280 protein-coding genes, 5 tRNA genes, 2 riboswitches and 1 other annotated feature (1 of these 288 running past the window's edge) are annotated in these 337,933 nt (G+C 44.3%); of the genes, 125 read left to right on the top strand and 160 right to left on the bottom strand.

The features are described 5' to 3' along the window. Position 1: 1 nt before the first annotated feature. From MSG38_RS13980 to uvrY, 4 genes are all read right to left on the bottom strand, one after another. Positions 2-75: transfer RNA gene (locus MSG38_RS13980), tRNA-Cys, on the bottom strand. 266 nt (positions 76-341) lie between these two features. Further along, positions 342-899, bottom strand: a complete 558-nt coding sequence (pgsA, locus tag MSG38_RS13975; protein WP_017061490.1) for a CDP-diacylglycerol--glycerol-3-phosphate 3-phosphatidyltransferase — start codon at positions 897-899, stop codon at positions 342-344. A gap of 46 nt (positions 900-945) precedes the next feature. Then, complete coding sequence (uvrC, locus tag MSG38_RS13970; protein WP_248402017.1) at positions 946-2,778, bottom strand: excinuclease ABC subunit UvrC; 1,833 nt, start codon at positions 2,776-2,778, stop codon at positions 946-948. A 15-nt stretch (positions 2,779-2,793) separates the two neighbouring features. Further along, positions 2,794-3,438 (bottom strand): UvrY/SirA/GacA family response regulator transcription factor, encoded by a 645-nt coding sequence (uvrY, locus tag MSG38_RS13965; RefSeq protein ID WP_004729778.1) that lies wholly within the window; start codon positions 3,436-3,438, stop codon positions 2,794-2,796. A 426-nt stretch (positions 3,439-3,864) separates the two neighbouring features. Between uvrY and MSG38_RS13960 the strand changes: the two genes are divergently transcribed. Further along, entirely contained in the window at positions 3,865-6,228 is a 2,364-nt protein-coding gene (locus MSG38_RS13960) for a DNA polymerase II (protein WP_248402016.1), read from the top strand. 92 nt (positions 6,229-6,320) lie between these two features. On the opposite strand, the gene MSG38_RS13955 is transcribed toward MSG38_RS13960, so the two are convergent. Next, positions 6,321-7,088: a nucleotidyltransferase gene (locus MSG38_RS13955; protein ID WP_052879069.1), complete on the bottom strand. Its 768-nt coding sequence runs from the start codon at positions 7,086-7,088 to the stop codon at positions 6,321-6,323. A 137-nt stretch (positions 7,089-7,225) separates the two neighbouring features. On the opposite strand from MSG38_RS13955, the gene yeiP reads away from it, so the two are divergent. The 3 genes from yeiP to MSG38_RS13940 all read left to right on the top strand — a co-directional run bounded on the left by yeiP (position 7,226) and on the right by MSG38_RS13940 (position 8,765). Further along, the gene (yeiP, locus tag MSG38_RS13950) at positions 7,226-7,795 is read left to right on the top strand and encodes an elongation factor P-like protein YeiP (RefSeq protein ID WP_050651475.1); all 570 of its coding nucleotides are present in this window, start codon (positions 7,226-7,228) and stop codon (positions 7,793-7,795) included. A gap of 10 nt (positions 7,796-7,805) precedes the next feature. Continuing rightward, on the top strand, positions 7,806-8,135 hold the full coding sequence (locus tag MSG38_RS13945; RefSeq protein WP_004741258.1) for an HI1450 family dsDNA-mimic protein: 330 nt from the start codon (positions 7,806-7,808) through the stop codon (positions 8,133-8,135). Between the two features lie 147 nt (positions 8,136-8,282). Further along, complete coding sequence (locus tag MSG38_RS13940; protein ID WP_017061495.1) at positions 8,283-8,765, top strand: RNA methyltransferase; 483 nt, start codon at positions 8,283-8,285, stop codon at positions 8,763-8,765. A gap of 219 nt (positions 8,766-8,984) precedes the next feature. Here the strand turns inward: MSG38_RS13940 and rluB are convergent, their stop codons facing one another. From rluB to MSG38_RS13925, 3 genes are all read right to left on the bottom strand, one after another. Next, positions 8,985-10,019, bottom strand: a complete 1,035-nt coding sequence (gene rluB, locus MSG38_RS13935; protein ID WP_017055112.1) for a 23S rRNA pseudouridine(2605) synthase RluB — start codon at positions 10,017-10,019, stop codon at positions 8,985-8,987. Positions 10,020-10,178: 159 nt separating this feature from the next. After that, the gene (locus MSG38_RS13930; RefSeq protein WP_009848751.1) at positions 10,179-10,799 is read right to left on the bottom strand and encodes an L-threonylcarbamoyladenylate synthase; all 621 of its coding nucleotides are present in this window, start codon (positions 10,797-10,799) and stop codon (positions 10,179-10,181) included. A gap of 62 nt (positions 10,800-10,861) precedes the next feature. Next, entirely contained in the window at positions 10,862-11,716 is an 855-nt protein-coding gene (locus MSG38_RS13925; RefSeq protein WP_248402015.1) for a PHP domain-containing protein, read from the bottom strand. Positions 11,717-11,836: 120 nt separating this feature from the next. Here MSG38_RS13925 and MSG38_RS13920 point away from each other — a divergent pair, with 120 nt between their 5' ends. From MSG38_RS13920 to trpA, 7 genes are all read left to right on the top strand, one after another. After that, positions 11,837-11,962 (top strand): trp operon leader peptide, encoded by a 126-nt coding sequence (locus tag MSG38_RS13920; protein WP_009848753.1) that lies wholly within the window; start codon positions 11,837-11,839, stop codon positions 11,960-11,962. Next, positions 11,909-12,023, top strand: a sequence feature (Trp leader region). (Overlaps the previous gene by 54 nt.) Before the next feature lie 125 nt (positions 12,024-12,148). Next, positions 12,149-13,738 carry an anthranilate synthase component 1 gene (locus MSG38_RS13915; RefSeq protein WP_061038901.1) on the top strand — a complete coding sequence of 530 codons (1,590 nt, stop codon included), beginning with the start codon at positions 12,149-12,151 and terminating at the stop codon, positions 13,736-13,738. A 2-nt stretch (positions 13,739-13,740) separates the two neighbouring features. Next, positions 13,741-14,331, top strand: a complete 591-nt coding sequence (locus MSG38_RS13910) for an aminodeoxychorismate/anthranilate synthase component II (RefSeq protein WP_010438041.1) — start codon at positions 13,741-13,743, stop codon at positions 14,329-14,331. A 9-nt stretch (positions 14,332-14,340) separates the two neighbouring features. Then, entirely contained in the window at positions 14,341-15,336 is a 996-nt protein-coding gene (trpD, locus tag MSG38_RS13905; protein ID WP_048607239.1) for an anthranilate phosphoribosyltransferase, read from the top strand. A 25-nt stretch (positions 15,337-15,361) separates the two neighbouring features. Continuing rightward, on the top strand, positions 15,362-16,813 hold the full coding sequence (gene trpCF / locus MSG38_RS13900; RefSeq protein ID WP_248402014.1) for a bifunctional indole-3-glycerol-phosphate synthase TrpC/phosphoribosylanthranilate isomerase TrpF: 1,452 nt from the start codon (positions 15,362-15,364) through the stop codon (positions 16,811-16,813). Positions 16,814-16,944: 131 nt separating this feature from the next. After that, positions 16,945-18,135 carry a tryptophan synthase subunit beta gene (gene trpB, locus MSG38_RS13895; protein ID WP_048613233.1) on the top strand — a complete coding sequence of 397 codons (1,191 nt, stop codon included), beginning with the start codon at positions 16,945-16,947 and terminating at the stop codon, positions 18,133-18,135. Further along, positions 18,135-18,941, top strand: a complete 807-nt coding sequence (gene trpA / locus MSG38_RS13890) for a tryptophan synthase subunit alpha (RefSeq protein WP_052879066.1) — start codon at positions 18,135-18,137, stop codon at positions 18,939-18,941. The genes trpB and trpA overlap by 1 nt, the downstream gene beginning before the upstream one ends. A gap of 88 nt (positions 18,942-19,029) precedes the next feature. On the opposite strand, the gene MSG38_RS13885 is transcribed toward trpA, so the two are convergent. Next, complete coding sequence (locus MSG38_RS13885) at positions 19,030-19,827, bottom strand: slipin family protein (RefSeq protein WP_048613235.1); 798 nt, start codon at positions 19,825-19,827, stop codon at positions 19,030-19,032. A 73-nt stretch (positions 19,828-19,900) separates the two neighbouring features. Further along, the gene (locus MSG38_RS13880; protein WP_248402013.1) at positions 19,901-21,307 is read right to left on the bottom strand and encodes a nodulation protein NfeD; all 1,407 of its coding nucleotides are present in this window, start codon (positions 21,305-21,307) and stop codon (positions 19,901-19,903) included. Between the two features lie 408 nt (positions 21,308-21,715). Between MSG38_RS13880 and MSG38_RS13875 the strand changes: the two genes are divergently transcribed. Next, complete coding sequence (locus MSG38_RS13875; protein WP_321163247.1) at positions 21,716-23,035, top strand: dicarboxylate/amino acid:cation symporter; 1,320 nt, start codon at positions 21,716-21,718, stop codon at positions 23,033-23,035. A gap of 121 nt (positions 23,036-23,156) precedes the next feature. Here MSG38_RS13875 and MSG38_RS13870 read toward each other — a convergent pair whose 3' ends face one another. Next, entirely contained in the window at positions 23,157-23,930 is a 774-nt protein-coding gene (locus MSG38_RS13870; RefSeq protein ID WP_029235360.1) for an ABC transporter substrate-binding protein, read from the bottom strand. 10 nt (positions 23,931-23,940) lie between these two features. Further along, entirely contained in the window at positions 23,941-25,083 is a 1,143-nt protein-coding gene (hisC, locus tag MSG38_RS13865) for a histidinol-phosphate transaminase (RefSeq protein WP_061038894.1), read from the bottom strand. 181 nt (positions 25,084-25,264) lie between these two features. Here hisC and MSG38_RS13860 point away from each other — a divergent pair, with 181 nt between their 5' ends. The 6 genes from MSG38_RS13860 (at position 25,265) to MSG38_RS13835 (ending at position 28,882) form a co-directional block, all read left to right on the top strand. After that, positions 25,265-26,152 carry a LysR substrate-binding domain-containing protein gene (locus MSG38_RS13860; RefSeq protein ID WP_050635137.1) on the top strand — a complete coding sequence of 296 codons (888 nt, stop codon included), beginning with the start codon at positions 25,265-25,267 and terminating at the stop codon, positions 26,150-26,152. A 287-nt stretch (positions 26,153-26,439) separates the two neighbouring features. Continuing rightward, complete coding sequence (locus tag MSG38_RS13855; protein WP_017069991.1) at positions 26,440-26,688, top strand: hypothetical protein; 249 nt, start codon at positions 26,440-26,442, stop codon at positions 26,686-26,688. 133 nt (positions 26,689-26,821) lie between these two features. Further along, entirely contained in the window at positions 26,822-27,406 is a 585-nt protein-coding gene (locus tag MSG38_RS13850) for a septation protein A (protein WP_248402012.1), read from the top strand. Positions 27,407-27,594: 188 nt separating this feature from the next. Continuing rightward, a complete protein-coding gene (gene yciA, locus MSG38_RS13845; RefSeq protein WP_017061510.1) occupies positions 27,595-27,993 on the top strand; it encodes an acyl-CoA thioester hydrolase YciA in 399 nt (132 codons plus the stop codon). 195 nt (positions 27,994-28,188) lie between these two features. Continuing rightward, on the top strand, positions 28,189-28,485 hold the full coding sequence (locus MSG38_RS13840; protein WP_004741234.1) for a YciI family protein: 297 nt from the start codon (positions 28,189-28,191) through the stop codon (positions 28,483-28,485). Between the two features lies 1 nt (position 28,486). Continuing rightward, a complete protein-coding gene (locus MSG38_RS13835; RefSeq protein WP_017062026.1) occupies positions 28,487-28,882 on the top strand; it encodes a GspS/AspS pilotin family protein in 396 nt (131 codons plus the stop codon). Positions 28,883-28,974: 92 nt separating this feature from the next. Here the strand turns inward: MSG38_RS13835 and metE are convergent, their stop codons facing one another. After that, positions 28,975-31,320, bottom strand: coding sequence for a 5-methyltetrahydropteroyltriglutamate--homocysteine S-methyltransferase (gene metE / locus MSG38_RS13830; protein WP_248402011.1), 2,346 nt, complete (start codon positions 31,318-31,320; stop codon positions 28,975-28,977). Positions 31,321-31,865: 545 nt separating this feature from the next. Between metE and MSG38_RS13825 the strand changes: the two genes are divergently transcribed. Next, a complete protein-coding gene (locus MSG38_RS13825) occupies positions 31,866-32,777 on the top strand; it encodes a LysR substrate-binding domain-containing protein (protein WP_050621806.1) in 912 nt (303 codons plus the stop codon). 139 nt (positions 32,778-32,916) lie between these two features. Here MSG38_RS13825 and MSG38_RS13820 read toward each other — a convergent pair whose 3' ends face one another. Together MSG38_RS13820 and MSG38_RS13815 are read right to left on the bottom strand one after the other, a co-directional pair. Continuing rightward, entirely contained in the window at positions 32,917-33,117 is a 201-nt protein-coding gene (locus tag MSG38_RS13820; protein ID WP_004736508.1) for a DUF4250 domain-containing protein, read from the bottom strand. Positions 33,118-33,249: 132 nt separating this feature from the next. Beyond that, positions 33,250-33,930 (bottom strand): hypothetical protein, encoded by a 681-nt coding sequence (locus tag MSG38_RS13815; RefSeq protein ID WP_017069996.1) that lies wholly within the window; start codon positions 33,928-33,930, stop codon positions 33,250-33,252. Between the two features lie 237 nt (positions 33,931-34,167). On the opposite strand from MSG38_RS13815, the gene MSG38_RS13810 reads away from it, so the two are divergent. Continuing rightward, positions 34,168-36,543, top strand: a complete 2,376-nt coding sequence (locus tag MSG38_RS13810; RefSeq protein ID WP_082242931.1) for a YgiQ family radical SAM protein — start codon at positions 34,168-34,170, stop codon at positions 36,541-36,543. An 85-nt stretch (positions 36,544-36,628) separates the two neighbouring features. Here the strand turns inward: MSG38_RS13810 and MSG38_RS13805 are convergent, their stop codons facing one another. From MSG38_RS13805 to MSG38_RS13795, 3 genes are read right to left on the bottom strand one after another with little or no spacing between them, the layout of a single operon-like run. Continuing rightward, positions 36,629-37,093, bottom strand: a complete 465-nt coding sequence (locus tag MSG38_RS13805; RefSeq protein ID WP_050621808.1) for a GtrA family protein — start codon at positions 37,091-37,093, stop codon at positions 36,629-36,631. Then, on the bottom strand, positions 37,080-38,567 hold the full coding sequence (locus tag MSG38_RS13800; protein ID WP_107898541.1) for a glycosyltransferase family 39 protein: 1,488 nt from the start codon (positions 38,565-38,567) through the stop codon (positions 37,080-37,082). Before MSG38_RS13800 ends, MSG38_RS13805 begins: the two co-directional genes overlap by 14 nt. After that, on the bottom strand, positions 38,564-39,583 hold the full coding sequence (locus MSG38_RS13795) for a glycosyltransferase family 2 protein (protein WP_086969524.1): 1,020 nt from the start codon (positions 39,581-39,583) through the stop codon (positions 38,564-38,566). Before MSG38_RS13795 ends, MSG38_RS13800 begins: the two co-directional genes overlap by 4 nt. Positions 39,584-39,708: 125 nt before the next feature. Between MSG38_RS13795 and MSG38_RS13790 the strand changes: the two genes are divergently transcribed. The 5 genes from MSG38_RS13790 (at position 39,709) to MSG38_RS13770 (ending at position 44,772) form a co-directional block, all read left to right on the top strand. Beyond that, on the top strand, positions 39,709-40,386 hold the full coding sequence (locus MSG38_RS13790) for a response regulator transcription factor (protein ID WP_248402010.1): 678 nt from the start codon (positions 39,709-39,711) through the stop codon (positions 40,384-40,386). Further along, positions 40,383-41,681 (top strand): HAMP domain-containing sensor histidine kinase, encoded by a 1,299-nt coding sequence (locus tag MSG38_RS13785; protein WP_248402009.1) that lies wholly within the window; start codon positions 40,383-40,385, stop codon positions 41,679-41,681. Before MSG38_RS13790 ends, MSG38_RS13785 begins: the two co-directional genes overlap by 4 nt. Before the next feature lie 127 nt (positions 41,682-41,808). After that, the gene (locus tag MSG38_RS13780) at positions 41,809-42,738 is read left to right on the top strand and encodes a pyridoxal-phosphate dependent enzyme (RefSeq protein ID WP_086969520.1); all 930 of its coding nucleotides are present in this window, start codon (positions 41,809-41,811) and stop codon (positions 42,736-42,738) included. Positions 42,739-42,954: 216 nt separating this feature from the next. Further along, positions 42,955-43,692, top strand: a complete 738-nt coding sequence (locus tag MSG38_RS13775) for a dienelactone hydrolase family protein (protein WP_086969518.1) — start codon at positions 42,955-42,957, stop codon at positions 43,690-43,692. A gap of 174 nt (positions 43,693-43,866) precedes the next feature. Then, positions 43,867-44,772 carry a MalM family protein gene (locus MSG38_RS13770; protein ID WP_050634920.1) on the top strand — a complete coding sequence of 302 codons (906 nt, stop codon included), beginning with the start codon at positions 43,867-43,869 and terminating at the stop codon, positions 44,770-44,772. An 89-nt stretch (positions 44,773-44,861) separates the two neighbouring features. Here the strand turns inward: MSG38_RS13770 and MSG38_RS13765 are convergent, their stop codons facing one another. Next, entirely contained in the window at positions 44,862-47,675 is a 2,814-nt protein-coding gene (locus MSG38_RS13765) for a glycoside hydrolase family 3 protein (RefSeq protein WP_248402008.1), read from the bottom strand. Positions 47,676-47,817: 142 nt separating this feature from the next. Between MSG38_RS13765 and MSG38_RS13760 the strand changes: the two genes are divergently transcribed. Next, positions 47,818-48,696, top strand: coding sequence for a helix-turn-helix domain-containing protein (locus tag MSG38_RS13760; protein WP_136984984.1), 879 nt, complete (start codon positions 47,818-47,820; stop codon positions 48,694-48,696). A gap of 280 nt (positions 48,697-48,976) precedes the next feature. Here MSG38_RS13760 and MSG38_RS13755 read toward each other — a convergent pair whose 3' ends face one another. Both MSG38_RS13755 and MSG38_RS13750 read right to left on the bottom strand, forming a co-directional pair. Next, positions 48,977-50,308: a carbohydrate porin gene (locus tag MSG38_RS13755; RefSeq protein ID WP_102432912.1), complete on the bottom strand. Its 1,332-nt coding sequence runs from the start codon at positions 50,306-50,308 to the stop codon at positions 48,977-48,979. Between the two features lie 456 nt (positions 50,309-50,764). Beyond that, the gene (locus tag MSG38_RS13750) at positions 50,765-52,363 is read right to left on the bottom strand and encodes a glycoside hydrolase family 16 protein (RefSeq protein ID WP_248402007.1); all 1,599 of its coding nucleotides are present in this window, start codon (positions 52,361-52,363) and stop codon (positions 50,765-50,767) included. Between the two features lie 547 nt (positions 52,364-52,910). Here MSG38_RS13750 and MSG38_RS13745 point away from each other — a divergent pair. Then, positions 52,911-53,906 (top strand): LacI family DNA-binding transcriptional regulator, encoded by a 996-nt coding sequence (locus MSG38_RS13745; protein ID WP_019821076.1) that lies wholly within the window; start codon positions 52,911-52,913, stop codon positions 53,904-53,906. A 90-nt stretch (positions 53,907-53,996) separates the two neighbouring features. Here the strand turns inward: MSG38_RS13745 and MSG38_RS13740 are convergent, their stop codons facing one another. From MSG38_RS13740 to MSG38_RS13715, 6 genes are all read right to left on the bottom strand, one after another. After that, on the bottom strand, positions 53,997-57,440 hold the full coding sequence (locus MSG38_RS13740; RefSeq protein WP_248402006.1) for a hypothetical protein: 3,444 nt from the start codon (positions 57,438-57,440) through the stop codon (positions 53,997-53,999). A gap of 74 nt (positions 57,441-57,514) precedes the next feature. Then, positions 57,515-58,504 carry an ABC transporter ATP-binding protein gene (locus tag MSG38_RS13735; RefSeq protein ID WP_017071889.1) on the bottom strand — a complete coding sequence of 330 codons (990 nt, stop codon included), beginning with the start codon at positions 58,502-58,504 and terminating at the stop codon, positions 57,515-57,517. Positions 58,505-58,514: 10 nt separating this feature from the next. Then, positions 58,515-59,468 (bottom strand): ABC transporter ATP-binding protein, encoded by a 954-nt coding sequence (locus MSG38_RS13730; protein ID WP_048659634.1) that lies wholly within the window; start codon positions 59,466-59,468, stop codon positions 58,515-58,517. Next, on the bottom strand, positions 59,468-60,457 hold the full coding sequence (locus MSG38_RS13725; RefSeq protein WP_029405342.1) for an ABC transporter permease: 990 nt from the start codon (positions 60,455-60,457) through the stop codon (positions 59,468-59,470). Before MSG38_RS13725 ends, MSG38_RS13730 begins: the two co-directional genes overlap by 1 nt. An 8-nt stretch (positions 60,458-60,465) precedes the next feature. Continuing rightward, on the bottom strand, positions 60,466-61,440 hold the full coding sequence (locus MSG38_RS13720) for an ABC transporter permease (RefSeq protein WP_017071753.1): 975 nt from the start codon (positions 61,438-61,440) through the stop codon (positions 60,466-60,468). A gap of 55 nt (positions 61,441-61,495) precedes the next feature. Further along, on the bottom strand, positions 61,496-63,130 hold the full coding sequence (locus tag MSG38_RS13715) for an ABC transporter substrate-binding protein (protein ID WP_017071752.1): 1,635 nt from the start codon (positions 63,128-63,130) through the stop codon (positions 61,496-61,498). Positions 63,131-63,629: 499 nt separating this feature from the next. On the opposite strand from MSG38_RS13715, the gene MSG38_RS13710 reads away from it, so the two are divergent. Further along, entirely contained in the window at positions 63,630-64,409 is a 780-nt protein-coding gene (locus MSG38_RS13710; RefSeq protein ID WP_248402005.1) for a transporter substrate-binding domain-containing protein, read from the top strand. 117 nt (positions 64,410-64,526) lie between these two features. Here the strand turns inward: MSG38_RS13710 and MSG38_RS13705 are convergent, their stop codons facing one another. Continuing rightward, positions 64,527-65,780, bottom strand: coding sequence for a D-amino acid dehydrogenase (locus tag MSG38_RS13705; RefSeq protein WP_248402004.1), 1,254 nt, complete (start codon positions 65,778-65,780; stop codon positions 64,527-64,529). A 225-nt stretch (positions 65,781-66,005) separates the two neighbouring features. Then, a complete protein-coding gene (locus MSG38_RS13700; protein ID WP_248402003.1) occupies positions 66,006-66,932 on the bottom strand; it encodes a LysR family transcriptional regulator in 927 nt (308 codons plus the stop codon). A 356-nt stretch (positions 66,933-67,288) separates the two neighbouring features. Between MSG38_RS13700 and MSG38_RS13695 the strand changes: the two genes are divergently transcribed. Then, the gene (locus tag MSG38_RS13695) at positions 67,289-68,701 is read left to right on the top strand and encodes a hypothetical protein (protein ID WP_248402002.1); all 1,413 of its coding nucleotides are present in this window, start codon (positions 67,289-67,291) and stop codon (positions 68,699-68,701) included. 114 nt (positions 68,702-68,815) lie between these two features. On the opposite strand, the gene MSG38_RS13690 is transcribed toward MSG38_RS13695, so the two are convergent. The 4 genes from MSG38_RS13690 to MSG38_RS13675 form a co-directional block, all read right to left on the bottom strand. Next, complete coding sequence (locus MSG38_RS13690; RefSeq protein ID WP_248368944.1) at positions 68,816-69,601, bottom strand: HAD-IIB family hydrolase; 786 nt, start codon at positions 69,599-69,601, stop codon at positions 68,816-68,818. 35 nt (positions 69,602-69,636) lie between these two features. Next, positions 69,637-70,920, bottom strand: coding sequence for a TRAP transporter large permease (locus MSG38_RS13685; protein ID WP_048612770.1), 1,284 nt, complete (start codon positions 70,918-70,920; stop codon positions 69,637-69,639). 9 nt (positions 70,921-70,929) lie between these two features. Then, entirely contained in the window at positions 70,930-71,394 is a 465-nt protein-coding gene (locus MSG38_RS13680; RefSeq protein WP_050651502.1) for a TRAP transporter small permease, read from the bottom strand. Positions 71,395-71,497: 103 nt separating this feature from the next. Beyond that, complete coding sequence (locus tag MSG38_RS13675; RefSeq protein ID WP_248402001.1) at positions 71,498-72,511, bottom strand: C4-dicarboxylate TRAP transporter substrate-binding protein; 1,014 nt, start codon at positions 72,509-72,511, stop codon at positions 71,498-71,500. Between the two features lie 273 nt (positions 72,512-72,784). Here MSG38_RS13675 and MSG38_RS13670 point away from each other — a divergent pair, with 273 nt between their 5' ends. Both MSG38_RS13670 and MSG38_RS13665 read left to right on the top strand, forming a co-directional pair. After that, complete coding sequence (locus MSG38_RS13670) at positions 72,785-73,489, top strand: glycerophosphoryl diester phosphodiesterase (RefSeq protein ID WP_050651504.1); 705 nt, start codon at positions 72,785-72,787, stop codon at positions 73,487-73,489. A 9-nt stretch (positions 73,490-73,498) separates the two neighbouring features. Beyond that, positions 73,499-74,251, top strand: coding sequence for a DeoR/GlpR family DNA-binding transcription regulator (locus MSG38_RS13665; RefSeq protein WP_050651505.1), 753 nt, complete (start codon positions 73,499-73,501; stop codon positions 74,249-74,251). Between the two features lie 50 nt (positions 74,252-74,301). Here MSG38_RS13665 and MSG38_RS13660 read toward each other — a convergent pair whose 3' ends face one another. The 13 genes from MSG38_RS13660 to MSG38_RS13600 form a co-directional block, all read right to left on the bottom strand. Further along, complete coding sequence (locus tag MSG38_RS13660) at positions 74,302-75,279, bottom strand: DHH family phosphoesterase (protein WP_050651506.1); 978 nt, start codon at positions 75,277-75,279, stop codon at positions 74,302-74,304. A 58-nt stretch (positions 75,280-75,337) separates the two neighbouring features. Next, positions 75,338-76,147, bottom strand: a complete 810-nt coding sequence (locus tag MSG38_RS13655; protein WP_082242649.1) for an ETEC_3214 domain-containing protein — start codon at positions 76,145-76,147, stop codon at positions 75,338-75,340. Beyond that, positions 76,147-76,317 carry a hypothetical protein gene (locus MSG38_RS13650; RefSeq protein WP_086713668.1) on the bottom strand — a complete coding sequence of 57 codons (171 nt, stop codon included), beginning with the start codon at positions 76,315-76,317 and terminating at the stop codon, positions 76,147-76,149. Before MSG38_RS13650 ends, MSG38_RS13655 begins: the two co-directional genes overlap by 1 nt. 64 nt (positions 76,318-76,381) lie before the next feature. Continuing rightward, entirely contained in the window at positions 76,382-77,845 is a 1,464-nt protein-coding gene (locus MSG38_RS13645) for a transglycosylase SLT domain-containing protein (protein WP_248402000.1), read from the bottom strand. 79 nt (positions 77,846-77,924) lie between these two features. Then, the gene (locus MSG38_RS13640; RefSeq protein ID WP_050651508.1) at positions 77,925-78,536 is read right to left on the bottom strand and encodes an LPP20 family lipoprotein; all 612 of its coding nucleotides are present in this window, start codon (positions 78,534-78,536) and stop codon (positions 77,925-77,927) included. Between the two features lie 203 nt (positions 78,537-78,739). After that, the gene (locus MSG38_RS13635) at positions 78,740-80,140 is read right to left on the bottom strand and encodes a hypothetical protein (protein WP_248401999.1); all 1,401 of its coding nucleotides are present in this window, start codon (positions 80,138-80,140) and stop codon (positions 78,740-78,742) included. Continuing rightward, a complete protein-coding gene (locus MSG38_RS13630; protein WP_050651510.1) occupies positions 80,122-81,300 on the bottom strand; it encodes a hypothetical protein in 1,179 nt (392 codons plus the stop codon). Before MSG38_RS13630 ends, MSG38_RS13635 begins: the two co-directional genes overlap by 19 nt. Next, a complete protein-coding gene (locus tag MSG38_RS13625) occupies positions 81,300-82,016 on the bottom strand; it encodes a hypothetical protein (protein WP_050651511.1) in 717 nt (238 codons plus the stop codon). The genes MSG38_RS13630 and MSG38_RS13625 overlap by 1 nt, the downstream gene beginning before the upstream one ends. 11 nt (positions 82,017-82,027) lie before the next feature. Beyond that, on the bottom strand, positions 82,028-82,972 hold the full coding sequence (locus MSG38_RS13620; RefSeq protein ID WP_050651512.1) for a hypothetical protein: 945 nt from the start codon (positions 82,970-82,972) through the stop codon (positions 82,028-82,030). 1,100 nt (positions 82,973-84,072) lie between these two features. Further along, on the bottom strand, positions 84,073-85,287 hold the full coding sequence (gene gltS, locus MSG38_RS13615; protein WP_248401998.1) for a sodium/glutamate symporter: 1,215 nt from the start codon (positions 85,285-85,287) through the stop codon (positions 84,073-84,075). Between the two features lie 254 nt (positions 85,288-85,541). Further along, positions 85,542-85,632, bottom strand: a tRNA-Ser gene (locus tag MSG38_RS13610). 180 nt (positions 85,633-85,812) lie between these two features. After that, a complete protein-coding gene (locus MSG38_RS13605) occupies positions 85,813-86,262 on the bottom strand; it encodes an L-alanine exporter AlaE (RefSeq protein WP_048616306.1) in 450 nt (149 codons plus the stop codon). Positions 86,263-86,510: 248 nt separating this feature from the next. Further along, a complete protein-coding gene (locus MSG38_RS13600) occupies positions 86,511-88,964 on the bottom strand; it encodes a hybrid sensor histidine kinase/response regulator (protein ID WP_248401997.1) in 2,454 nt (817 codons plus the stop codon). A gap of 171 nt (positions 88,965-89,135) precedes the next feature. On the opposite strand from MSG38_RS13600, the gene MSG38_RS13595 reads away from it, so the two are divergent. Beyond that, positions 89,136-89,705, top strand: coding sequence for a UPF0149 family protein (locus MSG38_RS13595; RefSeq protein ID WP_017062064.1), 570 nt, complete (start codon positions 89,136-89,138; stop codon positions 89,703-89,705). A gap of 77 nt (positions 89,706-89,782) precedes the next feature. On the opposite strand, the gene MSG38_RS13590 is transcribed toward MSG38_RS13595, so the two are convergent. The 18 genes from MSG38_RS13590 to aspS form a co-directional block, all read right to left on the bottom strand. After that, positions 89,783-90,814 carry a potassium channel family protein gene (locus MSG38_RS13590; RefSeq protein ID WP_248401996.1) on the bottom strand — a complete coding sequence of 344 codons (1,032 nt, stop codon included), beginning with the start codon at positions 90,812-90,814 and terminating at the stop codon, positions 89,783-89,785. A gap of 174 nt (positions 90,815-90,988) precedes the next feature. Further along, positions 90,989-92,050: a quinolinate synthase NadA gene (nadA, locus tag MSG38_RS13585; RefSeq protein WP_017062067.1), complete on the bottom strand. Its 1,062-nt coding sequence runs from the start codon at positions 92,048-92,050 to the stop codon at positions 90,989-90,991. Positions 92,051-92,260: 210 nt separating this feature from the next. Next, positions 92,261-93,043, bottom strand: a complete 783-nt coding sequence (gene ybgF / locus MSG38_RS13580) for a tol-pal system protein YbgF (RefSeq protein ID WP_048612755.1) — start codon at positions 93,041-93,043, stop codon at positions 92,261-92,263. A gap of 33 nt (positions 93,044-93,076) precedes the next feature. After that, positions 93,077-93,619, bottom strand: a complete 543-nt coding sequence (gene pal, locus MSG38_RS13575; RefSeq protein WP_017062069.1) for a peptidoglycan-associated lipoprotein Pal — start codon at positions 93,617-93,619, stop codon at positions 93,077-93,079. Between the two features lie 113 nt (positions 93,620-93,732). Next, positions 93,733-95,085, bottom strand: a complete 1,353-nt coding sequence (gene tolB, locus MSG38_RS13570; protein ID WP_122081757.1) for a Tol-Pal system beta propeller repeat protein TolB — start codon at positions 95,083-95,085, stop codon at positions 93,733-93,735. A 12-nt stretch (positions 95,086-95,097) separates the two neighbouring features. Next, the gene (gene tolA, locus MSG38_RS13565; RefSeq protein ID WP_048612753.1) at positions 95,098-96,165 is read right to left on the bottom strand and encodes a cell envelope integrity protein TolA; all 1,068 of its coding nucleotides are present in this window, start codon (positions 96,163-96,165) and stop codon (positions 95,098-95,100) included. 13 nt (positions 96,166-96,178) lie between these two features. After that, complete coding sequence (tolR, locus tag MSG38_RS13560) at positions 96,179-96,622, bottom strand: protein TolR (protein WP_017062072.1); 444 nt, start codon at positions 96,620-96,622, stop codon at positions 96,179-96,181. A gap of 3 nt (positions 96,623-96,625) precedes the next feature. Then, the gene (gene tolQ / locus MSG38_RS13555) at positions 96,626-97,309 is read right to left on the bottom strand and encodes a protein TolQ (protein WP_017062073.1); all 684 of its coding nucleotides are present in this window, start codon (positions 97,307-97,309) and stop codon (positions 96,626-96,628) included. Next, positions 97,299-97,736 carry a tol-pal system-associated acyl-CoA thioesterase gene (gene ybgC / locus MSG38_RS13550; protein ID WP_017067533.1) on the bottom strand — a complete coding sequence of 146 codons (438 nt, stop codon included), beginning with the start codon at positions 97,734-97,736 and terminating at the stop codon, positions 97,299-97,301. The genes tolQ and ybgC overlap by 11 nt, the downstream gene beginning before the upstream one ends. A 172-nt stretch (positions 97,737-97,908) precedes the next feature. Continuing rightward, positions 97,909-98,211 (bottom strand): cyd operon protein YbgE, encoded by a 303-nt coding sequence (gene ybgE / locus MSG38_RS13545; RefSeq protein WP_017055065.1) that lies wholly within the window; start codon positions 98,209-98,211, stop codon positions 97,909-97,911. Beyond that, positions 98,204-98,311 carry a cytochrome bd-I oxidase subunit CydX gene (gene cydX, locus MSG38_RS13540; protein ID WP_000270284.1) on the bottom strand — a complete coding sequence of 36 codons (108 nt, stop codon included), beginning with the start codon at positions 98,309-98,311 and terminating at the stop codon, positions 98,204-98,206. The genes ybgE and cydX overlap by 8 nt, the downstream gene beginning before the upstream one ends. A gap of 31 nt (positions 98,312-98,342) precedes the next feature. After that, entirely contained in the window at positions 98,343-99,479 is a 1,137-nt protein-coding gene (gene cydB, locus MSG38_RS13535) for a cytochrome d ubiquinol oxidase subunit II (protein WP_248401995.1), read from the bottom strand. A gap of 13 nt (positions 99,480-99,492) precedes the next feature. Next, the gene (gene cydA, locus MSG38_RS13530) at positions 99,493-101,079 is read right to left on the bottom strand and encodes a cytochrome ubiquinol oxidase subunit I (protein ID WP_017062077.1); all 1,587 of its coding nucleotides are present in this window, start codon (positions 101,077-101,079) and stop codon (positions 99,493-99,495) included. A gap of 552 nt (positions 101,080-101,631) precedes the next feature. Further along, a complete protein-coding gene (ruvB, locus tag MSG38_RS13525) occupies positions 101,632-102,648 on the bottom strand; it encodes a Holliday junction branch migration DNA helicase RuvB (protein WP_017062078.1) in 1,017 nt (338 codons plus the stop codon). Positions 102,649-102,751: 103 nt separating this feature from the next. Continuing rightward, positions 102,752-103,363 carry a Holliday junction branch migration protein RuvA gene (gene ruvA, locus MSG38_RS13520; protein WP_017062079.1) on the bottom strand — a complete coding sequence of 204 codons (612 nt, stop codon included), beginning with the start codon at positions 103,361-103,363 and terminating at the stop codon, positions 102,752-102,754. A gap of 92 nt (positions 103,364-103,455) precedes the next feature. Next, the gene (locus tag MSG38_RS13515; protein WP_248401994.1) at positions 103,456-104,916 is read right to left on the bottom strand and encodes a methyl-accepting chemotaxis protein; all 1,461 of its coding nucleotides are present in this window, start codon (positions 104,914-104,916) and stop codon (positions 103,456-103,458) included. 196 nt (positions 104,917-105,112) lie between these two features. After that, positions 105,113-105,634, bottom strand: coding sequence for a crossover junction endodeoxyribonuclease RuvC (ruvC, locus tag MSG38_RS13510; RefSeq protein WP_004736470.1), 522 nt, complete (start codon positions 105,632-105,634; stop codon positions 105,113-105,115). 170 nt (positions 105,635-105,804) lie between these two features. Continuing rightward, a complete protein-coding gene (aspS, locus tag MSG38_RS13505) occupies positions 105,805-107,583 on the bottom strand; it encodes an aspartate--tRNA ligase (RefSeq protein WP_048607301.1) in 1,779 nt (592 codons plus the stop codon). Positions 107,584-107,884: 301 nt separating this feature from the next. On the opposite strand from aspS, the gene MSG38_RS13500 reads away from it, so the two are divergent. The 6 genes from MSG38_RS13500 to MSG38_RS13475 all read left to right on the top strand — a co-directional run bounded on the left by MSG38_RS13500 (position 107,885) and on the right by MSG38_RS13475 (position 114,356). After that, complete coding sequence (locus MSG38_RS13500) at positions 107,885-108,769, top strand: DUF72 domain-containing protein (RefSeq protein WP_248401993.1); 885 nt, start codon at positions 107,885-107,887, stop codon at positions 108,767-108,769. Positions 108,770-108,908: 139 nt separating this feature from the next. After that, positions 108,909-109,637 (top strand): carboxy-S-adenosyl-L-methionine synthase CmoA, encoded by a 729-nt coding sequence (gene cmoA / locus MSG38_RS13495; RefSeq protein ID WP_017062083.1) that lies wholly within the window; start codon positions 108,909-108,911, stop codon positions 109,635-109,637. A gap of 186 nt (positions 109,638-109,823) precedes the next feature. Next, complete coding sequence (gene cmoB, locus MSG38_RS13490; RefSeq protein ID WP_050621825.1) at positions 109,824-110,795, top strand: tRNA 5-methoxyuridine(34)/uridine 5-oxyacetic acid(34) synthase CmoB; 972 nt, start codon at positions 109,824-109,826, stop codon at positions 110,793-110,795. A 313-nt stretch (positions 110,796-111,108) separates the two neighbouring features. Further along, positions 111,109-111,849, top strand: coding sequence for an ATP-dependent zinc protease (locus MSG38_RS13485; RefSeq protein ID WP_048607309.1), 741 nt, complete (start codon positions 111,109-111,111; stop codon positions 111,847-111,849). Positions 111,850-111,866: 17 nt separating this feature from the next. Next, positions 111,867-113,372 (top strand): inactive transglutaminase family protein, encoded by a 1,506-nt coding sequence (locus tag MSG38_RS13480; RefSeq protein WP_029235905.1) that lies wholly within the window; start codon positions 111,867-111,869, stop codon positions 113,370-113,372. 3 nt (positions 113,373-113,375) lie between these two features. After that, positions 113,376-114,356 (top strand): alpha-L-glutamate ligase-like protein, encoded by a 981-nt coding sequence (locus MSG38_RS13475; RefSeq protein ID WP_029235462.1) that lies wholly within the window; start codon positions 113,376-113,378, stop codon positions 114,354-114,356. Positions 114,357-114,486: 130 nt separating this feature from the next. Here the strand turns inward: MSG38_RS13475 and fdhF are convergent, their stop codons facing one another. From fdhF to cmoM, 5 genes are all read right to left on the bottom strand, one after another. Then, a complete protein-coding gene (fdhF, locus tag MSG38_RS13470; protein WP_248401992.1) occupies positions 114,487-118,716 on the bottom strand; it encodes a formate dehydrogenase subunit alpha in 4,230 nt (1,409 codons plus the stop codon). A gap of 327 nt (positions 118,717-119,043) precedes the next feature. Beyond that, a complete protein-coding gene (mukB, locus tag MSG38_RS13465) occupies positions 119,044-123,504 on the bottom strand; it encodes a chromosome partition protein MukB (protein WP_086969482.1) in 4,461 nt (1,486 codons plus the stop codon). Continuing rightward, positions 123,501-124,307 (bottom strand): chromosome partition protein MukE, encoded by an 807-nt coding sequence (mukE, locus tag MSG38_RS13460; RefSeq protein WP_086969480.1) that lies wholly within the window; start codon positions 124,305-124,307, stop codon positions 123,501-123,503. Before mukE ends, mukB begins: the two co-directional genes overlap by 4 nt. Then, on the bottom strand, positions 124,288-125,625 hold the full coding sequence (gene mukF / locus MSG38_RS13455) for a chromosome partition protein MukF (RefSeq protein ID WP_017055049.1): 1,338 nt from the start codon (positions 125,623-125,625) through the stop codon (positions 124,288-124,290). The genes mukE and mukF overlap by 20 nt, the downstream gene beginning before the upstream one ends. 125 nt (positions 125,626-125,750) lie before the next feature. Beyond that, on the bottom strand, positions 125,751-126,536 hold the full coding sequence (gene cmoM, locus MSG38_RS13450) for a tRNA uridine 5-oxyacetic acid(34) methyltransferase CmoM (RefSeq protein WP_017063509.1): 786 nt from the start codon (positions 126,534-126,536) through the stop codon (positions 125,751-125,753). A gap of 115 nt (positions 126,537-126,651) precedes the next feature. Here cmoM and elyC point away from each other — a divergent pair, with 115 nt between their 5' ends. Further along, positions 126,652-127,503 carry an envelope biogenesis factor ElyC gene (elyC, locus tag MSG38_RS13445; RefSeq protein WP_086969478.1) on the top strand — a complete coding sequence of 284 codons (852 nt, stop codon included), beginning with the start codon at positions 126,652-126,654 and terminating at the stop codon, positions 127,501-127,503. Positions 127,504-127,669: 166 nt separating this feature from the next. Here the strand turns inward: elyC and torR are convergent, their stop codons facing one another. After that, positions 127,670-128,383: a two-component system response regulator TorR gene (gene torR, locus MSG38_RS13440; RefSeq protein WP_017067841.1), complete on the bottom strand. Its 714-nt coding sequence runs from the start codon at positions 128,381-128,383 to the stop codon at positions 127,670-127,672. A gap of 285 nt (positions 128,384-128,668) precedes the next feature. Here torR and torD point away from each other — a divergent pair, with 285 nt between their 5' ends. The 3 genes from torD (at position 128,669) to MSG38_RS13425 (ending at position 131,610) form a co-directional block, all read left to right on the top strand. Further along, entirely contained in the window at positions 128,669-129,316 is a 648-nt protein-coding gene (gene torD, locus MSG38_RS13435) for a molecular chaperone TorD (RefSeq protein WP_086969476.1), read from the top strand. A gap of 315 nt (positions 129,317-129,631) precedes the next feature. Next, on the top strand, positions 129,632-130,636 hold the full coding sequence (gene purR, locus MSG38_RS13430; RefSeq protein ID WP_017062096.1) for an HTH-type transcriptional repressor PurR: 1,005 nt from the start codon (positions 129,632-129,634) through the stop codon (positions 130,634-130,636). A gap of 170 nt (positions 130,637-130,806) precedes the next feature. Next, positions 130,807-130,892: riboswitch (cyclic di-GMP riboswitch) on the top strand. 127 nt (positions 130,893-131,019) lie between these two features. Beyond that, positions 131,020-131,610, top strand: coding sequence for a TfoX/Sxy family DNA transformation protein (locus tag MSG38_RS13425; protein WP_019820997.1), 591 nt, complete (start codon positions 131,020-131,022; stop codon positions 131,608-131,610). A gap of 97 nt (positions 131,611-131,707) precedes the next feature. On the opposite strand, the gene MSG38_RS13420 is transcribed toward MSG38_RS13425, so the two are convergent. Continuing rightward, entirely contained in the window at positions 131,708-132,067 is a 360-nt protein-coding gene (locus MSG38_RS13420) for a DUF3316 domain-containing protein (RefSeq protein WP_017067843.1), read from the bottom strand. A 379-nt stretch (positions 132,068-132,446) separates the two neighbouring features. Here MSG38_RS13420 and MSG38_RS13415 point away from each other — a divergent pair, with 379 nt between their 5' ends. Together MSG38_RS13415 and MSG38_RS13410 are read left to right on the top strand one after the other, a co-directional pair. Next, positions 132,447-133,127, top strand: a complete 681-nt coding sequence (locus MSG38_RS13415) for a TVP38/TMEM64 family protein (RefSeq protein ID WP_017072239.1) — start codon at positions 132,447-132,449, stop codon at positions 133,125-133,127. 47 nt (positions 133,128-133,174) lie between these two features. Then, a complete protein-coding gene (locus MSG38_RS13410) occupies positions 133,175-133,492 on the top strand; it encodes a DUF2007 domain-containing protein (RefSeq protein ID WP_017062099.1) in 318 nt (105 codons plus the stop codon). Positions 133,493-133,623: 131 nt separating this feature from the next. Here the strand turns inward: MSG38_RS13410 and MSG38_RS13405 are convergent, their stop codons facing one another. The 4 genes from MSG38_RS13405 to topA all read right to left on the bottom strand — a co-directional run bounded on the left by MSG38_RS13405 (position 133,624) and on the right by topA (position 140,536). Continuing rightward, positions 133,624-134,421, bottom strand: a complete 798-nt coding sequence (locus tag MSG38_RS13405; RefSeq protein WP_017062100.1) for an alpha/beta hydrolase — start codon at positions 134,419-134,421, stop codon at positions 133,624-133,626. Positions 134,422-134,706: 285 nt separating this feature from the next. Then, a complete protein-coding gene (gene glgA / locus MSG38_RS13400) occupies positions 134,707-136,161 on the bottom strand; it encodes a glycogen synthase GlgA (protein WP_086969474.1) in 1,455 nt (484 codons plus the stop codon). After that, a complete protein-coding gene (gene glgC / locus MSG38_RS13395; RefSeq protein WP_080582251.1) occupies positions 136,151-137,380 on the bottom strand; it encodes a glucose-1-phosphate adenylyltransferase in 1,230 nt (409 codons plus the stop codon). Before glgC ends, glgA begins: the two co-directional genes overlap by 11 nt. 525 nt (positions 137,381-137,905) lie before the next feature. Continuing rightward, positions 137,906-140,536: a type I DNA topoisomerase gene (gene topA, locus MSG38_RS13390; protein WP_048612738.1), complete on the bottom strand. Its 2,631-nt coding sequence runs from the start codon at positions 140,534-140,536 to the stop codon at positions 137,906-137,908. Between the two features lie 439 nt (positions 140,537-140,975). Between topA and MSG38_RS13385 the strand changes: the two genes are divergently transcribed. Then, positions 140,976-141,221 (top strand): YciN family protein, encoded by a 246-nt coding sequence (locus MSG38_RS13385; protein WP_017062104.1) that lies wholly within the window; start codon positions 140,976-140,978, stop codon positions 141,219-141,221. A gap of 45 nt (positions 141,222-141,266) precedes the next feature. On the opposite strand, the gene aroA is transcribed toward MSG38_RS13385, so the two are convergent. Together aroA and MSG38_RS13375 are read right to left on the bottom strand one after the other, a co-directional pair. Then, positions 141,267-142,547 (bottom strand): 3-phosphoshikimate 1-carboxyvinyltransferase, encoded by a 1,281-nt coding sequence (gene aroA, locus MSG38_RS13380; protein WP_086969472.1) that lies wholly within the window; start codon positions 142,545-142,547, stop codon positions 141,267-141,269. Between the two features lie 162 nt (positions 142,548-142,709). Then, positions 142,710-143,165, bottom strand: coding sequence for a glycine zipper 2TM domain-containing protein (locus tag MSG38_RS13375; protein ID WP_048659671.1), 456 nt, complete (start codon positions 143,163-143,165; stop codon positions 142,710-142,712). A gap of 53 nt (positions 143,166-143,218) precedes the next feature. Between MSG38_RS13375 and aat the strand changes: the two genes are divergently transcribed. The 3 genes from aat (at position 143,219) to infA (ending at position 144,927) form a co-directional block, all read left to right on the top strand. After that, complete coding sequence (gene aat, locus MSG38_RS13370) at positions 143,219-143,929, top strand: leucyl/phenylalanyl-tRNA--protein transferase (RefSeq protein WP_086969470.1); 711 nt, start codon at positions 143,219-143,221, stop codon at positions 143,927-143,929. Beyond that, on the top strand, positions 143,929-144,627 hold the full coding sequence (locus MSG38_RS13365; RefSeq protein WP_086969468.1) for an arginyltransferase: 699 nt from the start codon (positions 143,929-143,931) through the stop codon (positions 144,625-144,627). Before aat ends, MSG38_RS13365 begins: the two co-directional genes overlap by 1 nt. A gap of 81 nt (positions 144,628-144,708) precedes the next feature. Next, positions 144,709-144,927 (top strand): translation initiation factor IF-1, encoded by a 219-nt coding sequence (gene infA / locus MSG38_RS13360; RefSeq protein WP_001040192.1) that lies wholly within the window; start codon positions 144,709-144,711, stop codon positions 144,925-144,927. 187 nt (positions 144,928-145,114) lie between these two features. On the opposite strand, the gene clpA is transcribed toward infA, so the two are convergent. After that, the gene (gene clpA, locus MSG38_RS13355) at positions 145,115-147,388 is read right to left on the bottom strand and encodes an ATP-dependent Clp protease ATP-binding subunit ClpA (RefSeq protein ID WP_048607331.1); all 2,274 of its coding nucleotides are present in this window, start codon (positions 147,386-147,388) and stop codon (positions 145,115-145,117) included. A 39-nt stretch (positions 147,389-147,427) separates the two neighbouring features. Further along, entirely contained in the window at positions 147,428-147,748 is a 321-nt protein-coding gene (gene clpS / locus MSG38_RS13350) for an ATP-dependent Clp protease adapter ClpS (RefSeq protein WP_004737430.1), read from the bottom strand. A 585-nt stretch (positions 147,749-148,333) separates the two neighbouring features. Between clpS and cspD the strand changes: the two genes are divergently transcribed. Continuing rightward, positions 148,334-148,555, top strand: coding sequence for a cold shock domain-containing protein CspD (cspD, locus tag MSG38_RS13345; protein WP_004736548.1), 222 nt, complete (start codon positions 148,334-148,336; stop codon positions 148,553-148,555). Between the two features lie 330 nt (positions 148,556-148,885). Here the strand turns inward: cspD and MSG38_RS13340 are convergent, their stop codons facing one another. After that, positions 148,886-151,111, bottom strand: coding sequence for an NADP-dependent isocitrate dehydrogenase (locus tag MSG38_RS13340; protein WP_050648555.1), 2,226 nt, complete (start codon positions 151,109-151,111; stop codon positions 148,886-148,888). A gap of 321 nt (positions 151,112-151,432) precedes the next feature. Here MSG38_RS13340 and MSG38_RS13335 point away from each other — a divergent pair, with 321 nt between their 5' ends. Beyond that, a complete protein-coding gene (locus tag MSG38_RS13335; protein ID WP_086971786.1) occupies positions 151,433-152,161 on the top strand; it encodes a pseudouridine synthase in 729 nt (242 codons plus the stop codon). A gap of 73 nt (positions 152,162-152,234) precedes the next feature. Here MSG38_RS13335 and MSG38_RS13330 read toward each other — a convergent pair whose 3' ends face one another. Both MSG38_RS13330 and MSG38_RS13325 read right to left on the bottom strand, forming a co-directional pair. After that, positions 152,235-152,882 carry a DUF2057 family protein gene (locus MSG38_RS13330; RefSeq protein ID WP_050651531.1) on the bottom strand — a complete coding sequence of 216 codons (648 nt, stop codon included), beginning with the start codon at positions 152,880-152,882 and terminating at the stop codon, positions 152,235-152,237. A 74-nt stretch (positions 152,883-152,956) separates the two neighbouring features. Further along, positions 152,957-153,976, bottom strand: a complete 1,020-nt coding sequence (locus tag MSG38_RS13325) for a porin (RefSeq protein ID WP_050651532.1) — start codon at positions 153,974-153,976, stop codon at positions 152,957-152,959. 513 nt (positions 153,977-154,489) lie between these two features. On the opposite strand from MSG38_RS13325, the gene dinG reads away from it, so the two are divergent. The 5 genes from dinG to MSG38_RS13300 all read left to right on the top strand — a co-directional run bounded on the left by dinG (position 154,490) and on the right by MSG38_RS13300 (position 159,416). Then, complete coding sequence (gene dinG, locus MSG38_RS13320; protein ID WP_017066711.1) at positions 154,490-156,565, top strand: ATP-dependent DNA helicase DinG; 2,076 nt, start codon at positions 154,490-154,492, stop codon at positions 156,563-156,565. Positions 156,566-156,693: 128 nt separating this feature from the next. Then, the gene (locus tag MSG38_RS13315) at positions 156,694-157,473 is read left to right on the top strand and encodes a TSUP family transporter (protein ID WP_017062114.1); all 780 of its coding nucleotides are present in this window, start codon (positions 156,694-156,696) and stop codon (positions 157,471-157,473) included. Positions 157,474-157,495: 22 nt separating this feature from the next. Next, on the top strand, positions 157,496-158,044 hold the full coding sequence (locus MSG38_RS13310; protein WP_248369032.1) for a primosomal replication protein: 549 nt from the start codon (positions 157,496-157,498) through the stop codon (positions 158,042-158,044). After that, complete coding sequence (rsmS, locus tag MSG38_RS13305; RefSeq protein ID WP_017055021.1) at positions 158,034-158,204, top strand: pleiotropic regulatory protein RsmS; 171 nt, start codon at positions 158,034-158,036, stop codon at positions 158,202-158,204. Before MSG38_RS13310 ends, rsmS begins: the two co-directional genes overlap by 11 nt. A 78-nt stretch (positions 158,205-158,282) precedes the next feature. Further along, positions 158,283-159,416 carry a cupin domain-containing protein gene (locus tag MSG38_RS13300; RefSeq protein WP_086971790.1) on the top strand — a complete coding sequence of 378 codons (1,134 nt, stop codon included), beginning with the start codon at positions 158,283-158,285 and terminating at the stop codon, positions 159,414-159,416. 112 nt (positions 159,417-159,528) lie between these two features. On the opposite strand, the gene MSG38_RS13295 is transcribed toward MSG38_RS13300, so the two are convergent. After that, complete coding sequence (locus MSG38_RS13295; RefSeq protein ID WP_086971792.1) at positions 159,529-161,646, bottom strand: methyl-accepting chemotaxis protein; 2,118 nt, start codon at positions 161,644-161,646, stop codon at positions 159,529-159,531. A gap of 499 nt (positions 161,647-162,145) precedes the next feature. Between MSG38_RS13295 and emrD the strand changes: the two genes are divergently transcribed. The 3 genes from emrD (at position 162,146) to xthA (ending at position 166,751) form a co-directional block, all read left to right on the top strand. Then, complete coding sequence (gene emrD, locus MSG38_RS13290) at positions 162,146-163,351, top strand: multidrug efflux MFS transporter EmrD (protein ID WP_086971794.1); 1,206 nt, start codon at positions 162,146-162,148, stop codon at positions 163,349-163,351. Between the two features lie 333 nt (positions 163,352-163,684). Then, positions 163,685-165,775, top strand: a complete 2,091-nt coding sequence (locus MSG38_RS13285; RefSeq protein ID WP_170930226.1) for a S9 family peptidase — start codon at positions 163,685-163,687, stop codon at positions 165,773-165,775. Between the two features lie 169 nt (positions 165,776-165,944). After that, positions 165,945-166,751 carry an exodeoxyribonuclease III gene (xthA, locus tag MSG38_RS13280; RefSeq protein ID WP_048607429.1) on the top strand — a complete coding sequence of 269 codons (807 nt, stop codon included), beginning with the start codon at positions 165,945-165,947 and terminating at the stop codon, positions 166,749-166,751. A gap of 75 nt (positions 166,752-166,826) precedes the next feature. On the opposite strand, the gene MSG38_RS13275 is transcribed toward xthA, so the two are convergent. From MSG38_RS13275 to MSG38_RS13260, 4 genes are all read right to left on the bottom strand, one after another. Then, positions 166,827-167,504, bottom strand: coding sequence for an ABC transporter permease (locus MSG38_RS13275; protein ID WP_017062123.1), 678 nt, complete (start codon positions 167,502-167,504; stop codon positions 166,827-166,829). Between the two features lie 2 nt (positions 167,505-167,506). Beyond that, positions 167,507-168,247: an ABC transporter permease gene (locus MSG38_RS13270; RefSeq protein WP_017066929.1), complete on the bottom strand. Its 741-nt coding sequence runs from the start codon at positions 168,245-168,247 to the stop codon at positions 167,507-167,509. 79 nt (positions 168,248-168,326) lie between these two features. Continuing rightward, positions 168,327-169,097, bottom strand: a complete 771-nt coding sequence (locus MSG38_RS13265) for an ABC transporter substrate-binding protein (RefSeq protein ID WP_017066930.1) — start codon at positions 169,095-169,097, stop codon at positions 168,327-168,329. 136 nt (positions 169,098-169,233) lie between these two features. Beyond that, positions 169,234-170,004 carry an ABC transporter ATP-binding protein gene (locus MSG38_RS13260; protein ID WP_004736532.1) on the bottom strand — a complete coding sequence of 257 codons (771 nt, stop codon included), beginning with the start codon at positions 170,002-170,004 and terminating at the stop codon, positions 169,234-169,236. Between the two features lie 791 nt (positions 170,005-170,795). On the opposite strand from MSG38_RS13260, the gene MSG38_RS13255 reads away from it, so the two are divergent. From MSG38_RS13255 to MSG38_RS13235, 5 genes are all read left to right on the top strand, one after another. Beyond that, positions 170,796-172,337, top strand: a complete 1,542-nt coding sequence (locus tag MSG38_RS13255; protein ID WP_019820901.1) for a DUF3360 family protein — start codon at positions 170,796-170,798, stop codon at positions 172,335-172,337. Between the two features lie 307 nt (positions 172,338-172,644). Further along, positions 172,645-174,921 (top strand): formate C-acetyltransferase, encoded by a 2,277-nt coding sequence (gene pflB, locus MSG38_RS13250; RefSeq protein WP_050621844.1) that lies wholly within the window; start codon positions 172,645-172,647, stop codon positions 174,919-174,921. 200 nt (positions 174,922-175,121) lie between these two features. Further along, positions 175,122-176,111 carry a lipid A deacylase LpxR family protein gene (locus MSG38_RS13245; RefSeq protein WP_248401991.1) on the top strand — a complete coding sequence of 330 codons (990 nt, stop codon included), beginning with the start codon at positions 175,122-175,124 and terminating at the stop codon, positions 176,109-176,111. 164 nt (positions 176,112-176,275) lie between these two features. Then, a complete protein-coding gene (gene pflA / locus MSG38_RS13240; RefSeq protein ID WP_010437353.1) occupies positions 176,276-177,016 on the top strand; it encodes a pyruvate formate lyase 1-activating protein in 741 nt (246 codons plus the stop codon). A 220-nt stretch (positions 177,017-177,236) separates the two neighbouring features. Then, positions 177,237-177,737: a YfbU family protein gene (locus MSG38_RS13235; RefSeq protein WP_017066932.1), complete on the top strand. Its 501-nt coding sequence runs from the start codon at positions 177,237-177,239 to the stop codon at positions 177,735-177,737. 108 nt (positions 177,738-177,845) lie between these two features. Here the strand turns inward: MSG38_RS13235 and MSG38_RS13230 are convergent, their stop codons facing one another. Continuing rightward, a complete protein-coding gene (locus MSG38_RS13230) occupies positions 177,846-178,601 on the bottom strand; it encodes a MipA/OmpV family protein (protein ID WP_248401990.1) in 756 nt (251 codons plus the stop codon). Positions 178,602-178,955: 354 nt separating this feature from the next. Here MSG38_RS13230 and MSG38_RS13225 point away from each other — a divergent pair, with 354 nt between their 5' ends. The 3 genes from MSG38_RS13225 to MSG38_RS13215 all read left to right on the top strand — a co-directional run bounded on the left by MSG38_RS13225 (position 178,956) and on the right by MSG38_RS13215 (position 183,862). Further along, complete coding sequence (locus MSG38_RS13225) at positions 178,956-180,890, top strand: PrkA family serine protein kinase (protein ID WP_029405329.1); 1,935 nt, start codon at positions 178,956-178,958, stop codon at positions 180,888-180,890. Positions 180,891-181,016: 126 nt separating this feature from the next. Next, positions 181,017-182,288 carry a YeaH/YhbH family protein gene (locus MSG38_RS13220; RefSeq protein ID WP_017062133.1) on the top strand — a complete coding sequence of 424 codons (1,272 nt, stop codon included), beginning with the start codon at positions 181,017-181,019 and terminating at the stop codon, positions 182,286-182,288. Between the two features lie 11 nt (positions 182,289-182,299). After that, positions 182,300-183,862, top strand: a complete 1,563-nt coding sequence (locus tag MSG38_RS13215) for a SpoVR family protein (RefSeq protein ID WP_248401989.1) — start codon at positions 182,300-182,302, stop codon at positions 183,860-183,862. Between the two features lie 185 nt (positions 183,863-184,047). On the opposite strand, the gene sohB is transcribed toward MSG38_RS13215, so the two are convergent. Continuing rightward, complete coding sequence (gene sohB / locus MSG38_RS13210; protein ID WP_012603584.1) at positions 184,048-185,115, bottom strand: protease SohB; 1,068 nt, start codon at positions 185,113-185,115, stop codon at positions 184,048-184,050. A gap of 137 nt (positions 185,116-185,252) precedes the next feature. On the opposite strand from sohB, the gene MSG38_RS13205 reads away from it, so the two are divergent. The 4 genes from MSG38_RS13205 (at position 185,253) to MSG38_RS13190 (ending at position 191,657) form a co-directional block, all read left to right on the top strand. Next, the gene (locus MSG38_RS13205; RefSeq protein WP_017629695.1) at positions 185,253-185,993 is read left to right on the top strand and encodes a YciK family oxidoreductase; all 741 of its coding nucleotides are present in this window, start codon (positions 185,253-185,255) and stop codon (positions 185,991-185,993) included. Positions 185,994-186,310: 317 nt separating this feature from the next. Further along, on the top strand, positions 186,311-187,018 hold the full coding sequence (imuA, locus tag MSG38_RS13200) for a translesion DNA synthesis-associated protein ImuA (RefSeq protein ID WP_086971798.1): 708 nt from the start codon (positions 186,311-186,313) through the stop codon (positions 187,016-187,018). Positions 187,019-187,021: 3 nt separating this feature from the next. Continuing rightward, positions 187,022-188,491: a DNA polymerase Y family protein gene (locus MSG38_RS13195; RefSeq protein WP_248401988.1), complete on the top strand. Its 1,470-nt coding sequence runs from the start codon at positions 187,022-187,024 to the stop codon at positions 188,489-188,491. A gap of 73 nt (positions 188,492-188,564) precedes the next feature. After that, positions 188,565-191,657: an error-prone DNA polymerase gene (locus MSG38_RS13190; protein WP_248401987.1), complete on the top strand. Its 3,093-nt coding sequence runs from the start codon at positions 188,565-188,567 to the stop codon at positions 191,655-191,657. Between the two features lie 333 nt (positions 191,658-191,990). Here MSG38_RS13190 and MSG38_RS13185 read toward each other — a convergent pair whose 3' ends face one another. After that, positions 191,991-192,932 (bottom strand): chemotaxis protein CheV, encoded by a 942-nt coding sequence (locus tag MSG38_RS13185; protein ID WP_048659704.1) that lies wholly within the window; start codon positions 192,930-192,932, stop codon positions 191,991-191,993. 168 nt (positions 192,933-193,100) lie between these two features. Further along, a complete protein-coding gene (locus tag MSG38_RS13180) occupies positions 193,101-194,318 on the bottom strand; it encodes an ROK family protein (protein ID WP_019820875.1) in 1,218 nt (405 codons plus the stop codon). A 319-nt stretch (positions 194,319-194,637) separates the two neighbouring features. On the opposite strand from MSG38_RS13180, the gene pyk reads away from it, so the two are divergent. Then, entirely contained in the window at positions 194,638-196,086 is a 1,449-nt protein-coding gene (pyk, locus tag MSG38_RS13175; protein WP_017062141.1) for a pyruvate kinase, read from the top strand. A 159-nt stretch (positions 196,087-196,245) separates the two neighbouring features. Here the strand turns inward: pyk and MSG38_RS13170 are convergent, their stop codons facing one another. Together MSG38_RS13170 and MSG38_RS13165 are read right to left on the bottom strand one after the other, a co-directional pair. Next, on the bottom strand, positions 196,246-197,460 hold the full coding sequence (locus tag MSG38_RS13170) for a DUF6363 domain-containing protein (RefSeq protein WP_048610594.1): 1,215 nt from the start codon (positions 197,458-197,460) through the stop codon (positions 196,246-196,248). A 41-nt stretch (positions 197,461-197,501) separates the two neighbouring features. After that, a complete protein-coding gene (locus MSG38_RS13165; RefSeq protein WP_100214626.1) occupies positions 197,502-197,591 on the bottom strand; it encodes a YnhF family membrane protein in 90 nt (29 codons plus the stop codon). A 145-nt stretch (positions 197,592-197,736) separates the two neighbouring features. Here MSG38_RS13165 and MSG38_RS13160 point away from each other — a divergent pair, with 145 nt between their 5' ends. Further along, positions 197,737-198,330: an outer membrane beta-barrel protein gene (locus tag MSG38_RS13160; protein WP_017067207.1), complete on the top strand. Its 594-nt coding sequence runs from the start codon at positions 197,737-197,739 to the stop codon at positions 198,328-198,330. 92 nt (positions 198,331-198,422) lie between these two features. Here the strand turns inward: MSG38_RS13160 and MSG38_RS13155 are convergent, their stop codons facing one another. From MSG38_RS13155 to yceD, 15 genes are all read right to left on the bottom strand, one after another. Then, positions 198,423-198,827 (bottom strand): hypothetical protein, encoded by a 405-nt coding sequence (locus MSG38_RS13155; RefSeq protein ID WP_048610592.1) that lies wholly within the window; start codon positions 198,825-198,827, stop codon positions 198,423-198,425. A gap of 230 nt (positions 198,828-199,057) precedes the next feature. After that, the gene (ptsG, locus tag MSG38_RS13150; RefSeq protein WP_048610590.1) at positions 199,058-200,488 is read right to left on the bottom strand and encodes a PTS glucose transporter subunit IIBC; all 1,431 of its coding nucleotides are present in this window, start codon (positions 200,486-200,488) and stop codon (positions 199,058-199,060) included. 445 nt (positions 200,489-200,933) lie between these two features. Continuing rightward, complete coding sequence (locus MSG38_RS13145; RefSeq protein ID WP_050651549.1) at positions 200,934-201,701, bottom strand: YchF/TatD family DNA exonuclease; 768 nt, start codon at positions 201,699-201,701, stop codon at positions 200,934-200,936. After that, entirely contained in the window at positions 201,692-202,657 is a 966-nt protein-coding gene (locus MSG38_RS13140; RefSeq protein WP_048617894.1) for a DNA polymerase III subunit delta', read from the bottom strand. The genes MSG38_RS13145 and MSG38_RS13140 overlap by 10 nt, the downstream gene beginning before the upstream one ends. A 6-nt stretch (positions 202,658-202,663) precedes the next feature. Then, complete coding sequence (gene tmk, locus MSG38_RS13135; RefSeq protein ID WP_019821240.1) at positions 202,664-203,296, bottom strand: dTMP kinase; 633 nt, start codon at positions 203,294-203,296, stop codon at positions 202,664-202,666. Between the two features lie 10 nt (positions 203,297-203,306). Further along, complete coding sequence (mltG, locus tag MSG38_RS13130; RefSeq protein WP_017062149.1) at positions 203,307-204,323, bottom strand: endolytic transglycosylase MltG; 1,017 nt, start codon at positions 204,321-204,323, stop codon at positions 203,307-203,309. Further along, the gene (gene pabC, locus MSG38_RS13125; protein ID WP_248401986.1) at positions 204,320-205,198 is read right to left on the bottom strand and encodes an aminodeoxychorismate lyase; all 879 of its coding nucleotides are present in this window, start codon (positions 205,196-205,198) and stop codon (positions 204,320-204,322) included. Before pabC ends, mltG begins: the two co-directional genes overlap by 4 nt. A 104-nt stretch (positions 205,199-205,302) precedes the next feature. Then, positions 205,303-206,547 carry a beta-ketoacyl-ACP synthase II gene (gene fabF, locus MSG38_RS13120; RefSeq protein WP_019821243.1) on the bottom strand — a complete coding sequence of 415 codons (1,245 nt, stop codon included), beginning with the start codon at positions 206,545-206,547 and terminating at the stop codon, positions 205,303-205,305. Positions 206,548-206,640: 93 nt separating this feature from the next. Then, positions 206,641-206,874 (bottom strand): acyl carrier protein, encoded by a 234-nt coding sequence (gene acpP, locus MSG38_RS13115; protein WP_004737381.1) that lies wholly within the window; start codon positions 206,872-206,874, stop codon positions 206,641-206,643. 166 nt (positions 206,875-207,040) lie between these two features. Next, positions 207,041-207,775: a 3-oxoacyl-ACP reductase FabG gene (gene fabG / locus MSG38_RS13110; RefSeq protein ID WP_029235138.1), complete on the bottom strand. Its 735-nt coding sequence runs from the start codon at positions 207,773-207,775 to the stop codon at positions 207,041-207,043. Between the two features lie 25 nt (positions 207,776-207,800). Next, entirely contained in the window at positions 207,801-208,724 is a 924-nt protein-coding gene (gene fabD / locus MSG38_RS13105) for an ACP S-malonyltransferase (RefSeq protein WP_086971807.1), read from the bottom strand. A gap of 80 nt (positions 208,725-208,804) precedes the next feature. Continuing rightward, on the bottom strand, positions 208,805-209,755 hold the full coding sequence (locus tag MSG38_RS13100) for a beta-ketoacyl-ACP synthase III (RefSeq protein ID WP_017054985.1): 951 nt from the start codon (positions 209,753-209,755) through the stop codon (positions 208,805-208,807). A gap of 5 nt (positions 209,756-209,760) precedes the next feature. Beyond that, positions 209,761-210,786, bottom strand: a complete 1,026-nt coding sequence (gene plsX / locus MSG38_RS13095; protein ID WP_017062152.1) for a phosphate acyltransferase PlsX — start codon at positions 210,784-210,786, stop codon at positions 209,761-209,763. A 9-nt stretch (positions 210,787-210,795) separates the two neighbouring features. Then, entirely contained in the window at positions 210,796-210,966 is a 171-nt protein-coding gene (gene rpmF / locus MSG38_RS13090) for a 50S ribosomal protein L32 (protein ID WP_004737376.1), read from the bottom strand. Positions 210,967-211,001: 35 nt separating this feature from the next. Then, positions 211,002-211,529, bottom strand: a complete 528-nt coding sequence (gene yceD, locus MSG38_RS13085) for a 23S rRNA accumulation protein YceD (protein ID WP_017062153.1) — start codon at positions 211,527-211,529, stop codon at positions 211,002-211,004. A 149-nt stretch (positions 211,530-211,678) separates the two neighbouring features. On the opposite strand from yceD, the gene MSG38_RS13080 reads away from it, so the two are divergent. After that, positions 211,679-212,260 (top strand): nucleoside triphosphate pyrophosphatase, encoded by a 582-nt coding sequence (locus MSG38_RS13080; RefSeq protein WP_248401985.1) that lies wholly within the window; start codon positions 211,679-211,681, stop codon positions 212,258-212,260. Between the two features lie 414 nt (positions 212,261-212,674). On the opposite strand, the gene rluC is transcribed toward MSG38_RS13080, so the two are convergent. After that, entirely contained in the window at positions 212,675-213,619 is a 945-nt protein-coding gene (gene rluC, locus MSG38_RS13075) for a 23S rRNA pseudouridine(955/2504/2580) synthase RluC (protein ID WP_017054981.1), read from the bottom strand. Between the two features lie 618 nt (positions 213,620-214,237). Between rluC and rne the strand changes: the two genes are divergently transcribed. Together rne and MSG38_RS13065 are read left to right on the top strand one after the other, a co-directional pair. Continuing rightward, positions 214,238-217,387 (top strand): ribonuclease E, encoded by a 3,150-nt coding sequence (gene rne, locus MSG38_RS13070; protein WP_248401984.1) that lies wholly within the window; start codon positions 214,238-214,240, stop codon positions 217,385-217,387. A gap of 258 nt (positions 217,388-217,645) precedes the next feature. Next, positions 217,646-219,193 (top strand): SulP family inorganic anion transporter, encoded by a 1,548-nt coding sequence (locus tag MSG38_RS13065; RefSeq protein WP_019823563.1) that lies wholly within the window; start codon positions 217,646-217,648, stop codon positions 219,191-219,193. Between the two features lie 114 nt (positions 219,194-219,307). Here MSG38_RS13065 and MSG38_RS13060 read toward each other — a convergent pair whose 3' ends face one another. Further along, positions 219,308-219,757 (bottom strand): low molecular weight protein-tyrosine-phosphatase, encoded by a 450-nt coding sequence (locus MSG38_RS13060; RefSeq protein ID WP_050647441.1) that lies wholly within the window; start codon positions 219,755-219,757, stop codon positions 219,308-219,310. An 84-nt stretch (positions 219,758-219,841) separates the two neighbouring features. On the opposite strand from MSG38_RS13060, the gene cobO reads away from it, so the two are divergent. Beyond that, positions 219,842-220,447 (top strand): cob(I)yrinic acid a,c-diamide adenosyltransferase, encoded by a 606-nt coding sequence (gene cobO, locus MSG38_RS13055; RefSeq protein WP_048610567.1) that lies wholly within the window; start codon positions 219,842-219,844, stop codon positions 220,445-220,447. A 220-nt stretch (positions 220,448-220,667) separates the two neighbouring features. On the opposite strand, the gene MSG38_RS13050 is transcribed toward cobO, so the two are convergent. The 3 genes from MSG38_RS13050 to apbC form a co-directional block, all read right to left on the bottom strand. After that, positions 220,668-222,794 carry an AsmA family protein gene (locus tag MSG38_RS13050; protein WP_248401983.1) on the bottom strand — a complete coding sequence of 709 codons (2,127 nt, stop codon included), beginning with the start codon at positions 222,792-222,794 and terminating at the stop codon, positions 220,668-220,670. A 106-nt stretch (positions 222,795-222,900) separates the two neighbouring features. Beyond that, positions 222,901-223,542 (bottom strand): uridine kinase, encoded by a 642-nt coding sequence (gene udk, locus MSG38_RS13045; RefSeq protein ID WP_004734002.1) that lies wholly within the window; start codon positions 223,540-223,542, stop codon positions 222,901-222,903. Positions 223,543-223,799: 257 nt separating this feature from the next. Further along, on the bottom strand, positions 223,800-224,876 hold the full coding sequence (apbC, locus tag MSG38_RS13040; RefSeq protein WP_050633754.1) for an iron-sulfur cluster carrier protein ApbC: 1,077 nt from the start codon (positions 224,874-224,876) through the stop codon (positions 223,800-223,802). Positions 224,877-225,033: 157 nt separating this feature from the next. On the opposite strand from apbC, the gene metG reads away from it, so the two are divergent. Further along, positions 225,034-227,094: a methionine--tRNA ligase gene (gene metG / locus MSG38_RS13035; RefSeq protein WP_017062160.1), complete on the top strand. Its 2,061-nt coding sequence runs from the start codon at positions 225,034-225,036 to the stop codon at positions 227,092-227,094. Positions 227,095-227,315: 221 nt separating this feature from the next. Continuing rightward, on the top strand, positions 227,316-227,795 hold the full coding sequence (locus MSG38_RS13030; protein WP_010437231.1) for a DUF1456 family protein: 480 nt from the start codon (positions 227,316-227,318) through the stop codon (positions 227,793-227,795). 194 nt (positions 227,796-227,989) lie between these two features. Here MSG38_RS13030 and fadR read toward each other — a convergent pair whose 3' ends face one another. Continuing rightward, positions 227,990-228,829 carry a fatty acid metabolism transcriptional regulator FadR gene (gene fadR / locus MSG38_RS13025; RefSeq protein WP_017062161.1) on the bottom strand — a complete coding sequence of 280 codons (840 nt, stop codon included), beginning with the start codon at positions 228,827-228,829 and terminating at the stop codon, positions 227,990-227,992. A 640-nt stretch (positions 228,830-229,469) separates the two neighbouring features. On the opposite strand from fadR, the gene nhaB reads away from it, so the two are divergent. After that, positions 229,470-231,062 carry a Na(+)/H(+) antiporter NhaB gene (gene nhaB, locus MSG38_RS13020; protein WP_048613194.1) on the top strand — a complete coding sequence of 531 codons (1,593 nt, stop codon included), beginning with the start codon at positions 229,470-229,472 and terminating at the stop codon, positions 231,060-231,062. Between the two features lie 146 nt (positions 231,063-231,208). Continuing rightward, complete coding sequence (dsbB, locus tag MSG38_RS13015; RefSeq protein ID WP_048617897.1) at positions 231,209-231,718, top strand: disulfide bond formation protein DsbB; 510 nt, start codon at positions 231,209-231,211, stop codon at positions 231,716-231,718. Positions 231,719-231,843: 125 nt separating this feature from the next. On the opposite strand, the gene MSG38_RS13010 is transcribed toward dsbB, so the two are convergent. Beyond that, positions 231,844-232,464 carry an SEC-C metal-binding domain-containing protein gene (locus MSG38_RS13010; RefSeq protein ID WP_048613192.1) on the bottom strand — a complete coding sequence of 207 codons (621 nt, stop codon included), beginning with the start codon at positions 232,462-232,464 and terminating at the stop codon, positions 231,844-231,846. A gap of 175 nt (positions 232,465-232,639) precedes the next feature. On the opposite strand from MSG38_RS13010, the gene dusC reads away from it, so the two are divergent. Further along, a complete protein-coding gene (dusC, locus tag MSG38_RS13005; RefSeq protein WP_017069187.1) occupies positions 232,640-233,596 on the top strand; it encodes a tRNA dihydrouridine(16) synthase DusC in 957 nt (318 codons plus the stop codon). Positions 233,597-233,716: 120 nt separating this feature from the next. On the opposite strand, the gene MSG38_RS13000 is transcribed toward dusC, so the two are convergent. The 4 genes from MSG38_RS13000 to yfbV all read right to left on the bottom strand — a co-directional run bounded on the left by MSG38_RS13000 (position 233,717) and on the right by yfbV (position 239,133). Continuing rightward, entirely contained in the window at positions 233,717-235,183 is a 1,467-nt protein-coding gene (locus MSG38_RS13000; RefSeq protein WP_059020260.1) for a sensor domain-containing diguanylate cyclase, read from the bottom strand. A gap of 191 nt (positions 235,184-235,374) precedes the next feature. Next, positions 235,375-237,222: a maltodextrin glucosidase gene (gene malZ, locus MSG38_RS12995; protein WP_248401982.1), complete on the bottom strand. Its 1,848-nt coding sequence runs from the start codon at positions 237,220-237,222 to the stop codon at positions 235,375-235,377. A gap of 190 nt (positions 237,223-237,412) precedes the next feature. Next, the gene (locus MSG38_RS12990; RefSeq protein ID WP_248401981.1) at positions 237,413-238,378 is read right to left on the bottom strand and encodes an ABC transporter substrate-binding protein; all 966 of its coding nucleotides are present in this window, start codon (positions 238,376-238,378) and stop codon (positions 237,413-237,415) included. Positions 238,379-238,680: 302 nt separating this feature from the next. Further along, entirely contained in the window at positions 238,681-239,133 is a 453-nt protein-coding gene (yfbV, locus tag MSG38_RS12985) for a terminus macrodomain insulation protein YfbV (protein WP_017062168.1), read from the bottom strand. Positions 239,134-239,474: 341 nt separating this feature from the next. On the opposite strand from yfbV, the gene MSG38_RS12980 reads away from it, so the two are divergent. Both MSG38_RS12980 and pta read left to right on the top strand, forming a co-directional pair. Next, entirely contained in the window at positions 239,475-240,671 is a 1,197-nt protein-coding gene (locus MSG38_RS12980) for an acetate kinase (RefSeq protein WP_017107306.1), read from the top strand. Between the two features lie 147 nt (positions 240,672-240,818). Continuing rightward, positions 240,819-242,984 carry a phosphate acetyltransferase gene (pta, locus tag MSG38_RS12975; protein ID WP_017069189.1) on the top strand — a complete coding sequence of 722 codons (2,166 nt, stop codon included), beginning with the start codon at positions 240,819-240,821 and terminating at the stop codon, positions 242,982-242,984. 82 nt (positions 242,985-243,066) lie between these two features. Here pta and MSG38_RS12970 read toward each other — a convergent pair whose 3' ends face one another. The 11 genes from MSG38_RS12970 to moaA form a co-directional block, all read right to left on the bottom strand. After that, positions 243,067-244,005, bottom strand: coding sequence for a glutathione S-transferase family protein (locus MSG38_RS12970; RefSeq protein ID WP_248401980.1), 939 nt, complete (start codon positions 244,003-244,005; stop codon positions 243,067-243,069). Positions 244,006-244,187: 182 nt separating this feature from the next. Next, positions 244,188-245,174, bottom strand: coding sequence for a murein tripeptide/oligopeptide ABC transporter ATP binding protein OppF (gene oppF / locus MSG38_RS12965; protein ID WP_009848634.1), 987 nt, complete (start codon positions 245,172-245,174; stop codon positions 244,188-244,190). Then, positions 245,171-246,142 (bottom strand): ABC transporter ATP-binding protein, encoded by a 972-nt coding sequence (locus tag MSG38_RS12960; protein ID WP_012603544.1) that lies wholly within the window; start codon positions 246,140-246,142, stop codon positions 245,171-245,173. The genes oppF and MSG38_RS12960 overlap by 4 nt, the downstream gene beginning before the upstream one ends. 42 nt (positions 246,143-246,184) lie before the next feature. Next, entirely contained in the window at positions 246,185-247,087 is a 903-nt protein-coding gene (gene oppC, locus MSG38_RS12955) for an oligopeptide ABC transporter permease OppC (RefSeq protein ID WP_065676819.1), read from the bottom strand. A gap of 15 nt (positions 247,088-247,102) precedes the next feature. Next, entirely contained in the window at positions 247,103-248,023 is a 921-nt protein-coding gene (oppB, locus tag MSG38_RS12950) for an oligopeptide ABC transporter permease OppB (protein WP_017062174.1), read from the bottom strand. A gap of 114 nt (positions 248,024-248,137) precedes the next feature. Next, positions 248,138-249,769: an ABC transporter substrate-binding protein gene (locus MSG38_RS12945; protein ID WP_248401979.1), complete on the bottom strand. Its 1,632-nt coding sequence runs from the start codon at positions 249,767-249,769 to the stop codon at positions 248,138-248,140. 650 nt (positions 249,770-250,419) lie between these two features. Then, positions 250,420-250,875, bottom strand: a complete 456-nt coding sequence (gene moaE / locus MSG38_RS12940) for a molybdopterin synthase catalytic subunit MoaE (protein ID WP_017062176.1) — start codon at positions 250,873-250,875, stop codon at positions 250,420-250,422. Positions 250,876-250,877: 2 nt separating this feature from the next. Further along, positions 250,878-251,123 (bottom strand): molybdopterin synthase sulfur carrier subunit, encoded by a 246-nt coding sequence (moaD, locus tag MSG38_RS12935; RefSeq protein WP_048617867.1) that lies wholly within the window; start codon positions 251,121-251,123, stop codon positions 250,878-250,880. Further along, on the bottom strand, positions 251,120-251,599 hold the full coding sequence (moaC, locus tag MSG38_RS12930; protein ID WP_004734026.1) for a cyclic pyranopterin monophosphate synthase MoaC: 480 nt from the start codon (positions 251,597-251,599) through the stop codon (positions 251,120-251,122). The genes moaD and moaC overlap by 4 nt, the downstream gene beginning before the upstream one ends. 12 nt (positions 251,600-251,611) lie before the next feature. Beyond that, entirely contained in the window at positions 251,612-252,124 is a 513-nt protein-coding gene (gene moaB, locus MSG38_RS12925; protein ID WP_004734027.1) for a molybdenum cofactor biosynthesis protein B, read from the bottom strand. Between the two features lie 85 nt (positions 252,125-252,209). After that, positions 252,210-253,199: a GTP 3',8-cyclase MoaA gene (moaA, locus tag MSG38_RS12920; RefSeq protein WP_009848642.1), complete on the bottom strand. Its 990-nt coding sequence runs from the start codon at positions 253,197-253,199 to the stop codon at positions 252,210-252,212. Beyond that, positions 253,188-253,340, bottom strand: a riboswitch (molybdenum cofactor riboswitch). (Overlaps the previous gene by 12 nt.) Positions 253,341-253,534: 194 nt before the next feature. Between moaA and MSG38_RS12915 the strand changes: the two genes are divergently transcribed. Next, complete coding sequence (locus MSG38_RS12915; protein ID WP_048611585.1) at positions 253,535-254,422, top strand: YvcK family protein; 888 nt, start codon at positions 253,535-253,537, stop codon at positions 254,420-254,422. Between the two features lie 75 nt (positions 254,423-254,497). Here MSG38_RS12915 and luxU read toward each other — a convergent pair whose 3' ends face one another. From luxU to uvrB, 3 genes are all read right to left on the bottom strand, one after another. Further along, positions 254,498-254,842, bottom strand: a complete 345-nt coding sequence (luxU, locus tag MSG38_RS12910; protein ID WP_017066591.1) for a quorum-sensing phosphorelay protein LuxU — start codon at positions 254,840-254,842, stop codon at positions 254,498-254,500. A gap of 24 nt (positions 254,843-254,866) precedes the next feature. Next, positions 254,867-256,255: a quorum-sensing sigma-54 dependent transcriptional regulator LuxO gene (gene luxO, locus MSG38_RS12905; RefSeq protein ID WP_004734031.1), complete on the bottom strand. Its 1,389-nt coding sequence runs from the start codon at positions 256,253-256,255 to the stop codon at positions 254,867-254,869. Positions 256,256-256,556: 301 nt separating this feature from the next. Next, a complete protein-coding gene (uvrB, locus tag MSG38_RS12900; protein WP_050652938.1) occupies positions 256,557-258,587 on the bottom strand; it encodes an excinuclease ABC subunit UvrB in 2,031 nt (676 codons plus the stop codon). A gap of 509 nt (positions 258,588-259,096) precedes the next feature. Between uvrB and MSG38_RS12895 the strand changes: the two genes are divergently transcribed. Beyond that, positions 259,097-259,172: transfer RNA gene (locus MSG38_RS12895), tRNA-Asn, on the top strand. Between the two features lie 290 nt (positions 259,173-259,462). Here the strand turns inward: MSG38_RS12895 and melB are convergent. Beyond that, positions 259,463-260,836 carry a melibiose:sodium transporter MelB gene (gene melB / locus MSG38_RS12890; RefSeq protein WP_048611582.1) on the bottom strand — a complete coding sequence of 458 codons (1,374 nt, stop codon included), beginning with the start codon at positions 260,834-260,836 and terminating at the stop codon, positions 259,463-259,465. Positions 260,837-261,311: 475 nt separating this feature from the next. Further along, positions 261,312-263,429 (bottom strand): alpha-galactosidase, encoded by a 2,118-nt coding sequence (locus tag MSG38_RS12885; RefSeq protein ID WP_248401978.1) that lies wholly within the window; start codon positions 263,427-263,429, stop codon positions 261,312-261,314. 847 nt (positions 263,430-264,276) lie between these two features. On the opposite strand from MSG38_RS12885, the gene MSG38_RS12880 reads away from it, so the two are divergent. The 11 genes from MSG38_RS12880 to nth all read left to right on the top strand — a co-directional run bounded on the left by MSG38_RS12880 (position 264,277) and on the right by nth (position 278,458). Further along, the gene (locus tag MSG38_RS12880; RefSeq protein ID WP_172379815.1) at positions 264,277-265,521 is read left to right on the top strand and encodes a carbohydrate porin; all 1,245 of its coding nucleotides are present in this window, start codon (positions 264,277-264,279) and stop codon (positions 265,519-265,521) included. A 107-nt stretch (positions 265,522-265,628) separates the two neighbouring features. After that, the gene (locus tag MSG38_RS12875) at positions 265,629-266,531 is read left to right on the top strand and encodes a MalM family protein (protein ID WP_248401977.1); all 903 of its coding nucleotides are present in this window, start codon (positions 265,629-265,631) and stop codon (positions 266,529-266,531) included. 129 nt (positions 266,532-266,660) lie between these two features. After that, positions 266,661-269,762, top strand: a complete 3,102-nt coding sequence (locus MSG38_RS12870) for a beta-galactosidase (protein ID WP_248401976.1) — start codon at positions 266,661-266,663, stop codon at positions 269,760-269,762. A 314-nt stretch (positions 269,763-270,076) separates the two neighbouring features. Next, the gene (locus MSG38_RS12865) at positions 270,077-271,081 is read left to right on the top strand and encodes a substrate-binding domain-containing protein (RefSeq protein ID WP_048611573.1); all 1,005 of its coding nucleotides are present in this window, start codon (positions 270,077-270,079) and stop codon (positions 271,079-271,081) included. A gap of 269 nt (positions 271,082-271,350) precedes the next feature. After that, a complete protein-coding gene (rsxA, locus tag MSG38_RS12860) occupies positions 271,351-271,929 on the top strand; it encodes an electron transport complex subunit RsxA (protein ID WP_004734039.1) in 579 nt (192 codons plus the stop codon). A gap of 2 nt (positions 271,930-271,931) precedes the next feature. After that, positions 271,932-272,525 (top strand): electron transport complex subunit RsxB, encoded by a 594-nt coding sequence (gene rsxB, locus MSG38_RS12855; protein WP_004734040.1) that lies wholly within the window; start codon positions 271,932-271,934, stop codon positions 272,523-272,525. Between the two features lie 7 nt (positions 272,526-272,532). Continuing rightward, on the top strand, positions 272,533-275,277 hold the full coding sequence (gene rsxC / locus MSG38_RS12850) for an electron transport complex subunit RsxC (RefSeq protein WP_248401975.1): 2,745 nt from the start codon (positions 272,533-272,535) through the stop codon (positions 275,275-275,277). Continuing rightward, positions 275,277-276,323, top strand: coding sequence for an electron transport complex subunit RsxD (gene rsxD, locus MSG38_RS12845; protein WP_248401974.1), 1,047 nt, complete (start codon positions 275,277-275,279; stop codon positions 276,321-276,323). Before rsxC ends, rsxD begins: the two co-directional genes overlap by 1 nt. Before the next feature lie 13 nt (positions 276,324-276,336). Beyond that, positions 276,337-276,966: an electron transport complex subunit RsxG gene (rsxG, locus tag MSG38_RS12840; RefSeq protein WP_248401973.1), complete on the top strand. Its 630-nt coding sequence runs from the start codon at positions 276,337-276,339 to the stop codon at positions 276,964-276,966. Continuing rightward, the gene (locus MSG38_RS12835) at positions 276,966-277,658 is read left to right on the top strand and encodes an electron transport complex subunit E (protein ID WP_248401972.1); all 693 of its coding nucleotides are present in this window, start codon (positions 276,966-276,968) and stop codon (positions 277,656-277,658) included. Before rsxG ends, MSG38_RS12835 begins: the two co-directional genes overlap by 1 nt. Before the next feature lie 164 nt (positions 277,659-277,822). After that, positions 277,823-278,458 carry an endonuclease III gene (gene nth, locus MSG38_RS12830; protein WP_248401971.1) on the top strand — a complete coding sequence of 212 codons (636 nt, stop codon included), beginning with the start codon at positions 277,823-277,825 and terminating at the stop codon, positions 278,456-278,458. A gap of 181 nt (positions 278,459-278,639) precedes the next feature. Here the strand turns inward: nth and MSG38_RS12825 are convergent, their stop codons facing one another. Beyond that, positions 278,640-281,393 (bottom strand): cation-transporting P-type ATPase, encoded by a 2,754-nt coding sequence (locus tag MSG38_RS12825; protein ID WP_248401970.1) that lies wholly within the window; start codon positions 281,391-281,393, stop codon positions 278,640-278,642. Positions 281,394-282,159: 766 nt separating this feature from the next. On the opposite strand from MSG38_RS12825, the gene gloA reads away from it, so the two are divergent. Then, positions 282,160-282,576 (top strand): lactoylglutathione lyase, encoded by a 417-nt coding sequence (gene gloA, locus MSG38_RS12820; protein ID WP_004734046.1) that lies wholly within the window; start codon positions 282,160-282,162, stop codon positions 282,574-282,576. Between the two features lie 199 nt (positions 282,577-282,775). Next, entirely contained in the window at positions 282,776-283,210 is a 435-nt protein-coding gene (locus MSG38_RS12815; protein ID WP_004734047.1) for a DUF2753 domain-containing protein, read from the top strand. Positions 283,211-283,305: 95 nt separating this feature from the next. On the opposite strand, the gene MSG38_RS12810 is transcribed toward MSG38_RS12815, so the two are convergent. Continuing rightward, the gene (locus MSG38_RS12810) at positions 283,306-284,187 is read right to left on the bottom strand and encodes an OmpA family protein (protein WP_248401969.1); all 882 of its coding nucleotides are present in this window, start codon (positions 284,185-284,187) and stop codon (positions 283,306-283,308) included. A gap of 188 nt (positions 284,188-284,375) precedes the next feature. On the opposite strand from MSG38_RS12810, the gene rnt reads away from it, so the two are divergent. Further along, positions 284,376-285,020, top strand: coding sequence for a ribonuclease T (rnt, locus tag MSG38_RS12805; RefSeq protein WP_029222960.1), 645 nt, complete (start codon positions 284,376-284,378; stop codon positions 285,018-285,020). Positions 285,021-285,084: 64 nt separating this feature from the next. Continuing rightward, the gene (locus tag MSG38_RS12800) at positions 285,085-286,410 is read left to right on the top strand and encodes a Na+/H+ antiporter family protein (RefSeq protein WP_065103208.1); all 1,326 of its coding nucleotides are present in this window, start codon (positions 285,085-285,087) and stop codon (positions 286,408-286,410) included. A 193-nt stretch (positions 286,411-286,603) separates the two neighbouring features. On the opposite strand, the gene MSG38_RS12795 is transcribed toward MSG38_RS12800, so the two are convergent. Further along, positions 286,604-287,233 (bottom strand): DsbA family protein, encoded by a 630-nt coding sequence (locus MSG38_RS12795; protein ID WP_048610518.1) that lies wholly within the window; start codon positions 287,231-287,233, stop codon positions 286,604-286,606. A gap of 98 nt (positions 287,234-287,331) precedes the next feature. Further along, positions 287,332-287,670: a Grx4 family monothiol glutaredoxin gene (locus MSG38_RS12790; RefSeq protein WP_004741702.1), complete on the bottom strand. Its 339-nt coding sequence runs from the start codon at positions 287,668-287,670 to the stop codon at positions 287,332-287,334. 269 nt (positions 287,671-287,939) lie between these two features. On the opposite strand from MSG38_RS12790, the gene sodB reads away from it, so the two are divergent. The 3 genes from sodB (at position 287,940) to MSG38_RS12775 (ending at position 290,237) form a co-directional block, all read left to right on the top strand. Next, positions 287,940-288,524 (top strand): superoxide dismutase [Fe], encoded by a 585-nt coding sequence (gene sodB, locus MSG38_RS12785; protein ID WP_004734050.1) that lies wholly within the window; start codon positions 287,940-287,942, stop codon positions 288,522-288,524. Positions 288,525-288,771: 247 nt separating this feature from the next. Beyond that, positions 288,772-289,275, top strand: coding sequence for a VC2046/SO_2500 family protein (locus MSG38_RS12780; RefSeq protein ID WP_282450424.1), 504 nt, complete (start codon positions 288,772-288,774; stop codon positions 289,273-289,275). Positions 289,276-289,553: 278 nt separating this feature from the next. Then, positions 289,554-290,237: an SDR family oxidoreductase gene (locus MSG38_RS12775; RefSeq protein ID WP_048611559.1), complete on the top strand. Its 684-nt coding sequence runs from the start codon at positions 289,554-289,556 to the stop codon at positions 290,235-290,237. A gap of 186 nt (positions 290,238-290,423) precedes the next feature. Here MSG38_RS12775 and adhE read toward each other — a convergent pair whose 3' ends face one another. Beyond that, positions 290,424-293,129, bottom strand: a complete 2,706-nt coding sequence (gene adhE, locus MSG38_RS12770; protein ID WP_017056490.1) for a bifunctional acetaldehyde-CoA/alcohol dehydrogenase — start codon at positions 293,127-293,129, stop codon at positions 290,424-290,426. 639 nt (positions 293,130-293,768) lie between these two features. Between adhE and MSG38_RS12765 the strand changes: the two genes are divergently transcribed. Together MSG38_RS12765 and MSG38_RS12760 are read left to right on the top strand one after the other, a co-directional pair. Then, complete coding sequence (locus MSG38_RS12765) at positions 293,769-294,407, top strand: YchE family NAAT transporter (RefSeq protein WP_004734056.1); 639 nt, start codon at positions 293,769-293,771, stop codon at positions 294,405-294,407. Between the two features lie 149 nt (positions 294,408-294,556). Beyond that, positions 294,557-295,402 carry an ion transporter gene (locus MSG38_RS12760; RefSeq protein ID WP_050620964.1) on the top strand — a complete coding sequence of 282 codons (846 nt, stop codon included), beginning with the start codon at positions 294,557-294,559 and terminating at the stop codon, positions 295,400-295,402. 60 nt (positions 295,403-295,462) lie between these two features. Here MSG38_RS12760 and MSG38_RS12755 read toward each other — a convergent pair whose 3' ends face one another. Beyond that, positions 295,463-295,984: a prepilin-type N-terminal cleavage/methylation domain-containing protein gene (locus MSG38_RS12755; RefSeq protein ID WP_248401967.1), complete on the bottom strand. Its 522-nt coding sequence runs from the start codon at positions 295,982-295,984 to the stop codon at positions 295,463-295,465. A 120-nt stretch (positions 295,985-296,104) separates the two neighbouring features. Next, positions 296,105-297,223, bottom strand: a complete 1,119-nt coding sequence (gene asd, locus MSG38_RS12750) for an aspartate-semialdehyde dehydrogenase (protein WP_017629874.1) — start codon at positions 297,221-297,223, stop codon at positions 296,105-296,107. 500 nt (positions 297,224-297,723) lie between these two features. Here asd and nhaC point away from each other — a divergent pair, with 500 nt between their 5' ends. Next, a complete protein-coding gene (nhaC, locus tag MSG38_RS12745; RefSeq protein WP_017063453.1) occupies positions 297,724-299,160 on the top strand; it encodes a Na+/H+ antiporter NhaC in 1,437 nt (478 codons plus the stop codon). 117 nt (positions 299,161-299,277) lie between these two features. Here the strand turns inward: nhaC and MSG38_RS12740 are convergent, their stop codons facing one another. From MSG38_RS12740 to yejK, 3 genes are all read right to left on the bottom strand, one after another. Next, a complete protein-coding gene (locus MSG38_RS12740; RefSeq protein ID WP_248401966.1) occupies positions 299,278-300,456 on the bottom strand; it encodes a chemotaxis protein in 1,179 nt (392 codons plus the stop codon). A 76-nt stretch (positions 300,457-300,532) separates the two neighbouring features. Beyond that, a complete protein-coding gene (locus tag MSG38_RS12735; RefSeq protein WP_086971149.1) occupies positions 300,533-301,933 on the bottom strand; it encodes an Hpt domain-containing protein in 1,401 nt (466 codons plus the stop codon). A 105-nt stretch (positions 301,934-302,038) separates the two neighbouring features. Beyond that, complete coding sequence (gene yejK / locus MSG38_RS12730) at positions 302,039-303,043, bottom strand: nucleoid-associated protein YejK (protein ID WP_017061190.1); 1,005 nt, start codon at positions 303,041-303,043, stop codon at positions 302,039-302,041. Positions 303,044-303,127: 84 nt separating this feature from the next. On the opposite strand from yejK, the gene MSG38_RS12725 reads away from it, so the two are divergent. The 4 genes from MSG38_RS12725 (at position 303,128) to MSG38_RS12710 (ending at position 305,931) form a co-directional block, all read left to right on the top strand. Next, positions 303,128-303,355 carry a YejL family protein gene (locus tag MSG38_RS12725; protein ID WP_017068253.1) on the top strand — a complete coding sequence of 76 codons (228 nt, stop codon included), beginning with the start codon at positions 303,128-303,130 and terminating at the stop codon, positions 303,353-303,355. 28 nt (positions 303,356-303,383) lie between these two features. After that, positions 303,384-305,192 carry a DUF3413 domain-containing protein gene (locus MSG38_RS12720; RefSeq protein ID WP_048611550.1) on the top strand — a complete coding sequence of 603 codons (1,809 nt, stop codon included), beginning with the start codon at positions 303,384-303,386 and terminating at the stop codon, positions 305,190-305,192. Between the two features lie 138 nt (positions 305,193-305,330). Further along, positions 305,331-305,421, top strand: a tRNA-Ser gene (locus MSG38_RS12715). A 419-nt stretch (positions 305,422-305,840) separates the two neighbouring features. Next, a tRNA-Ser gene (locus MSG38_RS12710) sits at positions 305,841-305,931 on the top strand. Positions 305,932-306,006: 75 nt separating this feature from the next. Here the strand turns inward: MSG38_RS12710 and MSG38_RS12705 are convergent. Continuing rightward, positions 306,007-308,133: a methyl-accepting chemotaxis protein gene (locus tag MSG38_RS12705; RefSeq protein ID WP_248401965.1), complete on the bottom strand. Its 2,127-nt coding sequence runs from the start codon at positions 308,131-308,133 to the stop codon at positions 306,007-306,009. Between the two features lie 193 nt (positions 308,134-308,326). Then, positions 308,327-309,247, bottom strand: a complete 921-nt coding sequence (locus MSG38_RS12700) for a histone deacetylase (RefSeq protein ID WP_248401964.1) — start codon at positions 309,245-309,247, stop codon at positions 308,327-308,329. Positions 309,248-309,352: 105 nt separating this feature from the next. Between MSG38_RS12700 and MSG38_RS23990 the strand changes: the two genes are divergently transcribed. Genes MSG38_RS23990 through MSG38_RS12690 form a run of 3 tightly spaced genes read left to right on the top strand, consistent with a single transcriptional unit; the run spans position 309,353 to position 311,196 of the window. Beyond that, positions 309,353-309,478, top strand: coding sequence for a hypothetical protein (locus MSG38_RS23990; protein ID WP_017063447.1), 126 nt, complete (start codon positions 309,353-309,355; stop codon positions 309,476-309,478). Positions 309,479-309,503: 25 nt separating this feature from the next. Further along, complete coding sequence (locus MSG38_RS12695) at positions 309,504-310,187, top strand: SDR family oxidoreductase (RefSeq protein ID WP_248401963.1); 684 nt, start codon at positions 309,504-309,506, stop codon at positions 310,185-310,187. A 7-nt stretch (positions 310,188-310,194) separates the two neighbouring features. Continuing rightward, on the top strand, positions 310,195-311,196 hold the full coding sequence (locus MSG38_RS12690) for a DUF3080 domain-containing protein (protein WP_248401962.1): 1,002 nt from the start codon (positions 310,195-310,197) through the stop codon (positions 311,194-311,196). A gap of 18 nt (positions 311,197-311,214) precedes the next feature. On the opposite strand, the gene MSG38_RS12685 is transcribed toward MSG38_RS12690, so the two are convergent. From MSG38_RS12685 to MSG38_RS12675, 3 genes are all read right to left on the bottom strand, one after another. Next, on the bottom strand, positions 311,215-313,209 hold the full coding sequence (locus MSG38_RS12685; RefSeq protein WP_108207988.1) for a DNA topoisomerase III: 1,995 nt from the start codon (positions 313,207-313,209) through the stop codon (positions 311,215-311,217). Between the two features lie 115 nt (positions 313,210-313,324). Then, positions 313,325-313,873, bottom strand: coding sequence for an NAD(P)H nitroreductase (locus tag MSG38_RS12680; protein WP_017059376.1), 549 nt, complete (start codon positions 313,871-313,873; stop codon positions 313,325-313,327). 207 nt (positions 313,874-314,080) lie between these two features. Then, positions 314,081-316,090: an NADPH-dependent 2,4-dienoyl-CoA reductase gene (locus tag MSG38_RS12675; protein ID WP_059020197.1), complete on the bottom strand. Its 2,010-nt coding sequence runs from the start codon at positions 316,088-316,090 to the stop codon at positions 314,081-314,083. 279 nt (positions 316,091-316,369) lie between these two features. On the opposite strand from MSG38_RS12675, the gene sppA reads away from it, so the two are divergent. Both sppA and ansA read left to right on the top strand, forming a co-directional pair. Then, entirely contained in the window at positions 316,370-318,220 is a 1,851-nt protein-coding gene (gene sppA / locus MSG38_RS12670) for a signal peptide peptidase SppA (protein WP_048611534.1), read from the top strand. 118 nt (positions 318,221-318,338) lie between these two features. Continuing rightward, on the top strand, positions 318,339-319,355 hold the full coding sequence (gene ansA / locus MSG38_RS12665) for an asparaginase (RefSeq protein WP_019823767.1): 1,017 nt from the start codon (positions 318,339-318,341) through the stop codon (positions 319,353-319,355). A 143-nt stretch (positions 319,356-319,498) separates the two neighbouring features. On the opposite strand, the gene MSG38_RS12660 is transcribed toward ansA, so the two are convergent. Further along, a complete protein-coding gene (locus MSG38_RS12660) occupies positions 319,499-319,780 on the bottom strand; it encodes a DUF1315 family protein (protein WP_010437067.1) in 282 nt (93 codons plus the stop codon). Positions 319,781-319,893: 113 nt separating this feature from the next. Here MSG38_RS12660 and MSG38_RS12655 point away from each other — a divergent pair, with 113 nt between their 5' ends. Continuing rightward, on the top strand, positions 319,894-320,700 hold the full coding sequence (locus tag MSG38_RS12655; protein ID WP_048610482.1) for a DUF2989 domain-containing protein: 807 nt from the start codon (positions 319,894-319,896) through the stop codon (positions 320,698-320,700). A 175-nt stretch (positions 320,701-320,875) separates the two neighbouring features. Here the strand turns inward: MSG38_RS12655 and msrB are convergent, their stop codons facing one another. Then, positions 320,876-321,313 carry a peptide-methionine (R)-S-oxide reductase MsrB gene (msrB, locus tag MSG38_RS12650; protein ID WP_019823761.1) on the bottom strand — a complete coding sequence of 146 codons (438 nt, stop codon included), beginning with the start codon at positions 321,311-321,313 and terminating at the stop codon, positions 320,876-320,878. Between the two features lie 319 nt (positions 321,314-321,632). Here msrB and gap point away from each other — a divergent pair, with 319 nt between their 5' ends. The 7 genes from gap to MSG38_RS12615 all read left to right on the top strand — a co-directional run bounded on the left by gap (position 321,633) and on the right by MSG38_RS12615 (position 330,771). Next, entirely contained in the window at positions 321,633-322,628 is a 996-nt protein-coding gene (gene gap / locus MSG38_RS12645) for a type I glyceraldehyde-3-phosphate dehydrogenase (protein ID WP_017059382.1), read from the top strand. Between the two features lie 242 nt (positions 322,629-322,870). Beyond that, on the top strand, positions 322,871-323,755 hold the full coding sequence (locus MSG38_RS12640) for a D-hexose-6-phosphate mutarotase (protein WP_248401961.1): 885 nt from the start codon (positions 322,871-322,873) through the stop codon (positions 323,753-323,755). Positions 323,756-324,054: 299 nt separating this feature from the next. Beyond that, positions 324,055-326,091 (top strand): methyl-accepting chemotaxis protein, encoded by a 2,037-nt coding sequence (locus MSG38_RS12635; RefSeq protein ID WP_048610479.1) that lies wholly within the window; start codon positions 324,055-324,057, stop codon positions 326,089-326,091. A gap of 192 nt (positions 326,092-326,283) precedes the next feature. Beyond that, entirely contained in the window at positions 326,284-327,099 is an 816-nt protein-coding gene (rlmA, locus tag MSG38_RS12630) for a 23S rRNA (guanine(745)-N(1))-methyltransferase (protein ID WP_248366469.1), read from the top strand. A 75-nt stretch (positions 327,100-327,174) separates the two neighbouring features. Further along, complete coding sequence (locus MSG38_RS12625) at positions 327,175-328,128, top strand: ChaN family lipoprotein (protein ID WP_050633715.1); 954 nt, start codon at positions 327,175-327,177, stop codon at positions 328,126-328,128. Between the two features lie 274 nt (positions 328,129-328,402). After that, entirely contained in the window at positions 328,403-328,756 is a 354-nt protein-coding gene (locus MSG38_RS12620) for a hypothetical protein (protein ID WP_048610474.1), read from the top strand. A gap of 128 nt (positions 328,757-328,884) precedes the next feature. Then, a complete protein-coding gene (locus MSG38_RS12615) occupies positions 328,885-330,771 on the top strand; it encodes a BCCT family transporter (RefSeq protein ID WP_017063436.1) in 1,887 nt (628 codons plus the stop codon). A gap of 105 nt (positions 330,772-330,876) precedes the next feature. Here MSG38_RS12615 and MSG38_RS12610 read toward each other — a convergent pair whose 3' ends face one another. Then, entirely contained in the window at positions 330,877-331,314 is a 438-nt protein-coding gene (locus MSG38_RS12610; protein WP_248401960.1) for a YcgN family cysteine cluster protein, read from the bottom strand. A 159-nt stretch (positions 331,315-331,473) separates the two neighbouring features. Between MSG38_RS12610 and MSG38_RS12605 the strand changes: the two genes are divergently transcribed. Together MSG38_RS12605 and aqpZ are read left to right on the top strand one after the other, a co-directional pair. Then, positions 331,474-331,722, top strand: a complete 249-nt coding sequence (locus MSG38_RS12605) for a YkgJ family cysteine cluster protein (RefSeq protein ID WP_004734153.1) — start codon at positions 331,474-331,476, stop codon at positions 331,720-331,722. A 100-nt stretch (positions 331,723-331,822) separates the two neighbouring features. Continuing rightward, the gene (gene aqpZ / locus MSG38_RS12600) at positions 331,823-332,512 is read left to right on the top strand and encodes an aquaporin Z (RefSeq protein WP_248401959.1); all 690 of its coding nucleotides are present in this window, start codon (positions 331,823-331,825) and stop codon (positions 332,510-332,512) included. Between the two features lie 66 nt (positions 332,513-332,578). Here the strand turns inward: aqpZ and recR are convergent, their stop codons facing one another. The 7 genes from recR to MSG38_RS12565 form a co-directional block, all read right to left on the bottom strand. Then, positions 332,579-333,178 (bottom strand): recombination mediator RecR, encoded by a 600-nt coding sequence (gene recR, locus MSG38_RS12595; RefSeq protein ID WP_019823189.1) that lies wholly within the window; start codon positions 333,176-333,178, stop codon positions 332,579-332,581. A gap of 78 nt (positions 333,179-333,256) precedes the next feature. Next, complete coding sequence (locus MSG38_RS12590; RefSeq protein ID WP_017062338.1) at positions 333,257-333,586, bottom strand: YbaB/EbfC family nucleoid-associated protein; 330 nt, start codon at positions 333,584-333,586, stop codon at positions 333,257-333,259. 152 nt (positions 333,587-333,738) lie between these two features. After that, entirely contained in the window at positions 333,739-335,967 is a 2,229-nt protein-coding gene (gene dnaX, locus MSG38_RS12585) for a DNA polymerase III subunit gamma/tau (RefSeq protein WP_248401958.1), read from the bottom strand. Positions 335,968-335,985: 18 nt separating this feature from the next. Beyond that, positions 335,986-336,531, bottom strand: a complete 546-nt coding sequence (apt, locus tag MSG38_RS12580; RefSeq protein WP_248401957.1) for an adenine phosphoribosyltransferase — start codon at positions 336,529-336,531, stop codon at positions 335,986-335,988. A 161-nt stretch (positions 336,532-336,692) separates the two neighbouring features. Next, positions 336,693-337,064 (bottom strand): YbaN family protein, encoded by a 372-nt coding sequence (locus MSG38_RS12575; RefSeq protein WP_086971119.1) that lies wholly within the window; start codon positions 337,062-337,064, stop codon positions 336,693-336,695. Between the two features lie 74 nt (positions 337,065-337,138). Further along, positions 337,139-337,276 carry a hypothetical protein gene (locus MSG38_RS12570; RefSeq protein WP_017067606.1) on the bottom strand — a complete coding sequence of 46 codons (138 nt, stop codon included), beginning with the start codon at positions 337,274-337,276 and terminating at the stop codon, positions 337,139-337,141. A gap of 148 nt (positions 337,277-337,424) precedes the next feature. Then, positions 337,425-337,933: the final stretch of a response regulator gene (locus MSG38_RS12565; RefSeq protein WP_048610462.1), read on the bottom strand. It continues 595 nt past the right edge of the window; the window shows 509 of its 1,104 coding nt (coding positions 596-1,104); its start codon lies off the right edge, out of view — the gene reads right to left on this strand; its stop codon occupies positions 337,425-337,427.

Here is a 337,933-nt window from a genome sequence, read left to right as displayed (position 1 = left end):
ATGGAGGCGCCTCCCGGAGTCGAACCGAGGTCCACGGATTTGCAATCCGCTGCATAGCCACTCTGCCAAGGCGCCTTAGTAACTCCAATCGAATCGCTCATTGCCATCCTCTTGGGTACGGGATGCATTCTACGGATTCAGACGATTGAGTCAATATTATTTTTGTATTTTTAATTCGTTTGAATAGATTTCATACGAAACAGGCCAAATAGCTGACTTTATGTTCAAAACACACTGTGAGCGGGTTATTCAAAGGAGATCTATATCACATTAGATATCCACTATTGATAACTTAACCTTAGGTTAAAGATCAAAAAAGCGAGCCTCGGCTCGCTTCTTCATCAATGATGTTTTTCGTCTAACAAATCGTCTTTGGCGGCCATCAAGTATTGTGCCATTGACCAGTAAGTAAGTACGGTTGCGACATAGAGCGCAATGTATCCGACCCATACCATCCAATCGTCGTAGCGCCAGATAAGTACCCAAAGGGCGAACATCTGAGAAACCGTTTTTACTTTACCAACCCAAGATACCGCAACACTTGCACGTTTACCGATTTCAGCCATCCATTCACGAAGCGCTGAGATGATGATCTCACGAGCAATCATGGTCACCGCTGGGATAGTTATCCAAATCGAGTGGTAATGCTCAGTAATCAGGATAAGAGCCGTAGCGACCAACACTTTGTCAGCCACAGGGTCAATGAAGGCACCAAAGCGAGACGTTTGCCCTAACTTACGAGCTAGCATGCCATCTAGCCAGTCAGTGAAACCTGCTACCCAAAACACCATCGCAGCAGCGAAAGGAGCCCATTGATAAGGTAGATAGAAAACGACAACGAATACTGGGATCAAAAATAGTCTCAGTAAGGACAAAATGTTAGGTATATTCAAACGCATATTATTGGGCTCTTATTAATTGCGCTTTAATGGTGCGGGATTTTTACTATTGTTTCAATGCTTGATAAATGTTTTCTGCCAAAGAATGACTAATGCCCGGCACTTTGGTTATTTCTTCGACAGTTGCACGCTTAAGTTCTTGTAAGCCACCCATATATTTCAGCAAAGCTTGACGACGTTTAGGCCCTACCCCTTCAATTCCTTCCAAAGCACTGGTTCTGCGCGTTTTACCACGTTTCGCCCTGTGTCCTGCAATCGCATGATTATGGCTTTCATCACGAATGTGTTGGATAAGGTGCAGTGCTGGCGCATCGCTAGGCAAATTAAACTCTTCACCTTCAAGGGTTACTAAGGTTTCTAAACCCGGTTTACGCGTTACCCCTTTCGCTATACCCATCATTCTTGGTCTAAACGGCCAATCTCCCCAATATTTAGAAATGATCTCATGAGCGCGGTTTAGCTGACCTTTACCACCATCGATAAAGATGATGTCTGGGATCTTGTCGACATCGAGTTGCTTCGAATAACGTCTCTCAAGCGCCTGAGCCATCGCTGCGTAATCATCGCCGCCTGTAATACCTGTGATGTTGTAACGACGGTACTCCGGTTTCACCGGACCTTCTTGATTGAATACCACACACGACGCAATCGTGCTTTCACCCATGGTATGACTGATATCGAAACATTCCATACGCTTGATAGCATCCATCGACAGCACTTCTTGAAGCTCTTTGAAGCGCTGATTAATCGTCATCTTGTGATTAATCTTGGTGGTAATAGCCGTCAATGCATTGGTATTCGACAATTTAAGGTAACGACCTCGAGTACCAGAGGGGTTGGTATTGAAGTGAATATTACGACCCGCCACTTCACACAAGGCTTCTTGAATCGGTGTAACATCTTCCATCAAATCGGCATTGAGAATCAAACGAGTTGGGATGGTTCTTGCTTCATTATGCGCAAGATAGTATTGGCTTAAAAAGCTCGAAAAGACCTCTTCTCGCACCGTATTGTTTGGAATCTTAGGAAAGTGGCTTCGGCTACCTAAGACTTTGCCTTGGCGAATCATCAAGATATGAATACACGCTACGCCATTCTCTTGAGCAAAGCCCAACACGTCCATATCTTCCATTGAATCGTCAGATACATACTGTTGTTCTTGCACACGTCGAATCGCTTGGATTTGGTCACGGAAAGCGGCAGCTTGTTCAAAGCGAAGCTCTCGGCTTGCTGTGTCCATCTTTTCGATGAGCGTCTCAAGGACTAATTTGTCCTTCCCTTGCAGGAATAGACGAACGTAGTCGATAAGTTCACTGTACTCTTCATCAGAGATGATTGAGCTGACACAAGGCGCAGCACAACGACCAATCTGATACATCAAGCACGGGCGCGTTCTGTTGGCATAAACGGTGTCTTCACACTGGCGGGCAGGGAAAATCTTTTGGATTAGGTGTAGCGTCTCACGCACAGCACCGGAATCAGGGTAAGGACCAAAGTATTCGCCCTTTTTCTTCTTAGCACCACGGTGCATCGACAAACGAGGATGCTTGTGACCGCTAATAAAAATATAAGGGTACGACTTATCATCACGCAAAAGTACGTTGTATTTAGGCAAGTACTGCTTGATGTAGTTGTGCTCAAGAATGAGCGCTTCTGTTTCCGTGTGCGTTACAGTGACATCGATCTTGTCAATATTACTGACTAGAGCGCGTGTTTTTTCACTGTCGACTTTTTTACGGAAATAACTGGAAAGGCGTTTTTTGAGGTTCTTAGCTTTACCGACGTAAATAACGACAGCCTCGGCGTTATACATTCGATAAACGCCGGGCTGCTCTGTTACTGTCTTGAGGAATGAGACTGAGTCAAACAAGTTGGTCACTATACGATCTCAGTGTTAAAGGGTCTCAGTGTCTAACATTCCATGTCTAATCGCTAAATGCGTCAGCTCTACATCGCCACTGATATCCAGCTTACTGAACAAGCGGTAGCGGTAACTGTTGACTGTTTTAGGACTTAGATTGAGTTGTTCTGAAATATCCGTCACTTTCTGACCTTTAGTAATCATCATCATGATTTGAAGTTCACGTTCAGATAAGTCTGCGAATGGATTTTCAGACGCAGGCGAGAATTGGCTCAAAGCCATCTGCTGCGCAATTTCTGGTGAAATGTATCGTTGGCCACTATTAACCACTCGAATTGCATTTACCATTTCGTCCGGACCTGCCCCTTTAGTAAGGTAACCAGCAGCTCCAGCTTGCATCACTTTAGTTGGAAACGGATTTTCCGTATGAACAGTTAAAACGATGATTTTAACATCAGGGTTGAAACGCAAGATTTTCTTGGTTGCTTCTAAGCCACCAATACCAGGCATATTCATATCCATCAAAATAACGTCAGTATTGTTAGTACGACACCATTTTGCAGCATCTTCACCGCTTTCAGCTTCCCCTGCTACGTTCATTCCACGGACGTCTTCAATAATACGTCGTATCCCTGTGCGAACCAGCTCGTGATCATCTACAAGGAAAACATTTATCAAACTTGTATCTCCACACTATTAATTGGCTCTGCAACCACTGTGTCATTTCATCTGTTTGAAACAATTGAACAAAGGAACAGTGGATCGCAGCATTGAGTACATCTTAACTTAATTACTAAAAAAAAGCTCTGTTGAATATGTGCTGAAACACGAACTTTAGCAAGTACTTATTAACAAATAAGCTAACTAAAACAACAAGCTTTTTCTAAAAATCAACCAGTTAAAACAACACCCAATAAAATTACATAAGATAAAGATATTTTCAATACCATTGAATAACCATTCGCGACAATTTCACTTATTTGCTTATAGAGTCCCGTTATTCGCCTCTACTAACTAGAATTTAGTTAGTATTTTTACTGCCTATTGTGCGCTGAGGGTCGCTAGATGGTAGTATTCGATTCCCCATTTCAATAGGTTACTACATTGGATATTCAGCAAGGCTTTGTACTCACAAGACAAGCAAGAGATTTTTCAGGGCGCACACAAATCGACTTGTGGTTAAGCACCCCTCAAGGCCCTACTCTGCTGACGATTCAAAATGAAAAACCGGTATTTTTTGTTGCTCAATCTGACGTTGAAGCATGTCAGGTAATCGCAGCGAAAGAGTCGATCGATTGCCAATTTAAGCCTCTAGAATTAGCCACATTCGAGCAAACACCTCTCGCCGCGTGTTACACCTCACTGTCGAGAAGTAACTTTGGTTTAGCGCAAGCCTTTCACAACGAAGAAATCCAAACCTTTGAAAGCGATATTCGACTCGCCGATCGATTCTTGATGGAACGTTTTATCAAGGGAAGTATTGAGTTCACTGGGTCTGCAACGCAAAAAAATCAGCATCGCCGAGTCTCAAACGCAAAATGCCGAGCAGGTGGTTACTTACCCAGTCTATCTGTGGTCTCGCTTGATATTGAGTGTTCGGAAAAAGGCGTGCTTTATTCAATTGGCCTAGACAGTCCGATGGACAGCCGAGTGATCATGGTCGGCGAAGCACAACAAGCTGAAACCAATATCCAATGGGTTGCCAACGAGAAAGCGCTACTTGAAGCCATGATAGCTTGGTTCTCTGAATTTGATCCTGACATCATCATTGGTTGGAACGTTATCGACTTCGATTTTAGGCTACTGCACAAACGTTCAGAATGGAACGAAGTGAAGCTCAACATCGGCAGAGACAACCAACCGAGCTTTTTTCGCAGTTCTGCGCAAAATCAGCAAGGTTTTATCACGATTCCTGGGCGCGTTGTCTTGGATGGTATTGATATGCTCAAGACAGCGACCTACCACTTCCGTTCTTGGTCGCTTGAGTCGGTATCGCAAGAGCTGCTTGGTGAAGGCAAAGACATCCATAACGTTCACGACCGTATGGATGAGATAAACCGAATGTTTAAGTTTGATAAACCTTCGCTCGCCAAGTACAACCTTCAAGACTGCGTGCTAGTAAACCGTATCTTCGAACACACTCACCTACTCGACTTCGCGATTGAGCGCTCTCGATTAACCGGTGTAGAGCTGGATCGCGTTGGTGGGTCTGTTGCGGCCTTTACTAACTTATATCTGCCTCAAATCCACAGAGCGGGTTATGTCGCACCGAACTTAGAGCCAGAGAATTGGATTGCGAGCCCCGGTGGTTATGTGATGGATTCGATTCCTAATCTGTACGACTCGGTTTTGGTACTCGATTTTAAGAGCCTGTATCCATCGATCATTCGCTCGTTTCTAATTGACCCTATGGGGCTTATTGAAGGGTTGAAGCTAGAACTAGGCCCAGCAGAAGACCAAGCCGTTGATGGCTTTCGAGGCGGTCAATTCCATCGCTCTAAGCACTTTCTGCCTGAGATGATCGAGAACTTGTGGGCTGCTCGTGATGTTGCAAAGAAGAACAACGAAAAGGCATTCTCTCAAGCCATTAAAATCATCATGAACTCGTTTTATGGTGTGTTAGGTTCATCTGGTTGTCGCTTCTTTGATACTCGCCTGGCCTCATCGATCACCATGCGGGGGCATGAGATCATGAAGCAGACCAAAGTGCTTATCGAGGACAAAGGCTATCAAGTTATCTACGGCGATACCGATTCAACCTTCGTGTCTCTGAATGGCAGTTATGATCAGCAAAAAGCCGACGAGATCGGGAATGAACTGGTCGCTTACATAAACGATTGGTGGATGAATCATCTCAAAGAGACCCATAACCTAACCTCGATACTTGAATTGGAATACGAGACTCACTATCGCAAGTTCCTGATGCCAACCATTCGAGGTTCAGAAACTGGCTCGAAGAAGCGCTATGCCGGTTTAATCAATCAAGGCGACCAAGAGAAAATAATCTTCAAAGGGCTTGAGAGTGCGCGAACAGACTGGACGCCGTTAGCACAACAGTTCCAACAAACCCTGTATGAGATGGTGTTTCACGACCAAGACCCTACTGACTATGTCAGACAGTTTGTTGATGAAACCTCTGCTGGCAAGCATGATGATTTATTGGTGTATCAAAAGCGCTTACGCCGCAAATTACATGAATACCAAAAGAATATTCCGCCGCAGGTTCGCGCAGCTCGAATGGCCGATGAGATCAATGCTCAGTTAGGACGCCCTCTTCAATACCAAAACAAAGGACGTATTGAGTATTTGATTACTCTGAGTGGCCCTGAGCCAAAGGAGTACTTGAAGAGTGGTATCGACTATCAGCACTATATCGACAAGCAGATTAAACCGGTCGCAGAGGCAATCCTGCCCTTCATCGGTTTAGATTTTGAAAGAGTCAGTGGGCAGCAGTTGGGGTTGTTCTAGCACTATTTTAATATGCCCTTTAAACGAAAAAAGCAGAGACATGCTCTTCAGCACGATCTGCTTTTTAGTATCAATTAACCAGTTATAAACCTCTATCCAATTCTGAATTCGGTTTTCTGATACTGCTTAATCAACCACTCACCAAAGCCATCAAGAATACCGATAACCGAACGTTTCGGAATCGCTCTTCCAGAAAGTAAGATGCCCAGTCGTTGAATTTCAACTTCCCTATCAGGGTGATACTTCAAGAACTGTTGACCACATTCGACAGGATCATCAAACCAATACTTATCGCGGTACATCACCAAAGAGTAGCTCGCTCTTAGCAGCTTCTTGGCAATGATTACTTGCGCGGCCACTTGTTGTTCTGGCGTCGTTGCTCGTGCGATCTTGTTGCGATACACCGCTAACCAGTTTTCAGCATCCATATTCCAGTGCTTAGCAATTTCCCAACTCGTTTCAAAATCACCATAGCAATCCGATAAATCTTCACCATGCACACACACGGCCAAATGCTTGAGCATAAAGCCCCATGTGAAGATGTTGTCGAAATCGACTATCTCACTCACTAAGGTGGTTTTGATTGCAACTTGAGTGACCTGCGGGAAGCTCTTTTGGAAACGCCATTTGATGGTGTTCAACAAAGTGGTTCGTTGGTCAGGAAACGGTCGATGGGTCACCACAACCACATCTAGATTGGAGCGACCGACAACGGCTTGCTTGCGTGCCACACTGCCATAGATATAAATACTGTGCAGATTAGATCCTAATCCACCTTTTAGAAAGGTAATCAGATCGTTAACCACAGGTTGAAATTCAGGTTGAAAAGGCTGTGTTGGGTCAATAACAGGTAGCTGCATAGGTCGTTTCGGTAAATAAAATAATGATTTAACTATAACTCTATGATCGCCTAGGTGACTTTATGATTCAAGCTATTCCTATTTATAGCATCTCCGAGATATAATCAGCGGATAGACCCACTAAGGACAAACACAAAATGCCTAGAGCAAGTGAAATTAAAAAAGGTTTTGCGATCGACGTTGATGGTAAAACAGTACTAGTTAAAGATATCGAAGTAACAACACCGGGTGGCCGTGGCGGTCAAAAGATTTACCGCTTCCGTGGTAGCGATGTAGCAACTGGCGTTAAAACTGAAGTTCGCCACAAGGCTGACGAAATCGTTGAAACTATCGACGTAACTAAGCGTGCAGTAATGTTCTCTTACGTTGACGGCAACGAGTACATCTTCATGGATAACGAAGATTACACACAATTCATCTTCAACGGTGAAACAATCGAAGACGAACTACTGTTCATCAACGAAGAAACTCAAGGCATGTACGCGATTCTTATCGACGGCAATGCAGCAACACTTGAGCTACCGACTTCAGTTGAGCTTGTTATCGAAGAAACTGACCCTTCAATCAAAGGTGCATCAGCGTCTGCTCGTACTAAGCCAGCTCGTCTGTCTACAGGCCTTACTGTTCAAGTTCCTGAGTACATCGCAACTGGCGACAAAGTTGTTGTGAACACAGCTGAACGTAAATACATGAACCGCGCAAGCTAAGATACTTATTATGACCGAAGCTAACGACCTAATGTCTTACGACGATGCAATTGATACTGCATACGACATCTTTCTTGAGATGGCACCTGATAATCTTGAACCTGCAGACGTGATTCTATTCACAGCTCAGTTTGAAGATCGTGGTGCTGCAGAACTTGTTGAAACTGGCGATGATTGGGTTGAACATGTTGGCTTTGAAGTCGACAAAGAAATCTACGCTGAAGTGCGCATTGGTCTTGTGAATGAAGCTGATGACGTTCTAGACGACGTATTTGCTCGCATGCTAATCAGCCGTGACCCAGAACATAAGTTCTGTCACATGCTGTGGAAACGCGACTAATACCGCTGTTGACGCTCATCTGCATGAGTAAACAAGTATTCATGTAAACGAGTTAAAAGTTAGCCGAGCCGATTGCTCGGCTATTTTTATCACGCCATTTCTCATCATGATTACTCACTTTCATCATCAACTTTAGATTCACTGATTATGACCAAAGCAAAAACAGACACACAATCAAAAGGCTATGCCTGCATTGGCCTAGTTAACCCAAAGACGCCTGAAAACGTTGGCTCAGTAATGCGAGCTGCTGGCTGCTACGGCGCCAACTCTGTATTTTACACTGGCACACGCTACGACCATGCGCGAAAATTCCATACCGACACCAAAGAAAAGCACCTAGCCCTGCCTTTGATTGGTGTTGAAGAGCTGAAAGATATTATTCCAGTAGGCTGCGTGCCGGTTGCCGTTGATCTGATTGAAGGTGCTAAGCCTCTACCTGATTACAAGCACCCACCACGTGCGTTTTACATTTTTGGCCCAGAAGATGGCACGCTAAAGAAAGAGATCACAGATTTCTGTCGTGAGACGATTTACGTTCCGACCAACGGCTGTATGAATCTAGCGGCATCAGTGAATGTAGTGCTTTACGACCGACTGGCGAAAGGCGATAACTTCTCGAATCATAAGTAAATAGAACGATATACGAAAAAATTTATAGATACGCGTAAACGAGATAAGAGATACGAAGAGCACGGTTACTGCCGGTTATGGCAGTATGTTTTCGATACTCGGTTACTCGTATCTCGCATCTTTTATTTCTTCTAGACGTAAAAAAACCTGCTCAATGAGCAGGTTTTTTAGTATTCAGTGCTTTTAGCTAATGAAGCGTTAAGTTAAGAACTCGCGTAATTACTGACGCGTTCTTGGCTTAGCTGGTTTAGCCGGGCGACCGTTGTTCAGTTTAGGCTTACTCTTGTTAGCCTGAGGCTTGCCTTTGTTTGCAGCTGGAGCGCTACGACCTGAATCAGGTGTTGTAGTACCGCGAGTTGCAGGCTTCTTGCGCTTAGTTTGGTTGCTACGGCCTTTTGGTGCGTTTGCACGCTCTTCGTGACGCTTAACAGCGCGACGAATTTTTTGGCTACGAGAACGCTCACGCTTACGAGAAGTGTTTGAAGGATCAAGATCCAACAGTGTCTCTTTCTCAGGCTTAAGCTCAACAAGCTCACGCAGGTAGTTAACTTCTTGAAGATCTAGCTCTTTCCAACCGCCACGAGGCAATTTCTTATCAAGGTAGATATCACCGTAACGTACACGTTTCAGGCGGCTTACTGTTGTTTCTTGTGATTCCCAAAGACGACGAACCTCACGGTTACGACCTTCGTTAATCGCTACGTAGAAAGTATGGTTCATACCTTCACCACCAGCGTAAACCACATCTTCAAAACGAGCCATGCCGTCTTCTAGTTGTACGCCACGAGTAACGTTTTTAACTTTTTGCTCGGTCACTTCACCGAATACACGTACTAGGTACTCACGTTCAACCTGACGGCTTGGGTGCATTAGACGGTTTGCAAGCTCACCATCAGTAGTGAAAAGCAAAAGGCCTGATGTGTTTGCATCAAGACGACCAACTGAAATCCAACGAGAACCACGAATCTTAGGTAGACGATCGAAAACAGTACGGCGGCCTTCAGGATCGTGACGAGTACAAAGCTCACCTTCAGGTTTGTAGTAAGCAAGTACACGACAAACCACTTCTTCAGAAGCCTTGCCTGAAACAGTATGGCCATCGATACGGATCACTGAGTTCTCGTCTTCAAGACGCTCGCCCAGTTTCGCAACTTGACCGTTAACACTTACACGACCAGATTTGATTAAACCTTCTAGTTCACGACGAGAACCGTGACCAGCTCGCGCTAAAACCTTCTGTAATTTTTCGCTCATTTACTCTTTTCTACCTAATTGTCGTCTTCACAGACGTCGAATGAATTTTTCGCGACCAAATCGCGGTCGCGTATTATCGCAAATAACCTGCCAAAAAGCACTTGTTATTTACTGTGGCAGGTTTGCTGTATCGTTACAGACTGTTAATCAGTAAAGCGACTATTCAAACGGTGCAGGATCGCCAGCACCACGACGTAGAACCACGGCATCATCGTCACTGAAGTCAATAACCGTCGTCGGTTGCTCACCTAAGTAACCGCCATTCAAAATCACATCAACCGCATGCTCTAGGCTGTCACGAATTTCTTCTGGATCCGACTCCGTAGTCTCGTTACCCGGCAGAATCAAAGACGTCGACATCAATGGTTCACCCATCGCTTCCAACAGGTCGAGTGCAATCTTGTTGTCTGGGACACGAATACCAATAGTCTTACGCTTGGCGTTCATCAAACGCTTTGGCACTTCTTTGGTTGCTTTAAAGATAAACGTGTAAGCACCTGGTGTATGTGCTTTCAGTAGACGGAAAGCCACGTTATCGACGCGTGCATACAGTGATAATTCAGAAAGATCACGACATAACAAGGTGAAGTTATGCTTGTCATCGATGCGACGAATTTTACAGATACGTTCAAGTGCTTGTTTGTTTTCAAGCTGACAGCCCAGCGCATAACCGGAATCTGTTGGATAAACCACAACGCCGCCATTGCGAATAATCGCAACCGCTTGAGTAATTAAGCGTGCTTGTGGGTTATCTGGGTGTACATAAAAAAACTGGCTCATTGTTGATCCTCGTTATCGAATCTCTCGACTCTATCATCAGAAGGAGCTGGCTCACCTAAAGACTATTCAGATAGTGAAACCGTTTGAAACTCCCAATCTTTCCATACTTCTTCGACCCCAGAAGGTAGCCAGAGATTGCGTCCAAGTTCCATCCACGGAGATGGGTAATGGAAATCACTGCCTTGGGAGGCTAATAGTTTGTATTGTATAGCATAATCCGCGAGTGTGCGTCTTTCTTGTTGCGCTTGCTGAGGTTGAGCGACTTCCATCGCATCCCCTTTCGCTTCAACAAATGCGGCTAGCAGGCGCTTAACCCACTTGGCTGTAAGGCCATATCGCCCAGGGTGAGCGAGTACGGCTTGCCCACCAGCAGCGTGAATAGCCGTAACAGCATCACTCATTGAACACCATGTTGGCGGCACATAACCTGGGTTATTGCGAGTAAGAAACTTTTTAAACACCTGCTGCATGGTTTTTGCGTAGCCGTTATCGACTAACCACTTAGCAAAGTGAGCGCGAGTGATAGGCGCATCACCCGCAATCAATTTAACTTCTTCTAGCACCCCTTCACGAGTCGCTTTCTCAAGACGTTGAGCAATCATCTCTGCACGTCCAATACGGTGTTGCTTCTGTTGCTCAATGAGCGCTTTAAGCTCTGGTGACTCAGGATCAACGTTTAACCCAACAATATGGATATCTTTGTTTTGCCAAACAGTCGAAATCTCAATGCCGTTGATCAGCTGAATAGGAAGGTTGTTCTCAGCAATATAGTTGCGTGCTTCAGCAAGCCCATCAGTCGTGTCATGATCTGTAATCGCTAGCGCTTCGATGTTAAAGCCAAGCGCTCGGTCAATTAGCTCAGGTGGAGTAAGTCGGCCATCTGAGGCTGTTGTATGACTATGTAGATCAATTCTCATATATTCTTTTTCATTGTTTTCAATTTTTATCGTTATATTTGTGTCAACACACTTGACCCGCAAGCGGAAAACTAGTTAACTAGTACACAAATACGAAGTATCACATTTGATAGGTTCACCATGTTACAAGAATTTAACCAAAACCATAAAGATAAAGTTTTAGAACTTTCTTCAGTAGAAGCAAGTTCAGAGCTTAATTGGTGGCGCACTTGGACAAGTTCTTGGTGGGCTAACGTGTACTTCTAGTTAAACAGTTTGTTTATAAAAAAGTTATCACTAAGCCCGCTTTAATAGCGGGCTTTTTAATTTGTCGAACATCTCACATTCAACTGACTAACAAATCATCGAATTGACCATATTCTAGATTGGGTGAAAGGTATCTTTATGCGACTATGTACGGCAGGAAATTTAAAGAATCATAAAGGAGGTCTTGTGAACAAGGCCATTGAAATCAAAAAGCTGGGAACCATTGAGGTCATCAATTCTTCAGTTCCTTACTCGCAAGATCCAACCAGCGTTTTCCATACTTTGTGTGAAAACAAAACTGATAGTCTTTTGTTGGAATCTGCCGAGATTGAATCTAAACAGAACCTGACAAGCCTACTCCTTATCGACTCTGCTGTTCGCATCGTATGTCGCGGACATGAAGTAACCTTTCAAGCATTGACTGAAAACGGTCAAGCGCTTATCGAACATCTCACTCAAAACGTGAAAGCAGAAATTAAATCTGACCTTACTGATAACGTTTTGACGCTGACTTTTATCGAGCCAAGCAACGAATTAGATGAAGACTCACGTTTAAGAGAAGCCTCTTCATTCGATGCACTGCGTTTGGTTCAGCACAGCTTTAAGCAAGACGCAGATAACAAACACGCGCTATTCATGGCGGGTCTATTCGCTTACGACATCGTGGCAAACTTTGAGCCACTCGGTGATGCTGAAGCAACCAACAATTGTCCTGACTTTGTTTTCTACGTAGCTGAAACACTATTGCGTTTCGATCACCAAGAGAACGAAGGCCTACTTCACGCGAGCTTATTTGCTCAAGATGACAGCATCAAAGCGCAATTGACTGACCGTCTAGCCGACATTCAAACTCAGTGTCAGTCACTGAAAGCCATCACAGAAGTAACGCCACTCGACAACGTTGAAGCAGTACCAAGCGTTTCTGATGAAGACTTCTGCCAAACGGTTCGTGATTTAAAAGAGTACGTAGTTAAAGGCGATGTGTTCCAAGTGGTACCTTCACGCCGCTTTACTCTACCTTGCCCTGCTCCACTGGCGGCTTATAAAGAACTCAAACAAAGTAACCCAAGCCCTTACATGTTCTACATGCAAGACGAGCTGTTTACGCTGTTCGGAGCTTCTCCAGAAAGTGCTCTGAAATACGAGACAGAAACCAACCAAATCGAGATTTACCCAATTGCTGGTACTCGTCGTCGTGGTAAGCGCCCAGACGGTCAAATCGATTTCGACCTAGACAGCCGTATCGAACTTGAATTGCGTACCGATAAGAAAGAAAACGCCGAGCACATGATGCTAGTCGACCTAGCACGAAACGATGTTGCGCGTATTGCCGAAGCTGGCACTCGCCACGTAGCAGACTTGCTAAAAGTTGACCGCTACAGCCATGTAATGCACTTAGTTTCTCGTGTTGTTGGTCAGCTCCGTGAAGACTTAGATGCTCTACACGCTTACCAAGCTTGTATGAACATGGGTACGCTAACGGGCGCACCAAAAATCCGCGCAATGCAGCTTATCCGTGACGTAGAAAAAACACGTCGTGGTAGCTACGGTGGTGCAGTCGGTTATCTAACCGGTGAAGGGACTCTAGATACTTGTATCGTAATTCGTTCTGCTTACGTTGAAGATGGCGTGGCACAAGTACAAGCTGGCGCTGGTGTGGTATTCGATTCAGACCCACAAGCAGAAGCCGATGAAACTCGCGGCAAGGCACAAGCGGTTATCTCTGCGATTCAAGCTGCACATACTAAAAACCTAACAAATAAGAAGGAGTCGTAATCATGGCTGATATTGTATTCATCGATAACTTCGACTCATTCACATACAACCTTGTAGACCAATTTCGTTCATTAGGTCACAGCGTAAAGATTTACCGTAACAACATTCCGGCAAAGGTTGTTGAAGCGGCGATCAACGAACTAGACAACCCTGTTGCACTGCTTTCGCCAGGCCCTGGCGCTCCAGCAGATGCGGGCTGTATGCCAGAGCTGATTCAGCTTCTAAAAGGTAAAGTGCCAATGATTGGTATTTGCTTAGGCCACCAAGCAATTGTTGAAGCCTATGGCGGCACCGTTGCAGGCGCTGGCGAAATCATTCATGGTAAGGTGTCGATGATGGAACACCAAAACCATGCGACTTACCAAGGCTTACCTTCGCCACTGGCTATCGCTCGCTACCACTCTTTAGTGGCAACGCATGTATCTGATAGCTTAACGGTGACAGCTGAAGTCGATGATTTGGTGATGTCAGTGGTTCAAGAACAAGACAAGGTGTGTGGATTCCAATTCCACCCTGAATCAATTATGACGACCTACGGTGCAACGCTTCTAGCAAATGCTATCGAATGGGCTCTTGAGAAAAAGACGATATAGGAAACGATCATGGAACAGATTAATAAACTTTACGAACAGCAGTCTCTTACTCAAGAAGAAAGCCAACAGTTATTTGATGTGATCATCAAGGGTGAACTAGACCCAATCTTGATGGCTTCAGCGCTGACTGCACTAAAGATCAAAGGCGAGACGCCCGATGAGATCGCAGGAGCAGCAAAAGCACTACTTGCGAATGCAAACCCGTTCCCGCGCCCTGATTACGATTTCGCAGACATCGTAGGTACAGGTGGCGACGGTCACAACACCATCAATATCTCGACGACTTCTGCATTTGTTGCAGCAGCGTGTGGCTTAAAAGTCGCGAAGCACGGTAACCGCAGCGTATCGAGCAAATCAGGCTCTTCTGACCTACTGGATTCGTTCGGTATCAACCTAGCGATGACAGCAGAAGATACACGTACGGCTGTTGATGAACTTGGCGTAGCATTCCTATTTGCTCCGCAGTATCACGTTGGTGTACGTCACGCGATGCCGGTTCGTCAAACAATGAAAACGCGCACTATCTTCAATATTCTTGGCCCACTGATTAACCCAGCTCGCCCTAACATCGAGCTAATGGGTGTTTACAGCAAAGAGCTGGTACGCCCTATCGCAGAAACCATGCTGCAAATGGGTATGAAGCGTGCTGCGGTTGTTCACGGTAGCGGCTTAGATGAAGTGGCGATTCACGGCGAGACCATCGTTGCTGAAATTAAAGATGGCGAGATTCACGAGTACACAGTGACACCGGCTGACTTTGGTTTGAACACTCACCCTCTTGAAGCGATTAAGGGCGGCGAGCCAGAAGAGAACAAAGCCATCACAACTGATATCCTGACGGGTAAAGGCACTGATGCTCAAGTTGGCGCAGTGGCAGTCAACGTAGCTCTGCTGATGCGTCTATTTGGTCACGAAGACCTAAAAGCCAACGCACAGCAAGCGATTGACGCAATGAACTCAGGCAAAGCTTACGAGCTTGTACAAAAGCTTGCTGCACACGCCTAACGAACGACGAATTGAGACAAAGAACATGACACAGACTACCGATAAACTGTCGACCCACGTTTCAGTCAAAGAAGCTGAAATGGCGGAAGTATTAGCAAAAATCGTTCGTGATAAATACCAATGGGTTGAAGCACGTAAGCAGACTCAACCATTAGACGAGTTTAAAGCGTCACTAACTGCAACAGACCGCAGCTTTTATGATGCTCTGAGCGGCGAGCAAACGGTTTTCATCACTGAATGTAAAAAGGCATCTCCGTCAAAAGGTCTAATCCGTGACGAGTTTGACCTGGACTACATTGCGTCGGTTTACAACAACCACGCAAACGCGATTTCTGTGCTGACAGACGAGAAGTACTTCCAAGGTGACTTTGAGTTTTTACCTAAGGTTCGCAGCATTGCTAAGCAGCCTATCCTGTGTAAAGACTTCATGGTTGATACCTACCAAGTTTACTTAGCTCGTCATTACTCAGCTGATGCTATCTTGTTGATGCTATCGGTATTGGATGACGAAGAGTACAAAGCGCTGGCAGAAGTCGCTTACTCACTCAACATGGGTGTGTTAACCGAAGTCAGCAACGAAGAAGAACTTCACCGCGCAGTCGCACTAAACGCGAAAGTAATCGGCATTAACAACCGTAACCTTCGTGACCTTTCGACTGATTTGAACCGTACTAAAGAGTTGGCGCCGCTAATTCGCGAACTGGCTCCAAACGCAGTCGTGATTTCAGAGTCTGGCATCTACACACATCAACAAGTTCGTGACCTTTCAACGTTTGCAGATGGCTTCCTAATCGGTAGCTCTCTAATGGCAGAAAAGAACCTTGAACTTGCTGTGCGTAAAGTAACACTGGGTGAAAACAAGGTGTGCGGTTTAACTCACTCTGATGATGCAGCGAAAGCGTATCAAGCTGGTGCGGTATTCGGTGGTCTGATTTTCGTTGAAGCGTCTAAGCGTCATGTGGATATCGAAGCAGCTCGTTTGACTATGAGCGGCGCACCTTTGAACTACGTGGGTGTGTTCCAAAACCATAGCGTTACTGACGTTGCGAAAACGGTTTCTGAGCTAGGCCTGTTCGCTGTGCAATTGCACGGTGATGAATCTCAAGCGTTTGTCGATGAGTTAAAACAGTCACTGCCTGAAAGCGTTGAGATTTGGAAAGCTTACGGTGTTGCTTCTGGTGCTGAAAACGGTGCTGAGAGCTCGCTACCAGAATTACTGGAAAGCAACGTGACTCGTCACCTGCTAGATACTAAAGTGGGTTCTCAAACAGGTGGTACAGGCCAAGTGTTCGATTGGAGCCTAATCAACAACCAAAGCGCAATCATGTTGGCGGGTGGCCTAAACCCAGAAAATGCTAACCAAGCGGCTAAGTTGGGCTGTTTAGGATTAGACCTAAACTCTGGCGTTGAATCCGCTCCAGGTAAAAAAGACGCAGAAAAGCTGCAGCGTGCTTTTGCTGCGATTCGTAATTACTAGTCCAAGCTCGGCGCTAGAAATTAGAAAGCAAAAACTAAAAACATTTTTGTGAGCTTTGCCTTTTGCGAAGCTCAAACAAGATTAAATGACTTGGTGTGAATACACATCAGTAGAATTGAAGGAATAACACAATGGCTAAACTCGATGCCTACTTTGGTGAATACGGTGGTCAATACGTACCGCAGATCCTCGTGCCAGCACTAGACCAACTTGAACAAGCATTTATCGATGCACAAGCCGATCCTGAGTTCCGTAGCGAATTCATGACGCTTCTTCAAGAGTACGCTGGTCGTCCAACGGCGCTAACGCTAGCACGCAACCTAACAAAAGGTACAAAAACAAAACTGTACCTAAAGCGTGAAGATCTACTTCACGGCGGTGCTCACAAGACAAACCAAGTACTTGGTCAAGCATTGCTAGCAAAACGTATGGGCAAGCAGGAAATCATCGCTGAAACTGGCGCAGGCCAACACGGTGTGGCAACAGCTCTAGCTTGTGCTCTATTAGGTCTTAAGTGTCGTGTATACATGGGTGCAAAAGACGTTGAACGTCAAAGCCCGAACGTGTTCCGTATGAAGCTAATGGGCGCAGAGGTTATCCCTGTTCATTCTGGCTCTTCAACGCTAAAAGATGCGTGTAACGAAGCACTTCGTGACTGGTCTGCAACTTATGAAGACGCGCACTACCTACTGGGTACTGCAGCGGGTCCTCACCCATTCCCAACGATTGTTCGTGATTTCCAACGCATGATTGGTGAAGAAACGAAGAACCAGATTCTAGCTCGTGAAGGTCGCCTTCCTGATGCGGTTATCGCTTGTGTCGGCGGTGGTTCAAACGCTATCGGTATGTTCGCTGATTTCATTGAAGAAGAGTCTGTACGCCTAATCGGTGTAGAGCCAGCGGGTAAAGGTATTGATACCGACCAACACGGCGCGCCGCTTAAACACGGTAAAACCGGTATCTTCTTCGGCATGAAAGCGCCACTGATGCAAGATGAGAACGGCCAAGTAGAAGAGTCTTACTCTGTATCTGCAGGTCTAGATTTCCCATCAGTTGGTCCTCAACACGCACACCTAAATGCTATTGGCCGTGCTGAATACGACAACGTGACCGATGACGAAGCACTAGAAGCTTTCCAAGCTATCGCACGTAACGAAGGTATTATCGCAGCGCTAGAGTCGTCTCATGCTTTGGCTCATGCAATCAAAATGGCTCACGACGATCCAGAGAAAGAACAGCTATTAGTCGTTAACTTATCTGGCCGTGGTGACAAAGACATTTTCTCTGTACACGACATTCTTAAAGAGAAAGGAGCATTATAATGGATCGCTATCAATCACTCTTCACTCGCTTAGCTGAAAAGAATCAGGGCGCATTCGTACCATTCGTAACGGTTGGCGATCCTAACCCTGAGCAATCACTTAAGATCATGGAAACTTTGGTTGAAGCGGGTGCAGACGCACTTGAGCTTGGTATCCCATTCTCTGATCCTCTTGCAGATGGCCCAACAATCCAAGGCGCAAATATTCGCGCATTAGATTCAAAAGTAACGCCAGATGTGTGTTTTGACCTAATTGCTCAAATCCGCGCTAAATACCCAGAGCTGCCAATCGGCCTACTGATGTACGCAAACTTGGTGTACGCACGTGGTATCGAGAACTTCTACGAGCGTTGTGCTAATGCAGGTATCGATTCAGTATTGATTGCTGATGTACCAACCAACGAGAGTGGCGAGTTTGTTGCTGCAGCTAAGAAGTTTGGCGTTCACCCAATCTTTATTGCTCCACCAACAGCAAGCGATGAGACGCTTCAATCGGTTTCTGAGCTAGGTGGTGGTTACACTTACCTACTTTCTCGTGCTGGCGTTACGGGTGCAGAAACCAAAGCAAACATGCCTGTGACTGCCCTACTTGATCGTTTGAACAAGTTTGATGCGCCACCAGCACTGCTTGGTTTCGGTATCTCGGCTCCTGAACAAGTGAAAGAAGCAATTGTAGCTGGCGCTGCAGGTGCTATCTCTGGCTCAGCAGTTGTGAAAATCATTGAAAACAACGTTGAACAACCAGAAGCAATGCTTAAAGCACTTGCTGAGTTTGTTACGCCAATGAAAGCGGCTACGCAAAAGTAATCTGCGGTCAATAAATCGAACCAGCGATTCAAATATTAAAAGGCTCCACAACTGTGGAGCCTTTTTTATTGCTTTTCATTTAAGCCAATCACTCATCGGCTTTCATCGCTTTCTTAATCGCTGCCTCATTGAGCGTCGCTTTGATCGGATCGGTTATCTTCTCCACTAAATCGATGGGCATTGGGAAAATGATGGTGGAGGTTCTTTCATTAGCCACCTCGGTTAGCGTTTGCATATATCGCAATTGAATGGCGTTAGGCGCTTGGTTCAGCACTTCGGCCGCTTCGCGTAATTTGGTCGATGCTTCTAACTCACCCGTCGCATGTATCACCTTGGCTCGACGAGAACGTTCCGCCTCGGCTTGTTTAGCAAGCGCTCGCACCATACTGTCATCAAGGTCGACATGTTTAATCTCAACATTAGCAATCTTAATCCCCCAGTTATCGGTGTGTTGATCCAGTATCGATTGCAAATCTCTATTGAGCTCTTCTCGCTCAGACAACAGCTCGTCCAACTCATGTTGACCTAGAACAGAACGTAACGTTGTTTGTGAAAGTTGGCTGGTGGCCTCAAGATAATTCTCAACGTTGTTGATCGCCATCTTCGGATCGAGCACTCGAAAATAGACCACAGCATTGACCTTCACAGACACATTATCTCTGGTGATCAAATCTTGTGTTGGCACATCCAAAACGATAGTTCGTAGATCCACTCGCACAATTTGTTGAATGAAAGGAATGATGATAATCAACCCCGGTCCTTTAACGCCATAAAAGCGCCCAAGGAAGAACACCACTGCCCGCTCATACTCGCGCAGAACTCTGAACATGCTGGCTATCAACAAGATAACGAGCACGATGACAATACCTATAGTGTGTATAAACATAACCGCCCCCTAATGGTAACGATGGTTAAGCAATAATTAATTCAATCAATCAAGTTTGTCCTAACACTCCGCGCTAACTGGGCCTCGGTGGTATCTCATCGGGTAGTGCCTCGACATCCAATAGCAACCCAGTCAGTTTGATCACTCTGATAAGCTGCCCCGCTTGCAGTTCACTGGCGCATCGAGCTTGCCAAATCTCACCTTCAACTAGCACTCGGCCAGCACCCGGGAAACCACTGACAACTTTACCTGTCTCACCAACCACCGCTTCCATCCCTGTAGTCACAGGCTTGTTTCTCACTCGGACTAACATAGAGATAGTTACGACAATAAAGGCAACAGAGAACAAACTGATCCCGATAATTAACGGCAATGCGATTTGATAACCCGGCACTTCGGTGTCCATCAACATGATTGAACCGAGCGTAAACGCAGCAACGCCACCCAAACCGAAAATACCAAAGCTCGGGCTAAAGGCCTCTGCGACCATTAAGGCTATTCCCAATAGAATTAAGGCAAGGCCCGCGTAGCTCACAGGCAACATTTGTAAGGAGTACATCGCTAACAACAAACAGATACCGCCCAATACACCCGGAAAGCCGACTCCAGGGTTATAGAACTCCAGCAACAAACCGTAGATACCAATGAGCATGAGGATGTAAGCGACGTTGGGATTAGTAATCACCGAAAGCAAACTAAAGCGCCAGTCTTGTTCACGCTCAACAAACGCCACATCACTAAGTTGAACTTCCTGATTGATACCGTTGATGGTGATGGTGCGTCCGTTGCTCAGCTCAACCAATTGCTGAAGGTCGCTGGCAATAAAATCGATCACATTAAGTGTGAGTGCGTTCTCTGAGTCCAAACTCGCCGCTTCTCTTACCGCCTTTTCAGCCCACTCTTCATTGCGATTGTGTAGCTTAGCCAAACTGACAATGTAGGCTGCAGCATCGTTGATGACTTTCTTCTCTATCGCAGTGCTGGCTTTTACTTGGTCTGAATTCTCTTGTTTTGTTTCGTCTTGCTCGCTCACTGACGTGTTGTCATCTTTATTAGCATCGTCTTGAGGAGATAATGGATTAGTCGGTGCTTTACCACCACCGAGAGACACAGGTGTGGCTGCGCCCAAATTGGTTCCGGGCGCCATAGAGGCAATGTGGCTAGCAAGTAGAATGTAGGTTCCCGCACTCGCCGCACGTGAGCCAGCAGGCCCAACCCAAGTTGCTATCGGGATCGGTGATGTGGTGATCGATCGGATAATGTCGCGCATCGACGTATCTAACCCGCCGGGCGTGTTCATTTTCAAAATAATGAGCTTTGCTTGCTCATCGTGAGCTTGTTCTATTTCTCTAGTGAGGTAATCACTGGTCGCAGGACCTATTCCTCCATTCACCTCAATCACCCAGACATCATCGGCCTGAGCAAACACAGAGCTGAACAACAGAAGAAACGCAAACAAGTACTTTAATATAAAAGTCATAGCCCCTCTCCTTACAACTGAGATGCTAGATAGACGTTTTATTTAAAGCGCAGAGGTAACATCTTGGTAATAAATAGATACCTTAAGCATAGTTCAGGCTAAATTTCACACAACACGCGTCTTTGAATTAGCTCAAATATCAAGACCAAAAAACACCCGAAAATGAAAACCAAATGTTAACAACGCAAGTAAAATACCAACGCCTCAAATCATTCACGAAACACCCAACAAAAAGGCTTTTATAAACCCTGAAAATATCAGAGCAATAAAAAACAAAAGCAAACGATTGCATCGGTATAGAAAAACAACAAATGACATAAAACCACCTACTTTTCGAGGGCTTTCATCTCTGCTCATATTGATAAATGTAAAGGATACGTGTAAAACTTCTCGCGAAATATTAATCCAATGGTACATCGTACATTGGTGAGTAGTTCTGGGATTTTTATATTTAGTAGCACAGAGGTTATGGAAGTGTTAAAAGAAAAGAGTTTACTAAGCAACATCGGCGTTCAAGTCGTTATTGCAATGATCATCGGTACCCTAGTCGGTGCGATGATGGGTGACAGCGCAACTATGTTCGCTCCACTGGGTGCTATCTTCATCAATTTGATCAAGATGCTGGTTATCCCTCTAGTCGCGGTTGCCCTAATTTCAGGTGCTGCTGGTCTAGGCAACAGCTCATCAGCAGGTAAAGTGGGCGTGACCACTCTAGGTTACTTTGCACTAACGTCTGCACTTGCTGTAGCACTAGCGCTAGTAATGGGTGAAATATTCGAACCAGGTCGTGGTATCGATGTTTCTGGCGTTGAAGGCATGTTCTCTTCTGAATACGCTGCCAAAGGCGAACTTCCAACGTTCTGGGCAACCATAACGGGTATGATCCCAACCAACGTTTTCCAATCACTGAATGAAGCAAACATTCTTCAAATTCTAGTTTTCTGCTTATTCTTCGGTATTGCGATTTCTAAACAAGCGAAAGAGAAACGTGACCCTATCATCAATGGCGTAAACGCGATTGTTGACGCAATGGTTTGGATGATCAACAAGGTTATGATCATTGCACCACTTGGTGTATTCGGCCTAATGGCAGAAGCTGTGGGTACATTCGGTTTTGGCGCACTTATGGTTGTGTTCAAGCTGTTCGTTGTTTACATCGCTGCGATTCTGATCTTCGGCTTTGTTGCTTACCCGCTAATGATTCAAATCTTCACTAAGACTTCTGCTAAGAAGTTCCTAGTGGCAATGAAGAAGCCTCAAGCGGTTGCACTATCAACAGCATCTTCAATGGCGACACTGCCAGTAACAATGGAAACGGTAGAGAAAGAACTTGGCGTTCGTAACTCTACGGCTTCATTCGTTCTGCCTCTTGGTGCGACGATCAACATGTCTGGTAACGCAATTTACTACGGCCTAGTTGCTATCTTCTTCGCACAGCTGTTCAACATCGACCTGTCTATGGGTGCTTACGTTGCTATCATCGTAACGTCGACTCTAGGCGCAGTTGGTCAAGCAGGTGTTCCTGGTCCTTCTTTCCTAGTGGTTGCGGTTCTTCTAGCGGCTGGTATCCCTATCGAAGGTCTACCTCTGTTATTCGCTCTAGACCGTATCTTCGACATGATCCGTACTGCTCTGAACATCACTGGTGATGCAGCATGTGCAGTTATCGTTGACTCTCTAATTGAAGACGAAGCGAAAGAAGCTGAGCTACAAAAACAGCAAGCGTAATATTAAGCGCTAAGTTGGTGGTGACTTGAATTGACACCACCAGCATAAACTAGAAAATCCGAGAGCCTTACAGCCCTCGGATTTTTGTTTTTGGTGTTCTAATTTTTAGGCGTTAGACGAATTACAAATCAGCGCCATAGATATCAAACGTAAAGTACTTAGCAGCAATCTTGTCGTAAGTACCGTTTGCTCTGATCTCTTCAATCGCGGCATTGAATTGTTTCGCCAGTTTTGAATCCTGCTTTCTGAGTGCTAACGCCGTACCCTCACCGATGTAGGCTTTGTCGGTTACTGCTTTGCCTTTGAATTCAAAACCCTCACCTTCTTTCTTATCTAAGAAAGCCAATGAAAGTTGATCTGAGTTGCCGAAGGTTAGATCTAAACGACCATTTTGCAGATCCAGATACACTTCATCTTGCCCTGTGTAACGCTTAATGTTGGCAACACTGCCAAACTTGTCGGTTACGTAGCGATCGTGAATCGTACCTTGCTGAACACCGATGGTTTTGCCCGCTAAGCCTGCCTCATCAACGCTGAATTCTGCGCTTTTAGCAGCAACAAATACGGCTGGTGTTTGGTAGTACTTATCAGTAAACAAGATCTTACGCTTACGCTCTTCGGTGATACGCATTGACGCCATGATCACATCTGACTTTCTTGCCAACAAACTTGGAATTAGCGAATCCCAGCTTTGTGAAACCCAAGTACAATCGAGTTTAGCTTGCTCACACAAGGCATCAGCTATCTCAATATCAAACCCGACAGGCACACCGTCACTGTTTTTATAGTTGAATGGCGGATACGTAAAGTCCGACGCCAAACGGATTTCTTTCGCCTGTACCGTTGTACCAAGTAAAGCGGCCGCACAAGCGAGTCCTAGTATTATCTTTTTCATCATTGCCATCCTAGATATGATCTTTATCGAGTTGAGATTGAGTTTCTTTATGTTGAGCTTGTTGAATTTGTTTGCCTTGGTGACTCTGTTCTAATTCGGTTTGGTAACGTGTTAGTGACGTTATCACTTCTAACATGCTCTCTTGGCTGCCAATACTGATTCGAACACAGTTACGCAAAGCAGGTTCATGGTTTTGATTCCTTGTCACAATGCCATCCTTCGCCAAGACACTGAACACTTGGTGCCCAGCTTTTTGACGCAGCAAAATGAAGTTTGTCGATGAAGGGTAAACAGACTCGATGAAATCAAACTGCGTTAACTCACAAGCAAACCAATTACGTAGCTCAACCAGCTTTTGCGTCGCGTCTTGCATCACTGAGACTCGTTCATCGGACAAAGCGTCTAGCACGATTTGCGATGAGCAATCTGGCATCGGATACGGTGGAATCAGCTTCGCGACATACTGCATCACATTTTGACTCGCTAGAATAAAACCACAGCGAACCGCAGCCAATCCAAATGCCTTAGACAAGGTGCGAATCACAACCAAGTGCGGATAACGCTCAATAAGGCTAACGGCTGACGTTTGTGGTTCAAATTCGATATACGCTTCATCGACGACCACTAGCGACTTCCCAATCGTGCCTTCCAGTACCTGAATCAAATCCGATTTAGGAATCACATTACCCGTTGGGTTGTTTGGTGAGCAAAGAAACACGATATTCGCCAGTTCTGCCTTATTCACGATATCAGCGACATCAAGACTGAAATCTTCCTGCAACGGAGAGTCCAAGGTATCGATCGCCAATGCATCAGCGCAAAACTCATACATCGCATACGTTGGAGAGCAGATAAGTATGTTGTCGCTCGCCGGTTTACAGAATGTTCTGATCAGCAAATCAATCGCTTCATCTGCACCACGAACAGCAACAGTCGAGGCATCAGTGCCACAGTAATCTTGATAAGCCTTAGCAATATCTTGTGGTAAGAAGTCTGGGTATCGGTTGTGGCTTGCTTCTCCTAGAAACAGCGAGCTTTCCAATTCATTGGCGTTTAACCAGACACGTCCATCACCACCAATTCTTCTTGCCGATTGATAAGGTATTAATTTTTTTACAGCCTGAGGCACTAAGCTATCAATAAAAGATGTCAAGAAGCTATCCCTTTCACAAAATCACAATGTCTTCATCATTGCCTTCATATTCAAAAAATGTGACTTATACACATATTGAATCACAAATGATGATTAAGTATTTACATTCAAACAGAACACTATTGATAAATGAATCGAAATAATCACATAATAGCCATGATAAAAAGTCATAGGTAAAGATATGAATCGCACACTTCCTTCTACCAAAACCTTACTCGCGTTCTTGTCGACGGCAAGGCACCTCAACTTTACACGCGCGGCACATGAGCTCAATGTTACGCAAGGTGCAGTGAGTCGTCAGGTATTGTCGTTTGAAGAAAGCCTTGGCTGTGATCTCTTCTATCGCCATGCTCGTGGGTTGTCTTTAACGCCGAAAGGAGAAGAACTGGTTCCCCTGATACAAGGAACGATTCATCAGCTGCAATCGGCTCTCAATCAAGTAGCGAGTTCTCCCTCCAAGATCAAACTCAACGCACCAAGCTGTATTACCTCTTGGCTACTACCTAAGCTGATGTCTTTTCAGCAAGCCTATCCTGAAATTGATGTCGAACTCACGTCGACCATCAAGCACGTCTTCGAACCAAGCTTTGACCCGTTTGACGCCGTAATTACCTATGGCAAGAAGCCAAACCAACAATCGATTATCAGCCAGTTATTGTTTAACGAGCAGCTAGCGCCCGTTTGCCAAGCGCAAAGCATTACGCAGAGCCATCTTGTCAACGACGCGTCGACCATCATCAAGCCACACAAGCTTGCCCAATACACTTGGCTACATGCCAACAATGAGCAAAGTGACTGGCGACTATGGTTAGAACACATAGGCAGCCATGACCTTTCAAGCAAGAACAACCAACAATTCGCGACACTCGACCAAGCGATGAATGCCGCGATTCAGGGCTTTGGTATAGCAATCGGTGACATCACGCTTGCTAAGCAAGATATTGATTTGGGCAGATTGGTGAAAGTGAGTGAAGGCAGTGTGTTTTCGGGAAATGGATACTTCCTATTACAACCCAAGAACCGTCAGAATGCCTCGCTATCAACCTTAGTCGATTGGCTAGTCGATTAACGGTTATCAAATTGCCAATTCAGGAGCCTTAAAGCTTCCGTAGATCGTCATAATGAGAATTTTACCATTCTCAAAATAAAACTATTTTTCGTCAGCTCCGTATTGGTGTTTAGAGAATAGAACGTACGTTCCTTTAACTAATTGAAAAGAAATTCAATTCTATTTGGTCGGGAATTTGTTCTGTTCAGTTGGAGAAAATGGCATTCGAATTGCTTTGTCATAGATAACCCAACCAATATACAGCAGGTTGCACCAGTTTCATTGCAGCTTGTCACGGAGGATAGGCTATGACCTTACAAAGACATACGTATTACGGCTTGATTCACCATGGAATTAAAACCCTATTAATGGACAGAATTGGCCACTTCACAGAGCGTGAATATCACGAGTATCTCGACTTAACGACCGGTAAATCGACGTGTTTTGCCATGAGCGAACAAGAACTCGAAAACACATTAGACAGTTTGAAAAGCGAAGGTTATCTTGAAGACATCAAGAAGTTGATACCTCGCTACCAAACCTCGTCAATGCGATAACCGGCTTCAACTCTTTAAACACGTTGAGTGGTTAGATTGAATTAATTGGCACCCAATTGTCTCGAGCTATTTAGCATCGAGACAGTTTTCGTTAGACTGTCAACAACTCAACTAACTGGATAGTCAGTGTCTCATGAAACAAATTCTTGATTTCATTCCTCTCATTATTTTCTTTGCGCTTTATAAGATGTACGACATCTATACCGCGACCGGTGCTTTGATCGTTGCCTCTGCAATTCAAATTATTTTGACGTACTTCATCTACAAGAAAGTCGAAAAAATGCAGGTCATCACCTTTCTGATGGTTGCCGTATTTGGCGGCATGACCATCTTCTTGCACGACGACAACTTCATTAAATGGAAAGTCACCATCGTTTACGCACTGTTTGCGATTGGCCTGACGGTCAGTCACATCATGGGCAAATCAGCGATTAAAGGTATGTTAGGCAAAGAGATCACACTGCCTGATTCGGTATGGGGCAAGATCAACTGGGCATGGACGCTGTTCTTTACTCTATGTGCCGTTCTCAACGTTTACGTTGCTTTCAGCCTGCCGTTGGATGTTTGGGTGAACTTCAAAGTGTTTGGTCTGCTCATCGCCACCTTGCTCTTCACCTTGCTCACTGGTGTTTATATTTATAAGCATTTACCAAAAGACCAGCATCTACAAAAAGATCAGCAGAAAGAGTTAACGGATAAAAATACCGACGAGAAGTAACCCTTAGGGATGAGTCCTCATACCCTATTTGATACAATTATTATCAATATGCGATTGGCCAATGATACTCGTGATCATTGGCCGCTGATTATTTGTGTTCGGTGAAGACGTTAAAAATTAGACCACCACGAGTCTCGTAAACACATCTATTTTTATATAAAACAATCAATACCATTAAGAGTACGACAATGACTATTCAATCAACTTTGAACCCGATTGGTTCTTTACTTCTTCGCACATTAGCGATGCCTTCTGATACAAATGCAGCGGGCCAGATTTTCGGTGGTTGGATAATGTCTCAGCTTGACCTTGCTGGCGGCATACTGGCAAAAGAGATCTCTAACGGCAAGATAGTCACGGTTTCAGTATCGAGTATCGAGTTCAAACAACCGGTTTCTGTGGGTGATGTTGTGTGCGTTTATGGTGACTGCACTAAGATTGGTCGCAGCTCGATGAATATCGACCTAGAAGTATGGGTTAAGCCTGTACTTGACCACGGTATTGGTGACCGCTATAAGGTATGTGGCGCGACATTCAACTACGTTGCGGTTGATGAAAGTGGTAAACCTCGTCCAATCAATAAATAACACCTTTTATTAAGCGTGTGGCATCGATGGTCTTTAGTTTATATAAATGAAATTGCTAAAGACCATACAACTCTCTCGCACCAATTCACAATTTCTTATCATTAGCCCTTCCAAAACCAATTAGTTCGCGTAAATTAGCAAGATAGCGAATTTAAACGCCCCAAATTTAGTGAAGTAAAATAAGGATATCTCAATATGTGGTACGTGATTTTTTCTCAAGACGTCGAAAATTCATTAGAAAAACGCCTAAGTGTTCGCCCACAACATCTAGAACGCCTACAAACACTTCACGATGAAGGCCGACTGTTAACAGCAGGCCCAATGCCAGCTATTGATTCAGACAACCCTGGCGAAGCGGGATTCACAGGTTCAACTGTAATTGCCGAATTTAACTCTTTGGAAGACGCTCAAGCATGGGCAGACGCTGACCCGTACATTGATGCTGGCGTTTACCAAAATGTGATTGTAAAACCATTCAAGAAAGTATTTTAACGTGAAAAAATGGATTATTGGCTCACTGGCTTTAGCTCTGCTTGCAGGCTGTGCTTCAAGTGAGCAAGACGAACAAAGACAGCTAGAGATGATGGCGCAGCACCGAGCTGGCGTTTTATCTGCAGGCCTGCCGATTGAATATGGTCCACTGTCGGTCATGCGCGTGCTAGCAAAAAACACGGTTATCGAAATCATGATGATCTACAACCAAGATGCAAAAGGTGCTAAGCCTTTAAACCAAGTTGTAGACATGAGTGTGAATAGCTACTGCACCAACTCTGAAGTGAGAGCAAACCTCGATATGGGCTTGGCTTACAACATCAAGATTCGCAACACTCGCGGACAACTGATGGTTGAGAAGTTGATCAGCAAAGAGACGTGTCAGAGCAGCAGCTAGTTTCTAGCTCGAGATTCGAACAAGTATAAAACCAGAAGGCCTCGCATTTGCGAGGCCTTTGTTTTATGAAGCAATCAAAATCCTAGACTGAATTATGCCTCGGCTGATCCCCACTCTTTACGCAGTGCCTTAGTTGCCGAAACTAAGTTAGTCAGCGCCGCTTCCGTCTCTGCCCAATTACGCGTCTTCAGCCCACAATCAGGGTTTGCCCACAAACGTTCTGCTGGAATTTTCTCTGCCGCTTTCTTAAGTAAATCAACAATCCACTCTTCTGAAGGAATATTTGGTGAGTGAATATCGTAAACACCAGGTCCAATCGCATTCGGGTAGTTAAACTCTTCAAATGCTTTCAGCAGTTCCATGTTTGAGCGAGAAGTCTCAATGGTAATCACATCGGCATCTAGCGCGGCTACTGAATCAATGATCTCATTGAACTCGCTGTAACACATATGGGTATGGATCTGAGTTTCAGGTTTCGCACTCGCCGCTGAAATCTTAAAGGCATCGACCGCCCACTCTAGGTATTCTGCGTGGTCACGCTTTTTCAGTGGCAAACCTTCACGAATGGCAGGTTCATCGATTTGAATAATGTTGATGCCAGCGTCTTGCAAATCAGACACTTCATCACGTAGAGCAAACGCCAGCTGATTAGTGATCTCTTTACGTGAGATGTCTTCACGTGGGAATGTCCAACATAAGATAGTGACAGGGCCTGTCAGCATTCCTTTCATCTGTTTCGAGGTCAGAGATTGGGCATAGGTCGACCATTCCACCGTCATTGGTTTTTCTCGTTCAATATCCGCGACCACAATCGCCGGTTTCACGCAGCGTGAGCCATAGCTTTGTACCCAACCAAACTTAGTGGTTTGAAAGCCTGCTAGGTTTTCTGCAAAGTACTCCACCATATCGTTACGCTCGGCTTCACCATGAACAAGTACATCCAAATCTAAAGCTTCTTGGCGCCTAACAGCATCCGCAATATGGCCCTTCAATGCGGTTGTGTATTCCGCTTCACTCATTTTACCAGTGCGGTAAGCGCTACGTTGAACACGGATCTCGCCTGTCTGTGGGAACGAACCAATGGTTGTAGTTGGCAGTAACGGTAAACCCAACACCTCCGACTGATGCGCGGCACGTTCTGCGTATGGAGCAGTGCGCTCTGCTAGCGCTTTGGTAATCGTGCTAAGACGAGCTTGAACTTGCGGCTTGTTCACATGAGTCGCGCTCTTGCGAGCAACAATCGGTTGGCTGTAAGTCTCACACGCTAAAATGGCATTTTGGTCGCCGTCTAACGCCGCACCCAATAAGCTCACCTCTGTCACTTTCTGTTTTGCAAAGGCAAACCAACTCTTCACTTCTTCACTAAGCGTCTCTTCTAACTCAAGGTCAACCGGGCTATGTAGCAGTGAACATGAACTTGCGACCCAAAGTTTATCGCCTAGCTTGTCTTTCACAGGTTGCAGCAACTCAAGCTGCGCGGCTAAGTCAGCTCGCCAAACATTGCGTCCATTGATTGCACCCGCAGAAAGCACCCAATCTTCAGGTAGCTTATTCACCACTTCATCGAGTTGCTTCGGTGCGGCAACCAAGTCGATGTGCAAGCCGTTGACGGGCAGTTCTACAATTTTGTCTAACGTATCAGTCACAGAATCAAAGTACGTAGTAAGGAGTAGCTTCACATCGCCTTGAATCACTTGATAAGCCAATTTGAATGAATCAGCCCACTTAGTTTCAAGCTCCAGAGAAAGGATAGGTTCATCGATTTGAACCCACTCAACACCCAACTTGGCCAGTTTTGCCAGAATCGCTTGGTACGCTGTAAGCAAACGTGGAAGCAAGGTTAAACGGTCAAAGCCCTCTTCCACTTCTTTGCCGAGATATAAGTAAGACAGTGGGCCGAGAAGAACTGGCTTCACTTTATGCCCCGCTTTAATCGCTTCACTCACTTCATCGAACAGTTGTGGCCAGCTCACCTCAAACGAATCGTCTTTGCTGAACTCAGGAACAATGTAGTGATAGTTAGTGTTGAACCACTTAGTCATATCTGATGCTGCTGCACCATCTTTAGCGCTTTCAGAGCCGTGTTTACCGCCACAACAAGTGGATTGTGTTTGAGATTGACCGCGACCAACGCGGAACAAGGTATCTAAGTCTGGGAAGGCTTTTTCGTCTTCACTACCACCAGCGTGTCGCTTAGGTACATGACCTAGAAGTAACGTCGTTGTTAGAACATGGTCGTACCATGCGAAGTCACCCGCAGTTGCAAAGCTTAGATTCGCCTCAGCTTGTACATTCCAGTTACGATTTCTTAATTCGCTGCCGAGCTGCTTGAGCTCAGATTGACCAATCTCACCGCGCCAGTACTTCTCTAGTGTGAATTTAAGTTCGCGTTTTTCGCCGATACGTGGGTAGCCAAGAATATGCGTTGTTGTCGTCATGAACCAGTTCCTTATTCAATAGTTATAGGGCGTGTTGACCTTTCGCGGTTAAATTTTGTTCGAGATAAAAGCGTTTTAATCGCGGCGAGGGGAAGTAGCCTAGTCATTCTAAGCAAATCTCCCTCAACAAAGAGTAAAACGCTTTTAGCCGAACCCTTCGGGCAGCGTTTGCTGGTCATTTCTACCGCGTTATCGGCTTCTCATGTAGGCTAACTACACATCAAAGCCTCTGCCTTGTAGGAACACCCAGCAACTCGCTGCAAAAATCAGCTCGAAAGATCAACACGCCCTCGTTTCTGTTCAGACTGCCTGTCATGGTTTTTACTTCCACAAAAAGGCGTCTGGATGGCTAAACTATCCACCTAATCTGAACGATGAACAACGTCCAAATATTCATCTTGTTTATTAAAAATATTCATCTTGAACGGACCTAAGATGAACAAACCAAATCCATCTGGACATCTAGACGTTTACAAATGATAAAAAACCCCGTAGGGTGATTATTAAGAAATATTGAATTGGCTTAGGGAATATGAGGAATACTCATGATAGAGCTTAAACACCTTCGAACATTGACTACCTTAAGAGACAGCGGCTCACTGACAGCGACTGCAACCTCTCTTCACCTGACTCAGTCGGCACTGTCTCACCAGTTGAAAGACCTAGAGGCACGTATTGGTGGTCAGCTTTTCCTGCGTAAAACTAGGCCAGTGAAGTTCACCTCTGAGGGTGAGATCTTGCTTAAGCTCGCAGATGAGATACAGCCAAGAATCGCTAAAGCAGAGAATGAGTTAGCGAGCCTGAAAGAGGATGTGAATGGTCGATTGCACATGGCGATTGAGTGTCACTCATGCTTCCAATGGCTAATGCCCGCTTTGAAGGAATATCAAGTTGCATGGCCAAGCGTGACCCTAGATTTCTCGTCAGGTTTTGGTTTTGAGCCGCTGCCGGCATTAATGGCTGGTGAATTAGACTTGGTGATCACCTCTGATATACAGCCTCGTTCTGAAGTTCACTACGAACCGCTGTTCGATTTTGAGATGCGCCTTATCACCGCGATCAACTCGCCTTTGGCCGATAAAGCGAGCATTGATCCGCAAGATCTTAGCGATCTCACCATGCTCTCATATCCAGTTCAAAAACAGCGTTTAGACGTCGTGAAACACTTTTTGCAACCAGCAGGTGTGGAACCAAAGAAATGGAAACAAGCAGACAACACCTTGATGTTGGTGCAAATGGTATCAGCAGGTTTAGGTGTGGCGGCATTGCCAAACTGGGCGATCAGTGAGTTCTCAAGACAAGGTTTGATAGCCAGCAAGCCGTTAGGTAAAGGGCTTTCAAGAAGACTGTTTGCCGCAGTAAGAAACTCAGAAAAAGACAAACGTTACCTACAGGCTTTCTTTAGCACAGCAAGACAGCAGAGTAAGAGTCACTTAGATGGTATCGAGGTCGTTTAAGAGGTTCATTATTGGACTAGCTTAAGCCTGTATTAAATCGGATAGGCAAACGCCAGAAACAAAAAAAGTCACAGATAATCTGTGACTTTTTAGTTTCAGTACCGATGATTTTCGATATCTGTTAATTCGCGAAAATAGACTATCTTGGATAAGACTTAAACTGGTTAGTCAATGGGTCGTATTGATAGCCAAGCATATCCAGCTTACCCACGACACTTTCTATATCCATTTCATACATACTGATCAGCTCTTCAAAGCTATCGCACTCTAGGCGAAGTTTTTCATTCACGATTCCCAGCAAGATAATGCTATCGAAACCTTTGACATTGCTTAAATCCATCTCGTACTCCTTACGAACACACCGACTAGAATTAAGTTTAGAACGCTTACCAACGCCATGCTAAAAAACTGATCACACTTCTTAAAGAGAATACGTGATTAATGAGCGTACGTAATTAATGAAAGTGCGCGATTAAAGTGCCCACACTGGCGTTAAACCCACAGCTGCCGCCAATAACATCAGTAACGAAATTGTCAGTTGCAGTTTTTCCGGGGTTTTAACGAACAATAAATGCCAACACCAAACCACGATAGCGGAGATTAACAAAGCAAAGCTGAACAGTAGCGTTGAAATCACAGGCTCTAATTGAGCTTCAGAAAGAGAATAAACACTCACGACTGTCGCCAAAACCACTAACATACCCGTCAGCACACCAACAACGGGCAGAACTCGGTGAAATGCCTGTAAGCGTGTTCTTGCAATCGTCAGCAATAAATGGCCAAACGCTGAGCCTAACAGTGCCACTAGCAATACAGTAGTGATAATGCCAACAGTAGTTGCTTGTTCCGTCGCTTGAATAGCCACGTAAGACAATGCCAAACCACAAGCTAAGTACATCACCCAAATAGGGCCAGAATCGCGTGTCTTCTTGGTTTGGACTTGAGAATAGAAGTAAAAGATCGCAAACACGACCAGAAAGGCTTCAATTTTTACTGAAGCGACGGCAAGCCACAGCACGCCAATCGCAGGTAACATCTTGTGGATACGGCCACGCTGCCCTGGACAAATATCCCCTTTCACCAAGATGAGGGTTAAGATTAGTTGGGCTCCTAAAAGCATCGGAGCAAATTGTACTAGTAACGTTTCGACCATTGTGGATCTACTTCTTCAGACTTATTTTCGCGAATAATATCAAAAACTGCTGCGAACACTAATCAAAATCACAAATTAGCGACGTTATTCAAGGCTTCAACTATGCTGTTGTATAGCTCTTTTGTCGCCATTTACCGTAAAAAGACGAAAGACACCAGAACTAACAGGGGCATGTTCTACTGGCTAGTCTAGGCTCATGCCGCTATAATTCCCGCCTCAAAAATCAGAGGTTGAAATATGTACAGCGATATCACTCCTATTCACGAACACAAAAAATACTGGGCCGAGTGCTACGGAACAGCACCCTTTTTGCCTACCAGTAGAAAGGAGATGGATGCTCTTGGATGGGATAGCTGTGACATTATTATTGTAACTGGTGACGCGTATGTCGATCACCCGAGCTTTGGTATGGCTATCATCGGCCGTCTGCTTGAAGCTCAAGGTTTCCGCGTGGGCATTATTGCTCAACCAAAGTGGGACAATAAAGATGCCTTCATGAAGCTAGGTAAACCTAACTTATTCTTCGGCATCACAGCGGGTAACATGGACTCCATGATCAACCGCTACACCTCTGATCGCAAATTACGTCACGATGATGCTTACACACCGAACAATGAAGGTGGCAAGCGTCCTGACCGTGCAACTCTGGTTTACTCTCAACGCTGTCGTGAAGCTTACAAAGGCACTCCAATCGTGCTTGGTGGTATTGAAGCGAGCTTACGTCGTGTGGCTCACTACGATTACTGGTCAGATAAAGTTCGTCGCTCTGTATTGTTTGATGCAAAAGCAGACATTCTTCTTTTTGGTAACGCTGAGCGTGCACTGGTTGAAGTGGCACACCGCATTGCCGATGGCGAAGACATGTCTACGCTGACCAATATCCGCGGTACTGCTATCAATCTTCCTGCGGCCCCTGAAGGTTTCAAGATCATTGACTCTTCTCGTATCGAAAAGCCGAACAAAGCGTACGTTCCGGTTAACCCGTACGAAGTTGAAACCCAGTGTGATACCAAGAAAGACGAAAAAGAAGAAGTAAAAGCGCAACCTATTACTGTTCGCCCTTCTCGTCACGATGCAAAAACTACAGCGGTTCGTATCCCAGGTTACGAAAAGCTAAACAATGACCGTATTCTTTACGCTCACGCTAGCCGTATTCTGCACCTTGAGACAAACCCGTACTCAGGTCGTGCTCTGATTCAACGTCACGGTGACCGCGAGCTATGGGTTAACCAAGCGCCAATTCCATTGACTACAGAAGAGATGGACTACGTGTTTGGCCTTGCTTACAAGCGTGTTCCGCACCCGATGTACGGCAAAGCGAAAATCCCTGCATACGACATGATCAAAACCTCGGTTAACATCATGCGTGGTTGTTTTGGTGGTTGTTCTTTCTGTTCAATCACAGAGCACGAAGGTCGTATCATTCAGAACCGTTCGAAAGAATCTATCTTGGATGAAATCGAAGACATTAAAGATAAAGTACCGGGCTTCACAGGTACTATTTCAGATTTGGGTGGCCCAACGGCGAACATGTACCGTTTAGGTTGTTCCGATCCAAAAGCTGAAATTAACTGTCGTCGTCCATCATGTGTGTTCCCGAAAATCTGTGAAAAGCTAAACACAGACCATCAACACACCATCGACCTGTACCGCTCTGCGAGAAAAGTACCGGGCGTTAAGAAGATCATGATCGCTTCTGGTGTTCGTTACGACTTAGCGATTGAATCTCCAGAATACGTTCGTGAGCTTGTGACTCACCACGTTGGTGGTTACTTGAAGATTGCTCCAGAGCATACTGAAAAAGGCCCACTGGATCTGATGATGAAGCCGGGCATGGGCACTTACGATCGTTTCAAAGAGATGTTCGAAAAGTACAGCGCTGAAGCCGGTAAGAAACAGTACCTAATTCCTTACTTCATCTCTGCTCACCCGGGCACAGAAGATGAAGACATGCTTAACCTTGCAATGTGGCTGAAAAAGCACAACTACGAGTGTGACCAAGTACAGAACTTCTACCCATCGCCAATGTGTAATGCAACGTCGATGTACTACTCAGAGACAAACCCTCTGAAACGCGTGAAATATAAGAAGCGTGAAGATGTTCCTGTACCGAAAGGTGATCGCCAACGTCGTCTGCATAAAGCACTGCTTCGTTACCACGATCCTGAAAACTGGAAAATCATCCGTGAAGCGCTAATAAGCATGGGTAAACAGCACCTAATTGGTGACAAAGCAAACTGCCTAGTACCAGCAGAAGACTTTGATGCGCAAACACCGGCACAACGTCGTAAATCTGGTCGTCACGGTTCACAACGCTTTGCGACTAAGCACAGTAAGTCTCAACCAGGTCTTGGTGGCGAAAGCCCACGTAACCACTCTGGTAAGAAACCGGGTGGCAAGAAGCCGACTGGTAACGGCAACGGTAGCCAAGGTAATGCTAACCAAGGCGGCGGTAATGGCAACGGTCGTAAACCAGCGACTGGCTTCATTAAGAAAGGTCCTGGTGGTCAATCACAAGGCAATGGCAGCGGAAACCGCAACAAAGCAGGTAATGGTCAAGGTGGCAAACCTGCTGGCAACGGCAAGAACCGCCAGCGCGCAGCACAACGCTAATATCGCGAGCCAATTTACTTCGCTATCGTAAAAACACAAAGCGCAGCTATTTAGCTGCGCTTTTTTGTGTCTGCTACTAGGGAGCTTAACGGGTGAAGACCCAATACTGACTAAACAAATAGTTCGTGACCATGCCCACCAAGATACCAACCGCCATTGCGATAAACACAGCCCCAGTAAATGCAGGCAGCAATTCAGTCATCAACTTAAAGCACAGCAAATTAGGAATCGCCGATATCGATGCTGAAAACATGAACTTTTGCCACTGAATCAGCTTTTCGGACCAACTCCCCTGACCTTTGAACTCAAAGGTCAGCACTCGATTACCAAACCAGGTTGTCGTTGCAGCAACGATGAAAGAGCCAATTCGAGCACTCATCAACGGCAGTCCAATAACGTAATGCAGCAACGCAAACACAGAGCAATCAACAACAAATCCCCCAACGCCGACCACCGCAAATCGAACCATCTTGTGGTGAGACTGTAACCTCTGATTGTGTGTTTGAAGCTTATTATTGAACATTCTTAGCCTTGAGTTAACGCTGGACATCACTTTCACTTCGAATATGACTCAACGATAAATTTGGTTTAATGTTTTGGCTATGACAACTGAATAAAGCACGCTTTATTTTCACCGTCGGCTCTAAAATACAGGTTAACGCGTTGTCTTTAATCTTGGTTTCCACTTCAGATCTTTTACCAATCAGATAGAACTTATCAATGCCCTCTATCTGCTCGATATCGAGAAGTCTTTTCGCTTGACCATGACTGTAAAATTGCCCAGAGAATGGTCGTTTACCCACGTAAAAGCTTGGCGCAGAATCCGTAATCTGTTCGAAAATAATACGGTCACTTTTCTCGTTCGCCTTGCCGAGATTCAGGTAGACCATCGCAATCATTAGCAACACAGGCAGAACCAAAGCCACGCTCGAGAACCACTTCTTATCTTTTTCCACTACGAGTATAGCAATCAACAAGCCAAGAGCCGGAATACCTGGTAGGACGTAAGCTGGGAGAATATTGCCCGCCATAGTGAAAAGAATCAGAGGTGAAATCAACCAACACACAAGAAATGAAAACAGCCCACTATTCTCATTGTTAATTTCTGCAATTTTCTTACGGCGAACAAATGCCAATATAGGCAAAACAATTGACCAAGGCGCAGCGGCTTGAATCCAGAACACCCAGATCATACCTCGTGCTTGGTCATGAGCAGAACCGTACAGATCACCTTCCCAGCCACTCACAACAAAACGCTTAAAGTGTTCGCCAACAATAAAGTAGTCGATGAAGCCCGGCGTTGCCATTTCAGCCATGATGTACCAAGGTAGAGCAATCGCTAACATCACACCTAAACCAGACAACAATGGGAAACGTTGCCAAAGCGCTTTGAAAGCACCAAAGAAGCCGTGTTGTAATACCAACCAAGGGAAAACTGCGATACCCATGATGACAATCGCTACCGGCCCTTTTGCCAGCAAGCCTAGTGCTAAACCAATGAAACCAACGTAACCCCAAGATCGATTAGTCTTCGCACTCCCTTCACCCTTCCCCGCTTCTCCTCCTAGCCAACATAGGTAGAAACCCAGCATGGCAATGGTCATCGCTAAGGTTAACGCGATGTCTGTCATCACAGCACCTGCCGCAATAGAGAAAATACCACATGTCGCCAACACTACCGCGGCAACCAACGCACTTTGCCCTGTTCGTTTCGCCATGTAAGCGGTCAACAAAATCGTTGCTACACCCGCTAACCAATGTGGTGCGCGAACGGCAAACTCACTCAGGCCGAACAACTCAATACCGGCAGCGCTCATCCATGTAAACAACGGTGGCTTACCCCAGAAAGGAATACCGTAATCAAACTGAGGCGTTAACCAATTCCCAGTTTCCACCATCAGACGTGCCATTTCGCCATAGCGCGCTTCTGTGGTATCCATTAATGGATAGGTTGCCAAAGATAAAAGCCTTAAAACCAATGCAAAAGCCAACAAGTACCATAGGTGCGTTCGGTTCAGGTTCATGCTGACTCCTCTAATTTAAAATGTGTTTTTAATGCTGGGGTATCGACCACCGATTGGATCAGATACAAAGGGCGGTTCTTGGTTTCGATGAAAATACGACCTATGTATTCCCCCATTAAACCAATACTCAGAAGTTGAATACCGCCAAGGGCAAGTTGGACCACCATCATGGATGGGTAGCCAGTAATAGGCTCACCAAACATCATTGTTTTGAACACGATGAAGACGCCATAAACGAAAGCGGTAAGTGCCACTAAGCCTCCGACGGCCGTCGCAATACGCAGTGGGCGGATAGAGAACGATGTGATGCCATCCATCGCCAATCCGATTAACTTGAGGTAGTTCCACTTGGTCTCGCCACAGAAGCGAGCATCGCGCTTAAATTGGAGCGTCGCTTGTCGGAAACCTGGCCATGAAAAGATGCCTTTCATGTAACGGTTACGTTCAGGCAGTTGGTTGATATGGTCGACAACCTCTCGGCTTAACAGTCGAAAATCACCCACATTTTCTGGAACATCGATCTTCGCCGCCACGTTCATGACTTTGTAAAAGCTTGCTGCTGAAAACTTCTTAAACCACGTTTCACCATCACGTTGGCTACGCTGCATATTGACGACGTCATAACCTTCGCGCCATTTGGCAATCATTTGAGGAATCAGCTCGGGTGGATCTTGTAGATCGGCATCGAGCAAGATCACGGCTTGTCCTCGGCAGTGTTCGAGGCCTGCACTCATCGCTGACTCTTTACCAAAGTTACGGCTTAAACCGATCACAGAAATTGAGCTATTGATTGAAGTGAATGAACTCACCAAATCCAAGCTGTTGTCTTTACTGCCATCATCGACATAAACGATTTCACTGGTGATGGGTAAGCTATCCAGCACCTTGGTTAAGCGAGAATGAAACTCTTCTAACACCTCTTGTTCATCGTAAAACGGCACAATGATCGATAGTGAAACGGCAGGGTTGATCCGTGATGTGGAGACTTTAGGTCGGCTAATATGAAGTTCAGACATAATACGTTCTTCTATTTTTTAATCTGAATCCAATCTACCCCCTCATAAGTGAAAGTTATGTTATTGACATATTTTTCACGCTCACTCAGGATAATGTTACCGTCTATTTCTGTATGAGAATCAAAATGAAACGAGTTCTATTAGTCGAAGATAACCGCGAAATTGCAGGCGTATTGTTTGATTATTTTGAGTGCATTGGGATGGAGCTCGATTACGCGGACAACGGTGAGCTTGGCTTGCAACTCGCGATGGATAACTCTTTTGATATCATCATATTAGACCTGATGCTGCCGAGAATGGACGGCCTAACGGTTTGTAACAAGCTAAGAGACCAAGGCAATACAATTCCGATCCTGATGCTTACCGCGCTTGATAGCCGTGAAGACATGTTGAAAGGGTTTGAACACGGTGCCGATGATTACCTAACCAAGCCTTTCGATTTGGATATTTTAGAAGCGAGAATGAACGCACTGGTTCGTCGTTACCGAGGAAAAGTGGCGTCTTCTAAATTGCAGTTTGATGAACTCACCATCGACCAAAAAACGCGTAAAGCCTACCGTCAAGATAAGCTGCTCGCACTCAACCCAACCACTTACACCATCCTTGAGATGTTGTGCCAAAAAGCACCAGAAGTGGTTACTCGCGAAGATATTTCCTACAAACTCTGGGAAGAAGACGAACCCAACAATGACGTGTTGCGCAGCCACATCTATCAATTACGTAACCAACTCGACAAGCCGTTTGATACTCAGATGTTGATTACCGTCCCTAAAGTTGGATTCCGTCTGGAGTCATCGAATTGATTTTAAATGTTCTCACGAGCACCAAAACCCTAACCGGCCGCTTAGCGGTTTTCTTTGGGTTAATGGCCGTGATTGTATCGGCCTTTGTCTATTTAGTCTTTGTTGCCGCACTCTACATGTCAGAAGATCGCGTCGGTGAAAGACGCATCCTGATTGACCGTAACTATGCGGTTGGTTTATTCCAAGCAGGCGAAAGCGGTGAGTTAAGAATTGATGACCTGACAATCGCCTACAACGATCTTTCATTGATACCTGCCGAATACCTCAAGTACATTAAAGGCAAAGAAAGCTTTGTTGGCGAGGTGGGTGAAGAGCCTAACTCTCGCATGGTGTATGTAGGTGAGTATTCTGATAAAGGTCAAACCCACCCAATCGTTCTGCTTTCCGAGATCGACCGCGTCGAGTTTGAGATTTACGAACTGGTTTATGCGACCACCTTTGTACTAACGTTACTCTCTATTCTAATTTTTAGCTTTGGTGCTCTGCTCTATCGGTTATCTAAACGACTGATTGAACCCTTTAACTCTATTTCCGAACAATTGGAATCCAATAAGCTTAACCTCAATGAAGAATTTAGTGTCAATGACGATGCAGCGGTTGAATTTCGTCAGCTCACAGATCAACTCAATCAGTACCGAAGAGAAATCAATTCCTTACTCAAACGTGAACAAGCGTTTGCTCGTTACTCAAGTCACGAATTAAGAACACCGTTAACGGTCGCTCGTGGCGCAAATAAATTACTGCTAAGAAGTGAAACCACCGAATTTCAATCTCGCCAAATTGAGCGCATTGACGAAGCCATTGTTCAGATGTCGGAGATGGTCGATGCCCTACTCGGCCTGGTGCGTTACGAAAGAAACAGTGACGATGCACCACTGCGATTGTTTAGCCAACAAGAGTTAGAGGCTATCGTCTCCAAAAACTCAGCACAGGCGGATGAGAAAGACGTCGAAATTTCCATGCACGTTCAATCCGAACCCACCATTCAAGCCACCAGCGCGATAATGAATATGTTGGTCGGAAACTTGTTGAGAAATGCCATTGCAGCGACCAATAGTGGCACCGTAACGGTCACTCTGTCCCAAGAGAGTGTTGTGATTGAAGACCAAGGCGAAGGCCTCCAAGAACAGTACAATCCAAATGGGCATGGGTTAGGTTTATTGATTGTCGAGGACTTATGCCAACGCTTCCAATGGGGCTTTGAATTGGTCAATCGCAGCTGTGGTGGATGTACCGCTAAAATAACCTTTCAAACCGATCGATCCGCATCCATCTCAGAGCAAATAAATTCGTAGTTCGAGGCTCAATATCGAACGAAAACTTGATTTAGTTGGTTTACAGCGGTCCCTAGCTACTAGATACTCGCTAGTCCTATTTGAACTATAAATGCTGGCTCTTGAGTCAGCATTTTGTCTAAGTGCGATGAAACTAAATAATAGCCCTGTAACTCAGCATCAATTTAACGACCACACCTTTTTCTTAAAGCGTGACGATCAACTTCACTCACACTTTTGCGGTAACAAAGCCCGCAAGTTCATGAAGCTGCTGGAAGACGAGCACCCAGAGACCACAACCTTGATCAGCTATGGTTCTGCGCAGGCTAACTCTCTGTTCTCACTCGCGGCACTGGCAAAGATCAAAGGTTGGACGCTTGAGTTCTACGTCGATCATCTTCCCGAGTGGCTACTAGAACGCCCAATAGGTAATTACCGTGGTGCAGTAGACCTTGGCGCTAAGGTGATTTCAGTCAAAGAGACAGGCTCTGAGCTTCATCCTAAAGAGTATATTGAGCAAGTAAGACAACCTGACTCACACTGCATTGTGTTACCCGAGGGTGGTCGCTCTCAGCTTGCTGAGTATGGTGTTAAGCAATTGGCAATGGAAATACTGAGCTGGACTCGCTTCGAAAACCAACACGATTTTGTGGTCGCACTCCCCGCAGGGACAGGTAGCACAGCTCTCTATCTTCATAAGCATTTAAAGCTGCACAACATCCCGGTATTAACGTGTGCTTGTGTTGGTGGCAGCGACTATTTAACGCAGCAATTTAATGAGCTAGGTGAAACCGAACATCCACAGATCTTATCGCTCGAAACCAAACACCACTTTGGAAAATTGTATCAACAGGATTATCAAACTTGGTTGGATCTACAAGAGCAAACCGACATCGAGTTTGACCTGCTTTACGACCCATTGATGTGGCAATGCTTAGAACAATGGCAAGAAGATAACCCAACTAAAACCATTATCTACATTCACCAAGGCGGTATCTTAGGTAACGAATCGATGCTGCCACGCTATCAGCGAAAATATCCAGATATGTGCCGTAGCACGACTAACGCTTCCTGGTAATTGCCCCGTCACACCGAGCTCTGGATATTCGAATTTCCGTAATCTGAGAACACCGTCATACAGCCATCACACTTGATCGTGATGGCTGTTTTAGCGTTTCACTTTCATATTTTACCTCTACTCTTACACTTCAAATTAAAGACAGAAATCTGGCGAGAATCATCGCGTTATCTATACTGTCGATTGGAACGTCATTGTCTTCTGAAGGAATAACGCATGCGAAAACTCACTACACTCGGCCTGTTTTCAATCTTACTACCCTTTTCAGCTATTTCTGGAGAAAACGTCACTTACCAAGTCGACGGGATGGACTACGAAGGTTATTGGAGTGAAGCCAGTGACCAAGCGCCTTTGGTACTGCTAATTCACGATTGGGATGGCTTAACCGATTACGAAAAGAAGCGTTCTGAGATGCTCAACGAACTCGGTTACAACGTGTTCGCTATCGACCTGTTTGGTAAAGGCATTCGCCCAACCGAAGTGAAAGACAAAAAACAACACACAGGCGAACTGTACAAAGACAGAGAGAAAATGCGTGCGCTACTCAACGCAGGAGCCATGGAAGCGAAAAGACTTGGCGGTAACTTAGATAACAACGTAATGATGGGATACTGCTTTGGCGGCGCTGCCGTTTTAGAAGCGGCTCGTGCAGGTATCCCTTCGAAAGCTTATGTTACCTTCCACGGTGGTTTATCGACACCGAAAGGACAAGATTACTCGCAAACCAAAGCCCCAGTTGTCGTGTTCCATGGCACAGCAGACGCCATGATCTCAATGCACGACTTTGGAAGCCTCGCCGCTCAACTTGAATCAACCAAAGTTCCGCATGAGATGATCACTTATAGTGGTGCACCACACGCCTTCACAGTATTCGGATCGAATAACTATCAACATGAAGCTGACCAAAAATCGTGGGAACGCTTTACTCAGTTGCTAAGTTCGGTATCTCGTTAACTTTCAATCTAGGTAACAGCCCAACGGCAGCCTGTTACCTAATTCGTACTAATTATTAACGAGTATTTCTTTAAATTTGGTGTTCGTCACTCAAAAAGAAAGCGCTTTCTTGTAGTGTGTCTATTATCAATCAGGCACTCTGAATCAGATATGCTTTTTTAACTGTGAGAAATTATGAAATATTTAGCAATACTACCAGCGGTATTCGCACTAAGCGCCTGTTCAACAGTGACAGAGTCACCGGTTAGCTACCACAAAACTTCTCCGGGGCTAGAGTCACTACAGAACAACGAAAACTGCTGTGAAAACCTGAGTACAATTCAATATCAAAGCGTTACGAACCCAGAAGAAACATCTGTTTCGATCACCACAGCAAGCCCTAAGATCGAGTTCAAATCGGGCCGATCCTTTGCTGGAGGGCTAAAGCTTCCTACAACACTAGATGCTATTCGTTTTTCAGTGACTTCAAATGCTAGTTATTCAGCATTCGTTCCGTCACTTTTAGTCTTAGACAAAAATTACCAGCCGCTAGATGTCATTGGCAATGAAAGTATTAAGTACCAACCACTTAGCCTGCTTGATGGTGCACAATATGGCGCGCAAATCGAACTGCAAGAACGTTACTTAAACGGCGAGGCTCCTGCTTACTTGGTCGTATTCACAACCAGCGAAGCACTCGCGGAAACAACTCCTGTCGAAAAACCAAGTGATATGGCGATACGTTCTGGTGATATCCAGGCAAACATCGCTCATAACACGGACTACGCCATCCCTCATTCTGCAATCGGGAAAGTCTCCTTTGATTTTAAATTCACAGCGGTAACCACCGTTGTTGAAGAACAAAACCGTCAAAAGCGAGTTCAACAAATTATTCCAGAATCAACCGTAGCCCAATCAGATTTATTAACGGAAAATACACTGAATAAGAAAGAGGTTTATCAAACTCTTATAGAAAACTCGGTTTCATCTGGAGATTTTAGTGCAGCACTGACTTACGTTGAAGAATCTGAGCGATTAGGAATCGAAGGGATGCGAAACTCCTTTGTTGACGCGATGAAGCAATATCAAAAAGCACAATAACTCAGCCTCAAAGTAGTCGTTTATTTTCTCTCACTTTACCTCTTTTTTGAGCAAACGAGAGTTAAATAAACGACTGTTATCCCTCAGCCCTATTCAGGCATAAACGAAAATTCTAATTGCTCCAATTCTAAGCCTAATTTGATGAATTCAATATCCAAAGAATAAAAGCCTTTATCAAGCTTAACGGAGAGCCCCTCAACTGAAACTGTCTCGCCATTAGTACCATTCACTGATAGAGACATCGCGTACACGTTATTGAGACTTAAACTACACGCAGATTGAGCCAAAGTACCACTATCGTAGTTAACAATACCTGCACATCGATACACACCAGCCTGTTTAACTTCCAAAACAATGCTACGGTTTTCTCTGATATTAAGTGGTAATACTATTGCATGTTGCTCTGCCATCAGAGAGCAAAACTCTCCATCAGTTTTACTCTGTTGTTTATTAAGATTTTGGGTCGCCTCAAAGCTCTTAACTGGATCAAAAGCGACTAATGGGCGACCCATTGCTGGAGAGTCCATAATAAAACGACAAATATTCATCGCGCTTCGTTGCAACTCCCCTAAGCTCAACGTTCCGTTTTCAAGCGTCTGTAACGTATCGTCATTCGACACGTTATTTTCAGCACCATCATGCTCAACAACCATATACAGATCATTTTGAGAGCGAAGCATAAAGGATGTGTAGCTTCGACTTTCAGAACCACCTTTGATTGGGTCATTCATTTTTGCCCACCAATCCGTCATCACTATCCCCTTATAACCCCACTCCCCACGAAGAATCGTGGTATTGAGGTCGTAATTGGACGCAGCCCAGTGACCATTAATAGGATTGTAGGAGGTCATAACACTCGAAGCTCCTCCTTGTTTTACCGCTATTTCAAAAGGCTTCAGATGAATCTCACGAAGCGCTCTCTGAGATACAACACTATCAACATCAAACCGTGACGTTTCTTGATCATTCGCCACCAAATGCTTGATTGTGCCAGATACTCCTGCAGCTTTAAGACCAAGAGTTTGAGATGCTGCCATTACCCCTGAGAGAAATGGATCTTCTGAGAAATACTCAAAATTTCGACCATTCAAAGGGTGGCGGTGGATGTTAATCCCAGGACCAAGCAACGTATCAATATGATTGGCTTGCATCTCTTTCCCCACTAAATGAAATAGTTTCTCATTCAGTTCCGGGTTCCATGTACAGCCTAATAATGTACCAATTGGGACTTGAGATGCTTTATGTCCGCTGTCCATTCGGATACCAGACGGACCATCAGCAGCTGCAACGACAGGGATGCCTAAATCAAACAGGCTCGGCGAAACACCACCAAAAGCAGCAGCAGTACCTGGCGTCACCCTAGGGCTACACATACCTTCCCCACGAACAATTGTCGCTAACTGCTTTACGGTCATTTGCGAGATAAATTCGTCAATGTTCGCTCGCCCCTGCTTAACATCCAGTAAACGAATGCCCGTATCTTCACCAAGAGGAATAGAGCTTGGAAGCTCACTCAGAATACGTTTACTCAAATCAATAGTTCGCAGCGGCACAGATTCGTAATCGCAACTGTAAACACCATTTTCCTCGTTGCCTTTTGGGATCAACCTACTAAATCCGGTGACAGGAGCAAGTGCTTCCGTTAATTGCTCAACAACTATTAGCTCATCCACTTTTATGCTTTCGTCAACTAGCCTTGCTTGTCGAACGCTGCCTCCTAAATAAAACTGATATTCCCCAGCTTCAAGCACATAGCTATTTGGGTAACCTGTCTTACCACTATCATCAAATGAAGCTAACGAAGATAGAAGAAATGAAACCTTCACACGTGCTGTTTCGTTTGGATCCAAAGTGGGTGTTTTTGCAAAGCCTGTAAGTGCTCTAGATGGCTTACCCAGTTGACCTTGAGGTGATTCAACATACAGTTGAACAACATCCTTACCACTGTATTTCTCGCCTATGTTTTTAACTTCAATATCGAAGACCAACTCTTGTTCAGAGCCGGAACCAAGAATCGTCAATGCATTTAATTTATTGGAAAAGCGGGTGTAGGACAGCCCAAAACCAAATTCAAATTGAACAGCTTTAGGATTGAAAGTTTCAAAATACCGATACCCGACATAGATATCTTCTTGATATAAATTCCGGTCTTTGCTTCCAAAATTCGAGCTCGAAGGGTAATCAGATAAAGAGTGCGCAATCGTGTCGGTCAAACGTCCACTTGGGCTAACATCACCAGATAAGACATCCGCAAGAGCATGCCCACCTTCCATACCTGCAGCCCAGTTATATAAAATCGCCTTGAGCGAACTTGTATCTTTTAGTGAGCTTACCCATGACATATCAATAATGTTGGTCACGTTCAGTATCACAATGACATCATCAAAATGTTCGGTCACTTTCTCCAACATTTGCATTTCGAGCACGGTTAAATTGTAACTGCCTTGCTGCTGTGCATTATCTTGATCCTCACCCGCCGTTCGACCGATAAAGATAATGGCTTTGTTAGATTTGGCGGCGGCATCCATCGCAACAGAAGTTGAAAGAGGCATTTCATCTTGAAACCAAGGTTCAGCTGCCCAACCACCACCGCCGTCATTGAACGGGTTGTCCTTGATCCAACGTTGGTATACCTCCACCAAACTGAGATTAAGATTGATGTTTGGATTTTCATACAAGCCCTGTAATGCATTTACGGAATAAGGGACATTCACCGCTCCACCAGATCCAGTGCCACTTCGGTAGGTATCAATCTGACAACGACCAAAAAGAGACACCGTATCATTAGCCTGCAATGGCAATATTGAATCACTATTTTTTAGTAGCACAATGCCCTCAGCAGCCGCTTGTCGACTTATGGTTGCAAGCTGCTTCTGTGCTTCGAGAATTTCCACAGTATTCATTTTGAGTCCTACTATTTTTTTACTTAGAGCAAAAGTTTTACCTCTCGCTCTAAAAGTTAATATTGTCTTGGTTCAAAAAATAGTAATCTTAACTACGGCGTGTAACTACCAAATAAGCGACAGAAGTAGGTAAAATAGCGACATGAAAACCAAGTTTAGACTCCAAAGTCATCAGAGATATCCTCAGATAAAATTTGCCTATGTCGATGGTCATCACGATTTCGACTTTGACGTACATAGCCATGACTTTTCTGAACTTTTCTTAGTTGTGAGCGGTAGTGGAAAGCATACGGTAGCTAGCCACACCTACCCTTTAAGTACAGGAGATGTATTTGTTATTAATGGGGATATTGAACATGGATTTTGCGAAGTAAATAAACTGAAGATTGTAAACTTGATGTTTGATACGGCATTGCCTTTTTTTGAGGTCCCTTCAATGCGTCAAATGCCAGGCTATCAAGCGCTTTTCAAGGTAGAACCAATTGCTCGACAAGCATCTGAATATCAAGCAAAGCTTACGTTATCACTTTCTCAGTTGAAACGAATTAATGGACTTCTACAACAAATCAAATCGGAATACGACAACGCAGAACAGGGGTTTGAAATCATATTGACGAGCACAATGCAGCAACTTGCGATAGAACTTTCTCGGCGATATCAAGAACAGACCCATAGCTTACCAAAAACAACCTTGGCATTGAGCCGTGCTCTCGCACATATAGACCGTCATTACAAAGACGTGGGATTGGATACAGAAACCATTGCGCAAGCGGCGTATATCAGCAAGCGGCAACTAGAAAGGTTATTCAGGCAGTTTTTAAATACATCCCCAAACCAATACGTCAAAGACCTTCAAATTCGACACTCGGCAACCTTATTATTAAACGACAACAAAAGCATCCAACACATTGCTGAGTCTTGCGGCTTTTCTGACAGCAACTATTTCTCCAAGTGTTTTAAGGCCAAAAATGGATGCAGCCCTCGCGAATTTAGAAAGCAACATGCTTCCCATAATTCATAATCCTTTCCCCCTTAAGCCTTAAAAAGATTAGATATGTCACACATAAAAAAACCGCTTCTTTCGAAGCGGTCGATGAGTATCTTTGGCAAGAACACACTTGAAACGACATTCAAATATGGAAGACTCATAGCAATAAAAATGAAACTCTTTGTGCTGCTAGGAAAGAGCTCAACTATTGCAATAAATAGGGATATCGAGAGCCTTGCCCGCCCTAAAGGCAAGGCCGTCATACCACTCCCCCGGTATGCTCGATATCACTTAAGACCCGAAGGTAAAAATTCTACCACCACATGTCAGCTTGAATACCTACAACAAAGTCACCCTCTTTACCCGTGCCGTCTTGCATTTCACCATCAAGGTAAGATGCCATGAAGCGAATTTCTGGAGATGGACCGAAGCCAGAGTGCACAACTAGAGTCGGTGCTACTGTTAGCTTGTAATCATAAGAATTCTTTGACTCACCATTACGGTCTTCGTAGTTGTACATATAACCAGCTTCGGTAGCGATAAAGAAGTTTTCTGAAATTGGGAACGTTGGTCGCACCATTGCTGATACCCAGCCGTCTGTGTCACCATTGTCAAAATCGTTGTACTGGGTTTGAAGAGAGTGGAAAATATTCACACCATTTTCAAAAAAGTACCCACCCCATGCTAAAGCACGTAGTGATACATCGTTTTCATCAACAGCCTTCAAACAAGACGTACCACAACCCGTGCCTGTCGTTAACCAACTTTGATAGTCACTACCAGGCTTGTACGTGTTGTAAGTCGTAAGAGTACCGCCTAAAAGGTTACCCGAACCTAAGCCTTTACCAGCCTGCGCGATGTATTTTGTAAAACCTTTATCTGACAACCCAAAGACAGACTCAGTGTGAACAATTGCCGTCATTTCATAGCCATTCTCAGCGAATGCTTCTGGGCCATTACCAAAACCTAAATCGACCATATTGTCTGGCATATACTTAGCCATAGCGTGAAGCTCAACACTGCCAAAGTTCACGCCAGCATGAAGTGCATGCATGATGTTGTTGCTGTCACCCCAGAAACTTGTATCGCCAGAGTCATCGCTTGCAATATAAGCAAAGTCCCACTTATTGCCACCTAGCTCAACACCTTCAATACCAACACCAGTACCTGACATATCCGTGTAGAAAAAGTCGGTCATAAAGATGTAATTATCTTTACCATAAAAGCGCTTACCACCCCATACAACACCGGTTTCAGATACACCTTCAAACTCGACAAAAGTTTCTGCCATACCAATTTCGCTGTTGGTTGCATCGGCATTGGCACCAAGTTGGTTAGTTGCATATTCCGCATTATTGGCTGCAGCTCGTGTTTTGATTCGAATTTTCTGACCACCGTCATTCTCAAAATTTTTCTGCAGTGCTACTTCAAAGTGGCTATCCGACTCAACACCCAATCGACCTAAACGCTCTTTAGATGCTGGGAACTTTGCACGTTTAAAATCGTCATTTTCACTGAATAGAACACCAGCACGGAAATAGCCGTGAAATTCAAATCCATCCGATTTTTCGGCATATGCAGCAGGTACAGTAGACAAGCCAGCAGTAGCGACTAAACAAGCAAGGGTAAGCTTAGAAAGTTTCATAATAACTCCATGTTCCAAATTATACTTTCAAAAAGAAAGCGCTTTCTTTATTTTTCTTAAAAAAACCAATCGAACAGATTTAAAGAAGATCAAATCTAAGCCCACATTCACTATGCACTCTTAACCTTATTGGCTTTAACCGCTCAGTTGGTATGGAAAGAGTATAAATGGATCTTGTGAATATAAACCGTGATCAACCCCACCAAAGAAAGCGCTTTCTTATGCATAAGTCACAAAAATAGAGATGTTAAGTATTTTGTTTGAACAATCATGGAACCAAGTAAAATATCACTGTTCACATATTAAGGACGAATTACTCCGTTCAATCACTCAGAACCTGTTTCGGAATACATCGTCGATTATCTTCCTGGAATGCTCGTCGAAATAAAAAAGGGAACATACATCGTATGTTCCCTTTATATTCAGAATTTTATTCAAACTCTTTTGTTAAAAAGCTTACTTTTCAAATCGAATATTGTCTAATTTAAAACTCATTTCTCCTTGAGGCTCAAACACTAAAAGGTTAGTGATCGTTGTTGGATCAGCTTGATTTCCACCAGCAAAACGGTTGTCTCTCTTTAAAATGTCAGCGATTGGAATACGTACCGTCTTCCATTCATTGATTGCTGATAGCGGCACGGTATAGTCACTTGTTTTCGGCCAGCCACTGTCCATCTTAACCAATAGTTCAACCCCGTCGGCCATGCTCTCAACTTTCAAATCAAAGACCAGTTCACCCGTTTCTTGCCAATGTGTCACATCTGTTACAGGAGAACGAAAATAGATATTTCCTGATCCTTGATTCTTATTCACTTGTAGCACTGTTCCACGATCTGGTTCGGTCACTTCTTGATAGTCAACAATATCCAATGGGTCATAACTTGCATAAGCCAAGCTTGCGTTAAGAGTTTCGGTAAAAATCTCCAACGTTGGTCCATCAGCATAACTATCATCGGTTGCTAAGATCTCTGGAGCTTCGTGCCCTATCACTTGTATTGCATGTTCAGAACGACTTGCACACCCTTTTCCTTTCCAACGATCAACCTTACAACGGTAAACCTTTACTGAATCAACTAGCATTGTTTTCGGAAACAAACCTTCGTCGATGCCTTTATCATTTGCGTTTGCTGACCACGCCCCACCGACGGCCAAGTTCAATAACAAATGAAACTTTTCATCAAACGGAGCTGCTCCACTCGCATTAATGAGTTTCCCTTCTTCCGCTTCATATTGGCTGTACCAGCCCTCTTGAGTTTGAGTCGCGTAATGAATATTGTCTACATACCAACGAATTTCACCTTCTTCCCACTCAATCGCGTATGTATGGAAGCCCTCAGTAGGGTTCACACCATTTGGCAATGTCGCGGCTTGCCCTTTATAAACATTGTCTGGCCAATTTCGTCCGTAATGTAACGTCCCGTAGACCCGGCTCTCTAGAGCATCATTTTTCGCTCTCGCCGCATCTGAAAGTGTGTTTAGGTTAACCGCTTCCATAATATCGATTTCGCCAGAAGCAGCCCATGTACCATATTTATTGTCGGTTGGCAGCATCCAAATCGCGGGCCATGAACCTTGTCCACCGGGTAACTTTGCTCTGATTTCATAACGGCCATATTTGGTGTCACGCTTGTCTCTTGTACTTAGCCTCGCAGAAGTATAAGGGAGTGTTTTAGTTGCTCCGCCAATCGTACCTTCGGCATTGTCAGGCCCAGTATGACTTTGCTTCAGCGCGACAATGTGTAAAAAGCCATCTTTAACAAATGCGTTATTAGGATCATCCGTGTAGCACTGTTGTTCATTGTTCCCTCCTCCCCAACAGTTCACTTCTAATGACCAATTACGTTTATTTATTTGCTCGCCTTCAAACTGGTCTTCCCACACCAATTGCCAGTCTGAACTTAAAGTAACTGGAGCATGGGATAGCACAATCGCTTTTTCAGTTTGAGCTAAGTCAGCACTTTCGGATACCGGCAGCTCTATCGCCGTGCAGCCAGACATCAAAGCGGCAGAAATAAAAGACGTTAATATCTTTACCTGATTGGTTAGATCTTGCATTACAACTCCTTGTATCACGACTTTCTAAGCAGGCGACACGTAATATCGGAGCCCATAACAGAAAGTCGATAAATGAATAAGTCCGCGAGCATGGACCCAATATGCCATGCACGACTGTTTCAAAATGAGTATATAAAAGTGCATAGTTCAAAAAAGAGACAACGCTCACCTTAAGAAAGCGCTTTCTTGTTGGGTTTCACATTTTGCTAAAATTCGTTGTGGTTTGTGTAGATTCTCAAGAATTTTTTGACCTGATTATCTGCATAACACCCTAGAATCTCTTTTATTCTCAGGCTTCTATTTTTTCTAGCTTACAACGAAGCTCAGAAAAACAGATTCACTTTTATCACAATACAAAGAAAGCGCTTGCTTGATATTTGAACGAGTATATGGAAATATTCGTGACCTTACTTTGTATGCTTAACCTTCAAATTTAGCGTTAAGCAGTTCAGAGTTTTTAAATATTAATCATTGGATTGCTAGGCTCTTATTGATCACGAAGGTAATATAGCTTAGTTCACTCCTTGTAGAGATAAGGCCACTACCATTGATCACCATTAAAGAAGTATCTGAACTTGCTCAAGTTTCTCAATCAACTGTCTCACGAGCATTAAATGGTCACCCTACGGTAAAGGAAGCCAATCGCGAAAAAGTATTCAAAGCTATTGAGCAACTGGGCTACAAGCCTAATGCGTTTGCACAAGCTCTAGCCTCCAGTCGTTCAAATAGCATTGGCATGCTAGTTGGTTCGCTTGATGGGCCTTTCTATGGACCATTAATGCATACAGCCGAAGATACCGTTCGCCAAAATAATATTCACTTAATCGTTACAAGTGGCCAGGAATCACGAACCAAAGAGCTCGATTCTATCCAGTTTTTGCAATCTAAACTTGTGGATGGCCTCATTGTTCACTCAGACAAGCTCAGTGATGACGAACTGATCAAAATAGCGAAAGACAGTGAAACAATGATTGTTCTCAACCGTTTTATTCCTGAGATTTCTGATCGCTGTATTTACATTGATAATGAGCTTGGTGGCTACCTTGCAACGAAGCACTTACTTGAGAACGGCCATAAAAAAGTCGCTTGTATCACAGGCCAGTTGAGTAAAGTTGATAGTAGAGATCGCTTTCAAGGGTATCGAAATGCCTTGTTAGAGTTCGGTATCGAATACGACGCAGGGCTGTTTGTAGAGGGACGCTTTGATCATCAAGGCAACCACGAAGCTGCGCGACGCTTGTTAGACCGAGACCCTGAGATCACCGCGATTTTCTGTCAAAATGACAATATCGCGCTTGCTGTATATGACGTAGCAGCAGAGCGAAACCTCATTATTGGGCGAGACCTTTCAGTCGTAGGCTTCGATAACGATACTCATAGCCAGCATATTCGTCCTCGCTTATCGACGGTCGACTTTCCAGTTCATGAGATGGGAGAAGAAGCTGCAAAAGGTGTTTTATCGTTAATTAATAAACGCGACTACCCATTGAAGCACAAACTAACCCCGACATTGATTGTAAGAGAGTCCGTGGCTAAGCTTTGATTTTTGTATATCAAGCACCCCATTTTTTACACTTAAAAGAAAGGCTCTAAGTATTCACTTAGAGCCTTTTTATTTCACTTTAAATTAGAGTTAGAGTAACTGGTGCTTTGACAACACGACAACGACTTTCTCAATAAGACCACTACGAGAAAAGAGCTGTGAAGCCATTTCATGGTTTAGCGTTAACGATGCAAATGCCTCACTTGTTCCGTCTTTAAACTGAACTTCAATACCCTGTGTTGGCTCATCATTGAGTTGGTAAATAAACGGTACCTGGCAGTAAGTAAAAGCCAGTTGCCCAGCCTGAACAATAAAGCTCTGCATTTGTCCTTCAATATTTTGGCAGTCAAAAGTCGCCGCTTTTTGTAAGAACTCTTTAGGACTAAGAAGTGAAGGGTTAATTACAATTGTGCCATCAACGACCTCTAGACCTAGCTCTCCAAAACGAGTAATTACTTCTTCCTTAACTTGCCCTGTCATCCCTGGCTGCTGTGCTCCAGAGTGCTTTGGCGTATGAGAATACGGATCCGTCGGAAACGCACCGTAGTTTTCCGGCGTTTTGTTGAAACCAATACCAGCTCTCACTTTGTAATAGTAATCCGCTAATCTAAGAGTTTCCTGGCTATTAGAGTCCATACTCCAAGCATGCTGATAGTTTTCTTGCACAGCTAGCAGCAACTTAGAAACCATATGCCAATAGATACAACCTAAACCTTCATAACCAAACATGGTTCCCGAACGCCCAGTAAAGGCTTTATGGTTGAATACACGCTCATACAAATTAGATACATGACAAAATTCATCATCACTAATTGACGGGTAATCGGCTTTAATTTCATCAATCGCAGCCTGAAGGAAACCTTTGTTTTCAAAGCTTGAATTGAAGTGGTAAGAACCTTTGCTGTCTTGGTTTACTAATCGGTTATCTTTGGCAACAACCATCATGCTTAACAATTTGCTCTGGTCAATGTCTTTAGCGTCTAAACAGTTTTTGTCCATAAAAGAAGCCAGCTCACGGTCAGGGTAAAGCATGAAGCTATTTTGATCAGCACGATACATGTCACTGGCAAACAATTTATCCAACAACTCAACCGTTTGTTTAGGTGATAATAGACCCGAGCTCAATACTGCAACTTGCCCTTCTAGCATCGGGTAAAGCTCTTCAACCATTAAGCTCTCACCAGAACAACTCAAGATGTTATACGCATTGTACAAACCGTCTTCACGCAAGTTGTTTGCAATCGTAGAATCTAGGACTTTTAAGCTCGCGCCCATCAATTGAACAATCGCTTCTTTCTCAACTTTCGTTTTCCCTGAGAATCCATTTACTCGGTACACGCGCTCACGATAATTAGCAGCGGATTTAGCCAGCTTAGTCAGCATTGCTTTACGAGTTTGACGAGTGACCGTATCTTGACGAATCTCTGTATTTGCCTCTGAAACGATCTGTGTAACAGAAGACATCCACTCAAACACTTCTTTGGAAATACTGTATGACGATGGTGACTTCTCTAACAGGCGCTGCATAAAGGCAACATAGCGACGCATGTAGTACAAGGTTACCATTGAGAGGCCGTTGCCAACGATAGCGTTGTTTGCATCATTCCATTCTGGACGTTGTGTATTGAGCCAAATACCACCATCAAGCACTAAGTTACTCAATTTCGCCAACAAAGGGACGAGTATCTTCTCCATTAAGTTGACCATATAAACTTCTTGGTCACCCGTCATCAACAAGCGACCGTCACTGCCTAAGCTCTTTACACGTTGCTCTGTCAATTCCTGCAAGTCTTGGTTGAACTCTACGGTATCTTTAGGGTTATCAAAGAGGCCTTGAACTCCACAAAGCTCGTAAGGCACGTTGGCATAACTAAAAATGTCACTCTCTAGTAATTCGATAAGATCGCTTTGCTCAAATTTGTCTGCCAACTCAAGGAATTTTAATAGATAAATGATTTGATGATCGCCCCAGTAACCAATGTTACTCCAAGGATCATCCGCCTCTAACAGCTCCCAATCTACACCATCTTTAGTAATTCGATACGGATTGTAACCATCCACCGTTGAAGCATTAACAAACTTAGAGATGAATGATTTGATGAACCCTGGATAACTAAGAGCCATCGCTTCCCAGTTTTGGAAAATATCACGCCAGTTGCCTTGATAAGAAAGTAAGCGTTCGCCATTTTCATCTTTGAGCTTAATCTCATAGTGGTTCCAAGGGCGACTAGGGTCACCATGACGACGTCCAAAAGTAAGCGGTAGATACTCGTAGCTCAATCGAACTAATTGAGAATCCCCTGTCGCTTTAGCGCGCGAAACTAATTCAGAATGGCTGAAAACATCCCCTAACTGATCAAAAAAGTCTTGATGGCGGCCAGCTACCTGAGAGTTGGCCTTTTCCATAGTTTTAACTACGTCAACCTTTTCTAACATATAGCCGTTTTCAAACACGCCACCACGCATGTTATTGAACAACACATTGGCATAATGGTGAACGCTGGTATTTTCTTCAGCTGTTATTTGCCACGCATCCGCGCCAGACATTAATGTGATCAATTCATCTTGATTATCTGCAACGCTCTTTTCTAAAGCTAGTGCTAGGTTAGCAGGAACAGAGAGCTCAGATTGAAGCTGACAGATATCGGAATGAGTCTTGTCTATATCAGCGACAATCGACCAAACTTTGGTTTGATGTGCTCGCAGCGTCAGAGACTTATGAACTAAATAGCTCCCTCTAACCCCTTTCGTTAAAGGTTCACTTTTAACCGCTCGACCTTTTCTGAACGCATTAACTTGAGCACTCGTCAATAAAATTTGGCTGCTTTCCGTTTCTAAGCTGAAGACTGTCGTCGCTAGCAAAGATTCAGCAGGGTCGGCTCTATCGCTCAATTTCGCGTACATGCTGAACAGAGCTAATGAACTACCATCAACTTGTTCATTCCACTTGTACGCATCAACTAATGCACTTCTTGTTTGAAGAGCTGATAACGGAGCGCCTGAAGGAAGTATATTTTGTAAGCCATCTAGTGCTTCGACTTTACGCTCAAAGCTCGCGAGGTTGGTCAGTTTTGAACGACGAATAAAGCCGTATTTTTCACTCGTATTCCAGCTGTATTGGAACTGTAGTTGCAAAGTATGGTTTATCTCTTCAAATACAATCTTGTCTCCAATCGTATTTTTATAAAGATTGCGTTCAACATCAAAAATACCATCATGGAATGTATTAAACGGTTCCCAAAGTACAACCTTGTCGCCATGTTCAATACGGAAGATGGATTTTGAGCCGGTGTTTTCCGCATTTTCATGAATATGGTCAACAGACTTGTAAGGAAAAAGCGCATTTTCCGGACGAATGCGTCCAGCTGAAAGGCTGCCTGTTGATGAAATAAATAACCAGTGATCGCTCGACGATACAACGCTAATAAAGAATGGCGTCATTTGGTCAACATTAGAGATTTGGTAGTAACGCTCACCATCTAAATCAACGAACTTGCCATCGACCTCTGGTGTTGAGTTGTAGTCTTGTTTCATATCAAAATTCCAAAAAATTCTTACACTTAAACTTTGAAAGCGCTTTCTTTTGCGTTTCAAAAAGGATTTAAAGTTTACAAATGATGACAACGAGCAAAATGCTCTTCTGCAATTTGAGTCGGTTCTGGTATTGATTGCGTGCAAAGTTTATCGGCTTTCATACAACGGCTTGCGAACGGGCAACCTACGCTACTTGGCTTCCAAGAAGGGATATCGCCTTTTTTCACGTTCATGTCACGCTTGCCCGATTTACCGACTTCTGGCACTGCTGACAACAACAACTGAGAATACGGATGTTGTGGGTTCTGAGTGACGTTGTCGCTATTGCCCCATTCGACCATATGTCCTACATACATCACCGCCGTTTTCTCAGCAAAATAACGCGCTGTCGCAATGTCATGAGTGATGTACATGAACGAAATACCATGCTTATCCTTCAAGTCAGCCATTAGGTTTAAGATTCCTAACCGCACAGACACATCAAGCATAGAGATAGGTTCATCAGCTAGGATAACTTCAGGGCTAACAGCAATTGCGCGTGCAATTGCGACACGCTGTCGTTGTCCACCACTTAGTTCATGGGGGTACTTCTCTGCGGTCTCTTTAACTGGTGTAAGCCCAACCATTTCAAGCAATTCATAAACGAGGTTCGGAATCGCTTCTTTTTCTGCTCGTTTATGGATAAGTAATGGTCGCGCAATATGGTGGTAAATCGTATGTACAGGATTCAACGAGCCAAACGGGTCTTGAAAAATCATTTGCACTTGGCGTGCATATTCAAGCTCACCATATTTTTCAATATAGTCAGACAGAGGCTCACCTTTGAATTCGATATCTCCAGCCGTCTTATCGTAAATTCGGGTAAGAATTCGAGCTCCTGTGCTTTTCCCTGAGCCAGATTCGCCAACAATCGCTAATGCTTCTCCTTTACGAAGATCAAATGAAACATCATTTACGGCTCGCATCATATTGCTTTTGACTGACTGGCCAAGTGGGAAATCTTTTACCAAATTCTTAACTGATAAGATAACTTCGCTTTTATCAACGTTCTTTAAAGTATTCATAATCTTTCGCTCAAACTAGGTGACAAGATACGTGATGCCCAGTCGCAATAGCGCCCAAACGAGGCTCACTTTTAATGCACATTGAAATGCATTCGCCACATCGCTCTTGGAAGTTGCATCCTTGAGGTGTATCCAAAAGGTTGACAGGATTCCCAGGGATCCCGTAGAGACGTTCCTTTGGCCCATGAATAGTCGGGAATGAAGAGATAAGCCCTTTTGTATAAGGATGCTTAGGTTCACTAAATACCGTTTTCGCATCACCTAATTCAATAAGGTTACCCGCATACATCACGCCAATTCGATCAGCAATTTCGCCCATGAGGCTCAAGTCGTGACTAATAAACAGAATAGAGAAGCCAAACTTACTCTTAAGCTCATACAGTTCATTCAAGATTTCACGTTCAACCACTACATCAAGTGCCGTTGTTGGCTCGTCCATGATGATCAGTTTAGGTTCCAGCGCCAAAGCAATCGCAATAACAACTCGCTGACGCATACCTCCACTCAGTTGATGGGGAAAGCTCGACATTCTGTCGCCATGAATCCCAACCGTTCCTAACAGCTCGACCGCACGATCGTGAGCCTGTTTATAAGGTATTTTTCTGTGCGCTAGAATAACGTCCGTTAGCTGCTCACCGATGGTAATGACAGGGTTAAGTGAGTTCATTGCGCTTTGAAAAACAATAGAAACGTCATTCCAACGGAAGTCACGTAACTGCTTGTTATTCATCTTTAAAACATCCTGCCCTTTGTAGAGTATTTCACCCTCAGAGATAAGCGCTGGTGCTTTGTGTAGGCGTGATATAGCAAAAGCCAATGTACTTTTACCGCAACCAGACTCACCGGCAATACCGAGCGTTTCACCGGGCGCAATGGAAATACTAACGTCATTAACGGCTCTTGCTACGCCATTAGGAGAAACGTAATCAACACACAGGTTATTAATTTCTAATAGATTGCTCATTATAGGCCTCGGCGTTTATCTGCTTCTTTTTTAAGTTTGTGCCACAGTTTGATGTGTGGGCCCGTACGTAATTTAGGGTTGCTCACTTGGTCAATGGACATGTTAATCAATGCGAGTCCACCACCAGTAATCGCTAACGCCAATGCAGGAACCAGCATTTCCCACCACGCACCGGTATATAACGATGAAGAGGTCTGTGCCCAATACAGCATAGAGCCCCAACTCACTTCTGTTGCATCACCTAAACCTAAAATACCTAGACCAGCTTCAGAGCCCATTGCGTAGATAACCGTGCCTAGGAAGCCGCCAAAAACAATCGAAACTAAGTTTGGTAAGATCTCTACTAAAATAATACGGATTTTTGATTCACCCATAACTTCTGCAGAAATGATGAATTCTTTGCTTCTAATTGCCATGGTCTGTGCACGAATCACCCTAGCCCCCCAAGGCCAGGAGGTTATCCCTAACAACACGGTAATAACCAGCGAACCGACCTGCCCTAAGAATGCGGCGAGAACAATCAGCAAGGGTAATTGTGGAAACACAAGAAATACGTTAGTAATGAAGTTCAAGCGTTCATCGACTTTTCCACCAAAGTAACCAGATGAAACCCCAACTAGCACTGCTATTGTCATGGCTATTACGCCCGCAGAGATCGCAACAGTAAGCGACTTTCTTGCTCCAAATAGAACCTGGCTATATACATCACGTCCGCTACGAGTCGTGCCCATAATATGCTCAGAGCTTGGTGCAACATGTGGACGTGCTACGCGCTTTTCTGGGTTATGAGTCGATAATACAGGTGCAAATAACGCCCCGGCTAAGACAATCGTAAGTAAAAAAGTACCTATAATGGCCGGGGGGTTACCGTAGAAAAATGCGTAAGCTTTACCGAGAGTTTTCTTTACGTTTTTCCACGACCATTTTGGCTCACGTACTGGCATATTCGGCTGGTTAGCGGTTTTTTGAGTGTCCATTAAATTATCCATCATGCGCCTCAATTCGAGATTCTAGGGTCAAGCCAGACATATAGGAGGTCGGCAATAAAGTTAGCGGTAAGTACCGCTGTCACCAAGATAAGAAGAATGGCTTGGATAAGTGGGTAATCACGAGCAACGATGCCTTTAAGAAGGATGTTCCCCAAGCCTTGGTAGTTAAAAACCACTTCGGTCATGATTGAACCTGCGAATGAGAATCCGATTGCCATTGCAATAGCGGTCGCAACAGGAAGGATGGCATTTCGACCAGCATAGCGAGACATAACACGATAACTACTCAAGCCTTTGGCCTCTGCCATCGTTACGTAATCCTCACCCAACACGTTGATCATCGCATTACGCATATTGAAGACCCATGTTGCGATACCAACCAAGACCATTGAGCCCATAGGCAACACAGCGTGTTTGGCCACACTAGAAATAAACTCCCATGTAAAACCTGGCTCTAACGATGGGTCATAGGTGTATGCCAAAGGCAATAGTTCAAGTTTTAAACCAAAGAAATAGAACAACAGTAACGCGGTCACGATGTACGGGAAATTACTAATAAATGCCAAAACTGGCGGAACAATTTGTCCAAATAGCCCTTCACGTCGATACGATGCATACGTACCAATACTGACACCAATGATGAGAGCGACAATCAACGAACCAAGCGCGAGAAACATAGTCCACGGCAGTGCCATAGCAAGGACATCTGAGACACTTACAGGAAACATAAGTACTGATGGCCCCAAATCCAGAGTAAATACGCTTTTCATATAAGCGAAGTACTGTTCGAAAACATTGCCATCAACAAAACCGTACATTTCTCGAACAGCATCCATTTGAGCAGGATCCATTCGACCTTGAGCTGCAGCGAAAAGAGCATCAACAGGATCTCCTGGCATTAGGCGAGGCAACATGAAATTAAACGAGATAGCGATTAAGAAAGCGGTAAAATAGAAGCCAAATCGGCGAATTAAAAACGACATAAAAATCTTTTAACCTAGGGGCTACAACCTAAGCTGTAGCCCTCTCAAAAATAACTTACTTAAGGTGTAGATTGTTGAGAATTATTACTCTCTTACCACCGTCGTACCATACTGGCTGTACGTATGGGTCTTTTTCACTTGGCCAACCAACAATATGTTTAGTACTGTATTGGAACCAAGTTGGGTTAGAAAATAGAGGGATAAAGGGAAGGTTTTCAGCCGTAAATTCCTGAAGTTCACTCAACACTTTCTCTTGCTGCTCTGCATCACCAATTTTGCCGAAGCTGTCGATCAATGCGTCGATTTCTGGTGAATTAACACCGTGACCAGCATGCCAAGTTTTTCCGATTCGAGACGTTGAGAAGTACTCTTGGTAAGCCAAGATTGGATTTGTCGCGACCATTGACCAGTTAATTGACATGGTATATTTGCTTTCTTTCAAATTGCTGTCATATACCGCCCAATCCACAGTCTTAACGTTTGCTTTCACACCCACTTCTTCAAAGTATTCAGATACCATCTGAACCACTTGGATCCAGTCGGTCCAACCGTTTACAACCTCGATATCAAACTCAACCGTTTCCCCGTTTGCTTTGTCGCGGAATCCATCACCGTTTTTGTCAACTAAGCCCGCTTCATCTAGTAAAGCGTTTGCTCTTTCAACATCGTACTTAGTTAGATAACCATATTTCTTAGATACATTTTTATCAATGTGCGTTTCGTATAGCTCACCGATGCCACCAGCATTGAAGTTTGCGGTCGGATAACCGTAAGCAGCAATATCAACGATGGTTTCACGATCAAGAGCCATAGAAAGTGCTTGTCGTACTCTTAGGTCATCAAATGGCGCTTCTTTGGTATTTACGTAAAGGTGGATAGCATCATTCGCTGGATACCAAAAATGGTTATTTTCTTTATCCATATCGACAAATGTTGACTCAACGTCAGCAATAAAATTTGAACCCCAATCGATCTCACCTTTGATTAAGGCAGGTTGGATCTGAGAGTTGTCATTGTAAGAACGGAAGTTGATGCAATCTAAATAAGGTCTATTTTCTAAATAGTAATTTGGGTTTCGGCACAGCTCCATCTGTTGCGGTTTAATGTATTTAACCGTCGTCATTGGGCCACTACCTACCGGGTTAAGGTTGGTAAACGTTGTCAGCTCTTCAACTTTCGACCAAATATGCTTTGGTACAATATGGTAACGCTCTAAGTTCCAAGCAAATGTAGAATCCGCTTCCGTCAGCTCAAACACGACGGTTCGCGCGTCAATAGATTTGATTTCTTTTAAATTACCTGAAGACCAAATACCTTTCTGGTCAAAAGCTGGTGCCTCTTTAGTCAACATAAAGCTAAAAACAACGTCGTCTGCAGTTAACTTTGAACCATCAGACCACTTCAAATTCTCTCGTAACTTAAGCGTCAATGTTTTCAGGTCAGTTGAATACTCAACCGACTCAGCCAGGCGATAATCAACATCACCTGTCATGTTGTTGAATACGACCAATGGCTCAAACATTACCCCATGCAGCAAGTCTTTAGTTGTATAAGGGTTAAAGTTTTCAACAAAGCCAGTATTGATAATTGGCACCGTTAGTGTGCCACCCTGCTTAACTTCATCTGCTTGTACAGAGGCTCCGAATAAAGCTCCAATGGCGAGCGAAGCAATCAATGTCTTTTTGTGCATCACGTTGTCCTTTTAATGATAATAACCAGAAAGAAAGCGCTTTCTTTTAACTTTAAAAAAAGGGGGTGTTTTCGTATTCACTATCGGCAACTCGCATCGAGAAACCGCTTTCTTTAGGTGGATAATAAGCCGATAGAATGATTCTTCAACTTACATTTCGGTGAAACGAACCATAGATCACAAATTTAGAATAGATTGAGAATAGAAATACACAACAGTGCCATTCGTCACATTAATTGTTTACTAACACGAAAAATAAATTAAAAACAATAAGTTAAAATCTACCAATGGTACTCCATCGTCTTCCCTAATCATCGAATCTCTCACCCATCAATAAACTTATGTGCTTTATTTAAAATAGCCTTTCCATCACGATTCTCAACATTCATAAACTGTATCTATATATGGTTCTCTCAAAAACAAAAGAAAGCGCTTTCTTGAGTGCCAAACCTATGTCAGCATACCAGTCATGAAATGTAAGTTACCCCTTAGGACAACTATGTTTAACTTTTGGAATGGCAATAAATCAGGTAAAAGACAGCACTATGAGTTGGAGCTAATTCATAGCTTGTTGAATTGGGATCCGAACGAACCTATTGTCGTTCACAGCGATAATACTGACTTTCCAAGGGCTGAGGATGAAGGAAATATATTCCGCAAGAATTATGATGTACTCGTCACGGTGGCGGGAAACCGTAAATTTGCGGATAAGCCTACAATCAAACTCAACTCTCCAATTTGTAAAGGCTTACTAGGGCACCGTATCCTAATAATTAGGGAACAAGATCAACCCACATTCCATAATATCAACAGCAATAAACTGAAATCACTTATCGCTGGAATTCCTGCCACATGGGCTGATGCTGAGCTGTTTAGAGCAAATGAATATCGAGTACTAGAGCAAGGAACGTTACCAGAGACTCTTAAACTTCTCTCAGATAAAAAATGTGATTATGTGTCACTCGGTGCCAATGAAGTAGAAAGCATATACCAAGAACACACCAATTCTCTGAATGGGTTAGTCATAGAAAAAAGTATTGTGCTTTATTACCCTCTTCCACTGGTCTTCTATGTCCACCCAGACAAAGCACAACTAGCTCAATTACTGGATGACAAACTGCAAGAACACATGCTCAGCGGTAAGTTTGATTCACTATTTAACCAACATTTTGGGGACGTAGTGAGATCCATTGGATTAGAACATCGTAAAGCTATTAACCTCGTAAATAAGGAGCTACCGCCAGAGCTAAGGTCATTTAAGTCTCAATTCATCTCGTGATTATAAATAGAAGAAACTTAAAACCATGCACCTAGATTTACAACATTAGGAGTATCCTATTTATGCTCCTAATGTCGCTATCATCAAGCCATAGGCAAGATAGCTAACGGCTTGCTTTTACATATAGCGATGGATACTTAAGTCATCAGTTTTAATATCACTGACAGAGCCACTGACCACGCTTGCCAAGATCTTTCCTGAGCCACATGCCATTGTCCAACCTAATGTTCCATGGCCTGTATTGGTAAATAGATTCTTGATAGGCGTCTCGCCGATTATAGGCGTACCATCCGGCGTCATTGGCCTTAATCCAGTCCAGTATTCTGCCTTAGAGAAATCCCCCGCCTGTGGGAAAAGATCTTTTATCACCATATCAATCGTGGCTTTACGTTTTTCAGGAATAAGATAATCGAAGCCAGCAAGCTCTGCCGTACCAGCAATGCGAATACGATCATCAAATCGCGTCATCGCTACCTTGTAGGTTTCATCCATAACAGTCGAGGTTGGTGACTTATCTGCATTCACGATCGGTAGTGTTAGTGAATAACCTTTAACTGGATAAACCGGGATCGACAAGTCGACTTGTCTCAACAGACCTCGAGAATAACTGCCTGATGCAACTACGTAAGCGTCCGCTTTGAATACACCTTGAGTCGTTGTAATACTCTCGATGTTTTGATTCTGATGATTCAAACTTACCACTTCAGTATCAAACACGAACCTAACACCAAGTTGCTTGGCCTTCTCAGTCAGCGCTAAACAGAACTGATGACAATCACCGGTTTCATCATGAGGTAAATATAAGCCGCCCACCAGTTTGTCTTTAACGTCCGCTAAACCCGACTCCACTGATAGACACTGTTCAACATCAAACAGCGAGTGTTTGATTCCACTCTCTGTTAATAGCTTCATATCCTGCTGAATCGCATCGAGTTGCTTCTCGCTTCGGAATACTTGCAAGGTGCCTTTCTTCCTGCCCTCATAAGCCAAATCTTCACTGGTTCTTAGATGAGTGAGACACTCTCGACTGAAGTTTGCCACTCTTAACATGCGTGACTTATTCACGGCGTACTTGGCTTCATTGCAGTTGGCCAGCATCTTAGTCGCCCAAGTAACTAATTCCGGAGAAAGTGACGGTTTCACTTTTAAAGGAGCGTGCTCTTGGGTAAGCCATTTCATTGCTTTCAACGGAATCCCAGGCGCCGCCCATGGTGAAGAATAGCCGTAAGAAATCTGCCCTGCATTCGCAAAGCTGGTTTCCTTGCCACTACTATCTTGACGATCAATAACCGTCACCGAGTGGCCCTCTTTCGCCAGATACCAAGCACTGGTCAAGCCAATAACACCGCTGCCAATCACAATTACTTCCATTCTCTTCCCCTAATGTCCGACAAGGCCAAAATCTGTCGAACACAGCTGTCAGTCTAAAACTCATTTCGTTAATGATTTGTAACTTATTCCGCACATGTTGACTTAACAATAGAGATGGTGTTGATAAAATATCAATTCTACTTAAAAACTAATTCGGCAGTTTGAAACTGTGATATTGGCGGTATTTGGGAGCTTGGGAGGCGTAGCTAAATAAATCGATTAAGCCTAGATATTGTAAGCGTCATGACTCAAGAAAGTAGCATTTTCAAGTAAGAAATCTAACAAGGTTTCGGCCTGTAGCGTGAGAGCGCGACCTTTCAAAGATTGAACTTTCACCGTCGCCTTCGATAGCATCTCCAACTCGGTCGCAACCACTTCAATCTGTCCTGACTTGATCTCATCGATCACAGTGAGCTTAGGCATAAAAGTTACGCCTAATCCAGCTGAAACAAAGTTAGTCAGTGCGGTCACCGAATTGGTTTGAAGTTTAGGTTGCAAAGTGAGATGAGAGTTTTGTTCGGCTTGCTTTACGAGCCTCCCCATACCTGTCGAGTTGTCGATCAAAGCAATAGAAGCCTCTCTAATGTCTTGCAGTGCCACCGGTGCTTGTTGGGTCGTCAGTACGTGCCCTTTTGGAGCGATAAGCTCTAAAGGGTGGCTACGCTCGACGTGTGAATGCAGTTTAGGGTGAGGAGCAGACGCATAGGTAATCGCGAAATCGATCTGCTGATCTTCCAACATCTTGACTGCATCCAATGCCCCTGCAATCTCAATAGAAAGATTGATATCAGGGTAACGAGTCATGAAAGTTTGCATCGGCTTTGACACCAAGTTGGTAATAAATCCTTCACCGATGGCAATGCTGACATTACCTCCTTTGAGGTTTTTAAGCTTGGTTAGTCGAGCAAGTACAGCGGCCTCTCCACGAACAATGGAACGGTAGTAATTCAACAGTTCATTACCCGCTTCGGTTAACAGTGATTGGCGGTTGTTACGCTCCCATACTTTCATTTCCGCTTGCGCTTCTAACTGTGTCAGCATTCTACTCATCGCGGCAGGATCAACGTTCATCATCTTAGATGCCTTACGTAACGACCCATATTTTGACAACGCGTTTAAGTACTCGAGAGCGCGGATATTAAAGTGGTGCATTCAACTTCCTTGTGATTCGACTGACACAACACAAGCGTCTCATAGTTTTAGCAAGACATGTATCCCAATATATTCATACCATGCTTCCACCTCCTAGCTTGTGCGCTAAATCACTTAAAAGCCAAAGGAATTAAGCCCTTTGACTTGAGCTTGATAAAGCAAATATCGCCACTTTAATTTCTTTTTTATAAAGATTTGTGAAAACCCCCAAATGGTATTCTGTTAATACATAATTCAAATAAGGGAATACCGTGAATACAACTAAATTTTTGTTGGTTATATCTGGAGCTGTGATAATTACGGCATGTGGTGGTAGTGAAAGTTCGTCATTAGATAGTCCCCATCAGGCCATAACCATGTCGGGAAAAGCAATCGATGGGTATATTCAGGGTGCAACCGCCTTTCTAGACATTAATGCCAACGGTATCCTAGATAAAGGTGAGCCATCCGACACAACAGATGAACAGGGGCAATACGATTTCAACCTTTCCAATGAACAAGCGGAGTGCCAACAGTATGCCGCTACTGTGATCGATGTGCCTATTGGAGCAATTGACAGTGACTACCCAGATAACCCTATCACCGAGCCCTATCAACTTACCTACCCGCCTTCTATAGCAACCACGAGCGATAGCGATATTCTGGCCGTTACGCCTCTATCAACCATTGTGTGGGTTGGGATTCAGCGTGATTTAACTGCCGAAGATAAATCACCGACTTGCACCGCATTACTTCATAACGAGGAACTACGTGGTGACATAATCAACCGCGTCGAAGAGCAAGAATTACGGGTTGCGTACCGCTACAACATTACTGTAGATGAACTTTACAGTGATTATGTTGAGACTAATAATGAAGAGTTACACTTACTCGCGCAAAATCTAGTCCCAGGCCTTCAAAAGAGCTATGACGAAACAAGTGATATTTCAAAAGAAGGCTACGACTATGCATACGTTGAGTATTTCCTTGCAAGCCCTGATTGGCCAACGGATGCTTACGAGAACTCAGAAGCAACAACGTGGTACCGCCTCGAGTTTATTCAATCTGAAGAAGGAAACTGGGAAGAAACGACATGGCTGTATTCGTATGATCTAGAAGAACAACTAGGTCTCGTAGATTATAAAGAAGCCGCAGAGCAGAAGGAGGAGGGCTTAATCAAAACCAACTTCCTAGCGATGTCACGCAACATGTTTTCAGCTCCAGAACAAGGTATTCAGAAGTGGGAACCTGGTAACGAAAACTTTTACTGCAGCATCGCAAATGAGGCTTTACAAGCAAAAGATGACGCGCGCGGATATTCAGTTGCTGCATTCATATACAATACGACAAGCATTGAAGATTGTCGTGAGCAAGTCCAAAACAGAGCTAACGAACTTAATGAAAGTGTTATTGCCAAGACCATAAACAACGAAGAAAATACGATGCAGGAGTCAATTTATCGAAGCGAACAAGGTACGGTGTTGCACCCTACCTTATTTGCAGGAAAAATTGATTCTGACAGTCTCGATACACTGACCTACTACAGCTCTGATTTTGATACAAACGACCTAAATAGTGCCTTCGAAGTTTGGAAATCTCACCAAGATTACAACACTTATGGTGACATCGTTCAGACAAGTAAGTTTCGAAGCTTTAATAAAACCTCATTAGACCTAAATTTAACCTCACCGACCAAAGTAACCGAGCACTATGCGGATGGAACGAACTCGTCATACTGCCATGTTAATAATGTTGTAGTAGATGATTGCGAACAAAGCTACGAGAACTAGTATTTAATAACTTAATTGCTAGTTATTTCAAGCCTAAAGAGGAGTCGCCACTCCTCTTTAATTTAAGCCTTAACCTTACAAACTTCATCTACCCACTAGAAAAAGTGAAGCTACTTATTTTAAAGCAAGTAGCTTATCGACAAACTCTGAGAAACCGTATCCTCCGGGTTCGCTCATCACCACTGATGGGTGATGCTCTAGTCGATCCCAGTAATGCTGAATATTTGCCACCCCAACACTATTAGGCAAGATTTCAAACATGTATTGATCGTTCATCGAGTCACCGACATAACAACTACGCTCGACTATTTCTTGGTCAGACAGCCCCTTCTCTTTGAGAAAAGCGGTCGATGTCGCTTTCTTAGAGTGCTCACCATACCAAGCATTAATGTGAATGGAGCTTGCTGTGGCGTGTGCACCTAACGCGTGAATCTTAGAGACTATCTCTTCAATAATCGCATCATCAACTTTCGGACGGTTTTGACCGATATCGATTGCTACCTCACACAGGCGGTAAGACTGATCCAGCGTTAAACTGAGATCTGGGTAATCGCTTAAAATAGATAATACTTGTTCTTTCAGCTTACTTTGATTGGCACTAATTTCGGGCAAAGGAACATCAGAACGCAATGTCAGATAGCCATTTTTCTTTTCCATAATAAACGCGCCGTTCTCGCCGAGAACCGCATCAACAGGCCACAACTGAGCAATATGATCACACCAACCTGCACAAGCGCCCGTTACCGCAACCACTTTTTTCCCCGAATCACGAAGCTTGCTTAACGCGATCAAGGTTTCAGGCGGCAGTTGACCTTGCCACGTTAAGGTGTCATCCACATCGGTTAACACCCAATCTATTTTTTTCCAATTTTGGTTCAATTCATTCGATACCGAATTCATTTCTACACCTCTAAATAATCAATCACTAAACAGTGTTAAAGCAAATTCGGTAAAAACATCACTAAGCTTTCAGAGAAAGTCAGCAACATCAGAACCGTGAGTAGTGCTAGCAACAAAGGAGCCACTTCTTTCACGAAGTCGACCATACGAACTTTTAAAATCGAGCAAACCGTAAACATCATCGAGCCAAATGGCGGAGTCACACCACCAATCATGATATTCACAATCACGATAATGCCGAAGTGAACTGGGTTAACGCCTAGATTAAGTACAGCAGGAAGCAGCAATGGCGTGAGTATGATCATTGCAGCGCCGCCTTCGATGAACATGCCGACCACTAACAGCAGTACGTTAATCAACAACAGCAAGACTAACTTGTTGTCGGTAAGCTCAATCAAAGCAGAAGCAACATTGTGTGGGATCTGCTCTAGCGTCATGTAGTAACCGAAGACCATGGCACCAATAATGATGAACATAACGCTACTTGTGCCCTGCACGGTTTCACGCATGATGAGCGGGATATGACGTAAACCCAGTTGACGATAAACGAAGATGCCAATAATCGCGCAAAGCAATACGGCGATAGCCCCCGCTTCGGTAGGCGTAAACAAGCCAAAACGCATGCCTAGGATAATGCCGAACGGGATCAGCAGTGCCGGAATCGCTTTCAGGAAATAGTGAAAACGCTCTTTGGCAGACGCAGGCTCCGAACGAGAAGGTTTGTAACGACGTTTACGCGCGATAAACGCAATAGTGACCATCAGCGACAGCGCCATCAAAAATGCAGGAACGTAGCCCGCAATAAACATTTGATGAACCGACACGTTCGCTAACAACGCAAAAATGATTAAGTTAATACCCGGTGGAATCACAGGGCTGATACTTGAAGACGCAGCTGTCACAGCGGCCGTGAATGGCAAATCATAACCACGCTTGGTCATTTCAGGGGCAAGAATCTTAGATTGCATCGCCGCATCCGCATTTGCAGAACCAGAGATACCGCCCATCAGAGTACTCAACGCGACATTCACTTGAGCAAGACCACCAGTTTTATGGCCAATCATTGAATCAGCAAAGGCAAGCAAGCTCTTACTGATCCCCGCATAGTTCATCACCGAACCCACCATGATAAAGAACGGAATGGCCAACAACGGAAAAGACTCAGCAGAGCTAATAAAGCGCTGCATGACTAAGCTCACGGGAATAGAATCATTGATAAAAAGAAAGTAAACCATCGCTGATGCGATCAGAGAAAACGCGATGGGTATATTCAATAGAAATAGAACAAACAGAATAAGGATTGGAAGATAGCTTTCCATGAATCGTACCTACTTAGAAGAGCGCTTTAGAGAAGCGACATCGTTCGCGATGAATCGAACGGTGTGGATCGCCATCAATGAGAAACAAAGCAACAGCACGCCATTGATAACAAAATATGACACGCCCATTACTGGCGTTACCTTGTTAGATAGCATGAGATACTGATAACTCAGAACAGCCATTAAGATGTTCAGAGCCAGTAGGAAAACGGAAACACATAGCCTAAATGGGATTTTTGCTTTTTCTGGCAACATGGCAACCACCACATCGACGCCCATGTGAAGCTTGTGTTTGTAACAGGAGCTAATTCCTAAGTAGACAGCCCAGATAAAGCAAATAACCGACAGCTCTTCACTCCACGGGACAACAAAGCCAAATCCATAACGCAAGACGACGTTAACGATAACAACCAAAACGGTGATCGAAATAGCGATAGAAGCGAGGATTTCTTCAATATTTTTCAATAAAAACAAAAGACTTCTCCAGCGAAATACCTAATACAACGTGGGTATTTCAGGAATAAAACGGCCTAAGAATATTTAGGCCGTAATCATTAACTAATTAATTTATGCAGAACTACTGTGCCGCTCGGATCGTTTCTAGCTCTTTCATGATCGTCGCGTGTATACCTTCGCTCCATGTTGGGAATTGGTTGTATACGTCCGCAGTCAGTTGGTTGAACTCATCAGAATTAACTTCGTTGAAGGTAACGCCTAGCTCTTCAAGTTTCTGAGTGTATTCAACATCCAGTTTAACTAGCTCAGCAGTGTTAGATTCAGCGCCCGCTTCTAACTCTTCGTTAATGATCTGCTGTTGTTCTGGTGTAAATTTGTCCCAAAGCGTTGGTGAAATGTAGATACCCACAGTGCCTAGGAAGTGCTTAGTCAAAGACATGTTCTTCGCCACTTCATAGATCTTGGTTGAGTACATCGTCAAGATAGAACCTTCAAGACCGTCAACAACACCTTGTTGAACGCCTGCATAGGTTTCAGGGAATGGAAGAGAAGCTGGAGCTGCGCCCATTGCTGAAAGCGTGCTAATGAACAGCTGACTTTGTGGAACACGAATACGCATGCCTTTCATGTCTTCAGAGTTCACGATCTCTTTATTAGTGATCATGTGACGGAAGCCAAACATGTAATCGGCATTCAGTACTTTGATGCCTTTCTCTTCGGCTTTAGCCTTAAGGCCAGCGACGAAATCAGTGTCCATCATCGCTAAGTATTCATCGTAAGTGTTGTACAACATTGGGCCAGCAAGGGCTGCGAAATCAGGTACGTAATCACCTAGGTAAGTCAAATCCTCTACTGCGATCCAGTTTGCGCCGTTAACCACTTGTTCCAAGTTATCTTTATAAACAGGTAATTGACCGCCTGGGAAAACTTTAATGTTGACCGAACCATCGGTTCTTTCTCTAATTTTGTCGGTCGCTTTAATGAGCTCTTGCGTTAACAGCTCATTTTGAGTGAACACTAGGCTCATGTTGATATTGATCGGCTCATCTTTAGCTTCAGAACCAGCCTTGTCAGCTTCACCACAACCAACAAGCAGCGTTGCCGCCATAATTACTGTACCTAATAGCTTTTTCATTTCTAATCACCTTTTCTTGGCTATCGTTTTCTAAATATAGAGGGTGTTATTAAGTTTTCGTAGAGTATGTAAGTGAATTATTACATTCATATGAACATTAATCTTAGCGATTTGAACATTGCGAGCATAAGGTCTCACTAGTGTATAAAATCTATACAACACCTTTAAGCTAGCTCTCATTTAAAGTAAGCAGATATGGCGGGTAGATAATAAATCTGTAATAAAGTAGAGATACTGTTTCCTGAATTTTCAAATGAACATCGAGATTGAATTATGATCACAGGCCACCGCGGTGCCGCTTCTTTAGCACCAGAAAATACATTAGTGAGTATTGAACAAGCAGCGAAAGCTGGTGCTAAATGGATTGAAATTGATACCCAGTTAAGCGCTGATGGCACCCCTATGGTTTTTCATGATAAGACGGTAAATCGTTGTACTAACGGAACGGGCAATATCGCCGACTTAGATTTAACTGCACTCAAGGCGTTAGATGCTGGCAGTTGGTTTGGTAGCGAGTTCGCGGGGACAACTATTCCTACGTTGAGTGAAGCGCTCGACAAGTGCCTAGAGCTCGATGTGACTTTGAACCTTGAAATCAAAATTTACGACGATAAAGCTATCAAACCTTTAGTTGAGAAAGTCGCGGCACTGATTGAACAAAAGCAGTTCCCTACTGAAAAGCTACTCATCTCAAGCTTCAAAAAAGAGGCACTAAGCCTTTGCCAACAGATGATGCCAGAGGTTAAACGTGGCTTTATCTGCGAAGTGTGGAATGATTACAGCTTGGAATCACTCAAATCACTCGACCTTTACAGCATTCATATCGACCACCGAATTCTTGATGAGAAAACGGCGAAGGCGATCAAAGCTTCAGGCGCGGTTCTGAAAATATGGACTTTGAACGATCCACAATTGGCGGCTAAATATTTTAACCTTGGCGTCGATAACATCATCACCGACGTACCAAACCAATTTTAGTGAGCTTCTATGGAACTGAACCATCGTCAGAAAGAAATACTCGCAACGCTTAAGGCTAATCAAGACATACAGATCGACCATTTAGCCGAGTTATTTTCTGTCACCACTCAAACCATTCGTCGTGATGTAAACCACCTGTGTGAGCAAGGCCTAGCACGCAGAGTACACGGAGGCGTGAGCTTACCCACTACGCTCACTAATACTAGCTATCGATTCCGCGCTGGCGTTGAGTCAAAAACAAAAGACAGTATTGCTATCGCAGTTGCCGATGCGATACCTGAAGGCTCAACGGTTATGATGGGCATTGGTACCACCGTAACTCGAATCGCACAGTACTTATTGGCAAAGCCAGCGCTAAGAGTGATCACTAATAACCTTCAGGTGGCTCGCATCCTTGAGGCAAATGAGCAGATTGAAGTGTATTTGGCGGGTGGTTTGTTCAGACGAGAGCATCAAGATATGGTTGGCAGTAGCGTGGTCCACTTCTTCTCTGACTTTGAAGCAGACATCGGCATTTGTGGTTGTGGTTCAGTCACAGACAGTCACTTCGCCATGGAGCATGAACAAGTTGAAGCTGACCTATCCAAGTCCATCATAAAGAACAGCCGTGAAAGTTGGCTAGTCGCAGATGCTAGCAAGTGGGGCCGCTTTGCTGCTCTGAAGGTAGCATCACTGAGTGATTTTGATCGTATATACACTAATAACAGCCAGTTACCTTCGGAGCTAAACATACTCTTAGTAGAGGACGATACTCATGCTTAGATACAAAGTGCTAACTATTTCAAAATGCCGAGCAATCTAAACAAGTAAATTTAAGCGTCAAGTACTAGGCTTGGTCGAATTAAATCATAAACACAAGCAAGTTCACGACTGAATTCAAAATGTTTGTTGATGATGCCGCCAGCCATATGAGGATGCCCGCCGCCAAAACCAACCCCTTTTTCATTAAGAGCGCTTCTAACTATCTTCGCGACATTGTTTTTTGAACACTCAGAACGGAGAGAGATAAAGGTCTTCTCTCTATTTCTAGCAGTGAGAACAACAATATCGAGCTCATCAACGCTCAGCAAGAAATCACCTAACACGCCAAGCATATTTTTAGGGCAACCTTCAGGAAGCACAGCAAATGCTGCATTTTTTTCACGACGTAAGCTATCGAGCATGGAATAGAATAGTTTTAATTCATGGAACTCTACTTGATTACGACAAATTTTGTTAACCATATCATTATTGGCCTTCGCTTGAAGATACAACAATGCTTTTAGATCTGCCGTCCCTACCCCTCGGGTAAAGTTTGCGGTATCAAAACTCAAACCAACCAATAGTGCTGTCGCAATATTTTGGGGCATCTGCAGAGAAAAATAACGATAATACTCAACCATTATGGTTGCTGTTGAACCATAGTTTGAACGTATATCGGAATACCATACAAAATCAGGTGCTTTCACTTGGTGGTGGTCGATCACTCCTACCTCAAGCCCCGGAAAGTCGATGACATTTTTCTCACCAATACAGCCATCAACAACAATAATCTTGTCATCCGGTTGTAGTTTCAAATCTTTTGGCTGATAGATTGGAATATCTAGCCAATCTATTAAGTTCCTGAGTGACACTCGATCTATATAACCATGAAACGTAATATATGGGCGCAACCCTTTACTTTTCAATAAGTATGCTAAGGCGTATGCAGAAGAAATCGCATCATGATCAGGGAAGTCATGAGCTTGAATAATGATTCTGTCATCACCCTTAAGCCGTTCTAGAAAGCTTTCGAACTTTAAATTTGCCATAATCCCACTGCTAATAAAGTTCTAGCTTGATAGAAAGCTAGAACTGATTTGTTAATGGTTAACTCTTATGAATTAAACGATATTCGGTGTTAGACAAAATAGCTTCTTCTAAAGCCCCCACACCTAACGTACTGTAACCATAGAAATTAGGTTTCGCATTCAAACGTAAAGACTGTACGCTCTTTACGGTGTGCTCATCCATAGTCAGCGAGTCAACAACGTCAGAAAGCAATTTCCGGTTGTTTTTTGTCATAGGTGCAATGAACTCACTAGCTCCGCTGATTGAAGAATATAAGTAGCCAAACTCACCGCCATTATTTTCTTCAATGTAATAATTGCCAGTTCTAGAGAACGACGCTCGAATTTCATTGACACTTTCAATAGCGTTAAAAGGTTGATTGAAAAACTCCGAACCACCTGCATGTTCTAATGTTTCAGGGGCAAAGCCTTCATCTGGAAATACAAGATAAGCAACAATGGCATTATCTCTGGTAATCGATGAGAGTATAAAGTTATCGTCTTTGTAGTATTTGATAACGTCATCGGCACTTGAACGCTTAATATAAACGGGGGCACCAAATGTCAGATCTAATATTTCAGCTGATGAGCGGATATACACTTTTTCAAGCTTTTTGTGTGATGGAATATCAGTCATTTGTGAAAGACCAAAATCCACCATCTTTTCGATCGCATCAAAACTATCGTTAAAACCACCCAAAGCAATTGAGACGACTGACAACAAACCAATAGTGCGCGCTAAGTTTCCTTTACTTTGGGCTTCTAACAACGATTCTTGATTATCTTGGAGCTCTTTCAGTTCATCTTGAATTTCTTTTGGAACGTCATTTTGTTGTTCTGCAGACATCATCAACCTTTAATATCGTCTATTGTATCCATCAATGCCTCTTTGCCGTCTTCAGCTCGTTCTTGTACTCGCTCAAAAGCATCTGTATCCATTATATTTTTAATTTCATCGTCGTAATTAAGGCCTAGGTAAATACCAATGGCGATGAAAAATAAAGCAAAAATCTTAAACATTGTTACTCTCAAGAATTCTATAAGAAATTAAAGCACACGCCTTCCCATGTGCTTACTACAAGTATTATTTATATAGTGCGATACGGCTGCTTACTTTCTTCAAGTAGTTCTTTGTTTCATCGTATGGCAACTTAGCAACCAATTGGTTATACACTTGTTCCGGGGTCATCTGATTGATCACTTTAGATGCTTTACCAATGCTAGTTGAGCGGTCTTTATTAAACGCACGAGCAACGTTTCCTGCACCAGTGTTGTAAGCCGCAATCATGCAATACAAACGACTTTGATCATTCTCGATCTTACGTAAATATTTGCTATTCAAGATATCTAAGTAAGCAGTACCAGTTTCAACGTTAATAACGGGTTGATATAGATCTGAAGCTTTCATTGGCGCATCTATATTTCGAACTTGTTTGTTAACATCATGCCCCGCACTGGTTGGAACCACTTGCATAAGACCAAATGCCGGTACGTGAGATTTAGCGTCAGGGCGGAAAGCAGACTCAGAGTGCATGATCGCCATAATCAATGCCGCATCTATTTCCCAGTTCTTGCTTTCTTTCTCTGCGAGAGGTGTATATTTACTCGCACGAGATTTCAAACTGTTCTCTGGCAGCTTAACTTTATAACTGACCACTTTTTTGGGCTTAGTTGAGGTAGAAACAGCTTCGGTAGCTGGTTTTTTCTTCACCACTTGAGCTTTAGGTACCACATTCACCACTTTTTCAACTACTGTTGGAGATACTTTTGCTGGTGTTGACTCTGTACTTGCAACTTCTTGCACTTTTTTATCTATAACTTCTGGTTGCTCAATCGAAATTCCATGTTTAGCTCGCATTTCACTATAAAGCTTAGTTTGAGCGGCAATACGCTCTTGTGCTTTAGTAAGCAGTGCCAGTTTTTTATTGTGAGCTCGCTGGTAGATAAATGAATCTGGGATACCTGTGTCTGATTGAATCAATCGCTCCGCTTGAACATCAAGTTCATTCATTTGACTCTGCGTTTGTTCAATAACAAAGTTCTTCTCTTCTTGTTCTTTATCTAGAGAATACAAAACCACATGGTCTTCCGCTGTCAGATTGGCTAGATCAACCGTTTTCCCCTCAACTTCAACAGGGACTTTTCTTACAAGCGCTTCAATCTCTTCGGGGCTACTGTCTTCATCAAGTAAAACAGAAACCGTAGCGGTATTACTTTCATAATCCACTGCGGTCTTAACTTGATCGTTTTGTGAATAATCGACCTGTTTTGTTTGAGAAGATACCTCTCCTTCACCCCAAGTTTTAATAAGGTCTGTTCGGCGCTCATCAAGTTTATTTGTATATTCGTCACGCCATTGTTCGTACTCATCCAAGTATGCATTTACATAAGCATGAAATTCTTTAAGTTTTTCTTCTTGGGATTGACTTGTTTTTACGACCGCATTATTAAGTTGTTGCTTTTGGCTATCTGACACTGCGTGTGTTGGTAAGCTAACAGCTGCTGAAATTGCAATAGCCAGCCCTGTCTTGGTGATCGTTTTATACATAACTAACTCCGAAAGTGTATAGAAACAAAGGCCACTCTATAGGTGGCCTTTTTCACTTTAACTAATCGTCAAACAACGATTACTTTTTCAAAGAATCGAATACGGCAGCAAGATCTTCGGCGGCCTTTTCGTCGTTGAATTGATTCCAAAGAGCAGAATCTTCACCACCTACTTCGTCGATAATTTTATTCATATTTGCATTGTAAGCTGCTTGGTCCATACCAACTAATACATAAAGACCACCAGCAGGGCTTGCTTGACTTACCAATATTCGGCTATTTGTAAGCCTTTTACTCACTACCGATTTAGTAATGTTTTCAAAAGCCTCTTGAACATTCTCAGTGACTAGCGTTACACCTTCCCCAGCAGATGTTGAGACAGCACCGTCGGTAGCAGATTGAAACAGATTACTCACATCTGCTTCAAAAGCCGAAGCAAGGTTTACACGAGCATCGCTCATCGCGATTTTACGCATGACGCTCATACCTGCTGCGCTTTTCTTGGCATAACCTGTTGCACCAATAGCTACATCTTTAGGAACCACATCACAGATCCAACCAGGGGCTTCGACAGTCGGCGCATCTGGGAACGTACATGACGCAAAATTTTGAGCTTGCTCTAGTGTATTGTTGTTGCTTTGGCAGCCAACTAGAGCTGTAACTAGTGACGTTGCAATAATTAGTTTTTTCATATATTAAAAGCTATCCATAACGTTTTTTGTGTATCATTTTCAATTAGCAAATGATCATTTGATATTTGATGCGTCAATCTTACCTGTGATGCATTTCTCTACTTTTTGTAATATTCTGAATCAATCACAACCCAGCAGAAATTCTAAAAAATCAGTTAACCTGTTATGTTTAATAAACATCACAGGTCCTATCAGAGGAACTCTTAAAGCACTCTGATTTGGTATTCATTAAGTACATCAACTTTCGAGCGATAGTTTGGTTGGTGGATACGTAATATAGGTTCAATGTCTTGGACTAAATCGCTCGCATCGCTAAGCGACCTTAACCGAATAATAATATTGCCACCCTGTTGGCTTGATTTAATATCCGAGACGCCATTTATATCACCAATCAAACGGTAAAGTTGTCCCTGTTTACCTGCGGCTTTCTGTGAAAAAATTAGTTCTCGAATAGGCCCGCCTCGGCTTGCCATTATTTGCACCGACGATTGAAGTTCGCGCTTTAGGGCAATTTGATTACCTTCAACAGCTAAGTGAACTGCTGCTAGTTCATTAAGCATGCCTACTTTATTCGGTAACGTCATGAAAGTCGGGTCGTTGTGCCAACTACCATAACGGTTGCCAGCACGATCGATCACAATAGCCGATAGATCAAGCTGAAGACCAGAAGACGTCACTTTTTTGGTTTCTTGAACATCAAGAATGACACTAGACTGCGCCGGGTTAGAAGCAAGATCAAAGCCCATCTCTGCGAGTGCATTTGAAAATGTATTTTTTACGGCTGGGAGATCTGCATCAACATAGATTGAAGGTTGGCCAAGGCTTTTTATCAATCTTGTTATTTTATCTTCCATCTTCTGTCGCTCAACAAACACATCAAGCGTAACGGTTACAGAACCGTTAGGGTTTTCCTGATAAGAAATTTCATTCCAACTGGAAATCATGCCTTGATATTCCATCGACAGTGATTGCGTTGCGATTTCTTGTAAGTCGAAACCGTCACTGCTTTCTGTTCCCGACAGGGTAGCGTAAGACTGCTGCATGTGACCAGAATTGACCATAGCACCAAACACTTGGCTAACGGCACGTTTGAAGGCATCTTGCTCCGCAGCTTGTCTCGCACTCAATGCGAGTTCATTGCTTTGGCGGCCTTCACCGATAACCACGATAGACATGATCGGAGAGTCATCCCACTCAATATCATCATCAGTATTCGCAAAACCCGCGTTGGATACAGGTGTCATACGCACCATTACACAGGTATCATCGCCTTGAATTTCAGGAGCACTGAAATCGGCATGGCTATCGCCAGTAGAAATAGCTGCAAGCAATAAATCTCTATTTTGTTGATCAAACTGCTCATCAACTAACGCGCTATCTTCAGTTGAAAAAGCAACCGAGACTTTACCTTGCAAAAACAAACGAAGATTATTTAAACCATCAGATTTTGCTGACTCAATAGCCATTGCCCCTCGACCATATGCACAGCCTTGTTCAATAAGAGCCAACGTTGGCTGACTCTTATCTAATTCCAATGCAGGAGCGGACATACATACAAATAAGGTACTAATGGCAAAGCTTTTACTTAGCCTTTTGCCGCCCATGTACTGCGCTCCCTCATAAACTCCATTGGTACACCAACACTTACAGCGAAAACACGACGTTGGCGATCAGGACGGTAAGTCCCGTCCTCAGCAATATCTTTCACTTCATCTGCTATATTGCTATCTTTCCAGCGAACAATTTTCCCTTGGGCACTTTGTTGGCTTGGATTAACAATGGCAACACCAATTGGCTCAACAAAACCTTCACTGTATTCAAATACAACCATGGTCTCATTAGGTAATACGCCCGCATTTTGGCCACGGTCTAATTGAATTTGGTCGCCTCTAATACCCGTAACCTTCGCGGTAGCCGGCATTTCTTTGAGTAAACGCGTTAACATAATATCGAAGCCACGTGATGACATTTCATTAAGAACCGCATCAACATCTTTACCACTTGTGTAGTTAAAACCGCGATAATAATCGCCATTTGCAATCACGGTGGTGTAACTGTCTTTATCACGGACATCAAAGTTAGAAACACGGATCTTACCGATATTCGGGTAGCTCAATTTCTCGCGTGTATATGGGTCAATCACACCTGTCGTCATTTCCATTGATGTTTGGAATAAAGACTGTGTTGAACCAAACAACATGTCAGCGGTTTTAAGTACATCAACCTTCATAATGTAATCGGTAGATAACTTGCCACGACTGCCTGCTTTTTTTGCTACATTTACCGCGCCTTCGTCTGCCAGAATTTCTTCCATCGCAGCGTTAACTGAATCGGTATCGCGAGTCAAAATACGGAAGCGGTTAACGCCCGCAAACTGGTTTTCTAAAGTATTTTCTAACGCTTTGGTTTGGAATTTACTGATGCTTGAGTGCATAGAATTGAAAACATCAGCAGATTTGCCCTCAAGGTTTTCATTCACATCCGTTTTCACATCACCAAAATACAAACGAATTGTTTTTTTTGCGAGTGGGCAGCGAGCATCTTCGTTATTTACATCGTAAGTGCAATTATCAAGACCCTGAGTACTGAAATACGCTGGTACTTCAATATCTTCATTGCTAAATTCGTACGCCGATTTGCCGATAACCAGCGATGAATTTCCCGCATTACTTTCTACTGAATACGTTTGGCTACCTTGATTACTCTGGCAACCAACTAACGTAATTGCAGCAGTCACTAAACCGGCAATTCGAGACAATTTCATTATGATTTCACTTTATCCGCAACAACTTTGTCTAGATTTTCAAGCTGTTCTATAGTGTTTTTATCCATTGAAATAAGTGAGTTGGCATCTAATGCAAGTATCGAGCGAGCTTCCATCTCATGGTAAGCTTCAACAACGGGTACTGTTTCTTCTTCGCTTGCTTCACCTTCTTTCTCACTTGAAACAGCTGCAAAAAAGCTATCCATTGCGCCACCAGCAGAATCATGCGCAAGCGCCGATGCATGTTGAGATGCAATGTAAGTTAGTTCAGCCGCTTGAACTGCGATATCTGCCGCCAATTTTAAGTTTTTCTGAAATATTTCGTCAGATGCTTTTTTGTAAGCTTCTACTTGAGGTGTAATCTTTTTATTATCAGATTTACCTTCATCGAACTCGTTCATTGCAACACGAAGTTCTTCATCAGATTTATCTGCGTTTACCGCAAGGAAACCAGCAACATCCCCATGTTTAGATGCAAGTGTACGGTAGTCATTGAACACTGAACATTGGCGCTCCTGTAGTGACACCATCACCTTTGATGCTTTATCAACGGCGAATGATACAGGTGTGAACTCTGTTCCTAGTTCTTTACAGTTCTGAGTAAGTTCCTTGCTTGTAGCTTCACGGTCTACTGTAGCTGATTCCATACCCGGAATTGATGAACAACCAGCCATAACTGATACTACTAAACCTGCAAGGATTGTTTTCTTAAGCATTTTCAAAGCCTTTAATTCAAGAGTGTATAAATTGAGTTTTCATTAAGTGTTGCTGTTATTTTTCTATGAGCATCATCAAGTGCAAGCTCTTTACTAATCGGAGACTCTCCTATCTCTGATAAAATGTTCTGACTAACCACCACATTGGGATTTTTAGCTTCAAAGACTTGCAGTATTAGGTTTTGCTTGGCTTTGTAAGTGTTACTTTTTTTACCTTGTCTTACATTACCTTTGATATAAACAATGATGTCGCCTTGTGAAGTCGTTGCTACATTTCTGGCTAGTATTGATTTTGTTTTCGAGGAGTACATATCAGAAGCAGAACGTATAGAAATGCTGATATTTTTAAAACGATCAATCGTACTACGCTCGAGTATTAATTGTGGTCCATAGAATTTTTTCGCAACATCATGATCTAACGATGACAACACTAATAGTGATTCTTTATTACTCTTCAATAATGTATGAGCTTTGTTAGTGAACACTGCACCTTTCCAGTCGCTTTCTTGGGAAGCTAAATATTGTTGAGCTAACTGGTGGTTCTTATCGATATCAATTGACAACTGTTCTACCCACACATCAACATTAACTCTAAATAGGTAGTTACACCCAGAAGCATCACATTGTGATGTTATTACTTCCATATTTGAAATTCTGATAGGTACCGAAGTTATTTCAGATGTAGCACCGAAAACACTGTCTACTTTACCGCGAGTTCCAATCTCCTCTCCGTTTTTTGTTTCTATCGTAGATTGGGAAACTTGGGAATTAAACGTAGATGCCTTCACTGTACTGTTTACCCGAAAAGCTAGATTTTCTTTCGCATCGATCGTTGCTTCTGATTTGTTTTTACCAATACCTTCTACTTCCCAATAAGATTGAGCGAAAGCTGGGTTCAATAAGCAAAAGAAGCAACAAGTCATTAACAGTTTTAATGTAATATTATTTGTGTTCACGTGACATCCACCAAAGTTTGTTGTCGCATGTTACAAAATTAGTTTTTTTCAATCAATAAGATATACATATGGTTGAAGTGAAGATATGTGCGTCATACTCATCATTTCAGACAAAGAAAATGTGACATCAGTTCCAAGTGTCAACATTTCGACTGCTATATACCCCAATGCTTGAAGGGCTATTACTGATGGTGATTCTTGATTGGAAGTCAAAATTATGACACCGTCAATTTACGGAAAATATATAGGTTATATTGAGTTTTAATATTTATCATAATTGTGATCTAATACCCGTTTTAAAGCCTTTCCGTATTATTTCAATTATCTATAGGCAGAGAAAAAAATGGGTTTAGAATCTAATTTATTTAATCACCCCCATATATATTGCATAATATTTAGACTCCAACGCTGACTTCTAACCTTGAACTTTTCCAGTCATCAAGAAAAATAAGTTCGATAATTATACAAAAAAATAGAGTTCCCTTTGACGAGTTAAACTAAAAAAAACACTATATTGACAATGATATCAATATAGAAAAAGCGGGGGTTTCTGTACTAATAAAATAATAGGTTAATATTTAACCTTATATACAATAAATATGACTTTAATAAGGAGGTAATAAACCGTTAATATTTTAATCATTAAATACAATCTGATGTTTTTGACATCATAGAACGAGCATTAAAGCTACAAGTCGAAGTTTGGATTCATTAACAGGAATTAAAATCGACATACACCCTGTCAGTGCTTAGGTATATCATTTTAGGGTTGATGAGAAGCTCAGGGAAGGAAGGAAGGAAGGAAGAAATATTCTAAGGTGCTACAAATGATCAGTGAAAATATTTAAATTCAATGAATATTACCATGGCCGTTCACGTCTAAAACAGCAATGGCGAGATGCAATGGAAGAATTTGGCCAACTCGCTTCGAAACTCACAGCACTCAGGTAAGTAGATTGCTCATCAAAGCCACAAAAATAATAGAGTTATGTAGACCTAGCATTATCAACAAAAGTGGTGGATTACAAAATTAAATCACTAGTAGCTTGCTCTTTTGAACAAGCTACTAATCATAAAGTTATGCGAAGCACTAGCTTCATTTACGTACCAACAAAGAAACTGATCACAAACGCGTTGATCAAATCAACAAAGAAACCACACACTAATGGCACCACAATGAACGCTTGTGGGCTTGCGCCATAGCGGTGAGTTACTGTGGTCATGTTCACAATTGCTGTTGCTGTCGAGCCTAGAGTGATACCACCGAAGCCTGAACATATCACCACAGAATCGTAGTTTCTTCCCATCAAGTAATAAACGACAAACACAGTAAACAACAGCGAAAGCAAGATCTGAATACTCATGACCACAGAGATGTAGCCAAACAACCCATCAAGATCCCAGATGCGAAGTCCCATCAATGCCATGGTTAAGAACATGCCTAAGCAGATATCAGAGATCATCGCTAAGCCTTTTCGGCCTTGAGCGATTTTCTCTTGCGTGCGACGCTTCTTAAACAATGCGCGACCGACGTTTCCGATTAGGATACCTGCGATTAAACAGCTAACGAATAACGGCAGTTTTAGGCCCATCGAGTCGATAACTTCACTCAAGCTGTAACCCAGCATTAGTGTTAAGTTAAGAATCAACCACGCCCACAGAACGCCGTAGTGGCTAAGCTCTGTTTTTGTTTCACTCTCTTGGAATGCACCAACCGTAACCTCTTCTTCATTAGAAGGGCTTACTTTGTGTTTATTGAGCAGGTAGTTGGCAATCGGGCCACCAATCACACACGCTGCAATTAAACCAACCGTGTTTGAAGCGACACCAAGTTCGAGGGCGTTAGCAATACCAAACTCTTCCACAAACATTGGCGCCCACGCTAACGTTGTGCCTACGCCGCCTATCAAGCTGACAGACCCAGATAGCAAGCCAGCTTTCGCATCCATTCCAAAGCCAGAAGCGACTGCCATTCCGACTACGTTTTGCAACACGATAAAAATGGCAGCAAGACACAATAGGATGAACAACGGTCGCCCGCCTTTAATCAGTGTTTTAATATCCGCTTGGAGCCCGATGCCAGCAAAAAAGTAGAGAAGCAAAAAGTCTCTGACATCTAGGCTAAAAGTGATTTGGATTTCAAAAATATAGTAAAGCGCCGCTACGGTCGCTGCGCAGACAAAGCCACCAATCACAGGCTCTGGCAGTGAATACTTTCTTAATACTTCAGATCGCTCAATCAAACCTTTACCGATAAACAGTAACGAAATCGCGATCGTAAAAGAGAGCATTGGAGAAACTAGGGTTTCTGTCATGAGGTTATGGATTCCTAATAGTTAGATTATTCATAATATTGCGTACTATTAATAATCTAGGTTCATGCAAAAAAATCAAGCGATTATCGATGATAAAAACACCTAATATGGTTAATTCTGCGACGGTATTAATAGAGGTAATAACTATAAAGAAATGATCAAACGAACGGATACTAGGGAGATATACAGATGAGGTGGAATATAGGGGCTCTAAAACGAGAAAACCCCAGCATTTCTGCTAGGGTTTTGAATAGTGGTGGAAGGATGGGGATTTGAACCCCAGATACGCTATAAACGTATACTCGCTTTCCAGGCGAGCGCCTTAAGCCACTCAGCCATCCTTCCACAAATTGTGTGTTGAGCATGTCACTCAACGAGGCGCTACTTTATTGATTCTGCTTGCTTTGGTCAAGGGGCATTCTCAAAAAAAGTGCCTTTTTCGGTTTGTTCGATTACAAATTAACTCATTAGATCAAAAACAAACCAAATTTCATTCTTTCGCTGCACTTACGCTTGTTGCTTTTCTTAAGCTTGTTGATAGTAGCCAGGAACTCGAAACCATTTACGACACATATCGAGGAAGTAGCCGTAAAGTACGCCCATACCGCACGAGATAACTGCATTACTGGTGACAGCCGTAACGATCTGGTCGCCTGAAGCACCCACTGCCAACAAAATACCCGCATACACAGGAGACTGGAATAACACGTATGCCATCAAGTCAGACAAGTTTTTCATCAATGAGCTTTGTGAAAGTTTTGCACCATTGCGCAAGAACCAATCACGAAAAACGCCATAAGGCCAAGCGATAGCAATGTTTACAGGAATAGATAACGTTCGAGAAGCAAGAGATTGCTCAAACGTCATACCAGAAATAAACACTTCTACGATCATGCCAGAAATAAAACAGAAAACGACCATAGCAAATGTATCCGCAGCTGCGTTTCGAATACAAAATGGACCACGAGACTTCATTGACGACAAACCTAAAATATATCACTGCTTAATTAGTGATTTAGTAACATATAACCAAGGCACATTTGCACCTCACCAGATAATGTCGCTATTAAATCACAAGATTAGTAGTCATACATTCCAAATTAAAAATCAAGTTGTAAATTAACAACCAAAAACCACTTTAAAAGCAGTCACTTTCACCAAAAAATCCAACCGAGGTCAAATATTGGACAATTCGTCATTTACCTACCGTAATTAAACAACATTTAAGCCATCGGTAGATTTACAGTAATGATATTAATGACATCTTGTGTTGGTGGTGCTCCTAAAGCAACCTGCTCTAACGCTTTATCGACTTGTTCAGTAAGTTCCGCGTTGTTCATAGGTTCAACATGGACACGTAGGCTCTCTAGTGCAAATTGAATCAGTTCTAGGTTGTTGTCTTCTAGCGCCACATATAGCGTCACTAACAGCTCTTCAGTGTTATCTTTGTTTCGAAGATCAGGTTTAGGCAGTGACTCGCTTTTACTTTTCGAATCGTGTTGTTTCGCGTCTTGGCTTTCGAGCTCATCCGCTTTTACTTCATGAAATTGGTAAAGCTTATTTGAATAGCGGAACAAGGCATCATCCAGTTCACGCTCATCAATCGGCTTAGCGATAATATAATCCACACCCGCCCCCAGCATACGCTCGCGAGTCTCTTTAAAGACATCAGCCGTACAACCAAACACCAGTACCGATGACACATCGCCTATCAAAGCACGAATCGCAGTGGTTGATTCAACGCCATCCATCACAGGCATATGGTTATCCATGAGTACCAAATCAAAGCGCTCAGCAACGACGGCTTGTATTGCAAGTTCACCGTTTTCGACGCTCTTACAGGTAAAGCCTTTACTGCTCATGAAGGTTTCAATGATCACCGTGTTAGTTCGGTTGTCCTCAACGATCAGTACCTTTAAGCCAGAGTAGTCCAACTTCTTATGTGGCAAACTCTCGATTTCGCCTGGCTGACATGGCTGAATCTTCAAGCGAACATCAAAGCTCGTGCCTATCCCTTCTTCACTGGTGACGGTAATACTGCCATCCATCAACTGGGCAATTTTCTTCACAATCGCGAGGCCAAGGCCAGTACCGCCAAAACGCCTTGTGGTCGAAGACTCCGCTTGTTCAAACGGTTTAAAAATACGCTTTTGAGCTTCTTTAGAGATACCAATTCCGGTATCACGAACTCGAATACTCAGATAGGTGTCACTCCCCTCTACGACTTCTTTCAGGTACACCTCAACAAAGCCTCTGGAAGTGAACTTCACCGCGTTGTTCAATAGATTAAACAAGATTTGTCTTAGACGTGCTTTATCTGAGAAGTACCAACGACCCGAAGGCACCTCAGAGTACACTTTGAATTGAAGTCCTTTCTCGGAAGACAATGTGTAGTAAACACTGTTAATACTGCCGATGATCGAATCAAGCGGGAAACGCGTTTCATCAAGATCCAACCTGCCCTGCTCGATCTTCGAGAAGTCTAAGATCTCGTTGAGCAAGGTCATCATGTGATCGCCGGACTCATACAAGCTCTTAAGGTGCTTCTCTTGTTCAGAATTTAAAGGCGTTTTTAATAGGATCTGAGCGGTACCCAATACCCCATTCATAGGAGTGCGAATTTCATGTGACAGGGTCGCAAGGAAAGCGGTTTTTGCATTGGTGGATGCCTGAGCTTTAACCTTTTCCGCTTCAAGATAAATGGTCTTTTCGTTGAACGTTTTAATCAAGTGACCAATTTCGTCTTCACTTGAGTAGTCAACATCTATGATTTCGCCGGCTTTCGAGCTATCAACCTGTGCGGCAATCCTTGTAATTGGACTAATCAAATAACGGTTCAATAAGTAATAGCCCGCCATCACACAAAGTAGCAATAGCGGAACAATACCGCCCTCAATACTCATCACCTGACGAAATACTTCGTCTGCTACACGTGACTTAGAATTAACTACATCCACTTGCCAACCGAAATCACCAAATTGATTGCTACTGATGTAGATCCCTTCAACGAGATTGAAGTTATGCGAAACTAACACTTGATTAAGTTTATCTCTGAGCATAATGCCAAGATTGTATTCTTCGGCGTGGTTCTTAATAAAACCAAGCAGCTCTTCGAGCGAGAGATCCACCGTCGCAACACCGGCAAAAGTACCGTCGTAATAATAAGGGGAAGACGCCGTAATCATTCGAACGTGTGTGTATGGATCGATATACACATCGCTCCAAGAGATCGTGCCTTGTTTTTGGTTGACGACAGAGGTGTACCAATACTCTTCTTGATAAGGGGCATTTTTGGGGTTGTTGTAAGAATATATCTGGTCGATTATTCCATCGTCGGCTTTATTAAAAAAGTAACTGTTGAGAAGCTTTTTAGAATCAAGCGCATAAGGTTCGGGCCAAATACCGGCACTGACAATCGTATCGTCGCTCGCCGCCAACATGGACTTAAAGAGCGGAATAACATCATCACCGTTACGATGCGCTTGAGCAAACCCAACGAGACTGTCTACGAAGCCTCGAGAACTACTGAGTGGCTCTGTAATCAATGCGGATAACAGTTGCGTACGCAAGTCGAGGTTTTGTTGTAATTTGGCGCGCACAGGGGATTCTACGACGTAATACGTCACACTACCGACAATGGCAATAAACATCGCAAGGTATAATCCAAGCGCTACCATGCTTTTTTTCTTTAAAGACGACCGTATCTGCATAATTCTTTTATTGTTTTCTTTTCTGTTAAACCTAGTGTTTATCATCCATGACATCAAGCCTTTTTAGATTGAAGCTTGATTGGCACAAGTTCATTGGTACTATAAGCGCAAATATGTTCCCTTTTACGGTACCTCACTTTGACTTTACAAGATATTCTTGCGCTTCCAGAGTTGGAAGGAAAGCTAATCACAGAACACAAAACAATGGGCTTTGTCACTGCAATGGCAGCGGCACCGAATGTGTTAACCCCGCATGAGTGGCTACCGTTCTTATGGGGTGGCGAAGAAGTCGCACCTTTTACGGATGGTGAACAGCTAGAAAGCTACATTGAAGTTATCATCGAGCTTTGGAATAAAACCCGCCCAGAACTGATTGAAGGGACTTGGGTTTGGCCTGAAGCTTGTCAATTAGACGACGAAGAAGTGGTGAACACTGCCGCTCGTGATTTTTGTGAAGGCTTGCTTCAAGGCTGGCAGATTGCTCGCGACGACTGGGAAACACTAATGCCTGAAGAGAGCGAAGATAACGCACTCGTTGGCGGTGTCCTGCTGTCACTGAGCATGCTTTACGATCCAGAAACTTCAATTGCTACGCTTGCAGAGCAAGGCATCGAAGGCCTAGAGCAGTTCGAAGAGATCTTTAACGCTGTACCTGTAATGCTTTGTGGTCTAACTCAGCGCGGAATTGCATTGGCTGAAGCTCAATAAAGGTTAGCTTTATACACGCCAAAAAGGCCTCATTATGAGGCCTTTTTTAGTTTTCTGACGAAGTGAAAATAGTGGCTTTAGAAGCCTTTCCAATCGAAGTCATCAATGCGCTCATCAGCAATATAAAACAGCTTAGTGCCACTGCTGACCACTTGGTCTAACTCTGGGTTGAGTTCAATACCATTCCCCGTATCAATGGCGATCAGCGTTGCTTGATACTTCTCTTTAAACACAGAGAAAATAGGCGCGACGGTGACAGGCTCAGCGTCTTCAGGGAAATACGTTGAATACTGTGTCATGCCTCTTGTTGAACTCAATAACTCTTGATGAAGCGCACTTGATCCTGGGTCTACTGCAGCCTTTGCTAGCATCTCTGCACCCACCGCTGGAATACATTCTGAGTTAGGGCAATGCTTGTGCAGCAAATCGCTCAGCGCTTCATCTTTAAAGTAAACAAGAAGGTGTGCCTTAGTGTTTCGGTTGGCACAGTAAAGTGCCGCAGATAGGGTAATGTCGTCTTCTGGATTATCAATCAGGATGCAACTTGCAGACTCAATGCCCGTTTTCTCCATCTCTTTACCATCGGTGTAGCTGTTTACTTTAACGAAATTGATTTCACCAGGTAACGGGTTCTCGATATCTGAACGCGTACATAACACGATTGGTCGCTTACCCGTCTCTTCATGTTGTAGCATGCGGATGAGATGAATGGTTCTTTGCTCATTCCACCCCAACATCAAAATGTGGTTGTCCACTCTAACTCTCCTTTTTCCTAGCAAGCCCGCTCGCCAATATTCAACACCTTCTGTTGCCACTTTACCGAGTAACGCGGCGAAAAGGCTCAACCCGCCTGGAATCACAAATAGAATAACGATCCACTGCCCCGCGACCGTGGTCGGTGATAAATCACCATAACCAACTGTAGAAGCCGTCACCACCAAATAGTAAGCGAATACGGTAACCGAACTGGTTAAATCTGTTTCACCCGCCAAATACAGCATCGACCACGATAAAGCGATGTAGCCAAGAAAAGTGAACAGTAAGTTTTTGCCGTTCAAAACAAAGATGTTTGCTTTGATCCAGCGTTTGAGTTGTAACCAGATTATCATTCGAGCCTCAAATCCTTCGATCTTACTTACATGCTAGAAAAAATACCTGATATCAACAAGATGTATCATCAGGAAAAGATACATGACTACAAGATAGATATTAGTAGCCTATATTTAGATACAAAAAAACCAGCACTATTGGCTGGTTTTTCGTTGGTTAGATAAAAGAACGGCTTACGCGTTACCTTTTACCTGCACGTTTAACTGCTCTGCAAAGTCTAGCATGCGGTTCAGTGGGATAAGAGACTTCACACGTAGTTCGTCAGAAACGAAGATCTCGTGTTGCTCACCACCATTCTCAAGCGCGTTTTCAATCGCTTCAAGGCCGTTCATTGCCATCCAAGGGCAGTGTGCGCAGCTACGACACGTTGCACCAGCACCCGCTGTCGGCGCTTCAATCAGCTCTTTTTCAGGAACCAATTGCTGCATCTTGAAGAAGATGCCTTTGTCTGTCGCAACAATCATCTGTGGATGAGGCAGCTCTTTTGCTTTCTTGATCAGTTGGCTTGTTGAGCCTACAGCATCAGCCAGTTCAACCACGCTTGCTGGTGATTCTGGGTGAACCAAGATAGCCGCTTCTGGGTATACCGATTTCATTTTCTTCAAAGCATCAGCTGAGAACTCGTCATGAACGATACACTCACCTTGCCAAAGTAACATGTCAGCGCCAGTTTGATTTGCGATGTAAGAACCTAGGTGACGGTCTGGACCCCAAATAATGGGTTTGCCTTCAGCGTCTAGGCTTTCAACGATTTCTAAAGCGATGCTCGACGTAACAACCCAGTCTGCACGAGCTTTCACAGCTGCAGAGGTGTTCGCGTATACAACCACGGTGTGGTCAGGGTGAGCATCACAAAATTCTGTAAATTTGTCAGCTGGACAGCCAAGATCAAGCGAACATTCAGCTTCAAGTGTTGGCATTAGAATGCGTTTTTCAGGAGTAAGAATCTTTGCAGACTCACCCATGAAACGAACACCAGCGATGATCAAAGTGCTTGCTGAGTGACGGTTACCGAATTTAGCCATTTCTAATGAATCGCCAACGAAACCACCAGTTTCTTCTGCCAGAGCCTGAATTTCAGGATCGGTGTAGTAGTGTGCAATTAGAACTGCATCTTTTTCTTGAAGTAGTTTTTTGATGTTTGCGATGTGGGCCTGTTTCTGAGCGTCGCTCAATGGAACTGGCTTAGGCGGAAACGGGTAAACTGTATCGATTTTATCTAGTATATGACTCATTGCTCTTGCTCTACGCAACTTCTTCCGAGAATCCGAGTATTCTACACAGGACAGCGATTGGGATCAAAAAGGATTGGTTGCAAGCGGTGGCTAGCTAATGCTTAAAACGCATAAACAAGGCGACGTGTTGGCATCACAAAGAAGATAAGTAAACACTAAACGGAAGTAATCAGGTATAAAAAAGAGGCGCCTAAGCACCCCTATTTTGTTTTATAAGTGGGTTTTCGCCACTTTTGCCGAAGCACTATTTGGGTACTCGGTCACGACTTGTTGGTAATATTTCTTAGCTTGCGTCGCGTTGTTGTTGCGCGCAGCTATGTCACCAAGCTTAACCAGTGCATCTGCTCGCTTGTTTGAGTCTTTGTACGACACAACAGCGGCAAAGCTCTTCACGGCTTCTTTATCTTGTTTCTTAGCGAAATAAAGCTGACCTAACCAGTAATGTGAGTTAGGTGTGAAGGTAGAATCTGGGAAGTCTTTTTGAAACTTTTGGAATGCAGCGATAGCACCCGTGTAGTCTCGTTGCTTTAGAATCATATCTACAGCATTTTGATAAGCAGTTTGCTCATCCACATCAGTACTGAACGTACCAGAAGCGTCTTTAGAGCCTTCGCTCGCCGCCACTGCTACCGTTGCTGTTCCTGCTGCTTTCACCTCGCCTCTTACGCGATCCAGTTCAATGAACAGTTCACGCTGACGCTCTAGCATTTGCTTCATATCGTAGCTGTTTCGTTCCAACTCACCACGAAGTTCACTGATCTCCAGTGCCATGTCGTCGATTTGCTGTTGCATTTGAAGCTGAACGAGATTGCGATTTTGAAGCAGGCGCTCTAAACGCTCAATATCTGATTCGTTAGATGCTGATCGAGAAGAAGATGATGAATTGGTTGCGGTGCTATTGAGATCGGATACTGGAGCTGGTGCAGCGAACGCGGTGTTCGCTGCACTTGCCAGTAACGAAAGCAAAATGACTCGCTTTGTGTTACTGAACATGAGGCAATTCCTCAATTATATAATCTACTAAAATTAGTAAACTAGTACTGCGCGACGGTTTTTAGCGTACACATCTTCAGATTGACCTAGAAGAAGTGGCTTCTCTTCACCGTAGCTTACGATAGAGATTTGGTCAGCTTGCACACCTAGAGCTTGTAGGTATTTCGCTACAGCTTGTGCACGACGCTCGCCAAGTGCGATGTTGTACTCAGGAGTACCGCGCTCATCAGCGTGACCTTCGATAGTAACGTTCATGTCAACGTTCTTAACTAGGTATGCTGCGTGAGCTGCTAGCATTTCTTCGTAATCGCCAGCGATAGTAGAGTTATCGAATGCGAAGTAGATTGTTTGAGTTTCACGTAGCGCTTGCTCTTTAAGCTCTTGCTCAGACAGTTGACCGTTAGCGTCAATTGGCGTTACAACAGTTGTGTCTACGTTGCCTTCTGAACCTGAAGTTGTTTGGTTGCTTTCAGTACCAGATGTTGCAGATGTTGCTTCATCAGTTGAGCTACATGCCGTTACTGCCATCACTGGTAGTGCAATCATCAAGCCTTTAAGAACTTTGTTAAGTTGCATCTTTTTTTCCTTACGTTATCAAACTTAGTTTCTACAGCGACTAAGAGTGCTATAGATAGTTAAATGCCACAATAGTTAACACTATCAATAGCTAAAAGAATATGTAATTTTTCCTAGAGAAACGGTGACCACGCCGGAGCTCTTACACGTCCGTTGGTTGCCGGTAATCTAGCTTTAAAACGGCCATCGATAGAAACCATCGATAGTACATTTGTTTTGTTGTAAATAGAGCTATAGATAACCATACCTCCATTGGGTGCAATACTTGGAGACTCATCTAACAATGTTTTTGTTAGTACCTGAACCGCACCAGTTTCCAAATCCTGTTTCGCCAAGTTAAAACCTGAGTTACTGCGATTCACCATGATCATGAATCGACCATCAGGGGTGATCTGGCCACCTAAGTTTTGGCTACCTTGCCAAGTAATACGAGAAGTCGAATTATTGGACAAATTTACATTATAAATCTGTGGTTTACCACCACGATCCGATGTGAAAATAAGAGACTTGCCATCTGGGTGCCAGAATGGTTCAGTATTATTAGAACGGCCGCGGGTAATTTGAGTCAGCTTACGGCTAGCAAGGTCAAGAGTGTACACCTGAAGGCTGCCTGTTTTCGACAATACCAATGCCAATGTTTTTCCATCTGGCGAGAATCTTGGCGCACCATTATGACGAGGGTATGACGTCACCTTCTCACGTTCACCAGTGTAAATATTCATGATGAATATTTCCGCTTGGCCATTTTGGAAACTCACATAAGCAAGCTTTTTACCGTCTGGTGACCATGCAGGTGACATGAGAGGTTGCTTAGAACGAAGGACTAAACGCTCGTTAAAGCCATCGTAGTCAGCAACACGAAGTTGGTATGGGTATTGGTCTTTGTCGTTCACAACTACGTAAGAGATACGAGTTAAGAACGCGCCTTTCTCACCGGTTAGCTCTTCATAAACTAAGTCAGAGATACGGTGTGCATACTCTCTCAAGCGTTTACCAGGCACTGTCGCTTTCTTGTTGAACAACACGTGATCTTTAGAAAGTACCAATTGGCCTTCATCGCTTAGTGCGCGGCTTTGTCCTTTAGTCAGTTGACCACGAACAATGTCGATCAGTTGGTAGTTCACCACATACTGCCCTTCGGCATTTTTAGTGATGCTACCTGTTAGCAACGAATCAACGCCTAGGTTAGTCCAAGCATCAAAATTCACCTCACCTTCGCTGTAAGGCGTTTGAGGCATTTTGTTTGTTGCAACTGGGCTGAATTTACCACTGCGTTGCAAGTCAGAAGCGATAACCGCTGATACATCGTGTGGCAATGGCTCTGAGCCTTCCCAACGGAAAGGTACAATAGCGATAGGTCTTGCAGAGTTAATACCGTCTGTAATAACCAGCTCCAGCGCTGCATGTGCAAACTGGCTGCTTGTAGCTATTAAGAAAACAAAACTCAGTAATAGTTTCTTTAACACAAGTTCGTCCTTTTACTCTGGTGATACAGTTAAGTTAATGTCTTTCAGTGAGTTCACAATGTCTGGGTCTTTAGGCAACGGGTAAGATTGCACTTGTGCCACCGCACGCTTGGTTGCTGCACACAAACGGCTATCGCCATCTAAGATACTCAAACTACCCAATATCGCATTAGAGCCCGTTGGAATCAGCTTAAGGTTCACTCGACATGAGCGTCCTCGATAGCTGTCTTCTAACAACAGGTTCTGTTGAATCAGTTGGGTATAGATAGCACCGTAACGTTGCGCTTCATCACTAATAAATTGTTGTCTTGCTGAAGAATTTTGAGTCGCTTCAGTTTCAAGGCCAGCAAAGATATCGTTCAATGCTGCTTCTTGTTGTTTACGCTCTTTTTCTGCTTTTGCTGCAGCTTCTTTAGCCTTACGGGCTTTCTCTGCCGCGGCTGCCGCTTCTTTCTCTTTCGCTATGCGTTGCTTTTCAGCGCGTTCAGCGGCTTCTTTCTCTTTACGAGCTTTGTCTGCTGCCTCTTTCGCGGCTTTTTCTTTTGCCACGCGTTCTTGTTCAGCTTTTGCGATTGCCGCTTCTTTGGCTTTACGCTCGTTCTCGGCTTTCACTAACGCAGCTTCTTTTAGCTTACGGTCAGCTTCTGCTTTAGCGGCTTTCTTTTGCTCTTGCTGTAAACGCGCTTCTTCAGCTTTGCGTTGTTTCTCTTTCTCAACTCGGCGCTTTTCAGCTTCACGAGTCGCTTTAGCCTCTTTCGCTTGCTGTTCTTTTAGCTTGCGAATATTTTCTTCTTCAGCTTTACGATTCTTTTCAAGTCGTTCGCTTTCACGTCTCAGTTTGTCTAGACGCTCTTGCTCTTTCTTGCTTGCCGCTTCTCTTTGTTGACGAATCTGTTGAGCTTGCTGGCGAACCAACTGAGGATCAATCACCACTGCTTGAACCATCTGCCCTGTAGGCTTTGGCTCTGACATCGTGAAATCCGCTCCCCAAATGAGCGCAACGAATAGAATGACGTGCAGCCCAAGAGAAATAAGAAGCGGTGATCTGAAATTATTGGATTTTTTATTATTCGCTTTCATGAATGCTACGGAGCTATTCCCTTATATCCGTTAAAAGGCCAACCTTTGGCACACCTGCACGGCTTAATTCATCAAGTAATAAAACCACTTCAGCGTATGGCGTTGCGGCATCACCACCAACCGCCACTGGAGAGTTTGGCTTCAGAGACAACTCGGCTTTCACACGGACGATAATATCTTCCATAGATAAGCCACGCTGTACTTCTTCATCATTAACGCTCAAACCAAGTTCACCGTCTTTGTTCACTTCAACGATGATGAAACTCGCATTGTCGTCACCCAGTAGGTCTTGTGCCGATTTGGCCGTTGAAGCCTGAGGCAATTCAACGTCAACGCCTTGAGTAACAAACGGCGAAGTCACCATAAAAATGATCAGCAAAACAAGCATAACGTCGATGTAAGGTACAACGTTAATCTCTGCTGTCATTTTGCGTTTTTTAGGTTGGTATCCAGCCATCTATTATTCCCTGCCAGCCATCGCTTGACGGTGAAGAATACTGTGAAACTCTTCAGAGAAAGTCGCGTAGTTGTGCTCTAGCTTGCCTACTCGGCTGCTGAAGCGGTTGTACGCCATTACTGCTGGAATCGCAGCGAATAGACCCATTGCTGTTGCGATCAGTGCTTCTGCAATACCAGGAGCAACCATTGCGAGCGTCGCTTGCTTCACTTCACCTAATGCGATGAATGAGTGCATGATGCCCCAAACCGTACCAAATAGGCCGATGTATGGGCTGATAGAGCCAACAGTCGCCAAGAAAGGTAAGTTAGTTTCTAGTTCATCAACTTCACGAGCAACGGCAACGCGCATCGCACGGCCAGTGCCTTCCATAATGAAGTCAGGTGATGTTGCATTCGATTTACGAAGGCGAGCGAACTCAGTAAAGCCTGCGTAGAAAATTTCTTCAGTACCAGAAAGCTCGTCTTTGCGTTTGTTGCTCTCTTGGTACAGTTTTGCAAGATCAACGCCTGACCAAAATTTGTCTTCAAACACTTCTGTTTGTTTAGAAGCTTGAGATAACACTTTACTTCTTTTTATGATCATCGCCCAAGAAACAACAGACATGCCCATAAGAGTCAGCATGACCATCTTAACTAGTAAACTAGCTTCTAAAATTAGGCCTAAGATTGAGATTTCAGCAGTCACTATTCGTTAGCTCCGTAAGAATAAATGTTGGCATTGCCTTTGGTTTCATTTTTTGATTGTCGATACATGCTACCTTAACCATTGCTTTACACAATGCTTTGCCATCAGGATTTACGATCTCTTGACAGAAGACCAAGGTAGCTCGCTTCAACTCGTAAATATTTGTAATGACTTGTAAAGAATCATCAAGACGCGCGCCTTGAATAAAATCGATGTCCATATGTCGGACTACAAAACCGATGTTTTGTTCTAACAATACTTGCTGAGAAACGCCAATTGAGCGCAACATCTCAGTTCGAGCGCGTTCGAAAAACTTAAGATAGTTTGAATGGTATACAACGCCACCCGCATCGGTGTCTTCGTAATACACTGTCACTGGCCACGTAAATGGCTTAGATAATCCCTGCAATTTGATACCACAATCCAAAACGATAAAGATCTCACTATAACCTAACTCCTTATCATTAATAGTATATCGCTGTGAATTTTTTGATTTGAGAGACGAAAAAAAAGGCCATCTGTATAAGATGACCTCTTTTTGGCTAAAAACCCAACAAGTATAAAGGTTCACGTTGTTATGAACCTAAATCCTTTGCCTTTTATAGAAGGCGCAGCACCGTTAGGTAGAGCAAAATTGTGAGTGAAACATATGGGCTAAACAGTAGCTGCCACATCCAAGCTCTTGGCTTAAATCCGATACCGTAAACCATGCTTGAGCATACTGCCCAAATGAACATTGGTCCGATGATCGCGTTAAAGCCACCGATGCTTGTCGCATACGCTTCAGGATCCCACATCACTAAACCCACATGCATGAAACCCAATACTAGGGATAAGGCTCTAAGCAGAGTCTTATCCATTGGTTGATGCAGCTTAGCGATTTGCTCTGCGAGATTACTCACTGTCTTTGTCCATCATTTCTGAATGCTCTAGCCATAGAGCATTGATGATGCCGAATGCACATGCTAGAAGTACACCCAAAATCCATGCGAAATACCACATAAAATTTCTCCTAAGTTATTTAACTTCTAGCTTAGTAAGCTGAAACGTCGTTATCTTCGATGTGTTTCTTATCTAGACGACCGAACATTTTGTAGTATGTCCAAGTTGTGTAGCCAAGAATCACAGGAACCATTACCGCCGCAACGACAGTCATAAGACCAAGCGTTAGCTCACTCGCTGTTGAATCCCACATAGTCAAGCTTTGGTTAGGGTTCAGGCTTGATGGCATTACGAATGGGAACATTGCAAAACCAGCCGTTAAAATAACACCAGCGTTCGATAGGCTTGAGAACAAGAATGCGAAACCACCACGCTCAAAGCGAGATGCAATCACAGCAAGCAGTGGCATCGCTACACCAAGGATCGGCGCAGCCCACATTGCTGGATATGTTTCGAAGTTTGTCATCCAAGCACCCACTTGAAGTGATACTTCTTTGTTTAATGGGTTTGAGTCAGCAAACGTATCGATAGTGCTCGTAATTACATAGCCTTCGATAGATTGAACCCAGAAACCACCAATAACGAATAGAGCAATAGCAATTAGGCCAGTGATCTGAGCAACGTTACGAGCACGAGCGTGCAGCTCTTCTGTTGTCTTCATTTGAAGCCATGTTGCACCTTGCATCACGAACAACATCAGAGCCAACACACCACAAAGCAATGCAAATGGGTTAAGCAGAGCGAAGAACGTACCATGGTACTTAGACATCATAAATTCGTTCAGTTCAAATGGAACACCTTGTAGTAGGTTACCAAATGCCACACCGAAAATGATTGGTGGTACTGCGCCACTAAAGCAAAGTGCATAGTCCCAAGCTTTGCGCCATTTTGGATCTTCGATCTTAGAGCGGTAGTCAAGTGCAAGTGGACGTAACCAAAGCGCTGCTAACGTCGCGTACATTGCGAAGTAGAAGCCAGAAAACGACGTTGCGTAAACCAGTGGCCATGCAGCAAACAATGCACCACCCGCAGTGATAAGCCAAACTTGGTTACCATCCCAGTGAGGGGCAATCGTGTTTAGCATAATACGACGTTCAGTGTCGCTCTTACCGATAACAGGTGACAGAGCGGCAACACCCATATCAAAGCCATCAGTTACGGCGAAACCAACCAGTAGAACACCGATCAATACCCACCAAATAAGTCGTAAGCTTTCGTAATCAAACATAATATTCCCTCACTTATACTTCAACTGAACGGCTAACTTTGTCTTCAACAGAGTTATCGTTTTGTTCGAAGTGGTAACGGCCTGTCTTCAAGCTACTTGGACCTTTACGTGCGAATTTCAGCATTAGGTAAACTTCAGCAATCAAGAACACTGTGTAAAGTGCCAGGATAGCGAATAGAGAAGTCCAAAGCTGTTCAATAGTCAGTGCTGATGCAGCAACGTTAACCGGTAGGATTTCACCAACCGCCCATGGTTGACGACCGAACTCAGCAACGAACCAACCTGCTTCAATCGCAATCCAAGGAAGTGGGATTGAGAATAGCGCAGCTTTAAGTACCCATGGTTTCTGTTCGATTTTCTGACGACACGTTTGAACAAACGCAGCACCGAATACAAACAGCATGATGAAGCCACAAGCAACCATCAGACGGAATGACCAGAATAGAGGCCAAACTGTTGGGATAGAATCATCCGCAGCCATTTGGATTTGGTCTTCTGTTGCATCAACAACGTCGTCTGTGTAGCGCTTAAGAAGCAAGCCGTAACCTAGGTCACCTTTCACTTCGTCGAACGCAGCCATGTTTTCTTCAGACTTATCGCCTGCACGTAGCTTTTCAAGCAGCTCGTACGCGTACATACCAGTACGGATACGATCAACGTGGTCATCACGTAGGTCACGTAGGCCAGTTACTTCAGTATCAAGCGAACGCGTTGCGATGATACCCATTACGTAAGGAATTTTAATTGCGTAGTCAGTATTCATTGTCTCTTGGTTTGGAATACCAAAAACAGTAAATGCTGCTGGTGCTTCTTCAGTGTGCCATTCCGCTTCTACAGCAGCGAGCTTCACTTTTTGAACTTCACCAAGCTCGTACCCAGATTCATCACCTAGTACGATTACTGACAAGATCGCCGCCATACCGAAAGACGCTGCAATCGCGAAAGAGCGACGAGCAAAGGCAAGGTCACGACCTTTAAGAATGTAGTATGAGCTGATACCAAGGATGAACATTGCACCCGTTGTGTAACCAGACGCTACTGTGTGTACGAATTTAACTTGTGCTACTGGGTTTAGTACAACTTCAGCGAAGCTCACCATTTCCATACGCATAGTTTCAAAGTTAAATTCCGCACCCACTGGGTTTTGCATCCAGCCGTTTGCTACCAAGATCCAAAGCGCAGAGAAGTTAGAGCCAAGTGCTACTAACCAAGTTACCGCTAAGTGCTGACGCTTTGACAGTCTGTCCCAACCGAAGAAGAATAGGCCAACAAAAGTAGACTCTAGGAAGAATGCAACAAGCGCTTCGATAGCTAGCGGAGCACCAAAAATGTCGCCAACATAGTGAGAATAGTAAGACCAGTTAGTACCGAACTGGAACTCCATGGTTAAGCCTGTCGCTACACCAAGAGCAAAGTTAATACCAAACAATTTACCCCAGAACTTAGTCATGTCCTTGTAAATTTGCTTGCCAGTCATTACATAAACTGACTCCATAATGGCAAGTAGAAATGCCATACCTAGTGTCAGTGGAACAAATAGGAAGTGATACATCGCTGTAAATGCAAACTGCAATCGCGACAGATCAACAACATCAATCATGGTAACTCCTTTGTGTCGGCTGAATGACACTTGTGTGATTAATCACCGCAAAAATCCATGTTAAAACAATTTGTGTAATTGTTATTACAAATTGAAATTTGTAGCAAAAACGTACCGTTATAGTTAGATTATTGTTAAGCATGAGCTAATATAGCTGGCGCTAATATTACTGGTAAAATCAGTATGTTTCAAAAGGTTTATAGGAGAACCTTGCGTTGATTTGTATCAATTTTATTCGAGCAAATTAGAGTTATTTTTGAACAATCATGATTAAAATCACACCAATTTAGCCTCAGTTAATAACAGTGCATGATATCTGTGACAAAAGCTCAGCACCGCCTCAACATACGAATTACAACTACCTATAAAGTATTAACAAAAAATATGACAACTTATTTCATTTTTTGTTAGCCAAATCAAACCTGCAATCAAAGTTTTCATTTTTGATGACCGCTATTCAGTCTTTTTATCGACTCGCTCAAAGAGTTGTTATTCAGTAAAAAGCAAAAAATCCCAGCGCTTATGCAACTGGGATCTTTAAAAATGAATAATTTAACGATTAGACGGCTTATCTATTCCGAAGTGTAAATACGCCCTATCGGTCGCGATTCGACCTCTTGGCGTTCTTTGTAGGTAACCTTGTTGAATCAAGTAAGGTTCTAACACATCTTCAATGGTATCTCTCTCTTCACCAATCGCGGCAGCCATGTTGTCGATACCAACCGGACCACCACCAAACTTCTCCATAATCGCCAGCAGAAGCTTTCTATCCATGTAGTCGAAACCTTTAGCATCGACATCCAACATGTTTAGCGCTTTGTCAGCAACCTCTGGACAAATATGTCCGTCCCCTTTTACTTCCGCATAATCACGAACACGGCGCAGTAGACGGTTAGCAATACGTGGCGTACCACGAGCTCGGCGAGCAACTTCTAGCGCCCCTTCGGACTCCATAGAAAGACCAAGGCAATCTGCACTGCGCTGCACGATATTTTGTAGGTCTTCAACCTTGTAGTACTCAAGACGCTGAGTAATACCGAAACGGTCACGTAACGGCGATGTCAGTGAGCCAGCACGAGTGGTTGCGCCAATCAAAGTAAAAGGAGGAAGGTCAATCTTGATAGAGCGTGCCGCTGGGCCTTCACCAATCATGATATCTAATTGGTAGTCTTCCATTGCTGGGTACAACACCTCTTCAACCACAGGGCTTAAACGGTGAATCTCATCAATGAACAGGACATCATTTTCTTCAAGATTGGTCAGCAGCGCCGCTAGGTCACCCGCTTTTTCTAGAACAGGGCCTGAAGTCGTACGAATGTTGACATCCATCTCATTGGCAACAATGTTCGCCAACGTGGTTTTACCCAAGCCAGGAGGACCAAATATCAACAGGTGGTCGAGCGCCTCGTTACGCAGTTGTGCCGCTTTGATGAAAATCTCCATCTGGCCACGAACGTGATCCTGACCTTGATAGTCAGCAAGTGCTTTCGGGCGTATTGCACGATCAATGACATCTTCATCTTTGAATACTGGGTTGTCCGGTGCAATAAGGCGATCGGCTTCAATCATAAATTCTGCTATTCCTAACTATGCTCTTGTTGACTCTGCGCTTCTTGACTCTGTGTAAAGGCAAAGTGAATGAGTCTATTTTGTCGAACAAGTATATTGGGTATTAAACCATCGATTTCAGAGCTTCGCGAATCAACTGTTCGCTGGTCATGCCATCTTTAGCCACTTGAGAAACCACCTTAGAAGCTTGAGTCGGCTTGTAGCCTAATGCAAGTAGTGCACTTACCGCTTCTTCTTCAGCGTCATGAACGGTTGGCATAGAATCAATCGGAGCTGCATCCGTCGCTGGAGTAAACAGGTCACCTGCGCCCCACCCTTTTAGGCGGTCTTTCATTTCAACAACCAGACGTTCAGCTGTTTTCTTACCCACACCCGGAAGTTTAACCAGCGTCGAGATGTCTTCACGTTCAACACTCTGAACAAACTGGCTAGCCGTCATACCTGAAAGGATGCCAAGGCCTAACTTAGGGCCCACACCGTTCGCTTTGATTACTTCACGGAACAGCGCGCGTTCTTTTACTGTGTTGAAGCCGTAAAGCAGTTGTGCATCTTCACGAACAACAAAGTGAGTGTAGATAATTGCCTCTTCGCCCACGTTTGGTAATTCATAAAAACAGCTCATTGGCATTTGAACTTCATAGCCAACGCCACTCACTTCAATTAATAACTCTGGTGGCTGTTTTTCTATTAATGTACCGCGTAGACGTCCGATCACAATTCACTCTCTTGATGGAATATAATTTGAGGGACAGAATATAAAAGAACTGGATGCTTATCCAGTTCTTTGTGTTTATTAGGATGATTTATTTAAGCTTGCTTAGCTTGGGAAACCACGCTGTTTAAGCTTTCGACCAGTTCTTTTACTGAGGTGACATGCCCGGTCAGTTCAGAACCATAATTAGCGACTAAACCTGACACGGATTTGGTTTCTGCAACGCTCTGTGCCACTTCTGAACTGGCAAGGTCGAGCTCTTTCAATGAGCTCATCTGCATCGCCATAATATTAGTCAGTTGGTTAACGTCGGTCGAGATGGTTTGAACCTCGGAGATAATGCCGTTCATTTCATTGGCCGTGGTTTCAATGATGGCTCTGCCATGCTCCACTTCTTCTTTACTTCGGTCTAATAAGGTTCGAATTTCTATCGCGGAGTGGCTGCTTTTCGCCGACAGCTCTCTCACTTGGTCAGCGACGACAGCAAAGCCTCGTCCTTGCTCCCCGGCGCGTGCTGCTTCTATTGCTGCATTGAGTGCTAATAGGTTGGTTTGCTCGGCAACCGAGGTAATCAAGTCCGCGACTTTCATGATTTCTTGATTACTTTGAATTATCTGGCTGATTGCACTGGTTGAGGCTTCTAGTGATTCTGAGCTCTTCTGCGCTTTGGTTCCGACCGCTTCACTGCGCTCTTTTAACTCACCCACGAATGAATTGGATTCTTCGATGCCTTGAGTCATTTGATGCAGTTGTTGGCTCATCTGTTCTGCTGCACTCGCCTGAGATTCGCAATTGATGTTCAACACTTCAACTTGAGCATGTAGGTCTTGAGACTGCTGGTCTAAATGGACAGATACGCCCTGTAAGCTTTCAGAGTTTGAGTTGGCTTGGTCAAGGACAATGGAAAGTCGACCTTCGCTTTGCGTCGCTTGATTGGCAATCTGTTGGCTTTCCGAAATCGCACCTTCTGCCATTTCAATCGCCACCTCTTTTTGCTTAGCGGTAAAGGCTTGAGCAATGCAAATCACCACCAGCGGCATGATTACACCAGACCACGTCTCAACCACTAACGCTTCCGGAGTAAGTACTAACTGCGGAAATTCAAAGCCATCAAGATGAGCTGAAGTCATCACCAATGAAACGCCAATCACTAACCCACTCCATACAAGGGCGACAATTCGAGTTCCTGACAGGAAAAAAGCAACCACTAACAACGGCACCCAATAAGCCTGGGTAGACTCAACCACGCCACCGCTTTGGTAAATGATATTCAGGGCGTGCACCGCCATGCCGACAAAGCCAAAGTTCAATGCCAAGCTAGGCTTTCGGGTAATGCGTAATAAAAGCGCTGAAACTAATTCAAAGACGATAAGAAATACGGAAGTGGCAACCAGCAGTTGCTCTTCATGCTTAGTCCACTTGATGAGGCTGTAGACACCCACGAAGAATGCGATAAAAGTGAAGAGTAATAAGATATCCGCTTGTCTGACTTCGTTGCTATTCCATCCGTTACTTTTGGGTAGAAACAGCGCGCGCCACAGCTTGATTGGGTTCATCAGTGATCATCCTTGATTAACTTGTAAGACCTCCGACCAATGTTAATAACATGTTAAATGATACGCAATGTTATTATCTGGGTTCTGTTCGAAAGATCTCATTTCATCAAGGATTTAGGTGCGTATTGTTTTGATATGAGCCAAACGAGGTGTCAGGCTCATGTAATGCAAGCTTTTAGAAAATAGAGGGGTGGGATTAACGGTAGCGCCCTTTTCTCGCGCCTGTCGCTTTACCAGCAAGAGCTACCAAGGTTTTATTGGTGTTGGCGTGAGTGATCGCTACGCCTAGAGCATCGGCGGCATCGGCCTGTGGTTTAGCCGGTAACTTGAGCATGCTCATCACCATGTTCTGAACCATCGACTTATCAGCACCACCATTGCCTGTCACCGCTTGTTTGATCAAACGAGCCGCATATTCATGTACAGGCAAATCAGCATTCACTGCTGCTACAATCGCACTTCCACGAGCTTGTCCCAGCTTAAGTGCAGAATCTGCATTCTTTGCCATGAAGACCTGCTCTATCGCAAACACATCCGGCTGAAACTGAGTGATGATTTCGCTCACACCGGCGTAGATTTGTTTAAGTCGGCCCGGCAGTTCTTTTTCAGAGGTGCGAATACAACCGCTACCTAAGTAATATAGATGGCGACCATTTTGACGAATCACGCCATAGCCGGTAATACGCGAACCAGGGTCAATCCCTAAGATAATAGACATAACTTCAATACTGATTATTTATACATGCTTTATGAGCTTAGTATATCGAACGCAAAAAAAAATGCCCGTCAAATTAACGGGCATTTTCTAATTTACTGGCAAGTCTCGGCTAATTAATTAAGAGCTCTCTATCAAGTAGGAGCTCTTCATCAACAAAAAAGATAACAGGCTTACGCTTGCTCTTTTTTCTCTGCCAATTTAACTGCGATTGCTAGCTCTTCCAGTGATGCTGGGTTCGCTAGGCTTGGCGCGTCTGTTAGTAGACATGCTGCAGCTGTTGTTTTCGGGAATGCGATAACGTCACGGATGTTCTCAGTACCACAAAGCAGCATTGCTAAACGGTCAAGACCGAATGCTAGACCTGCGTGAGGTGGCGTACCGTACTTAAGTGCTTCAAGTAGGAAGCCGAACTTCTCTTGTTGCTCTTGTGCTTCGATACCTAGGATACCGAATACCGCCGTTTGCATTTCTGCGTTGTGAATACGTACAGAACCGCCGCCTACTTCGTAGCCGTTGATTACCATGTCGTATGCATCAGAATTTGCTGCTGCTGGGTTCGCTTTAAGCTCTTCCGCGTTCACACCTAATGGTGATGTGAATGGGTGGTGCATTGCGTGTAGGTTACCTTCGCCGTCTTCTTCGAACATTGGGAAGTCAACAACCCATAGTGGAGCCCATACGGATGTGTCTGTTAGCTCTAGATCAGTACCTAGTTTAAGACGAAGTGCGCCCATTGCTTCAGCAACGATGCCCGCTTTGTCTGCGCCGAACAGAATGATATCGCCAGATTCAGCTTGAGTGCGATCTAGAATACCGTTGATTACGTCTTCGCTTAGGAATTTAGCAACTGGAGATTGAATACCTTCCATGCCTGCAGCACGGTCGTTAACCTTCATCCAAGCTAGGCCTTTCGCGCCGTAGATGTTTACGTGTTCAGCGTAACCGTCGATTTGCTTACGAGTTAGCTTAGCACCACCTGGAACACGGATAACCGCTACGCGACCTTTTTCGTCGTTAGCTGGGCCAGAGAATACTTTGAACTCAACGTCTTTAACCAAGTCAGCAACGTCAACTAGCTCTAGTGGGTTACGTAGATCTGGCTTATCAGAACCGAAACGACGAATCGCTTCAGAGAAAGGCATTACTGGGAATTGACCTAGTTCAACATCTAGAAGTTCTTTCCACATATCGTGAACAAGCTTCTCAGTCACGTTACGTACTTCTTGAGAAGTCATGAAAGATGTTTCGATATCGATTTGAGTAAATTCAGGCTGACGGTCAGCACGTAAATCTTCATCACGGAAACATTTAACGATTTGGTAGTAACGGTCAAAACCAGACATCATCAGCAGTTGCTTGAACAGCTGAGGAGATTGAGGAAGTGCGTAGAAGCTACCTTTGTGAACACGGCTTGGTACTAGGTAGTCACGAGCACCTTCTGGTGTCGCTTTCGTTAGTACTGGCGTTTCGATGTCTAGGAATAGGTTCTCATCTAGGAAACGACGAACGAAGCTAGAAGCGCGTGCACGAAGCTTGATACGGTCGCTCATTTCTGGACGACGAAGATCGATGTAACGGTACTTAAGACGCTGCTCTTCAGAGTTCGTTTGGTTGAAGTCTAATGGAAGCGCTTCTGAACGGTTGATGATCTCTAGACCCGTCGCGTAAAGTTCTACTTCACCAGTAGCCATGTCTTTATTTACTTGGCTGTCAGGACGAACACGTACTTCACCAGTAAATTTGATACAGAATTCATTACGCAGTTGGTTAGCGATCGGGAAGATATCTTTCATATCTGGATCGACAACAACCTGAACGATGCCTTCACGATCACGCATATCAATAAAGATAAGACCGCCTAAATCACGGCGACGGTTTACCCAGCCGCACAATTCTACAGTTTGTCCCGCCAGGGACTTGTTCAGGTTACCACAGTAATGGGTACGCATAATGAATTTCCCAATCTCTTAATTATTTACTAATTTCCAAGCTGTCAGTGGTCATTCCACACAACAGAGCAAAGAAACATTTATACGCGGAAACTCGCTTAAAATCGACCTTCCACATTCGAATTTATTGTGTTTTATCTGGCTTTGCTGCTTTTTAGCCCACCAAGTGCGCAAAGATTCATCAAAACCGAAAAAATTGCGATAATTATATCTCGAAAGTACCTTAATCAGCAAAACTCTCGTACAGTTGATTTTCATTTCGATTAAAAGCAGTAATGTGATGACTAATGGTGCAAAAACAATGGACACTTTACCTTTAAGACTTGGATTAACCATGTGGTCTCACTCTGAGTGGCAAAGTCAGTTCTATGGTAAGGGAACAAAGCCTGCGGAACGCCTAGAAAAATACACCCAAGTTTTTCATACCGTTGAAGGCAACACGACCTTTTACGCGACGCCAAGTATGTCTACCGTTCATAATTGGAAAGCCGCCAGTCACGATGATTTCAAGTTCACCTTCAAATTGCCCAAATTCATCACCCACCAGCAGCAACTCAGACACTGCCAAGCAGAGCTCAAAGAGTTCTTGATGACCATGTCGCCACTGCACGACCGCATTGGCCAATGGACGATTCAGCTGCCGCACAGTTTTGAGCCCAGCATGCTGCCTGCCCTACAAAAGTTTTGCACCTTGTTCCCAAAAGATATGAAGCTTGGCGTCGAAGTTCGACACTTGGGTTTCTTTGATAAGGGCGATGCGGAAAAACGCTTCAACCAATGGTTGGTTGAAGAAGGCATCAATCGCATCATTATGGACAGCCGCCCCGTTTTCTCTGCGCCACCCACCACAGAAGCGGTGATCGATGCGCATCAGAAAAAACCGCGTGTTCCTGTTCATGCAATTGCGACCGCCAATAACCCAATGATTCGATTTATTGGCCACCCAGACCAAGAACCTAACATTGAGTTTTTTAAGCCTTGGTTTGCCAAAATTCCAAACTGGCTTAATGAAGGCAAGCAGCCCTATTTAATGATCCACACCCCAGACAATAACCATGCACCTGAACTTGCGATTGCTATTTATAAGAGGCTACAAAAGCAAGTGTCTGAAAATACATCATTATTACTGCCCGATCTGGCTCAGTTTCCGGCTCAAAAAGGCAACCATCAAATCTCGATGTTTTAACCCATCATCTATGAGTAACATCGAACCTTGAGCTAAATCTCAGTTTTCGTGACAGTGGCGCTTTTTTTACGTAAAATACGTCCCCTTTTATTTGGTACGAATTTTGTGCCAATTACGCTGACTGTCGAGAGAAAATGCCATGAGCAACACAGACAATATCTTTTCCGCTCCTATTGATAAAATTGGAGACTTCACCTTTGATGCAAGGGTTGCTGAAGTATTTCCGGATATGATTCAACGTTCGGTGCCTGGCTATAGCAATATCATCTCTGCAATCGGCATGCTGGCTGAGCGCTTTGTAAAGCCACACTCAAATATTTACGACCTTGGCTGCTCGCTTGGTGCTGCAACACTTTCTATGCGTCGTCACATTCAGCAAGAAGGCTGCACGATTTTCGCTATCGATAATTCAGAAGCCATGGTTGAGCGCTGCAAATTGCACGTTAATGCTTACCGCAGTGACACACCGGTAGAAGTGATTGAAGCCGACATCCGTGAAGTCGAAATCAAAGACGCTTCTGTTGTGGTACTTAACTTTACGCTGCAATTTCTTTCTCCGGACGACCGATACGCTCTGCTTGAGAAAATTCATGCTGGCTTGCGCCCAGGCGGGATCTTAATACTGTCAGAAAAATACGTATTCGAAGATGAAAGCTCAAATGAACTGCTTATCGACCTGCACCATGATTTCAAACGTGCTAACGGCTACAGCGAGCTAGAAGTAAGTCAGAAACGCAGCGCAATTGAAAACGTTATGCGCCCAGATTCGATCCCTGTTCACAGAGAGCGATTTGATAAGATTGGCTTCTCAAGCAGCGAAGTCTGGTTCCAATGTTTCAACTTTGGTTCAATGTTCGCGATAAAGTAAACACTTTAGATTACGTAACCGTCGCGACACCGTTAGCACGTACTAAAATGTCATCCTCAAGAGCGAGGAACGAGCGAGTTGGGGATCTCTTATCAAATACGATAAACGAGATTCCCTAGCATGTTTGTCCACACTCTTAATCGAGTGACAAATTTAATTTCCACACCACCAACTCAGTGAAAACCTATGTTTAATTTTGCCAATTTTTATCAACTTATTGCCCAAGATACTCGCCTTCAGCCGTGGCTAAATGTCCTGCCACAGCAACTGACCGATTGGCAAAATGCAGAGCACGGTGACTTTGACCGCTGGCTACGTGCACTAAACAAGATTCCACAAGGTGTGCCAGACCAAGTTGACCTGAAAAACTCAGTAACGATTGGTAGCTCAACACCGTTTCACACTGGCGAGCTTAAAAAGTTAGAAAGCCTATTAAAGACGTTCCACCCATGGAGAAAGGGCCCTTACACGGTTCACGATATTCATATCGATACTGAATGGCGCAGTGACTGGAAATGGGATCGTGTGCTTCCACATATCTCTCCATTAAAAAACCGTTCGGTTCTCGATGTAGGTTGTGGCAATGGTTACCACATGTGGCGCATGCTGGGTGAAGGTGCTCGCTTAACGGTTGGTATCGATCCTTCTCACCTATTCTTGGTTCAGTTTGAAGCGATTCGTAAGTTGATGGGTGATGACCAACGAGCTCACCTTTTACCTCTAGGTATCGAGCAGCTGCCAAAACTAGAAGCCTACGACACGGTATTCAGCATGGGCGTGCTTTACCATCGTCGTTCACCACTGGACCACTTGATTCAACTAAAAGACCAATTGCTGTCTGGCGGTGAACTGGTTCTTGAAACCTTGGTTATCGAAGGCGACGAAAATGCGGTACTGGTTCCTGTTGACCGTTACGCGCAAATGAGAAACGTCTACTTCTTCCCTTCAGCTCGCGCACTGAAACGCTGGCTAGAACAAGTTGGTTTTGAAGACGTACGAATCGTTGACGAAAATGTCACGACAATTGGTGAACAACGCACCACAGAATGGATGACACACAACTCTCTTCCAGATTACCTCGATCCGAACGATCCAAGTAAAACGGTTGAAGGTCACCCTGCACCGAGACGTGCGATTCTGGTAGCAACAAAACCATAGATTTACTGCCCACAAAGCAGTGGCATATTGAGTAAATAAAGCACAAGCCTATTAAGGCAGCACAACAATTGCTTGCATGGTCAAAAAGCCACCGTTAATTTCGCGGTGAACTTTGCTTCCTGAGCTCACGAATTGAACAAAAATTGACTTATGTTTAATAAGTGAGCTATTTCAAATAGCAATAATTGGCGTAGCGCTCACATTGCGATTCAATATGACCAGACTCTTACAATAGGATGCTTCACGCATCCTTTTTTGTGGGCTAAACTTTTAAATAGTCTGAACTATTCTCTAATTCTCAAAGGTTTTTTTTATGTTTAAGCGATTATCGCCTATTGTGGCGGTTGGTTTGCTCTCTGGTTGTACCCTCACGAACGGTGCTACCTACCACCAAGAAACTCTCGACGCTATTTCCCGCTCAGAGACAAACATCGCAAATAAGGTTCAAAATCTTGAACTGCAACTAAGCAATCAAAGTGACTATATTGAAAGCTTAGAAGACGAAATCACTACCCTTTCTAATCAATTAGATACCCATCTAACGAGCATGGAACACAAGGTTATCGAAGAGCTAGAGGAAGAAGAACCTGTCGCTGTTGCCGTTGCTCCTATCGCTCCTATATCACAACCGACTATCCTTGGCGGCATCGAAAAAGTGTCTATCGACTCTATCAAGCAAAGCTTTGATGCACGTGTAGATACTGGCGCAACCACCTCTTCTTTAAACGCTGTCGATATCAAAGAATTCGAACGTAACGGCAAGAACTGGGTTAAATTTCACCTAGACGACAAAGCCCAAGCTGAAGAAGACCAGAAATGGATTGAAGCGCCTGTTGTACGTTATGTAAAAATCCGTCAATCAACCAATGATCAAGCAGAACGTCGAGCTGTGATCGAATTATGGGTGAAAGTTGGAAAAATCCATGAAAAAGCGCAATTTACATTGGCGGATCGCTCTCAAATGAGTCACCCTGTATTACTAGGGCGCGAATTTATCAAAGACATAGCGCTAGTAGATGTAAGTAAAAAGTACGTACAAACGGAAGTTAAATAACAATAGTAGGGTAAGCTATGACGTCAAGAATTCCATTTTATATCTCTATATTCCTGCTTATCGTGGCAGGTATAACACTGAGTATGTTCAGACATACGACCTACGGTGTACCTTGGACCCCAGGGGAAACCAGACAGGTTTGGGACGTTGAAGCTCGCATCGAGTTCAACGCAGTAGGCAAAGAAGCAAAAGTTTCCTTAGCAGCTCCTCATACTCAGTCTAACTACACACTTATCGGCGAATCGGCTTCATCGCCAGGTTACGGTATCTCTTACTTGAATACTGAATCAGGTCGCCGCGCAGAGTGGTCTATTCGATACGCAGATGGCCCTCAAACCATCTACTACAAAACACAATTCCTAGTCGACAACCAAGCAAAAGTTGATGCTATCGCACCAGAAGGTGAAGTCTCTCAACCAAGCTTCGACGGCCCTGAAGAAGCGGCTTCTCTTGCATTGATTGATAGAGCGACAAAACGTTCTGCAGACAATATCACTTTTACCCGTGAGCTCATCAAAACACTTAATGATCCAGACAGCCAAAACTCAGCGCTGATTCTGAACAACATGACCAAAGTGGAAGCGACACACAAGCTACTTTCAGCGGCGAAAATACACAACAAAGTGGTTGGTGTTATCGAGCTAGAAGATGGTCGTCGTCGTCAGTCGATTCAAAACATGATTCAGATCTGGGATAACGACGAGTGGGTTCTATTCTCTCCTGAATCAAGCGAACAACAAGTTCAACCAAACCTGCTGATTTGGGATGAATCAAACGTTTCTCTACTGGATGTTGTTGGCGGTCAGAACAGTAAAGTTCACTTCTCTATGATTGCTCAAGAGGTTTCACCAACGGAAGCAACCAATAGTAAAGTCTCAGCTGATCAACTGTTAAACCTTTCAATTCACAGCCTACCGTTAGAAGAGCAAGCGATGTTTAAAACCATCATGCTGATTCCTATCGGTGCTCTAATTGTTGTGTTCCTACGTGTCATTATCGGTCTGAAAACGTCTGGTACGTTCATGCCAGTACTGATTGCGGTAGCCTTTGTACAAACACAACTGGTAACGGGTATTGTTGGCTTCCTACTTATTGTAGGTACAGGTCTGATTATTCGAAGTTACTTGTCCAAACTCAACTTGCTCTTGGTAGCCAGGATATCCGCCGTAATCATCACGGTAATCATGATTATCTCTGTGTTTACTGTGGTCGCGTTCAAAGTGGGTCTGACTGAAGGTCTATCTATTACGTTCTTCCCAATGATTATCCTGTCTTGGACTATCGAACGTATGTCTATCCTATGGGAAGAAGAAGGCGCGAAAGAAGTAATGCTACAAGGTGGTGGTTCTCTATTCACTGCGGTTCTTGTTTACTTAGGCATGACTAACCCGTTCATTCAGCACTTAACGTTTAACTTTATTGGTTTACAACTTGTTATTCTAGCGACCATCTTGCTACTAGGTAACTACACAGGATACCGTCTAACCGAGCTTCGTCGCTTTAAACCGCTAGCGGAGGACTAAGTTATGTTTGATCAGTTTACTTCACCGTTTAGGTTGAAAGACAAAGGCATAATGGGAATGAACAAGCGTAACCATAGTTATATTGGTCGCTACAATGATCGTTCCAAGTATCCACTCGTTGATGACAAGCTTAAGACGAAGATCATTGCTGAACAGGCTGGTGCTACTGTACCAAAACTGATTGGCGTGATTGGTCATCAAGCTGAAGTAAAAACAATCCATAAGATGGTAAAAGAGTGGCCGGGTTTCGTAATCAAGCCTGCTCAAGGCAGTGGTGGTAAAGGTATCCTTGTTGTGACTTCTCACAAGGACGGCGTTTACACCAAGCCATCAGGTTCGACTATCAATGAAGAAGACGTAGAGCGTCACATCAGTAACGCTCTCGCGGGGCTTTTCTCACTCGGTGGTAAGAACGATGTCGCTGTAGTTGAGAACCTCATCAAGTTTGACGAGTGTTTTGACGGCTTCAGTTACGAGGGTGTGCCAGATGTACGAATCATTGTATTCAAGGGATACCCTGTAATGGCGATGATGCGTCTATCGACTTCAGCTTCTGATGGTAAAGCTAACTTGCACCAAGGTGCTGTGGGCGTAGGTATTTGTATCGCTACGGGTAAAGCTGTTCGTGCGGTTCAATTCGACCACCCAGTGACCCACCACCCAGATACGGGTAAAGAGTTGGCGCTACTACAAGTACCCCATTGGGAAAAGCTGCTAACTCTTGCATCAAGTGCTTGGGAAATGACAGGCCTTGGTTACATGGGTACGGACATGGTTTTAGACCAAGAAGAAGGCCCAATGGTACTGGAGCTAAACGCTCGTCCTGGATTAGCAATACAGATTGCAAACGGCGCAGGTTTATTACCTCGCTTGCATCATATTGAAAACCTGGGCACACCCGCTGAATATCCAAAACCAGCCGAGCGCGTTGCCTACGCTGCTAAGCAATTTGGTGTTCACGGCAGCGAAATTGTTCCAAACTAAGCTCATCTATATTAAAAGCGAAACGACTCAGTAAGTAATTCATACTGAATCTAGCTCGATAAAAAAGCCGCATAACTCTGAGAGTTACGCGGTTTTTTAATGTCTGCCGTCTTTTACCTAGTTAATATGACTAAGCCTCTGTTACTTCATTTTCAGGCTCACGAATAGGATCAATACGCACAGCCGCCACCTTAAATTCAGGGATCTTCGCGTGTGGATCGGTCGCTGTGGTGGTCAAGCGGTTAACCGGTGATTCAACGAAATGGAATGGAATAAATACCACGCCCTTTTGCATTCGTTTAGTCACAAACGCCGCGATTTCTATTTCACCACGACGCGTTGATACTTTAAGCATCTGACCATTTGAGATACCTAACGCTTCAGCATCATGAACACTCACCATAGCACGCGGCCCTGCTAAGTTATCCAACCCTTTGGTTTTACGTGTCATGGTTCCGGTGTGGAACTGTTCTAGAATGCGGCCTGTCGTTAATACTAACGGGTATTCCGCATCCGGTAGCTCAGCAGCGTATCTAAACGGAATCGCCTCCATTTGACCACGCCCACGCGTAAATTGGGTCTGGTGCATGATACGTGTGCCATCAGGGTTGTTCTTATTACTTGGCCATTGCACGCCGTTGGCCGTAATGTTCTCCCAACGTAAACCACCATACTGTGGCGTGACACGTGCTATCTCATTGGTGATATCAGCAACCGAGCCATATTCCCAATTACCGCCCATTGCGTTGGCCAACATTTGGATAATCACCCAATCTTCTTTCGCTTCACCTGGAGGCAATACCGCAGGATTAATACGCTGAACACGACGCTCAGTATTAGTAAAGTGACCAGACTTCTCAGCAAACGAGCAAGACGGCAGCACCACATCGGCATATTGAGCGGTTTCGGTTAAGAAAATATCTTGAACCACTAGGAAATCTAACGCTTCAAGACCTTCAATCACATGCGCTTGGTTCGGGTCACTGAGCACTGGGTTCTCGCCCATTACGTACAGACCACGAACATCTCGATGACACGCCCCATCAATAATTTCGGTCAACGTTAAGCCGGTTTCAGCCGGTAGGTCAGAAACGCCCCACTCCATCGCGAATTTTTGACGAACCATTGGGTTATACACTTTCTGATAACCCGGGAGGTTGTTTGGCAATGCACCCATGTCACACGCACCCTGAACATTGGATTGACCACGTAATGGGTTGATACCGCCGCCTTCAATTCCGATGTTGCCACACAAGAGCTGTAGGTTAGCGATAGAGCGAACATTATCGTGACCAGTAGTGTGTTGCGTAATTCCCATCGAGTAGTACACCGCTGTTCGTTCTGCAGTACCAATCAATCGCGCCATCGCAAAAATATCTTCGGCTTTAACGCCAGTTACCAGCTCCACTTTGTCTAGCGAATAACTTGGTGACATGACCTCTTGAAGCAAGGTATCAAAGCCATCCACACGGTCTTCGATATATTCTTGGTCATACCAACCGTGTTTGATGATTTGCTGCATCACACCATTGATCAACATTACATCAGTACCCGGTCGGTGCGCTAAATAAAGTTCAGCATGGTCAGCAATATCGATTCGTTTTGGATCGGCAACGATCAATCTCGCTCCACCATGTCTCACAGCTTGCTTGATATGCGAGCCAATAATTGGGTGTGCTGACGTGGTGTCGGAGCCAATAATAAAGATCACATCTGAGTGCTTGATGCTTGGAATATCATTGGTCATCGCCCCGCTACCTAGCGAAGCCTCTAAACCAGTAACAGTAGATGCGTGACAAAGGCGCGCACAGTGATCGACGTTATTGGTACCGAGTTCACGACGTATGAATTTTTGGAAGGCATAGTTATCTTCATTGGTGGTTTTCGCCGACGAGAACCCCGCTAAAGCGTTACTGCCAAAGCCCTGCTTAATCGCAGTAAACTTCTCGGCAATAAGCTTAACTGCCTCATCCCAACTTGCAGGTTGCAACCAGCCATCTTTACGAATTAATGGTGTGGTTAAACGCGCATCGCTGCCCACAAAATCGAAGCCAAATCGTCCCTTAACACACAACATGCCTTCATTAACCGGAGAGTCTCCGCCTTCGATATAGCGGATTTTGTTTTTCTGCTCATCGATATGCATGGTTAGCTTACAGCCGACACCGCAATAAGTGCAGATGGTATCGACTTTCTTGAGTACGTCTGTGTCTCCCTGCTTTCTATCACGAGCATCGACCATTGCACCCGTTGGACACGCCTGAATACACGATCCACATTGAACGCAGTTTGAGTCGCCCATTAAGGTCTTATCTGCCCCAAAGTTAGGACGACATTCAGGTCTTGATGCAGGCTTGCCATCTGATTGATTCATGAAGCTTAGAACGCCATGAACATTCTGTTCTCGACACGCTTGGATACACTGGCCACAACTGATACAGCGGTTGGCGTCAAAGATAATGAACTCAGAACTGTCATCGACCGAAAATTTTTGTCTTGTTAACCCGACCTTCGCTTCTTCAGCACGAATCGCCTGCCAACTCTCATTCGAAGCCACATCGATTTTGTATTCTGGATGGGTTTGCGTTGCTTGGTATTCGGTCGAGTAGTCTCGTAGGTCGCAATCGGTATTGGCTTGGCAGCCACACTCTAAACATCTTGCAGCTTCAGCAATGGCATCTGCATTATCAAACCCTGTTTCTACTTCATCGAAGCTTTGTTCACGCTGCTCGGGCGTTAGTTCAGGCATGATCTTACGAGCCATGCGTTGTATCGACTGATATTGCTCAGGATCCACCGCTTTGAGCTGTTTGTGCTTTCTTGAGTTAAACGGTTTAGCCGGAATATTGTCCATATCACCATGGAAGAAGCGATCGATCGCTTGTGCAGCAATACGCCCATCACCCACCGCTTCGACTGCAGTTGCAGGGCCGCGTCGGAAATCACCAATACTGAAAATATTTCCGGTTCCGGTATGCATGGTTTGTGGATCAGCATCTGCGGTATTCCAACGAGTAAGAGGAATATCAATCGCTTCATTGTCCATAAAGCTCAGATCAGGCTTTTGCGACACGGCAGCAATAACCGTATCAAACGCTTCAACAAAGAACTCGCCAGTTGGTTTAGGGCTGCGGCGGCCTGAAGCATCAGCAGGACCCAAAGCCATTCGTTCTAATCGTATTTCTGATACATGACCATTTTCATCGGCTATGTTTTCTGCAGGGTTGGTTAAGAAGTGGAACTTCACACCCTCATGTTCAGCTTCTTCGATTTCGTAATCTTCTGCTGGCATCTCATCTCGAGTACGACGATAAATCAGCGTAGTATCCGCGCCATCACGAACTGCGGTTCGAGCACAGTCAATCGCTGTATTACCGCCACCGATCACGGCAACCTTTTTACCAGTGACGTACTGCTGGTCGGTCACGTAATCTTTCAGATAATCGACACCCAAATAACAACCTCCGAGTTCGCTACCCGGGTAATTCATCTCGACCGCTTGCGATGCACCAACGGCTAAACAAACCGCATCAAAATCGTTACTTAAATCAGACAGTGTAAAATCAACACCGAGTTTTTTACCGCACTCAACCACCATTCCGTTGCGACACATCAACTCGATTTCTTTATCTAGAATCGACTTAGGTAAGCGATATTCAGGGATACCGTAACGCAGCCAACCACCCGCTTGCGGCATCGACTCATAGACACTGACATCATAGCCTTCGTTAGATAGGTAATAACCCGCGGTAAGCCCACCGGGGCCACTACCGACAATTGCAATACTCTTGCCTTTATTCGGTTTCTTAGCTGGCATGTAGCTCTCTTGAGCCGCTAAATCCGCGTCGGCAGCGTGTCGTTTGAGTTGGCGAATCGCGATGGATTCATCAACCAAGTTACGACGACATTCGGTTTCACAGAAAGCAGGACACACACGACCAATTGAAAGCGGCATTGGTAATGTCTTTTTGATCACTTCAATCGCTTTGATGTGATCATTTTGAGCAATATGGTGCAGGTAAGATTGGATGTCGACCCCAGCAGGACAGGCTGTTTGGCATGGCGCCTCACAGTCAGCGTAGTGATCGGTCATAATGCGATTCAACGCTTCTTGTCGATGGTTCGTTAGCTGTTTTGACTGAGTGGTAATATTCAGCCCATTAGATACTTCAAGCTCACAAGAGCGAGTAACACCAACGCCATCAACTTCAACGACACACAAATCACACGGCACTTTATCCGCTGTTTTATTCAAACCACATAAAGATGGGATTTCCAAACCACATGTTTTTGCCGCTTCAAGAACGGTTTGTCCTTGCTCGACGATTCGATATTTCCCATCAATAACGATTTGAATCATACCTAAGTCCTACCTTTACCTTTCGCACACGCGATTTATCAATAATTAAAATTTAAGTAATACAATATTATTAATATTATTAAATCTATGTCATTACCATACATTATTTGTGGTTTTGTGCGTGTGACCTCAAACAAGTTCCATTGATAATAACCATAAGGTATGAGTGGTCTTATCAGTATCGAAGAGAGGATTAAGCGGGAGAGGTTCTGCTGTAGAAGTAAGAAATAAGGAATTAGATTCAAGGTACAAAAAAGCCCCTATTGATTAGGGGCTTTGAACAAATATCATTGAGTCGCTTTCGAGCTTATAGCTCAGCTATCAAGGTTATTGCTCAGCTTCTTCAATAAGCTCTTGAACTGGAGATGCCGGTTTGTTTTGAGCAAAACCGCGCAGGCCAACAACATGCACGTGTTCGTGATCTTTAAAGACCTTACGAACCAGTTTGTAAGTTGTGCCTTTCTCTGGGCTGATGTTCTCTGGTGCTGCAATCAGAAGTTGCATACCTAAACGGTCACACAGTTCGAACAAGGTAGAGATAGATTTCGCATCCAGACGTGCGGCTTCATCAAGGAACAACAAACGACATGGGACAATGTCTTTACTACGAAGTCGACGAGATTCCTCTTCCCAGCTTTGAACAACCATCAGTAGGATAGACTGACCGGTACCGATCGCTTCACCCGTAGACAGTGCGCCAGACTCTGCTTGTAACCAACCGTCTGAACCACGGTTAACTTCAACACTTAGCTCTAGGTAGTTACGGTAATCGAGTAGCTCTTCACCCAGAACTTGCGGAGAACGTTGACCCATGTCGATATGCGGGTTCACACGTTGGAACAACTTCGCCATCGCTTCTGAGAAGGTAAAGCGCGTTGATTCAAACAAGTCTTTGTGCTGCTCTTGCTGAGTCGCTAGACCTGATAGCAAGATCTCGTGACTTTCACGAATCTTAACGTTCAGACGTACGCCCTTAACCTGACCAAAGTAGATGTTAGACAGCCCTTGGTTCAGCATTCGAATACGGTTCTGCTCGCGCTGAATCGTTTTCTTGATGATGCTTGCTACCGACTCAGAGCTGATCGCCAAGCGGTTTTCACGTTGAGTCAATTCTTCAGTTAGACGAGCTAGCTCAACTTCCATCTCTTCGATTGCTTCAACCGGATCATCCGTATGAATGATGTCTTGGCGAATACGCTCACGAAGGTGTTGGTAAACCGCAATGTAGAACAGAACCTTACGCTCTGGATGTGCGTTGTCTTCCGATAGACGCAGCGAGTCACGTAGGTCGTCATTGTCAGCCACAGCCAGGCGTAGCGCACCCAGTGATTTATCCGACATAGAGCGAAGCTCGCCCGCCGTTAGGTAAGCCAGTTCACGCTTGTGCAGACGACGTTCAACATCATTTTCACGAGCTAAGCGAAGTACTGAACACCAGCCTGCTTTTGCTGCAACAACGAAAGTACGAAGCTCGGTGTACTCTTTTTGAACTTTCTTAAGACGCTTAGCTAGGGCTTTCATCTCAAGTTCTGTTGACGTAATCGTACGCTCGTATTCACTCTTACGGCTGCGAGATGTATGTAGACGCTCTTGAAGCTCGTCACGACGACGTACAGCACGCTCTTCAGCGCCTTCGTCAGCATTTACGCCAAACTCTTGTAGCTCTTGTTTGAACTCTTGAACCGTTTCTTGCTTCGCTTGATGTGAGCTCTTCAGTGCCGCCAATACTTGGTTGTATTGGTTCATCTGTTCGCGAGCTTGCTTCAAACCATCGCGGCCTTTGGTTCTTGCTTGTTCAGCTTGAACCAGTTTCGCTTTTAATTGCTCGCTCAGTTCACTGCTCTTGTTAAGCAAATCAACAGAATCCGCGTAAGCAAAGTAGTGACGACGCTCAATCAGATCAGACAGTGCGAACACTTTGCCTTTTAGCGTTTGTAGAGCGCTGTCGGCTTGACGATACTCGGCCTCCAAAGCTTCGAACTGCTCTGGGTCAGCGTCTAGGGCAGATACGATTTGCTCTAGAGAAGTAAGCGATTTGCCGTGCGTATTCAAGTAAGACTTAGCTTCACTTAAACGCTCTAGTTGCGCTTCTAATTCAGCTAAGCGCTCAGCCAATGTTTCGTCTTCTAAAATACGAACCATAGGTGCTAATTTATCTAGCGCACCGAGTGCCTGCTTGCTTTGTAGAAGCTGGCTACGTTGCTGCTGCTCTTTAGAGTTAAGCTCAGCCAGAGAACGAACAATTTGATTACGCTTATCACGAATCGCAACAAGTGCTTGTTCTGGGTCTGCGTTAAACGCAACGTGCAGGTGCTTCGCAACAAAGCTGTTGAATGCTTGATATAGGCGATTCAGCTTTTGAGAGTCAAACGCTGCTTTCGCGTGGTTCTCAACAACAACGTCACGCTCTTCGCGCAATTTCTCTAGACGTTGTTCACGAGCCGCACGGCCAAACAGTGGGATCTCAGGGAAACGAGAGTAACGCATTTGGCGATCGTTCAGCTGAACACATACTGCGCCTTCAAGCTCATCGGCATTGAATGAACTGTCATCAAACGCGTCGACATCGCCTTCTAGGATGTAAAGGTCTTCTGGACAATCATCAAGATCCACCAGCTTCTCTTTAATACCATCAAGATCAGAAACCACAATTGCGTGACGAGCTGGGCCGTACATCGCACTGAAGTACGGCGCATCACCAATCGTGATGTCATCGTAGATCTCAGAAAGCAACACGCCACCAAGCGTATCCGCCAGACCTTTCAAACGAGGATCGTTAGAGCCACCTGGCGAAGCTAAACGCTCAATCTCTTGCTCAAGTTCAGCTCGGCGCGTTGCCAACTGATCTTTTGCTACCGCTTGAGATTTCTCATCTTCAAGCACTTGCTGCATTTGAGTCATTACTGCTTGGCTATCTTCTAGCTCAGCGTCGGTTTGATCTCTTAGTGCTTCAAGCGCATCGTTTGCCGTGATCCACGCAGGAGCAATGGACTCAAGTTTTTGAATCTCTTGATCGTGGTTTTGTTCTACACGACGTTGCTCACTCTTCGCTTCACGCAGCTCTTCTTGAGCGTACTCAAGAGACTCGATCTGCATAGCGTGACGTTCACGTTCTTCATCGAAAACCGCTTCGTCAGTCAGTGAGATGTTGTGTTGCTTTTGGTATTCAGTCGCAAGCTCTTTTGCTTGACGCTGCTGAGCCACATCACGAGCCATATCACGGTGCTGAGCACGCCACTGCTGTTCATTTTCAACAACGTGTTTTGCGTTACGACCTTTCTCTAACGCTTGTTTAGCGCTGCTAGACGCTTCTTTACGTTCAACGTCACCCACAATACTTTTAACAAGAGCGAGTGCTTTGTCGAACTGTGCAGAAGCAGCAGAAGACATGTCTAGTTTATGCTTCGTCGACAGTAGCGTTTGAGTGCTTGATTCTTCTTGTGCTTTTAGCTCTGAAACCAGAGTTAGTGCGCTTTCTGCCGTAATAGATTCATCACCAAGCAACTGCTTAGTTTTCTCTAATGCTTGAACCGCTTGCTGGTATTGAAGTGCACGAGTCTGCTGAACATCCAACGCTTGTTGGTAATCAGCAAGCTGAGTTTTCAGGCTATCCACTTCTTCTTCAGTGATGGTTGCCTGCTCTTCAGCAAGAAGTACTCGTTCTTGAGCTTCTTCAACCACCATAATCTGCTCTTCTAGACGCTCATTCAGCTCTTCTAGATCTTCGCTGTAGCGAGCAATTTTCTCTTGCTGACGAAGTGCCGTTTGAACTAATTGAAGATGATCCGAAGCTGCTTGATAATCTTGCTCTAGAGCCGATTCTTGATCAACAAGTAGTTCTAGTTCTTCTTGAACGCGATTCAACAAATTGTTTTGATCAAGCAAGGTTTCACGAGAACCAAACAGCTCACCACGGAACTTCATGGTTTGATCTAACTTGTTACGACGATCGTTTGCATGGCGCATATAATCTGCTGCCACGTAGTTCGTAGACTCAGTGATCAAGTGCTTGAACAAGTCACGATCCGACTGAGTCGTCTTGATTGCTTCTAGCGTCATGCGGTTTTCGCGTAGTGCTGATTCCATGTCTTGGAATGCTTTCTTCACACCGCCATTTTGCGGTAGAAGGTAATCACGCAGAGAGCGCGTAATCGCACTAGAGATACCACCGTAAAGCGATGCTTCGATCAGACGGTAGAACTTAGAACGGTCGCTGCTGTTACGCAGTTTCTTCGGTACCACACCGTATTCAAACATCTGCGAGTGGTAATCAACAATCGAAGAGAAGGCTTTGAAATGTGCGCCTTCGTATTGCGCTACCGCCGCTTTCACGTCATTCAACTGACATACACGTGCGTGGCTGTCTGAAACATTCTGAATCAATACATCCGTTGGTTTCACATGGCTTGGAAGGCCTTGGATAACGAACGGTTTGATGTCGACTTTCTTATCACGACCCGCGACTTGCTGCAGTTTTACTGCAAACAATAGGCGTTGGTTACGAGAGTTCACAACATCTAGCGCGGCATAACATGCGCCTGGCTGAAGCTTACCGTAAAGGCCTTTATCACGAGATGACTGCGAGCTACCCGCTTCCGTTGTGTTACGGAAATGCAGAAGGCTTTGGTCAGGGATCAGTGCTGTGATGAATGCCGCCATTGTGGTCGACTTACCTGCACCGTTACCGCCAGAAAGTGTTGTAACCAATCCATCAATATCAAAAGTACGCGCAAAGAAGCCGTTCCAGTTGACCATGGTTAATGATTGATACTTACCTCTTTCAATCATGCTTCACCTTCTACTTTTGTTTGTTTGCCATCGTTTGACTCAAGGTCAAAGTCAGCTTGATCGTTAAAAATGTCTTGTTGACCGTTTTCGTCTACGTCTGAAACGACTTCTGATACAGCTTCCGCTTGTTCTTCATTCAACAAGCTACCTTGGTTAGGCTCTTGGGTATGAACCACAGCTTCACCATCACGGATAAGACGTAATTGCGCTTCTTTCATATCGTCGCCAACACGAACGTCGGCGCCAAAACGGAATACCGCTTCGCTGATACGGAACTTGCCAGTTTCACCAATCGCAATCAACATGCCGATACGGCGTAAACGACGTAAAGAAGTGCGTACTTTTTCGAAGAGCTTTTCTTTATCTAAATCAGAACCAGACGCACGGTTGGTTGCTAGCTTCATGAGTTTTTTCTCATCCGCTAACGACATCAATTCATCAAACAGTTCTTGATTGGTGAAGATACCTTCATGAGCCAGACGTTCTGGGCTTAGGTATAAGAAACACAACACCTTACCAACCAACATGTCGAGCTCAGACAACACACTACGACCAATCAGAGACGTAGAACGCGGACGCAAGTAAAAGAAACCTTCCGGCGCTTTTACCAGTTCCGTATTGTAGCGTTGATAGAAATGCTGAAGCTCAACTTCAAAATCAGACAGCAACGCGTGGTTATCTAAATCTTCTGTTGAAACATGCTTACCTGAACGCAGCATGCTATCTAGCGCAGGGAACAGTGGGTTCGCTATCGCTTTTACCAGTTTCTCTGGCATGTAATCATCAGTACTTGTTAATGACATTTGCTTGTACCTTTGCACCGAAATCGTTGATTGCCTGCCAATCTGGCTGAATAGCCTGATAGTCAGACTCTGAGTAACCTAAGCGTACGGCTTGGTCGACAACAATTCTGGCTAAATCAAAATGGTGTGTGCGAGGGTGTGCAGCGAGGTAATCGCGTAACACAAGGCCAAGATCAATTGGCGCGCCTTGCTGTTTGTGAGCTTTTAACATCTCTGCAATTCGATCTGAAAGCAGGTCATTCACTTGCTCAAATTCTTCGTACTCTACGTCGATTGGTGCTTGTCCCATCACTTCGTCATCACGAAGCACGAGCGCTTCATCACGAAGATCCGTCAGCTTCTCAGCATCTGCGTAGGTCAAAAGCCAAGGCGCATCAAAGTAGTCGGTAACCGACTGACGCAAGCGTTGGCTAAAGGCACGGTTTTTATCCATATCAATCGCGGTACGAATAAACTTGTGAACATGGCGGTCGTAGCCGATCCATAAATCGATGGCTTGTTGGCCCCAACTGGTGATTCGGTCTAGCTTCATCTGCAAGCCGAACAGGGTTTCGCCAACGAACTCGAGTTCATCGTCACCGTAAACAATTTCTTGAATATCGAGGATCTGTGTTTGCAGTTCATCACCCGCCGCTTGCAAGGTGTCTTGCAATTCTTTCAGCGTGGAAGAGGTTTCTGAAAGCAAGGTTTCACAGTTGTTAATCGCCTCTCGCCAATCCTTGTTTAAAAGGTCGGCAATTTGCTGTTTAACGGTTTGCTGCTGCTCATCCATAACACGTTGGTTAAGATCAATCTGATCGAAAATTTCACCAACAGAATACTTGAGCACGCCGTAAACATTCTTTCTCCAATGCCCTGGAGTTCCGCCTTTTTGTGCAGCTTCAATGGCTTTTGCCATCTCGTCCGCAACCATAGAAAGCTGGATAGACAGTTTCAACTTAGAGAACTGACGGTGGCGTAAATAATAATCTGAAATACCAATCGCCAATGGTGATAAGCGATAAATACTCGCACCATCGGTGATTTCGCTGGTAAAGCGGCTAATCAACTTCTGTTTAACTAACTCGTTGATGGCATTGTTGGCACGAAACGCAGACGCTTCGCCAGTATCTTCAAACAGTCGAGTGACGATGGTAAATGCATCGTGCAGTTCACCCTCGCCCAACTCTTCATCGAACCTTTCATTGCTTAGTACTGCGATAGCAATCAAAAATGCTAAGCGCTCTGGTGGCAAGTTTAATGAAAAATCATGCTGCTTGACCCAGCCCACCAACTCATCAATTGGCTGCTCTTCGGCAGTTTGAGTCATTTCACTCATTGTGGTTCCTGTTACTGTTCTTCGTCATATCGAATGTAATAGATATGACGCCTATTTCTTTATGACGCGGGCTTGTTACGATTGCATAGCGCATGTTGTGGCTTCTTTTACCACATTCACCGCTGTTATTGCGCAGGTTTTTGAGCCCAAACGTGAATATAACGGCCTAGTGACAGATATGGCTCTTGGCGACATAGCTGTTTTTCCAGTTCCAATACATCTTCAAATTGGTAATCGCCCATGTACTCCATATTACCTATGTAGTCACTGAACGAGCGAATGCCTGATTTACCACAGATTTCTAGACCAGCGTCTTCTATCCATTGATAAACCTCTTCCGGCTTCAAGCCTTTTTGTGGTTGCAGCTTAAACCGTTTTCGATGTGGCATCCCATTCAATACATGAGGAATGTTGCCACAAATCACATTTTTCAGGACTAATCCGTGGTGGTTATAAAACATTATCGAGGCAACGCCACCCGGTTTAACTTGTTCAAGCAATAAATCAAGCGCCTCTTTAGGATCGGCTAACCATTCCATTACGGCATGAAACATCACAAAATCGACTTTCTCATCGAGATGTTCTGCGACTTTTTGTACCGGTGAATGAATAAATCGATATTGCTCTAGCAAACCCGCTTCGCTGATACTTTCTTCTGCGAGCTTCAGCATTTCAGAAGAGAGATCACACAGAGAAACGTTATGCCCAAGCGACGCAATTTTTTGCGACATCTGCGCAAGGCCGCCTCCAGCATCAAGCACATGCAGTGGCGAAGCTGATTGCTCAAACTTGCTCAAAGCTTGTTCTAAATCTTCCCATACGATGATCTGACGGATCTCTCCTTTGTCAGAGCCGTAAATATTTTTTGCAAATTTGTGGGCAATATCGTCGAAATTACGGTCTTCAGTCACGGCTACTTGAGTTATTATGTCCTATCGTGCCTGCTATTCTGTCACAGGAATTTCAGGAATAAAGAGGCGATGTCTCTTTTTACTACTAAGTGATGTTTTTTCGGACTATTCGGATATGTTTGAGCTGAAAAAAGTAGTGTCTTCGCTATTGATGCCACTGCCAGCAATGTTAATTCTCGCTTTTCTGGGTTTAGCCCTAGTGATGTTTACTACCAAAAGGAAGACTGGTTGCCTAATCACCCTTTCAGCCCTATGTGGTATTTTCCTAATCGCTTTCCAACCAGTTTCTAGTCAACTTCTAATGCCAATGGAAAGGCAACACACCGCATTTTTACCTGTCGATGAAACCGTCGATTACGTGATGGTTCTCGGAAGTGGTCACGTCGTAGACGACCAAATTCCACCGACATCAGAGCTTAGCCGCACCGGCCTGATGCGTTTAAGTGAAGGAATTCGTATTCTACGCCTTTACCCTGGTGCAAAACTGATATTGTCTGGCTATGGCGCAGGCACTGAAGTAAGTAACGCAAGAATGATGGCTAAAGTGGCATTAGCACTTGGCGTAGCAAAGCCCGACATCATTCTGCTTGAAACCGCAAAAGACACTTGGGAAGAAGCCCGCCAAGCAGCTGCGTTCGTTAAGAATAAAAAAATGGTACTGGTCACTTCAGCGAGCCATATGACTCGCGCACTGAACGAATTCAATGCTGCAGGAATGAAACCACTGCCGGCACCAACTAACTACCTTGCACAAGAAGGTATTGTTGAGCCTTGGAATAAGTACATGCCAAAAGCTCTTTACCTTGAGCAGACTGAGCGTTACTGGCACGAAACCATGGGATTGGTTTGGCAAAGCCTGCGTGATTGGTTAGATACAAGCAATGACATTGTTGAAGAGCCGGTTATTCCAGAAGCTTCCAGCTTAGTTGAAGATGACGGTGAAGTTTCTGCGGCTCAGCCTCAGTAAGCCCATTGAATCTTTAAACTCATACTGAGCAGACTGAGTCGGCAAGTAATTTTAGGTTCTCTGTTCGTTAACAATGAACGCTAAGCAATAAAAAAGCCGAGACATCAATGATGTCTCGGCTTTTTACGTTTAAATGTCGTTGTTAATTAATCACTCCCGAAGGAAATCAATCACCAGCGAACATGTAACCTTCACCGTGAACCGTCACAAAGATTTGTGGGTTCTTAGGATCGAACTCCATTTTTGCACGCATACGACGAATCAGCACGTCGATAGTACGGTCATTAGGCGCGTCCACTCGGTGACTGATCATATTCAGAATACGTTCGCGGCTTAATACTTGGTTAGGGTAAGAAGACAACGCCACTAGCAGTTCGTATTCTGCTTTGGTCAGTTTCACCGGTTCGCCGTTTTTGCTTAACGCACGACGAGGGATATCAAATGTCCACTCACCAAAACGAACCACAGACTCATCTGATGTTTCTTCTACAGCGCCCGCTGCTGTTTTACGAGCAGCAGAGATACGCCAAAGTAGGTTTTTAACTCGAACTAATAACTCGCGAAGTTCGAAGGGTTTAGTAACGTAATCGTCAGCGCCCATTTCAAGGCCAACGATCTTGTCGATGCTATCCGTGCGTCCAGTAACTAAAATAATTCCAATGTCTGATTGACTGCGTAATTCGCGAGTTAGCATCAATCCATCTTCGCCTGGTAAGTTGATGTCCAGCATAATGAGGTCAACGTTGTTTTCTTCTAACACGTTTCTCATTTGAGCGCCGCTTTCTGCTTCGCTCACTGTATAACCCTCGTTCTGGAAGTATCCAACCAGTTTACTGCGGGTTACCACATCATCTTCTACGACTAATACGTGATAGCTCATCTACACCACTTTTCTTATTTAATAGTTTCAGTGACTATTCTATTCATAACTAGTAACAATTCTAGTGGTACAGAAGATAAAAGCCAGAAACATGGATTTTTTTTGATACAAGACAATCTTAAACCTTGCTATTTATCGTCCATCGCAATTCAATATAGGCATTACTACTAACGAGTAACTTTGCGTTTCGCAAATAACCTTGTTATTCAGCCTTGGTGTGCTTATGCCCAAGTGACTTCAAGATGCATATAAGCAACATCACAAGACTAAGTCAGGATCTAACAAATGAAAGATACGAAAGCGTTCAACGAGCAAAGAGCAGAAATATACTGGTGGCTATCAAGCTTATTTGCCAAAGAGCTCACTCAAGAAGAACTCGATCACTACCACTCTGTTGAAATTCGTTCTTTCCTAACTGGTTTAGGCGAAAATGAGAAACTAAAGCCAGCGATTGATAAGTTAGTGGATGCGCTGAACCGTCTACAAACACGTGAAGATGCTCAGCTAGAACTGTCTGCAGACTTTTGCGACCTTTTCTTAAAGACAGATAAGCACGGTGCTCTTCCTTACGCTTCTATGTATATCGGCGAAACTGGCCTCTTGAATGATAAGCCAGCAAAAGATATGGAAGAGATCATGGCTAAGCACAACTTAGTTGTGAACCAAGATCTAAAAGAGCCTGCAGACCACATTGCTATTGAACTCGACTTCCTTGGTAACTTGATCATTCGTTCAAACGAAACAGATATTGAAGAAGAGCTAGAGAATTCATTTGCCGTTCAACAGCAGTTTATCGAACAACAATTGCTGACTTGGGTACCAAAGTTCAACGTGAAATGTCATGACGTTGATGAATTCGGTTTCTACGCTAGTGTCTCATCTTTGCTACTCGCATTCTGTCAATTAGACACTCAATATTTAGCTGGTGAATAGCTTATTGGATGACTAGGTAAATAAATTCAGTAGAATGTGACAATTCACCCGGATTTCTGGGTGAATTTTATTGCGAGTAATTTCTAGTCAGTCTAAAATTGTGACCGCAAACGATAAAATATGAAACATTCACGAAATGCTATGCTTATTAAAGTTCAGAGCATTTCGGTGTTAAGACAAGCCGCTCAATAGCGGTTTTTTGTTTTTTAGCACTTTAGTACCCAAAGAGCCCTACAAATTTAAGCTCTTAGTTAGGTAGCTTAACGGCTACTTTATTCCGTACTTTGGGAAAGTAGCTTCTAATAGGATAAAACCATGGCCACTATAAAAGATGTCGCTCGCTTAGCCGGCGTATCAACAACAACCGTTTCTCACGTAATCAATAAAACTCGCTTTGTTGCAGAAGCAACTCAAGAAAAAGTAAACAAAGCCGTAGATGAACTGAACTATGCACCAAGTGCTGTTGCTCGTAGTTTGAAGTGTAATACAACACGTACTATCGGCATGCTAGTGACTCAATCAACTAACCTATTCTTCTCTGAAGTTATCGATGGTGTTGAAAGCTACTGCTACCGTCAAGGTTACACTTTGATCCTGTGTAATACGGGCGGTATCTATGAGAAGCAACGTGACTATATTCGAATGCTTGCAGAGAAACGTGTAGATGGCATCTTAGTTATGTGTTCTGACCTAACTGAAGAACTAAGAGAGATGTTAGACCGTCACGCTGACATCCCTAAAGTTATCATGGACTGGGGCCCAGAGAGCTCTCAGGCTGATAAGATCATCGATAACTCTGAAGAAGGTGGCTACCTAGCGACCAAATACCTTATTGAACGCGGTCACTCTAAGATTGCATGTTTAAGTGGCCACTTAGACAAAGCAGCATGTGTTGAACGTATTGCCGGTTACAAGCGCGCACTTAACGAAGCAAAGATTTCTGCTGATGAAAATATGATCATCGAAGGCAACTTCGAGTGCGATACGGCAGTTCTTGCTGCAGAACAAATCGTTGAGATGGAAGATCGTCCAACAGCGGTATTCTGCTTTAACGACACAATGGCACTCGGCTTAATGAGCCGCCTGCAAGAAAAAGGTATTCGCATTCCAGAAGATATCTCAGTGATCGGTTACGACAATATCGAACTGGCAGAATACTTCTCTCCGCCGCTAACGACCGTTCACCAACCAAAACGTCGTGTTGGTAAAAATGCATTCGAAATTCTATTAGAGCGCATCAAAGACAAAGACCACGAAAAACGCGTCTTCGAAATGCACCCTGAAATAGTTGAACGAAGTACAGTTAAAACGTTAAATTAATTGATAATTCGAGTTTAATTTCATCAAGCGCACCTTTAGGTGCGCTTTTTTTATCAGCAACTATAATGAACCCAGATGCACAACAGAAAGATCATTAATTGAAGCAATATCACATTTTGAAATATCAGCTGTGAGCTTCATTCAACAAAAACTTTATTCTATTCAATCAGTCACGCACAGGGCAAACCACTCGAAAGAGTGAGACGCAAAGCTTCCGGCCTAAACCACTCGTTGGTATGGTAGCGGGGTTACCGATGGCAAAATGCAGTAACTACTAATAATTTGGTAATTTACGGCTTATTGACAATTTAATTGCAACATTTTGCTAATCTCTCGGACCTGCTTATTTGGTGGCGTAGTTCAAATACACCGAGATAAATAACATGGATAAACCGATACTAAAGGACTCGATGAAGTTATTTGAGTCCCTAGGAAAAATAAAATCACGCTCAATGTTTGGTGGCTTCGGTCTTTTTGCTGATGACACTATGTTTGCTCTGGTTGTAAATGACCAGTTGCACATACGCGCAGACAAAGGCACAACGAAACAATTCGAACAACAAGGGTTTCAACCGTACGTCTACAAAAAACGTGGTTTCCCTGTTGTTACTAAATATTTCGCTTTACCTGAAGGCCTCTGGCAAGATCAAGAGAAAATCTTGCAGCTTGCAACCACGTCTCTAGGTTTTGCTAAAGAAGAAAAAGCTGAGCAGTCTTCTGCTAAGCCGACCCGACTCAAAGATCTGCCTAATCTTCGACTCGCTACCGAGCGTATGTTGAAAAAGGCAGGGATCGATTCTGTAGAACGTTTATATGAATCTGGCTCTGTAAACGCATTTAACGCCATCAAAGAATCGCATGCGTCTTCTGTCAGTATTGAACTACTTTGGGCGCTAGAAGGCGCGATCAATGGTACACATTGGTCTGTTATACCGCAGCAGCGTCGCGAAGAGCTTATCAATCGCGTCAATTAACATTGTCAGTGCAATCTATATACATAACTAAGCCGCATTTACTGCGGCTTTTTTTATGTCGACAAGACTAGTCTTATGTATAGCTGGACCACTGTGATCAAAAAGATGGACGGTAATAGTATTTGTAATCCACTTTAACCATCGGAATGAAGTTAATTTCTCCAGAGGAATCCATTATTTCTTTTACTTTGATGGTACCGTTTTTGATTTCAAACGAGCGTACATCTACTTTTTCAGAGGCTTGCGGTAAGATTTTGCTCAATTCATATGAGCGCTTACTGTTTATATCCATCCAGATTTTTTTTCCAGATTCGTAAGCCTGTGATTGGCTCGCCACTACATCGCCTTTAAATACTTTAGACTCAACAGCCGCACGGTGATAGACGCCCGATCCCATGGCTTGGAAAGAGAATAGGCCCGTTGTAGCAATAACCGTAATCATTGATAATAATTTCATAGCTAGCTCCTTAGTTGTCTGCCTGAATAATTATCTAAAACAATCTTCATGCCACGATTGTTACGTATATAGAACGAGCCAAGACCAAAACTCTTTCAAATTTTTGTCACTTTTTACGTGGTACAAATTATCGCTATTAAAATAATGCATACAAAACAAGTCGCTAGCAGAGAGTCACAACCTTCTAATCAACGAATCTTTTTCCACCTCTATTTCGCCAATACTTGTCGGCAAGATAAGATTAAGCAATTAGGCTAGCTGTTTACCCCAAATCCATCGTCTAGAATAAATAGTTTTTTATTAACTGGTGAAAGTTAATCTATGTTTTGCCTGTCTATCTATACTATCGGTATGCATTGAAAATTTAGAGGAAGTATCAATGAGTAAGAAAATGATATTGGGTATTGTGTTGGTCGTGACCATCGTGTTGTTAGGCATCAATTTCGGCCAATACTTAACGCTTGAAAATGCTAAGGCCCAACAAGCTGTGTTAAATGACTACATTGACAGCAACTTTATTGCGGCTGCCGCTATCTATTTTGTCGCGTATGTCATGATTACGGCTTTCTCCATTCCTGGTGCCGCGGTTGTGACCCTATTAGGGGCCGCGCTATTTGGCTTCTGGAATAGCTTGCTGCTGGTATCTTTCGCAAGTGCGATCGGTGCGACCTTAGCCTTCTTAAGTAGCCGTTACCTGTTGCGTGACTGGATTCAAACCAAATTTGGTGACAAATTGGCGACGATTAACAAGGGGGTTGAAAAAGACGGCGCGTTTTACCTGTTTTCTCTGCGTCTGATTCCTGTATTCCCATTTTTCCTTATCAACCTATTGATGGGTCTGACACCGATGTCAGTGAGTCGTTACTACATTACGAGTCAAATTGGGATGTTACCGGGGACGGCTGTTTTTTTGAATGCTGGTACTCAGCTCGCAGAAATTGATTCCCTTTCGGGCATCGTCTCCCCTTCAGTACTATTGTCATTTGCGTTATTGGGGATATTCCCAATAGTGGCTAAATGGTTGATGGGTAAGTTTCGCTCAGCGCCCGTAGCTGAATAATTTATAATAGCTAAGTAACTCAGATAGCCGAATAAGGTTCTATTTCAATGAAAATCTTCAGTGCATCGAATCCGACAGAAGCTCATATCATCTGTGGATTGTTAGAAAGCGAGAATATTGCCTGTGAAGTCCGTGGTGAGGGATTGTTTGGATTGAAAGGGGAAATCCCATTCACTGAAGAAACTGACCCTTACGTATGGTTATATGAGCCAGAATTGGCCAGTAAAGCTCGCATGCTCGTAAATGACTACCAAAAGCAGCAAGATTCGATCATCTATGAAGAGTGGCGTTGTGGTGAGTGTCATGAAGTCAACGAAGCGCAATTCGGCTCTTGCTGGCAGTGCGGTGCTGCCTCACCTGAATAGCAAGGTTTCAGTGATCTGATAGAACGATTCGGTCAGATACCTCCTCCAAATAAAAACGGGAAGCTAAAGTTAGCTTCCCGTTTTTATTTCAATTCGATTAAATCATCATCTTTGATTTCACGCCTAGAAAATCACTGAATTTGTTTTTGAATAAACGCAATCGAACGCTGATTAAACTCTTCAGGGTTTTCCACGTTACATACGTGTCCACAATTCGGGATTTCTACTAGCTCGCTCGACTCATGCGCTGCGACCATTTCTTTTACAGGCTTAATAAACATGTAGTCACGTTCACCCATCAAATAAAGAGTCGGTATTGGTAGCTCTCTATCTTTAAAATATTTCATCAAGGGGTTTACATCAGCCGTTAAGATAAACCAGCGCTTAAACTCTTTTTGACACAGCTTTTTAGCTTCGCGGATAAACAGGTGACGCGATTCTTTCTGACTCTTTTGTGGCATCACAACATAAGCAAAAAGGCTGTATAACCACATGTAAGGAATGATGTGCTTGCTGAGGTTACCCAACTTGATTAACACTTGAGAGCGAGTGTTTAGCTTGGTGACAGCTCCACCCAGTACCATTGAACGTACACGGCCAGCCGCTAGTTCCGCAACGTTACGCACTATAATCGTGCCCAAAGACATGCCAACGAAATGTGCAGAACGGATTTTAAGATGGTCTAACACTTTAAGAATATCAAGCGTCACCGATTTGAACGTATAGCGATTCGAAATCAGCCCTTTAAGTATATTGTCTGATTTACCGTGCCCTCTCAGATCAATGAGAAGTAAGTTGAAATGCTGTTTATACGCTTTGATCTGCTTGAACCAGATGGAGGAACTGCCTCCTGCGCCATGCACAAATACAACCCACTCATCGCTCGTAGGGTGAGTAAATGTTTTATGAAATAGTAAACTCTCAGACATACCTATCGCTTTAATTATTGGAATGGAGCTATGCCTCATCACGAGGCGATGACTAAAGATATCACGCTATTAAGAACTTTAAGTGATAATAGTGTCAAACCTATCATTAGTCATGTGAATACCTACCTCACCTTTTCTACCTGACTAAAATGAGTTTGCAAGCTTTGTCTTCGTAAACGTGATGTGCTCTGACCAGGAAACAAAAAGGCACTCTACAATTAGAGCGCCTTCATTTATTACGAGCGGTTGTTGCTCGCCAGCTAATTTCAAAGCTAAATCAACAGGTTAAAATGCTGAATGGTACATAGCTAGGTATTCTTTAGCCGCATCTTCCCAACTAAAATCTTGCTGCATCGCATAAAGCTGAACACGCTTAATTTCAGATGGGTTTTGTGCGTAAAGCAGTAATGAACGATGTAACACAGCCAATAACGCTTGCGGTGTTGGCTCTTCAAAAGCAAACCCAGTCGCGACTTCAGGATCCTGATCGTAATCATTCACACTGTCTTTTAAACCTCCCACAGAACGAACAATCGGCAAAGTACCGTAAGCCATGCTGTAGATTTGGTTTAAGCCACACGGTTCAAATTCCGAAGGCATCAAGAAGAAATCAGAGCCCGCTTCAACCAAGTGCGCAAGTTCATTATTGTACGCTTCCACGAACGAGAACTTATCTGAGTGAAGGGCTGATAGCTCTTTCAATTGACTCGCCAAAACCGGATCGCCAGTACCGACAATCACGATCTGAAGATCATTTTTCAAAAACTGTTCGATGATAGGCAGTAAGTAATGAACACCTTTTTGATTCGTCAAGCGACAAACCATGCCATAAACCGCGCAATCGGCAACGGGTAAACCTACGTCTTGTTGCAGTTTTTGCTTACAAGCTGATTTTCCGCGAGCCATGCTGTGCTTGGTCGCTTTGTATTTACGAGGTAGGAAAGCATCAGTTTCCGGATTCCAAGCCCCGTAATCACACCCATTCAAAATGCCGAACAGATCAGCCGATCTGTGTTGGAATTCTGCAGCCATACCGTGGCTACCTAATTCCGTTTTCAACTCTTCTGCATAGGTAGGACTTACTGCGTTCACTTTATCCGCACACATAACTCCAGCTCTTAGCATAGTGACATGAGTGTCACTCACTGAAGCTTCAGGCGCATGGTAACTGTGCATCTCTGGCAGGAATTGAAGTTCATCGTATGCGAACACACCTTTGAAAACCGCATTGTGAATCGAGATAACACTGCGCGTATTTTCAAAGAAATCGTGTTGTTGATAACGCGATTTAAGCAAGAAAGGAACGAAACCAGTATGCCAGTCATTTGCATGAATGATATCCGGTTGAAAACCAAGCTTAGGAAGCATATCAAGACAGGCTGCACTAAAGAACGAGAAGCGCTCTCCGTTATCAGCATAAGCTTGATTGTTTTCTGCGTACATTTCCGGGCGGTCGAAATACTTGGCACATTCAATACCAAAAACTGGAACGCCTTCTACGCTCAGTTTTTTAACTTGATAAGCCGTGTGAGGCCAATGATCGAGTTCAGTCGATAAAATAACTTCTGCTGAATCAATGTTTGGAATGTTTCTATATGCGGGGATAGTCACTCGAACGTCCTGTTCGAGTGTTTGCAACGCTTTCGGCAGTGCCTTGGCTACATCAGCCAAGCCACCACTTTTAATCAAGCCTTCAACTTCAGACGCTACAAAAAGTACCGAGAGAGTCTTAGTAACCAACTCGTGCTCCTTTAGAAATCACTACAACACCATCGTCAGATACGTGGTAATGCTTTTTGTCTTCTGTCAGATTCACACCAATCTGTGTACCCGGTGCGATGTCTGCATCTTTATCAATGATAACGCGGCGCAAGATACAACCCTCACCCACTTTTACGTCACCGAGTAAGATACTTTCGCTAATATCACACGCTGATGCGATATTGCTGCGGAAGCCCAATACACTTTTTTCAATACGCGAACCACGTACATAACTACCGCTACACACAAGGCTATCAATGATCTGAATTCGACCATTTGCCGAATCAGTAAACGTAGCTGGTGGTAGTGGCGGGTAATAAGTGTGTAGAGGCCATTTACGGTTATATAGCGAGAATGGCGCATCTTTCTTTAGAAGGTCCATGTGCGCTTGCCAGTACGCGTCAATCGTACCTACATCGCGCCAGTAAACTTCTTCTTTCTCACCAGTAATACGGTTGGTGCTGAAATCATAAACAAACACATCACCACGTGGGAACATGTTTGGAATAATGTCTTTGCCGAAATCGTGTGTCGAACCTTCTCTATCAGCATCTTCCGTTAGTTCAGCAAAAAGCTCTTTCGCTTCGAACACGTAGTTGCCCATTGAAACAAGCGCTGATTCTGGATCGCCCGGGATCGACTTCGGATTTGCAGGTTTCTCTTCAAAGCCAATCATACGGCCGTCAGCATCAACCTCAATAACACCGAATTCTGATGCTTCAGCAAGCGGCATGCGCAATGCTGATACTGTTAGAGCCGCTTTCTTCTCTTTATGGAAATCAAGCATCTGTTTGATGTCCATCTTATAGATATGGTCTGAACCAAAAATACATACTTGATCAGGTTCTTCCAACTCCATAAAGCCCATGTTTTGGTAGATAGCATCTGCTGTGCCTTCATACCAACGCTTTCCTTTACGCATTTGCGCAGGAATTGGGTCGATAAAACGGTCTGTTATGCCACTGATATTCCAGCCTTTTTTCATATGGTGGAACAGTGACTGTGACTTAAATTGTGTTAATACGTAGATCTTCATTAGATCAGCATTAACGAAGTTGTTCAAAGCGAAATCAATTAAGCGGTAACTACCACCGAAAGGAACCGAGGGTTTGCTGCGAGATTCAGTTAAAGGTCTTAAGCGAGAGCCTTCACCACCAGCAAGAATCATTCCCAATACACCAGCCATTTTATTCTCCATATATCTATAGCTTGTCGATGTTAGTACTCGTAGAGGTATCTTCCTCTGGGGGATGAGCACCAACACTTATTTCGGTATTTAGCGAATATCCATTCACATATAGTGACAATATCCTAAGCCAAACGTTGTTATGTGTGCACTATTCTTTGCACTTGGTTTTATATACGTTATCGACTTTTCGGCCGAATTCAATTTTTAATACGCCATTCTGTGGTACGTAAGCTGATTGCTTTCCTAAGACTTAAAGCAGCTCACACTACACCGTCCAGACGAAACATTACATTAACACCCGACACACATCAGGTATACAACTAAACGCTGATCTGTGAGTTACAATATTTTAATTAAGTTACATTCTCGTTAAAGTTGCATAAGAGGATATGATTAATTGCCGCCATTAATTTCGCGGTGTGAATTTAATAAATTCCCGCCGACGAAACACTAAGTCAACAAGTTGCATGATTAGTCATATTGAGATCAAAAAAAAAGCAGCCATTAGGCTGCTTTTTCATCAATAACGTTCAGTTACTTCTCTTTAGGCTTTTTACGCTTATCCGTAACTTCCCACTTACCATCGATGTACAACGCAGTCCAACCGGACGGTTTTCCATCTACTTCAGTACGAACGTAGTTTTCTTTAGTCTTACGACTAAAACGAACCACTGTCGGCTTACCATCAGGGTCAGCAACTGGCGCTGATGCTAGGTATTGGAACTTAGGTGAGATACGGTCTTTAAAACGAACCAACTCTTCCACTAATGGTGCACGTGTTTCACGTGATTTAGGGAAGTTGCTCGCAGCCATAAATAGACCAGAAGCACCATCACGAAGAACAAAGTACGCGTCTGAATTTTCACATGGAAGTTCAGGGAAATGTACCGGGTCTTCTTTCGGTGGCGCAACTTCGCCATTTTTCAGAATCTTACGAGTGTTCTTACAATCGTCATTGGTACAATCCATGTATTTACCAAAACGACCGTTTTTCAGAACCATGTCAGAGCCACATTTGTCACACTCAACAAGTGGACCATCGTAGCCTTTCACTTTAAATTCGCCGTGCTCAACCACATAACCTTCACAGTTCGGGTTGTTACCACATACGTGCATCTTACGCTTATCATCGATTAGATAAGCATCCATTGCCGTTTCACAAATAGGACAACGCTTTTTAGCTCGAAGTGCCGCTGTTTCAACGTCTTCTTCAAGCACGTTGATAATGCCTTCTTCATCACCAAGGTTGATTGTTGTCTTACAACGCTCTTTTGGTGGAAGTGCATAGCCAGAACAACCAAGGAATACGCCTGTCGAAGCAGTACGAATACCCATTTTACGGCTACAAGTCGGACACTCAATATCGGTTTCCACGATATGATTTGGCTTCATGCCACCAGCGTCTTCGTCTAAATCTGCTTTTTCCAAATCGCCAGTAAAGTCTTCGAAGAAGTTATCTAGCACGCCTTTCCAGCTTGCTTCGCCTTCTGCGATTTGGTCCAACTTCTGCTCCATACGAGCAGTGAAGTCGTAGTTCATTAGGTCGTTGAAACTGCCGTCTAGACGGTCAGTAACAATTTCACCCATCTTCTCAGCATAGAAACGACGCTGTTCAACTTTTACATAACCACGATCTTGAATCGTCGAGATGATTGATGCGTATGTTGAAGGACGACCAATACCACGCTTCTCAAGCTCTTTAACTAGCGCCGCTTCAGTGAAACGAGCCGGTGGCTTAGTGAAGTGCTGTTTAGGGTCTAGCGCGATCAGATCAAGCTTATCGCCGATCTGTACTGCTGGAAGGATCGTATCTTCGTTCTTACCCATTGGACGCTGAACACGAGTCCAACCATCAAATTTAAGGATACGACCTTTCGCTTTTAACGTGTACTCATCTGCTTTAACGCTTACTGTCGTTGAATCGTATTGAGCTGGCGTCATTTGACACGCTACGAATTGATTCCAAATTAGCGAGTAAAGCTTGTGTGCGTCTGCGTCTACGCCGTTTAGGTCTTCCGACTTAACATCTACACTTGAAGGACGAATCGCTTCGTGGGCCTCTTGAGCGCCCTCTTTGCTGCCGTATACAAGTGCTTTAGGTGGAAGATATTGCGCGCCGTACTCAGAACCAATGTATTCACGAGCGGCTTCTACAGCTTCTGAACTCAAGTTAGTAGAGTCAGTACGCATATAAGTAATGTAACCCGCTTCATACAAGCGTTGAGCCAGCATCATGGTTTTCTTTACGCCATAACCAAGACGGGTACTCGCAGCTTGTTGCAGCGTCGACGTGATGTAAGGTGCAGACGGCTTACTCTTGGTTGGGCGGTCTTCACGTTTACATACTTCGTATTGCGCTTTTTCTAAAACGCTAACAGCAGCTTGTGTTTGCGCTTCATTTTCAGGTTTAAACGCAACACCGTCTTTCTGCGCTACTTGCAGTCTAAAATCGGTTTTCTCTGCTGTTTTAGTATCAGCATGCACATCCCAGAACTCTTCAGGGATAAAGGCGTTGATCTCGCGCTCACGCTCTACCAGTAGTTTTACCGCTACTGATTGAACACGGCCAGCGGATAGGCCTCGTGCTACTTTTTTCCAAAGCAGAGGTGACACCATAAAGCCAACAACACGGTCCATAAAACGTCGTGCTTGTTGAGCGTTTACGCCATCGATGTTTAGCTCGCCTGGTGTTTCGAAAGCTTGTTGAATAGCATTCTTGGTGATTTCGTTAAAAACCACTCGCTTGTATCGCGTTTCATCGCCGCCGATGATCTCACGAAGGTGCCATGCGATAGCTTCTCCTTCGCGGTCCAAATCGGTTGCGAGATAAACATGGTCTGCGTTCTCAGCAAGTTTTTGCAATTCAGCAACGACTTTTTCTTTACCAGGTAGGATTTGGTAGTTCGCTTCCCACTCTTTATACGGGTTAATACCCATCTTTTTGATAAGAGCTTTGCGATCTTTTTCTTTTTTGATACGAGCTTTATCTTCTGGGCTCATACCCTTGGTTGAAACTGCAGCAGCCTTTTGACCAGTACTTTGACCCGCCGTTGGTAAATCACGAACGTGACCTACACTCGACTTAACGACAAAGTCTTTGCCAAGATATTTATTGATAGTTTTAGCCTTGGCTGGCGACTCCACTATAACGAGCGATTTACCCATATTGACTCTAACGTCCTTAATCACGATGCTTCAGCACCAACAATTTAGCTTGTGGGCTTTTACGCATGATATTCTAAATTCATTGCTTCTTTTTTTACTATTGTGCGAGATTACTAGAAGATCAACCGCTTTTTTCAAAATTGGATCTGATCGCTCGACAATTCGACGACTCACAGATAAAAGGGTCACAATATAAAGAAGCTATAAAGTACTCACTAAGAATACTTGCAAGAGCCTATTCATCAGGCATTACGTCTAAACGGGCTCATACTAAGCTTGTCCGCGAATCTAACGCGAGCCCCATTCAATTATTTTTGCCGTAAATCACAAAATAAATTGTGGATGTTTGAAAAGACTCTCTTAATCGGTTGTGAAATCATTGAATTTCTAGTTCGACACCATAAACTCAACGTTATATTCAGTTATCAGAGATAAACTCATGACAAAGAAAGTAATAGCAGAATTTGATTTACTGCTTATCGCAAACCAAATTATCCAATCACATGATGACTACATTGAAGGCATGCGCGCAAACAGCGTAGTAGAAAAAGACGATGTACTCGTCTTCAAAGGTGAATACTTCTTAGATAGCAATGGAATGCCGACCGAGAATACAACCGCGGTATTTAACATGTTTAAATACTTAGCGCACCACCTTTCGAAAGAATTTACAATTCAGCAATAATTAAAAAGCTTGCCATTTAGGCAAGCTTTTTTAGTTCCTGAACCTTTACTGGCTCAGCATTTTCAACTTATCGAAGTAATCAGGGAATGTCTTTGACGTACAACCTGGATCATTAATCGTCACAGGCGTATCGCTCAAAGCAACCAGCGAGAAACACATAGCCATACGGTGATCATCGTAAGTATCAATCGCCGCGTGATTCAGTTCAGCCACAGGGTTAACAATGATGTAATCTTCACCCTCTTCAACCTCGGCTCCTACTTTACGTAGCTCTGTTGCCATTGCCGCCAAGCGATCTGTCTCTTTCACACGCCAGTTGTAGACATTACGGATTGCCGTTGTGCCTTTCGCAAACAATGCGGTTGTCGCAATAGTCATCGCAGCATCTGGAATATGGTTATAGTCCATATCAATGCCTTTCAGCTCGCCACAACGAGAAATAACATAGTCGTCACCCCATTCGATTTCCGCACCCATTTTCTCAAGCGCATCAGCGAATTGGATATCACCCTGGATACTGTTTTTACCAATACCAGTGACCTTAATCTCACCACCTTTGATAGCAGCAGCTGCAAGGAAATATGACGCAGATGATGCATCACCTTCTACTAAGAAGTCGCCCGGAGCTGTGTAAGATTGCCCCGTCGGAATCACGAACTCTTGGTAGTCATTATTGATCACGTCCACACCAAATTGTTTCATAATGTGTAGCGTGATATCGATGTAAGGTTTAGAAACTAATTCACCGTCAATTTTGATGGTCACTTCGCCTTCCGCCAGAGGTGCAGCCATCAAAAATGCCGTCAAAAACTGGCTAGAGATAGAACCATCGATTGAAACCGTACCACTCTTCAGGCCTGTACCTGTGATCTTCAATGGTGGATAGTTTTCGTTGTCTAAGTATTCAACGTCGGCACCGGCTTCTCTCAGTGCCGTTACTAAGTGGCCAATTGGGCGCTCTTTCATGCGCGGCTCACCAGTCAGAACGTATTCACCGCGACCTAAACATAGTGCAGCCGCCAGCGGACGCATCGCCGTACCCGCGTTACCTAAGAAAAGCTCTAGAGCTTTATCACTTGAGAATGCACCACCAACACCTGTCACTTCACAAACAGTTTTGTCTGCAGACAACTGGTAATCAACACCTAGCTGCGTCAATGCATTCAACATATGACGAATATCATCACTGTCTAGTAAGTTTGTTAGGCGAGTGGTTCCCGTAGAAAGTGCAGCCAAAAGAAGTGCACGGTTGGAAACACTTTTTGAACCAGGTAGGTTAACTTCCCCGTTCACTTTTTGAATTGGTTGTAACGTAAGGCTTTCCATTAAATCTTATAGTCCTTGTACCACCCGAAGTCACTGGCGCGTATTTATTTTCGGGTGATGAATAATTCTTCGTACTTGCAGACTAACGAACTTTTCCAACGAACTCCAGAGCTAATCCCGCTCAAACCGATGATTAATCAGCCAATCAATTGCATTTACATACTAGTACACGATATCAACTCGAACACCATCTGAAAAATAGAGAATTCGTACATCATCGCCTCGGTTGAACAACATCGAGTTATCGACATCTTGGATGATGTTGACCAACTTGTCGTCTTTGGTTTTGACCAGTAACTCAACCAGTTTGTACTCAACTTTATACTGTGTGTTACCTCGGTTACGAGCAATACCCGCACCTGCTACTGCACCGACAGCTGTCGCCACTTCTTTACCGGTGCCGCCGCCAAACTGATTACCAATCAAGCCACCAATCGCCGCACCTAATAAGGTTTCCCAACCATTCGCTTTCGATTCAACGATCTCTTGTTGAGTGATGTATCTAACCGTATCGATCTCACCATAAACTACTTCGTTCACTGGTCGAGCTTCGTTTCTGTTGTAAGCTGCATTTGCCAACATAGGCAAAACAAGTAAAATCCAAAGCAACTTCTTCATGGTAAAACTCCTAAAGACCTCTTGGTCAGTGATTAATCTGTAATGCGGTACTTATGACTATATACCTAACCGAACTTGATACTACTAGTATAGAGTTTCCTTCGCCCTTCGACGCGCTTGATGAACCCAACGGTCTGCTCGCCTTCGGTGGTGATTTATCACCAATGCGAATTTTAAACGCTTATAGCCAAGGGATATTTCCATGGTATGGCCCAGGTGAGCCTATACTTTGGTGGAGCCCTGCACCGCGAGCGGTATTTAATCCTAAGACATTCGAACCGTCAAAAAGTCTTAAAAAGTTTCAAAGAAAACACAATTATCGTGTCAGCATCAACCAAGCGACGGACAGAGTAATTGGTTATTGCTCTTCACTAAGACCCGAAGAAGAAACTTGGTTAAACAGCGACATGCAGTTAGCCTATCGCAAGCTCGCTTCATTAGGTTTCTGCCACTCGGTTGAGGTTTGGCAAGACGATGAACTGATCGGCGGGCTTTATGGCTTACAAAGAGGCCAAGTCTTTTGCGGTGAATCGATGTTCAGCCTAAAGACCAATGCCTCTAAAATTGCGCTGTGGTACTTTTGTAAGCACTTTACACAATTCGGCGGACAACTGATTGATTGCCAAGTCATGAACCCTCACTTGGAATCCTTAGGCGCTATCGAGGTTGATAGGGATGAATTCCTAGGCTCTCTGCAATTACTCAAAGAGTTCTCCGTTGACGATGCATGCTTTAAAACCCAATGGCTAAAGGAAATGCCTTAATGAATCCAGATTTACAACAAATCAGAATTGGATTAACAGACAATCACGCTTGCAGCTACTTACCTCACCTCGAAGAAAGAGTGGCGGTCACGCTTGACGAACACATGCACACCTCAGATAACTATGAAGTTCTGCTTGCGAATGGATTTCGCCGCAGTGGTTCAACCATTTATAAGCCACATTGCGATAATTGCTCAGCATGCCAAGCAATTCGCCTTTCAATTCCTGAGGTAAAGCTTTCCAAAAGCCAACGACGGCTCCTGAACAAGGGAAAATCACTGCGTTGGGAGCTGAAAGATGAGATGGATGGTAACTGGTTTGACTTATACAGTCGCTATATCACCGCTCGTCACCGTTCGGGAACCATGTACCCACCTAAGAAAGAAGAGTTTCTACAATTCTCTAAAAATGAGTGGCTTACTACAAAGTTCATGCACATCTATGATGAGAACAAGTTGGTTGGTATCGCCGTAACCGACATCATGGCTCACTGTACGAGCGCGTTTTATACCTTCTTCGATCCTGATATAGACATTTCGATGGGAACACTTGGCGTTCTATTTCAGATCCAACATGCCCAGAAAGAACAAAAACAATGGTTATATTTGGGTTATCAAATCGATGAATGCCCTGCGATGAACTATAAAGTACGATTTCAACGTCATCAAAGGCTAGTAAATCAGCGGTGGCAAGGGTAGAATACGCGACAACTTTACATATTTTGATTTTAACGGCACAATCAAGCCGTTGAAAACCGCCAAATTTCGAAAGAGGATTAGATGGCTAAAGAAGACGTAATCGAGATGCAAGGCACTGTCCTTGATACTCTACCAAACACAATGTTCCGTGTTGAGCTTGAAAACGGTCACGTAGTGACAGCACACATCTCTGGTAAAATGCGTAAGAACTACATCCGTATTCTTACTGGTGATAAAGTAACTGTTGAGATGACTCCATACGACCTTTCTAAAGGCCGCATCGTCTTCCGTGCTCGTTAATTTTTAATTAGCGAATACAATAAGAAGCGGAGCTTAAGGCTCCGTTTTTTATTGCCTGAACGTTTTACTACACAAGCACATCAATCTCGCATCTCGCATCTCGCATCTCGCATCTCGCAAGCATAAAAAAACGCACAACCGAAGTCATGCGTTTTAAATTTAAGCCCTTGAATTATCAATCACTTCATTAGTGCATAACCTCTTCTTTAGCACCAACATAGATGAAATCCAATTCGTCTTTTTTCAGGGATACTTTAACCGTACCGCCATCAACCAAGCTACCAAACAGTAACTCGTTAGCAAGTGGCTTCTTAAGCTTCTCTTGAATCACACGCCCCATTGGACGAGCACCCATGGTCTTGTCATAGCCTTTATCAGCTAACCAGTGACGAGCATCCTCAGAAACCTCTAAAGACACACCACGAGCGTCCAGTTGAACCTGAAGCTCAACAATGAACTTATCAACGACTTGGCTAATCACACTTGGATCAAGGCTGTTGAACCAAATGATATTATCAAGACGGTTACGGAACTCAGGAGTAAATACCTTCTTGATTTCGCCCATCGCATCTGGTGCATGATCTTGTTGGATCAGGCCGATCGATTTCTTCTCGGTTTCAGCCACACCTGCGTTGGTCGTCATCACTAGAATCACGTTGCGGAAGTCCGCTTTGCGACCATTGTTATCAGTTAGCGTGCCGTTATCCATTACCTGCAGTAGCAAGTTAAAGATATCTGGGTGAGCTTTCTCGATTTCATCCAGTAACACAACAGAGTGCGGGTTCTTGATTACGGCATCAGTTAGCAAACCACCTTGATCGTAACCAACATAACCAGGAGGAGCACCGATCAAGCGGCTCACAGAGTGACGCTCACCGTACTCAGACATATCAAAGCGTAGAAGCTCAATACCCATCAACTTAGACAGTTGAACCGTCACCTCTGTTTTACCTACACCAGTAGGACCAGCAAATAAGAATGAACCAACAGGTTTATTGTCTGCACCCAATCCAGCACGGGTCAGCTTAATCGCTTCACTCAATACATCGATTGCAGGGTCTTGTCCGAATACCAACATTTTCATGCGGTCATCCAGTTTCTGCAGTGTATCTTTGTCTGAAGACGATACTGACTTCTCAGGAATACGCGCCATTTTCGCAACCATTGACTCAATATCAGCCACGCTTACCGTTTTCTTACGACGGCTTGCAGGTGCCAAACGGCTACGAGCGCCCGCTTCATCGATTACGTCAATGGCCTTATCTGGAAGGTGACGTTCATTAATGTATTTAGCTGACAGTTCCACAGCGGCACGCAACGCTTTGTTGGTGTAGCGCACTTCGTGGTGAGCTTCGTATTTTGGCTTCAAGCCAATCAGGATCTTGGTCGTATCGTCTAGCGATGGCTCGATAATATCGATTTTCTGGAAGCGACGAGCTAAAGCACGCTCCTTCTCAAAAATACTGCTGTACTCTTGGTACGTTGTTGAACCGATGCAACGTAATTTACCACTGCTTAGTAGTGGTTTAATTAAGTTTGCCGCATCAACCTGACCCCCCGATGCAGCACCCGCACCAATAATGGTGTGGATCTCATCGATGAACAGAATCGCGTCTTCTTCTTTCTCCAGTTGCTTAAGAATCGCTTTAAAACGTTTCTCAAAGTCACCACGATACTTGGTTCCTGCTAGCAGTGAGCCAATATCTAAAGAATAAATCACGCTACTCTGAATGATTTCAGGCACTTGTCCTTCAACGATGCGCCATGCAAGACCTTCCGCGATGGCAGTTTTACCTACACCCGCTTCACCCACTAACAGAGGGTTGTTCTTACGACGACGACATAGAACTTGGATAGTACGTTCTAGCTCTTTGTCGCGACCGATTAATGGGTCAATATTGCCCTGTTTTGCGACTTCGTTAAGGTTAGTAGCAAAGTTTTCTAAACGATCTTCTGAATTAGCTTCTTCAGCATTTTCTGCACCACCAAATGAATCAGATGATGAAGGGCTGTCGCCTTCGTTGCTGGCTTTAGTAATACCGTGTGAGATGAAGTTAACAATATCTAAGCGACTAATGTCGTTTTTCTTAAGAAGATATGCCGCGTGAGATTCTTGCTCACTAAAAATAGCCACAAGTACGTTAGCACCTGTTACTTCGCTGCGACCTGAAGATTGAACATGAAAAACAGCGCGTTGAAGTACTCGTTGGAAGCTCAACGTTGGCTGAGTTTCGCGAGTTTCGTCGCTTTCAGGGATAAGTGGGGTCGTTTGATCGATAAAAATATCGAGCTCATTGCGAAGAGCATCGAGATCAGCCTGACAAGCTTGGAGCGCTTCCTTGGCCGCATCATTTTCTAATAATGCTAGTAGGAGGTGTTCGACAGTCATGAATTCATGTCGCTTGTCTCGCGCACGAGCAAATGCGCCATTTAAACTCGTCTCTAATTCTTTATTTAGCATAAGTACCTCCTAAGGGAACAACAGTGTTGTTCGAGCAATTTATACTTGCTCCATTGTACATAGTAGCGGATGCTCATTTTCCTTTGAGTACATCGTGACCTGCGCTACCTTTGTTTCCGCTATTTCAGCACTGTATGTGCCGCATATAGCTTTACCTTCATAATGAACCTTGAGCATCACTTCCGTTGCTTTTTCGATATCTAGTGAGAAGAATCGCTCTAGGATCTCGATTACAAAGTCCATGGGCGTGTAGTCATCGTTATTCAATACAACGTTATACATCGCCGGTGGCTTTACTTTTGTTGCTTCTTTCTCCAGTAAATCTGAGCCTGGAGATGCCCATTCAAAGTTTCTGCTCATATCGCTTTGCTAAGGGTTATTTTTCGGAAGTCGTGAGTGTTTACCTAACTCAAATTTACCACATTCACGCTTTACGGTGTACTAAGAAACTGCACCGAGAAACAGTACCAAAAAATATTCCTCTATACTGAGCCTAATCCACCATTTCCATCGCTGCAAATAAAAGATCTCGATTAACAGGATTAACATATGTGATTGATTAAAAAGACACCACAACTATTGATGCTAACGATAAGATTACCGCTAAGTTACTATTTAGTTAATAGTTTGCAGTTAATCTCGAATGTGATTTGTTATTAAAATTGATCACTTTTATACCAATTTACTATTGACTGTGCTCAATCATTAGCTACATTGGAGCTAAAAGGTTTTTTAATACATTTTTGCAACATGAATTGAAATCAGTAACACGCTTCAAAAATTAACAATAAGGAATAATTACGCAGGGTAGCGTTAATTTCCGTAAGCAATGTACGAGATTCAAGCTATTAGCTGAAATTCTTTAGCTGGTAGGAATGATATCAATCGCACTTACAACAATTGATATAACAACGTTTGTAACAAAATGCATGAGGGATGTATAGCATGGCTACAGGTACAGTAAAATGGTTTAACAATGCCAAAGGGTTTGGCTTTATTTGTCCAGAAGGTGAAGACGGCGATATTTTCGCGCACTACTCCACAATACAAATGGAAGGTTATCGAACCTTAAAGGCTGGTCAGCAGGTCGACTATGAAGTAGAAAGTGGACCTAAAGGCTCGCATGCTAGCTCCGTTGTTCCTGTAGAAGGCAGCGCCGCAAAATAGGCGAATGACAACTCATGTTAACCTCAGTCAGTCGTCATTAACGGCTGACAGGTAAACAGAATATTGAAACCGCTCATTTAATACCTGTAACACAGGCTTACGTGAGCGGTTTTTTCGTTTTGAGGGCTATGAAGTTGCTCACTAGACCACTAGTTCGCGGATGTATTCTTATTGAGCTAGGTTTTGGGGGGATTAAAAAAGAACAAAAAAAGACGCTTTAACGTTATCGTTAAAGCGTCTCTCGTTTTGACTTTATCTATGACTTAGCTTTCAAACTAAGCAACTCGTTAGCAAATCACGTTCATGACTGACTAACGATAAGTCCAATCACTATGCATCAATAAATGCGTTTAGCGTTGAGCTTGGGCGCATTAGTGTTGAAACCAATGCATCGTCAAGTAGGTAGTAACCACCTAAGTCGCCAGCGACACCTTGAGCGTTGTTCAGTTCTGCAACAATCGCTTCTTCACTTTCAGCCAGTTGACTTGCCACACCTGCAAACTCAGCAGCAAGATCAGCGTCAGCCGTTTGCTCAGCAAGCGCCTTAGCCCAGTATGCCGCTAGGTAGTAGTGGCTACCACGGTTATCAAGCTCACCCACTCGACGTGAAGGAGACTTGTTGTTATCAAGGAACTCACCCGTTGCTTTATCAAGCGCATCAGCAAGAACTTGTGCTTTAGCGTTACCTGTTACTACGCTCAGGTGCTCTAGAGACGCAGCCAATGCCAAGAATTCGCCTAGGGAATCCCAACGCAGGTGGTTTTCTTTCTCTACTTGTTGAACGTGCTTAGGAGCAGAACCGCCAGCACCTGTTTCAAACAGACCACCACCGTTCATTAGTGGAACAATCGATAGCATCTTAGCTGATGTACCAAGCTCTAGAATCGGGAACAAGTCAGTTAGGTAATCACGTAATACGTTACCTGTAACCGAAATAGTATCTAGGCCTTCTTTGATACGAACCAGTGAGTATTGAGTCGCTTCAAGTGGAGCGAGGATCTTAATTTCAAGACCATCGGTATCGTATTCAGGAAGGTACGCTTCAACTTTCTTGATAAGCTGAGCATCATGCGCGCGTGACGCATCTAGCCAAAATACCGCAGGAACACCCGATGCACGAGCACGAGTTACCGCAAGCTTAACCCAGTCTTGGATGGGTGCATCTTTAACCTGACACATACGGAAGATATCGCCTTCCTCTACGTCTTGCTCTAGAAGCACAGCGCCTGAAGCGTCAACAACTTGAACCTGACCGGCAGCTTCAAGGATGAAAGTCTTATCGTGAGAACCGTACTCTTCCGCTTTTTGAGCCATCAAGCCAACGTTTGGTACGCTACCCATCGTTGTAGGGTCGAAAGCGCCGTTCTCTTTACAGAAATCAATAACCGCTTGGTAGATGCTCGCGTAACTACGATCTGGGATCATTGCTTTAGTATCTTTTTGCTTACCTTCTGGATCCCACATTTGACCAGAAGAACGCAACATTGCAGGCATAGATGCATCCACAATGATATCGCTTGGTACGTGTAGGTTAGTAATTCCACGGTCCGAATCAACCATCGCTAGTGGTGGTTGAGTCTCGTATACCGCTTGCAGGTCAGCTTCGATTGCTTCTTTCTGCTCTTGAGGAAGCGCAGCGATCTTCGCGTAGACATCACCGATGCCGTTATTTACATCAACGCCTAGCTCTTCAAACAGTTGACCATGCTTAGCAAATACGTCTTTGTAGTAAACCTTAACCGCGTGACCAAAGATCACTGGGTCAGATACTTTCATCATCGTCGCTTTCATGTGAAGAGAAAGCAATACACCTTGCTCTTTAGCCGATGCGATTTCTTTTTCGAAGAACGCAACCAAAGCGGCCTTGTTCATCACTGACGCATCAATGATCTCTTTATCTTGCAGTGCAAAAGCTGGCTTCAATGTTTTCTTCGCGCCATCTTTACCAACGAATTCAATGCTAACTTCTGTAGCACCTTCAATGGTTACTGACTTTTCGCTACCGAAGAAGTCTTTGTCGTCCATACTTGAAACGTGCGACTTCGAATCTGCAGACCAAGCACCCATTGAGTGTGGGTTCTTCTTCGCGTAGTTTTTAACTGAAAGTGGAGCGCGGCGATCCGAGTTACCTTCACGTAAAACAGGGTTTACTGCACTGCCTTTGATTTTGTCATAAGTCGCTTTAACAGCTTTCTCTTCGTCAGTGTTTGCTTCTTCTGGGTAGTTAGGAAGTGCGTAACCTTTTGATTGTAGCTCTTTGATAGTTGCTTGAAGCTGAGGTACAGATGCAGAGATGTTTGGAAGCTTGATAATGTTTGCTTCTGGTGTCTTAGCCAATTCACCTAGTTCTGCTAATGCATCACCAATACGTTGCTCTTCGTTCAAGTAGTCAGGGAAGTTGGCAATAATGCGCCCTGCAAGTGAAATGTCGCGAGTATCAACGTTAATACCAGAAGAAGCTGTAAAAGATTGAATGATTGGCAGCAAAGAGTAAGTTGCTAGCGCCGGAGCTTCGTCTGTAATGGTATAGATGATCGTTGGTTTTTCAGTAGGCATGAAATTTCCCTATAGTTCTTACAAGCTCATTTAAAGTAGTGAGCATGTTATAAATTGACCAGTAAGCCACTCTAAGAGTGAAAACTGCTTACTCGATAGTCGTACTCTATCTTATTTTTCATGCAATCTTGATGACAGCATGAACCAAATCCGTGAGTGCGTTGTTATAATAAAACACGAAGGTATAATTAAACAAATCAGGCTTAAGAGTCCATCAACTTGTTCTATTTTGTGTCTTTTAGGCGCGCAAATGATAGCTCAATTCCGTTTCAGTGAAAACTTTTCAGCACACTTCGTTTACATTTTTGCAAGGTAGTTAACATGTCTACTCGCTCACGCAGCGCATCTCGTTCAGACAAACCGGCTCGTTCTGGTGCAACATTAAAACAAAGCGGTAATAGACAAAGCCGAAGCAGTGATAGGAATAACACTGGCAATTCGCACAACAAATCTCACTCAAGCAAGCACCGATATAAAGGCAAACCTACCAACGCAAAACCTAAGGTAGCGCTCGAAGATCGCAAAGTAATTCTGTTCAACAAGCCTTTCGATACTCTAAGCCAATTTACAGATGGAGAAGGGAGAAAAACGCTAGCGGACTTTATTCCAGTGAAAGACGTTTATGCTGCAGGTCGTCTTGACCGCGACAGCGAAGGGTTAATGGTCTTAACCAACGATGGGATATTTCAAGCTAAGTTAACTCAACCAAACTCAAAATCCCCAAAGACATACTGGGTACAGGTTGAAGGCGCCCCTTCTGAGGAAGATTTAGATAAATTGAGAAAAGGTGTCGAGCTAAAAGACGGCATGACATTACCGGCTAAAGTAGAAGTGATGCAAGAACCTGAAGTGTGGGATAGAAATCCTCCAGTCCGCTTCAGAGCCGCGATACCGACAACATGGTTAGCTGTCACAATCATTGAAGGACGTAACCGTCAGGTAAGACGAATGACAGCCAATATCGGCTTCCCTACCCTACGTCTTATCCGTTATTCAATGGGCAACATGAATGTGGGGCAGCTGCTGCCTGGTGAGTGGAAAGAAATCTAGTCAACATAGTAGAAATGAAAAAGCGAGGTATCTGTCATAGACAAGAACACCTCGCTTTAAAAACTTTTTGGTCTTACTTTTGGTCAATCAACCATTTTTGAAATGCTTTACGCTCTTCCTCACTAGCTCTTGAATACCAAAGCTTAAGTTGAAGTGTATTTTCAGACTCTTGCACAGTACTGTCGGCAGCTACCGTCGCTCCAACTACTGCACCAGTTTGTACTGCTGCTAGTTCTTCTTTCAACGAACGAATCTTTCCTGAATCAAAAACTAAGCCTCTTTCTTGGTTGTAGTCTTTAACCAACTGAGGGATATCACTGTAAGGCAGTGCACCTTGAGATGGAGGCAAAACTTCTTGCACGACTTCTGCATCATCACCGTTTACAGAGATACTGAATATAGGAAGTTCTCTGTCGACATTTTTTTCGATTTTAGCGTACTTTCTACTTAGAAGATCAATATCAACATCAGCATTTTCGGGAACATTAACTACCATAATGTAAGGAACTGTACTGATAAACTCGCGTTTGCCTTTATCGCTCAAATACCCTGTGTAATCTAAAACGAGTTGGTTTTCACCTGAGGTGAATACAGCGTCTTCCACACTTTCAACAACCTCACCGTTCAAAGTATTTAGCGAAATACCAGAAGCCAAATCAAGAGCAGCCGTTGCGTATGGTGCAGAGAATAGACAGACAAAACTCAAATACCACTTGTTCATGTACGATTCCTTAATCAATAAATGTAAAAAAGCCAGCTAATAGCTGGCTTTTGTATAGCATAGTTAACTACAGATTAGAATGTGTAGTAAACACCAGCGATAACGCCGTCAGCATCTAGAGTTTGTGATGCGTATTCGAAATCAGCAGTTTGGTATTCAGCTAGGAATAGGATGTTGTCACGGAATGCGTAATCAACACCAACAACTAGGTTAGTAGAGTCGATATCAGAGATCTTAGAAGTACCCGCTGCTGTAGCGATTTCGTCAGTTGTTGCTACAGAGTATGTAGTGTATAGACGAACAGCGTCGATTTGGTAAGCAGCTGCGATACCCATAGTTTCACCGTTGCCGTAAGAATTAGCAGCGATGTCAGATAGGTCCCAGTAACCGTAACCTTGGTTGCCTTCAAATTGTGCGTATGTAACAGCTAGGTATAGGCCACCAAACTCAGCAGAAGCAGAAGCACCAGCAAGAGAGTAATCTACGTCTTTAGCAGCGTCACCAGTGATGTAAGAAGCACCGATAGAGAAGTTGCTGAATGCGTAATCTGCAGAGATACCGTAAGTGTTGTCAACGTCTTCAGTAGAATCAGTGTTAACGTCAGCTACGATTGTGAAACCTTCAACGAATTGACCTTTGAATACAGCGCCGTGGCCAGAAGACTCGCGGTGGTGACCACCAGTAGAGCCCATGTAGTTACCTTCGTTTGTGATATCGTCTTTCTGGATAGCGTCAGCAGATTCTGCTAGGTCGCCAGTTTCACCGAAAGCCATACCCCAAGTGTCAGTTTTAAAACCAGCTAGAACGTCATCGAACTTAGCGTTGCTGCCGTCAGTTTCGATTTCGAAAGATGCGAATGCTGTGAACTGATCGTTAAGCTTCTGCTCAGCGTCAAGTTGGATTTTAGCCCAAGTAGAAACGTCAGCTTCGTTCTTAGTTGTTTCAGTTAGGTTTTTGTCTACTTCAGATTGAGATAGGTAGATATCTACCTCGCCTTTTAGGCCAACTTTAGTATCGTCGTTAGAGTAAATTTCTGCTGCGTTTACAGAAGTTGCTGTAGCTGCGATAGCTAGCGCTAATAGAGTCTTTTTCATAATAAATCCACTGCCTTTTCTAAGAATGGGAGATCCTTGCCCGGTTCCCTTTTATTTTTATGACTGGTCATTACCACTCTTTGTTGGTTAATCACCGTCACTAAATTTCGAGGTCTAGATTGCAAAAGATTATCCTGCGTGTCAAATAAACTAAAAACAAACCTAAAAAAAACACAAAGCAATCAAAATCAACCACTTACATTTTTTTTCATTGTTTTACGAGCAGCTTATCCTTAGTTTTATCAGGAAATATAATAATCCAAAAAAAGAACAAAACAGCATTTAACACCAAAAATAGCTCACAACAACACCACACTTCAGGATTTAACACCTACAAGCCAGTCTTTTTTAATATTTATATTTCGCAACATAAATAAAATAGTTAAGTTCCTGATGGTTCAGTTTTTTTTTGTGAACAAGATCTACCTTTGATTCAAAAGCAAGCTATTTCACCGTAAATGTACCGACTAGTGATATGTGCTACTATCCTCGCTCCGTTACGTAGGTCACAGTATGCTAACTACTAAAATTCAAAAATCTATTCGCACCAGTTATCAAAACCTCCAAGATCAGTTGGACAACTTTGTACCTCGTCGTGCTCAAAATTACCTTGTTGCAGAAATAGCGAAGACACTTTGTGGTCAATACCACAAAAGTAATCGCATGATTGTTGCAGAAGCAGGAACGGGGATCGGGAAATCACTGGCTTATTTAATGGCTACTATTCCTGTCGCTGTGCTCAATAATCGAAAAATAGTCATATCGACAGCGACGGTTGCGCTACAAGAACAGCTCGTCAATAAGGATCTCCCTCTATATAGAAGACTGACTGATCGAGAGTTTTCTTTCATATTAGCGAAGGGTAGACAGCGTTATTGTTGTTCCGAAAAGCTAGCCGCTGCCTGCGGGGTTGATGGCGGACAAATGGCAATGTTCGAATCTAAGCCGAAGAAGAAGGATATCGACCAACTTCAAACCATGTACCGCAGCCTAACCCAAGGTAAATGGGATGGTGACCGTGATTCGTGGCCAAAACCCATCGACAATATGATTTGGCAGATGATTGTCAGTGATAAGCATAGCTGTAACAACAGTATGCCTACGCATAGAGACTGCCCTTTCCAGAAAGCTCGCTCAGAGTTAGATAAAGCAGACGTGATTATCGCCAATCACAGTTTAGTGATGGCTGATGCAGACTTAGGCGGCGGCGTGATACTTCCTGAACCAGAAAATAGCATCTATATATTCGATGAAGCTCACCATTTACCGCATGTAGCCAGAGATCACTCTTCTGCGGCTGCGAGCTTAAAAGGCGCGGCGTCATGGTTGGAGCGTTTGAATCAATCAATCACTAAGCTTTCAGGTCTTGCAGACGAGAAACGTGTCCACCGATTTAGAAATGAGCTGCAAGACTCAGTGCAACAGCTAATCCCGACACTGACTCAAATGAGCAAACAGTTTGACGCTAACCACTTTGAAGACGGCTTGTATCGCTTCGAACATGGCGACTTACCTGAGTGGCTAGAGAATGAATCTAAAGATCTCAAGCAACTCACACAAAAGGCGAGCCAAGCCGTTGCGAAGATTGCAGACCTAATTGCAGAACGAGTTAAAGACGGCGAGCTTTCAGCAAAACTTGCAGAGCCCGCACTGGCAGAAATTGGCTTCTATATACAAAGAACAGAGAACCTTGCCCAAGTTTGGCGCTTAATGGCAGAACCGAAGAGAGAAAAAGGCGCTCCTTTGGCTCGTTGGCTCGAACTGAACAAAGAAAGCGAAGGCGATTTCGTTGTGAATGTTTCACCACTAGAGGTGGGGTGGCAACTGGATCAGCAAATCTGGAGCCGCTGTGTTGGTGCCGTATTAGTATCTGCGACCATGAGGGCGCTCAACTCTTTCAGCTTTTTCTGTCATCAAGCAGGTATCAGCCAAAAAGCAGAAGATGGCGTACAATTTTTGGCTTTGGCATCACCGTTTGATTACCAGAATCAAGCTGAGTTGATCGTTCCGGCAATGAAGTACGAACCACAAGCACCTCAGTTTACTGAATATCTTATTGAAATTTTGCCTAAGGTAATAGAAGACAAAAAAGCCAATCTCGTTCTATTCTCTTCTTACTGGCAAATGAACAAAGTTGCAGAGGCGTTAGCAACAGATTTCGTTAAAAAGTCGTGGGCATTGCAGGTTCAAGGTGATACTTCACGAACTGAAATCCTAAAAAAACATAAAAAGCTAATAGACCAAGGTAAAACCAGCGTTCTTTTTGGAACTGGCAGCTTTTCTGAAGGTCTTGATCTACCGGGTGAGCTTCTTGAAAACCTGGTGATTACCAAGATTCCTTTTGGTGTTCCTACCTCTCCTGTAGAGCAAGCACATTCAGAATATATTGAATCACGCGGTGGCAACCCTTTTATGCAGATTACTGTTCCAGATGCGAGTAAAAAGCTTATTCAATCTGTGGGTAGACTACTGCGTAAGGAAAGAGATTCTGGTAAAGTCACGATCCTTGATAGACGCATAGTAACGAAGCGATACGGAAAGTCCCTACTCGATTCACTACCGCCTTTTAAAAGAACAATAAAATACTAATATCCCCTGCCCTCGAGGTAGTTATGGGCCTTCATCGCTAGGCCCTTGCATTCACAACCCAACATGACTAATCCGTAGATTTTTCATGTGGCTGCCCTATCAGCCGATAACGAGAACACTAGCTATTTATGGAAATGATTGAGCCAACCATGTTGGTCATACTTGCTCTGGTTGCATTTGCAGCGGGCTTTATTGATGCTGTCGCAGGTGGCGGAGGGATGTTAACCGTTCCAGCTTTGCTATCGCTTGGTTTACCGCCACACATTGCACTCGGAACTAATAAGCTGGCCGCAACGTTTGCTTCATCTACAGCTGCATTCACTTACTACCGTAAAAAGCTGTTCAAGCCTGAGTGTTGGGTCAATGCATTCATATCTACTTTAATAGGTGCGACAATCGGCACGCTCACTGTTGATGCCATTAGCACTGAGTGGTTAGAGAAGGTATTGCCGTTAGTCATTCTTGCCGCTGCTGTCTATACCATTTTTCATAAGACTCCAGATGTGAGCCATAATGTGTCTCCTAAGCCTTGCCCTGTGCTTAAGAGAAAACAAAAGTACCAAGGATTCATTCTTGGTTTTTATGATGGGGTTGCAGGCCCAGGAACTGGCGCGTTTTGGACGGTAAGCTCTATGGCGCTTTACCGCTTAAACATCTTACTTGCCTCTGGTCTATCCAAAGCCATGAACTTTACCAGTAACTTTACCTCTTTGGTGACCTTCGCGATTCTTGGTCATATTGATTGGGTTCTAGGTTTAACCATGGGTCTTTGTTTGATGGCTGGAGCATTCGTTGGCGCTCACTCTGCTATTCGTTTCGGTGCTACATTTATACGACCTGTGTTTGTTACCGTAGTAAGCGTACTTGCAATTAAACTGGCATACGAAGCTTGGTTTGTGAACTTATAGGCAGTAGCCAACGGGAAGTGAAATGAATCAATTTTCAAAGCTAAAAAGTGTCATTGATACCTTGATTGGCCATTGCTCGCAGGTTGATAAATCTCGAGGGGCTTATCATCAAGCCTTATTTGACCGAGCCTTATTTAAATGTGGCGCCTCTGTTTTGCTTCCCTATGCACTTGAAACTCAGGCAACGTACCGCACCATTGTACGTGAACAAACCTCAAATCAACTGACCGCGTCCAGAGCCAACTACCTGACAGAAAAACTGACCAATCAGATTGCAGCAATCCAAAGAGAGTTAGCCAACCACGATTTACGCTTGGACCGAAAAAGTAAGTCAGGGAAAACCCTTAACGATCTATACAACGAACTCGCTCAGCACCAAGACTGGCAAAAGCGATTGGTCGATTTAGTGCGAGTACGGAAATTAGCTTTTGATTCTGCGCCTCGCCACGGTAAGAAAAAAGCGGAAGAGGCTTGGCAGTTAGCCAAAGAGCGATTAGAACGCTGTGAAGACTCAATGAAAAATATTGAGAGACTGATTAACTTAGAGAACCCTAAGCGAAATGAACACTGATAACACACCATCACCACTGGATAACGCACCAGAAGAAGTTAAGTTAGCTGTCGACCTGATCTATCTGCTCGAAAGCAACGAAATCGATCCAAAAGTCGCGTTAGAAGCAATCAAAATTGTCCAGCAAGATTTACAAGCCAAACTAGCGTCTAGCATCTAGCATCTAGCATCTAGCATCTAGCATCTAGCATCTAGCATCTAGCATCTAGCATCTAGCATAAAAATATACAGGATTCACATGTACCAACTCAGCTTTTCTATGCCCGAGTTTCTTGAAAACTACTGGCATAAAAAACCAACCATCTTAAAGGGTGGCTTCCAAAACTTCGTCGACCCAATTTCGCCGGAAGAACTTGCTGGTTTATCGATGGAAGAAGAAGTGGATTCTCGCTTTGTCTCTAACCTCGACAATCAGTGGACTGCAGAACACGGCCCATTCTCTGAAGAAAAATTTGGCGAATTAACCGAAAGTCATTGGCAACTGATCGTTCAAGCTGCGAACCACTGGCACCAAGGCGCAAATCAGCTAACTGAGGCATTCCAAGCGTTACCAAACTGGTTATTCGACGATCTCATGATCTGTTACTCAGCACCTGAAGGCGGCGTAGGCCCACATATTGATCAATACGATGTCTTCATCATTCAAGGTCAAGGTAAACGTCAATGGAAGGTTGGCGCTAAAGATGTTGGCCAATACAAAGAGACTGTTCAAGCGTCTGCACTTCGTCAAATTGAAGGTTTTGACCCGATCATTGATGAAACTTTAGAGCCGGGCGATATCCTTTATATCCCACCGGGTTTCCCACATGAAGGGAACACGTTAGAGCCGTCAATGAGCTACTCTATTGGCTACCGCTCCCCTAAAGAACAAGAGCTGATCAGCAACTTTGCCGATTTTGTGCTTGCTCATGATATGGGTGACGTACACCTGCACGATCCAGAATTCAAAACGCAAGAAGGCTACGGAAAAATTCGTTCATCGGATTTAAGCAATCTCACAGACATGTTGAAATCTGCACTAGAGCAACCTGAAACCATCAGTGAATTCATGGGCTGTCTGCTAAGCCAATCACGCCACCAACTTGATATCGTTGCTCCTGAGCCACTATGGACTCAAGAAGAGATCGCTCAACACTTAGAGTCTGAAGGTGAGATTCACCGAGTATCAGGCTTAAAAGCGCTCTACCACGAAAATGAAAGCAACACAGCTTACATTAATGGTGAGGTGGTTAAGGTTGATGAAGCGGATTCTTCGTTACTCAACATACTTTGCGATGAGACCATGATTACCTCGGCTACTGCCCTATCTCCTTCGGGCATAACTGTCGTGACTGAATTGGTCAACAAAGGCTACTGGTTTATCGAAGAGTAAGCAGCGTCAACCGCTGGTTATTGACCAGCTTCTAAAGAAACAATTAAAAAAAGGACAAATGGAATCTTCATTTGTCCTTTTTTCTATTTAAGAATTGGTTAAGGCTTAATGCTTATACCTTGAACTGATTGACCAATTTCTGTTGTTGTTGAGACAGCTGGTCAATTTCATTACCCACTTGCTCAGAAGCCGCGGCTTGCTCCAAGATCTTCGCACTCAAATCGCGAATATTAACCACGCTTTGGTTTACTTCACCGGAAACCGATTGTTGCTCTTCGGCTGCTCGAACGATCTGACTGTTCATATCACTGATCGCCTCAATAGAAGTAAAGATCGAACCCAGATCTTCAACTGCATTTTGAACATGCAGCGCCGTATCATTGGCGAGAATATTGCCTTCTTGTATCGCTTCAACGACATCTTGAGTTCCAGCATGAACCTTGTCGATCACTGCTCTTATCTCACCAACCGATGACTGTGTGCGACTTGCGAGGTTTCTTACCTCATCCGCAACAACAGCAAAACCTCGACCTTGTTCGCCAGCACGAGCCGCTTCAATCGCCGCATTCAATGCCAGTAAGTTAGTTTGCTCAGAGATCCCTTCAATAACACTTAAGATCTCGGTGATATTTCCGTTATTTTTGGCCAACTCTTCAACAATAGGAACAGCACTCGACATACGCTCCACCAGCTTTCTCATTTCACCGGCTGAAAGTTCGATGACTTGTTGCCCTTGTTGAGCAGAACGATTCGCTTCACAAGCGGCATCAACGGCCACTTCTGCGTTTTGTACCACCAAGCCCGCAGTTTGAGTCATCTCTTCTGCCGCTGTTGCCACAAGATCGACTTCTTTAAATTGAGATTCACTGCTTTCTCGAGTGCTTGATGCCGATGCTTTAGCCTGGCTTGTCGTGCTCGCCACTTGCTCAGTGGTGTGAATCACTTCTTTGATCGTGTGTTGTAACTTGTCTAAGAATAAGTTGAACCCTTTAGATAGCTGACCAATTTCGTCTTGAGACTTTACTTCTAAACGCTGTGTCAAATCACCTTCACCAGAAGCAATATCATTAAGTCGCTCAACCACTTGTCGAATAGGCTTCACAATTGAAAGTGAAGCAAATGCGATAATGGCTAAACCGAACAAAATGAACACAGTACCTGCAATTACTTCCGTCTTAATACCTTCACTTAGCTTAGTACTAATGATGGAATCCAATTTGTTGGCATCAGCGACAACACTCTCTCTTGGGATCTCGAACAACACACCCCAAGTTTGGTTAGCCGCAACAACAGGTGCAAAGGCAAGTAACCACTCACCGTTCTCGCTCCATTGCGTTGTCACTTCACCACCAAAGATAAAGTCGGTCATTAAATCACTGTTTGTATTGTCACTTTGGAAGGTTGAACCGACTGCAATGCTTGAATCATCAGAAGCGATGACTGAACCATCTAGACTAACCACGTAAGCTTTGCCCGCACCGTTAAACAAGCTCTGATCAGATTGAGTAATCACACTGGTTAAACCATCGAGTCTTAGATCAATACCAAGAAAACCAATCGCGACATCGTCGACTAAGATGGGTACCGAAATAGAGGACGTAAGTAGTGCTACACCACCGCTGCTAACCACTCTAGGCGTACTAATACATGTTTGCCCTGAAGACAAAGGACAGTAAAAACGTTCGCTATTGCTGTCATCATTCAAGATAGATTCTGAAAGAACGTTCGCTAGAACATTTTCACCGTTATCTGCCACCTTCCAGTAAGGAGCAAAACGACCTTTTTCGTTAGAACCAACATAATCAGCATCGACATAATTCGCATCTTCGCTATCGAGTAAATCAGGCTTGAAAACTAGATACGCACCTTGAATAGAGTCGAAATTTAGAACCGAGCGACGAACCATTTCATCCAAGGCGGTACGAAGCTCTTCACTTGGCGTAAAGTTTTCGTCTGCATTGTTCTTTAGAAACTGAGCACTGGCCGCAAGCATCTCTGCGCGGTAAATAGCTTCGTCTACATAACGTTGAGTTTCTTGAGCATTAAGCTGAGAAACAGACGCCAACAACTGCTGAGTTTTATTGATAACTGATTCTGAACTTTGAGATTTGATGACTTGTTGATTGCTCGTTGCGTTGTAGATCGAGAAACCAATAAGAGACAGTGACGTAATGATTAAACAACAACCTGCTAAGAGGGTTATTTTCCACTGTACCGATAGAGAGCGCATTTAATATCCTTATTTAAGCCAAAAGACTTCCATAACCATAACTATCACATCGACAACGAATTGCTGTACACAATGTAAATGAGTTAGACGAATAGCTTAGCGGATAATTACAGCACAAATTGCTTACATATAAAACGAAAGTTTACACAAATGTTAATAGAGCGTGTTTTCTTCCTTTTTTCTGTAATTTCAAATGATGTACTCATATAATCATTGGCTATGTTGCTTAGGTTTTAGCGCTTTGGATATAGCCAAAACATCGATATTTAAAGGAAGCCCACTCCACCCTCTCCCTCTTTAAAATGCAGCAATTTCGGATTAGTTTTTATAATCCAAGTTATAGATTTTTATCTTGCTCAACTTCACACTTTTTGATTGCTAAGCCCGCAATCAAGCTCTAATATCTCGCGCCTAGATTCCCTGATCACTTTATTCATTTGGCTCTCCTTTAATGGAGCGCTAAGGCTTTTTACGTCTTAATTTTTGGAGAGATACGCAAATGTCCGCCTCGTTTCCATTAGCGAAACTTACCTTTTTAATCGCTATTCTGACTGCCGTAGGTCAAATGACTCAAACGATGTACGTGCCTTCTATCGGTCATATGGCAGGTGAGTTCTTAGTTTCGGCATCTTCACTGCAAGCGGTGATGGCGTGTTACTTGATCCCTTATGGTCTGTCGCAATTTGTCTACGGCCCACTTTCTGATCGCCTAGGTCGTAAACCGATCATCGTGATTGGTTTGATCATCTACATCATCGGTACTTTGGTAGCATTGTTCGCTCACGAATATGAATGGTTCTTAGCGGGCAGCTTTATCCAAGGTTTGGGCATCGGTTGTGGTGGTGCGATGTCTCGTACATTGACTCGCGACTGTTTTGAAGGCGCAGAACTGCACCGTGCAAACAGCTTGATTAGCATGTGTGTGATTTTCTCACCATTGATAGCTCCTGTACTGGGTGGTTACCTAACCGAAGTTTTCGGTTGGCGTTCTAGCTACTTATTCCTTGCGCTGTTTGGTATTGCTGTTGTGATCACTATGATGACGAGCATGATGGAAACACTGCCGAAAGAACGACGCAAGCATGAATCGGTTGCCAACAGCTACAAGTTCGTTCTGTCTGATAAACGTTTCCAAGGTTTCTTATTGGTATTGGTCGCAACATTTGCTGGCGTAGCCGTATTTGAAGCAGCGGCAGGTGTGTTGCTTGGTGGCGTGCTTGGCTTACCGGCAACGACAGTAAGCTTGTTGTTTGTCTTGCCTATTCCGGGTTACTTAGTCGGTGCTGGCTTATCTAGTTACATCGCACAACGTCGCTCTGAGCGCCGCGCACTGAATGTTGGTCTAATAGCTATCTTGGTAGGCTCAACAGTGGTATTGATACCGGGTCTGTTTGGTCATACAACAGCATTAACCTTAATTGGCGGTGCAACCATTTACTTCTTGGGCGCTGGCATATTATTCCCAGCAGCGACAACAGGGGCACTTTCGCCATTCCCGTACCACGCTGGTACCGGAGGTGCGATTTTAGGTGGCATGCAAAACCTAGGTGCTGGCATCGCGACACTATTGGCATCGTTCTTCCCAGCTCAAGACCAATTGCCACTCGGTTGCTTGATGATTGCAATGTCATTCATCGCTATGCTTGGTTTACGTTGGGTTAATCGTAAACCTGACCACTCAAACGAAATGCCATTGGCTATTTAACGTAAAGCTCAAATCCGGCCAAACAAAAGAAAGGGACATACTGAAAAGTGTGTCCCTTTTTTGTTGCACCTTATTCCTTCCACTCTCACGTATCAGTAATTTCATTTAACATTGCTTTGATTTTTTGAAAACAATAACAGACACTTACGATAAAGGTGCATATCCTGAATCCAATTACAAATAATATCACTGGAAGATACCCAACCAACAAAGGATGCTGGCATCAAAAAGAGTAAGGTGCACACTAAGGATATATAGATGCGTATCGCTTTAACCACATTAGTCGTATCAATAGCGCTTGTCGCCGGATGCAGCAATCAAGGAATCTCAACCATGAACCACTACTCTCAATCACAACTCGTCGCTCAGCAAACCCAAGCACCCGTTGCTAAGAAAGTCCCTCACGCAATGACGATTCATGGTGACAGCCGAATCGATGATTACTACTGGATGCGCGATGATGCACGCCAAGATCCAGAGATCTTGCAACAACTTGAACAAGAGAATCAGTACGCAGATACAGTGCTGAAACATACAGAAGCAGCACAAAAACAATTATTTGAAGAGATCAAAGGCCGAATCGCCAAAGACGACAATTCGGTACCGGTTCGCAAAGGCAGTTACTACTACTCGAATAAAGTCACAGGCGACAACGAATACCCAGTTCACCTGCGTGAAAAAAACTTTTTAGGCACAGACAAGCAAGTCATCTTAGATGTTAACGAGCTAGCAAAAGAACATGATTTTTTCAGTATTGGTGGCTTAACGATCAGCCCAGACGAAAATTTGTTGGCCTATGGCGAAGATACGCTGAGCCGCCGAATTTACACCATCAAGATCAAAGACCTCACAACAGGTGAATACCTAAAAGATGAAATTGAAGGTGCTTCAAGTGCTATCGCATGGCAAAACGACAACCAAGCCTTCTACTACATCAAAAAAGATCCACAAACATTGCTGGGTTATCAAGTTTACCGCCACGTGTTAGGCACCGCTCAGGCAAGCGATGAGTTAATCTACGAAGAAACCGATAGCGCTTACTACACCTCTTTGAGTAAAAGCAAAGATGGTGAACAGGTCTACATTTGGCACTCGAGCACAGAAACCAGCGGTGTTTCAGTCATCGATGCCAACAACCCAAAGGCTACAGCTGAGGCTTTCTACCCAAAAGAGACAGGCATAGAGTACAGCATCGCTAAGCTAGGTGATTGGTATTACATCTACACCAACTACCAAGCGGTCAACTTCCGTTTAATGAAAGTCACCGCCGAAGAGATGCATGACCGCTCAAAATGGGTCGATGTCATCCCAGCGGACGATAATACTCAGCTTGTTGATTTCGAGTTGTTTGATGACCATCTTGTTTACGAGCAACGCGCGGATGGCTTGTCTACAGTGAAAGTTCGCCAACTCTCAACAGGCCACGAGTTCCCACTTGAATTTAACGACACCGCATTTGCCGCTTACCTAACGAGTAACTATGAATTAGATAACTCAAAAGTTCGTATCTATTACAGCAGCTTAACCACGCCAGGTACTTATTATGATTTCGACCTAAGTACAGGTGAATCCGAGCTCATGAAGCAAACACCCGTATTAGGTGATTTCGAAGCGGATAACTACCAATCAGAGCGAATCATGGTTACGGCCCGCGATGGTAAGCAAGTTCCTGTGTCTTTGGTTTATCGTAAAGACTTATTTAAGAAAGACGGCACTAATCCAATCTACCAATACGGCTACGGTTCTTACGGCTCTACGATTGAACCTACCTTCAGCTCAACTCGCCTAAGCCTACTGGATAGAGGTTTTGTTTATGCCATCGCACATGTCCGCGGTTCAGAAATGCTTGGTCGCCCTTGGTATGAAGATGGCAAGAAACTGACCAAACAAAACACGTTCAACGACTTTATTGATGTAACCAAAGAGCTTGTTGAAGAAGGCTATGGCGCAAAAGATAAAGTGTTCGCCGTTGGTGGCTCTGCTGGCGGTCTATTGATGGGAGCAATCATCAACCAAGCACCAGAACTGTACCGTGGTATTGGTGCACATGTTCCGTTTGTAGACATTGTGACAACCATGCTTGATGAATCGATTCCTCTAACCACCAACGAGTATGACGAATGGGGTAACCCGAACGATAAAGCCTACTACGATTACATGCTGGGGTACTCACCGTACGACAACATTAAGGTACAAAACTACCCGAACATGTTGGTAACGACAGGCCTGCATGACTCACAGGTGCAATACTTTGAGCCAATGAAATGGGTCGCGAAGCTGCGGGAGATGAAAACAGACAACAACGTGTTGCTATTCAAAACAGATATGGAAGCTGGTCACGGTGGCGCTTCTGGTCGATTTAAACGACTAAAAGAAGACGCACTCGAATACGCATTCTTTTTGGATTTACTAAAGACTCAATAGATTCTGCGTAACTGTAAGTATTCACATCATTTAATGTCGCCATTTTGTCTCTACAAAGTGGCGACAGAAATTATCAAGCATGGTTAAATACGATGAACCATGAAATCCACCAAATCAAAAGCCTTTAAAGACAAGCAGTGACAAAGGTTTACGAGAGGTATAAAAACAAATGAAAGTAATTAGCTTCAACATCAACGGCCTTAGAGCCCGCCTTCACCAACTGCAAGCTATTATCGACAAACACCAACCCGACGTGATTGGTCTGCAAGAGATAAAAGTACACGATGAAGCCTTCCCAATTGCTGATGTTGAAGCAATGGGCTACAAGGTTTACTTCCACGGTCAAAAAGCCCACTACGGTGTGGCAATGTTGTGTAAGCAAGAGCCTATCTCTGTGCAGAAGGGTTTCCCAACAGATAATGAAGATCATCAAAAACGCATGATCATGGCGACGTTTGAAGATGAAAATGGTGAAAAGGTTACCGTGCTAAATGGCTACTTCCCTCAAGGGGATAACATCAAGCATGAAACCAAATACCCGTACAAGCGTGAGTTCTACAAAGACTTGATGACTTACCTAAACGATTACCACAATAAAGATGAACAAGTAATCGTAATGGGCGACATTAATATCAGCCCAATTGATGCTGACATCGGCATTGGTGAACCTAATGCTAAACGTTGGCTAAAAACCGGTAAGTGTTCTTTCCAACCAGAAGAGCGTGAATGGCTAAAAACTCTGATGGATTGGGGTTTTGTGGATAGCTTCCGCCTACTGCACCCGGAAGTAAACGATCAATACTCGTGGTTTGATTACCGCTCGAAAGGTTTCGTGGATAACCGCGGCCTGCGTATTGATGTAGTCCTTGCGACTCAAAAGCTTGCTGACAAGTGTACTGAAGCTGGCATCGATTACGAGCTACGCGGCATTGAAAAACCGTCAGATCACGCTCCGATTTGGTCAACGTTTAAGTAACGAGTTAAACAGACACCTTCAATAAGAACGGCGCTCAATGAGCGCCGTTTTGTTAACTGTATGGATACCGTGCGGTTAGCTAAGGGGTCTTAGGTAAGCAAGGAAACGCTTCTCTGCGAATTTAAAAATCGCGATGATGATGAACGTTAACGCCATGTAGAACAGACCTGCCGTTAGGAAAGACTCGAATGGAGCGTAGTAACGTGAGTTAACCAAACGAGCAGCACCGGTTAGATCCATAATGGTTACGATACCGGCTACCGCAGAACCGTGAAGCATGAAGATAACTTCGTTACTGTAAGCCGGTAATGCGCGACGTAGAGCACTTGGCAAAATGATGCGGCGGTAAGTCTTTGGTGTGCTCATGCCGTACGCTTTTGCTGCTTCAACTTCACCTTTAGGTAAGCCATTAATAGCACCGCGAATGATCTCTGCTGTATATGCTGATGTGTTAAGAATGAATGCTACCAGAGCACAGAACCAAGCGTTTTCCCATAGCGTGTCTTTTACTGGGAAGAATTGGTCCATACCGTAGTAAATCAGGTACAGCTGAACCAGTAATGGCGTACCACGGAAGAAATATATGAATGACCAAGCCGGAGCATTAATCAGCATATTTGGGCTGTTACGAGCAATCGCTAAGGGTATGGCTACGAATAAGCCAATGATCAAAGCGACACAAACCATCCAAGCCGTTGTCCATAAACCACCAAGGTAAATCGGTAGGCTTTCAATTATCAATGAAAAGTCCATAACTACCTCGCGTGGATACTGAATTTACGTTCAACCAGCTTAAGTAAGCCCGTCGAAACACTGGTGAAGAATAAGAAGATAATCGCCACTGTCATATAGAAGGTAAATGGCATTTTGGTTGAGCCTGCCGCCAGTGCGCTAACACGTACCATATCTTCTAGGCCAATAATGGAAACCAACGCGGTAGTTTTAAGTAAAACCAACCAGTTGTTACCAAAACCCGGCAGTGCGTGACGAATCATTTGCGGTAATAGAATACGACGGAACGCTAGAACAGGTCCCATGCCATAGGCCTTTGCTGCTTCCATTTCACCGCTATCAACCGCCATGATCGCACCACGGAAGGTTTCAGCCATGTAAGCGCCAAAGATGAAGCCAATGGTTAAGACACCAGCAACAAATGGACTGACATCAATATAATCAGGTAAGTAAGCGGTCCATTCGTGGTTAGGATCACTTGATGTGAACCACTCATTGAGCCACTCATTGATGGAATACAAACTGTTGTTTAAAAGGATTTGTCCACCAAAGAAAATCAGCATCATCAAGACGAGATCAGGAATGCCTCGAATAACGGTTGTGTAGAGGGTTGCGATAGCACGAGCCCAGCGATAAGGCGCTAGTTTTGCTAAGGCACCTAGCATACCAAGAACCATAGCTAAAATTAGCGACAGCAAGGCAACTTCGATTGTGAGCACCGCCCCTTTCAGGATCGACGCTTCATATCCTTGTAAATCAAACATAATGAATTCCAACAGAACTGCGAAAAAGTTGGTAAGACAGGGAGAGGAGAACCTCTCCCTTAAGAAGTGATGCTAGAGATTACTCACCGTATACGTCGTAGTTGAAGTATTTAGCAGCGATCTCTTGGTAGATGCCTTTTTCACGTAATGAAAGGATTGCTGCATCTAATTGCTTAGTCAGATCTTTGTCTTGCTTACGTAGAGCAATACCAAAACCTTCACCGAACCACTTAGGATCGGTTAGTGATGGACCAACAAACTCGTAGTCTTCACCACCAGCTTTGTTTAGTACGCCTTCTTCTAGAGCAGATGCATCACCCAGTACCGCAGCAACACGACCGTTAGCTAGATCAAGGTAAGCTTCATCGAATGAACCGTAACGAACGATTTCTACAGTGTCACCGTAGTTGTCTGTTAGGTACTTATCGTGCGTTGTTGCACGTTGAACGGCGATCTTTTTACCACTTAGATCATCAAAGTTAAGGTCGGCACCTTTCTTAGCGATGAAATTGTTTGGGATAAGTGCGTATTTACCAGTGAAGTCGATCTTTTTCTTACGCTCTTCCGTGATAGACATTGCCGCGATGATCGCATCATATTTACGAGCAAGTAGAGAAGGAATAATACCATCCCAATCTTGTGCAACGATCTTACACTGCACCTGCATTTCAGTACAAAGCGCGTTAGCCATATCGACATCGAAGCCTTTCAGTGAACCGTCAGCTTCTGTCCAGCTAAATGGAGGGTAAGCACCTTCAATACCGAAACGTACTGTTTTCCATTCTTTTGCTTGAGCTACGCCCGTTGCAGCAGTTGCAGCAAGTGCCGCGACTAATAACCACTTTTTCATATCCCTACTCCTGTGATTTAGGTTTTTATGTTTTGCTAGTTTTAATATTGTGTTTGTTGTTACTTATTAACTTACTTGTTGTGTTTTATTGTTCACACCGTCACAGTGTACCTTGGCAACGGCATTTCAATTCTGATTAGTAAATCGATGAGATAAATTGTTGTAAACGCTCAGATTCAGGTTCCGTAAACAGTTTAGCTGGATCGCCCTGTTCTTCCACTAGACCTTGATGCAAGAACATCACATGGTTAGATACGTCACGAGCAAAAGCCATTTCGTGCGTTACCACAAGCATGGTTCTTCCCTCTTCTGCTAGATCGCGCATTACACCAAGCACTTCGCCTACTAACTCAGGGTCTAATGCCGATGTAGGTTCATCAAACAGCATAACTTCAGGATCAACCGCTAGCGCTCGCGCAATCGCAGCACGTTGTTGTTGGCCGCCAGACAAATGGCCCGGATAGTAATCTTTACGCTCATACAGCCCTACTTTCTTCAGTAGTAACTCTGCATTTTCAATCGCTTGTGCTTTAGGTACGCCCAAGACGTGAACAGGCGCTTCGATAACATTTTCGAGAACGGTCAGGTGAGACCACAGATTGAAACCCTGAAAAACCATCGCCAGACGAGAACGGATTCGCTGTACTTGTTTTTCATTGGCAGGAACAGAAACACCTTGGCGGTTGTTTTTCATTTGAATTAATTCGCCATTAACCCAAATCTCGCCTGCGGTAGGTGTCTCTAAAAGGTTGATACATCTAAGGAAAGTACTTTTACCCGACCCTGAAGATCCGATAATCGATACTACATCGCCTTTATGCGCAGAAAGTGAAATTCCCTTTAAAACTTCATTTTGACCAAACGTTTTGTGTAGATCCTTTATGTCCAGCGCTGGTACATCTTTCATGCGCTTTCTCTCCCAAGTTTGTGAAAATGCAAGGTACTCCGACCTTTTCATGCGATACAAACTAGCACCACACGGAATAACATGCAACAAATTATTAACCTAATAATTTGGAATAAATAGCGATTCACTCTGACTTATTATGCAAAAGGTAGCGTTTTCGCCTCAATTTAATGAATGGGTTCTATCAATAAGCTGTAATTACACCCCTTACATTGTTTAAATAAAGTTAATCAAAATGAGATTCTCGTAGCTGGATGTCTCACAAGAAAAACACGTTTTGTGAACTTATAAACATTACTGTCGACAAAATATAGCGCACGCATTCAGCACACCAACCTCACCATAAGGCACAATTATTTTAAGGTTATTACATTGTAAGTATTTTACTCAGAGCGTGGGACAAGCGAGTAATAGTGAGATAACTCAGTAAACATAAAGCATTTAGCTAATGCCATAGCGGTAAAGGCTCTGAGAAGATAAGAAAACGACAGTTTGTGAAAACTAATTACACAATTCATCAATGGGAAGTTAATGAATCGCTGCGTTTTGTAGCTTTCTTTCACATACACTCATAAAGTGATCAAGATCAATCACCCTAAAGGGTAAGCTTGTTAGACTCCTCAGCAAAGAATAAGGCATTAAAAATGCCAAACATTTCTTTTAACTTAGCTGCATAAAGCACATCAAAACCGTGCAACATAATGTTAATGAGTTATAACTAAGAAATAACGCAATTACGCGAACTTATAGAATTCAATTTTAGAATTACTAACATAAAATATGAGGAATCTATGTCAGACGTTGTGAACAATGCGAACTCTGAAGTAGAAGAGAAAAGCTATAAAGAGCTACACCGCCCTGCTTCTGAATTTGAGAGCCGCTCAGATTATCTAGATCACGAGCTTCAAATCATGAAGCCTCGCCGCTTCGGTCTAAACCTTCCAGGTCGTGACTTCCGCTTTGAACTTGAAGACCTTGTTCCTGCACTTGCTGGTACCATTGGTATCATCGCGATGTACTCTGCAGTAATGATGTCTTGGGCTGATGGCCTAACTCAAGCTTGGGATCACGTAAACCTTGGTAAAGAGTTTGCGATTGAAGTCGCTCGTGTAGAAATGCTTATCCCTGCACTGCTGTTCTGTATCCTTGCTTCTGGTTTCTTTAACCCTAAAGCAAACCTTGCCGGTAACCACGGCCCAATGATTCCTCTTATCGGTACCATCGCTCTGGCTGGTGCTCACCCTCTTGCATTGGCAATCCTTATCGGTGTCTTCGGTCTAATCCTAAGTTTCCTAAAAGGCGGCTCCAAGTTGGTTAACCTTACTTCGGAAGGTACTGCTGGTGGCTTGCTCATCTTCTTAGGCCTAACGGGTACCATGAGCCAAATCAACTCGATTCAAGAATGGGCGGTTGGTCTTCAATCTTCTACTGTTGAAGCGGGCAGCATGGGTTACGTTGGTTTAATCGTTCTTGCTATTACTATTGCTATCTACGCTTTCCTAGCAAAAGTGAACAAGCGTTGGTTAGCTATTCCAGTGTGTGCATTCACTGGCCTTGCTATTGCGTTAGTATTAGGTGCTGGCTTCGACATCGTATTCGAAACTGAAATGGGCATTCCAAACCTAAACCCAGTTTACTGGTGGGGTTCTACTTCTGAAGGTTGGATGCTTGGCTTGCCAAACGTTGAACACTTCATTGCATCTCTACCATTTGCAATCCTTGCTGTAGCAATGTGGTCACCTGACTTCCTAGGTCACCGTATCTTCCAAGAACTTAACTACCCTAAACGTTCTGAAAAAGTACTAATGGACGTAGATGACACAATGACTATGTGTTCAGTTCGTCAAATGGTGGGTACTGCAGTTGGTGGTGGTAACATCACATCTTCATGGGGTACATACATGATCCCAGCAGCAATCGCGAAACGTCCAATTCCTGGCGGCGCAATCTTGCTTGGTTCTCTATGTATTATTGTTGCGATTCTTGGTTTCCCAATGGACGTTGCAGTATGGCCACCAGTGATGCGTGTTGCGCTACTTGTAGGTGTATCTCTACCTCTACTTGAAGCGGGTATGCAAATGGTTAAGGATTCTAAAGATTCTCAAGCGGCTGGTATCTGTATCTTCGGTTCAGCGGTTGTTAACCCAGTATTAGCATGGGCATTGACTATGCTTCTAGATAATAACGGTCTAATTGGTGATAAAGAGCGTGCGAAGCGTCTATCATTTGTAGATAAGATTGTTATCCCAGTTGGCGTTTTAGTTATCTGTCTAGTAGCAATGCTTGCAGTTGGTATGCTAGAAAGTCAATATGGCCTAAAAGCTTGGCTATAATGGTCCTTACTACACAAAAGTAGTAATAGGATTAAAAAAAAGTTTGGGTGGCAACCCCTGTCACTCAAATTTTTTCAACTTTTTTTGGTATTTATTGATTTAGTTTAAGGTTTGCAGAAATTTTTTAGCGTAGTCTTGAATACATAGAGTAAAGACAACATATAAAAGGTAGTGACAATATATATAACCATATGACGCTTATATGCTCATATATATTGTTATTAATAAGAGTGTACTACCCTTACGAGGGGCGCTGGCTCAACAGTGTTAATGTACGTATTTTTTCTACTAAAAAGGTAGGTATGTCATGGCAGAGCAATTTGCTAAAGCTTGGGAAGATTTTGCTGCAGGTGAGTGGCAAAGCGAAGTAAACGTTCGTGATTTCATTCAAAAGAACTACACGCCGTATGAAGGCGACGAGTCTTTCCTAGTTTCTGAGGGTACTGAAGCAACTAACAAGCTTTGGTCTTCGGTAATGGAAGGTATCAAACAGGAAAACGCAACTAAAGCACCTGTAGATTTCGATACTTCTGTTATCTCTACCATTACTGCTCACGATGCAGGTTACATTGAGAAAGATCTTGAGACTATCGTTGGTCTACAAACTGAGAAGCCACTAAAACGTGCAATCATCCCTAACGGTGGTGTACGTATGGTTGAAGGTTCTTGTAAAGCATACGGTGAAACTCTTGACCCAATGGTTTCAAAAATCTACTCAGAATACCGCAAAACACACAATGCTGGCGTTTTCGATATCTACACTCCTGATATCCTAAAATGTCGTAAGTCTGGTGTTCTGACTGGTCTTCCTGATGCTTACGGCCGTGGTCGTATCATTGGTGACTACCGTCGTGTTGCACTTTACGGTATTGATTTCCTAATGAAAGACAAAGCTGCTCAATTCGCTTCTCTACAAGAGCGTTTCGAGAACGGCGAAGATCTTTCTGCTACAATGCAATTGCGTGAAGAGATCTCTGAGCAACATCGTGCTCTAGGTCAAATCAAGCAAATGGCTGAGAAATACGGTTTCGATATCTCTGAGCCAGCTCAAACTGCTCAAGAAGCTATCCAGTGGACTTACTTCGGCTACCTAGCTGCTGTTAAATCTCAAAACGGTGCTGCAATGTCTCTAGGTCGTACTTCGACTTTCCTAGACATCTACATCGAGCGTGATATCGCTGCTGGCAAAATCACAGAAGACCAAGCACAAGAAATGATCGACCACTTCGTAATGAAGCTGCGTATGGTTCGTTTCCTACGTACTCCTGAGTACGATGAGCTATTCTCTGGCGACCCAATCTGGGCAACAGAGTCTATGGGTGGTATGGGTATCGACGGTCGTACGCTAGTAACGCGTTCGAACTTCCGTTTCCTAAACTCTCTATACACTATGGGTCCTTCTCCAGAGCCAAACATCACTGTTCTTTGGTCTGAGCAACTACCTGACGGCTTCAAACGTTTCTGTGCGAAGGTATCTATCGATACTTCTTCTATCCAGTACGAAAATGATGACCTAATGCGTCCTGACCTTGAGTCTGATGATTACGCTATCGCTTGTTGTGTATCTCCAATGATCGTTGGTAAGCAAATGCAGTTCTTCGGTGCTCGTGCTAACCTTGCGAAAACAATGCTTTACGCAATCAACGGCGGTGTGGACGAAAAACTTAAGATGCAAGTTGGTCCTAAAGAAGCTCCAATGACTGACGCTGTTCTTGATTACGATAAAGTAATGGACCGTCTAGATCACTTCATGGACTGGCTAGCTAAGCAATACGTGACTGCACTAAACAGCATTCACTACATGCACGACAAGTACAGCTACGAAGCGTCTCTAATGGCTCTTCATGACCGTGACGTTCGTCGTACAATGGCTTGTGGTATTGCTGGTCTATCTGTTGCAGCTGACTCACTATCTGCAATCAAGTTCGCGACTGTTAAACCAATCCGCGACGAAGATGGCATTGCAACTGACTTCGAAATCGAAGGCGATTACCCTAAATACGGTAACAACGACTCTCGTGTAGATGATATTGCTTGTGAACTAGTTTCTACGTTCATGAACAAGATCCGTAAGCTTAAGACTTACCGTAACTCTATCCCTACACAGTCAGTTCTTACTATCACGTCTAACGTGGTTTACGGTAAGAAAACAGGTAACACTCCAGACGGTCGTCGTGCTGGCGCTCCTTTCGCTCCTGGTGCAAACCCAATGCACGGTCGTGATGAGAAAGGCGCTGTAGCTTCACTAACGTCTGTAGGTAAACTACCGTTTGCTGACGCACAAGATGGTATCTCTTACACGTTCTCTATCGTGCCAAACGCACTAGGCAAAGAACAAGACAGCCAACGTGCTAACCTTGCAGGCCTAATGGATGGTTACTTCCACCACGAAGCTGGCATTGAAGGTGGTCAACACCTTAACGTTAACGTTCTTAACCGCGAAACTCTTGAAGACGCAGTTAAGCACCCTGAGAAATACCCTCAGCTAACAATCCGTGTATCTGGTTACGCTGTTCGCTTTAACTCTCTAACTGCAGAGCAACAAGCTGACGTAATCGCACGTACATTTACTGAGTCTCTATAAGCTCACGCTCAATAGACAGTAAATAATATTAGCCTCGCCAATGTGCGGGGCTTTTTTATATCTGAAATAAATCGCACTACACTCACCTATCCCGCGAAATGTTAGGTTGAGCAAAAAAGCACCCTGCCATTCACTTTTTTTCCACAAATTCTGTCAAATTACGGTAATATCGCGGTTCATAATTTAAGAGTAACTGCTCCATGAAATACCTGCGTTGTTTACCCCTGATTCTTCTCTCTTTCTCATCTTTAGCCTCTGAGCGTTCTACGCTGACTTTTGCTTTAGATAATGATGGTATTTTTGGTGTCGACCAAGACTATACCAACGGCTTATTTCTGGGTTACACATCATCAAGTATTACGCCATACAACTGGGCAAAACCACTGAGCCTTTCTTACTGGGGCGCAAGCTCTCTAGATAAGTGGGAAATCACCATTGGCCACAAGATGTATACGCCTTCTGACATTGAGTTAGAAACGCCATCGGCTAATGATCGCCCATACGCAGGTTACCTACACACTGAATTCAACTACATCAGCTTAAACCCACAGCAAGCCCAGCGTTTTAATATCACGTTTGGTACCACGGGCGAGCGCGCGCTTTCAGAAGACGCTCAGAAGCTGGTTCACTCGATCACTAAATCGGATGAGCCTATGGGTTGGGAATATCAAGTTGATGATGAGTGGGCGGGAAGCGTTGGTTACCTAAGCCATTTCAACCTAATGCGTAATCAAGCTCTTGCGAATACTGACTACGAAATCTCTAACGTTTCAGAAATCAACGTGGGTAACTTTAGAAGTGATATCTCGACTGGTTTTATGTTCCGTTGGGGTACGGACTTGGGCGGTAACTTTGGTGCAGCCAACATCACCACAGAAAACCCATTCAAACCTGGCATGATCGGCGCATCAAACGCTGGTTGGTTTACCTATGCTGGCCTTGAAGGTCGTTACCGATTCAACGATCTGACTATCGAAGGCGATCGCTCTGAAATCGAAGATAATTGGCCGAACCCAGAACAATACGATGTCACTTTAGAGAACATTCAAGCAACAGCTGTACTGGGTGTGGCTTGGTATAACCAATACGTTGGTGCCTCTTTTGCGCTAACAGCAAAAACACCGGATTACGAAGAAGCGAAAGAGGCAGTGTACACCACTGGCGGTATCACAATGTTTGCTTTCTTCTAGCCACTAGTAAGGGCTTTCGTCCTTTACTTTTCAAGTTTAATAAAGGCAATCATCTTCACAGGTGATTGCCTTTATTTTTAAAGGTCTCGTTACCATTTGACCCTATTTTATGTACCGTTTTTGTAATAAAATAAACGGTATAAATTCCTCTACGAGAATAGCTCATGTCTACAACTGGTCGCATTCACTCATTCGAATCTTGTGGTACTGTCGATGGCCCTGGTATCCGCTTTATTGTGTTTCTTCAAGGCTGCTTAATGCGTTGTATGTACTGTCATAACCGTGATACATGGGATCTTCATGACGGAAAGGAAGTAACGGTCGAAGAGATCATCAACGAAGCAAAATCATACCGTCATTTCATGAAAGCGTCGGGCGGTGGTATCACCTGTTCTGGTGGTGAAGCGATGCTACAACCTGAGTTTGTTCGTGACTTTTTCCGCGCAGCTCAAGCTGAAGGTATCCACACTTGCCTTGATACTAATGGCTACATTCGTAAGCACACTGAAGTGGTTGACGAAGTACTAGAAGCCTCTGATCTAGTGATGCTCGATCTTAAGCACATGCGAGATGAGATTCACCACGATTTCATTGGTGTATCAAACAGACGCACTCTGGATTTTGCGCGCTACTTGCACAAAATTGGTAAGAAAACTTGGATTCGTTATGTGATTGTCCCTGGCTACACAGATACGCCTGAAGATGCTCACCTGCTAGGTGAATTCATCAAAGACATGGACAACATCGAGAAAGTAGAACTTCTTCCATACCATAAGCTGGGTGCACATAAGTGGGAAGCACTTGGTTTTGACTACCCTCTTGAAGGTACAAATCCGCCAAGCAAAGAGAAAATGGACGAGATTGTTGCTGTTCTTAGCCAGTACCATTCAAACGTAAAATACTAATCTAGACTTACGTTCATAGTGTTTTCAAACGCCTCAATTTCGATTGGGGCGTTTTCTTTTCGAGCCAAACAATCCTTTCACTTTTCTTTACAACTTTTGTTTATCAATTCAAAAAATCATATTAAATCCGTGTTGAGATCATGTTTCCACTCGTAGGAATGCTGTTACTCTTACTGCAACAAAAGAATACAACATTTAGTTTTTTAATGAGGCTCCTCCCATGGAAATGACCAATGCTCAGCGTCTAATTCTATCAAATCAATACTACCTAATGTCTCAAATGGATCCTGAGAACTCCGCTAAATACCAACGTCTACAAACGATTGTAGAACGTGGTTACGAACTCCAAATGCGTGAGCTTAACAAAGAGTTTGGTTGTTTGACTGAAGCAGAATGTCGCGAAATTATCGACATCATGGAGATGTACCATGCAATGCAAGAATCGAACAAAATGCTTGCAGAACAAGAACGTGCTGAAGTAGACCAACGTCGCCTGCAGTTCTTAGGTTTTGATATCGCTTCTGAAGCGCAGATCGTACATTACGTGCGTTTCCTTGTTGATTCTGAAGGTCTTTACCCTCAATTCGACAAAGCAGATCACCACTTCAATAGCCAAATGCCAATGCTAGAGAAGTACCGTCGCATGCTAACAACATGGCGCAACTGTCCTCGTCAGTACCACCTATGTGCGACAGAGCTATCTCAAATCTTTAGCGCTTAATACGTTAATAGATCAGCGATAACTTTTTAAAAAGTTTCAAGAAAAAGGGTTACTCATCATGAGTAACCCTTTTTTAATGTTCGCACACACAGAGAAAAAACAAAGCAACTAGAAAACGTAAGCAACACCAACGTTTGCGGCCATGTTGATGCCACTTTCAAGTATTGGGCTATTCTCAATATCGCCTTCAAGGTTGGTATAACGAACGCCACCAGTTACTCGGACATTTGGCGTCACATGCAGATAGCCACCTAAACCAATAAAGTACTGACCATCCCAGTCTGCGTCGAATTCATTTAAGTTAGTTCTTGCCGCTTCAGCTGAACTCACACCATATAAATGATTGTTCAAACGCTCGCTGTTGTAGGCGTAACCAATAGATGGGGTAATCGCCCAGCCATTACGACGAATAGGTAGACGCCACGCCGCTTCCGCATAGATGCCGTTGTGCTTAAAGCCTAAATCCGAACCCGCAGTCGCTTCAAACATGCCCACCAAAGTGATCACTTGATAGCTGATACCGCCCAATATCGAGGCATCACGTTCATCCAACTTTTGAATATCGACGTTATCGGAATCACCCGGCTTTAATGTTCTTGAATCATAAACCGCTCGAAATACGATGTTTTGCGGTGAGCCTGCTGGTAATAAACGATAACCAGCGCTGAAACCACGCATAAAGAAGTGCTCGCCTTCATAACCAACCATAGGGATCACGGCACGGTTTGACGGTGTATCTTTATAAACAGCAGGAGAATAAGAGGCGGCAACACCTAATGACCACTGCGAGATTCTTGCATGTGCTGTTGTTGAAGCCAGTAACGCAGCACTGATAGCCACTATTTTGAACCCATTATTCTTCACTACATCTACCTATTTATTGAGCAATTTTTGATAACGTCGCGCATTATATGGTACTTCATTCCAAAAAATCAATAGAGCCCAGTTATACATCTAATGCACATAAATCCATTGTGAGTATTATTAAGCGACCTAAAATCTCAAAACAAACGGCCAGATCCCCTCGAATGTAAAATAATTTGATTCTACGCGCCTCAAGTTGCCTATTGCGCTCGCCACGTTTTTCACACGCAAAATTGTAAATAAATACATAATTGTTAAGCAAAATTGTGGAAGCGGGTCTAACCTTAAAATGTAGGGAGAGCCTATTTTTCAATCGCTCGTCAGTTTTGACTGGTTAACAAGGGGAATGTGACTATGAGTATTTTTGACCACTATCAATCACGTTATGAAGCAGCCAAGGAAGAAGAGCTGACATTGCAAGAGTTCTTAGGGCTGTGTAAAGACGATAAAAGTGCTTACGCTAATGCTGCCGAGCGCTTATTACTAGCCATTGGCGAACCGGAGGTCATTGACACCGCTCAAGACCCTCATCTGAGTCGTATTTTCTCGAACCGTGTCATCTCACGCTACAGCGAATTTAAAGATTTCTACGGTATGGAAGATGCGATTGAACAGATTGTTTCTTACTTAAAACATGCTGCGCAAGGTTTAGAAGAACGTAAACAAATCCTTTACCTACTTGGCCCTGTGGGCGGTGGTAAATCTTCTCTCGCTGAAAAACTCAAAGCCCTGATGCAGAAACTGCCAATCTATGTATTGTCTGCTGACGGTGAACGAAGCCCAGTAAACGATCACCCATTCTGTCTATTCGATGTTAACGAAGACGGCGACTTATTGAAGAATGAATATGGCATTGAGAAACGCTATCTTCGCTCAATTATGTCTCCGTGGGCAGCAAAACGTCTGCACGATTTTGGCGGTGATATTTCCAAATTCAAAGTCATCAAATTGCGCCCTTCTATTCTCGATCAAGTTGCGATCGCGAAAACAGAGCCAGGTGATGAAAACAACCAAGATATCTCGTCTCTGGTTGGTAAAGTTGATATTCGTAAACTTGAACACTTCTCTCAAGATGATCCTGATGCTTACAGCTACTCTGGTGCGCTATGTAAAGCCAACCAAGGTGTGATGGAATTCGTGGAGATGTTCAAAGCGCCAATCAAGGTATTGCACCCTCTACTAACGGCAACACAAGAAGGTAACTTCAATGGTACCGAAGGGCTTTCTGCACTGCCATTTGACGGTATGATTCTGGCTCACTCTAACGAATCTGAGTGGCAGACCTTCCGTAACAACAAAAACAACGAAGCCTTCCTCGACCGTGTGTACATTGTAAAAGTCCCTTACTGTCTGCGCGTCTCTGAAGAAGTTAAGATCTACCAGAAACTGCTTGAACACAGTGAGCTGTCCAAAGCCCCTTGTTCCCCGAGCACACTCGATCTGCTATCGCAATTCAGCATCCTATCGAGACTGAAAGAGCCTGAGAACTCATCTCTGTTCTCAAAAATGCGTGTTTACGATGGTGAGACTCTAAAAGACACCGATCCAAAAGCGAAGAGCTACCAAGAGTACCGAGATTATGCTGGCGTTGATGAAGGCATGTCTGGGCTATCAACGCGTTTCGCCTTTAAGATCCTGTCTCGTGTCTTTAACTTCGACCAAGCCGAAGTGGCCGCGAACCCAGTGCACCTGTTCTACGTTATTGAGCAGCAAATCGAACGTGAGCAATTCCCTCAAGAGACCGCTGAGAAGTATCTAGAGTTCTTGAAAGGATACCTAGTGCCACGCTACGTAGAGTTCATCGGTAAAGAGATTCAAACCGCTTACCTAGAGTCTTACTCTGAGTACGGTCAGAATATCTTCGACCGCTATGTCACCTACGCAGACTTCTGGATTCAAGACCAAGAGTACCGCGATCCAGAAACAGGCCAACTATTTGACCGTGCTTCTCTGAATGGTGAACTAGAGAAAATCGAGAAAACCGCCGGTATCAGTAACCCTAAAGACTTCCGAAATGAGATTGTGAACTTTGTGCTTCGTGCCAAAGCCAACAATAACGGTCAAAACCCAGTGTGGACGAGCTACGAGAAACTGCGCACTGTGATTGAGAAGAAAATGTTCTCTAACACAGAAGAGCTACTTCCTGTTATTTCGTTCAATGCTAAGACCTCAACGGATGATCAGAAAAAACATGACGACTTCGTTGCTCGTATGATGGAAAAAGGCTACACCGAGAAACAAGTGAGACTGCTATCTGAGTGGTACCTAAGAGTTCGTAAATCCTCATAACTAAACGGTATTGAGCTGCTCAACTGAGCAGCTCGTATAAAACAATAACTTTTATACCCAATAAAACAATTACTCTTATACCCGAATAAAAAGTAGGATCGCGACATCAGCTGAGAGGGAGTTCTTATGGCACAATTTATCGATCGGAGGCTCAATGGCAAAAATAAGAGTGCTGTGAATAGACAGCGTTTCTTACGACGCCATAAAGAGCAAATCAAAGAATCTGTGGCCGATGCAGTTAACCGACGCTCAATCACCAATACAGAAACGGGTGAAGACGTCACTATTCCCCATAAAGACATCAAAGAGCCGAACTTTCACCAAGGTCAAGGCGGCGTAAGAGAGCGCGTTCACCCAGGTAATGATCAGTTCATCACTGGCGATAAAATCGAACGCCCTAAAGGTGGTGGTCAAGGTGGTGGATCAGGCCAAGGCGACGCAAGCCCTGATGGCGAAGGCCAAGATGAATTTACCTTCCAAATTTCAAAAGATGAGTATCTTGATATTCTCTTTGAAGATTTAGCTCTACCTAATCTAGAGAAAAATCAGGTCAACAAAATCACCGAATGGAAAACTCACCGCTCTGGTTACCAAAGCGCGGGGATTCCATCCAACATCGCTATCGTTCGTTCACTGCAGCAATCTCTGGCTCGTAGAACCGCGATGACAGCAGGTAAAAAGCGTGAGCTTAACCTACTGATGGAGCAGCTTGACCAAGTTAAAATGACGGAGCCGGCGCAACCTTTTGAAGAGGGTCGCCTCAAAGAAGAGATTGCCGAGTTACGTAAAAAGATTGAAAGCGTGCCGTTCATTGACACCTTCGACTTACGTTTTAAAAACTATGAGAAGCGCCCTATTCCATCTAGCCAAGCCGTGATGTTCTGTTTAATGGATGTGTCCGGCTCAATGGATCAGGCCACGAAAGATATTGCGAAGCGCTTTTATGTCCTTCTGTATCTGTTCCTAAACCGCACCTACGAAAACGTCGATGTTGTGTTTATTCGTCACCATACTCAGGCAAAAGAAGTCGACGAGCATGAATTCTTCTACTCACAAGAAACCGGTGGCACCATTGTTTCGAGTGCATTGAAATTGATGAAGGAAATCGTCGCAGACCGCTACCCTGCGAATGAGTGGAACATCTATGCAGCACAAGCCTCTGATGGCGATAACTGGGCTGATGACTCTCCTCGTTGTAAAGAGTTACTGGTCAATACGCTTCTGCCAACTTGCCAATATTACTCTTACATCGAAATAACACGCCGCTCTCATCAAACGCTTTGGCACGAATACGAAAAACTCGAGAGTAGCTTTGACAACTTCGCGATGAAAAACATTAAAACGGTGGATGATATTTTTCCTGTGTTTAGAGAACTGTTCCAGAAAGAGACAGCGTAAGGGAGTTTGCCATGACAGCGAAATCAAACATTGCAGAGAAAGACAAAGCTGCAAAGAAGAAAAACGACAAGATGCTGCCTGATGGTCCAGATTGGACATTCAACCTCTTGGAGAAATACCACGTAGAAATTAAGCGTGTGGCGCAGCATTACCGTTTAGACACTTACCCAAACCAGATTGAAGTGATTACTTCAGAACAGATGATGGATGCCTACTCGAGCATTGGTATGCCTATCAATTACAACCACTGGTCATTTGGTAAGAAATTCATTCAAACCGAACAAAACTACAAGCATGGTCAGATGGGCTTGGCGTACGAAATCGTGATCAACTCCGATCCTTGTATCGCTTATCTGATGGAAGAGAACACGGTCACAATGCAGGCGCTGGTAATGGCTCACGCTTGTTATGGCCACAACTCTTTCTTTAAAGGCAACTACCTGTTCCAAACATGGACCGATGCCAGTTCCATCATCGATTACCTGTTGTTCGCTAAGAAGTACATTAGTGGTTGTGAAGAGAAATATGGCGTCGCTGAGGTCGAGCAGCTCCTTGACTCTTGCCATGCACTGATGAATTACGGCGTAGACCGATACAAACGTCCTGAGAAGATTTCCATTGCAGAAGAGACAGCAAGACAAGAAGAACGCGAAGCTTATCTGCAATCTCAAGTGAATGAGCTGTGGCGAACCGTTCCTCAAAATAAAAGTAAGGAAGAAGAGACCAAGATCCGCTTCCCTAGCGAGCCTCAAGAGAACATTCTCTACTTTATCGAGAAGAACGCACCACTGCTTGAACCTTGGCAGCGTGAGTGTGTTCGTATTGTTCGTAAGGTGAGCCAATACTTCTACCCTCAGAAGCAAACTCAAGTGATGAACGAAGGCTGGGCAACCTTCTGGCACTACACCATTCTTAATCATCTTTACGACGAAGGCTTGGTGAGTGATAAGTTCATCTTAGAATTCCTGCACAGCCACACCAGTGTCGTCGCACAACCTGCCTACAACAGTCCTTATTTCAGCGGAATAAACCCTTATGCGCTTGGCTTTGCGATGTTTAGAGACATCCGACGCATCTGTGAAGAACCAACCGATGAAGACCGAGAATGGTTCCCAGATCTAGCAGGAAGTGATTGGTTAGAAGCGGTGCACTTTGCGATGCACAATTTCAAAGATGAAAGCTTTATCAGCCAATACCTTTCTCCAAAAATCATTCGAGACTTTAAGCTGTTCTCTGTACTCGACGATGACCGTAAAAATACCATTGAGGTAAGTGCCATTCATGATGATCCGGGCTATCGCCTGATTCGTGAGAAGCTTGCGGCACAATACAACCTAAGTAACCTTGAACCGAATATTCAGGTATTTAACGTCGATGTTCGTGGTGACCGCTCAATGACACTGCAATATGTGCCTCATGACCGTATCCCGCTTGATAAAGGCTACGACGAAGTAATGAAGCATCTTTATCGCTTGTGGGGCTTTGATGTGATTTTGGAAGAGCTCAAAGATACGGGTCATAGAGAGATTCTGACTACTTGTCCAAAACGTAATGATTATGGAGCCAAGATTTAATATCAATCACAGTAAGTCAGTGATTGGTATAAAACTCCGCTCCCCCTACAACATAGTGGTCACCCGCTCGGAAGTGGAGCAATAAAAAAGCGCATAAGTCTGATGACTTATGCGCTTTCTTTTTAAGGCTCAAACGTCTGTAAATGAACGTAAGGCACTAAGCCTAAAACTAGAACTCAATAAGCTTAAACAATCGGCTTTTGACCGCGTTCAATCAGCTTCATCAGCACGCTGTCTGCTGATTTACCTGCCACGCCCGCTAGTTTGTCTGAAAGCTTTTTCTTCTGTACGTAGTGAATCGCTAGAACTGTTTTGTCCTTACATGCCGCTACGACTAAATCATCAGAAGTGCTGATCTCATCCACCAGCCCAAGTTCATGTGCTTGTGTACCAAACCAGTGTTCACCCGTTGCTACTTTTTCAAGATCTAACGCAGGACGATGGTCACGGATGAAGTCTTTGAACAGGCCATGTGTCTCTTCTAGCTCTTCTTTAAACTTCTCGCGTGCTTTATCGCTGTTCTCACCAAACATAGTTAATGTACGTTTGTACTCACCCGCCGTTAACTGTTCGAACTCAATATCGTGCTTTTTAAGCAGTTTGTTGAAGTTTGGCAGTTGAGCGATAACACCAATAGAGCCAACAATAGCAAACGGTGCAGATACAATTTTGTCTGCGATACATGCCATCATGTAACCGCCACTTGCTGCGACTTTGTCTACCGAGATAGTCAGAGGCAAACCTGCTGCTTTGATGCGATCAAGTTGAGAAGATGCCAAGCCATAGCCGTGAACCATGCCACCGCCAGACTCAAGTTTAAGCAATACTTCATCGCCTTCACGAGCCACAGCTAGAACCGCCGTTACCTCTTCACGTAATGAAGCCACTTCTTTCGCATCAATGCTGCCGTTAAAATCAAGAACGAATAGATGTGGTTCACGCTTGCTATCAAGCTCACCCTCTTTCGCTGCTTTCTTCACTTCTTTACCGCGTGATTTTACTTTCTCTTTTTCCGCTTTCTTTTCTGCTTTATCACGGGCTTTGATGAAAGCATCATCGTGTAGATGGTGCTCTAATTGTTCAATCGTCTGTTTGTGGTGTTCAGATAGGTTCGTGATTTCCAGCTCACCTTTAATCGCGCTTGATTTCCCACCCACAGATTTAGCAATCACTAAAATTGCGATGATGGCGATTACAACGGTCGCAATCTTGGCTAAAAACAAGCCGTAGTCCAACAAAAATTCCAATGTCATATCCCCTATTGTATGAATTAGTGTATTGTAACCATCTTGTCACGATTACCAAGAATTTCTCATCATTCCTGCGGTTATCTGTGTGATTAAACATCAATGGAATGACGAACATAATAAAAGAAAGAAGGATAAGCACAGTGGATTACCCAATCTCTACAGATGCCCTCAAAGATAAAGTAATTTTGGTTACAGGTGCCGGTGCTGGCATTGGTCGCCAAGCAGCACTAAGCTTCGCTCAACATGGCGCAACTGTCATTCTGTTAGGCCGCAATGTTAAAAACCTTGAATTCATTTACGATGAAATCGAAAGCGCTGGTTACCCACAACCTGCGATTATCCCATTGGATTTAAAAGGTGCGACAAAGCAGAACTACATTGATATGGCTGAAACCATTGAATCACAGTTCGGTCGTTTAGATGGCCTACTTCATAACGCAGGTGTTCTCGGCACTCTGAGTCCATTTGAGCAGATTGATGAAGAAACCTTTGATGATGTTATGCAGATCAATGTGAAGTCTGAGTTCTTGATGACTCAAGCATTACTGCCTGCACTTAAGAAAGCAGAAGCAGGTCGCATCGTATTTACCTCTTCAACGGTTGGTCACTCTGGCCGTGCATTCTGGGGCACTTACGCAATTTCTAAGTTTGCTACCGAAGGTATGATGCAAATCCTAGCGGACGAGCTTGAAGACACAAACATCCGTGTTAACGCAATCAACCCGGGCGGCACTCAAACACGCATGCGTGCAAAAGCGTACCCAGGAGAAGATGCGAATAAGCTAAAAACGCCACTCGACATCATCCCACTGTACCTACACTTAATGAACCCAAGTGTGACAGACATTAATGGCCAATGTATCGATGCTCAACCTAAGTAACTGATATCATTAACCAACAGTAAAAAGTCGCTTCCATAGCGGCTTTTTTTGTATCTAAATCAACCATCTAACACTGATACCAATCGTAGTAAATAACTGGTCATCCTAGCTTGTTAAAACACTCGATAACGGCGTTAGAAATTTTGATTGTAGAATAACTACTTATCGAAAATTTCTGCCTTGTTCTCAAGCATTTTTCCTGCGCTATTTATGATCACTTACTTACTGTGATTGGTATTATTCCCCTAATTTTCATCATTTTGCTTTGCATCTTTTTCATTGTTAAATATACTGTATAAATATACAGGTATTTAATTATGCATGAACTAATAAAAAACTTACAAGACCGCCAGCTAATCTGGAAAGGGTTACAATCAACAACGCAAGGAAGTACCACTTCAACAGGTTATCCTCAACTGGATAAACAGCTTGATGGCGGCTTCCCGACGCACGGCGTTATTGAGGTTGAATCACAACAAGGGATCGGCGAGCTTCGTCTCCTTACGCCCTATTTATCTCAACAAAACTCGCAAAAACTGGCCATATTCATTAACCCGCCAGGGAAGATCTGTGCCGAGTTTTTTAACAGCCAAGGCATTGAATTAGAGAACATTCTCGTTATCCAGCCCCAACGCGATCTCGATGCACTGTGGGCGGCTGAGCAGTGCCTCAAAAGCGGCGCTTGTCACTCTGTATTGCTATGGGGAGCCGATCTAGAAATACACCAAACCAAGCGCTTACAAGCAGCCAGTGAAACCGGTAAGTGCCTGCAATTTCATTTTAAAGCCACCAGCCATAATCAACTATCCCTACCCGTTTCTTTAAGCATGAAACTGTCTTCTCACGCCCAAGGATTGAAGGTAGAGGTAACAAAAAGAAAAGGCAGTTGGTCGTATGGTAGCTTTATTCTCGACATGACTCACAATTGGCCGTTACTTACAGAAAAAGTCATCAGCATCGACAGTTCACATCACAATTTGTCAGATAACACTGTGCTGGCTTTTCCTATTGCGAAGCAAGGCTAGCCTATGTTGTGGCTTTATCTGCACTTTCCATCTCTGCAGTTGGATACCTTGTTTAACTCTAATGAATTGGGTTCGAGCGAAGACTCCCTCGAACAACCTATTATCATCGTGGATGAAAAAGATCACCGTGTACTGCAAGCGAACCCAACTGCGCTGCAATCGGGAATTTCACTTGGTATGGGCTTAGGGTCTGCGGCGGCGCTGTCCCACAACTTACACGTCCACCCTTACAGTATTGAACTGGAGAAAAGTAAGCTCAAAGAGATCGCTCAATGGGCGTATCTAGTCACTTCCGACATGGCGTTATTGCCACCTAATGGTTTGCTGATTAAAGCCTCTAACATGCTGTCACTTTACGACGGGTTAGATAACTACTGGCATGAACTCAAAAGCCACTTAGAAACGCTCAATATCCAGTTCAGCTTCGCTACGGGTTATTCGCCGCTTGCTGCGATCCTTTTGGGTAAGCAAGCTATCAACCAAGTAACAAACAATGTTGAGCAGATGAAAGTTTGGGTCAATCAACAAGCATTGAATTCCAGTGAGCTACCGACCAAGCAAGTAGAACGCCTGAACCGTGTCGGTATCAATATCGTTGAAGACCTATTAAAGCTGCCTTTGCAAGAGGTCGCACGCCGCTTTGATATCGACTTGGTGAATTATGTCGGTCGCCTTAACGGCCAGTTCAAGCACCCGATTGATTTCTATCACCCACCAGAGAATTTCCAGCAATATTTGGAGCTGTTATTTGATATTGAAAACATCCTATTTATCGAAAAGCCGTTGCTGAAATTATTGAATCAACTCGAATGTTTTTTGAAGCTACGCGATCGAGTGGCTTTCGAGTTAACGTTGACTTTGCACCTCAGAGATAAAGACGATCACCCTGTCTCTTTTTATTCGGCACAAGGTGATTACCTTTCTGAAAAATGGGCGAACCTGACTCATCTCACCTTAGAGTCACTAAAACTAACAGCACCGGTTCAAGGGCTGACCCTCAGCTTGGTTCGTCATGGAGAACCACAAATGGCCTACCATGATCTTTTTGATGGTAATACTGGAACACTTGCCGCGTTAGATTTGCTCTCACTACTGCAAGCAAAGCTTGGACAAGCCTGCATTCAAACACCGAAAATACAGCACGATCCAAGGCCAGAAAAGGCCAATCAGTATTCGCTCCCAACGCTGAGTAAGTCTGTGGCAAAAAGGCAAACGCCCCCAGAGAGCGAGCAACAAACCATAGTTCTCAGCGTCCATCAACAACGACTCCGGCCCAGTATTTTACTGCCAGAGCCCGAAGTCTTAACCGAAAGCGTCACCTTATCTCAAGGCCCAGAGCGCATTGTGTCTGGCTGGTGGGACGGAGAGAAGATCATTCGTGACTACTTTATTGCTCACAGTGAAAACGGTCGATGGCTATGGGTCTTTAGAACGCCCGATAAGCAGTGGTTTTTGCACGGCTTATTTAGCTAGTCTGTTCTACTTATTCAATTTCAGCGTCCCTTTTCAATCATGTTCACTAGCAATGGTTAAGTGAGATTACGTTATGTCTCAGCAATATTCAGAGCTCTTCTGTCAAAGTAATTACTCCTTCCTTGAGGGGGCCTCACACGCAGAGGAACTTGTTTTACAGGCCGACTTCTTACGTTACAAAGCACTCGCGGTTACTGATGAGTGCTCAGTCGCGGGCATCGTTAAGGTTCACTCTGCAATCAAGCAACATAAACTGTCGCTCAAGCAAATTGTCGGGAGCATGTTTTGGTTAAATGAAGAGTGCCAAGTGATCTTGATATGCCCAAACAGACAAGCCTACGCCGAGCTGTGCCGTATAATTACCAACGCGAGACGTCGTAGCAGCAAGGGACATTATCAGCTCTCTGAGTGGGATATCATGTCGGCTAAGCACTGCTTTATTCTTTGGCTTCCTCAAGAGAAAAATGAAGACGCGCACTGGGGGCAATGGCTATCCCAGCACCATTCAGGTCGGCTTTGGATCGGCTTACAACGACACCTAAAGCAAACCGACCAGCAGTACACAGATTACTGCGTTGAGCTGTCACAGCATCATCAACTGCCGATAACAGCTTGTGGTGGCGTGCTGATGCACAACGCGAATCGCTTACCCTTGCAGCACTCACTCACTGCGATAAAGTACCAAAAGCCCATTACCGAAGTGGGCAGTCACTTACTTGCTAATGCAGAACGTTGTTTACGGAGTATCAATAAACTCTCTCATATTTTCAAAGTGGAGTGGCTAGAAGAGAGCAACCGAATCTCCGAGTTGTGTGAATTTGATTTAGATAGCTTGCGATACGAATATCCCAGTGAGCTGATTCCTCAAGGTGAGACACCCATGAGTTATCTGCGCATGTTGGTCGAAAAGGGAAAACGAGCTCTCTTCCCACAAGGTGTACCTAGTGACATCCAACAAATCATAGATAAAGAATTGGGATTAATTGACGAGCTTGACTACCCTTTCTTTTTTCTCACCATTCACGACATCGTGATGTTTGCCAAAGGCCAAGGCATTCTTTACCAAGGCCGTGGTTCAGCGGCTAATTCCGTGGTCTGTTACTGCTTAGAGATCACCTCTGTCGACCCAAGGCAGATCTCGGTGCTGTTTGAGCGTTTCATCAGTAAAGAGCGCGATGAGCCGCCTGATATTGATGTCGATTTTGAACACGAACGCCGTGAAGAAGTTATTCAATACATCTATAAAAAATACGGTAGAGAACGGGCCGCGCTTGCCGCAACGGTCATTTCTTATCGCTTTAAAAGTGCGGTTAGAGATGTCGGTAAAGCATTGGGGCTACAAGAAACTCAGCTCGACTACTTCATTAAGAACACCAATCGCAGGGACAAAAGCCTAGGTTGGCAGGCTCAACTCACTCAATTGGGGCTACAGCCTGATTCTTTGAAGGGGCAACAGTTTATCCATTTGGTTAATGAGATCATCGGCTTTCCACGTCACTTATCTCAACACGTTGGTGGCTTTGTCATATCTTCAGGGCCTTTGTATGAACTGGTTCCCGTCGAGAATGCCGCGATGCACGACCGAACCATTATTCAATGGGATAAGGATGACCTTGAAACCTTAGGCTTGCTGAAAGTTGATGTGCTCGCGTTAGGTATGCTCTCTGCGATTCGTAAATGTTTCGACCTGATCAAACGCATTCACGGGAGATCACTGACCATTGCTGAGATCACTCGCCTTAAGGACGATCCTCAGGTTTACGGCATGATTCAACGAGCAGACACAGTCGGGATATTCCAAATTGAGTCACGCGCACAAATGAGCATGCTGCCAAGGCTTAAACCGAGGACTTATTACGACTTGGTGATTCAAATCGCTATCGTTCGTCCAGGTCCTATTCAGGGCGATATGGTGCATCCGTTTCTCAAGCGTCGAGATGGCATTGAGCCAATCAGTTATCCATCTAAAGACGTGGAATCAGTACTGTCGCGCACCTTAGGTGTACCTATCTTCCAAGAGCAAGTGATTAAACTTGCGATGGTGGCCGCAGGCTTCACAGGCGGAGAAGCGGATCAACTCAGACGCGCGATGGCCGCTTGGAAGAAAAATGGCAACGTCTTTAAGTTTAAAAACAAGCTCATCGAGGGGATGCAAAAGCGCGGCTATGAGACAGAGTTTGCCGAGCAGATCTTTAAACAGATATGCGGTTTTGGCGAGTACGGTTTTCCTGAAAGCCACTCCGCTTCGTTTGCGGTGTTAGCGTATTGCTCAGCTTGGTTGAAGTGCTACTACCCTGAATGTTTCTACGCTTCTCTGTTAAATAGCCAACCGATGGGGTTTTATAGCCCTTCACAGTTGGTACAAGACGCACAACGACACAATGTGGTGATACTTCCGGTATGTGTGAACGCTTCTCAAAACGACCACACGGTTGTCTCTCATCAGAATGGTCTAGCGATTCGCTTAGGGCTGCGACAAATCAAAGGACTCAGCGAGCATGGAATTCAAAGCGTGCTTGCCAATCGCCCACAATCCGGTTATCGCCACCCTAGTCAGGTGAAACAGTTATCGATGAATAAGAAAGATATCGAGCTACTTGCATCGGCCAATGCGCTACATAACGTTTCTGGAGACCGCTTCCAGACTCGCTGGGCGATCATGGACTCAGCGTCTGATTTACCTCTGTTTAGCCAGGCCTATGACGATACTGAGGATGAGCATGGCGAACACACACTGCACAAGCCCAACGAAATGCAAGATCTACTCGAAGACTTCACCAGTGTCGGAGTTTCATTGAACAAGCACCCAATCACTTTGCTCGAAGAAGCGGGACGATTAGGCCGATTCACACACATGAAAGATTTAATACAACAAAGACACAAATCTATGGTCACCGTTGTCGGATTAGTCACAGGAAAACAATCCCCCGGCACCGCGGCAGGTGTCACCTTTGTCACTCTGGAGGATAGCACTGGCAATATTAATGTCGTGGTATGGGGAGCAACCGCGCGCGCTCAACAGCAAGCCTACCTCACAGCCAAGGCGTTAAAAGTACAAGGGATATTAGAAAAAGAAGGAGAAGTCGTGCATGTTATCGCGGGGAAACTTATCGATATTACCGATGAAATTGTTGGCTTGAAAACCAAATCTCGGGATTTTCATTAGCGAAGTACCAACTGTTCTCAATAAGTCACTGGCTAAAGGAACGAGAGAAAGAGCAACGAAAAAGGGAAGCATCCGCTTCCCTTCAATTCCAATTGTTGAGTTACACCTCAACGTCAGCTTCCGTACGTCTTTTCTTAAATTCCCTATATAGTAATAAGCTCAAAGTCATAACGACTTTAGACGTTAACCATATCATTAAAAGGAACTACCTTAGATTGTGTGTGAAAAGTTACGTGAGTAATTGAGCATATTTTGTTACGAGAAATATGCCGCATCAATAATAGCAAACGTTTTCTATAAGGTCACTCAAAACAAACTGCATGTCGGTATAAATTACAGGATCTGACGCATACGCTCTTGAGTTACCTCAACCAGCAAATCTGGTTGGAACTTAGAAATAAAGCGGTTACACCCTACTTTCTCCACCATCGCCTCATTAAAACTTCCACTTAATGAAGTATTTAGCGTAATGAACAGATCATGCATTCTAGGGTCAGTACGTACTTCGTGTGTCAGTTTATAGCCGTCCATTTCAGGCATTTCAGCATCGGTGATCATCAACAATATTTCTTGATTAATGTCTTTGCCTTCATCACACCAGCCCTTAAGTAAGGTCAGTGCTTCTAAGCCATCACAACACTCAATAATATTCAACCCAAGCTGCGACAAGGTGCCTTTGATTTGATTACGCGCTGTTGAAGAGTCATCAACGATAAGCACGTTACGTCCTATCATTTCCTGAGCTAACTGCTGATCTAACACACCTTCAGATATCGATACATCGTAATCAATGATCTCAGCCAACACTTTCTCAACATCGATGATCTCGACGATCTTGTGCTGCTCATCTTCTTGAATATGCGTGATAGCGGTTAGGTAGTTTGCGCGGCCTGTTGTCTTTGGCGGCGGTTGGATTTCTGTCCATGTCGTGTTCACGATATTACGAACTTGCCCAACCAAGAAACCTTGTACGGTTCGGTTGTATTCCGTAATGATCAGGTTGCTCTCTTGAGATTCCGCACGAGATGGCGGAAAGCCAATGGCACTGCGTAAATCGATAACAGGCACCGATTCACCACGTAAAGACGCAACACCCGTAATATGATGATGAGAGCCCGGTAAGCGAGTGAGTACTGGCACTTTGAGGACTTCTTTCACTTTAAATACGTTAATCGCAAATAGTTGACGACTATTTAAGCTGAATAACAAGAGTTCCAGACGGTTTTCACCGACCAGTTTGGTTCTCTGATCAACCGAATTTAAAACGCCAGACATACAACACCTTAGTGACAAATAATAACTGTGGCTACAATAGCCTACTTCAATAGGTTAAAGCAAAGCGCCAATGCACAGAATGCTTAAACTAAGTACAACAAATGATGTTATACAAAGCTTAAGTACATGGAAAGATTCAGGGTAAGGCTACAAGACGAGAAAAAGGGATTAACCTTCAATAACTTTCATTAACAGTTGGCCATCGTATAAGGCCTGCTTGATGAGCGCAGCACCTGGCATGGTTGCCTGCTTATAAAAACGAGATTCCACCAACTCTAAGTCTTTATGGTAAACCGATAGACTCTGCTCTTCGATGCACTTTTGAATCGCTGGGTATAACACGCTCTTCGCCTGATTGATAACACCACCCACCAAGATTTTCTCTGGGTTGAACAGGTTAATCACAATCGCAATCGCAGAGCCTAGATAACGGCCTAACTGTTCAATCACTTCGACAGCCAGCGGATCCCCATTAGCAGCGGCAGCACAGATCTGTTCAATAGTGACGTCTTCAAACACCGTTAGCGTTGATTCTTCACCATTTGCCAATCGCTCTTTAACTTGCTCACGGATTGCCTGAGAACTCGCCACCGTTTCTAAACAGCCTCGATTTCCACAGTGGCAAAGCTTGCCTTCCTTATCGATCTGGATATGCCCCAACTCACCGATGTTACCGTGACGTCCTTGCAGAACGCGACCATCGAGAATGATCCCGGCACCTAAACCGTGGTGAATAGAGATAAGAACAGAGTTGTCGTTATCTTGTGAGTTACCAAACAGCTTCTCTGCTAATGCCCATGCTCGGGTATCATTGGCAATAAAAACTGGCAGACCGGTTTCTTTGTAGATCTCCGGCCCTAACGCTAAATTTTCAACGTTGTAGTGCGGCATTTGCAACACAATACCCTGCTCTGAATTCACAAGGCCTGGCAGTGTGATAGCGATACTCGTCACCCTGTCGAGTTGCTCAGCATAGGTTTGGAAGAACTCATCGATTTCATGAAGAAGACGCGCCAGCACATCATCTTGATCACGTTCGTGGATATCAATTTTGGTATCGATAAGCACGTCGCCGCCCAATTCATGGAGCGCGATCGTCAAGTATCCGCGACCAAGACGCATCGACAAAAATTGCCAACCTTCGTTATTGGTTTGTAGACCGACAGCAGGACGTCCACGAGTCGTGGCTTCTTGAACCGTGGTTTCGTGAATAAGGTGAGCTTCAATGAGTTCACGGGTAATTTTAGTAATACTCGCCGGAGCCAACTCACTTTGCTTGGACAGATCGATACGAGAAATAGGACCTTTAAGGTCAATTAGTTTATATACACGACCAGCATTGACCTGTTTGATATGATCAATATGGCCCGGTTGAGCCATGTACATTTTACGCTCCAGAAATCATCAACGAGGTAATTTTTTTACTTTGCGAAGTAATTGTGAAGTCACTTGGTATATCGCCGTGACCAGTATCACGTATATACATGAATCTTTGTGTATCGAGTCAAATTGTTCGAGGAAAATTAACACCCACATCGATAAATCGAGACTTAATTTTCATAAAAAAACATCGCGCTTGAGTGCTAAATACAATAAATATCAGTAAATACAGAAATATCTTCCTAGCTCCCAATAAATTATCAATTAATGCATATACTTAATTCAGTCTTGTAAAAGATTACTTGGTCTCACTCTAGGAGTATTCATGACAGCCGAATTAAGAAAAACGAAAATCGTCACAACGCTAGGCCCTTCAACAGATAAAGGTAACGTGCTTGAAGAAATCATCAAAGCAGGTGCCAATATCGTCCGTATGAACTTCTCTCACGGCACCAGCGACGACCATATACAACGCGCAGAAAAAGTCAGAGCAATAGCAAAAAGACACGGCACTCAAATCGCCATTCTCGGAGACTTACAAGGTCCCAAGATTCGTGTGTCGACATTCAAAGATGGCAAAATCCAACTTGCCGTAGGCGACCTGTTCACTCTCGATAGCAGCCTAGGTTTAGGCGAAGGCAATCAAGAAGCCGTTGGCCTTGATTACAAAGAACTGCCTAACGACGTATCCGCCGGCGATATCTTGTTGCTTGACGATGGTCGTGTTCAACTCAAAGTAACCAAGGTCGAAGGTTGCCGTGTTCACACCGAAGTTATCATTGGCGGCCCACTCTCAAATAACAAAGGCATCAACAAAAAAGGCGGCGGCCTTTCCGCAGAAGCGCTAACAGAAAAAGACAAACGCGACATCGTCACCGCCGCACAAATCAAAGTGGATTACCTAGCGGTGTCTTTCCCTCGTAATGGTGAAGACATGCACTACGCTCGTCAGCTTGCACGAGAAGCCGGCTTAGAAGCTCACCTCGTCGCAAAAGTGGAGCGAGCAGAGACAGTCGCCACTGTTGAGAACATGGATGACATCATAATGGCCTCAGATGTCGTCATGGTGGCTCGTGGTGACCTCGGAGTAGAAATTGGCGACCCTGAGTTAGTCGGAGTACAAAAACAGCTTATACGCCGTGCCAGAGCGCTTAACCGAACAGTCATCACCGCAACTCAAATGATGGAATCAATGATTTCTGCGCCAATGCCAACCCGTGCCGAAGTCATGGACGTTGCCAACGCCGTACTCGATGGAACAGATGCTGTGATGCTGTCTGGTGAAACTGCAGCTGGTGACTACCCAGTCGAGACCGTAAAATCGATGGCAGAAGTCTGTATTGGTGCGGAGAAAATGGCAGGCATTAACAACCAATCCAATTACCGTATTGATCGCACCTTTGTAACCGCCGAAGAAACCGTTTCGATGGCGACCATCTACTCTGCGAACCATATGGAAGGCATTAAAGGCGTTGTCACTCTCACCGAGTCAGGCCGCACTGCACTGATGATGTCTCGCCTAAGTGCTGACATGCCTATCTACGCGCTGTCTCGTAACGAAGGAACGCTTAATCGCTGTACCTTGTACCGAGGTGTGACACCTATCTACTTCGAGACAGAAGCCGAAGACAGCTTTGACATTGCACTATCTACACTCACTTGCCTGAAAGAGAAAGGACACCTTAAGTTTGGCGACCTAGTGATCGTCACTCAAGGCGACATTATGGATGTAGCAGGGTCAACCAACTGTATGAGAATCTTGCCTGTCACCTAATATTTGACCTTAAGGCGAAACGATTCGCCTAATCTCAAAAACTTAAAAGGGTTATCGAACCAAGTTCAATAACCCTTTTTCATTTCAGAACACGACTCACTACAATCTGCTTAAACAGCATAACGAGCTCACAGCATGCTAGCTCATCAACTTCGAGAATTACTTGCCAGCAGCAATGGTGGCTAACTGTGGCATATGAGAATTGCGAGCGTTTTCCGTTGAGGTGTAGGTTTCTACAAATCGGTAACCGGCTTCTAAGCCCATTTCGTAATCGTGCAACAGGTCTTCTTTGTCGCTCATTAATGAACTCGATTTTAGCGGCTGACTTGGCGCTATCTGTACCACAAACGCGTCGTCTGGTGGCGAATTCAAAAAATCCTGAGTTAATGAGTAGGTCTGATAATGCACCATCAGCATGTCAGCCAAGCCTGAATCAAACTTATCCCCGATTAAATGACTTAAGCGATAAATATCATCTGCACCAAATAGCCAGCGACCACCATTTAGCAGATCTAAATGCCCACGGTCACGCTTCTGCTCTTTTGAGCGCATAATTTGTTGTTGGAAGAAAGAGGTCCAGTCGGTTTTCCACTGTTCCACTTTCTGTTGCCAATGACCTTGAACACTATCGAAAGATTCGCGGAACCACTCCAGTTCTTCGGCAGAGATTGGTTTAGGCGCTTTGACTGAAGATCCCTTAACTGGTGCTTCAACCAAATGGGTATTACCTTCCTCCACCACTGGCTCAGTACGAATCACCACAATAGAACGGGCTTGTCTTCGCCACGCTTCCTGAACCGGGATACACGCCGATACACCACCGTCCACATAAGCACTGTCACCAATAAAGACTTCATCATTGTACAAGCGAGGAATGGCGCAGGTCGCAATCATCACCTTGTACCAATCTTCGCCCAATAATGGGAAGTAGTGGTCTCGTAAGTCTTTGGAATCCGTTACAGCCGCATAGAAGTGGCGATCGCCTAGCGTTTGTCGCCCTAAATCCAGATCGAGCTTATATGGGTAAGCCATAATTTGTTCTAGCGCCCATTCTAATCCTAGGTTCTTTCTGTGTCGTATATAGGAAAAGAGATTGAAGAACTCTGGTGAGGTTGTGAGGTCGAGAACAAAAGAACGTCCAAGGCCTTTATCACGGCACAGATAAGCACATAAGTTGAGAGCACCTGCTGAGGTACCAAAAAATTCGTCGAAGGGGTCAAAATTTGAGAGAAGAAAGGCATCCAGCACTCCAGAAGTAAAAATACTTCTCTGTCCGCCACCTTGAGCGACCAGTGCTGTTTTTCCAGCAATAAACTTAGCGTAATAATCCAAGTCTATTGCTGTATCAATATTGGTTATAATCCCACTATTCATTATTCCCTGAGTATCAAAACTCAGCCTCGCAATAGATGGTATTAACTACCAATCGCAATAAAGCCAAATGAAAGAATGATCATGTAGATAAACACGGTAATTTGTAGGGCATTTTTCAGATTATGGTCCATAGACACCTCTGGCTTATTATTAATTTGTCGAGTCTCTATTTAAGTACTATCAGGTGTGTGAAGTATCTTCAAGAATCGTCGAAATTAGTCGCACAATATTGATGTAACCATCACAATTAGTAAGTGTATGGATAAGGATATACTCATGAATAACAAAGCAAATATGATGGCACTGATTACGCTTCTCTCCGTTTCAAGCGCGTATGCTTCGCCGGAAATCATCATTACACCTATGGTAGGTTATACCGGCGGTGGCAGTGTCGAAGACCAGGACGGTAAAACCTATGACATGAAAGGCTCTGAAAATTACACCTTTGCCATTGAAACGCCACTTGAAAAAGGACGCATCGGCTTCTTCTACTCCAATCAGAGCTCGGAATTAGAAACACTCAACCTAAGCTCCTCCATCCAATACCTGCACCTTCAAAGCAGCATCTACTACCCTGCTTCGCCTGTGTTGTCGGGTTATCTAGGGCTAGGCCTGGGTGCTTCTTACGTCGATGTAGACTGGGCAAAAGATAAGTATGGATTCTCAACGTCTATCTTTGGTGGCTTAGAGTACAAATTTAGTGACCGACTAGCGTTGAACACACAAGTACGTTGGTTAGGCACGGTTGTCGACAACGATACCTCCGGTGTTTGTAATATCCCAAATAACGGGCAAGAGTGCATCATTCGCTTTGATACCGACTGGATGAACCAATTCCAAGCCAATGTCGGACTGAGTTTTACTTTCTAAGCGGCTCAATGAAGCAAAAATATAAGATCGGCCCAAACGAAAAAACCAGCTAAATGCTGGTTTTTTCATTATTAAAACGGTTTTAGTTCAGATTAGAACTTATAGGTAACACCTAAAGCGCCGCCTATTTGCAACTCAACACCTTTATACATATCGAGTTCAGGGTGAACTTGAGCGTAAGCATTCCAACCTTCGTAGAAATTCACTTTCACGCCTAATGGCAATCGTAAGCCAAAGTCGTCATTCCATTCAGCCCAAGCACCAGCACCGACGTACCAGCTCAGCGGAGCTTCCGTTTCGAACTGACCACGCTTCAAAATGTAATCAAATGCAGCGCCGTCATTGCCAATCGTAGCACGGTATTTCTGATCAAATTCCACAACGACACTCAGGTCTTGGTCAATGGCGAGTCCAACTTCCAAAGCTGGAGCTTCAGAAGCTTGAGCAAACGAGGCTCCGCTGCAGCACATAAGGCCGATCAAGTAACGATGTTTCATAATATTCTCAGACTGTATTTAAAAAACGAAAGTCTACTGGAATCTCAGCAAAAGGTGTCATCGCTGGGTAAAAGATAAACGACACGAAAAATTTGGGAACGACCATCAAAGGATCGAGTTGAATGGTAACTCTCTGAGTTAGAGAGGATTAGACGCGGAAAGATCTTTCATAGAGCAGAAAACAAAAAAGGAGGCCTTTCGGCCTCCTTTCAATTTATTGAATCAGTGAATTAACCGTTGTTACGGATCCACTCATCCATGTCTGTCTTAAGGTTGTCAGACTTAGTACCGAAGATAGCTTGTACGCCACCAGCAACTACAACAACACCTGCAGCGCCTAGTTTCTTCAGTTTGTCTTGGTCAACAACTGCTGTATCAGCAACTGCAACACGTAGACGAGTAATACAAGCGTCAAGACCAGTGATGTTCGCTTTGCCACCGAATGCAGCAACTAGCTCACCAGCAAGTTCAGAACCAGTCGCAACTGACTCTTCTTCAGTCTCGTCTTCACGGCCTGGAGTTTTAAGGTCAAGTGCTTTAATCACAGTACGGAATACGATGTAGTAAATTGCAGCGTAAGCAATACCACATACAACCATTAGGCCCATCTTAGACGCGTTGCCAGATAGAACTAGGAAGTCGATTAGACCGTGTGAGAAAGATGTACCGTGTACAAAACCTAGAGTGTTCGCAAGAACGTATGCAGAACCAGCTAGTAGAGCGTGGATTGCGTACAGTACTGGAGCAACGAATAGGAAAGAGAATTCGATTGGTTCAGTGATACCCGTTAGGAATGAAGTCAACGCAGCAGAAGCCATGATGCCCATTACTTTAGCGCGGTTTTCAGGCTTAGCTGAGTGTGCAATCGCGATTGCAGCAGCAGGTAGACCGAACATCTTGAACATGTAACCACCAGCTAGCTGACCGAAGCCATTGCCCGCTGCACGAGATGCGTCATCAGCAACTAGGTAACAAGTAAGAACACCGTTTTGAGTTTCGCCAGCAGCGTTTACACAAGTACCAGCTTCAAAGAAGAAAGGTACGTTCCAAACGTGGTGAAGACCAAATGGAATTAGAGAACGCTCAACGATACCGTAGATACCAAACGCCACTTGTGGGTTTTGGTGAGCAGCCCAATCAGAGAACGCAGAGATAGCGCCGCCAACTGGTGGCCATACTACAGATAGTAGGATTGCTAGACCAATCGCAGAGAAACCTGTGATGATTGGCACAGCACGCTTACCAGCGAAGAAGCCAAGGTACTCTGGTAGTTGAATACGGAAGAAACGGTTGAATGCCCAAGCAGCAACACCACCGACTAGGATACCACCTAGTACACCAGTATCGATTTTATCAACGCCCATTACACCAGCCATTACGCCAAGTGTAGCAGTCATGATGCCGTAACCAACGATAGCAGCTAGACCCGCTACACCATCGTTGTTAGTAAAGCCAAGTGCAACACCTACTGCGAACAGTAGTGCCATTTGACCGAATACTGAACCACCAGCTTGTTCCATTAAGTTTGAAACGATTTCTGGAATGAAAGGAAGATCTGCTGCACCGACACCTAGCAAAATACCCGCAACTGGTAAAACTGATACTGGAAGCATCAGAGACTTACCAACTTTCTGCAGGCTAGCAAAAAGGTTCTTAAACATGTTTATGCTCCTGATAAAGATAAAATAATTATATTGGGTTCTAACGGCACACCCCCGTAGCCTATATGTTAGCACCCTGCGAAAATGTAACCATGTATTGCATTATATTTTCTGCCGCTAAATATATATTGATGGGGAACTAACTTTCTAGTCACTTACAAAATTTAGTTTCAAAACACGTCTTGGATCACATGTCAAATCTAGAGATGCAATGCTTTACAAGCGTTTAATGCATTGAAATATATAAGTATTTTTCAAGAGCCCTATTATTTTACTGGGTAAATAAAATAGGAGCGAATGTTATTTTTAGTAACAAAATTACAAATGTTATAATTAGCGCTCTCAAGTTCAACATAATTCGTAAACATTAAAAAAAAACGTATTTTTGGTGATCAAAAACACAAAAAGGGAGCTTTCGCTCCCTTTTATTTGTTTACTTAGATTTTTATCGCAAAAAAAGTTTTTGGTAATTTTTGGTCGTTTGTTCGGCAACCTCTTTCATCGACACACCTTTTAATTGCGCAATGTAGGCCGCAACTTCAACGACATATGCAGGCTGATTCTGCTTTCCACGATATGGAATTGGTGCCAAGTATGGAGAATCCGTCTCGATCAGCAACCTGTCTAGCGGTAGGTTTTTAACAACTTCTTTAAGTTCTGTAGCCTGCTTAAAGGTCACAATACCTGAAATTGAGATATAGAAACCTAGTTCCATTGCTGCTTCTGCGAACGCTTGATCTTCGGTAAAGCAGTGAATCACACCACCACACTTCTCAGCTCCGCCATCACGTAAAATAGCTAATGTATCTTCACGTGCGTTACGAGTGTGAATGATCAAAGGTTTATTCAGTTCAACGGCCAACTCAACATGCTGCTTAAATCGTAGCTGCTGCAGCTCCGCCGTCTTTGGTTGGTAGTGATAATCCAAACCTGTCTCACCAATCGCCACAACCTTAGGGTTGCTCGCGTATTCACGCATTGTCTCTAAGCTGAAATCACTTTCAACATCGAGAGGGTGAACGCCACAAGAAGCTTTAACGTTATCAAACGGCGAGATCATCTCGAGCATGTTTTCAAACGAATCGAGTGTCACACCGACAGAAAGCAGTTGGTCTACGTTAGCAGCCTTCGCCTTGTTAACCACATCTTCTACGCTGGTGTGTAAATCTTGGTAATCCAGTTTGTCTAAATGACAGTGGGAATCTACGAACATGTTTCCTCGCAAGTGGCTATCAGCCAATTCATTATGAGTAGCTCCGTATTGAGCCCAGGGTGTTGCTTTAACTGCTCAATCAATATCAGCAGTTTATTCGATGCTGCATAAGCACTTTGATAAGACATCACCTCACACAGTGCTTTCGCACTCGGAGTGAAAGCCTGATTCGCCAAACCAAAATGCAGCTTCTGTACATCTGACAATAGATGCCAAAGCCAGCCAAGTTGAATCAAAGGGTCTTTGCTAAGCTCTGTAGAGAACTTTAGCATGTCAGGTTGAGTGCCTTTTATCACATTCACAAAACCATCGAGCGCTTTTGTTGAGGCTTCAACGCCACCTTGCTCAAACATCGCTTTTGCTTTTAAAGGTGCGTTGTCATTGAGTGCTAAAATATACTGCGGTACCGCTTTGCCCACTTCCCCATCTAACCACGCCGATGCTGTCTCCAACTGCGGGCTAACCACATTGAATTGCTGACAACGGCTAATAATCGTTGGCATTAAGCGATTGCTGTTGCGAGTAGACAGAATGAAGATGCACTTGCTTGATGGCTCTTCCAGAGTTTTCAATAGTGCGTTGGAAGCCGATTCGTTCATTGCTTCAGCAGGATTAAGCAAAATAACGCGCAAACCACCTAACTGAGAAGACTCTTGAGCCCAGCGGTTACTGGCACGCACTTGATCAACCGTGATCGACTTACCTTCTTTCTCTGGAGAGATCACATGAAAGTCAGGATGACTGCCCGACTTCATTAATTCGCAGCTGTGGCAAAACCCGCACGACTCGCTTTCATAGTTCGTGCACATCAATGCGTCGGTAAGTTGGCTAATCAACGCATCAACGCCGAGCCCTTCCGGTGCATTAACAATCACAGAGTTAGGAAAACGCTCCGCATCGAGACTTTTTTTCCACTCACTCCATACCGGTGTGAGCCAAGAATACACTTCAGCCATGACTACCTACTGTTTGTCGAGCCAAGCAGTTAGCGCGACTTTAATATCAGCGGCTACTTGCTCAATTTCTTGCTGCGCGTTAATCACAAGTACAGAATCATCTTGTTCTGCAATTTCTAGATAGCGCTCACGCGTGCGGTCGAAAAATGAGATGTCCATCTTTTCAATTCTATCAAGCTCACCACGACCTCTAGCACGCTCTAGCCCTACTCTAGGGTCTAGGTCCAAATATAGCGTTAGATCGGGTTTAAAGCCGCCTAGCGTGGTTGATTTCAGTGATTCCATAGTCGTGCGTGCGATCTGACGACCACCACCTTGGTATGCCTGTGAAGACATATCATGACGATCACCCAATACCCATTGACCATTGTCGAGTGCCGGCTTGATGACGTTTTCGACTAATTGAACACGTGCTGCATACATCAGCAGCAATTCAGTCATGTCTTGAAGCTTCTCGCCTTCGTGCTCTTCTTTAACCAATGAACGCATCTTTTCAGCTAAGACAGTACCGCCCGGCTCACGAGTATTAACAATATCCTCAACACCCGATGCTTTTAATGTCTCAACGATGGCATTGATTGCTGTGCTTTTGCCAGCGCCTTCAAGGCCTTCAACCACGATAAATTTCGACTGATTCATAATTATTTCTTTATCTGTTTTTTCTTAATTGCTTTAAGTAAGCTCGCACTGCACGGTTATGCTCAGTCAAACTCTTTGAAAATACGTGACCGCCTGTTCCACTCGCAACGAAATACAAATAGTTGCTCTTTTCTGGATTCAACGCCGCGTTGATAGACGCTTTGCCTGCCATAGCGATAGGGGTCGGTGGCAAGCCACTCATTGTATAGGTGTTGTAAGGCGTTGGCGTGCGTAAGTCTTTCTTACGGATGTTGCCATCGTAGCTGTCACCCATGCCATAGATAACGGTTGGATCAGTTTGCAAACGCATACGCTTGTTTAGACGGTTAACAAACACAGAAGAGACACGCTCACGTTCTGACGCAACAGCGGTCTCTTTCTCAATGATAGACGCAAGAATTAACGCTTCGTATGGCGATTTAAGAGGAAGTTTATCCGCTCGATTTTCCCACTCTTCATTCACCACGCTCATTAGGTCTCGATGCGCGCGTTTCAGTAAATCTAAATCAGTGGTGCCGTAGGTGTAGTGATACGTTTCTGCTAAAAAGAGACCTTCTAGCTTTTCGTTTTCAATACCCAACTTTTCAGCGATCTCTTTTTCAGAAACGCCATCCAATGTCTGTTGAATGAATTCGTTGTCTTTTAGCTGAACAAGCCATTCGTCAAAACGACTGCCTTCTACAAAGGTAATGGTAAACTGGTGTTCTTTCCCTTCTACAAGCACCTGTAGCGCTTGCTCTAAGGTTAAACCCGGTTCAAGCAGGAAAGTACCGGCTTTTACGTCTACAAGCTCAGGATGTAACTTACGGATTAATTTCTCGTAAGGAGAAGCCTCAAAAAGCCCCTCGTTAATCAACTGGGCTAGAACGCGGTTAAAGCTGCTACCTGAAGCAACAGTCACGACTTGTGGTTTTTCTAATTGAATAACTTGTTTCAGGTTATCTTGCGCTTGGTTGTAAACATAAAAACCAGCAGCACCGGCTGCGATTAAGCACAAGATAATAAAAATAAATAACTTTTTGATCACGAGTTTAGTTGTCCTTGAAGGCTACGAGTAACGGTTCCAATGTTAAATTGGGTATCACTAATACGGGTAACTGGGGCAACCCCTAAGATGGAGTTGGTCATGAAAACCTCATCAGCTTGCATGAGTTGAGATAAGCAGTAGTCACTAATTGTAACGGAAAGTTCAGCTTGATTCAGCGCGGTTAACACTTGCTTACGCATAACCCCCGCTACACCACTTTGAGTGAGTTGAGGTGTGTATATCGCCTGACCTTTACGCCAAAACAGATTGGCCATGGTGGTTTCAATCACATTGCCCGATATATCAAGAACCACGCCATCCACTTCATTAGCCTGATCCATTTCATCTTTCATCAAAATCTGCTCAAGACGATTATTGTGCTTATGGCCAGCAAGTAGTGGGCTCAAACCTAACGCTTGATGACAGATACCGAGTTCAACACCGGAGTCTTGCCACGCTGAATAATGACTTGGGTAATCAAAAGTACTGATGGTGATTGTCGGCTTAGCGATATTCTTAGTACTGTAGCCACGCCCACCAGCGCCCCGGCTAACGTGCAGCTTGATCCCTGCTTTTTGATTATGAGGTTTGTTTGCGTTATCGAGCTTGCCTGAACCACCAAGGCTCTTTGTGTCATGAAGAGCGTTATCTTGGATGTGTTGAAGCGCAGTATCGAGCCAAAGGCTAACAACATCCCAATCAAGAGCAGAAATGCGTAGCGCTTTAAGGCACTCTTCGACACGGTGCTGATGATCGTGAAAATGTTGTATCTCACCATCACTCACGAGCATTGTCGTAAAACAGCCGTCTCCGTACTGAAACGAGCGGTCCAAAATATCGACAGTTTGCTGGCTTTCTCCATCAACCCAAAACATGTTTTTCCCCATAAAAAGAAACGGCTCAATGCTAAAGCATCAAGCCGTTTAAAAACAAGTCTAATTGTGACTATCTACGAGTGTTTACGTCTTTAATAAGATGATTAAATCTTTTTGAAGATCAAACAGCCGTTTGTACCACCGAAACCGAATGAGTTACATGCAGCATATTCCATGTTGCTAACTTCACGCGCAGTGTGAGGTACTAAGTCAATATCTAAGCCTTCTTCAGGATCATCTAGGTTGATTGTCGGTGGAACAATTTGGTCAACCAGAGACATTGCCGTGATGATAGCTTCAGCAGAACCAGCAGCACCTAGAAGGTGGCCTGTCATTGATTTCGTAGAAGAAACCAATACTTGCTTGCTGCCTGCTTCGCCAAGAGCACGCTTAATGCCCTTAACTTCCGCTACGTCACCTGCTGGAGTCGAAGTACCGTGTGCGTTTACATAACCGATTTGTTCACCAGTAATGCCAGCATCACGCATAGCCGCTTCCATTGCTAGTGCGCCACCAGAGCCATCTTCACTTGGAGATGTCATGTGGTAAGCGTCACCCGACATACCGAAGCCAACTAGCTCACAGTAAATCTTAGCGCCACGAGCTTTCGCATGTTCGTACTCTTCAAGAACCATCATGCCTGCACCGTCGCCAAGAACGAAGCCATCACGGCCTTTGTCCCATGGACGAGAAGCTTTTTGAGGCTCATCGTTACGAGTAGAAAGTGCTTTAGCCGCACCAAAACCGCCCATACCTAGTGGAGTTGATGCTTTTTCAGCACCACCCGCTAGCATTGCGTCAGCATCGCCGTATGCAATCATACGAGCCGCGTGACCAATGTTATGTAGGCCAGTCGTACATGCAGTAGAAATCGCGATGTTTGGACCGCGTAGGCCTCGCATGATAGACATGTGACCAGCAATCATATTCACGATCGTCGACGGTACGAAGAACGGGCTGATCTTACGAGGGCCTTTTTCAGTTAGAGCTTGGTGACCGGCTTCGATCAAACCAAGACCACCAATACCAGAACCGATAGCAACACCCACACGTGGAGCGTTTTCTTCAGTAATAGTTAGGGCTGAATCATCTAAAGCTTGAATACCTGCTGCGACGCCGTACTGGATGAACAAGTCCATCTTACGAGCATCTTTTTTAGTCATATACTCTTCGCAGTTAAAGTCTTTAACTAGACCTGCAAAACGAGTTGAGAAATTGGTTGCATCAAAGTGCTCGATATTAACGATACCACTTTGACCAGCTAGCAGGGCTTTCCAAGAAGATTCTACAGTGTTGCCTACCGGTGACAACATACCCATGCCAGTGACAACTACACGACGCTTGGACACGATTTTACACTCCGGGGATTGAGGTGATTTAAGATGAGGATAGATGAGTTAGATAAAACACAGGCGGTCGAGGTGACCGCCTGGGAGAGATTATTACTGAGCGCTAGTTACGTAATCGATAGCTGCTTGAACAGTAGTAATTTTCTCAGCTTCTTCATCTGGGATTTCAGTGTCGAATTCTTCTTCTAGAGCCATTACTAGCTCTACTGTGTCTAGAGAATCTGCACCTAGGTCATCAACGAAAGAAGCTTCGTTTTTAACTTCAGCTTCGTCTACACCTAGCTGTTCAACAATGATTTTCTTTACGCGTTCTTCGAGGTTGCTCATTTTTTCTTTTCCTTTACAGAGTTCGCTTTATGCGATGTTTTCCGTAGTTTATTCAATCTATTGAAAGTTGCAAGGTCAACTTTTCTGGTCAAACCACAATTTTCACGATTTTAACCGAAATTACGTATGATCTTGACTTAAATCATGCACAAATGTTGCACATAATTTACACCATGTACATACCGCCATTGACGTGAAGTGTTTCACCTGTGATATAAGCTGCCGCAGGTGACGCCAAAAATACCACAGCTTCAGCGATTTCGCGAGGGTCACCTAGTCGACCTGCTGGTACATTCGCCAAAGTTGCTGCACGTTGGTCATCATTTAGCGCTTTAGTCATGTCAGTTTCGATGAAACCAGGAGCTACAGTGTTCACTGTAACGCCACGAGACGCAACTTCACGAGCCATTGATTTAGTAAAACCAATTACGCCTGCTTTTGCAGCTGCGTAGTTAGCTTGACCAGCGTTACCCATAGTACCTACTACAGAACCAACGTTTACGATACGGCCTTGACGCTTCTTCATCATGCCACGCAATACAGCTTTAGACATGCGGAAGATAGGCGTTAGGTTAGTATCAATGATGTCATTCCATTCGTCGTCTTTCATACGCATCAGTAGGTTATCACGAGTGATACCTGCGTTGTTAACTAGAATGTCAATCGCACCGAATTCATCGTTGATGGTTTTCAGTGTAGCAGCAATTGAGTCAGTATCCGTTACATTAAGAGCAAGACCTTTACCGTTCTCACCAAGGTACTCGCTGATTGCAGCTGCGCCGCCTTCAGATGTCGCAGTACCGATAACTTTAGCACCACGCTCAACTAAAAGTTCAGCGATTGCACGACCGATGCCACGGCTTGCGCCTGTAACTAGTGCAACTTTGCCTTCTAAATTCATCATAACTTCTCTATTAAGTGGTTATTTACTTAGCAGCTTCTAGTGATGCAGTATCATTAACTGCAGCAGCTGTCATAGTTTTTACGATTCGTTTTGTTAGACCAGTAAGAACTTTACCAGGGCCTAATTCAAGTAGCTTCTCAACGCCTTGCTCATTCATCGCTTGTACACCTTCAGTCCAACGAACTGGGCTATATAGCTGACGAACAAGTGCATCTTTAATTTTTGCAGGGTCTGTTTCAGCAATAACATCAACGTTATTGATAACAGGCAATGCTGGCGTGTTGAACTCTAGAGCTTCTAGAGCCACCGCTAGCTTGTCTGCTGCTGGCTTCATCAGTGCACAGTGAGACGGCACAGAAACAGGTAACGGAAGTGCACGCTTAGCGCCCGCTTCTTTACAAAGTACACCAGCACGCTCTACTGCCGCTTTGTTACCCGCGATAACAACTTGGCCAGGAGAGTTAAAGTTAACTGGAGACACAACTTCGTCTTGCGCAGCTTCTTCACACGCTTTAGCAATCGCTTCATCGTCTAGACCAATGATTGCGTACATTGCGCCAACGCCTGCAGGAACTGCTTCTTGCATCAATTGACCACGTAGTTCAACCAGCTTGATCGCTTCTTTAAAGTCGATAACGCCAGCACATACAAGTGCAGAGTATTCACCTAGGCTGTGACCTGCTAGATTTACAGGTTGCTCTAGGCCAAGCTCTTGCCATACACGCCAAATTGCAACAGACGCTGTTAGTAGAGCCGGTTGAGTGCGAAAAGTTTCATTTAGATTTTCTACTGGACCATCTTGAACCAATGCCCATAGATCGTAACCAAGTGCTTCTGAAGCTTCAGCAAATGTCTGTTTTACAACATCATACTGTTCGCCTAGGTCAGCAAGCATACCGATAGCTTGAGAGCCTTGGCCTGGGAATACGATAGCAAACTTGCTCATTGTAATTTTCCTTTAAGCAAAGCAAAAAATTGAATAAGGCACATAAGTTATGTGCCTTGTTTGTTGATTATCGCTTGGGGTTAGAATTTAACTAACGCAGAACCCCAAGTGAAGCCGCCGCCAAATGCTTCAAGTAGAAGCGTTTGACCACGTTTAATTCGCCCGTCGCGAACAGCCTCATCTAGGGCCGTTGGTACGGTAGCTGCTGACGTGTTGCCGTGCTTATCAAGAGTAATCACTACTTGATCAAGCGACATCGTTAGCTTTTTAGCGGTTGCTGAGATAATACGGTAGTTCGCTTGGTGTGGAACTAACCAATCAAGCTCTGACTTATCCATATTGTTCGCCGCTAATGTGTCTTTAACTAGCTTAGAAAGCTGAGTTACCGCCACTTTAAATACTTCGTTGCCCGCCATGTGCAGCCATTTGTCTGCATCACCGCCACGCTCTGGTACTTCTAGGCTTAGAAGTTCACCGTATTTACCGTCAGAGTAAATATGAGTAGACAAAATACCTGGCTCTTCGCTTGCGCCTACAACCACCGCGCCTGCTGCATCACCAAATAGGATGATAGTAGAGCGGTCAGTCGGATCACAGGTTTTTGACAGTGCATCAGCACCAATTACCAAAACGTTCTTACACATGCCAGTCTTGATGTGTTGATCAGCAACAGACAGTGCGTAGACAAAACCAGAACACGCCGCAGCCAAATCAAACGCAGGGCAGCCTTTGATACCAAGCTTGCCTTGTACCTGACATGCCGAAGACGGGAATGTGTGGCTACTGCTGGTTGTCGCAACGATGATTAAATCAATCTCTTCTTTGTCGATACCTGCCATTTCAATGGCATTTTCAGCAGCGTAAAACGCCATATCAGCAACGGTCTCGTTTTCCGCTGAAATACGACGCTCTTTAATACCAGTTCTAGCAACGATCCACTCATCGCTAGTCTCTACCATTTTCTCTAAGTCTGCGTTAGTACGCACCTGAGATGGCAAGTAGCTGCCAGTACCTAAAATTTTGCTATACATGAAGACTAATAATGCCTCTCGAGTAAAACCGCTTCCAAACGATCGCTAATGCGGCTGGGGACTTGTCGTTTGACCTCGTGTACTGCTTCACCAATCGCGTTGACGACTGCAGACACATCAGCACTTCCATGACTTTTAATGACAATGCCGCGCAATCCTAACAAACTTGCGCCGTTATACTGGTCGGGGTTCAAGGTTTTTAATTCAGTAAATAGCTCAGAAAACAGCATTCTGGCTATCCAACCCTTTATTGTTGAAGCCATCATGCGCGTTTTTAGCTTATCAATAAAGAGCTGAGCCGTACCTTCGCACGTTTTTAAGCAGACATTGCCCACAAAACCATCACATACGACGACATCAGCAGCATCTTGAAGTAATTGATTACCTTCAATATAGCCTATGAAGTTCACAGACTGAGTATTAGACAACATTTCAGCGCATCGTTTTACAAGGTCATTGCCTTTAATTTCTTCTGCACCGATATTCAAGATAGCGACACGTGGTGCGCGACCTAAATGTTGTTCTGCTAATGCACTGCCCATGACAGCAAACTGAAAGAGTGAATCTGCATCACTAGAAACGTTCGCCCCTAAATCAAGCATCCATGTGCGATTTCCGGATGCAGTAGGCAAAGCTGAAACCAATGCAGGCCTATCAATACCGGGAAGAAGCTTGAGTCTGAAACGGGATAAAGCCATCAGTGCACCAGTGTTACCACCACTCACACAAGCATCAGCCTGTGATTCGGCAACCAGATCGATAGCGGCACGCATAGAGCTACCCTGACTATTACGTAAGGCTAGTGAAGGTTTTTCAGAATTGGAAATGACTCGATCACAATGCTGGATACTCAAACGAGAATCAGGCATTCGACCTAATGAAGATAATTGAGATGTGATCGCGTTTCGATCACCTATTAGAATGACTTTTAGCTCTGGGAAATACGACAGTGCCTGCACGGCGGCAGGCACTGTTACACGAGGACCGAAGTCCCCGCCCATTGCATCAAGCGCAACGGTTAGATTTTGCAAAGGTCAACCTTACTTGTTGATAACCTTTTTGCCGCGGTAGAAACCTTCGGCAGTCACGTTGTGACGTAGGTGAGTTTCACCTGAAGTTGCGTCTACAGAAAGTGCAGCTGTAGTTAGCGCATCGTGTGAACGACGCATGCCACGCATTGAACGTGATTTCTTGCTCTTTTGTACGGCCATTGACCCTACTCCTATGTAAATTCTTAAAGAAGCAATTACTTCTTTAAGCTTTTTAAAACATCAAATGGATTCGGCTTTTTGTCTTCCTCAATTTCTTCAGGAAGTTCACCAAACACCAAGTTATTTGAGTTAACGCTACATTTCGCATCGTCGTGCATTGCTATTTGTGGCAATCCAAGGATGAACTCGTCTTCAACTAATTGAATCAGGTCTAACTCACCGTACTCGTTCAGATCTACCAAATCGTACTCTTCCGGTGCTTCCTCTTCACTTTTCTCACTGTAAACAGGAGTATAAGTAAATTGGACATCGCACTCATGTGCGAAAACCTCATTACAACGTTGACACTCTAAATCGACTTCGACGTTAGCTTTACCAGAGATAACGACTAATCGTTGTTCATCAAGCCCAAATGACATTGAGACTTGCGCGTCACGTTTTACGCCTTCAGTTGCTTCAGTTAAACGCTTCAAAAGACTGACCTGAATGATACCATCCATATCGAGTCGTTTTTGAGCCGTTCTTGCCGGATCAACTGTACGCGGTATTTTTTCCTTTTGCATAGGGCGCGAATCTTATCTTCCAAATCGTGTTTAGTCAAAGGAAATGGCAAAAAAAATGTACTTTCCTGCCTTTCCTATTCAGAGCATTATGAATAGCAGGACAAGTTACGTTATCCTGAGATAAATGCTTCCTTGAATTGTAAATTAAAATGAGAAATTACCAACTAGTTTTAGCCTCTACATCACCATTTAGGCAAGAGATCCTCAAAAAACTACAGTTAAGCTTCATTACAGCCAAGCCAGACTGCGATGAAACGCCGCTTCCAGAAGAGACACCTCAACAGCTGGTAATGCGCCTTGCTGAGACCAAAGCTAAGTCTTGTGCAGTGGAGCAACCTAGCTTAGTCATCGGTTCTGATCAGGTTTGTGTGATTGATGGAGAGATCATAGGTAAACCTCATACTCGAGAAAAAGCGATCGAGCAGTTATCTCGTCAAAGCGGCAAGAGCATTACTTTTTATACTGGGCTTTCGGTTTGGAACAACGAAACCAATCAAGCTGACACGCGTCTCGACACCTTTGTTGTGCATTTCCGCGATTTAACCGAGCAGCAAATCATTAGTTATGTCGAGAAAGAACAGCCTTATTACTGCGCAGGCAGTTTTATGTGTGAAGGGTTAGGCATCGCGTTGTTTAAACAGATGGAAGGTAAAGACCCGAATACTTTGATCGGCTTACCGCTGATCGATCTCGTCGATATGTTAGAAGCACAAGGAATGAGTGTGCTGTAACGGATACGCTCTTTGTTAGAGATTCCCTACTCCTTCCTTCGTCAGTCTAGGGAATGACGAAGATCGCTACATTATCCAATAGCTAAAGAAATTAGTGATAGCAGTAAAAAGCTATCCTTTGCATATTTAGCCCTTAGTTCCCTTACCTTCATTGGCAAGTGCTCATAATACTGACTCGCTTCGCTCATAGAGAAAAATCAAGTTTGGCGATAAACAAGCTAATTGATTAGCTCCATGACAACACAGACTGACTCTACTAACGAAAAAAAGTCGTCATCCTCAAGAGCGAGGAACGAGCGAGTTGGGGATCTCTACAATAGATAAAAACAAAAAAAGGTTGACGATATTCGTCAACCTTTTCCATTTGATGCGTCTGATACTCAATTCACGAAAAATATCGTATCTCGTATCTTCTTAAAGCTTACGTAAACCCGTTAGGGCTTTCTCTAGCCTTCTTTCCATTGGCGCCGAGATATCCATCTTCTCTTCACTACCTGGGTGTGTGAACTTGATGTTTGCTGCATGTAGGAACAGACGATCAAGACCAACCTTACCCGTGTAAGCATCAAAACGACGATCACCGTAGCGATCATCCCAAGCGATTGGGTGACCAGTATACTGAGCGTGCACACGAATTTGGTGTGTACGACCTGTAATTGGGCTAGCTTGAATCAACGTCGCCTCTTGGAACTTCTCTAAAACCTTAAAGCGGGTTTCAGAAGCTTTACCATTCGGGTTCACTCGAACAATGCTATTCACTTCATTTTTTAACAAAGGTGCGTTGACGACTTTGCAGCTGTTCTTCCATTCGCCCATCACTAAAGCGAAGTAGTATTTTTGAACCGTTTTTTCACGGAACTGTGCTTGAAGGTGTCTTAGCGCCGAGCGCTTCTTAGCAACAAGCAAAATGCCAGACGTATCTCTATCGATACGGTGCACTAATTCAAGAAAACGAGCATCAGGGCGAAGCGCACGTAATGCTTCAATCGCGCCAAACTTTAATCCGCTACCACCATGAACAGCAGTGCCAGACGGTTTGTTAAGAATTAGCATGTGATCATCTTCATAAATGATGCACTGTTCTAATTCTGAAACCTTGTTGAGTTTCGTGCTCGGCACGTTCTCTTCTGTTTTCTCTTCAATAGTAACCGGAGGGATACGAACTAAATCGCCAGCTTTTAGTTTGTATTCAGCCTTGATGCGCTTTTTATTTACGCGGACTTCGCCTTTACGCACGATTCGGTAAATCATGCTTTTCGGGATGTTTTTTAATTGGTTGCGTAAGAAGTTATCAATACGCTGACCAGCCATATCTTCGTCAATGTCGACGAATTGGACTTGGGTTCTAATTTCGCTCATTGCGCTATTGTATCACTGTCACTTTTGATAATTGAGATTTTCTTAGCCCTATTCCGAACTTATTTATCCCTAATCCTTACCGATCTATCACAAAATGGTCGTCGAAGTTCTATATTTCTTTGATTCTTCGAACAAAAAAGCATCAAGATTCCTGCAAACTAAAATATCAAAAGATAAATTATTTATAGACAGTGAGTTAGAGCTATCAAAACCCAAACAAAAACTGTTTTTTTTACAGCATTCCGACAAAGCAGATTGCTGTGTTTACCGACCACTGCTATAGTTCACAGCTGCTATCAGTGGTTTGACTATTATTTAAACAGCTAACCATTCATAAGCAAGTAAATGAGTAGATAACTCAGATTAGACAGTGCTGCAATCGGCGTAAGACACGGTCAACTGAGTTCCTTATCGCTCTACTCACGTACACTCATGTTGAGTATTCACCGCCACATCGCGGATCATAGGCTAACTCCCTATGATGACTGACGTGCCCCAGAGCATCCCTCTCCAGCCGGGAGGCTGCACCGATAAAGCCATGGGATCTGGCACCATGAGAAACGAAATAAAGCGATAAGAACAATGATGAAAATAAGAAAAGACAATGAGAATTTCTAAATGAAAAGAATGTTAATTAACGCAACTCAAAAAGAAGAGTTGCGTGTCGCTTTGGTTGATGGCCAACGACTGTTCGATCTAGATATCGAAAGTCCAGGTCACGAGTCAAAGAAAGCGAATATCTACAAAGGACGTATTACCCGTATTGAACCAAGCCTAGAAGCGGCATTCGTTGATTACGGCGCAGAACGTCACGGTTTCCTCCCTCTTAAAGAAATTGCCCGCGAATACTTCCCTGAAGGTTATACATACCAAGGCCGTCCTAGCATTAAAGAAGTGCTAAAAGAAGGCCAAGAAGTAATCGTACAAGTAGAGAAAGAAGAACGTGGTAGCAAAGGTGCTGCACTGACAACTTTCATCTCTTTGGCTGGTAGTTACTTAGTTCTTATGCCTAATAACCCTCGTGCTGGCGGTATTTCTCGTCGTATCGAAGGTGATGAACGCACTCAACTGAAAGCAGCATTAAGCACTCTTGAGCTTCCTCAAGGTATGGGCTTAATCGTGCGTACAGCGGGTGTTGGCAAAAGTGCAGAAGAGCTAGAGTGGGACCTGAATGTTCTATTGAACCATTGGGGCGCTATCAAGCAAGCTTCTGATTCAAATGCAGCTCCTTTCCTAATTCACCAAGAGAGTAACGTTATTGTTCGCGCAATTCGTGACTACCTACGTCGTGATATTGGCGAGATTCTAATCGACAGCAATACTATTTTTGAACGTGCACAAGCGCACATTCAATTAATACGCCCAGATTTCATGAATCGCGTTAAGAAATACGATGGTGAAGTGCCACTATTCAGCCATTACCAGATTGAAAGCCAGATCGAATCTGCTTTCCAACGTGAAGTTCGTCTTCCATCTGGTGGTTCTATCGTAATCGACCCAACAGAAGCACTGACTTCTATCGATATCAACTCTGCTCGTGCAACAAAGGGCGGCGATATTGAAGAAACAGCACTTAACACTAACCTAGAAGCTGCCGATGAAATTGCACGTCAATTACGTCTACGTGACCTAGGTGGTCTTGTTGTAATCGACTTTATCGATATGACTCCGGTTCGCCACCAACGCGAAGTAGAAAGCCGTCTACGTGATGCCGTTCGTTTAGATCGCGCACGTGTTCAGATTGGTCGTATTTCTCGCTTTGGTCTTCTAGAGATGTCTCGTCAACGTTTGAGCCCATCACTAGCAGAAGCAAGCCACCACATTTGTCCTCGTTGTACAGGTACTGGTGTTGTTCGTGATAACGAATCTCTAGCACTTTCTGTTCTACGTTTGATTGAAGAAGAAGCTCTAAAAGACAACACAGCACAAGTACTTGCTGTTGTGCCTGTTCCAATCGCTTCTTATCTTCTGAACGAAAAACGTCGCTCAGTAAACCACATCGAGAAAAACCAAGAAGTTAAGATCACTGTTGTTCCTAACTCAGACATGGAAACGCCGCACTTTGAGGTTATCCGTGTTCGTGAAGGTGAAGAGTTCGATCTACTGTCTTACTTGCTGCCTAACAAGCTAGAAGCTCTAAAAGAAGCGGAAAGCAAAGAGCCTGCTGAACAGACTATTCGTCCTAAGAAGATCGAAGAACCTGCTCTGAAAGGTTTCGCAGCTCCTGCTCAATCAGCACCGACTCCTGCTCCAGCACCTAAAGCTGTAGAAGAGAAGAAAGCTGAACCAGCAGCGACTCAAGAACCAGGCCTAATTGGTCGTTTCTTCAAAGCTATCGGTAGCTTCTTATTTGGCTCTTCAACTCAAGAAGAGAAAAAAGAAGAAGAGAAGAAAGAAGAAGAGAAACCTAAAAACAATCGCAACAACGGCAACCGTCAACGCCGTGATCGTAACGATAACCGTCGTCGTAACCAACGTGGTGAGCGTGGCGAACAGCGTAACGACCGTGGTGAACGTGGCGACAATCGTAACGAAAACCGTGACAACAAACGCCGTCGTAAGCCAGCTCGTGATGAGAAGCCTGAAGAGCAAAAAGAAGCAGCTCCACAGCAAACTCGTCAGCCTCGCAAGCCTAAGCAAGACCGTCGCAACAAGCCACGTGATGAGCAGAAGCAACGCGAAGAGCAAGCACCATCTAAATTAGCAGAAGAAGGTCTACAGCTAGCAGCAGAAGCACAAGCTGGTAAACCGGAAGCGCCTAAGGCTAAACCTGAAGCGAAAGCAGCTAAGATTAAAGAGCGTCGTCAGCGTCGTAAACTGAACAAGCAAGTTCGTGTTAAAGACCAACAAGCTCAAGCTGAAGATAATGCTTCAAAAGAGCAGGTTATTGCTAAAGAACAATCAGTAGCTCAAGAGCAAAAAGTTGCGGAACAAGTAGAAGCAACTCAAGCGAATGCAGAGCAAACTGAACAGGAAGAGCCGAAACAACGTCGTAACCGTCGTTCTCCACGTCACCTACGTGCAAGTGGCCAACGTCGTCGTCGCGGTCGTGATCGTCGCCCTAACCCATTCCGCCTACGTAAAGGTGGTGTAGCTTCTCCAGAGATGGCTATGGGTAAAGTGATGCCTCGCTTTATTCCAAAACCTCACCACAAGCAGGCAAAACCTGAAGTGGCTGAAGTTCAAGTAGCAGCTGAAGCTCAAACATCTGTTCAAGAGCAGAATGCTGCTCTAGAGACAGCACCACAAAGCAACGTAGCAATGGCTGGCGGCTTCGCATGTCCTGAACTAGCTATGGGCAAAGTGATTATCCGTCGCGAAGAAGCTGCTGTTGAAGCTCAAGTAGCTGAGACTCCTGCTGTAGTTGAAGCTCCTGCAGTCGTTGAAGAAGCACCAGTGGTTGTTGAAACTGCGAAAGTTGAAGCTCCAGTGATTGCAGAAGCGACGAAAGTTGAAGCGCCTGTTGTAGCAGAAGCTGTGCAAGCAGAAGCAACACCAGTTGTTGAAGCTGAAGCGCCTAAAGCTGAAAGTGCAAAAGTTGAAGAAGCACCTGTTGTAAAAACAGAAGCTCCTAAAGCGGCACCAAAGGCAGCTGTTGCTAAGAAGCAAGCTGGTTCACCAATGACTAAAGCTCCTGGTCCTCAAGAGATCAAAGAGATTGAAGTGATTGCAGCTCCGTTCCGCACTGAACGTTTTGTATCGAAAGGTGCAGGCAGTCAGGCAGCGTCGAACAAAGCTGGCGCGGCGATGACTAAGCCAAACTACTAGCGATTACTGATAGATAATCGCAAGTAAATAGAATCAAAGGCTGCTTATTAAAGCAGCCTTTTTCATATCTACTAATCGAATAAAAATTAACAGATATATTACTCAAAGTTAGGTTCAACCTTGAACTTAATCACATTTTTGGGTAGCATTCGCGCACTTATCTTTTCGACACTTCGCTATTGCCGCTCTTTTCCATCACTGTTTGGCTACGCAATACACCCGTGTCGGTAAATCCATCTTAAGCATAGCTGAGCAAACATGTTCGAATTCCCACAATTTTCAAAGCACTCTGTAAAGAATGACGTGCTTTCAGGTCTTACAGTAGCCCTAGCTCTGGTACCTGAAGCTGTAGCATTCGCCTTTGTTGCTGGCGTTGACCCAATGGTTGGTCTTTACGCAGCATTCATCGTAGGTTTAATCACTTCTGTCTTTGGCGGCCGTCCAGGTATGATTTCTGGTGCAACTGGCGCAATGGCAGTTGTAATGGTGAGCCTAGTGGCAACCCATGGTGTTCAATACCTATTCGCAGCCGTTATGCTGGCTGGCCTTCTGCAAATCGCAGCAGGTGTATTTAAACTAGGTAAATTTATCCGTATCGTTCCACACCCAGTAATGATTGGTTTCGTGAACGGTTTGGCCATTGTTATCTTCCTAGCTCAGCTTGGTCAATTTAAAGCACCAGACGTAACAGGTGCGTTGACTTGGTTACCAAGCGGTCAAATGACACTAATGCTAGGTCTAGTAGCCCTTACAATGGCTATCATCCACTTCCTACCTAAGCTAACAACAGCAGTACCATCTTCATTGGTTGCTATTGTTACAGTAACAGCTTTGGTTGTGGGTCTTGACCTTGAAACTCGCACTGTTGTCGACTTCCTACGTACAATGTCTGGTGACGAAGCTGCAACGCTAGCGGGCTCTCTACCAACATTCTCAATTCCTGCTGTTCCGTTTTCTTTAGAGACACTACAGATCATCCTGCCTTACGCAATTATCCTTGCGGCTATCGGCCTGATTGAATCTCTGCTGACACTGACAGTACTAGACGAAATGACAAACACTCGTGGTCAATCTAACCGTGAATGTGTTGGTCAAGGTATGGCTAACGTAACGTGTTCTGTATTCGGTGCGATGGGTGGTTGTGCGATGATCGGTCAATCGATGATCAACGTAAACTCAGGTGGTCGTGGTCGTCTTTCAGGTATCGTAGCCGCAGTTGCACTACTGATGTTCATCCTGTTCGGTTCTGCACTGATTGAAATGATTCCTCTAGCAGCACTTGTGGGCGTAATGTTCATGGTTGTTATCGGCACATTTGAATGGGCAACCTTCAAGCTTGCGCGTCGCGTTCCTAAGCAAGACTTCTTCGTTATCGTTCTTGTTACCGTAGTAACCGTACTGACTGACCTTGCTGTAGCGGTAGGTGTTGGTGTTGTAGCTTCAGCGCTAATGTTTGCTTGGCAACATGCTAAACACATCTACGCAGATACATCAGTAAACGCTGAAGGCTCAAAAGAGTACAAAGTTAACGGTCCAATCTTCTTTGGTTCGACAGCTAACTTCCTAGAGTTGTTTGACGCTTACAACGATCCACAAGATGTGATCGTTGATTTCGCAAACTCACGCGTTACTGACCACTCTGCAATTGAAGCGATCGATACAATTGCTGACCGTTACGCGGCGCTAGGTAAAACACTTCACCTTCGCCACCTAAGCCAAGACTGTGTTGCTATGCTGCACAAAGCGGGTAGCTTAGTTGAAGCGAACGTTGCAGAAGACCCAATCTACAAAGTAATGTCTAAGTAATCTTAGCTGTAGCTTTAAGTTAGATTTAGAGAGGCCGACATTCAATGTCGGCCTTTTTTATACCTATCGGTCAGCCCTTACGCTGATCACCAAACGACGTACATTGCTTCCACACTACATTGAACGCAGTATCGCTTCGCTAGACTCTTCGATTAAATCCAACACCAATTCAAAGCCATTTCCCTCACCATAATACGGATCGGGGATCTCTTGATATTGTGACTCTCCAAAGCTTAAAAATAACGCAAGCTTGTATTGGAGATGAGCGGGGCATTGGCTCATTAAGTCATCTAAATTCGCCCTATCGGCCGCGAGTATCAGGTCAAATTCTTCGAAGTCATTATCTACCACTTTACGAGAAGTAATCCCCTTAAAGCTGTAACCTCGCTTCTCTCCTGCAGATTTCGAACGCGAGTCTGGCGGGTTGCCTTGATGAAAACCAATCGTTCCCGCAGAGTCGACCACAACGTCAATATCCAGCTGTTGCGCTTTCTTTCTTAGCACCGCTTCACCTGTTGGCGAACGGCAAATATTTCCCATACAAACTACGAGTATCTTTTTCATCCCTAATCACCTGTTCTTCCGATGGTTTTTGCTATCGTTAAGTTAGGCTATGATAGGCGCAATCACAACTTAAAAGGATTTGTTATGTCGACTGAAGACAACAAAGAACAACGCCACAAAGCAAGACAACAGAAAGTAAAAGAACAAGTCGATGCTCGTGTCGCTGCAGCACAAGAAGTTAAAGGCCTATTGCTGGTTATCACTGGTAACGGCAAAGGTAAATCAACATCCGGTTTTGGTACGATTACACGTGCCGTTGGTCATGGTAAGAAGTGTGCCGTTGCTCAGTTTGTAAAAGGAACTTGGGATAACGGTGAAAAGAACGTTCTTCAAAAGCTCGATGTAGAGTTCCAAGTGATGGGCACTGGCTTTACTTGGGAAACTCAAAACAAGGCTCAAGATATCGAAGCCGCACAGCGCGTGTGGAAAGAGTGTCAGCGTATGCTAGCCGATGAGTCGATTGATGTAATTCTGTTTGATGAGCTGACTTACATGGTGAGTTACGGCTACATTGAACTGGATGAAGTGGTAGAAGCTCTAAACAACCGTCCGAAAATGCAATCCGTGATCATTACTGGCCGTGGCGCGCACCGCACTTTAACGGACATGGCCGATACCGTGTCTGAAGTTCGTAACGTTAAACACGCTTTCGAATCTGGTGTAAAAGCGCTTCAAGGCGTGGATTGGTAATCGGATTCAACCAGAGATCCCCGACCCGGTCATTCTTCCCTCTTTAGGATGACGACCACTAAACTGTCACGCCCTTGAACAAAGGACGAGACCTGTCGTCATCCCCTAGAACGAGTGACGCGTGTCATAGGGAATCTCTCGAAAGTATTATAAGCACCCAAACAAAAGCGCCATTCCTACAGTAGGAATGGCGCTTCTTTTATATACGAGTCAAAAACGTTTAGTTAAAGAAACCTTTCAATAAACCATCTACCGCTTCTTTGGTTTTCTCGTCTTTGATCTTGTCCGTTAGCTTGTTCACACCACGGTCAATTTCTTTCTGTGCTTTCTGTTTCAATACATCATCAAAAACAAGTGCAAATTTCGGGGCTGCCCACTGACCAGTTACCTTAATTGGGATAGTCACATCTTTCAGGTCGTCGATACTCTTACCACCCTGACCTTCAAGTGAACCCACAATTGATGTACGTACAAGGAAATCGACCGTTTCATTGATGAAGTTTGCTTTACCTTGACCAGTAACGCGCAGTAGTGGTGATTGTGCCGACAAGTCGTTCGTTGAAACCCAACCTTTATCCACTTTCAGTGTCGCTTTCATTGCACTGAAGTCCGTTTTTTGAGCTTCATTTGTGCTTTCAACTTTCTCGCCCTTGATCTTAGCGTAGTTTTCTCGAATCAGTTGAGCTACGTTGATGCCGTTAACCGCACCATCTTCAAAGTTAATCGCGATAGTACCGACAAGGTTCTTCTTGATTCCTGTTGGAGTTAAGCTCTTACCTTTCACGTTAACATCGATATTACCGGTACCTTCCAGCATATCGTTATCTGCAACATCAACCAGTAACGGTTGTACTTTCACGCCTTTGATTTTCTTCTTAGCCGTGTAAGTCGCTGGTGTTTTACGAGCGTCTAGCTTAGCCGTAGCTGAAATAGAACCTTGGTAAAGATTCGAGGTGAATGAAGTTAGCTCTGCGATACCACGGTTAACCGAAAATGCCGTTTTAACATTCTGCATCTTCGCGTTGTTCGCCTTGAACTTATCAATCGTGATGTCACCTTTCACGTCTAACGTTTTCAGAGCCGACAGATCAGGTTCCACTTCTTTAGCAGGAGCTGAACTACCTGAGTTTGACGTTGAGCCACCAGCAGAACCAGAAGGAGCAGTGCTCGCTGTTTCTGTTGTATTGCCTAAGCCTAGGAACTCGTCCAAATCGATATTCGGGCTATGAAGAGAGAAACGAACCTTTGGTATTTCAGATAGGGTTACATCTGCTTTACCGTCTAATGCAATAGCGTTAGCTTGTAGCTTCTCTAACACAAAGCTCAGGTGGCTCTTGTTAAGATCGAAGCTTAAGTCAGACAACATGTCGACTTTCATTGGAGACTGAGGAAGCGTGTCGCCTTTGAATGTTGAGTCTAACGTTAATTTGTTCAGCGTTACTTTTGAAATCGCGCTATCAACAGTAAGTTCACCGCCACCTTTAAGATCAAGGTCAAGGCCAGCCGCGTTACCGATTACAGCGTAAGTCAGTTGGTTTTCCTTATCGAACTCAAACGTATTCAAGCCAATTTTTGCTGACTCAATCGACGTCGCTGGATCATTGAACTTAGCGTTTAAGTCGATATTACGAAGTGCGTAACTTACGAAGCCTTCAGCTAACTTGAACTCTGCGCTACCTTCCGCAGAGAATTTCTGTTGATTGTTCTCACCAGAAGCCGCAAACGTCGCGGTTGTCCATGTATCAACGGCAAACTCAGAAAGATTCAAAGACACATCGTATAGCTTAGTGAATGAACCCGCTTGCTTGTCGTCCATTTCAAACAATGCGTTTGATACAGTTACGCCTGCAAGGTTGATCGTCCAACCCGATGCGTCTGTGGTAGTTTGCTCTTGAGGGGCAGGCGCTGATTCAGAACTTGTGTCTACTGCTGGCTCAGATTCTTGAGGCGCTGACGCTTGCGTTAGTGCATCAATGTTCTTGCGACCATCTTTAAGCGTTTCTAAATAGAATTCTGCACCATCTAGAGTAATGTTACCTATCTCTAGTTGGTTGCTAAATAGCGGAGTAACAGAAACATCAACGCCAACCGTATCAACCTTAAATAGGTTTGGTTGGGTGAACCCTTCAGGGTTACGTAATTCAGTTTGACCAAGTTCAAAGCCAATGGATGGGAAGAATTGCCAGCTGATATCACCCTCGATCACGAGCTCTAGGCCTGTGTGTTTTTGGGCTTGTTCGACAATTAATGGCTTAAATTGGTTGGGATTCACTAACAGCACTAGTGCCAGAATTGCTGCAACGACAACAAACACTGGTACAGCTATGAAAATGAGTAGTTTCTTCATCCGCATATTCCTTGCTTAGATTCCAAAAGAAAGTGGCACTATAAAAGTGCCACTGATTCGGTAAAAAATAAAGCTAAGTGAGTCACTTAGGCAAAATTTTATTCGATTAAGACTTCAACAACTTCGCAATGTGCGCTTTTAGCACATCAATCGCAATACGGTTTTTACCACCACGAGGAACGATGATGTCGGCATGTTGTTTTGAAGGCTCGATAAACTGCATGAACATTGGACGTACTGTTTCTTGGTATTGCTTAAGTACAGTGTCCATTGTACGACCACGCTCTTCTACATCACGCTTAACACGGCGTAGTAGACAGATGTCTAATGGTGTATCCATAAACACACTTGCGTGCATTAGTTTACGAAGACGCGGGTCTGTTAGAAGCAGAATACCCTCTAAAATGATCACTTTCTTTGGAGTAAGTGTAGTCGTTTCAGAAGTACGTGTGTGCTCTGTGTAACTGTATTCAGGAACTTCTACGGCGTTGCCACTCATTAGCTGCTGTAGATGTTCACATAAAAGATCATGATCTAGTGCATTTGGGTGATCGTAGTTAGTTTTAACACGCTCTTCCATACTCAAGTGGCTTTGGTCGCTGTAATAGCAATCTTCCGTGATAACACCAATTTGATGGTCGCCTACTTTTTCGCGCAATTCATTATAAATTGTACTAGCAATCAGACTTTTTCCTGAAGCTGAAGCGCCAGCGATACCTACGATGACACATTGATTATTATCAGACATTAATTTTGCACCCGATATGGTTTGGTGGTGGGAAGAGATAAACCGCCTGATTATAGGGGCTAAAGCACATAGATTCTAGTCGCCATTTTAGCTAATTGCAGTCAAATTGATGATATCAATGCATTTAATGAATACAATCGTTTGCTTTCAAATAACTTGCCTACAACTATTTGCACAACCCCAATGGCTATCAGCCTAAATCCAAGCGTTGTTTATCTAATCCAACATGATTAACACAACTTTTTGATTATCTTTCGCTATTCAACCAAAGAAAAGTTAATCGCCTCTGGTCTCGCCTTACCGGTCCAGAACATCTTCGCAGCCACATTCTCAGCAAGCTCTAAATAGTGACGTGTATGTTCACTGTCTGGACGACGAATCACCGTCGGACAACCTGCATCGATGTCTTCACGCACATCAATATGAAGAGGGATCTGTGCCAAAATATCGAGGTAAAATTCTTCTGACATAGCTTCTGCACCACCAGCACCAAAGATATGCTCTTTCTCACCACAGTGACTACAAATATGATAGCTCATGTTTTCAACTAAGCCTGCCACTGGCACGCTTACCTTATCGAACATCGCTACGCCTTTACGTGCATCCGCTAGTGCCAAATCTTGAGGAGTGGTCACCACTACTGCGCCCGTCACTGGGATCTGTTGCGACAACGTCAGTTGAATATCACCGGTGCCCGGTGGCATGTCGATCACAAGGTAATCCAACTCTGGCCATACAGTTTCATTAACTAGCTGCCCCAAAGCCTTTGCTGCCATAGGGCCACGCCAGATTGCCGCATCGTCTTTCGACACAAGATAGCCAATAGAGTGAGTGAAAATGCCATGTGCCTCGATTGGCATCATCCATTTGTTGTTCTGTACTTCTGGTTTCGCGTCTAGTTGGCCGAGCATCATAGGCACTGATGGACCGTAGATATCCGCATCCAACAAACCCACTTTTGAACCTGACTTAGATAACGCGAGCGCAAGGTTTACTGAAGTCGTTGATTTACCCACCCCACCCTTTGCTGACGTCACAGCGATAATATTCTTAACACCCTTCAATGGCGTCGCGACAGTGGTTTCCAGCGCAGATGGCTTCACGTTTACTTCAAACTGAAAAGCACTAACAAGCTGTTGTTCAATCTGAGAGTGGATCCACTGTTCCAATTCAACTGCAAGCTGATTAGCAGCAAAAGGCAAGGTGATAACAAATGATCCACGCGGATCAACCGACACAATATTTTGGTGTAGCGCCCACTCTGGGATGAGGATTGGTGACTCGAACTCATTCAACCATGAACAGAAATCTTGCTTAGAAGTAAAGTTACGCATTGGGGCTCCTTTTTTTATTTATGCTATCACCCACGAGATGAAGACTGAACCCCTAAAAAACTAGGGGAATCCTTTGTCTGATACCTTGGCGTATCACACGTTATAAAGTAGTATTACCTCTCAAATTTATACCTATCAAAAAAGCGAATTATTAAGTATGGCAACTGATCCAAGACAACTTTTGGTAACTTGTGCGCTTCCGTACGCTAACGGCTCTATTCACCTTGGTCATATGCTTGAGCATATCCAAGCTGATATCTGGGTTCGATACCAGCGTCTACGTGGCAACACTGTAAACTTCATCTGTGCTGACGATGCTCACGGCACGCCAATTATGCTTAAAGCTCAACAGATGGGTATCACGCCAGAAGAGATGATCGCTGCTGTTAGTGAAGAGCACCAAAAAGACTTCGCTGGCTTTGATATCAGCTTTGATAACTACCACAGCACACATAGCGAAGAGAACCGCGAACTGGCTTCTCACATCTACCTAGAACTTAAAAAGAACGGCTTCATTTCTAGCCGTACTATTTCTCAGCTTTTCGATCCTGAGAAAGAGATGTTCCTACCAGACCGCTTCGTAAAAGGTACTTGCCCTAAGTGTAAGTCAGAAGACCAGTATGGTGATAACTGTGATAACTGTGGTGAGACATACAGCCCAACTGAGCTAATTAACCCTAAATCAGCGGTTTCTGGCGCAACTCCAGTAATGAAAGACTCTGAGCACTTCTTCTTCGACCTACCTCAGTTCGAAAGCATGCTTAAAGAGTGGACTCGTTCTGGCTCTCTACAGAATGAAACTGCAAACAAAATGCAGGAATGGTTTGAGTCTGGTCTGCAACAGTGGGATATCTCACGTGATGCACCTTACTTTGGCTTTGAGATCCCAGGCGAAAAAGACAAGTTCTTCTACGTATGGCTAGACGCACCTGTTGGCTACATGGCTTCTTTCAAGAACCTATGTGACAAGCGTGACGATCTAAACTTCGATGAATACTGGAAGAAAGACAGCACAACTGAGCTTTACCACTTCATCGGTAAAGACATCGTTTACTTCCACAGCCTATTCTGGCCAGCAATGCTAGACGGCGCAGGCTTCCGTAAGCCAAACAACGTATTCGTACACGGCTACGTAACAGTGAACGGCGCGAAGATGTCTAAGTCGAAAGGCACATTCATCAAAGCAAGCACGTACCTAAACCACCTAGACCCTGAGTGTCTACGTTACTACTACGCTGCGAAACTAAACAGCCGCATCGATGACTTAGACCTTAACCTTGAAGACTTCACTCAACGTGTAAACGCTGACGTAGTAAACAAGATTGTTAACCTAGCTTCTCGTAACGCTGGCTTCATTACTAAGCGTTTTGAAGGCAAGCTAGCTGCTGAATTTGCAGAGCCTGAGCTATACAACGAATTCGTTGCTGCTGCTGAGCGTATCGGTGAGCTATACGAAACTCGTGAATTCAGCCGTGCTATCCGTGAAATCACTGCACTAGCGGATAAAGCTAACCAGTACATCGACGAAAAAGCACCTTGGGTTCTTGCAAAAGAAGAAGGCAAAGAAGCTGAGCTTCAACAAGTATCTTCTGTAGGTATTAACCTATTCCGCGTACTGATGGCTTACCTGAAACCAGTGATGCCAGAGCTTGCAGCTCGCACTGAAGCTTTCCTAAACGAAGAGCTAACGTGGGAAGCGATTGCGACTCCGCTAACTGATCACGAGATCACTAAGTTCAAAGCGCTATTCAACCGTATTGATCCTAAGAAAGTGGAAGCAATGGTTGAGTCTTCTAAAGAAGATGCAGCCGCTGAAGCAGCAGCGAAAGAAAAAGCAGAAGCTGAAAAAGAACAAGCAAGCCAAACTGAGCTAGACAAAGAGCCAATCGCAGACGAGATTGAGTTCGATGCCTTTGCAGCAGTAGACATGCGTATTGCTCGTATCATCTCTTGTGAAGAAGTACCAAAAGCGAACAAACTACTGAAGTTCCAACTGGACATCGGTGGTGAGACTCGCCAAGTATTCTCTGGTATCAAATCAGCATACAAACCTGAAGAGCTAGAAGGCAAGCTAACTGTAATGGTAGCAAACCTAAAGCCTCGTAAGATGAAGTTTGGTATGTCAGAAGGCATGATCCTCGCAGCGGGCCCTGGCGGCAGCGACCTATGGATCCTTGAGCCACACGAAGGTGCTCAACCTGGTATGCGTGTAATGTAATTCTGACTCCAGTCAGATAACAAGCACTCATCACTAAATCCCTAATGCATTTTTGACTTGAAAGAGTGAATCAGCATTGGGGATTTTTTATATCTACCGAAAATTAGCGTTCTCTGTTAGAGTCGCCGTCAACTATGCTATGTAGAGTAGAAATTGGTTCGTCGACAAAAATAGGCGAAACCAACACCTCTTTACTCTAAAACCCTTTTTAGGAATTCCCAGTGACTAACAACGAAATCTTGCGTCGTATTCAACACGCACTAAACCTTAAAAATGCACAAATCATCAAAGCTATCGAACAAGCTGATGTGACCGTTGCTCATGACCAAGTGATTAACTGGCTAAAAGACGACAACGACAAGTCATGCTCTAAGATGAAAGATAAAGAGTTAGCGGTATTCCTAAATGGTTTCATCAACCTTAAGCGTGGCAAAAAAGAAGGCGAGCAACCTAAACCTGAAGTTGCACTGACGAACAACATGATTTTCATGAAGCTTCGTATCGCATTAAACATGAAGGCAGAAGATGTTTTGGACGTACTAGAAGTGGTTGGCATTAGCTTGAGCAAGTACGAAATCGGCGCTTACTTCCGCAAGCCAGAAAACAAAAACTACAAAGTGTGTGAAGACCAGCTACTTTGCGATTTTCTAAACGGCGTGCAATTTACCAACCGCCCAGACTCAGAAGAGTTTGCGGGTTAAGTTGCTACTCCTAGATAAATTTTAAGTTGCTGCACATAGATAAATTACTCGTCATAGGTAAGTAACTGACCCACCGATAATTTTCTAGTAACGACAGATAAATAAAAAGCGGCGAGATAATTGAATTATCTCGCCGCTTTTTCGTTTTCTTTACGTCACTGACTAAACAGGAACAACAATAGTAAATCGATGGCTTAGCTATCGTCTTCAGTGAAGTTCGTTGGTAATGTCGTTTTCATTTCATTCCAAACTTGTGCACTTGCGATACCGTAGTTACGAATCACTAATGGCAAAGTTTCGCGCTCACCACTTTCACAGATAATGAACAACTCTTTATAAAAGTCCATCGCTAAACGTCGTGCTTCTGGGTTAGAGAAGTAGTAGCTACCGATACGGTCATACAGTTTACGCACACCGTTAAAGATCAGGCCGTAAATCTGGTTGCCTGAGTGGAATGCCAAACGTTGGAAAAGCATGTAATCATAGAAGTTGAAAGTCTTCGCGATTAAGATCGTCTGACGTTTCGCTTCATCTTTTTCTGAATCTTCTTTTACCGCTTGTTTGATCTTGTCAGCGTATGGCGACGATTCTAGGAACTCATCCCAAGTTGGTGCCGCAAGTAGTGCTTCACAAGATTCAATTACGTTACTGATAGTACGCTCTGAAGCTTCTTTATTTGCTTTGAATGCATAACGCATAAAGATAGGGCTGATATTAGTACGAGCAGCAAGCAGGTCTTCTACCATTTTGCTTGCGTTATCAACGTCCAACGTCATTAGCGTATCAAGGATATGAAGACCTGAGGTTTCCATAAACTGGTTAACTTTAGTGGGTTTGCCATGTTGGATTGTCAACCAACCATCACGAGCAAGACGTTGTAGTACTTCACGAAGCGTAGTACGTGTAACACCAATCAGCTCAGAAAGCTCACGCTCTGCGGGCAAGATAGAACCTGGAGGGAAACGGCCATTCCAAATACTCTCAATGATATACTTCTCTGCAAATCCTGCCGGGCTCTTCGCCTTAATGACCATCTACACTTCAATCCAATTTAATTATTCTGTTCTAATTTACTCATCATACCACTAGTTCACACCTAGCGGAAACACCCTCAAAAATTTTACTCACCCTAAACACAGTTAGAGTTATAACTCTAAAGTTCAGCACACGTTTGCACCTCAGGTTTGTAAAGCAAGCGACTCTAAACCACCATTTCAACAAACCGTTAACACAATAAATTTTCTTTAAAATCAATGAGATTGGTCATATTTTTAAAGCTATTAATTTGCAATATTAAGTTGTAATAATCATATATAAGTCGTCGTTATTCTGTAATTTTCAATCATTTCGCTGAAATATTGATTCTAGTCGGTTTTTATCACATTTTAAGTGGTATGCTTGCGCTACTTTGATCGCGTTTCTCAACAAAAAAGAGGTATTTTTAGTGCTACAGGGCTTTTCCTGTTGACTAAATGTTATCTAAGAGTAGAGTTGCGCTCAAAAATAAGCAGTGCTTGAGTTTCTAAGGGAGTGACTTGGCAAGACCACAGAACATTACATGGAATGTAGTTTTTCTAAGTCACTGTTAGTTATAGTTTTTAACAATTTCTATAGCTCGATTCTCAAAATGTTGTATTGCTTGTCTATTCATAATCAACATAAAAGAGTATTAACATGCCGATGTCTCTCGGAAACGCTTTTATCAAGAACTTCCTTGGTAAAGCTCCTGATTGGTATAAACTTGCCATCATTTCCTTTTTAATCATCAACCCGTTTGTTTTCTTCCTAGTTGACCCATTTGTTGCGGGCTGGCTATTGGTGGTTGAGTTTATTTTCACTCTAGCTATGGCTCTCAAATGCTACCCGCTTCAACCGGGTGGTCTATTAGCTATTCAAGCAGTCGCCATTGGCATGACCAAACCAGAAATGGTTTATCACGAGCTGCAAGCAAACCTTCCTGTATTACTCTTGCTCGTATTCATGGTTGCTGGCATTTACTTCATGAAAGAACTGCTTTTGTTCATTTTCACGAAGATCTTGCTTGGCATCCAATCTAAAATTTTACTCTCTGTTGCCTTCTGTGTTGCTGCCGCTTTCTTATCAGCATTCCTAGATGCACTGACAGTAATCGCCGTAGTTATTAGCGTTGCGGTCGGCTTCTACTCTATCTACCACAAGGTTGCATCAGGCAAGGGCACAACGTCTTCGCACGATCATACTCATGATGAAGAGATCTCAGAGCTAACTCGTGATGACCTAGAAAACTACCGTGCTTTCCTACGTTCACTGCTAATGCACGCTGGTGTGGGTACAGCACTGGGTGGTGTAATGACCATGGTAGGTGAACCACAAAACTTAGTCATTGCTAAGCAAGCAGGTTGGGAGTTCGGTGAATTTATCATCCGTATGCTGCCAGTAACACTGCCTGTTTTCTTCTGCGGTATTTTAACTTGTGCACTTGTCGAGAAATTCAAAGTGTTTGGTTACGGTGCTGAGCTGCCAATGAATGTTCGCCAAATCTTGGTTGAGTTTGACAACAAAGAACGTGCAAACCGTACCAAGCAAGACGTAGCAAAACTATGGGTTCAAAGTGCAATCGCAGTTTGGCTGATTGTTGGCCTTGCGCTTCATGTCGCTGAAGTAGGTTTGATTGGCCTTTCAGTGATCATCTTGGCAACGGCATTTACTGGTGTAATTGAAGAGCACTCGATGGGTAAAGCCTTTGAAGAAGCACTGCCATTTACTGCACTTCTTGCTGTCTTTTTCGCTGTCGTTGCGGTAATCATTGATCAAGGGCTATTTAAGCCAGTGATCGATGCAGTACTTCACGTTGAAGATAAAGGCGCACAGCTCGCACTATTCTATGTAGCCAACGGTATTCTATCGATGGTTTCAGATAACGTGTTCGTCGGTACGGTTTACATCAATGAAGTGAAAACTGCACTGGTTGAAGGCATCATCACTCGTGACCAGTTCGACCTACTTGCTGTTGCTATCAACACAGGTACTAACCTACCTTCTGTTGCAACGCCAAACGGGCAGGCTGCATTCCTATTCTTATTAACATCAGCACTTGCTCCGTTAATTAGATTGTCTTACGGCCGCATGGTTATCATGGCGTTGCCATACACCATCGTATTGGCACTTGTTGGCCTAGCAGGCATTGTGTTCTTCGTAGAGCCAATGACAGCATGGTTCTATGATGCAGGTTGGATCATTCAACGCACTGGTGAAGTCGTTGCTCCAGTTGTCTCCGGTGGTCACTAATCCAGCTTTGTGTTGTAAAGCACATTAAGTATAACTAACTAATCAAAAATATTAGTTGATTAGGAAACTTATCCAAGATAAAAAGCTCTGAGTAATCAGGGCTTTTTCATTTTATAGACGGGATTAAATTCGTGAACTTTTTTGCAATGCTTAAAGACTTCTCTAAGGGACGTTTATCTTGGCTTTTACTGCTGGCTTTTATTGTCTTTTTTGAAGCGTGCGCTCTCTTCTTCCAACACGTGATGATGCTTGGCCCTTGCGTAATGTGCATCTATGAGCGCGTTGCTATGCTTGCTATCGGTGTTGCTGCAATCATTGGTGCTATTGCCCCTCATAACCCAATATCACGTTGGTTAGGCCTTGCTGGCTGGGGATTTGGCGCATATAAAGGTTTAACGCTGGCTTTAGAACACGTTGACTACCAGTTTAATCCGTCTCCTTTTGCTACTTGTGATCTGTTCGTGACCTTCCCAAGCTGGGCTCCTTTAAATCAATGGGCTCCGTGGATGTTTGAGGCTTACGGCGACTGCAGCAAAGTTGTGTGGCAGTTCTTAGAGCTTTCGATGCCACAGTGGCTGGTGATTATCTTCGCAGGCAACTTAGTTGCTTTCGGTTTTGTAGTGATTTCTCAATTTGTAAAATCAAAGAATGACTAACAATTAGCTCATCATGTTCAGAAACGAAAAAGTCGACCCTAAGGTCGACTTTTTATTGCTTAAACTTTTTATCACTTAAAGAAAGTCTGTTACTCACTCAAGCTAAGTTGTTCAACAATCCGTGATTAGCTGTTTTTACCGCAGCATTGTTTAAACTTCTTGCCGCTTTCACAAGGGCAAAGGTCGTTTCGACCAATATCTTTAAACGGGTTCACGCTCTGCGATTTATTACCTAGCATCGCCTCATCAGCCGCCATTGCCACTTCTGAGATCATCAGATCGACTTGACCCACTAAATCGGCAAGCGATGGTGGATTGGTAAGCCCTGCAGCGATCATTTGTTGTTGAGTTTGCTCTTCATCAATCGCAAGCATCAAGGTTGTTAGGAGCGCTTGCAACATGCGTAGAGTACCATCCGCGACTGTCACGCTCTGCCACTGCTCTTCGACTGTTGGCCAAACCATCATGAAGCCTTCAGAAAAATCGGCGAACTGTTCGTTAAAGTCACCTTCAGCCAGTACGTCTGTTAATAGGTATTCATTACGCTGAATCAGGTTGTGCTGACGGTTAATCTGTTCTGTCACCGTTGTTACCAGCTCTTTACCCGCTTCAGGCGCAACGATAGCAAGCCACTCTTCTGGATCGAGTGGTTTGGTCGCTAAGTTAGAGGCAAGGATTGCACCTTCCATAAACTGCGGAGTAATGTCAGTGATTGATTCTGGTAGGCTTAATAATTGATATGTCATGAAAGCTCTGGATATTGGGCATTTTCGATATTATAACGCTATCCTCCCAAAGATGTCGCTATTAAGAGACGAAACCATCATTAAGACATACACCACACTCATAGTGACAATTCTGTAAGCACACCGTACAATCACGCCTCGAATTTTTCGGTTCACTCAGTTTTGGTAAAGCAACATGCGCGTAATACTTGGCCCTATGGAGGGCGTTCTAGACCACCTAATGCGTGAAATTCTCACAGAGATCAATGATTACGATCTCTGTGTGACAGAGTTTGTGCGCGTCGTGGATCAACTTCTTCCCCCGCATGTATTCCACCGAATTTGCCCTGAGCTACATCAAGGCTCTCAGACCATGGCTGGTGTGCCAATCCATCTCCAGCTTTTAGGTCAACACCCAAATTGGATGGCCGAGAATGCTTTTCAAGCTGCTAGCTTAGGCGCGAAAGGGATCGATCTTAATTTTGGTTGCCCAGCAAAGGCGGTAAACAAAAGTAATGGTGGTGCGTCACTGCTAAAAGAGCCAGAACTCATTTATCAAGTGGTAAACGCCTGTCGAGAAGCAGTACCTGCACACATACCTGTGTCCGCAAAGATTCGATTAGGTTGGGAGCATCCGGAAGAGTGCTTTGAAATCGTCGATGCCATCGAACAAGCCAAAGCTGACGAACTCACCGTGCATGCAAGAACCAAAGTTGGCGGCTATAAAGCCAGCGAAATCAAATGGGATTTCATCAATCAAATAAGAGAAAAAACGTCTCTGCCGTTGATTGCTAATGGGGAAATCTGGAACTATCAAGATGGTCAAGATTGCATAGAAGCAACAGGCGTCGATTCATTGATGGTCTGCCGTGGTGCTTTCAATATTCCAAACCTTGGTAACGTCGTTAAGCACAACCACCAGAAAATGCCGTGGGATAAAGTCATTGAACTTTTGCTGCGCTATTCAGAGTTTCAAATTAAAGGGGACAAAGGCATGTACTACCCCAATAGAGTGAAGCAGTGGTTTGTTTATCTAAGTAAAGGCTATCCTGAAGCGAACGAACTGTTTAAAGAAATTCGTACTTTCAAAAAGGCGCCACCGATTGTAGAACGCCTTCAGCGTTATCAAGAAGAACGCCGCCAACCTGTTTAAGATTGTGTTTAGGGTTAAATACCCAACGCTACAAACGTGTTTACCGGTACAAATAAGCTTCGCTTGGTAGACACGTTCGCTCTTCCCTCTTTCATACTAAGCATCGATTCAATAACGTGGTTAAAATTCAAGACGGTCTTTACCCGTCGTCTTGGCTACGTACAGCTTTTCATCGGCGTACTTAAATATCTCATCGAAGTTAAGTTTACTTTGCTCAGTTTCAACAATGCAGACACCACCAGATACCGTAAACCCATTTGGAATAATGTCGGCTGAAGTGGAACAAATCGCATTCTTCACTCGCTCTAATGTTCTCATCAGAGTTTCACGATCTTCGCCTTTCATGTAAACGACAAACTCTTCACCGCCAAACCGAGCTGCAACATCACTGCTTCGAATACTGTTACTGATCTGACGCGACATATAACGAATCACATCATCACCCTTATCGTGGCCGTAGGTGTCGTTAATTGACTTAAAATCATCGATATCGAAGACGGTTAAGGCAAACAGTTGATCGTGCTCTACGCTGCGCCAGAACGCTTCTAAGCCACGACGATTCAATAACCCTGTCATAGGGTCTTTGGCTGCGAGATCTTTGAAGTAACCACGTTCAATATTGGAATTGACGTAGAAGAAGATGGTTACAGAGAACAGATACACAATGATGGCAACAATAAGGCTGTCTTTCTCGTAGACGAAAAAGTGCTCAACCTCTTTCGTGATGTCTAATTCGTAATACATCGCATGGTGAGACGCGACACCATCCAGTTTGATCTCGTGATAAAAAGCCGCAGAATCTACCGGGGTCGCTAAAGTGGTATCAATGATATCGATCCGACCTGCAAGATGCTCATTCGAGTTTGCAAGCAGCTTGTCAGCGTCAATATCAACCGAAAGCATCCCTTGATGCACACCTTGGTGGAACACTGGGATCGTCATACTGATCATTCGGTCTAGAGACTCAAATCGATAAGCAGGGCCTGTTAGTGTTAACTTTTCTGGATTGTTGGCCGTTTTTTGCCAATAGGGACGACTTTTTATGGTTGAAAGTAATTCCTTACTCAGTTTCTTAGCAAACCCTTCAGGCGACGAGATCACATAACCACGCTTATCAATAAAGTGCACACCGCTATGGAACTCATCAAGTTGGGATAAGAATGAAAGAATTGGCGCAAGAGCAATCTTCTTAGACGCACTTTTGTAGCTGTCACTGGTTTCGGAACAAAGGGATTCTTCACCGACCAACATATAGTCGATATCGACAGACGGGATGTCTGAGGTTTTACCATCAGCGAGAAGTAACACGTCAATCGGCCAAATTTGGCAAAGGCCATCCACAACTTGTTTGTTGTGATCAAGAAAGAGAGGATTTCCTGATTTGTAGTAGTTGGAGAAGCTGTAGTCTAGGGCAGTCACTACCTTTGTGGTTCGTTTGAACACCTCTTCAATACGTTGGAATTCGCTGCTGATGTCTTTCTTGACCAAATCAAAATGATTCTTTCCTATTAGGCCAAGTAACATTGCGGCGATCACAGCGGGAAACCCGAAGACAAAGGTTAGGCTAAAGTGCCTATTTACTTTCATATAATGTGCTCTTAGCGTTCAGCTATTTTCATTTACCCCATTAATATTATTACATTAATTGCCATTTTCCTCGAGGTAAAAGAGTGTAAATTGATATGAATCGAGCCTAAGTATTGAACAGACAATTCCTTTTATAAAACTAACCCTGCATGAAGCAGGGTTAGATGAGATTGTTTAAGTCATTTTAAAATTCAACGATTTACCACATCAAAAATCTTCGCTTGCATCGCTGGAACAAGAATATCAACGGCACCGTTAGCAATCGGCACGCTCTTCTCCTTGCCTTGCAAATTAACCAGCTCTCCTTGCTCTTGTCCAAGCATCCACACAGGCAAAGACAACGCCTTTTCATTTTGGGATAGGTTGAGCACAACCAGTGTTTTTTCACCGTTGAGGCTGCGGGCGAACACTAACGTCTCAGCGTCACAATACAACTCGAGGTACGCACCACTTTGTAAGCTGCGACGTTCTGTTCTCAGTTTTATCAAGGCTTGATGGAATGGGAACCAAGACGAAGACTCTTCCTCTCCCCATGGGAAACATCTGCGGTTATCTGGGTCTTGCCCCCCTTCTAAACCGACTTCTGTTCCGTAGTATAAACACGGAGTTCCAACATAGGTAAACAGTAACGTCAAAGCCAGTTTTTGCTTAGCTTGGTTGCCCCCTAGCAGCGTCAGTAGGCGAGCCGTATCATGGCTGTCCAATTGATTCAGCTGCGATAATTGGTTCAACCAAGGAACCTTCGCTCTCGCTTCAGCTAACCAATCAGAGAAAGCGAACATATCAATGTCAATCGGCTCGTACGCGATGTCTTGTTTCGCCAATAACGCACGAACTGGGTGAGCGAAACCATAATAGTTCATAGACCCATCTTCTTGTGGGCCCTGTAGCCATGATGTGGCTTCAAAGAAATGCTCTCCCAAGATGTAGGCCTCAGGGTTCTCTGCTTTCGCTGAATTCCGAAATGCCTCTACATAATGCGCATTGTTATAAGCGCCCTCACCCTCGCCTAACATGTGAATCACATCGAAGCGCCAACCATCGACATTATAAGGTGCTTTCAACCAATGCTTTATCACAGAGTCTTGCGACTCATATATGTAATCTCGCACGGAAGCATTAGAAAAGTTTAAGACTGGAAGCGAACTGATCCCTTTCCAGCCGACATATTGCTGAGGGTTGTCAGGGTCGAAAAAGTAGTAGTCGTGAAATGCCGAGCCTGGGTGGTCATAGGCACCCGAACCTGTCACTTTCAGCTTATCGAACCAAGGGTGCTCGACAGAGGTGTGGTTAAACACAGCATCCAGAACGACTCTCATATCACGCTTGTGGATGTCCTCTGAAAGTGCAGCGAACTCATCATTGTTTCCAAAATACGAGTCGATGTTGTAGTAATCCGTTGTGTCGTATTTATGATTACTAGGCGACTGAAAAATTGGATTGAGATACAGCGCGGTGATGCCTAGATCTTGTAGATAATCTAACTTGCTATGAATGCCTGCGAGGTCACCACCGAAGAACTCTGCAGCCCCCGTTCCATTGTGTCCTTCTACAGAGTCACCCCACTCTTTCACCACAACATCTAAGGTGTTTTCTTTTAGGCGATATTCCCCAGCTTTGACACTAATGCTCGGGTTTCCGTTACAAAAACGTTCTGGGAAGATTTGATAGAAGACTTGCTCTGACACCCACGCTGGTGGCTGATGTTGGCTATTAAATTTAAAGTGAAATTCGCGACTCGAAACACGGCTGTGAACGCCTTTCGCATCCAGCCAGTATTGTCCCTTTGAATCGACAAGCTTGAACGCATAGTGCGTAACACTTCTATCTGTATTAACAGGAAAAGAGACCTGCCAAAGCGTCAACCGACCTTGTGCACCCACCTTTGTCATATCGAGCAGATACTCTTCGTTATCTGGCTCGTGCCTCAACTGAACCTTATTCCATTCATTGCGTTCAGACAATAATGTTACGGTTAATACGCCATCGTTTTCGTGGAAGTAATCAGAAGTTTGAGCATGAAAGATAAATGGTTTCATAGCGGTTCTCGAGCAATGTTCAATTTGCTTAAGATATGAAAAATTTCATTGACCACAATGAGAAAAATAACATCCGTTAAAGTAGATCACGTTTTGTAGATCCACTTTGTTTACAGTAAGTCGATTTCTCTCAAAATGATCAATTGAGTCACCCATTTGAGAAAGGGATATCAAATTTGGAATAGCGCCATCAGCGGCTAATGACCGCACGATCAATCACAGACTGAGGCACTGTCACGCCAAGCTCACGTGCAGCATCTAGGTTGACCACCAGCTGAGAACTTTGCGCAGTTTTGACACTCAGCTTCCCCGGCTTCTGTCCTTCCAGAATGGCTGCGACATAATCCGCAGTCTGAACCCCAACATCATAATAATCTAGACCTAAACCAGCAATCGCTCCCTTCCCGACATAAGACGTTGCTCCTGCAACCACAGGTGTGCCAGCTTGGTTTGCAGCGTCTATCAGCCCCTCCATGCCGCTTGCAACCGTGTTATCGGTCAAGGCATAGATAACATCAGACTTCTTAGCAATGGATTCTGCTTTTGCTTCGACATCGTCAACAGTCAGCGCTTTTTCGGTGTGAAGTGTATAACCGAAATCTCGGGTCGCCTTTCTCAATAACCCAACTAACGCAACGGCATTCGCTTCGGCAGGGTTATAAACCACACCGATTGAACTTGCCTTAGGAAGAAGCTCTTTGATCAAAGAGACATGTTGAATAATTGGAGAGAGATCAGAAAGACCCGTGACATTCCGGCCCGGCTTTTCTAGCTGTTTGACCAGCCTAGCACCGATAGGATCCGTAACCGCGGTAAACACAATCGGTATCGAACGGGTTGCCGAAACCAAAGCTTGTGAAGTCGGTGTCGCGATGCCAACGAGTACATGAGGATTTTCACTGACGAGCTCTCTGGCTATCTTGGCTGCCTGAGCCGGGTTACCATTCGCCATTTCATAGGAGAATTCTAAGTTCTTACCGGGTTCATAGCCCTTGGCTCTCAATCCTTCAAGAAGCCCTAGACGTGTCGCATTCAGATCTGGATGATCTACGACTTGTGACACTGATACCTTGGCAATATTTGCTGTTACATTGCCAGTCCATAGCAACATCCAGCAACTTAAAACCGCTGCCAATACCTTTCTTACAGAACTCATTATCGCTCCCTGAATCAAGCTCTACCCGTCATTACTCGCTCAAAGAGAACAACATCAAAATCACTATTGATATTATTACCAGTAACCATTGATAACTTGAAGTGATATTTAACAAAAATACAACAAGGCTCGAGTTATGTGAGAAAGGTTATATTGACTTCGGAGGAAGGTAAGAAACCAAGTGAATAAGGACAGGTAAGCTAAACGGAAAGTAAGCGAGGTAACAAAGAGAGGAGCAAATCTGAGAACAAGCTATAGAAGATGAATAGTTGTTCTCAGACAAGAGGGAGAGCTGGGATTCTTTAGAACCAACGCTCCATTGAGGACTTATCTAACTGACGAAACGCACGATTTAAAATGATTGCCAATTCTTTATAGCGAGGTCGCGGCTTCATAGGCTCTAACGCAAAACCCGTTTCAGTGATCTTTTCATGCAGTTCGCGGTACCACGATACTAGCGCTGGCGGAAGTTGTGTATTTGAGCGATTGCCCAACCACCACATACCTTGAAGCGGCAAGCTGATCGCAAACAAAGCCATAACCACAGCCTGTGGCATCGCTTGGTAATTATTAAAGACCATTTGTGTAAGAACACTGATAGCGGCAATCGCAGGCATCACTTTCACGCCAAAACGGGTCGCTTTAATAATGCGCTGTTCTGGGAAGATCGCGTTTAACTCTTTTCGGACGGGCCAGAGATCCATGTACTTTTGGCCATCTTTTAAACTACTAGCTAAACCAACTCTATTGCTCATATGAGTCTCCCATTAAAAAAAAGTTGAAATCATCAACTAAAAACACAAAAATTTGACGAAAAATAATATTCTTTCAAATTTTTTTGTTATATTTGCACAATATCGCTATTATTTGCAGACCTCAATCTCATTGTTGCCCTTATTTACAATTTAAGCAACTTTGAGAAGACTTCTGCAAGGAATGCACAAGCCTCTTTTTGATAAAGAGCGCTTTCACTTTATACGGAAATTAACGTTTTTTTGACCAAGGTTAGTACGCAAGCCTATGTGCTTCGACTATTCTTGAGATTAATTTTCATCCTTAACTGATTTCGATCAGAAAAATAAACAGGTAGTCATTAATGTCTAAGCTAGTTTTAGTTTTAAACTGTGGTAGTTCTTCTCTTAAATTCGCTGTTGTTGATGCAGAAACAGGTGCAGAGCACCTAACTGGTCTTGCTGAGTGTCTAGGTCTTCCAGAAGCTCGTATGAAGTGGAAACTTGATGGCAAGCATGAAGCACAACTAGGCGCGGGCGCAGCTCACGTAGAAGCACTATCTTTCATGGTAGAAACTATTCTTGCTTCTAAGCCTGAGCTTAAAGCTAACCTTGGCGCTATCGGTCACCGTATCGTACACGGTGGCGAGCAGTTCACTTCTTCTGCACTTATCACTGATGAAGTTCTTAAGGGTATTCAAGACGCTGCGACTTTCGCACCTCTTCACAACCCAGCTCACCTTATCGGTATCGAAGCGGCTCAACAGAACTTCCCTGGTCTACAAAACGTTGCTGTATTTGACACTGCGTTCCACCAAACAATGCCTTCTGAGTCTTACCTATACGCTCTACCGTACAACCTGTACAAAGAGCACGGCATCCGTCGTTACGGCATGCACGGTACTTCTCACCTATTCATCACTCGTGAAGTTGCAGGCCTACTAAACAAGCCAGTTGAAGAAGTTAACATCATCAACTGTCACCTAGGTAACGGCGCTTCTGTATGTGCAATCAAGAACGGTCAATCTGTAGATACTTCTATGGGTCTGACTCCTCTTGAAGGTCTTGTTATGGGTACTCGTTGTGGTGACCTAGATCCTGCGATCATCTTCCACCTACACGACGCTCTTGGTTACTCTGTTGAAGAAATCAACAACATGCTAACTAAAGAGTCTGGTCTTGCTGGTCTAACTGAAGTGACTTCTGACTGTCGTTTCGTTGAAGACAACTACGGTGAGAAAGAAGAAGCAACTCGTGCAATGGACGTGTTCTGTCACCGTCTAGCTAAGTACGTTGCTGGTTACACTGCAACTCTAGAAGGTCGTCTAGACGCAATCACTTTCACTGGCGGCATCGGCGAGAACTCTGGCCCAATCCGTGAAATGGTTCTTAACCGCCTAGGCATCTTCGGCATCGAAGTTGACGGTGAAGCTAACCTTAAAGCTCGTTTCGGCGGCGAAGGTACTATCACTACAGCTAACAGCCGTATCCCTGCAATGGTTATCTCTACTAACGAAGAGCTAGTAATTGCTGAAGACACTGCGAAACTAGCAGGTCTTTAATTGATTTTCCTGACTAGCTTCACTCGAAGCTAGTCAGTTTTTCATATCAAGAAAATGGGGCTCAACTTCTATTCCTACCCCAATTTAAATATCGGTGGGAATAGCAGTTGAGCTTTTTTTATTTCCAATAGTCAAAGGTGTTCGTCAATGTCACGTACTATTATGCTTATCCCTACAAGCGCTGGTGTTGGTCTTACTAGTGTTAGCATGGGTGTTCTTCGCGCTATGGAGCGTAAGGGCGTAAGTGTTTCTTTCTACAAGCCAATCGCTCAGCCTCGCAGCGGTGGTAACCAACCAGATCTAACGTCTACTATCATCAGCGCAAACAGCGACATTAAGATTGGTGAGCCAATCGCAATGACTAAAGCTGAAGCTTTGATCGGTAGCGAAAAAATGGACGAGCTTCTTGAGTCTGTTGTTGAGCAATACAACAAGATCAACAAAGACGCAGAAGTTACGCTAATCGAAGGTCTAGTACCTACTCGTAAGCACCCATTTGCTAACCAAGTGAACGCGGAAATCGCAAAAACACTTGGCGCGGAGATCGTATTTGTTGCGACTCCTGGTACTGACAACCCTACGCAACTTAAAGAGCGTATCGAAGTAGCATGTTCTAACTTCGGCGGTACTAAGAACAAAAACATCAAAGGCGTAATCATCAACAAGCTTAACGCTCCTGTTGATGAAGCTGGCCGAACTCGCCCTGACCTTTCTGAAATCTTCGATGATGCAGACAGCGCTCAGCAAGCGAACCTTGAAGTAATGCAAATCTTCAACTCTAGCCCTATCCGTGTTCTTGGCTGTGTGCCATGGAGCATCGATCTAATCGCAACTCGTGCGGTTGATATGGCTAAGCACCTTAACGCAGAAATCGTTAACGAAGGTGAAATCTCAACTCGTCGTATTAAGAGCATCACTTTCTGTGCACGTTCTCTACCGCACATGATTGAGCACTTCAAACCAGGTTCACTGCTAGTAACTTCTGCAGACCGTCCTGACGTTATCGTTGCTGCGGCTCTTGCTGCGAAAAACGGTGTTGAGATTGGCGCAATCCTGCTAACTGGCGGTTACGACATTCCAGAAAGCATTGCTAACCTTTGTGCACCAGCATTCGCTTCAGGTCTACCGATCTTCAAGGCTCAAGGTAACACTTGGCAGACGTCTCTAAACCTACAGAGCTTCAACCTAGAAGTTCCTGCAGACGATAAAGAGCGTATCGAGTTCGTTAACGATCACGTTGCAAGCCACATTGATGGCCCTTGGATTGATTCTCTATCTGAAGGTACTCAAGGCATCCGTCGTCTAAGCCCACCAGCATTCCGTTACCAGCTAACTGAATTTGCTCGTAAAGCGGCTAAGCGCATCGTTCTTCCTGAAGGTGATGAGCCACGTACAGTTAAAGCTGCGGCTATCTGTGCTGAGCGCGGTATCGCAACGTGTGTACTTCTAGGTAACCCTGAAGAAATCCGTCGCGTTGCAGCGCAGCAAGGTGTTGAGCTTGGCGCTGGCGTTGAGATCATCGATTCTGCATCAGTTCGCGAAAACTACGTAGCTCGTCTAGTAGAACTTCGTGGCGCTAAAGGTATGACTGAAGTTGTTGCTCGTGAGAAGCTAGAAGATTCAGTATTCCTAGGTACTATGATGCTTGAAGCTGGCGAAGTTGACGGCTTAGTTTCTGGTGCTGTTCACACAACGGCGAACACAATCGTTCCTCCGTTCCAGATCATCAAGACTGCTCCTGATGCTTCTATCGTATCTTCAATCTTCTTCATGCTTCTGCCTGATCAAGTTCTTGTATACGGTGACTGTGCGATCAACCCAGATCCAACAGCTGAACAGCTTGCTGAAATCGCTATCCAATCTGCAGATTCTGCTGCGGCATTCGGTATCGACCCACGCGTTGCTATGATCTCTTACTCTACTGGTGAATCTGGTAAGGGTGCAGACGTAGATAAAGTACGTGAAGCAACGAAACTTGCTCAAGAGAAACGTCCTGATCTAGTGATCGACGGTCCTCTACAGTACGATGCAGCAATCATGGAAAACGTAGCCGCTTCTAAAGCGCCTAACTCTCCAGTTGCAGGTAAAGCGACAGTATTCGTATTCCCAGATCTAAATACGGGTAACACGACTTACAAAGCTGTACAGCGTTCAGCAGACCTAGTGTCTATCGGTCCAATGCTTCAAGGTATGCGCAAGCCAGTAAATGACTTGTCTCGTGGTGCTCTAGTAGACGATATCGTTTACACAGTAGCTCTAACGGCTATCCAAGCAGACCAAGCTGCACAAGCTGAAGAAAAAGTAATTAACTAATTTTTCTTTTGTAGAAAGCAAAAACCCTAGATGTTTATCTAGGGTTTTTTTATGTCTGGAGTAAAGGAACTACTTGGTAAGCCTAGCCTCGACCGTGGGGCGATTCTAAATCCAGACCTGGCCCTTTAGGTACCACTTGAGTTGGGTTAATACCGGTATGGCTGTAGTAGTAGTGACGCTTGATATGATAGAAATCGGTCGTCTCTTTAATACCCTCTATTTGGTACAACTCTTTTAAGTACCCTTGAATATGTGGGTAGTCAGCAATTCGCTGCTTGTTACACTTGAAGTGACCCACATACACCGCATCAAATCGAACCAGAGTAGTGAACAAGCGCCAATCCGCTTCTGTAATCTCGTTACCCGCCAAATAGCGATGTTCGCTAAGGTGAGCGTCTACTTTGTCTAAGGCTTCAAACAAGGCGTCATACGCTTCTTCATAGGCTTCTTGTGTTGTCGCAAAGCCGGTTCGGTATACGCCGTTGTTGATGGTTGGGTAGATATAATCATTCCACTCATCAATCTTCTTGGATAACTCCCACGGGTAGTAATCATCGGTGTTGCCTGTTAACTCATTAAATTCGGAGTTAAACATACGGATAATCTCAGACGACTCGTTACTCACAATGGTGTTGGTTTTCTTATCCCACAGCACAGGTACCGTTACTCTGCCCGAGTAATCCCGTTTGGCTTGAGTGTAGATTTGATGCATGCGGGTATGACCAAACAGAGGCTCAGGCAAGCCCATTTGCCACCCTTCACTCATCATGTCGGGGCAAACTACTGTCACATCGATGTGATCGGTCAGGTCTTTCAGCTCACGGAAGATCAGAGTGCGGTGCGCCCAAGGACAAGCTAACGATACGTATAAGTGATAACGGCCGCTTTCCGGCTGAAACTGCGCGCCCGGTTTGTTCTCTACCCAGTGACGAAAGCCCGCATCTTCACGAACGAACTTACCACCGCTTTCTTTGGTGTCGTACCACACGTCGTGCCAAACACCTTCAACTAACTTACCCATATCCAAACCTCTGTCATCCAAGCTTTTCCCTAGTATAAAAAAAGCCAACTTTTTCAAAACTAGAAGAAGTTGGCCTAGTTGTTCGAATTATTTGAAGGAGGCTTGTTCTGACACAAAAAAAGCGCAACTCATAAACAAGTTGCGCTTAAGCCTGTCACAGGCTGAACCGGTTTAAATAGGCTCTAGACTTGTACGTGCAAGCAAGATACTGCGTGTACGTCATCGCCTTGAATGGTTGGCTTAGTTTGCGCACACGCCTCTGTTGCTTGTGGGCAACGCGTACGGAACACACAACCTGATGGTGGATTGATTGGCGATGGTAAATCACCCTCCAACATCTGAATCGTTTTGTTGCGCTCTAGACGAGGGTCTGGAATCGGAACTGCAGACATCAACGCTTTGGTGTACGGGTGTTTAGGGTCAGAGAATAAGGCATCTGATTCACCAAGCTCTACCGCGTTACCTAGGTACATCACCAAGACACGGTCAGAGATGTGTTTAACCACTGACAAGTCGTGCGCGATGAATACCAAAGACAAACCAAGTTCTTTCTGTAGCTCTTTCAGAAGGTTAACTACTTGAGCTTGGATAGATACATCCAATGCAGAAACAGGTTCATCACAGATGATCATCTTAGGTTTCAAGATAAGCGCACGTGCAATACCAATACGCTGACACTGACCACCAGAGAATTCATGTGGGTAACGGTTGATTACGTTTGGTAGTAGACCAACCTTTGCCATCATTTCTTTAACTCTGTCCTTCACTTCTTGTTTAGAAAGTTCAGGGAAGAAAGTCTCTAGAGGCTCAGCAATGATATCGCCTACTGACATACGTGGGTTAAGCGACGCTAGCGGGTCTTGGAAGATCATCTGAATCTCTTTACGAGTCTCACGACGCTTCACTTCCTGCATCTTAGTTAGGTCTTGACCTAACCACATCACTTGCCCTTCAGTCGCTTCAACCAAGCCGATAATCGCACGGGCAAAAGTTGACTTACCACAACCAGACTCACCTACTACGCCTAGTGTTTCGCCTTCGTAAAGGTGAACATCAACCCCATCAACCGCTTTAAGGTTTGATGGTTTTGCCCAAGGCCAAGCAGACTTCGCTGCAATGCTAAAGTGAACTTTCAGGTCTTTAATATCTAATAGTAATTCTTTACTCATTTTGTCCAAGTCTCCCAATCTGAAAAACAAGCACGCTGACGGTCTTTAGCAAATGGCTGCAAAATCGGTGCTTCTTGCTTACAACGGTCCATTACACGGTGACAACGGTCTTGGTAAGGACAACCTGTTGGTAGGCGAAGTAAGTTAGGTGGGTTACCTGGAATCGTCGGTAGAATTTCACCTTCGGTATCCAAACGAGGGATCGCTTTAAGCAGGCCTTCCGCATATGGGTGGCTTGGCTCGTAGAAGATTTCATCAACCGTGCCGTATTCCATTGTACGACCCGCGTACATCACAAGTACTTTGTCACATGAGCCAGCAACAACACCCAAATCGTGGGTGATCATAATGATTGCTGTATTGAACTCATCTTTTAGTTCGTTCAGCAATTCCATGATTTGCGCTTGAATGGTTACATCCAGTGCCGTTGTTGGTTCATCAGCGATAAGTAATTTAGGACGACACAGCAGTGCCATTGCGATCATCACACGCTGACGCATACCGCCCGAAAACTCGTGCGGGTACATAGTGATACGCTTGCGTGCTTCAGGGATTTTCACCGCTTCAAGCATGCGTACTGATTCTTCAAACGCTTCTGCTTTACCCATGCCTTTATGCAGCATAAGTACTTCCATCAACTGATCACTTACTTTCATGTAAGGGTTCAGTGAGGTCATTGGATCTTGGAAGATCATCGCGATCTGTTCAGCACGAACTTTGTTCAGTGCTTTCTCAGGTAGATTGAGAATCTCATTACCTTCAAACTTTGCACTGCCTGAGATGATGCCGTTCTTAGCCAGCAGTCCCATTAGTGCAAATACCGTTTGAGATTTACCCGAACCCGACTCACCAACAATACCCAGCGTTTCGCCTTGATTGAGTGAGAAGTTCAGGTCGTTTACTGCGGTTACGATACCATCTTGCGTGGTAAATTCGACGCGCAGATCTTTGACATCTAATAAGCTCATTATTGCTTCCTTAATCTTTTATAGCTTTTAATTGCTATTTCTTTATCTGTCTTTTGGATCAAGCGCGTCGCGCAGACCATCACCTACGTAGTTAAAGCAGAACAGCGTAACTACCATGAATGCCGCAGGGAATGTTAATTGCCAGATTGCAACTTCCATTGTTTGCGAACCTTCTTGAAGCAATGCGCCCCAGCTTGTCATAGGCTCTTGAACACCAAGACCAAGGAAAGATAAGAATGACTCTGTAAGGATCATGCTTGGAATAAGCAGCGTAGAGTAAACCGCTACGATACCCAGTACATTCGGTACGATGTGGCGTGTAATGATCTTCCATTTGCTTACACCACATACGTGTGCAGCTTCAATGAACTCTTTACTACGTAGGCTCAACGTTTGACCACGTACAATACGCGCCATATCTAGCCAAGCAATCGCACCAATAGCAACGAAGATCAGGATGATGTTACGACCAAAGAACGTTACCAGTACGATAACTAGGAACATGAATGGTACTGCGTACAAAATCTCTAGGATACGCATCATCACTCGGTCAGTACGACCACCGATGAAGCCAGAAGCGGCACCGTAAAGCGTACCAATCAGTACCGCTACGAATGCACCCATCACACCAACCATCAATGAGATGCGGCCACCGACAAGAGTACGAACGTACAAATCACGACCTAAGCTATCTGTACCAAACCAGTGATCCGCATTCGGACCAACGTGCATTGCGTACCAGTCAGTATCATCATAAGTGTACTGAGCCAGCATCGGTAAGAAGATAACTGCCAGTACCATAAGCGTAAGAATGAACAGGCTCACCATTGCTGCTTTGTTTCGCATGAAACGAATGCGCGCGTCCTGCCACAAACTACGACCTTCAATCTCTAAGCTCTCAGAGAACTTTTCGATCGCTTCTAAATTTTCTTTTTTCTTCAACATAACCATGCGTCCCTGTTAGTAGCGAATTTTCGGGTCAATCAGCGCTAGCAAAATATCAACGATTGCGTTGAACAAGATGAATAGGAAACCAATCAAGATGGTTACACCCATTACTAGCGAGTAGTCACGGTTAAACGCGGCGTTAACAAACAGCTTACCGATACCTGGTAGGCCGAAGATGGTTTCAACAACAACTGAACCTGTGATGATACCTACGAACGCAGGTCCCATGTAAGAAACAACAGGCAGCATTGCTGGCTTAAGTGCATGTTTTAGAATGATATAACGGTAGCTTAGACCTTTTGCACGAGCAGTTCGGATAAAGTTACTGTTTAGCGTTTCAATCATGCTACCGCGAGTAATACGAGCAAAGGTTGCTACGTAAAGAAGAGACATCGCGATAACAGGCAGCACGATGTACATAAATGTACCGCCATGCCAACCACCTGCTGGGAATATGTTCCAATGCAGGGAGAAAAGGTAAATAAGCGCCGGTGCCAACACGAAGGATGGCATCACCACCCCGAGCATGGCGGTCGACATTATGGTGTAGTCGACCCAGGTATTGTGCTTCAAGGCGGCAATCGTCCCGACGGTGACCCCCATCAATAGTGTGAAGATAAAGGCAACGAAACCTACCTTCGCAGATACTGGAAGTGCAACCGCGATCAGCTCATTTACTGTATAATCTTGGTATTTAAAAGAGGGACCGAAGTCACCTTGTAAGATATTTGTCAAATACGTGGTGTATTGTTCAAATACTGGTTTATCCAAGCCGTATTTAGCTTCGATGTTAGCCATAACTTCTGGCGGTAATGGACGCTCGCTTGAAAACGGGTTACCCGGTGCGAAACGCATGAGAAAGAAAGATATAGTGATCAACACCAACATGGTTGGAATCGCTTCAAATATCCTTTTCATAATGAATTTAAGCATAAACTCACTCTTTCAGTCTGTGACAATTAAAATTAGAAAGACGCTACACGCGCGCCCTGCGCATGTAGTGTCTGTATCGTTATAGTTATATTAACTTTTTAGAATCGAAGCTTATTATTGAGCTTTGATGTATAGGTCTTTCGAGAAGATCTTGTCTTCCGCGTTGTTGATTGGGAAACCACCAACATGCGGGTTAAGTAGACGTGATTTCACGTATTGGTAGATAGGAGCGATTGGCATGTCGTTTGCCATTAGCGCCTCAGCTTCTAGGTAAAGTGCTTTGCGCTCTTCTTCTGAAGTTGAGTTAAGTGCTTTATCGATGATTTTATCGTAAGCCGCGCTGTCGTAGTGAACACCACCGGTAGTGTTGTTACTCTTCATTAGCGTTAGGAACGAAGACGCTTCGTTGTAGTCACCACACCAACCAGCACGTGCTACTTCGAAGTCACCAGAATCTTTAGAAGATAGGTACGTTTTCCACTCTTGGTTCTCAAGTGTTACAGAAAGACCCAGTGTTTTCTTCCACATAGAACCTAGCGCTACAGCAATCTTCTTGTGGTTCTCTGAAGTGTTGTAAAGTAGGTTGAATTTAAGTGGGTTATCTTTACCGTAACCTGCTTCTTCAAGAAGACGTTCTGCTTCTGCGTTACGCTCTTTTTGAGACATCTTACCGTAAGCTGGTAGCTCAGGATCGAAGCCAGCTGTGATTTCAGGCGTTAGGAAGTACGCAGGTTTTTGACCTTGCGCTAGGATAGCACCTGTTACGATATCACGGTCGATTGCGTAAGAGATTGCTTGGCGAACACGAACATCATCAAATGGTGCTTTCTTCGTGTTGAAGATGTAGTAGTAAGTACATAGGTTACCCGCTACAGATACATCTTCCGCGTACTCTTTTTGAAGACGCTTGAAGTGCTCAGTTGGAAGTTCGTTTGTGAAATCGATTTCGCCAGATAGGAAGCGGTTCATTTCCGCTACTTGGTTTTCGATTGGTAGGAAGGTTACTTTATTTAGAACCGTCTTATCGTTGTTCCAGTATTGGTCGTTACGCTTTAGAACTAAACGCTCGTTAACAACCCATTTATCAACAGAGAATGCACCGTTACCAACGAAGTGGTCAGGCTTAGTCCATTGATCACCGAATTCTTCAACAGTTGCCTTGTGTACTGGCTTCATTGTTGTGTGGCCCATCATCATTACGAAGTATGGTACCGCTGTTTCTAATTCAACAACAAGCGTGTTTGCATCTACAGCTTTAACGCCTAGCTCACTCTTGTCTTTCTTACCCGCTACGATGTCCTTCGCATTCGCCATCTTGGTATATTCCATGTACCAAGCGTATGGAGAAGCAGTGGCAGGATCAACTGCACGTTGCCAGCTGTAAACGAAATCTTCAGCTGTTACAGGATCGCCGTTAGACCATTTTGCGTCTTTACGTAGGTGGAAAGTGAATGTTTTGTTGTCTGTCGTTTCCCAGCTTTCAGCAACGCCAGGGATAGTATTACCGTCGCCGTCTTGGTTCACTAGACCTTCTAGAAGATCACGAATTACGTGAGATTCTGGTACACCTTGAGATTTGTGTGGGTCGATAGTCGCAACTTCAGTACCGTTACCGCGAACAAGTTCCTGAACTTTTGCTAGTTCTGTACCTGCTGGAACTTCAGCAGCGATAGAAAGAGTAGAAGTGGCAGCCACTGCCAAACCAGCACCTAGAAGAAGGGCCTGAGTGATTTTATTCTTGTACATTTAATAAACTCCAAGTTTTTCGTATTGCATCCATGACTTCTTTGCTTGGTTCACTGAACGGCAGTGATTTAGATTTATTTAGCTCAAATTTTAAGCATAAAAATCTAAAACCTTACAAAGATTGAGGCACACACTATCAACCATTGAAGTAATTTGCCATAAACAAGTCGCAAAAAATCGGATAATTCTCCGAATTACTTAAGGTAATAGTGTAAATCTCTAATAAAAACCTAATGAATAGTGAGTTACACATAGGGATTAATTAAAAAACAGCCTTTAGTGTTGATGTATCTGTATTGATACTTTTTTTTAGCATCTTATGCTAGAACACAGACGGCAAATTAACATTAATGCCACATGAAATCTAATTGCACATCACATATCCCCTAAATAGACTCCACTATTTGTGAGGATTATCACTTTATACAAAACAGCATAAAGCACTGCACCAAAACAGATTTAGAAACGCACCAAGACAGACAAAATCACGCACCGAATTTATATGCAACTTGAATGATTAACCATTTATTAATACAGCGCTTATTTATAAATGACTTTGTAGCACGCACAAAAAAACCGACGTTCAACGTCGGCTTTTTACTGTCTCAATCAACAGAGCGAATTTTTGGAGCAACATCATATTGCGAGAATTATTTCTCCCAACGCTCCGCAGCTTTTGTATCTGAATCGCGAGAATCAACCCAGCGAGTTGTTTCAGTGGTACGTTCTTTTTTCCAAAACGGCGCTTTAGTTTTCAGAAAGTCCATAACAAACTCACACGCTTCGAAGGCAGCACCACGATGCGCACTGGATACACCAACGTAAACAATCTGGTCGCCGATATCTAGGTCACCAACACGATGGATAACTCGCATCTTCTGAATAGGCCAGCGTGCCTCAGCTTGATCACAGATCTCGCTCAGCGACTTCTCTGTCATACCCGGATAATGCTCTAGAGACAAACCAATCACGTTGTCGCCAAGATTCATGTCGCGAACTTTACCAACGAACGTCACAATCGCTCCGGCAGCTGTACCTTGAGCCAAGTAGTCGTATTCGTCGCCTACAGAGAAGTCCTCTGCTGTCACTAATACTCTTGGATCCATGCTTAGCCTCCGGTCACTGGTGGGAAGAAAGCGACTTCATCGCCGTCTTTCACTTCAGTCGTCAAAGGTACGATTGATTGGTTAAGCGCAGCCAGAAGCTTGCCCTCTTCCAATGCGATATCCCATTTGCCTTCCTGTTCTACAAGGTGGCTGCGAATCGCTTCAATTGTCTTGAACTGTGCATCAACTTCAAGGCTGTCCACACCAACAAGTTCACGAGTTTGAGCAAAGAAAAGTACAGTAATCATGATTCCACCTTGAAGTGTCCTGATTTACCACCCGTCTTCTCTAACAGGCGTACGTTCTCGATAACAATGTCTTTCTGAACAGCTTTACACATATCGTAAATCGTCAGCGCAGCAACAGAAGCAGCCGTTAGCGCTTCCATTTCTACGCCTGTCTTACCCGCAAGCTTACATACCGACTCGATACGTACCTTATTTTCAGACTCGATCGCTTCAAGCTGCACTTCTACTTTGGTTAATAGCAGAGGGTGACACAGTGGAATCAGATCCCACGTCTTCTTCGCCGCTTGGATACCCGCAATGCGTGCCGTTGCGAAAACATCACCTTTATGGTGGCTACCAGAAACAATCAGCTCTAGCGTTTCTGCCGACATTTGAACGAATGCTTCCGCTCTCGCTTCACGTACTGTCTCAGCTTTAGCCGATACGTCGACCATGTTTGCTTCGCCAGACGCGTTAATGTGTGTAAATTGGCTCATACTCAAACCGCCTTATACAGAAAGGTGTGGCATGAAGTTACAAGGACGGTGGCTAGCATCCATCTGTTGCTTAATGATCTTAGTCCAGCCAGTGCGACAAGCACCTGTAGAACCTGGCATCGCAAAGATTACTGTGTGGTTAGCAAAGCCCGCAATCGCACGAGATTGAATTGTCGATGTACCGATCTCTTCGTAAGACACTTGACGGAATAGCTCACCAAAGCCTTCTACTTCTTTGTCGAACAGTGGCTTAAGCGCTTCAGGCGTGCTGTCACGAGAAGTGAAGCCCGTACCGCCAGTGATCATGATCGCTTGTACGCTTTCATCAGCGATCCACTTAGATACGATCGCACGGATCTTGTACATGTCGTCAATAACGATTTGCTTATCAACCACGTTGTGACCCGCTTCTTTAGCATGCTCTGCTAGGTAGCCGCCTGACGTATCGTTTTCTTCTGTACGAGTATCTGAAACAGTTAGAACTGCGATGTTTGCTGCTTGAAATTTGCTTTCTGCGTGACCCATTTGTTCACCTATATAAATTTTTATTAGACTGATTCGCCCAGCCTAAAGAAGCTGAGCGATAAAATGCTTTAGAGTGTGTAGCGGGTTAACCGCCGATTGACGCCAAGTTTGGAGTCATGCCGCTGTTGCCATCGTGTAAGAAGTGGCTAACGGACTTGGTTTGAAGCTGAGCCTGAATTCGATCAATGAGCTCTTGCTCTTGTTGATCTTCTTGAATCAGATCTCTCAGTTCAACACCATGGTCGCCAAACAGACAAAGGTGAAGTTTACCGGTCGCAGAAACGCGCAGACGGTTACAACTCTCACAAAAGTCTTTCTCGTAAGGCATGATCAAACCAATTTCACCCTTGTAGTCTGGGTGGACAAACACTTGCGCCGGGCCATCGTTAACGGCTTTGACTTTTAACAGCCAACCATTAGCAATAAGCTGGTTGCGAATCGCAACGCCAGACACATGATGTTTATCGAACAACTCGTCCATCTCGCCGGTTTTCATCAGCTCAATAAAACGTAATTGAATGGGTTTGTCTTTGATCCAATTAAGGAAGGCTGGTAATTCCTGACTATTGAGGTCTTTCATTAATACGACGTTGACTTTGACTTGTTCAAAGCCAACCTCAAACGCTTTATCAATGCCTCGCATAACCTCAGTAAACTTATTCTCACCAGTGATCTGATGGAACATGCGCGAATCTAAACTATCCACGCTCACGTTTATATGGGTTAAACCAGCATCACGCCATTGCCCTACTTGTTTCTCCATGCGGTAGCCATTCGTTGTGGTAGCCACTTTTTCGATGCCTGGAGTAGAAGCAACGGTATGTATGATTTCAGGAAAGTCTTTACGCAGACTCGGCTCTCCGCCTGTAATGCGGATCTTTGAGGTACCACAATCTGCAAACGCTTTAACAACGCGTTTGATCTCGGGAACACTTAAAAAAGACGAGTTTTTTTGCCCTGACGGTTTGTAACCATCTGGCAAGCAGTAAGTACATTTAAAGTTACAGACGTCTGTAACCGACAAGCGCAAGTAATAAAACTTGCGATGGAATCTATCTTCGAATTGTTGCGCCACGGAACACCTTTCCAAACACGGGAGGCATAATCATTTCCAATTAAGCCCTTGTGACAACATGTCACTGGCTCTTGATGCGTATCGGTACAGCAAATACCACTGTGCGACTTAGCATGCGAGAGCTCGGAGTTATGGCAACTGAGCGTTATATTCACACGCGCAGTAGCTGAGTAATAAAATACTTAATATTTGTACGTGAATCTAGCTCTGATGGTAAAAAACGGGTCACATCGGCAAAAAAAACGTATCAAACGCTCAAAATAACTCTTGTTGAGTATATAGCGAGAAGCATTTAACCTAAATTATAGTTGGTAATAACCTAACAAGAACAATAAATGAATATTTACTCTTCAAAGAAAGTCGTAGCAATCGGCGGTGGCCATGGCTTAGGTCGCATGTTAGCTGCATTAAAAGACTTTGGTAACAATGCAACTGGCATTGTTGCAACGACAGATAACGGCGGTTCCACCGGACGTATTCGAGATTGCCAAGGTGGCATCGCATGGGGAGATACACGCAACTGTATCAACCAATTAATCACAGAACCTTCAATCAGTTCGATGATGTTCGAATACCGCTTTCGCGGCCAAGGTGAGCTAGATGGTCATAACTTGGGTAACCTAATGCTAACGGCGTTAGACAACCTTTCCGTTCGCCCATTGGAAGCGATTAACCTGATTCGAAATATGCTCAAGGTCGATGTCAATATCGTCCCGATGACAGAGCATCCTTCAGACCTCACAGCTCTATCAATGGACGGCCGCTGGGTAACCGGCGAAACCAACGTTGATGACATGACAGAAAAGCTGCGCATGATGGACTTGTCTCCAGAAGTGCCTGCAACCAAAGAAGCGGTTGCTGCCGTTGAACAAGCAGACTGCATTGTCCTTGGCCCAGGAAGCTTTTTAACCAGTGTGATGCCCCCTCTTCTCCTTCCAGAGATTGGCAAAGCCATAGCTGAGAACACCAAGGCAAAAGTTATCTTCGTTGAAAACCTGTCTCCAGAGCACGGTCCCGCAGGGAAAATGACGCTTCAAGAGCAATTGGAGTGGTGTGAACGTACCTGTAAGGCAAGGAAAATAGACATTGTACTGGGCAATGAACCACACCCTGAATTAGAAGGGCAATGGAATTGTGTGACCACAGATCTTGCATCAGCCAACCGAGATTGGCGACACGACCGTGTGAAGCTTCAACAAGCCATTGAAGCTCAGTTGGCTTAAGCCATAGGTTCAAGCGACAGACAACAAAAAAGGAGCATCATGCTCCTTTTTTAATCTCAGTAATAACTCGCCGTTTTAAAGATCCGTCATCAACTGCTGATATTCAGTGTACGTCGATAACAGGAGGTCTTGCATATCTTGAAAATCAACCTCTGTCACCGGCAACGCTTGCTTCACTTTTGCGTCTAAGCTAATCGCAAAACTACACAAAGAATCCGCACCAAAGCTTGCTGCGCTGCTCTTAAGTGCATGACTGATATCAGCCAAGTACTTAGAGGTATCCGACTCTTTATTTATCTCTAAGTGCTCGTAGTAGCCTTTCAACTCACCTAAAAAGATTTCCAGTAAAACCGGAACATTCTCTTGCCCAATTTCGCCGGCAAGCTCATCAACTTTTTGCTGATTTAATACTTTCGTCATTATTATTTTCTTATTGTTTGTTGATTACTGCTTCGCATTCCACGTTTGCAACTTACGGTATATCGTCGATGGACTGACATCTAAGAAACCTGCCGCACGGGGGATGTTGCCATCACACGCTTTAATGGCTTGTTCGATAGCCGTTTTCTCAGTGATCCACAATGGGAAAATATCTTTTACCGTGATGTCTTCATTCTGCTTCTCTTTCAATCGCAGACTGTTTTCAATCGGTTGGTTCAACGGTGGTGGAAGCATGTTGAGAGTAATCTCTTTGCCGTTATTCAAAACCACAACGTTTCGCAACACGTTTTGTAGCTGACGAACGTTACCCGGCCACTCATATTGATTAAAGCGATCAAGTACTTCCTGAGCAAAACGTACAAACGCCTTCCCCTCCTCGACCGACATGTAACCAAGCAGCGAATACGCAATTTCGATGACATCTTCACCACGCTCGCGCAATGGCGGCAAGTGCAGTGGAATCACGTATAAACGATAGTATAAATCTTCTCTAAAGCGACCTTCTTGTACTTCTTTCCAAGGGTCACGGTTGGTCGCACACACAAAACGAACATCCACACTCTTCATCTTCGAAGAGCCCACTTTTTGGAAGGTACCGGTTTGGATAAAGCGCAGCAGCTTAGTTTGCAGCTCTAAGTCCATTTCGCACAACTCATCAAGGAACAGTGTTCCACCATCAGCAAGCTCAGCAGCACCTTGGCGATCGGTCGCAGCACCGGTAAAGGCACCTTTAACGTGGCCAAACAGCTCACTTTCAATCAGATCTTTAGGGATAGCGGCACAGTTAATCGCGATGAAAGGCTTATCGCCACGCTTACTCGCCGCATGAATGGCTTCTGCACATACCTCTTTACCGGTACCACTTTCACCAGTAATGAAAATGCTCGCCTTACTCGATGCAGCAGAATCGATAGTTCGGTAAACCTGCTGCATGGTTTGGCTGCTGCCGATAAAGCCTTGGTAGTTCTGGTTTCCCGGGTGTTCCGAGCTGTTTTTAAGCTTGGTGGCTTTGCGGATCGCGTTGTTCACCGTAATACGGAGTCGGTCGGCTTCACACGGTTTGATAAGGAAATCTTGAGAACCATGACGCATCGCTTCTACAGCAGTATCGATAGAGCCGTGAGCCGTCATGAAGATAACCGGAACTTCAGGGTATTTTTGTTTTACAGCAAATAGCACGTCCATACCCGTCATATCAGGCAGACGTAGATCTAATAAAATAAGGTCTGGGATTCGATGATTCAAACTCTCGATTGCATCGCGGCCAGTGCCAACAATGTTGATATCAATTTCGAGCGGTGTAAGATACGAGCGATATAAAGCTGCTACCGAAGCGGTATCCTCTACCATCAACAAATACTTCGATTTGTTATCTAGCGTTTTTGATTGCATATCCTAGCCATTTATAATTTGCATTTCTTATTATAGTCGCATTCCGCTTTGCATTATGCAAATTAGCCACAATATTTGTAGTGTGTTTTTTTACTTACTTCAAACAATCAATGTTTTATCTATCTGGCACGAACGATGCAACAGTACAAATGACCTTCGGGTCACCTAGCCAACTGACGTTGTTAGTGGACCGAGTGTTCACAAACGTAAGCCAGTAGAACATTTACTACTGGCTGTTTTTTTGTCTGAAACACTCTCAATTCTTGTCTTGAGGGGATCACTTCTCGAGTGAAAAGTGAGATTAGCTGTTGGTAATAAACTGCTTTCTTAACTGCTCAATTTCATCACGCTTCTGTGCGGCCAATTCAAATTCCAGATTCTGAGCATGCTGATACATCGCAGCTTCTAGCTTGCTGATCTCTTTATCAAGCTGTTGCGGCGTAAGTACTGCATAACTTTCAGAAGGCTCTGCCACCTTAGATAGAGGAACTTGTTTCGATTGGCGCTGCTGCTTCGACTTGGTTAGATCACCCAGTTCCATAATGTCTTTGATATTGCGTTTCAACGCTTGCGGCGTGATGCCTTGCTCTTCGTTGTAGGCTTGCTGTTTCTCGCGACGACGATCGGTTTCATCAATCGCTTTTCTCATCGACTTAGTAATCGAATCACCATAAAGGATCGCTCGACCTTCCAAGTTACGCGCAGCACGACCAATGGTTTGGATCAGAGAACGCTCAGAACGCAAGAAGCCCTCTTTGTCTGCATCAAGAATCGCCACCAGCGACACTTCAGGCATATCCAAACCTTCACGAAGTAAGTTAATACCCACTAACACGTCGAACTCGCCCAAACGTAGGTCTCGGATGATCTCCACACGCTCAACCGTATCGATATCCGAGTGCAAGTAACGCACTTTAACGCCGTGCTCACTTAGGTATTCGGTTAAGTCTTCCGCCATTCTCTTCGTTAGTGTTGTGACCAACACGCGCTCTTCTTTCGCTGAACGGATTCTGATTTCAGACAGCAAGTCATCCACCTGCGTCGCGACAGGTCTTACTTCGATGATTGGGTCTAACAGGCCAGTAGGACGCACCACTTGATCAGCAATCTCGCCATCTGATTTCTCAATCTCGTAATTACCCGGCGTTGCCGACACAAAAATCGTTTGTGGGGCTATAGACTCGAATTCTTCAAACTTCATTGGGCGGTTATCCAATGCAGAAGGCAGTCTAAAACCAAACTCGACCAAGGTTTCTTTACGAGAACGGTCACCTTTATACATCGCACCAATTTGCGGCACAGTCACGTGTGACTCATCGATGATCAGCAAACCATCATCAGGCAGGTAATCAAATAACGTTGGCGGCGCTTCCCCTTCCGCACGGCCGCTCAAGTATCGTGAATAGTTTTCGATACCGGAACAGAAGCCAAGCTCAGTCATCATCTCAATATCAAACTGAGTTCTTTGAGAGATACGCTGCTCTTCCAAAAGCTTATTGTTGTCTTTTAAGTATTGAGCACGATCGCGCAGTTCATCCTTGATGTTCTCAATCGCCTCAAGGATCTTCTCTCTTGGGGTTACGTAGTGAGTTTTTGGATAAACCGTAAAGCGCGGCAAGTCTCTTTGCTTAACCGCACCAGTCAGTGGATCAAAGATACTAATGCAGTCCACTTCGTCATCGAACATTTCAATTCGAACCGCATCTTGGTCAGATTCAGCCGGGAAGATATCGATCACCTCACCACGAACTCGGAACTGACCACGTTCAAAGGCGACATCGTTTCTTGAATATTGCAGCTCAGCCAAGCGGCGTAGGATGTCTCGCTGATCCATCACCTCACCACGACTCAAATGAAGCATCATCTTCAAATAAGACTTAGGATCACCAAGACCGTAGATAGCCGACACAGAAGCCACAATGATGGCGTCTTTTCGTTCTAATAAGGCTTTGGTTGCCGAAAGCCTCATTTGTTCGATATGAGCGTTCACAGACGCATCTTTCTCGATGAACGTGTCCGTGGTTGGAACGTAGGCTTCAGGTTGGTAGTAATCGTAGTAAGAAACAAAATACTCAACGGCATTGTTTGGAAAGAAAGATTTCATCTCACCGTAAAGTTGAGCCGCCAATGTCTTGTTAGGCGCTAACAGGATCGCAGGTCTTTGAGATTGGGAAATGACGTTGGCAAGGGTAAAGGTTTTACCTGAGCCCGTTACCCCTAGAAGAGTTTGATGTGCCAAACCAGAATCTAATCCGTCTAGTAATTTGGTTATCGCTGTCGGCTGATCACCGGACGGGCTGTAGTCCGATACCAAGTCAAAGAGTTTACTCATAGGTCGCCATTTCCATACTGTTTTTTTAATCAGGTCATTGTCACTCTAGGAGGAGTGTCGTTGCAACAATTATCTAGAGAAATGCATCTTAAGATCAGAGATCAGTTATAGCTTTTATTTTTAGAACTTGGTATTATCCGTGCCCCTGCAAAGTTTCCCCAGCTAAATTACTCGAATTTTAATCCACTACTTTTCCCCAAAAAACCTAAAAATACCGCTTGTTTTACTGTTCGTTTTATAATCTACAAAAGTTATACAATTGCGACATTTTGCTATAAATCTTTTAAATACATTACGTTAGATAAGATTTTTACATTTTTCGATTTATCCCGATTATTGTTGTTAAAGTTTCACACACACACTTATCCACAATTTTAGTGGATAACTAAAGCCAAGCTAAATCCTATAAGGCGTTCAAGAAAGTAAAGTTTTTTATCTTACTTTTTTCTGATATTTTTTATTGACAGAAATCCGGACAATTATTAGAATTCGCGTCGCTAACAAGCAATTCCCCTTTAGTTCAGTTGGTAGAACGGCGGACTGTTAATCCGTATGTCGCAAGTTCAAGTCTTGCAAGGGGAGCCAAATTCAGAAAAAAGCTCAATCGAAAGATTGGGCTTTTTTCGTATATAACTGCGACTAACTTGTTCCAAGTTAATGTCACAAACCTAGCCGCCCGCGTTCAAGTCTCGACAAGGGGGTCAAATTTAAAGAAGCCGCATCATTCGATGCGGCTTTTTGCGTTTTAGTCGAAACAAAAGCCCTACAGGCACAGCTTTGATTAACTCACATCCATAAAAAAACGCCTCACAAGGAGGCGTTTGGGCTTAGTGACTAAACTGAGCTTTATTCTAGATTAGACGTCGTTTTAACGGTTATGCTTCTGCTGTAACAACATTCGTCTGAGTCTCTTTACCGGCTTGGTCTTGATCAAATCCTTCATGCAGGTGGTAGTAGCGCTTATAAACAAGTGCACTTACCGTCATTAGAATCGCTGGTAAACCTACCATCATAAACTGCAGTCCCATGATAGTGCTGTCAGACTGTTCCACGTTTGGTACATAACCCACCACAGACAAGCCCATACCAACAATAAAACCACCAGCCGCGCCTGCAAACTTAACAAGCATCGTTTGAACAGAGAAGATAACACTCTCACTGCGACGACCTGTTTTATGTTCACCGTAATCAACAACATCTGCCAGCATTACAGTTTGCAGTGCGTTAGCGATACCCACACCAAACTTGATTGCAGCTCCTGCGATACCGATTAGAATCGCGTTACCTGGAGCGATAAAGCCCATGATAAGTAGAGTGATACAAGACAGCACTGGGAAGCCACAAGCAATAATCCATAGGTGCTTGCGTGGTAACACTGATGCAATACGAGGGAACAAGAATACACCTGCAACTTCAGCGATACCTGCCACCATCATATAAACGGGGAACAAGTCAGCGTTGCCTAAAGCGTAAGAGAAGTAGTAAATCGCAAAACCACCCACCAGCAAGTTTGCTATTTGGAACGACAATACGGTACCAATAAGTGCTTTTAGTTGGTCATTCTTACCAATGATAACCATTACATCTTTAAAGCTGAAACGCTCAGCTGGTTTAGCATTTGCTGGTGCAGATTTTTCTTTTACGTTGCGAGCAATCAAGAATGCACTCATCACGAACAGCACAGCAATCAACATAGCAACGTTGAAGAAACCTTGTCCTTGGTCGCCATCACCCAGTTTACCGACAATGTGTAGCCCGTAAGTACCCGTAATAAACCACGCCAAGCTAGCAAACAATCGTGGCCAAACAACCAGCTTTTCACGTTCTTGACGAGAGCTCGATAGTGCAGGAATCAAAGACCAGTATGGAATATCCATAATAGTGTAGGTAAGGCCCCACAGAATATAAGCAGCCGCTGCATAAATGTATAACGTAGTGCCTTCAAACATATGCGTACTAAAAAGGCCAACAAGCACTACAGCATTTAACAGAGTTCCAATCACTATCCAAGGACGGAATTTACCAAACTTAGAGCGCGTGTTATCAACGATAACGCCCATCATTGGGTCGGTCACCGCGTCGACAATGCGCGCGGCCAAAAAGATAGTACCCACAAATGCCGCTGACAGCCCAGCAACATCAGTGAAGTAAAACATTAAAAAGATGTAGATTGGTGCACAGGCAAAGTCTTTACCTAAAGCCCCAAGTCCATACGATAATTTGGTTTGTAGAGTAATTTGATCAGACATAGTATTTCCTTCAGGCGCGTAACTTCATCTCCTAACAGACGTTGAAACGCTTACCTTTTATTTATAATAATTTATCCACTCAAGTTCTGTTTTAGAGCCACTCTGTGGTCGCTTCTTAAAACACTCAAGTATCAAGTCCGACGCTAATGTAACCATTCCAACGCACAGATACTGTGATCAACAACCACTCAATGGAAACGTTTTCAGTCAAATATCCAAAGTGAGAGATCGAACAATAAAACCCTCGAATTGATAGAGAATATCGCTAATTAAAGTGCTCAAAACAGTTCGTAGTGTGAAGTAACGCATGAGAACGATTACATAAGTGCAGTATCACGCTGGGAATACCTACAGTTCTCCAATCTCTAAGGGCACATCAAATTGATTAGACAGCTCATGACGGCTTATTAAAGGCAATAAAAAACCGCGTAATTTCACCTACGCGGTTCGTTAAATATAAGGTCTATGTTAAAACTTACTCGATACGTTCAAACTTAATCAGCATCGCTGTTTCTGCGTCAAGTATTGGCATCGTCAGCCCCACCTCGGCACACCAAGCACCTGATAATTCACAGCCAGACTCTGTCCATGGCGGTTGATAATTCACAATATCATCGTAGTTTGACGGTTTATCAATCACAGAAACCTTGTATAGGCTTTGTGGATCTAACCCAGGTATACGCAAATGACCACTCAACGAATTGGTTGGCATCGCCAGCTGTGCAATCATCACCACCGCTTCTGACACATCTTCGGAGACGACCGCATGGATCTGATGGGCACTATCGTCCGTTGGAACTCGCCAAGTTCTCCCGCTATGCAGTAACGGACGCAGCATCTTGTGTAGCTTAATATAGTGTTCAAAGCCCTGCTTCTCTTCTTGAACTTCTTTCACAGGGTCTAATTCAATCCCCATATGACCAAACAGTGCTGTTAGGCCACGAAACTCAATACTATGACGACGACGAGTGCTGTGGCAGTGGCTCGCGCCAATATGGCTTCCCATTACCTCAGGAGGGAAGAAGTAACTCATCCCGCGCTGAATCGTTTGTCTTTCTAAGGCATCGTTATTATCTGAAGCCCAAAAACGTTGCGTACGCTTAAGAACCTCAAAATCGATACGGCCACCACCAGCCGCACACGATTCAATATCAACCATAGGGTGCTTCTCTCGGACTTTATCGACCAACTCATAATAACGAGCGGTTTGTTGATGAGCCGCAGCCCTGCCTAGATGCGCTGGTTGTACAACTTCTCGGTTCATATCCCACTTAATGTAAGCAATGTTGTACTGACTTAAGAAGTGATCAAGGCGCTCAAACAGAAAGTCGAATGCTTGTTGATTCTGAAGATCGATAACATATTGATTGCGACCCGTTGGTTGATCATAGCCGTCAACCGCAAGCAACCAGTCTGGATGGGCTCGGTATAAGTCAGAATCCTTATTGATCATCTCAGGTTCGAACCACAATCCAAACTCCATACCCAACTGATTAACGTGTTCAACTATCGGCTCTAAACCATTTGGGTACTTTTCTTCATCTAAGAACCAATCCCCTAGCGCAGCCTTGTCTCCGCAGCGCCCTTTGAACCAACCATCGTCAATGATAAAGCGCTCTACTCCCATATCAGCGGCTTGGCTAGCCATCGACATAATATAATCAGGATCATGGTCAAAATAGATGCCTTCCCATGTATTAAGATGGATAGGTCGAGGCTTTTGTGCGAAAGACTCCGGCAAGATGGAACCACGCACATGGGAGTGGAACTGATGGCTCATTCCATTTAAGCCTTCCGAACTGAAACTGGCATACAACCAAGGTGTGGTTAAGCTTTCACCTTCATCCAATGCAATCTCGCCCGGTTGATAAATAACTTCCGCTTGCACGTAACGACGACCGTCTGCTTTTACATCCGCGCGCAGTCTGTGGTTACCACTCCAAGCGAAGTGAATGCCCCACACATCACCTGCCATTTCATTGAAGTTAGCGGTACCAACAACCATCGCTGGATAATGTTCATGAGACGTTCGTCCGCGGCGATTTTCTTGTTGATAGCCCCCTTGCTGTAAGGGTTGGCGCACCGTTTGGAACTCATGTACCCAACGGCCGTAGTACGTCATCAACTCATTAGCTCTTGCTGGTAATGGCAAAGTATTAGCGAGACGGTTCACCTGATAAAGGCCGGCTTTAACGTTGGTTAAGGTGTGACGAGATTTCACAACGTCATGTTTATCGAGGCATAACTCGGTTGTTAAACGTAAGCCTGCACGCGCATCTTCACTCTCAATGATTAGGCTAGATGGTGTTTGTTGAATATCCGTAATAGAAAAAACAGGCGCCCAGTCCAATCCGTCTCGGTGCCCTTCTAATGCCGGACTGCTGAAAACACCGCGTCCGAGCTCTGGGCTCAGCGACATAGCGACATCATTATCAAGGCGACCGTAAGGAACTGGCCTTTGAAGAGAAACACGAAAGTTCGTTAGATCGCCACGAACTGGTACTCCCCAATGCAGAATTTCGGCGAAATCACCAAGTTCAACGATCAGCTGCGAGTCTTTACCCGTGATTTCTACTAGGGATTTATTCGTCATTTTATTTAACCTTAACGCGTTTAATTACCCCGTATCATAATTATTGAGCTGAGAGTTTCTGTGATCAAACCCAAAATCATGAAAACGTTTCCATTAAATATTTTGAGATTAATAGATTCAAATAATGCCCCCTAATTCAAAGATTTATGCCAACCACCATCTCAACGCATATGCTCCTAATCCCCAAAAATAGGGGTATTCCACATTAAATAAAGCGCTATAACGTTAAAATAAACAGGAGTTTAACAACAATTTATTCCTTAAAATTCAACGCTTTATGACGATTCTTTAATTTGAAAATTGGCTCAAACACATTTCCTCTTGAACTCACCACACCACACTCGTATTCTTAACCTTTAGAGTACAACTATGAAGTGTCTCCCTGGGTCCTAACTTTTACATTCCAGTTTGACGGTATAGAACGCAATGCCTGTAGCCTAGCTCCGACATTGAATTTGATACTTGCTTCCTTGTCTCACATGCCCAGTTATCATTGACTGGGCTGCTTTTCCCCTCAAAAATAACCCTAATCCCTTACTACCTCTAGCCTTACATCACTATTACCTATGTTCGAACACAACGAGCAACTTCAGCTTTAGCGCACGATCAACCCCCTCACCCCCTGAAATAGAAAACGATTCCATTAAAAACCCACAGAAACCTCTATAAAACTGCCACCACAAGCCCAATAACCAGATCAAAATCACACAAAATAATCACAAACCCATCAATAGCGTAAAAATGCCAACCTCATCATGAAAACGTTTCCATTGTTTATTTACACTCTCGCTCGAGTTAGGACTCAAACATAAAAATATCCATAAATAAAAAATAATGGAGACACTTCATGAAACAAAAAATGCTAGTTAAAGCATTAGGATTCACTCTGGCCCTCACCCCATTAATCAGCTTCGCTGCAGTGGAAAACGTAACGTATTTTGGTTATGCGAAATGGGGCAACATCTACACCGACAATGACCAACATAACGATGGCAAAGGAGAACGCAACGACGTTATTCGAGCAGGTCAAGGTTACGGTAACTACCGTTTAGGTAATGAACTGAATTGGTGGGAAGCCGGTGTTAAAGCGGATGTATGGCGCGACAATGACGCCTATTTCGATACCACGATTTATCTAGGCAGTGGTGATAGCTGGGGGGATGTCAGTACGATCCAACTTTGGTCGGCAGGTCATGGCCTTATCGAAGGACAACCTAACGCGAAAGTATGGGCCGGAGAACGTTTTTATCGTCGCCATGAAGTCCACATGATTGATGTTAAGTACTGGGATACATCCAGTACGGGTTTAGGTATTGAAGATTGGGATCTAGGGTTTGCGGATGCACATTTGGCCTGGATGGCGCCAAACTCGTCAAGTGACGATGGGCGTAGTCTTCACAATATTGATGCTCGCTTAAGCGGTATTGAATTGAGTGACACAGCGGATCTTACTCTTGGTTTGAACTACGTGACCACGCAAAACTCGAGCTACGACGATAAAGACATTACTACTTCTGGCGCAATGCTCTCTGCTCTTTACCGTCAAGCTTGGAACTACGGTTCAAACACCTTGGCCTTCCAATACGGTACTGATGCCTTAGCTGGCGGATTAATGAGTGCTGAAGGTGGTTCAGACAAAAAGTACAGCACTGGCGTCGAACATGATGGCTACAGCTGGCGTCTATTTAACCATGGTGATTTAAATATCAGTGAAGATGTTCAAGTCATGTACTCCATCGCTTATCAAGATAACAACCTAGATAACAACGATGGTGAGAAATGGTTCAGTGTCGGTGCTCGTCCTCAATATGCTTGGACCGATTATATGTCGACAGCACTTGAAGTCGGTTACGAAACGGTAGAAGCACAAAACGGCTCAGGCACCAATGATATGTACAAAGTGACGGTCGCTCAAATGTTCCAAGCTGGCAAAGGCGTATGGGCTCGCCCATCTATCCGTATCTTTGCAACTTACTCTGAATCCAACAACGAATGGGATCGTGGTAACGAGACTTATGGAACGGCAACAAGCATCAATGCCGAGACTGTTGACGAGATTACCTTTGGTTTCAACGTAGAAACTTGGTGGTAAACCACCACACCCGAGCGTCTGTTCAATCAACGAATTGACGCTCAACACTGGAATAGCAATTTAACGGGGAAAGCCGATGTTTTCCCCTTTACTAAGGTAGCAATCAGATGAAATTAAAATCATTGATGACCATTGTCGCGGCACTCACCGTTAGCGCATGCAGCGGAATACCTGAAAAGGAACTTAAGACTGATTTCAATGACAGTGCATGCTGTTCTCAGCTAAGTGCGCTGCCAATGACGCAATTGTCTGTTCCATTCCACCAACAAGTGATTATGGACGGTCATTTACCGACCCTTTCCTCTTCATTGTTAAATGACAATACACAAGCGGATAGCCAACGCTTTCCGACCATCGCGTACCAAATCAGTGACACGACAGAATCGCTGTCCTTACTCATTCGTTCATACATTAAAAATGATGCGCTTTTCGCTCCGTCTATTTATGTCTTCGACAAACAATGGCGACTGCTTGGTCAATACAACACTAACGACTTCACTTACTACCCGACAGCGATGCAAGGGTTAGAAAGAATTGAAGCATCAATTGCACTCGAACCTCAACGAGACAACGCGCAATTTATTGTGGTCAGCGCCGATAGCACTAGGCTAGATAGCGCCATCAATCGAATTCACCCTGAAGATCTGTATTCAGAATCACAGCAGATTATTGGCAATAAGCAACTGCCGTTGACTGCCACGTTCAGCAGAGTAGGTGTCATTGATGTTACGGCGAGCCAATCAACAAACAGTACGATTTTGACTCTATTGGCTGAGCTTGGCGTTTCATCCAACAATGAGCCCGAAACCATAGGTTCAACGCAAGTTTCTCAACCATCAACTCAGGCAGTTGAAACCAATCAAAAGGCGCAATGGCTGAATATCCAAAAAGACATTGACCAAGCCCTAAACAACAATGACATCAAACAAGCCGCATTTATTGCTAATCAAGCGGCCGAACAGGGCATGCCCGAAGCAAAAGATTATTTATTAAAACAGCTCGCTGAATAGCTGAATAGCTGAATAAGCCAACAGAACAATACGCAAAACCAACGATTTGATAACGGTCATCACTGCTTAAAAATCCGATGACTTAATAGAATTATTACCAATATTGAACACTTTAAGAGTAGGAATACCATGAAGGCATTTTCAAACATCATCCAAAGACGCGATTGGGAAAACCCACAGTCTGTGAATATCCACTGCCTTAATGCGCACAGCCCATTATCAAGCTACCGCAACCTTAAGCACGCTCGAGACGGCATTGAATCACAACGTAAATCTCTTAATGGACAATGGAAGTTCAAATACTTTGATGCACCTGAACAAGTTGACGGTGAATTTATCGAAACAAGTTTCAATGACTCACAATGGGACGAGATTACCGTACCATCAAACTGGCAAATGCAAGGCTACGATAAACCTATCTACGCCAACGTAAAATACCCATTTGAAGTGAACCCACCGTTTGTACCGGCAGAAAACCCAACCGGTTGTTACCGCACTCAAATTACGTTGACTAAAAATGACCTAAAGAACACCCAACGTATTATCTTTGATGGCATCAATTCCGCTTTTCATCTTTGGTGTAATGGCAATTGGGTTGGGTACAGCCAAGATAGCCGCTTACCTGCCGAGTTCGACTTAACTCAGTATCTAACTGTTGGTGACAATACGCTGTCTGTTATGGTGATACGTTGGTGTGATGGTAGCTATTTAGAAGACCAAGATATGTGGTGGCTAAGCGGTATCTTCCGTGATGTGACCTTGCTAGCCAAACCAAAGCAATGCATCGAAGATGTGTTCGTTACACCGGACTTAGACGCATGCTATCGCGATGGTTCACTGTCTATTGTCACCAAAATTACGGCACCAGACACTTACCAAGTTCAGGTTCAACTGTTTGACGGTGAAAACGCGGTGACTGAACCGCTTACCGATCGCCCGCATAATCGACGAATTGACGAGCGTGGCACCTACGATGATGTGGTATTCCAAACTCTTCATGTTCGAGATCCGAAGAAATGGAGCGCAGAAGTCCCTAACCTTTACCGAATTGTCGTGTCATTGCTTGATAGGCAAGGTAACCACGTAGAAAGTGAAGGTTATCAAGTTGGATTCCGTAAAGTCGAAATGACAGACGGTCAGCTAAAGCTAAACGGCAAACCGCTATTGATTCGCGGCGTCAACCGTCATGAGCATCACCCAGAGTTGGGGCATGTGATGACAGAAGAAGACATGATCCGCGATATCTGTCTAATGAAGCAGTACAACTTCAATGCTGTGCGCACCGCGCACTACCCTAACCACCCACGATGGTACGAGTTGTGTGATGAGTACGGTTTATATGTGTGTGATGAAGCAAACATCGAGACCCATGGCATGCAGCCGATGAATCGCTTGTCTGCAGACCCACAATGGGCACACGCTTATATGAGTCGTTACACGCAAATGGTCATGCGTGATAAGAACCACCCTTCTATCATCATCTGGTCTTTGGGCAACGAGTCAGGGCACGGCAGCAGCCACAATGCGATGTATGCTTGGTCGAAACAGTACGATCCTTCTCGCCCGGTACAGTATGAAGGCGGTGGTTCAAATACCACAGCTACCGATATCATTGCGCCAATGTACGCACGCGTTAACAGCACTATCGAAGACGATGCCGTTCCAAAATGGTCTATCAAGAAATGGGTTTCTCTGCCTAACGAGCAACGCCCGCTTATTCTTTGTGAATACGCACACGCAATGGGTAACAGTTTAGGTAGCTTTAATGATTACTGGAATGCATTCCGAGAATACCCTCGCCTACAAGGCGGTTTCATTTGGGATTGGGTTGACCAAGGATTAAGTCAGTGGGATGAAAACGATGAACACTTCTGGGCCTACGGTGGAGACTTTGGCGACATCATCAACGACCGTCAGTTCTGTATCAACGGTTTGATATTCCCAGATCGCAGCGTACACCCGACCTTGGAAGAGGCGAAATACTGCCAGAGAATGATCACTGTGACGTTAGCAGAGCAAACTGAAGATCAATGCCGCCTAACGGTAACCAATGAGAACCTGTTCCGAGCGACTGACAATGAAATCTTACGCTGGCAATTGCTCGAAAATGGCATCGTGATTCAATCGGGGCAACAAGTATTATCCGTTGCTGAAGATAGTAAACAAGAGCTGGTCATTGACCTTGCTTTCACGCCAAAAGCACAAGTCGAATATCATCTCAATACCGATATTACCCTGACTCATTCAACCAAGTGGGCAGAAGAAGGCCATGTGTGTGCAATGGAGCAGTTTGCTTTACGTAACCATGCTGGCTTGCCATTCCCTAGCACGGCAAATGCTTTGGCTCCTCAGTTACATCAGCAAGACAATAAAGTCATCGTGTCTAGCCTAGATGAAACACATCAATGGCAATGGGATACAGAGAGTGGATTGTTGACCCACTGGATCGTTGATGGACAACCGCAAGTTATCAAGGCACCTGTCGATAACTTCTATCGCGCACCACTTGATAACGATATTGGTATCAGTGAGATAGACAACATCGATCCAAATGCATGGGCTTGTCGCTGGGAACTTGCAGGCATTGGTCAATGGGAACGCCAGTGTACAAGTTGTGCCGTGCAAGCACTCGCAGACTCAGTACAAGTGACGTCAGTATTCGCCTACCAATTTAATGGCCAAATCCAAGCGATTACAAAATGGCAATACACCTTAAATAACCTAGGCGAAATGATTATCGCGGTTGATGTCAACTTAGCCGATCACTTACCACCGATGCCGCGCATTGGCCTTGAAATGGAGCTGCCTTTACCACTCGAAACAGCCAATGAAACTCCGGTTTCGTGGCAGGGATTAGGTCCTTTTGAAAACTATCCAGACCGTTTGGCTGCTGCACGATTCGGTTTACACAAACAGACATTGGATCAGATGCATACGCCGTATATATTCCCAACTGATAGCGGCTTACGTTGTGGAACCAAAAACTTGAATGTTGGAAATATCGGGATCGAAGGCGATTTTTCATTCAGTGTGAGTCAGTACAGCCAGCAACAATTAACGGATGCTAAGCATACCAATGACCTGACTCGTGAAGAGAAAATCTATGTACGCGTTGATCACCAACATATGGGCGTTGGTGGTGATGATTCTTGGAGTCCAAGTGTTCACCAAGAGTTTCAACTCACCGACAATCAATATCGTTATCAGGTTACGCTAACAAGCGCATCGTAAGTAGATTCGGACCAAGTGGTTTACTCTAAAGCCACTTGGTTCCCTATTACTTTGGGTTACCAGTGATTACCTTACTTCACGCGACAACAGCTCACACGACAGCAGTTCAAACGACAACAGTCCACACGCCAATGTGACTCAAAAACCAAGCTCAAATCTAGAGCTTGGCTTTTTATTTTCAAACTAATCAGCCAACTAAAAATAAACCATCAGACCTCGTCATATTTGATGTTTAGTATTTGAATTGGCTAACTATCCGTTGTTAAATGTCCAACCACCAGCACACAGCATTATATTCAGAATAAGAGAGCGGAATGGCTACCATTAAAGATGTTGCGAAGGAAGCAGGCGTATCAATCGCGACCACCTCTCGAGTAATCAACAATGCACCTCACACCAGTGAAACCGCAATTGCGGCGGTAAAAGCCGCTATGGAAAAACTCGGCTATCGCCCAAATGCCAACGCTCGTGCATTGGTCAGCAAATCTTCAAACGCGATTGGTGTACTGGTTAATGATGTTTCTGCCCCGTTCTTCGGTTCGATGATCAAAGCCATTGATACCGTGGCAAGTGAGCAAGAAAAGCAGTTACTGATTGGCAGTGGCTACCATGACGCCACCAAAGAGCGTAATGCGATTAACCTGCTTATCAACAGCCGCTGCGAATCACTTGTGGTTCATAGCAAAGGCATTAGCGACGAAGAGTTGGTCAAGCTAGCCAATGAAGTACCCGGCATGGTGCTGATCAATCGCATTGTTCCCGATATCGAAAACCGCTGTATTGCTCTCGACAACCGCCGCGGCTCTTACATCGCGACAGAGTATTTGATTAAAAACGGCCACAAACACATTGGCTACATCTGCTCGAGTCACGATATTGAAGATGCTCACGACCGCTTAGGTGGCTATTTGGATGCATTGAAAGATCACGGTATTGAATCGAACGATGAGTACATCGAATATGGTGAACCTGACGAGCTAGGCGGTGAGCAAGCCATGGTTAACTTAATGGCAAAAAACACAGATATCACTGCCATTGCCACGTACAACGACTACATGGCCGCAGGCTGTTTGGCGTTATTACAAGAAAATGGCGTTCGTATTCCAGAAGATATGTCAGTTATTGGTTTTGATGACGGCCACATTGCTCGCTTTATTTACCCTAGATTGACCACCATTCGCTACCCAATTCAAGTCATGGCTAATCAAGCGGTTAAGCTCTCTCTGCAACTCGCAAGTGACGAGCCAAAAGAGCACCCGGAACATAAGCTATTTATGCCAATTTTGGTGCGCAGAGCCTCTGTTCGAAACATTAATTGAGAAAGCTCAGGGTAATAAAAACTAAGTCATTTCGTTCCTCGACACTTTTTACAACAAAGAAAATAGGATTGATTCGATGAGTTATCATTGAGTTGATCTTATTTTTCATTCCCCGCAAATACCCACCTATACTTAACCTGATCCATCTTAATCAAACGGTTACCCGTTGATTTTTTCACCAAGTGTCTAAATCCCTAGTGATCCTTGGTTGTTATTAGGTGAGCAAAGCAGGATAATATCGGGATCGGAATCTCAAGAATTAATCCATTATGACCGAATACCTTTTGTTGTTGGTTGGCACAGTGCTGGTCAATAACTTTGTGCTAGTGAAGTTTTTAGGACTATGTCCATTTATGGGAGTCTCCAAGAAACTGGAGACTGCGATTGGCATGGGCCTTGCGACGACTTTCGTTCTAACGTTAGCGTCAGTCTCTGCATACCTAGTAGAAACCTACATCCTTACCCCTCTGGGTATTGAATACCTGCGTACCATGAGTTTCATCTTGGTTATCGCGGTGGTTGTTCAATTTACGGAAATGGTGGTTCACAAAACCAGCCCAACTCTTTATCGCCTGCTGGGTATCTTTCTGCCTCTTATCACCACCAACTGTGCGGTATTAGGTGTGGCACTTCTGAACATCAATGAAAACCACAACTTCATTCAGTCGATCATCTATGGTTTCGGCGCAGCGGTTGGTTTCTCTCTTGTATTGATCCTATTTGCTGCAATGCGTGAACGTATTGCGGTTGCTGATGTTCCAATGCCATTCAAAGGTGCATCGATTGCGATGATCACAGCAGGCCTAATGTCTCTGGCATTCATGGGCTTTACTGGGTTGGTGAAATAAGCATGAGTACCATTTTAATTGCGATCATTGCGCTAGCCGTTTTAGCCGCTGTTTTTGGCGCTATTTTGGGCTTTGCTTCTATCCGTTTTAAAGTTGAAGCTGATCCTATCGTCGATCAAATCGACACCATTTTACCGCAAACTCAATGTGGCCAGTGTGGCTATCCTGGTTGTCGCCCATACGCAGAGGCGATCGCTAACGGAGACAAGATCAACAAATGTCCTCCGGGCGGCCAAGCAACCATAGAGAAGCTAGCAGATTTAATGGGCGTAGAAGTTGAAGACTCCGCTCATGACTTAGATAACAAAGTAAAAACCGTTGCCTTCATTCATGAAGATATGTGTATCGGCTGTACCAAGTGTATTCAAGCCTGCCCTGTTGACGCCATTGTTGGTGGTACCAAGGCACTGCACACAGTAATTAAAGATGAATGTACAGGTTGTGATCTATGTGTCGCACCGTGCCCTACTGACTGTATTGAAATGATTCCAGTGGCAACAACGACTGAAAATTGGAAATGGCAGATGAACATCATTCCTGTTACTGATATCACTAACCAAGCGACTGATGCGACTGCGTCAGAGCCTAAAGCATAGGGTTAGTATGATCTCTTTAATTGAACAAATTCGCACGGGCTCTATTTGGAACTTCCCTGGTGGCGTGCACCCTGCTGAAAACAAGAAACAGTCGAATACTACTGATATCGTCCATGCAAGGCTTCCAGAAGAAATCGTTCTTCCGGTGAAACAGCACATCGGTAAGCCGGGTAACCTATTGGTTGCTGCTGGCGACACTGTGTTAAAAGGTCAGCAACTTACTGCCTTAGATACAGGTTTTACGTTACCTGTACACGCACCAACATCGGGTGTGATTACCGCTATCGAACCGCGAACTACCGCTCACCCTTCAGGCTTGAGCGAAATGTGCGTGGTTATTAAACCTGATGGCCTAGACACTTGGAGTGAAAAAAATCCAGTTGAAGATTTTTCGACAAAGACTTCTGACGAACTGCTAGATGTGATTCGCCAAGCTGGTATTTCAGGCATGGGCGGCGCAGGCTTCCCTACGGCTAAGAAGCTTCAATCAGGCTTAGGTCGTACCGACATTTTGATCGTCAATGCTGCGGAATGTGAACCTTACATCACCTCTGATGACAAGTTGCTTCAAGAACATGCCGACGAAGTATTAAAAGGCATCGAAGTGGTTGAACACATTCTTCAACCAAAGCTGACGGTTATCGGCATTGAAGACAATAAACCAGACGCGATAAAAGCACTTGAGATTGCAGCGAAAGACAAAGATATCGTCATTCGTGTTATTCCAACTAAGTATCCTTCTGGTGGTGAGAAACAGCTGATCAAGATCCTCACCAATAAAGAGGTTCCGGCTGGCGGCATTCCTGCAGACATTGGTGTTTTGGTTCAAAACGTCGGCTCGCTTTACTCAATTAAGCGAGCGGTAATCGACGGTGAACCAGTGGTTAACCGCGTGGTGACTTTAACCGGTAAAACCTTTAAGCAACCTCGTAACGTTTGGGCACTATTAGGTACACCTGTTCACGAGTTACTTGAAGAGTTTGGTTATAAAGCGGATAAGAAGCTGCCGCGTTTGATTTTGGGCGGCCCGATGATGGGCTTTACCTTGCCGCATGCCAATGTGCCAATCACTAAAACGTCGAACTGTATTTTAGCGCCAACGCGTCGTGAGATCTCACCAAGCACTTACGAGATGGAATGTATTCGTTGCAGCGCGTGTGCTGAAGCTTGTCCTGCGTCTCTACTTCCTCAACAACTGCAATGGCATGCCAAAGCCAACGAGTTGGATAAGTGTGAAGAGCTGAATATTAAAGACTGTATTGAATGTGGTGCTTGTGCGTTTGTCTGTCCAAGTGAGATCCCTCTTGTTCAGTACTATCGCCAAGCGAAAGCCGAAATCAAAACAAGAAAAGACGAAGCAACAGCCGCAGAGCGCGCCAAGATTCGTTTCGAAGAGAAAAACGCTCGTATGGAGCGTGACAAAGCAGAACGTGAAAACCGCTTCAAGAAGGCTGCTGACAACCGTCGTAAAGACATGAAATCAGCCGATGGTGATGATGCGATTGCAGCTGCGATTGCTCGCGTTAAAGCGCAAAAAGCCGCGGCAGACCAAACACCTAATGCAGAACCAGCCGTGAAACCTGCGGTAGCTGCTGCGATTGCGAAGGCAAAAGCGAAACAAGCGGCGGCTCAGAAAGCGGATGGCGCTGAACCAGACAACTCTGAAATGTCGAAATTGCGTGAAGAACGTAAACGACAAGCTCGAGAGCGCAAGGCACAACAAGCAACAACTGATGCTCCTGCAGAAAGCTCTGGTGATGGCAAAAAAGACGCTGTTGCTGCAGCTATCGCTCGTGCTAAAGCGAAGAAAGCTCAACAAGCGGAATCGGCTTCAGACGCTCCGGTTGAAAGTACTGGCGATGCCAAGAAAGATGCTGTCGCTGCTGCTATAGCTCGCGCTAAAGCCAAGAAAGCCCAACAAGCAGGTTCAGCTTCCGAGGCTCCGGCTGAAAGTACTGGTGATGCTAAAAAAGACGCCGTTGCTGCGGCTATTGCTCGCGCTAAAGCCAAGAAAGCTCAACAAGCGGAATCAGCTTCTGACGCTCCGGTTGAAAGCTCTGGCGACGCTAAGAAAGATGCCGTCGCTGCTGCGATTGCACGCGCTAAAGCGAAGAAAGCACAGCAAGCGGAATCAGCTTCTGACGCTCCGGCTGAAAGTACTGGCGATGCCAAGAAAGATGCTGTCGCTGCGGCTATCGCGCGTGCTAAAGCGAAGAAGGCTCAACAAGCAGAATCAGCTTCCGAAGCTCCGGTTGAAAGTACTGGCGATGCCAAGAAAGATGCTGTCGCTGCAGCTATTGCTCGCGCTAAAGCCAAGAAAGCTCAACAAGCGGAATCAGCTGCTCAGACCGAAAGTGAAGCTCCAGCTGAAAGCTCTGGCGATGCCAAGAAAGATGCTGTCGCTGCGGCCATTTCTCGAGCTAAAGCGAAGAAAGCTCAACAAGCTAAGCAAGACGAAGCAGCAGAAATTCCTGAGCCAGTGATTGAAGTTGAAGCTGAAACTCAACAAGAGTCAGTCGATCCTAAGAAAGCTGCAGTTGCCGCCGCGATTGCTCGCGCTAAGGCGAAAAAAGCACAACAAGCGAAGCAGGTCGAGGCTCAAGTAACCGCCCCTGAAATTGAAGTGGAAGCTGAAACTCAATCAGAACCCGTCGATCCTAAAAAAGCAGCCGTTGCTGCCGCTATTGCTCGTGCTAAAGCAAGAAAAGCACAGCAAGAGCTAGATAAAAAGAATAATGAGGAGAAAGAGTAGTGGCCTTCTTTATCGCCAGCTCACCGCACGCACACAGTCGTAGAAGCACCCCAGATCTGATGAAATGGGTCGCTATTTGTGCATTGCCAGGTCTACTAGCTCAAACCTACTTCTTCGGATGGGGTACGCTCATCCAGTTAGTATTTGCTATCGCACTTGCGATTACCTTTGAAGCAGCAATCATGCTGCTAAGAAAGCGCCCGCCAGTGATGGCGCTACGTGATTACAGTGCTGTTGTCACCGCTTGGCTACTTAGTGTCGCGATTCCTCCGCACTCTCCGTGGTGGATTCTAGTGATAGGTATGTTCTTCGCAATTGTCATCGCGAAACACCTATACGGCGGACTTGGGCAAAACCCATTTAACCCAGCGATGGTCGCTTACGTTGTTTTGCTGATTTCATTCCCAGTTCAGATGACCAGTTGGAATGCGCCAGCTAGCTTAACGGCTGAAGCAACCAGTTTTGTTGACTCATTCTTGATGATCTTTACTGGCTTCAATAATGAAGGATTATCTCTACAGCAAGCTCGTTTAGGGATTGATGGCACCACAATGGCGACGCCACTTGATGCCTTCAAAACCGCATTAACGGCAGGCAACACCGCTTCTGAAGCTCTGTCTCAACCTCAATTTAGCTGGTTAGCTGGCGTGGGTTGGGAATGGGTAAACCTTGCTTACCTTATTGGTGGCTTGGTGCTTATCAAGCAACGCGTGATTCAATGGCATATCCCAGTCGCGTTTCTGGGCAGCTTGACCCTATTTAGCCTAGTGTTCTTGATGTTCACTCCTGGCGAAACCGTATCACCGACTATTCATCTATTGTCTGGTGCGACTATGCTCGGCGCATTTTTCATTGCGACCGACCCAGTTTCAGCATCCACGACAGTCAAAGGTCGCTTAGTGTTTGGCGCTCTGATCGGCGGTTTGGTATTTATCATCCGCAGTTGGGGTGGTTTCCCTGATGGCGTGGCGTTTGCTGTATTGTTAGCCAACATGTGTGTTCCACTGATTGACTACTACACCAAACCTCGTACATACGGCCACTAAGGGAGCGGATACCATGCTAAATGCAATTAAGAAAAACGGCCTTGTACTCGCGATTTTTGCGTGTGCTTCGACGGGTTTGGTCGCGGTAACCCACTACCTGACCAAAGATCAGATCAAACAACAGGAACAGGCTCAGTTACTGTCTGTTCTTAACCAAGTGATCCCACACGATCTGCACGACAACGAGCTGTTTTCGTCTTGTACTTTGGTTCAAGCAGAAGCGCTTGGTACTGAACAAGCGATGCCGGCTTACATTGCTAAAATCAATGGTGAGCCGAGTGCGATTGCGATCGAAGCGATTGCCCCTGACGGCTACAACGGCGCGATTAAAGTGATTGTTGGAATGAAGATCGACGGTACTATTTTAGGTACTCGCGTGCTTTCTCACCAAGAAACTCCAGGTTTGGGTGATAAGATTGATTTGCGTGTGAGTGATTGGATTCTTTCGTTTGCAGGCAAACAAGTAACAGATTCTAATCTTGACCGTTGGAAGGTTCGTAAAGACGGTGGTGACTTTGACCAGTTTACTGGCGCAACCATCACACCAAGAGCGGTCGTGAAGTCAGTCAAACAAGCGGTTCAATACGTTAACCAAAACAACCAAGCATTGCTTGCTCAACCTCTAAATTGTGGTGGTGAATAATGAGTGACCATAAAACACTGATCAAAAATGGCATGTGGGCCAATAACCCTGCCCTAGTACAACTTCTTGGGTTATGTCCGCTGCTGGCTGTATCGTCAACAGTCACTAACGCACTTGGGCTAGGTATTGCTACCTTGCTTGTACTGGTCGGCTCAAACGTTTCTGTTTCTTTGGTTCGTAACCACGTACCAAAAGAAGTGCGTATCCCAGTATTCGTAATGATCATTGCCTCGCTAGTAACGTGTATTCAATTACTGATGAACGCTTACGCCTATGGGCTTTACCTCTCTTTGGGTATCTTCATCCCGCTGATCGTAACCAACTGCATCATCATTGGTCGTGCGGAAGCCTTCGCTTCAAAGAATGAAGTGCTACCAGCGGCTCAAGATGGTTTCTGGATGGGTCTAGGCATGACATCAGTATTGGTCGTGTTAGGTGCGATGCGTGAGATTATTGGTAACGGCACTCTATTTGATGGTGCAGACCTGCTGCTTGGTGACTGGGCTTCTGTGTTACGAATCCAAATATTCCAATTTGATAACAGCTTCTTGTTAGCCCTGCTTCCACCGGGTGCCTTTATTGGTGTTGGTTTCTTAATTGCTTTGAAAAACATCATCGATAACCAAGCAAAATCTAGACAACCAAAACAAGAAAAACCAGTCATTGAACGCGCTCGCGTTACCAATGCCTGATAAGTTAAATTAGCTTTAATCCCGCTGAGTTAGCTCAACCACTCGGCGGGGAAAATCAGAACTAAACAGTACATATAATAATGACGCTCATAAGAGCGCGTAACCGATGATAAAGCAGAAGCAATCCAAGCTTCATGCCCTAACTATTTGAAAGTAATGTCGCTATGAACAATGTAAAACGAGTAGAAATACTTGAGCGTTTAAGAGAAAACAATCCAAAGCCAGAGACTGAGCTTAACTGGAACAGCCCATTCGAACTGCTGATTGCCGTTCTATTGTCTGCACAAGCAACCGATGTCAGCGTGAACAAGGCGACGGATAAACTGTACCCTGTAGCCAATACGCCGCAAGCAATTTTCGACCTAGGTGTTGATGGCTTAAAAGAGTACATCAAGACCATCGGCCTATTTAACTCAAAAGCAGAAAACACCATCAAGACGTGTCGTATGCTGCTTGACCTACATAATGGTGAAGTACCGGAAGATCGCGCTGCATTAGAAGCCCTTCCAGGTGTTGGACGTAAAACAGCAAACGTAGTGTTAAATACCGCTTTCGGTTGGCCAACGATTGCCGTTGATACTCACATCTATCGTGTATCAAACCGCACTAAGCTAGCGATGGGTAAAACCGTCGACGATGTCGAAGTAAAGCTACTTAAAGTTATCCCAAAAGAATTCAAACTGGATGTCCACCATTGGCTCATTCTTCATGGACGTTACACCTGTGTCGCACGTAAACCACGCTGTGGCAGCTGTATCATTGAAGACCTATGTGAGTACAAAGAAAAGAGCGAAGATTAGTCTTTCCGTTCACAACGATTAATCAATACGGCAGCGCTTAAAGCGCTGCTTTTTTATTGCCACTCTCTAGAAGCAGCCTCTACATCAGTTTTCATTTCTAATTCTGCGTTCCCAAAGATAACAAGCATAAAAAATCCCGCCTTTTATGGCGGGATTCAATTATTTAGCTAAGAAGTCTGTCTTAGATAAACTTCACTTTAGTCACTTCTTTGATAGCAGATAGAACAAATGTTGGTACTGCTGCAATGAAGATTAACGATATTAAGTGATTAAACTCTAGTGCTTCTGTGCTGAATACCAGCTGGCCGAAGCTTGTGTAAACAACGCTTAAAGACAAGATAGCCGATACTGCCACCGCACCAAGTAGGTAGTGGTTAGTGAACGGATTCTTACGATAAATCGTTGTAAACGTACGTGCATCGAACAAGCTCCAAAGTTGAGCAAAGATCAGTGTTAAAAACGCAACAGTTTGTGCGTATTGAGCACTGTAACCACCGTCGAGTGCGTAAGAGAATGTCACAAAACTTAGACCACCTAATGCGAGACCACGAGTTAGGATACGAGCGCCCAGACCATTAGAGAAGAAGCCTTGGTCACGTTTGCCTGGCTTGCGCTCCATGAGATCTTTCTCTTCTGGCTCAACACCGAGTGCGAGTGCTGGTAGACCATCAGAAACGAGGTTAACCCATAAAATCATTAGTGGAGTTAGCGGAAGTACTACATCTGGTCCCATGAGTAGGAATGCAAATAGGATTACCGAAACCTCACCCACGTTCGCTGTAAGTGCTTGGCGGATAAACTTACGTAGGTTATCGAAAATTTGACGCCCCTGACGTACCGCCTTCACGATAGTACTGAAGTTATCGTCCAACAAGATAAGGTCACCTGAGTCTTTCGCAACAGACGTACCTGTAATACCCATCGCAACACCAATGTCTGCACGACGCAGTGCTGGCGCATCGTTCACGCCGTCACCGGTCATAGAGGCAACTTCGTTGTTCTCTTGTTGCGCTTTTACGATACGCAGCTTGTGCTCTGGAGTAACACGTGCAAATACTGCAACCTGAGAACAGATAGACAAAAGCTTCTTGTCATCCATTTGGTCAAGCTCAGCACCCGTTACCACTAGATCGTCTTCGCTACGGATGATTCCGATTTCACGAGCAATCGCTGCTGCCGTGACTGCGTGGTCACCGGTAATCATTACCGTACGAACACCAGCGCTATAACAGCTATTTACTGCATCACGCACTTCTGGACGTGGTGGATCCATGATGCCATAGATACCCAGGATGCTGACGTCTTTTTCAAGCTCAGGGAAATCTAACTCAAGCTCTTCTTCTTTTAATTCACGGAAACCAACGGCAAGTGTACGCAGAGCATCACCACCAAAGGTTTGGATTGCCGCTTCAAAGTCTAAATGAAGTTCTTGAGACGGTGCGGTATCGAGAGCCAAGTTGCCTGAAACTTCACAGCCAACCGTTGGTACGAAACCACCGTCAACCATGAAGCTGGTTGATTTACCAAGAACAACATCTGGCGCGCCTTTCAATGCTAGGAAGTGCTTACCTTGTGGGTCACGAACGATAACAGAAGCCATCTTACGACCAGAATCGAACGGGAACTTCTTAACAATTGAGTAGCCACCCGTTGATAGCATTTCATCTTGTTTAAGACCTGCTTTTGCAGCTGCAACAATTAGTGCACCTTCTGTCGGGTTGCCACGAACCGTCCATTTACCATCAGCATTTACATATTCAGCATCGTTACAAAGCGTTGCAACAACAAGACCTTTCATCATTGCAGGGCTGTTTGTCGCTTCGACATTGTGATCTTTGGTAATGAATTCACCCTTAGGATCAAAACCTTTACCTGATACATCCCAGTAACGACCAGACACATCGTACGCTTTCATTACCTGCATTTGGTTTTGTGTTAGCGTACCTGTTTTATCTGAACAGATAACGGTTGTAGAACCAAGCGTTTCGATTGCTGCTAGCTGTTTAGCCAAAGCATTATTCTTAACCATCTTAGTCGAGCCCATCGTTAATACGATAGTAACCACCGTTGGTAAGCCTTCAGGAATAGCGGCAACCGATAAAGAGATACCTGTTGTTAGGATTTCTAACCATGGCATACCGTGGTAAACACCGATAGCACAAACAATAGCGACAACCACAAGAGCAACAACCAATAACGCGAGTGCGATGGTGTCCATACGCTCTTGCATTGGTGTTTTCGTCTCTTCCGTTTGGTTCATCATATCAGCGATGTGACCAACTTCAGTTTGCATACCTGTGCTTGTTACAACAGCAAGGCCAGTACCTGTAGTCACGATTGTTGTCATGAAGCCCATGTTCTTCTGATCGCCAAGACCAAGGGTCTCATCCTCAAGGCGTTCAGACTGCTTATTCACTGGCTCAGACTCACCGGTAAGAGCTGCTTCGTCTACGGTCAAACGGTTTGACTCAAGAATACGAACATCAGCAGGCAGAATATCGCCGGTATTAATTTTGATGATGTCACCAGGAACGAGGGTTTTAGCTGGAACACTGATCCATTTACCATCGCGCATCACTTCGGCTTCTGGAGCTGCCATTTCTTTTAGCGCTTCCATCCCTTTCTGAGCTTTAAATTCTTGCCAGAACGCGATACCAGTATTGATAAGGATAATCACTGCAATAGCAATAGCATCAATCGCGTGGCCAGTAGACCAAGAAACGATTGCACCAACAGCTAGAATAAAAATCAGTGGGTTTTTATATTGATGAATATACAGTTCCCACGCAGAAGCTGACTCTTGTGCAGTCAGTTCGTTAGTGCCGTGCTTCTCTAAGCGTGCATCCGCTTCAGAAGTTGATAAACCTGTCGTTTGATCTGCGTTCAGTTCGTTTAAAACATCTGAACTTTGTTGTGTAAACCATTTACTCGTCATTTGAGTACTCCACATCAATGCCTCACGTTGAGGCTAATGTAATAAAATAATACTTATTCTTTATATAATAGAAAAATCGCACAAATCAAAAGTGAATATTTAGTCGATTTGGTGCGCTTGAAAAACTATATAGTAAGGATTGTCTATTTAGCAAAGATCGCAAAAGATACACTTGATACACACTTGACAACTACTTTGAAAACACAACCACCCCAAACATCAAACATAAAACAAACAATACAAGCCCAAGATATTGTTTAAAAAAGATAAGTGCAAAAAATAGACACTCTTTATACTTTCGTAAAAACCATTGGTTATTAGCGTATTTTATCGAAAATTCCTTAATAATGAAGTGAAACATCGGAATAACCTTTCTATAAACAGGGAGATATTGGCGTAATCATAAATTGATAAAATGGAAAGTTAGATGCCAATTGTAAAAACGAAAGGAAATCAGCAACAAGATGGAGATATAAGTCACAATTAAACAACCAAGGCCATTCTTGGCCATTACAAAAAAGACCAATACTCAAAATTACTATTTATGCAAAACTGCGAATTAAGTGCTAGTGACTGACAAATTAATAAGGCCGTCGCCCTTTAATTTTTTGTAATACAAATAAGAAAAAAGGTAGAGGTGGAGAGTAAGATAGATAATGAGAATAAGAAAATATGACCAAACTCATCATCTCTTTGGTGTTGCTTATGAGCTTGCTCATATATAGTGCTATAAAAGAAACAACCAATAACAAGCTAGGAGCAAATCATGTCAAACGGTCGTATTTTACACACCATGCTACGCGTGGGTGATCTAGACAAGTCTATCGAGTTCTACACCAATGTAATGGGCATGCAGCTATTACGTAAGAACGAAAACAAAGAGTACGAATACACACTGGCTTTCGTTGGCTTTGGCGACGAATCTCAAGGCGCAGTGATTGAGCTGACTTACAACTGGGGCACCACTGAATACGATCTTGGCTCTGCTTTTGGTCACGTTGCTATCGGTGTTGATGACATCTACACAACGTGTGATGCGATTAAAGCAGCTGGCGGCAACGTAACGCGAGAAGCGGGTCCGGTTAAAGGCGGCTCTACACACATTGCGTTCGTTAAAGATCCTGATGGCTACATGATTGAGCTGATTCAGAACAAACAAGCAAGCGCAGGTCTAGAAGGTTAATTCCTTAACCTCTTTGAGAAGTTGAGTTTGAACGCCTGATGAAATAAAAAAGAAGCGAGCACTATGCTCGCTTCTTTTTTATCACTCTCACCATAATCGATACGCCTCACCAATTATTCTTAATAATCTCATTGATGAAACTTTACATGATAATGATTATCATTTAAATTAACCACCTATTGATTAATGAGGTAATACAATGATTAGCGAATGGGAAAAACACACGTTACTTGCCGATACTGCATTGCAGCTCGACGATCCTGTACGAAGTATTCTTCATTATCAGCAGGCTTTGAACTTAAGTGAAGAAATTACAGAACGCACCGATATTCAAGCCGATGAACGCCTACTTATCTCGGTGATTTCTTGCCACAATCTTGCTCAATTCTGGCGTTGGGCTGGCGACACTGAATACGAGCTCAAGTATCTTCAACTGGCTTCCGAAAAGGTACTCACACTGATCCCTCAGTGCCCTAATACTCAATGTTCAAGCTTTATCGATTCTATTGGTTGCTGTAAGAAAGCGCTGATCGATTTCATGAAACGCCACCCAAACCCTAAAATTGCCTCTATGGTGGAGAAGATCGATACCGCGACCAACTGTGAAATGATCGCCCGCTTCCGCTTGAACTAAACAAGTTACGTCCAAACAACTACTCCAAATTTAAAACATAAAAAAGCCCGTCATCAAGACGGGCTTTGTCATTTCAAAACAAGCTGTTGTTTAGCTTAAACCTGTGTACGACCTAAAGAGATCACAACACGTCGGTTCTTATCTTTACCAATTGGCGAGTTATTGTCTGCAATCGGACGACGCTTACCATAGCCTTGCACTTGAATACGATCTTCTGGCAGGCCTAGAGATTTGAAGTACTCTCTTAACGATTCCGCTCTGCGCTCTGAAAGGTTTTGGCTAATCCCTTTGCTGTCGACAGAGTCGGTGTACGTTGCCACCAGCACAAGGTCGATGTCTTGGTTATAGCGGACGTAATCGGCAATCTGGCTCAGCCTTTTGCGCGACGACTTGTTCAGCTGATCGCTGTTGCGGTCGTAATGCAAAATAGTGAAAGAGATATCTTCAAAGCTGTAAGGCAGCAGGTTAGCAACACAGTCACTGAACACATTATATTTTTCTTGGAACAACACCGACGACAACGACACTTCGATACGTTGATCTCGGCTCTGCCACTCTTGGTAACTGAATGTCGGGTAGCGCCCTTTCTCCAACTCACTCAAGATTCCCCACGCCGTTTGACCGCCAACGTAGCCATCAAATTGTTGGAAGAACTTAATGGTTGTCATGCGATCAGCACTTTCACCCGGACGCCAAGGTGGCGGCATCGAAATCAAGCTGACATTACGCGTAGCACCCATCGGGCGACGCATTTTAAGCTCAAAGTCCAAAATGATTTTTTTACTCGCGCGAGATGAGAACTCAGCATCACCAAAATTTGGGATAGGGTGAACCAAACGGCATTCGAGTGGCGTGTTGGCCACCATCTCCCACGTTGACTGTTGAGGAGATGCTCCGTAACGCTTTTCTTGTGCCAATACCGATGACGACATAAGTAGCGAAAATAGCATTGAACCTGTTATGAGTTGTTTCTTCATAAAGTGGAGTATCTCTTAAGCAATTCGTTTAACAATGCAGCCAATTGCCGCATTTTTCCATCACGTTTGAATATGCAATTATCAAGCCGAAATAGGTCGGCTAATTTATGATTTATTGCCCTTCCCTAGTTTTTATCACTGCTATTATCTGCAATAATGCTGCCTTAATCACACATATTTGGGCTAACATGACTGTAGAAAACGAAGCTCTGACCCTTAAAAAACGCTTTCGTGGCTATTTCCCAGTGGTCATCGACGTGGAAACCGCAGGGTTTAACGCTGAAACCGATGCATTATTAGAAATCTGTGCCATTACACTAAGAATGGATGAGAACGGAGATCTGCACCCTGCATCAACGCTTCATTTTCACATTGAGCCTTTTGAAGGCGCAAATATAGAGCAGGCAGCATTAGACTTTAACGGAATTAAAGACCCATTTAGCCCATTACGTGGTGCTGTGTCGGAACAAGAAGCCCTTAAAGAAATCTACAAGCTTGTGAGAAAAGAACAAAAAGCTTCAGATTGCAGTCGCGCAATCATGGTCGCTCACAATGCTACGTTCGATTTAAACTTCGTTAATGCAGCAAGTGAGCGTTGTAAGCTTAAACGCGTCCCTTTCCATCCATTTGCAACTTTTGACACCGCAGCCCTTAGTGGTCTTGCCTACGGTCAAACCGTTTTGGCTAAAGCTTGCCGCACTGCGGGGATGGAATTTGACAACAAAGAAGCACACTCTGCTTTGTATGATACGCAAAAAACCACAGAGTTATTTTGCGGCATAGTAAACAAATGGAAAGCCCTAGGTGGTTGGCCTCTTGTTGACGAAGAATAAAAATAGAGTCGGTAAACGTTCACTCGTATTGCCTTCATAAAAAACACAACATCCCGAGAATAATATGAATCCTGTTGTAATTTCAGTTTGCATCATGCTTGTTTTAGCTTTGATGCGCGTAAACGTTGTCGTGGCTCTCACGTTCAGCGCAATTATCGGTGGCGTAGCCTCTGGTATGAGTGTGAACGATGCTGTAGCAGCGTTCGAAAGTGGATTAGGTGGCGGTGCAACTATCGCACTTAGCTACGCAATGCTTGGTACCTTTGCTGTTGCTATCTCTCGTTCTGGTATCACAGATCTACTTGCTCAAAGCGTCATTAAGCGCATTCACGGCAAAGAGAACAGTGCGGCATCTAATGGTCTAAAATATGGCATCCTTGCGTCTTTGATCTTAGTGACCATGTCTTCGCAAAACGTGATTCCTGTGCATATCGCCTTCATCCCAATCTTAATCCCACCTCTATTAGGCGTATTCGCAAAAATGAACCTAGACCGTCGTCTGGTTGCGTGTGTACTTACTTTTGGCCTGATTACTCCGTATATGGTTCTACCTATCGGTTTTGGTGGCATCTTCCTAAACAACATCCTGCTTAAAAACCTTCACGACAACGGTCTTGAAAACGTAATAGCAAGCCAAGTACCAATGGCGATGTTGTTACCGGCTGCAGGCATGATCTTTGGTCTTCTTACGGCAGTATTCTTTACTTACCGTAAGCCTCGCCAATACAAAGAAACGTCTCATACTGTTGTTTCAACCGAAGTGAAAGAGATCAACAAGAAGCACATCCTAGTGGCTGCTGCGGGTATTGTTGCTGCACTAACGGTGCAACTATCGACAGGTTCTATGATCATCGGTGCTTTGGCTGGTTTCATGGTATTCACCTTCGGTGGTGTAATCGCTTGGAAAGAGACACACGATGTCTTCACTAAGGGCGTTCACATGATGGCAATGATCGGTTTCATCATGATTGCAGCGGCAGGTTTTGCAGCGGTAATGAAGCAAACAGGTGGCGTTGAATCTTTGGTTGAAGCGCTTTCAACCAGCATCGGTGACAACAAGCCTCTAGCGGCACTGCTTATGCTAATTGTTGGTCTATTGGTAACTATGGGTATTGGTTCTTCGTTCTCTACGATTCCAATCCTTGCAACTATCTACGTTCCACTAGCAGCAGCATTTGGTTTCTCACCTATGGCAACGATCGCTCTAGTAGGTACAGCTGCAGCGCTTGGTGATGCTGGCTCTCCAGCTTCTGACTCAACCTTAGGTCCAACATCGGGTCTTAATGCTGATGGTCAACACGAGCACGTATGGGAAACCGTAGTACCGACGTTCCTACACTACAACATCCCACTGATCGTATTCGGTTGGATTGCAGCTATGGTTCTGTAGTTAGGTTCTGTAGTTAAAGAATCCTACGCTCACTTTTATAAAGACCGCCTCGTGCGGTCTTTTTTGTCTCTGGGATTCATTCCTCTCTTCCTTCCGCTCACTCTCATTGAACTAGCGACACCAAACAAAAAAGGCTTACTCTTATGAGTAAGCCTTAGAAGTCATTGCGTCAATACAGACAACTCTCGCTGAATTATGCAGCGGGAGCATTACTCACAAGAATTTCGCGAATAGACTTAAGCGTCGCTTCCGTTGAATGGTAATCCAATTCAACTTCACTAAAGATGCCGTTCACTTCAAGCATTAAGGTTGGGTAAGAAAATACACCCATCGCTTCTTTAAAGCCTAGCTGGTCATCTAACTCACTTTCCAATAACTTGCTAGAAAGGTCATTTTCAAACTGTTGAACATTCATGCCTAGCTCTTCAGCCAACTGCAAATGTGTGTCTTGGCTATGAGGCAGCATCGCACGAAGGTAGTAAGCATGTTGAATCGCTTCAAGCATCGCTTCGTAGTGATCTTGAAAGCCAGCAGCGATCACAGCACGGCATGCAGGGTAAGTACTGCGGACGGGTTGGCACTCAGTCCAAAACTCATGGTTAAACTCAGTACCTAGCTTAGCTTCGATCTGCTTCCAAATCGCTTGCAGCTTGCCTTTCATCTCTTCTGACATTGGCTCATCAGAATCTGGGGCCAAACCACCCACTACATAGTTAAACTCAATGCTCGCAGGCAATTGTTGTTTCAATAACTCAAGTGTTGGCTTGTAACCCCAACACCAGCTGCACATTGGATCATGCACATAATGAAGTTTTACGTTCATTGTTCATTCCTTATCGAGTCAATGATTCGATCAATTCAAACAAAAAAGGAGCCTAATTAAGGCCCCTCATTTTAACTATTCAGCGCAAAGGCTAGAACTTATTCAGCGTCATCGCCAGCAACTTTAGCCGCTGCTTCTTTGATGATTGGCTGAAGTTCGCCTTTTTGGAACATCTCAAGAATGATGTCACAACCACCGATTAGCTCACCTTCAACCCAAAGTTGTGGGAAAGTTGGCCATTGTGCGTAAGCAGGAAGCTCTGCACGGATATCAGGGTTTTGTAGGATATCTACGTAAGCAAATTTTTCGCCACATGCCATTAGAGCTTGAGACGCTTGAGAAGAGAAACCACAGCTAGGTAGCTTAGGAGAACCTTTCATGTACAGTAGAATAGTGTTTTCTTCAATTTGCTGTTTGATTTTATCGATAGTTTCCATTGCTTCCTCGTTAATGGATTACGGCTTTTATTGCCTTTATTCTACCCCAAACTAAAAGAATAAAAACCATATAAAAAAAGCGGTTAACAAGCTAAGCTAACAATTCACACAAAAGTAATGAAATAAGCTTTTAATAAAGTAAAAACTTGCTAAACTATATCGCAAGTCAGCAAATTGACCATGGTTGGCAGTATAGCGAGCCATGAATAATAATATCACTGGAAGCAATCGAAAGAGTTAACTCTTTCATATCAATGGAGAATTGAGCAATGGCATTTGAACTACCGGCTCTTCCTTACGCGAAAGACGCGCTAGAACCACACATCTCAGCAGAAACGCTAGATTTCCACCACGGTAAGCACCACAACACTTACGTTGTTAAGCTAAACGGTCTTATCCCAGGTACTGAGTTTGAAGGCAAAACACTAGAAGAGATCGTTAAGACTTCTACTGGTGGTGTTTTCAATAACGCTGCTCAAATCTGGAACCACACGTTCTACTGGCACTGTCTTGCTCCCAAAGCAGGCGGCGAACCAACTGGCGCTGTTGCAGAAGCTATCAACGCTGCATTCGGTTCTTTCGAAGAATTCAAAGCGAAATTCACTGATTCAGCAATCAACAACTTCGGTTCTTCTTGGACTTGGTTAGTTAAGAAAGCTGACGGTTCTCTAGACATCGTTAACACTTCTAACGCTGCTACTCCTCTAACAGAAGAAGGTGTTACTCCACTTCTAACTGTTGACCTATGGGAACACGCTTACTACATCGATTTCCGCAATGTTCGCCCTGACTACATGGCTGCATTCTGGAACCTAGTAAACTGGTCTTTCGTAGAAGAGAACCTAGCTAAGTAATTATTGCTTACGCTGCGCTATTTATAGCGAGTTATCTATTGAAAGCTCATGCCCCGGCGTGAGCTTTTTTGTATCTGTCGTATTCCACAAAATCTAGGCATTTCGCAATAAGCTCGCCAATAGCGCTTACTTCTCGCCCTATTGCTAGCTTTCTTCCCTACCCTGCATAAATTCTCTATTTGCCTGTAATTAGACACTAAAGTTTGCCTACTCCATGCCGTTAAAGGTGTATCCAATGAGAGGCAGCATGCAAATACATACTTTAGACAAAGCAGGAATCATCAACGAACTGAAGTTCGGCATCGGGATCAGCCAAGCGGTTGAGCAAGGTCGCCGTGCAGATTTCGCGTTGCTGTTATCTATGTTTTCTAATGATGTTCGTGATTGCACGCCAATTGACACCATTGAAATCACAGAGACAAATGAAGATCGCCTGCGCAAACAATTTAGCGTAGCAGAACCTCAACAACTGCGTTCAAACCAATCTTCGTATGAGATTTCAGCTCAGCAATCTAATCATTTTCATCAAGCTAGCCTTGCTAGCGCCAAGCTCAGCCATTACTTGAAACCTGAAGCGCTTGCCTTCATGCCTGAAGATACGGCCGACTTACCCGAAGAGGTTTATCAAAACCTTTCTGGTCATGACCGACGCAAACTCGCAAACAAGCATTTACCTGATTTGCCACATGCCACGCTCTACAATGAGCTAACCACCGCGCAACGTCAGTATCAAATTCAAGCTCAAGTATAGCGGTCTCCTACCTTTCCCTTTTTCGCAGTCTCTCCACAGCTCTTCTTCGACTAACTCGCACACTTCAAAGTATTCACATGAATGATATGAACCACTAGCCTTAGGCAACCTAAAAACACCAGATGTCGGTTACCGCTTGAAGTTACTACAAAATGTGACGTGCCACTAAGTTCATAAAAACTTATTATTTGGCGCACCTTAGTTTGAACCAATTCACACCCATTGTATAAAATTTAACCCATCCTTATCCGACATGGACGATTTGTTTAGGTACTGGGATGGAAATAAAAAGCTCAATCATATTGGTGACATCTGCCGGCTCGCGACTAGGAGGGACGATTGCGAACCACTTTGTTAACCTTGGAGCCACCGTCATCCTTTGTGATAAAGACACGGAAGCACTTCAGGCGACGTATCTACAGTGTGCCCGGTTTTCTGACTCTGTTTACCACTACACGCTTAAAGGCAATGACAGCCAAGCGATTCTCAGCGTATATGATTTTATTCAAACCACCTTCAACACGACACCCGATGTGTTGGTCAATAACTGGATAAGCTCCCCAATGCCTAGCCTAATTGGCGATCAACCTGTCAGTAGCTTTATTAATGATCTCTCATCGATGGCATCAACCCTTTTCGCATTTGGGCAAATCAGTGCTGAGAGATTACGAGAAGAAGATAAAGAAGGCGTGATTGTGAATGTGATATCTCATGATGACTTTCACGATGTGTCCGGCTTAGAGAGCGCAAACTCAATGATCACTGGCTTTACCCATAGTTGGGCGAAAGAGCTGACTCCCTTTGGTATTCGAGTCGGTGGCGTTGTTCCCGCCGTTCATAACTCCGATGGTAAGCTCAACCGATGTCACTGGGCGCAGCTGCAAGACGAGTTGACTCGAACCACTGAATACATTGTCTCGAATGACTACTTCAGTGGGCGAGTTGTCGCGGCAGAGGTTTAACTCTCTACTCCAAGTGAACATGGCTGACTCAGCTCATATTAAGTAACAGAGCTAATGCCTTTCAATCCGTTTTACAAACGAACCAAACATAAAAAAAGCCCCAGTCTCTCGACTGGGGCTTTCATCTTTTCCCGATAGATAAGTATCGTGCTAGCGAAAACTTATCTCAAAACTAATGCTTACTTATTATGCGTTAGCTTTTTCTTTTTTAGCTTTTGGCGCTTTCGCTTCAGCTGGCTTTTGGTCTGCTTTCTTAAGGATAACTGTAGTACCTTCGAAAGTTTCGCCTTCAACGTATGGTTGGCCGAAGTAAGAAGTTGTTAGCACTTCTTTTAGCTCAGTGATTAGAGGGTAACGTGGGTTAGCACCTGTACACTGGTCATCGAACGCTTCAACAGCTAGCTCGTCTAGTTTAGCGATGAAGTCAGACTCGTTAACACCCGCAGCTTGGATAGATAGTGGGATGTCTAGGTCAACTTTAAGCTCTTCTAACCAAGTCAGTAGACGTTCAATCTTCTGAGCAGTACGGTCACCAGCTTGGCTTAGGCCTAGGTGGTCAGCAACTTCAGCGTAACGACGACGTGCTTGTGGACGGTCGTACTGAGAGAATGCAGTCTGCTTAGTTGGGTTATCGTTCGCGTTGTAACGTACAACGTTTGAGATAAGTAGTGCGTTAGCAAGACCGTGTGGTAGGTGGAACTCAGCACCAATTTTGTGAGCCATTGAGTGACACACACCTAGGAATGCATTCGCAAATGCTACACCAGCGATAGTTGCTGCGTTGTGTACTTTCTCACGAGCGATTGGGTCAGCCGCACCATTTTTGTAGCTTGATGGTAGGTATTCTTTAAGCATCTTAAGTGCTTGAAGAGCTTGACCGTCTGAGTACTCGTTCGCTAGAACAGATACGTAAGCTTCAAGAGCGTGAGTTACTGCATCGTAACCACCGAACGCTGTTAGAGACTTAGGCATGTTCATTACTAGGTTCGCATCAACGATAGCCATGTTTGGCGTGATTTCGTAATCAGCTAGTGGGTATTTAGCACCAGTCTTGTCGTCTGTAACAACAGCGAATGGAGTAACCTCTGAACCTGTACCTGAAGTTGTAGTGATACATACAAGCTCAGCTTTTTGACCCATTTTAGGGAACTTGTAGATACGTTTACGGATGTCCATAAAGCGCATTGCTAGTTCTTCGAAGTGAGTTTCTGGGTGCTCGTACATAACCCACATGATCTTAGCAGCATCCATTGGAGAACCGCCACCTAGAGCAAGGATTACGTCAGGTTGGAAGCTCTTCATTGCTTCAGCGCCTTTCTCAACAACAGATAGCGTTGGATCCGCTTCTACGTCGAAGAAAGTTTGAACTTCAATGCCTTGTGCTTTAAGCAGGCTAACTACGTCATCTGCGTAACCGTTGTTGAATAGGAAACGGTCAGTTACTAGGAATGCGCGTTTCTTACCTTCTAGGTCGCTCATTGCGATTGGAAGGCTACCACGACGGAAGTAGATAGACTTAGGTAGTTTGTGCCACAACATGTTTTCAGCTCGCTTCGCTACAGTTTTCTTGTTGATAAGGTGCTTAGGACCTACGTTCTCAGAGATAGAGTTACCACCCCATGAACCACAACCTAGAGTTAGAGAAGGTGCAACGTTGAAGTTGTACAGGTCACCGATACCACCGTGAGTAGTCGGGATGTTGATTAGGATACGAGCAGTCTTCATCTTGTCACCGAAGTAACGGATGCGGTCTGCGTTAGTATCTTGGTTAGTGTAAAGACCAGATGTGTGACCGATACCACCGATTTCAACCATAGTTACCGCTTGAGCAACAGCGTCTTCGAAGTCGTCTGCGCGGAATAGACCTAGAGTTGGAGATAGTTTCTCGTGAGCAAATTCGTCATCGTAAGAAACTTTACCAAGACCTTCACCTACAAGTACTTTTGTATCAGCAGGAACTTTAACACCAGCCATTTCAGCGATTGCTGGAGCAGGTTGACCTACGATTTTAGCGTTTAGGTTGCCGTCGATAAGCAGAACTTTACGTACTTTATCAGCGTCAGCTTTAGATAGAACGTGAGCTTTGTGAGAAGCGAAACGCTCTTTCACTTCGTCGTATACTTCACCAACTACGATTGCAGCTTGCTCAGAAGCACATACAACGCCGTTATCGAAAGTCTTAGACATAAGGATAGATGCTACAGCACGTTTGATGTCAGCTGTTTCATCGATAACGACAGGAACGTTACCAGCACCAACACCGATAGCAGGCTTACCAGAAGAGTATGCTGCTTTAACCATGCCTGGACCACCAGTAGCAAGGATAAGTGCGATACCGTCGTGCTTCATAAGCGCGTTAGAAAGCTCTACAGATGGTTGGTCGATCCAACCGATGATGTCTCTTGGAGCACCAGCTGCAACAGCTGCGTCTAGTACTAGTTTCGCTGCGTCGTTAGTTGAGTTCTTTGCACGTGGGTGTGGCGAGAAGATGATGCCGTTACGTGTCTTAAGAGAAATTAGAGATTTGAAGATTGCTGTAGAAGTTGGGTTCGTTGTTGGAACGATACCACAGATGATACCTACAGGCTCAGCGATAGTCATTGTGCCTAGGTTGTCATCTTCTTCTAAGATGCCACATGTTTTTTCGTCTTTGTATTTGTTGTAGATAAATTCAGATGCAAAGTGGTTTTTGATAACCTTATCTTCAACAATACCCATTCCAGATTCAGCAACTGCTTGTTGAGCAAGTGGAATACGAGCGTGGTTAGCAGCAAGAGAAGCTGCGCGGAAGATTGCGTCTACTTTCTCTTGAGAGAATGTTGCAAACTCTTCTTGTGCTGCTTTAACGCGAGCTACTAGAGCATCAAGTTCCGCTAAGTTAGTTACAGGCATGGTGGATCTCCTAAAATAATAAATATTAAAAACTTTTTATTAAATTCGCTGCTTGCCTTTAACCTTAAACATCAGCGTTCTTAGTAAATTGCTTTCAGGGCTGAGTATATTATTTCACAGTGTGAAAAAAATTGACCCAGATCAGTTACCCAAAAAGAATTAACCAGAAAGTAGTAAGGCAATCGCAAAAATGAACTTAAGAGCATGATTTATATAGATTAAACTCACACTTTTCGTTCGCGCAAAAAACAAGCAAACAGACAACTTTTTTCTACATAGCGTAATAAACTGTAAAAAAGTTTCATTTTTAGTCCGTTAAATTACATGTATACAGCTATATTCGTGCTACTGAGAGTATATCCATACCGTTGCACGGGCTAGATTCTGACATAATTTTTATTAATTTCGTGCGTGGGTTAACAGTTACTCAATAAGAAGTTACAAAATGAAACACTACCGACTAGCTTGCAACAAGCCTAAAACAAAAGTGAGATTCAATTAGTTTTTCTAAAAAGAATCACCCGTTTCAAGTTAGTTTTTTTCATTCGTGAAAATGTAGTTTGTCCCTTACATTACGCGCCTAGACTATTCACAGATCAACCCTTCAACCTTAAAGTACGCTAACTGGAGATCGCTCTCATGCAAGGCTTAGAACTCGCAATCTTTATGCAATTCTTCCTTGGGCTTGTTGCTGCCGTAAACCCTATCGGCATCATGCCTGTTTTTGTTTCTCTTACTGCTCATATGCCGCCAGAAGAGAGGAACAGGACAGCCTTACAAGCAAACATTGCTGTTGCCGTGATCTTGATTGTGTCGCTTGTTGCGGGGCAAATGTTGCTTGATATGTTCAGCATTTCACTAGACTCATTTCGTGTGGCAGGTGGTTTGCTATTGCTGAGCATCGCGTTCTCGATGATGAGCGGTAAACTCGGTGAAGATAAGCAGAACAAACAAGAGAAATCTGAATACATCAGCAAAGAGCAAATTGGCGTTGTTCCACTGGCTATGCCGCTAATGGCAGGTCCGGGTGCAATCAGTTCGACGATTGTTTACGGGTCTCGCTACCCTGCTGCTATTGATACGGTCGGCATCGGCATTAGTATCATCGCATTCGCAACATGCTCTTGGCTTTTGTTCCGTTCAGCGCCGGTTATCGTTCGCTTTTTAGGTCAAACGGGTATCAACGTGATCACTCGTATCATGGGCCTGATTCTTGGCGCATTGGGCATCGAGTTCATCGCTAATGGCCTACGTAATCTGTTCCCAGGTTTGGCATAACGTTTAACGACATTTCGGTTGCTCTATAAAGGGCAACAATATTGATATATAGATGAGGCGAGTAAAGCAATTGGGCTTTCACTCGCCTCGTTATTATGAAGCTTGTATAATGACAGTTAATGCATTTAACAGAAGACGAACCTCTCCTTATGTCACGCAAGCCACTCAAGCATCATTTGTACGTCATTATCTTTGGTACTCACACGCCAGCCGGACGTGCATTTGATATATCTCTGATCGTTGCAATCTTGGCTTCGCTGTTGGTTCTGATCTTAGAATCCATCCCTAATGTGATGACCGAATGGTCACAACAGCTGCGTTATATCGAATACACCTTCACTGCGCTCTTCACTCTTGAGTATTTGTTAAGGCTCTATTGCTCTCCAAAACCAAAATCTTACGCCACCAGCTTTTATGGTGTCGTTGACCTATTGGCGATTCTTCCAACCTATCTAGCGATCATCTTCCCAGGCGCTTCATTTATGGGTGTGGTGAGACTGTTGCGTGTGATGCGTATCTTCCGAATCCTAAAGCTGGTTCGCTACCTGCAAGATTCCAATATTCTGTTGCGCTCACTATTAATGGCACGACGAAAGATACTGATCTTCTTTAGCACCGTAGGCATCTTGGTGGTTATCTTTGGCGCACTGATCTTTGTTATTGAAGGCCCTGACAATGGCTTCACCAGTATTCCTCACAGTATCTACTGGGCCATCGTGACTATCACAACGGTAGGTTATGGTGACATGGTGCCGCAGACCGCGCTTGGTAAAGCCATAGCCTCACTTACCATGTTATTGGGTTACTCTATCTTAGCGGTGCCGACCGGGATCATTACTGCAGAACTCAGTAATGAGATGAACTCGCACAAAGAGTTGGTTAAGTGCCCGAACTGCAACCGAGCGGGTCATGATTCGGACGCCATCTATTGCAAGCACTGTGCTAGCGAATTAGCAGATCCAGACAAGCGGGTCGTCACCGACGAGACCGAATAAAAACCAAAAAAAGAGCTCCTAAGAGCTCTTTTTGTTTTGTTAACTATCTAACTAAAGCAACTAACAGCCGTCTGTGAAAACTTCCACTTGGTAGTCATCATTGGCTTCCATTACGGCCGTGTATTTCACATAGCATTGGGTCTTCTCGATAGCGGTATTGAAGTCATTAGGAAGAACGTCTGACAAATATTCCGATCGGGTAATCAGCCATAGGTCTGGGTCGCTCACTGGGCCATTATTATGCGCTGCCCATGTCCATTCAGTCGTCAGGTCATGAAACCCTGAATCAATCGCTAAAAAGTTTTCCATTCCCCCTTTTTCAACCGCGGGGTAACCAAACTTCACTCGCCCATACTCAGGAATCAAATATGATTCTTGGTCTTCCATACCTTCCACGGCGGCTTTTTCAAACGCCAAATCAGCCGCAGTATGGACAGATGCTCCCAACCCTTCCATAACCGAAGCCCTAGCATCATGTTGTATGTTTAAAAACCTAGGTGCTGCAACAACCGCTAAAACACCAATAATGACGATAACAACAATCAACTCGATAAGAGTAAAACCTTTAAGGTTTGCTTTCATTTTCTAGCTCCAACTTTAAGACGCACGAAAGGTAAGGTTTTAAAGTCAGGCCTCTGTCATCAGAAACAAAAAAAGCGCCCTAAGGCGCTTCTTCGTTAATTATTCTCAAAAATGAGGCAGTTACGCTTTCTCAGCAAGGATAATGCGTAGAGTACGACGTAGTGGTTCTGCAGCACCCCAAAGCAGTTGGTCACCAACAGTGAAGGCGTTTAGGAAGTCGTTACCCATCGACATCTTACGCAGACGACCGACAGGTACAGACATTGTGCCTGTTACTTTCGCTGGTGTTAGCTCCTGTGCCGTGATGTCACGGTCATTAGGAATCACTTTAACCCAATCATTGTGCGTTGCGATGATCTCTTCGATCTCGTCCATTGGCACGTCTTGCTTAAGCTTAATCGTTAGCGCTTGAGCGTGACAACGCATTGCACCGATTCGTACACAAGTACCATCGATAGGGATTGGCTGACCATCTAGACCAAGAATCTTGTTTGCTTCAACACCGGCTTTCCACTCTTCTTTGCTCTGACCGTTTTCACGCTTCACATCGATCCAAGGAATCAGTGAGCCCGCCAGCGGAGCACCAAATTGGTCTGTTGGGAATGAAGATGAACGAATCGTATCAGCCACTTTCTTATCGATATCAAGAATTGAGCTTGAAGGGTTTGCTAGCTCAGAACTTACGCTGTCGTTGATCACACCCATTTGTGAGATCAGCTCACGCATGTTCTTAGCACCCGCACCAGAAGCCGCTTGGTAAGTCATGGCACTCATCCACTCAACCATGCCTTTCTCGTACAGACCACCTAGAGCCATAAGCATTAAGCTCACAGTACAGTTACCGCCAACGAACGTGTTGGTGCCGCTGTGAATGCCTTGCTGAATTTGAGCCAAGTTAACAGGATCAAGAGTGATGATTGAATCAGCGTCCATACGCAGAGTAGAAGCTGCATCAATCCAGTAACCTTTCCAACCTGCTTGACGCAGTGCTGGGTATACTTTTGATGTGTAATCGCCGCCTTGACAGGTAATCACAGCATCAAGCTGTTTTAAGCTATCAATATCAAAAGCGTCTTGAAGTAGACCCGCATCTTTACCACCTAAAACAGGGGCAGGAATACCAATCTGAGATGTGCTGTAATAAACAGGCTCAATCAAGTCGAAGTCTTTCTCTTCAACCATACGTTGCATCAGTACAGAACCAACCATACCGCGCCAACCAACTAGACCTACTCTCATCGCTCACTCTCCATGTATAAATTAAAAATTGCTCTCCCCCATCTATAAGTTTTTCAGAAACAGAACTCAAGTGCTTTTTGTCAAAAAGTGTAACTTTTTCGTTTCTTTTAAGTGAACGTAATGAATCGTGCAGTTATCTCTGTATCGACATTCCATCTCCACCTCATTGATTAAGCGCCCATTATCGTCAAATTCAAACATTTACATCGCCAAAATCGATTCAATCGACGCTCATCACAAACAGTAAATCCCTCTTTTAAACCAAGGTTAATCAGAATTTTATTTTACAAAACGAAAACAACGTGCGACAGATTTCAACATGTAACAATCATGAATTTAACAAAATTTTAGATTATGAAACCACAATTGATTGAGTTAACAGTCAAATATCACAACTTGGGCGTATTTTTTCGATATAATAAACTAATTACTGTAGTGTCCGTTTTGCACCACACACTATAACGAAGCACTATAAATGCTCGAAATCACAAGAGGCTTTTATGAAGCAGAGTAAAACTCGCCTACCGAACCTATTGCAGGTATTCATCGCGTTAGGACTATTTCTATCCCTTGCTTTTTCCTTTACTGCAAAGCTTGACCTTCCAATTCAACTTGCCTTGTATATAGGCTGGTTCATTATCATGGTTCTTGGTATTCGTCTTGGACACCAATACAAAGACTTAGAAAAAGCAGCACTCAAAGGAATATCCAATGGCTTAGGTGCGGTTTTAATACTTTTAGCCGTTGGCGCTCTTGTTGGTACTTGGATCTCAGGCGGGATCGTACCTACTATCATTTACTATGGTCTGAAAGCTATCCACCCTTCTATCTTCCTTTTAGCGACCATGATCATCTGTTCTCTAACTGCATTGGCGACCGGTACTTCTTGGGGTGCTGCGGGTACAGCAGGTATCGCGATGATGGGTATCGGCCAAGGTCTAGGTGTTCCAGCACCGATTACTGCAGGTGCCGTGCTGTCAGGTTGTTACTTCGGTGACAAGATGTCTCCGCTTTCTGATTCAGTGATTCTGGCTTCTTCAATGTCTGGTGTTGAAGTGGTTGAACACATCAAGGGCATGTTGCCAGTTGCGTTAATCAGCTACGTAATTACCGGTATCATGTTCACTGCGTTTGGTTTCCACTACGCGGGCAACGTTGATATGAGCCAAGTAGACTCTGTCATCAAAGCGATGGAAGTTCAGTTCTACATCACGCCTTACTCATTCGTTCCAGTACTTATCGTACTTGGTCTGTTGGCTTTCCGTATGCCTTCATTCCCGGTTATCAGCTTTGGTTCTCTGCTGGGTATTATCTGGGCAGTCATGATCCAAGATATCGACTTCCTAACGGCATTCAACACTGCTTGGGCACCGTTCTCAATCTCATCTGGCGTCGAGTTTATTGATTCGATTCTTAACCGTGGCGGCATGTCTTCAATGCTAGGTTCAGTTGCGGTTATCGTATTTGGTCTAGGTTTCGGTGGCTTACTGGATAAAGTGGGCGTACTAGAGACAATCGCTAAGGTGTTTGAGCGCCGCGTAAACAGCGCAGGCTCACTAGCAACAAGCACAATTGGTACGGCCTTCATGGGTAACGTGTTCGGTTCTGCAATGTACGTATCGTTAATCCTTACGCCAAAAATCTGTGCGAAAAACTACGACCGTTTAGGCTACAAACGTAAGAACCTATCTCGTAATGCTGAGTTTGGTGGCACGCTAACGTCGGGTATGGTTCCGTGGAGTGATAACGGTATCTACATGGCGAGTATTCTTGGTGTTGCGACGCTGTCTTACGCACCCTTCATGTGGTTAAGCTTCATCTGTATCATCGTGACTATCGTGACATCTTACATGGGTTGGTTCGTTGATAAGTGTGAACCAACAGCACCAGCGTTTGAAGCTGAAGAAGCGACAGAGTTAAGCAAGCAACAAGCTTAAGTTCAGGAGCTAACGCTTTCGAACGTAACTCAAAACGTTAATGGATAAATGCAAAAAGAGCGCCCTAGAGCGCTCTTTTTTTGATCTGCTGATTTACTTATTTATGTATTTATTTATCTATTTATTGGCGGTTCGTTTACCCAACCAGTAACCGATGCCTAACGGTGCAAAGAACACCACTAAGATAAACAGGATGAAGTAAATAATCACACCTTTGATTAACTCCATCAGTTTATCAATCGCCAGTACCACCACCTCTTGAGAGACGCGATCAAGGTCTTGCGTGAACAGTTCTCTTTCTGAAGTCACAATGCCGGCAATCTCAATGCGCTCTTTGGCAATCATCTCTACTAGAGCTTCTCTCTCACGTGTCACCATTTTTTCTAATGCCACACGCTCTTCAGTGAGCATTGCTAATTTTTGGTCTGTCTTGTCGCTAAGATCGTTGAGTAGAGGCTGCATTTCTGTCGACATAATAGAAGCCAGTGTTTGAATGTACTCCGGGTTGTTCTCAATGAAGTCTTGCATGCTTGCTGATGTTTGACGAAGGCTTTCCAGCGTCATCGATAGGTCTTCACCCGTTAGTGAGCTATTTAATGCAACCAGCTCCGCCTTCCACGACATCAGTTTCGGTGTCTGGTCAGCCATAAGGCTTAAACGATCAGATGCGTCACTCATGGCTTCTGGCATGGTGCCTAAGCTCTGAACGATTTGCGATTCGTCTTTACCAAGGTAACTTAGCCATTCACGGTAAGCAGGTGTGCTTCTGAATGTGAGGTCTTTAAATGGGTGGCTAGCAGCAAACTGCGCAACGAACGCTTTGCTGTTTTTGAAATCACTGGAGCTCAATACACCCTTTGCCAGTTTCTCGGCTTCTTGGTCAAGAAAACGAGCAGTCTCTACCGCATCATCCGTCACGAACAGATCCGCGCCGTCGCCTTGGCTATAAAACTGATTCATTTGGGCAGTGAACACCCACGAGTCGATTAAGGCAGACATTGGGGAAGTTTGATAAGCCGCTTGCTGTAAGCCCTGCTCCGCATGGATCTTCCAAAGCAAGACGTAAGATTGATGTAAGGTGTCATCAGCAGGATAAGATTGAGCAATGAGATCGGCTGAGTCTTCTACTCGTGTAAAGAACATCTTGGCGTATTCACGCGTCATGATCCGAGCATTTAACTCTTGTTGAGTGAGAGGCGTCGTTTGACTATCTAACTTAACTTCTAAGAGAGAACAACCACTTAGCACAATGCTAAGCACCAACACCATCCAACTTCGACTCGAAACTCGTAACATATAAACCTCTGACAAAGACTAAGGGCGCGGATTGTATGAGCGCTTCGTCAGAGTATTGTCAAAAATCCTGTAAAAGTTAACGCTGACTGTCTAAATATTCATGAGCAGAATCCACAGAGGCTTTTATAGCCTGCTCTAGTTCAGCTAAATCATGTTCACTGATCGCTCTCGACTGTTTCATTGTCATTTCAATGGTTGCTGCAATGATCGCTAATCGAGATGCTTTGATACTGCCAGCCACACCTTTTAAGCTATGTACAATACGAGCAGCAGAGGTTTCATCTTTAGTGAGAAGAGATTTGAACTTCGTGTAATCATCGGCGTGGTCTTGTACAAACACACCAAGTAAGAGTTCGACAGACTCAGCATCACCATCGAGCGTTTCTAACATGTCTTCGATATCAATCGCAGGCTTTGAATCTGTGACACTGGCAACGTGTTTCTCGACTACTGGTGCCTGCTCAGAGGCTTGCTGAATAGAGTCTTGTACAACGGGTTGGCTTGTAACGTTAACGCTCTGCATAGGTTGAGAGGCGGAAGACTGGCTCGTTGGCCTGTTCTCGGATACATAAACGTCGTTATTTGCTTGTTTCACTGCTGAGGAAACAACATCGCTATACGAAGCGTCTTCCTTACTTGAATTAATTTCTAGTTCCGAGCTGAATTCTTGGTCTGCTTCTTTCATCGTTTTTGTGGACCTAACGCCCCAAAACACTATCCCGCTCATCGCCACCAAGCTTAAGCCTAGCATCACCAACAATAGGTTGAATTGACGATCATGGAACTCAGCTTCGAGTTTTATGATCTGTTCATTTACTGAGTTTTTCTTAATCTTATCAACCAAATAGTTAAGTTGAGCATAATCACTCAACAACGCTGACGCATCAGCCAGTAACTGCTGGAGTGCATCTTGCTCTTCGGTTTCTAGCGAATAAGATTTGTCCAAAATGGAATCAAAGGCGCGATAAGTCGCTGACGAACTTTGATTGTCAGAATACATGGCTTCAAATACCACAACGCCGAATTCGTTGAGGAGTGGTTTTAGCTTAGGGGAAAGCTCTTTATCCGCACGCAAGATCTTAATGTTATCAACGATGTCTTGAACTTGGCTTTCGATTGGAATGAACTCATCGAACTTTTCAAGGAACTGATCGGCTACGTATAACAGTTGGTTCACATCAGGACGAAACAAGGCGTGTTGGAAATCAGATTCAATCTGCAGTCGGATCGAATAAACCAACTGAGCATCGAGTGCGAGATCATTGATACGAGAGACTCGAAGTGGTTCTGAGAAATAAAGCGATTGCCTCAACTCGTTGACTCGAATACCGAGCTCTTCGATTTGAGCAAGAGAATTGGTGTAGGAACGGCTTAGATTAAGAAGAGCCAATGAAGGAAGTAACCACAGAGCCAAGAGCACAACCAAAAAAGTGGCTGGTTTTTTAAAGCGTTTGGGCTTTGCTACTGATTGTTCCATCTATATTCCTTGTGCGTGTTAACTTGAAGCCATGACCGTAGCTAAAAGATTAAGCACAAAATAAGCGACAACGTCCTGCTGCCGCTTTTATCCGTTAACTTCGGACTATGACTTATTGCGAGTCAGTTGGTCACGTAAGTTCGGTGGAGTGCCTTTAATCGTTAGCGTGTCTGTCTCTGGATCGTAAAAGATACGTTCGCCTAGAAGCAGACTATCAAAACTAACATTCAAACCGCCACCAGCACCAACAAATTTTGTTAGTTTACGCATAGTTGCGCGATCGGCTGGGAAGCTGTCTTCTAACTCGTAGCCTTGCTCACTAGTATAGTCAAAGAAGCTTGTACCATCTGTGCTTGCTGGCAACTCACCAGAAAGTTCACGAACTTGCACTTCATCGCCCGCTTTAAGCTGCTCGTTACAGTAATCCGCAACCTGTTTTTTGTAGCTGATCGCTTCTTCTTTCTCTAATTTAGAGTCAGAAACGAAGTCTTCTACCGCTTGCATCAGTACTTGGTTCTGCTGTTTCGCATCCAAACCAACTTCAGCTTGTAAGAAATCTAAGAAGAAATCCGCGACTTTACGGCCAACACGTCCTTTAATATAAGTTAAGTAACGGTTTGACTCTTTATCAGTCTCATAAGTTGAAAGGTCTAGGCGAGCCGCGATATCCATTTTTGAGATATCAAGGTAGTCAGTCGCACTAATATCAAGCCCTTCAGTTACCTTTAGGCTTTGGTTTGAAGGCAATAAACCAATGAAAAGGTAATCTGTTGCAAGTGACTGATATTCAGCCATTACCAAGATACCTTCGTCAGCGAATGGGTACTTTGATAGTTCGTCTTTTAGACGTTGCGCACTCTTTTGAGAAAAATCATAAAAGTTTGTCTCACCAGCACGAAGTTGATGCAACCACTGCTGGAATTCGCTGTCAGATTTGAAAGAACCAAACCCTTTGCCTGCTTTTGAATTAAAAACACGGTGAAGTTCAGCAACTAGGCTTTCAGATGAAGCATCGTTTTCTAGAGATTCAGCACGATAGTTAACAATCAGCTCATCCTGATCGTTCTTGCTCAGCTGGTGTAAAATTACGTTGGAAAGGTGAAGGCTCATAGTGAAAATATTACCGTTCAGGTTTCAGTTGTCGTGCATAGTAGGTTATCATAAGCCGCTTTTACTATCATTATTAGAGTCCTTATGCCGATTATATCTAAATACACAGATGATCAAGTTGAAAAAATCCTAGCTGAAGTAGGTGCTGTACTATCTAAGCACAAAGCTTCGCCAGAACTTTCACTGATGATCGCTGGAAATATCGCAACCAATGTCTTAAATCAGAATGTTGCTGCTTCACAACGCAAAGGAATTGCTGAAAAATTTGCCGAGGCTTTAATTTCTTCTCTTGAAGATAAAAAGTCTCACTAAATTTGATTGACGGATAAAAGAATTATAAATGGTAGACAGCGCAAACTCATATAGCGATCGTGTATCTCGACTGGTTGGTTGGGGTCACTGGTTTGCATTTTTCAACATCATTGCTGCGATGTTGATTGGTACTCGTTATATTACTCAATCTGCTTGGCCAGAAACCTTGCTAGGTCAATTCTATTTGGCTGCATCGTGGGTTGGTCATTTTGGCTTTTTAGTGTTCGCGCTCTATCTATTAGTGCTGTTCCCGCTCACTTTTGTTCTTCCGTCGAGGAAGTTATTACGTTTGGTTGCCGTTATCTTCGCGACCATAGGTTTAACTGTCCTGTTGATTGATACCCAAACGTATCAAAATATAAACCTCCACCTGACGCCTGTCGTGTGGGAGGTTTTATTCAGTGGAGAGGAATCTGCATTCACGTCTGATTTGCAGCACCTATTCATTGTTATGCCATTTATCTTCTTACTACAGCTTGGTCTGTCTGAGTGGGTTTGGCGTAAGCAGCGTAAACTGTCTCATAAACACATTGGCCGTCCGATTACTGCCGTCTTCTTCCTGTGTTTCATCAGCAGCCACTTGACCTACATGTGGGCTGATGCGTATTTCTATAACCCAATTACTAGCCAGAAAGCGAACTTCCCACTGTCTTACCCAATGACAGCGAAAAGCTTTATGGAGAAACATGGCCTATTAGACCGTGAAGAATACCTTGAGCGTTTAGAAGCGAACAAAGAGAACGTAAACCTAGTTAGCTACCCGCTAGAAAAAATTCAATACAACCGCCGCAGTGATGATCTTAATATCCTGATGGTGAGTGTGAACAACCTTCGCTCTGACGCACTTAATGCGACAGCGATGCCAAACAGCTATGCCTACGCACAACAGTCGATCAACTTCACCAACCACTACAGTTCAAGTAACGATATGTTTGGTATTTTCGGCTTGTTCTATGGCCTACCGAGCAGCTACGCAAGCAGTATCGAAGCTCAAGGGTCAAGCGCAGTATTGCTCGATGTTTTAGAGAATCACGATTACAAGTTTGCTGCTTTTAGTGGCGACAACTTTAGCGATGCACTGTACTCGGATATTATCTTCCGAGGCCGTGATGTGATGCCAGAGCAAGCAACTTATGATGACCAGAGTGCAATAAAAGCTTGGTCTGACTGGATTCAATCACCGCAAGCTAAACGCCCTTGGTTTAACTTTATTGAACTAACTACACTGGATAACTTCGCCAGCTACGATTCAAGCTCAGAGTCGGACTCTACGCTAACAACAGCAGAGCGTTTTGCAGCAGATTATCAAAAGTCTGCGACAGCGGCCGATGATCAGTTAGCAACTATCTACGCTGAACTGGAACGCTTAGAGCTCGCCGACAACACAGTGGTTATCATTACCTCCAACCACGGTACTGAGTTTAACGAAACCAAAACTAACAGTTGGGGTGCAAACTCCAACTACAGTCGTTATCAATTACAGGTGCCACTGTTTATCAGCTGGCCTGGTAAGTCTGCTTCTGAATACACCCACCGTTCTAGTCATCTAGACGTGTCAGTAACACTGATGCAAGAGCTATTGGGTGTATCTTCGAACCCAACGGATTTCAGTAGTGGTCGCAGCCTGTTTAATGAACGTAACAGAAAGTGGATTCTCGCGGGCGACTCTCGTGAACTTGCGCTTGTTACTGATCAACAAACAACGGTGCTAGATAAATTTGGTAACTACAAATTGTACGACCAGAATTACAAGCGCCTGAAAAACGTAAGCCCTCGCTTACCTGTATTGATGCAAGGCCTGACTGAGCTACAGCGTTTCTACACAAAAAATGACTAAATAATCAGCAAACAGAAAAGGGAAGCCAATGGCTTCCCTTTTTTATTGCCGTGAATGATTAGAAAACAAGCAACAAAACAAAATTATGAAAATTAAGGGTTTACAAGATCCTCCGCCCCTTATATTATTCACGCCACTGGAGGGATGGCTGAGTGGTCGAAAGCACCGGTCTTGAAAACCGGCAACCGTTAATAGCGGTTCTAGGGTTCAAATCCCTATCCCTCCACCACATTAAAGAAAGCCGCTGAGAAATCAGCGGCTTTTTTGTATCTGAAGCTTATCTAAAATATAAAGCTCATCTAACAAGACTCTCTACAGTCCCAGTTTCAAACTCATTCACTTTATACCTAGTTTTAAATTCCAAGCTCACCGTTCTAAACTAAAAGTTCATGCACCTAAGCCACTCCCCTCATAACTTTGCCTGCAAACCAATTAGATACTTTCTTTTTTGATGGCACGAAAACACTTCAGGTATAACAAAAGTTGGTAATACTTGGCTTATTGAATATTAGATTTTGTCTGCGTCTTAATAAATCGAACAACAAATAATCATTCAGAACAAAAACACCGAAAAGCGTTCATAAAAAAAGCAGTCAGTTAATAAGGGTATTTACAAGCGAAAGCCACCCTTATATTATACGCGCCATTGGAGGGATGGCTGAGTGGTCGAAAGCACCGGTCTTGAAAACCGGCAACCGTTAATAGCGGTTCTAGGGTTCAAATCCCTATCCCTCCACCACATTAAAGAAAGCCGCTGAGAAATCAGCGGCTTTCTTGTATCTGGCGTTTGCGTAAAGAGCTTACGTATTTTCCACTACGCCACCTTTCGGCTCACTTCAAAGCGTCCAATCAATTGGTCTAAGCGGCTCAATGCATTGCCCATCAAAGAAACTCGACGTGCGAGTTGCTTAGTAGACAGTTGTAAGTCAGATATTGAACGTTGGGCTTTATCTGCCGTTTGTCCATTTTTCTGACTGTTTTCATCTAAGTTAGACATCGTGGTAAAGAGATCACTCACCGCTGCTTGAATTTGTTCACTGCGAGCATTTGAGTCGACTGTTAAGTTTCCTTTACTCACATTCTCAACGCCTCGCTCCATGGACTCAACAGCACTGCGAGACTTACTATGCAGCTCTTTCATTAGGTCACTAATATGATTAGCGGCTTGTGAAGTACGATCAGCCAGAGTTCTTACTTCAGAAGCGACGACAGAGAACCCTCTCCCGTGTTCACCTGCTCTTGCCGACTCGATGGCCGCATTCAAGGCCAAAAGGTTAGTCTGCGCGGTAATGTCAGTAATGATATCTATAATGTCAGACACCTTGGTCATTTCATTATTCACCTCATTCACGCTATGCGCCGAGCTTTCTACGATATTGCGAACAATCTCCATGCCTTCGACAGACTGGTTGTATTCCTTTTCCGCGCTCAGGACGGCTTGTTTCATCACCGTATCCATTTGCGTTGCTGAGACACTCGCATGAGTAATTTCACTCTGTTGATGCTGACTCAACTGAAGCATATTGCTTAACGCTTGTGATGCATCATCACTGGTTTGCTTCATCACGACACTGCGACGAAACATCGATTCAGAAACCTCTCTAACTTCGTGACTCGCATGGATCAACTCACTCACCGTGTTATCTAAATTGTCGATAAAACTGTTAGTCCAGCGCCCTAGGTTGCCAAGTTCATTATGACTGAATGTGGTGGGATCAAGTTTCCGACTTAAGTTGCCATCACCTTCGGCTAAGGTCTGCATTACCCCGGTCATTTCGTGAACCTTCTTCGCTAGTGGTTTAGCGCTAACTAACCGGAATAAGCCCAATGAAAGCAAGGCGCAAGCGAACATAATACCGCTCTGCATAACAGGTGTGAGCGTATAAAGGTTGGCAAACAATAATGGAACAAATAGAGGCAGTAGCATGCAGCTGATGAAGTGTTTAGATAAGGTATAACTTAGGCTTCGATCTCTGTAGACCTCTTCTAAATCGGACTCACACATCATACCAAAGGTATCTGGTGAGCCATCCAATTGAAAGGTGATACCTTTACCGATAACCGGTATATGGCGATAGTCGGAATACCCCGGATAACCGATAAACAGGTTATTGCCATTTTTAATGGTTTCTCTTACGCCTGGGTGAAGCTGATTAGTGGCTGGGTCCGTAAAGCGAATCTCAAATTCGGTGTGGTGCTGAATCTTAACCGTTCCCCAATCCGTATGAATCCCTTGCTTTAAGTTCTCTCCGTGTGAAAAGGTATTATCTTCAAAGCGAGAACGAGAGAGCGCAACACCCGGCTGAGTATGAGGATCATGAATGGAGTCGACCATAAAGATATAGTTATCACCCGACTCGCTATAAATATGCCCCGCTTCTCTCTGAATAATGTCACCAATAACATCATTTGGAACACGACCACATAAGAACTGTTGTGGCCCTTCATCCCGAGAAAAGGGGACATAAAACATCAACGTCACTTGGTCATGAAACGATGAACTCGACGCCCCTACGTTCAACGTGCGTTGATCCATATACGGCCCATGAAGATAACGCTTTGAAGCCCCTTCAACTAAAGCCTTCTTGTCTCCAAGAGTAACCCCAATATGTTCATGATAACTCGATGCTTGTGCGACCCCCTTGGCATCGACGATCGCCAATTCAGAAAAATCCGTACTGCGTTTAAGAAGGCTAGCTAACGTCCCCTGAGCTTGTTCTTCCGTTCGACTTGCTAAATAAACCGCAGAGTCTTCTAAAAAATCCCATTGATTCTTGACCCAGTTATGCAGAAGTTGAACTCGCGTGTGAGCAATACTTTCAAAAGCTTGTTCAAGCTCCTCCGTCCTACTTCGATTGAGGAAACAAGCTCTGCGCATAGCCAGTTTTCCTGTTGCGCCAAACCAATTAAGCCAACTACGTTCCTTGTCCGTCAGGTTCATTTTTATCCCTTGTGTTTTTATAGACACATGGGTAAAGCAATTTACAGACCACAATTAATCACACAAATACGTAACTAATTAATAAAAAAGCACTTTATATGAATCACAATGGTGCAACCGTGTCTTTTATGGTGCAAGATACGCTTATTTCACACCATCATTTCAATGAGCTATCAGTCGCTAATTTGAGAGGTTAACTGTAAACATGATAAGCCGCTTTTAACAGCTGCATGTGAATCGGCACCAGATCTTGGTGTTTAGTACGGTACCCGCCACCGACTACGCAGGCCATCGGAATAGACTCTGATTTCGCTAATTCAATCATCAAACAGTCGCGCTCAAATATCCCTTGTGTCGAGACATTCAAATAACCCAGTTCATCGTCTTGATGGATATCGATCCCCGCATCATAAATAATCAGATCAGGTTGATGGTGAGCAATCGCTAACTTAGTGACTTGTTCAAAACAACGTAAGAACTCTGCATCTTCTGTTTCACGACTTAACGGCACATCTAAATCGGATAGTGGCTTTCGTGCAGGGAAGTTTTTATCGCAGTGGAACGACAGAGTAATGATGTCGTCGTTCTCTTGGCAAAGAGTTGCTGTGCCATCACCATGATGAACGTCGCTATCAACGATCAGCACTTTATCGATATGTTCAAAGGTCAGCGCGTGTTTTGCCGCTAAAACCAAATCGTTCAACAAACAAAAGCCACTGCCAAAATCATGATGCGCGTGATGATAACCACCACTCAAATGAATCGCTAAACCACTCTCTATTGCCATTTCAGCGGCCAAGCAGGTTCCACCACTTGAGTAGAGTGTTCTCTCAATAAGTTGCTCGCTCCACGGGAAACCGATGCGTCTCATTTTAGCCGCAGGCAAATTACCAGACACGAGCAAATCGACATATTTGCTATCGTGTACTTGTTTTACTTGCTCAACCGAAACGGGCGTTGGTTGGCGCACTTCAAATCTGCTCTTCCATCGAGGTTCACTATCCATCAGCGCCTCAACAGCACTATGCAACAACTGATATTTGTTGATTGGGTAACGATGACCTTCGGGTAAAGGTAATTGTGAATAGATTGGGTGGTAAATTAAAGGAATCATAATCAGGCTAATTGCGTATCTTTCTCAAAATCATAACAGTCTCAGACTTGGCGACAACCCTAATTAATGATAATGATTATCATTAATTAGGGAAAAGAGACAACAATGAAAAACGTAATACTCATCTTTGGGGTGATCTGCGGCTCAGCGGCAGCAGTAATGATTTTTGTAGGAATGCTAATGGCCAGTTGGTGGAGCGTTGATTTTCTCGTGTTAAGCCATCAAACTTAACTAATTGAACTAAAAAGGAATCACCATGAGCGTTATTTTCATTACTGGAGCAAATCGCGGCATTGGCTTAAGCCTGACTCAACAATACTTGGAAGGTAGCCACAAGGTGTACGCGACTTATCGTGATGCCAATTCAGCAAAAGAACTGCTCTCTCTCGCAGGCCACAACAGCAATCTGACCTGCATTCAATTAGAGATAACCGATTACCAAGCGGTGAGCCACCTCACATCGCAAATAGAGTCGATTGATATCTTGATCAACAACGCTGGCTACTATGGTCCTAAAGGTTATGGCCTGGGTAATACCGATGTCGAAGAGTGGCGTCGTGTATTCGAAGTCAACACCATCGCTCCGCTCAAGCTTGTCGAAACGCTATTGCCTTTATTAGAAGGCAGCGATATCAAAAAGGTCGCTTGTTTATCCTCTAGAGTCGGCAGCATGACCGAGAATACCTCAGGCGGCGGTTACATCTATCGCTCCTCTAAAGCCGCTCTAAACTCCGTGGTGAAGAGCTTAAGCAACGACTTAACCGATGGCTTTACGGTGTTAGCACTGCATCCAGGTTGGGTACAGACTGAAATGGGAGGGCCAAACGCTCTGATCGACACCGACACCTCAGCTTCTGGCCTTATTAAAGTCATCGACTCAGCGAATATCGAAGTAAGTGGTCACTTCTTCAATTTCGATGGCAGCGAAATAGACTGGTAATCCACAGATGAATGCAGGGCATCTCTCAAACCTAGTTAAGCACTCAACGCTGTTTTGTCTGACAGTGATGCTAGCTGGCTGTTTCAGTGATGGTCCCGGCGACTTGTTCGACGACTATCAAACCAAGATAGCTAGAGTACAAGATGCTGACGAGATAAAAGAGGAATGGGAATTTGAAAGCCTACCGAGAAAACGAGAACTGCTTCTTGACGTGCCCTCACTCTCTATCGGCCTCATCGACAGCTACCAGCTTCGTCAATGTGGACTGTTCAATCTGATAGCAGAAAGAAATTCGGTTCTGGGCAAGGTCGCGGATGAGTTTCGTAATTACGATTATCAAGCCGCGCTACTTGAAGGTGTGGGTAAATGTTTATCCAGTAATGAATTAGACCCAGAGATCGTAGAATTACTAAGAGAAATTGAGCAACAGAAACTCGCACAGTTTCCACTGCATCAATGGAATCTCATCTATGCCAGTGATGCGATGCAGTCACAAATGCGGGGTAGTCAGTGGTTACGCGCTGATATCGGCGATCAGGTACGACAAACCAGTGATGCCTTACAACACATCAATCAAGCGTTAAACATTCCGCTCGTTTCCGGCAGAACCACTGAGGTTCAAGAAATCTTAGAGAAGAGCTCTACGCTCGGGGATTTATACTACTCGCTCACGCGAGCTTCGGCCGAACTTGATACCATCACCAAACAGCTGACAACTTTTGATGACAATATCATCTGTGGTAAACAACGAGACACGACCAAGTTTCGTTATCTCAACAATGTATTCGAGCAACAATACATAGGTAAGGTTCAGCCTTACATGGCGCAACTGGATGGCTACTATCAGCAGTTAGCCCCGCAACTAGGAATGTTTGACGCGCAACCTGAACTGCACAGTTATTACTTTCCCATTCAAGATGCACATCAAGCTTTTCGAGCATCAACTCGTCGCCATGTGGACTATTGGCAGCAGCTGTTTAAGCGCTGTGGCCGTAAAGTTGGTCGTTAATCCTAACCTCAATAAGTCTTAGCTTTTGGTGCTCTTTTTAGCGGAAGTTCCTTTCTTAGCATACGTACCTGTCTTGGCATAAGACTTCTTCGCACCACCGCCTTTACGGCGTTTGAACGCAGGTCTCTCGACTTTAGGAAGATGGCGCAGAGACTCAGGAACTTCGCCGGTTTTTACCTTGCCCATCAAACCATCAATCTTGCTTTCTAACGCTTGCATGAAAGGCTGATACGCTTGATTTCGTTCTGCCATGCCTTGCAGCTGGTGCTCCCAATGTGCCGTCATGTCTGGAAAGGTAGAATCCTCAGGTAAGGCATGAATCAAGCCTCTGCCCGCAGGGCTACTGTGAATACTCTTACCTTGGCGCGTTAGCAGTTGTCTTTTGAATAAAGTATCGAGAATACCCGCACGGGTGGCTTCTGTGCCAAGGCCATCGGTCTCTTTCAAAATGGCTTTGAGATCTTTGTTCGCAACAAAACGCGCGATACCTGTCATCGCTTGAAGCAATGTCGCTTCCGTGAAGTGTTTTGGCGGCTCTGTTTTCTTATCACCAATCACGCCTTCACGACACGTCAACACCGTACCTTTATCCAATGGAGGAACCGTATCCGTGCCATCGCCTTTTTCTTCGGTATCCGTTTTACCCATCAACACCTTCCAACCGGGGTTGATAAGCTGACGTCCTTTCGCAATGAACACGCCACCAGCGATATCAAAGACCAGCTTAGCATCAGCAAAAACGGCAGGTGGGTAGAATTGCATCAGATACTGACGAGCGATTTGCTGATAGATTTTCATCTCGTTGGCAGACAGGCCGTTCACCGATGATTTCTTCGGTGTCGGGATTATTGCGTGGTGAGCATCGACCTTACTGTCGTTCCATGCTTTGGATTTAAGAGAAAGATCCGCACCTTGAGCGCCACTTTGCAGCTCTTTCGCATTGTTAGCGATAGCATCAACGATCGATTCTCGCTGCGAGTAGTGCTCTTTGGGTAGATAGCGGCTGTCAGAACGTGGGTAAGTGATGAGCTTGTGCTTCTCGTACAAAGACTGACAAGTGTCCAACACCTGCTGAGCACTCATACCAAAACGTTTAGACGCATCAATCTGCAAAGCTGACAGCGAGTAAGGCAGTGGCGCAGCTTGTTTACTTTGCTTTTGCTCTGATTCCGTCACCGTCGCGGGTTGATTCGCAATTCGGTTAGCCACGTTCTCAACCAGCTTTCGATTGAGCACGCGCCCTTCTTCATCTTGCCATGGCTTACATGCTTCACTCGGTTTCCAACGCGCACGAATATCAAAGCTCTGGCCGTTATTTTGATAAGGGATCAAAGCGTGCAAAGTGAAGTAATCTTTCGGAATAAAGTTTTCGATCTCTTCATCGCGCCTTACCACCAAACCAAGTACAGGCGTTTGTACTCGACCGACCGACAACACACCTTGATAGCCAGCCTTTTGACCAAGCAAGGTATAAGCTCGAGTCATATTCATGCCATACAGCCAGTCAGCTCTAGAGCGCGCTAAAGCCGAAATAGACAGTGGAATAAAGTCTCGGTTGCTGCGCATTTGAGAGAGCGCACGCTTCACAGCAGGTAAGTTCAAGTCGCTGATCAATAGCCTGTCCATCGACTCTTTTTTGGCCTTAGACACCTTGCAGTAATCGATCACTTCATCCACCAGCAACTGCCCTTCTCTATCTGGGTCTCCCGCATGGACAATTTGGGTCGCGTCCTTCAATAGCTTTCGGATCACCGTGAGCTGTTTGCTTGACGTCTTACGCGGTCTTAGTTGCCATTGCTCCGGCACGATAGGAAGATCGGCTAAGTTCCACTTCTTATAACGGTCATCATAAGCATCTGGCTCAACCTGCTCCAATAAGTGTCCAATACACCAAGTCACCACATCTCCATTACCACATTTAATAAACCCTTGGTCTTTCTTTTGTGGATTAGGTAGTGCGGCGGCGATCGCGCGGCCTAGGCTTGGTTTTTCAGCAATAATAAGGCGAGACATGTTTTTCCAGATGCTACAAACAATTAGGGCCACATTATCTAATGTGGCCCTAATAAATCAAGAAAAACTGGTTGTTTATACAGTTAGCATTCCACTATTCAAGCTTCTACTTTCTTTACAAGAACTCAACGAACTTAGAGAAGTCGCGTTCTGGTACCTTCATTGGTGTACAGCCTGGAGTACCTAAATAAAGGAAGCCAACAATTTCATCGTCGCCTTCTAGGCCAAATGCTTGATGTACTTCTGGGTGGAACATCCATTTACCTGAGCGCCAAAAGCCTTGGAAACCTTGTGCGACTGCGGCCATTTGCATCGCCTGTGCCGCGCAACCTGCAGAGAGGTGTTGTTCGATAGCAGGCACTTTCTCGTGCTCGGTGACTTTTGCAATCACGGTGATCACCATTGGAGCTCGGAACGGCGCTTTTTTTACTTTCTCGATAACCGCTTCTTCGCTGTCATCCGCTTCAGCGGCGCGCACCAAGATGTCTGAAAGCTTTTGTAGGCCTGAACCTTGCGCGATAACAAAGCGCCATGGTGTTAGTGCACCGTGGTCTGGAGCACGCAACCCTGCTTTGATGATGTTTTCTAACGCCACACCTTCAGGTGCCGGATCAGAGAGTTTTGCGATTGAGCGTCTGTTGAGCAATAGATCCAAAGCATCCATTTGAAGTCCTTACTATTTCTTTATTATTTGTATACTTGAACTTTAGCACAGAATACAAACGATAATAAATCTCAACGGCTGTCCATTTAGGCTCGATTAGAAACAATAAAGGCTCCTAAATCTATGACTTAGGAGCCTTGTTCAAAATCTAACTCAGCAAATCAAGTAACAATATCCACCGATAAAATTACAGTTTGACAGCTGATTCTATAACTTAATCGCCAGCTCAACACCTTGTCGAATCGCACGCACGGCATCCAGTTCACCTGCGTAATCGGCACCGCCTATCACATGCAGTTTGCCACCAAACTCTTGCCACATATCTTCGAATGGACGAACTGACACCTGACCTGCACATACGATAACCGAGTCAGCATCGAGCACCTGCTCTTTCTTACCGACGCTGATATGCAGACCTTTATCATCAATCTTGTTGTAGCTTACGCCGCCTAAAAGGTTTACACCGCGTTTTTCTAGCGTGCGCTTATGAATCCAACCAGTAGTCTTGCCCGGACCTTTACCAACACGACCCGCTTTACGTTGCATCACCCAAACCGTTTTGTCACTGAATGAATCAGGGTAAGGGTAAAGTCCGCCTGGGTGTTCCATATTCTTATCGATGCCCCACTCATGCAGCCAATCGTCTAGGCTGTGAGAGGTAGGCTCGGTTAGCATGGTTGCCACATCGACACCAATACCACCAGCACCAACAATCGCGACCTTTTCGCCTACTGGTGTCTTTTCGCGAATCAAGGTTTGGTAGTCGACCACGTTTTCTTGGTCGATGCCCTCAATATCGAGCTTTCTTGGTTCAACACCCGCAGCCATCACCACTTCATCGTACTTCAACAACATCTCAAACGTTGCTTCAGTATCCAGTTTCAGGTTCACGCCTGATGCATCGATTTGGTTAGCAAAGTAACGAATCGTTTCTCTGAATTCTTCTTTACCCGGAATCTGCATTGCCAATCTAAACTGGCCGCCGATACGGTCATTTTTCTCAATCAGATCAACATTATGCCCACGCTGCGCTAGTGTCGTCGCACAAGCTAAGCCTGCAGGGCCTGCACCGACAACCGCAATGGTCTTAGTGGCTTGAGCAGGTTGAACAACAATTTCAGTCTCGTAACAAGCTCGTGGGTTAACCAAACAGCTCGCACGTTTACCTTTAAACACGTTATCTAAACAAGCTTGGTTACAACCGATACAGGTATTGATGAACTGAGCTTGGTCTTGAGCGGCTTTATTAACAAAATCCGGGTCTGCCAAGAATGGGCGAGCCATTGATACCATGTCAGCCTGTCCTGAACTAAGAATGCGTTCAGCCTCTTCTGGTGTGTTGATTCGGTTACAAGTCACCACTGGGATCGACACATATGGTTTCACTTTTTCCGTCACCCAAGAGAATGCGCCTCGTGGTACTTGCGTCGCGATAGTCGGAACACGAGCCTCATGCCAACCAATACCAGTGTTGATGATAGTCACGCCCGCTTCTTCTAGCTTCTGAGCCAAAAGAACAACATCTTCAAAGGTGCTGCCTTGCTCAACCAAATCAAGCATCGACAATCGGAAAATAATAATGAAATCCTTGCCCACCGCTTCACGAATCGATTTAACGATCTCTAGCGGGAAACGCATACGCTTCTCGTAAGAACCGCCCCACTCGTCGTAACGCATGTTGGTACGTTTACAGATGAATTGGTTAATCAAGTAACCTTCCGAGCCCATGATCTCAATGCCGTCATAGCCCGCAACCTGAGCTAGCTCTGCACTGTTGGCAAAGGCACCGATGGTCTTTTTAATTTGGCGAGGGCTCATCTCACTCGGAGCGAACTTGGCGATAGGCGCTTTAATGCCAGACGCACTTTGCGCGAATGGGTGCATCGCATAACGACCGGCATGCAATAGTTGAAGCGCAATTTTACCGCCGTGCTTGTGGACGGCTTCGGTAACAACTTGGTGAGCTTTTGCGTGCTTCACTTTACTGAATTCAGCACTGAATGGGGTTAATCTGCCACGTAAATTAGGAGAGAAACCACCGGTAACAATAAGGCCAACGCCTCCTTTTGCTCGCTCTTCATAAAACGCGGCGAGTTTGTGTAGGCCTTCTTTATTTTCTTCTAAACCTGTGTGCATTGATCCCATCAATACACGGTTACGTAACTGAGTAAATCCAAGATCGAGTGGTTCAAGTAAATGTGGGTACATGGCAGACATCACTTCTATTATTTTATCCTTGTGGTCTGACCACAGTATAGTTCAATTACCAAAAGTTCAAACAACCGTTTACATTTTTGTAACACCGATCATAGTGCTGAAGGTATTAATCGTTCAGAACCCCTTAATTTGACTACACTTAATGAGAATATATATCGATTAACAATTCTTGGTGTAGTTTGAGCTTGGGAATTATCGTAGGATACTAAGCAGTTCATATTATTGAGATTAATGGTACTACGGCTTGTTAAAGCGACGTGATCTCACTGCGGAGACAGAATGAAAAAAATATTCAAATTTATAGGCATGATCTTTAAAGGGATTTGGAAGCTCATTACGTTTGTACGTCTTGCGCTGGTTAACCTAGTCTTTTTACTCAGTATCGCCATCATCTACTTTGTGTACTTCCATTCAGATACAGCTCAACCGACGGTTCCACAGGATTCGGCTTTAGTGCTTAACCTGTCTGGCCCTATTGTGGAACAAAGTCGCTATATCAATCCGATGGATTCAGTCACAGGTTCACTGCTTGGCAAAGACCTTCCAAAAGAGAACATCCTGTTTGATATCGTTGAAACGATTCGCTACGCAAAAGACGATGACAAGGTTACAGGTATCGTTTTAGCACTCAAAGAGTTGCCAGAAACCAACCTGACTAAGCTACGCTACATTGCTAAAGCGTTGAATGAGTTCAAAGCAACAGGCAAACCAATTTATGCGGTGGGTGACTTTTACAACCAAAGCCAATACTACCTAGCCAGCTACGCAACTAAGGTATTCCTATCACCAGATGGTGGGGTTCTTCTTAAAGGCTATAGCGCTTACTCGCTTTACTACAAAACGTTGTTAGAGAAACTAGACGTAAACACGCACGTGTTCCGTGTGGGTACTTATAAATCAGCTATCGAACCTTTCATTCGCGATGACATGTCAGACGCAGCGAAAGAGTCCGCTTCTCGTTGGTTGAGCCAACTATGGGGTGCGTACGTTGATGACGTCAGCAACAACCGTCAGATCGATGCTAAAACACTGAACCCAAGCATGGACACCTTCTTGAAAGAGCTTGAGTCTGTGGACGGTGACATTGCAAAACTGGCTGAGAAACTTGGCTTAGTGGATGAGCTAGCGACACGCCAGCAAGTTCGACTAGAGCTTGCCGATGTTTTCGGCAGTGACGGCCAAGACAGCTACAACGCGTTTGGTTACTACGAATACCGTGCAACCATGCTTCCAGACATGACCAGTGAATCTCACGACGTTGCCGTGATTGTAGCGAGCGGCGCAATTATGGATGGCAAGCAACCGCGTGGCACCGTTGGCGGAGACACCACAGCAGCCCTACTGCGCCAAGCACGTAACGACGATAAAGTGAAAGCCGTTGTGCTTCGTGTCGATAGTCCAGGTGGCAGTGCCTTTGCTTCAGAAGTCATTCGCAATGAAATAGAAGCGATCAAGCAAGCGGGTAAGCCGGTTGTTGTGTCGATGTCGAGCCTTGCTGCTTCAGGCGGTTACTGGATCTCGATGGGGGCGGATAAGATCTTAGCTCAACCAACCACACTAACGGGTTCGATTGGTATCTTCAGTGTTATCACCACCTTCGAAAAAGGGCTGAATGATATTGGTGTCTACACAGATGGCGTTGGTACCTCACCTTTCTCAGGTCTTGGTATTACAACTGGGCTTAGCGATGGCGCGAAAGACGCGTTCCAAATGGGCATTGAAAACGGATACCGCCGATTCATCAGCCTAGTTGGAGAAAATCGCGGTCTAGAAGTCGATGCTGTCGACAAGATTGCTCAAGGTCGAGTTTGGACAGGTCAAGATGCGATTCAGAAGGGCTTAGTCGATGAGATTGGTGATTTCGATGATGCGGTTGCAGCTGCGGCTTCACTTGCAGAGCTTGAAAGCTACAACATCTACTGGGTAGAAGAGCCACTTTCGGCCACTGAACAATTTATTCAAGAATTTATGAACCAAGTTCAGATGTCGATAGGCCTAGATATTCAATCGATGATACCAAGCAGTTTACAGCCTGTTACTCAGCAGTTAGCTCAAGATAGCCAGCTGTTAGGCAACTTTAACGACCCACAAGGCCGATACGCTTTCTGCTTAAATTGCCAAGTTCAATAAGTTGAGCCAATAACTCAATGACTAAGGGGTACCTCTGTGTGAGGTGCCTCTTTTTATTGCATGATAATTCGCTATAATCGCCCCCCTGTTCCCTACATCACACTAAGTATTAATCGCCATGGAAAGAAAACACATCTATATCGCGTACACCGGCGGCACAATTGGCATGCAGAAGTCTATTGACCACGGCTATGTTCCAGTCGCAGGTTTCATGGATAAGCAGCTAGCTGGCATGCCTGAATTCCATCGCCCAGAGATGCCTGAGTACACCATTCACGAATACTCTCCATTAATGGACTCTTCAGATATGACGCCACTTGATTGGCAGACTATCGCTGATGACATTCGCGCGAACTACGATAAGTACGATGGTTTCGTTATCCTGCATGGCACAGACACTATGGCTTACACTGCCTCTGCACTGTCTTTCATGCTTGAAAACCTCGGCAAACCTGTGATTGTTACGGGCTCTCAGATCCCATTAGCAGAGCTTCGTTCAGACGGACAAGCAAACCTGCTGAATGCGCTACACATTGCAGCAAACTACCCAATCAACGAAGTGACACTGTTCTTCAACAACAAGTTGATGCGTGGTAATCGCAGCACAAAATCACACGCAGATGGCTTCAATGCGTTTACGTCTCCAAACCTGAATCCATTGCTAGAGGCGGGTATCAATATCCAACTTAGCAATAACGTAAAGGTAAACGAACAACCTGAAGGTGCTTTCAAGGTTCATAACATTACTCCGCAACCTATCGGCGTAATCACAATGTACCCAGGCATCTCACACGAAGTTATCCGTAACACGCTATTACAACCTGTTAACGCGATGATTCTGCTTACTTTTGGTGTGGGTAACGCACCACAAAACCCAGAACTGCTTCAGCACCTGAAAGATGCCTCAGAGCGCGGTGTTATTGTGGTGAACCTAACTCAATGTTTGGCTGGTAAAGTCAACATGGGTGGTTACGCGACGGGTTGTGCACTAGCAGAAGCGGGCGTTGTCAGTGGTTACGATATGACACCAGAAGCGGCACTGGCGAAGTTGCATTATCTATTAAGCCAAAACCTAGGCTACGAAGAAGTGAAGGCTCAGATGCAACAAGTATTGCGCGGTGAGATGAGCTTATAACCGGTTCAAGGATTCACGTTAAACCCAATTATTCTATGAAAGTAACGGCGGCTTAACGTGAACTAAATCGTTTTATTGCTTATAAATAAACGAGTTAAACTAAAAGGGGTGGCACATTGCCACCCCTTTGTTGTAATTTAAGCTTAATGATTCGGGTTAACCCTAACAATGTCTTCTTGATCTGACTTAAACTGTTTCTTTAGTTCAGACTTAGATTTAAAGCTAATCTCACCACCAGCTGCAATCGTCATATGTTGAGCTTCAGAGTTATGTTTAGATTGGTATAACATAACCGCTTGCATACACGAGTCGCGCTGTTCTTTTGAGAGCGCCGTACCTTCTGGCCATTTACCCGTTTCAACTGCGTAGGTTAAACGTTCGTAGACCTCGGGTGTCATTGCGCTAAGAAGTTGTTCTGCATCCATGGTAAAGCCTTAGTTTTAACAATTTTCACCAGAAAATAACCCGTAACAGAATTGAGTCAAGAACCTGACCAATAATAAGTGCATCTGATCACAAGTGAAGGAATATGAAAATTATGAAATGGTTGGCGATTAGCCTATTGCCTTTCACTCTGGTTGGGTGTCTTGAAGGGAACAAAAATACCGATCAACTGTGCCAAAGCAACCCGGGTCTTCAATGTGAACAATTGAACATGAACGATGGGCAATGTCGTGTCGCACGTACCGACCTCATCTGGCATCGATTTGAAGTTCAGAAGCAACCCACCGAAATCAACAAAATTAAAGAATTCGAATTAGTCACTGCCTACAAAAAGTGCCTAGAACTCGCGGCGCAGATCGAAACGATCGATCAATCTAAGCTGCAAGAACGTCGCTTTACCTCTTTAATGCACAGTATCGAAGAGTCTGAGCGCATTGTTAATGAGCTATCGAAATCCGATACACCGGAAACGCTATACTTCTTGTGGTCGCAAACTGGGGACACCAACGCCAGACGCAGTTTCCTACAACTAGAAGGCACTGAAGCGTTAAACACAGCTGAGATGCAATATGCCTTGGCAACCTTCTATACTACCCGCAATCATATAAAGACACTTAAGCTACTCAATAATGCGTTAACGCTTTCTAATGGCTCGGCAGCCAACACTGAAATCTTCAAGTCGATGGCCAGTATCAACCACAGCCTGGGTCATATGGAAAAAGCGTACGTTTGGGCAATGGTTGCCAAAGACTTTGATGTGCCGATTGCTTCTGAAGCCGAGCTCACGGTGTTGTACCATTTCGACAAAGCAACCTATAAGAAGCTAAATAAAGACGCAGACAACATCGTCGAAGCGATTGAGGATGGAATTTACAGCCCTTCAATCGTCCCGAGTTACTGATCGCTTCATTTATAGTGTTCTTACTTAAGCTTCTTATTCACCTGCTTTCAAATAAAAACAGCTACCTTTTTGGTAGCTGTTTTTATTTGTACTAGAGTTAAATCTGAAATCTTGGGCGTTTCAGCATTCCTAAATCGACAAATGCGACCTGTAAGGATTAGACAATAGTTACAAGTTATTTCGTACTTTCGTCATTTTTGTTGAAAATTAACGACACTGAATTAACACAGAACCGTTCACCTGTGGTCTTCGGACCATCAGGAAAAACGTGACCTAAATGACTATCACAGGCGGTACAACGGATCTCTACACGCTTCATTCCGTGACTTAGATCTTCTATATAGCGTACTGCTTCATCATTCACTGGGGCATCAAAGCTTGGCCAACCACACCCAGAGTCATATTTGTTATCCGACAGAAACAAAGGGCTTTCACAGCATGTACAGCTATAGACGCCAGTCTTATGGTTGTGCAGTAACTTACCGCTATATGGGGCTTCAGTACCACGTTCACGACACACTGCAAATTCGTCGTCTGTTAGGCGTTCACGCCAGTATTCATCAGGCTTTATCATATTTCCTCCCTTTTGAATCACGTTAATATCTCTCCACATTCTCAGTTATTATATTTACTTTTTTCTATAAAGGCTTGCATATCAGTCGTTTTGTAGCACATACTTTCTCACCAGGAAACATTGTACATATACACTCATAAGTGAATCATCATTTAGGGGTATTTTACCCAACTGGAAGGGTACAGAGCCACTTGCAATGGTCAATTTTCAACCACTTACACCCAATTGTTAAGAAAAGCGTCGCTTTTTTTTGACATTAAACAAGTTAAGTCGGATTATCTATTGCAGATGTATACTGGATTCTGTAATTTTACTACCAGTTATCTTTAATCAGAAATTAAGTTGTGGAGCAACTACAATGACTATCAAAGTAGGTATTAACGGTTTTGGCCGTATCGGCCGTTTCGTATTCCGCGCAGCTCAAGAGCGTGCAGACATCGAAGTAGTAGGTATTAACGATCTAATCGACGTAGAGTACATGGCATACATGCTTAAGTACGACTCAACTCACGGCCGTTTCAACGGTACTGTTGAAGTTGAAGGCGGTAACCTAATCGTTAACGGTAAAACTGTACGTGTTACAGCTGAGCGTAACCCAGAAGATCTTAAGTGGGATGCTATCGACGTAGACGTAGTTGCTGAAGCAACTGGTCTTTTCCTAACTGACGAGACTGCACGTAAGCACATCACTGCTGGCGCTAAGAAAGTAGTTCTTACTGGTCCTTCTAAAGATGCAACTCCAATGTTCGTAATGGGCGTTAACCAAGCATCTTACGCTGGTCAAGACATCGTTTCTAACGCTTCTTGTACTACTAACTGTCTTGCACCTATCGCTAAAGTACTTAACGATAAGTGGGGCATTGAGTCTGGTCTTATGACTACAGTTCACGCTACTACAGCAACTCAAAAAACTGTAGATGGCCCTTCTGCTAAAGACTGGCGCGGTGGCCGTGGTGCTTCTCAAAACATCATCCCATCTTCAACTGGTGCTGCTAAAGCTGTAGGCGTTGTTCTTCCAGAACTAAACGGCCTTCTAACTGGTATGGCTTTCCGTGTACCAACTGCTAACGTATCTGTAGTTGACCTAACAGTTAACCTAAAAGAAGCTGCATCTTACGAAGAAATTTGTGCTGCAATGAAAGAAGCTTCTGAAGGCGAAATGGCTGGCGTTCTTGGTTACACTGAAGACCAAGTAGTATCACAAGATTTCATCGGTGAAGTTCAAACTTCGGTATTCGATGCTAAAGCTGGTGTTGCTCTAACTGACAAATTCGTTAAAGTTGTATCTTGGTACGACAACGAAATCGGTTACTCAAACAAAGTTCTAGACCTAATCGCTCACATCTCTAAGTAATTTCTTTTTAGAAATCGCTTTAGATAAGCATTAGCGAAGACTGTTTTGAGCAGACTTTGAAAAAGGCGACCTTAGTGTCGCCTTTTTAATACCTGCTATCTTTTAAACCGCGTCTGCCTAAGCCTATCAAGATAGCCCAAATGCAAAATTCAATTCTAATACTGACTCTGTTTATCACTCATGAAAACACAAGCATCACTCTAGTCAGCATTTGAATTCAATTTCCTTAGAAGGATCATGTAATGGATTTATCTACTCTACCTGCACTAGCGGTACTTTCTGACAACGTGACTATCGTTGAACACGAAGGTGTAAAACTGGTTCGCATTATCCACGATAAAGCAAACGCAGCGATTTCACTGTTTGGCGGCCATGTGGTGTCATTCCAACCGCAAGGTCAAGAAGACCTGATTTGGATGAGCCAACAAGCTAAATTCGACGGTAAAACGGCTCTGCGTGGTGGTATTCCAGTATGTTGGCCTTGGTTTGGTCGCATTGCAGCACCAGCACATGGTTTTGCCCGTTCAAGTGAATGGCAATTGGTTGAGCACCGTGAAAGCGAAGCTGGCGTGATTGTAAGCTTAGGTCTGAAGCCAAGCGAAGAGACGCTAGCAGTATGGCCTCATCAGTTTGATGCACGTTTGAATGTTGAGATCGGCGAGCAGCTAAAAGTAACGCTGAACGTGAAGAATACTGACTCTCAACCATGGACTTTCTCTGGTGCACTACACACTTACCTAAACGTTGGTGATATTCACACCACAACCACAACAGGTATGGGTGCTGAGTACATTGATAGCCTGCAAGGTGGCAAGATCTGCCAAGGCGGTTCTGAACTGGTACTGACCGACACAATTGACCGTGTTTACACGCAACCAGAAGCGCAAATCTTTGTTGCTGACAAGAAGCTAAACCGCACGCTAACAGTTGAAAACCACGGTCATAACTCTGCAGTACTGTGGAACCCGTGGGCTGAAGGCGCTGCTGGTATGGGCGACATGCAGAACGACGGTTACCTAACCATGCTGTGTGTTGAATCAACGCTGCACGCACCAAGCCTAGAAGCAGGCAAAACGTTACAGCCTGGCGAAAGCCACCAGCTGATTACCATGATTGCCTCAAACTAGCTCTCTAACTAGTTTAATTACAAACAAAAATGCAGCTCATTGAGCTGCATTTTTTATTGCCCCTAACCTCACACGCATCGCCTAGTAATCAATGCTTTAGAACAAGCCTATTAGTCCATCACCTCTTTGTTCAACCCCGCACCATTTAGCTCTCATAACTCTAGTTTATAAATATAACTATCAATTCATTAATTATTATCAATCACTGCCGATAAATAATTACCTATGATAGAAAGCTCAATAACAAACTTCCTTAAAACCACTTAACAACACCTCAATGAAGACAGGATAGTGAATTCATGTTCGAGAAATACAAAAATCAAAGTGTTGGCTTCCAACTTAAGTTGGTCATTTTGCTGTGCTTGCTTATCGCCTTTGGCTCCATTGCGACACTCGTATATAGAAATGCCTCTCAGGTGTTATTAGACAACACGTTAAAAGAACACCAATCCAAAGTAGAAGCGATGGCCAAAACCATCTCTGGTCAGTTCGATGCCTACCTGCATACCGCCAAAGTTTTAGAATCCACTTTTCGCAACGGTTACCTAGCAGGTATTTATGTTGAAAGTTATGATGTTGAGTTCAACGGTCATTCCATTCCTAACATGACTCAATACGGTGAGAGCTTAATCAACGACACCAAACTGGTTGATAGCTTTACTCGCGACACCGGCGCCGTAGCGACCCTATTTGCCCCATTTGGCGACGACTTTATTCGTGTGTCGACTTCTCTTAAAAAGCCATCAGGCGAACGAGTCGTTGCGACCACGCTAGGGAAAAATCATCCAGGCTATAGCAAGCTCAAGAATGGCCAGCCTTATTACTCTCAAGTTAAGCTCTTCGGCCAACGTTACATCACCTACTATGCGCCTTTGACCAATGCTCAAGGTAAAGTAAACGGTGTCTCTTTCATTGGCTTGCCAGTAGAAGAGGCAACTCAAAGTCTGTTTGAATCTTTACGCTCTGTATCATGGGGTGACACCGGATACACCATCATTGTTGATAACGAGAAAGAGCATCAAGGCCAGTACTTACTGCACCCTACTAACGTTGGCGGTGGTAAATCGATTGTTGACGTGGCTGACTACGACGGCAACAAACCTTTCTATCAGATCTTTGAACAGCAATCCGGTTTGATTCTCTACCCTTTTGAGTACCAAGGGACGGTAGGTGAAAAATATCTCGTCTACACTGAAGTTTCTGGGTGGGATTGGAAACTGCTTGGTGGGACTTTTATCAAGGAAGTGACCAAGGGCAGTGATGAACTGTTGAAGCTCATCGCTATTATTGCCACCTTGATTGCTGCCGCCACCATCGTCGCGTTAACCTTCGTGTTGAACCGTACACTGACGCCACTAACGACGTTAAACGAGTACATGCTACGTCTAGGAAAAGGCGAAGTAAGCCTGCATATTCCAAACAATGGTAAGCAGACCAAAAACGAGATCAGCAATCTGAATACCGGTGTTGCGAACATGGCAGCCCAGCTGAACACACTCGTGGGCGAGATTCGTGCAACCAGTGATCAAGTACAGAACAGCTCAAGCAGTGTGTCACAAGATGCCAGCCACAACTTGAGTCAATCTGATCGCCAGCAAGCACAAGTTGAGCAAGTCGTTACTGCCATAGAAGAGATGGCCACCTCCGCTGAATCAGTAGCGCAGCAGGTAAACAGCATTGCGGAAAATGTTCGCCTTGCCAATGAAGACAGCCAGAAAGGTTTAGAAGTCGTTGAAGGTGTGTGTATTGATGTTGCCCAACTGAATGATCAATTAGACAAGTCAGCATCGGCTATCGAGCAAGTAAGCTCTGATAGCGAAAGCATTCAAACCGTCACCAAGATGATTGATGACATCGCAGAGCAAACCAACTTGCTTGCATTGAACGCTGCGATTGAAGCGGCACGAGCGGGTGAACAAGGTCGTGGTTTTGCCGTTGTTGCTGATGAAGTAAGAACGCTCGCTCATAGAACACAAACATCAGTACAAGATGTAGTGAGCATCATCGAGAAGCTAAAGTCTTCGACCCACAATGCCGTAAACCTTATGACGCAAAGCCAATCGAACGCCAACCAAGTACTCGATAAAGCGCAAGAAGCAGGCACCGCACTAGAGTCGATTGCTTCTCAAGTTGAATCTATTGCTTCTCAAGCTGAAACCATTGCTGCGACATCAGAAGAGCAAGCTCAGGTTTCTCAAGAGATAGCAGCGAACGCGCATGCGATCAGCGACTTGAACCAACAAAGCCGTGAAACCAGCGCTAAGACCTCACACAGTGCTGATGAACTTCAGAAACAAGCGGAATCGTTGAAGAATCAAGTTAACTTCTTTAGCTAAAAGCTGAGTTCTCTGTTTTATCAGCGACTCGCTCATAACTAATAGAGCCAACCATTCGTTGGCTCTATCTCTTCACTGACTGGTTCTATCTACTCTCGGATTGCCGTTAACCAACACAGCTGCGTTTATTCTAGCGCCCCACTATGCTTCCTGTTAAAATTTTGGACTTGAAATTTCTACCTCGAGTTCGCAATGACTTACCAATGCCCTTTGTGTCACCAACCTTTATCTCAAAACGATCGTACGTTTAAGTGTGAAAAGAACCATCAGTTCGACCTAGCGAAAGAAGGCTATGTCAATTTGATGCCTGCGCACCACAAACGCTCAAAAGATCCAGGTGACAACAAAGAGATGATGCAGGCACGTCGTCGTTTCCTTGAAGGTAACCACTATGACCCAATGCGCCATGCGGTGGTGACATTGTGTTCTCGCTATCTACCAGCTGAGGCACCTAGCCTATTGGATATTGGTTGTGGCGAAGGGTATTACACCAACGAAATTGCTGTGAATCTTCAAGAAAAGAATGGTGCGACTTTTGGCCTAGACATTTCTAAGATTGCTATCAAATACGCCGCTAAACGCTACCCTGCTGTCGACTTCTCAGTTGCATCAAGTCATCGCCTACCCTTTGCTGAAAGCAGCTTAGACGGCATTCTACGCATTTATGCGCCTTGCAAGGCTGAAGAGTTACAACGCACCATCAAAGACAGTGGTGTGGTGATCACCGTGACACCAGCTAGCCGACACCTGTATCAACTGCGTGATGTAATTTATGATGGCGTTCGTTTGCACGATGAAGATCCAGAAGTGATCGAAGGTTTTACGCTTGAGCACCAAGAGCAACTAAACTATATGATGGAACTATCGGGGTCAGATGCATTCGACCTGCTACAGATGACGCCGTTTGCTTGGAAGGCGAGTGAAGAGTTTAAACAACAACTCACCGAGGCAGAGCAATTCAACTGTGAAGCTGACTTTATGCTGCGAGTGTACCGCAAACAAATTTAATTGATATTGATTATCGTTTGCATTGAAATCTTATCTTGCCTCCTTTAGTATGCGTGTTCTTCAAGGAGGCATTTCATGCAACGTATTATTCTTATCGGATTAGCTACTCTTCTCACGGCTTGTGCTAGTCAACCTGCAAAAGACACTTCTCAAAAAGTGGCTCAAACGGAATCCGTTTCCACATTCTATGACTACCAGTTCGCTTCTCCACAAGGCGAAACACTTTCTCTCGATGCATTACCCGAGCAGCTGATTGACGCTGATGTGGTTCTAATTGGCGAATGGCACACGCATTCTGCCATTCACCGCTTCCAAACCGACTTCTTAAAAGCGCGCCGCAACGCAACATCAAACATTGCGCTTTCAATGGAACAATTCACTCGAGAGCACCAAGCCACACTTGACCAATACTTAAACGGCGAAATTGGCGAACAAATTCTCATGTCTCAAGCGGCAGCTTGGCCAAATTACGAAAGTGATTACCGCGCGTTAGTTGAGTTCGCAAAAGCCAACGACGTCGATGTTATTGCGGCAAATGCACCAAAGCCATTCGTGCAGTGTATTGGCCGTAAAGGATTGCCTTACCTAGACCAATTATCGACCGAGCAACGCCAATGGATTGCTGCCGAAGTGAATACTGGCGATAGCCCTTACAAAGAAAAGTTCATGGCTTCTATGCACCACGGTACGCCAGAGCAAACAGAAAAACAGTTTGCCGCTCAGGTAACCTGGGATGAAACCATGGCTGAGTCGATTGTGGATTACCTAGCATCAAACCCTGATAAACAAGTAATTCATGTGGCTGGCAAGTTCCACACCGAGGGTGGTTTAGGGACGGCGGCATCAATTCTACGTCGTAACCCTGATTTGAGAATCGCCATCATCAGCCCAGTTGAAGAGGTTTCATCAGATAGCAATGACTACCAGCTAAAAGTACTTTCGCCGCCGGCTCGCTTTGTTAAGAAAGAGAACCGAATGAAGGCATACAAGCACCTGTCAAAACGCAGCGCTAGCCTAGAGTGTGAGTAAGGTCTGTTGATCCACTCTTCTAAGCTAAAGAGTCGATGGGCTAATCCTAGATAATTAGCCCATCGTCAAAACTTGATCACGTTCCCGTCATTCATCCTAACTCTATCTAAATCAAACATTCTTATCGGCACAAGACTTGCTTAGTAAATAGACGATTTAACCAAGCAGACGAAAATGTAATGTGCGAATAAAAAACATCACTATCGATGATTAATTGCACAAGTTTTTCACACCTCTGCCGATACTATATTTAAGGATAGGTAAGGAGAGCGATATGACGCCAGTAGGAACGAGTAATACTCAGCTGTATTCACCTTCGCAAATGAATGCACAAGCTAAAAGCACTGAAGCTGAAAAGCCTGCGCCGCTTAAGGTTGAGCAAAATACCGTGAAGCTTTCTGATGAAGGCAAAGCCCTATTATCTGCACTTAAAGAAATCGATAAAGAAGCCAAGAAAGTCGAAGCTGAAAACGAGACCGTTACCGATAAGGTTGAGTCATTTGCTCATGGCGCTTTAGGTATGGATCACCCAGATAAGATTGAAGAAGAGGACGATGGTTCTTATTCAGCTGGGCAATACTTATCCGCAGCGGCAACCGTTGGTGGCATTCTACTTGCCTTAATCTAACTTTCCCCTCTGTTACTGTACTTTCCTCTCTGCATTAAAGCGATTTGTCGTCACGACAACAGACCCGATTTGGTCTAAAAAACGAGTTCATTCCATAATTCCGCTCTCATTTTAATGGAATAATACTCGTGAAAAACACTTTTGAGCTTATTGATAAGCCTACTTTCTTTGGTGCGATTGCACTCCTACTCACGATAGTTTTCCCGCTCATTTTGTTCCCTGCACAGGGCGCAGACTGGATTGCGGTTGCGAAAACATTCATGACGGACCAACTTGGATTTTTATATCTTGCGCTAGGCCTCGCTGCCTGTGCATTTATGGTTTACGTTGTGTTCAGTGATATGGGACAAATTAAACTGGGCGAAGCTGATGAAGAGCCTGAATTCAAAACAGCATCATGGGCTGCAATGCTATTTTGTGGCGGTATCGGTGCAAGTATCTTGTACTGGGGCTGTATTGAGTGGGCTTACTACTACCAATCACCGCCTTTCCAACTAGAGCCGGGCAGTGAAGAAGCGGTTCGTTGGGCTGCAACTTACGGTTTGTTCCACTGGGGACCAATCGCGTGGTCTATCTACCTGATCCCTGCGATTCCTATCGCTTACTTCTTCTATGTACGTAAACAGCCAGTTCTAAAGATCTCTAGTGCGTTAATGCCTGTTCTTGGTGAACACCGCAGTAAAGGCGTACCTGGAAAAATCGTCGATATCCTTTTCATTTTCGGTCTATTAGGCGGCGCTGCAACAACGTTAGGTTTAGCTGCACCTCTAATCACTGAAGGTCTGAATCACCTATTTGGTCTACCTAAAAATAACCTAACGCAAGTGATGGTGCTTTTAGTGTGTACTGCGATTTTTGCTTACTCATCTTATGCTGGATTGGAAAAAGGCATCAAGATCCTAAGTAACATCAACTTCTGGGGTGCAATGGGTCTGTTGGCTTTCGTTCTGATCGCGGGTCCAACAATCTTCATGTTAGAAACAGGTTTAGACTCAATTGGTCGCCTACTGTCTAACTTCTTCGTGATGGCAACGTGGGCTGAACCATTTGGTGGCTACGGTACATTCGAAAACACTCACTTCCCACAAGACTGGACGATTTTCTACTGGGCATGGTGGCTAGTATTTGCACCGAGTATGGGTCTGTTTGTTGCGCGTATCTCTCGCGGCAGAACCATCAAACAAATGGTGTCAGGTTCGATCTTCTTTGGTTCTCTAGGTTGTTTCCTATTCTTCATGATCTTAGGTAACTACGGCCTATCACTTCAGCTTTCTGGTGAGCTGGATGTCGTTGCGATTTTGAATGCTGAAGGCGCAACCAAAGCTATCTTCTCGATGCTTGCACAATTGCCAATGAGCACGCTGGTTATTGCTGTATTTACAATGCTGTGTATTATCTTCACGGCAACGACATTTGACTCTATCTCATACATCCTGGCGTCTGTTGTACAAAACAACGTGACCGAAGAGCCAATGCGCTGGAACCGTATGTTCTGGGCATTTACTCTATCGTTCTTGCCAACTATTCTGATGTTCTTGGGCGGCCTAAGTACGCTACAAACCGCAGCGATTGTTGGTGGCTTACCGCTGCTTGCTATCTCTGTCATGTTGATGATTTCAGCGGTTCGTGCGACTAACCTCGACCTACGCCATCAAGATGCGTACATCGAGCCAACGATCAACATCGAAGAACTGCCAGACATGGACCCTTGGTCTGCTGAAGGTATGGCGCTGGCTCAATTTGAGAAAGAAAGAGATGCAGCACAAGAAGCTGCAGAACTTGAGCGTGTTGCTTACACAGAACTTGCCGCAGTGAAGAAAGAAATTCGCGCTTATGTGCTAGAACAAGGTTCACAAATGGAAACTCACGAGTTACCAGAGAACCTACAACAAGCACTTGAGCAGGCCGAGAGTAATCTTAGTGCCGCACAAGCGAAAAAGATCGAGTTATCTGAGCAAGCTCAGAATGCTCGTATCACGTTCAACCAGGTGGTTGCAGACTTACCGCTTGCTTGACATTAGCCATGACACAGTCCATTGATTTGGACCCTCCTAAATACGACAAAGGCTCACAGAAATGTGAGCCTTTTTTTATTCGGGTGATTGACTAGTCTTCGTTAACTAGCGGTTCGGGTGATTCAAAATGTGATCTTCCCAATCCACCACATCGATTTCGTATACCACTTTGTTACGAACGCTTTCACCTGCTGCATGCATCTCTGTTTTTGATCCGGTGATCAATGGGTGCCACTCAGGGATCGGCTTAGATTCTGATAGTAGGCGGTAAGCACAAGTGTCTGGTAGCCAGTGAAACTCATCGATCTTGTCACGAGTCAGCTTCAAACACTCTTCACCTGAAGTGAAGCGGTTCGGGTAGTCTTTACACGAACATGTTTTGTCGTTTAACCAGCTACACGCCACATTGGTGTAGTAAACTTCATCGCTATCTTCATCCATTAGTTTATGCAGGCAGCACTTACCACAACCGTCGCAAAGTGATTCCCACTCATTCTCGGTCATTTGCTCTAGTGTCTTTTCTTGCCAAAATGAATTCGTCATAGGATTACTTCTTACTCTTTTACTGGGGTGCGTGTTATACCGCTAGCCCATAAAAAGTTCAAGGATAATAATTGTTCATTCTTTGATTCAATCAACAGCTGTCACTCTCATCATTTTTTGCTACTATCGCGCACCCTGTTATTTAGTGAGTTTAATTTGATGGAATGTCGTCTAGGTTGTGGAGCATGTTGTATCGCTCCAAGTATTACATCTGCTATTCCTGGAATGCCTAATGGTAAGCCTGCTGGCGTACGCTGCATCCAATTAAATGAGCAAGATCTCTGCAAATTATTTGGTCAACCTTCACGCCCGAAGGTATGTCACCAATTCAAAGCTTGCCCTATCATTTGTGGTAAAACCGACCAAGAAGCCCTTGATAACCTGATCGAGTTAGAAGCCATTACCTAAGATTAGCTGACCTTTTCTTCCTCCTATATGCCCAAGATTTCACAATTCTTCGAAATCTAAACTATCTTGTTGATACTGGTACAGATTAATAAGGATCGTTATGAATAGGTATATCGCAGAAATGTTCGGTACATTTTGGTTGGTGTTAGGTGGTTGTGGTAGTGCCGTCTTAGCCGCCGCTTTTCCCGATGTAGGTATCGGCTTACTCGGGGTTTCCCTCGCATTTGGTTTAACCGTACTCACCATGGCTTTTGCTATTGGCCATATATCCGGCTGTCATCTCAACCCTGCTGTTACAATAGGTCTTTGGAGCGGTGGTCGCTTTGATACCAAAGACGTCGCACCTTACATTATTGCTCAGGTCATTGGCGGTATTATCGCGGGTGGTGTGTTATTCGTGATTGCTTCAGGCCAAGCAGGCTTTGACGCTGCGGCATCTGGCTTTGCTTCAAATGGTTACGGTGAACACTCACCGGGCGGCTATTCACTTACCGCTGCACTGGTCTGTGAAGTGGTGATGACCATGGTATTCCTATTCGTGATCATGGGCGCAACTGATTCAAAAGCGCCTGCTGGGTTTGCACCCATTGCGATTGGTCTCTGTTTGACCTTGATTCACCTTATCAGTATCCCTGTCACTAACACCTCTGTGAACCCTGCTCGAAGTACCGGCGTGGCTGTATTTGTCGGTGACTGGGCTGTTTCACAACTATGGCTATTCTGGGTGGCACCAATTATTGGTGCCGTGATTGGCGCGATGATATACAAAGCGGTGAGAGGTTCAGATTAAGCGCTGAAAAACGTCTAAAGCAATAAAAGAAAAAGCCGCTTAGTGATGATTCACCAAGCGGCTTTTTTAGATCTTATGACGACCGAGTAAGGAGTGCGAAAGCGTGGTGCCATCCACCAGCTCTAGCTCACCACCAACGGGAACACCATGAGCGATACGACTAGCGTTCACTTCATGGGCATTACATAGCTCAGCAATGTAATGCGCTGTTGCTTCCCCTTCAACTGTTGGGTTAGTCGCTAGGATTACTTCAGAGATATCACCACGACGCAGGCGGTAGTCCAAAACATCGAGACCGATGTCACTTGGACCAATGCCATCAAGTGGTGAAAGGTGACCCATCAATACAAAGTAACGACCTGAATATTGGCCTGTCGCTTCTATTGCTGCAATATCTGCAGGGCTCTCTACTACACAGATTTGACCATTTTCCTGACGTTTAGGATTGGTACAAATGTGGCAAGTATCTTCTTCAGTAAAAGTACGGCACTCATTACAGTGACCGATTTCGGTCATTGCTTGGCTAAGAGCTTCAGCCAATTGTAGGCCGCCTTTTCTATCGCGCTGTAACAAATGAAAGGCCATACGCTGCGCCGACTTGGGGCCAACCCCAGGTAGACAACGTAAGGCCTCCATCAAATGCTCCAGCATATGACTGGTACGCATATTTAACCGTTCTAATTTTCAAGTAATAGCCTGTTCAACACAAACCACCACCTGAATTAACCTTTAAGAATAAGTTACTTAGAAAGGCATCTTCATACCTGGTGGAAGTTGCATTCCGCCAGTTACGCTAGCCATTTTCTCTTTTTGAGTTTCTTCAACGCGACGAGCCGCATCGTTGAAAGCAGCAGCGATAAGATCTTCAAGCATCTCTTTATCGTCTTCCATTAGGCTTTCATCGATATCAACACGGCGAACGCTGTGGCTACCAGTGATCGTTACTTTTACAAGGCCAGCACCTGACTCACCTGTAACTTCCATATTTGCGATTTCTTCTTGAAGCTTTTGCATGCGCTCTTGCATTTGCTGGGCTTGCTTCATCATGTTGCCCATACCGCCTTTACCAAACATGTTAATACTCTCTGGTCTAATTGGTTTATTAAAATTAATTAAGCTATACGAGCTTAAATGGGGGTTAAAACAGTGTGATTCAACCCCTCGATGTTCAGTTCTCAGATTTGCTTATCTGGGATGATACGCCGGTCACTAAACAAGAAAACGTTCTAGATAGGACGAACGCTGTCTCTGTCGAGTTCAGCGGCAAAACGTCTTTCAATGAACTGTACGTTGGCATCGTTTTCTAAAGCGGTAAACGCGTCTTTCAACTTACCTTGATACAATCGCTCTCGTAATTCTAGCGGCGTTTCTCCACCATCACCGATTTCAACACTCAAATGACACTCTTCTCCAAGCACAGTATTGAGAGACTGCAATAGCTCACTCTGTGCACGGTCCGTATTCAAGTGAGCTTGGCTCGCTCTTAACGTTAAAGTGATTGATGTGTCGTTTTTAGCAAACACTGAGTTCAATGCTAACTGTTCAACAAGCTTGGCTGTCTCTAGCTTTTGAATCGTGGCGGACCATTCATCTTGAGCAATCGACTCTTGAAGCAATTTATCGACCATTTCTGGTGTCTTAATATGCTCTAACGCACGCTTGATCTGAGTAGGTGTAAGCTCTTTGCTCACCTCTTTCACTACAGGTTTAGACGGTTTCCAGCGATAAGGTTCATTATCGTTGGTCACATTTTCTGTCGAAGAGGCTGATAAAGAAGCTGGCGACACCCGCTCAGAACCACCGTGTTGCTGAGCAACTCGATCAAGAACTGAAGTTTTAGCAGGTGTCGCTTTAGCCTTTTTTGGCGCCGAGCCTTTGTTTTCTGTTGCCGAACTGCCTCTACGTTGAGAACGTAATTGGTGGCGTAAACCACTCACAGGCGAAGTTGCACGCACTGGCTGCTCTTGCGGAGCAGAAGGTGCAGCGCTTGGCTGTTGAACCGGGCTCTGGTTCTGATAATTCGTTTGTTGCTGCTGAGGCTGCTCTGCACCGTAGCTTGGACGCTCATCATAAGCAGGAGGCGCGTCATACTGGCTATGCGGGTAATCCTGTTCTGGATAACCTTGGTTGCCTGAATGTTCAGCGTAACCTTGCGAATCTGAATACTGTGCTGGGTTCTGCTGCGGAGCCTGTTGCACGGGTTGCTGCTGCATAGGCTGCTGTTGAGGCGCCTGTTGTTGCATCTGAGGCTGTCTCGGAGCTGCCATTGGCGCAGGTTGACTCACTGACTGAGCAACGTTCTGAGCTTGAGCTGCTGGAACTGGCGCTGGGCTTGCCGACTGAGTCGAGATTGCAGTAGCAACCGCTTGTTCAGCTGGTCTAAATGCCAACATGCGTAAAACCACCATCTCAATACCAACGCGAGCGGTTGGTGACAATGGTAAGTCTTCACGACCTTTCAACACGATCTGGTAGTAGAGTTGAATGTCTTGTGGGCTAAGCGCTTTGCTCAGTAGTTCAAGCTTCTCTGCGTCAGGCTGTGCCTTATCTAATGTAGATGGCAAAGCTTGGAACATCGCAAGACGATGCAGTTGAGTCGCAAGCTGATTCAGCAAACCATCCCACTCGACACCGTTCTCAGCAAGGCTTTGGATACACGCCATCGCTTGCTGTGGCTGCTTACTGCTAATCGCTTCAAGCAAGTGGATAGCTTGGTCGGTATCCAGTGTTCCGAGCATGTGAGCAACAGTATCTGTTACGACACTGCCATTACCCAATGCGATAGCTTGGTCTGTAAGGCTTAATGCATCACGCATACTGCCATCAGCAGCATGAGCAATCATTCCAAGCGCACGAGACTCAGACGTCACATCTTCTTGTTCAAGAATATGATCGAGCTGCTCGTGAATATTATCAACGCTGATCGGCTTGAGGTGGAACTGCAAACAACGCGACAAGATAGTCACTGGAAGCTTCTGTGGATCCGTTGTTGCGAGCAAGAATTTCACATACTCAGGCGGCTCTTCTAAGGTCTTTAGAAGCGCGTTAAAGCTGTGCCTAGAAAGCATGTGTACTTCATCGATTAGGTAAACCTTGAAGCGACCACGTGCAGGCTTGTACTGAACATTGTCCAGAAGCTCGCGGGTATCTTCTACCTTAGTACGTGATGCCGCATCAATCTCAAGTAGGTCAACAAAGCGACCTTCATCGATCTCTTTACAGGTTGCACATTCACCACAAGGTGTTGAGGTAATGCCTGTCTCACAGTTGAGTCCCTTAGCAAACAAACGGCCGATGGTCGTTTTACCGACACCTCGTGTACCGCTGAACAGGTATGCATGGTGCAACCTGTTCTGGCTAAGGGCATTCTCTAATGCTGTTAAAACATGGGCTTGACCAACCACTTCTTTGAATTTGGTTGGTCGCCATTTTCGCGCTAACGCAAGATAGCTCATGAATAATTCCGAAAAGGATTAGTGACCGTCGAATTCGCAGATGCTAAACACTTCTAGACCTAAGCCTTGTAAGCGCTTGTCACCACCGATTTCTGGAAGGTTAATAACAAATGCAGCGTGTTCTACCACACCACCAAGTTGACGAATCAACTTTGTTGTTGCTTCAATCGTACCGCCTGTTGCTAGCAAATCATCAACCATCAACACTTTGTCGCCTTCAACGATAGCATCAGTATGGATTTCTAGAGTGTCGGTGCCGTACTCAAGCTCATAAGATTGTGCCACAGTTTGACGAGGCAGCTTGCCCGGCTTACGAACAGGAATGAAGCCAACACCTAGCTCAAGAGCAAGAGGCGCACCAAATAGGAAACCACGAGCTTCAGTACCAACGATCTTAGTAAAGCCCATGTCCTTGTATGTTTCCGCTAGCAGGTCGATAGTCGCTTTGTAAACTGCTGGATCTTCCATCAAGCTTGTTACGTCACGGAACAAAATACCCGCTTTAGGGTAATCAGGAATGCTTTTGATGCTTGCTTTGATCAGAGAGATTTTTTCTGTGTTCATAATCTTATGCACTTCATTAGGCCGCTTTCCAAACTCTCGTTAACGAATCAAACATCAACGCTTGGAATTAAGGAAAGGTACGATTGGTATTCATTGCAACGAGAGTCATAACTCTGATTGCTGAAATAATAAACGCCCGCTATACAAGCAGGCACACTAGCTTAATGGTAGTGATTTTCTTTGCGGTCAGCAACCAACTCATGGGTTGGAAGTCGCATAAACCATGTGAGAAGAATAACAAGTACACAAATTAGGAAAGCCTTGACCCAAATGATAGGGGCAAAGTAGATGGATAAAGCAAAACTCAACAAGATAAAGAATACGCCACGCGTTTTAACTTGTTTGGTGACGGCACCGTGTTGATACCAATTGTTCAGCAAAGGACCCAGCGTTTTGTGCTCATGCATCCATTTATGAACTTTCGGATTACTTCGCATGAAACATGCGCTAGCAAGAAGGAGGAAAGGAGTGGTTGGCAGAACGGGCAAAACTATCCCTAGAACTGCGAGAAATATACAAAGGCCACCAGCAATATTGAGGCTTAAAACTCGAACGCTAATTGTGGCCTCCTTGAGTTAGCTATCACCAGTCAGTGACGACAGCTTAACTAGAATGTTGCGTAACCATTGAATACTCGGATCAACGTAAGTGTTGCTGGTAGCAATGGAATCATTAAAAATGCGGCTAAAAATCCTAAAAAGTAGAATACATTAAACGGGTCTTGAAAGTCTTTGTTATCTGCCATGATTGCTTCTTGTTTTTGTTAGTAAAGGTAAGTATCCGGCGAACCAAACCCGCTTTGCTAAATCGACATTTAACAAAAAAGGCATAGCCACACCATTTGCGCAACTATACCTTAATCAATTATTCACAAAAACCGAGGAAATATAGGGTTAATCAGTAGACCCTTGGTGTATGTCTAAACTAAAACTTGCCGATCCAAGTAGGCTCAACGAAAGTTGGCAGCCCTGTTCGATCGGAAGGTCCCGCGTAATAAAGTTCTTCTTGCAGTTCTCGCCCAAGCGCTCACCTGCTGCAATATGTTGATTCAATTCACCATTCGACCATTGCCCATCTAAACCCGCAGGTAAAATGGAGATGGTTCCCTCGGCAAGGTCTGCAACACCAAACAAGGCATTCACTGGGGTAGAACATTTAGAGCAACGAATCCCCTTCTCTAAGATCTCAGCAATATCTTTGAGATCAACGTTAAAATCTTTTCTGTTTCTTATGTAATCGTGGAACAGCGCTCTCACTAACAATGTTGTCGCGGAGCCGCCATTATCAGACGACGATGAATCGACGAGGTAAAAAGCAAACTGCCCGTTCATCATCCACGCATAATCAAACACAAGTGGCATCATCTCTGTTGATTGCAGTAACCGGTAACTGCAACGCCATG

This window comes from Vibrio sp. 1CM24A, assembly GCF_023161725.1.
In the GTDB taxonomy this organism is placed as follows: domain Bacteria; phylum Pseudomonadota; class Gammaproteobacteria; order Enterobacterales; family Vibrionaceae; genus Vibrio; species Vibrio coralliirubri.
This window is presented reverse-complemented; position numbering and strand designations above follow the sequence as displayed.

Bases quoted from the DNA above. Each gene is read 5' to 3' on its own strand.
- MSG38_RS13775 (WP_086969518.1), top strand. From the start codon at position 42,955: ATGCGAAAACTCACTACACTCGGCCTGTTTTCAATCTTACTACCCTTT.
- MSG38_RS13640 (WP_050651508.1), bottom strand. From the start codon at position 78,536: ATGAAAAAACTAATTATTGCAACGTCACTAGTTACAGCTCTAGTTGGC.
- MSG38_RS12610 (WP_248401960.1), bottom strand. From the start codon at position 331,314: ATGACGAATTCATTTTGGCAAGAAAAGACACTAGAGCAAATGACCGAG.
- MSG38_RS13590 (WP_248401996.1), bottom strand. From the start codon at position 90,814: ATGATAATCTGGTTACAACTCAAACGCTGGATCAAAGCAAACATCTTT.
- MSG38_RS12810 (WP_248401969.1), bottom strand. From the start codon at position 284,187: ATGAAGAAACAACTCATAACAGGTTCAATGCTATTTTCGCTACTTATG.
- MSG38_RS12880 (WP_172379815.1), top strand. From the start codon at position 264,277: ATGAAACAAAAAATGCTAGTTAAAGCATTAGGATTCACTCTGGCCCTC.
- metE (WP_248402011.1), bottom strand. From the start codon at position 31,320: ATGACGACAACAACGCATATTCTTGGCTACCCACGTATCGGCGAAAAA.
- MSG38_RS13225 (WP_029405329.1), top strand. From the start codon at position 178,956: ATGAGTATTTTTGACCACTATCAATCACGTTATGAAGCAGCCAAGGAA.
- MSG38_RS13755 (WP_102432912.1), bottom strand. From the start codon at position 50,308: ATGAAACTTTCTAAGCTTACCCTTGCTTGTTTAGTCGCTACTGCTGGC.
- cmoB (WP_050621825.1), top strand. From the start codon at position 109,824: ATGTTTAATTTTGCCAATTTTTATCAACTTATTGCCCAAGATACTCGC.
- fadR (WP_017062161.1), bottom strand. From the start codon at position 228,829: ATGGTCATTAAGGCGAAGAGCCCGGCAGGATTTGCAGAGAAGTATATC.
- MSG38_RS13340 (WP_050648555.1), bottom strand. From the start codon at position 151,111: ATGCCTACTGAAAAACCAACGATCATCTATACCATTACAGACGAAGCT.
- MSG38_RS13100 (WP_017054985.1), bottom strand. From the start codon at position 209,755: ATGTATAGCAAAATTTTAGGTACTGGCAGCTACTTGCCATCTCAGGTG.
- MSG38_RS13720 (WP_017071753.1), bottom strand. From the start codon at position 61,440: ATGTCGTTTTTAATTCGCCGATTTGGCTTCTATTTTACCGCTTTCTTA.
- MSG38_RS12680 (WP_017059376.1), bottom strand. From the start codon at position 313,873: ATGGATGCTTTGGATCTATTGCTCAACAGACGCTCAATCGCAAAACTC.
- oppB (WP_017062174.1), bottom strand. From the start codon at position 248,023: ATGCTTAAATTCATTATGAAAAGGATATTTGAAGCGATTCCAACCATG.
- moaC (WP_004734026.1), bottom strand. From the start codon at position 251,599: ATGAGCCAATTTACACACATTAACGCGTCTGGCGAAGCAAACATGGTC.
- apt (WP_248401957.1), bottom strand. From the start codon at position 336,531: ATGAACACAGAAAAAATCTCTCTGATCAAAGCAAGCATCAAAAGCATT.
- MSG38_RS13855 (WP_017069991.1), top strand. From the start codon at position 26,440: ATGACCTTACAAAGACATACGTATTACGGCTTGATTCACCATGGAATT.
- MSG38_RS12570 (WP_017067606.1), bottom strand. From the start codon at position 337,276: ATGGCAGATAACAAAGACTTTCAAGACCCGTTTAATGTATTCTACTTT.
- ybgF (WP_048612755.1), bottom strand. From the start codon at position 93,043: ATGTTCAGTAACACAAAGCGAGTCATTTTGCTTTCGTTACTGGCAAGT.
- trpA (WP_052879066.1), top strand. From the start codon at position 18,135: ATGGATCGCTATCAATCACTCTTCACTCGCTTAGCTGAAAAGAATCAG.
- MSG38_RS12590 (WP_017062338.1), bottom strand. From the start codon at position 333,586: ATGTTTGGTAAAGGCGGTATGGGCAACATGATGAAGCAAGCCCAGCAA.
- metG (WP_017062160.1), top strand. From the start codon at position 225,034: ATGGCAACTGATCCAAGACAACTTTTGGTAACTTGTGCGCTTCCGTAC.
- MSG38_RS13910 (WP_010438041.1), top strand. From the start codon at position 13,741: ATGGCTGATATTGTATTCATCGATAACTTCGACTCATTCACATACAAC.
- ruvB (WP_017062078.1), bottom strand. From the start codon at position 102,648: ATGATTGAAGCCGATCGCCTTATTGCACCGGACAACCCAGTATTCAAA.
- MSG38_RS13260 (WP_004736532.1), bottom strand. From the start codon at position 170,004: ATGAAAGATGTACCAGCGCTGGACATAAAGGATCTACACAAAACGTTT.
- MSG38_RS13215 (WP_248401989.1), top strand. From the start codon at position 182,300: ATGACAGCGAAATCAAACATTGCAGAGAAAGACAAAGCTGCAAAGAAG.
- mukF (WP_017055049.1), bottom strand. From the start codon at position 125,625: ATGAGTGAAATGACTCAAACTGCCGAAGAGCAGCCAATTGATGAGTTG.
- malZ (WP_248401982.1), bottom strand. From the start codon at position 237,222: ATGAAACCATTTATCTTTCATGCTCAAACTTCTGATTACTTCCACGAA.
- MSG38_RS13725 (WP_029405342.1), bottom strand. From the start codon at position 60,457: ATGGATAATTTAATGGACACTCAAAAAACCGCTAACCAGCCGAATATG.
- MSG38_RS13625 (WP_050651511.1), bottom strand. From the start codon at position 82,016: ATGCTTAAGAAAACAATCCTTGCAGGTTTAGTAGTATCAGTTATGGCT.
- xthA (WP_048607429.1), top strand. From the start codon at position 165,945: ATGAAAGTAATTAGCTTCAACATCAACGGCCTTAGAGCCCGCCTTCAC.
- MSG38_RS13690 (WP_248368944.1), bottom strand. From the start codon at position 69,601: ATGAATTCGGTATCGAATGAATTGAACCAAAATTGGAAAAAAATAGAT.
- moaB (WP_004734027.1), bottom strand. From the start codon at position 252,124: ATGGGTCACGCAGAAAGCAAATTTCAAGCAGCAAACATCGCAGTTCTA.
- gltS (WP_248401998.1), bottom strand. From the start codon at position 85,287: ATGACAGAAACCCTAGTTTCTCCAATGCTCTCTTTTACGATCGCGATT.
- tolA (WP_048612753.1), bottom strand. From the start codon at position 96,165: ATGAAAGCGAATAATAAAAAATCCAATAATTTCAGATCACCGCTTCTT.
- MSG38_RS13705 (WP_248402004.1), bottom strand. From the start codon at position 65,780: ATGGAAGTAATTGTGATTGGCAGCGGTGTTATTGGCTTGACCAGTGCT.
- MSG38_RS13185 (WP_048659704.1), bottom strand. From the start codon at position 192,932: ATGTCTGGCGTTTTAAATTCGGTTGATCAGAGAACCAAACTGGTCGGT.
- MSG38_RS12735 (WP_086971149.1), bottom strand. From the start codon at position 301,933: ATGGAACAATCAGTAGCAAAGCCCAAACGCTTTAAAAAACCAGCCACT.
- MSG38_RS12765 (WP_004734056.1), top strand. From the start codon at position 293,769: ATGCAAGGCTTAGAACTCGCAATCTTTATGCAATTCTTCCTTGGGCTT.
- oppF (WP_009848634.1), bottom strand. From the start codon at position 245,174: ATGAGTAAAGAATTACTATTAGATATTAAAGACCTGAAAGTTCACTTT.
- MSG38_RS13710 (WP_248402005.1), top strand. From the start codon at position 63,630: ATGTTTAACTTTTGGAATGGCAATAAATCAGGTAAAAGACAGCACTAT.
- MSG38_RS13165 (WP_100214626.1), bottom strand. From the start codon at position 197,591: ATGGACCATAATCTGAAAAATGCCCTACAAATTACCGTGTTTATCTAC.
- clpS (WP_004737430.1), bottom strand. From the start codon at position 147,748: ATGAGCAGAAACTTTGAATGGGCATCTCCAGGCTCAGATTTACTGGAG.
- MSG38_RS13740 (WP_248402006.1), bottom strand. From the start codon at position 57,440: ATGAAACAAGACTACAACTCAACACCAGAGGTCGATGGCAAGTTCGTT.
- rsxC (WP_248401975.1), top strand. From the start codon at position 272,533: ATGATCTCTTTAATTGAACAAATTCGCACGGGCTCTATTTGGAACTTC.
- MSG38_RS12755 (WP_248401967.1), bottom strand. From the start codon at position 295,984: ATGAAAGCAAACCTTAAAGGTTTTACTCTTATCGAGTTGATTGTTGTT.
- MSG38_RS13275 (WP_017062123.1), bottom strand. From the start codon at position 167,504: ATGGACTTTTCATTGATAATTGAAAGCCTACCGATTTACCTTGGTGGT.
- MSG38_RS13685 (WP_048612770.1), bottom strand. From the start codon at position 70,920: ATGGAAAGCTATCTTCCAATCCTTATTCTGTTTGTTCTATTTCTATTG.
- rsxA (WP_004734039.1), top strand. From the start codon at position 271,351: ATGACCGAATACCTTTTGTTGTTGGTTGGCACAGTGCTGGTCAATAAC.
- MSG38_RS13415 (WP_017072239.1), top strand. From the start codon at position 132,447: ATGAGTAAGAAAATGATATTGGGTATTGTGTTGGTCGTGACCATCGTG.
- MSG38_RS13630 (WP_050651510.1), bottom strand. From the start codon at position 81,300: ATGAAATTGTCTCGAATTGCCGGTTTAGTGACTGCTGCAATTACGTTA.
- MSG38_RS12660 (WP_010437067.1), bottom strand. From the start codon at position 319,780: ATGGATGCAGAACAACTTCTTAGCGCAATGACACCCGAGGTCTACGAA.
- MSG38_RS13700 (WP_248402003.1), bottom strand. From the start codon at position 66,932: ATGCACCACTTTAATATCCGCGCTCTCGAGTACTTAAACGCGTTGTCA.
- MSG38_RS13180 (WP_019820875.1), bottom strand. From the start codon at position 194,318: ATGTACATGGCTCAACCGGGCCATATTGATCATATCAAACAGGTCAAT.
- rlmA (WP_248366469.1), top strand. From the start codon at position 326,284: ATGACTTACCAATGCCCTTTGTGTCACCAACCTTTATCTCAAAACGAT.
- MSG38_RS12740 (WP_248401966.1), bottom strand. From the start codon at position 300,456: ATGTTACGAGTTTCGAGTCGAAGTTGGATGGTGTTGGTGCTTAGCATT.
- topA (WP_048612738.1), bottom strand. From the start codon at position 140,536: ATGGGTAAATCGCTCGTTATAGTGGAGTCGCCAGCCAAGGCTAAAACT.
- MSG38_RS13220 (WP_017062133.1), top strand. From the start codon at position 181,017: ATGGCACAATTTATCGATCGGAGGCTCAATGGCAAAAATAAGAGTGCT.
- sohB (WP_012603584.1), bottom strand. From the start codon at position 185,115: ATGACATTGGAATTTTTGTTGGACTACGGCTTGTTTTTAGCCAAGATT.
- apbC (WP_050633754.1), bottom strand. From the start codon at position 224,876: ATGCGTAACTTTACTTCTAAGCAAGATTTCTGTTCATGGTTGAATGAG.
- MSG38_RS13660 (WP_050651506.1), bottom strand. From the start codon at position 75,279: ATGGCAAATTTAAAGTTCGAAAGCTTTCTAGAACGGCTTAAGGGTGAT.
- rpmF (WP_004737376.1), bottom strand. From the start codon at position 210,966: ATGGCCGTACAAAAGAGCAAGAAATCACGTTCAATGCGTGGCATGCGT.
- MSG38_RS13875 (WP_321163247.1), top strand. From the start codon at position 21,716: ATGGTACATCGTACATTGGTGAGTAGTTCTGGGATTTTTATATTTAGT.
- fdhF (WP_248401992.1), bottom strand. From the start codon at position 118,716: ATGATTCAAATCGTTATTGATGGGAAATATCGAATCGTCGAGCAAGGA.
- MSG38_RS13870 (WP_029235360.1), bottom strand. From the start codon at position 23,930: ATGAAAAAGATAATACTAGGACTCGCTTGTGCGGCCGCTTTACTTGGT.
- sodB (WP_004734050.1), top strand. From the start codon at position 287,940: ATGGCATTTGAACTACCGGCTCTTCCTTACGCGAAAGACGCGCTAGAA.
- MSG38_RS12790 (WP_004741702.1), bottom strand. From the start codon at position 287,670: ATGGAAACTATCGATAAAATCAAACAGCAAATTGAAGAAAACACTATT.
- MSG38_RS13695 (WP_248402002.1), top strand. From the start codon at position 67,289: ATGTCGGGAAAAGCAATCGATGGGTATATTCAGGGTGCAACCGCCTTT.
- emrD (WP_086971794.1), top strand. From the start codon at position 162,146: ATGTCCGCCTCGTTTCCATTAGCGAAACTTACCTTTTTAATCGCTATT.
- MSG38_RS13000 (WP_059020260.1), bottom strand. From the start codon at position 235,183: ATGAAAGTAAATAGGCACTTTAGCCTAACCTTTGTCTTCGGGTTTCCC.
- MSG38_RS13850 (WP_248402012.1), top strand. From the start codon at position 26,822: ATGAAACAAATTCTTGATTTCATTCCTCTCATTATTTTCTTTGCGCTT.
- MSG38_RS12870 (WP_248401976.1), top strand. From the start codon at position 266,661: ATGAAGGCATTTTCAAACATCATCCAAAGACGCGATTGGGAAAACCCA.
- purR (WP_017062096.1), top strand. From the start codon at position 129,632: ATGGCCACTATAAAAGATGTCGCTCGCTTAGCCGGCGTATCAACAACA.
- trpCF (WP_248402014.1), top strand. From the start codon at position 15,362: ATGACACAGACTACCGATAAACTGTCGACCCACGTTTCAGTCAAAGAA.
- rsmS (WP_017055021.1), top strand. From the start codon at position 158,034: ATGAACACTGATAACACACCATCACCACTGGATAACGCACCAGAAGAA.
- MSG38_RS12635 (WP_048610479.1), top strand. From the start codon at position 324,055: ATGTTCGAGAAATACAAAAATCAAAGTGTTGGCTTCCAACTTAAGTTG.
- rsxG (WP_248401973.1), top strand. From the start codon at position 276,337: ATGCTAAATGCAATTAAGAAAAACGGCCTTGTACTCGCGATTTTTGCG.
- nth (WP_248401971.1), top strand. From the start codon at position 277,823: ATGAACAATGTAAAACGAGTAGAAATACTTGAGCGTTTAAGAGAAAAC.
- MSG38_RS12620 (WP_048610474.1), top strand. From the start codon at position 328,403: ATGACGCCAGTAGGAACGAGTAATACTCAGCTGTATTCACCTTCGCAA.
- glgC (WP_080582251.1), bottom strand. From the start codon at position 137,380: ATGGAGAATAAAATGGCTGGTGTATTGGGAATGATTCTTGCTGGTGGT.
- pgsA (WP_017061490.1), bottom strand. From the start codon at position 899: ATGCGTTTGAATATACCTAACATTTTGTCCTTACTGAGACTATTTTTG.
- MSG38_RS13730 (WP_048659634.1), bottom strand. From the start codon at position 59,468: ATGAGCAATCTATTAGAAATTAATAACCTGTGTGTTGATTACGTTTCT.
- MSG38_RS13925 (WP_248402015.1), bottom strand. From the start codon at position 11,716: ATGAGAATTGATCTACATAGTCATACAACAGCCTCAGATGGCCGACTT.
- mukE (WP_086969480.1), bottom strand. From the start codon at position 124,307: ATGTCATTAACAAGTACTGATGATTACATGCCAGAGAAACTGGTAAAA.
- dusC (WP_017069187.1), top strand. From the start codon at position 232,640: ATGCGCGTAATACTTGGCCCTATGGAGGGCGTTCTAGACCACCTAATG.
- fabD (WP_086971807.1), bottom strand. From the start codon at position 208,724: ATGAGCAAGTTTGCTATCGTATTCCCAGGCCAAGGCTCTCAAGCTATC.
- MSG38_RS13315 (WP_017062114.1), top strand. From the start codon at position 156,694: ATGGAAATGATTGAGCCAACCATGTTGGTCATACTTGCTCTGGTTGCA.
- MSG38_RS13880 (WP_248402013.1), bottom strand. From the start codon at position 21,307: ATGACTTTTATATTAAAGTACTTGTTTGCGTTTCTTCTGTTGTTCAGC.
- rnt (WP_029222960.1), top strand. From the start codon at position 284,376: ATGACTGTAGAAAACGAAGCTCTGACCCTTAAAAAACGCTTTCGTGGC.
- MSG38_RS13650 (WP_086713668.1), bottom strand. From the start codon at position 76,317: ATGTTTAAGATTTTTGCTTTATTTTTCATCGCCATTGGTATTTACCTA.
- gloA (WP_004734046.1), top strand. From the start codon at position 282,160: ATGTCAAACGGTCGTATTTTACACACCATGCTACGCGTGGGTGATCTA.
- MSG38_RS13945 (WP_004741258.1), top strand. From the start codon at position 7,806: ATGACCGAAGCTAACGACCTAATGTCTTACGACGATGCAATTGATACT.
- mukB (WP_086969482.1), bottom strand. From the start codon at position 123,504: ATGATTGAAAGAGGTAAGTATCAATCATTAACCATGGTCAACTGGAAC.
- nhaC (WP_017063453.1), top strand. From the start codon at position 297,724: ATGAAGCAGAGTAAAACTCGCCTACCGAACCTATTGCAGGTATTCATC.
- yceD (WP_017062153.1), bottom strand. From the start codon at position 211,529: ATGCAAAAGGAAAAAATACCGCGTACAGTTGATCCGGCAAGAACGGCT.
- MSG38_RS13425 (WP_019820997.1), top strand. From the start codon at position 131,020: ATGGATAAACCGATACTAAAGGACTCGATGAAGTTATTTGAGTCCCTA.
- pflA (WP_010437353.1), top strand. From the start codon at position 176,276: ATGTCTACAACTGGTCGCATTCACTCATTCGAATCTTGTGGTACTGTC.
- MSG38_RS12655 (WP_048610482.1), top strand. From the start codon at position 319,894: ATGAAATGGTTGGCGATTAGCCTATTGCCTTTCACTCTGGTTGGGTGT.
- MSG38_RS12990 (WP_248401981.1), bottom strand. From the start codon at position 238,378: ATGAGTTCTGTAAGAAAGGTATTGGCAGCGGTTTTAAGTTGCTGGATG.
- MSG38_RS12795 (WP_048610518.1), bottom strand. From the start codon at position 287,233: ATGAACGTAAAACTTCATTATGTGCATGATCCAATGTGCAGCTGGTGT.
- cspD (WP_004736548.1), top strand. From the start codon at position 148,334: ATGGCTACAGGTACAGTAAAATGGTTTAACAATGCCAAAGGGTTTGGC.
- MSG38_RS12865 (WP_048611573.1), top strand. From the start codon at position 270,077: ATGGCTACCATTAAAGATGTTGCGAAGGAAGCAGGCGTATCAATCGCG.
- MSG38_RS13255 (WP_019820901.1), top strand. From the start codon at position 170,796: ATGTCAGACGTTGTGAACAATGCGAACTCTGAAGTAGAAGAGAAAAGC.
- MSG38_RS12970 (WP_248401980.1), bottom strand. From the start codon at position 244,005: ATGGGTAAGTTAGTTGAAGGTGTTTGGCACGACGTGTGGTACGACACC.
- MSG38_RS13795 (WP_086969524.1), bottom strand. From the start codon at position 39,583: ATGTCTGAACTTCATATTAGCCGACCTAAAGTCTCCACATCACGGATC.
- infA (WP_001040192.1), top strand. From the start codon at position 144,709: ATGGCTAAAGAAGACGTAATCGAGATGCAAGGCACTGTCCTTGATACT.
- MSG38_RS13940 (WP_017061495.1), top strand. From the start codon at position 8,283: ATGACCAAAGCAAAAACAGACACACAATCAAAAGGCTATGCCTGCATT.
- ptsG (WP_048610590.1), bottom strand. From the start codon at position 200,488: ATGTTTAAGAACCTTTTTGCTAGCCTGCAGAAAGTTGGTAAGTCTCTG.
- MSG38_RS13780 (WP_086969520.1), top strand. From the start codon at position 41,809: ATGAAACTAAATAATAGCCCTGTAACTCAGCATCAATTTAACGACCAC.
- MSG38_RS13335 (WP_086971786.1), top strand. From the start codon at position 151,433: ATGTCTACTCGCTCACGCAGCGCATCTCGTTCAGACAAACCGGCTCGT.
- msrB (WP_019823761.1), bottom strand. From the start codon at position 321,313: ATGTGGAGAGATATTAACGTGATTCAAAAGGGAGGAAATATGATAAAG.
- MSG38_RS13920 (WP_009848753.1), top strand. From the start codon at position 11,837: ATGTTACAAGAATTTAACCAAAACCATAAAGATAAAGTTTTAGAACTT.
- cydX (WP_000270284.1), bottom strand. From the start codon at position 98,311: ATGTGGTATTTCGCATGGATTTTGGGTGTACTTCTAGCATGTGCATTC.
- MSG38_RS13840 (WP_004741234.1), top strand. From the start codon at position 28,189: ATGTGGTACGTGATTTTTTCTCAAGACGTCGAAAATTCATTAGAAAAA.
- MSG38_RS13145 (WP_050651549.1), bottom strand. From the start codon at position 201,701: ATGTTCGTAGATTCCCACTGTCATTTAGACAAACTGGATTACCAAGAT.
- MSG38_RS13930 (WP_009848751.1), bottom strand. From the start codon at position 10,799: ATGAGCCAGTTTTTTTATGTACACCCAGATAACCCACAAGCACGCTTA.
- cobO (WP_048610567.1), top strand. From the start codon at position 219,842: ATGTCGACTGAAGACAACAAAGAACAACGCCACAAAGCAAGACAACAG.
- MSG38_RS12800 (WP_065103208.1), top strand. From the start codon at position 285,085: ATGAATCCTGTTGTAATTTCAGTTTGCATCATGCTTGTTTTAGCTTTG.
- MSG38_RS12825 (WP_248401970.1), bottom strand. From the start codon at position 281,393: ATGACGAGTAAATGGTTTACACAACAAAGTTCAGATGTTTTAAACGAA.
- MSG38_RS13790 (WP_248402010.1), top strand. From the start codon at position 39,709: ATGAAACGAGTTCTATTAGTCGAAGATAACCGCGAAATTGCAGGCGTA.
- MSG38_RS12675 (WP_059020197.1), bottom strand. From the start codon at position 316,090: ATGTCTGCCATGTACCCACATTTACTTGAACCACTCGATCTTGGATTT.
- MSG38_RS13825 (WP_050621806.1), top strand. From the start codon at position 31,866: ATGATAGAGCTTAAACACCTTCGAACATTGACTACCTTAAGAGACAGC.
- MSG38_RS12695 (WP_248401963.1), top strand. From the start codon at position 309,504: ATGAGCGTTATTTTCATTACTGGAGCAAATCGCGGCATTGGCTTAAGC.
- pyk (WP_017062141.1), top strand. From the start codon at position 194,638: ATGACAGCCGAATTAAGAAAAACGAAAATCGTCACAACGCTAGGCCCT.
- MSG38_RS13800 (WP_107898541.1), bottom strand. From the start codon at position 38,567: ATGAACCTGAACCGAACGCACCTATGGTACTTGTTGGCTTTTGCATTG.
- MSG38_RS13635 (WP_248401999.1), bottom strand. From the start codon at position 80,140: ATGGGCGGCAAAAGGCTAAGTAAAAGCTTTGCCATTAGTACCTTATTT.
- tolR (WP_017062072.1), bottom strand. From the start codon at position 96,622: ATGGCTGGATACCAACCTAAAAAACGCAAAATGACAGCAGAGATTAAC.
- MSG38_RS12835 (WP_248401972.1), top strand. From the start codon at position 276,966: ATGAGTGACCATAAAACACTGATCAAAAATGGCATGTGGGCCAATAAC.
- MSG38_RS13330 (WP_050651531.1), bottom strand. From the start codon at position 152,882: ATGAACAAGTGGTATTTGAGTTTTGTCTGTCTATTCTCTGCACCATAC.
- clpA (WP_048607331.1), bottom strand. From the start codon at position 147,388: ATGCTAAATAAAGAATTAGAGACGAGTTTAAATGGCGCATTTGCTCGT.
- MSG38_RS12815 (WP_004734047.1), top strand. From the start codon at position 282,776: ATGATTAGCGAATGGGAAAAACACACGTTACTTGCCGATACTGCATTG.
- aroA (WP_086969472.1), bottom strand. From the start codon at position 142,547: ATGGAAAGCCTTACGTTACAACCAATTCAAAAAGTGAACGGGGAAGTT.
- moaD (WP_048617867.1), bottom strand. From the start codon at position 251,123: ATGATTACTGTACTTTTCTTTGCTCAAACTCGTGAACTTGTTGGTGTG.
- MSG38_RS13265 (WP_017066930.1), bottom strand. From the start codon at position 169,097: ATGAAAAAGTGGTTATTAGTCGCGGCACTTGCTGCAACTGCTGCAACG.
- MSG38_RS13645 (WP_248402000.1), bottom strand. From the start codon at position 77,845: ATGTATAAAACGATCACCAAGACAGGGCTGGCTATTGCAATTTCAGCA.
- MSG38_RS13155 (WP_048610592.1), bottom strand. From the start codon at position 198,827: ATGAAACATCGTTACTTGATCGGCCTTATGTGCTGCAGCGGAGCCTCG.
- MSG38_RS13270 (WP_017066929.1), bottom strand. From the start codon at position 168,247: ATGTTTGATTTACAAGGATATGAAGCGTCGATCCTGAAAGGGGCGGTG.
- MSG38_RS13670 (WP_050651504.1), top strand. From the start codon at position 72,785: ATGATCACAGGCCACCGCGGTGCCGCTTCTTTAGCACCAGAAAATACA.
- torR (WP_017067841.1), bottom strand. From the start codon at position 128,383: ATGAGCTATCACGTATTAGTCGTAGAAGATGATGTGGTAACCCGCAGT.
- uvrB (WP_050652938.1), bottom strand. From the start codon at position 258,587: ATGAGTAAACTCTTTGACTTGGTATCGGACTACAGCCCGTCCGGTGAT.
- MSG38_RS13195 (WP_248401988.1), top strand. From the start codon at position 187,022: ATGTTGTGGCTTTATCTGCACTTTCCATCTCTGCAGTTGGATACCTTG.
- MSG38_RS13080 (WP_248401985.1), top strand. From the start codon at position 211,679: ATGAGAAATTACCAACTAGTTTTAGCCTCTACATCACCATTTAGGCAA.
- trpB (WP_048613233.1), top strand. From the start codon at position 16,945: ATGGCTAAACTCGATGCCTACTTTGGTGAATACGGTGGTCAATACGTA.
- fabG (WP_029235138.1), bottom strand. From the start codon at position 207,775: ATGAATTTAGAAGGCAAAGTTGCACTAGTTACAGGCGCAAGCCGTGGC.
- MSG38_RS13605 (WP_048616306.1), bottom strand. From the start codon at position 86,262: ATGAAGTCTCGTGGTCCATTTTGTATTCGAAACGCAGCTGCGGATACA.
- MSG38_RS13160 (WP_017067207.1), top strand. From the start codon at position 197,737: ATGAATAACAAAGCAAATATGATGGCACTGATTACGCTTCTCTCCGTT.
- yeiP (WP_050651475.1), top strand. From the start codon at position 7,226: ATGCCTAGAGCAAGTGAAATTAAAAAAGGTTTTGCGATCGACGTTGAT.
- rluC (WP_017054981.1), bottom strand. From the start codon at position 213,619: ATGAGCGAAATTAGAACCCAAGTCCAATTCGTCGACATTGACGAAGAT.
- MSG38_RS13170 (WP_048610594.1), bottom strand. From the start codon at position 197,460: ATGAATAGTGGGATTATAACCAATATTGATACAGCAATAGACTTGGAT.
- MSG38_RS13300 (WP_086971790.1), top strand. From the start codon at position 158,283: ATGTACCAACTCAGCTTTTCTATGCCCGAGTTTCTTGAAAACTACTGG.
- MSG38_RS13420 (WP_017067843.1), bottom strand. From the start codon at position 132,067: ATGAAATTATTATCAATGATTACGGTTATTGCTACAACGGGCCTATTC.
- pal (WP_017062069.1), bottom strand. From the start codon at position 93,619: ATGCAACTTAACAAAGTTCTTAAAGGCTTGATGATTGCACTACCAGTG.
- MSG38_RS13010 (WP_048613192.1), bottom strand. From the start codon at position 232,464: ATGACATATCAATTATTAAGCCTACCAGAATCAATCACTGACATTACT.
- pflB (WP_050621844.1), top strand. From the start codon at position 172,645: ATGGCAGAGCAATTTGCTAAAGCTTGGGAAGATTTTGCTGCAGGTGAG.
- rluB (WP_017055112.1), bottom strand. From the start codon at position 10,019: ATGAGCGAAAAATTACAGAAGGTTTTAGCGCGAGCTGGTCACGGTTCT.
- MSG38_RS12980 (WP_017107306.1), top strand. From the start codon at position 239,475: ATGTCTAAGCTAGTTTTAGTTTTAAACTGTGGTAGTTCTTCTCTTAAA.
- MSG38_RS12780 (WP_282450424.1), top strand. From the start codon at position 288,772: ATGCAAATACATACTTTAGACAAAGCAGGAATCATCAACGAACTGAAG.
- MSG38_RS13365 (WP_086969468.1), top strand. From the start codon at position 143,929: ATGAATCCAGATTTACAACAAATCAGAATTGGATTAACAGACAATCAC.
- moaE (WP_017062176.1), bottom strand. From the start codon at position 250,875: ATGGATCCAAGAGTATTAGTGACAGCAGAGGACTTCTCTGTAGGCGAC.
- MSG38_RS12720 (WP_048611550.1), top strand. From the start codon at position 303,384: ATGGTAGACAGCGCAAACTCATATAGCGATCGTGTATCTCGACTGGTT.
- imuA (WP_086971798.1), top strand. From the start codon at position 186,311: ATGCATGAACTAATAAAAAACTTACAAGACCGCCAGCTAATCTGGAAA.
- MSG38_RS12685 (WP_108207988.1), bottom strand. From the start codon at position 313,209: ATGTCTCGCCTTATTATTGCTGAAAAACCAAGCCTAGGCCGCGCGATC.
- MSG38_RS12640 (WP_248401961.1), top strand. From the start codon at position 322,871: ATGGATTTATCTACTCTACCTGCACTAGCGGTACTTTCTGACAACGTG.
- luxU (WP_017066591.1), bottom strand. From the start codon at position 254,842: ATGACGAAAGTATTAAATCAGCAAAAAGTTGATGAGCTTGCCGGCGAA.
- MSG38_RS12690 (WP_248401962.1), top strand. From the start codon at position 310,195: ATGAATGCAGGGCATCTCTCAAACCTAGTTAAGCACTCAACGCTGTTT.
- sppA (WP_048611534.1), top strand. From the start codon at position 316,370: ATGAAAAAAATATTCAAATTTATAGGCATGATCTTTAAAGGGATTTGG.
- MSG38_RS23990 (WP_017063447.1), top strand. From the start codon at position 309,353: ATGAAAAACGTAATACTCATCTTTGGGGTGATCTGCGGCTCAGCGGCA.
- MSG38_RS13760 (WP_136984984.1), top strand. From the start codon at position 47,818: ATGAAAACCAAGTTTAGACTCCAAAGTCATCAGAGATATCCTCAGATA.
- yejK (WP_017061190.1), bottom strand. From the start codon at position 303,043: ATGAGCCTTCACCTTTCCAACGTAATTTTACACCAGCTGAGCAAGAAC.
- MSG38_RS13480 (WP_029235905.1), top strand. From the start codon at position 111,867: ATGACGTCAAGAATTCCATTTTATATCTCTATATTCCTGCTTATCGTG.
- MSG38_RS13140 (WP_048617894.1), bottom strand. From the start codon at position 202,657: ATGGCTGAAGTGTATTCTTGGCTCACACCGGTATGGAGTGAGTGGAAA.
- MSG38_RS13750 (WP_248402007.1), bottom strand. From the start codon at position 52,363: ATGCAAGATCTAACCAATCAGGTAAAGATATTAACGTCTTTTATTTCT.
- MSG38_RS13245 (WP_248401991.1), top strand. From the start codon at position 175,122: ATGAAATACCTGCGTTGTTTACCCCTGATTCTTCTCTCTTTCTCATCT.
- MSG38_RS13190 (WP_248401987.1), top strand. From the start codon at position 188,565: ATGTCTCAGCAATATTCAGAGCTCTTCTGTCAAAGTAATTACTCCTTC.
- dnaX (WP_248401958.1), bottom strand. From the start codon at position 335,967: ATGAGCTATCTTGCGTTAGCGCGAAAATGGCGACCAACCAAATTCAAA.
- dinG (WP_017066711.1), top strand. From the start codon at position 154,490: ATGCTAACTACTAAAATTCAAAAATCTATTCGCACCAGTTATCAAAAC.
- udk (WP_004734002.1), bottom strand. From the start codon at position 223,542: ATGTCTGATAATAATCAATGTGTCATCGTAGGTATCGCTGGCGCTTCA.
- MSG38_RS13715 (WP_017071752.1), bottom strand. From the start codon at position 63,130: ATGCACAAAAAGACATTGATTGCTTCGCTCGCCATTGGAGCTTTATTC.
- cydA (WP_017062077.1), bottom strand. From the start codon at position 101,079: ATGATTGATGTTGTTGATCTGTCGCGATTGCAGTTTGCATTTACAGCG.
- nhaB (WP_048613194.1), top strand. From the start codon at position 229,470: ATGCCGATGTCTCTCGGAAACGCTTTTATCAAGAACTTCCTTGGTAAA.
- pta (WP_017069189.1), top strand. From the start codon at position 240,819: ATGTCACGTACTATTATGCTTATCCCTACAAGCGCTGGTGTTGGTCTT.
- asd (WP_017629874.1), bottom strand. From the start codon at position 297,223: ATGAGAGTAGGTCTAGTTGGTTGGCGCGGTATGGTTGGTTCTGTACTG.
- MSG38_RS13810 (WP_082242931.1), top strand. From the start codon at position 34,168: ATGTACAGCGATATCACTCCTATTCACGAACACAAAAAATACTGGGCC.
- MSG38_RS13515 (WP_248401994.1), bottom strand. From the start codon at position 104,916: ATGAACCCAATCAAGCTGTGGCGCGCGCTGTTTCTACCCAAAAGTAAC.
- melB (WP_048611582.1), bottom strand. From the start codon at position 260,836: ATGTCTGATCAAATTACTCTACAAACCAAATTATCGTATGGACTTGGG.
- trpD (WP_048607239.1), top strand. From the start codon at position 14,341: ATGGAACAGATTAATAAACTTTACGAACAGCAGTCTCTTACTCAAGAA.
- MSG38_RS12945 (WP_248401979.1), bottom strand. From the start codon at position 249,769: ATGTACAAGAATAAAATCACTCAGGCCCTTCTTCTAGGTGCTGGTTTG.
- rsxB (WP_004734040.1), top strand. From the start codon at position 271,932: ATGAGTACCATTTTAATTGCGATCATTGCGCTAGCCGTTTTAGCCGCT.
- MSG38_RS13485 (WP_048607309.1), top strand. From the start codon at position 111,109: ATGTTTAAGCGATTATCGCCTATTGTGGCGGTTGGTTTGCTCTCTGGT.
- MSG38_RS13820 (WP_004736508.1), bottom strand. From the start codon at position 33,117: ATGGATTTAAGCAATGTCAAAGGTTTCGATAGCATTATCTTGCTGGGA.
- MSG38_RS13675 (WP_248402001.1), bottom strand. From the start codon at position 72,511: ATGAAAAAGCTATTAGGTACAGTAATTATGGCGGCAACGCTGCTTGTT.
- MSG38_RS13050 (WP_248401983.1), bottom strand. From the start codon at position 222,794: ATGAAGAAACTACTCATTTTCATAGCTGTACCAGTGTTTGTTGTCGTT.
- MSG38_RS13405 (WP_017062100.1), bottom strand. From the start codon at position 134,421: ATGTCTGAGAGTTTACTATTTCATAAAACATTTACTCACCCTACGAGC.
- yciA (WP_017061510.1), top strand. From the start codon at position 27,595: ATGACTATTCAATCAACTTTGAACCCGATTGGTTCTTTACTTCTTCGC.
- gap (WP_017059382.1), top strand. From the start codon at position 321,633: ATGACTATCAAAGTAGGTATTAACGGTTTTGGCCGTATCGGCCGTTTC.
- MSG38_RS13955 (WP_052879069.1), bottom strand. From the start codon at position 7,088: ATGCAGCTACCTGTTATTGACCCAACACAGCCTTTTCAACCTGAATTT.
- aat (WP_086969470.1), top strand. From the start codon at position 143,219: ATGACTATATACCTAACCGAACTTGATACTACTAGTATAGAGTTTCCT.
- MSG38_RS13765 (WP_248402008.1), bottom strand. From the start codon at position 47,675: ATGAATACTGTGGAAATTCTCGAAGCACAGAAGCAGCTTGCAACCATA.
- MSG38_RS13310 (WP_248369032.1), top strand. From the start codon at position 157,496: ATGAATCAATTTTCAAAGCTAAAAAGTGTCATTGATACCTTGATTGGC.
- MSG38_RS12775 (WP_048611559.1), top strand. From the start codon at position 289,554: ATGGAAATAAAAAGCTCAATCATATTGGTGACATCTGCCGGCTCGCGA.
- cydB (WP_248401995.1), bottom strand. From the start codon at position 99,479: ATGTTTGATTACGAAAGCTTACGACTTATTTGGTGGGTATTGATCGGT.
- torD (WP_086969476.1), top strand. From the start codon at position 128,669: ATGAAAGATACGAAAGCGTTCAACGAGCAAAGAGCAGAAATATACTGG.
- MSG38_RS13410 (WP_017062099.1), top strand. From the start codon at position 133,175: ATGAAAATCTTCAGTGCATCGAATCCGACAGAAGCTCATATCATCTGT.
- recR (WP_019823189.1), bottom strand. From the start codon at position 333,178: ATGCGTACCAGTCATATGCTGGAGCATTTGATGGAGGCCTTACGTTGT.
- tmk (WP_019821240.1), bottom strand. From the start codon at position 203,296: ATGAATCAGTCGAAATTTATCGTGGTTGAAGGCCTTGAAGGCGCTGGC.
- MSG38_RS13815 (WP_017069996.1), bottom strand. From the start codon at position 33,930: ATGGTCGAAACGTTACTAGTACAATTTGCTCCGATGCTTTTAGGAGCC.
- nadA (WP_017062067.1), bottom strand. From the start codon at position 92,050: ATGAGTCATATACTAGATAAAATCGATACAGTTTACCCGTTTCCGCCT.
- MSG38_RS13060 (WP_050647441.1), bottom strand. From the start codon at position 219,757: ATGAAAAAGATACTCGTAGTTTGTATGGGAAATATTTGCCGTTCGCCA.
- MSG38_RS13805 (WP_050621808.1), bottom strand. From the start codon at position 37,093: ATGTCCAGCGTTAACTCAAGGCTAAGAATGTTCAATAATAAGCTTCAA.
- MSG38_RS13860 (WP_050635137.1), top strand. From the start codon at position 25,265: ATGAATCGCACACTTCCTTCTACCAAAACCTTACTCGCGTTCTTGTCG.
- MSG38_RS13475 (WP_029235462.1), top strand. From the start codon at position 113,376: ATGTTTGATCAGTTTACTTCACCGTTTAGGTTGAAAGACAAAGGCATA.
- MSG38_RS13065 (WP_019823563.1), top strand. From the start codon at position 217,646: ATGTTCGAATTCCCACAATTTTCAAAGCACTCTGTAAAGAATGACGTG.
- MSG38_RS13885 (WP_048613235.1), bottom strand. From the start codon at position 19,827: ATGTTTATACACACTATAGGTATTGTCATCGTGCTCGTTATCTTGTTG.
- MSG38_RS13665 (WP_050651505.1), top strand. From the start codon at position 73,499: ATGGAACTGAACCATCGTCAGAAAGAAATACTCGCAACGCTTAAGGCT.
- ruvC (WP_004736470.1), bottom strand. From the start codon at position 105,634: ATGTCTATTATCTTAGGGATTGACCCTGGTTCGCGTATTACCGGCTAT.
- MSG38_RS13655 (WP_082242649.1), bottom strand. From the start codon at position 76,147: ATGATGTCTGCAGAACAACAAAATGACGTTCCAAAAGAAATTCAAGAT.
- adhE (WP_017056490.1), bottom strand. From the start codon at position 293,129: ATGCCTGTAACTAACTTAGCGGAACTTGATGCTCTAGTAGCTCGCGTT.
- yfbV (WP_017062168.1), bottom strand. From the start codon at position 239,133: ATGAGCAATAGAGTTGGTTTAGCTAGTAGTTTAAAAGATGGCCAAAAG.
- oppC (WP_065676819.1), bottom strand. From the start codon at position 247,087: ATGTTGAAGAAAAAAGAAAATTTAGAAGCGATCGAAAAGTTCTCTGAG.
- MSG38_RS12700 (WP_248401964.1), bottom strand. From the start codon at position 309,247: ATGATTCCTTTAATTTACCACCCAATCTATTCACAATTACCTTTACCC.
- cmoA (WP_017062083.1), top strand. From the start codon at position 108,909: ATGAGCAACACAGACAATATCTTTTCCGCTCCTATTGATAAAATTGGA.
- MSG38_RS12915 (WP_048611585.1), top strand. From the start codon at position 253,535: ATGAATATTTACTCTTCAAAGAAAGTCGTAGCAATCGGCGGTGGCCAT.
- aspS (WP_048607301.1), bottom strand. From the start codon at position 107,583: ATGCGTACCCATTACTGTGGTAACCTGAACAAGTCCCTGGCGGGACAA.
- MSG38_RS12605 (WP_004734153.1), top strand. From the start codon at position 331,474: ATGGAATGTCGTCTAGGTTGTGGAGCATGTTGTATCGCTCCAAGTATT.
- rne (WP_248401984.1), top strand. From the start codon at position 214,238: ATGAAAAGAATGTTAATTAACGCAACTCAAAAAGAAGAGTTGCGTGTC.
- MSG38_RS13735 (WP_017071889.1), bottom strand. From the start codon at position 58,504: ATGAATACTTTAAAGAACGTTGATAAAAGCGAAGTTATCTTATCAGTT.
- luxO (WP_004734031.1), bottom strand. From the start codon at position 256,255: ATGCAATCAAAAACGCTAGATAACAAATCGAAGTATTTGTTGATGGTA.
- MSG38_RS13500 (WP_248401993.1), top strand. From the start codon at position 107,885: ATGGACACTTTACCTTTAAGACTTGGATTAACCATGTGGTCTCACTCT.
- MSG38_RS12725 (WP_017068253.1), top strand. From the start codon at position 303,128: ATGCCGATTATATCTAAATACACAGATGATCAAGTTGAAAAAATCCTA.
- MSG38_RS13375 (WP_048659671.1), bottom strand. From the start codon at position 143,165: ATGAAGAAGTTGCTTTGGATTTTACTTGTTTTGCCTATGTTGGCAAAT.
- MSG38_RS12625 (WP_050633715.1), top strand. From the start codon at position 327,175: ATGCAACGTATTATTCTTATCGGATTAGCTACTCTTCTCACGGCTTGT.
- MSG38_RS13770 (WP_050634920.1), top strand. From the start codon at position 43,867: ATGAAATATTTAGCAATACTACCAGCGGTATTCGCACTAAGCGCCTGT.
- MSG38_RS13285 (WP_170930226.1), top strand. From the start codon at position 163,685: ATGAACCACTACTCTCAATCACAACTCGTCGCTCAGCAAACCCAAGCA.
- ansA (WP_019823767.1), top strand. From the start codon at position 318,339: ATGGAAAGAAAACACATCTATATCGCGTACACCGGCGGCACAATTGGC.
- MSG38_RS13295 (WP_086971792.1), bottom strand. From the start codon at position 161,646: ATGCGCTCTCTATCGGTACAGTGGAAAATAACCCTCTTAGCAGGTTGT.
- elyC (WP_086969478.1), top strand. From the start codon at position 126,652: ATGTTTGAGCTGAAAAAAGTAGTGTCTTCGCTATTGATGCCACTGCCA.
- MSG38_RS12885 (WP_248401978.1), bottom strand. From the start codon at position 263,429: ATGACGAATAAATCCCTAGTAGAAATCACGGGTAAAGACTCGCAGCTG.
- MSG38_RS12705 (WP_248401965.1), bottom strand. From the start codon at position 308,133: ATGAACCTGACGGACAAGGAACGTAGTTGGCTTAATTGGTTTGGCGCA.
- acpP (WP_004737381.1), bottom strand. From the start codon at position 206,874: ATGAGCAACCTCGAAGAACGCGTAAAGAAAATCATTGTTGAACAGCTA.
- pabC (WP_248401986.1), bottom strand. From the start codon at position 205,198: ATGTTTTGGGTTGATGGAGAAAGCCAGCAAACTGTCGATATTTTGGAC.
- dsbB (WP_048617897.1), top strand. From the start codon at position 231,209: ATGCTTAAAGACTTCTCTAAGGGACGTTTATCTTGGCTTTTACTGCTG.
- MSG38_RS13600 (WP_248401997.1), bottom strand. From the start codon at position 88,964: ATGGTAGCGCTTGGATTATACCTTGCGATGTTTATTGCCATTGTCGGT.
- MSG38_RS12960 (WP_012603544.1), bottom strand. From the start codon at position 246,142: ATGAGCTTATTAGATGTCAAAGATCTGCGCGTCGAATTTACCACGCAA.
- MSG38_RS12760 (WP_050620964.1), top strand. From the start codon at position 294,557: ATGTCACGCAAGCCACTCAAGCATCATTTGTACGTCATTATCTTTGGT.
- MSG38_RS13325 (WP_050651532.1), bottom strand. From the start codon at position 153,976: ATGAAAAAGACTCTATTAGCGCTAGCTATCGCAGCTACAGCAACTTCT.
- MSG38_RS13235 (WP_017066932.1), top strand. From the start codon at position 177,237: ATGGAAATGACCAATGCTCAGCGTCTAATTCTATCAAATCAATACTAC.
- MSG38_RS13385 (WP_017062104.1), top strand. From the start codon at position 140,976: ATGACAAAGAAAGTAATAGCAGAATTTGATTTACTGCTTATCGCAAAC.
- aqpZ (WP_248401959.1), top strand. From the start codon at position 331,823: ATGAATAGGTATATCGCAGAAATGTTCGGTACATTTTGGTTGGTGTTA.
- MSG38_RS12875 (WP_248401977.1), top strand. From the start codon at position 265,629: ATGAAATTAAAATCATTGATGACCATTGTCGCGGCACTCACCGTTAGC.